General features: G+C 62.5%; 407 protein-coding genes, 11 tRNA genes, 8 pseudogenes and 1 riboswitch (2 of these 427 only partly in view). Of the genes and pseudogenes, 173 read left to right on the plus strand and 253 right to left on the minus strand.

All coding sequences use genetic code 11. From position 1 onward, the window contains the following. The 52 genes from ONG87_RS13185 to ONG87_RS13440 all read right to left on the minus strand — a co-directional run. On the minus strand, positions 1-328 hold the beginning of the coding sequence (locus tag ONG87_RS13185) for a ParA family protein (RefSeq protein WP_122475877.1). Its footprint begins 461 nt before the window's first position; 328 of the gene's 789 nt are visible here — the first part of the coding sequence; its start codon is at positions 326-328; its stop codon lies off the left edge, out of view. A gap of 55 nt (positions 329-383) precedes the next feature. After that, on the minus strand, positions 384-1,268 hold the full coding sequence (gene motD, locus ONG87_RS13190; protein ID WP_185794517.1) for a flagellar motor protein MotD: 885 nt from the start codon (positions 1,266-1,268) through the stop codon (positions 384-386). A gap of 11 nt (positions 1,269-1,279) precedes the next feature. Next, a complete protein-coding gene (locus tag ONG87_RS13195; protein WP_122475880.1) occupies positions 1,280-2,020 on the minus strand; it encodes a flagellar motor protein in 741 nt (246 codons plus the stop codon). Next, positions 2,020-3,144: a chemotaxis response regulator protein-glutamate methylesterase gene (locus tag ONG87_RS13200; RefSeq protein ID WP_122475881.1), complete on the minus strand. Its 1,125-nt coding sequence runs from the start codon at positions 3,142-3,144 to the stop codon at positions 2,020-2,022. Before ONG87_RS13200 ends, ONG87_RS13195 begins: the two co-directional genes overlap by 1 nt. A gap of 16 nt (positions 3,145-3,160) precedes the next feature. After that, a complete protein-coding gene (locus ONG87_RS13205; protein WP_264381414.1) occupies positions 3,161-5,329 on the minus strand; it encodes a chemotaxis protein CheA in 2,169 nt (722 codons plus the stop codon). Between the two features lie 58 nt (positions 5,330-5,387). Next, the gene (locus ONG87_RS13210) at positions 5,388-6,176 is read right to left on the minus strand and encodes a protein phosphatase CheZ (RefSeq protein WP_185794514.1); all 789 of its coding nucleotides are present in this window, start codon (positions 6,174-6,176) and stop codon (positions 5,388-5,390) included. A gap of 19 nt (positions 6,177-6,195) precedes the next feature. Then, complete coding sequence (locus ONG87_RS13215) at positions 6,196-6,570, minus strand: chemotaxis response regulator CheY (protein ID WP_090362272.1); 375 nt, start codon at positions 6,568-6,570, stop codon at positions 6,196-6,198. A gap of 213 nt (positions 6,571-6,783) precedes the next feature. Then, entirely contained in the window at positions 6,784-7,530 is a 747-nt protein-coding gene (fliA, locus tag ONG87_RS13220; protein WP_240998692.1) for an RNA polymerase sigma factor FliA, read from the minus strand. Further along, positions 7,524-8,357 (minus strand): flagellar synthesis regulator FleN, encoded by an 834-nt coding sequence (gene fleN / locus ONG87_RS13225; RefSeq protein WP_122475888.1) that lies wholly within the window; start codon positions 8,355-8,357, stop codon positions 7,524-7,526. The genes fliA and fleN overlap by 7 nt, the downstream gene beginning before the upstream one ends. 118 nt (positions 8,358-8,475) lie before the next feature. Next, entirely contained in the window at positions 8,476-9,795 is a 1,320-nt protein-coding gene (gene flhF, locus ONG87_RS13230) for a flagellar biosynthesis protein FlhF (RefSeq protein ID WP_264381415.1), read from the minus strand. A gap of 11 nt (positions 9,796-9,806) precedes the next feature. Further along, complete coding sequence (gene flhA / locus ONG87_RS13235; protein ID WP_122476754.1) at positions 9,807-11,936, minus strand: flagellar biosynthesis protein FlhA; 2,130 nt, start codon at positions 11,934-11,936, stop codon at positions 9,807-9,809. A 194-nt stretch (positions 11,937-12,130) separates the two neighbouring features. After that, on the minus strand, positions 12,131-13,267 hold the full coding sequence (flhB, locus tag ONG87_RS13240; protein WP_122475891.1) for a flagellar biosynthesis protein FlhB: 1,137 nt from the start codon (positions 13,265-13,267) through the stop codon (positions 12,131-12,133). A gap of 3 nt (positions 13,268-13,270) precedes the next feature. Next, complete coding sequence (fliR, locus tag ONG87_RS13245) at positions 13,271-14,056, minus strand: flagellar biosynthetic protein FliR (RefSeq protein ID WP_122475893.1); 786 nt, start codon at positions 14,054-14,056, stop codon at positions 13,271-13,273. After that, the gene (fliQ, locus tag ONG87_RS13250) at positions 14,056-14,325 is read right to left on the minus strand and encodes a flagellar biosynthesis protein FliQ (protein WP_043186065.1); all 270 of its coding nucleotides are present in this window, start codon (positions 14,323-14,325) and stop codon (positions 14,056-14,058) included. The genes fliR and fliQ overlap by 1 nt, the downstream gene beginning before the upstream one ends. A 27-nt stretch (positions 14,326-14,352) precedes the next feature. Then, the gene (gene fliP / locus ONG87_RS13255; protein ID WP_122475897.1) at positions 14,353-15,105 is read right to left on the minus strand and encodes a flagellar type III secretion system pore protein FliP; all 753 of its coding nucleotides are present in this window, start codon (positions 15,103-15,105) and stop codon (positions 14,353-14,355) included. Continuing rightward, complete coding sequence (gene fliO / locus ONG87_RS13260; RefSeq protein WP_264381416.1) at positions 15,105-15,548, minus strand: flagellar biosynthetic protein FliO; 444 nt, start codon at positions 15,546-15,548, stop codon at positions 15,105-15,107. Before fliO ends, fliP begins: the two co-directional genes overlap by 1 nt. After that, a complete protein-coding gene (gene fliN / locus ONG87_RS13265; RefSeq protein ID WP_122475901.1) occupies positions 15,548-16,018 on the minus strand; it encodes a flagellar motor switch protein FliN in 471 nt (156 codons plus the stop codon). The genes fliO and fliN overlap by 1 nt, the downstream gene beginning before the upstream one ends. 42 nt (positions 16,019-16,060) lie before the next feature. Continuing rightward, entirely contained in the window at positions 16,061-17,029 is a 969-nt protein-coding gene (fliM, locus tag ONG87_RS13270; protein ID WP_043186057.1) for a flagellar motor switch protein FliM, read from the minus strand. A 9-nt stretch (positions 17,030-17,038) separates the two neighbouring features. Continuing rightward, the gene (gene fliL, locus ONG87_RS13275) at positions 17,039-17,548 is read right to left on the minus strand and encodes a flagellar basal body-associated protein FliL (protein WP_122475903.1); all 510 of its coding nucleotides are present in this window, start codon (positions 17,546-17,548) and stop codon (positions 17,039-17,041) included. Positions 17,549-17,666: 118 nt separating this feature from the next. Next, a complete protein-coding gene (locus tag ONG87_RS13280) occupies positions 17,667-19,019 on the minus strand; it encodes a flagellar hook-length control protein FliK (RefSeq protein WP_264381417.1) in 1,353 nt (450 codons plus the stop codon). 90 nt (positions 19,020-19,109) lie between these two features. After that, positions 19,110-19,454: an Hpt domain-containing protein gene (locus ONG87_RS13285; RefSeq protein ID WP_185794565.1), complete on the minus strand. Its 345-nt coding sequence runs from the start codon at positions 19,452-19,454 to the stop codon at positions 19,110-19,112. A 66-nt stretch (positions 19,455-19,520) separates the two neighbouring features. Further along, the gene (locus tag ONG87_RS13290; protein ID WP_185794508.1) at positions 19,521-21,230 is read right to left on the minus strand and encodes a fused response regulator/phosphatase; all 1,710 of its coding nucleotides are present in this window, start codon (positions 21,228-21,230) and stop codon (positions 19,521-19,523) included. Continuing rightward, positions 21,230-21,553 carry an STAS domain-containing protein gene (locus tag ONG87_RS13295; RefSeq protein WP_122475908.1) on the minus strand — a complete coding sequence of 108 codons (324 nt, stop codon included), beginning with the start codon at positions 21,551-21,553 and terminating at the stop codon, positions 21,230-21,232. Before ONG87_RS13295 ends, ONG87_RS13290 begins: the two co-directional genes overlap by 1 nt. 84 nt (positions 21,554-21,637) lie before the next feature. Continuing rightward, positions 21,638-22,087: a flagellar export protein FliJ gene (fliJ, locus tag ONG87_RS13300; RefSeq protein WP_122475909.1), complete on the minus strand. Its 450-nt coding sequence runs from the start codon at positions 22,085-22,087 to the stop codon at positions 21,638-21,640. Between the two features lie 6 nt (positions 22,088-22,093). After that, entirely contained in the window at positions 22,094-23,452 is a 1,359-nt protein-coding gene (gene fliI / locus ONG87_RS13305) for a flagellar protein export ATPase FliI (RefSeq protein ID WP_122475911.1), read from the minus strand. Continuing rightward, positions 23,442-24,209, minus strand: coding sequence for a flagellar assembly protein FliH (gene fliH, locus ONG87_RS13310; RefSeq protein WP_122475912.1), 768 nt, complete (start codon positions 24,207-24,209; stop codon positions 23,442-23,444). Before fliH ends, fliI begins: the two co-directional genes overlap by 11 nt. A gap of 99 nt (positions 24,210-24,308) precedes the next feature. After that, positions 24,309-25,328: a flagellar motor switch protein FliG gene (fliG, locus tag ONG87_RS13315; RefSeq protein ID WP_043193255.1), complete on the minus strand. Its 1,020-nt coding sequence runs from the start codon at positions 25,326-25,328 to the stop codon at positions 24,309-24,311. Further along, the gene (gene fliF / locus ONG87_RS13320; protein WP_122475914.1) at positions 25,321-27,108 is read right to left on the minus strand and encodes a flagellar basal-body MS-ring/collar protein FliF; all 1,788 of its coding nucleotides are present in this window, start codon (positions 27,106-27,108) and stop codon (positions 25,321-25,323) included. Before fliF ends, fliG begins: the two co-directional genes overlap by 8 nt. 14 nt (positions 27,109-27,122) lie before the next feature. Then, complete coding sequence (fliE, locus tag ONG87_RS13325; RefSeq protein ID WP_122475915.1) at positions 27,123-27,449, minus strand: flagellar hook-basal body complex protein FliE; 327 nt, start codon at positions 27,447-27,449, stop codon at positions 27,123-27,125. Between the two features lie 151 nt (positions 27,450-27,600). Further along, on the minus strand, positions 27,601-29,010 hold the full coding sequence (locus ONG87_RS13330; protein ID WP_264381418.1) for a sigma-54 dependent transcriptional regulator: 1,410 nt from the start codon (positions 29,008-29,010) through the stop codon (positions 27,601-27,603). Beyond that, positions 29,007-30,191: a PAS domain-containing sensor histidine kinase gene (locus ONG87_RS13335; RefSeq protein ID WP_264382857.1), complete on the minus strand. Its 1,185-nt coding sequence runs from the start codon at positions 30,189-30,191 to the stop codon at positions 29,007-29,009. The genes ONG87_RS13330 and ONG87_RS13335 overlap by 4 nt, the downstream gene beginning before the upstream one ends. A gap of 258 nt (positions 30,192-30,449) precedes the next feature. Next, entirely contained in the window at positions 30,450-31,931 is a 1,482-nt protein-coding gene (locus ONG87_RS13340) for a sigma-54 dependent transcriptional regulator (RefSeq protein WP_122475920.1), read from the minus strand. 151 nt (positions 31,932-32,082) lie between these two features. Next, positions 32,083-32,376, minus strand: coding sequence for a flagellar protein FliT (locus ONG87_RS13345; RefSeq protein ID WP_122475922.1), 294 nt, complete (start codon positions 32,374-32,376; stop codon positions 32,083-32,085). Between the two features lie 10 nt (positions 32,377-32,386). Further along, positions 32,387-32,794: a flagellar export chaperone FliS gene (fliS, locus tag ONG87_RS13350; RefSeq protein WP_122475924.1), complete on the minus strand. Its 408-nt coding sequence runs from the start codon at positions 32,792-32,794 to the stop codon at positions 32,387-32,389. 205 nt (positions 32,795-32,999) lie between these two features. Further along, on the minus strand, positions 33,000-34,454 hold the full coding sequence (fliD, locus tag ONG87_RS13355) for a flagellar filament capping protein FliD (protein ID WP_264381419.1): 1,455 nt from the start codon (positions 34,452-34,454) through the stop codon (positions 33,000-33,002). An 80-nt stretch (positions 34,455-34,534) separates the two neighbouring features. Then, positions 34,535-34,879: a flagellar protein FlaG gene (locus ONG87_RS13360; protein ID WP_122475927.1), complete on the minus strand. Its 345-nt coding sequence runs from the start codon at positions 34,877-34,879 to the stop codon at positions 34,535-34,537. Positions 34,880-34,951: 72 nt separating this feature from the next. Further along, positions 34,952-36,409, minus strand: coding sequence for a flagellin (locus ONG87_RS13365; protein WP_122475929.1), 1,458 nt, complete (start codon positions 36,407-36,409; stop codon positions 34,952-34,954). A 404-nt stretch (positions 36,410-36,813) separates the two neighbouring features. Further along, positions 36,814-37,740 (minus strand): ketoacyl-ACP synthase III, encoded by a 927-nt coding sequence (locus ONG87_RS13370; protein WP_122475930.1) that lies wholly within the window; start codon positions 37,738-37,740, stop codon positions 36,814-36,816. 270 nt (positions 37,741-38,010) lie between these two features. Then, the gene (locus ONG87_RS13375) at positions 38,011-39,594 is read right to left on the minus strand and encodes a flagellar hook-associated protein 3 (RefSeq protein ID WP_264381420.1); all 1,584 of its coding nucleotides are present in this window, start codon (positions 39,592-39,594) and stop codon (positions 38,011-38,013) included. 13 nt (positions 39,595-39,607) lie between these two features. Continuing rightward, positions 39,608-41,650, minus strand: a complete 2,043-nt coding sequence (flgK, locus tag ONG87_RS13380) for a flagellar hook-associated protein FlgK (protein WP_122475934.1) — start codon at positions 41,648-41,650, stop codon at positions 39,608-39,610. 11 nt (positions 41,651-41,661) lie between these two features. Further along, positions 41,662-42,864: a flagellar assembly peptidoglycan hydrolase FlgJ gene (gene flgJ / locus ONG87_RS13385; protein WP_192058180.1), complete on the minus strand. Its 1,203-nt coding sequence runs from the start codon at positions 42,862-42,864 to the stop codon at positions 41,662-41,664. A gap of 11 nt (positions 42,865-42,875) precedes the next feature. Continuing rightward, positions 42,876-43,985 (minus strand): flagellar basal body P-ring protein FlgI, encoded by a 1,110-nt coding sequence (locus ONG87_RS13390; RefSeq protein WP_122475937.1) that lies wholly within the window; start codon positions 43,983-43,985, stop codon positions 42,876-42,878. Between the two features lie 12 nt (positions 43,986-43,997). Continuing rightward, positions 43,998-44,693 (minus strand): flagellar basal body L-ring protein FlgH, encoded by a 696-nt coding sequence (gene flgH, locus ONG87_RS13395; protein ID WP_043186005.1) that lies wholly within the window; start codon positions 44,691-44,693, stop codon positions 43,998-44,000. Positions 44,694-44,763: 70 nt separating this feature from the next. Then, positions 44,764-45,549 (minus strand): flagellar basal-body rod protein FlgG, encoded by a 786-nt coding sequence (gene flgG / locus ONG87_RS13400; protein ID WP_043186004.1) that lies wholly within the window; start codon positions 45,547-45,549, stop codon positions 44,764-44,766. 49 nt (positions 45,550-45,598) lie between these two features. Beyond that, on the minus strand, positions 45,599-46,336 hold the full coding sequence (locus ONG87_RS13405) for a flagellar basal body rod protein FlgF (protein WP_122475939.1): 738 nt from the start codon (positions 46,334-46,336) through the stop codon (positions 45,599-45,601). Between the two features lie 233 nt (positions 46,337-46,569). Next, positions 46,570-46,755 carry a hypothetical protein gene (locus ONG87_RS13410; RefSeq protein ID WP_264382891.1) on the minus strand — a complete coding sequence of 62 codons (186 nt, stop codon included), beginning with the start codon at positions 46,753-46,755 and terminating at the stop codon, positions 46,570-46,572. 13 nt (positions 46,756-46,768) lie between these two features. Beyond that, positions 46,769-48,079, minus strand: a complete 1,311-nt coding sequence (gene flgE / locus ONG87_RS13415) for a flagellar hook protein FlgE (protein WP_122475942.1) — start codon at positions 48,077-48,079, stop codon at positions 46,769-46,771. Between the two features lie 28 nt (positions 48,080-48,107). After that, positions 48,108-48,809: a flagellar hook assembly protein FlgD gene (gene flgD, locus ONG87_RS13420; RefSeq protein WP_122475944.1), complete on the minus strand. Its 702-nt coding sequence runs from the start codon at positions 48,807-48,809 to the stop codon at positions 48,108-48,110. A gap of 15 nt (positions 48,810-48,824) precedes the next feature. Continuing rightward, positions 48,825-49,268, minus strand: a complete 444-nt coding sequence (flgC, locus tag ONG87_RS13425; protein ID WP_122713719.1) for a flagellar basal body rod protein FlgC — start codon at positions 49,266-49,268, stop codon at positions 48,825-48,827. A 3-nt stretch (positions 49,269-49,271) separates the two neighbouring features. Continuing rightward, complete coding sequence (gene flgB, locus ONG87_RS13430; protein WP_122475947.1) at positions 49,272-49,679, minus strand: flagellar basal body rod protein FlgB; 408 nt, start codon at positions 49,677-49,679, stop codon at positions 49,272-49,274. Positions 49,680-49,914: 235 nt separating this feature from the next. After that, a complete protein-coding gene (cheR, locus tag ONG87_RS13435; protein WP_122476757.1) occupies positions 49,915-50,742 on the minus strand; it encodes a protein-glutamate O-methyltransferase CheR in 828 nt (275 codons plus the stop codon). A gap of 48 nt (positions 50,743-50,790) precedes the next feature. Continuing rightward, the gene (locus tag ONG87_RS13440) at positions 50,791-51,717 is read right to left on the minus strand and encodes a chemotaxis protein CheV (protein ID WP_122475949.1); all 927 of its coding nucleotides are present in this window, start codon (positions 51,715-51,717) and stop codon (positions 50,791-50,793) included. A 58-nt stretch (positions 51,718-51,775) separates the two neighbouring features. On the opposite strand from ONG87_RS13440, the gene flgA reads away from it, so the two are divergent. The 4 genes from flgA to ONG87_RS13460 all read left to right on the plus strand — a co-directional run bounded on the left by flgA (position 51,776) and on the right by ONG87_RS13460 (position 54,276). After that, complete coding sequence (flgA, locus tag ONG87_RS13445; RefSeq protein ID WP_122475951.1) at positions 51,776-52,528, plus strand: flagellar basal body P-ring formation chaperone FlgA; 753 nt, start codon at positions 51,776-51,778, stop codon at positions 52,526-52,528. A 149-nt stretch (positions 52,529-52,677) separates the two neighbouring features. Next, positions 52,678-52,983: a flagellar biosynthesis anti-sigma factor FlgM gene (flgM, locus tag ONG87_RS13450; protein ID WP_122475953.1), complete on the plus strand. Its 306-nt coding sequence runs from the start codon at positions 52,678-52,680 to the stop codon at positions 52,981-52,983. Between the two features lie 49 nt (positions 52,984-53,032). Further along, positions 53,033-53,500 carry a flagella synthesis protein FlgN gene (locus ONG87_RS13455; RefSeq protein WP_122475954.1) on the plus strand — a complete coding sequence of 156 codons (468 nt, stop codon included), beginning with the start codon at positions 53,033-53,035 and terminating at the stop codon, positions 53,498-53,500. 29 nt (positions 53,501-53,529) lie between these two features. Beyond that, positions 53,530-54,276 carry a flagellar brake protein gene (locus ONG87_RS13460; protein ID WP_264381421.1) on the plus strand — a complete coding sequence of 249 codons (747 nt, stop codon included), beginning with the start codon at positions 53,530-53,532 and terminating at the stop codon, positions 54,274-54,276. A 36-nt stretch (positions 54,277-54,312) separates the two neighbouring features. On the opposite strand, the gene ONG87_RS13465 is transcribed toward ONG87_RS13460, so the two are convergent. Next, positions 54,313-55,605, minus strand: a complete 1,293-nt coding sequence (locus tag ONG87_RS13465) for an MFS transporter (RefSeq protein WP_185794497.1) — start codon at positions 55,603-55,605, stop codon at positions 54,313-54,315. Between the two features lie 115 nt (positions 55,606-55,720). Beyond that, on the minus strand, positions 55,721-56,962 hold the full coding sequence (locus ONG87_RS13470; RefSeq protein WP_264382858.1) for a glutamine synthetase family protein: 1,242 nt from the start codon (positions 56,960-56,962) through the stop codon (positions 55,721-55,723). Between the two features lie 309 nt (positions 56,963-57,271). On the opposite strand from ONG87_RS13470, the gene ONG87_RS13475 reads away from it, so the two are divergent. Beyond that, complete coding sequence (locus ONG87_RS13475) at positions 57,272-57,997, plus strand: helix-turn-helix domain-containing protein (RefSeq protein WP_163007416.1); 726 nt, start codon at positions 57,272-57,274, stop codon at positions 57,995-57,997. Positions 57,998-58,105: 108 nt separating this feature from the next. Beyond that, positions 58,106-58,621 (plus strand): winged helix-turn-helix domain-containing protein, encoded by a 516-nt coding sequence (locus tag ONG87_RS13480; protein ID WP_264381422.1) that lies wholly within the window; start codon positions 58,106-58,108, stop codon positions 58,619-58,621. On the opposite strand, the gene ONG87_RS13485 is transcribed toward ONG87_RS13480, so the two are convergent. From ONG87_RS13485 to ONG87_RS13500, 4 genes are all read right to left on the minus strand, one after another. After that, entirely contained in the window at positions 58,542-59,792 is a 1,251-nt protein-coding gene (locus ONG87_RS13485; RefSeq protein ID WP_192058172.1) for an HlyD family type I secretion periplasmic adaptor subunit, read from the minus strand. The genes ONG87_RS13480 and ONG87_RS13485 overlap by 80 nt on opposite strands. Positions 59,793-59,806: 14 nt before the next feature. Continuing rightward, complete coding sequence (locus tag ONG87_RS13490) at positions 59,807-61,987, minus strand: type I secretion system permease/ATPase (RefSeq protein ID WP_264381423.1); 2,181 nt, start codon at positions 61,985-61,987, stop codon at positions 59,807-59,809. Beyond that, the gene (locus ONG87_RS13495; RefSeq protein WP_264382859.1) at positions 61,984-63,453 is read right to left on the minus strand and encodes a TolC family outer membrane protein; all 1,470 of its coding nucleotides are present in this window, start codon (positions 63,451-63,453) and stop codon (positions 61,984-61,986) included. Before ONG87_RS13495 ends, ONG87_RS13490 begins: the two co-directional genes overlap by 4 nt. A gap of 135 nt (positions 63,454-63,588) precedes the next feature. Then, on the minus strand, positions 63,589-82,536 hold the full coding sequence (locus ONG87_RS13500) for a BapA/Bap/LapF family large adhesin (protein ID WP_264381424.1): 18,948 nt from the start codon (positions 82,534-82,536) through the stop codon (positions 63,589-63,591). Between the two features lie 603 nt (positions 82,537-83,139). Here ONG87_RS13500 and ONG87_RS13505 point away from each other — a divergent pair. Both ONG87_RS13505 and zapE read left to right on the plus strand, forming a co-directional pair. Continuing rightward, entirely contained in the window at positions 83,140-84,282 is a 1,143-nt protein-coding gene (locus ONG87_RS13505; protein ID WP_240998677.1) for a M14-type cytosolic carboxypeptidase, read from the plus strand. 127 nt (positions 84,283-84,409) lie between these two features. Further along, positions 84,410-85,426, plus strand: a complete 1,017-nt coding sequence (gene zapE / locus ONG87_RS13510; RefSeq protein ID WP_240998695.1) for a cell division protein ZapE — start codon at positions 84,410-84,412, stop codon at positions 85,424-85,426. A gap of 11 nt (positions 85,427-85,437) precedes the next feature. On the opposite strand, the gene ONG87_RS13515 is transcribed toward zapE, so the two are convergent. After that, on the minus strand, positions 85,438-87,315 hold the full coding sequence (locus tag ONG87_RS13515) for an AMP-binding protein (protein WP_264381425.1): 1,878 nt from the start codon (positions 87,313-87,315) through the stop codon (positions 85,438-85,440). A 157-nt stretch (positions 87,316-87,472) separates the two neighbouring features. Here ONG87_RS13515 and ONG87_RS13520 point away from each other — a divergent pair, with 157 nt between their 5' ends. Beyond that, complete coding sequence (locus ONG87_RS13520) at positions 87,473-88,759, plus strand: leucine-rich repeat-containing protein kinase family protein (RefSeq protein WP_264381426.1); 1,287 nt, start codon at positions 87,473-87,475, stop codon at positions 88,757-88,759. A 172-nt stretch (positions 88,760-88,931) separates the two neighbouring features. Here the strand turns inward: ONG87_RS13520 and ONG87_RS13525 are convergent, their stop codons facing one another. After that, positions 88,932-89,636 (minus strand): YebC/PmpR family DNA-binding transcriptional regulator, encoded by a 705-nt coding sequence (locus tag ONG87_RS13525; RefSeq protein WP_122475984.1) that lies wholly within the window; start codon positions 89,634-89,636, stop codon positions 88,932-88,934. 113 nt (positions 89,637-89,749) lie between these two features. Next, on the minus strand, positions 89,750-90,301 hold the full coding sequence (locus ONG87_RS13530; protein ID WP_192137945.1) for an NADPH-dependent FMN reductase: 552 nt from the start codon (positions 90,299-90,301) through the stop codon (positions 89,750-89,752). A 175-nt stretch (positions 90,302-90,476) separates the two neighbouring features. On the opposite strand from ONG87_RS13530, the gene ONG87_RS13535 reads away from it, so the two are divergent. Continuing rightward, the gene (locus ONG87_RS13535; protein WP_122713739.1) at positions 90,477-90,686 is read left to right on the plus strand and encodes a hypothetical protein; all 210 of its coding nucleotides are present in this window, start codon (positions 90,477-90,479) and stop codon (positions 90,684-90,686) included. Between the two features lie 61 nt (positions 90,687-90,747). After that, a complete protein-coding gene (locus ONG87_RS13540; protein ID WP_264381427.1) occupies positions 90,748-91,650 on the plus strand; it encodes a LysR family transcriptional regulator in 903 nt (300 codons plus the stop codon). Here ONG87_RS13540 and ONG87_RS13545 read toward each other — a convergent pair. The 4 genes from ONG87_RS13545 to ONG87_RS13560 all read right to left on the minus strand — a co-directional run bounded on the left by ONG87_RS13545 (position 91,633) and on the right by ONG87_RS13560 (position 94,294). Further along, positions 91,633-92,217: a GNAT family N-acetyltransferase gene (locus tag ONG87_RS13545; protein WP_240998678.1), complete on the minus strand. Its 585-nt coding sequence runs from the start codon at positions 92,215-92,217 to the stop codon at positions 91,633-91,635. The two genes, ONG87_RS13540 and ONG87_RS13545, sit on opposite strands and share 18 nt — an antisense overlap. 6 nt (positions 92,218-92,223) lie before the next feature. Next, positions 92,224-92,955 (minus strand): DNA polymerase III subunit epsilon, encoded by a 732-nt coding sequence (gene dnaQ / locus ONG87_RS13550; RefSeq protein WP_122475990.1) that lies wholly within the window; start codon positions 92,953-92,955, stop codon positions 92,224-92,226. A gap of 116 nt (positions 92,956-93,071) precedes the next feature. Beyond that, positions 93,072-93,524, minus strand: coding sequence for a ribonuclease HI (gene rnhA, locus ONG87_RS13555; protein WP_264381428.1), 453 nt, complete (start codon positions 93,522-93,524; stop codon positions 93,072-93,074). Beyond that, positions 93,524-94,294, minus strand: a complete 771-nt coding sequence (locus tag ONG87_RS13560) for a class I SAM-dependent methyltransferase (protein WP_122475993.1) — start codon at positions 94,292-94,294, stop codon at positions 93,524-93,526. The genes rnhA and ONG87_RS13560 overlap by 1 nt, the downstream gene beginning before the upstream one ends. Before the next feature lie 81 nt (positions 94,295-94,375). On the opposite strand from ONG87_RS13560, the gene gloB reads away from it, so the two are divergent. The 8 genes from gloB to fabI all read left to right on the plus strand — a co-directional run bounded on the left by gloB (position 94,376) and on the right by fabI (position 105,032). Next, positions 94,376-95,155, plus strand: a complete 780-nt coding sequence (gloB, locus tag ONG87_RS13565; protein WP_264381429.1) for a hydroxyacylglutathione hydrolase — start codon at positions 94,376-94,378, stop codon at positions 95,153-95,155. 99 nt (positions 95,156-95,254) lie between these two features. Beyond that, positions 95,255-96,700 (plus strand): lytic transglycosylase domain-containing protein, encoded by a 1,446-nt coding sequence (locus ONG87_RS13570; RefSeq protein ID WP_122475997.1) that lies wholly within the window; start codon positions 95,255-95,257, stop codon positions 96,698-96,700. A gap of 140 nt (positions 96,701-96,840) precedes the next feature. Next, complete coding sequence (locus ONG87_RS13575) at positions 96,841-98,682, plus strand: extracellular solute-binding protein (RefSeq protein ID WP_264381430.1); 1,842 nt, start codon at positions 96,841-96,843, stop codon at positions 98,680-98,682. Next, positions 98,679-100,511, plus strand: coding sequence for an extracellular solute-binding protein (locus ONG87_RS13580; RefSeq protein ID WP_264381431.1), 1,833 nt, complete (start codon positions 98,679-98,681; stop codon positions 100,509-100,511). The genes ONG87_RS13575 and ONG87_RS13580 overlap by 4 nt, the downstream gene beginning before the upstream one ends. 1 nt (position 100,512) lies before the next feature. Further along, positions 100,513-101,586: a microcin C ABC transporter permease YejB gene (locus ONG87_RS13585; RefSeq protein ID WP_122476002.1), complete on the plus strand. Its 1,074-nt coding sequence runs from the start codon at positions 100,513-100,515 to the stop codon at positions 101,584-101,586. A 1-nt stretch (position 101,587) separates the two neighbouring features. Next, complete coding sequence (locus ONG87_RS13590; RefSeq protein ID WP_185794483.1) at positions 101,588-102,607, plus strand: ABC transporter permease; 1,020 nt, start codon at positions 101,588-101,590, stop codon at positions 102,605-102,607. Between the two features lies 1 nt (position 102,608). Beyond that, the gene (locus ONG87_RS13595) at positions 102,609-104,219 is read left to right on the plus strand and encodes an ABC transporter ATP-binding protein (protein ID WP_192102322.1); all 1,611 of its coding nucleotides are present in this window, start codon (positions 102,609-102,611) and stop codon (positions 104,217-104,219) included. 18 nt (positions 104,220-104,237) lie between these two features. Continuing rightward, on the plus strand, positions 104,238-105,032 hold the full coding sequence (gene fabI / locus ONG87_RS13600) for an enoyl-ACP reductase FabI (RefSeq protein ID WP_122476006.1): 795 nt from the start codon (positions 104,238-104,240) through the stop codon (positions 105,030-105,032). 170 nt (positions 105,033-105,202) lie between these two features. Here fabI and ONG87_RS13605 read toward each other — a convergent pair whose 3' ends face one another. From ONG87_RS13605 to tig, 6 genes are all read right to left on the minus strand, one after another. Beyond that, positions 105,203-107,077: a SurA N-terminal domain-containing protein gene (locus ONG87_RS13605; RefSeq protein ID WP_264381432.1), complete on the minus strand. Its 1,875-nt coding sequence runs from the start codon at positions 107,075-107,077 to the stop codon at positions 105,203-105,205. 171 nt (positions 107,078-107,248) lie between these two features. Continuing rightward, on the minus strand, positions 107,249-107,521 hold the full coding sequence (locus tag ONG87_RS13610) for an HU family DNA-binding protein (protein WP_049858847.1): 273 nt from the start codon (positions 107,519-107,521) through the stop codon (positions 107,249-107,251). A 143-nt stretch (positions 107,522-107,664) separates the two neighbouring features. Next, positions 107,665-110,061 carry an endopeptidase La gene (gene lon / locus ONG87_RS13615; protein ID WP_192058147.1) on the minus strand — a complete coding sequence of 799 codons (2,397 nt, stop codon included), beginning with the start codon at positions 110,059-110,061 and terminating at the stop codon, positions 107,665-107,667. 151 nt (positions 110,062-110,212) lie between these two features. Beyond that, entirely contained in the window at positions 110,213-111,499 is a 1,287-nt protein-coding gene (clpX, locus tag ONG87_RS13620) for an ATP-dependent Clp protease ATP-binding subunit ClpX (protein WP_122476011.1), read from the minus strand. A 104-nt stretch (positions 111,500-111,603) separates the two neighbouring features. After that, on the minus strand, positions 111,604-112,245 hold the full coding sequence (gene clpP, locus ONG87_RS13625) for an ATP-dependent Clp endopeptidase proteolytic subunit ClpP (RefSeq protein ID WP_122476013.1): 642 nt from the start codon (positions 112,243-112,245) through the stop codon (positions 111,604-111,606). Between the two features lie 91 nt (positions 112,246-112,336). Next, a complete protein-coding gene (tig, locus tag ONG87_RS13630) occupies positions 112,337-113,647 on the minus strand; it encodes a trigger factor (protein ID WP_192102324.1) in 1,311 nt (436 codons plus the stop codon). 312 nt (positions 113,648-113,959) lie between these two features. Between tig and ONG87_RS13635 the strand changes: the two genes are divergently transcribed. Beyond that, positions 113,960-116,128 (plus strand): GAF domain-containing protein, encoded by a 2,169-nt coding sequence (locus tag ONG87_RS13635; protein WP_192053282.1) that lies wholly within the window; start codon positions 113,960-113,962, stop codon positions 116,126-116,128. Between the two features lie 85 nt (positions 116,129-116,213). Here ONG87_RS13635 and ONG87_RS13640 read toward each other — a convergent pair. The 3 genes from ONG87_RS13640 to ONG87_RS13650 all read right to left on the minus strand — a co-directional run bounded on the left by ONG87_RS13640 (position 116,214) and on the right by ONG87_RS13650 (position 116,549). Continuing rightward, positions 116,214-116,298, minus strand: a tRNA-Leu gene (locus tag ONG87_RS13640). A 57-nt stretch (positions 116,299-116,355) separates the two neighbouring features. Then, positions 116,356-116,431 (minus strand) — tRNA-His (locus tag ONG87_RS13645). A 41-nt stretch (positions 116,432-116,472) separates the two neighbouring features. Further along, positions 116,473-116,549, minus strand: a tRNA-Arg gene (locus ONG87_RS13650). 290 nt (positions 116,550-116,839) lie between these two features. Here ONG87_RS13650 and folD point away from each other — a divergent pair. Then, complete coding sequence (gene folD, locus ONG87_RS13655) at positions 116,840-117,694, plus strand: bifunctional methylenetetrahydrofolate dehydrogenase/methenyltetrahydrofolate cyclohydrolase FolD (protein WP_122476016.1); 855 nt, start codon at positions 116,840-116,842, stop codon at positions 117,692-117,694. Between the two features lie 175 nt (positions 117,695-117,869). Here the strand turns inward: folD and ONG87_RS13660 are convergent, their stop codons facing one another. Genes ONG87_RS13660 through ONG87_RS13685 form a run of 6 tightly spaced genes read right to left on the minus strand, consistent with a single transcriptional unit; the run spans position 117,870 to position 123,807 of the window. Beyond that, on the minus strand, positions 117,870-119,615 hold the full coding sequence (locus ONG87_RS13660; protein ID WP_122713755.1) for an ABC transporter substrate-binding protein: 1,746 nt from the start codon (positions 119,613-119,615) through the stop codon (positions 117,870-117,872). 46 nt (positions 119,616-119,661) lie between these two features. Beyond that, positions 119,662-119,934, minus strand: coding sequence for a DUF2160 domain-containing protein (locus tag ONG87_RS13665; RefSeq protein WP_122713756.1), 273 nt, complete (start codon positions 119,932-119,934; stop codon positions 119,662-119,664). A 10-nt stretch (positions 119,935-119,944) separates the two neighbouring features. Continuing rightward, positions 119,945-120,745, minus strand: coding sequence for a carbohydrate ABC transporter permease (locus tag ONG87_RS13670; RefSeq protein WP_122476020.1), 801 nt, complete (start codon positions 120,743-120,745; stop codon positions 119,945-119,947). 7 nt (positions 120,746-120,752) lie between these two features. Beyond that, positions 120,753-121,619, minus strand: a complete 867-nt coding sequence (locus ONG87_RS13675; protein ID WP_122476022.1) for a carbohydrate ABC transporter permease — start codon at positions 121,617-121,619, stop codon at positions 120,753-120,755. Next, on the minus strand, positions 121,616-122,713 hold the full coding sequence (locus ONG87_RS13680; protein ID WP_122476023.1) for an ABC transporter ATP-binding protein: 1,098 nt from the start codon (positions 122,711-122,713) through the stop codon (positions 121,616-121,618). Before ONG87_RS13680 ends, ONG87_RS13675 begins: the two co-directional genes overlap by 4 nt. Beyond that, positions 122,713-123,807 (minus strand): ABC transporter ATP-binding protein, encoded by a 1,095-nt coding sequence (locus ONG87_RS13685; protein ID WP_122476025.1) that lies wholly within the window; start codon positions 123,805-123,807, stop codon positions 122,713-122,715. Before ONG87_RS13685 ends, ONG87_RS13680 begins: the two co-directional genes overlap by 1 nt. A gap of 256 nt (positions 123,808-124,063) precedes the next feature. Between ONG87_RS13685 and ONG87_RS13690 the strand changes: the two are divergent. Further along, a pseudogene (locus tag ONG87_RS13690) lies at positions 124,064-125,848 on the plus strand (sigma-54-dependent Fis family transcriptional regulator); the annotation flags it as partial. A gap of 24 nt (positions 125,849-125,872) precedes the next feature. On the opposite strand, the gene ONG87_RS13695 reads toward ONG87_RS13690, so the two are convergent. Continuing rightward, a complete protein-coding gene (locus tag ONG87_RS13695) occupies positions 125,873-126,703 on the minus strand; it encodes an IclR family transcriptional regulator (RefSeq protein WP_264381433.1) in 831 nt (276 codons plus the stop codon). A gap of 232 nt (positions 126,704-126,935) precedes the next feature. On the opposite strand from ONG87_RS13695, the gene ONG87_RS13700 reads away from it, so the two are divergent. From ONG87_RS13700 to ONG87_RS13730, 7 genes are all read left to right on the plus strand, one after another. Further along, entirely contained in the window at positions 126,936-127,961 is a 1,026-nt protein-coding gene (locus ONG87_RS13700; protein WP_264381434.1) for an ABC transporter ATP-binding protein, read from the plus strand. Further along, on the plus strand, positions 127,958-128,803 hold the full coding sequence (locus tag ONG87_RS13705; RefSeq protein WP_185794471.1) for an ABC transporter permease: 846 nt from the start codon (positions 127,958-127,960) through the stop codon (positions 128,801-128,803). Before ONG87_RS13700 ends, ONG87_RS13705 begins: the two co-directional genes overlap by 4 nt. 3 nt (positions 128,804-128,806) lie before the next feature. Then, a complete protein-coding gene (locus tag ONG87_RS13710) occupies positions 128,807-129,601 on the plus strand; it encodes an ABC transporter permease (protein ID WP_264381435.1) in 795 nt (264 codons plus the stop codon). Next, positions 129,601-129,891 (plus strand): (2Fe-2S)-binding protein, encoded by a 291-nt coding sequence (locus tag ONG87_RS13715; RefSeq protein ID WP_192053179.1) that lies wholly within the window; start codon positions 129,601-129,603, stop codon positions 129,889-129,891. The genes ONG87_RS13710 and ONG87_RS13715 overlap by 1 nt, the downstream gene beginning before the upstream one ends. Beyond that, positions 129,888-131,243, plus strand: coding sequence for an NAD(P)/FAD-dependent oxidoreductase (locus ONG87_RS13720; RefSeq protein ID WP_264381436.1), 1,356 nt, complete (start codon positions 129,888-129,890; stop codon positions 131,241-131,243). Before ONG87_RS13715 ends, ONG87_RS13720 begins: the two co-directional genes overlap by 4 nt. Continuing rightward, positions 131,240-132,382 (plus strand): FAD-binding oxidoreductase, encoded by a 1,143-nt coding sequence (locus ONG87_RS13725; protein ID WP_264381437.1) that lies wholly within the window; start codon positions 131,240-131,242, stop codon positions 132,380-132,382. Before ONG87_RS13720 ends, ONG87_RS13725 begins: the two co-directional genes overlap by 4 nt. Positions 132,383-132,471: 89 nt before the next feature. Beyond that, the gene (locus ONG87_RS13730; protein ID WP_264382861.1) at positions 132,472-133,419 is read left to right on the plus strand and encodes an ABC transporter substrate-binding protein; all 948 of its coding nucleotides are present in this window, start codon (positions 132,472-132,474) and stop codon (positions 133,417-133,419) included. A 302-nt stretch (positions 133,420-133,721) separates the two neighbouring features. On the opposite strand, the gene cysS is transcribed toward ONG87_RS13730, so the two are convergent. Together cysS and ONG87_RS13740 are read right to left on the minus strand one after the other, a co-directional pair. Then, on the minus strand, positions 133,722-135,104 hold the full coding sequence (cysS, locus tag ONG87_RS13735) for a cysteine--tRNA ligase (protein WP_185794467.1): 1,383 nt from the start codon (positions 135,102-135,104) through the stop codon (positions 133,722-133,724). Positions 135,105-135,133: 29 nt separating this feature from the next. Beyond that, entirely contained in the window at positions 135,134-136,831 is a 1,698-nt protein-coding gene (locus ONG87_RS13740; protein ID WP_122713769.1) for a glutamine--tRNA ligase/YqeY domain fusion protein, read from the minus strand. 229 nt (positions 136,832-137,060) lie between these two features. Between ONG87_RS13740 and ONG87_RS13745 the strand changes: the two genes are divergently transcribed. Continuing rightward, entirely contained in the window at positions 137,061-137,564 is a 504-nt protein-coding gene (locus ONG87_RS13745) for a peptidylprolyl isomerase (RefSeq protein ID WP_122476043.1), read from the plus strand. Further along, the gene (lpxH, locus tag ONG87_RS13750) at positions 137,561-138,295 is read left to right on the plus strand and encodes a UDP-2,3-diacylglucosamine diphosphatase (RefSeq protein ID WP_264381438.1); all 735 of its coding nucleotides are present in this window, start codon (positions 137,561-137,563) and stop codon (positions 138,293-138,295) included. The genes ONG87_RS13745 and lpxH overlap by 4 nt, the downstream gene beginning before the upstream one ends. A 53-nt stretch (positions 138,296-138,348) precedes the next feature. Here the strand turns inward: lpxH and ONG87_RS13755 are convergent, their stop codons facing one another. The 3 genes from ONG87_RS13755 to ONG87_RS13765 all read right to left on the minus strand — a co-directional run bounded on the left by ONG87_RS13755 (position 138,349) and on the right by ONG87_RS13765 (position 141,716). After that, positions 138,349-139,881, minus strand: a complete 1,533-nt coding sequence (locus ONG87_RS13755) for a DHA2 family efflux MFS transporter permease subunit (protein WP_122713771.1) — start codon at positions 139,879-139,881, stop codon at positions 138,349-138,351. 57 nt (positions 139,882-139,938) lie between these two features. Next, the gene (locus tag ONG87_RS13760) at positions 139,939-141,171 is read right to left on the minus strand and encodes an efflux RND transporter periplasmic adaptor subunit (RefSeq protein ID WP_264381439.1); all 1,233 of its coding nucleotides are present in this window, start codon (positions 141,169-141,171) and stop codon (positions 139,939-139,941) included. 71 nt (positions 141,172-141,242) lie between these two features. Then, positions 141,243-141,716, minus strand: a complete 474-nt coding sequence (locus ONG87_RS13765; protein ID WP_192058123.1) for a MarR family winged helix-turn-helix transcriptional regulator — start codon at positions 141,714-141,716, stop codon at positions 141,243-141,245. Positions 141,717-141,983: 267 nt separating this feature from the next. Here ONG87_RS13765 and dacB point away from each other — a divergent pair, with 267 nt between their 5' ends. After that, complete coding sequence (dacB, locus tag ONG87_RS13770; protein ID WP_192053159.1) at positions 141,984-143,444, plus strand: D-alanyl-D-alanine carboxypeptidase/D-alanyl-D-alanine-endopeptidase; 1,461 nt, start codon at positions 141,984-141,986, stop codon at positions 143,442-143,444. A 63-nt stretch (positions 143,445-143,507) separates the two neighbouring features. Here the strand turns inward: dacB and rlmKL are convergent, their stop codons facing one another. Next, the gene (gene rlmKL / locus ONG87_RS13775; protein ID WP_264381440.1) at positions 143,508-145,784 is read right to left on the minus strand and encodes a bifunctional 23S rRNA (guanine(2069)-N(7))-methyltransferase RlmK/23S rRNA (guanine(2445)-N(2))-methyltransferase RlmL; all 2,277 of its coding nucleotides are present in this window, start codon (positions 145,782-145,784) and stop codon (positions 143,508-143,510) included. A 533-nt stretch (positions 145,785-146,317) separates the two neighbouring features. On the opposite strand from rlmKL, the gene ONG87_RS13780 reads away from it, so the two are divergent. Continuing rightward, entirely contained in the window at positions 146,318-146,533 is a 216-nt protein-coding gene (locus ONG87_RS13780) for a ribosome modulation factor (protein WP_008368461.1), read from the plus strand. A gap of 88 nt (positions 146,534-146,621) precedes the next feature. Here the strand turns inward: ONG87_RS13780 and ONG87_RS13785 are convergent, their stop codons facing one another. From ONG87_RS13785 to ppsA, 9 genes are all read right to left on the minus strand, one after another. Further along, on the minus strand, positions 146,622-147,650 hold the full coding sequence (locus ONG87_RS13785; RefSeq protein WP_264381441.1) for a quinone-dependent dihydroorotate dehydrogenase: 1,029 nt from the start codon (positions 147,648-147,650) through the stop codon (positions 146,622-146,624). A gap of 147 nt (positions 147,651-147,797) precedes the next feature. Further along, positions 147,798-148,835 carry an OmpA family protein gene (locus ONG87_RS13790; RefSeq protein WP_192053153.1) on the minus strand — a complete coding sequence of 346 codons (1,038 nt, stop codon included), beginning with the start codon at positions 148,833-148,835 and terminating at the stop codon, positions 147,798-147,800. A 103-nt stretch (positions 148,836-148,938) separates the two neighbouring features. Next, positions 148,939-149,529, minus strand: coding sequence for an RNA polymerase sigma factor SigX (sigX, locus tag ONG87_RS13795; protein WP_122476059.1), 591 nt, complete (start codon positions 149,527-149,529; stop codon positions 148,939-148,941). A 103-nt stretch (positions 149,530-149,632) separates the two neighbouring features. Next, positions 149,633-150,457, minus strand: a complete 825-nt coding sequence (locus ONG87_RS13800) for a mechanosensitive ion channel domain-containing protein (protein WP_185794460.1) — start codon at positions 150,455-150,457, stop codon at positions 149,633-149,635. A gap of 3 nt (positions 150,458-150,460) precedes the next feature. After that, positions 150,461-150,703 (minus strand): CrfX protein, encoded by a 243-nt coding sequence (locus ONG87_RS13805; RefSeq protein ID WP_122476063.1) that lies wholly within the window; start codon positions 150,701-150,703, stop codon positions 150,461-150,463. A gap of 84 nt (positions 150,704-150,787) precedes the next feature. Then, entirely contained in the window at positions 150,788-151,783 is a 996-nt protein-coding gene (locus ONG87_RS13810; protein ID WP_192102341.1) for a zinc transporter ZntB, read from the minus strand. 27 nt (positions 151,784-151,810) lie between these two features. Beyond that, entirely contained in the window at positions 151,811-152,296 is a 486-nt protein-coding gene (gene rraA, locus ONG87_RS13815; protein ID WP_122476067.1) for a ribonuclease E activity regulator RraA, read from the minus strand. Positions 152,297-152,380: 84 nt separating this feature from the next. Continuing rightward, the gene (locus tag ONG87_RS13820; protein ID WP_122476068.1) at positions 152,381-153,367 is read right to left on the minus strand and encodes an alpha/beta fold hydrolase; all 987 of its coding nucleotides are present in this window, start codon (positions 153,365-153,367) and stop codon (positions 152,381-152,383) included. Between the two features lie 204 nt (positions 153,368-153,571). Then, positions 153,572-155,947, minus strand: coding sequence for a phosphoenolpyruvate synthase (ppsA, locus tag ONG87_RS13825; RefSeq protein ID WP_264382862.1), 2,376 nt, complete (start codon positions 155,945-155,947; stop codon positions 153,572-153,574). A 174-nt stretch (positions 155,948-156,121) separates the two neighbouring features. On the opposite strand from ppsA, the gene ONG87_RS13830 reads away from it, so the two are divergent. The 6 genes and pseudogenes from ONG87_RS13830 (at position 156,122) to ONG87_RS13855 (ending at position 162,455) form a co-directional block, all read left to right on the plus strand. After that, complete coding sequence (locus ONG87_RS13830; RefSeq protein ID WP_122476071.1) at positions 156,122-156,940, plus strand: pyruvate, water dikinase regulatory protein; 819 nt, start codon at positions 156,122-156,124, stop codon at positions 156,938-156,940. Positions 156,941-157,134: 194 nt separating this feature from the next. Then, positions 157,135-157,686: an ATP-dependent zinc protease gene (locus tag ONG87_RS13835; RefSeq protein WP_192058116.1), complete on the plus strand. Its 552-nt coding sequence runs from the start codon at positions 157,135-157,137 to the stop codon at positions 157,684-157,686. 5 nt (positions 157,687-157,691) lie between these two features. Next, a pseudogene (locus ONG87_RS13840) lies at positions 157,692-159,212 on the plus strand (inactive transglutaminase family protein); the annotation flags it as partial. Positions 159,213-159,227: 15 nt separating this feature from the next. Continuing rightward, positions 159,228-160,214 carry an alpha-L-glutamate ligase-like protein gene (locus ONG87_RS13845; protein WP_192102343.1) on the plus strand — a complete coding sequence of 329 codons (987 nt, stop codon included), beginning with the start codon at positions 159,228-159,230 and terminating at the stop codon, positions 160,212-160,214. Positions 160,215-160,293: 79 nt separating this feature from the next. Beyond that, the gene (gene pabB / locus ONG87_RS13850) at positions 160,294-161,637 is read left to right on the plus strand and encodes an aminodeoxychorismate synthase component I (RefSeq protein WP_264381442.1); all 1,344 of its coding nucleotides are present in this window, start codon (positions 160,294-160,296) and stop codon (positions 161,635-161,637) included. 83 nt (positions 161,638-161,720) lie between these two features. Further along, positions 161,721-162,455: a phosphoadenylyl-sulfate reductase gene (locus ONG87_RS13855; RefSeq protein ID WP_122476079.1), complete on the plus strand. Its 735-nt coding sequence runs from the start codon at positions 161,721-161,723 to the stop codon at positions 162,453-162,455. A 48-nt stretch (positions 162,456-162,503) separates the two neighbouring features. Here the strand turns inward: ONG87_RS13855 and cysB are convergent, their stop codons facing one another. After that, the gene (gene cysB / locus ONG87_RS13860) at positions 162,504-163,478 is read right to left on the minus strand and encodes an HTH-type transcriptional regulator CysB (RefSeq protein WP_043185743.1); all 975 of its coding nucleotides are present in this window, start codon (positions 163,476-163,478) and stop codon (positions 162,504-162,506) included. A gap of 121 nt (positions 163,479-163,599) precedes the next feature. After that, positions 163,600-164,100 (minus strand): universal stress protein, encoded by a 501-nt coding sequence (locus ONG87_RS13865; RefSeq protein WP_264381443.1) that lies wholly within the window; start codon positions 164,098-164,100, stop codon positions 163,600-163,602. A 214-nt stretch (positions 164,101-164,314) separates the two neighbouring features. On the opposite strand from ONG87_RS13865, the gene ONG87_RS13870 reads away from it, so the two are divergent. Further along, a complete protein-coding gene (locus tag ONG87_RS13870; protein WP_122476765.1) occupies positions 164,315-165,388 on the plus strand; it encodes a 3-deoxy-7-phosphoheptulonate synthase in 1,074 nt (357 codons plus the stop codon). A gap of 66 nt (positions 165,389-165,454) precedes the next feature. On the opposite strand, the gene ONG87_RS13875 is transcribed toward ONG87_RS13870, so the two are convergent. After that, positions 165,455-165,736, minus strand: coding sequence for a GNAT family N-acetyltransferase (locus ONG87_RS13875; RefSeq protein WP_122476082.1), 282 nt, complete (start codon positions 165,734-165,736; stop codon positions 165,455-165,457). 469 nt (positions 165,737-166,205) lie between these two features. Between ONG87_RS13875 and ONG87_RS13880 the strand changes: the two genes are divergently transcribed. Continuing rightward, positions 166,206-166,457, plus strand: coding sequence for an Lpp/OprI family alanine-zipper lipoprotein (locus ONG87_RS13880; RefSeq protein ID WP_122476084.1), 252 nt, complete (start codon positions 166,206-166,208; stop codon positions 166,455-166,457). A gap of 70 nt (positions 166,458-166,527) precedes the next feature. Here the strand turns inward: ONG87_RS13880 and ONG87_RS13885 are convergent, their stop codons facing one another. The 3 genes from ONG87_RS13885 to ONG87_RS13895 form a co-directional block, all read right to left on the minus strand. Continuing rightward, complete coding sequence (locus ONG87_RS13885) at positions 166,528-167,496, minus strand: L,D-transpeptidase family protein (protein ID WP_122476086.1); 969 nt, start codon at positions 167,494-167,496, stop codon at positions 166,528-166,530. Positions 167,497-167,588: 92 nt separating this feature from the next. Further along, positions 167,589-167,882, minus strand: a complete 294-nt coding sequence (locus tag ONG87_RS13890; protein ID WP_122476088.1) for a hypothetical protein — start codon at positions 167,880-167,882, stop codon at positions 167,589-167,591. 56 nt (positions 167,883-167,938) lie between these two features. Next, positions 167,939-168,544: an arylesterase gene (locus tag ONG87_RS13895; protein ID WP_264381444.1), complete on the minus strand. Its 606-nt coding sequence runs from the start codon at positions 168,542-168,544 to the stop codon at positions 167,939-167,941. Between the two features lie 11 nt (positions 168,545-168,555). On the opposite strand from ONG87_RS13895, the gene ONG87_RS13900 reads away from it, so the two are divergent. Further along, complete coding sequence (locus ONG87_RS13900; RefSeq protein ID WP_192053139.1) at positions 168,556-169,239, plus strand: ABC transporter ATP-binding protein; 684 nt, start codon at positions 168,556-168,558, stop codon at positions 169,237-169,239. Then, positions 169,239-171,743 carry an ABC transporter permease gene (locus tag ONG87_RS13905; RefSeq protein ID WP_264381445.1) on the plus strand — a complete coding sequence of 835 codons (2,505 nt, stop codon included), beginning with the start codon at positions 169,239-169,241 and terminating at the stop codon, positions 171,741-171,743. The genes ONG87_RS13900 and ONG87_RS13905 overlap by 1 nt, the downstream gene beginning before the upstream one ends. Positions 171,744-171,758: 15 nt before the next feature. On the opposite strand, the gene ONG87_RS13910 is transcribed toward ONG87_RS13905, so the two are convergent. The 3 genes from ONG87_RS13910 to ONG87_RS13920 form a co-directional block, all read right to left on the minus strand. Next, positions 171,759-172,067, minus strand: coding sequence for a class I SAM-dependent methyltransferase (locus ONG87_RS13910; RefSeq protein WP_122713797.1), 309 nt, complete (start codon positions 172,065-172,067; stop codon positions 171,759-171,761). Between the two features lie 219 nt (positions 172,068-172,286). Further along, positions 172,287-172,763, minus strand: coding sequence for a transcription elongation factor GreB (greB, locus tag ONG87_RS13915; RefSeq protein ID WP_192058102.1), 477 nt, complete (start codon positions 172,761-172,763; stop codon positions 172,287-172,289). Between the two features lie 69 nt (positions 172,764-172,832). Continuing rightward, complete coding sequence (locus ONG87_RS13920) at positions 172,833-174,254, minus strand: transglycosylase SLT domain-containing protein (RefSeq protein ID WP_185794449.1); 1,422 nt, start codon at positions 174,252-174,254, stop codon at positions 172,833-172,835. 121 nt (positions 174,255-174,375) lie between these two features. Here ONG87_RS13920 and ONG87_RS13925 point away from each other — a divergent pair, with 121 nt between their 5' ends. Together ONG87_RS13925 and ONG87_RS13930 are read left to right on the plus strand one after the other, a co-directional pair. Beyond that, complete coding sequence (locus tag ONG87_RS13925) at positions 174,376-175,221, plus strand: TatD family hydrolase (RefSeq protein WP_264381446.1); 846 nt, start codon at positions 174,376-174,378, stop codon at positions 175,219-175,221. Positions 175,222-175,395: 174 nt separating this feature from the next. After that, on the plus strand, positions 175,396-175,641 hold the full coding sequence (locus ONG87_RS13930; RefSeq protein WP_264381447.1) for a hypothetical protein: 246 nt from the start codon (positions 175,396-175,398) through the stop codon (positions 175,639-175,641). On the opposite strand, the gene ONG87_RS13935 is transcribed toward ONG87_RS13930, so the two are convergent. The 11 genes from ONG87_RS13935 to ONG87_RS13985 all read right to left on the minus strand — a co-directional run bounded on the left by ONG87_RS13935 (position 175,610) and on the right by ONG87_RS13985 (position 188,640). Beyond that, entirely contained in the window at positions 175,610-176,404 is a 795-nt protein-coding gene (locus ONG87_RS13935; protein ID WP_122476101.1) for an acyl-CoA thioesterase II, read from the minus strand. The genes ONG87_RS13930 and ONG87_RS13935 overlap by 32 nt on opposite strands. A gap of 112 nt (positions 176,405-176,516) precedes the next feature. Further along, positions 176,517-178,502: a DUF3488 and DUF4129 domain-containing transglutaminase family protein gene (locus ONG87_RS13940; protein ID WP_264381448.1), complete on the minus strand. Its 1,986-nt coding sequence runs from the start codon at positions 178,500-178,502 to the stop codon at positions 176,517-176,519. Further along, positions 178,499-179,455, minus strand: a complete 957-nt coding sequence (locus tag ONG87_RS13945; protein ID WP_264381449.1) for a DUF58 domain-containing protein — start codon at positions 179,453-179,455, stop codon at positions 178,499-178,501. The genes ONG87_RS13940 and ONG87_RS13945 overlap by 4 nt, the downstream gene beginning before the upstream one ends. Continuing rightward, positions 179,452-180,369: a MoxR family ATPase gene (locus ONG87_RS13950; RefSeq protein ID WP_122476106.1), complete on the minus strand. Its 918-nt coding sequence runs from the start codon at positions 180,367-180,369 to the stop codon at positions 179,452-179,454. The genes ONG87_RS13945 and ONG87_RS13950 overlap by 4 nt, the downstream gene beginning before the upstream one ends. Positions 180,370-180,446: 77 nt before the next feature. Continuing rightward, positions 180,447-180,725 carry a hypothetical protein gene (locus ONG87_RS13955; RefSeq protein WP_122476107.1) on the minus strand — a complete coding sequence of 93 codons (279 nt, stop codon included), beginning with the start codon at positions 180,723-180,725 and terminating at the stop codon, positions 180,447-180,449. A 105-nt stretch (positions 180,726-180,830) separates the two neighbouring features. After that, on the minus strand, positions 180,831-181,553 hold the full coding sequence (locus ONG87_RS13960; RefSeq protein WP_264381450.1) for a response regulator: 723 nt from the start codon (positions 181,551-181,553) through the stop codon (positions 180,831-180,833). Between the two features lie 2 nt (positions 181,554-181,555). Beyond that, positions 181,556-184,192, minus strand: a complete 2,637-nt coding sequence (locus ONG87_RS13965) for a sensor histidine kinase KdpD (protein WP_264381451.1) — start codon at positions 184,190-184,192, stop codon at positions 181,556-181,558. Between the two features lie 15 nt (positions 184,193-184,207). Next, positions 184,208-184,768, minus strand: a complete 561-nt coding sequence (kdpC, locus tag ONG87_RS13970; RefSeq protein WP_264381452.1) for a potassium-transporting ATPase subunit KdpC — start codon at positions 184,766-184,768, stop codon at positions 184,208-184,210. Positions 184,769-184,784: 16 nt separating this feature from the next. Further along, positions 184,785-186,839: a potassium-transporting ATPase subunit KdpB gene (gene kdpB / locus ONG87_RS13975; protein WP_264381453.1), complete on the minus strand. Its 2,055-nt coding sequence runs from the start codon at positions 186,837-186,839 to the stop codon at positions 184,785-184,787. Positions 186,840-186,849: 10 nt separating this feature from the next. Continuing rightward, complete coding sequence (gene kdpA, locus ONG87_RS13980) at positions 186,850-188,544, minus strand: potassium-transporting ATPase subunit KdpA (protein ID WP_264381454.1); 1,695 nt, start codon at positions 188,542-188,544, stop codon at positions 186,850-186,852. Positions 188,545-188,550: 6 nt separating this feature from the next. Further along, positions 188,551-188,640, minus strand: a complete 90-nt coding sequence (locus tag ONG87_RS13985; RefSeq protein WP_082223535.1) for a potassium-transporting ATPase subunit F — start codon at positions 188,638-188,640, stop codon at positions 188,551-188,553. A gap of 198 nt (positions 188,641-188,838) precedes the next feature. Here ONG87_RS13985 and ONG87_RS13990 point away from each other — a divergent pair, with 198 nt between their 5' ends. Together ONG87_RS13990 and ONG87_RS13995 are read left to right on the plus strand one after the other, a co-directional pair. Continuing rightward, positions 188,839-190,080 carry an exonuclease SbcCD subunit D C-terminal domain-containing protein gene (locus ONG87_RS13990; RefSeq protein ID WP_192053113.1) on the plus strand — a complete coding sequence of 414 codons (1,242 nt, stop codon included), beginning with the start codon at positions 188,839-188,841 and terminating at the stop codon, positions 190,078-190,080. After that, positions 190,077-193,709 carry an AAA family ATPase gene (locus tag ONG87_RS13995; protein WP_264381455.1) on the plus strand — a complete coding sequence of 1,211 codons (3,633 nt, stop codon included), beginning with the start codon at positions 190,077-190,079 and terminating at the stop codon, positions 193,707-193,709. Before ONG87_RS13990 ends, ONG87_RS13995 begins: the two co-directional genes overlap by 4 nt. A gap of 57 nt (positions 193,710-193,766) precedes the next feature. On the opposite strand, the gene ONG87_RS14000 is transcribed toward ONG87_RS13995, so the two are convergent. The 4 genes from ONG87_RS14000 to ONG87_RS14015 form a co-directional block, all read right to left on the minus strand. Further along, positions 193,767-194,903, minus strand: a complete 1,137-nt coding sequence (locus tag ONG87_RS14000) for a lactonase family protein (protein ID WP_301335545.1) — start codon at positions 194,901-194,903, stop codon at positions 193,767-193,769. A 124-nt stretch (positions 194,904-195,027) separates the two neighbouring features. Then, the gene (locus ONG87_RS14005) at positions 195,028-195,303 is read right to left on the minus strand and encodes a DUF5629 family protein (protein WP_264381457.1); all 276 of its coding nucleotides are present in this window, start codon (positions 195,301-195,303) and stop codon (positions 195,028-195,030) included. A gap of 72 nt (positions 195,304-195,375) precedes the next feature. Continuing rightward, positions 195,376-196,365 (minus strand): AraD1 family protein, encoded by a 990-nt coding sequence (gene araD1, locus ONG87_RS14010; protein WP_264381458.1) that lies wholly within the window; start codon positions 196,363-196,365, stop codon positions 195,376-195,378. Between the two features lie 21 nt (positions 196,366-196,386). Continuing rightward, positions 196,387-197,697 carry an MFS transporter gene (locus ONG87_RS14015; RefSeq protein WP_264381459.1) on the minus strand — a complete coding sequence of 437 codons (1,311 nt, stop codon included), beginning with the start codon at positions 197,695-197,697 and terminating at the stop codon, positions 196,387-196,389. A gap of 206 nt (positions 197,698-197,903) precedes the next feature. On the opposite strand from ONG87_RS14015, the gene ONG87_RS14020 reads away from it, so the two are divergent. Next, the gene (locus ONG87_RS14020; RefSeq protein ID WP_264381460.1) at positions 197,904-199,643 is read left to right on the plus strand and encodes an IlvD/Edd family dehydratase; all 1,740 of its coding nucleotides are present in this window, start codon (positions 197,904-197,906) and stop codon (positions 199,641-199,643) included. Between the two features lie 184 nt (positions 199,644-199,827). Here ONG87_RS14020 and ONG87_RS14025 read toward each other — a convergent pair whose 3' ends face one another. Then, the gene (locus tag ONG87_RS14025) at positions 199,828-200,397 is read right to left on the minus strand and encodes an elongation factor P (protein WP_049858924.1); all 570 of its coding nucleotides are present in this window, start codon (positions 200,395-200,397) and stop codon (positions 199,828-199,830) included. A gap of 49 nt (positions 200,398-200,446) precedes the next feature. Then, positions 200,447-201,589 (minus strand): elongation factor P maturation arginine rhamnosyltransferase EarP, encoded by a 1,143-nt coding sequence (earP, locus tag ONG87_RS14030; RefSeq protein WP_264381461.1) that lies wholly within the window; start codon positions 201,587-201,589, stop codon positions 200,447-200,449. 122 nt (positions 201,590-201,711) lie between these two features. On the opposite strand from earP, the gene ONG87_RS14035 reads away from it, so the two are divergent. Then, positions 201,712-202,176, plus strand: coding sequence for a GreA/GreB family elongation factor (locus tag ONG87_RS14035; protein WP_122476129.1), 465 nt, complete (start codon positions 201,712-201,714; stop codon positions 202,174-202,176). A 249-nt stretch (positions 202,177-202,425) separates the two neighbouring features. Here ONG87_RS14035 and ONG87_RS14040 read toward each other — a convergent pair whose 3' ends face one another. Together ONG87_RS14040 and ONG87_RS14045 are read right to left on the minus strand one after the other, a co-directional pair. Then, the gene (locus tag ONG87_RS14040; protein ID WP_264381462.1) at positions 202,426-204,849 is read right to left on the minus strand and encodes a glucose/quinate/shikimate family membrane-bound PQQ-dependent dehydrogenase; all 2,424 of its coding nucleotides are present in this window, start codon (positions 204,847-204,849) and stop codon (positions 202,426-202,428) included. Positions 204,850-205,144: 295 nt separating this feature from the next. Then, entirely contained in the window at positions 205,145-205,570 is a 426-nt protein-coding gene (locus tag ONG87_RS14045; protein ID WP_264381463.1) for a cell wall hydrolase, read from the minus strand. A 287-nt stretch (positions 205,571-205,857) separates the two neighbouring features. On the opposite strand from ONG87_RS14045, the gene ONG87_RS14050 reads away from it, so the two are divergent. Continuing rightward, a complete protein-coding gene (locus ONG87_RS14050) occupies positions 205,858-207,972 on the plus strand; it encodes an ATP-binding protein (RefSeq protein ID WP_264381464.1) in 2,115 nt (704 codons plus the stop codon). A gap of 186 nt (positions 207,973-208,158) precedes the next feature. Continuing rightward, positions 208,159-208,620 carry a PA2169 family four-helix-bundle protein gene (locus ONG87_RS14055; protein WP_122713820.1) on the plus strand — a complete coding sequence of 154 codons (462 nt, stop codon included), beginning with the start codon at positions 208,159-208,161 and terminating at the stop codon, positions 208,618-208,620. A 94-nt stretch (positions 208,621-208,714) separates the two neighbouring features. On the opposite strand, the gene ONG87_RS14060 is transcribed toward ONG87_RS14055, so the two are convergent. The 3 genes from ONG87_RS14060 to ONG87_RS14070 form a co-directional block, all read right to left on the minus strand. Further along, entirely contained in the window at positions 208,715-209,362 is a 648-nt protein-coding gene (locus ONG87_RS14060; protein ID WP_264381465.1) for a serine protease, read from the minus strand. Positions 209,363-209,854: 492 nt separating this feature from the next. After that, positions 209,855-210,778, minus strand: a complete 924-nt coding sequence (locus ONG87_RS14065) for a LysR family transcriptional regulator (protein WP_192137981.1) — start codon at positions 210,776-210,778, stop codon at positions 209,855-209,857. Beyond that, a complete protein-coding gene (locus ONG87_RS14070; protein WP_264381466.1) occupies positions 210,775-211,749 on the minus strand; it encodes a quinone oxidoreductase in 975 nt (324 codons plus the stop codon). Before ONG87_RS14070 ends, ONG87_RS14065 begins: the two co-directional genes overlap by 4 nt. 213 nt (positions 211,750-211,962) lie before the next feature. On the opposite strand from ONG87_RS14070, the gene ONG87_RS14075 reads away from it, so the two are divergent. The 15 genes from ONG87_RS14075 to ONG87_RS14145 all read left to right on the plus strand — a co-directional run bounded on the left by ONG87_RS14075 (position 211,963) and on the right by ONG87_RS14145 (position 228,155). Continuing rightward, positions 211,963-212,982: an AraC family transcriptional regulator gene (locus ONG87_RS14075; RefSeq protein ID WP_264381467.1), complete on the plus strand. Its 1,020-nt coding sequence runs from the start codon at positions 211,963-211,965 to the stop codon at positions 212,980-212,982. A gap of 219 nt (positions 212,983-213,201) precedes the next feature. Further along, positions 213,202-214,590, plus strand: coding sequence for an MFS transporter (locus tag ONG87_RS14080; protein ID WP_122476145.1), 1,389 nt, complete (start codon positions 213,202-213,204; stop codon positions 214,588-214,590). Between the two features lie 12 nt (positions 214,591-214,602). Beyond that, on the plus strand, positions 214,603-215,343 hold the full coding sequence (locus tag ONG87_RS14085) for a nitroreductase (protein ID WP_122476147.1): 741 nt from the start codon (positions 214,603-214,605) through the stop codon (positions 215,341-215,343). Continuing rightward, a complete protein-coding gene (locus ONG87_RS14090; protein ID WP_264381468.1) occupies positions 215,340-216,992 on the plus strand; it encodes an AMP-binding protein in 1,653 nt (550 codons plus the stop codon). The genes ONG87_RS14085 and ONG87_RS14090 overlap by 4 nt, the downstream gene beginning before the upstream one ends. 488 nt (positions 216,993-217,480) lie before the next feature. Then, positions 217,481-218,719, plus strand: coding sequence for an ABC transporter substrate-binding protein (locus ONG87_RS14095; protein WP_122476150.1), 1,239 nt, complete (start codon positions 217,481-217,483; stop codon positions 218,717-218,719). A gap of 10 nt (positions 218,720-218,729) precedes the next feature. Then, positions 218,730-219,599 (plus strand): branched-chain amino acid ABC transporter permease, encoded by an 870-nt coding sequence (locus tag ONG87_RS14100; RefSeq protein WP_185794423.1) that lies wholly within the window; start codon positions 218,730-218,732, stop codon positions 219,597-219,599. Further along, positions 219,599-220,630 (plus strand): branched-chain amino acid ABC transporter permease, encoded by a 1,032-nt coding sequence (locus ONG87_RS14105; RefSeq protein ID WP_192058061.1) that lies wholly within the window; start codon positions 219,599-219,601, stop codon positions 220,628-220,630. The genes ONG87_RS14100 and ONG87_RS14105 overlap by 1 nt, the downstream gene beginning before the upstream one ends. Continuing rightward, positions 220,627-221,352 (plus strand): ATP-binding cassette domain-containing protein, encoded by a 726-nt coding sequence (locus tag ONG87_RS14110; RefSeq protein ID WP_192058060.1) that lies wholly within the window; start codon positions 220,627-220,629, stop codon positions 221,350-221,352. Before ONG87_RS14105 ends, ONG87_RS14110 begins: the two co-directional genes overlap by 4 nt. Continuing rightward, entirely contained in the window at positions 221,345-222,049 is a 705-nt protein-coding gene (locus tag ONG87_RS14115) for an ABC transporter ATP-binding protein (protein WP_185794420.1), read from the plus strand. Before ONG87_RS14110 ends, ONG87_RS14115 begins: the two co-directional genes overlap by 8 nt. A 12-nt stretch (positions 222,050-222,061) precedes the next feature. After that, positions 222,062-223,582 carry an amidase gene (locus ONG87_RS14120; protein WP_264381469.1) on the plus strand — a complete coding sequence of 507 codons (1,521 nt, stop codon included), beginning with the start codon at positions 222,062-222,064 and terminating at the stop codon, positions 223,580-223,582. Continuing rightward, positions 223,579-224,703, plus strand: a complete 1,125-nt coding sequence (locus ONG87_RS14125) for a transporter substrate-binding domain-containing protein (RefSeq protein WP_264381470.1) — start codon at positions 223,579-223,581, stop codon at positions 224,701-224,703. The genes ONG87_RS14120 and ONG87_RS14125 overlap by 4 nt, the downstream gene beginning before the upstream one ends. Before the next feature lie 16 nt (positions 224,704-224,719). Beyond that, complete coding sequence (locus ONG87_RS14130; protein WP_185794417.1) at positions 224,720-225,334, plus strand: ANTAR domain-containing response regulator; 615 nt, start codon at positions 224,720-224,722, stop codon at positions 225,332-225,334. 48 nt (positions 225,335-225,382) lie between these two features. Next, positions 225,383-226,534: an iron-containing alcohol dehydrogenase gene (locus tag ONG87_RS14135; protein ID WP_264381471.1), complete on the plus strand. Its 1,152-nt coding sequence runs from the start codon at positions 225,383-225,385 to the stop codon at positions 226,532-226,534. Positions 226,535-226,722: 188 nt separating this feature from the next. After that, positions 226,723-227,358, plus strand: coding sequence for a hypothetical protein (locus ONG87_RS14140; protein ID WP_192058050.1), 636 nt, complete (start codon positions 226,723-226,725; stop codon positions 227,356-227,358). 14 nt (positions 227,359-227,372) lie between these two features. After that, positions 227,373-228,155, plus strand: coding sequence for a class III extradiol ring-cleavage dioxygenase (locus tag ONG87_RS14145; RefSeq protein WP_264381472.1), 783 nt, complete (start codon positions 227,373-227,375; stop codon positions 228,153-228,155). Positions 228,156-228,221: 66 nt separating this feature from the next. Here ONG87_RS14145 and ONG87_RS14150 read toward each other — a convergent pair whose 3' ends face one another. Both ONG87_RS14150 and ONG87_RS14155 read right to left on the minus strand, forming a co-directional pair. Then, complete coding sequence (locus ONG87_RS14150; protein WP_122476170.1) at positions 228,222-228,512, minus strand: type II toxin-antitoxin system RelE/ParE family toxin; 291 nt, start codon at positions 228,510-228,512, stop codon at positions 228,222-228,224. Then, positions 228,475-228,738: a CopG family ribbon-helix-helix protein gene (locus tag ONG87_RS14155; RefSeq protein ID WP_122476172.1), complete on the minus strand. Its 264-nt coding sequence runs from the start codon at positions 228,736-228,738 to the stop codon at positions 228,475-228,477. The genes ONG87_RS14150 and ONG87_RS14155 overlap by 38 nt, the downstream gene beginning before the upstream one ends. A gap of 240 nt (positions 228,739-228,978) precedes the next feature. Here ONG87_RS14155 and ONG87_RS14160 point away from each other — a divergent pair, with 240 nt between their 5' ends. From ONG87_RS14160 to ONG87_RS14180, 5 genes are all read left to right on the plus strand, one after another. After that, positions 228,979-229,590, plus strand: coding sequence for a LysE family translocator (locus ONG87_RS14160; RefSeq protein WP_264381473.1), 612 nt, complete (start codon positions 228,979-228,981; stop codon positions 229,588-229,590). Between the two features lie 203 nt (positions 229,591-229,793). After that, positions 229,794-230,048, plus strand: coding sequence for an AbrB/MazE/SpoVT family DNA-binding domain-containing protein (locus ONG87_RS14165; protein WP_192137988.1), 255 nt, complete (start codon positions 229,794-229,796; stop codon positions 230,046-230,048). After that, positions 230,045-230,392 (plus strand): type II toxin-antitoxin system ChpB family toxin, encoded by a 348-nt coding sequence (locus ONG87_RS14170; RefSeq protein WP_185794411.1) that lies wholly within the window; start codon positions 230,045-230,047, stop codon positions 230,390-230,392. The genes ONG87_RS14165 and ONG87_RS14170 overlap by 4 nt, the downstream gene beginning before the upstream one ends. 97 nt (positions 230,393-230,489) lie before the next feature. Beyond that, complete coding sequence (locus ONG87_RS14175; protein WP_264381474.1) at positions 230,490-230,858, plus strand: hypothetical protein; 369 nt, start codon at positions 230,490-230,492, stop codon at positions 230,856-230,858. A 124-nt stretch (positions 230,859-230,982) separates the two neighbouring features. Further along, positions 230,983-231,207: a YgdI/YgdR family lipoprotein gene (locus tag ONG87_RS14180; RefSeq protein WP_185794409.1), complete on the plus strand. Its 225-nt coding sequence runs from the start codon at positions 230,983-230,985 to the stop codon at positions 231,205-231,207. Here the strand turns inward: ONG87_RS14180 and ONG87_RS14185 are convergent. Next, complete coding sequence (locus ONG87_RS14185) at positions 231,185-232,102, minus strand: DMT family transporter (protein ID WP_264381475.1); 918 nt, start codon at positions 232,100-232,102, stop codon at positions 231,185-231,187. The two genes, ONG87_RS14180 and ONG87_RS14185, sit on opposite strands and share 23 nt — an antisense overlap. Positions 232,103-232,191: 89 nt before the next feature. Here ONG87_RS14185 and ONG87_RS14190 point away from each other — a divergent pair, with 89 nt between their 5' ends. Continuing rightward, positions 232,192-233,523, plus strand: a complete 1,332-nt coding sequence (locus ONG87_RS14190) for a PLP-dependent aminotransferase family protein (protein WP_264382863.1) — start codon at positions 232,192-232,194, stop codon at positions 233,521-233,523. Between the two features lie 88 nt (positions 233,524-233,611). On the opposite strand, the gene ONG87_RS14195 is transcribed toward ONG87_RS14190, so the two are convergent. Then, a complete protein-coding gene (locus ONG87_RS14195; RefSeq protein ID WP_264381476.1) occupies positions 233,612-234,061 on the minus strand; it encodes a hypothetical protein in 450 nt (149 codons plus the stop codon). 208 nt (positions 234,062-234,269) lie between these two features. On the opposite strand from ONG87_RS14195, the gene ONG87_RS14200 reads away from it, so the two are divergent. Both ONG87_RS14200 and ONG87_RS14205 read left to right on the plus strand, forming a co-directional pair. Further along, a complete protein-coding gene (locus ONG87_RS14200; protein ID WP_264381477.1) occupies positions 234,270-235,010 on the plus strand; it encodes an AraC family transcriptional regulator in 741 nt (246 codons plus the stop codon). Positions 235,011-235,078: 68 nt separating this feature from the next. After that, a complete protein-coding gene (locus tag ONG87_RS14205) occupies positions 235,079-236,020 on the plus strand; it encodes a DMT family transporter (RefSeq protein WP_122713845.1) in 942 nt (313 codons plus the stop codon). Between the two features lie 68 nt (positions 236,021-236,088). On the opposite strand, the gene ONG87_RS14210 is transcribed toward ONG87_RS14205, so the two are convergent. Beyond that, a complete protein-coding gene (locus ONG87_RS14210; protein WP_122713846.1) occupies positions 236,089-236,598 on the minus strand; it encodes an SRPBCC domain-containing protein in 510 nt (169 codons plus the stop codon). A gap of 88 nt (positions 236,599-236,686) precedes the next feature. On the opposite strand from ONG87_RS14210, the gene ONG87_RS14215 reads away from it, so the two are divergent. After that, on the plus strand, positions 236,687-237,595 hold the full coding sequence (locus ONG87_RS14215) for a LysR family transcriptional regulator (RefSeq protein ID WP_264381478.1): 909 nt from the start codon (positions 236,687-236,689) through the stop codon (positions 237,593-237,595). A 130-nt stretch (positions 237,596-237,725) separates the two neighbouring features. On the opposite strand, the gene ONG87_RS14220 is transcribed toward ONG87_RS14215, so the two are convergent. Continuing rightward, entirely contained in the window at positions 237,726-238,208 is a 483-nt protein-coding gene (locus ONG87_RS14220) for an OsmC family protein (RefSeq protein WP_122476198.1), read from the minus strand. Between the two features lie 80 nt (positions 238,209-238,288). Beyond that, positions 238,289-238,762 carry a Fic family protein gene (locus ONG87_RS14225; RefSeq protein WP_240998679.1) on the minus strand — a complete coding sequence of 158 codons (474 nt, stop codon included), beginning with the start codon at positions 238,760-238,762 and terminating at the stop codon, positions 238,289-238,291. A 69-nt stretch (positions 238,763-238,831) separates the two neighbouring features. On the opposite strand from ONG87_RS14225, the gene ONG87_RS14230 reads away from it, so the two are divergent. Further along, positions 238,832-239,419 (plus strand): LysE family translocator, encoded by a 588-nt coding sequence (locus ONG87_RS14230; RefSeq protein WP_192176013.1) that lies wholly within the window; start codon positions 238,832-238,834, stop codon positions 239,417-239,419. On the opposite strand, the gene ONG87_RS14235 is transcribed toward ONG87_RS14230, so the two are convergent. Then, positions 239,370-240,104, minus strand: a complete 735-nt coding sequence (locus ONG87_RS14235; protein WP_264381479.1) for an AraC family transcriptional regulator — start codon at positions 240,102-240,104, stop codon at positions 239,370-239,372. The two genes, ONG87_RS14230 and ONG87_RS14235, sit on opposite strands and share 50 nt — an antisense overlap. Positions 240,105-240,501: 397 nt before the next feature. Here ONG87_RS14235 and ONG87_RS14240 point away from each other — a divergent pair, with 397 nt between their 5' ends. The 9 genes and pseudogenes from ONG87_RS14240 to ONG87_RS14275 all read left to right on the plus strand — a co-directional run bounded on the left by ONG87_RS14240 (position 240,502) and on the right by ONG87_RS14275 (position 245,841). Continuing rightward, on the plus strand, positions 240,502-240,762 hold the full coding sequence (locus ONG87_RS14240) for a type B 50S ribosomal protein L31 (RefSeq protein ID WP_264381480.1): 261 nt from the start codon (positions 240,502-240,504) through the stop codon (positions 240,760-240,762). Positions 240,763-240,921: 159 nt separating this feature from the next. Beyond that, positions 240,922-241,254, plus strand: coding sequence for a hypothetical protein (locus ONG87_RS14245; protein ID WP_264381481.1), 333 nt, complete (start codon positions 240,922-240,924; stop codon positions 241,252-241,254). 108 nt (positions 241,255-241,362) lie between these two features. Next, positions 241,363-241,815: a hypothetical protein gene (locus ONG87_RS14250; protein ID WP_264381482.1), complete on the plus strand. Its 453-nt coding sequence runs from the start codon at positions 241,363-241,365 to the stop codon at positions 241,813-241,815. Between the two features lie 282 nt (positions 241,816-242,097). Next, on the plus strand, positions 242,098-242,679 hold the full coding sequence (locus ONG87_RS14255) for a TetR/AcrR family transcriptional regulator (protein ID WP_192053045.1): 582 nt from the start codon (positions 242,098-242,100) through the stop codon (positions 242,677-242,679). A 59-nt stretch (positions 242,680-242,738) separates the two neighbouring features. Beyond that, a complete protein-coding gene (locus tag ONG87_RS14260) occupies positions 242,739-243,842 on the plus strand; it encodes an alkene reductase (RefSeq protein WP_264381483.1) in 1,104 nt (367 codons plus the stop codon). 98 nt (positions 243,843-243,940) lie between these two features. After that, entirely contained in the window at positions 243,941-244,684 is a 744-nt protein-coding gene (locus ONG87_RS14265; protein ID WP_264381484.1) for an SDR family oxidoreductase, read from the plus strand. 63 nt (positions 244,685-244,747) lie between these two features. Beyond that, positions 244,748-245,134 carry a nuclear transport factor 2 family protein gene (locus tag ONG87_RS14270; protein ID WP_122713857.1) on the plus strand — a complete coding sequence of 129 codons (387 nt, stop codon included), beginning with the start codon at positions 244,748-244,750 and terminating at the stop codon, positions 245,132-245,134. 59 nt (positions 245,135-245,193) lie between these two features. Then, a pseudogene (locus ONG87_RS21140) lies at positions 245,194-245,292 on the plus strand (NAD-dependent dehydratase); the annotation flags it as partial. Positions 245,293-245,379: 87 nt separating this feature from the next. Beyond that, positions 245,380-245,841 carry an SRPBCC family protein gene (locus ONG87_RS14275; RefSeq protein ID WP_264381485.1) on the plus strand — a complete coding sequence of 154 codons (462 nt, stop codon included), beginning with the start codon at positions 245,380-245,382 and terminating at the stop codon, positions 245,839-245,841. Positions 245,842-245,893: 52 nt separating this feature from the next. On the opposite strand, the gene yfcF is transcribed toward ONG87_RS14275, so the two are convergent. The 4 genes from yfcF to ONG87_RS14295 form a co-directional block, all read right to left on the minus strand. Then, positions 245,894-246,520 carry a glutathione transferase gene (gene yfcF, locus ONG87_RS14280; protein WP_264381486.1) on the minus strand — a complete coding sequence of 209 codons (627 nt, stop codon included), beginning with the start codon at positions 246,518-246,520 and terminating at the stop codon, positions 245,894-245,896. 456 nt (positions 246,521-246,976) lie between these two features. After that, positions 246,977-247,420: a hypothetical protein gene (locus ONG87_RS14285; RefSeq protein WP_367400478.1), complete on the minus strand. Its 444-nt coding sequence runs from the start codon at positions 247,418-247,420 to the stop codon at positions 246,977-246,979. Between the two features lie 262 nt (positions 247,421-247,682). Next, complete coding sequence (locus ONG87_RS14290) at positions 247,683-247,940, minus strand: DUF3077 domain-containing protein (protein ID WP_264381488.1); 258 nt, start codon at positions 247,938-247,940, stop codon at positions 247,683-247,685. Between the two features lie 129 nt (positions 247,941-248,069). Continuing rightward, positions 248,070-248,276, minus strand: coding sequence for a hypothetical protein (locus ONG87_RS14295; RefSeq protein ID WP_192058029.1), 207 nt, complete (start codon positions 248,274-248,276; stop codon positions 248,070-248,072). 452 nt (positions 248,277-248,728) lie between these two features. Between ONG87_RS14295 and ONG87_RS14300 the strand changes: the two genes are divergently transcribed. From ONG87_RS14300 to ONG87_RS14320, 5 genes are all read left to right on the plus strand, one after another. Then, positions 248,729-249,226, plus strand: a complete 498-nt coding sequence (locus tag ONG87_RS14300) for a DUF4365 domain-containing protein (protein WP_264381489.1) — start codon at positions 248,729-248,731, stop codon at positions 249,224-249,226. Next, positions 249,223-250,362: a hypothetical protein gene (locus tag ONG87_RS14305; protein ID WP_264381490.1), complete on the plus strand. Its 1,140-nt coding sequence runs from the start codon at positions 249,223-249,225 to the stop codon at positions 250,360-250,362. Before ONG87_RS14300 ends, ONG87_RS14305 begins: the two co-directional genes overlap by 4 nt. Positions 250,363-250,923: 561 nt before the next feature. Beyond that, a complete protein-coding gene (locus ONG87_RS14310; RefSeq protein ID WP_264381491.1) occupies positions 250,924-252,036 on the plus strand; it encodes a hypothetical protein in 1,113 nt (370 codons plus the stop codon). Then, positions 252,030-252,371: a hypothetical protein gene (locus ONG87_RS14315; protein ID WP_264381492.1), complete on the plus strand. Its 342-nt coding sequence runs from the start codon at positions 252,030-252,032 to the stop codon at positions 252,369-252,371. Before ONG87_RS14310 ends, ONG87_RS14315 begins: the two co-directional genes overlap by 7 nt. Next, the gene (locus ONG87_RS14320; protein WP_264381493.1) at positions 252,368-253,297 is read left to right on the plus strand and encodes a hypothetical protein; all 930 of its coding nucleotides are present in this window, start codon (positions 252,368-252,370) and stop codon (positions 253,295-253,297) included. The genes ONG87_RS14315 and ONG87_RS14320 overlap by 4 nt, the downstream gene beginning before the upstream one ends. 377 nt (positions 253,298-253,674) lie before the next feature. Here the strand turns inward: ONG87_RS14320 and ONG87_RS14325 are convergent, their stop codons facing one another. Further along, complete coding sequence (locus ONG87_RS14325; RefSeq protein WP_264381494.1) at positions 253,675-254,820, minus strand: hypothetical protein; 1,146 nt, start codon at positions 254,818-254,820, stop codon at positions 253,675-253,677. 164 nt (positions 254,821-254,984) lie between these two features. On the opposite strand from ONG87_RS14325, the pseudogene ONG87_RS14330 reads away from it, so the two are divergent. Both ONG87_RS14330 and ONG87_RS14335 read left to right on the plus strand, forming a co-directional pair. Beyond that, positions 254,985-255,167, plus strand: a pseudogene (locus ONG87_RS14330) (IS5/IS1182 family transposase); the annotation flags it as partial. Positions 255,168-255,464: 297 nt separating this feature from the next. Next, positions 255,465-255,827: a hypothetical protein gene (locus ONG87_RS14335; protein ID WP_264381495.1), complete on the plus strand. Its 363-nt coding sequence runs from the start codon at positions 255,465-255,467 to the stop codon at positions 255,825-255,827. A gap of 372 nt (positions 255,828-256,199) precedes the next feature. Here the strand turns inward: ONG87_RS14335 and ONG87_RS14340 are convergent, their stop codons facing one another. Both ONG87_RS14340 and ONG87_RS14345 read right to left on the minus strand, forming a co-directional pair. After that, positions 256,200-257,426, minus strand: a complete 1,227-nt coding sequence (locus tag ONG87_RS14340; protein WP_264381496.1) for an SIR2 family protein — start codon at positions 257,424-257,426, stop codon at positions 256,200-256,202. Between the two features lie 461 nt (positions 257,427-257,887). Further along, complete coding sequence (locus ONG87_RS14345) at positions 257,888-258,262, minus strand: MerR family transcriptional regulator (protein WP_264381497.1); 375 nt, start codon at positions 258,260-258,262, stop codon at positions 257,888-257,890. A gap of 73 nt (positions 258,263-258,335) precedes the next feature. Here ONG87_RS14345 and ONG87_RS14350 point away from each other — a divergent pair, with 73 nt between their 5' ends. Further along, positions 258,336-258,785 carry a hypothetical protein gene (locus ONG87_RS14350; protein ID WP_264381498.1) on the plus strand — a complete coding sequence of 150 codons (450 nt, stop codon included), beginning with the start codon at positions 258,336-258,338 and terminating at the stop codon, positions 258,783-258,785. Between the two features lie 12 nt (positions 258,786-258,797). On the opposite strand, the gene ONG87_RS14355 is transcribed toward ONG87_RS14350, so the two are convergent. Both ONG87_RS14355 and ONG87_RS14360 read right to left on the minus strand, forming a co-directional pair. Beyond that, entirely contained in the window at positions 258,798-260,525 is a 1,728-nt protein-coding gene (locus ONG87_RS14355) for a PQQ-dependent sugar dehydrogenase (protein WP_264381499.1), read from the minus strand. Continuing rightward, positions 260,482-260,865: a hypothetical protein gene (locus ONG87_RS14360; protein ID WP_264381500.1), complete on the minus strand. Its 384-nt coding sequence runs from the start codon at positions 260,863-260,865 to the stop codon at positions 260,482-260,484. The genes ONG87_RS14355 and ONG87_RS14360 overlap by 44 nt, the downstream gene beginning before the upstream one ends. Positions 260,866-260,959: 94 nt before the next feature. Between ONG87_RS14360 and ONG87_RS14365 the strand changes: the two genes are divergently transcribed. From ONG87_RS14365 to ONG87_RS14375, 3 genes are all read left to right on the plus strand, one after another. Continuing rightward, positions 260,960-261,802, plus strand: a complete 843-nt coding sequence (locus tag ONG87_RS14365; RefSeq protein ID WP_264381501.1) for a LysR family transcriptional regulator — start codon at positions 260,960-260,962, stop codon at positions 261,800-261,802. A gap of 122 nt (positions 261,803-261,924) precedes the next feature. After that, positions 261,925-262,626, plus strand: a complete 702-nt coding sequence (locus tag ONG87_RS14370) for a glutathione S-transferase family protein (RefSeq protein WP_264381502.1) — start codon at positions 261,925-261,927, stop codon at positions 262,624-262,626. 130 nt (positions 262,627-262,756) lie between these two features. Next, positions 262,757-263,326, plus strand: a complete 570-nt coding sequence (locus ONG87_RS14375) for a TetR/AcrR family transcriptional regulator (protein ID WP_264381503.1) — start codon at positions 262,757-262,759, stop codon at positions 263,324-263,326. Between the two features lie 20 nt (positions 263,327-263,346). Here ONG87_RS14375 and ONG87_RS14380 read toward each other — a convergent pair whose 3' ends face one another. Further along, positions 263,347-264,216, minus strand: a complete 870-nt coding sequence (locus tag ONG87_RS14380) for a helix-turn-helix domain-containing protein (RefSeq protein WP_264381504.1) — start codon at positions 264,214-264,216, stop codon at positions 263,347-263,349. Between the two features lie 156 nt (positions 264,217-264,372). Between ONG87_RS14380 and pobA the strand changes: the two genes are divergently transcribed. Continuing rightward, on the plus strand, positions 264,373-265,557 hold the full coding sequence (pobA, locus tag ONG87_RS14385) for a 4-hydroxybenzoate 3-monooxygenase (RefSeq protein ID WP_264381505.1): 1,185 nt from the start codon (positions 264,373-264,375) through the stop codon (positions 265,555-265,557). Between the two features lie 69 nt (positions 265,558-265,626). Next, a complete protein-coding gene (locus tag ONG87_RS14390) occupies positions 265,627-267,189 on the plus strand; it encodes a sensor domain-containing diguanylate cyclase (RefSeq protein ID WP_264381506.1) in 1,563 nt (520 codons plus the stop codon). A gap of 63 nt (positions 267,190-267,252) precedes the next feature. On the opposite strand, the gene ONG87_RS14395 is transcribed toward ONG87_RS14390, so the two are convergent. The 5 genes from ONG87_RS14395 to ONG87_RS14415 form a co-directional block, all read right to left on the minus strand. Beyond that, entirely contained in the window at positions 267,253-269,235 is a 1,983-nt protein-coding gene (locus ONG87_RS14395) for a methyl-accepting chemotaxis protein (RefSeq protein WP_264381507.1), read from the minus strand. 142 nt (positions 269,236-269,377) lie between these two features. After that, complete coding sequence (gene araD1 / locus ONG87_RS14400) at positions 269,378-270,373, minus strand: AraD1 family protein (protein ID WP_264381508.1); 996 nt, start codon at positions 270,371-270,373, stop codon at positions 269,378-269,380. A gap of 53 nt (positions 270,374-270,426) precedes the next feature. Next, complete coding sequence (locus ONG87_RS14405; RefSeq protein WP_122476260.1) at positions 270,427-271,602, minus strand: L-rhamnonate dehydratase; 1,176 nt, start codon at positions 271,600-271,602, stop codon at positions 270,427-270,429. Then, entirely contained in the window at positions 271,599-272,657 is a 1,059-nt protein-coding gene (locus ONG87_RS14410; protein ID WP_185794376.1) for a 4-hydroxythreonine-4-phosphate dehydrogenase PdxA, read from the minus strand. The genes ONG87_RS14405 and ONG87_RS14410 overlap by 4 nt, the downstream gene beginning before the upstream one ends. Next, positions 272,654-273,610 (minus strand): amidohydrolase, encoded by a 957-nt coding sequence (locus tag ONG87_RS14415; protein ID WP_264381509.1) that lies wholly within the window; start codon positions 273,608-273,610, stop codon positions 272,654-272,656. The genes ONG87_RS14410 and ONG87_RS14415 overlap by 4 nt, the downstream gene beginning before the upstream one ends. A gap of 398 nt (positions 273,611-274,008) precedes the next feature. On the opposite strand from ONG87_RS14415, the gene ONG87_RS14420 reads away from it, so the two are divergent. From ONG87_RS14420 to ONG87_RS14460, 9 genes are all read left to right on the plus strand, one after another. Further along, positions 274,009-275,025, plus strand: a complete 1,017-nt coding sequence (locus ONG87_RS14420) for a tripartite tricarboxylate transporter substrate binding protein (protein WP_264381510.1) — start codon at positions 274,009-274,011, stop codon at positions 275,023-275,025. 52 nt (positions 275,026-275,077) lie between these two features. Beyond that, positions 275,078-275,611, plus strand: a complete 534-nt coding sequence (locus tag ONG87_RS14425) for a tripartite tricarboxylate transporter TctB family protein (RefSeq protein ID WP_122476268.1) — start codon at positions 275,078-275,080, stop codon at positions 275,609-275,611. Continuing rightward, positions 275,608-277,137, plus strand: a complete 1,530-nt coding sequence (locus ONG87_RS14430) for a tripartite tricarboxylate transporter permease (protein WP_122476270.1) — start codon at positions 275,608-275,610, stop codon at positions 277,135-277,137. The genes ONG87_RS14425 and ONG87_RS14430 overlap by 4 nt, the downstream gene beginning before the upstream one ends. Before the next feature lie 69 nt (positions 277,138-277,206). After that, positions 277,207-278,148: a LysR family transcriptional regulator gene (locus ONG87_RS14435; protein ID WP_122476272.1), complete on the plus strand. Its 942-nt coding sequence runs from the start codon at positions 277,207-277,209 to the stop codon at positions 278,146-278,148. Between the two features lie 214 nt (positions 278,149-278,362). Then, positions 278,363-279,565, plus strand: a complete 1,203-nt coding sequence (locus ONG87_RS14440; RefSeq protein WP_264381511.1) for a pyridoxal phosphate-dependent aminotransferase — start codon at positions 278,363-278,365, stop codon at positions 279,563-279,565. Positions 279,566-279,617: 52 nt separating this feature from the next. Continuing rightward, on the plus strand, positions 279,618-280,517 hold the full coding sequence (locus ONG87_RS14445; RefSeq protein ID WP_122476276.1) for a transporter substrate-binding domain-containing protein: 900 nt from the start codon (positions 279,618-279,620) through the stop codon (positions 280,515-280,517). Positions 280,518-280,615: 98 nt separating this feature from the next. Then, complete coding sequence (locus ONG87_RS14450; RefSeq protein WP_122794977.1) at positions 280,616-281,344, plus strand: amino acid ABC transporter permease; 729 nt, start codon at positions 280,616-280,618, stop codon at positions 281,342-281,344. A gap of 3 nt (positions 281,345-281,347) precedes the next feature. Continuing rightward, positions 281,348-282,034: an amino acid ABC transporter permease gene (locus ONG87_RS14455; protein WP_264381512.1), complete on the plus strand. Its 687-nt coding sequence runs from the start codon at positions 281,348-281,350 to the stop codon at positions 282,032-282,034. Continuing rightward, on the plus strand, positions 282,031-282,759 hold the full coding sequence (locus ONG87_RS14460) for an amino acid ABC transporter ATP-binding protein (protein WP_122476282.1): 729 nt from the start codon (positions 282,031-282,033) through the stop codon (positions 282,757-282,759). The genes ONG87_RS14455 and ONG87_RS14460 overlap by 4 nt, the downstream gene beginning before the upstream one ends. 52 nt (positions 282,760-282,811) lie before the next feature. Here the strand turns inward: ONG87_RS14460 and ONG87_RS14465 are convergent, their stop codons facing one another. The 3 genes from ONG87_RS14465 to ONG87_RS14475 form a co-directional block, all read right to left on the minus strand. Next, positions 282,812-284,128, minus strand: coding sequence for a CitMHS family transporter (locus tag ONG87_RS14465; protein ID WP_264381513.1), 1,317 nt, complete (start codon positions 284,126-284,128; stop codon positions 282,812-282,814). 315 nt (positions 284,129-284,443) lie between these two features. Next, positions 284,444-287,215 (minus strand): aconitate hydratase AcnA, encoded by a 2,772-nt coding sequence (gene acnA / locus ONG87_RS14470; protein ID WP_264381514.1) that lies wholly within the window; start codon positions 287,213-287,215, stop codon positions 284,444-284,446. 225 nt (positions 287,216-287,440) lie between these two features. Next, entirely contained in the window at positions 287,441-288,370 is a 930-nt protein-coding gene (locus ONG87_RS14475; protein ID WP_264381515.1) for a GntR family transcriptional regulator, read from the minus strand. A gap of 157 nt (positions 288,371-288,527) precedes the next feature. Here ONG87_RS14475 and prpF point away from each other — a divergent pair, with 157 nt between their 5' ends. From prpF to ONG87_RS14490, 3 genes are all read left to right on the plus strand, one after another. Then, positions 288,528-289,700, plus strand: coding sequence for a 2-methylaconitate cis-trans isomerase PrpF (gene prpF, locus ONG87_RS14480; protein ID WP_264382864.1), 1,173 nt, complete (start codon positions 288,528-288,530; stop codon positions 289,698-289,700). Then, entirely contained in the window at positions 289,697-290,425 is a 729-nt protein-coding gene (locus ONG87_RS14485) for a transporter substrate-binding domain-containing protein (protein WP_264381516.1), read from the plus strand. The genes prpF and ONG87_RS14485 overlap by 4 nt, the downstream gene beginning before the upstream one ends. Positions 290,426-290,594: 169 nt before the next feature. Further along, a complete protein-coding gene (locus ONG87_RS14490; protein WP_122801094.1) occupies positions 290,595-292,238 on the plus strand; it encodes an acetolactate synthase large subunit in 1,644 nt (547 codons plus the stop codon). 158 nt (positions 292,239-292,396) lie between these two features. Here the strand turns inward: ONG87_RS14490 and ONG87_RS14495 are convergent, their stop codons facing one another. Further along, complete coding sequence (locus tag ONG87_RS14495; RefSeq protein WP_264382865.1) at positions 292,397-292,957, minus strand: MFS transporter; 561 nt, start codon at positions 292,955-292,957, stop codon at positions 292,397-292,399. A gap of 176 nt (positions 292,958-293,133) precedes the next feature. Here ONG87_RS14495 and ONG87_RS14500 point away from each other — a divergent pair, with 176 nt between their 5' ends. Together ONG87_RS14500 and ONG87_RS14505 are read left to right on the plus strand one after the other, a co-directional pair. Then, positions 293,134-293,361 (plus strand): ribbon-helix-helix protein, CopG family, encoded by a 228-nt coding sequence (locus tag ONG87_RS14500; RefSeq protein ID WP_192138019.1) that lies wholly within the window; start codon positions 293,134-293,136, stop codon positions 293,359-293,361. Next, a complete protein-coding gene (locus ONG87_RS14505; RefSeq protein WP_264381517.1) occupies positions 293,355-293,726 on the plus strand; it encodes a type II toxin-antitoxin system VapC family toxin in 372 nt (123 codons plus the stop codon). Before ONG87_RS14500 ends, ONG87_RS14505 begins: the two co-directional genes overlap by 7 nt. Before the next feature lie 223 nt (positions 293,727-293,949). Here the strand turns inward: ONG87_RS14505 and ONG87_RS14510 are convergent. The 6 genes and pseudogenes from ONG87_RS14510 to ONG87_RS14535 all read right to left on the minus strand — a co-directional run. After that, positions 293,950-294,093 (minus strand): annotated as a pseudogene (locus tag ONG87_RS14510) (transposase); the annotation flags it as partial. 65 nt (positions 294,094-294,158) lie between these two features. Next, a complete protein-coding gene (locus ONG87_RS14515) occupies positions 294,159-294,455 on the minus strand; it encodes a DUF1330 domain-containing protein (protein WP_264381518.1) in 297 nt (98 codons plus the stop codon). Between the two features lie 100 nt (positions 294,456-294,555). Next, a complete protein-coding gene (locus ONG87_RS14520) occupies positions 294,556-295,014 on the minus strand; it encodes a cupin domain-containing protein (protein ID WP_264381519.1) in 459 nt (152 codons plus the stop codon). A 106-nt stretch (positions 295,015-295,120) separates the two neighbouring features. Beyond that, on the minus strand, positions 295,121-296,521 hold the full coding sequence (locus ONG87_RS14525) for a GntP family permease (protein WP_264381520.1): 1,401 nt from the start codon (positions 296,519-296,521) through the stop codon (positions 295,121-295,123). An 84-nt stretch (positions 296,522-296,605) separates the two neighbouring features. Then, complete coding sequence (locus ONG87_RS14530; protein WP_264381521.1) at positions 296,606-297,385, minus strand: SDR family NAD(P)-dependent oxidoreductase; 780 nt, start codon at positions 297,383-297,385, stop codon at positions 296,606-296,608. A gap of 139 nt (positions 297,386-297,524) precedes the next feature. Then, positions 297,525-298,906, minus strand: a pseudogene (locus tag ONG87_RS14535) (MFS transporter). Positions 298,907-299,390: 484 nt separating this feature from the next. Between ONG87_RS14535 and ONG87_RS14540 the strand changes: the two are divergent. The 4 genes and pseudogenes from ONG87_RS14540 to ONG87_RS14550 all read left to right on the plus strand — a co-directional run bounded on the left by ONG87_RS14540 (position 299,391) and on the right by ONG87_RS14550 (position 300,894). Next, the gene (locus ONG87_RS14540) at positions 299,391-299,963 is read left to right on the plus strand and encodes a LuxR C-terminal-related transcriptional regulator (protein ID WP_264381522.1); all 573 of its coding nucleotides are present in this window, start codon (positions 299,391-299,393) and stop codon (positions 299,961-299,963) included. A gap of 200 nt (positions 299,964-300,163) precedes the next feature. Next, positions 300,164-300,226, plus strand: a pseudogene (locus tag ONG87_RS21145) (hypothetical protein); the annotation flags it as partial. Positions 300,227-300,280: 54 nt separating this feature from the next. Further along, positions 300,281-300,643, plus strand: a pseudogene (locus ONG87_RS14545) (DDE-type integrase/transposase/recombinase); the annotation flags it as partial. A 47-nt stretch (positions 300,644-300,690) separates the two neighbouring features. Next, positions 300,691-300,894 (plus strand): hypothetical protein, encoded by a 204-nt coding sequence (locus tag ONG87_RS14550; protein ID WP_122713898.1) that lies wholly within the window; start codon positions 300,691-300,693, stop codon positions 300,892-300,894. A 109-nt stretch (positions 300,895-301,003) separates the two neighbouring features. Here ONG87_RS14550 and ONG87_RS14555 read toward each other — a convergent pair. After that, positions 301,004-301,093 (minus strand) — tRNA-Ser (locus ONG87_RS14555). Between the two features lie 213 nt (positions 301,094-301,306). Between ONG87_RS14555 and ONG87_RS14560 the strand changes: the two genes are divergently transcribed. Together ONG87_RS14560 and ONG87_RS14565 are read left to right on the plus strand one after the other, a co-directional pair. Then, entirely contained in the window at positions 301,307-301,996 is a 690-nt protein-coding gene (locus ONG87_RS14560; RefSeq protein WP_264381523.1) for a crotonase/enoyl-CoA hydratase family protein, read from the plus strand. Positions 301,997-302,182: 186 nt separating this feature from the next. Further along, positions 302,183-303,154: a magnesium and cobalt transport protein CorA gene (locus tag ONG87_RS14565; protein WP_192052972.1), complete on the plus strand. Its 972-nt coding sequence runs from the start codon at positions 302,183-302,185 to the stop codon at positions 303,152-303,154. Positions 303,155-303,190: 36 nt separating this feature from the next. On the opposite strand, the gene ONG87_RS14570 is transcribed toward ONG87_RS14565, so the two are convergent. The 10 genes from ONG87_RS14570 to ONG87_RS14615 form a co-directional block, all read right to left on the minus strand. After that, positions 303,191-303,916 (minus strand): amidotransferase, encoded by a 726-nt coding sequence (locus ONG87_RS14570; RefSeq protein WP_264381524.1) that lies wholly within the window; start codon positions 303,914-303,916, stop codon positions 303,191-303,193. A 538-nt stretch (positions 303,917-304,454) separates the two neighbouring features. After that, on the minus strand, positions 304,455-305,288 hold the full coding sequence (locus ONG87_RS14575) for a transglutaminase family protein (RefSeq protein WP_192057920.1): 834 nt from the start codon (positions 305,286-305,288) through the stop codon (positions 304,455-304,457). Then, the gene (locus tag ONG87_RS14580; protein WP_122476296.1) at positions 305,285-306,235 is read right to left on the minus strand and encodes an alpha-E domain-containing protein; all 951 of its coding nucleotides are present in this window, start codon (positions 306,233-306,235) and stop codon (positions 305,285-305,287) included. Before ONG87_RS14580 ends, ONG87_RS14575 begins: the two co-directional genes overlap by 4 nt. Positions 306,236-306,247: 12 nt before the next feature. Further along, entirely contained in the window at positions 306,248-307,657 is a 1,410-nt protein-coding gene (locus ONG87_RS14585) for a circularly permuted type 2 ATP-grasp protein (RefSeq protein WP_122476298.1), read from the minus strand. A 376-nt stretch (positions 307,658-308,033) separates the two neighbouring features. Continuing rightward, the gene (locus tag ONG87_RS14590; protein WP_122476300.1) at positions 308,034-308,375 is read right to left on the minus strand and encodes a ribonuclease E inhibitor RraB; all 342 of its coding nucleotides are present in this window, start codon (positions 308,373-308,375) and stop codon (positions 308,034-308,036) included. A gap of 220 nt (positions 308,376-308,595) precedes the next feature. Then, positions 308,596-308,832: a hypothetical protein gene (locus ONG87_RS14595; RefSeq protein ID WP_122476302.1), complete on the minus strand. Its 237-nt coding sequence runs from the start codon at positions 308,830-308,832 to the stop codon at positions 308,596-308,598. A 175-nt stretch (positions 308,833-309,007) separates the two neighbouring features. Continuing rightward, positions 309,008-311,095, minus strand: coding sequence for an LTA synthase family protein (locus tag ONG87_RS14600; RefSeq protein ID WP_264381525.1), 2,088 nt, complete (start codon positions 311,093-311,095; stop codon positions 309,008-309,010). Positions 311,096-311,295: 200 nt separating this feature from the next. Beyond that, entirely contained in the window at positions 311,296-311,487 is a 192-nt protein-coding gene (locus ONG87_RS14605) for a PLDc N-terminal domain-containing protein (RefSeq protein WP_043185491.1), read from the minus strand. 90 nt (positions 311,488-311,577) lie between these two features. After that, complete coding sequence (locus tag ONG87_RS14610; RefSeq protein WP_122476306.1) at positions 311,578-312,108, minus strand: hypothetical protein; 531 nt, start codon at positions 312,106-312,108, stop codon at positions 311,578-311,580. 63 nt (positions 312,109-312,171) lie between these two features. Further along, positions 312,172-312,693 carry an ankyrin repeat domain-containing protein gene (locus tag ONG87_RS14615; RefSeq protein ID WP_122476308.1) on the minus strand — a complete coding sequence of 174 codons (522 nt, stop codon included), beginning with the start codon at positions 312,691-312,693 and terminating at the stop codon, positions 312,172-312,174. Between the two features lie 359 nt (positions 312,694-313,052). Between ONG87_RS14615 and ONG87_RS14620 the strand changes: the two genes are divergently transcribed. Next, on the plus strand, positions 313,053-313,331 hold the full coding sequence (locus ONG87_RS14620) for a DUF3509 domain-containing protein (RefSeq protein WP_043185483.1): 279 nt from the start codon (positions 313,053-313,055) through the stop codon (positions 313,329-313,331). Positions 313,332-313,515: 184 nt separating this feature from the next. Here ONG87_RS14620 and ONG87_RS14625 read toward each other — a convergent pair whose 3' ends face one another. From ONG87_RS14625 to aroC, 3 genes are read right to left on the minus strand one after another with little or no spacing between them, the layout of a single operon-like run. Further along, the gene (locus ONG87_RS14625) at positions 313,516-314,061 is read right to left on the minus strand and encodes an acireductone dioxygenase (RefSeq protein WP_264381526.1); all 546 of its coding nucleotides are present in this window, start codon (positions 314,059-314,061) and stop codon (positions 313,516-313,518) included. A gap of 20 nt (positions 314,062-314,081) precedes the next feature. Further along, entirely contained in the window at positions 314,082-315,260 is a 1,179-nt protein-coding gene (locus tag ONG87_RS14630) for an MFS transporter (RefSeq protein ID WP_264381527.1), read from the minus strand. A 5-nt stretch (positions 315,261-315,265) separates the two neighbouring features. After that, positions 315,266-316,357: a chorismate synthase gene (aroC, locus tag ONG87_RS14635; RefSeq protein WP_264381528.1), complete on the minus strand. Its 1,092-nt coding sequence runs from the start codon at positions 316,355-316,357 to the stop codon at positions 315,266-315,268. Between the two features lie 139 nt (positions 316,358-316,496). On the opposite strand from aroC, the gene ONG87_RS14640 reads away from it, so the two are divergent. Together ONG87_RS14640 and ONG87_RS14645 are read left to right on the plus strand one after the other, a co-directional pair. Continuing rightward, positions 316,497-317,450 (plus strand): alpha/beta hydrolase, encoded by a 954-nt coding sequence (locus ONG87_RS14640; protein WP_264381529.1) that lies wholly within the window; start codon positions 316,497-316,499, stop codon positions 317,448-317,450. An 81-nt stretch (positions 317,451-317,531) separates the two neighbouring features. After that, positions 317,532-318,314 carry a hypothetical protein gene (locus ONG87_RS14645; RefSeq protein ID WP_264381530.1) on the plus strand — a complete coding sequence of 261 codons (783 nt, stop codon included), beginning with the start codon at positions 317,532-317,534 and terminating at the stop codon, positions 318,312-318,314. Positions 318,315-318,433: 119 nt separating this feature from the next. On the opposite strand, the gene prmB is transcribed toward ONG87_RS14645, so the two are convergent. Further along, a complete protein-coding gene (prmB, locus tag ONG87_RS14650; RefSeq protein WP_192047694.1) occupies positions 318,434-319,342 on the minus strand; it encodes a 50S ribosomal protein L3 N(5)-glutamine methyltransferase in 909 nt (302 codons plus the stop codon). 137 nt (positions 319,343-319,479) lie between these two features. Here prmB and ONG87_RS14655 point away from each other — a divergent pair, with 137 nt between their 5' ends. The 6 genes from ONG87_RS14655 (at position 319,480) to ONG87_RS14680 (ending at position 323,344) form a co-directional block, all read left to right on the plus strand. Next, the gene (locus tag ONG87_RS14655; RefSeq protein ID WP_122476322.1) at positions 319,480-320,070 is read left to right on the plus strand and encodes a cysteine hydrolase family protein; all 591 of its coding nucleotides are present in this window, start codon (positions 319,480-319,482) and stop codon (positions 320,068-320,070) included. A 33-nt stretch (positions 320,071-320,103) separates the two neighbouring features. Next, on the plus strand, positions 320,104-320,424 hold the full coding sequence (locus ONG87_RS14660) for a hypothetical protein (protein WP_122476324.1): 321 nt from the start codon (positions 320,104-320,106) through the stop codon (positions 320,422-320,424). A gap of 36 nt (positions 320,425-320,460) precedes the next feature. Beyond that, the gene (locus ONG87_RS14665) at positions 320,461-321,018 is read left to right on the plus strand and encodes a Smr/MutS family protein (protein WP_122476326.1); all 558 of its coding nucleotides are present in this window, start codon (positions 320,461-320,463) and stop codon (positions 321,016-321,018) included. Between the two features lie 71 nt (positions 321,019-321,089). After that, positions 321,090-321,635 carry a GTP cyclohydrolase I FolE gene (folE, locus tag ONG87_RS14670; RefSeq protein ID WP_122476328.1) on the plus strand — a complete coding sequence of 182 codons (546 nt, stop codon included), beginning with the start codon at positions 321,090-321,092 and terminating at the stop codon, positions 321,633-321,635. A 28-nt stretch (positions 321,636-321,663) separates the two neighbouring features. Beyond that, a complete protein-coding gene (locus ONG87_RS14675) occupies positions 321,664-322,035 on the plus strand; it encodes a glutaredoxin (RefSeq protein WP_122476330.1) in 372 nt (123 codons plus the stop codon). Positions 322,036-322,144: 109 nt separating this feature from the next. Further along, a complete protein-coding gene (locus ONG87_RS14680) occupies positions 322,145-323,344 on the plus strand; it encodes a benzoate/H(+) symporter BenE family transporter (RefSeq protein ID WP_192057908.1) in 1,200 nt (399 codons plus the stop codon). On the opposite strand, the gene pyrF is transcribed toward ONG87_RS14680, so the two are convergent. Continuing rightward, complete coding sequence (pyrF, locus tag ONG87_RS14685) at positions 323,334-324,035, minus strand: orotidine-5'-phosphate decarboxylase (protein WP_192052953.1); 702 nt, start codon at positions 324,033-324,035, stop codon at positions 323,334-323,336. The genes ONG87_RS14680 and pyrF overlap by 11 nt on opposite strands. A 205-nt stretch (positions 324,036-324,240) precedes the next feature. Between pyrF and ONG87_RS14690 the strand changes: the two genes are divergently transcribed. Next, positions 324,241-324,408 carry a DUF2897 family protein gene (locus ONG87_RS14690; RefSeq protein ID WP_084139696.1) on the plus strand — a complete coding sequence of 56 codons (168 nt, stop codon included), beginning with the start codon at positions 324,241-324,243 and terminating at the stop codon, positions 324,406-324,408. Positions 324,409-324,677: 269 nt separating this feature from the next. Here ONG87_RS14690 and ONG87_RS14695 read toward each other — a convergent pair whose 3' ends face one another. Next, positions 324,678-325,589 carry a LysR substrate-binding domain-containing protein gene (locus ONG87_RS14695; protein WP_264381531.1) on the minus strand — a complete coding sequence of 304 codons (912 nt, stop codon included), beginning with the start codon at positions 325,587-325,589 and terminating at the stop codon, positions 324,678-324,680. Between the two features lie 137 nt (positions 325,590-325,726). On the opposite strand from ONG87_RS14695, the gene ONG87_RS14700 reads away from it, so the two are divergent. The 8 genes from ONG87_RS14700 to ONG87_RS14735 all read left to right on the plus strand — a co-directional run bounded on the left by ONG87_RS14700 (position 325,727) and on the right by ONG87_RS14735 (position 335,141). Next, the gene (locus ONG87_RS14700; protein ID WP_122476774.1) at positions 325,727-327,031 is read left to right on the plus strand and encodes an MFS transporter; all 1,305 of its coding nucleotides are present in this window, start codon (positions 325,727-325,729) and stop codon (positions 327,029-327,031) included. 47 nt (positions 327,032-327,078) lie between these two features. After that, on the plus strand, positions 327,079-328,353 hold the full coding sequence (locus ONG87_RS14705; protein WP_192052951.1) for a glucarate dehydratase family protein: 1,275 nt from the start codon (positions 327,079-327,081) through the stop codon (positions 328,351-328,353). Positions 328,354-328,731: 378 nt separating this feature from the next. Further along, the gene (locus ONG87_RS14710; RefSeq protein WP_122476338.1) at positions 328,732-329,646 is read left to right on the plus strand and encodes a glutamate/aspartate ABC transporter substrate-binding protein; all 915 of its coding nucleotides are present in this window, start codon (positions 328,732-328,734) and stop codon (positions 329,644-329,646) included. A gap of 84 nt (positions 329,647-329,730) precedes the next feature. Continuing rightward, positions 329,731-330,477, plus strand: coding sequence for an amino acid ABC transporter permease (locus ONG87_RS14715; RefSeq protein ID WP_122476340.1), 747 nt, complete (start codon positions 329,731-329,733; stop codon positions 330,475-330,477). Beyond that, positions 330,474-331,133, plus strand: a complete 660-nt coding sequence (locus ONG87_RS14720; RefSeq protein WP_264381532.1) for an ABC transporter permease subunit — start codon at positions 330,474-330,476, stop codon at positions 331,131-331,133. The genes ONG87_RS14715 and ONG87_RS14720 overlap by 4 nt, the downstream gene beginning before the upstream one ends. A 4-nt stretch (positions 331,134-331,137) precedes the next feature. Then, complete coding sequence (locus ONG87_RS14725; RefSeq protein ID WP_122476344.1) at positions 331,138-331,872, plus strand: amino acid ABC transporter ATP-binding protein; 735 nt, start codon at positions 331,138-331,140, stop codon at positions 331,870-331,872. 63 nt (positions 331,873-331,935) lie between these two features. Then, complete coding sequence (locus ONG87_RS14730; RefSeq protein WP_264381533.1) at positions 331,936-333,825, plus strand: ATP-binding protein; 1,890 nt, start codon at positions 331,936-331,938, stop codon at positions 333,823-333,825. A 41-nt stretch (positions 333,826-333,866) separates the two neighbouring features. Continuing rightward, positions 333,867-335,141 carry a sigma-54 dependent transcriptional regulator gene (locus ONG87_RS14735; RefSeq protein ID WP_240998698.1) on the plus strand — a complete coding sequence of 425 codons (1,275 nt, stop codon included), beginning with the start codon at positions 333,867-333,869 and terminating at the stop codon, positions 335,139-335,141. A 124-nt stretch (positions 335,142-335,265) separates the two neighbouring features. Here the strand turns inward: ONG87_RS14735 and ONG87_RS14740 are convergent, their stop codons facing one another. Both ONG87_RS14740 and metE read right to left on the minus strand, forming a co-directional pair. Next, entirely contained in the window at positions 335,266-336,258 is a 993-nt protein-coding gene (locus ONG87_RS14740) for an alpha/beta fold hydrolase (protein ID WP_264381534.1), read from the minus strand. 118 nt (positions 336,259-336,376) lie between these two features. After that, complete coding sequence (gene metE, locus ONG87_RS14745; RefSeq protein WP_264381535.1) at positions 336,377-338,686, minus strand: 5-methyltetrahydropteroyltriglutamate--homocysteine S-methyltransferase; 2,310 nt, start codon at positions 338,684-338,686, stop codon at positions 336,377-336,379. Positions 338,687-338,792: 106 nt separating this feature from the next. Between metE and metR the strand changes: the two genes are divergently transcribed. Together metR and ONG87_RS14755 are read left to right on the plus strand one after the other, a co-directional pair. After that, the gene (gene metR, locus ONG87_RS14750; RefSeq protein ID WP_043193202.1) at positions 338,793-339,710 is read left to right on the plus strand and encodes a transcriptional regulator MetR; all 918 of its coding nucleotides are present in this window, start codon (positions 338,793-338,795) and stop codon (positions 339,708-339,710) included. A 157-nt stretch (positions 339,711-339,867) separates the two neighbouring features. Further along, positions 339,868-345,195, plus strand: a complete 5,328-nt coding sequence (locus ONG87_RS14755; RefSeq protein ID WP_264381536.1) for a DUF6543 domain-containing protein — start codon at positions 339,868-339,870, stop codon at positions 345,193-345,195. 64 nt (positions 345,196-345,259) lie between these two features. On the opposite strand, the gene mgtE is transcribed toward ONG87_RS14755, so the two are convergent. After that, complete coding sequence (gene mgtE / locus ONG87_RS14760) at positions 345,260-346,708, minus strand: magnesium transporter (protein ID WP_122713927.1); 1,449 nt, start codon at positions 346,706-346,708, stop codon at positions 345,260-345,262. 296 nt (positions 346,709-347,004) lie between these two features. Between mgtE and ONG87_RS14765 the strand changes: the two genes are divergently transcribed. Further along, positions 347,005-347,424 carry a hypothetical protein gene (locus tag ONG87_RS14765; protein WP_264381537.1) on the plus strand — a complete coding sequence of 140 codons (420 nt, stop codon included), beginning with the start codon at positions 347,005-347,007 and terminating at the stop codon, positions 347,422-347,424. Between the two features lie 20 nt (positions 347,425-347,444). Here ONG87_RS14765 and ONG87_RS14770 read toward each other — a convergent pair. The 7 genes from ONG87_RS14770 to ltaE all read right to left on the minus strand — a co-directional run bounded on the left by ONG87_RS14770 (position 347,445) and on the right by ltaE (position 353,351). Next, positions 347,445-347,521: transfer RNA gene (locus ONG87_RS14770), tRNA-Arg, on the minus strand. 76 nt (positions 347,522-347,597) lie between these two features. Next, positions 347,598-347,674 (minus strand) — tRNA-Arg (locus tag ONG87_RS14775). Positions 347,675-347,780: 106 nt separating this feature from the next. Beyond that, a tRNA-Ser gene (locus ONG87_RS14780) sits at positions 347,781-347,871 on the minus strand. A gap of 62 nt (positions 347,872-347,933) precedes the next feature. Further along, entirely contained in the window at positions 347,934-348,122 is a 189-nt protein-coding gene (csrA, locus tag ONG87_RS14785; protein ID WP_122476357.1) for a carbon storage regulator CsrA, read from the minus strand. 135 nt (positions 348,123-348,257) lie between these two features. Beyond that, entirely contained in the window at positions 348,258-349,490 is a 1,233-nt protein-coding gene (locus ONG87_RS14790) for an aspartate kinase (RefSeq protein WP_122476359.1), read from the minus strand. A gap of 86 nt (positions 349,491-349,576) precedes the next feature. Continuing rightward, positions 349,577-352,201, minus strand: coding sequence for an alanine--tRNA ligase (gene alaS / locus ONG87_RS14795; protein WP_264381538.1), 2,625 nt, complete (start codon positions 352,199-352,201; stop codon positions 349,577-349,579). A gap of 145 nt (positions 352,202-352,346) precedes the next feature. After that, entirely contained in the window at positions 352,347-353,351 is a 1,005-nt protein-coding gene (gene ltaE / locus ONG87_RS14800; protein WP_264381539.1) for a low-specificity L-threonine aldolase, read from the minus strand. A 138-nt stretch (positions 353,352-353,489) separates the two neighbouring features. Further along, positions 353,490-353,647, plus strand: a riboswitch (FMN riboswitch). A gap of 105 nt (positions 353,648-353,752) precedes the next feature. Between ltaE and ONG87_RS14805 the strand changes: the two genes are divergently transcribed. Beyond that, positions 353,753-354,256, plus strand: coding sequence for a 6,7-dimethyl-8-ribityllumazine synthase (locus tag ONG87_RS14805; RefSeq protein ID WP_122476365.1), 504 nt, complete (start codon positions 353,753-353,755; stop codon positions 354,254-354,256). A gap of 3 nt (positions 354,257-354,259) precedes the next feature. Here ONG87_RS14805 and astE read toward each other — a convergent pair whose 3' ends face one another. The 13 genes from astE to acs all read right to left on the minus strand — a co-directional run bounded on the left by astE (position 354,260) and on the right by acs (position 368,818). Then, the gene (astE, locus tag ONG87_RS14810; RefSeq protein WP_122476367.1) at positions 354,260-355,258 is read right to left on the minus strand and encodes a succinylglutamate desuccinylase; all 999 of its coding nucleotides are present in this window, start codon (positions 355,256-355,258) and stop codon (positions 354,260-354,262) included. 27 nt (positions 355,259-355,285) lie between these two features. Continuing rightward, positions 355,286-355,576 carry a topoisomerase II gene (locus ONG87_RS14815; RefSeq protein WP_122476369.1) on the minus strand — a complete coding sequence of 97 codons (291 nt, stop codon included), beginning with the start codon at positions 355,574-355,576 and terminating at the stop codon, positions 355,286-355,288. 50 nt (positions 355,577-355,626) lie between these two features. Continuing rightward, positions 355,627-356,970, minus strand: a complete 1,344-nt coding sequence (gene astB / locus ONG87_RS14820; protein WP_264381540.1) for an N-succinylarginine dihydrolase — start codon at positions 356,968-356,970, stop codon at positions 355,627-355,629. Positions 356,971-357,019: 49 nt separating this feature from the next. Further along, entirely contained in the window at positions 357,020-358,486 is a 1,467-nt protein-coding gene (gene astD / locus ONG87_RS14825) for a succinylglutamate-semialdehyde dehydrogenase (RefSeq protein ID WP_264381541.1), read from the minus strand. Continuing rightward, positions 358,483-359,511: an arginine N-succinyltransferase gene (astA, locus tag ONG87_RS14830; protein ID WP_264381542.1), complete on the minus strand. Its 1,029-nt coding sequence runs from the start codon at positions 359,509-359,511 to the stop codon at positions 358,483-358,485. Before astA ends, astD begins: the two co-directional genes overlap by 4 nt. A gap of 60 nt (positions 359,512-359,571) precedes the next feature. Beyond that, complete coding sequence (gene aruF / locus ONG87_RS14835) at positions 359,572-360,600, minus strand: arginine/ornithine succinyltransferase subunit alpha (RefSeq protein ID WP_185794329.1); 1,029 nt, start codon at positions 360,598-360,600, stop codon at positions 359,572-359,574. A 78-nt stretch (positions 360,601-360,678) separates the two neighbouring features. Next, positions 360,679-361,899 (minus strand): aspartate aminotransferase family protein, encoded by a 1,221-nt coding sequence (locus ONG87_RS14840; RefSeq protein WP_264381543.1) that lies wholly within the window; start codon positions 361,897-361,899, stop codon positions 360,679-360,681. 344 nt (positions 361,900-362,243) lie between these two features. Continuing rightward, positions 362,244-363,224: a transcriptional regulator ArgR gene (gene argR, locus ONG87_RS14845; protein WP_122476381.1), complete on the minus strand. Its 981-nt coding sequence runs from the start codon at positions 363,222-363,224 to the stop codon at positions 362,244-362,246. Between the two features lie 110 nt (positions 363,225-363,334). Then, entirely contained in the window at positions 363,335-364,099 is a 765-nt protein-coding gene (locus tag ONG87_RS14850) for an ABC transporter ATP-binding protein (RefSeq protein WP_185794328.1), read from the minus strand. A 72-nt stretch (positions 364,100-364,171) separates the two neighbouring features. Further along, positions 364,172-364,870, minus strand: a complete 699-nt coding sequence (locus ONG87_RS14855; protein ID WP_122476385.1) for an ABC transporter permease — start codon at positions 364,868-364,870, stop codon at positions 364,172-364,174. Continuing rightward, a complete protein-coding gene (locus ONG87_RS14860; protein ID WP_122476387.1) occupies positions 364,867-365,556 on the minus strand; it encodes an ABC transporter permease in 690 nt (229 codons plus the stop codon). The genes ONG87_RS14855 and ONG87_RS14860 overlap by 4 nt, the downstream gene beginning before the upstream one ends. An 86-nt stretch (positions 365,557-365,642) precedes the next feature. Further along, positions 365,643-366,419, minus strand: a complete 777-nt coding sequence (locus ONG87_RS14865; RefSeq protein ID WP_185794327.1) for an ABC transporter substrate-binding protein — start codon at positions 366,417-366,419, stop codon at positions 365,643-365,645. A gap of 437 nt (positions 366,420-366,856) precedes the next feature. Next, positions 366,857-368,818, minus strand: a complete 1,962-nt coding sequence (gene acs, locus ONG87_RS14870) for an acetate--CoA ligase (protein ID WP_122476391.1) — start codon at positions 368,816-368,818, stop codon at positions 366,857-366,859. Positions 368,819-369,157: 339 nt separating this feature from the next. Between acs and ONG87_RS14875 the strand changes: the two genes are divergently transcribed. Both ONG87_RS14875 and ONG87_RS14880 read left to right on the plus strand, forming a co-directional pair. After that, the gene (locus ONG87_RS14875) at positions 369,158-369,418 is read left to right on the plus strand and encodes a DUF2790 domain-containing protein (protein ID WP_122476393.1); all 261 of its coding nucleotides are present in this window, start codon (positions 369,158-369,160) and stop codon (positions 369,416-369,418) included. Between the two features lie 223 nt (positions 369,419-369,641). Continuing rightward, a complete protein-coding gene (locus ONG87_RS14880) occupies positions 369,642-370,844 on the plus strand; it encodes an MFS transporter (RefSeq protein WP_192052934.1) in 1,203 nt (400 codons plus the stop codon). 11 nt (positions 370,845-370,855) lie between these two features. Here ONG87_RS14880 and arfB read toward each other — a convergent pair whose 3' ends face one another. From arfB to ONG87_RS14900, 4 genes are all read right to left on the minus strand, one after another. Continuing rightward, complete coding sequence (gene arfB, locus ONG87_RS14885; RefSeq protein WP_122476397.1) at positions 370,856-371,269, minus strand: alternative ribosome rescue aminoacyl-tRNA hydrolase ArfB; 414 nt, start codon at positions 371,267-371,269, stop codon at positions 370,856-370,858. A 12-nt stretch (positions 371,270-371,281) separates the two neighbouring features. Beyond that, entirely contained in the window at positions 371,282-372,655 is a 1,374-nt protein-coding gene (locus tag ONG87_RS14890; protein WP_264381544.1) for an amino acid permease, read from the minus strand. A gap of 163 nt (positions 372,656-372,818) precedes the next feature. Beyond that, positions 372,819-374,048, minus strand: a complete 1,230-nt coding sequence (gene rluB, locus ONG87_RS14895) for a 23S rRNA pseudouridine(2605) synthase RluB (RefSeq protein ID WP_122476400.1) — start codon at positions 374,046-374,048, stop codon at positions 372,819-372,821. A gap of 112 nt (positions 374,049-374,160) precedes the next feature. Further along, positions 374,161-374,355, minus strand: a complete 195-nt coding sequence (locus ONG87_RS14900; protein ID WP_122476402.1) for a DUF1289 domain-containing protein — start codon at positions 374,353-374,355, stop codon at positions 374,161-374,163. Positions 374,356-374,674: 319 nt separating this feature from the next. Here ONG87_RS14900 and ONG87_RS14905 point away from each other — a divergent pair, with 319 nt between their 5' ends. Continuing rightward, entirely contained in the window at positions 374,675-375,136 is a 462-nt protein-coding gene (locus ONG87_RS14905) for a hypothetical protein (protein ID WP_264381545.1), read from the plus strand. 88 nt (positions 375,137-375,224) lie between these two features. On the opposite strand, the gene ONG87_RS14910 is transcribed toward ONG87_RS14905, so the two are convergent. From ONG87_RS14910 to ONG87_RS14980, 15 genes are all read right to left on the minus strand, one after another. Next, a tRNA-Asp gene (locus ONG87_RS14910) sits at positions 375,225-375,301 on the minus strand. Between the two features lie 93 nt (positions 375,302-375,394). Then, positions 375,395-375,471, minus strand: a tRNA-Asp gene (locus ONG87_RS14915). Positions 375,472-375,539: 68 nt separating this feature from the next. Next, a tRNA-Val gene (locus tag ONG87_RS14920) sits at positions 375,540-375,615 on the minus strand. Between the two features lie 218 nt (positions 375,616-375,833). Next, positions 375,834-377,045 carry an O-succinylhomoserine sulfhydrylase gene (locus ONG87_RS14925; RefSeq protein WP_264381546.1) on the minus strand — a complete coding sequence of 404 codons (1,212 nt, stop codon included), beginning with the start codon at positions 377,043-377,045 and terminating at the stop codon, positions 375,834-375,836. Positions 377,046-377,059: 14 nt separating this feature from the next. Beyond that, positions 377,060-378,565, minus strand: a complete 1,506-nt coding sequence (gene purF / locus ONG87_RS14930; protein WP_122476407.1) for an amidophosphoribosyltransferase — start codon at positions 378,563-378,565, stop codon at positions 377,060-377,062. A gap of 41 nt (positions 378,566-378,606) precedes the next feature. Further along, positions 378,607-379,164, minus strand: a complete 558-nt coding sequence (locus ONG87_RS14935; protein ID WP_122476408.1) for a CvpA family protein — start codon at positions 379,162-379,164, stop codon at positions 378,607-378,609. 180 nt (positions 379,165-379,344) lie between these two features. After that, positions 379,345-379,986: an SPOR domain-containing protein gene (locus ONG87_RS14940; protein ID WP_185794319.1), complete on the minus strand. Its 642-nt coding sequence runs from the start codon at positions 379,984-379,986 to the stop codon at positions 379,345-379,347. Next, positions 379,970-381,277, minus strand: coding sequence for a bifunctional tetrahydrofolate synthase/dihydrofolate synthase (gene folC / locus ONG87_RS14945; RefSeq protein WP_192176321.1), 1,308 nt, complete (start codon positions 381,275-381,277; stop codon positions 379,970-379,972). The genes ONG87_RS14940 and folC overlap by 17 nt, the downstream gene beginning before the upstream one ends. Beyond that, positions 381,274-382,194: an acetyl-CoA carboxylase, carboxyltransferase subunit beta gene (gene accD / locus ONG87_RS14950; RefSeq protein ID WP_122476414.1), complete on the minus strand. Its 921-nt coding sequence runs from the start codon at positions 382,192-382,194 to the stop codon at positions 381,274-381,276. Before accD ends, folC begins: the two co-directional genes overlap by 4 nt. 164 nt (positions 382,195-382,358) lie before the next feature. Next, on the minus strand, positions 382,359-382,985 hold the full coding sequence (locus tag ONG87_RS14955; RefSeq protein WP_264381547.1) for a phosphoribosylanthranilate isomerase: 627 nt from the start codon (positions 382,983-382,985) through the stop codon (positions 382,359-382,361). Between the two features lie 39 nt (positions 382,986-383,024). After that, positions 383,025-383,897, minus strand: coding sequence for a tRNA pseudouridine(38-40) synthase TruA (gene truA / locus ONG87_RS14960; RefSeq protein WP_192047667.1), 873 nt, complete (start codon positions 383,895-383,897; stop codon positions 383,025-383,027). Between the two features lie 156 nt (positions 383,898-384,053). Then, complete coding sequence (locus ONG87_RS14965; RefSeq protein ID WP_264381548.1) at positions 384,054-386,543, minus strand: FimV/HubP family polar landmark protein; 2,490 nt, start codon at positions 386,541-386,543, stop codon at positions 384,054-384,056. A 112-nt stretch (positions 386,544-386,655) separates the two neighbouring features. Next, positions 386,656-387,663, minus strand: coding sequence for an aspartate-semialdehyde dehydrogenase (locus ONG87_RS14970; RefSeq protein ID WP_264381549.1), 1,008 nt, complete (start codon positions 387,661-387,663; stop codon positions 386,656-386,658). Between the two features lie 194 nt (positions 387,664-387,857). Then, a complete protein-coding gene (gene pap, locus ONG87_RS14975) occupies positions 387,858-389,351 on the minus strand; it encodes a polyphosphate:AMP phosphotransferase (protein WP_264381550.1) in 1,494 nt (497 codons plus the stop codon). Positions 389,352-389,372: 21 nt separating this feature from the next. Then, positions 389,373-393,668: an NEL-type E3 ubiquitin ligase domain-containing protein gene (locus ONG87_RS14980; RefSeq protein WP_264381551.1), complete on the minus strand. Its 4,296-nt coding sequence runs from the start codon at positions 393,666-393,668 to the stop codon at positions 389,373-389,375. Positions 393,669-393,857: 189 nt separating this feature from the next. Here ONG87_RS14980 and mnmC point away from each other — a divergent pair, with 189 nt between their 5' ends. The 6 genes from mnmC (at position 393,858) to pdeM (ending at position 403,343) form a co-directional block, all read left to right on the plus strand. Beyond that, positions 393,858-395,831: a bifunctional tRNA (5-methylaminomethyl-2-thiouridine)(34)-methyltransferase MnmD/FAD-dependent 5-carboxymethylaminomethyl-2-thiouridine(34) oxidoreductase MnmC gene (mnmC, locus tag ONG87_RS14985; RefSeq protein ID WP_264381552.1), complete on the plus strand. Its 1,974-nt coding sequence runs from the start codon at positions 393,858-393,860 to the stop codon at positions 395,829-395,831. A gap of 90 nt (positions 395,832-395,921) precedes the next feature. Beyond that, on the plus strand, positions 395,922-396,590 hold the full coding sequence (locus ONG87_RS14990; protein WP_185794559.1) for an ABC transporter ATP-binding protein: 669 nt from the start codon (positions 395,922-395,924) through the stop codon (positions 396,588-396,590). Position 396,591: 1 nt separating this feature from the next. Next, on the plus strand, positions 396,592-399,063 hold the full coding sequence (locus ONG87_RS14995) for an ABC transporter permease (protein ID WP_264381553.1): 2,472 nt from the start codon (positions 396,592-396,594) through the stop codon (positions 399,061-399,063). A 4-nt stretch (positions 399,064-399,067) separates the two neighbouring features. Next, positions 399,068-400,132 carry a lipocalin-like domain-containing protein gene (locus ONG87_RS15000; RefSeq protein WP_264382866.1) on the plus strand — a complete coding sequence of 355 codons (1,065 nt, stop codon included), beginning with the start codon at positions 399,068-399,070 and terminating at the stop codon, positions 400,130-400,132. Between the two features lie 86 nt (positions 400,133-400,218). Further along, a complete protein-coding gene (locus tag ONG87_RS15005; protein ID WP_264381554.1) occupies positions 400,219-402,690 on the plus strand; it encodes a ligase-associated DNA damage response DEXH box helicase in 2,472 nt (823 codons plus the stop codon). Beyond that, positions 402,687-403,343, plus strand: a complete 657-nt coding sequence (pdeM, locus tag ONG87_RS15010; protein ID WP_264381555.1) for a ligase-associated DNA damage response endonuclease PdeM — start codon at positions 402,687-402,689, stop codon at positions 403,341-403,343. The genes ONG87_RS15005 and pdeM overlap by 4 nt, the downstream gene beginning before the upstream one ends. A gap of 3 nt (positions 403,344-403,346) precedes the next feature. Here pdeM and ONG87_RS15015 read toward each other — a convergent pair whose 3' ends face one another. Together ONG87_RS15015 and dcd are read right to left on the minus strand one after the other, a co-directional pair. Further along, complete coding sequence (locus ONG87_RS15015; protein ID WP_122476433.1) at positions 403,347-403,550, minus strand: hypothetical protein; 204 nt, start codon at positions 403,548-403,550, stop codon at positions 403,347-403,349. Positions 403,551-403,687: 137 nt separating this feature from the next. Further along, positions 403,688-404,254 carry a dCTP deaminase gene (gene dcd, locus ONG87_RS15020; RefSeq protein WP_122476435.1) on the minus strand — a complete coding sequence of 189 codons (567 nt, stop codon included), beginning with the start codon at positions 404,252-404,254 and terminating at the stop codon, positions 403,688-403,690. 324 nt (positions 404,255-404,578) lie between these two features. Here dcd and ONG87_RS15025 point away from each other — a divergent pair, with 324 nt between their 5' ends. Further along, positions 404,579-404,788, plus strand: coding sequence for a cold-shock protein (locus tag ONG87_RS15025; protein WP_049862192.1), 210 nt, complete (start codon positions 404,579-404,581; stop codon positions 404,786-404,788). Positions 404,789-404,916: 128 nt separating this feature from the next. Here the strand turns inward: ONG87_RS15025 and apbC are convergent, their stop codons facing one another. Then, positions 404,917-406,011: an iron-sulfur cluster carrier protein ApbC gene (gene apbC, locus ONG87_RS15030; protein WP_122476437.1), complete on the minus strand. Its 1,095-nt coding sequence runs from the start codon at positions 406,009-406,011 to the stop codon at positions 404,917-404,919. Between the two features lie 201 nt (positions 406,012-406,212). Here apbC and rapA point away from each other — a divergent pair, with 201 nt between their 5' ends. Then, positions 406,213-409,059, plus strand: a complete 2,847-nt coding sequence (gene rapA / locus ONG87_RS15035) for an RNA polymerase-associated protein RapA (RefSeq protein WP_122476438.1) — start codon at positions 406,213-406,215, stop codon at positions 409,057-409,059. Positions 409,060-409,236: 177 nt separating this feature from the next. Here the strand turns inward: rapA and ONG87_RS15040 are convergent, their stop codons facing one another. Then, positions 409,237-409,542: a DUF2288 domain-containing protein gene (locus ONG87_RS15040; RefSeq protein WP_264381556.1), complete on the minus strand. Its 306-nt coding sequence runs from the start codon at positions 409,540-409,542 to the stop codon at positions 409,237-409,239. A 369-nt stretch (positions 409,543-409,911) separates the two neighbouring features. Here ONG87_RS15040 and ONG87_RS15045 point away from each other — a divergent pair, with 369 nt between their 5' ends. The 7 genes from ONG87_RS15045 (at position 409,912) to ONG87_RS15075 (ending at position 417,448) form a co-directional block, all read left to right on the plus strand. Beyond that, a complete protein-coding gene (locus ONG87_RS15045; protein WP_122476442.1) occupies positions 409,912-411,027 on the plus strand; it encodes a branched-chain amino acid ABC transporter substrate-binding protein in 1,116 nt (371 codons plus the stop codon). Between the two features lie 209 nt (positions 411,028-411,236). After that, entirely contained in the window at positions 411,237-412,160 is a 924-nt protein-coding gene (livH, locus tag ONG87_RS15050; protein ID WP_122476443.1) for a high-affinity branched-chain amino acid ABC transporter permease LivH, read from the plus strand. Further along, positions 412,157-413,410: a high-affinity branched-chain amino acid ABC transporter permease LivM gene (locus tag ONG87_RS15055; protein WP_122476445.1), complete on the plus strand. Its 1,254-nt coding sequence runs from the start codon at positions 412,157-412,159 to the stop codon at positions 413,408-413,410. The genes livH and ONG87_RS15055 overlap by 4 nt, the downstream gene beginning before the upstream one ends. Then, entirely contained in the window at positions 413,407-414,174 is a 768-nt protein-coding gene (gene livG, locus ONG87_RS15060) for a high-affinity branched-chain amino acid ABC transporter ATP-binding protein LivG (RefSeq protein ID WP_049862198.1), read from the plus strand. The genes ONG87_RS15055 and livG overlap by 4 nt, the downstream gene beginning before the upstream one ends. After that, positions 414,175-414,876, plus strand: coding sequence for an ABC transporter ATP-binding protein (locus ONG87_RS15065; RefSeq protein ID WP_264381557.1), 702 nt, complete (start codon positions 414,175-414,177; stop codon positions 414,874-414,876). Positions 414,877-415,055: 179 nt separating this feature from the next. Next, positions 415,056-415,733 (plus strand): hypothetical protein, encoded by a 678-nt coding sequence (locus ONG87_RS15070; RefSeq protein ID WP_264381558.1) that lies wholly within the window; start codon positions 415,056-415,058, stop codon positions 415,731-415,733. 104 nt (positions 415,734-415,837) lie between these two features. Further along, positions 415,838-417,448 carry an NAD(P)/FAD-dependent oxidoreductase gene (locus ONG87_RS15075; protein ID WP_192052898.1) on the plus strand — a complete coding sequence of 537 codons (1,611 nt, stop codon included), beginning with the start codon at positions 415,838-415,840 and terminating at the stop codon, positions 417,446-417,448. 106 nt (positions 417,449-417,554) lie between these two features. Here the strand turns inward: ONG87_RS15075 and ONG87_RS15080 are convergent, their stop codons facing one another. From ONG87_RS15080 to dinG, 5 genes are all read right to left on the minus strand, one after another. Then, positions 417,555-418,019, minus strand: coding sequence for a glycine zipper 2TM domain-containing protein (locus ONG87_RS15080; RefSeq protein WP_043185261.1), 465 nt, complete (start codon positions 418,017-418,019; stop codon positions 417,555-417,557). 176 nt (positions 418,020-418,195) lie between these two features. Continuing rightward, positions 418,196-418,843 carry a pyridoxamine 5'-phosphate oxidase gene (pdxH, locus tag ONG87_RS15085; protein WP_264381559.1) on the minus strand — a complete coding sequence of 216 codons (648 nt, stop codon included), beginning with the start codon at positions 418,841-418,843 and terminating at the stop codon, positions 418,196-418,198. 16 nt (positions 418,844-418,859) lie between these two features. After that, positions 418,860-419,840: an OmpA family protein gene (locus tag ONG87_RS15090; protein ID WP_185794304.1), complete on the minus strand. Its 981-nt coding sequence runs from the start codon at positions 419,838-419,840 to the stop codon at positions 418,860-418,862. A gap of 124 nt (positions 419,841-419,964) precedes the next feature. After that, a complete protein-coding gene (locus tag ONG87_RS15095) occupies positions 419,965-421,110 on the minus strand; it encodes a serine hydrolase domain-containing protein (RefSeq protein WP_264381560.1) in 1,146 nt (381 codons plus the stop codon). Between the two features lie 111 nt (positions 421,111-421,221). After that, positions 421,222-423,366 (minus strand): ATP-dependent DNA helicase DinG, encoded by a 2,145-nt coding sequence (dinG, locus tag ONG87_RS15100; RefSeq protein WP_122476457.1) that lies wholly within the window; start codon positions 423,364-423,366, stop codon positions 421,222-421,224. A 97-nt stretch (positions 423,367-423,463) separates the two neighbouring features. Between dinG and ONG87_RS15105 the strand changes: the two genes are divergently transcribed. Continuing rightward, positions 423,464-423,925, plus strand: a complete 462-nt coding sequence (locus ONG87_RS15105) for a DUF2269 family protein (RefSeq protein ID WP_122476458.1) — start codon at positions 423,464-423,466, stop codon at positions 423,923-423,925. A 10-nt stretch (positions 423,926-423,935) separates the two neighbouring features. On the opposite strand, the gene ONG87_RS15110 is transcribed toward ONG87_RS15105, so the two are convergent. The 4 genes from ONG87_RS15110 to ONG87_RS15125 form a co-directional block, all read right to left on the minus strand. Then, positions 423,936-424,694, minus strand: a complete 759-nt coding sequence (locus ONG87_RS15110; RefSeq protein WP_192057874.1) for a collagen-like protein — start codon at positions 424,692-424,694, stop codon at positions 423,936-423,938. Beyond that, positions 424,687-424,980, minus strand: coding sequence for a DUF1145 domain-containing protein (locus ONG87_RS15115; protein ID WP_264381561.1), 294 nt, complete (start codon positions 424,978-424,980; stop codon positions 424,687-424,689). The genes ONG87_RS15110 and ONG87_RS15115 overlap by 8 nt, the downstream gene beginning before the upstream one ends. A gap of 76 nt (positions 424,981-425,056) precedes the next feature. Continuing rightward, entirely contained in the window at positions 425,057-425,785 is a 729-nt protein-coding gene (locus tag ONG87_RS15120) for an OmpA family protein (RefSeq protein ID WP_122476780.1), read from the minus strand. A 101-nt stretch (positions 425,786-425,886) separates the two neighbouring features. Next, positions 425,887-426,591 (minus strand): OmpA family protein, encoded by a 705-nt coding sequence (locus tag ONG87_RS15125; RefSeq protein WP_264381562.1) that lies wholly within the window; start codon positions 426,589-426,591, stop codon positions 425,887-425,889. Positions 426,592-426,753: 162 nt separating this feature from the next. Here ONG87_RS15125 and ONG87_RS15130 point away from each other — a divergent pair, with 162 nt between their 5' ends. Both ONG87_RS15130 and ONG87_RS15135 read left to right on the plus strand, forming a co-directional pair. Further along, a complete protein-coding gene (locus ONG87_RS15130; RefSeq protein WP_192057873.1) occupies positions 426,754-427,251 on the plus strand; it encodes a DUF6231 family protein in 498 nt (165 codons plus the stop codon). A gap of 1 nt (position 427,252) precedes the next feature. After that, positions 427,253-427,729, plus strand: a complete 477-nt coding sequence (locus tag ONG87_RS15135) for a YchJ family protein (RefSeq protein ID WP_192176461.1) — start codon at positions 427,253-427,255, stop codon at positions 427,727-427,729. Here the strand turns inward: ONG87_RS15135 and ONG87_RS15140 are convergent. Continuing rightward, entirely contained in the window at positions 427,719-428,261 is a 543-nt protein-coding gene (locus tag ONG87_RS15140) for a hypothetical protein (protein WP_264381563.1), read from the minus strand. The genes ONG87_RS15135 and ONG87_RS15140 overlap by 11 nt on opposite strands. Before the next feature lie 168 nt (positions 428,262-428,429). On the opposite strand from ONG87_RS15140, the gene ONG87_RS15145 reads away from it, so the two are divergent. The 3 genes from ONG87_RS15145 (at position 428,430) to ONG87_RS15155 (ending at position 431,858) form a co-directional block, all read left to right on the plus strand. Continuing rightward, complete coding sequence (locus tag ONG87_RS15145; protein WP_264381564.1) at positions 428,430-428,915, plus strand: LEA type 2 family protein; 486 nt, start codon at positions 428,430-428,432, stop codon at positions 428,913-428,915. Positions 428,916-429,002: 87 nt separating this feature from the next. Beyond that, on the plus strand, positions 429,003-429,212 hold the full coding sequence (locus ONG87_RS15150; protein WP_192052881.1) for an SEC-C metal-binding domain-containing protein: 210 nt from the start codon (positions 429,003-429,005) through the stop codon (positions 429,210-429,212). Positions 429,213-429,395: 183 nt separating this feature from the next. Next, positions 429,396-431,858: a penicillin acylase family protein gene (locus ONG87_RS15155; protein WP_264381565.1), complete on the plus strand. Its 2,463-nt coding sequence runs from the start codon at positions 429,396-429,398 to the stop codon at positions 431,856-431,858. Positions 431,859-431,918: 60 nt separating this feature from the next. Here the strand turns inward: ONG87_RS15155 and ONG87_RS15160 are convergent, their stop codons facing one another. The 16 genes from ONG87_RS15160 to ONG87_RS15235 form a co-directional block, all read right to left on the minus strand. After that, positions 431,919-432,470, minus strand: coding sequence for a DUF1285 domain-containing protein (locus tag ONG87_RS15160; protein ID WP_122476477.1), 552 nt, complete (start codon positions 432,468-432,470; stop codon positions 431,919-431,921). 10 nt (positions 432,471-432,480) lie between these two features. Further along, positions 432,481-433,083: a DUF4823 domain-containing protein gene (locus ONG87_RS15165; protein WP_122476479.1), complete on the minus strand. Its 603-nt coding sequence runs from the start codon at positions 433,081-433,083 to the stop codon at positions 432,481-432,483. A gap of 90 nt (positions 433,084-433,173) precedes the next feature. Next, on the minus strand, positions 433,174-433,821 hold the full coding sequence (locus ONG87_RS15170) for a TetR/AcrR family transcriptional regulator (RefSeq protein WP_122476480.1): 648 nt from the start codon (positions 433,819-433,821) through the stop codon (positions 433,174-433,176). Between the two features lie 333 nt (positions 433,822-434,154). Continuing rightward, positions 434,155-434,946 carry a TatD family hydrolase gene (locus ONG87_RS15175; protein WP_264381566.1) on the minus strand — a complete coding sequence of 264 codons (792 nt, stop codon included), beginning with the start codon at positions 434,944-434,946 and terminating at the stop codon, positions 434,155-434,157. A 13-nt stretch (positions 434,947-434,959) separates the two neighbouring features. Next, positions 434,960-435,316, minus strand: a complete 357-nt coding sequence (locus tag ONG87_RS15180) for a PilZ domain-containing protein (RefSeq protein ID WP_043185228.1) — start codon at positions 435,314-435,316, stop codon at positions 434,960-434,962. Positions 435,317-435,625: 309 nt separating this feature from the next. Continuing rightward, positions 435,626-436,612 (minus strand): DNA polymerase III subunit delta', encoded by a 987-nt coding sequence (locus ONG87_RS15185; protein WP_264381567.1) that lies wholly within the window; start codon positions 436,610-436,612, stop codon positions 435,626-435,628. Further along, positions 436,605-437,237, minus strand: coding sequence for a dTMP kinase (gene tmk, locus ONG87_RS15190; protein ID WP_192057866.1), 633 nt, complete (start codon positions 437,235-437,237; stop codon positions 436,605-436,607). Before tmk ends, ONG87_RS15185 begins: the two co-directional genes overlap by 8 nt. A gap of 17 nt (positions 437,238-437,254) precedes the next feature. Beyond that, the gene (gene mltG, locus ONG87_RS15195) at positions 437,255-438,361 is read right to left on the minus strand and encodes an endolytic transglycosylase MltG (protein ID WP_192138096.1); all 1,107 of its coding nucleotides are present in this window, start codon (positions 438,359-438,361) and stop codon (positions 437,255-437,257) included. Positions 438,362-438,364: 3 nt separating this feature from the next. Then, positions 438,365-439,180, minus strand: coding sequence for an aminodeoxychorismate lyase (gene pabC / locus ONG87_RS15200; RefSeq protein WP_264381568.1), 816 nt, complete (start codon positions 439,178-439,180; stop codon positions 438,365-438,367). Next, a complete protein-coding gene (gene fabF / locus ONG87_RS15205) occupies positions 439,180-440,424 on the minus strand; it encodes a beta-ketoacyl-ACP synthase II (protein ID WP_264381569.1) in 1,245 nt (414 codons plus the stop codon). The genes pabC and fabF overlap by 1 nt, the downstream gene beginning before the upstream one ends. Before the next feature lie 109 nt (positions 440,425-440,533). Beyond that, positions 440,534-440,770: an acyl carrier protein gene (acpP, locus tag ONG87_RS15210; RefSeq protein ID WP_043185221.1), complete on the minus strand. Its 237-nt coding sequence runs from the start codon at positions 440,768-440,770 to the stop codon at positions 440,534-440,536. A 197-nt stretch (positions 440,771-440,967) separates the two neighbouring features. Beyond that, on the minus strand, positions 440,968-441,708 hold the full coding sequence (gene fabG, locus ONG87_RS15215; RefSeq protein ID WP_122476491.1) for a 3-oxoacyl-ACP reductase FabG: 741 nt from the start codon (positions 441,706-441,708) through the stop codon (positions 440,968-440,970). Positions 441,709-441,723: 15 nt separating this feature from the next. Then, the gene (fabD, locus tag ONG87_RS15220) at positions 441,724-442,662 is read right to left on the minus strand and encodes an ACP S-malonyltransferase (RefSeq protein ID WP_264381570.1); all 939 of its coding nucleotides are present in this window, start codon (positions 442,660-442,662) and stop codon (positions 441,724-441,726) included. 129 nt (positions 442,663-442,791) lie between these two features. Further along, positions 442,792-443,802 carry a phosphate acyltransferase PlsX gene (gene plsX / locus ONG87_RS15225; RefSeq protein WP_367400440.1) on the minus strand — a complete coding sequence of 337 codons (1,011 nt, stop codon included), beginning with the start codon at positions 443,800-443,802 and terminating at the stop codon, positions 442,792-442,794. Between the two features lie 3 nt (positions 443,803-443,805). Continuing rightward, positions 443,806-443,988: a 50S ribosomal protein L32 gene (gene rpmF / locus ONG87_RS15230; protein ID WP_003179396.1), complete on the minus strand. Its 183-nt coding sequence runs from the start codon at positions 443,986-443,988 to the stop codon at positions 443,806-443,808. Positions 443,989-444,001: 13 nt separating this feature from the next. After that, positions 444,002-444,529, minus strand: coding sequence for a YceD family protein (locus tag ONG87_RS15235; RefSeq protein ID WP_122476496.1), 528 nt, complete (start codon positions 444,527-444,529; stop codon positions 444,002-444,004). A gap of 94 nt (positions 444,530-444,623) precedes the next feature. On the opposite strand from ONG87_RS15235, the gene ONG87_RS15240 reads away from it, so the two are divergent. After that, positions 444,624-445,202 (plus strand): nucleoside triphosphate pyrophosphatase, encoded by a 579-nt coding sequence (locus tag ONG87_RS15240; RefSeq protein WP_122476498.1) that lies wholly within the window; start codon positions 444,624-444,626, stop codon positions 445,200-445,202. A gap of 121 nt (positions 445,203-445,323) precedes the next feature. Here the strand turns inward: ONG87_RS15240 and ONG87_RS15245 are convergent, their stop codons facing one another. From ONG87_RS15245 to rluC, 3 genes are read right to left on the minus strand one after another with little or no spacing between them, the layout of a single operon-like run. Further along, positions 445,324-446,322, minus strand: coding sequence for a S49 family peptidase (locus tag ONG87_RS15245; RefSeq protein ID WP_122476500.1), 999 nt, complete (start codon positions 446,320-446,322; stop codon positions 445,324-445,326). 14 nt (positions 446,323-446,336) lie between these two features. Next, entirely contained in the window at positions 446,337-447,005 is a 669-nt protein-coding gene (locus ONG87_RS15250) for an HAD-IIIA family hydrolase (RefSeq protein ID WP_192052822.1), read from the minus strand. Then, a complete protein-coding gene (rluC, locus tag ONG87_RS15255) occupies positions 446,995-447,951 on the minus strand; it encodes a 23S rRNA pseudouridine(955/2504/2580) synthase RluC (RefSeq protein WP_122476782.1) in 957 nt (318 codons plus the stop codon). Before rluC ends, ONG87_RS15250 begins: the two co-directional genes overlap by 11 nt. A 743-nt stretch (positions 447,952-448,694) precedes the next feature. Between rluC and rne the strand changes: the two genes are divergently transcribed. The 4 genes from rne to ONG87_RS15275 all read left to right on the plus strand — a co-directional run bounded on the left by rne (position 448,695) and on the right by ONG87_RS15275 (position 456,482). Further along, a complete protein-coding gene (gene rne / locus ONG87_RS15260; protein WP_264382868.1) occupies positions 448,695-452,090 on the plus strand; it encodes a ribonuclease E in 3,396 nt (1,131 codons plus the stop codon). A gap of 143 nt (positions 452,091-452,233) precedes the next feature. After that, positions 452,234-452,310, plus strand: a tRNA-Met gene (locus ONG87_RS15265). Between the two features lie 300 nt (positions 452,311-452,610). Beyond that, positions 452,611-455,202, plus strand: a complete 2,592-nt coding sequence (gene mprF, locus ONG87_RS15270; RefSeq protein ID WP_264382869.1) for a bifunctional lysylphosphatidylglycerol flippase/synthetase MprF — start codon at positions 452,611-452,613, stop codon at positions 455,200-455,202. After that, entirely contained in the window at positions 455,202-456,482 is a 1,281-nt protein-coding gene (locus tag ONG87_RS15275; RefSeq protein WP_264381571.1) for a virulence factor family protein, read from the plus strand. Before mprF ends, ONG87_RS15275 begins: the two co-directional genes overlap by 1 nt. A 71-nt stretch (positions 456,483-456,553) precedes the next feature. Here the strand turns inward: ONG87_RS15275 and ONG87_RS15280 are convergent, their stop codons facing one another. Then, on the minus strand, positions 456,554-458,452 hold the full coding sequence (locus ONG87_RS15280) for a potassium transporter Kup (RefSeq protein WP_122476508.1): 1,899 nt from the start codon (positions 458,450-458,452) through the stop codon (positions 456,554-456,556). 196 nt (positions 458,453-458,648) lie between these two features. On the opposite strand from ONG87_RS15280, the gene rimO reads away from it, so the two are divergent. The 4 genes from rimO to tsaA form a co-directional block, all read left to right on the plus strand. Beyond that, complete coding sequence (gene rimO, locus ONG87_RS15285; protein WP_122476509.1) at positions 458,649-459,986, plus strand: 30S ribosomal protein S12 methylthiotransferase RimO; 1,338 nt, start codon at positions 458,649-458,651, stop codon at positions 459,984-459,986. Positions 459,987-460,138: 152 nt separating this feature from the next. Then, the gene (locus ONG87_RS15290; protein ID WP_192138102.1) at positions 460,139-460,849 is read left to right on the plus strand and encodes an rRNA pseudouridine synthase; all 711 of its coding nucleotides are present in this window, start codon (positions 460,139-460,141) and stop codon (positions 460,847-460,849) included. 55 nt (positions 460,850-460,904) lie between these two features. Continuing rightward, positions 460,905-461,366 (plus strand): DUF1456 family protein, encoded by a 462-nt coding sequence (locus tag ONG87_RS15295; RefSeq protein WP_122476512.1) that lies wholly within the window; start codon positions 460,905-460,907, stop codon positions 461,364-461,366. A 5-nt stretch (positions 461,367-461,371) separates the two neighbouring features. Continuing rightward, positions 461,372-461,373 carry a 2-nt sliver of a tRNA (N6-threonylcarbamoyladenosine(37)-N6)-methyltransferase TrmO gene (gene tsaA / locus ONG87_RS15300; RefSeq protein WP_264381572.1) on the plus strand. Its footprint extends 691 nt past the window's final position, so just 2 of its 693 coding nucleotides fall inside the window; only part of the start codon is in view: it crosses the right edge, with 2 bases visible at positions 461,372-461,373; its stop codon lies beyond the right edge, outside the window.

A 461,373-nucleotide genomic window follows, 5' to 3' on the forward strand; every position in this document is an offset into this window, starting at 1 on the left:
GGCCTAGGCCACTCTGCCCAGGTTGCTGGCGCTCCAGCGTCGCCAGTGCGGTGCTCGAAGGCAGCAACGAGACGTTGGCCTCGCCGGTCGGCAGCAGCAGTTGATGAGCCAGGCCTGGCGGCACGGCGCCCTTGTGCAGGAACAGGTCGTAACAGCTGTGCGCCAGTTCATCGGGGTTGTGCCCGAAATAACTGGTCATCGAGCCATGCGGATCGAGATCGACCATGACCACGCGCTTGCCCGCCTCGGCGAGCAAACCGGCCAAGGCGATCGAAGTCGTGGTCTTGCCTACCCCGCCTTTTTGATTGGCTACTGCCCAGACTCTCATGGTGATGGTTTCCCCTCGGTAAACGGCGCACTACCGAGATAGTGAAGCTTTCGGGTTATGGGCCGGGCGGCGGACTTTTGACAGACCCAGGCGCGGACGGCACGGTTAAGGGCGTCTTTGCAGTTTGTGTGCCAGCCCGGCGCAATGCTGCATCCGGCTGGGCGTTGGCGCTGCCAGAACTGGTGATGCTGCGACGCACGTCAAGGTTGCGCGAAATGACCAGCACCACCCGACGGTTGCGCCCCCGTCCATCGGCGCTGGCGTTGTCGGCCACCGGCTGGAACTCACCATAACCGACCGCCGCCATGCGCCGCGGGTCGATGCCTTCCATGGCCATCATGCGCACGATGCTCGCTGCCCGAGCGGTCGACAACTCCCAGTTGGTCGGGAACTGCGCAGTGCTGATGGGCAGGTTGTCGGTGAAACCCTCGACATGAACCGGATTGTCGAAGGGCTTGAGAATGCCCGCCACCTTGTCGACGATGGCGAACGCCATGTCGCTGGGCATGGCATCGCCACTGCCGAACAGCAGGCTGGACTTGAGTTCGATCTCGATCCACAGCTCGTTGCCGCGCACGGTCAGTTGATCCGAAGCAATCAGGTCGCCGAACGCCTGACGGACATTGTCGGCAATGGTCTGCAATGGGTCGACCGCCTCGCCGATGGCCGCTTCCGATTGCTCGCTGTCGGTGACCAGCGGCTGCACAGGACGGGTGGTCAAGGGTCGCTCCTCGCCGATCGGGATGGGCCTGACGCTACGGTCCGGGTCGCTGAACACCCCCACCAGCGCCTGCGACAAGACCTTGTACTTGCCTTCGTTGACCGACGAGATCGAATACATCACCACGAAGAAAGCGAACAGCAGGGTGATGAAATCGGCGTAGGACACCAGCCAGCGTTCGTGGTTTTCCGGCTCTTCTAGGCGACGACGACGGGCCATGCCATGCTCTCCTAGTCGAGGTAGCCTTGCAGCTTCATTTCGATCGAGCGTGGGTTCTCACCTTCGGCGATGGACAGCAGCCCTTCGAGCAGCATTTCCCGATAGGCCGCCTGACGCTGGGCGAGCGCCTTGAGCTTGTGCGCCACCGGCAGCAAAAGCAGGTTGGCGCTGGCTACACCGTAGATGGTCGCCACGAACGCCACCGCGATGCCGTTGCCCAGCTGGCTGGGGTCGGCCAGGTTGCCCATGACGTGGATCAAGCCCATCACCGCACCGATGATGCCGATGGTGGGCGCATAGCCACCCATGCTTTCGAACACCTTGGCCGCCTGCAAATCACGGGTTTCACGGTTGTACAGATCGACTTCGAGCACGCTGCGGATGGCCGCGGCCTCGGCGCCATCGACCAGCAACTGAAGCCCCTTTCGCGCGTAGTCGTCGGGCTCGGCTTCGGCACTGGCTTCCAGCCCGAGCAAGCCTTCCTTGCGCGAGACCAGGCTCCAGTTCACCACACGATCGATACCGCCGGCCATGTCGATCCTGGGCGGAAATAGAATCCAGCGCACATTGTGCAGTGCGCGCTTGAAAGCGCTCATGGGTGACTGGATCAGCGCCGCCGCCAGCGTGCCACCGACCACGATCAGCGCGGCAGGACCATTGAGCAGCGCCGACAGGTGGCCACCCTCGAGAAAATTGCCACCGATGATGGCAACGAACGCGAGGATGATCCCGATCAGGCTGAGTACATCCATCAGCCGCACGCCTCGACCAGGTGCCGGCCAATGTCGTCGAGGCTGTAGATGGCGTCGGCCAGGCCAGCCTTGACGATGGCCATGGGCATGCCGTAGATCACGCAGCTTGCTTCGTCCTGGGCCCAGATGTGACTGCCGCCCTGCTTGAGCAGGCGCGCGCCCTCTCGACCGTCGGCGCCCATGCCGGTAAGCACTACCGCCAGGACCTTGTCGCCGTAGGACTTGGCCGCCGAACCAAACGTGATGTCCACGCAGGGTTTGTAGTTCAGGCGCTCGTCACCGGGCAGAATCTTCACCGCGCCGCGGCCGTCGATCATCATCTGCTTGCCGCCGGGCGCCAGCAATGCCAGCCCGGGACGCAGCACGTCGCCGTCCTCGGCTTCCTTGACGCTGATCCGGCACAGCTTGTCGAGGCGCTCGGCGAACGCGCGAGTGAAGGCGGCCGGCATGTGCTGGACGAGCACGATCGGCGTTGGAAAATGTGCCGGCAGCTGGGTCAGCACGCGCTGAAGCGCCACCGGCCCTCCGGTGGAAGTGCCGATGGCCACCAGTTTGTAAGGCTTGCGCCGCGGCGTCGCACTGCTGGCGGTCGGCGCCGGCGCCCGCACCGGCGTCACCGGTGCGGGCGTACGCGTCGGCACGGGCCGCGACGGTGTCAAGGCGGCTGGAGAGGCCGCGGCCGCGAGCGCCGGAGCGGGCGTGGCCATGTGCGCACCCAGCCGGCGGTTGCTGCGCGAGAGTGTGTGGATCTTCTCGCAGAGCATCTGCTTGACCTTCTCGGGGTTGCGAGAAATGTCTTCGAAATTCTTCGGCAGGTAATCCACCGCCCCCGCGTCGAGGGCGTCGAGGGTTACCCGCGCGCCCTCGTGGGTGAGGGAGGAAAACATCAGGACCGGGGTGGGACAGCGCTGCATGATATGACGCACGGCAGTGATGCCGTCCATCATCGGCATCTCGTAGTCCATGGTGATCACATCGGGTTTGAGCGCCAGGGCCTGATCGATCGCTTCGCGGCCATTGGTAGCGGTCCCGACCACCTGGATGGTGGGGTCCGACGAAAGAATTTCCGAGACGCGGCGGCGGAAAAAACCGGAATCATCCACCACCAGGACCTTGACTGCCATAAACACTCCACTACGATCAGATACGCCGTGCGGCGTAGCGCTTGAGCATGCTCGGTACATCGAGGATCAAGGCGATTCGGCCGTCACCGGTGATGGTCGCGCCGGACATGCCGGGCGTGCCCTGCAGCATCTTGCCCAGCGGCTTGATCACCACTTCTTCCTGCCCGACCAGTTGGTCGACCACGAAACCGATGCGTTGGGTGCCGACCGACAGGATGACCACGTGGCCCTCGCCCTGCTCCTCGTGGGCCGCCGACTTGACCAGCCAGCGCTTGAGGTAGAACAACGGCAGCGCCTTGTCGCGCACGATGACCACTTCCTGGCCATCGACGACGTTGGTGCGCGAGAGGTCCAGGTGGAAGATCTCGTTGACGTTGACCAGCGGGAAGGCGAACGCCTGGTTGCCCAGCATCACCATCAGCGTCGGCATGATTGCCAGGGTCAGCGGCACCTTGATGACGATCTTCGAGCCCTGGTCCTTGGCCGAGTAGATGTTGATCGAGCCGTTCAGCTGGCTGATCTTGGTCTTGACCACGTCCATGCCGACGCCGCGGCCCGACACGTCGGAAATTTCCGTCTTGGTGGAAAAGCCCGGCGCGAAAATCAGGTTGTAGCAGTCGGACTCGCTGAGGCGGTCGGCGGCGTCGCGGTCCATCAGGCCCTTTTCCACGGCCTTGGCGCGCAGGACCGCAGGGTCCATGCCCTTGCCGTCATCGCTGATCGACAAGAGGATATGGTCGCCTTCCTGCTCCGCCGACAACACCACGCGCCCACCGCGCGCCTTGCCGTTGCGTTCGCGCTCTTCCGGCGTCTCGATGCCGTGGTCGACGGCGTTGCGCACCAAGTGCACCAACGGGTCGGCCAGGGCCTCGACCAGATTCTTGTCCAGGTCGGTTTCTTCACCGACCAGTTCCAGGTTGATTTCCTTCTTCAACTGCCGGGCCAGGTCGCGGACCAGCCGCGGGAAACGCCCGAAGACCTTCTTGATCGGCTGCATGCGCGTCTTCATGACGGCCGTCTGCAGGTCGGCCGTCACCACGTCGAGGTTCGAGACTGCCTTGGACATGGCTTCGTCGCTGCTGTTGGCGCCCAGGCGCACCAGGCGGTTACGCACCAGCACCAGCTCGCCGACCATGTTCATGATTTCGTCCAGGCGCGCGGTATCGACGCGTACGGTCGTCTCGGCTTCGCTGGCAACCGGTTTCTCGGCCACCGGTGCACGTGCAGGGGCTGCCTCGACCTTGCGCGGTGCCGCCACCGGCGCGGGCGCGGCCGGAGCCGGCTGCGTCTCGGGCAGGCTGGCGACATCGCTGAACTTGCCCTTGCCATGCAGTTGGTCGAGCAGTGATTCGAACTCGTCGTCGGTGATCTGGTCGCTCGTGGGAGCCTGCGCCTGGGCAGGCGGTGGCGTGACCGCATCGGCAGTGAACGTACCCTTGCCATGCAACTGGTCGAGCAGCGCCTCGAACTCGTCGTCGGTGATCTCGTCGCCAGACGCACCCACGGCAGCCTGCGTCGAAGCGGCTGGCGATGCCGCAGCCGGCGCCAGCGCATCGACCGCGAACTGACCCTTGCCGTGCAGCTGGTCGAGCAGCGACTCGAATTCGTCGTCGGTGATATCGTCGCTGGCCGCGCCGTGCTGTGCAGCAGCGGACGCGGTGGGCGCGGCGGCCTGCGCTTTGGCCGCGCTCAAGGAATCGAGCAATTGCTCGAACTCGCTGTCGGTGATGTCTTCGCCCGGCGTCGAGGCTGGCGCCGCAACGGGCACCGCCACGGACGGCGCAACGACCGCCGCAGCCGGTTCGGCCAGGCGCGCCAGGGCATCGAGCAACTGGGGGCTGGCCGGCGTGACCGGAGAGCGTTCACGCACCTCGGTGAACATGCCGTTGACCGCGTCCAGCGCTTCGAGAACGACATCCATTAGTTCGGCGTCGACCCGGCGCTCACCTTTGCGCAAGATGTCGAAGACGTTCTCGGCGATATGGCAGCACTCCACCAGCTCGTTGAGCTGGAGGAAGCCGGCGCCGCCTTTTACAGTGTGAAAACCGCGAAAAATTGCATTGAGCAAGTCGGCATCATCGGGACGGCTTTCCAGCTCGACCAGTTGTTCGGACAGTTGCTCGAGAATTTCGCCGGCCTCTACCAGGAAATCCTGAAGGATTTCTTCGTCGGCGCCGAAGCTCATGTGGATGCTCCCTGGAATACGTGATTAACGGTCAACACAGTCAGGCGCAGGCGATGGCCTAGAAGCCCAGACTGGACAGCAGATCGTCGACATCGTCCTGACCGGATACGACGTCTTCACGTTTATCGGCATGGATCTGCGGACCTTCACCCTTGGCGGGATGTTTTTCTTGATCTTTTTCGGCGCGGAGCTGTTCGTGATCATGCTGGATGCCGGCGAAGCGATCGACCTGGCTGGCCATCAGGACCAGTTTGAGCAGGTTGCTCTCCACTTCGGTGACCAGCGCGGTGACACGCTTGATGACCTGGCCGGTGAGGTCCTGATAATCCTGGGCCAGCACGATGTCGTTGAGGTGGCTGGCGACTTCGCGATTGCCCTGCTCGCTGCGGGTCAGGAAGCTGTCGACCCGGCGCGCCAGTTCGCGGAACTCGTCGGCGGCCACTTCGCGGCGCATGAAGCGCTGCCAGTCGGCGCTCAAGGCACTGGCTTCGGCACTCAGCGTATTGAGCACCGGGGTGCTCTGCTCGACCAGATCCATGGTGCGGTTGGCCGCGTTTTCGGTCAGGCGTACCACATACGACAGACGTTCGGTCGCATCGGTGATCTGCGAAACCTCTTCGGCCTGGGGGATGTTCGGATCGATCTGGAAACTGACGATTGCGCTGTGCAGCTCGCGCGTAAGCTTGCCCACTTCCTGATACAGGCCGCGATCGCGGGTCTGGTTCAGTTCGTGGATCAATTGCACCGCGTCGCCGAAACGGCCTTTTTCAAGGCTGTCGACCAGCTCCACTGCGTGTTTTTTCAGGGTCGACTCGAAGTCCCCCAACGTGCTTTGTTTGTGGTCCATTGCGCCCCCATTGCAGACTTCAGCTATTGACGCGCTCGAAAATCTTTTCGATTTTTTCTTTCAGCACTTGCGCAGTGAAAGGCTTGACCACATACCCGTTGACCCCGGCCTGGGCGGCTTCGATGATCTGCTCGCGCTTGGCCTCGGCGGTGACCATCAGCACCGGGAGGTGCTTGAGGCGATCGTCGGCGCGCACCTGGCGCAGCAGGTCGATGCCGGACATGCCAGGCATGTTCCAGTCGGTGACGAGAAAATCGAAGTTGCCGCTGTGCAACATCGGCAAGGCGGTGTTGCCATCATCGGCCTCGGCGGTGTTGGTGAAGCCCAGGTCACGCAGCAGGTTCTTGATGATGCGCCGCATCGTCGAGAAATCGTCGACGATGAGGATTTTCATGTTCTTGTCCAATTAGACCTCCAGCAGTCTTGAACACGCCCAGCCCCTGGACGTGCATAACAATCGAATTCGCCTGAGCCACTTGCCGCTGCAGATCGCCTACACGCGCTACGCCTGCAGGCCTCTTCGCGGGCAGAGCCCGCTCCCACAGTCTCGGCCTTTGTGGGAGCGGGCTCTGCCCGCGACAAAGCCCGCACCGGTCTTGCCGTTCCTTCAGCGTGCCCGCCATTCCCCCAGGCGCCCGCGAAGTCGCGCCGCGCACTGGCTGTGCAACTGGCTTACCCGCGACTCGCTGACACCCAGTACCTCGCCGATTTCCTTGAGGTTCAGCTCTTCGTCGTAATACAACGACAGGACCAGCTTCTCGCGCTCGGGCAGGTTGGCGATGGCCTCGGCCAGCGCGCCTTGAAAGCGTTCGTCCTCGAGATCCCGCGAGGGCTCCAGCGAACCGCTGGCGCCGTCTTCGTGCAGGCCCTCGTGCTCACCGTCCTGCAGCAGATCGTCGAAGCTGAACAAGCGGCTGCCCAAGGTATCGTTCAGGATCCCGTAGTAATCATCCAGACTCAGACTAAGTTCGGCAGCGATCTCGTGATCTTTAGCGTCGCGACCGGTTTTCGACTCGATTCGGCGAATGGCATCACTGACCATGCGGGTATTGCGGTGCACCGAACGCGGCGCCCAGTCGCCCTTGCGCACTTCGTCGAGCATGGCGCCGCGGATACGAATACCGGCGTAGGTCTCGAAACTGGCCCCCTTGCTCGAGTCGTACTTGGTCGAGACCTCCAGCAGACCGATCATGCCGGCCTGGATCAGGTCTTCCACCTGCACGCTGGCTGGCAGACGCGCCAGCAGGTGATAGGCGATACGCTTGACCAGCGGCGCGTATTGCTCGATCAGCTGATGCTGCTGCGAGTCGCGCGACGCCTTGCTGTACATACGGTATCCGCTGGCACTCATGATACGGGCCCTGCGCTGGTTTGCTGGACCAGGCGTTCGACGAAGAACTCCAGGTGGCCACGGGGGTTGGCCGGCAAAGGCCAGGTGTCTACTTTCTGCGCGATCGCCTTGAAGGCCAGCGAGCATTTGGAACGGGGGAACGCCTCGTACACGGCGCGCTGCTTCTGCACGGCCTTGCGCACCGACTCATCGTAGGGCACGGCGCCGACGTACTGCAGGGCAACGTCGAGGAAGCGATCGGTCACCTTGGTCAACTTGGCGAACAGATTGCGCCCTTCCTGGGGGCTCTGCGCCATGTTGGCCAGGACCCGGAAGCGGTTCATGCCGTAATCGCGGTTGAGCAGCTTGATCAAGGCGTAGGCATCGGTGATCGAGGTGGGCTCGTCGCATACCACCAGCAGGACTTCCTGGGCGGCGCGGACAAAGCTCACTACCGATTCGCCGATACCGGCGGCGGTGTCGATGATCAGTACGTCGAGGTTGTCGCCCACATCGCTGAAGGCCTGGATCAGGCCGGCATGCTGGGCCGGGCTCAACTGCACCATGCTCTGGGTACCCGAGGCTGCCGGCACGACACGGATGCCGCCGGGGCCCTGCAACATCACGTCGCGTAGTTCGCAGCGACCTTCGATCACATCGGCCAGGGTGCGCTTGGGGGTCAGGCCCAACAACACGTCGACGTTGGCCAGGCCAAGGTCGGCGTCCAGCAACATGACCCGGCGGCCGAGCTCGGCCAACGCCAGGGACAAGTTCACTGACACATTAGTCTTGCCGACGCCACCTTTGCCGCCGGTCACCGCGATCACCTGTACGGGATGCATGCTGCCCATGTTCGTTCTTTACCTTGTCTAGACCGAGGCCACACGAGTGGCTGCCAGTTCGATTGCTCGAGTGTTTCCTGGCAACCCTACGATGCAGGAAGAGTGTGCTTGCATAACGTTCTTCACCTCAGCCAACTCGCTTGTCGGGGCTGTGGTAGAGACCCGCGAACATATCGGCCATGGCCTCTTCGCTGGGCTCTTCTTGCATTTGCACGCTCACTGCGCGGCTGACCAACTGGTGCCGGCGCGGCAAATGCAAGTCATCGGGAATGCGCGGCCCATCGGTAAGATAGGCAATCGGCAGTTCCTGACTGATGGCCAGGCTCAGCACTTCGCCGAGACAGGCCGTTTCATCCAGTTTGGTCAGGATGCACCCGGCCAGACCGCAACGCTTGTAGCTATGGTACGCCGCGCTGAGCACCTGCTTCTGGCTGGTAGTAGCCAGCACGAGGTAATTGCGCGCATTGATCCCGCGTCCGGCCAGGCTTTCGAGCTGCATGCGCAGGGCCGGATCGCTGGCTTGCAGGCCAGCGGTGTCGATCAATACCACGCGCTTGCGCAGCAGGGGTTCCAGGGCTTGTACCAATGACTGGCCCGGATCGACCTGAGTCACCGATACATTGAGAATGCGGCCCAGGGTCTTGAGTTGTTCCTGGGCACCGATGCGAAAGCTGTCCATGCTCACCAGCGCCACGCTCTGGGAACCGTACTTGAGCACATAACGGGCCGCCAGCTTGGCCAGAGTGGTGGTCTTGCCCATGCCAGCCGGGCCGACCATGGCGATCACGCCACCTTCTTCGAGCGGTTCCACTTCCGGTGTACGGATCATACGCGCCAAGTGCGCCAGCAGCATCCGCCATGCCTGCCGAGGTTCGTTGATTTCGCTGGTCAGGCTGAGCAGCTCGCGAGCGATCGGGCCGGACAAGCCGATGCGCTGCAAACGACGCCACAGATTCGCCTGCGCCGGCTTGCAGCCTTGCAGCTGGGTCCAGGCCAGGGAGCCCAGCTGCACTTCCAGCAGTTGGCGCAAACCGTTGAGTTCGGAACGCATGGAATCGAAAAGACGTTGGTCGACGGCAGGCTGTGGCGCGGGGGCCACCTGCACACGCGGGGGCTCTTCGCGACGCGGCTCGACCAGCGGCTCGGCGGCGGTCAACGGCAGGCCGGCAACCAGCTGGCGGTTGGTAGCCGCATCGCTCTCGCCACGGGTGCTCAGCTCGGCCTGGGCCGAAACGATCCGCGATTGGGTCTTGCGCAGCTCTTCTTCCAACTCCAGGTTGGGCACGCGCGGCGCCAGGGCCGACAGCTTGTAGTCCAGCGCTGCGGTCAGCTCGACGCCGCCGGCGATGCGACGGTTGCCAATGATGGCAGCGTCGGCGCCCAGCTCATCGCGGACCAATTTCATGGCCTGACGCATGTCGGCGGCGAAAAATCGCTTCACTTGCATAACCCACTACCTCAGCCGTTGGGCCCTACTGTCGCAACGATGGTGACTTGCTTGTTATCAGGGATTTCCTGATAGGCCAGTACGTGAAGGTTGGGGATCGCCAGGCGACCGAAACGTGACAGCATCGCGCGGACCGGACCGGCTACCAGCAGTATCACCGGTTGGCCCTGCATCTCCTGCCGCTGCGCCGCATCGATCAGGGATCTCTGCAGTTTTTCCGCCATGCTCGGTTCCAGCAAAACGCCTTCTTCCTGACCCTGACCAGCCTTCTGAAGACTATTTAGCAATATCTGTTCCAACCTTGGTTCCAGCGTGATGACAGGCAGCTCCGACTCAATGCCTACAATGCTTTGCACGATTGCGCGGGACAAACCGACCCTGACGGCCTGAACCAGCGCGGCGGTATCTTGACTCCGATGCCCGTTGTTGGCGATGGCTTCTGCGATGCTGCGGATGTCGCGTACGGGTACCTGCTCAGCCAGCAGGGCCTGCAGGACCTTGAGCAGCGAAGACAGCGAAAGGATGCCCGGAACCAGCTCTTCGGCCAGCTTGGGCGATCCTTTTGCCAGAACTTGCAGCAATTGTTGCACTTCTTCGTGGCCGATCAGCTCATGGGCATGCTTCTGCAGAATCTGGTTCAAGTGCGTGGCCACTACCGTACTGGCATCGACCACCGTGTAGCCCAGCGACTGCGCCTGGCTGCGCAGGTTGACGTCGATCCAGACCGCGTCCAGACCAAACGCCGGATCCTTGGCGGTGATGCCGTTCAACGAGCCGAACACCTGCCCGGGGTTGATTGCCAGCTCGCGATCCGGGTAAATCTCGGCTTCGGCGAGGATCACCCCCATGAGCGTCAAACGATAGGCGCTGGGCGCCAGGTCGAGGTTGTCGCGAATATGCACGGTAGGCATCAGGAAGCCCAGGTCCTGGGACAGCTTCTTGCGTACGCCCTTGATCCGCGCCAGCAATTGGCCGCCTTGATTGCGGTCCACCAGCGGGATCAAACGGTAGCCAACTTCCAGGCCGATCATGTCGATGGGCGTCACGTCATCCCAGCCCAGTTCCTTGGTTTCCTGGGTGCGCGTCGGTGAAGGCAGCAGCTCTTGTTGGCGCTGCACTTCGGCCTGGGCCTGGACCTTGACGTCGTTCTGCTTTTTCCACAAAAGGTAGGCACCACCACCGGCGATGGCACCCAGGGTGATAAAGGCCATGTGCGGCATTCCGGGCACCATGCCCATGATCACCATCAGCGCGCCGGAGACGGCCAGTGCCTTGGGCGAAGCGAACATCTGCCGCTGGATCTGCTTGCCCATCTCCTCGGAGCCCGAAGCACGGGTCACCATGATGGCTGCCGCGGTGGACAGCAACAGCGATGGCAACTGAGCGACCAGGCCGTCACCGATGGTCAACAGGGCGTACACCTTGCCTGCCTCGGCGAATGGCATGTTGTGTTGCAGCATGCCCACCAGCATGCCGCCGATCAGGTTGATGAACAGGATCAGCAGACCGGCGATGGCGTCGCCACGGACGAATTTGCTGGCACCGTCCATCGAGCCGTAGAACTCGGCTTCGGCGGCCACTTCGGTACGACGCGCCTTGGCCTGGTTCTGATCGATGAGGCCGGCGTTGAGGTCGGCGTCGATGGCCATCTGCTTGCCGGGCATGGCATCCAGGGTGAACCGCGCGCTCACTTCGGAGATGCGCCCGGCGCCCTTGGTGACCACCACGAAGTTGATGATCATGAGGATGGCGAACACCACGATACCGACGATGTAGTTACCGCCGATCACCACCTCACCGAATGCCTGGACCACTTTACCTGCGGCGGCATGGCCTTCCTGGCCGTGCAGCATGATCACCCGCGTCGACGCCACGTTGAGCGCAAGGCGCAGCAGCGTGGCCACCAGCAGGATGGTCGGGAACACGGCGAAGTCCAGCGGACGCAGCGCGTACACGCACACCAGCAGCACGACGATGGACAAGGCGATGTTGAAGGTGAAGAACACGTCCAGCAGCAGTGCCGGGATCGGCAGCATCATCATCGCCAGCATCACCAGCAACAGCAGCGGCACGCCAAGGTTGCCGCGGCCAAGGCCGACGATGTTGCTGCGAGCGGTGTTGATTAATTGAGAGCGATCCACCGACATTCCCCACTTCCCCAAGCGAACTTTTGACGCGCCAGGCGTCTTGCCAAGGGGTAGTGCAAGAAGGGGTCCAACTTTTGTCGGAGGGGGGTTAAAGATTATCGAGGGGCTGCCGAGATGGAGTGAAATCGATCTATCGGGGGCGCGGCCTTCGCGGGCAGAGCCCGCTCCCACAGTGGGCGCGACGCGGTCTAACTGTCCCGCTGTAGATCCGGCGGGATCGGCAGGTCCTGCAACGGGTCGGGACGCTTGCCTCGCCCGGCCTGGTACTGGCGGATCTGGTAGACATAGGCAAGCACCTGCGCCACCGCCAGGTACAACCCCGCAGGAATCTGCTGTTCGATCTCGGTGGAATAGAAGATCGAACGCGCCAGGGCCGGTGACTCCAGCACCTGGATGCGATGCTCGTTGCCGATCTCGCGAATCTTCAAGGCAATGAAGTCCGAGCCCTTGGCCAGCAATACCGGCGCATTGCCCTTCTCCGGATCGTATTTCAACGCCACCGCGTAGTGAGTCGGGTTGGTGATGATCACGTCCGCTTCGGGAATCGCCGTCATCATCCGGCGCTGCGACATTTCGCGCTGCAACTGGCGTACCCGCCCCTTTACCTCGGGCCGGCCTTCGGAGTCCTTGTGCTCGTCCTTGACCTCCTGTTTGGTCATCATCAGCTTCTGTTTGCTGCTGTAGAGCTGGAACGGCACGTCCACGGCGGCAATCAACGCCAGCCCACAGGACATCCACAAGGCGCTCCAGCCGACCAGCTGCACGCTGTGGATGATCGCCATTTCCAGCGGCTCGTTGGCAATCGCAAGCAGGTCGGTACGGTCTTTGGCCAGCACCATCATGGCAACGATCAGGGTGATGGCGAACTTGGCCAGCGCCTTCAGCAATTCGGTCAATGCATGCATGGAGAACATGCGCTTGAGGCCGGCGGCCGGGTTCATGCGGCTGAACTTGGGAGCCATGGAGCTGGCGGCGAACAACCAGCCGCCCAGCGCGACCGGGCCGATCAGCGCCGCCAGCAGCAAGGTCACCAGAATCGGCTGGGTCGCCAGAATCGCCACCTTGCCCGACTGCAGCAGAAAAATGCCCATGTAGCGCTCATCGAGCAACACCTCGCGGCTCAAGGTGAAGTTGCTGCGCATCAGTTCCAGCAGGCTTTGCGCCAGATGGCCGCCGAACGCCAGCAGCGCGCCGCACCCGGCGACCATCACTGCCAGCGTGTTGAGCTCCTTGGAACGGGCGATCTCGCCCTTCTCGCGCGAATCCTTCTTGCGCTTGTCCGTGGGGTCTTCTGTCTTGTCCGCACCGCTTTCGCTTTCGGCCATTGCCTACTCCGCTCGCGCCAATTCGCGCAGCCACTGCAAGGCGTTGGCCGCCAGCGGCTGATACTGGTTGAGAATGTCGCCCAGGCTGACCCACAGGATGAACATCCCCAGCACCAGGGTCAGCGGGAAACCGATGGAAAAGATGTTCAGTTGAGGCGCCGCGCGGGTCATCACGCCGAAGGCAATGTTGACCACCAGCAAGGCTGTGATGGCAGGCAGCACCAGCAACACCCCGGCGCCCAGCACCCAGCCCATGCGCAGCACCACGTCCCAGTAGTGCGCGGTCAGCAGGCCGCCGCCGATGGGCAGCGTGGTGAAGCTCTCGGTGAGCACCTCGAACACCACCAGATGGCCGTTCATGGACAGGAACACCAGGGTCACCAGCATGCTGAAGAACTGGCCGATCACGGCCACGGACACGCCGTTGGTGGGGTCGACCATGGACGCGAAGGCCATGCCCATCTGGATCGCGAGAATCTGCCCGGCAACGGTAAAGGCCTGGAACAGGAACTGCAGCGAGAAACCGAACAGCGCGCCGATGATGATCTGTTCGGCCACCAGCAGCAGCGCCTGGCCGCTGATCGCATCCACCGTGGGCGCCGGCGGCAATCCCGGCACGATGACCACGGTAATGGCCACGGCCACATACAGGCGCACGCGCTGCGGCAGTACCTGGGTGCCGAAGATCGGCATGGTCATCAGCATCGAGGCCACGCGGAACAGCGGCAGGATGAAGCTGGCCACCCAGCCGCCGATCTGCGCATCGGTCAATTGCAGCAGCGGCTGCATCAGCCGATCACCTGCGGAATATTGGAGTACAGGGTAGTGATGTACTCCATGAAGGTGCGCACCATCCATGGCCCGATGACGATCAGCGTCACCAGCATGACCAGCAGGCGCGGGAGGAAGCTCAGGGTCTGTTCGTTGATCTGCGTGGCGGCCTGGAACATGGCGATGATCAGGCCGACGATCAGACTCGGCAAAACCAGGATCGCGACCATCACGGTGGTCAGCCACAGCGCTTCGCGAAACAGGTCGACGGCGACTTCCGGGGTCATGGATTCACGCTCCTGTGAAAGGCAAAGTCATACACCACCGAAACTCCCGGCCAGGGTCCCGATGATCAGCGCCCAACCATCGACCAGCACGAACAGCATGATCTTGAACGGCAGCGAGATGATCAATGGCGACAGCATCATCATACCCATGGCCATCAGCACACTGGCGACCACCAGGTCGATGATCAGGAACGGAATGAAGATCATGAAGCCGATCTGGAACGCCGTTTTCAGCTCGGAGGTGACGAACGCCGGCACCAGGATGGTCAGCGGCGCCTGGTCGGCGCTGGCGATGTCGGTGCGCTTGGACAGCCGCATGAACAGCTCCAGGTCGCTCTGCCGGGTCTGTGCCAGCATGAAATCCTTGATCGGGCCTTCGGCGCGTGCCACGGCATCCTGGGCGCTGAGCTGCTCACTCAGATAAGGTTGCAGGGCCTGCTGGTTCACCTTGTCGAACACCGGCGCCATGATGAACATGGTCAAGAACAGCGCCATGCCGGTCAACAGCTGGTTGGACGGCGTCTGTTGCAGGCCCAGTGCCTGGCGCAGGATGGAAAAGACGATGATGATACGTGTGAAGCTGGTCATCAACATGACGAACGCCGGAATGAAACTCAGCGCCGTCATGATCAACAGGATCTGCAGATTGACCGAATACTCCTGCTGGCCGTTGGCACCGCTGGTCATGGTCAATGCCGGAATCTGCAGCGGATCCGCGGCCATGGCCAGGGGCGCCACCAACAGCAGGCCCAGCGGCAGGACAGTGCGCAACACACCCATCACTTCTTATCCTTCTGGTCCTTGCCCAGCAGTTCCATCAGGCGCTGGGCGAATTCTGGTGTGGCCTGGGTGGTTCGGTCGGGTGGCTGCACCGGCATGCTCATCACGTGCAGCGCGCTGATGCGCCCCGGGCTGACACCCAGCAGGATCTGCTCCTCGCCCACCTGCACCAGCACCAGCCGATCACGTGGCCCCAGCGCCTTGGCGCCAATCACGTCGATGACCTGGCCCTGGCGCGGCGCCGCCTGCTGCACGCGCCGCATCAGCCACGCCAAGGCGAAGATCAAGGCCACCACCGCCAGCAGCCCCAGCACGGTCTGGGTCAACTGACCGGCCAGGCCAGTGCCTCCCGACGCCACCACCGGCGCCGCAGCAGGGGCCACTTCCGGCGCTGCCAGGGCGACCACGGGCAAGAGCAGCAAGGCCCACAGGAACCGGCCCATCACCGCAGCTTCTTGATGCGTTCGCTGGGACTGATCACGTCGGTCAGGCGAATGCCGAACTTCTCGTTGACCACCACCACTTCGCCGTGGGCGATCAAGGTGCCGTTGACCAGCACGTCCAACGCTTCGCCGGCCAGACGGTCGAGCTCGATCACCGAGCCCTGGTTGAGCTGCAACAAATTGCGGATGCTGATATCGGTCGCCCCAACCTCCATGGAAATGGTCACCGGGATATCCAGGATCACATCGAGGTTCGGGCCCTCGAGCGTGACCGGGCCGTTACCCGATTTGGGCGAACTGCCGAACTCTTCCATCGGCAGGCGGGAGGAACTCGAACTGCCGCGGGTATCGGCGGCCAACAGCGCGTCGATATCGTCCTGCCCGGCATCCCCGGACTCATCCAGAGCCGCCGCCCATTCATCGGCGAGCGCCTGGTCTTCGGCAGAAATTGTCTCATCTTGATCAGCCATCAGTGGTCCTCGACGGGCATCTAAATCATCAGGTCAAACCGATCAGCGACGCTCGATCGGTTCGATAACTTGTAAAGCCAGGTTGCCTTTGTGCGAGCCAAGCTTGGCTTTGAACGAAGGCACGCCATTGGCACGCAGGATCAACTCTTCCGGCAGTTCCACCGGGATCACGTCGCCGGGCTGCATGTGGAGAATATCGCGCAGCTTGAGCTGACGCCGCGCCACGGTGGCGCTCAGGGGAACGCTGACATCCAGGACATCTTCGCGCAGGGCCTTGCTCCAGCGCTCGTCCTGGTCGTCCAGGTCGGACTGGAAGCCGGCATCGAGCATCTCGCGCACGGGCTCGATCATCGAGTACGGCATGGTCACGTGCAGGTCGCCACCGCCGCCATCGAGTTCGATGTGGAAGGTGGAGACCACGACCGCCTCGCTGGGCCCGACGATGTTGGCCATGGCCGGGTTGACCTCCGAGTTGATGTACTCGAAGTTGACTTCCATGATGGCCTGCCAGGCTTCCTTCATGTCGAGAAAAGCCTGGTCCAGCACCATGCGTACCACGCGCAGCTCGGTAGGGGTGAATTCGCGGCCCTCGATCTTGGCGTGGCGGCCGTCACCGCCGAAGAAATTGTCGACCAGCTTGAACACCAGCTTGGCATCGAGAATGAACAGGCCAGTGCCGCGCAGCGGCTTGATCTTCACCAGGTTGAGGCTGGTCGGTACGTACAGCGAATGCACGTACTCGCCGAACTTCATCACCTGCACGCCGCCTACCGCCACATCGGCAGAACGACGCAACAGATTGAACATGCTGATGCGGGTGTAGCGAGCGAAGCGCTCGTTGATCATTTCCAGCGTCGGCATGCGCCCACGCACGATGCGATCCTGAGTGGTCAGGTCGTAGCTCCTGATCCCCCCGGGCTCGCCATTGCCTTCGGTTTGCACCAGGCCATCGTCGACGCCATGCAGCAGCGCATCGATCTCGTCCTGGGACAGCAGGTCCTGTACGGCCATGAGTTGTTCCTACTGCAATACGAAGTTAGTGAAGAGCACCTGGTCGATCACGGGCTTGCCCACTTCTTTCTGCGCCACTTCCTGAACGCTCGCGGTAGCTTTCTGGCGAAGCATTTCCTGGCCGATCGGCGTGGTCAAGGTTTCGAACGGCTGCCCGGAAAACAGCATGACCAGATTATTGCGGATGACCGGCGTGTGCACCTTCAGAGCATCCATGTCGGCCTTGTCCCGCGCCTGCAAGACGATGCTGACCTGCATGTAGCGATCACGACCGTTCTGCTTGAAGTTGACCACGAAGGCGGGTGTCAGGGGCTCGTAGATCGCCGCAGGTTTGGTGTGGGCAGCATCTGCCGTGGCCTTGTCCGCGGGCGCCTCGGCGGGTTTGTGCATGAGGAACCAGGTGGCCCCGACCGACAGGCCGACGGCCAGCAGCAAGCCCACGACCAGCAGGATGATCAGCTTGAGTTTGCCCTTGCCTTCCTTGGCTGCGGGTTCCTTTGCTTCTTCGGTCTTTGCCATGCCAATAATCCGTCACCATTGAGGGGTAAGCGTACCCATGGCGACGATGGAGCAAGGGTTATGCCAACAATCCTGTGGGCTCGATTTCGAGCCTGGCAACCGACCCCTTCAGGCACTGTCAGGCGTAGTAATCCACAGCGCTGGTCCCCAGCACCGTGCCGGAGGTCAGGGGCTGCGCAGCCGCGACGGCGGGCTCGGCGGAATCGAGCGCGTCCGCACCAGAGCGTGCGCCACCCGTGCGGCGGCTCTGTTGCGCCTGCTGCTCGCCCTGGGACTGACGGGACTGGTCGGAAACGTTGACGTCCAGCTGCCCCATGCCCTGCTGGTTGAACATGTCCTTGAGCCGATGCTGCTGGCTCTCCAATGCCTCACGCACGCCGATATGGGAGCTGGTGAAGGTCACTTGGGTCTGCTGGTCCGGGGTGATGTCGACGCGAATGTCCAGGCGTCCCAGCTCCGCCGGTGTCAGTTGGATGTCGGCGGATTTCAAGTTCTGGCTGGACAGGTACATGACCCGGTTGACCAGGCCTTCGGTCCATCCTGACTGCTGCATGGCCAACGGCTGGCCCAGCGGGCTGGCCAGCGGCGCCGCAGTGCCGGTCTTGGCCGTGGTCGACTGGGTCAAGGCCTGCAGGCGGTCGGCGAAGTTATCGAGGCGGCTGTCGCTGGCCGTTGCGTCGGCATCCTTCAAGCCCCCGCCGATCAAACCAGCAAAACCGTCATCGCCGCCCTCACCCGCTTCGCCTGCCGACTCCTTGCTCACCATGGCCGCCAGACCATTGACGAAATTGCCTTCTATACCCTGCTCGCCTGCCTTCGAGGGATCGCCCGATGACGTTTGGCTGGCATGTGCAGAGGTAGTGCCATTATTTTTGGCCGTCTGCTCCAGGGCCAGGCGCAGCGCCGGCAAATCGGCAAGCACGTCTTGAGCTGGATCGAAATCCTCGCCAGCGCCGACGCTATCGCTGTCCGCCGGGCTGAGAGCGGCCACTACCGGTGGCGGCACCTGGGCCAGTGCCGGATTGGCAGCGGGATCGGCCGGGATGGGTACCGCGGCAGGATCGACCGGTGCCGCAGCAGCGCCAACGCTGGGATCGTCCTTGTCGGCGGTATCGCTGACCTTGTCGTCGTCCTTGGCGGCGGGCTTGTCGGTTTTGTCGGTTTTGTCGGTCTTGTCGAGCTTCTCAGGCTTGTCGGCCTTGGCAACTGGCAACTTCTTGCCGCTATCGGCAACCGTCGGGTTGGCGCCAGCCGCCTTCGAGGCCGGCGGCGTGGCGGTTTCCCGTGGGGCACTCGGCGCAGGCTCGGTCCGCGGCTTGACCGCGACTTCGTGGTTTTGACGGGCATAGAGATCGGCGAAACGAGGCGCCGAATCGTTGTCCGCTGCACTGGGCCTGGCCGCGCCGGTGACCGATGTGGCGCGAGCAGCGGCGCCCAGTTGCAGCAACAAAGGGTTTGAAGCGACAGCCATGAAGATCTCCCCGATACGGTGGCGTTAACGCTGATTGCCATGGAGAAAGCAAGTATCGGGCCAGCGAGGAACCAGCTACGTCAACGACGCTCAACCTGCAAAGCGCGCGCGCTCCTGCGAGTACAGTTGAAGGACCAGGACGAATTCGCGGTCGATCCGCTGTACATAAGCATCCACACCCTCCAGCGCGCCTTGTCGGCAGTACTGCTCGAGCTCGCTGCACAACTGCGCCAGGCGCAGAGCGCCCATGTTGCTGCTGCTGCCCTTGAAGCTGTGGGCGGCATGGCCCAGTTCGACCAGATCGTGGGACCGGTGCAGTTCGTTCAAGCGCAGTTGCGAGTCGCTCAGGAAGGTGTCGAGCAACAGAGGGTATTCATCCTCCATGACCTCTTGCAGGGCCTCGAGGGCCGTGGGGTCTACATGGGGCTTTTGCAGTGCTTCAGCCAGTTGTTCTTCAGCCAATTGTTCGATGGGCACTTGTTCGCTCCTTGATCAAGCCGATTACGCTTGAGACTCCCAGGTAAATTCGACGTGCGCGCTGCGCCCGTCTTCCGACCAGCCCGCGCTGTGGCTCAGTTGGCGGACCAGATTGACACCACGCCCAGACAGTCCGTGCACGCTCGGCGGCTTCGCCAGGACCTGTTTCGGATCGAATCCCTTGCCGCTGTCTTCGACCACGATTCTCAGGACTCCGCCAACCCCGTGCGGGCGTATCTGCAAGTGTATGCGTATATAGCCCTCTTCCAAAGCCGCCAGGCGATCGTTGCGCAACGCGTAGTACTGGGCGAATCCGGTGGCATCGCACTTGAGCGCGGAATCGAGGCCAAGTACGCCATGCTCCAGCGCGTTGGAGTATAACTCGGCAAACACGCTGTACAGCTCTCCACTCTGCGGACGCAGGCCATGAATTTCCTGCAGCAATTGCAGGATGTACGGCAAGGGATTGAAGCGGCGCAAGGTGTCGGCACGAAACTCGAACATGGCCGACCAGTCGAGCGGGCTCGACTGGCCGCTGTCGGAATAGATCAGGCTGGCCGGGGGCTGGCGCTCGGCGTCGATCAATGCCAGCTGCACCATGCTCACATCGTCGCGCGATTCACCGCGGAAATCATGCAAAGCCTGCAGGATGCCTTCGAACAGCGACTCAGGGTCCTTGTGCGTGTCGAAGACGCGTTCGAGCCTCTCCACGCCGAAAGACTGCTCTTGCGCATTGCTGGTTTCGATGACGCCGTCGGACAGCAGCAGAACTCGATCGCCCGGCGCCAGCGGCCACACCTCGGTCTGGTCCTCGAAACGGGTGGCCGGCAATACGCCCAGCGGCAGATGACGCGACACCAGCGCGACACGCGCCGAGCCATCCTGGCGGTGCAGGTAGCCGTCGGGCATGCCGCCGTTCCAGACTTCGACCGTGCAACGCTGGAAGCTCAGGCGCAACATGGTGGCGCAGCAGAACATGTCCACCGGCAGGATCCGCTTGAGCTTGGCGTTCATCTCGCGAAGAATTTCGTTGAGCCCGTAGCCCTTCGCCGTCATGCCATAGAACACCTCGGCCAAGGGCATCGCGCCCACCGCCGCCGGCAGCCCGTGCCCGGTGAAATCACCGAGCAGCACATGCATGTCGCCCGAAGGCGTGTAGGCAGCCAGCAGCAGGTCGCCATTGAACAGCGCATAGGGCGACTGCAGGTAACGCACGTTGGGCGCGTCGAGGCATCCGGAATGGGCGATCTGGTCGAACACCGCCTTGGCCACGCGCTGCTCGTTGAGCAGGTAGTCATGATGGCGGGTGATCAGGTCTCGCTGCTCGAGCACCGTGGCCTGCAAGCGGCGCAGGCGATCCATTGCCTTGATCTTGGCGGCCAGGATCACCTGGTTGTAGGGCTTGGCCAGAAAATCGTCGCCACCGGCGTCCAGACAACGCACCAGCGCCTGTTCTTCGGTCAGCGAGGTCAGGAAGATCACCGGCACCAGGGCCTCACCGGCTAGCTGTTTGATGGCACGCGCAGCCTCGAAGCCGTCCATGACCGGCATCATGGCATCGAGCAGTACCAACTGCGGACGCTGCTGGCGGAACACTTCGACCGCCTCCTGGCCGTTGCTGGCCGTGATCACCGCATGCCCCTGACGTCGCACGATGCTGGACAGCAGCATGCGGTCGGTCATGTTGTCGTCGGCGATCAGGACCGTCAGCGCTTCCTCGTTGGCTGGCTGCATCAGGAGATCTTGAACAACTTGTCGAAATTGGAGATGGCCAGGATCTTGCGCACGTCGGGAGAAATGTTCATCAGTGCGATGTCGGCGTTGTCGCCACCGGCGTGGTCGCGCAACAGCAGCAGCATGCCCAGCGCCGAGCTGTCCATGTAGGTGGTGTTCTTCAGGTCGATGACATAACGGCTGGGCTTGCCGGCACGCTCGTCTTCGTAGGCTTCGCGAAACTGCTGGTGCAGGCTGAAATCGAACCGGCCCGAAATGGCCACCGATGACGTATTGCTTTCAGGGTCGAAGGTCTGGGTGACAGAACTCTGGGTTACAGCCATGTATTAATGCTCCTTGGGTGTGCCTTGCAGGCCAGATGTAGCACCGCTCTGCAGAGCGTTCAACGGGGTACTGACAAATTCCGGCTAAAAGTTCTCGTGCCTGGGCAGGCGTTGCGACAACTCGTCGAGCAGCCGCTGTTCCCGCTTGTCCTCCAACTGCCTGGCCTCGAGGATATAGCGCTGCACCAGCTTGCGCAGCCCTTCCACTCGAGCATAGGCCTGTTGCCAGGTGGCGCGCGCATTGTTCAAGTTGTTCTGATGCCACGCAAGGCTCTGTTTCTGCTGGCCGACGGCCGTTTCCAACTGGTTGAGAAAGCGCTGATAGTTCAACAACCATTGCCCGGACACGCCACGACTGCCGTTGCTGATCCACTGTTGCTGGTAGTCGTTGCGGAAGCGTTCGAGCTCGGCCAGCTTGGCTTCGGCCAGGCTCACCTGACCCTGGAAATGCCCCAGCCGCTGGGCAGCCTTGCGCTCGGTGCTTTCGGCCATTTCGACCACGGGCGCCAGGCGCGCCGCACGACTCATCGCCATGGTCGCTTACCCCGGTGCCACGGGCGTGAACACTGCCGCCAGGCGCTCGGCGCTGGCCTGCAGGCTTTCATTGTCGTTCAGACCCTGGCGCAGGTAGCGCACCAGTTGCGGCTGAAGGGCAATGGCCAGGTCGGTCTCGCGATCGCCGCCGGCCACGTAGGCACCGACGCTGATCAAGTCACGGCTCTGCTGGTAGCGCGACCACAGCTGCTTGAACTGCTGGGCCTGGGCCAGATGCTGGGGGCTGACCACGCTGGGCATCACCCGGCTGATCGACGCTTCGATATCGATGGCCGGGTAATGCCCTTCTTCGGCCAGGCGCCGCGACAGCACGATGTGGCCATCGAGTACACCCCGTGCCGAGTCGGCGATCGGGTCCTGCTGGTCGTCGCCTTCGGACAACACCGTATAGAACGCGGTGATCGAGCCGCCCCCGGCCTCGGCATTGCCGGCCCGCTCGACCAGCTTGGGCAGCTTGGCGAAAACAGAGGGCGGATAGCCCTTGGTGGCAGGTGGCTCGCCGATAGCCAGGGCGATTTCCCGCTGGGCCTGGGCAAAACGGGTCAGCGAGTCCATCAGCAGGAGGACGTTCTTGCCCTTGTCGCGGAAATATTCGGCAATGCGGGTGCAGTACATGGCCGCGCGCAGACGCATCAGCGGGGCTTCGTCGGCCGGCGATGCCACCACCACCGAACGGCGCAGGCCCTCCTCGCCCAAGGTGTGTTCGATGAACTCCTTGACCTCGCGGCCGCGCTCGCCGATCAGCCCGACGACGATGATGTCGGCCTCGGTGAAGCGCGTCATCATGCCCAGCAGCACACTCTTGCCCACGCCGGTACCGGCGAACAGACCCAGGCGCTGGCCACGGCCCACGGTCAACAAGCCATTGATGCTGCGAATGCCGACATCCAGTGGCTGGCTGATGGGATCACGCTTGAGCGGGTTGATGGTGGGCCCGTCCATGGGGATCCAGTCCTCGGCCTTCATGCCGCCCTTGCCGTCCAGCGCGCGGCCGGCGCCGTCGAGAATGCGTCCGAGCATGCTCATGCCCATGGGCAGGCGCCCGGTATCGGCAACCGGGACCACCCGCGCGCCAGGCGCGATGCCGCTCACGCTGCCCACCGGCATCAGGTAGATCTTGCTGCCGGAAAAGCCCATGACTTCCGCTTCGACCTGCACCGGCTGGTCGCTGTCGTCGTTGATGACCACGCAGCGACTGCCCATGGCGGCACGCAACCCTTCGGCCTCCAGGGTGAGCCCGACCATGCGCAGCAGGCGTCCTTCGACGATTGGCTGGCGCGGCAGGTCAATGGCAGCCTCGTAGGTGCCCAAGCGCTTGCCGAAGCTGGTGCGATCAAGCTTCATCGGGCTCACCCAGCTCGATGGTGATGTCGGCCGGGGCCGGGTGCATGTTCTGCTCGTGCAGTTGGTCGAACAGCTGGGCAATGGCCTGGGTGATGCGCGTCTCCATGCTGGCATCGATACGACTGTGCTCGGTTTCGATACGGCAGCCACCGGGCTGCAGCGCGTCGTCTTCCTGGATGCGCCAGTTTTCCTCGTGCTTCTCCCGCAATGACTTGATCTGCTCGAAATCCTGAGGATTGATGAAGATGCGGATGTTGTTGGCGCCCATGGGCAACAACTTGAGCGCCTCACGCAGTACTTTCTCGATCTGGCTGGAATCGGTGACCAATTCGCGGCGAATGACCTGCCTGGCAATATGCCCTACCAGCTCGACCAGGGATTTTTCGATCTGGGTGTCCTGATCGGCGATGGGCGTCAACAGGTGCCCCAACAGCCGGTCGAACTGGACGAGCTTGCTGGCCAGTGCGGCCTCGGCTTCCTGGCGCACTTTGAGCTGGGTACTGTGAAAGCCTTCTTTTTCGCCGGTGGCGAAACCCTCGTTGTAGGCTTCCTGGCGAATGGCTTCGAGTTCTTCCAGGGTGATGGGCTGGACCTCGTCGAGGGGAACCTCTTCGATCTCCTCGACCGACACCGGCGCCAGCACCACCTCGACGGCGGGCCGTTCGGGATCGAAACTGGGCAACGCCCACAGGTCGGCGCTGCGCGCGTCGACGGCGCGGATCAGTTCACTGACGGGTTCTTGCGGGGGGCGAGACATGGCTTGCGATTCCTGGCGCCTGGGTGCGAAGTGGGGTCGCTCGGAGCCGACCACCCCAGGGTGGCCAGCCTCCACGACGGAGGTCCGGGAGAGGGACGATTAGATCATCTCTTCCCCACCCTTGCCACCCAGCACGATTTCACCGGCCTCGGCCATGCGCCGGGCAATGGTGAGCACTTCCTTCTGCGCCGACTCGACATCGCTGACCCGCACTGGCCCCTTGGCCTCGAGGTCGTCGCGCAGCAGTTCGGCCGCGCGCTTGGACATGTTCTTGAAGATCTTTTCGCGCACGCCTTCGTCGGCGCCCTTGAGCGCGACCACCAGTACGTCGGAAGAGACTTCGCGCAACAGCGCCTGAATGCCGCGATCGTCGACATCCTTGAGATTGTTGAAAACGAACATCAGGTCTTCGATCTGCCCGGACAGCTCTTCATCGACCTCGCGTATGGAGTCCATCAACTGGCCCTCGGACGAGCTGTCGAGGAAGTTCATGATGTCGGCGGCGCGCTTGACCCCACCCAGCGTGGTCCGCGTGGCGTTGGAGTTGCCGGAGAACTGTTTCTCCAGAATGGTATTGAGCTCTTTGAGCGCCGCAGGCTGTACGGTGTTCAGCGAAGACACGCGCAGGATGATGTCCAGGCGCGCCTTGTGCTCGAAATGCGCCAGCACTTCGCCGGCCTGGTCGGGGTCGAGGTAGGCCACGACGATCGACTGGATCTGCGGGTGTTCGTAGCGAATCACATCGGCCACGGCGCGGGGTTCCATCCATTTCAGGCTGTCCAGGCCGCTGGTATTGCCGCCCAGCAGAATTCGGTCGATCAGGCCGTTGGCCTTGTCTTCGCCAAGGGCCGAGGTGAGCATCTTGCGGATGTAGTTGTCGGAACCCACGCCCAGGCCGGTCTGGTCGCCGACCACGGTGACGAACTCGCTCATCACCTGCTCGACCTGCTCTCGGTGCACATTGCGCATCTGCGCCATGGCCACGCCCACGCGCTGGACCTCCTTGGGACCCATGTGGCGAAGCACCTGCGCCGCGTCGGTTTCACCCAGCGACAGCAGAAGAATGGCGGCCTTGTCGACCTTGGTCAGCTTGGGGGTGACGGCTTGTGAACTACTCATCGGCATTGATCCACTCTTTCACGACCTGGGCCACTCGGCCCGGGTCTTCGGCCACAAGACTCTTGATTGCATTCAGTTGGGCGTCATAGCCCTCGGTCGGGCTGGGCAGCAGAATGCTCTGCGGCCCACCCAGGCTGACCCGATCGTTGGCCAGCTCGCTGTCCATGCCCAGGGCGGCCACACCGCCCACCCCGCCGGCGGCACCAAGTTCGCCATCGCCCGGCCTGGATTTGCCACCACCGGTGATGTTGGTCAGCACCGGGCGCAACACGCCGAACACCAGGACTAGGATGAACAGCACGCCCAGCGCCTGTTTCATGATGTCCCAGAACCAGGGTTCCTTGTAGAACGCAGGCTCGGTGATGACTTCCGCCGAGTTGGGCGCGAACGGTACGTTGATCACGGTCACGCTGTCGCCACGGCTCGCATCGAAGCCCACGGCATCCTGTACCAGACGGGTGAAACGGGCCAGCTCCTGGGCATTCCAGGGCGCCAGGGTCACGGTGCCGTCGGCCGGGTTGACCTTGGCCTGGTCATCGACCACGACGGCGACCGACAACCGAGTCAGGCGACCCTGCTGCTGCTTGGTGTGGCTGATGGAGCGGTCGAGCTCGAAATTCTTGGTCGACTGCTGACGCTTGTCGGCCGGATACGGCGCCAGCATCGGCTGGCCGGTGGCCGGGTCCATGATCTGCTGGCCATTGGCGTCGAGCAGCGGCTGGCCTGGCTGGATCGCGCCAGCGGCTGCCTGCCCCTGGGCGGCATTCTGCGGTGCGGTGGCCGGGCCCGGTGGCTGGTTGCTCAAGGCGCCGGGTACACCCGATGGGCCCGAACCGCTGGAACGCTGTTCGCTGGTGGACTGCTCGCTGCGCAGTGCCGGCTGGTCCGGGTTGAACTGCTCGGAGGTCGACTCGACCGCGCTGAAGTCCAGGTCAGCCGACACCTCGGCCTTGAACCGATCACTGCCCACCACCGGTTGCAGTATGTTGTGGACACGCTGGGTCAGCATGCTTTCCATGCGGCGACTGTAGTCGTACTGCTTGCCGGCCATGGTCAACGCGTTGTCTTCCAGCTGTGCCGACAGCAGGGTGCCCTTCTGGTCGACGACCGACACGTTGGACTTGTTCAGTTCCGGGACGCTGGTCGCCACCAGATTGACGATGGCCGCGACCTGGCCGGCGTCCAGGGTCCGGTTGGGGTACATTTCCACCAGCACCGAGGCGGTTGGCTTGCGTTCGTCACGGACGAACACCGAACTCTTCGGGATGGCCAGGTGCACGCGCGCAGCCCGGATATTGTTCAGGCTGCCGATGGTACGTGCCAGCTCGCCTTCCAGGCTGCGGCGGTAGCGCGCCGTTTCCATGAACTGGCTGGTGCCCAGGCCTTGTTCCTTGTCGAGCGACTCGTAGCCGACGTTGCCGTCGCTGGGTGCAACGCCGGCCGAGGCCAGGGCGATGCGCGCACGCGACTGGTCGTCGGCCTTGACCAGCAAGGCGCCGGAGTTGGGTTCCACGGTATAGGGAATGTTGGCCGTGGTCAGGGTGTCGATCACCTGCTTGGTGTCCATGCCCGCCAGGCTACCGTACAGCGGCCGGTAGTCGGGCTGCTGCGACCAGAGCACCACGGCGAAGCCGATCGCGACGCTCGCAGCCAGGCCGACCAACAGGCCGACCTGACGCAGCATGGTCATCTGCGACAGATTCTGCAGGACAGACAAGCCCATGAGCGGCGATTTGTTGCCGCTCTTGGCAGGGAGGTTATCGGTGGTCGCTTCAGCCATGACTCAATTCGTCCTCAGACCGGCATCTGCATGATGTCTTGATATGCCTGGACCAGCTTGTTGCGCACTTGGGTCAAGGCCTGGAACGAGACACTGGCTTTCTGCGAGGCGACCATCACATCGGTGAGGTCGACGCCGCTCTTGCCGATCTCGAAAGCAGTGGCCAGTTGGCTGGAAGCACCCTGCACGTCCGCGACCTTGTTGATGGCGCCGCCGAGCATGTCGGCAAAGCTGCTGGCGCCAACTTCCGGCGCCGCAACCGCCGCAGGCCTGGCCATGGCGTCCGCCTGCATGGCGCGCATGTCCAGCATCAAGCGGTTGAATTCAATACCTTGGCTCATGGGTGACCCTCTGCGACGACCTGCGTTTTTTTGACACTGCTGCATTCACTACCGAGGTAGTAGCAAGGAGGGTGCCAGTTGCAGTCGCAGGCTTGCGAAACAGATCGATGGCGACGAATCGCCGCAGCCGCTGCCGGTCAGCGGGCGTCCGTCACGAGGCGAACAGACTGGCCTCCACGTCCATTCCGGCATCGCGCATCTGCGCCAGCTTGTAGCGCAGCGTTCGTGGACTGATGCCCAGGCGCTCGGCGGCTTCCTTGCGGCGGCCGCGCTCGCTGCGCAAGGTATCAATGATCATTTCGAATTCCCGTCGGCGCAGATCGCCCTCCAACGCGCCGGCCGGCAGCCCGACCGGGGCCTGGGTTTCCAACGGCAGTGCCGGGGCACGGGCTTGCACCACCAGGCTCAACGGCGGCAACGGTGCCGCGCCTGCAGGCCCGGCCAGGCAGAAGTCGGCTGCCTGGATCAAGCCGCCGTGCTGCAGGATCAAGGCGCGCTGAATGGCGTTGTCCAGTTCGCGAACGTTGCCCGGCCACAGATGATCGAGCAGGCACTGTTCGGCCGGTGGCGAGAAACGCACAGGCGCGTGCTTCATCTTGTCGACATGGCGGTCCAACAAGCGTCGCGCCAGCGGCAGGATATCGGCGCGGCGCTCGCGCAGAGGTGTCCACGCCAGCGGGAAGACCGAAAGACGGTAGAACAGGTCTTCGCGAAAGCGCCCCGCCGCCACGTCGGCCGCCAGGTTGCGGTTGGTGGTGGCGATGACGCGTATGTCCAGGGCGATGGGTTTGCGCGCGCCGACGCGCTCGACCTCACGCTCCTGCAACACGCGCAACAGCTTGGCCTGCAGGCCCAGCGGCATCTCGGAAATTTCATCGAGCAACAAGGTGCCGCCATCGGCCTGCTCGAACTTGCCCGCCTGCGCCGCGACAGCGCCGGTGAACGCGCCCTTCTCGTGGCCAAACAGCGTGGCTTCGAGCATGTTGTCGGGAATCGCCGCGCAATTGATGGCGACGAAAGCCTGTTCTGCGCGCCGCGACTGCTGGTGAATGTAGCGTGCCAGCACTTCCTTGCCGGTGCCTGATTCACCGGATATCAGCACCGTGGAATCACTGCGTGCAACCCGTGCCGCCAGCTCGAGCAAGGCCAGGCTGGCCGGCTCCAGTGCAACCGGGCCGTGATCGGTACCGGCCGTGACCAGGCCGCGGCCATGCCGGGTCACCAGGTCGAGCAGCGCGCGCGGCTCGAATGGCTTGACCAGGTAGTCCGCCGCACCCTGGCGCATGGCATCCACCGCACGCTCGACGGCGCCATGGGCCGTCATCAGCAACACCGGCAGTTGCGGCTGCCGGGCGCGTAGCCTGGCAAGCAACTGGTGCCCATCGATACCGGGCATGTTGACGTCGCTGACCACGATCCCGAAGGGCTCGCGCGCCACTGCCAACAATGCTTCCTCGGCACAGCTCACCGCCTCGAATTCGAAGCCACCCAGCTCCAGCGTATCGCCCAGCGCCTCGCGCAGGGCCCGGTCGTCCTCGACCAACAGCACCTTGATGCTCATGGAGCGCGCTCCTGCAGGGCCACCAATGGCAGGGTCAAAGTGGCGCAGCTGCCGCGGCCGAGCGTGGAGCGCAGTATCAACTCGCCTTGATGCGCCCTTGCCACGGCCTTGACCACCGACAGGCCGAGCCCGGTACCGGTGGGCTTGGTGGTAAAGAACGGCTCACCCAGCCGCGCCAGCGTTGCCGGGGCCATGCCAGGCCCATTGTCACTGACGCACAGGCGCAGGGTGTCGTTGCGCGCATACAGATGGACCTTCAGCCGTGCCTCACCGGCGCTGGCCTGGATGGCGTTGTCGATCAAGTTGAGTACCGCGCCCACCAAGGTGTCCTTGTTGCACAGCAACTCGCCGGCATGGCTGTCGCACTGCCAACGCACGGCGACATTGTGCACATGGGGCTGGGCGGCGGCCTGCAGGGCCTGCAGCAACTGGCGGGGCGTGAGGCGATCGGGCAGCGGCAGCTCGCCGCGGGCGAACACCAGCATGTCGCGAACCTGGTTTTCCAATTCATGCAGACGCTCCTTGAGGCGTCCAGCGAAGCGCTGCTGGGTCTGCACCGGCAGTGGTTTTTCGGTCAGGTGACTGGCGTACAACAGCGCTGCCGACAGCGGCGTGCGTATCTGATGGGCCAGCGAGGCCATCATCCGGCCCAGTGACGACAGGCGCTCACTGCGCGCCACTTCGCTCTGCAGACGGCGGGTCTCGGTCAGATCGGTAAGCAACACCAATTGACCAGGCTCGGCGTCCAGCGAACGCGTGGAAATCGACAGACGCCGCCCATCGATCAAAGAAATCTCATGACCGTCGTCGCGGCGTGGCGCGAAACTGCGGACGATCACCTCGCGCCACAGTTCGCCTTCCAGAGGCGCACCCAGCATATTCGCGGCTGCCGGGTTGGCTTCGCGCACACGACCATGCCCATCGATGACGATGACGCCGCCGGGCAACAGATCGAGCAGGTTCTGCAGGCGATTGGCAAGCCGTTCCTTTTCCGCCAGTTCGGCCAGGCGCTGGGCGCTGACCACTTCCAGTTCACCCTTGAGCGATGCCACGCGCGCCTCGAGCAGGCTGTAGGAGTCGCTCAAGCGGTCGGACATCTGGTCGAACAGGACGAACGCCTGGTCCAGCCCCTGGCGGCTGTCGGATGGCGCTACGGACACGGAAGCGTCGCTGCGGGGCATGTGCGCGGAGGGCTGGATAGCGGCCTGTGGCATGGGTCTCTCTCACTTGGCTCACCGTCAAAAACGGTATCGTGAAAGGGATAAAAGCAATAGCCGTGCCGGATGAAAACCTGCGGGCTGCGAGCGCCGCAAGGAACAGTCGGATGGCGCAGAGAAAGTGTGGGAGTTCAAGCGCTTGGCGCGCTTTGCCGGAAACGGCAGATGTTGTATGAAGCATGGCCACTGCCTGAAGGGCAGCGGCCGGTCGAGCCGCAGGCGTCAATCGTCTGCCTGTTGCTCTTCGCCCTCGCCTTCGCGTCGGCTCATGCCGTACTTGCGCATCTTCTCCACCAGGGTGGTACGGCGGATGCGCAGACGTTCCGCGGCGCGCGCGACGATACCATTGGCATCGTCCAGCGCCTGCTGGATCAAACCCTGTTCCAATCCGCCCAGGTAGTCCTTGAGGTCGAGCCCCTCGGGCGGCAGCATGGCGCTGGAAGCGAAGTCGGGCGTATGGCCGTTGATTGCCACACGCTCTTCCAGATCGCTGCGCAGGCTGTCGACCAATTGCTCGTCTTCGTCGTCGACGTAGCGAAATTTCTTCGGCAACTCGACCACGCCAATCACACCATACGGATGCATGATCGCCATCCGCTCGACCAGGTTGGCCAATTCACGCACGTTGCCCGGCCAGCCATGGCGGCAGAGCGACATGATGGCTGCCGAGTTGAAGCGGATCGACCCACGCTTTTCATGCTCCATGCGCGAGATCAGCTCGTTCATCAACAGCGGGATGTCTTCCACGCGCTCGCGCAGCGGGGCCATCTCGATGGGGAACACGTTGAGGCGGTAATACAGGTCTTCACGGAACGTGCCGACCTCAATCATGCTTTCCAGATTCTTGTGCGTGGCCGCAATGATGCGCACATCGATGCTCTGGGTCTTGTTGCTGCCCACGCGCTCGAATGTCCGTTCCTGTAACACTCGCAGCAGCTTGACCTGCATCGGCAACGGCATGTCGCCGATTTCGTCGAGGAACAGGGTACCGCCGTTGGCCAACTCGAAGCGGCCGGCGCGGCTGGTGATCGCGCCGGTGAAGGCGCCCTTCTCGTGACCGAACAGCTCGCTTTCGAGCAACTCGGCCGGAATCGCGCCACAGTTCACCGGCACGAATGGCGCATCGCGACGCTTGGAATGGTAGTGCAGGTTGCGCGCGACCACTTCCTTGCCGGTACCCGACTCGCCGAGGATGAGCACGCTGGCATCGGTATCGGCCACTTGCTGCATCATCTGGCGCACATGCTGGATGGCGCGGCTGGTGCCCACCAGGCTGCGGAACAGGTTGGGTTCGCGCTGACGGCCGCGCTCGCGGGCCTGGTCGTACATCTCGCGATAGACCTGGGCACGGTGCAGGGAATCGAGCAGCTTGCTGTAGCTGGGCGGCATCTCCAGGTGCGACAGCACGCGACGACGCAGGTCGTCGGGCAGCTCGACAGCACCTGGCTCGCCCAGCAGCAGCACCGGCAGGAACTCGTCCCAGTTGGCGAGCGTCTTCAGCAGGCCGGCAAGGTTGCCCGAAGACACCTCCCCCACCAGGACGCAGAGCACCTCGCGGCTGGACGACAGCGCGTCGACCGACATCTGCCAGTCAGCGCTGCCACAGGCCAGGTTCTCTTCGCCAAGAAAGTTCAGGATGACCGCCAGATCCCGGCGGCGAACGCTATCGTCATCGATCAGCAGAATTTTGGTTTCACGCCACATGCAATAGCAACTTCCCTAGTCAACTCGAAGCCCGAAAGGGCGCTTTCGACGTTTTTGGCCATGGTTTCAGCTAACAGACGCCAGACGAATCGTAACAGCCACTAGTAAAGGCAAAAAAATCGACTTAGTCAAATTTATGGCGCAATGGCTGTCAGCGGAACAGATGGTAAACCTTTGCAGCGTTCTTCGCTTGGGTGAACTGTGACATTTCGTCGACAACTGACTGACGCGCTAATCGAGTGACGTTGAGTAATTGACGGTAGACCTCGAGCAGATCCTCGAGGTGACTGCGCAACTGCACTGGGTCTTCCGGGACTTCCTGCAATACGCTGTCGACACAAGCCCGGCATTCGATGTCCAGAACGCCGATCGCGTCCCAATCGCCTGCCTGCATGGCGTCTACCAAGGCGTGGCGAGTCTGCTGAATCCGCTGTAGTGCACTCATGGCAAACTCCTCAGGCCGGCTGTGCCGATTCGTGGCTGGCGATGGCGTCCCAACCGCTCTTGACGGTGATCATCAGCCGGGCGACTTCGTCGATCAACTGCGGATCATTCTTGATGTTGGCTTCGGTCAGGCGGCCGGACATGTAGGCGTAAAGGTCGTCGAGGTCCTTGATGGATTGCGACTCGCCGGCCTTGCTTGGATCCAGCCCCTGGCGCAGGCCACCAATGATGGCCACGGCCTTGCCGAGCATCTCGCCCTTCTGCGACACCTGACCACGGCTCAGCGCACCCTTGGCCTGGGCCATGCGATCGAGACTGCCCTGCATCAGCATCTGCACCAGCCGATGCGGCGTGGCTTCGGATGTCTGGGCATGGGAATCGACCTTCTGGTATTGGCTCAGCGCTCTCATGGCGTTCATTGCGGCGGACCTCGTAACACATGATTTGATGTTGTATCGCTTGGTTACTATGTCGTCGCGGGTGGGAAAAACTTTAGCGAGGCTAAAGGAATATGCGAAGTAACGTGGTATCAGGCAATGAACGCCGTCGATATGGAGGCGTTCGTGCAAATGACGGATATGCAAAGGCCCGGCATAGACCGGGCCCCGTGAGTGGCACTTTTCGTCAATCGCTGTCGGCTTTGTTCAGCGCGTTCAGCGTGGTCATGATGCTCTTGCTGGTGGCGTTGAGCTGCGCGACGAGGGTGTCCATGGCGGTGTACTTGGCATTCAAGGTGTCCGTCAGGTTCTTGATCCGGCGGTCCAGGGCCTGCTGTTGCTCGGTCAATTTGGTCAGCGTGCCGGAGAGCGAATCCGAGCGCGAGGCGAGAATGCCGCCTTTCACCGCATAGGAGTCGGTCGCGGTGGTCATCCGCGAAAGTAGACCGTCCTTGCCGGTGAACATGTCCTGGATGGCTGCCACGTTGGCGGGATCGCCCATGGCCGTGTTCCACTTGGCGTCATCCATTGCCAGCAGACCGGTCTTCTGGTCGGTGTTGATGCCGAACTGCGACAGGGTCAGCTTGCTCGAGCCCGAGGAGGTGACCAACTCGTTGCGCATCGACTGGATCAGGTGGCGCACGGTGGAGTCGCCGGTCAGCCCTCCCCCACTGGTCGTGCCGTCGGCCCCGGTGCTGACCTTGGTCAGGGTGTTGAGTTGGGTCATCAGCGCGTTGTAGGCATCGACGAAGCCAGTGGTGGCTTTTTTCAGGGTTTCAGTGTTGGTGCTGACCGAGATGGTCGTCTTAGCACCCCCTGCTTCCAACAGTTTGATTGACACGCCGCTGATAGCCGCGGCGACCGTATTGGTCGACGACTCCATCTCGATGCCGTCGATCTTGTACGTCGCATTGGTGGGCTCGTTCACAGTGGTGGAGGCAGTCAGCTTGTCGAGGCCGCTGCCCGCATCGGCGGTCATGGAAATCTCGGTACCCTTCCCGGTGGTCGAGGAGCTGAGGACAAGGCGCGAGCCACTGGCGTCGGTCAGGATGTTGGCACTGATACCGCGACCGACCAGCTGGGTGTTGATGAGATCGCGGGTCTGCGCCAACGTCGCACCCGCCGGAATGCTGATCTTGCTGTCTTTGAATGACTGAGTGATCGTCAAGGTCTGGGCGGAAGACGTAGCATTGACCACGGCTGCGCTCTTGTCGGCGTAGACGCCAGAAGAAATCTTCGAGGAAGTCGCCAGGGTCGTTACTTCAAGCGAGTACGTACCGTCGGAGGCGGAATCGGTCACGGTCACCGAAGCCGCCTTGTCGTTGGACGAGGCACCGGTCAAGCCGCTGAACGCCGAGGCCTTGTTCATTGCCGCGACGGCGGCCCGATAGGTTTCCAGCGAGCTCTTGACGGTGCCAACGGCGGTCAAGGTGGTGGTGGTGGTCAGCGTCTGGGTATCGATCTGCTTTTGCTTGGGCGCTTTCTCGGCATTCACCAAGGCCTTGACGATGGCATCGGTGTCGATACCCGTGCCCACGCCGCTGGACTTGATCGCGCCGCTGGTGCTTGAGGTGGTGGTGCTTGAAGTACTGGCAGTCGTGGTGGCGGCGGTGGTGCCGGTAGTGGAGGAAACAGTAGCCATCGGTATCTCCTAGAATCGAGTCAGGCGTGTTTTTGACGGATACCGCCCCAAGCACACCCAGCTACATTTTTCGTGCCAGCTCAGATGGTCGCGTCGAGCAGACCGCTGCGACCGTCTGCCAGGCTCTGCGCCAACTTGAGCGCGGCCTCGGTTGGCAACTGACGAATGATTTCACCGCTGTCCGTAGCGATGACCTTGACCACGACGGCATGCGTCGAGTCGTCGATGGAGAATTCCAGATTGCGCTGTGCGGTATTCACATGCGCCTGGAGGTCCTTCACCGCTTGTTCCAATTCGGCCCGCTCGGGAGTCACCGACTCGACCGCGGGTTCATCCTGCTTGACCTGCCGGGCAGGCAGGGAGGCGGCGCTCGCTGGCGCTGACGTGGCGGCAAGAGGCAATCTTGCAGTAACGCTCATGTCCATGTTTGATCACCCCGAAAATCAAAAAACGGAAGGGCGCGTGGGCACCCTTCCGTCAGTCAGCCAGGGGCCGTATTACTGAAGCAGCTTCAGTACGGACGATGGCAGCTGGTTGGCCTGGGACAGGATCGCGGTGGATGCCTGCTGCAGAGTTTGCTGCTTGGTCAGCTCGGCGGTTTCCGAAGCAAAGTCGGCGTCCTGGATACGGCTACGAGCGGCCGAGGAGTTCTCGGAGATGCTCTGCAGGTTCGACACAGTGCTGTCGAAACGGTTTTGCACCGCACCCAAGTCGGCGCGCTGGGCGTCGATGTTGGAGATGGCCTTGTCCAGTGCAGCGATTGCGTTCTGAGCGTTGAAGGCGGTGGTGATGTCGGTTTCGCTGACCGAGGTGAGCTCGGAGGCCTTGCTCGACGAAGCACCGGCAGTACCGGTGGCGAACAGGCCGGTAACACCTACACCAGCGACCGAGTAGCCTTTGGACGAATCAAGCGAGACAGCACCGGTGGCGATGAAGGTGTCTGCAACGCCTACCGCAGTGCCTGGAGTACCGCTAGCGTCTTTGGTAGCTACCGTCACGTTCGCAGCAGCGGCGGCGGCACCGGTGACGGTGGTATCAACGCCGAACACGATATTTTCACCGGTGTCGGATTTGACCGACAGCGTGCCTGCCTTGCTGTCGTAGTTGACACTGATACCCAGTTTCGCCGCGTTCGAGTTCAACTGATCGGCAAGCGAGGCGGTATCGGTCACGCCAACCATGCTGACGGTTTCGCTGCTGCCGACCTTCATAGTGAAGGTTGCCGGAGCGGCTGCGGCACCTGCGCCTACGACGAAAGATGCCTCGGTGCTTGCCTTGGCGGTCAGACCGGGTACTGAACCGTTAAGCTGGCTGGCGATAGTCTTGGCTGACGCTTTGGCGTCGATGGTCACATCTTTGGTCTCACCCCCGCCTGTAACCTTGACTGCACCACCTGCAACCCCGGCAGCCGACACGGCTACACCGATACTCTTGACCTGCTGCGAACCGATAGCGTTGGCAGACACATCGCCCAACGTCACGTTGATGGTTTCGTTGGCATTGGCGCCGATCTGGAAGGCGGTGGAACCGAACGAGCCGTCGACCAGGTTGCGACCACCAAAGGTGGTGGTGTTGGCGATACGGGTCAGCTCGGAAGTCAGCTGGGTGTACTCGGACTGCAGCGAAGTCCGGTCATCGCCGCTGTTCGAACCGTTCGCCGACTGCAGGGCCAGTTCACGCATACGTTGCAGGATGTTGGTGGATTCCTGCATCGCGCCTTCAGCGGTCTGGGCGATGGAGATACCGTCGTTGGCGTTCTTCACTGCGACCGACAGGCCGTTGATCTGGCTGGTCAGACGGTTGGAGATCTGCAGGCCGGCGGCGTCGTCCTTGGCGCTGTTGATTTTCAGGCCCGAGGAAAGACGGGTCATCGAGGTGCTCAGCGCATCGGAAGCCTTGTTCAGGTTTTTCTGAACGGTCAAGGAAGCGGTGTTGGTGTTTACGGATAAGGCCATGACAAATTCCTCGGGGTTGTTAGCTGTGGCTTCCGGCCCTGGCGAGCGCCGGGTGTGGCCTAGAGAACCTTCGTAGTAGTTATCGTCGGTTCAGCGCTTTGCTTGAGGGCGATTGCAATGTTTTTTCGCCTTCAAGCCGCTGTAGCCGGAAAAAGCAAGCGTTGGCTTGATCTCTCTTGATAACTGTTTCGTCCGAGGAAGGGGGAACTTGAGGGGAATGGACAGCGATAGCGCGAATTTCTGGCGTCAACGGATCAACGGTAGCAGTGACCCGAATCGCGCCACGGTTGCCGCCGTGTGCATGCAAGAGCGCGGCGAGCCCGGACGCGGCTTGCGCCGCTGCTACAGGGGATTGCGGTATCTGTAGCAGCGGCGCAAGCCGCGTCTGGGGGCAACGCGGTGGATCAGGGGCGGTAGATGAGCGCCGAGCCCCAGGACAGGCCGACACCGAAGCCGCTCAGGGCAACGCGCTTCCAGGCGGAGTCGAGAATGTGCTTTTCCAGCAGTAGCGGGATACTGCTGGACACCGTGTTGCCGGTTTCGACCATGTCCTTGATGAACTTCTCCGGCTCTTCCTCGAAACGCCGGGCTACCGCATCGACGATCGCCGCACTGCCCTGGTGGATGCAGTAGGCGTCGACGTCGGCGCTGGTCAGGCCCGACTCATCGAGCAATTCGTGCAGATGCGCCGGGACTTTCAGCAGAGCGAAGTTGAACACCTGCCGACCGTTCATGAAAAACACGCCATCGGTGACCTTCAGGTGTGGGGCGCCGGAACCATCGGTACCGAACTTGGCCTTGCCCAGCTGCCAGGGCGCGTCCTCGCCCATCCAGGTGGCGGTGGCCGCGTCGCCGAACAGCATGGTGGTGTTGCGATCCTCGGGGTCGACGATCTTGGAGTACGGGTCGGCGGTGATCAGCAGGCCGTTCTTCAAGCCAGCCGCTTCCATGAAGCCCTTGAGCGCATAGATGCCGTACACATAGCCCGAGCAACCCAGGCTGATGTCGAACGCCGCAACGTTGGTCGACAGGCCGAGCTTGTCCTGAACGATAGCTGCGGTGTGTGGCAGGCCCTCCTCGTCCCCGTTCTGGGTGACGACGATCAAGGCGTCGATGGACTCGCGGGACAGCTGCGGATTGCTGGCGAACAAGGCGTTGGCCGCTTCCACGCAGAGGTCGGAGGTTTCCTGGTCGTCGGACTTGCGCGGCAGGAAGGCCGAACCGATCTTGCCGATGATGAAATCTTCATCCTTGGCGAATTTGGCACCTTGGGCGTAGTTGTCCAGGCCTTCGGCAGGCACGTAACTCGCGATGCTTTTTATGCCAATCATTGTGGCTTCCCAATACAAAGGTAGCTGGAGGCCATTACGCGGAGCGTTTGCGCAATGCCATCGAAAAGGGTGTCAGGCGGCGTCGGCCCAGGTAAGACGGCGCCACTGCTGCCAGAAACGAAGCAGCTGCAGGCCGCTGATTCAGCGGCCCGGCAATACATAAGTGTGAAGATGCACGATTCGACCCATTGGTCACACAGGTATTGTGCCATAGGCGGTAGGAAATGGCGCGCGGCGGGGTCGTGCGAGACGGGGCCTGCGCCCCGCCGATCAGAGTTTGTTGAACAGACTCAGCTGGGAGATCTTCGCGAAGGCCAGCTGCGAAGCCTGCAGCATGGTCTGTTGCAGACTCAAGGTCACCGATGCGGTGGCAAAGTCGGTGTCGGAAATCGCCGACTGCGTGCTCTTGTTGGCCAACGCCAGGCTGACGTTCTCGTCGTTCTGGATAGCCAGCGAGTTGAGCCGCGCACCGATCTGCCCACGAGAGATGTCGATGTTCTCGTTGGCGCTGGCCAGGTTGCCCAACGCCGAGTCGGTGGCGTTCTTCAATGCCAGCGCGGATCTGGCGTCGGTCACCGGTAGCTCAAGGGCTGACTTGAGCTGATGCAGCGTATCCAGCACGTTCTGGGTCTTGTGGCTGTTCGCGTTGACACTGAAGCTGTCGCCCGCGCCAGCCTGGCCCGAAACATTGAAGGTCACCCCCGCCGCCGTGATCGAGCTGCCAGCGGCACCGACAACCACTGCACCCTTGCCGATGGCTTGGCTGGAATCGGTCAGTGGTTGGGCGTAGACCTCGTACTCGCTGTCGCTGGTGAACTTGATCACCGCCCCGCCAGCCGGGAAAGCTGCGGAATAGCGATCGGCATCGGTCACGTTCGCGCTGGTCAGCTGCGCCGTGGAGGTGTTGGCCGCGTTGCGCGTCGAACTGATGCTGTCCGGCTTGCTGCCCAGGCTGAACGTGCGCCCTGCCATGTCGGCATCGGCAACGGTGCCCAGCGCGCTCTGCTTGGCCGCCACGTTGATGTCGAACTCCACACCGTACAGGCTGATAGTGGTACCACCGTCGGCCTTCGGGTCAAAGGTGCCGTTGCCAGTGACCTGCGAGGTCACATCCTGGTTCTTGCTGTTGGTGAGGGTGAACTGGGTGCTGCTGGTGAACGTCAGCTTGTACGGCTGGCCGTCGGTGAACGCCTTGTTGTAGGTGGTCAGCGATTCGAGGCGGCCATCGGACACGGTCACCAGGCCGTCGTCGACCACCGGTGCGGTCATGGTGGTTTGCGTACGGCTGGTGTTCACCGCTGTTTCCAGGATGCCATAGCCAGTGTCGTTGGTCGCCAGTTGCAGGGTATCGGACACCTGCAGGCTGAGCTGGGTCTGGTCGCCCTGGTAGGTATAGCTGCCGTCGCTGTTCTGCACATAAGGCGGCGTGCTGGTCTTGGATCCGGAGAACATGTACTGGCCGTTGGCATCCTTGGTGTTGAGCAGGCCAAGGACGTTTTTCTCGATCTCGCCGATTTCGCTGGCAATCGAGGTGCGGTCGGCATCGCTCAGGCCGCCGTTACCGGCCTGAATCGTCAATTCCTGGGCCCGCTGCAAGGCCGTAGTGATGCTGTCGAGCACACTCTCTTCCTGGGTCAGCGAGTTGGTAACGCTGGTCATGTTGCCGCTGTACTGGGTCAGCAAGCTGCTTTGCTGCTGCAGTTGCAACAGTTTGGCGGCACCGACCGGGTCGTCTCCGGCACTCTGGATGCGATTGCCCGAGCTGATCTGCGCCTGGGTCTTGGCGGTGTCCGAGAAATTCTTGGAATAGCCGGTCGCGCTGGTCTCGAAATACTGAGAAGTGGAAATTCGCATGGTCGACTATTCCTTAGAGGGCGTTGATCAGGACGCTGAATGTTTCCTGCGCAGCCTTGATGATCTGCGAGGACGCCGTGTAGTACTGCTGGAACTTCACCAGGGAGGCGGCTTCGTCGTCCAGATTGACACCCGATACCGAGTCGCGGTTGGTCTTGGCCTGGGTCAGCACCGCACCGGTGGCCTTGGTGTCGACGGTGGCCTGGCTGGCCTTGGCGCCAACCCGCTCCACAAGCGATGCGTAGGCACTGGTGAAGCTCATGCCGGGGTTGCCCGCCGTGGCGCCAACCGTGGCCTTGGTCTGCAACGCCAGCAATTGCGTGGCATTGCGGTTGTCGGACTTGCCATCGGCGTTGAACGACACGGTGTAGCTGTCGTTGACCGCAGGCGTGCCGCCCACGGTGGTGTCGAAACTGAAGGTGAGCTGCTTGCCGTCGGCGCCGTTGACGGGCTTGCCGTCGGCACCTACCACCGGCACGGTCAGGCTCAGGTTGTTGCTCTGGCCAGGCACGATGGTACCGCTGCCAATACTGGTGCCTGACGCGTTGAACAGACTGTAGCTCTGCGCACCGTCGGTGGTCTTGCCGAACACCAGCTTGACCGGCGACGAGGTTTCGATGCCGCTCTGCAACTGGCTCAGGGCCGTGCCACTGTAGATGTCCAGCTTGCTGCCCAGCACCGGCTGGGTGAAGGTGCCGGTGCCCGAGTTGCCGACGGTCGCCGTGCCGGTGAGCGGCGCGGCAAAAGCCAGCTTGTTCGAATCGGTGAGTGTGGTGGTGATAGCGCTCGCGCCGCTGCGCGTCGGTGTGACGACGAAGCTGTCGCCGCTGGCAACCTTGCCGTTCAGGCCCAGGGTGACACCGTCGATCACGGGTGCAGGATTGCTGCCCAGGTCGAAGCTGCCCATCGAGGTGCCGTCCGAACGGGTCACGCTGTAGGCGGTGGTGCTGCTGAACTTGACGTTGTAGTCGTAGATGCTCAGCTTGCTGGAGTCGGCAACGGTAACGCTCAGGTTGCCCGAACCTGCGCTGTTGGTGGACGCCGCCAGGCTGCGGTTGGCCGTGGCGGTGGCGCTGTTGATGCTGGCGAATACCGACGAACCGAAGTCACCGTTGAGGTCGATACCCTTGCCCAACTGGCCGTTCAAGGTGTCGCTCACGACAATGGCGGTGCGCCCCAGCTCGTTGATTGCCGGGTTCAGCGCATCGCTGCGAAAGCGCAGCAGGCCGCCGATCTCGCCGCCGGTGGTGACCGAAGTCACGTCGGTGCTGTAGCCCTGATACTGGATGGTCAGGCCATACTGGCTCTTGTCGGCCACACCGGGTGTGGCCACCAGCGAATTGGCCGAGCTGCCGGTCACCAGCGACTGCCCCGAGCCCAGGTAGACGTCGTAGTTGCCGTCACGCTGCTGCACGCTCACACCGACCAGCTCGTTGAGCTGGCGAACGTTTTCGTTGCGCGCATCGAGCAGGCTGTTGGGCGTGGAACCGGTGCCCGACATCTCGGTGATCTGCCGGTTGAGTTCGGCGATGTTGCCACTCAGCTTGTTGACCTGGCCGGTCAGGGTGGTCAACGACGCATTGATGCTGTCGTTCTGCTGGCTGAACTGCGACGAAATCGAATTGAAGCGATTGCTCAGGGTTTGCGCCTGGGTCAGCAGCAGTTGCCGCGACGAGGTATCGCTCGGGTTCGCCGCTGCGGTCTGCACGGCGGAAAAGAAGCTGCTGAGCACGGCGCTGATACCCGTGCTGCCATCGGACAGCAGTTTGTCGATGCTGTTGATCTGGGTGCTGTACGCGCTCGCGTCGTTGCTCAACGCAGTGCTGGTCTGCAGTTGGGTATCCATATAGCTGCTGTAGATACGGCGCACGTCGGAGATCGTGGTGCCGGTGCCCAGATAGCCCACGCCGATGTTCTGCAAGCCACTGGCAGTGTTCACCACCGACTGCCGGGAATAGCCCGCAGTCGCGACGTTGGCGATGTTGTTACCGGTGGTCGCCAGGGATGCCTGGCTGGACGCCAGACCGGACAGCCCAATGGAGATCAGATTCGACATGGGTTCAAACCTTATAGATTCGTGGTAGCGCTGGTGCTGCTGCGAGCGTAGTTCTCATAGCCTTGCATCTGCTTGGCGATGGAAGAGATCTTGCTGGCGTAGTTCGGGTCGGTGGCGTAGCCGGCCTTCTGCAGTTCCTTGACGAATTGTTCGGGGTTGTCCGCGGACTTGACCACGCCCTGGTAGCGATCGTTGTTCTGTAACAGGCTGACCAGGTCGTGGAAGCTGTCTTCGTACGAGGTGTATGAGCGGAAATCGGCGGTTTCCTTGACCATCTGGCCGTCGCGGAATTCGCTGGTGATCGCGCGGGCGTTCTCGCCTTTCCAGTTGCCGGTGGCCTTGATGCCGAACAGGTTGTGGCTGCTGCTGCCGTCGTCGGCGCGCATGATCGATTTGCCCCAGCCGGTTTCCAGCGCCGCCTGGGCGACCAGCACCTTGGGGTCGACACCGATGCGAGCAGCGGCTTTTTCGGCCATCGGCAGCATGGTCGCGATGAACTCGTCGGACGAGCCGAACGCGCGCTTGGCCGGGGCCAGGGGCGGCTGGGCGACGCTCTTCGCCAGGCTGCTGCCCTCGACCGCAGCGCCACTGCGCACGGTCTTGGCAAGGCTGTTGAGCGGTGCATCGGCCGCAACGTTGATGAGGTTCTTGCTGCCGCTGGCTGCCCCTGCTTCGGTGGCCGCCGACGGCACGATGCCGGCCACCAGACGGTCGGCAAGCTTGCTGGGCAACGACAGCCGACGCTGGTTGAGCAAGGCCATGTCGTTGTGACCAACGCTGCCGGCGGCCTTGGCATCGGCCGAGGCGTCGCGAGTGGCACCCAGCGGCTTGTTCAAGCTGTTGTCGGCATGGGCGAACGGGTTCGCGCCGGCACGGGCCACGCCCTTGGTCTTGGACAACTGGCGCATGAGCACGTCCTGCAGGCCGATACCGCCACCTTCCTTGGAGAGGGTCACGGACAGCTGCTGGTCGTACATCGACTGGTACTGCTTGGTGGTTTCGGTGTTCAGCGGGTTGTCCTTGGCCAACACGTCATTTGCCGAGCGCATGGACTTGAGCATTTCACCGAGGAACAGCGACTCGAATTCCTGGGCCACCTTGCGCAGGTTGGCCTCGCTGTCGCGATCCCCGACTTTCAACGAGCTCAGGCGATTGAGGTCTGTGTAAGCCCCCGAATCCCGTGTTCCCGATACTCCACCATTCGGCATTTCCATCAGCTGTTACCTCAAATCACGATCAGGTCGGCCTGCAATGCGCCGGCCTGTTTCAGGGCTTCGAGAATGGCCATCAAGTCACCGGGCGCTGCCCCCACCTGGTTGACCGCGCGGACGATCTCGTCGAGCGTGGTGCCAGGGCCAAACTTGAACATCGGTTTGGCTTCCTGCTGGGCGCTGACCCGCGAACGTGGCACCACCGCCGTTTCGCCACCGGACAAAGGCCCTGGCTGGCTGACGATCGGGTCTTCGGTAATGGTCACCGTCAGGCTGCCGTGGGTCACTGCCGCAGGCGATACCTTGACGTTCTGGCCAATCACGATGGTGCCGGTGCGCGAATTGATGATCACCTTGGCCACCGCCTGCCCTACGTCGACATCGAGGTTCTCGAGGATCGATAGGTAGTCCACGCGCTGGCTGGGGTCGACCGGAGCAGTGACGCGCACCGAGCCCCCGTCAATAGCCTGTGCAACTCCCGGGCCAAGAAGCTCGTTGATCTTGTCGACGATGTGCTTGGCGGTCGTGAAGTCCGAGCGGTTGAGGTTCAGCGTCAGGCTGTTGCCCTGATTGAAGCCACTGGGCACGGCACGCTCGACGCTGGCACCGCCAGGAATCCGTCCTGCCGACGGCACATTGACGGTGATTTTCGACCCGTCGCGGCCTTCGGCGTCAAAACCACCGACGACCAGGTTGCCTTGGGCGATGGCATAGACGTTGCCATCGATACCCTTGAGCGGGGTCATCAACAGGCTGCCACCGCGCAGGCTTTTCGAGTTACCGATGGACGACACGGTGATATCGACCACCTGTCCCGGCTTGGCGAACGCCGGCAGGTCGGCATGGATCGACACGGCGGCGACGTTCTTGAGCTGCACGTTGCCCGAGCCCGGCGGCACCTTGATGCCGAACTGGGAGAGCATGTTGTTGAAGGTCTGCAGGGTGAATGGCGTCTGCGTGGTCTGGTCGCCGGTGCCATTGAGGCCCACGACCAGGCCATAGCCGATCAGCTGGTTGGTGCGCACGCCGGAAATGCTGGCGATGTCCTTGAGGCGCTCGGCCTGAACGCCGAACGCGGCGGACAACAGCAGGGCAGCGGCGATCAGGTGTTTGAAGTTGAGCATGGACGGGCGCACTCAGAAAGGAAACAGTGGACTGGCAAAGAACCGGTCGAACCAACCCGGCTGACTGGCCTCGGCAAACGAACCGGTGCCCGAATAGGTGATGCGCGCATCGGCTACCCGCGTCGAGGACACGGTGTTGTCGGTGGCAATGTCATCGGCGCGGACCAGACCGGAAATGCGCACCAGCTCTTCGCCGGTATTGAGCGTCATCCACTTCTCGCCGCGAACCGAGATGATGCCGTTGGGCAGCACGTCGGCCACCGTGACCGTGACCGAACCGGTCAGGCTGTTGTTCTGCGCTGCCGCCGCGGTGCCGTTGGTGGCGCGAGTGCCGCTGTAGCCTGCATTGAGGCTCAGGTCGCCACTGCCCAGCGGGTTGTTGGTGTTCACACCCGCTCCGAACAGCGAGGTCAGGCCCAGGCTGTTGTTGCTGTCCTTGCCGACCTTGGAGTTGGCGCTCTTGCTGGCACTGGTCCGCTCGTTGAGGGTGATGGTGATGATATCGCCCACGCGGAACGCCTTGCGGTCGCTGTACAGGTTCTGCTCGAAGCCGGCCTGGTAGATCGAGCCGTTGTTGGCGGCGGCAGGCATCGGAGTGCGCGGCAGCACCGGGGCGTAGTACGGGTCGTTGGGCTTGGCCGGCGGCGCGACGCAACCGGTCAGCAAGGCCATTCCACTCAGGGCAAGAACAATCGAGACACGACGCATGACACAGACCTCACGGTGTAGCCGGCGCACGCGGCGCCCAGGTAGCTTGGGGATTACGGATGGACCCGGATTACAGGTTCTGGGTCAGGTTCTGCAGCATCTGGTCGGCAGTGGAGATGACCTTGGAGTTCATCTCGTAGGCACGCTGGGTGGTGATCATGTTGACCAGCTCTTCCACAGTGCTCACGTTGGAGTTTTCCAGAGTGTTCTGCAGTACCGTACCGGCGCCGTTCAGGCCGGGCGTTGCCACTTGCGGCGCGCCGCTGGAGGCGGTTTCCAGGAACAGGTTGCCACCGATGGCCTGCAGGCCGGCCGGGTTGATGAAGTCGGCGGTCTGCAGGTTGCCGATCACCTGCGAAGCGGCGTTGCCGGCGGTGGTGATGGACACGGTGCCGTCGGTGCCTACGGTGAAAGTCTGCGCTTCGTTGGGAACGACGATGGCAGGTTCCAGCGCCAGGCCCTGGGCGGTGACGATCTGGCCGTCGGAGTTCAGGTGGAAGGTACCGTCACGCGTGTAGGAAACGGTGCCGTCGGGCTGCATCACCTGAAAGAAGCCGCGACCGTTGATGGCCATGTCCAGCGGCTGGTCGGTGGTCTGCAGGCTGCCGGCGGTGAAGTTCTTCTGGGTGCCGACAATGCGCACACCGGTACCGACCTGCAGGCCCGACGGCAGTTCGCTGTCCTGGGTCGACTGGGCACCGGGCTGACGTTTGATCTGGTAGAGCAGGTCCTGGAATTCGGCGCGATCGCGCTTGAAACCCGTGGTCGACACGTTCGCCAGGTTGTTGGAAATCGTGGTCAGGTTGGTGTCCTGAGCCTGGAGGCCGGTCTTGCTGACCCATAGTGCTGGAAGCATGTGTCTTCTCCTGGAGCGCCTGGTTTACGGCGCGATCGCTACGCTGGAATTAGATTTGCAAGACCCGGGCCATGGCCTCGTCGCCTTCTTTGGCGGTGCTCATCATCTTGATGTGCAGTTCGAACTGCTTGGAGAGCGCCAGCACGGAGGTCATTTCCTCGACCGCATTGACGTTGCTCGCTTCCAGGAAGCCGGACTCGACACGGACCGCAGCGTCGGCAGGTGCCGGTTGGCCGCTGGAGGTGTGGATCAGACCGTCCAGGCCCTTGGTCAGGGTTTTCACGTCCGGATTGACCAGCTTGATGCGGTCGACCTGGGCCATGACGTTGGGAGCCTGCCCCAGACCACGAATACTGATGGTGCCGTCCATGCCGATTTCGATTTTCTCGTCGGGCGGCACGGCGATCGGACCGCCGTTGCCCATGACCGGCAAACCATTGCCGGCGCGCAGCACACCGAGCGCGTCGACGTTCATGCTGGCGGTGCGGACGTAGGCTTCGCCGCCGTCGGGTGTCTGTACGGCGATGAAGCCGTTGCCGCCCACCGCGACGTCCAGATCCCGGCCGGTTTCCTGCAGCGCGCCGCCACTGAAATCGGTGGCCGGACGTTCGGTCAGGGCATAGGCCCGCGAAGGAAAGGTATCGCCGAACACCGGCATGGAACGCGCCTGTTCCAGGTCACGCTTGAAGCCGGTGGTGGAAATGTTGGCCAGGTTGTTGGCATGCGCCTTCTGCGCCAGCGCGTTCTGGCTGGCACCGGTCATTGCCACATAGAGCATCTTGTCCACAGTTGTCTCCCTCGACGGGCGAATGCCGTCTACTGCTGTACTGAGAGAGGTAGAGCAATATGCGGGCCAACTTTGCCAATACGGCTACAGCCCCTCTAGGACGGGGGTTGCAGCGGTCCGGCCGAAGCGGACTGAAAGCTTGACGCCGAAAAGTCGGCGCCGGATTGCCGCTAGCGGCAACGAGAGAATGGATTTACGTCGCAACATCAGGGCGAGGCTCGACGGCGCCGTCTTCAACGACGGCAGCCGGCGTTGCTGAACGGCCCGGCGAAGCGACGGTAATGCGGGCCAGGGTCGACCTGACTGCACAGGTAGCGGCCGCTCGCCAGGCTCTGGTAGGTGTACCAGGGCGCGGGCGCCGCCACGGCCATCGCGCAGGTTGCGGCGATGACCAGGGCTGCACACAGACACCGGATCACTGCCCTGCCCTCATCAGGTCATCTGGATGATGGTCTGCATCACGGTGCTTTCGGTGGAAATGGTCTTGGCATTCGCCTGGTAGTTGCTCTGCGCCTTGATCAGGTTCACCAGCTCGGCCGTCAGGTCGACGTTGGAGTCTTCCAGCGCCTGGGACTGCAGGTTGCCCATGACACCGGTATCGGGCGTACCGATCACGGCGGTACCGGAAGCGAACGACTCCTTCCAGTTGGTGCCGCCATTGGGCGCCAGGCCTTGCATGTTGGCGAAGCTGGCCATGGCCACCTGACCGATGACCTTGTTCTGGCCGTTGGTGAAGTTGGCGAACATGTTGCCCGTGCCGTCCACCGACAGACCGGTCAGCTCACCTGTGGCGTAGCCGTCCTGGGTCTTGGCCGAGGTGGCCGATGCCGAGTTGTATTGCGTGGTCGCCAGCATGTCCAACGCCACGCCACCGGCATTGGCCGTCGCACCGTTGGGTGTCCAGGTTCCATCGGCGCCACGGGTGGAAGGCACCCAGCCGGCGAGGTTGAAGCTCTTGTCGGCGTTGATGCCCAGGCCACCAGGCACGTTACCCTGAGCGGGCACGATGAGGCTGCCGTCGGACTTGAAGCTCAAGGTATTGACCAACGGCGTGGTGGCCGTCGGATCGGACGGATTGCGACCGTCGATGGTGGTGTGCATGGTCCAGCTGTTGGCCGTGGCATCCTTGACGAAGTACTGGTTCATCTGGTGGGCGTTGCCCAGGCTGTCGTACACATCGGTGTTGAAGGTGTAGTTGTAGCTTTTGACGTTGCTCGGGTCGAACGGGGTAATGGTCGCCTGCGGCGCGCTGGAGTTGAGGTTGACCGTTTCGGCGATTTTCGAGGTCGCTTTGGGCTGCAGGTTCGCGGAGTCGATTTTCAGGTTGGTCAAGACGCCCGTCTGCACTACGCCGTCCTGGGCGTTGTAGCCCTGCAGGTTGTTGCCGCTCACGTCGACGACGTTGCCGTCCTTGTCGCTGTAGAAGGCACCGGCACGGGTGTAGAGCTTCTGGCCACCATCGTTGAGCACGAAGAAGCCGTTGCCGTTGATCGCCAGGTCGAGGCTCTGCCCGGTCGAGGCGATGTTGCCCTGAGTGAACTGCTGCGACACGGCCGCGGTGGTCACACCGCTGCCCACGCTGGTCTTGCCGGCCGTGGCGCGAATGGATGCGGCGTACTGGTCGGCGAATTCCGCGCGCGAGGATTTGAAGCCGGTGGTCGCGACGTTGGCAATGTTGTTGCCGGTGACGTTGAGCGCCTTGTTGGCTGCCGAAAGACCGCTGAGGCCGATATTGAAAGTCATGCTGTACTCCTGCGCCGGACGAAGCGGCTCAAATTCCGATGGTTTGGACTTTCGACAGCGCAACGCTACCCAGTCCAGCGAGGTTGAGGGTCAGTTCACCGCCGTTGGTGCCCATGGTGACGCTGTTCACCGTGGCTGGAAGGTAGGTGCTCATGGCCGTGGCGGTACCGTCGACGGTGGCTGCAGCCTTGAAGGTGTAGGTGCCGGCAGCGGCAACCGCGCCGTTGCTGTCCTTGCCATCCCAGGTGAAGGCGGCGTTGCCGGCGGACTGGCTGCCCAGATCGATATTGCGCACCAGGTCACCTTTGGCGTCGTAGACGCCCACCGTGGTGTTGCTGCTCGACGAGGTCAGCGCCACCGAGCCGGTGAGGCCCTTGGTGGGGTCGACCACGGCGGTATCGGTCTGGGCGATGACCGAGCGGCCGACCAGCGACGAGGCCTGCAGCGCCTGGGACGATTGGTAGTTGTTGACGATGGTACCCACCGACGCATTCAGGCTCTGCATGCTTTCCAGGCTGCTGAACTGCGCCAGCTGAGCGACGAACTCGCCATTGTCCTGGGGATCGAGGGGGTTCTGGTTCTGCATCTGGGTCACCAGCAGCTGCAGGAACGCGTCCTTGCCCAACGCACTGCCGGCGGTGCCGGTCGAGCTGTCGGTGCTGCTGGTGGTCTTCTGCAATGAGTCCAGGACCGAGGCGCTCACGCCATTGTTAATGCTGGTAGTCGTCATCTGCGCTCGCCTCTATCACTGACCCAGGGTCAGCACCTTCTGCATCATGGTCTTTGCGGTATTCATCAGTTCGGCGTTGGTCTGGAAGGAACGACTGGCCGAGATCATGTCGGCCATTTCCTCGACCACGTTGACGTTCGGGTAGTAGACGTAGCCATCCTTGTTCGCCGCCGGGTGATTGGGCTCGTAGCGCGCTTCCAGATCGCTCTGGTCCTCGACCACGCCGGTGACCTGCACACCCTGCCCCGCCGAATCCTGGTCCTGGAACAGCGAACCGCTGTCGCCGGCCTGCTGGCCCTGAAGCATGGTGGCGAACACCGGATGCCGTGCGCGGTAGGTCTGGTCGATGCTGGACGACACGGTTTCGGCGTTGGCGATGTTGCTCGCCACGGTGTTCAGGCGCGTGGTCTGCGCACTCATGCCGCTACCGGCAATGTTGAAAACGCTGGCAAGGGACATGGCTTAATCTCCGCGAAGGGCCGATACCAGCCCTTTGAACTTGCTGTTGAGCAGGGTGAAACTGGCCTGGAAGTTGACCGAGTTCTCGGCGTAGTTCGACTGCTCGATCTGCGCATCGACGGTGTTCTGGTCCAGCGAAGGCTGCGTGGAAATGCGGTACTGCAAGGTCTCGTCGCCCGAGCTGAAGCCCTGGGCGGCGATGTGCTTGCTGCTGGTGGTCTGCAGGCCGAAGGCACCTTTGCCGTTCTGCTCGTTCTGCGCTGCCAGCACCGAGGCGAAGTCCAGGTCCCGAGCTTTGTAGTTGGGCGTGTCGGCGTTGGCGATGTTGTTGGCCAGCACTTCGGCGCGCTTGGCGCGAAAGCCCAAGGCCTGCTCGTGAATGCCCAGCGCTTTGTCGAAACTGATGCTCATGTTGGTACCTATGCGGCAGACCAGATGGTTCGTGCAGGATAGATAGCAATCAGTGTGCCAAGTCTCAAAAAGCCCGTCCCATGCGGGTTGCGGGCCTATCAGGCGTTGGGTGATGCCAGAAAAGCGGCAAGAAATTTCCGCTGGAGGGGAAAAGCGGCAACGCTGGCGCCAGAAAAATTGCCGCCCGTGCGCCTTGGTCGCACGCCTGGGTGAAGGAGGCGCGCCAGGCGCAAGATCACTTGGCCTGGTAGATGATGCCGGGGCTGCACTGCACCATCTGATACAGCTCGGGCAAGCCGTTCAAGGCTTCGGATGCACCCAGGAACAGGTACCCGCCCGGCTTGAGGGTGCCATGGATACGGGTGAGGATGTCTTTCTTGACCTGTGCGGAAAAGTAGATCAGCACGTTGCGGCAGAACACGATGTCGAACTTGCCCAACGCCGCATAGCTGTCGAGCAGGTTGAACGCACGAAACTCGACGCGACTGCGGATGGGCGCCTTGACCGCCCAGCGCCCTGGCGTCTTGGGATCGAAATAGCGCTGCAGGCGCTCCTGGGAGAGGCCGCGGCCGATCGCCAGGCTGTCGTACTCACCACTCTTGCAGTTGGTCAGCATGCTGCCGGACAGGTCGGTGGCAACGATCTGCACGCCCGACTTCAACTGCCCCAGGTTGCTGCGCTCGAACTCGTCGATGGTCATCGACAGCGAATAGGGTTCCTGGCCGGACGAGCACGCCGCCGACCAGATGCGCAGGCGTGCGCCTGGGCTGGCCTTGATGCTTTCGGGCAAAACCTTGTTCTTCATCACTTCGAAAGGATAGGTGTCGCGAAACCACAGGGTTTCGTTGGTGGTCATGGCGTCCACCACCTGCTCGCGCAGGCCGCTGCGCGGCTGGGTCTGGATACGCTGCACCAGTTCGCCCAGGGACTTGATGCCCTGCTGCTCCATCAGCTTGTTCAGGCGGCTGGCAACGAGATACTGCTTGTTCTCGCCCAAGAGAATGCCACAGGCTTTTTCCAGGAAGACCCGGAACTGATCAAAATCCAAATTACCCGTAGACACGGTGCCGCCTCTTGCTGGTTCGGTAGGCCGGGCGCTGGCGCCCGGCATTCATACTGCTGCCTTGATGCGATCGACGACCCGTGCCGCCAGGTCGTCGGGGCGGAACTTGGCAAGGAAATCGTCGGCGCCGACCTTCTTGACCATGGCCTGGTTGAACACCCCTGACAACGACGTATGCAGAATGATGTGCAGCTTCTGCATGCGTGGGTCGCTGCGGATCTCGGCGGTCAGCGTGTAGCCGTCCATCTCCGGCATCTCGATGTCGGAGATCAGCATGAGGAATTCCTCCTCCGGACGCTTGCCCTCGTCGACCATCTTGCGCAGATACTCCAGCGCCTGACGGCCGTCGTTCAAGGCCACCACTTCTACCCCCACGGTCTGCAGGCAACGGGTCACCTGCTTGCGTGCCACCGATGAATCGTCGACGGTCAACACGCGCAGGGAAACGGCCTTGCTGTGCGTCTCCTCGTCGACCACGCCGACCGAGATCGCTTCGGAGGTCGGCGCCACTTCGGCGAGGATTTTCTCGACGTCGATGATCTCCACCAACTGGTTATCCACGCGGGTGACGGCCGTCAGGTAGTGATCGCGGCCGGTACCCCGGGGTGGTGGATGGATCTCTTCCCAGTTCATGTTGACGATGCGTTCCACCGAATGCACCAGAAAGCCCTGAATCTTGGTGTTGTACTCGGTGATGATGACGAAGGTATCGGTCGATGCCACAAGGCCCGCAGCACCCGTGGCCATGTCCAGATCGAGGATCGGGATGGTCGCGCCACGGATGTTGGCCACGCCGCGAACCACCGGGTTGGACTTCGGCAATACCGTCAGTTTGGGGCATTGCAGCACCTCCCTGACCTTGAAGACGTTGATCCCGTAGAGCTGCTTGCCATTGAGGCGAAACAACAACAGCTCCAGGCGATTCTGCCCAACCAGCTGCGTGCGCTGGTTCACCGAATCCATTACACCCGCCATGCCCAAACTCCTCTTGCGACCCGCTCGATATCGGCACGGGCCTTGCTATTAGCACTGCATGAACGCAAAAACGACAGTTTCTCGACACATCGCCGCGTATTTATTCTGGGCCGTTGCCACGGTGGGTGGCGCGGTGCTCGGCAGTGCGGCGCGCGCCGACAATGTCACATTGCCCGAACAGCTTATCGGTGTCACCCAGGGTTTTCTTGAGTTCACTGTTGAAGATTATCTGGCGACCTCGCAAATCCAGGGCCGCTACGAGATCGAAGTGAACAATCTCGACCCGCGTCTGCGCATGCCCGGTTGCGACCGGCAACTGTCGGCCAGCCTGGAAAGCCCGGCGCAACCCATGGGCCGGGTGACCGTGCGAGTGCGCTGCGAAGGCGCTGCGCCGTGGACGGTATTCGTTCCGGCGCAGGTCCGGCTGTTTCGCGAGGTGGTGACCACCACTCGGCCGTTGAAGCGCGACAGCGTGTTGACGGAGGCCGACGTGGCGTTGCGCGAACGCGACGTTGGCGCCATGGGTCAAGGCTTCCTGGTTTCGATGGACGAGGCCGTGGGCATGAAGCTGATCCGACCGACGGTGATCGACCAGGTGCTGACGCCGGTATTTCTCGAGCAACAGGCGCTGGTGCTCAAGGGTGATCAAGTGGTGATCATTGCCCGCAGCGGCACCCTGGCGGTCCGCATGCCGGGCGAAGCGCTGGCGCAGGGCGGCATGAGCGAGCAGATACGTGTGCGCAACCTGAACTCCAAACGAGTGGTCAAGGCGCGCGTCACCGGGCCTGGACAAGTGGAAGTGGCAATGTAAAAGCTGGCCGGCGAACCGGAGTTTTCCTACACTAGGGGCCTACACGGGCCCGTAGCCGCGGCATCGGGCATTTGCGAAACAGCGCCTAAAGTTAATCGGGATTTGGCCGAAAACAAGGCAAGCGTCCAAATACCCAGAGGTTCAGAACAATGGTTATCGACTTCAACCGAGTGGGCAACTCGCCGTCAGTGCAGGGTACTTCGCGTACCAGCCCTGCCAAGGAAGTGGCCGCCGACACGGCCGTGCCAAGCACGCCCGCCGTGAAGAGCGGGGAACCGGTCACCTTGAGCGATCAGGCCCAGCAAATGCAGAAAATCACCGACAAGCTGAGCGATCAGCCCACTGTCAACAGCGCCCGCGTCGCCGAGCTCAAGCAGGCTATCGCCGAGGGCAGCTATAAAGTCGACAGCGAGCGCGTTGCCAGCAAAATGCTCAATTTCGAAGCCCAGCGCTAGCCCAGTCTAGGCGCCGGGGTTTCTGGACGCGTCAACGCCAGGGCTCACCATGCACGATCAAACGCTGTTGCAGCTGATTGAAGAAGACCTCCCGTACGCAGGGCAGCTGCTCGAGCTGCTGCGCGACGAGTCGCTGGCGTTGCAAAGCCGCGACATGGAGCTTCTGGAAACGATTCTGGCGCAGAAGCAGTCGTTGATCGTGTTGCTCGAGCAGAACGGACGCCGACGCAGCCACCTGCTCATGCAGCTCGGCCTGTCCGCCGATCGCGACGGGCTGCAGGCGCTGGCGCGCCAGTCGCACCTGGGCGATGCGTTGCTGGCCCGGGGCGATGCGTTGAGTCAGTTGCTCGCACAGTGCCAGGCCATCAATGCACAGGTGGGCCAAGGCATCGTGCGCCAGCAGGTGGCGACCGCCAACCAGATCCGCATACTTACTGGCGCCGAGCCACCGTCGCTCTACAACAGCCGTGGCTCGACTGCGCGAATGGCCACCTACCGCGCCCTCAGCCAGGCCTGACCTGTGTGTTCCCCGGAGTAGACCAGAACGTGTCAAACGCATCGAACGTGGAAGACGCACCGCAACCGCCCAAGGTGCTTGCCACACCCCTGGAAGTCGCCGCCAACCTGCGCATGCTCCAGGAAAGCCACGACCCCCTGATCATCACTTTTCACGAGCGCACCCTGCGCTGCCAGAGCTTTCTGGTGGAAGTGGACCGGGACACCCTGCGCATCGTCCTCGACGAAATGATTCCCCGCGAAGGTGAGAAATACCTGGAAGCAGGTGAAGGGTTCAAGGTCGAAGGCTTTCATGACGGCGTGCGCGTTGCCTGGGAAAGCCATGGCAACTGGACCATCACCCAGAAGCAGGGCAGCCGCTGCTATGTCGGCGCGCTGCCTGGCCAGGTGGTCTACCACCAGCGCCGCAATGCCTTTCGTGCCGCACTCAAGTTGTCGCAACTGGTCGACGTGGAAATCGCTGGCAGTCGGCTGAAGAGCACCCTGGTGGGCAAGCTGCTGGACATCTCGGCCCATGGCTGCAAGCTGCGCTTCGAGGGCGACATCGCCGAGCGGTTACAGCTGGGGCAGATCTACGAGCGCTTCAGCGCCGGCCTTCCCTTCGGCGCCATGAATACGGCGGTCGAGCTGCGCCATCTGCATTTCGAGGAGCGCATCGACACCACTTTCGTGGGCGTGCGCTTCCACAATATCCCGGGGCTGATGCAGCGGCAGCTCGAGCGCTTCGTGCATCAGTTGCAGCGCGACGCACAGCGCTTCGACCGGGACGATTTCTAAACCCGGGCCGCGCCCCGAGCGCGGCCCGGCGGCACCCTAGCCAGCCTTGACCGGCTCTTCTTCGGCAGGTTCGGTGTTCTGCATCTGTTCCTGCACCATGTGCTCATCCACCCGCGGGTCCAACGCTGCGGCCAACGGCGAGTTGGCGGCCGGCATGGCCACGTGATGCAACGGTGCGTCGTCCACGACGTGCAGGTTGGTCACTGCCTTCGGCCTGATCCGCCATACCAGCACCACGGCGAAAAAGCTGAAAAAGGCATACAGCATCTGGCTGCCGAACTGCTTCATCAGCACCCCTGCCACCAGTGGGCCGATACAGGCGCCCACACCGTAGGTCACCAACAGCATGGCGGTCAGCGAAACACGCCGATCGGCCTCCACATGGTCGTTGGAAAACGCCACGGCCAACGGGTACAGCGAGAACTGCAGCAGCGACACCAGGAAGCCGGCGGCGAACAGCACCTCCAGCGGCACGGCCGGAATCAGCGCCAGCGGCAGCGCGGCAATGGCGATACCGACTGCCACGCAGCGGATCAGCAGCGCACGGTCGTAACGGTCCGACAGCCAGCCCAACGGCCACTGCACCAGCAACCCGGCGAAAATGCACGAACCCATGAACAAGCCGACCTGCTCGGTGCTCAAGCCCTGCGCCGAGGCATACAGTGGCGCCAGACCGTAGAACGAGCCGACGATCAGGCCTGAGCCCAGCACGGTGCTCAGTGACTGCGGCACACGACTGATGAAGAAGCGTGGCTCCATGGGCGCCGGGTGCATGGGCGCAGGGTGAATGCGCCGCGTCAGAGCCACAGGCACCAGGCACAGGGCGAAGCACAGCGCGACCAGCATGAGCAGTTCCAGCCCCAGTTGCGGATGCACCACCAGAATCAGCTGGCCCAGGACCAGGCCCAGGTAGGAAGCGATCATGTAGCCGCTGAACACCGCTCCGCGCTGCTTGCTGTCGGCCTGCTCGTTGAGCCAGCTTTCGATCACCATGTACTGGCACATCATGCCCAGACCGACGATGACCCGCAGGAACAGCCAGGCTGGCAGGTAGTTCACCAGGCCATGGCCCAGCACGGCGGCGCCGACGATACCGGCGCAGGTGGCATAGGCACGGATATGGCCCACGCGGGCGATCAACCTGTGGCCGATCTTGCCGCCCAGGGCCAGGCCGAAATAGTTGGCGGCCATCAGCGCACCCACCCACAGGCTGTCGACCTGCTCGGCCGACAGGCGCAGGGCCAGGTAGGTACTCAACAAGCCAGAGCCGATCAGCATCATCAGTGAGGCGAAGTACAGGGCTCGAAAGTTTTTCCAGATTTGGCGCATTGCAGGTCCGCGGTAAAGGGTGTCGGAACGATCGATTCACAGGCAACGCCCTTTTCCGCCACCTCGGCTGAGCGCGGCGGGGAAAATCGTCACCTGCATACAAGCTGTTGCAGGATCAAGCCTGGGCCGCCAGCACCCGGCGTTCCCAAGGAGTGATTTCGTCGAAGAAACTCGCCAGCTCCAGGGTCTTGGTCGCAATGTAGCCTTCGATGAACACATTGCCGAACAGTTCCCTGGCCAACGGGCTGCGCTTGAGACGCTCCAGGGCCGCATGCAAGGTACATGGCAACGACAATTCTTCGGGCACGGCAAGGTCGCCCTGCATGGGCTGCGAGGGCTCGAGCCGGTGTTCGATGCCGTGCAGGCCGGCGGCGAGGCTGGCGGCGATGGCCAGGTAGGGATTGGCATCGGCGCCGGGCAGACGGTTCTCGACCCTGCGGGCGCAGGCAGCGCTGGCCGGTATGCGCAGCCCGGCGGCGCGGTTGTCATGGGACCAGCAGGCATTGTTGGGCGACGCATAGGGCTGACACAGGCGCTGGTAGGAATTCACGTTGGGCGCCAGCAGCGCCGTGAAATCGGCCATGGCCGCCTGTTGCCCGCCGATGAAATGACGGAAGGTGTCGGTGGGCCGGTCATCGGCATCGTTGAACACGTTCAGGCCGGTGTCCAGTGCCACCACGCTCTGGTGTATGTGCATCGAACTGCCAGCCACCCGTGCCAGCGGCTTGGCCATGCATACCACGCTCAACCCATGCTTGAGCCCGACTTCCTTGAGCACGTGCTTGAACAGGAAGGTTTGGTCGGCGAGCAGCAGCGGATCACCATGCAGCAGGTTGATCTCGAACTGGCTGACGCCCATTTCGTGCATCACCGTGTCGCGCGGCAGCCCCAGCGCTGCCATGCTGCGATAGACCTCGTTGAAAAACGGCCGCAAGCCATTGTTGGACCCCACGCTGAACGCACTGCTGCCATCCTCGCGTCGGCCATCCAGCCCGATCGGCGCCTGGAACGGCAGTAACGGGTCGGGATTGGCGGCGAAGACGAAGAATTCCAGCTCGGTCGCTACCACCGGGGCCAAGCCCAGGCGCGCATAGCGTGCAACCACTGTCTTGAGCAGACCGCGGGTCGACAGCGGGGATGACCCGCCGGTCAACTCCTCGGCATCGCAGACCACCCAGGCACGGGGCGGCTCGCTCCAGGGCAGGCGCTGCAACCGAGTCAGGTCGGCCACCAGTGCGACGTCGCCGTCGTCGGCGCCGTAGTAGCGGCTGGGCGGATAACCGCCCATGATGCATTGCAGCAGCACGCCGCTGGCCAGTTGCAGACGACGACCCTCCAGGAACCCTTCTGCCGTCATGACCTTGCCTCGCGGTACGCCATTGAGATCAGGTGTGACGCATTCGATTTCATCGACACCGCTCAAACGCTCGGCGACCGTACGCAGTCCTTCGCTACTCATTTCTCTGCCCTTGACGCTCAATGCCGTACTCGGCGATGTACACAAAATACGCAACGCAGCGGGCGGGTGACAAGCCACCTGCAGGAAGCGTTGCGAACAAGTCGCTTGCCGATAGCGTAGCGCCAGTACACAGTGTAGTGACTTGGATCCAAGCAGCTCGATGCTGCGCCTTGTTCGTCGGCTCGGCGAACAGCAGGAATGATACACATGGATGTTTTGGCTGCACTGTTTCACCCGCTTGAACCGCGTCTTCTCATGCTTTGCAGCGATACCTCACGGAGCGACTCGCTCGAGCGCTGCCTTCACCACCTTTCCCTGCCCGTCGAGGGCCTGCAGCCGGACTTGCAGCCGACATTCGACTACGAAAAGAGCCGGCACAAGGCCATTCTCGTCGAGCCTGCCCGTGGCGAACGACAACAGGGCGTCCGCTGGGTCGACGACATCCGTCGAGGCAACAGCTGGGCGTCGGTGCTGGTCGCCCTGACCGGCGCCGACCCCGCCATTCGCCAAGCCTACCAACACGCAGGGGCCGACCACGTGCTGCGATTGCCGGGCCCGGAGCAGGAGCGCGAAGCATTCTACCTCGCGCTGTTCCAGAACCCCGACTACTGGAATCTGGCCCCACCGGTGCTGGATCCCGTACGTCTGTGCCTGGAAGACGCGACGCGACGCCTGGACCTGACCTTTGTGCAGGTTCAGGTGGTCCTGGCGCTGCTCTACGCCCCTCATCACCAGCTGAGCTTCGACGATCTGGCGCAACTGCTGGGGCTTAATATGCGCACCTACGACGTGCGGGTGGTGGAGAAATTCGTCAGTCGCCTGCGCAGCAGCATTCGCCGAGCCTTCGGCACCCATGTCATCCAGAGCGTACGCGGCACCGGCTACCGCCTGATTCGCGGCTGCATCTCGCCCCCGCCCATCGCCTTTCGCTGAAAAGCGTTTTTCGACTGACCGATGGCCATTGGCGATTTTTTCAAAGCGTACTAGCCTTGAATTGATAGAGAAATTGGATCCAGCACCACGTTTTGAAGGAACGACCCCATGCCTACGGACCTTGGCAACAAATATTCTTCCGTCTATACGCAGCTCTATACGGCCCATCAAACAGCGGATGATGCGCAGCTCGCACACGGCCGCTGGTGGTTCAACGACATCGACCGAACCCTGACCCAGAATGGCATCAGCGTGGCCTTGACGCGCACCGAGTGCTCGCTGCTGAGCCTGCTCGCCTTCAGCAGCGAGCGGGTGGTCAGCAAGGAAGCGCTGATCGCCGGACTGGGCAAGAACCCCAGTCAGTACAACGGTCTGGAAATGTCCCTGAGCCGCCTGCAAAGCAAGTTTGGCCAATGCAGCGGTGGCGAACGCCTGATCCGCTCGGTACGCAACCGCGGCTATTGCCTGGCCCAGGTGGTGCGTTCGGCGTATTGCCCAAGCTGGAAATCGCCGGGGGCCAGGCTGCCGAGCCCCCCTGCTCTTCCTAGCGTTCGCGCAGGGCTTCCTTGGCCCTGTTCAGCGGCTTTATCAAATAATCCAGCACTGTCTTGTGGCCTGTGGTGATGTCGACCGTGGCGATCATGCCGGGGACGATGGCGAATTTCTTCCCGGCCTTGTTCTCCAGCGAGTCGGAATCGGTGCGGATGAACACCCGGTAATAGAACACCTCGGGTTTCACTTCATCCTGGATGGTATCGGGCGAGATGGTCACCACCCGGCCGTCGAGCCCGCCGTAGATCGAATAGTCATAGGCGGTGATCTTTACCTTGGCTTGCTGATCGGGATGAATGAAAGCGATGTCGCGGGGTGAAATTCTCGCTTCGATCAGCAGGCGCTCGTCCAGCGGCACGATCTGCATCAATTGGCCATTGGGCGGCACCACGCCGCCGATGGTGGTGACTTCGATGTCCTTGACGATGCCACGCACGGGCGAGCGCAGGGTCAGGCGCGACACCGAATCGGAGCGGCCCTTGAGCACCGCGGTCAGGGTTTCCACATCGGCATTGGCCTTGGCCAGCTCCTCGCGGGCCCGCACCATGTAATCGGAACGGGCTTCGGTGAGCTTGAGCTCGAGCTCAGAGCGCTGCCGATTCAGCCGCAGTACTTCCACCCGGCTGGCCGCACCGGTTCTGGCCAGGTTTTCGGTGATCTGCAATTCGCTGCGCACCAGCCGCAGGGATTCGTTGATGCCGGCCAACGAGTCATCCAGGCCACGACGGCGAACGTTGTACAGCTCGGTTTCGGCCTTGAGCAAAGCCGGATAGGCGTCGAGCTCGGCCGGGAATTTCAGGGGCTTGAGGCCCACTTCGGCCTGCAGGCGGGCGACACTGGCCAAGGTCGCGCGGTATTTCGCCGCGCTCTCGCCGAAGTTGGATTCGGTCTTGGTCGGGTCCAGCTGGGCCAGCACCTGGCCGCGCTCGACGATTGCCCCTTCGGTGACGTTCATCTCGGCCACGATCCCGCCTTCGAGCGACTGGATCACCTGCTCCCGCGAGCTGGGGATGACTTTGCCGGTGCCGGTGGAGACTTCCACGACCTCGAAAAAGAATGCCCAGACGAAGAATGCCAGCAGCATCGCCACCGCGACCCACACCACGCGGGTCGCGCGTACCACGGTGGAGTCGTCCACACCGTCCTGGTAATACGACTGGCCTGGCGCACCGTCTTCGCTGAGCAGCGGGATGCGCTTGAATTCACCGGAGCCCAGCACCTTGAAAGACTTGCCTGTGTCCATTGCCCTGCCCTCCTTCATTGAGCCGCGCCCTTGGGACGCGACAGTTTGGCGATGGCGTTTTCCTTGGTGTCGTCGATCACCACCTGACCGTTGTCGACCACGATGATCCGGTCGACCAGGGCCAGCACGCTGGTGCGGTGGGTGGCCACGATGATCGTGCGGCCCTGGCCCCAGGTCGCCAGGTTCTGGATCAGCCGGCGTTCGGTGGTTTCGTCCAGCGACGCGGTGGGCTCGTCGAGCAGCAGGATGTGCGGCTGGCGGATCAGCAGACGCGACAGCAGCAGCGATTGGCGCTGACCACCCGACAGGCCGAGGCCGCCTTCGAGAATCAAGTGATCCATGCCGGTCGGGCACTGGCGCACGAAATCCAGCGCGCCGGTGATTTCCAGTGCAGCGATGATCTCCTGGTCCGATGCCTGCCCGGCACCCATGATCAGGTTCTCGCGCAGGCTGCCGTGGAACAGCCGCGAGTTCTGCGTGAGCAGGCCGATGTCGCGGCGCACGTCGGCAGGGTCGATATGGCCCAGGGCAACGCCGTCGAGGCTGATGCTGCCGCCGCTCAGGTCCAGGCCACCGGCCAGGGCCTGGAGCAAGGTCGACTTGCCGGCACCGTTGCGGCCAAGCACGGCGATGCGCTCGCCCGGCGCGATGCTCAACTCGTTGACGGTCAGTGCCGGAGTGCGCGACTCCTCGCTGTACTTGAAGCTGGCGCGCTTGAGCTCGTAGCGCCCGCCGATCACCGGCAGGTGCACGCGCTGGGCGCCTTCGGGGTGATCGACCGGCAGCAGCATCAAGCGGTTGAGGCCTTCGAGGGCAACCTTGGCCTGCTGCCAGCGGGTCAGCACATGGGTCAGCTGCGAGACCGGCGCCATCATCCGCGAGGCCAGAATCGAGGCGGCCACCAGGCTACCGGTGGTGAGGTCGCCGGCGATCACCATGGGCGCGCCGAACACGATGACGATGGCGAACACCGCGCTCTGCACGTTCTGCGTCCAGGCCACCAGGCCGTTGGTCAAGGTGCGCAGGCGCAGGCTGCTGTCTGCCGCCACGGCGTTGTAGTGGTTCCATTGCTGCTGGAAGCGCTGCTCGGCCTGCAGGCTCTTGATGTCGTCCATGCCCTGCACGGTTTCTACCAGCATGGCGTTGCGCAGCGCTGATTCGCGCATGGATTCGTTGGCCAATCGCGCCAGCTTGCGCTGGGCCATCAGCCCAGGCACCACCATCGCCACCAGTGCGCACAGGGGAATCAGCACCAGTGGCCCGCCGATCAGGTAGAACACCACCAGGAAGATCAGGAAGAACGGCAGGTCAGCCAGGGCCGTGGCAGTGCTGGAGGTGATCAGGTCACGCAGCGATTCGAGTTCGCGCAGCTGCGAGATGAACGAACCGGTGGACTTGGGCCGCGCCGAGTTGCGCAGGCGCATCGCGTGGCCGAAGACCAGGTCGCTGACGCGCAGGTCGGCGCGCTTGCCCAGCAGGTCGGTGATCTTCATGCGCATGATGCGCATGATGAAGTCGAAGGTGATCGCCAGCAGCACGCCGCCGAACAGCACGTACAGGGTGGGCAGCGATTCGGCCGGGATCACCCGGTCGTAAACCTGCATGGAGAACAGCACTCCGCCCAGGCCGAGGATGTTGGCCACCAGCGAGGCCAGCATGACGTGCCCGTAGGGCCTGAGGTCGCGCAGCACGATCTTGCGGAACCAGTGCTCGTCGTAGGGCTTGATATAGTCGTTGGTGCGCACGTCGCTGACCGGCCGGGCCGGACGCAGGATCACCGTGCGCAGGGCGTTGTCGAGCAGGGTCTGGCGGTCGATGCTGCTCTGCAGCCCTTGGTCGCCGCTATAGGCGATGCCGATCTGCTCGTCATCGCCGAGCACCTGGATGATGCCGACCTGGCCGTCCTTGAGCTGCACCACCAGCGGCGTGCGCCACTGGGTCAGGGTGGTGGGGTCGTAGCGGGCGAACTTGATCGTCAGGCCGGCCTGCCGGGCCATCTGCCGCAGGACGTCCTCGACGCTGGAATCGTCGGCACGCAGCGATGCGATACGCACGTTTTCCGCCGAGCACTCCAGGCGGTAGTGACGCGCCACACCGAGGATCGCGTCGAGCCAGACCCGGTAGTCCTGGCGCGAGAAGGTTTGCGCGGGTTGTACCGATTCCGCGTCCAGGGGCAGGTTCACGGCATCGTTCATGGCAGTATCTCCACGCCTTGGATGGTGCTTTGATCGATCCGGTAGGCACTGCGCAGGGCGCCAGTGCTGTACAGGCAGTCCACCTGCAGGCGGCGCAGGTCAGCTTCGGTATTGGCCAGGTCGAAGCGCGACTGGTGGATCTCCTGCTCGGCGTTGAGCAGGTCGAGCAGTGGCCGCGTGCCCAACTCCAGGTATTGCTGGCCGTACAGCTCGCGGGCTTCGGAAATGCTGCCCTGGCGCGACTGCAGCGAGCCGAGCCGGCGGTCCAGGCTGGCAGTTTGCGCCTGCGCTTCGAACAAGCCCTGGCGCGCCTGCAGGCGGGCGGCATCTTCGGCCGAGTCGGCGGCAGTCAGGGCATAGGTAGCTGCGGCGGTACGCGCGGTGGTGGCACCGCCCTGGTAGAACGGCACGTCGAGGTTGATGAAGATGCCTGCCTGGGTACGGTCGATATTGGAATTGTTGCTGTTGTAGTTGCTGTCCAGGTAGTGGTTCAGCGTGGGGTCGACCGATAGCGTCGGCAGCCCATCGGCACGGGCCTGGCGAATGGCCGCCTGGGCCTCGACCCGTTGCGCGTTGGCTACCAGGATGCCGGGCAAGGCGTTCATGTCCGGTTCTGCAGCGTTGCAGGAGGCCAGCAGCGACGGCGGAAAATCGTCGTTGACGTCGAACGGCGCAGCGCGTCCGACCAGGTTGATGAGGTTGGCTCGCCAGCGGTTGTACAGCGCCTGATACTGCAGCAGGGTGGCACGCGCGCCGTCTTCTCGGGACCTGGCCTGGACCACGTCCGAACGCGTGGCGGCGCCCATGTCGCTGCGCTGACGTGCCAGCTCGGCAATGCCGGCGATGCCCTTGATCTGCTCGCGAGCCACCTGAAGCAGGCGTTGATAGCGCTGCACCTCGATGTAGGCCTGGGAGGTGTCGCGCGCCACCTGATCGATGCTCAGCAGTACCTGGGCCTGACTGCGGGCGACGCGGGCCTTGGCAACGTCGACCGCACTGTCGACCTTGCCGAAGTCGTAGAGCATCTGCTTGAGCGAAATGTTCACCGCCTGGCTGGTGCCACTGCCACCGTAGGAACTGTCGAGACCACCACGCAGCCCGCCGGTGATGCGTGGATAGTAGCCGGCACGCGCCACGTTGATGCCTTCACCTTGCTGGTACAGGGTGCCGATCGCCTCGCCGATGCTCGGATGCCATTCCACCGCCAGGCGGACGGCCTGGACCAGGCCCAGCTGGGTGCCGGAGGCCGGCGCGGCCAGATCGGAATCGTCGAGCCTCGCCCCCGCCGCCGTTGCACCGGACGCAATCGCAGGCCTGGCGACATTGCGTGGACGCGGCCGAGCGGTCTGCTCGGGGCGGGTTTCCAAGCGGCTCGGGCTGATGACCTTGAGCCCGGGTTCGAGGGTGTCTGCGGCATGTGCCGGCAGGCTGTAGAGAGGTGTGATGCCCAGTGCCAGAACGGCCACTGAAATATGTGTCGCCAAAGAGGTGCACTTCAAGCCAATCCCCCACTTCCTGTTCTTGATGGCACGCCCGATTCAGGCGGCGTGCGACTTCCTGCCGCGACGCCGGGCCCGCAGGCCCGACGCTGGTAGCGGGTATCAGACGACACTGATACCGCTCTGGACCCACAGATGGTGCGAGGGGTCCTCCTGGGGAGTGTAGACGTTGTACTGCACGCCGTTGTCCGTCTGTGTGGCGCCCGGCGCCCAGGTTGCGCCGGTCATGTGCACGGTGTCGTGGCTGTCGCCCAGGATCAGTAGCTTGTCGGTGCTGGCGTCGGTGACCGACAGCAGGTCGCTCAAGCTCAAGGTCAGATTGACCTTGCTGGACTGGTTCAGGTCGATGACCTCGATGTTGTTGATGCGTGCTGCCAGGTTGCTCAGGTCGATGTCGGCATCGCCACCGCTCCACTTCAGCGTATCGGTCCCGGCACCGCCGTCGACCGAGGCGAACGTCTGGTCGTAGATGACGATGGTGTCGTTGCCGTCGTGACCGTGCAAGGTCAGCGCCCCGCCCTGGGCGCCATCGAGCAGATCATCGCCCGAAGTGCCTTGCGGGTCGTGCCGGTCACTGCCGGCAACGGCAGCGTGATCGGCGCTGGTGTCGTCACTGGTGAACGACGCCAGGCGCGCGAAGGTGGCCGGCGCGGCAGCGTTGTTGAGGTTGATGGTCAGGGTGGCGGTATCACTGGCTCCGGTGGGGTGGTTGAGTTGATAGGTGAACACGTCGGTCTGGCCAATCACGGCGCTGCCCTGGTTCAAGGTCGGTGTATAGGCATAGCTGCCATCGGCATTGACCAGCAGCGCGCCATGGGCACCGGCAATGGTGACGCCGTTGACCCCAGGGAGAACGAAGGCGCCGGCACTCAGCACGCTGAGCGAGGTGTACGAGGAACCCAGTACATCGGCGCCCGCCCCGGTCAGCAGGTTGCCCACCGCCGTGGTGGCGCTGCCGACCACGAAGGTGCTGGTGGACGTCGCCTCCTGACGTACTGCGGCGGTGTAGCTCGATGCCACTCCCAGGCCACCGTTGGTGACGACCAGGCGGTAGGTGCCGGCAGTCTGGTCCTCGACGCGCACACCCAGGCCGGCGCTGCCGATCGCGATCAGGTTGGCACCCGAATAGGACCCTACCTGAACATAGGTGCCGTTGGCCTGCAGCTTGGACAGCACGAAGTTGACCGGCGACAGCAGCGACAGGCCGCTGCCGGTGACCGACAAGGTCAGGTCGCTCAAGGTGTTCGGCGCCACGGTGAACGTGAACTCGCCGCGACCGCCGAGCAAGCTGCTGTCATAGCGACCGATCGTGGCCGTGGTGTCGGTGAACTGGCCGACCAGGCTCAAGGCACTCGCTGCGGTGTCATTGATGGCATCCACCAGAGTGGCGTTGGCGGCCAGGTTGTTGGGGTTCCACACCTCGTTGACGTTGGCGCTGTCGATGCGCACGTACAGATGGGCCGTCGAGCTCAAGCCATTGGGGTGCACCAACTGGTACTGGAAGTCTTCGACCTTGCCCACGCTGGCGACTGCCCCGCTCGGGTTGTAGGTGTACTTGCCGGTACTGTCGATGGTCAGTTGGCCATACAGGCCCTGCACCATGGTGCCCGCACCGGCCGTCACGTAGGTGCCGTTCTTGAGTACCTGCAGCACCGCACCGTTGTCCGGCCCGGTGCGGTCAGCCAGGCCGTTCACGCCGGGATCGGTGATGACGTTGCCGTCCAATGGCGCCGGGGTTCCGGTGAACTGGGTCAGGCTGGTGGTCACGAACTGGATCTGCGTGGTCAGGCTGTCGAGCAGCGAAACCAGACTGCTGGCGACCGTCAGGCGATAGTTGCCGGCCTGCAGCAAGCCGATGTCGGCCTGCACCTGGTTGGTACCCAGCCCGATCAGATTGAGCAACTGCGGATTGGTCGTGCTGTTGGCCAGGGTTACCCAGTTGCCGGCGGCGTTCTGCACCTCCAGAGCGAAGGCCGACGCTGGCAGCACACCGAGCAAGGCGTTGTTGGTCACCGTGATCAACGGGTCGGTCACGGTACCGGCAGCCACCGTGAAACCGAACGCCTTCACCTGGCCCAGCAGCAGGCTGACGCTGGTGTTGGTGTACTCGCTGGCCACCGTGACCGGCGTGATGTTGACCGTAGCGGTTGCCAGGTTGTTGGAGGCGATCACCGGTTCGTTGACGTCGATGTCCGGTGCCGCCACGGCCGCGCCGCCGCTGACGTTGCCGCGCCCGTCGGTGAGCGTGACACTTAGGCGCTCGCCGTTGATCTGCGCGGCGTTCAGGGCCACGGTGAAGGTGCCATCAGCCCCCACGGTGACCGGCGCCACGTTGAGCACGACGCCGTTGGCAGCCTTGACGCTGACCGTGGCGCCCGGCTCGCCGGTCCCGCGCAGGGTCAGACCATCGCCCGCCACTACCAGCCCGGTGGCCAGGTTCGGCGGGGTCAGGTCCGGCGCGGTGGTGGTGGCCGTTGGCGAAACGTTGGCGGCGGCATCGGCCTGGCTGACGGTCAGCACCTGGCTGTTGATCTGCGCGGCATTGAGGGTAACACTGTAGGTGCCGTTGGCGGCGACCAGCGCCGTGCCCAGCACGCTGGCGCCACTGCGCACGGTGACCGTGGCCCCCGCCTCGCCGGTGCCCGACACCACTGTGCCGCTGGCACTGATAGTGGCGGTTGGCGCAGCCGGTGGCGTGGTGTCGGCCACACCCAGTTGGCCCGCTGCGGACACGTTGCCGGCCGCATCGGTGAGGGTCACGCGCAGCGCGCCTCCGTTGAGCTGCGGCGCAGCCAGTGTCACCGTGAACAGACCCAGCGCGTTCACCGGCCCCTCGGCCAGCAGAGCGTTGTTGGCCCCGTAGACCTTGACGGTGCTGTTGGCTTCGCCGACGCCGCTCAGGCTCACGCCGCCGACCAGCAACAGCGCGGTCGGTGCGTTCGGCGCGGTGGCATCACGGGCCGTGAGTGTAGTGATCGGCGACGTCAGCCCGGCGGCGTCGGTCTGCACCACGGTCAGTTGCTGACCATTGAGCTGCGCGGCGCTGAGACCGACGCTGAAGTTGCCGCTGGCATCGACCACGGCGTTGCCCAATGCCACGCCGCCGACGCTGACGGTCACCCGCGCGCCGGCCTCGCCCTGCCCGCTCACGCTGCTGCCATTGGTGGCCAGCGCAACGTTGACCAGCGCCGTCGGTGGGGTGGTGTCGAGTGCCAGGAACGGCGTGCCCACCGACACATTGCCGGCGGCATCGGCCAGCTTGACGCTGAGCAGTTGGCCATTGAGTTGCGGGCTGCTCAACGTGACCGCGAAGGTGCCATTGGGCAGCACGGTGGCCGTGCCGATGGCAACCCCCGCAGCGTTGTAGACCGTGGCGGTGGCACCGGCTTCACCGGTACCGCTGAGGGTCTGCCCGGCATTGCTCAGGCCGGTGATCACCGGTGCCACGGGTGCGATGATATCGGGCGCGGCGATGCTGACCGCCGTGGACACGTTCTGCGCGGCATCCACCTGCACCGCCGTCAGGGTACCGCCGTTGGCCTGGGCCACTGGCAGTACCACGGCGAAGCTGCCGTTCAAACCGACCACACCAGTGCCTACCACCACGCCGGCGGCATTGGTGACCCGCACGGTGGCGCCTACCTCGCCTCGGCCGGTGACCAGCGTTCCGGTACCGTTGACGTCCAGTGCGGTGATGGGCACTGGCGCGGTGCTGTCGACCGAGGTGTAGAAGGTCGCGATCGACGTGAGCGCGCCTTTGGTGGCGTGCAGTTCGAGCACCTGGCCGTTGGCCTGGGGTGGATTGAGCGTCACGGTAAAGGTCGTACCGGTGGTGACACCGGTGCCGAGCACGGTCCCGGCGGCGTTGCGCACCACCACGGTAGTGCCCGCCTCGGTGGTGCCGGTCAGGGTCACGCCGTTGCTGGTGATGGTGCTGACCTGCGGCGCGGCCGGTGGCAGCTCCACAGGAATGTTCAACGAGGCGATAGCCGAAGGATTGCCCGCCGCATCGGTCTGGATCACGGTCAACAGCTGACCACCGAGGGCAGCCGGCAGCAGCGGCACCTGGAAGTTGCCATTGACGTCGACCACAGCCGTGCCAAGCACCACAGGGGTCTGCCCGACCAGCAACCCGACAGTCACGGTCGCCCCGGCCTCGCCCTTGCCGGTGAGCACGGTGCCAGCGGCATTCACCACCAGTTGCGTGGCCAGGCTCGGAGGGGTGATATCTGGAACGGTCAAACGTGCCAGCGCGGATTTGTTGCCAGCGGCATCCTGCGCGTACACCTCCAGCGTCCCGCCATTGAGTTGTGCCAGGCTCAGCGGCACGCTGAAGGTGCCATTGGCGCCGACCAGCACGTTGCCCAACGCCGCGCCCTGCGCGTTGCTCACGAACACCCTCGCGCCCGCCTCAGCCGTGCCGTTGAACAGCAGGCCGTTGGCGCTCAGGCCCAACCCTGTCGGCAGCGCCGGAGGGGTCAGGTCAGGGGCGTTGACGGTGACCCCGTCAGAGGTGTTCCCCGCAGCGTCGCGCTGGACCAGCAGCAAGGCTTCGAAGTTGGTCTGCGGGGTGCTCAGGGTCACGTTGAAGGTGCCGTCTGCGGCGACCACGGCGGTGCCCAGTGTCGCGTTCAGCGGACCGGTGACGGTCACCGTCGCGCCGGCTTCGCCACGCCCGGTGACGATACGACCGTCGGCGCTGACCGCCGTCAGGGTCAATGCCAGTGGCGCAGTGACATCCGGTACCGCAAAGTTGAACGGCAGCGAGACGTTGCCTGCCACGTCGGCCTGGGTCACGACAAGCACCTGGCCGTTGAGTTGAGGGGTAGCCAGGTTGACGGTGAAATTACCATCGACATCGGCAGTCGCCGCGCCAATCTGCACACCCAGCACGTTCTTGACCACTATGCGCGCAAGCGCTTCGCCGCTGCCGGTCAGTTGCAGGCCGCTGGTCGATACCGCCAGGTTGACCAGTGCGGTCGGAGCCTGGAGATCGCTGGCAGTAATGGTGACCGCAGCGGAGGCGTTGCCGGCGGCATCGACCTGGCGGACGCTGAGCACTTCGCCGTTGATCTGCGCCACGCCGAGCGTGACGCTGTAGGTGCCATCGGCGTTGACCGTGCCGGTGCCCACCGACACATTGAGGTTGTTGCGGATGATCAACTGCGCGCCGGGCTCGCCGGTACCGGTGAGCAGAGTGCCGGTCGCGTTCAGCGCCAGAATGGTCGGCGCCGCCGGCGGCGTGGTATCGCCGGCCAGCAGGCTGCCGGGGCCCGAGACATTGCCAGCCGCGTCGGTCAGCGTCACCACCAGCGACTGACCGTTGAGCTGCGCCGGCAACGTCACCTGGAAGGTGCCATCGGCCGCTACGGTGGTCGCCGTGCCCAGGGTCACGCCTGCCGCGTTCTTCACCAGCACGGTGGCATTGGCTTCGCCCACGCCACTGAGCACGGTACCGCTGGCATTGAGCAGCAGTTGCGTCGGCGCAGCCGGTGGGGTCAGGTCAGGCGCGAAGATCGGTGTGCTCGCACCCACGTTGCCGGACACATCCGTCTGGGCCACGGTCAGCGGCTGGTTGTTGATCTGCGCCGGCGACAGGGTCACGACGAAGCTGTTGTCGGCTGCCACCTGGGCGCTGCCCAGGACTACCCCGGCGGCGTCGCGCACGGTCACCGTGGCGCCAGGCTCTCCCCGGCCGGTGACAGTGGCCCCGGTGGTGAGGTTGATTGCGACCTGGGTCAGCAATTCGGGCGCAGTGGTGTCCGGCGAATTGATCGTCGCGATTGGCGAGACATTGCCTGCGGCATCGGTCTGCACCAGGTTCAGAAGCTCGCCGGTGATCACCGCTGGCGTCAGAGTGACGCTGAAATTGCCCGCCGCCGAGACCGCGCCGCTGCCCAGTAAGGTACCGTCCAGCCGGGTCACGCTGACCACGGCACCGGGCTCGCCCTTGCCGGTCAAGAGGCTGGTCAATGCGCCGTCATTGCTGATGGCGATATTGGTCAAAGGCACTGGTGCGGTGGTGTCGCCCGCCAGAACGGCGCCCGGCACCGACACGTTGCCCGCGGCATCGGTCAGGGTCACGCCCAGGGCCTGGCCGTTGACCTGCGCCTGGCTCAACACCACCTGGAAGCTGCCATCGAGCAGGACCGTGGCGGTGCCCAGGACGACGTTCTGGGCATTGGTGACGGTAACCAGTGCACCGGGCTCACCCGTGCCGGTCAGCACCAGGCCCTGGTTGATGACCGCCAGCTCGGCCGGCGCTGCGGGTGGCGTACGGTCGCCGGCGAGCGTGACGAGGGCCTGCGAAGCGTTGCCGGCCAGGTCGGTCTGCACCACGCTCAAGGCTTGGCCATTGAGCTGTGGCGTGGCCAGGTTGGCAATGAACACCCCGGTCACCGCCACCACAGCGGTGCCCAGCACTACGTTGCCAGGGCCAGTGATCACCACGGTTGCACCGGCTTCGCCGCGTCCGCTCAGGACCGTGCCGTCGAGGCTGACCGACAGTGCGCCAAGGTTGCTGGGTGCGGTCACATCCGGCGCTGTCAGTTGCGCCGGCAGCGAGGTCAGCGCGCCGTCGGCGGCCGTGACCTGGAGGATTTCGCCATTGAGCTGGGCAGCAGAAAGCTGCACCTGGAAGACGCCGCTGCCATCGACGGTCGCGGTACCCAGGACGGTCCCTTGCAGGTTGCGCACGGTGATCAGGTTGCCGACATCACCCTGGCCCACCAACTGCAGCCCGTCGGTGCTGAGCAGCAGTGCGTTCGGTACATCCGGGCCATTGGTGTCCGGCGTGGTGACGGTGGCGACGGTCGAAACGTTGCCGGCCGGGTCGGCCTGAGTGACGCTGAGCAAGGTGCGGTCGCCGGAGATCGGATCGAGCGTCACGGTGAAATTGCCGTTGCCATCGACCGTGGCCGTGCCGACCGAAATACCGCCCACGCCGAGTACGGTGACTTGCGCGCCGATTTCGCCCTTGCCGGTCAGCAGCGCGCCGTCGGCGCTGACCACAAGGTCGGTGACCGGGTTCGGCACCGTGGTGTCGGGCGCGACCACCAGAGTGGTCGACGAGACGTTGCCCGCCGCATCGGTGGAGGTGACCAGCAAGGTCTGGCCGTTGGTCTGCGCCGCCCCCAGGACCACTTCGTAGCTGCCGTTGGGGGCGACCGTGGCGGTGCCCAGCACATTGCCCTGGGCATCGCTGACGATCACCGTGACCACGGTGCCCGCTTCCGCAACCCCCACCACTGCCCCGCCGTTGAGGTCGACGGCAGCGGTAGGTGCCACAGGCGGCGTGCTGTCCACCGCCGGCACCAGCGCCGTTGGCGAAAGGTTGCCGGCCACATCGGTCTGCGACACCGCAAGGTTGCCGCCGCCCAACTGCGCGACCGCGAACGGTACGGTGAAGGTGCCGGTAACGCCGATGACGACGCTGCCCAGCGCAGTACCGTCGGGCGCGAGCACGGTAACGGTGGCGCCCACTTCGCCGCGACCGGTCAGCTGAGTGCCATCGGCACTGGCCAGCAGATCGGTCAATGCGCCCGGCGCGGTCAGGTCGAGGGCCTGCACTTGCGCAGGCACCGAGACCAGCGCACCGAGGTTGGCAACCACTTCCAGCTGTTCGCCGTTGAGCTGCGGGCTCGACAGCGCGACCGTGAAGGCACCGTTGCCATCGGCCACTGCGGTGCCCAGCACCACGCCGGTGGCACTGCGTACGGTCACGGTATTGCCAGCATCGGCCAGACCGCTCAGCTGCAGGCCGTTGCCACTGAGCAGCAGCGCGCTGGGTTGGTCCGGGCCGGTGCCATCGGGTGCGGTTACGTCCACGTCGTCCGACGCGTTACCCGCGGCATCTTCCTGTACGACGGTGAGCACGTCCCCTGGGGCGACGGGGGCAGTGAGGGTGATGAGGAAGCTGCCCGTGGCACCGACCACGCCGATACCGATGACGGTGCCGCCCGCGTCGCGCACGGTCACCTCGGCAGCCGGCTCGCCGCGGCCAGCCAGCAGATCGCCATTCGGGCTGATCACCAGCGCGGTGACCGGCGCAGGCGGGGTGGTGTCCAGCGCGAACAGCGTGGTGCTGGCGGACACATTGCCGGCGGCATCGGTGGTGGTCACCAGCAAGGTCTGGCCGTTGGCCTGCGCGGTGCCCAGGTCGACCTCGTAGCTGCCATCGGCTGCCACCGTGGCAGTGCCCAGCACATTGCCTTGAGCATCGCTGACGATGACTGTGACCCGCGTGCCGGGTTCGGCGGTGCCGGTCACCAGGGTGCCGGCAGGATTGAGCACCGCTGCGGGAGCGTCGGGCAGCGTGCTGTCGCGAGCAACCACGGTCACAGCTGTGGATGGGTTGTTGCCGCCGTCCACCTGCACGGCACTGAGCACCTGACCATTGGTCTGCGCGACGTTCAACGACACGGTAAAGGCGCCGGTGACGCCGACCGTCGCCGTGCCCAGCACGGCGTTGTCGGGGCCGCGAATGGTGACGATCGAGCCGGCCTCGCCGCGCCCCGTGACCTGGGTGCCGTCGAGGCTGACCAGCAGGTTGCTGATCAGGCCGGGCGGCGTGGTGTCGGCTACCGTGATCAGCGCAGGCAGCGATACCAGTGCGCCGCTGGTGGCAATGACTTCGAGCGTTTCGCCATTGGTCTGGGCTACGTTCAGTGCGACCTGGAAATTGCCCGTGGCGTCCACCACTGCCGTGCCCAGTACCACGCCCGTCACGCTGCGCACGGTAATGGTGTTGCCGACATCGCCCTGCCCGCTGAGGGTCAGGCCGTTGCCGCCCAGCAGCAGCGCCGTGGGTTGATCGGGACCGTTGACATCCGGGGCGACCACGACGGTTGCCGTCGACACGTTGCGGGCCGCATCGGTCAAGGTGACGTTGAGCACCTCGTTTTCGCTGGCGGCGCGCAGCAGCACGACGGTGAAAATACCATTCGGACCGACCGCTGCGATGCCGAGCACGTCGCCATTGACGGCACGCACGGTGGCAGTGCTGCCGATTTCGCCCTGGCCGACCACGGTCAGACCATCGAGGCTGACACCCAGAGCAGTGGGCGCATCGGGCGCGGTGAGGTCGGCGGCGATCACGGTGATGCTGGTCGAGGTGTTGCCGGCGGCATCGGTCGACGTGACCAGCAGCGTCTGGCCGTTGGTTTGCGGAAACGCCAGGTCGACCTGGAAGGTGCCGTTGGCCGCGACCGTGGCTGTGCCCAGCACATTGCCCTGGGCGTCACTGACCACCACCGAGACCACGCTGCCGGGTTCTGCCTTGCCGATCACCGCCCCGCCCTGCGGCGTGAGCACCACATCGGTCGGCGCTGCCGGCGCCTGCAGGTCCGGTGCGTTCAGCGTGACGTTGGCGGAGAAGTTGCCGGCGGCATCGACCTGGCTGACGGTGAGCTGCTGCAGGTTCACCTGAGGATTGTTCAGCGTGATGGTGAACTGCCCGCTGGCGTTGACGTCGGCGCGGCCCAGCTCGGTGTTGCCGAGCAATACGCGAACCGAAGCACCGGCCTCGCCGCGACCGGTCACCACCAGGCCATCGGCGCTGATGAGCACTTCGCTGAGCGCGGTGGGCGGGGTAATGTCCGGCGCCTGCAGCGCAACCGGCACCGAGGCGTTGCCGGCCGCGTCGGTCTGCAGCACGTCCAGAAGCTGGCCGTTGGCCTGGGGAGGATCGAGCACCAGACTGAACGTGCCATTTGCGGCCACCACGGCCGAGCCGAGCACGGTGCCGGCGACGCTGGTGACGGTGACGGTCGCACCCGCTTCGCCGCGCCCGGTGATCAGGCTGCCGTCGGCGTTGATGACAGGCGCCACCACCGCCACCGGTGCAAGGGTGTCGCGGCCAACCACACTGCCCACCACGGACAGGTTGCCCGCGCTGTCGCCGAGGGTGACCCTCAGGGTACCGCCGTCGATCTGCGGCGCATCCAGAGTGATCTGGAACGTGCCGTTGGCGTTCACGGTGCCGGCACCGACCTGGACGCCCAAGGCGTTGCGCACCACCACGTTGGCACCCGCCTCGCCGGCGCCGGTCAACACTGTGCCGACATCGTTGAGCACCAGCGCGACCGGCGCTGCGGGCGCGGTCAGGTCAGGCGCGATCAGGGTCACGCCCAGCGACAGGTTGCCGGCCGCATCGGCCTGGGTCACGGTGAGCACCTGCAGGTTGGTCTGGGCCGGCACCAGGTTGATCGTGAAGGTGCCGTCCGTGGCCACCGTGGCGGTGCCGACAGACTGGTTCAACGCGTTGCGCACGGTGACTTGCGCGCCTGCCTCGCCGTTGCCGGTAACCAGCGCGCCGTTGGCGCTGAGCTGGACGTTGGCAAGCAGGTCGGGCGCAGTGGTGTCTCCGGCAGTCAGCGACACCGGAATCGAGACACGACCAATCGCGTCACTGGCCTGCACGCTCAGCACTTCGCCGTTGCGTTGCGGGGCATCGAGCAGGATGCTGAACGTACCCAACGCATTGACCGTACCGCTGCCCAGCAGCACACCCGTGGTACTGGTGACACGAATGAGCGCCCCCGCCGAACCGGTGCCGGTCAGGATGGCGCCTTCCAGTGTCAGCAGCAGATTGGCCGGAGCGATCGGAGCACCGCCATCCGGGCCGTTGACCTGCGCCGGCAGCGAGGGGTTGCCTGCGGCATCGGTTTCGATCACGGTCAGCACGTCGCTGAGGATGGCGGGCCGGTTCAAGGTAATCAGGAAAGTGCCGCCCGCATTCACCGTGCCGGTGCCGAGCAGATCGCCATTGGCGGCGGTGATGCGCACGGTGGCATTGGCCTCGCCCGAGCCGCTGAGCAAGGTGCCGTCGGCGCTGACCACCAGATTGCTGACCGCTACCGGTGGGGTGATGTCGGCTGCCAGCAGGGTGGCCGGCGCCGAGGTATTGCCTGCGGCATCGGTGGCCGTGACGCGCAGGGCCTGGCCATTGGCCTGGGCAGACGCCAGGGTAATGGCGAAGGTGCCATCGCTGCCGGCAACGCCGCTGCCGATGACCTGGCCCTGGGCTCCGGTGATGCTGACGGAAGCACCTGCCTCGGTGACACCCGAAAGCAGCGTACCCGCCAGGCTCAGCGACAGCCCAGTCGGCACTGCCGGAGCGGTGATGTCGGCTGCCTGCAGGCTGAAGGTGGGCGAGACGTTGCTGGCGGCGTCGACCTGCACCAGCGACAACGTCTGACCATTGAGTTGCGGACTGCTCAAAATGACAGTGAAACTGCCGTCCGCGGCCACCACAGTGCTGCCCAACGACACACCGGCGGCACTGCGCACGGTCACATTGGCTCCCGCCTCACCCGTACCGCTGACCAGCCGTCCGTCGTTGCTGAGCACGACGTTGAGCAGCGCGGTCGGCGCGGTGGTGTCCGGGGCGCTCAGCGGTGTGGCTGGCGAGGTGTTGCCCGCCGCATCGCTCTGCGTGACGGCCAACAGTTGCCCGGCTACGTGCGGCGTGTCCAGGCTGATCTGGAAGCGGCCATTGGCGCCTACCACGCCACTGCCGATGAGGTCGCCGTTGGCATTTCTGATCTGAACGGTTGCACCGATCTCGCCGGTACCACTGAGCGACGACCCGGTGCTGTCGAGTACCAGCGCAGCGGGCGCCAACGGAGCCAGGGTATCGCCTGCCTGCACGCTGACCACTGCCGACTCGTTGCCGGCCGGGTCGCGTTGCGACAGGGTAAGGGTCTGGCCATTGTTCTGGGCTTGATTCAGGTTGACGCTGAACAGACCATTTGCATCGACCACGCCGGTGCCCAGCACCACGCCATTGCTGGCGAACACGGTGACCGTGGCACCTGCTTCGCCACGCCCGCTGACCACCAGGCCATCGGCGCTTACCAGCGGCTGCAGCACGCTGCCGGGCAGGGTCAGGTCAGGTGCGGTCACAGTGGCCGGCACCGAACTGTTGCCCGCCCCGTCGACCTGGTTGACCTGCAAGCGTTGCGCATCTATCTGCGGCGGCGTCAGCGTCACACTGAACTGCCCGCTGATACCGACGATGGCCGTGGCAATCGTCACGCCGGCCGGGTTGAGTACGGTGACCGTGGCGCCTGCTTCGCCGCGCCCGGTGATCAGGCTGCCGTCATTGCTGATGACGACATTGGTCAGCGCCGGAGCTGTGCTGTCGATGGCGGTAAGCTGGCCGGGCAGCGAATTGAAGCCACCGCTGCTGGCCACGACATCCAGTTGTTCGCCATTGGTCTGCGCCGCGCTCAAGGTCAGCTGGAACGTGCCATCGGCATTGACCGTGGTGGTGCCCAGCACGCCAGTGGGGCCGCGCACGGTGATGGTATTGCCCGCGTCGGCTATACCGCTCAGGCGCAGGCCGTCGGCGCTGAGCACCAGCGCGGTGGGTTGATCGGGCCCGTTGGCGTCGGGCACCGTCACGCTGGCGGGCAGCGAAACATTGTCGAAACGGTCGGTGAGCGTCACGCTCAGCACGGCGTTCTGTGCGACGGGTGTCAGGGTGACGAGGAAGCTGCCGGTGGGGCCGACGGTGCCGGTACCGATCTGCGTGCCTTGGGCATCGAACACGGTAACCGTGGCACCGACTTCGCCTTTGCCGGCCAGCAGGGTACCCGCGGGATTGACCGCAAGATCGGTGGCCTGGTTGGGCGCAGTCAAGTCGGCAGCAATGACGGTGATCGAGGTGGACACGTTGCCGGCGGCATCGGTGGAGGTCACCAGCAGCGTCTGGCCATTGGTCTGCGGCGTGTTCAGGTTGACCTGGAAAGTGCCGTTGGCGGCGACGGTCGCAGTGCCCAGCACATTGCCCTGGGCGTCACTGACCACCACCGACACCACTGTGCCCGGCTCGGCCTGGCCGGTGACGGCCGAGCCTTGCGCGGTCAGCACGACGTTGGTGGGCGCGCTCGGCGCCTGCAGGTCAGGCGCAGTCAGGTTGACGTTGGCCGACAGGTTGCCGGCGGCATCGGCCTGGGTCACGGTGAGCGACTGCAGATTGATCTGCGGCGTGCTCAGGGTGACCGAGAAGCGCCCATCGGCGCCGACCGTCGCAGTGCCCAGTTCGCCACCGGCACTGGTCAATACCCGCACGGTCGCCCCCGCTTCACCCACACCGGTGACGACCGCGCCGTTGGCGCTGATGGCAACGGTGTTCAAAGCGATGGGCGCGGTCACGTCGGCGGCGACCAGCGCCACCGGCAGCGACAGGTTGCCCGCAGCGTCCACCTGCTGCACATCGAGCACCTCGCCATTGGCTTGCGCAGGCACCAGGTTGACGACGAAGCTGCCGGTCGCACCGACCACAGCACTGCCAAGCACGGTGCCATTGGCTGCGGTCACGCTGACCGTCGCGCCCACTTCACCCTTGCCGGTCAGCAGCGTGCCCGCCACATTGAGCTGCAGGCCGGTCACCACGCCCGGTGCGGTAACGTCGGCGACTGGCAGCGCCGCCGAAGGCGAAACGTTGCCTGCCGCGTCCGTCAACATCACTTGCAAAGTGGTGCCGGTCAGCTGCGCCGTGGCCAGGGTGATCTGGAACGTGCCGTTGGCGGCCACGCTACCGTTGCCGATGATCACGCCTGCCGCATCGCGCACGGCGACTGTGGTGCCCGCCTCGCCGACACCGTTGAGCACCGTGCCCAAAGCGTTCAGGCTCAAGCCCGACGCAGCCAGCGGAGCGGTGAAGTCCGGAGCAGTCACGCTGACCGCGGCCGAGACATTGCCACCCGGATCGGTCTGGGTGGCGGTGAGTACCTGACGGTCGATCAGTGCCGGGGTGAAAGCGATGCTGAAGGTGCCATCGCTGCCGACCGTGCCGGTGCCGAGCAATTGGCCCTGGGCGCCGCGCACGTTGACCGTGGCACCGACCTCACCCGTACCGCTCAAGGTGCTGCCGTTGGCGCTGAGCTGGACGTTGTCGAGGGCATCGGGTGGCGTGGTGTCCAGCGCCGTGAGCAGGGTCGGCACCGACACGCGCACGCCGTCGCTGGCCTGCACGCTGAGCAGCTCGCCGTTGTTCTGCGCCGGCGACAGGGTCAGGCTGAACTGGCCGGAGGCATTGACCACGGCCGAGCCGAGTACTGCGCCTTGCGCATCGACGACGGTCACGGTGTTGCCGGCCAAGGCAGTACCGGTGAGCGTCACGCCATCGAGGCTGATCACCAGGTTGCCGGGGGCCGCCGGCTCGTTGCCGTTCGGCCCGTTGACGGTGACGGGTGTCGATGCATTGCCGGCCGCATCGGTCTCGATCACGTTGAGGACGTCGCTCTGCTGCGCCGCACGGTTCAGGGCAATGACGAAAATACCATTGGCACCCACGGTGCCGGTGCCGATCAGGTCGCCGTTGGCGGCCCGTACGGAGACGCTGGCGCCCACTTCACCGGTGCCCGACAGCGTCAGGCCATTTGGGCTGATCGCCAGGTTGCCGACCGCAATCGGCGCGGTGGTGTCGGCGGCGACCAGGGTGCTGGCCGCCGAGCTGTTGCTGGCCGCATCGGTGGCCACGGCCTTGAGGCTCTGGCCATTGGTCTGGGCCGCGCTCAAGGTAATGCTGAAGGTGCCATTGGCTGCCACTGTGCCGGTGCCCAGCAGCGTGCCTTGTGCATTGGTGATGCGCACGGTGGCGCCCGCCTCGCCGGTACCGGTCAGCACCAGCCCGCTGGCGTCCAGCGCCAGGGCCGCCGGGGCGCCGGGCGCAGTCACATCGGCAGCGGTGACGGAGGTGGTCGGCGAGACGTTGCCGCTTGGGTCGGTCTGGGCGGCGCCCAGGCGTTCGCCGTTGACCTGAGCGCTGGCCAGGCCAACGCTGAAGGTGCCATCACTGCCCACCACGGCGCTGCCAAGGACGGCGCCGTTGGCCGCGCGAACGGTGACCGTGGCCCCGCTCTCACCCGTACCGGTCACGCTCAGTCCATCACGGCTCAGGAGCACATTGGCCAAGGCACCGGGAGCGGTGCTGTCGGCGGCGGTGATCGCTACCGGCACCGAAGTCTGGCCGGCGCCGTCGGTCTGGGTGACCTCGAGCAACTGACCGTTGGCCTGGGCCGGCGCGAGGCTTACCTGGAAAGTACCGTTGGCCGCGACCACGGCATTGCCCAGCTCGACGCCGTTGGCACCGACCACGCGCACCGTGGCACCGGCCTCGCCCAGGCCGGTCAATACGGTTCCGCTGCCGTTGAGCTGCAAGGCACCGGGTGCGCCAGGCGCATCGGTGTCGGGTGCTTGCGCAAGGGCGATGGGCGAGCGGTTGCCGGCAGCGTCGCTCTGGCTGACGCTGAGGTTCTGGCCGTTGGTCTGGGCGGCGTTCAGGGTGACGCTGAACAAGCCGTCGCTGCCCACCGTTGCCGTGCCCAGCGCGACGCCGTTCGGCGCGAGCACCGTAACGGTGGCGCCGACTTCGCCGCGTCCGGTCAGGGTCAGGCCGTCGTTGCTCACGGCCAATTGCGAGAGCGCAGCCGGTGCGGTCAGGTCGGGCGCGGTCAGGTCGACGGCGGTGGCGCTGTTGCCCGATGCATCGGTCTGGCTGACCTGGAGCTGCTGGGCATTCAGTTGCGGTGGGTTCAAGGCGACGCTGAAGGTACCGTCGGTGGCGACGGTGCCGGTACCGATGACTGCACCGTTGGCGCCCCGCACGATGACGCTGGCACCTGCTTCACCGCTACCGGTCACGGTAGCGCCGTTGGCGCTGATGGCAACGCCGCTCACCGGGTCAGGCGCGGTCGAGTCGAGGGCGGTGATTTCGACCGGCACCGAGGCTTCGCCCAGCGCATCGGTGGCGACCACCGACAGCACTTCACCGTTGGTCTGGGCTTGGGTCAGGGTAATGACGAACGTGCCGTTGGCGGCCACGATGGCTGTGCCCAGCAGGTTGCCCTGCGGGCCGAAGACGTTGACAGTGTTGCCGGCGCTGCCGGTGCCGGTCAGCTGCAGGCCGTCGCTGCTCAATGCCAGATTGCCAGGCGTGCCCGGACCAACCGCGTCGGGTGCAGTGATGAAGACCGGGGTCGAAACGTTTGCGGCGGCATCGGCTTGCACCGCGCTCAGCAGGTCGCCTTCGACGGCAGCCGGTGCCAGCGCAGTGCTGAAATTGCCGTTGGCGCCGACGGTGGCGATGCCGATCACCACGCCTGCAGCATTGCTGATGGTCACCGTGGCACCCGGCTCGCCGCGCCCGGTCAGGGTCAGGCCGTCGGCGCTGATCAACAGGTTGGTGACCGCATTCGGCGCGGTGGTGTCCGGCGCGGTGAAGGGAACCGATGCCGAGGTGTTGCCGGCTGTATCCACGGCGCTCAACGTCAGTGCCTGGCCATTGGCCTGAGCGCTCGACAGGGTGACCTGGAAGGTGCCGTCGGCCGCGACCAGGGCGGTGCCCAGCACCGTGCCGGCCGCGTTTTTCACCGACACCGTGGTGCCGGCCTCGCCCACGCCCGAGAGCACGGTACCGCCGGCATTCAGCGCCAGGTTGCTCGGTGCCACCGGCGCTTCCAGATCAGGTGCGGTCAGGCCGACATTGGCCGAGGCATTGCCGGCGGCGTCCTGTTGACCGACGAGCAGCGCCTGGCCATTGGTCTGTGGCGCAGCCAGGGAAAGGTTGAAGGTGCCATCGGCCGCGACCACGCCGGTGGCCAGCACTGCCCCGTTCGCTGCCGTGACGGTGACGGTATCGCCCGGCTGGCCACGACCGCTCACCAGGCTGCCGTCAGCACTGATAGCCACTTCGCTGAGGTCCACGCCGGCGGTGATGTCCGGCGCCGTCGCCGGTACCGCAACCGAAGGATTGCCGGCGGCATCGGTCTGGCTGACGCTGAGCACTTGCCCATCGGCCTGGGCCGGGGACAGGCTGACAACGAAATTGCCAGCGGCATTGACCGTAGCAGTGCCTACCACGTTGCCCTGGGCATTGCGCACGGTCACGGTGGCGCCAGGCTCGCCGGTACCGGTCAAAGTCGTGCCATCGGCATTGAAACCAAGGTTGCCGACGGCGGCTGGCGCTGTGCTGTCGGGCGCAACGAAGGGCACCGGCACCGAGGCTTCGTTATCGAAGTCGGTGGCGATGAGCGTCAGCGTCTCGCCATTGGTCTGGGCCTGGCCAAGGGTAATCGAGAAGCTGCCATCGACGTTGACGATGGCGCTGCCCAGCAACACGCCCTGGCTGGTAAAGACACGCACGGTATCGCCGGCATTGCCGGTACCTGTCAGGGTCAGCCCGTCCTGGCTCAGGTTGAGGTTGTCCGGGGTGCCGGGGCCGATGTCATCAGGCACCAACATGCTGAACGTGGAGGTGACGTTACCGTTCTCGTCGGTCTGCGTGGCAGTGATCGGTTCATTGGGGGTGAGGCGCAGTGCAAAACGGATGAAAAAGCGGCCGAACGCATTCACCACCGCACTGCCGATGGCGTCGCCAGCGGCGTTGGTGATGGTCACGGTGTCGCCCGCCTGGCCGCGGCCGCCGCAAGAGAAACCATCGGCGCTGACGACGAAATCGGTGATCGGTTCGGACACGCTGAGGTCCGGCACCTGCAATTGGCCAGGCAGCGACGCATTGCCCGCCGCGTCGGTGGCCACCACGCTGAGGGTTTCGCCGTCGATCTGAGCAGCGCTCAAGGTGATCTGGAAGATGCCGCTGGCGTTGGCCGTACCGGTGCCGAGCAGGTTACCGGCGGCGTCGCGCACCGCCACGGTAGCGCCTGCCTCGGCGCGCCCGCTGAGCACCAGACCGCTGCCGTCAATGCTCAAATTGCTCGGCGCAGACGGGGCCTCGATGTCCGGGGCCAGCACGTTGGCGGGCAACGAAACATTGCCTGAGGCGTCGGTCAGGGTAACGCCCAGGCCCTGCCCGTTGGCCTGTGCAGGACTGAGATCGACGCGGAAATTGCCGCTGGCATCCACGGTTCCGGTGGCAATCAGGTTACCGGCCGCATCGGTGACATTGACCACCGTGCCGGCCTCACCTCGACCGGTCAGCACGCTGCCATTGGCGCTGACGGCCAGGCCGGTCGGCGCGTTTGGAGCGGTGGTGTCGGGGGTTGGGTCAGGCGTTGGGTCAGGCGTAGGGCCAGGGGTCAGGTCAGGCGCAATCAGGCCTGCGGCGGGCGATTGGTTGCCTGCTGGGTCGGTTTGCGTGGCGCTCAAGGCTTCGCCGTTGATCTGCGGCGGGGTCAGGGTCAAGTTGAACGTGCCGTCGGCCGCTACCACGGCCGAGCCCAGGACCACGCCGGTGGCCGTGGTCAGGGTAACGGTGGCGCCGGGCTCGCCGGTACCGGTCAAGGTGCTGCCATCGGGGCTGAGCGTCAGTGCCCCGGGTGCTGCAGGCGCAGTGATATCAGGTGCGGTGATGACCACCGGGTCCGAACTGTTACCCGAGCCGTCGGTGATGATCACTTCCAGCGATTCGCCATTGGCCTGGGGCGTGGGGAACGCCACCTGGAAATTGCCATCGGCACCCACGGTGCCGCTGCCTACCACGTTGCCTTGGGCATCGCGAATGATCACCGAGGCATTGCTTTCGGCGCTGCCCGAAACGCTGCTGCCATCGGCGGCGAAACTGAGCCCGGTCGGGGCGCCCGGTGCCGTCGTATCAACGGGCGGTACTGGTTCCACGGGCGGAACGGGCGCGCCGCCGCCACCACCGCCGCCACCGCCTCCGCCGCCCACTGCAGCCGTGGTAGCGCCTACGCCCACCAGGCCGAACGCGGCGAGCAACCAGCCAGGCGTGGCACCGCTGGCGGCCGCACCGGCCAACAGCAATTCGTCCACGGTCGAGGCTTCGGAGAAGGTAAAGCCGGTGAAGGGTTCGCCGTAGTTGGCCTGCCAGAGAAAACCGTCCTGGCCTTCGAAGACCAATTCGCTCTGCTGCCCGGCCGCATCGACCTTGAAGAAGTCTCCGAGCGTTATCTGCTCGCCGGATTTGAGGGTGATGGTCAGATTGTTGCCGGAACGCGTGGCCGAAGCGACATCGCTGGGATCCACTGGCAGTTTGACCAGGCTGGTATCCAACAGCTTTATATTGCCCCAGGCGATTTCCGAGGTGCTTTGCGCCGACTTCGCAGCAACAACGATACTGTCCATACCTACTCCTAGCAGATTCTTGCAGTGCACTACGGGGCACTGCACAAACAACTTCACGCGTACTCGGCGCTAACCGAGGCCAGTGATTCAAGGTCTCTTCTAATGTTTTCCCCGGACGGGGCACTGCACACTGGGTCGGTTCACCCGTAACAGCCCGGCTGAACGATAAACAATTGACATCTTTCCATGACGAGCCCACCTTAAACTTATAACTGCTTGTTTTAGATTGACTTTTAAAATCCATTCAACTTGACTGAGGCTTTATGGCGCTGCGCCATCTATGGGTTAGGCTAGTACGTGATGGCACTCAAGAGCTGACGATTTATAACAATTTTCGAATATCACATTGCTATCATTGAACAAGAGATGGACAAAATCCGTGGTGCGATATTAGTTTGCGCAACAACTAAGCATAGATAATCGATTCATCACTCATCGACGCATTGAGGCGACGCGGACATGGCGGGTGCGCAAGTGAAGTCTTCGTCATGAACCTTGCCCGAGCTGATGAAACCAACGACAGAAGTCAGCGCGCTAGTTGCGAAGTGGCCCAGCGCTCGGTGTACAGTGGGCGGTACAAGAACTCACCCACAGGACCCTACCGTGACCCGCCCAGCCCCGCTGATCAGCGCCGACTTCGATAGCGGCAACATCGAAGCCATCGACCTACGCGACCCTCTCGACATCCAGCTGGCGATTCGCCCGGATCGGCAGAGCCCACACTTTCAGTGGTTTCACTTCAAGGCTGCGGAGCTCCAGGTTGGGCAACGCTACGAGTTCACGCTGCAGAACGCTGCGCAGTCTTCCTATAACAATGCCTGGCACGGCTACCACGCGGTGGCGTCCTGCGACCAACAGACCTGGTTCCGCGTGCCCAGTACGTTCGATGGCCAGGCACTGCGGTTCGGTCTGGACGCTCAGGGCAGCGAGATGTGGTTTGCCTATTTCGAGCCCTACAGCCGGCAGCGGCACGACGCCCTGATCAATCGCGCGATCACCCAGGCGGGCCTGCAACTGCTGGCTGTCGGGCAAAGCTGCGAGGGGCGGGAAATACCGTTGCTGCGCAAGGGCGACGGTGCGCCCGGCAAGCGTCGGCTGTGGCTGATCGCCCAGCAACACCCTGGCGAACACATGGCGCAGTGGTTCATGGAGGGCGTGATCGATCGTCTGCAGGCGAATGATCCGCAGATTCAGGCCCTGCTGGCGGTGGCCGATCTGTACCTGGTGCCGAACATGAATCCCGACGGCGCCTTCCACGGCCACCTGCGCACCAACGCCCGCGGTCGCGACCTCAACCGTGCCTGGCAAGACTCCAGCGCCGAATACACCCCCGAGGTGTTCTTCGTGCAGCAGCAGATGGACAAGCACGGTGTCGACCTGTTCATCGACGCCCATGGCGATGAGGAAATCCCGTACGTGTTCACCGCGGCCTGCGAGGGCAATCCCGGCTATACACCGCGCATCGCCCAGCTGGAACAGACCTTTCGCGACCTGCTGTGCGCCCGTACCCCTGATTTCCAGGCGGTACACGGCTACACCCGTGACAAGCCGGGCGAGGCCAACATGACCCTCGCCTGCAACAGCGTCGGCGAGCGATTCGACTGCCTGTCGCTGACCCTAGAAATGCCGTTCAAGGATCACGATGCGGCCCCGGATACCCTCACCGGCTGGAACGGCCAGCGCTCGGCGCGACTGGGCGGCGATGTGCTGAGCGTGCTGGCGCAGATGGCGCCTAACCTGCGTTGACCCCCACGTTGCTCAAGGAGCGCCCTGATTGACCGCACCGCCGTCGCTGCTCGCCTTGTACAGGCGTCTGTTCAAACCTGAACGCAACGCCCAGCCCTGCGCCAACACTGGCTACGCCGGTGGCGCACTGCGCGCCTGGTTCGACGAGCGCGCCCGGCAATCGGGCTATACGCTGGGCGCCGATCAGTCGCGGGTCATCGACAACATGGCCGAGCGCATGCCCGCGTTGCTGCAGGGCACGCCGGCGAGCGGTCTGTACCTGTACGGGGCCGTGGGGCGCGGCAAGAGCTGGCTGCTCGACGGCCTGTTCCGCGCCGCCCCTGTGGATGAGAAACGCCGCCTGCATTTCCATGATTTCTTCGCCAAGCTGCATCAGGGCATGTTCCATCACGGCCAGGCCGATGATCCGCTGGCCAGCACCCTGGATGAACTGCTCGATAACTGCCGCCTGCTGTGTTTCGACGAATTCCACGTGCACGACATCGGCGACGCCATGCTGATCACGCGCTTGTTCAAGGCGCTGTTCGACCGCGGTATCCTCCTGGTGGTGACCTCCAATTACCCGCCGGCAGGCCTGCTGCCCAATCCGCTCTATCACGAGCGCTTTTTGCCCGTCATCGAACTGATCAATGCGCGCATGCAGGTGCTCGAAGTCGGCGGCGCCACCGACTACCGCAGCCTGGCCCAGTCAGGTGCACAGCAGTGTTTCACCCGCGGTCACTATGTATGGCCGGGCACGGCGGCACAGCGTGCGCTGCTGCAACTGCCGCCCGCCGACCTGGCACCGCTGGCGTTCACCGTCGGCCACCGCGAGCTGCGTGCCCGCCTGATCTCAGGCGAGCGCATCCATTTCAACTTCGCCGACCTGTGCGAGGAGCCGACGGCCGTCATCGATTACCTGGCTCTGTGCAGGCGCTTCCAGCACTGGAGCATTGACCATCTGCCGATGCTGGACGAGTGTTCGACCGCGGTTCAGCAGCGCTTCATCAACCTCATCGACGTGCTGTACGACCAGGACAAGACGCTGATACTGGTCAGCGAGCGGCCCCTGGCAGAGAGCCTGGCAGGATCGGTCATCGACCTGATGCGTACACGCAGTCGATTGGGGCAGCTGACCATGCTGGGCGAGCCGCCGCGCCGGTAGCTCGTCCTCACCTAGCGCGCCGCGAGCACCTGGGCGATTTCCTCCAGTATCGCCGGGTCATCGATGGTCGAAGGCGCGACGAACACCTCCTGCGCAGCGATCTTGCGCAGCACCGCCCGCAGGATCTTGCCCGAACGCGTCTTGGGCAGGCGCTTGACCACCAGCACCCGTTGCAGGCATGCCAGTGCCCCGATGGATTCGCGTACCTGCGCGACCAACTGTGCCTGCAGCACGGACGGACTCACCGCACTGCCGTCCTTGAGCACCACCAGCGCCAGCGGCACCTCGCCCTTGATCTCATCGCTGACGCCGATGACGGCGCATTCCGCCACGTCGGCATGCCGGGCCACCAGGTCTTCCATTTCACCGGTCGACAGCCGATGGCCCGAGACGTTGATGACATCGTCGGTGCGCCCCATGATGTGGACATAGCCGTCGGCATCCAGATAGCCACCGTCGCCGGTGTGGTAATAGCCGGGGTAGCGCTCCAGGTAGCTTTGCAGGTAGCGCGGGTGATCGCCCCACAAGGTCTGGCTGCAACCGGGAGGCAACGGCAGCGCGATGACGATGGCGCCTTGCTCGCCGGGCGCCATCAGCTCGCCTTGCTCATCCAGTACCTGAACGTGATAGCCCGGCACCGCTCGGTTGCTCGAGCCCACCCGCACGGCCGAGCCTTCCAGGCCCATGCAGGGTGCGGTCACCGGCCACCCCGTCTCGGTCTGCCACCAGTGATCGTGAACCGGCTTGCCGGTTTGCGCTTCGAGCCAACGATGGGTGCTGGAGTCGAGCTTCTCGCCGGCCAGGAACAGCTGCCGCAGCGAACTCAGGTCGTAACCGCGCAGCAGCAACCCCTCGGGGTCTTCCTTGCGGATGGCACGCATTGCAGTGGGCGCGCAGAACAGCGCGTTGACGCCATACTGCTCGACCACGCGCCAATAGCTGCCGGCATCCGGCGTACGAATGGGCTTGCCCTCGTAGAGCACGCTGGTACAGCCGCACATCAGCGGCCCGTAGACGATCAGCGAGTGGCCAACCACCCAACCGACATCGGAAATCCCCCACCAGACATCTCCTGCGCGCATGCCGTAGATGGCGCCCATGGCGAAGGTCAGGGCCACCGCGTTACCACCGGTTTCGCGCACGATGCCCTTGGGTTTGCCGGTGGTGCCGGAGGTGTACATCACGTACAGCGGATCGCCGCTGGCCATGTCCACGGCCGCTGCGGGCGCAGCATCGGCCAGCTGTGCCTGCCAGTCCAGGTCGCGGCCGTCCTGCAGTGTCGCCAAAGCCTGCGGACGTTGCAGCACCAGCACCTGTTCGGGAGCATGGCGAGCCAGGCCCATGGCCTTGTCCACCAGCGGCTTGTAGGCAATCACCCGGTCGAATTCCACACCGCACGAGGCGGTGAGCAGCAATTTGGGCCGGCAGTCGTCGATGCGCAGCGCCAGTTCATTGGCAGCGAAGCCGCCGAACACCACCGAGTGCACTGCGCCGATCCGCGCGCAGGCCAGCATCGCCATGGCGGCCTCGGGCACCATCGGCATGTAGATCACTACGCCATCGCCCTTGGCCACCCCCAGGCCGGTGAGCACGCCTGCCAGCCGCGCCACCTGGTCGAGCAGCTGCTGATAGGTGAAGCGTTGCTGTACGCCGGTCACCGGCGAGTCGTAGATCAGCGCAGTCTGTGCGCCGCGACCCAGCGCCACCTGCTGGTCCAGGCACAGGTAGCTGGTATTGAGACGGCCATCGGCAAACCAGCGATGGGTGCCGTCGGGCTTTACGTCGAGCACCTGCTGCGGCGGGTGCGACCAGGCGACTGCGCGGGCCTGTTCTGCCCAGAAACCGGCGGGGTCGGAAATGGAGCGTTCGTACGCTTGCTCATAGTTCATCGGTAGCCAACCCTGGATTGTTGTTATTGAAGGGCGAGCGTTGAGTATGGCTGGGGTTGGCCGAGCTGCCAGCCGACCAAGGTCGAACGTCGAACGTGGCGTGGCGCGCACGAACCGCTATGATGGCCACCGCGATTTCCTTGATGACGGTTGTCCCATGAATACCCTCGAGCTGCTCGAAGCCGGCCATTTGGCTGGCGCCACCCGCCTGGACCTGGCCTGCGGCCTGACCGAATTTCCCCAGGCCATCTTCACCCTGGCCGACAGCCTGGAGGTGCTCAACCTCAGCGGCAACGCTCTGACCCGGCTGCCCGATGACCTGCACCGGCTGCACAAGCTCAAGGTGCTGTTCTGCTCGGACAATCCATTCACCGAGTTGCCTGCCTGCATTGGCCGCTGCCCGCAGTTGAGCATGGTCGGCTTCAAGGCCAACCGGATCGAACACGTACCTGCGCAGGCGTTGCCGCCACAGCTGCGCTGGCTGATTCTCACCGACAACCGCATCGAGCGTTTGCCCGACGCGCTGGGTGACTGCCTGCACCTGCAGAAACTGATGCTCTCGGGCAACCGTCTGCAAGCCTTGCCCGAGCGCCTGGCACAGCTGGAAAACCTCGAGCTGCTGCGCCTGTCGGCAAACCGCCTGCCGGCCTTGCCCGACTGGCTGCTGCGCCTGCCACGGCTGGCCTGGCTGGCGTATGCCGGGAACCCCATGAGCGAAGCCTTCACCACACCCCACAGCGAGGGCACACGCGGGCACATCGCCTGGAGCGACCTGCGCCTGGACGAGCGTCTGGGCGAAGGGGCTTCGGGCATCATCTATCGTGCACACCTGGAAAGCGGGCAGCCGGTGGCGGTGAAGCTGTACAAGGGCGCGATGACCAGCGATGGCTCACCGGTCAACGAGATGAACGCCTGCATGGCTGCGGGCGAACATCCGCAGTTGATCGAGGTGCTGGGACGCTTGAGCGGGCATCCCGACGGTACTGCGGGGCTGGTCATGGCGCTGATCGATCAGTCGTTCGCCAACCTGGCGGGTCCGCCCAGCCTGGCTTCTTGCACGCGCGACATCTACTCGGCCGATTTCGCCATTGATCGCGATGCCCTGTTGCGCTTGCTGCGGGGTATGGCCGGAGTCGGCGCCCATCTGCATGCGCGCGGGATCAACCATGGGGACTTCTACGCCCACAACGTGCTGTGGCGCGACAGTGGCGAGTGCCTGTTCGGCGATTTCGGCGGCGCCTCGTTCTACCCGGGCGACGATGGCGAGGTATCGCAAGCGCTGGAGCGGATCGAGGTCCGCGCCTTCGGCTTGCTGTTCGAAGAGCTGCTGACCCGTTGCACTGAAGCCGACGACGGCTTGTGGGCCTTGCAACGCGAGTGCGTCCAGCCCCAGGTGCTGGCCCGCCCCAGCTTCGCGCAAGTCACCCAGCGCCTGGGTACCTGAGGTATCCCCGACGCGCCCCGGTGACCCCGGACGCGGCTCGCGCCGCTGCTACACGGGCGGCGCCAACCCGGTACACCGCGCGCACACAACCCCTGTAGCAGCGGCGCAAGCCGCGTCGGCGGTTTCTACAATCCAGCTGTCACAGCGCGATGTACCCGGACGCGGTTACCGATCAGCCGGCGAGGCCGACGTAGACGTTTTGCACGTCGTCGTTGCCGTCGATGGCGTCGAGGAAGTCTTCCACTTCGGCTAGCTGTGCCGCGTCATCCAGAGTCACCGGGTTTTTCGGCACGTAGCCGATCTTCGCCGACACCACGGTAAAACCCTGCCCCGGCAGCGCCTTGCACACCGCGTCCAGATCGGTGGTTTCGGTCAGGAACAGGAACGCGCCCTCGTCGCCCTCCTCGACCTCCTGCGCACCGGCCTCGATGGCCGCTTCCTCGGCATCGACGTCGGCCGAATCAGGCGTCGCTTCGATCATGCCGTAGTGATGGAAATCCCAGGAGACCGAACCCTCGGCGCCCAGGGTGCCCTTGCGGAACAGCACGCGAATCTGCGAAACGGTGCGGTTGACGTTGTCGGTCAGGCACTCGACGATGACCGGCACCTGGTGCGGGGCAAAGCCTTCGTACTTGACCAATGTGTAGTTGACCGCGTCGTCGCCTACGCCGGCGCCCTTCTTGATGGCACGCTCCAGCGTCTCGCGGGTCATCGAGGCCTTCTTGGCCTGTTCGATCACCAACCGCAGGCGGGCGTTGGTGTCCGGATCGGTACCGGAACGCGCCGCGATCGAAATTTCCTTGGACAGCTTGCCGAAGATCCGCCCCTTGGCGTTGGCTGCTGCTTCGCGATGTTTAGCTTTCCACTGTGCGCCCATTTACCCGCTCTCTTGTTCGCTCGACCCATGCGCAGGCGACTGCAGCCCGCGCGTTGCGGCGCAGTTTACCTGCCCATCGCAAGCGCATCGACCAAAATTCTCCGGGCGCAACATCAACCCACGCGGGCCACCCACTTGCCGAAGCCGTCGATGAAACCCTGCAGGAACGGCCGGCTCTTCTCCACCACCTGACCGTTCTCGTCGAACAGCCCACCTGCGTGACCCAGGTACGCTTCGGGCTGCTGCATCATTGCCACGTCGAGGAACACCATGCACTGGCGCAGGTGCTGGTTGGCGCCAAAGCCGCCTACCGCACCGGGCGAGACGCTGATGACCGCCCCCGGCTTGCCGGTGAAGTGGCTCTGACCGTAAGGCCGCGAGCCCACGTCGATCGCGTTTTTCAAAGGTGCGGGTACCGAGCGGTTGTACTCGGGCGTGACGAACAGCAGCGCATCGGCTTCGCCCAGCGCCTGGCGAAAAGTGGTATAAGCAGCGGGTGGGGTGACATCGATGTCTTCGTTATAAAGCGGCAGATCGCCGATTTCCACGATTTTCAACGTCAGGTTGTCAGGTGCCATGGCCTGCAGCGCCAGTGCCACCTTGCGGTTGATCGACTCTTTTCTGAGGCTGCCGACCAGTACCGCAACCGAATAGACCTTGCTCATGCCTGTACCCCTGTGATGAATGGACCGAGGGCTAGTTATAGATGACTTGGCCCGGTTTGTCCGCCATCGGTCAGGCGCCCGCACTATTTTTTCTCGCTGGCAAAACTACCTGAATAAACAGGGGTCTACAGTGCCAGCGAGATACACGCAAAATTCTTCAGAGGTTGGAACTAAAATGGCGGTAGTCCTGGTTGGGCAATTTCATGCACGCGATGCGGAAGGTCGTATCTATCCGGTGCATGAGTTTCAGGAGTCGACCCCGGCGGTCGAAGGCAGTGCGCCGACCCGTACCTACAAGCTGGCCATCGGCGATCGAGTCAACCACTTGGGCGACGACCGTTTCCAACTGGTACAGAGCGGCGTGGAAATCATCCGAATCCCTTGACAGTCCGTGCACCCATTCACGCTGACACGCCCCCCGCGTTGTTAGCCGGCAGGGAACGCGCATGAGACTGCGCCATATCGAAATCATCCAGGCGCTCTGCCAGACCGGCGAACTCAAGAGCGCTGCGCAAATGCTCGACCTTCCCGTGCAGACCCTCGAACAGAACTTGCAGGACGCCGAGCGAAAGCTGGGCTTCCTGCTGTTTGCGCGGGCCCGTGGGAGGTTCCAGCCGACCCCGGAAACCCTGCGCATGCAGGCTGCCATCGCCAACGTGCAAACTCAGGCGGACCGCCTGCAACGCCTGGCCGACAGCCTGCGCGAGCATCAGGATCCCGGACTGCACGTGGTGTGCACAGCGTCCCTGGCCCACCAGTTGCTGCCGCAGAGCATCGCTGCCCTGCGCCGACGCTTTCGTGAAACCCCGTGCACGCTGGGTGTGCAGAATACCGATGCCATGGTGCGCAGCCTGTTGCTGCAGCAGACCGACGTCGGCCTGAGCCTGCACAGTCCCAAGCACGCGTCCATTACCAGCCAGGTGCTGGCGGAAGGCAAACTGCAGTTGCTCGCCCCTCAGGGCTGGCTCTCCCCCAAGCATCGCTACATCGCACTGCATGAACTGGCGGGACAGGCGATGATCGGTCTGGAGGGGGAAGACCCGCTGAGCCTGGTGCTGGAACACAGGCTTCAAGCGCTGAATCCGCCCCCACGCATCCAGACTCGCGTGCAGACCTACCAGATGATGCGCAGCATGGTCGAGGCCGGCGAAGGGCTGGCCATCGTCGATCCTTTTACCGCAGCGGGTGCGCGTGCCCAGGGGCTGGATACGTGCCCGCTGTCGCCTGCCGTGCCGGTCACCCTCTACGCCCTCACGCGCAGTGAGGCATCGGTTTGCGCGGCGGCAAAGACCCTGCTCGAAATCATTGCGCACAACGCGCAGGCGTTGCTCTCACCCGTCCGCGAATAACGTGTACCAGAACAGCGCCGTTTCGTGGCTGGCCGCATCGATGGCCTGGTAGCGCAAGTAGTCGATCCCACCCAGCCTGAAACCACAGCGTTCGTACAGCCGGCACGCTGGCAGGTTGTTGTTCTGGGTTTCCAGCATGATGCCTGGCAAACCCTGCTTGATTGCCCAGAAACGCACCACATCGAGCAGCGCCTTGGCCACGCCCTGCCCGCGCGCCACCGCATCGACCGCCAGCTCGTCGACATAGGCAAGGTTGTTCCAGTGCCGGCTGACCACCACGTGACCGACTGCCCGCTCGCCAAGCCAGGCCATGAAGATGGCACCAGCAGCCCCGGGTTGGCGATAGCGGGCGAACTCGGCAGGGTCTATGCCGTAGTCCTTGCGATAGACACGCACCGTCCTGAGCGGCCATTGGGCGACTGGCTGGTTGAACACGGGGGATACATAGCCACAGACCTGGGCACTGAAATCGGCGCCCAGCACGTAGTCGTCGAAACGCTCATCAGCCAGGCGAATGCACGGCTGGCTATCGGTCAAGCCACTGGCCGGGCCGTTCGCAGGCGACACTGCGGGCTACGCGCCCAACTGCGTCCAGAGCGCATCGGCCCCGGCAGCTTTGGCGATGACCTGCAGACGTGCCAGGTGCTCGTCGAGCTCGGCCTGGCTGGCGCGGATGATCGCCGTGGGCCGGCGATCCGCCGGCAGTCGGCGGATCTCGCTGCCCTGCTTGCCGCCGCCATCGCCATCGCTGGCGTTGCCTGCCAGCGAGAGGCTGGTCTGGCCACCAGTCATGGCCAGGTAGACGTCCGCAAGGATCTCGGAGTCGAGCAATGCGCCGTGCAGTTCACGCCCGGAGTTGTCGATGCCATAGCGCTTGCACAGCGCATCGAGGCTGTTGCGTTGCCCCGGATGGCGTTCGCGCGCCATCGCCAGGCTGTCGATCACCGTGCAGTACTCGGCAATGTTGGCCCGCTCGGGCATGCCGGCAATCTTGAATTCGTTGTTCAGGAAGCCGACGTCGAAGGTCGCGTTGTGCGCGATGATCTGCGCGCCCTGGAGGAACTCGTAGAGTTCGTCGGCGACCTCGGCGAAACGCGGCTTGCCCACCAGAAACTCGTCGGTGATGCCGTGGACGCCGATGGCGCCCTCGTCACTGGGCCGGTCCGGTTGTACATAGACGTGAAAATTGCGCCCGGTCAACCGCCGCCCCATCAGTTCGACGCAGCCGATCTCGATCACCCTATGGCCATCGGTGACCGGCATACCGGTGGTTTCGGTGTCGAATACTACGGAACGAACGGCCATGGAAGAAAACTCTCGAGCAGGGTGAACGAAGATCAAGGTGGAGCGATGAGCCTGAACGGCAACCGGTGAAACTCTAGCACAGCGCAGCAGGGGCTCCTATCTGGTTACCGGGCCGCCTACGCCGGGCGCATGCCACGCACTTCATCGACCCCACGGTTGGCCAGGTCGTCGGCGCGCTCGTTGCCCGCATGACCGTTGTGGCCGCGTACCCACTGCCACTTGACCTGATGGCGATTGACCTGCTCGTCGAGCTGCTGCCAGAGGTCGGCATTCTTCACCGGCTGCCTGGCGGCGGTTTTCCAGCCGCGCTTTTTCCAGTTGACCATCCACTCGTTGATGCCTTTCATCACGTACTCGGAGTCGGTCACCAGCAGCACGTCGCAGCCGCGCTTGAGTTCCTGCAGCCCGCGAATGGCCGCCGTCAGCTCCATGCGGTTGTTGGTGGTGGTGCTTTCGCCGCCCCACAACTCCTTCTCCACACCCTTGCACACCAGCAATGCCCCCCAGCCGCCGGGGCCAGGATTGCCTTTGCAGGCGCCATCGGTGAAGATTTCCACAGTGTCACTCATCAGGCTTTTCCATCGATGTTCGAATTGTCTCGGTTGACCTTGGCCATCGGCAACGGCAGCAACTTGCCCATTGGCTCGCGGCGTTGCTGCACCAATGGCCGCAGACCTACCACCATCTTGCGCGCAACCAATATATAGAAGCCCCCACCGCCACTCTGCCACTTGCCGGCGACGCGTTCGAGGCCGGCCAGGCGCGCCTGCCAGCGGGGCGAGGCAAGCGGCGGACGATAACACCCGAACCGGCGTTTCTCCAGCCCGAAGCCCAGCAGGTTCAGCCAGTCGGCCACCCGCGAAGCGGAGAAGCAGCGCGCCTTGTGCAGCCCGTCCTTGGCGAACACCCGGCGCGCGCCCCAGGCGCTCCACGGGTTGATGCCGACGATCAGCAGGTGCCCACCCGGCCGCACCGCGCTGGCCGCTTCGCGCAGCAGGCCGTGGGGCGAGAGGCTGAAATCCAGCCCGTGCTGCAGCACCACGACGTCCGCGGCATGTTCGCCCAGCGGCCAGGCCTGCTCTTCGCACACGATCTCGACGCCTGGAAAGGGCGCACCCATCCGCACGTTGCGGTGGATTTGCCCGGCCACCGGTGGTGGCTCGGCGCTGGGGCCGTAATGCACCAGATAGCCGCCGAAGAAGCGCGCCAGCTCTTCTTCGAGCAGGCGCTGTTCTTCGCGCAGCAGCAACTGGCCGTGCGGCCCGGCGAACCATTCGCGGGCCTGGCCGATCAGGGCCAGCCACTGTGGGTCGGCCTGGGCAAAGGCGGTATCGGTCATGACGATCTCCCACACTGAGGTTCACCTAATGCCGACGGGGCACTAAGATGGACCATTAATCGAAATCAAGCGAACCGAGCCATGATACAGATTCACGCGCTGAACGCTTTCTCCGACAACTACATCTGGTTGTTACAAGACACTGCGGCGCGCCAGTGCGCGGTGGTGGATCCGGGCGACGCCGGGCCGGTCGAGCGGTGGCTCGACGCCCATCCCGACATGCGCCTGACCGATATCCTCGTCACCCATCACCACAACGATCACGTCGGCGGCGTTCAGGCGCTCAAGCGGCGCACCGGCGCGCAGGTCAGCGGGCCGGCACAGGAATCGATCCCGGCGCGCGACCGCGCCCTGCGCGAGGGTGACAGCCTGGACGTACTCGGCCTGCACCTGCAGGTCCATGACGTGCCGGGGCATACTGCGGGGCACATCGCCTTCTACCACCTGAGCGACACGCAGCCCCTGCTGTTCCCCGGCGACACGTTGTTCGCCGCCGGGTGCGGGCGATTGTTCGAAGGCACCGCGCAGCAGATGCACGCATCGCTTTCGCGCCTGGCCGTACTGCCCGATGACACCCTGGTCTACAGCGCTCACGAATACACCCTGAGCAACCTGAAATTCGCCAGCGCGGTAGAACCCGGCAATCCGGACATTGCCGAGCGTCTGGAAGAGGTCACAGCGCTGCGCCAGCGCAACGCGATCACCCTGCCCACCTCGATCGGCCTGGAAAAGCGCACGAACCCGTTTCTGCGGGCCGCTGAAACATCCGTTAAACAAAAAGCAGACGAACGGGCCGGAACCTCTCACGGCACGGCGCAGGCGGTGTTCGCAACCTTGCGTAGTTGGAAAGATAAGTTCTGAAGGGCACTGATTTGTGTCGGAAATTTCTCAAAGGTTGACCGACCTTCGGTCACTTTCTAGAATCGCCCGACATTTTCGCGCGGAACTATCCTCCAGCCAATGTCGTCATCCATACGTAAAACCATCAAGTCCGACGCATTGACGCGACTGGCCCAGGCGATCGCGGTCACGCTGTGCGCCGGCCTGGCCGGCTGCCAGAGCACCGCCAGCGTGTCCTCGGGCGCCGCCCCGGACGCCCGCCCTCACGCCCTGACCGCACACGTGCGGCCCAAGCCGATTTTCGTCAATCAGAGCCAGCCGAAGAAAGTCCCACAGGACGTGTGGGAGCGGATTCGCGACGGTTTCCAGCTGCAAGACAGCATTGCCATGAACCCGCGCGTCGAACAGCAGCGGCTGTGGTTCGTCAGCAACCCATCGTTCCTGGAAAGCGCCAGCGGCCGTGGCAGCCTGTACATGCACTACATCGTCGAGCGCCTGGAAGAACGCGACATGCCGCTGGAACTGGCGCTGCTGCCGGTCATCGAAAGCGCCTTCAACCCGATGGCCTATTCGCGCTCCGATGCCTCCGGGCTGTGGCAGTTCATTCCGTCCACCGGCCGCTACTTCAATCTGCGCCAGACCAACTTCTACGACGGTCGTCGCGATGTCACCGCCTCCACGGGTGCGGCGCTGGACTACCTGAGCAAGCTGCACGAGATGTTCAACGGCGACTGGCTGCTGGCCCTGGCGGCCTACAACGCCGGCGAAGGCACGGTCAGCCGCGCCATGGAGCGCAACGAAAAGCTCGGCCTGCCGACTGACTACTGGAACCTGCCATTGCCGCAGGAGACCCGCGACTACGTGCCCAAGCTGCTCGCCCTGGCCGAACTGGTGCAATCGCCCCAAGCCTACGGCGTAAATCTGAACCCGATCGCCAACCAACCGTACTTCGACGTGGTGGAAGTCAATCAGCGCGTCGACCTGTCCCGCGTCGCGGCGCTGGCCGGCATCGACGAAGACGAGATGTTCCAGCTCAATCCGGCATTCAAGAAGCGCGTCACCATGGAGCCGACCCAGCACCTGCTGGTGCCTACGGCCAAGGCACAGTTGCTGACCGCCAGCCTGTCGAACATGAAGCCCGAAGAACTGCTGACCCTGGCACCCGCCCAGCGCGTCTTCGACGAAGTGGCGGTGGTGCAGCCCAGCCGGCCCAAGTCGTACACCGTGCGGCGCGGCGACAACCTGGCGTCCATCGCCAAGGCCAACAAGGTCGATACCCGCGACCTGCAGCGCTGGAACCGCCTGACCGGCAAGAACCTCAAGGCTGGCCAGACCCTGGTCATGCAGGCCGAAACCCCGGCCAAGGGCCGTCTGGTGGCCAAGGCTGGCTCGGCTGCCAGCGATGCGCAGAAGACCACCACCTACAAGGTGCGCAAGGGCGACTCGCTGTACCTGGTCGCCAAGCGCTTCAACGTCGAGATGCAGCACCTCAAGCGCTGGAACCCGCGCAGCGGCCACGCGCTCAAGCCCGGCCAAACCCTCACGGTCTACCTCAACCGCCGCTGAGTGCGCGCGGACCTGGGACGCTCCCCGTAAGGAGCGTTCCAAGGCCAGCTGAACGCCATCATCACTCTTCTTCCTGTTAAGACAAACTGTTACTGTAAGCGCAACAAAGTCATTGCCGACCGGTTCGGATTCATGAATTGATGCGTTCCCTTCCCTTCCGCCTGCTGGCCTGCCTGCTGGGCCTTGCATTGAGCACCTGTGCCAACGCGACGATCACCCAAAGCCACGGCTATGCGCAATTCGGAACGCTCAAATACCCGGCACGCTTCAGCCACTTCGATTGGGTCAACGCCGATGCGCCCAAAGGTGGCACGTTGCGGACGATGGCCTTCGGTACGTTCGACACGCTCAACCCCTATACCTTCAAGGGCACCAGCCCGGTCCAGACCGCGAACTTCCTGCAGTACGGCATCAATGAGCTGAACGAGCCGTTGATGGTGGGCACCGGCCAGTACGCGCCTTCGGGAGACGAGCCGACTTCCAGCTATGGCCTCATCGCTCAGTCGGTGGAATACAACGAAAGCCGCAGCTGGGTGGTGTTCAATCTCAGGCCGCAGGCGCGGTTCAACGACGGCCACCCGATCACCAGCGCCGACGTGGCGTTCTCCTACCGTACCTTGCTGACCCAGGGCCATCCGATGTACCGCACCAACCTGCAGGAAGTGCTGCGGGTCGATGTGCTGAGCCCGACCCGCATCCGCTTCGTGTTCAAGCGCTCGGGCAATCCGCTGCTGATCCTGCGCCTGGGCGAACTGCCGATCCTGCCCAAGCATTACTGGCAGGGTCGGGACTTCCAGGCGACCACTTTCGAGGCGCCGGTGACCAGCGGCCCCTATCGCATCAAGCAGGTGGTACCGGGCAGAAGGCTGGTCCTGGAGCGAGATCGGAACTGGTGGGGCAAGGACCTGCCGGTGAATCGCGGCAAGTACAACTTCGATCGCATGGAGGTCGAGTTCTACCGGGACAGCGACGTGGCCTTCGAAGCGTTCAAGGCCGGCGAGTTCGACATCTACATCGAGCACCAGGCGAAGAACTGGACCAACGGCTATGACTTTCCCGCGGTGCGTCGTGGCGATGTGATCAAGGCGCAGATCCCCCACAAGATCCCGACGCAGACCCAGGGCCTGTTCTTCAATACTCGCCGACCGGCCTACAGCGACCCCCGCGTGCGCCAAGCACTGGGGCTGTTGCTGGATTTCGAATGGACCAATCGCGCGCTGTTCAGCGGCGCGTATCGACGTACCGAAAGCTATTACCCCAACAGCGAATTCGCCGCCACCGGCCTGCCCAGCGGCAAGGAACGCCTGCTGCTGTCGGCGTACAAAAATGCACTGAGCCCGGCCCTCTTTCTGGAAGCGCCGAGCATGCCCGGTACCGACGGCAACGGCATTCCTCGAGCCACCTTGCGCCAGGCCCTGAAGCTGCTTGGGGATGCCGGCTGGACGCTGCAGGGCGACCGTCTGCGCAATGCCGCAGGCCAGCCGTTGCGCCTGGAAATCCTGCTGGTCAATTCCAATCTGGAGCGCATCCTGGGGCCCTATGTCGCCAACCTGGCCAGTATCGGCGTGCAGGCCAACCTGCGCAGCGTCGATCGCGCGCAATACAAACAACGCCTGGACCAGTTCGATTTCGACATGATCTCGCTGACCCTGCCGCAGACCCTGAGCCCGGGCCTGGAGCAATGGCAGTACTTTCACTCCAGTCAGGCCTCCGTGCGCGGCAGCAAGAACTATGCAGGCATTGCCAACCCGGTGGTCGATCGCCTGCTCGAGCAACTGCTCGGTGCCCAGAGCCGTGACGACCAGGTAGCTGCCGCCAGGGCACTGGACCGCGTGCTGCTGTCGCAGCACTACATGGTGGCCAACTGGTACCTGGACTACCACCGTCTGGCGTACCGCAGCCGGTTGGCATTCGTCACCACACCGCCGTACACCCTGGGCCTGAGTGCCTGGTGGGTCAAGCCTACGGAGAAGAGTCAATGATGCCATTACCTGCCTTGGCCAGAGCCCTCGGCGCATTCGCGCTGAGCCTTGCGGCCAGCCTGGCGCAGGCCGCGCCCCAACATGCCCTCACCCTGTACGACGAAGCACCGAAATACCCGGCCGACTTCCAGCACTACGACTACGTCAACCCTGACGCGCCCAAGGGCGGCACCTTTCGCCAGAAAGGCGTAGGCAGCTTCGACAGCCTCAACCCCTTCATCAGCAAAGGCGTGCCTGCCGACGACATGGACCTGAACTACGATACCCTGGCGCGGCAAAGCCTGGACGAGCCGTTTACCGAGTATGGCCTGGTCGCCGGGCGCATCGAGAAAGCCCCGGACAACAGTTGGGTGCGCTTCTACCTGCGCCCCGAAGCGCGTTTCCACGATGGCCGGCCGATGCACGCCGAAGACGTCGTGTTCAGTTTCCAGACCCTGATCCAGAGCGGCTCGCCGCTGTATCGCAGCTACTACGCCGACGTCGCCGAAGTGGTCGCCGAAGACCCGCTACGGGTGCTGTTCAAGTTCAAGCACAGCAACAATCGCGAGCTGCCACTGATCCTCGGTCAACTACCGGTACTGCCCAAGCACTTCTGGGAAGGCCGCGATTTCACCAAGGGCAGCCTGGACATTCCGCTGGGCAGCGGGCCCTACAGGGTGGCAGAGGTCAAGGCCGGTCGCTCGATACGTTACGAGCGGGTCAAGGACTATTGGGCACGCGACCTGCCGATGAACCGCGGCATGTTCAACTTCGACGTGCTCGACATCCAGTACTACCGCGACAGCACCGTGGCCCTGGAAGCCATGAAGGCCGGACAGTTCGACTACTGGCTCGAAAGCAGCGCGAAGAACTGGGCCACCGCCTACGACATTCCTGCAGTCCGCGAAAAGCGCCTGATCCGCGAAGAAATACCCAACGGCAACCCGACCGGCATGCAGGGCTTCGTGTTCAACCTGCGCAAGCCGCTGTTCCAGGACGTGCGCGTGCGCGAAGCCCTGGCCCTGGTGTTCGACTTCGAGTGGACCAACAAGCAGCTGTTCAACGGCGCCTACACGCGCACCGACAGCTTTTTCGAGAACTCCGACATGGCGGCCTCGGGCCTGCCAAGCCCCGCCGAACTGAAGATTCTCGAACCGCTGCGCGCGCAGATTCCCGAACGAGTCTTCGATACACCGTTCAACAACCCGGTCACCGACGCCAGCGGCATGCTGCGCGAGCAGCAGCGTCGCGCCTATAAACTGCTTCAGGACGCCGGCTGGCGCATCGTCGACGACAAGATGGTCGATGCCAAGGGCACGCCGGTGAAGATCGAGTTCCTGCTGACCCAGGCCGATTTCGACCGGGTCCTGCTGCCCTACAAGCGCAACCTGGCGGACCTGGGGATCGAACTGGTGATCCGCCGCGTCGACGTCTCCCAGTACATCACCCGCATTCGCTCGCGCGACTTCGACATGATGGTCGGCAGTTTCTCCCAGTCCACCTCGCCCGGCAACGAGCAGCGCGAGTTCTGGGCCTCGTCCAGTGCCGACAAGCCCGGCAGCCGCAACTACATCGGCCTCAGGGACCCGGCCATCGACAGCCTGGTGGAAAGCCTGATCAATGCCACTTCACGCCAGGACCTAGTCGATCATGCCCGCGCTCTGGACCGAGTCCTGCTCTGGGGCCACTACGTGGTCCCCAACTGGCACATCAAGACCTGGCGCGTGGCGTACTGGAACCACATCGGCCACCCGGCCATCACGCCACGCTACGACGTGGGCCTGCAGACCTGGTGGAGCAAGCCCCACGCCACGCCGGCGGTTACCCCCACGCCTTCCGAGACGCCCTGACATGCTGGCCTATACCCTGCGCCGACTGCTGCTCATCATCCCTACCCTGCTGGGCATCCTGATCATCAACTTCGCCATCATCCAGGCCGCCCCCGGCGGGCCGGTGGAGCAGATGATCGCCAAGCTGGAAGGGTTCGACGGCGCCACCAGCCGCATCGCCGGCGGTGGCGCCGAAGTGGCGGTCGCCGGTTCCAGCTACCGCGGCGCGCAGGGCCTGGACCCGGCGCTGGTGAAGGAAATCGAAAAGATGTACGGCTTCGACAAGCCAGCCCCCGAGCGCCTGTGGATCATGATCAAGAACTATGCGCAGCTGGATTTCGGTACCAGCTTCTTCCGCGATGCCAAGGTCATCGACCTGATCGTGGAAAAGATGCCGGTGTCGATCTCGCTGGGCCTGTGGAGCACCCTGATCATGTACCTGGTGTCGATTCCCCTGGGCATCGCCAAGGCCACCCGCCACGGCAGCCATTTCGACGTCTGGACCAGCTCGGCGATCATCATCGGCTATGCCATTCCCGCCTTCCTGTTCGCCATCCTGCTGATCGTGGTGTTCGCCGGCGGCAGCTACCTGGACTGGTTCCCGCTGCGCGGCCTGACGTCCAACAATTTCGAGGAGCTGAGCTGGAGCGGCAAGGTGCTGGACTACTTCTGGCACCTGGTGCTGCCCGTCGGCGCCCTGGTGATCGGCCACTTCGCCACCATGACGCTGCTGACCAAGAACAGTTTCCTCGACGAAATCGGCAAGCAATACGTGGTCACCGCCAAGGCCAAGGGGCTGAGCAATCGCCGCGTGCTGTACGGCCACGTATTCCGCAATGCCATGCTGCTGGTGATCGCCGGCTTCCCCTCGGCCTTCATCGGCATCTTCTTCACCGGGTCCCTGCTGGTCGAAGTGATCTTCTCCCTCGACGGCCTGGGGCTGATGAGCTTCGAGGCGGCGATCAACCGCGATTACCCGGTGGTGTTCGGCACCCTGTTCATCTTTACCTTGCTGGGGCTGGTGGTGAAATTGATCGGCGACCTTACCTACACCCTGGTCGATCCACGCATCGACTTCGGCCATCGGGAGCACTGAGATGAACCTGTCTCCCCTCAATCGACGCCGCTTCGAGCGCTTCAAGGCCAACAAGCGCGGCTGGTGGTCGCTGTGGCTGTTTCTGCTGCTGTTCGGCCTGAGCCTGGGCGCCGAACTGATCGCCAACGACAAACCGCTGGCGGTGCGCTACGACGGCGAGTGGTATTTCCCTGCCTTCAAACGCTACCCGGAAACGACGTTCGGCGGCGAATTCCCCCTCGAAGCCAACTACAAAAGTCCCTACCTGCGCGAACTGCTGGCGGCCAAGGACAGCTGGACGCTCTGGGCGCCGATCCCGTTCAGCTACCAGAGCATCAACTACGACCTCAGGGTACCGGCACCAGCGCCGCCTTCCGCGCAGAACTGGCTGGGCACCGACGACCAGGGGCGCGACGTGCTGGCGCGGGTCATCTATGGCTTCCGCATCTCGGTCCTGTTCGCCCTGACGCTGACCATCGCCAGCTCGATCATCGGGGTCATCGCCGGTGCGCTGCAGGGCTTCTATGGCGGCTGGGTGGACCTGGCAGGCCAGCGTTTCCTGGAGATCTGGTCCGGCCTGCCGGTGCTGTACCTGCTGATCATCCTGGCCAGCTTCGTGCAACCCAATTTCTGGTGGCTGCTGGGCATCATGCTGCTGTTTTCCTGGATGAGCCTGGTGGACGTGGTGCGCGCCGAATTCCTGCGTGGCCGCAACCTGGAATACGTGCGTGCAGCCCGCGCGCTGGGCATGCAGAACGGCGCGATCATGTTCCGCCACATCCTGCCCAACGCCATGGTCTCGACCATGACCTTCATGCCGTTCATCCTGACGGGCGCGATCGGCACCCTGACCGCCCTGGATTTTCTTGGCTTCGGCCTGCCTGCCGGTTCGCCATCGCTGGGCGAACTGGTCGCCCAGGGCAAGTCCAACCTGCAGGCGCCCTGGCTGGGTATCAGTGCCTTTACCGTGCTGGCGCTGATGCTCAGCCTGCTGGTGTTCATCGGCGAATCAGCCCGTGACGCCTTCGACCCGAGGAAATGACATGAGCCAGGACAATCTGATCGAGGTCCGCGACCTGGCCGTCGAGTTCGTCGCCGGGGAAAGTCGGCAACGCGTGGTCGAACACATCAGCTTCGATATCCGCCGTGGCGAAACCCTCGCGCTGGTGGGTGAAAGCGGCTCGGGCAAGTCGGTGACTGCGCACTCCATCCTGCGCCTGCTGCCCTACCCGCTCGCCCAGCACCCCAGCGGCACCATCGTCTACAACGGCCGCGACCTGCTCACGCTCCCGGAAAAGCAGCTCAGGCACATCCGTGGCAACCGCATCGCGATGATCTTCCAGGAGCCGATGAGTTCGCTCAATCCGCTGCACAACATCGGCAAACAGATCGGTGAAGTGCTGGCCCTGCACAAAGGGCTCACCGGGGCTGCCGCTGCCCGGCGCACCCTGGAATTGCTCGAGCTGGTCGGCATCGGCGAGCCGCACAAGCGCCTCAAGGCGTTGCCGCACGAATTGTCCGGCGGCCAGCGTCAGCGGGTGATGATCGCCATGGCCCTGGCCAACGAGCCTGAACTGCTGATTGCCGACGAGCCCACCACCGCACTCGATGTCACCGTGCAACTGAAGATTCTCGAACTGCTCAAAGACCTGCAGGCGCGGCTGGGCATGGCGTTGCTGCTGATCAGCCATGACCTCAACCTGGTGAAGCGAATTGCACACCGGGTATGTGTCATGCAGCGCGGTCGCATCGTCGAACAGGCTGGCTGTGAAGAATTGTTTCGAGCGCCGCAGCATCCGTACACCCAGGTTCTGCTGGGTGCCGAACCCAGTGGCGAGCCGGCGGCCACCGCGGTCGGCGAGCCGATACTGGCGGTCGACGCCTTGCGCGTGTGGTTCCCGATCAAGAAGGGATTGCTGGGCCGTACCGTGGATCACGTCAAGGCCGTCGATGGCATCCAGTTCACCCTGCCCCGTGGGCAGACCCTGGGTATCGTTGGCGAAAGCGGCTCGGGCAAGTCCACGCTGGGCCTGGCGATCATGCGCTTGATCGCCAGCCGTGGCTCGATCCAGTTCCAGGGCACCGCGCTGGACGGGTTGGCCCAGCAGCAGGTACGACCGCTGCGCAAGCAGATGCAGGTGGTCTTCCAGGACCCGTTCGGCAGCCTCAGCCCACGCATGAGCGTGAGCCAGATCGTCGGCGAAGGCCTGCGAATACACAAGATCGGCAACGAAGCCGAGCAGGAACAGGCTATCATTGCCGCGCTCGAGGAGGTTGGGCTGGACCCGCAGACCCGCCATCGTTACCCTCACGAGTTCTCCGGCGGGCAACGGCAACGTATCGCCATTGCCCGGGCCTTGGTTTTGAAACCGGCGTTGATCCTGCTGGACGAGCCCACATCGGCGCTCGACCGCACCGTTCAACGCCAGGTAGTGGAGCTGTTGCGTTCACTGCAACTGAAATACAACCTGACCTATTTGTTTATCAGCCACGACCTGGCGGTAGTCAAAGCCTTGAGCCACCAACTGATGGTGATCCGGCACGGTCAGGTCGTCGAACAAGGGGCGGCGCGGGCTATCTTTGCCGCGCCGCAGCACCCTTATACACAGCAGCTGTTGGAAGCAGCCTTCTTGGCCCCAACGGCTGTCGATTAACCTGAAGAGGAACAACACATGGGTTTTCTCGCCGGTAAGCGCGTCCTGATCGTCGGTGTCGCCAGCAAACTGTCCATCGCATCCGGCATCGCTGCCGCCATGCATCGCGAGGGTGCTGAACTTGCCTTCACCTACCAGAACGAAAAGCTCAAGGGCCGCGTCGAAGAATTCGCCGCCGGCTGGGGCTCGAGCGCCGATCTGTGCTTCCCTTGCGACGTCGCCAGCGATGCTGAGATCGCCTCGGTCTTCGAAGCCCTGAGCAAGAAGTGGGACGGCCTGGACGTCATCGTTCACTCCGTCGGTTTCGCCCCTGGCGACCAGCTCGATGGCGACTTCACCCAAGCCACCACCCGCGAAGGCTTCCGCATCGCCCACGACATCAGCGCCTACAGCTTCGTAGCCCTGGCCAAGGCCGGTCGCGACATGATGAAAGGCCGCAATGGCAGCCTGCTGACCCTGTCGTACCTGGGCGCCGAGCGCACCATGCCCAACTACAACGTCATGGGCATGGCCAAGGCTTCGCTGGAAGCCGGCGTGCGCTACCTGGCCGGTTCTCTGGGCCCGGAAGGCACTCGCGTCAACGCCGTATCGGCGGGTCCGATCCGTACCCTGGCAGCGTCGGGCATCAAGAACTTCCGCAAGATGCTCTCGGCCAACCAGGCGCAGACCCCGCTGCGCCGCAACGTCACCATCGACGAAGTCGGCAACGCCGGCGCGTTCCTGTGCTCGGACCTGGCGTCGGGCATCAGTGGCGAAATCATGTACGTGGACGGCGGCTTCAACACCACCGCCATGGGTGATATCGAAGAGTAAGTCGTCAGGCTGCACTCGATCGAAGAAAACGCCGCTCACCTCGAGCGGCGTTTTTTTACCTGAGATTCAGAAATCTCCGTAGGAGCGGTCATCGGCCGCGAAAGGGCGCCGCCGATGCCTGGACAAACAAAAGGCCGCATACGCGGCCTTTTGTTCAAACATCCATCACCTCAATACTTGGTGATGTCCGCCTTGGTTTCCAGCAACTTGCGATACGCGGCAAAATCCTGCTGCCCCATGCGCGACGCCAGGAACCGGCGATACTGGGTCTTCTCTTCATCGCTGGGTGCTGCCGCCTCGTTCACGCCGTCCAGGCGCAGAATCACGAAGCTGCCATCCTTGAGCGACACACTGGTGAATTCGGGCTTCTCCTTGGCTTGTGGCTTGGGCATGCGGAACAGCGCCTGCAGCTCGGCCGGCTCGATGCCGTCCTGACCGCGGGTAACCGCCTCCAGCACTTTCCACGACTGCCCGTCCTGACGGGCCGCCAACGGCACCTTGCCGTCACGCAAACCGGCCAGCAACGCTTCGCCCTTGGCCTTCACCTGGGCTGCAGCGTGCTGCTTGGCCAACTCGGTACGGATCGGCCCGGATACGGCTTCCAGCGGCAGCTGCGCAGGCTTGCGATGCTCCTTCACACGCACCACGACCATGGTTTCCGGATCCAGCTCGAGCGCAGCGCTGTTGGAACCCTCTTCCAGCACTTCGGGGCTGAACGCAGCCTGGACCACCGCGCGACTCGCCGTGACGCCCTGGCTGCCGCCGTCCCTGCCGAATGGCTCGGAGGTCTGCACCTTGAGGCCCAGCTCCTGGGCCGGCTGACCGAGGTCGGAGGCTTCGAACGCCGAGTCTTCCAACTGCTTGGTGGCGGTGACGAAGCGCTGTTCCACTTCCTGGGTCTTGAGGTCGCTGGTGAGCTTGGCCTTGAGGCTGGCAAAGGTCGGTACGTCCGGCGCCTGCACGTCTTCGAGCTTGATCAGGTGCCAGCCGAAATCGGTGCGCACCGGCGCCGACACCTGGCCCTTGCTCAAGGCATTGAGCGCCGTTTCGAACGCCGGGTCGTACACGCCATTGCCGGCGAAGCCGAGATCGCCGCCATTGTTGGCCGAGCCTGGGTCCTGTGAGACTTCCTTGGCCAGCTTGGCAAAGTCCTCGCCCTTTTCCAGGCGCGCCTGGACTTCCTCGATCCTGGCCTTGGCCTGCGCGTCATCGAGCTTGTCGTTGACTTCGATCAGGATGTGCGCGGCACGGCGCTGCTCGGACAGGTTGGCGATCTCTTTCTGGTAGGCGTCCTGGAGATCCTCGTCCTTCACGGTGATCTGGTCGAAGAACGAAGACTTCTTCAATTCGACATAGTCGATGACCACCTGATCGGGACTCATGAACTCCTTGGCGTGCTCGTCGTAGTGCGCCTTGATCTCCTCGTCGGTCACCTTGGTCGCCGACGGGTCAGCCTTGAAGGTCAACGAAGCGAAATCGCGGGTCTGCTTCTCGAGACGGGCGAAAGCAGCAACCTGCTCGTCGGTCACGAAGCTGCTGCCTGCCAGGCCGGCGCGCAGCTGGCTGATGAGCATCTCTTCGGAAAGCATCTGGCGGAACTGCAAACGGCCATAACCCATCTGGCGGATGACCTGGTCGAAACGTTCGGCGCTGAACTTGCCGTCAACCTGGAATTCCGGTGTCTGCAGCATGATCTGGTCGAGCGCGCCTTCGGAGAAGGCGAACTTGGCGTCATGTGCGCCTTGCAGCAGCAACTTGCGGTCGATCAGGCCCTTGAGGGCCGCTTCGCGCAGCATCTTGTCGTCGAGCAGGGCCGGATCGAAATCCTTGCCCAGCTGTTGCATCAGCTGGCGACGTTGCATCTCGGTGGCCTGGCTGAGCTCGTTCAAGGTGATCTCGTCACCGTTGACCTTGGCAGCGTCCTGGCTGTGGCTGGCGGCCTGGAAGATCGCGTCGAAACCGGTAAGCGCCATCAACACGATGATCAAACCGATGATGGTCTTGGCAATCCAGCCCTGGGAGTTATCCCTGATGTTCTGCAGCATGCATCCCCCGAAAACGGTCGTACAGATAGAGCGACCGCGGAGAGTAATAGGAATCCGGATAGAAGAAAGGCGCATCCGAGGATGCGCCTTCTCGTAACTCGCGGAGCTTGCTCAGCTCCACTCCTGTTGCCGGCATGGCCTGGCAGCAGGCAGCAAAGGCGTGGCCGAAGCTTAGTTGACAGCTTCTTTCAGGGCTTTACCGGCTTTGAAGCTGGGCTTCTTGGCAGCCGCGATTTCCAGCGCCTTGCCGGTTTGCGGGTTGCGACCGGTGCGCGCCGGGCGATCAGTCACGGAGAACGTACCGAAACCTACCAACACAACCGAATCACCGGATTTAAGGGCGCCCGTAACGGATTCGATCACGGCGTCCAGCGCCTTGCCAGCTGTAGCCTTGGAGATATCAGCAGATGCGGCGATTGCGTCAATCAGTTCCGACTTGTTCACTATAAGTCCCCTTATATCGATATTTTGAGTTGTTTCTAAGTATGTGGTGAAACGTGCGCCGGGTGGCTGTCGAGACAGCAAGTGCCGCTTTATAACAAGGGCTCTAAAAAACTGTCAAGAAAGCCACCCAGTCAAATCAAGGCTCAATGCGTGCTGATTCGTTCCTTGGAATCGGTATCGCGTTTCTCATCCTTGGCGACAATCTCGGGAGCCACATCGGGCAAGGGCTCAGGCGCGTATTGCAGCGCAATTTGCAGGACTTCGTCAATCCATTTAACAGGTTTAATCTGCAGATCCTGCTTGATATTGTCGGGAATTTCCTTGAGATCGCGCACGTTTTCTTCAGGGATGATTACAGTCTTGATTCCACCACGATGCGCCGCCAGCAACTTCTCTTTGAGGCCACCGATGGCCAATACTTGGCCACGCAGGGTGATCTCGCCGGTCATGGCGACATCGGCGCGCACCGGAATCTTGGTCAGTGCCGAGACCAGCGCAGTGCACATGCCCACACCTGCACTCGGACCGTCCTTGGGCGTGGCGCCTTCGGGCATGTGGATATGCGTGTCGTGCTTCTCATGGAAGTCCGGCGCGATACCCAGGCTCTTGGCGCGGCTGCGTACCACCGTCTGCGCCGCCGTGATGGACTCGACCATCACGTCACCCAGCGAACCGGTCTTGATCAGCTGGCCCTTGCCGGGAACCACGGCAGCCTCGATGGTCAGCAACTCGCCGCCCACCTGAGTCCAGGCAAGGCCGGTGACCTGACCCACCTGGTCCTGCTGCTCGGCCAGGCCGTAGCGGAACTTGCGCACGCCCAGCAAGTGCTCCAGCGATTCGGCGGTGACCTTGACGGTGAATTTCTTCAGGTGTGCATGTTCCTTAACCACCTTGCGGCAGATCTTGGCGATCTGACGCTCCAGGCCTCGCACGCCCGCTTCGCGGGTGTAGTAGCGAATGATATCGCGGATCGCCTCGACGTCGATCTCGACTTCGGTCTTTTTCAAGCCGTTGGCTTCGATCTGCTTGGGCGACAGGTACTTGATCGCGATGTTGATCTTCTCGTCTTCGGTGTAGCCGGGCAGACGGATCACTTCCATCCGGTCGAGCAACGCCGGCGGAATGTTCATCGAGTTCGAGGTGCACAGGAACATCACGTCGGAAAGGTCGTAGTCGACTTCCAGGTAGTGATCGTTGAAATTATGGTTCTGCTCTGGATCGAGCACTTCCAGCAGCGCCGAGGCCGGATCGCCGCGCATGTCGCTGCCCATCTTGTCGATCTCGTCGAGCAGGAACAGCGGATTGCGGACACCCACCTTGGTCATCTTCTGAATCAGACGACCAGGCATCGAACCGATGTAGGTACGACGGTGACCGCGAATCTCGGCTTCGTCGCGAACACCGCCCAAGGCCATGCGCACGAACTTGCGGTTGGTGGCATGGGCGATGGATTCGGCCAGGGAGGTCTTGCCCACACCGGGAGGCCCGACCAGGCACAGCACCGGGCCACGGATTTTCTTCACGCGCTTCTGCACGGCGAGGTATTCGAGGATGCGTTCCTTGACCTCTTCGAGCCCGTAGTGATCGGCATCCAGAATGCTTTCGGCGCGTGCCAGGTCGAGGCGCACCTTGCTCTGCGCCTGCCAAGGCACCTGCACCAGCCAGTCGATGTAAGTCCGCACCACCGTTGCTTCTGCAGACATCGGCGACATCTGCTTGAGCTTGTTCAACTCGGCCGTGGCCTTGGCCAGGGCGTCCTTGGGCAGGCCCGCCGCGTCGATGCGCTTTTTCAGCTCTTCGACTTCGTTGTGCCCTTCCTCGCCATCGCCCAGCTCTTTCTGAATGGCCTTCATCTGCTCGTTCAGATAGTACTCGCGCTGGCTGCGCTCCATCTGCTTCTTGACCCGCCCGCGAATGCGCTTCTCGACCTGCAGCAGGTCGATCTCGGCATCCAGCAGTGCCAGTACGTGTTCGACACGCGCCGGCAACTCGATGATCTCGAGGATCTCCTGCTTCTGTTCGATTTTCAGCGCCATGTGCGCGGCCATGGTGTCGACCAAGCGGCCAGGCTCATCGATGCTGTTCAGCGAGGACAGCACCTCGGCAGGGACCTTCTTGCCCAACTGCACGTACTGCTCGAACTGACCCAGCAGCGTGCGCACGAACACTTCGGACTCGCGATCCGGCGCATCGACTTCGTCGATCAATTGCACTTCGGCGCGAACGTGGCCGTTGATCTCCAGGAACTGCTCGACGCTGCCGCGCTGCTCGCCTTCGACCAGCACCTTGACGGTGCCGTCAGGCAGCTTGAGCAGCTGCAGAACGGTGGCAACGGTACCAACACGGTACAGGGCGTCCTCACCTGGATCATCATCGGCGGGATTCTTCTGCGCGAGCAAAAGGATCTGCTTTTCGCCAGACATCGCCGCCTCGAGGGCTTCGATGGACTTCTCACGACCCACAAACAGCGGGATAACCATATGCGGATAGACGACGACATCACGCAATGGCAGGAGAGGCAATTCGATGGTTGTCTTCATGATTTCGCCTCTACAGCGGCCCCGAAGGCCGTAAACAGATGGAATTGAGCATGCCTTCAATGTGGGGGCTCGCCCCGCAAAAAACAAGTTCACTGTCTGAAAAACGAAAGGGGCCCGTAGGCCCCTTCCTTGTTCCAGCTCAGATTGTCGATCAGGCGTCGGGTGCAGCCTTCGCCGGCGGCTCGCTGTTTTCGTAGATCAACAGCGGCTTGGACGTCCCTTCGATCACGCTCTCATCGATGACCACTTTGCTTACATCGGTCTGCGAAGGAATTTCATACATGGTGTCGAGCAGAACGCCTTCGAGAATCGAGCGCAAGCCTCGCGCACCGGTCTTGCGCTCGAGCGCACGACGGGCAACCGACTTCAAGGCGTCGCTGCGGAACTCGAGATCCACACCTTCCATTTCGAACAACTTGCCGTACTGCTTGGTCAGCGCGTTCTTCGGTTCGGTAAGGATCTGGATCAGTGCCGCTTCGTCCAGTTCGTCCAGCGTTGCCAGAACCGGCAGACGACCGACGAACTCGGGGATCAGCCCGAACTTGACCAGATCGTCCGGCTCCACTTCACGCAGCGACTCGCCGACCTTCTTGCCTTCCTGCTTGCTGCGCACCTGGGCACCGAAACCGATACCACCCTGGGTGGAGCGATTCTGGATGACTTTTTCCAGGCCGGAAAATGCACCACCACAGATGAACAGGATGTTGCGCGTGTCGACCTGCAGAAACTCCTGCTGAGGATGCTTGCGACCACCTTGCGGCGGTACCGAGGCCACGGTGCCCTCGATCAGCTTCAACAGCGCCTGCTGCACGCCTTCGCCCGAAACGTCACGGGTGATGGACGGGTTGTCCGACTTGCGCGAAATCTTGTCGATTTCGTCGATGTAGACGATGCCCATCTGGGCTTTCTCTACGTCGTAGTCGCACTTCTGCAGCAGCTTCTGGATGATGTTCTCGACGTCCTCCCCCACGTAACCGGCTTCGGTCAGGGTGGTGGCATCGGCGATGGTGAACGGCACGTTGAGCAGGCGAGCCAGTGTTTCAGCCAGCAAGGTCTTGCCCGAACCGGTCGGGCCGATCAGCAGGATGTTGCTCTTGCCAAGCTCGACGTCGTCGTTCTTCTTGTCACGCTGGTTCAGGCGCTTGTAGTGGTTGTACACCGCTACCGCCAAAACCTTCTTCGCGCGCTCCTGGCCAATCACGTACTGATCCAGGATGCCGCTTATTTCTTTGGGCGAGGGCAATTTATGCGCGCTGCTCTCGGCCTGGGCTTCCTGCACCTCCTCGCGGATGATGTCGTTGCACAGGTCGACGCACTCGTCGCAGATAAAGACCGAGGGGCCGGCAATCAATTTGCGCACTTCATGCTGGCTTTTGCCACAGAAGGAGCAATAGAGCAGCTTGTTGCCGTTGTCCTCGCCGTTGCGGGTGTCAGTCATTCGATCGATCCAAATCCGATAGGCTTGCAACACAAGATGAAGGCTATTGCGGGCTTTTTCAAGCCCACAGGTGGCTGACATGGCCACCACCCCCATCTGGCTGCTTAGGCGGGCAAGTTGCGCTTGGACATCACAGAGTCGATCAAACCGTAATCGACCGCACGCTCGGCGCTCATGAAATTGTCGCGGTTGGTGTCCTTCTCGATGGTCTCGATGCTCTGGCCGGTGTGGTGCGCCAGCAGCGAATTGAGACGCTCGCGAATGAACAGGATTTCCTTGGCATGGATCTCGATGTCCGAGGCCTGGCCCTGGAAACCGCCCAGCGGCTGGTGAATCATCATGCGCGAGTTGGGCAGGCAGTGACGCTTGCCCGCGGCGCCACCGGCAAGCAGGAACGCGCCCATGCTGCAGGCCTGGCCGATGCAGGTGGTGGACACGTCCGGCTTGATGAACTGCATGGTGTCGTAGATCGACATCCCTGCCGTCACCGACCCGCCTGGTGAGTTGATGTAGAGATGGATGTCCTTGTCCGGGTTTTCCGCCTCAAGGAACAGCAACTGCGCGGCGACGAGGTTGGCCATGTAGTCTTCCACAGGGCCGATCAGGAAGATCACTCGTTCCTTGAGCAGGCGCGAGTAGATGTCGTACGCACGTTCGCCACGAGCCGATTGCTCGATAACCATCGGGACCAGGCCGCCTGCGGCCTGGATGTCAGAGCTCTGCTGAATATAAGAATTGCGGGACATGTCTCGCACTCACTCCCAAATAGTCATGTCTTGAATACGCATAAGCCAGCGCGAAGGCTGGCTTATGGTGTTTTCGAACCTCAGAGAACGATCACTCGGCTTGTGCTGCTTCCGCCGGCTTGACCGCTTCTTCGTAAGAGACCGACTTGTCGGTCACCTTGGCTTTCTGCAGAACAGTATCCACAACTTGTTCTTCCAGCACAACCGAACGGACTTCGTTCAGCTGCTCATCATTTTTGTAGTACCACGATACAACTTGCTCAGGCTCCTGGTAGGCCGAGGCCATTTCCTGGATCAGCTCGCGCACGCGTGCTTCGTCCGGCTTGAGTTCGTTCTGCTTGACCACTTCGGCAACGATCAGGCCCAGCACGACGCGACGCTTGGCTTGCTCGGTGAACAGCTCGGCCGGCAATTGGTCAGGCTTGATGTTGCCGCCAAACTGCTGCACGGCTTGAACGCGCAGACGGTCGACTTCGTTGTCGAGCAGCGCCTTGGGCACTTCGATCGGGTTGGTCGATACCAGACCGTCCATGACCTGATTCTTGATCTTGGCCTTGATTGCCTGACGCAGCTCGCGCTCCATGTTCTTGCGAACTTCGGCGCGGAAGCCGTCGAGACCGGTTTCCTTGATGCCGAACTGGCCGAAGAACTCTTCGTTCAGCTCTGGCAGTTTGGCTTCGGAAACGCTGTTGACGGTGACGGTGAACTCGGCGGCCTTGCCGGCCAGCTCGAGGTTCTGGTAGTCCTCGGGGAAGCTCAGGTTCAGGACCTTCTCTTCACCGGCCTTGGCGCCGACCAGGCCGTCTTCGAAACCAGGAATCATGCGGCCCGAACCCAGAACCAGCTGGGTACCTTTGGCGGAACCACCGGAGAACTCTTCGCCTTCGATCTTGCCGACGAAGTCGATGTTCAGCTGGTCTTCGGTCTGCGCGGCGCGATCGGTCTGCTCGTAGCGTACGTTCTGCTTGCGCAGCACTTCGAGCATGTTGTCCAGGTCGCTGTCGGCGACGTCGGCGCTCAGACGCTCGACTTCGATGCTGTCGAACGCGCCGACTTCGAACTCGGGGAACACTTCGAAGGTGGCGATGTATTCCAGGTCCTTGCCCTTCTCGAACACTTTCGGCTCGACGGCGGGTGCGCCGGCTGGATTGAGCTTCTGCTCGACCACGGCTTCATAGAAGGAAGCCTGGATGACGTTGCCCAGGGCTTCCTGGCGCGCGTCAGCCTCGTAGCGCTGACGGATGACGCTCATAGGCACCTTGCCTGGACGGAAGCCCGGGATCTTGGCGTTACGGGCGGTCTGTTGCAGACGCTTGTTGACTTCGGCCTCGATGCGCTCGGCGGGAACGCCGATGGTCATGCGGCGCTCGAGAGCGGAAGTGTTTTCAACAGAAACTTGCATGGATTTTCCTCGTTGCACAGACGTTAGCCGGCCATTTCCGACCCCAGATCAAGGGCAAGCATTCTAGAGGCTCGAACTCAAGAAGTCACCCTATGCACATGGATGCGCACAAAGTCGCTGAAGAAACCGTCAAACGGCAGCAAAAGAAGGCTGGCCCAGGCCTGCAAATGCCCTGACGGACAAGTTTTGCAAGATAATCTCAGGCTCGCTGGTATCCTATGCAAAGGATAAAGCCATTACCTTGCACTTCCACGTGGAGATCTCGGCCATTCTGTCGCTTCCCGTAGCAACCTCTATTCTTGCAGGACCCTCATGGCCATAAGCCCTGACACGCCGGTCTCCCTCGCCAATTGCGAGGACGAGCCCATTCATCGGCCCGGGGCCATTCAGCCTCACGGCGCGCTGATCGCACTGGACGGCGAAGGTCGCGTGCTGACTCGCAGCGCCAACCTGATGGCCATCACCGGATTGGATGTATTGCCGGGCACTACCCCGAACAGCGAACTGCTGGGTGCCGATGCCCTGGCCTTGATCGCCGAGGGCCTTGCCAGCAGTGATCACTGGGCGAACAGCGTCGAGAGCGTCCTGCTCGGCCGCCTGTTCGACGTGGTTGCCCATCGCCATCTGCAGGTCCTGTACCTAGAGTTCGAACCGCGTCGCACCGCCAGCGGCTCGTTCAGCCAGTTCGCCCTGTACGCGCAGCGCATCATCAGCCAGATGCAGAACCGCCATGACATCGACGCACTGCTGAGCCGTGTGACGGCTGAGATCCGCAACATGACAGGTTTTGACCGGGTCATGGCCTACCGCTTTCGCCCCGACCTGTCTGGCGAAGTCATCGCCGAGGCCCACCGCGAAGACCTCGAGAGCTACCTGGGCCAGCGCTACCCGGCATCGGACATCCCTGCCCAGGCACGCCTGCTTTATATACTCAACCCGATTCGCCTGATCGCCGACGTGGCCTATGCGCCAGCGCCGTTGACGCCGTCCTTGGATCCACGGACCGGCCAGCCGTTCGACCTCAGCTTCAGCACCCTGCGCAGCGTTTCGCCGATTCACTGCGAATACCTGACCAACATGGGCGTGCGCGCCTCGATGAGCGTGTCGATCGTCGTCGGCGGCAAGCTGTGGGGGCTGTTCTCCTGCCATCACATGGCACCCAAGACGATGGCGCATCCATTGCGCATGTCTTTTCAGGTCATCTCGCAGGTGTGCAGCGCGCTGGTCGAGCGGTTGGAGCACAACCTGGCCACCCAGACCTTGAAGCAGGCGAGCGACCAGCAACAAAAACTCATGACCCTGGCGCGCGACTCCGAAGACCTGGTCAGTGCATTGGCGGGCGAGCCGGACAACATTGCCGCGCTGATACCCTGCGATGGCGCCGCAGTGGTCATGTCGGGTCGCACCCAAAGCATCGGCGGGCACTTCGACCCACTGTGTCGCCAGGTGCTGGAGCACGTCGAGCAGGACCCGAACCTCGAGGTCTTCCACACCGACAATTGGCAGGGTTCGGAAAGCGAACGCAATACCAGCGGCTACTGCGGCATTCTGGCGGTCCGTTTCCATCGCCAGGAATCGGGCTGGGTGATGTGGCTGCGCAAGGAAGAAATCAACAATGTGCGCTGGGGCGGCAAGCCGGAGAAAATCATCAAGGTCGGGCCGTCCGGGCCACGCCTGACGCCACGGGGCTCCTTCGAGGCTTGGGAAGAAGTGGTGCGTGGGCGTTCGGCCAACTGGGGCGATACCGATATCACCATTGCCGAGAAGCTGCGACGCGACCTGGTCGAATTGTGCCTGAGCCGTGCCAGCGAGATCGATGGCATGCGTCAGCGCCTGATCGCCATGCTCGGCCATGACCTGCGCAATCCGCTGCAGTCGATTTCCATGGCTGCGGCCATGTTGTCCTCGAGCGAGACGCGCGACACCGAACTGCGCAAGCACATCAGCCACTCCAGTGGTCGCATGGAACGCCTGATCAGCCAGATCCTTGAGATGAGCCGCCTGCAGTCCGGCCTCGGCATCATGGTCAATCGGGTTGAAACCGATCTGTCGGCGCTGGTCGAAAGCATCGTCGATGAGACAGCGGTGGCTTTCCCTGGCCTGACCATCGAGGCACGCATCCAACCGGATGTGCGCGCCATGGTCGATCCGGACCGCTACGCGCAGGTCATCACCAACCTGCTGGGCAACGCCCGCTACCATGGCACGCCGGATACGCCGGTACTGATCAGCTTGAGCACGGAGCAAAACAACACGCGGCTGTCGGTCCTCAACCAGACCACCCCGGTGGCCCCCGAGCGCCTGTCGACGCTGTTCCAGCCGTTCAAGCCGCACAGCAGTGAAAACCTGCGCAACAAGAACGGCCTGGGGATCGGGCTGTACATTTCTCAGGCCATCGCAGTTGCGCACAGTGGCAACCTGAGCGTCGAGCAGAACGGCAATGTCATCACCTTCAGCATGGTCCAGCCCGTGGAGGCGTGACTCGTCGACTGAAACGCAGACACGAAAAAGCCGCCCGAAGGCGGCTTTCACGTTGCGCAGCAGGCCTAGGCCTGACTGTACGGGTTGGTGCGGACGAAGAGACTCGAACTCTTACACCTTGCGGCGCTGGAACCTAAATCCAGTGTGTCTACCAATTCCACCACGTCCGCGTGTAGCTTTTAAAGCAAAGGCGCCGGATCGGTAAGAATCGGGCGCCTTTCGGAATATGGGGTGGACGATGGGGATCGAACCCACGACAACAGGAGTCACAATCCTGTGCTCTACCAACTGAGCTACGCCCACCATATTGCGTTTACTGCGTTACTTGTGCCAAAGCTGCCTAATGGCGCACCCGGCAGGACTCGAACCTGCGACCATCCGCTTAGAAGGCGGATGCTCTATCCAGCTGAGCTACGGGCGCTTTTGAGTCTGTAGTCCTTGCAGATTACAAATCCAGAGCTTCAGTCGGTGATGACAAACAAGCCTTGAAACCGCCTGTTTTGCTCTACCTTCTTCACCAGTGCTAGGCCCTGCCCGACAAGTGCGACGAATGTTATAGGCGAGCCTTGGGGTCGTCAACTCTTTTTTGAAAAAAATTCATTTAATTAAAGGGCTTAGGAGGTTTCGCGAAGCAAGCGCCTTTGCCCTGGGCGTGCGACATGCGAGAATGCGCACACATTTTCATTCCTTTTCGATGGTTAATCACGCGTCATGACTGCACAACTTATCGACGGCAAGACGATCGCCGCCAACCTGCGTCGGCAGATCGCTCATCAGGTTGCCGAGCGTCGTCGGCAAGGCCTGCGCACGCCGGGCCTTGCGGTGATTCTGGTGGGTACCGACCCCGCTTCCCAGGTCTATGTTTCGCACAAGCGCAAGGACTGCGAGGAAGTCGGTTTCGTTTCCCGGGCCTTCGACCTGCCGAGCACCACCTCGCAGATTGAGCTCGAGACGCTGATCGACACGCTCAATGCCGACACCGAGATCGACGGCATTCTGTTGCAGTTGCCGCTGCCCGAGCATCTGGACGCCTCGCTGCTGCTCGAGCGCATCCGTCCGGACAAGGACGTCGATGGTTTCCATCCCTATAACGTCGGCCGCCTGGCCCAGCGCATTCCGTTGCTGCGTCCGTGCACGCCCAAGGGCATCATGGCCCTGCTGGAAAGCACTGGCCAGGATCTGTATGGCATGGACGCGGTAGTGGTGGGTGCCTCCAACATCGTTGGCCGACCGATGGCCATGGAGTTGCTGCTGGCAGGCTGCACCGTGACCGTGACCCATCGGTTCACCAAGGACCTGGCAGGCCACGTGGGCCGCGCCGATCTGGTGGTGGTTGCCGCGGGCAAGCCAGGGCTGGTGAAGGGCGAATGGATCAAGGAAGGTGCGATCGTGATCGACGTGGGCATCAACCGTCAGGCCGATGGCAAGCTGGTGGGCGACGTGGTGTATGACACCGCCCTGCCCCGTGCCGGCTGGATCACTCCAGTCCCAGGCGGCGTAGGTCCGATGACCCGCGCCTGCCTGCTGGAAAACACCCTGTATGCAGCAGAAACGCTGCACCAGTGATGTAAACCCTGATGCGCGCTGTATCCGATGCACCGCAGCGCGGCTATCGCGGCCGCTGACCGCGCCTGCGGGGGTATCCATCTTCCGTAGGAGCGGCCTGTGGCCGCGAAAAGGACAGCGCGGTGTGGCAGGCCAATCGCAGCGCGGCTTTCGCGGCCGCTGACCGCACCTGCGGCTACTTTCTCGCGTCCTCCCACGACTTGACCAGTTCGGCGTAGCCCACGGTCTGACCTTGCGGTTTTTCGTTGGCCAGTTTGGGCTTGGGTGCGCCGGGCTGGTCGAACCAGTACTGGGCGTCGCGCTCGGGGTTCATCTTCGGCCCGCACACGGGTTGCACCTTGCTGCGCTCCAGGCGGGTCATGATCGCGTCCTGATCCTTGGCCAGGCCATCGAGCGCCTGCTGTGGGGTCTTCTCGCCGCTGGCTGCCTCGGAAATGTGGCTCCACCACAACTGCGCCAGACGCGGATAGTCAGGCACGTTGGTGCCGGTCGGGGTCCACTGCACGCGAGCGGGGCTTCGGTAGAATTCCACCAGACCACCCAGCTTTGGCGCCAGATCGGTCATGGCCTGGGAATTGATGTCCGATTCGCGAATCGGCGTCAGGCCGACGATGGTCTTTTTCAGCGACACCGTCTTCGACGTCACGAACTGCGCGTACAGCCAGGCTGCCAGGCGCTGCTTCTCGGGCGTCGACTTGAGGAAGGTCCAGGCGCCGGTGTCCTGATACCCCAGCTTCATGCCCTCCTCCCAGTACGGGCCCTTGGGCGAAGGTGCCATGCGCCATTTCGGCGTGCCATCGCCATTCATCACCGGCAGGCCAGGCTTGGTCATGTCGGCAGTGAACGCGGTGTACCAGAAGATCTGCTGGGCGATGTTGCCCTGGGCCGGTACCGGGCCGGATTCGGAGAAGGTCATGCCCTGAGCTTCGGGCGGTGCGTAGGCACGCATCCAGTCGACGTATTTCTGCGTCGCATAGACCGCCGCCGGGCCGTTGGTATCGCCGCCACGGGTCACGCTGGAACCCACCGGATGGCAGTCCTCCACGCGAATCCCCCACTCGTCCACCGGCAAGCCGTTGGGCAGGCCCTTGTCGCCACCGCCAGCCATGGAGAACCAGGCATCGGTGAAACGCCAACCCAGCGAGGGGTCTTTCTTGCCGTAGTCCATATGCCCGTAGATGCGCTTGCCGTCGATTTCCTTGACGTCCTCGGAGAAGAATTTGGCGATGTCCTCGTAGGCCGACCAGTTGACCGGGACACCCAGCTCGTAGCCGTAGATTTCCTTGAATTTCTTCTTCAACTCGGGGCGTTCGAACCAGTCGGCACGAAACCAGTACAGGTTGGCGAATTGCTGGTCGGGCAGTTGATAGACCTTGCCGTCGGGCGCGGTGGTGAATGAGATGCCGATGAAATCCTTGAGGTCGAGGGTCGGCGAGGTGGCCTTCTTGCCCTCGGGGCTGGCCATCATGTCGGTGATCGATTCGCTCTTGCCGTAGCGAAAGTGGGTGCCGATCAGATCCGAGTCGTTCACCCAGCCGTCATAGATGTTCTTGTCCGACTGCATCTGCGTCTGCAGCTTCTCGACCACATCGCCTTCCTGCAACAGATCATGGGTGAGCTTTATCCCGGTGATCTCGCTGAACGCCTTGGCCAGTGTCTTGGCTTCGTATTCATGGGTGGTGAGGGTTTCGGACACCACGTTGATGCTCATGCCGCGGAACGGCTTGGCTGCCTCGATGAACCACTGCATCTCCGCCATCTGCTGCTCGGGCGTGAGGGTGGATGGCTTGAATTCGGCTCCCACCCATTTCTTCGCCGCGTCTTCATAGGCATCCGCCCATGCCGCGGCGCTTAGCCCCGCGCACGCCAGCGCGGTCGCCAGGGCAATGCTATGTCGCAGTTTGTTGTTGTTCTTGTACATAGTGACCTCCTGTTTGGAATTTTTGCGTTGCGCAGATCCGCATGGCTCAGCCCCAACGCACTACCGCCAGCAACCACACCAGGGACAGCGCCGAGGCAACCCAGATGCTCCAGTCGGTAACGCCGATCACCAGCAGGTGCAGGTAGGCGCTACCGAGAAGACCGATGAACAACCGATCGCCGCGAGTGGTCGCGATCGGCAGGAACCCGCGCCGCTCGGTGCAGGGCGAGCGCAATTCGTAGAACGTCATGCCAGCGAGCAACAGCGCGATGGCGCCGAAGAACAGGGCAGTCGGTAGAGTCCAGGCCATCCACTCCATCACAGGCTCCTCATACGCGGCCCAGGGCGAAGCCCTTGGCCACATGGTTGCGAACGAACCAGATCACCAGCATGCCGGGCACGATGGTCAGTACGCCTGCCGCAGCCAGCACACCCCAGTCGATGCCCGAGGCTGAAACGGTACGAGTCATCACCGCTGCGATCGGCTTGGCATTGACCGAAGTCAGGGTGCGCGCCAGCAGCAATTCCACCCACGAGAACATGAAGCAGAAAAAGGCCGTTACACCGATCCCCGAGCCAATCAGCGGCATGAAGATCTTCACGAAGAATTTCGGAAAGCTGTAGCCATCGATGTAGGCGGTTTCGTCGATCTCCTTCGGCACGCCGGACATGAAGCCTTCGAGAATCCACACCGCCAGCGGTACGTTGAACAGGCAGTGCGCGAGCGCGACGGCGATGTGCGTGTCGAACAGGCCGATGGATGAGTACAGCTGGAAGAACGGCAGCAGGAACACCGCAGGCGGCGCCATGCGGTTGGTCAGCAGCCAGAAGAACAGGTGCTTGTCGCCTAGAAAGCGGTAACGCGAAAACGCATAGGCCGCCGGCAGCGCGACGCTGAGCGAGATCAGCGTGTTGAGGCTCACGTAGTACAGCGAATTGATATAGCCGGTGTACCAGCTGGGATCGGTGAAGATCACCCGATAGTTGGCCAGGGTGAATTCGTGGGGAAACAGGGTCAGCCCGCCGAGGATTTCACCGTTGCTCTTGAACGACATGTTCAGCAACCAGTAGATGGGCACCAGCAAAAACAAGATGTACAGGAGCAGGGGGATCAGTTTGCGTTTGCTCATGGCTGCCTCAACCTTGCTTGTCGTTGTGGGTCATGGCGGTATAGAACAGCCATGACACCAGCAGGATGATCAGGAAGTACACCAGCGAGAAGGCCGCGGCCGGGCCCAGGTCGAACTGACCCACGGCCATCTGCGTCAGGGTCTGGCTGAGGAAAGTGGTGGCATTGCCCGGGCCGCCACCGGTCAGCACGAAGGGTTCGGTGTAGATCATGAAGCTGTCCATGAAGCGCAGCATGACCGCGATCAGCAGCACGCTTTTCATCTTCGGCAACTGGATGTGCCGGAACACCGCCCAGTTCGAGGCGCGGTCGATACGCGCCGCCTGGTAGTACACGTCGGGGATGGCGCGCAGGCCCGAATAGCACAGCAGCGCCACCAGCGAAGTCCAGTGCCACACATCCATGACCAGCACCGTGACCCAGGCGTCCACGGTGTTGGACGCATAGTTGTAGCTGATGCCCATGGCGTTGAGCGTGTAGCCCAGCAAGCCGATGTCGGCGCGGCCGAAGATCTGCCAGATGGTGCCTACCACGTTCCACGGAATCAGCAGCGGAATGGCCATGACGATCAGACACAGCGACGACCAGCGGCCCTTGGCCGGCATGGTCAGGGCGATGGCGATGCCCAGGGGTATCTCGATCAGCAGCACGCAGCCCGAATAGATGAACTGGCGCAGCAGCGAATCGTGCAGGCGCGGGTCCTGCAGGACCTGGCGGTACCAGTCGGCGCCAACGAAGTAGCGGCTGGACTGGTCGAAGATGTCCTGCACCGAATAGTTGACCACGGTCATCATCGGAATCACGGCGCTGAACGCCACCAGCAGGAACACCGGCAGCACCAGCCACCAGGCCTTGTTGTTCTGAACCTTGTTCATGGCTTCACCTCCAGCAGGCGGTCATCGGCATAGACCATCAGCCACTGCGCGGGAAAGCTGATGAACACCGTGCCCTCGGGCACGGTGCGGTCCTCGGGCAAACGCACCTTGAAGGTCTGGCCGCCGAGCAGCAGGGTGAGGATCTTGTAGGTGCCCAGGTCTTCCAGATGGACCCGTTCGCTGTGCAGGGCCGCCTCGAAGCCTTCGTCCCAGACCCGGATGAACTCGGGACGGATGCCGATCTGCAGGCGTTGCCAGCCGCCCTGGGCAACGCGCGCCTGCAAGGCCTCCGACAAGGGCACATGAATGCCGCCGAAACCGACCCCGCCACGCTCGGGCTGGACATCGACGAGGTTCATGCCGGGGCTGCCGATGAAGTAGCCGACGAAGGTGTGCGCCGGTCGCTCGAACAGCTCGCGCGGGGTGCCGAACTGGACGATCTGACCGCCGTACATGACCGCGATCTTGTCGGCGAAGGTGGATGCCTCGAGCTGGTCGTGGGTGACGTAGACCATGGTGATGTTGAACTGCTCGTGGATCTGCTTGAGCTTGCGCCGCAGTTTCCATTTCAGGTGCGGGTCGATGACCGTCAGCGGTTCATCGAAGAGGATCGCCGAGACGTCGTCGCGTACCAGGCCACGGCCCATCGACACCTTTTGCTTCTCGTCGGCGCTGAGGTTGCGCGCCTTGCGCTGCAGCAGGCGCTGCAGATCGAGCACTTCGGCCACTTCCTGCACCCGAGCGTGAACCTGCTCCTCGGACTTGCCCTGGTTGCGCAAGGGGAATGCCAGGTTGTCGAATACCGTCATGGTGTCGTACACCACCGGGAACTGGAACACCTGGGCGATGTTGCGCTGCTCGGGCGGCAGTTCGTTGACCACTTTGCCGTCGAACAGCACCTGCCCGTGGGACGGGCTGAGCAACCCGGAAATGATGTTGAGCAAGGTCGATTTGCCGCACCCGGACGGGCCGAGCAAGGCGTAGGCGCCGCCCTGCTCCCAGATGTGATCCATCTCGCGGATGGCATAGTCTTCGGGCCCCGCCGGGTGGGCGCTGTAGCTGTGGGCCAGGTGCTGCAAACGTATCTCGGCCATCAGGCAGCCCTCGCTACACGCAGGCCGGGGGCCTGGACCAGTTGCCCGTCGAGCTGGAACACGAACAGCTTGTGGGTCGGGATGTACACCGGGATGGCTGCGTCCACCGCATAGTCGTGAACGCCCGGCAGGTGCAGCACCAGCGAAAAGTACTCGTTGCGTACGTGCAGGAAGGTTTCCGAGCCGCTGATTTCCGCAAGTTCCACGGTGACCGCCAGCTCCAGGTCATCGTCGTTGCTGGGTGTCAGGCCGATGTGGCTGGGTCGTACGCCGAAGCGGTAATCGCCATCGGGGACCCCGGACAGGTCGAGATTGCGGGCGAAGTGCACGAAGTTGGCGAAGCTGACCTCCTGGCCACCGATGCGACCTTCGATCAGGTTGATCGGCGGTTCGGAAAACAGCTCGGCCGCCAGCACCGTGGCTGGCCGGTGGTAGACCTCCGGCGTTCTGCCACTCTGGATCACCCGCCCCTCGTGAAGAATGGTGGTGGTGCCGCCCAACGCCAGGGCTTCGTTGGGCTCGGTGGTGGCGTACACGGCAATGGTATGGCGGGTCAGGAACAGTTCACGCATTTCGAAACGAAGTTCTTCGCGCAGCTTGTAGTCCAGGTTCACCAGCGGTTCGTCGAACAGGATCAGCTCGGCATCCTTGACCAGCGCGCGCGCCATGGCCGTACGCTGCTGCTGGCCGCCGGACAATTCCAGCGGGTGGCGCTTGAGGAACGGCTCGATACGCAACATGCGTGCGGTCTGCAACACGCGCTCCTCGATCTGCTCGCGGGCCATGCCTGCCTGGCGCAACGGCGAGGCAATGTTGTCGAAGACGGTCATGGTCGGGTAGTTGATGAACTGCTGATAGACCATGGAGACGTTGCGCTGGCGCACCGGTTTGCCGGTCACGTCCACACCGTTCATCAACACCCGGCCCTGGTCAGGTTTGTCCAGGCCGGCCATCAGGCGCATCAAGCTGGTCTTGCCGGACAACGTGCGCCCCAGGAGGACATTGAACGAACCGGGTTCCAGCACCAGCGATGCATTGTCGATGTACAGCTGGTTTTCCACACGACGAGTGACCTGCTCGAGCACAAGGGACATGGCGGCGCCTTTTTTATTATTGGAAGCGGTTGCGGCTTCGCATCGGTACGATTGCTGGCAAACCCAGAGCGATAAGCGTGCCAATTGCCGCCAGTCAAGGCTGAAAGCGCCAGCCAAACGGTTCGAGGGTATGTGTCACAGGCAAGCGGGGTTCATCACTGAACAAAAATGAACGCCTGGCGCATTGACAATGAACAACCGTGAACAACACTGCATGAACAAAAACAACAAGGCCGCGTGCCGGGATACTCGAACCATGTCCGTATCCAATCCAATGCTTGCCCATGACCGGCTCATCCACGACTCCTGGGCACGCTGTCGCGAAGCGGGGCTTGAGCACCATCACGCGCCGCGCTTCGAGCCGCTGCCACGGGCCGCGCTGCAACAGATGCTCGAACGCCACCAGGCGCTGCTGCACACCACCCATCGCGAGGTGTTGCCCTACTACGAACACATCCTGGGCAATTCGCGCTGCCTGATTCGGCTGGCCGACCCGCAGGCGCGCGTGCTCAGGTCGTGGGGAGAGCAGCCGGGCGCTACCCACAGCCATGCAGGTTTCGACCCCGGCGCGTCCTGGCTGGAAACGTCGGCCGGGACCAATCCGATCGGCACTGCGCTGGCCTGCCGCCAGGCCGTGCACGTCGAGCCCGACGAGCACTTTCTGCTTGCCAACCGCTTGATGAACGGCTCGGCGTCACCGATCTTCGACGCGCAACGGCGAATGGTCGCGGTGCTGGACGTTTCCAGCGACAGTCACCTGCCGCCTTCGCACACGCTCGGGCTGGTGAAGATGATGAGCCAGACGGTGGAGAATCGTCTGATTCTCGAGGCTTTTGCCGACCGGCATCACCAATTGATCTTCAATACCGGAGTCAACAATCTCGACAGTCAATGGGCCGGACTGCTGGTGTTCGACGACAACGGTCACGTGCTGGCGGCCAATCGTCGTGCCGACAGCCTGCTGGGTGTCGAGCTTCCGGGGTTGACCGTGCAGCAGGTGTTCCGACTGACGCCGCAGGCACTGCTCGACCACCCGCCGGAGCGCACGTTCGCCCTGCAACCGCCAGGGCGCAACCGGTTGCAGTGTCTGCTCAAGAAGCCGGTTTTACCGTGCCCGGCGCCGGCTGCAGCGCACCGTGGCACCGACCCGCGCCTGGACAAAGCCATGCAGCAGGGTCTGCGCCTGTTGGAAAAGGACGTGCCGTTGCTGCTGCGCGGCGACACCGGTACCGGCAAGGAAGTGCTGGTCAAGGCCCTGCACCGGGCCAGCAGCCGCGCGTCGTGCCCGCTGATTGCGGTCAACTGTGCGGCGATTCCCGCCGAGCTGGTGGAGTCGGAACTGTTCGGCTACGAGCGTGGTGCCTTCACCGGTGCCAGCCAGAAGGGCAGCCCTGGCCTGGTGCGCAAGGCCGACAAGGGCATTCTGTTCCTCGACGAGATCGGCGACATGCCGTTGCCGACCCAGGCGCGGCTGCTGCGCGTATTGCAGGAGCGCTGCATCCAGCCGCTGGGCTGTGGCGACCCGATACCGGTCGACATTCGTCTGATTTCCGCGACCCATGAGGATCTGCGCCAGCGGGTGCAGGCCGGCTTGTTCCGCGAAGACCTCTACTACCGCCTGGCTGGCATGACCCTGCACCTGCCGACCCTGCACGCGCGCAGCGACAAGCGCGAGCTCATCGAACAGGTGTGGGAGTCGCACCGCGAACCCCAGCAGAGCGCCGGTTTCAGCGCCGAGGTGTGGGCCGCATTCATGGCCCACCCATGGCCTGGCAACGTGCGTCAGTTGTCTGCGGTGGTCAAGGTCGCGCTGGTACTGGCCGATGAGGAGCTGATAGGCCTGGACCATCTGCCCGATGATTTTCTTCGCGAGGCGAGCCAGCTGCCGGCGCAGGAACAGGCCTTGCCGCGCCCGCTGCTGACCTTGGCCAAGGTCAGTGACCTGGGCGAACTGCTGCAGGCCAGCGACGGCAACATCTCGCGCCTGGCCAGGCGCCTGGGAGTCAGCCGCAATACGCTTTACAAGCGTCTGCGCGAACAGGGGCACGCCGGGCACGGCGGCCCTTCAGACCTTGCCGAAGGTCTGCGAGGGCCTGCGCAGGGTCGGGTCGAAGGGGTTCAGACGTGGGCCGATGGCAGCAGCTTCGCGCTTGAGCAGTTCGACCACGGTGGGTAGACGGTCGGGGCCAAGTCGATCGCTGATGGTGGCTACACTGAGGGCCGCCACCGCGTGGCCGTTGCGGTCGAGTATCGGCACCGCCAGGCCCGCCATGCCGGGCAGCACCCCGGTGTTGCGCGCGGCATAGCCAAGCTTGCGCACGCTGTCGACTTCCGAACGCAACAGCACCTCGTCGTACAGGTGCAGGTCCCTGAGCCGGGGCAGGTTGTAGTGGATCACGGTTTCGCGCTCGTCTTCGGGCAGGAACGCGAGGATCGCCAGGCTGCCTTGCCCTACCCCCAGCGCAACGCGGCCACCGATGTCGCCGGTGAAGGTGCGTATCGGGTAGGGCCCTTCGCTGCGGTCCAGGCAGATGGCATCGAAACCACTGCGCGCCAGCAGAAACAGCGAGTCACCCAAAGACGCCGACAGCCGCAGCAGGCTGGGGCGCGCCAGCTCGCGCAGGTTGCTGCCATTGCCGGCGCGGGCGGCCAGGGCGAAGAACTCCAGGCTCAGCCGATAGCGCTTGCTGCGTACATCCTGCTCGACCATGCCCTCCTCTACCAGCCCGCGCAACAGGCGGTGCGTAGTGGGTTGCGACAGGCCGATGCGCTCGGCGAGCTGGATGACGCGCTCGCCCTCGGTGGGCGCTGCCGACAATCCACGCAATACGGCAAACAACCGGGAGACACCGCCTGTACCTGGTTCTGAATTCCGCTCAGTGGAATCGTTACTCATATTTTATTCATCCGATTTCATTGAAAGGATTAATCCGAAAATAACCATCCGCTCAGTGAAATAAGCGCTTTCGCCATCCTAGTCTTCGTCCTACTCTGCGTCCACGGGGCGAGACCAACAATAGCCGGCAGCCGACTCAGAACGAGCGCCACCCCATTGCAGGACCCCTTTCGCCTCTGCCCTCGATCAACGCACCGCACATGCGGCCGACAACGACAGGTGGAACGCAGCCATGGCCTTTCTCGAACTTCAAGCACTGTGCAAACGCTACGGACCCGTGCAGGCCGTGGTAGCGACCGACCTGAGCGTCAGCCAGGGCGAGTTCGTCTCGCTGCTTGGCCCTTCGGGTTGCGGCAAGACCACCACGCTGCAGATGATCGCCGGCTTCGTCGATGTCACCAGCGGCCGGATCGTGCTCGACGGCCGCGACATCACCCACGCCAAACCCAGCAGCCGTGGCCTTGGCGTGGTGTTCCAGAGCTACGCGCTGTTCCCGCACATGAGCGTGCGCGACAACGTGGCCTTCGGCCTGAAGATGCGCAAGGTTGACAGCAGCGACATCCGCACCCGTGTCGACCAGGTGCTGGCGCTGGTGCGCCTGACCGCCCATGCCGACCGTTACCCACGCGAGCTGTCCGGGGGCCAGCGCCAGCGGGTGGCCCTGGCTCGGGCCTTGGTGATCCAGCCGCCGGTGCTGCTGCTCGACGAGCCATTGTCCAACCTCGACGCGAGCCTGCGCGAGGAAATGCAGTTCGAGATTCGCCGCATCCAGTGTGAAGTCGGCATCACCACGCTGATGGTGACCCACGACCAGGCCGAAGCCTTATCGATCAGCGACCGGGTGGTGGTGATGCAAGCCGGTCAGGTCACCCAGATCGACGAGCCCTACAAGCTCTACGAGCACCCGCGCACGCCGTTCATTTCCGGTTTCGTCGGCAAGGCCAACCTGCTGCCCGGCGAATACGACGCGCTGGGCCAGCCCCAGGTCTTGGCACAGACCGGGGAAGGCGAACTGATGTTGAGCCTGCGCCCGGAGAAGATCGATTTCTGCAACGCCGGTGATGGGCGCATCCAGGGCCGTATCGTGACCCGCTATTTTCTCGGCAGCCAGTGGCTGTACCGCTTGGAAACGGTGCTCGGCGAGATCACCGTGGTGCGTCGCAACGATGGCAGCGCACCGCTGGCCACCGGCGTCACTGTCGGCCTGGACTGGCCGGGCGAGCTGCTTCGCGTGCTCGCCAGCGAGGCCTGCGCATGAGCCGCGGATACCTGCTGTCGGCGCCGGCGCTGGCGCTGTTCGTCGGTCTGCTGATCGTCCCGCTGGGGCTGACCCTGGTGCTGTCGTTCAACCTGTTCGACTACGAAGTGGGGGTCAAGAGCGACAGCTACACGCTGGCCAACTACGCCGCCCTGCTCAGCGACGGCTATTTCTACGAGATTTTCTGGCGGACCTTCTGGATCAGCGCTCTGGTGACCTTGCTGTGCGTGGTGATCGGCGTCCCGGAGGCTTACATCCTCAGCCGCATGGGCACGCCGTGGCGCTCGATCTTCCTGATTCTGATCCTGACCCCGCTGCTGATTTCGGTGGTGGTGCGCGCCTTTGGCTGGAGCCTCTTGTTGGGCGCCGATGGCCTGATCAATCAGGCTATCGCAGCGCTGGGCGGGCGGCCGCTGAAAATGCTCTACACACCCTTCGCGGTGATTCTGGCTCTGGTGCATGTGATGTTGCCGTTCATGATCATTCCGGTCTGGACCTCGCTGCAGAAGCTCGACCCGGCTGCCGAGCAGGCGGCGCAATCGCTGGGCGCAAGCCAGGCCAAGGTGATGCGCCTGGTGGTGCTGCCGCAGATCATGCCCGGCGTGCTGTCGGGCACGCTGATCGTCTTCGGTCTGGCGGCCAGCTCGTTCGCCATTCCCGGGCTGCTCGGCGGGCGCCGCTTGAAGATGGTCGCCACGGTGGTCTACGACCAGTACCTGTCGGAACTCAACTGGCCCATGGGCGCAACCATTGCCGTGGCGCTGTTGCTGGCCAATCTGCTGATCATGCTGTCCTGGAACCGACTGGTCGAAGGTCGCTACAAGAAAGCCCTGGGGGAATGATCGATGTCCAAGAACGGTCCGTTGGCCCTGTCGTTTCATGCCTTGGTGGTGGTGTTCATGCTGGCCCCGCTGGTGGTGGTGTGCCTGGTGGCGTTCACCCCGGAGAACACCCTCACCCTGCCCACCTCCGGGTTTTCCCTGCGCTGGTTCCGCGCCGTGTTCGAGCGCGCCGATTTCATCGATGCGTTCTATAACAGCCTGATCCTGGCCGTGGTGGCTGCAACCCTGGCGACCCTGATCGCCGTGCCGGCGGCGCTGGCGATCACCCGCTATCACTTTCCGGGACGCGACTTTCTCAATGCGCTGTTTCTGTCGCCGATCATCATTCCGCACCTGGTGCTGGGCGTGGCGATGCTGCGCCTGTTCGCGCTGATGGGGGTCAATGGCAGCTTTGTCTGGCTGATGCTGTCCCATGTGGTGGTGATCACGCCTTATGTGCTGCGTCTGGTGATCGCCGCCGCCATCGGCATCGACCGCAGCGCCGAGCAGGCGGCGGAATCGCTGGGCGCGAGCCGTTTCACCCTGTTTCGCCAGATCACCCTGCCGATGATCCTGCCGGGGGTGGCCGGGGGCTGGCTGCTGGCGTTCATCAACAGCTTCGACGAGGTGACCCTCTCGATCTTCGTTACATCGCCTGCCACCCAGACCCTGCCGGTGCGCATGTACGTGTACGCCACCGAGTCCATCGACCCGATGATGGCGGCGGTGTCGGCGCTGGTGATCGCCTTGACCGCCGCGACCATGATTCTGCTCGACCGGGTGTATGGCCTGGACCGCGTACTGGTGGGGAAAAACTGATGGCTTTGTTCAAGCGCCTGGCCGAACTCGATCGCGCGTCGGTACCCTTCACCCTCGATGGACAAGCGGTGACCGGTCTGGCTGGGGATACCCTGCTGGTCGCAGTACTGACCTGCGTCGAGCACCTGCGCGGCAGCGACTTCAGTGCCCAGGCCCGTGCCGGTTTCTGCCTGATGGGCGCCTGCCAGGATTGCTGGGTGCGCTTGGGCGACGGCCGCCGCGTGCGCGCCTGTGCCACGCCACTGGAAGCCGGCATGCAGGTCGACCGCGAACCGGGGCGGCGCTCGTGAACGCGGTGGTGATCGTCGGCGCCGGACCGGCCGGCATCCGTGCCGCGCAGACCCTGGCCGCCCATGGCCTGCGCCCGTGCTTGGTGGACGAAGCCTTGCAGGGCGGCGGCCAGGTCTATCGCCGAGCACCGGGCAACTTTCAACGTCCTGCCAGCCAGCTCTATGGCTTCGAAGCGCGCAAGGCAGGTGCGGTGCATCAGGCGCTGGACGCGCTGCGCGGGCAGATCGACTACCGGCCCGACACATTGGTGTGGAACGCCGAGGATGGCTACCTGCACACGCTCAACCAGCAGCGCGTCGGCACCGTCAAGTATGACCGCCTGTTGATCGCCACCGGCGCTACCGACCGCATCCTGCCGGTGCCGGGTTGGACCTTGCCCGGTGCCTACAGCCTCGGCGCTGCGCAGATTGCCTTGAAGGCCCAGGGGTGCGCCATTGGCGAGCAGGTGGTGTTCGCCGGCAGTGGGCCGTTGCTGTATCTGGTGGCTTATCAGTACGCCAAGGCCGGCGCGCGGGTGCTGGCAGTACTGGACAGCTCGCCGTTCGCTGCTCAGGTCGCAGCCCTGCCCCGGCTGCTGCGTCAGCCCTTGACCCTGGCCAAGGGCTTGTATTATCGGGGCTGGTTGACCGCCCACGGGATCGCCGTGCACCAGGGCGCGCATCTGGTCAGGGTCGACGGCGAGCGCAGGGTCGAAGCCGTCACCTGGCAGCAAGGTGGCAAACGACACACCCTGGCCTGTGACGGGTTGGCCTTCGCTCACGCGCTGCGCAGCGAAACGCAACTGGCCGACCTGCTCGGTTGCGCGTTTGCCTGGAGCGCGCTCAACCGGGCCTGGCTGCCGAGCCGCGACCCGGCCGGGCGCAGCAGCGTGCCGGGGGTCTACCTGGCCGGTGATGGCGCTGGGATCATGGGCGCCGATGCGGCGGAAATGGCGGGTGAGCGCGCCGCCCTGGCCCTGCTCGAAGACCTGGGCGTGGCCATCGACGCCAGGCGTGGCGCGCACCTGCAAAGGCAACTGGCGCGCATCCAGGGGTTTCGTGCCGGCCTGGAAGACGCATTCCCGTTCCCCGAGGACTGGGCTCGCCAGGCGCCCGATGAACTGATGCTGTGCCGATGCGAGGAAGTCAGCGTCGGCGAGGTACGCGGGGTGGTCGCCCAGGGCCATACCGATATCAACCGAGTCAAAGCCCATTGCCGGGTCGGCATGGGCAGGTGCCAGGGGCGCATGTGTGGCAGCGCCACCGCGGAAATCATTGCCCAAGCCGCCGCGTGCTCGCCGCAGGACGTCGGCCGCCTGCGCGCGCAGGCGCCCATCAAGCCGCTGCCCTTCGGTGTGGAGGTGCAGCCTTGAGCCAGGTCTGCGAAACCGATGTGATCATCGTCGGCGGCGGAATTGTCGGTGCTTCGGCAGCCTTGATGCTGGCGCTGCGCGGTCAGCGGGTGGTATTGCTGGAGCGCGACTTCTGCGGCTCGCGGTCCAGCGGCGTGAACTACGGTGGCGTGCGCCGTCAGGGCCGTTCGCTGGTGCAATTGCCGCTGTCGCAGCGCGCCCATGAACTGTGGAGCGACCTGCCCGGACTGATCGGCATCGACGGCGAGTACGTGCGTTCCGGTCATCTCAAGCTGGCCCGCAGTGACGCCGACATGGCCCGTCTGCAAGCCTGGGCCGACGCCGCCGCGGATTTCGATCTGGGGGTGGAGCTGCTCGATCGTGGTCAGTTGCGCCAGCGTTTTGCCTGGGTGGGCGACGTGGCCGTGGGTGCGTCGCTGTGCAGCGCCGATGGGCATGCCAACCCACGCCTGGTCTCGCCCGCCTTCGCGGCAGCGGCCAGGCGTGCCGGTGCACGGATCGTCGAGCAGGTGCAGCCGTTGGCCTTCGACCATGACGGCCAGGCGTTCGTGCTGGCCTGCAGCAACGGCGAACGGCTGCGCGCGCCCTGGCTGCTCAACTGTGCCGGGGCCTGGGCGAACCACATCGCCGAACAGTTCGGCGAGCAGGTACCGATGACCAGTGGCCACCCGGCAATGCTGGTGACCGAACCGCTGCCTGTGGTCATGGACGTCAGCACCGGGGTCGAGGGCGGTGGCATCTACGCGCGCCAGGTGGCACGGGGCAATTGCGTGCTCGGCGGCGGGCAGGGTTTCGCCGTGGACACGGTGCGGGCACGCCCCGGTCAGCTGGCCACTCTGGATATCCTGCGCAACGCCGTCGAGTTGTACCCGTTCCTGCACGGCGCGCAGGCGATCCGTACCTGGAGCGGAACCGAAGGCTACCTGCCCGACCGCGAGCCGGTGATCGGCCACAGCCTGGCGCAGCCGGGCCTCATCCATGCATTCGGCTTTGCCGGAGCCGGTTTCCAGATCGGCCCGGCAGTCGGTGAAGCCTTGTCGCAACTGATCGTCGAGGGCCGCAGCCAGGCGCCGATCGACGCGTTTTCCATCCAACGCTTTTCTCCCCTTGAACTGCATACAGGAAGGTCGCTTTCATGAAGCCAGTCAAACCTACGGTTCACGCACTCTCCCTCGCTGCACTGCTTGCAGCCACCGGCGCCCAGGCCGGGCCCACGCTCTACCTGGGCATGAACGGCGGCACCATGGAACGCCTGTACGCCGACAAGGTGCTGCCGGCGTTCGAGGAGGCCAATGATGTGAAGGTGGTCATCGTTCCGGGCACTTCTTCGGACATTCTCGCCAAGGTCCAGGCGAGCAAGGACAACCCGCAGATCCATGTGATGTTTCTCGACGACGGCATCATGTACCGCGCCATCTCCATGGGCCTGTGCGACACCCTGCAGGACAGCGACGGCCTGGCGGCCATCCCGGCCAAGGCGCGGATCAAGGATCAGGCGGCTGCGGTCAGCCTGGGGGTGACCGGGCTGGCCTACAACACGCGCCTGTTCAAGAAGAATGGCTGGGCCGCCCCCACCTCGTGGATGGACATGGCTGATAGCCGTTTCAAGGAAAAACTGGTGTTCCAGTCACTCGCCTCCTCGACTTTCGGCCTGCATGGTTTCCTGATGTTCAACCGCTTGCAGGGTGGCAGCGAGACCGATGTCGAACCGGGGTTCAAGGCATGGCCCAAGACGGTAGGCCCGAATGTGCTGGAGTACATTGCCAGTTCGGCGAAGATCTCCGAGATGGTGCAGACCGACGAGGCCGCGTTGTTTCCGCTCACACCGACTCAGGTGACCGCCTTGAAACTGCGCGGTGTACCGGTTGAGTACGCGCAACCCAAGGAGGGCGCGGTGGTGCTCAACGTGGCGGAGTGCGTGATCGCCAAGAACGACCAGCCCGAGCTGGCCCAGAAGCTGGCGGCCTACCTGCTGAGCCCCGAGGCCCAGGCACCGGCACTGGAGGAAGGCGATCAGATACCGTCCAACCCCAATACCCCAACCACCGACAAGACCCGTGGGCAGGTGCAGGCGATGGAGAAATACCTGGAAACGGCAGTGGCCATCGACTGGGATCAGGTCAACCAGCTGCGCCCCGCTTGGAACGCCCGCTGGAGCCGCTCGATCGAGCGCTAGGCCATGCACCAAGTCGCCCGTTTCGCGGCCGATGACCGCTCCTGCAGACGCACTGCGAGGTGCCTGTGGGAGCGGGCTCTGCCCGCGAAAGGCGCGACGCGGTCCAACTGGTACACCCCAGTGCCCGTTTCGCGGCCGCTGACCGCTCCCACAGAGGCACTGCGATGTGCTGTGGGAGCGGGCTCTGCCCGCGAATCAGGCACCGAGGTGTGTCAGGCGAACCGCGTCGCGCCCTTCGCGGGCAGAGCCCGCTCCCACAGTAGCCCGCTTCACAAGGCTTGCTTCACAAGGACAGTGACGGATCAGTCCGCCAGGCGCCAGGTCGTGACACCTTTGCTGTCTTCCAATACCACACCCATGGCGGTCAACTCGTCGCGGATGCGGTCGGATTCGGCCCAGTCCTTGCCCGCTCGTGCCGCCAGACGTGCGGCGATGAGGGTGTCCACCTGGGCCGCATCGACGCGACCGGCAGCGCCGGCCTGGAGGAATTCGTCGGAATCGAGCTGCAATACCCCGAGCAGGTCGCCCAGTTCGCGCAAACGACCGGCCAAGCCCGCAGCTGCGTCGACATCACTGTCACGCAACCGGTTGATCTCGCGCACCAGATCGAACAATACGGCGCAGGCCTCCGGTGTGCCGAAGTCATCGTTCATGGCATTGGCAAAGCGCTCGACGAACAGCTCGCCCCCCGCTGCCGCCACTTTCGGCAAGCCCTTGAGCGCATGGTAGAACCGCTCCAGCGCGCCCTTGGCTTCCTTCAGGCTGTCTTCGGAATAGTTGATCGAACTGCGGTAATGGCTGGAAACCAGCAGGTAGCGCACCACCTCGGGCTGATACTTCTCCAGCACATCGCGAATGGTGAAGAAGTTGTTCAGCGACTTGGACATCTTCTCGCCGTTGATGCGGATCATCCCGCAATGCAGCCAGGCGTTGGCGTACGGCTTGCCGGTGGCCGCCTCGCTCTGGGCGATCTCGTTCTCGTGGTGCGGGAATTCCAGGTCGTTGCCGCCACCATGAATATCGAAGGTGTCGCCCAGGCAGCAGGTCGACATCACCGAGCACTCGATATGCCAGCCCGGACGGCCTGGGCCCCACGGTGACTCCCAGCTCGGCTCGCCGGGCTTGACGCCCTTCCACAGGACGAAATCGAGGGGGTCCTGCTTGGCCTCTTCCACTTCGATGCGCGCCCCGATGCGCAGGTCTTCGATCTTCTTGCGCGACAGTTTGCCGTAGCCTTGGAACTTGCCGACCCGGTAGTACACGTCGCCGTTGCCCGGCGCATAGGCATAGCCCTTGTCGATCAAGGTCTGGATCATCGCCAGCATGCCCGGGATGTGCTCGGTGGCACGCGGCTCCTGATCCGGCTTGAGGATGTTCAGGCGCGCCTCGTCCTCGTGCATCGCATCGATCATGCGCGCGGTCAGGGCATCGAAGCTTTCGCCGTTGTCCCGCGCACGGTTGATGATCTTGTCGTCGATGTCGGTGATGTTGCGCACGTAGGTCAGCTCATAGCCGCTGTAGCGCAGCCAGCGCGTGACCAGATCGAACGCGACCATGCTGCGACCGTGGCCCAGGTGGCAGTAGTCGTACACGGTCATGCCGCATACGTACATGCGCACCTTGTTGCCATCCAGCGGCGTGAAGACCTCTTTGCTCTTGCTCAGCGTGTTGTAGATGTTCAGCACAACGATTCCTCAACTTGGCCTGGCGAGGCTCAGCCCCACGAGTCACGCAGGGTGACGGTACGGTTGAACACCGGACGACCCGGTTGCGTGTCGACCAGGTCGGCGCAGAAATAGCCTTCGCGTTCGAACTGGAAACGATCTTCCGGCGCCGCGTTGGCCAGCGACGGTTCGGCGCGGCAGCCACGCAGTACCTGCAGGGAGTCGGGATTGATGTTGTCGAGGAACGTCGCGCCGTCTTCGGCCTTCTCCGGGTTGGCCGAGCGGAACAGGCGATCGTACAGGCGTACTTCACACTCGACGCTGGCCGCGGCCGGAACCCAATGGATCACGCCCTTGACCTTGCGCCCTTCCGGATTCTTGCCCAGGGTGTCCGGGTCGTACGAGCAGCGCAGCTCGACGATGTTGCCGTCGGCATCCTTGATCGCTTCGTCGGCACGGATCACGTAGCTGCCACGCAGGCGCACTTCGCCGTTGGGCTCCAGGCGCTTGTAGCCCTTGGGCGGTTCTTCCATGAAGTCGTCGCGGTCGATGTACAGCTCGCGCTCGAACGGCAAAGCGCGCACGCCCATGTCTTCCTTGGGGTGGCGCGGCAGCTCGAGCTGCTCGACCTGGCCTTCCGGATAATTGGTGATCACCACCTTGAGCGGGCGCAGCACGCACATGGCGCGCGGTGCGTTGCGGTCGAGGTCGTCACGGATGCTGAATTCGAGCATGGACATGTCGACCACGCCGTCGGAACGGTTGGTGCCGATCATGTCGCAGAAGTTGCGGATCGACGCCGGGGTGTAGCCACGACGGCGGAAGCCCGAGAGCGTCGACATGCGCGGATCGTCCCAGCCCTGCACGTGCTGTTCGTCGACCAGCTGCTTGAGCTTGCGCTTGGAAGTCAGCGTGTAATTGAGGTTCAGGCGGCTGAACTCGTACTGGCGCGGGTGCGCCGGCACCGACAGATGGTCGAGGAACCATTCGTACAGCGGACGATGCCCTTCGAATTCCAGGGTGCAGATGGAGTGCGTGATGCCTTCGATGGCGTCGGACTGACCGTGGGTGAAGTCGTAGTTGGGGTAGATGCACCAGGCGTCGCCCGTCTGGTGGTGATGGGCGTGGCGGATGCGGTAGAGAATCGGGTCGCGCAGGTTCATGTTCGGCGAGGCCATGTCGATCCGCGCACGCAGCACGCGCTCGCCGTCCTTGAACTCGCCAGCCTTCATGCGCGCGAACAGGTCGAGATTTTCCTCGACGCTGCGCTCGCGGAACGGGCTGTTGCGGCCAGGCTCGGTCAGGTTGCCGCGGTACTCGCGCGCCTGCTCGGGGGTCAGGTCGCAGACGTAGGCGTCGCCCTGCTTGATCAGCTCCACGGCCCAATCGTGCAGCTGGTCGAAGTATTGCGAGGCGTAACGCTCTTCACCGGCCCACTCGAAGCCCAGCCACTTGATGTCGCGCTTGATGGCGTCGATGTATTCCTGATCTTCCTTGGCCGGATTGGTGTCGTCGAAACGCAGGTTGCAGACACCGCCGAATTCCTGCGCCAGGCCGAAGTTCACGCAGATCGACTTGGCATGGCCGATGTGCAGATAACCGTTGGGCTCGGGCGGAAAGCGGGTAACGATCTGGCTGTGCTTGCCGGCGTCCAGGTCGGCCTGGACGATCGGGCGCAGGAAGTTGGCGGGCACGGCAGGGCCATTGCCTTTGGAGTTGGGAGCGTTGTCGGCGGTGGGCTTGCTCATTGGAATCCTTGAACGAACGATGCGGCGGCAGCCAGGGTAGGCCGACCAAATCAAAGCGCTTATCATAGCCGAAGCGGTCAACCGGCTGACAGGCCAGCCCCGACAAACTATCGGGTAAATCCTGCAGCGCGGCAAAAAACAGCCTTTGAATAGGCATCGTCGCCTGTAAACTGGGCGCCGTCGCTAGCGAATTTCCACAGAACATTCTCCACAGAACAGAGAGAGACCCATGTCCAAAGTCAAACTGACCACCAACCACGGCGTCATCGTCCTGCAACTGAACGCCGAAAAGGCCCCGCTGACCGTGGCCAACTTCCTTGAGTACGTGCAGGCCGGCCACTACGAAAACACCGTGTTCCACCGCGTGATCGGCAACTTCATGATCCAGGGCGGCGGTTTCGAGCCTGGCATGAAAGAGAAGAAGGACAAGCGCCCGAGCATCCAGAACGAAGCCGACAATGGCTTGCCGAACAAGAAGTACTCGGTGGCCATGGCCCGCACCATGGAGCCGCATTCGGCTTCGGCGCAGTTCTTCATCAACGTGGGCGACAACAGCTTCCTCAACCACACCGCGAAAACCACCCAGGGTTGGGGCTACGCGGTGTTCGGTGAAGTGGTCGAAGGCCAGGACGTGGTCGACAAGATCAAAGGCGTGTCCACCACCTCCAAGGCCGGTCACCAGGACGTACCCGCTGAAGACGTGATCATCGAGAAAGCCGAGATCGCTGAGTGATACTGCTGATCTCCGATCTGCACTTGCAGGAAGAACGCCCGGACATTACCCGGGCGTTTCTGGATTTCCTCGGCGGGCGTGCGCGCTCAGCCGAGGCGCTGTACATTCTGGGCGACTTCTTCGAAGCCTGGATCGGCGACGACGCCATGACCCCTTTCCAATCGTCCATCTGCGCAGCGCTACGCGCGCTCAGCGACGGTGGCACGAAGATTTTCCTGATGCACGGCAACCGTGATTTCCTGATCGGTTCGACGTTCTGCAAAAAAGCCGGTTGCACTCTGCTGGCCGACCCGAGCGTGGTGCGCTTGAACGGTGAGCCGGTGCTGTTGATGCACGGCGACAGCCTGTGCACGCGCGACGAGGGCTACATGCGCCTGCGCCGCGTGCTGCGCAACCCGCTGACCCTGTTCATCCTGCGTCACCTGCCGCTGGGCACGCGCCACAAGCTTGCCCGCAAGCTGCGCAATGAAAGCCGGGCGCAGACCCAGATGAAAGCCCATGACATCGTCGATGTCACCCCTGAAGAGGTGCCGCGGGTGATGCGCCAACACGGTGTGGCCACCCTGATTCACGGGCATACCCATCGTCCGGCAGTGCACGAGCTGCAGATCGGTGATCTGCCGGCACAGCGTATCGTGCTGGGGGACTGGGATCGTCAAGGGTGGGTGCTGCAGGTGGATGACCGGGGCTTCAACCTGGCGCCGTTCGATTTCCCGGCGCCGGCGGTCTGATACACCGCACTGCGCTCTTAGCGGTCAGTGGCCGCGAACAGGCGCCACGGTGTTCAATGCCCACCACCGGCAGCCGGCCCGGCCTTGGCGGTGAACGGTGGCTTGGCCAGCCAGACCAACAGCACCAGCCCGGCGAAGATCCATCCCATCAGGGTGAAATAGTCCACCGTACTCAACATGTATGCCTGGCTGTTGACCATCTGCTCCATCCGCGCATACGCCTGAGGCGTGTGGCCGCCCATCTGCTCCAGCGCATGGCGGGTCACCGGATCGTAGGTGCTGATGCTCTCGGTCAGGTAGGCATGATGCTGGTCGGCGCGGCGAATCCAGATCCAGGTCGTCAACGATGCGGCGAAACTGCCACCCAGCGTACGCAGGAACGTCGCCAGGCCCGACCCGTCGGCGATCTGTTGCGGTGGCAGGTCCGACAGCAGAATGCTCAAGGTGGGCATGAAGAACAGCGCAACGCCGGCGCCCATGAACAGTTGCACCAGCGCCACATGCTGGAAATCCACCTGACTGTTGAAACCGGCACGCATGAAACAACTGGTACCGATGGCGACGAACGCAAGACCGGCGAGCAGACGCAAATCGAACTTGTGCGCGTACTTGCCGACGAAGGGCGACATCAGCACCGGCAGGATGCCGATCGGTGCCACCGCCAGGCCGGCCCAGGTGGCGGTATAGCCCATCTGGGTCTGCAGCCACTGCGGCAGGATCAGGTTGATGCCGAAAAACCCGGCATAGCCAAACACCAACACCAAGGTACCGATGCGGAAGTTGCGGAAGGCGAACAGCCGCAAATTCACCACCGGATGCTCATCGGTCAGCTCCCAGATGACGAACGCCGTCAGCGCCACCGCCGATATCACCGAACCGATGATGATGAACGAAGATTCGAACCAGTCCAGATCGTTGCCCTTGTCCAGCACCACCTGCAAGGCACCGACGCCGATGATCAACGTGATCAGCCCGACATAGTCCATGGGCTGCCTGCTCAGGTGCACCGGCCGCTTGGCCATCTGCTGACGCACCACAGCACAGGCGAACAAACCGATGGGAATATTGATGAAGAAGATCCACGGCCAGCTGTAGCTGTCGGTGATCCAGCCACCCAGAATCGGCCCGGCGATCGGCGCCACCACCGTTACCATCGCCAACAGCGCCAGGGCCATGCCGCGCTTGGCCGGTGGATACACGGCGATCAGCAGGGTTTGCGTCATCGGGTACAACGGCCCTGCCACCAGCCCCTGCACCACGCGAAAGCCGACCAGCTCGGGCATCGAGGTGGAAATACCGCACAGGAACGAGGCCAGCACGAACAGCATCGTGGCCCAGAGAAACAGCTTCACTTCACCGAAGCGTCGACTCAGCCAGCCGGTCAGTGGCAAGGCGATGGCGTTGCTCACCGCGAACGAGGTGATGACCCAGGTGCCCTGCTCGGAGCTGACCCCCAGGTTGCCGGAAATGGTCGGCAGAGCGACGTTGGCGATGGTGGTGTCGAGCACCTGCATGAAGGTCGCCAGCGACAGGCCGATGGTGCAGAGCAACAGGCTTGGCGGCGTGAACGAGGCTTTGGAATCCATGATCCACCCTTTGCAATGCGATGCCGCGCCCGCCCTTCAGGGCCCGGCGCAGGCGAATCAGCGCGTGGCCGTGGTACCGGGCGCTGCGCTGTTGTCGTGGATCAACTGGGCGATCATGGCGTCCGCCTCACCCAACTGCTTGTCGTAGACATTGGTGGTGAAGGACGCCTGCTGCGGGGGTTGCTGGGCCAATACCGGCCCGCTCTGGTCGTGCAGATTCACATCGACCACCGTCGACAGGCCGATGCGCAGCGGGTGCTCGCGCAACTGCGCGGGATTGATGTGCACCCGCACCGGCACCCGCTGGACGATCTTGATCCAGTTGCCGGTGGCGTTCTGCGCCGGCAGCAGGGCGAACGCACTGCCGGTACCGGCGCCCAGGCTGTCGATGGTGCCGCTGTACTTCACCTCGTCGCCGTACAGGTCGCTGGTGATTTCCACCGGCTGGCCGATGCGCATGTGGCGCAGCTGGGTTTCCTTGAAATTGGCGTCGATCCACAGCTGGTCGAGCGGGATCACCGCCATGGTCGCGGTGCCCGGCTCGATGCGCTGCCCCAATTGCACGGTGCGCTTGGCCACATAGCCGGTCACCGGGGCGATCAAGGTGGTGCGGGCATGGGCCAGATAGGCCTGGCGCAACTGCGCTGCCGCAGCGCGTACGTCGGGATGATTGGACACCTGCGTGGCATCCACCAGCGCGGTCGAAGTTGCCAGTTGCTGCTGGGTGTTGCTCAAGGCGCTTTGCGCGGAAATCAGATCGTCATGGGCGTGGGACAGCTCTTCCTGCGAGATCGCCCCGTCGGACGCCAGGTTCTTGCGTCGGCCATAGTTGTCCTGCGCGCGTTGCACTTCTGCCTTGCGTGCAGCGACCTGGGCTTTCATGCCGTCAACGTTGCTGTACAAGCCACGCACCTGGCGTACCGCCTTGGCCAGGTTGGCCTGGGCATTCTGCAGGTCGATCTGCGAATCGTTCGGGTCGAACTGCACCAGCGGCTGGCCCTCGTGGACCAGGTCGCCGTCGTCGGCGCCGATGCTGATCACCGTGCCCGTGGTCAACGGTGTGATTTCCACCACATTGCCATTCACGTAGGCATCATCGGTGCTTTCGCTCCAGCGCCCGTACAGCGTGTACCAGGCCCAGACGCCCAGACCGCCGAGCACCACCAGGGCGAGCAGGATGAACAGCCAAAGCTTGCGCTTGCGACGGTTGCCCGGCGCCTTGTCGTTGGCCGACGGCGCTGCGGGCGGTTGCTGGGTGGCATTGGAATCAGTGGCAGTGGCATTGGCCATGGCAGTTCACCTGAAAGGGTTCGGTCGGTGTTGCATCGAGCAGGTCAGTCCGGGGTCTCACGGCGGCGGGTTCACCCAGCGGCGGTACCCAGCGCCAACAGAGGGTCCCCGGAAGCCTGCAGCAGCTTCGTGAGAATCCGTTCCAATTCGACGATTTCTTCGCGTTCGAGCATGCCCACCAGCTCGTTCATGGCATTGGCACCGATGACCGGCAAGCGTGCCGCCAGTGCCTGCCCCTCTTCGGTCAGCACCAGCTGCACCTGGCGTCGATCGGCGGCGCTGCGCTGGCGCCTGATCAGCTGCTTGTGTTCCAGGCGGTCGAGCATGCGTGTCATCGAACCGCTGTCCAGCGCCAGGTAGCGGGACATTTCCGCCGGTGTGTCGATACCGAACCGCGCATTGATGATCAGCACCTTGAATTGCGCCGCGGTTACCCCGTAAGGCACCAGGTGCGCGTCCAGCAAACGGTCCTTCAACGCCGATCCACGGCCCAGCAGCAGGCCCAGATTGCAGGTATGGAAGGTCTCGGGGGTGTAGTGATTCATGGGCTGGCAAGCTGTCCCGACAGTGTGAACACATCTTCGAAACATAATGTTACTGCTTAGGCAGACAATGTCAAGGCAATGGTTAGCTTGCTAACAGATAGATCTGTCGGTCGCTTTCACCGGAAAAATTCACCCGATCCCGATCGTGGCTGGCCAAAGCACGCAACGCTTGGGGCATAATGCTGGCGTTTCACCCGTAGTGGGGGTCTTCATTTCCTTATATGGCCCTCGTTTTCGTCACCCCTCGCCTGCAGGGTTTTCACGCACATGATCAAATCTCTTCGTCCAATACTGCTCGCCGGCCTGATGTTGCCACTGGCAATTCCCATCGCTGCCGCCCCCCTGAACACCACCCTGCCGCCCAAGGTTCAGCAAGCCATCAAGGCCAGCAAGCTGCAGAACGATGCACTGTCACTGGTCATGCTGCCGCTCAACGGCCCCGGCAGCCCGACCGTGTTCAACGCCGACGTGTCGGTCAACCCGGCCTCGACCATGAAGCTGGTCACCACCTATGCAGCACTCGAGTTGCTGGGGCCGACCTACCAGTGGAAGACCGAATTCTTCACCGACGGCACCCTGAGCAACGGCGTGCTCAACGGCAACCTCTACCTCAAGGGCGGCGGCGACCCCAAGCTGAACATGGAAAAGCTCTGGCTGCTCATGCGGGACCTGCGCGCCAACGGCGTGCGCCAGGTGACGGGTGACCTGGTGCTGGACCGCAGCCATTTCGTGCAGCCGCAACTGCCAGCGTTCAACGACGACGGCGGCGACGAAAACGCACCGTTCCTGGTGCGTCCGGATTCGCTGCTGGTCAACCTCAAGGCGCTGCGCTTCGTCACCCGCAACGACACCGGCAAGGTGCTGGTGTCGGTTGAACCGCCGATCGCGACCATCCGCATCGACAACCAGGTCAAGGCCCTGCCCGGCACCAAGTGCACGGGCGACGTGCGCTACAACCCGATCACCCAGGCCGACGGCATGACCGTGGTGGTCAGCGGCCAGTTGGCCGAGGGCTGCAGTTCGCAAACCTACCTGTCGCTGCTCGACCACCAGAGCTATGCAGCCGGCGCGGTGCGGGCCATCTGGAACGAACTGGGCGGCAGCATCCAGGGCGGCGACCGTCTAGGGGCCGTGCCGAAGAGCGCGCGAGTACTGGCGCGGGCGTTTTCGCCGGATCTGGTGGAAATCATTCGCGACATCAACAAGTACAGCAACAACACCATGGCCCAGCAGCTGTTCCTCAGCCTGGGCGAACGCTACCGCAACGAGGCCGACGGCGACGACGCCAAGGCCGCGCAGCGGGTGATTCGTGGGTGGCTGGCGAAAAAGGGCATCACCGCATCGCATCTGGTGATGGAGAACGGCTCGGGGCTGTCGCGTGACGAGCGCGTCAGCGCGCGGGAGATGGCCACCTTGCTGCAGGCGGCCTGGAAAAGTCCGTACGCTGCCGAGTTCATGGCGTCGATGCCGATCGTCGGCATGGACGGCACCATGCGCAAGCGCCTCAAGCGCACGGCCCTGCAAGGTGAAGGCCACATCAAGACCGGCACCCTGAACACCGTTCGCGCCATCGCCGGCTACAGCCGCGACAGCAATGGCAACACCTGGGCGGTGGTCGCCATTCTCAACGACCCACGCCCGTGGGGCGCCTCGTCGGTGCTGGATCAGGCACTGCTGGATCTGTATTCGCAGCCAAAAGCCGCGTCTACTTCGCCCAACATCCAGTAATCCACCCAAACCCTCTGGAAGGGGGGCGCGCTGCTTGCAAAGGCAGCGCCCTCTCTCGGTGAATCACCGCGCCTGAATCTTCCAGGCCCTGTGGATCTTGCCGTTGCGCGCGAAATCCTGATCCACTGTCTGCGCCGTGATGTCCTCGACCGCATAGCGCTCGGCCAAATTGGCGTCCAGCTGGAACTTGCGGAAGTTGTTGGAGAAATACACCACGCCCCCCGGTGCCAACCTTGCGACCGCCAGGTCCAGCAACTCGACGTGGTCGCGCTGCACATCGAACACCCCTTCCATGCGCTTGGAATTGGAGAAGGTCGGCGGGTCGATGAAAATCATGTCGTATTCGTCACGACTGGCCTGTAGCCAGGCCATCACATCGCCCTGCTCCAGGCGGTTCTTGTCCGAGAAACCATTGAGCGACAGGTTGCGCCGTGCCCAATCCAGATAGGTCTTGGACAGGTCGACGCTGGTCGTGCTGCGCGCACCGCCCTTGGCCGCATGCACGCTCGCCGTGGCGGTGTAGCAGAACAGGTTGAGGAAACGCTTGCCCGCTGCCTCTTTCTGAATGCGCAGGCGCATTGGCCGATGATCGAGAAACAGCCCGGTATCCAGGTAGTCCGTCAGGTTCACCAACAACTGCACGCCGCCCTCCTGCACCTGGGTGAACTGGCCCTGAGCGCTCTGGCGCTCGTATTGGCGCGTCCCGCTCTGGCGCTCGCGGCGCTTGATGATGACCCGGCTCTTGTCGATGTTCAGTGCCTGCGGAATCGCCGCCAGGGCGTCGTACAGGCGTGCCGAAGCCTTCTCAGGGTCGATCGACTTGGGCGCGGCGTATTCCTGCACGTGCACCCAATCGTGGTACAGATCGATGGCCATGGCATATTCAGGCATGTCCGCATCGTACACACGGTAGCAATCGATACCCTCGCGACGTGCCCATTTGCCCAGGGTCTTGAGGTTCTTCTGCAAGCGGTTGGCGAACATCTGCCCGCCTTCGCTCAGCCGCGCCTGTTCAACCACGGGCGCGGGCGCCGGGGCCGACTTGACTGGGTTGCCGTTCTTGTTCACTCGTGCATACGGATCGGCCAGCGCTGGCGCGGTATCCACCTGCTCGGCTTGATCACGCGCGGCCTGGCGCTGCTCGGGCGTACGTCGCTCACCGGTGACGAACTGGTCTGGCAGCACCTTGATCAATAGCAGCTTGCACGGCAAAGGGCCGTTCCAGAACGAATACTGCTTGTGGCTGCGGATACCCATGCGCTTGCCCAGGTCGGGGGCACCGGTGAACACCGCCGCTTCCCAGTTCAGGCAGGCCTGGCGCAGGCGTTCGCCCAGGTTCTGGTACAGGTACAGCAAGCTGGCCTCATCGCCCAGCCGCTCGCCGTACGGCGGGTTACAGATGACCAGGCCTTTCTGGTTGTGATCGGGGCGCGGCTCGAACGTCGCCACCTCGCCCTGGTAGATCTTGATCCAGTCGCTGAGGCCGGCGCGTTCCACGTTGTTGCGGCCTGGCTGGATCAACCGCGGGTCGGCTTCGTAGCCGCGAATCCACGAGGCTGGCTTGGCCAACCCGGCTTCGGCCCTTGCCAGCGCCTCGTCGTGCAGCTTGCGCCAGGTAGCCGGAACATGACCGAGCCAGGCGCTGAAGCCCCAGCGCGTACGCTTGAGGTTGGGTGCGATGTCGGCGGCAATCATGGCCGCCTCTACCAGAAAGGTCCCCACACCACACATCGGGTCGGCCAGTGCGCCGCCCTCGGCGGCGATGCGCGGCCAGCCCGCACGAATCAGAATGGCGGCTGCAAGGTTTTCCTTGAGCGGCGCAGCGCCTTGCTGCAGGCGGTAGCCACGCTGGTGCAGGCTGTGTCCGGACAGATCGAGCGAGAGAATCGCCTCGCCGCGGTCCAGGCGCAGATGCACGCGCAGGTCCGGGTTGAGCTTGTCGACGCTGGGACGCTCGCCACTGGGCGTGCGCAGCTTGTCGACGATGGCATCCTTGACCTTCAGCGCACCGAAGTGAGTGTTGTCGATGCCCGAACCATGCCCGCTGAACTCCACGGCCAGGGTGCCGTCGGGCAGCAGGTGGTCCTGCCACTCGACATCCAGAACACCGTGATAGAGGTCTTCGGCATCTTTCATGGCAAAGCGCTTGAGCACCAGCAGCACGCGGTTGCCCAGCCGCGACCACAGGCACAGCCGGTAGGCGGTTTCCATGTCGGCCATGCCGCGCACTGCGGAGGTGTGCTCGCGGGTTTCTTCCAGGCCCAGGGCGGTGGCTTCTTCGGCAAGCAAGCCTTCGAGGCCCTTGGGGCATGTGAGAAACAGTTCAAAACGGTCCGACATGGTACTTCCTGGCCCATTTGGGCATTGATGAGACGGCAAGCGCATTGCCGTCTCGAGGTTCAACCAGGCGCCTTACGCAATGGAGCGCCCGAGCGACACCACCGTGGTGTCAATCCACCCCACCCGCCGCCTTGATAAGCGAGAAGCCGGGGCAGAACCTGATTCTGCTGAAAAAGGCATCGCCTGCGCGACCCTTCGTCGATTTTTCACGTCTCTGGAATCGAGATGATTCGCAATGGCATATTGACCTCATTGCATACTGCAAGCCTTGTCTTGGACGGGCTAGCAGTCGAGTGAAGCTTGAAGCACCTGCTTACTTATTGCCCATACCGCGAAATAGTTACGTGCTTATGACAAAACGATCATTCACATCGCGCAGTTCAACGTTTAGAAATCACCTCAGGTCGTCGCCGCAATGGCGAAGACATCACTGCTCGCCACGCCGGCAGCGAGCGCGATACCGGCAGATCATCTGCCTGGCCTCACACGAGGCCAACGGGACATTACAGTCAATAGACAGAGGGCAACACCCTATGAGAAGACTTAAGCGTGATCCGTTGGAACGAGCATTTCTACGCGGATACCAGTATGGCATCCATGGCAAATCCCGCGAGCTTTGCCCTTTTACTCTACCGTCGGTACGCCAAGCCTGGATCAACGGCTGGCGCGAAGGACGCGGCGACAACTGGGACGGTATGACCGGCACTGCGGGGATCCATAGGCTCAACGAACTTCACGCCGTCGGCTGACACTCTTTTTCCTTTTCACCATGCACGCCCAACCAGGGCGGCGGGCTAGCGCCCAGGGGCCTCTGCGAGGCCCCTATCGCGCCTCGAATCATTGCCTGGCGCGCAGCGCCGCGATGGCGTCCACCGACTCGCGGATCAGTGCAGGCCCCTTGTAGATGAAGCCCGAATAAATCTGAACCAGACTGGCACCCGCGGCGATTTTTTCGGCCGCATGCCCACCCTCTGTGATCCCGCCTGCTGCAATGATCGGCAATCTGCCGTTCAAGGTCTGCGCCAGCACCTTGACGATGTGAGTGCTTTGCTCCCGCACCGGCGCTCCCGACAACCCACCGGCTTCGTCTGCGTGAACCAGCCCCTCGACACCGACCCGGCTGAGGGTGGTATTGGTGGCGATCACTGCGTCCATACCAGCGTCGACCAGTGCCTGTGCCACCAGTGCGGTTTCTTCATCGCTCATGTCCGGAGCGATCTTGATCGCCAGTGGCACATGCCGTCCGCTTTGCCCGGCCAGCACCACGCGCCGTGCTGCCAGCGTGTCTAGTAATTGCTTGAGCGAGTCACCGAACTGCAGGCTGCGCAGGCCGGCGGTATTGGGCGAGCTGATGTTGACGGTGATGTAGCTGGCGTGGTCGTAGACCTTGTCCAGACAGATCAGGTAGTCGTCCACGGCGCGCTCGACCGGGGTGGTGAGGTTCTTGCCGATATTGATACCCAGCACGCCCTGATACTTGGCCGCCTTGACGCGCTCGACCAGGTTGTCGACACCCAGGTTGTTGAAGCCCATGCGGTTGATGATTGCGCAGGCTTCAGGCAGGCGAAACAAACGGGGCTTTGGATTGCCCGGCTGTGGACGTGGGGTCACCGTGCCGATTTCTACCGAGCCGAAACCCAGCTGGGAGAAGCCGTCGATGGCCGCGCCGTTCTTGTCCAGCCCCGCTGCCAGCCCCACCGGATTGTCGAACTGCAGACCCATGACCGTGACCGGCAGGCGCGCCGGCGGCTTGGCGAGCAGGCCGTTGAGGCCCAGGCGGCCACCGGCGCCGATAAGGTCCAGAGACAAGTCATGGGAGGTTTCAGCGGACAATTTGAACAGCAGCTGGCGGGCCAGATTGTACATGGGCGGGCTTGGCTCCGAGGAAGCGATAGAGGGGTGCGATTGTGCCAGATCCGCGGTCGGTTAGGTATGGTAGCGGGTGGCACAGGCCAAATCGCAGGCAAAGAAAAGCCCGGCATGAGCCGGGCTTTTCGTTGAAGCGGTAGCTAATTACTTAGCTTGAGCTTCTACTTCAGCTTCTACGCGACGGTTTACAGCGCGGCCAGCGTCGGTGGCGTTGTCAGCCACTGGGCGGGTTTCGCCGTAGCCAACCGAGTTTACGCGGTTGGATTCAACACCGTACTGACCGGTCAGCACTTGCTTGACAGCAGCAGCACGACGCTCGGACAGCTTCTGGTTGTAGGCATCAGGACCGACGGAGTCAGTGTGACCTTCAACAGTGGTGGTGGTCTGTGGGTACTGCTTCATGAAGTCAGCCAGGTTCTTGATATCGCCATAGCTGTTGGTCTTCACGACCGACTTGTCGAAGTCGAACTTGACGTCCAGCTCAACGCGAACGGTTTCGGCGACGGCTGGGCAGCCATCAGCGTCAACGGTAACGTTGGCAGGGGTGTCAGGGCACTTGTCGACGTTGTCGCAGACGCCGTCGTTGTCGGAGTCAGCGCAGACTTCAGCTACTGGAGCTGGAGCAGCGGCTGGAGCAGGCTTGGAGCCGCCACCGAAGTTCACGCCGATACCGACGCTTGGCGCCCACTCGGTGTCGCCTTGGTCGATGTTGTACTGAGCTTCAACACCGGCACGGGCGTAGAAGTTGTCAGTGAAGTACAGCTTGGCACCGCCGCCCAGGTTGGCGAAGGTGGAACCGTTACGGCCGTTGCGATCGTTCTGACCGATGCTTTGGTCAGAGAAACCAGCCGAAACGTACGGACGCAGCATGTCGCCTGGCTTGTTGAAGTGGTACAGAGCGTCCAGAGCTGTGTTGGAGCCCTTGATGTTCTTGCCGCTGTCGCTGCGAACGTTGTGGACTTCGTCGTAACCCAGACGCAATTCAACGTCGTCGGTCAGGAAGTAACCAACCGAGCCACCGAACAGGTTGCCGTCGTTTTTGAAGTCGCGAGCGCTGTCGTAGTATTCTTTCTTGGCGAAGCCTTCGATTTCAACTGCGCCTTGGCCTTGTGCCAATACGCCGAATGAAGTTGCGGCAACGAGAGAACCAATGGCAAGGCCCAAGGTGTTTTTCAGTTTCATCCGTTAAATCCCCATCTGGTGATTGTTAAGCGCCCCTCATCCGGGGCAGCTTGACGGCAAGTCTAGCAGACCTTGCCGGTAGGTTAGAGACCTTTGCGCCGAACTAAGTTTCGGACAGGTCTGCAAATTTATCGCGGAGCTTATCTAAGGCCCGCTTGTACCGCATTTTGGTGGCGCTCAAGCCCATGTGCATGATGTCGGCGATTTCCTGGAATTCCAGCTCAGCGACGAATCGCAGCACAAGAATCTCCCGGTCTATCGGGTTCACGAACACCAACCATCGGTCGAGACCACCGCGCTCCTCCGACTTGGGCGCCTTCTCTTCGGATGCCTCCTCGAGCGGATCGAGACTCAGGGCATCCATCAAGCGGCGCTTGCGCCTTTCCTTCCGGTACTGCGTGATGCATTCGTTATAGGTGATGCTGTAAAGCCACGTCTTGAATTTCGACTTACCCTCGAAATTCTTTAGCCCGTACAGCACCTTCAACATCACTTCCTGACAGACATCGTCAGCGTCACGATCGTTCCCTAAATATCTTGCACAGACGTTGAAGAGGGTTCGCTGGTAGCGACGCATCAGCTCTTCATAGGCCCGCGTGACATGGAACAGCTCCTCGTGCGAACGCGCCACCAACTCCTCGTCAGAGAGCTCGCGGGGGTCGTAGCGCACGGGCAGCGTATGTACTTTATTCAAAACAGGTCGGCCCGAAGGTCAGGTCCCCGAAGGTCAGGTCATTGTCCGCCAAGGCATGATCGCTCAGCCTTTTTGCGGCGGCATACATTAGCAAAACGTTGACCTATCGGCTACTCACCCGCTGTTCCAGCAGCTCGCGGTTGGACATCGAAACCAGCTCGCCGTCGTCGGTCATCACTGTCGTCTTGACGGTGCCGATTTCCTCGATCTGCCCTTCGACCCCTCCAACCTGCACCTGCTGGCCCACTTGAAACAGTTCCCGCACGTAGATCCCGGCCAGTATCTGACTGGCGATTTCACGGCTGCCCAACCCCATGGCCAGTGCTGCGGCCAGACCAACGGTAATCAAGGCGATGACGATCACGTGGTTCAGCAGGTCGGTCTTGACCTCCAGCTGGCTGATGGCCACCGAAATGCTGATGATGATCACCAACCACTGCGCCACACGTCCCAGGCCACCTGCGTAATCGAGCCCTACCCCTTCGGCAGCGCCACGTACCACGCCATTGACCAGTTGCGCCAGCAGTACACCGACCAGCAACACCAAGGCTGCACCGAATACCTTGGGCAGGTACAGCGCCAGCATGTCCAGGGTCGCCGAAACCCGCTGCAGCCCCAGCGACTCGGCGGCCGACACCAGGAAAATCAACAGCACGAACCAATAGACGATCTTGCCGATGAGGGTCGAGATCGGCACCCTGAGGCCGCCACGGCCCAGCAGTTTGGTCAGGCCGGTCCCCGCCATCAGGCGGTCGAGCCCGAACTTGGCCAGCAGCTTGGACAACAACGTGTCGAGCAGCTTGGCGACCAGGAAGCCCAACAGTACCACCACCAACGCCCCGAACAGGTTGGGGATGAAATTGGCGACCTTGGTCCACAGGGCGGTCATCGCCGCCACCAGGCTTTGAGTCCAGGGGTCCAGTTCCATTGATCAATCAGCCTTATCCGCAGCGGCGGAATCCGTACGACGAGACACCGGCGCGATATTCGCCGAACCACTGTTCACCGCGATCATGAATGCCTGACCCCAGCGCCCTATCAGGCTGAAGAGATCGCCCGCGCCGACCTGGCGATTGGCAGTCTTGAGCACTCGCCCCAGCGCGGCGCGGTCGTCGCGACCCGGCGCGTGAGCGTTGAGCATGTCTCGCAGGGATTCTTCGAACGGATCAGGCATGCATACCTCGCGAATTTCATTCAAAGACGAGACCCTGCGGCGGTGAGTCACAAAGGTCTCGGCGAGCACAGGGTAAATTCCGTGTCAGACCCAGCGCAAGCGTCGAAACAACAACCATTGGCCCAACGCTACGGCCACCATCAATGCGCAGGCAATGGTGAAACCATAGGGGCTGTCGGAACCGGGAATGCCGCCGACGTTGATGCCCAGTAGACCGGTCAGAAAGCTCATCGGCAGAAAGATCCCGGTGATGATGCCGAAGCGATACATGGTGCGATTCATGCGCTCGCTCTGACGCCGGTCTTCGGCCTCGAGCACCAGCCCCACACGCTCGCGCGCCAGTTCCAGCTCTTCCAGATAACGGGTCAGGCTGTTGTTGAGTTCGTTCCAGTAGTCGGCGTCGTCGTCGACGAACCAGGGCACCTTGTTGCGCGCCAACTGGCCAAAGATATCGCGTTGCGGCGCGAGGAAGCGCCGCAGTCCGGCCGCCCTTCGGCGCAGCTGGAGAATGCTGCCGTGCTCGGGCGTGTACCGTTCGTCGGCGTCGAGTTTGTCTTCCTCCATATCGACGATGTCGGATAGGTCTTCGACCAGTGCCTGGACCTTTTCGGTCAAGTGCTGAGCCAGGTACAGAATCAACTCCGAAGCGGTTTTCGGGCCCTTGCAGGCGGCGAACTGTTCGAGCAGGTCGTCGGTCGCGCGCAATGGCCGCAGGCGCAGGGAAATGATGCGCTGGGCCTGGGCGAAGATCCGCACCGAGACCATGTCCTCGGGCTCGGCTCCTGGATTGAGATTGACCCCACGCAGGAACAGCAGCAGTTCATCGTCGGGCAACGGGACCAGGCGCGGGCGGGTGTTTTCCTCCAGCAGCAGGTCGCAGCTGAATTCGCTCAGGCCACTATTGCGGCGCAACCAGTCACGGGTCTGGGGATGGCTGCGATCCCAGTGCAGCCACAGGCTCTGGTGAGGTTGCAGCTGCAGCCCGTCGATATCGGTCCGGGCAACCGACCGCGCACCTCCCTTGCCGTCCAGCAACAGGGCATGCACCAGCCCCCATTGCGCATTGTCTTCCTCGTACATCGTGTCCCCGTTACTGATGGAAAGTTGTCATTCGGGCATGCTCAACGCCTCTGGCGAGACGATGATGCCGTTGTTGTCGGCATACAGATAGTGGCCGGGAACGAATGTGACACCGGCGAAGCTGACCTTCACATCGAGATCACCCAGACCCCGCTTGACGGTCGGCATCGGATGGCTGGCCAGGGCCTGCACACCGACATCGGTTTGCGCGAGCATGTCGACGTCACGCACGCACCCATAGATGACCAGGCCTTCCCAACCGTTCTCCGCGGCTTTCTGGGCAAGCATGTCGCCCAGTAGCGCCTTGCGCAGCGAGCCTCCACCGTCGACCACCAGCACCTTGCCGGTGCCATCCAGAGCCACCTGCTCGCGTACTCGCGAGTTGTCTTCGAAGGTCTTGATGGTGACGATCTGGCCGCCGAAGGAGTCGCGGCCACCGAAATTGCTGAACATCGGCTCGAGCACCTCGACGTCGGGGTAGGCATCACACAGGTCGGGGGTCAGATAGTGCATGGCATTGCTCCTGGGGCGAATGGCGGCTGCAAGAGCCAGTAGCCTGCACCGGACGCGGCGCGGCCCTCACAGCCTAGACCATGCTCAGGTCGTCGCCAACGGTGTCGCGCCGGGCAGCAGCGGCCGGTAGGGGTCGCTCAGCCAGGTCCCGACCAGCGGCCAGACCTCGGCCTGGGCTTGCGCACTGACCAGCATGCGCACGTGGTCGAAGTCGTCGCCGAAGCCCTGGGCGCGGCCCAGGTTGACGAACTGGTTGTGGCTCCCGGCAAATTGCTCGAACAGCTGGCGGCAGTCCCAGCTTGGATCCTGCAGGTCACCGACCGCCGCAACGGCGAGGATGGGCAGTTTCACTTCGCCCAGCCCCTGCCACCAGTCCCGCTCGGCATCGCCGAAACGGCCGAACAGGCCTTTCCAGCGCATCCACTCCAGGCCAACGCCCACCGGCTCGTCTTCCGGGCCGCGTTTGAGGCGGGCCCCGGAAATGTGTGGATAGCGCTTGAGCAGGCGGCGCGCAGCCCAGTTCAGCGGAGGAATCCGCAACTGCCAGTGACGTCGACTGACCTGGGCACCGAACAGCGCCGCAGACGCTGCCAGATCGCCTTGCAGATAGCCGCCACCCAAGGCGGCGGCCAGGGTGATGCCGCCGAGCGAATGCCCGATCCAATGCGGCGTCTGAGCACTGACCTCGGCGACGAATGCACCGATGACCGGAAGATCGTAGCGGGCGTAGTCGGCCACGGTATTGCTGGCGTAGTGCTGGTTGCGCGGCGACAGTCCGTGGCCGCGCATTTCGGCTATCCATACGTCGAACCCGCGACGTGCCAGCCAAGGCCCCAGGCCTATGCCCTTGGGCGAGTACCAGAAGCGCCGGTTGGAAAAGCTGCCATGCAGAAGGATCACCGGCACCCCGCGAGCACCAGGTTGATCGGCCAGGCCCAGGCGCGTCAACGCCAGCTCGACACTGGGGTCGGGGCTGTTGGCGGCCTTGATGCGGTAGATGTCTTCGCTGAGGTCGCCGCGACGCTCGGCACTGAGCAGCGCGACGGGAAAGAGGGTACTGCTGCTTTGCATAAGGCACTTGCGTCTGAATGAATGGGGCTGTAACCGGGGCGCAAGCCGCGTCTGTGTTGATCTGTGCATGAAGGGCAGGATCAAGGGCGACGCGGCTTGCGCCGCTGCTACAGGCGACCGGGGTGTTTGAAAGGACACACCGGTCTGGGGTGATACAGGGGACCGGGGTGCAGGAAAGGACACACCGGTCTGGAGTGGGACGGCTTAAACGACGCTTTCCTTTTCGGCCAGGAAGAACCAGGTTTCCAGGACCGAGTCCGGGTTCAGCGACACGCTTTCGATGCCCTGCTCCATCAGCCATTTGGCCAGGTCAGGGTGATCGGACGGGCCCTGGCCGCAGATGCCGATGTACTTGCCGGCCTTGTTGCAGGCCTGGATGGCATTGGCCAGCAGCTTCTTGACCGCCGGGTTACGCTCGTCGAACAGGTGGGCGATGATCCCCGAGTCGCGGTCCAGGCCGAGGGTGAGCTGGGTGAGGTCGTTGGAACCGATCGAGAAGCCGTCGAAGAACTCCAGGAACTCGTCGGCCAGGATGGCGTTGGACGGCAGCTCGCACATCATGATGATGCGCAGACCGTTGTCGCCGCGGGCCAGGCCATTCTCGGCGAGCAGGTCGATCACCTGCGACGCTTCGCCCAGGGTGCGCACGAACGGCACCATGATCTCGACGTTGGTCAGGCCCATTTCGTTGCGCACCCGCTTCATCGCCCGGCATTCGAGCTCGAAGCAGTCGCGGAACGACTCGCTGATGTAGCGCGACGCCCCGCGGAAGCCCAGCATCGGGTTCTCTTCTTCCGGCTCGTAGAGCTTGCCGCCGATCAGGTTGGCGTATTCGTTGGACTTGAAGTCGGACAGCCGGACGATGACTTTCTTCGGCCAGAAGGCCGCAGCCAGGGTGCTGATGCCCTCGACCAGCTTGTCGACATAGAAATTCACCGGGTCGCTGTAGCCGGCCACACGCTTGTCGACGCTGTCCTTGATTTCCGGGGTCAGGGTGTCGTAGTTGAGCAGCGCCTTGGGGTGCACGCCGATCATCCGGTTGATGATGAACTCCAGACGCGCCAGGCCGACACCGGCATTGGGCAACTGGGCAAAATCGAAGGCGCGATCCGGGTTGCCGACGTTCATCATGATCTTGAATGGCAGCTCGGGCATGGCGTCGACCGAATTCTGCTTGATGTCGAAGCCCAGTTCGCCCTCGAAGATGTAGCCGGTGTCGCCCTCGGCGCAGGACACCGTCACGCCCTGGCCGTCCTGGAGCAGTTGCGTGGCGTTGCCGCAGCCCACCACTGCCGGAATGCCCAGTTCGCGGGCGATGATCGCGGCGTGGCAGGTTCGCCCGCCGCGATTGGTGACGATGGCACTGGCGCGTTTCATCACCGGTTCCCAGTCCGGGTCGGTCATGTCCGAAACCAGCACGTCACCGGCCTGGACCTTGTCCATCTCGGAGGCGTCGTGAATGATGCGGACCTTGCCGGCACCGATGCGCTGGCCGATGGCGCGGCCCTCGACCAGCACGGTGCCCTTTTCCTTGAGCAGGTAGCGTTCCATCACGTTGGCGCTGGAGCGGCTCTTCACTGTCTCCGGGCGCGCCTGGACGATGTACAGCTGGCCGTCGTCGCCGTCCTGGGCCCACTCGATGTCCATCGGCCGGCCGTAGTGCTTCTCGATGATCATCGCCTGCTTGGCCAGCTCGCTGACCTGCGCATCGGTCAGGCAGAAACGCGCACGTTCGGCCTTGTCGACGTCCACCACCTTGACCGAGCGTCCGGCGCGCGCTTCGTCGCCGTAGACCATCTTGATCGCCTTGCTGCCCAGGTTGCGCCGCAGGATCGCCGGACGACCGGCCTCCAGGGTGTGCTTGTGCACATAGAATTCGTCGGGGTTCACCGCGCCTTGCACCACGGTCTCGCCCAGGCCGTAGGCGCCGGTGATGAACACCACGTCACGGAACCCGGACTCGGTGTCCAAGGTGAACATCACCCCGGCAGTGCCGGTTTCCGAACGCACCATGCGCTGCACGCCGGCCGACAGGGCAACCAGCTTGTGGTCGAAGCCCTGGTGAACGCGGTAGGCAATGGCGCGGTCGTTGAACAATGAAGCGAAGACTTCCTTGGCCGCGCGAATGACGTTCTCGACACCGCGGATATTGAGGAAGGTTTCCTGCTGGCCGGCAAAGGAGGCATCGGGCAGGTCTTCGGCGGTGGCCGAGGAACGCACGGCAACGGCGATGTCCGGGTTGCCCTTGGACAGCTCGGCGAAGGCGATGCGGATCTCTTCGTTGAGACGCTCGGGGAACTCGGCCTCCATGACCCACTGGCGGATCTGCGCGCCGGTGCGAGCCAGGGCATTGACGTCGTCCACGTCGAGCGCATCGAGGGCCGCGTGGATCTGCTCGTTGAGCCCGCTGAGGTCGAGGAAGTCGCGATAGGCCTGGGCGGTGGTGGCAAAGCCGCCAGGCACCGACACGCCGGCACCAGCCAGATTGCTGATCATCTCGCCCAGGGACGCATTCTTGCCCCCCACGTGTTCCACATCATTGTTGCCAAGCTTATCGAGGGAAACTACGTACTCTACCAAGGTGATCTCTCCACTGACTGGGTTGGAAAAGCTCGGGATGCCCGGCGCGAATCGTCGCACGCGGGGGGCTGTGGCCGCAGCCCCGGAAATGAACGAGAATGCCTGGCAATGCTGGCCATCAATCGGGCCTATCATATCCAAGAATCGTCAGTTGCCTACGGGCCGGGGCGCACAATGAAACGATCTGCATTCTTCATCTCCGACGGTACCGGCATTACCGCCGAAACGCTGGGGCAAAGTCTACTGGCGCAGTTCGAAAACATTACCTTCAGCAAGTTCACGCGGCCCTATATCGACAGCGTGGACAAGGCTCGGGCCATGGTACAGCAAATCAATAACTGCGCCGAAAAGGACGGTGTGCGACCGATCATCTTCGACACCATCGTCAATCAGGACATCCGCGAGATCCTCGCCACCTCCAACGGCTTCATGATCGACATCTTCTCGACCTTCCTCGCCCCGCTGGAAATGGAGCTCAGCGCACATTCCTCGTACTCGGTGGGCAAGTCCCACTCCATTGCGCACAACGCCAACTACATGGAACGTATCGAAGCGGTCAATTTCGCGCTGGACAACGACGACGGCGCCAGAACCCACTACTACGACAAGGCCGACCTGATCCTGGTGGGCGTGTCGCGCTGTGGCAAGACCCCGACCTGCCTGTACATGGCCATGCAATTCGGCATCCGCGCCGCCAACTACCCGCTGACCGAAGACGACATGGAGCGCCTGCAGTTGCCACCTGCGCTCAGGGCCCACCAGCACAAGCTGTTCGGCCTGACCATCGACCCCGATCGACTCACCGCGATCCGCCACGAACGCAAGCCCAACAGTCGTTACGCCAGCTTCGCCCAGTGCGAGTTCGAGGTGCGCGAGGTGGAAGGTCTGTTTCGCCGCGAGAACATTCCGAACATCGACTCGACCCATTTTTCGGTGGAAGAAATCTCCGCCAAGATCCTCGTCGAGAAAGGCGTCGAACGGCGCTTCAAATAGGCGCCTGCACCCGCGGCGCCCACCCCTGCCGAGCGGTCGACCCTCGAACTTCACGGTCGATTCGCACTCCAAGGCCTCGCCCGACCGTGCCTGCGCTGGCGGCACGAAAGCACCGTGCTAGAATGCGGTGCTCTCTTCCTGTTACCCGCGAAACGTTTTTGCGGTGCCCGATTCGGTATTCATAATTTCAATTCATGACTCTCAAGCCCCTCTCCCGCCTGTTCAGCCTTTTATTCATTCCGTTCATTCCGGGCCTGGGCCTGGCTGCCGAAAAGACCACCTACGGCTTGAACGAGTACGCGCAGTTGACCGACATCAACCTGCGGGTCGCCGCCAAACTCGATACGGGCGCATTGACCGCCTCGCTCAGTGCCCGTGACATCAAGCGTTTCAAGCGCAATGGCCAACCCTGGGTGCGCTTCTACCTGGCGATCGACAATGCCCATTCCCACCCCATCGAGCGGCCGCTGGTGCGCGTGAGCTCCATCAAGCGACGCGCCGACGATTGTGAATGCAGTGCCCGCGAACGCAAGACCCACACCCAGCGGCCGGTGATCGAACTCGACGTGTGCATGGGCCATACCCAGCGCCGCATCGAAGTCAACCTCACCGACCGCACCGCATTCGACTACCCGCTGCTGATCGGCTCCGATGCGCTCACCCGCTTCGATGCGCTGGTCGACCCCAGCCGCAAACACGCTGCCGGCAAACCCGCCTGCGCCACTGTCGCCACCATCGCAGAGTAATTTCAATGCGCGCTCTAACCCTGCACTTGAAGATCCTGATCACCGCGCTGGTGGGGCTGGGCATCGCCATCACCGCCTATCAGATCCTCGTACTCGGCATCCCGGTGACCGAAGACGAAACCGACGATCTGTGGAACATCGACGCCAAGGTCGAATTCGTCGCCAGCGCCAAGGACCCGGTGAAGGTGCAGATGTTCGTGCCGCCACTGAGTCGTGACTATGTGAGCCTCAACGAAAGCTTCATCTCCAACAACTACGGGGTCAGCGTCAATCGTCTGGACGGCAACCGCAAGGTGACCTGGTCGGCCCGGCGCGCTTCGGGCAACCAGACGCTGTACTACCGCCTGGTGCTGACCAAGCGCTACAGCGGCGAAAAAATCAAGGTCAAGGGGCCGATCTTCCGCGACAGCCTGGCCGTGGAAGGCCCGGAAAAGATCGCCGCCGAAGCATTGCTGGCGCCCATCCGCCAGCATTCGGCCGATGTCGAGACCTTCGTCGGCGAAACCATCAAGCGGGTCAACAATCTGGCCGACGACAACGTCAAGCTGCTGCTGGCCGGCGACACCTCGACCTTGCACAAGGCACGCATCATCGACCTGCTGCTGTCCATCGCCCACGTGCCGATGGAAAAGGTCCACACCGTGCGCCTGCTCGCCGACCAGGCGCAGACACCGGAACTGTGGCTGCGCAGCTTCAACGGCAACGACTGGCTGTACTTCAACCCCGATACCGGCGAGCAGGGCCTGCCCGAGGATCGCCTGCTGTGGTGGACGGGTGACGAAAACCTGGTGAGCGTCGAGGGTGGCCGCAAGGCAACCGTCACCTTCACCATGAACAACAGCGAGATGAACGCCATTCGCCTGGCCAAGCTGACCGACGAGAACACCGACGCCGACTTCCTCGAGTACAGCCTGTACGGCCTGCCGCTGCAGACCCAGCAGACCTTCATGATCATGGTGATGATCCCGATCGGCGTGCTGGTGATTCTGATCCTGCGCAACCTGATCGGCATCCAGACCCTGGGCACCTTCACTCCAGTGTTGATTGCCCTGGCATTCCGCGAAACCCAGCTGGGCTTCGGCATCATCCTGTTCACGGTGATCACCGCGCTGGGGCTGTCGCTGCGCTCCTACCTGGAACACCTGAAGCTGCAGATGCTGCCCAGGCTGTCCGTGGTGCTCACTTTCGTCGTGGTGCTGATTGCCGCGATCAGCCTGTTCAGCCACAAGCTGGGCCTGGAGCGCGGGCTGTCGGTGGCGCTGTTCCCGATGGTGATCCTGACCATGACCATCGAGCGCCTGTCGATCACCTGGGAAGAACGCGGCAGCGGGCATGCCTTGAAGGTCGCGGTGGGCACGCTGTTCGCCGCCTCCCTGGCGCATATCCTGATGAGCGTGCCGGAGCTGGTGTACTTCGTGTTCACCTTCCCGGCGATCCTGCTGATCCTGGTGGGCTTCATGCTCGCCATGGGCCGCTACCGCGGCTACCGGCTGACCGAACTGGTGCGTTTCAAGGCCTTTCTCAAGCAGGCCGACTCCCTGATGTTCGGCCTGTGGAAAACCTGGAAAGCGCTGGAGGCCCGCGGCATCATGGGCATCAACCGGCGTAACGCCGACTATGTGCTCAAGTACAACCGGCGCAGCCTGTACCCCATCGTCGACGACAAGATCATCACCAAGGAGCGCGCCATTGCGGCGGGTATCCATGTGCCCGAGATGTTCGGGGTGATCTCCACGGAAAAACAGATCGATCGCCTCGACGAGATCATCGGCGGGCGCAGTGACTTCGTGGTCAAGCCGGCCCAGGGCGCTGGCGGTGACGGCATCCTGGTGGTCGCCGACCGCTTCGAGGAGCGCTTTCGGACCGTGTCGGGCAAGATCATCAGCCGCGAAGACATCGAGCACCAGATTTCCAGCATCCTCACCGGCCTCTATTCGCTGGGCGGGCACCGTGACCGCGCGCTGATCGAATACCGGGTGATCCCCGACCAGATCTTCAAGAGCATCAGCTACGAAGGCGTACCGGACATCCGCATCATCGTGCTGATGGGCTACCCGGTAATGGCCATGCTGCGCTTGCCGACCCGGCAGTCGGGCGGCAAGGCCAACCTGCACCAGGGCGCCATCGGCGTCGGCGTCGACCTGGCCACGGGCGTGACCTTGCGCGGCACCTGGCTGAACAACATCATCAGCAAGCACCCCGACACCACCAACGCCGTGGACGGTGTGCAGTTGCCCAACTGGGACGGCTTCATGCGCCTGGCCGCCGGCTGCTTCGAATTGTGCGGGCTGGGCTACATCGGCGTCGACATGGTCCTGGACCAGGAGAAAGGCCCGCTGATCCTGGAGCTCAACGCCCGCCCCGGGCTGAACATCCAGATTGCCAACGACTGCGGCCTGACCCTGCGCACCCAGGCCGTGGAAAAACACCTGGAAGCGCTGGCGGCCGAAGGCCTCGTGGAAACCGTCGAAGAGCGCACGCGCTTCGTCCAGGCACTGTTCGGTCATGTGCCCGCAGCAGTGACCTGAGCGCGGACGCCACGCCACCCGCACACGCGGCGCCCGGCTGCATTACAATCCCAGCCCCGCTACTGGCCACCGACCTATCATGCCAACCTGCTCGCTTCACGCCCTGCCCTACCTGGCCGACCCGGCGCCCTATTTCGCTGCGGTTCGCCACGCGCCTGGCGCGGTGCTGCTCGACAGCGCGCAGCCGATCGCCCAGCGCGGCCGCTTCGACCTGATCAGCGCCTGGCCGTTGCAGACCCTCGGCATCCAGGCCGGTGAGTCCGGCCAACAGTACCTGCAACGGGCCCGTGTCGCGCTGGCCGAATTGGGCCAGGCGCAATTGCCCGACGGCTGCGAGCTGCCCTTCGCCGGAGGGCTGATCGGCTACCTGAGCTACGATTTCGGCCGCAGGCTGGAGACCCTGCCAGCGCCCAACCACGACGACCTCGACCTGCCGCACGCCAGCCTGGGCCTCTACGCCTGGGCGCTGATCAGCGACCATCGCCGGCAGACCAGCGAATTGATGTTCCATCCCGCGCTGGATGCACGCGAACGGCAACGCTTGATCGACCTGTTCGCCCAACCGGCCGCGCTCGAAGCCCCGGCCTTCCGGCTGCACGCCTCGATGACACCGGACCGAACCGCGGAGCAGTACCGGCGTGCATTCGAAAAGGTGCAGGCCTATATCCAGGCCGGAGACTGCTATCAGGTCAATCTGACCCAGCGTTTTCGTGCCGCCTGCGCAGGCGACCCGTGGGCCGCTTATCAGGCCGTGCGCGCTGCCTGCTCTACGCCGTTTTCCGGCTACCTGCAGTTGGCTGGCGGCGCAGCCTTGCTGAGCTTTTCGCCAGAGCGTTTCATCAAGGTCACGGCTGGTCATGTCGAAACCCGGCCGATCAAGGGCACCCGCCCGCGCAGCCTCGACCGCGAAGAAGACGCGCGCCAGGGTCGCGAGCTGCTGGCCAGTGCCAAGGACCGCTCGGAGAACCTGATGATCGTCGACCTGCTGCGCAATGACCTGGGCCGAAGCTGCCGGATCGGCTCGGTGCGGGTGCCGCAGCTGTTCGCCCTGGAGAGCTATCCGAACGTTCATCACCTGGTCAGCGCCGTGACCGGTGAGTTGGCCGCGGACAAGGACTGTCTGGACCTGCTCGCCGGCAGTTTTCCCGGTGGCTCGATCACCGGCGCGCCGAAGATCCGCGCCATGCAGATCATCGACGAAGTAGAGCCAACCCAACGCGCCATCTACTGTGGTTCGTTGCTGTACCTGGATGTGCGCGGTGAAATGGACAGCTCCATCGCCATCCGTACCTTGCTGGTCAAGGACGGCCAGGTCTGCTGCTGGGGCGGTGGCGCGATCGTGGCCGACTCTCAGTGGCAGGCCGAATACGAGGAGTCGATCTTCAAGGTGAGCGTGCTGCTGGATACCCTCGCGGGGCTCTGAACCGGGTCATGTCGCCCGGTGTTTTTTTGTTACCATTGCGCCACATAGAGCGCCAAGCGCCACTTTGACCAGGAAGCCGCCTGATGAGCCAACCCTTCGATGTCGCCGACATGGCGACGACCTACGCGAACAAGTCCCCGCAGGACATTCTCAAGCTCGCCTTCGCCCACTTCGGCGACGACCTCTGGATTTCCTTCAGCGGTGCCGAAGACGTGGTGCTGGTGGACATGGCCTGGAAGCTGAACAAGAACGTCAAGGTGTTCAGCCTGGACACCGGCCGCCTGCACCCGGAAACCTATCGCTTCATCGAGCAGGTCCGCGATCACTACCAGATCACCATTGAACTGGTCTCGCCGGACAACGCGCTGCTGGACCCCTTCGTCAAGCAAAAGGGACTGTTCAGCTTTTATCGCGATGGTCATGGCGAGTGCTGTGGTATCCGCAAGATCGAGCCGCTGCGCCGCAAGCTGTCCACCGTCAGCGCCTGGGCCACCGGCCAGCGGCGCGACCAGAGCCCCGGCACCCGTAGCCAGGTAGCGGCGGTGGAAGTGGACGGCGCGTTTTCGACGGCCGAGCGCACGCTGTACAAGTTCAACCCCTTGGCGCAGATGAGCAGCGAAGAGGTGTGGGGCTACATCCGCATGCTCGAGCTGCCCTTCAATAGCCTGCACGAGCGCGGCTTCATCAGTATCGGCTGCGAGCCCTGCACGCGGCCGGTGCTGCCCAACCAGCACGAGCGCGAGGGGCGCTGGTGGTGGGAGGAAGCCACGCAAAAGGAATGCGGGCTGCACGCGGGCAATCTGATCGCCAAGACCTGAGCCACGCGACGCCGCTCGGGCATGGCATGCCTGGGAACGGCGGCGCAATCAATGCTCGGGCAACTCGACACCTTCGAACAAGGCTTCCAGTTCCTGCTTGTTGTGGCACTGGATGGCCTTGGCCATGACCTCGCGGGTGAGGTGCGGCGCGAACTTCTCGATGAAGTCGCACATGAAGCCGCGCAGAAAGGTGCCACGGCGGAAGCCGATGCGGGTCACGCTGGATTCGAACAGGTGATCGGCGTCGAGTACCACCAGGTCGTTGTCGAGCTTGGTATCGACCGCCATCTTGGCCACGATGCCCACACCCAGGCCCAGTCGAACATAGGTCTTGATGACGTCGGCATCGGCGGCGGTGAACACCACCTTCGGCGCCAGGCCGCGCCGCGAGAACGCTTCGTCGAGCTTGGAGCGACCGGTGAAACCGAACACGTAGGTGACGATCGGGTACTCGGCCAGTGCCTCGAGCGTCAGCTTCGGCACCTTGGTCAGCGGATGCCCCTGGGGCACCGCAATGCAGCGGTTCCAGCGGTAGCACGGCATCATGATCAGGTCGCCGAACGAGTCCAGCCCTTCGGTGGCAATGGCGAAGTCGACGGTACCGTCGGCGGCCATTTCGGCAATCTGCATCGGCGAGCCCTGATGCATGTGCAGGGCCACATCCGGGTACTGCTTGATGAAGCTGCTGATCACCGTCGGCAATGCATAACGGGCCTGGGTGTGGGTGGTGGCGATGGAGAGCGTGCCCTTCTTCTCGTTGGAGAACTCCTGGGCGATCTGCTTGATGCTTTCCACCTTGCGCAGGATCTCGCCGGCGGTGGTGATGATGCGTTCACCAGCCGGGGTGACGCGGGTCAGGTGTTTGCCACTGCGTGCGAAGACTTCAACACCCAATTCGTCTTCCAGCAGGCGGATCTGCTTGCTGATACCTGGCTGCGAGGTATACAGGCTTTGCGCCGTGGCGGAGACGTTGAGGTCATGATGCGCTACCTCCCAGATGTAGCGCAGTTGCTGAAGCTTCATATGAATCCCTCACACAGGAAAAACCGCCAGTCATCGGCGACGGGTTATAACTATATTAAAGGTTGTAACAATAAATCTAGAACTTTTTATTAAATTTGTAGGAAAAATAACCAACCCAGACTCATCCTCTGGGTCGGCTGCGGTGCTCGGTCAGCGGCACCATGTAGACCGGCACCGGGGACAGCTGCAGCAGGCGGGCCGCAGTGCGTCCCAGGGGAACGTCAACAGTGGCAGCGTGGCTGTGACTGCCGAATACCAGCAAGTCCACCGCCAGTCGCTGGGCCTGGTCGAGGATGACCTCGGCTGGATCCCCTTGTCTCACGCGCACGGCGCGGATCAAGGCCAGGCCTGGCTCGTCGTCGCCCAGGTCGCTGCGCAGGCTCTGCAGGACCTTCTCCTCGATCCCGGCCATGACGGTATTGAGCCCTTGATTGTGCAGGCGGTCGAGCGTGGACTCGTCCAGGTAACTCTGCAGCACCGATTCGGCGATCAGGCCCATCGGCTCCACGGCATGGATGACATACAGCTGCGCGTTGAAACTGCGCGCCAGGGCTACGGCGTGCTGCATGACGAACGGGGCATATACCCCCAGGTCAGTGGCGTACAGCATGGAGCGGATCATGCGACCTCCGAAGTGGCCAATGCGACAGGCATACTTGAGCGTAGCAGTGCCGCCCGCCGTGCACCGGTCGTCGGCGCATGGCAATGGCACAAATCCGTTGTCTGCATGCGCTCTAACGCGCTAAGGTTCGACTCCCCCGCCGCTCATAATCATGCTGTGCCTCGCCGTGCGGGGTTCGCTGGCGGCCGGCACCCGTGACCTGACGAGTAACACGATGGCTGACCTACCGATCGACGACCTTAACGTCGCTTCCAACGAAACCCTCATCACCCCTGCGCAGCTGAAGCGGGAAATCCCGCTCAGTGCCGCCGCGCACACCACCGTGGCCGCTGGCCGTGAAGTGGTGCGCGATATTCTCGATGGGCGTGACCATCGCCTGTTCGTGGTCATCGGCCCGTGCTCGATCCACGACATCGATGCCGCGCACGAATATGCGCGCCGGCTCAAGGCGCTGGCCGCCGAAGTCTCGGACACCCTGTACCTGGTCATGCGCGTGTATTTCGAAAAACCGCGCACCACGGTGGGCTGGAAAGGCCTGATCAACGATCCTTACCTGGACGACTCGTTCAAGATCCAGGACGGTCTGCACATCGGTCGGAAACTGCTGCTGGATCTGGCCGAAATGGGCCTGCCTACCGCGACCGAGGCGCTGGACCCGATTTCGCCGCAGTACCTGCAGGACCTGATCAGCTGGTCGGCCATCGGCGCGCGCACCACCGAATCGCAAACCCACCGTGAAATGGCTTCGGGCCTGTCCTCGGCAGTGGGCTTCAAGAACGGTACCGACGGCGGCCTGACCGTGGCCATCAACGCGTTGCAGTCGGTGTCCAGTGCGCATCGGTTTCTGGGCATCAACCAGGAAGGTGGCGTATCCATCGTCACCACCAAGGGCAATGCCTACGGCCACGTGGTGCTGCGCGGCGGCAACGGCAAGCCCAACTACGACTCGGTCAGCGTGGCGGTGTGCGAGCAGGCGCTGGAAAAAGCAGGCATCAAGGCCAACATCATGGTCGACTGCAGCCACGCCAACTCCAACAAGGACCCAGCACTGCAACCGCTGGTGATGGAGAACGTGGCCAATCAGATCCTGGAAGGCAACCAGTCGATCATCGGCCTGATGGTGGAAAGCCATTTGAATTGGGGCAGTCAGTCGATTCCCAAGGACTTGGGCGACCTGCAGTACGGCGTATCGGTCACCGACGCGTGCATCGACTGGGCCAGCACTGAAAAGACACTGCGCAGCATGCACGCCAAACTCAAGGATGTGTTGCCCAAGCGTAGCCGCTGAAGCCAAGGGCCGGGTCAATAGCTTCCACTGACCCGGCCTTGCGGCCTGCAGATGCAGCCTGGCTTTCTACAGCTTGGCCGCACGGCGCTGGTGGCGTTCCATGTAGCGCTCGACATAGGAGCACGACGGGATCACCGTGTAGCCATGGCTTTCGGCGTAGTCCAGAGCCTGCTCGGTAAGTGCCGCAGCGATGCCCCGGCCGCGCAAGGCATTGGGTACAAAGGTGCGGTAGATGTCCAGGGTCTGTTTGCCCAGGTCCATGTAGGTGAGGTACGCACGGTGGCCGTCGATATTGATTTCGAACTGGTGACCGGCCTGGTCGTGGTGGATCGAAAGCGCCTCGCTCATCGCGTTTCCTCGCGGGTCTTGGATTTAGACCTCTACCTTACCGCTCTTTGTACAACGAAGAAACAGTTGCGCAGGCCTGTGCTGATTTTGTCATCAAACGCAATCGTGATGCCTGCAGCGGCAGCAAACAACATCAGCGTACAGGCGAGTTGATTGTCTTCGCCGCAACTCATTTTCGACTTCCCGGCCACCCCTCAACTGCGTGCGGCCGAAGACATTTAAACCCTGCCTTAGTTCATGCATCAGGCAATTACGCGATGCACTTGCGCACGCCCCTGGGTTGCGCCCAACCAGCGCTAGACCGTGGTTTGCGGCTTACGTTCCGCACCTCGGGGCATGGGTGGATTTTTTTTCATCTCTTGCGCTGCGTCCGTTTACTTACTACAAGTAATGAGTAGTATGTACGGCGGCTAGTTTCTCATTCATGAGAAATGGCTACTTAAAAGAATGTCCTTCGAAGGGGAACACAATGAACAATGCTCTGAAATTCTCTGCACTGGCCCTGGCCGCCGTTCTGGCTACCGGTTGCAGCAGCGCAACCAAAGAAACCGAAGCTCGCCTGACCGCTACCGAAGACGCCGCTGCGCGCTCGCAAGCCCGTGCCGACGAAGCCTACCGCAAGGCTGACGAAGCGCTGACCGCCGCTCAGAAAGCCCAGCAGACTGCCGACGAAGCCAACGAGCGCGCTCTGCGCATGCTCGACAAGGCCAGCCGCAAGTAACAGCCTTTTCCGAGGCTGTAAAAAAACCGACCCACTGGGTCGGTTTTTTTATGGGCGCAGCAACAGCCGACTAGGGTGCGGGCGGGCTGCCGGGCGCGCTGCTGATCATCGGGACACCCGCCCCGGCAATTTCGACCGGCAGGCCGTCTTCGGCGGCGACCACATCACGGACCACGTCCCAGTTCATCTTGATGTCCGGGGCGAAGTCGCGACGGTTGAGCAACGCATTGATGACGGCGGTGTGCCTGTCCAGGGTCACCGGATCACCCTTGTCGGTCAGTTGCGCGTGGGCTTCCAGGTACACCTTGCCGCCGCTCATGCCGAACTTGTAGGACTCGTTCATGATGCGCACGCCAGTTCCAACCGGCACCATGCTGGCCAGCTCCAGCACGTTGTCGTTGTACATGCGGAAGCAGCCATGACTGGTGCGCATGCCGATGCCGAACTGCTTGTTCGAGCCGTGAATCAGGTAGCCCGGCAGGCCGAGGGTGAATTTGAAAGGCCCCAGCGGGTTGTCCGGGCCAGCAGGCACCACATTGGGTAGCGGATCACCGTCTGCAGCATGCTCGGCCTTGATCGAGGCCGGCGGCGTCCAGGTCGGATTCGGGGTCTTGGCGATGATCTTGGTGTGCGCGATGGGCGAGCCCCACCCTTCCCGGCCAATCCCCAGCGGGTAGGTACGCACGACGTCCTCGCCCTTGGGGTAATAGTAGAGGCGGTACTCGGCCAGGTTGATGACGATGCCCTCGCGCGGACCCGGCGGCAAAATGAAGCGAGTCGGCAGGACAATCTGTGTACCGGCACCCGGCAGCCAGGGGTCGACGCCAGGATTGGCGGCGACCATTTCCAGATAGCCGAGGTCATTGGCCGTCGCGATGTCGGCGAAGGTGTCCTCGTACTTGGCGGTGATGGTCTGCACCTGGCCGATGATGTCTTCACCCGCAGGTGGCAACGGGAATTCCAGCGCCATGGCCGGCGTCGCTGCGAATGCGGCGGCCAGCAACAGGCTGCGGGTGAGGACGGAAAGGCTCGGCGGCATCCAGGAAATCCTTGGTCGAACTGAACGGGACAATGCCCCGATTGTACGCGCAGTTGCCGGGCGCGTGTAGACGGGGGCCGTCAGGACGCCGATCAGGGGATCGACTGCAGCTCGGGCCATACCGGTCGTGTGCCCTTGCGCTGGGCGAACAGGATGGCCCGGCACAGTTTGCACAGCCGTTGGTCACGAAAGATCAGCTTGTGCACTTCCAGCCAGCGCGGCTGGGCCGGGAGCAAGGTTCCACACAGGGTGCGGTCCACCGAACCGCCCAGTTCCAGCTGACGCGCAGCCAGGTGCACGCGACTTTCCTGGCAGGCGAACAGGTCCAGCTGATCGTCGGGCTCGATCAATTGATAGGCAAACAGGGACCAGGCGGGACGCGGCATCGGGGGCTCCAAACAGGGGGCGCCACATTAGCCGAAAGCCCGCGCGCAGAAAAGCGTCAAAGCAAGGGTTTGAGCATCGGCCAGACGTTTTCCAGCAGTTTGCCCTGGGCGCCAGCCGTGGGATGCACGCCGTCGGCCTGCATCAGTGTCGGCACCCCGCCGACCCCTTCGAGCAGAAATGGCACCAGGGCCACTTTTTTCTCTTCTGCCAGCGTGTGATAGACCTGGGCGAACGACTGGGTGTAACGCGCGCCGTAGTTGGGCGGCAACTGCATGCCCAGCAACAGGACCTCGGCGCCGGCCTTGCGGGAGACCTCAATCATCGACGCAAGATTCTGTTGCAATTGCGTTACGGGCATCCCGCGCAGGCCATCGTTGCCACCCAGCTCGAGCACGACCAGGTCCGGCTTGTGCGCTGCAAGCAGCGCGGGCAGCCGCGCCGAGCCATTGGCCGAGGTGTCGCCAGTGATCGAAGCGTTGACCACCTTGTCGCTGAAACCCTGCTGTTCCAGGCGCTGCTCGAGCAGCGCGACCCAGCCGGCACGGGTATCCAGGCCGAAAGCCGCGCTGATACTATCGCCAACGATCAGTACCGTACCTGCCGCTGCACTCTGGGCGGCCAACATCAGGCCCAGGCCAGCACTCATCAACCACATTCGCATCGGGACTCTCCATGGGCGCAAGCATTCTTACAGCGCGGAACCTTAGCAAAGTGGTCACCAGCGCGGAAGGTGAACTGACCATTCTGCACGAACTCTCGCTGGAATTGGCCAAAGGCGACAGCCTGGCCATCGTCGGCGCATCGGGTTCGGGCAAGTCTACCCTGCTCGGCCTGCTGGCCGGCCTCGACCTGCCCAGTGCGGGCAGCGTGACCCTGGCCGGCCAGGACCTGGGCACCCTCGACGAAGACCAGCGCGCGCGGGTACGAGCCGAACACGTCGGTTTCGTGTTTCAGTCGTTCCAACTGCTCGACAGCCTCAATGCCCTGGAGAACGTGATGCTGCCGCTGGAGCTCGACGGCCGCAAGGATGCCCGAGAACATGCGCGCACGTTGCTCGAACGGGTCGGCCTGGGCCAGCGTCTGACCCACTCGCCCCGCCAGCTCTCGGGCGGCGAACAACAGCGTGTCGCCATCGCCCGCGCATTCGCGGCCGAACCGGACGTGCTGTTCGCCGACGAGCCCACCGGCAATCTCGACAGCCATACCGGCGAGCGCATCAGCGACCTGCTGTTCGAGCTCAACAAGGAACGCGGTACCACCTTGGTGCTGGTAACCCACGACGAACGCCTGGCGCATCGCTGCCACCGCCTGATCCGCCTCGATGCCGGGCGCCTCGTCGCGCCCCTGGAGCCCTGATGGCCGGCCTGCCGATGTTGCGACTGGTGGCCCTTGCTGCCCGTCAGCTGTTGCGTGATGCGCGTTCCGGCGAGCTGCGCGTGCTGTTTTTCGCCTTGCTGGTGGCGGTTGCTGCCAGTACCGCAATCGGCTACTTCGGAGCACGCCTCAACGGCGCGATGCAGTTGCGCGCCACCGAGTTTCTCGGCGCCGACCTGATCCTGCAAGGCAGCAGCCCGGCGCGTCAGGAGCAGATCGATGCAGGCATCAACGCTGGCCTGGATCATGCGCGGGTGGTGGAATTCGCCAGCGTGATTGCCGCCGACAGTGGTATCCAGCTGTCCAGCGTCAAAGCGGTCGATGAGGCCTATCCCTTGCGCGGCGAGCTCAAGAGCGCAGCGCAGCCGTATGGCGAGGAAACCGCTGGGGACGGGCCCAGGCCCGGCGAGGCGTGGGCCGAGTCACGGCTGCTGGCCGCGCTGAACCTGAAAGTGGGCGATACCCTGGATGTAGGCAGCAAGACCTTGCGCCTGGCACGGGTGCTGACTTACGAGCCGGACCGTGCCGGCAATTTCTACAGCCTCACGCCCCGGGTGATGATCAACCTGCAGGACCTGGCTGCGACCAATGTAGTGCAACCGGGCAGCCGGGTGACCTACCGTGAACTGTGGCGCGGCGCTCCCGAACGGTTGGCCGGTTATCAAAAGCAGCTGGAGCCGGGACTCGAACCCAACCAGCGCCTGCGTGATGCCAGGGACAGCAACCAGCAGATCGGCGGCGCGCTGGGCAAGGCCGAGCGCTACCTGAACATGGCGAGCCTGGTGGCAGTGCTGTTGGCCGGCGTGGCAGTGGCCATGTCGGCCAGCCGCTTCGCCGCGCGACGTTTCGATGCCAGCGCCCTGCTGCGCTGCCTCGGCCTGTCGCGGCGCGAGGTGATGCTGATGTTCTGCGTGCAGCTGGCACTGCTGGGGCTGCTGGCGTGCCTGAGCGGCGCGCTTATCGGCTGGCTGGCGCAGCTGGTGCTGTTCCAGATGCTGCACGGACTGCTGCCAGCCGTGGTACCGGCCGGAGGGCTGTTTCCTGCGCTGGCCGGCATCGGCACCGGGCTGGTGGCGCTGGCCGGTTTCGCCCTTCCGCCCCTGGCGGCCTTGGGCGCGGTGCCGCCCTTGCGCGTGCTGCGTCGTGATTTGCTGCCAGTGCCGCCAAGCACCTGGCTGGTGTATGGCACCGCGCTGCTGGCGCTGGGCTTGATCATGTGGCGGTTGAGCCTGGACCTGGTGCTGACGTTCGCTTTGCTCGCCGGCGGCCTGTTGGCGGCGCTGATCCTGGGTGGTCTGTTGTTGCTGGCTTTGAAAAGCCTGCGCCGCTTGCTGGCGCGTTCACCCCTGCCATGGCGCCTGGGGCTCGGGCAACTGCTGCGCCATCCCCTGGCGGCTGCCGGGCAGGCGTTGGCCTTCGGCCTGATCCTGCTGGCAATGACACTGATCGCACTGCTGCGCGGCGAGCTGCTGGACAACTGGCAGAACCAGCTACCCGAAGACGCGCCGAACTATTTCGCCCTGAACATCCTGCCGGACGAGCGCGATGCCTTTGCCGGCCACCTGCAGCAGGCCGGCGCCCGCTCGGCGCCGCTGTACCCGGTCATGCCGGGGCGTCTGGTCGACATCAACGATGCACCAGTGCAGGAGCTGGTCGAAAAAGACTCGCGCGGTGAACGCGCGGTGCAGCGGGACCTGAGCCTGACCTGGGCCGAGCACCTGCCCAACGGCAATCGGATAACCGCCGGGCAATGGTGGAATGCTACCGAGCGCGCCGACGTCCCCGGTGTATCGGTCGAAGAAGGGGTGGCGCAGAGTCTGCATCTCAAGCTTGGCGACCGTCTGACGTTCAATATCGGCGGCTCCAACCGCGATGCCGTGGTAACCAGCCTGCGCACGGTGGACTGGAACAACTTCCAGCCCAACTTCTTCATGATCTTCCAGCCCGGCACGTTCGACGACCTGCCGACCACCTACCTGACCAGCTTCTATATTGCGCCTGGTCATGATTCACAGGTGGTCGAACTGTCCAGGGCATTCCCGGCGGCCACCATTCTGGGGGTCGAGGCGCTGCTGGAACAGCTGCGCAGCATCCTCGCCCAGGTCACCCTGGCGGTGGAGTACGTGCTGCTGTTCGTGCTGGCAGCGGGCATGGCGGTGTTGTTTTCCGGGCTGCAGGCCACGCTGGACGAACGCATCCGCCAAGGCGCGCTAATCCGTGCGCTGGGTGCCGAGCGCAAGCTGCTGGTCAAGGCGCGGCGCATCGAGTTCGGACTGCTGGGCGCCGCCAGTGGTGTGCTGGCAGCACTGGGCAGCGAGTTGATCAGCTTCGTGCTGTATCGCTACGCCTTCGATCTGGTCTGGACGCCGCACCCCTGGCTGCTCTGCTTGCCATTGATCGGCGCGCTGCTGGTGGGTGGCGCCGGGGTGTTCGGCACCCGTCGAGCCCTCAACGCAAGCCCGTTGCAGGTGCTCAGGGAAGGCTGAAACGCCGCGGGCGATTCAGCGCAGCGTGATGAGCCCCTGCCGGGCGATGCGCACGGCATGGGCAATCACTTCGTGGGCGTCTCGGGCCGACGGTGCCTGGATCACGGCCAGCTCGAAGCTGTTGTCGGGCAGGCTCTTCAAGGCACTGTGCTGGTCGATGAAACGCGCCACGAACGCACCGGGCTTGCCACGGCGACGCGGCCAGCCATCGAGGCTGCGCAGCAGGTTCGGCTGATGCTGGCCAACCAGCAGGATACGGGGATTGCGCAGGGACGGGCTGGCCGGGATCGGCGCAAGGCAAACGATGGGACGGGGACAGTTCATGATGGTGTTCTCAGCCTCGACCGCTTCATGTGGGAGAGCTGGGCAGCGGTGGGAGGCATCACCGAACCAGCGCTTTAGCGGTATTTCGAGGGCTCGTGAAAACCCCCAGGCGCCCCGCAAGTAGCTGTCTAAATCGGCGCATGAGCGGTAATCCTAGTGAACGGGCAGGCACGAGTCAACCGCCTGACTCGCAGGGCTTGCGACGGATGCGCACCGGATTCAAGCAGGTTTGTAGGAAATCTGGTTTACGTACCAGAGCGCTTCGCCATCGGGGATCTGCACGACAATGTCGTCGCCCTCCTGCTTCTTCAGCAGGGCACGGGCCATGGGTGAGTCGATGGAGATATAGTCATTGCGGCCATAGATCTCGTCATAGCCAACGATGCGGAATGTCTTGCGCGCGCCTTCATCGTTCTCGATCTCGACCCAGGCACCGAAGAATACCCGCCCTTCCTGTTCGGACGAATAATCGACGACCTTGACGTCTTCCAGGCGCTTGCGCAGGTAGCGCACCCGGCGATCGATCTCGCGCAGCAGTTTCTTGTTGTACTGGTAGTCGGCGTTCTCACTGCGATCGCCCAGCGATGCTGCCCAGGCGACCTTCTGCGTAATCTCCGGACGATAGACGCGCCACAGATGATCGAGTTCGGCCCTCAATGCCTCGTGCCCTTCACGGGTAATGATGTTCGTTGCCAACACGGTCTCCAGCCAGGCTCAAAGCCGTAGCCTACAGCAAACGCCCTGCCCTGCCAGTACGCCGGGCGTTCAGCGAGCAGACGCCAGCTTGCGGGCGCCGGGCTCCAGTGAGTCGCGTTCGCGGGCGAATGCCAGGTAGTACTTGTTCACACTGTTGACATAGCTCACCGAGGCCATGCCCATCTGCTCCATGGCGATGCGTTCGGTCTGGAAAAACCATTGATCGGGGTTGAGGCCGCGGCGGCGGGCCTCCTTGCGCATTGCCTGCACCCGCTCAGGGCCCATGTTGTAGGCGGCCAGGGTGAAGGCCATGCGTTCACGTTCGTTGAGTTTGTTGCTGGAAAAGAACTTGCGGCGAATCATCGCCAGATATTTGGCCCCGGCCTGCACGTTGTTGTCGAGGTTCTGGATGTTGCCCACGCCCACCCGCCGCGCCGCCGAGGGGGTGATCTGCAGCAGGCCGGTCGCGCCGCCACCACCACGGGCGGCCGGATCGAGCTTGGATTCCTTGAAGGCCAGCGCCGCGAGGTTGAGCCAGTCCATGTGCTGCTCGCGGGCGTGCCGCTGAAGCACCGGGCGCAGCTTTTCGAGGCGCTGGCGGTCGCTGCGGGCCAGTGGATAGTGAACCTTGTACAAGCCGCGGTAGACCTTGACGAAGGCGGCATCCTGGTCGCTCGGCGCCTTGTAAGAGGCCAGAAAGCGATCGACGCTGGCGCCCAGCTGCGGTGCGTCGCGGCGCACGTACCAGCTGACCGAGCCCGGTGCGCTGAGCACCACGCGACGGTCTACCCGCAGTCGCGGCATGACCTTGGCCCACCGCTCGGCGATAGGCAGTTCGACTACGGTCAACGGGTAGATCCCGGCTTGAACCATCTCCAGTACGTCTTCTGCCGCCAGGCTTGGGTCGACCCATTCGATGTCGATGGGCGCCAGCTTGCGCAACGCCAGTTTCTGGTTCAAGCGTTCGATTGCAGCGCCTGCGGCGCTGCCGTTGGACAGGGCCAGGGTCTTGCCGGCCAATTGTTCGACCCGTACGTAACGCCGCCCGCCTTTGCCGCCCACCAGCACGAAAGGCACATTGGCGACCACCGCATCGCTGACCGCGACCTTGCTGGAAGGATGCAGCTCCATCAACTCGCCCGGCGCGACCAGGTCGCCTTCGCCGCGCTGCAGGGCGCCGAGCAGTTGCTCCTTGGCGCGCGGGATGATCTTGAGCTGCAACGCCTGGCCTTTGCCGGCGTGAGCATTGAGATAACCTTGAAAAGCCTGCAGGCGGTGGTATTCGACGCCAATGGCCTGACCGCGAACCTGACCAGAGCTATTGCGGCTCTGGTTGACCAGCACGCGCAATACCTTGCTCGACTGGATCTGCGCCAGGTCGCGGACCTTGGCCGGGTGCGCCGCCAGGGGAGGCCCCGCCGGACGAGCGGCGGCAGCCGAGGGCAGCCCGAGGGCCAGACAGAGCATGACAATCAGTGATCTAAGGCCCATGGTTCCCCGGCAATGTCCTGAGCAGCCCCTCACGGACCGCCACAACCTTCTGAAGTTCTTGGCTTTCTTGCCAATCGCCAAGCTCTGGTATGCTTTTCGCCTCCTGCTTCGAGGTAGCACCATGCAACTCATCGATATCGGCGTCAACCTTACCAACGACAGCTTTGCGCAGAAGCACGAGGCGGTTCTGCAGAGGGCCTACGAGGCCGGCGTCTGTCAGTTGGTGCTCACCGGGACCAGCGTCGAAGGCAGCGAACAGGCGCTGCAACTGTGCCAGCGGTGGGATGAGTCGAGCGAGCGGCTGTTCAGCACTGCGGGCATTCATCCACACAGCGCCAGCGAGTGGAACGGCGACAGCGCCGCACGCCTGCGCGACCTGCTGCGCCTGCCGCGGGTGAAGGCCGTAGGCGAATGCGGCCTGGATTTCAATCGAGATTTCTCGCCGCGCCCACAGCAGGAAAAGGTGCTGCAGGAGCATCTGGCCCTGGCCGTGGAGCTGCAGCTGCCGGTATTCCTCCACGAGCGCGACGCCCACCAGCGCCTGCTGGACATTCTCAAGGACTACCGCGACCACCTGCCTGCTGCCGTGGTGCACTGCTTTACCGGCGAGCGCCAGGCGTTGTTCGGCTATCTGGACCTGGACCTGCACATCGGTATCACCGGCTGGATCTGCGACGAGCGTCGCGGCACCCACCTGCACCCGCTGGTGGGCAGCATTCCTGCCGCGCGGTTGATGCTCGAGAGCGATGCCCCGTACCTGCTGCCGCGCACCTTGCGCCCCAAGCCCAAGAGCGGCCGCAACGAGCCGGCCTTCCTCACTGAGGTCCTGCGTGAAGTGGCCCTGCATCGCGGTGAAAGCGTGGCCGAACTGGCGCTGAGCACGACGGCCTGCGCGCGGGCGTTTTTCGCCCTGCCTGAAATCCCCAGCGCCGCAGCTGGCCTCTATGGCGCCGATAGCGAAGCTTGATTCGCGGCCAATGCCAGGGCTGACTATTATCGTTCTCAACTGATCCGGACCAGGACAGTGCTGAACAATTCGCCGGTGGCAGGACTCTACAGGTCATGCCATCCAGAAATGGCTCAAGCGACATCGTCTTGTTGATCCAGGTCCCGTTGCACCGCGCCCAGGGAGCATTGAGCCATGAACGACACCACCGCATTGAAGATCGTCAACGACCCGAACAACGGCCTGCGTGTGTCGCGCGCCATTGCCCTGCCATTGCTGGCTCTTTCAGCCTTGATGCTGGTCGATGCCGTCGCCTGTGCCAGCATTGGCGAAGCGGCTATCGGTGTCATTGGCCTGGTCGCCGCGTTCGCTCTAGGCCGCGGCCAGCGTGAACCCAGCCAGGCCGAGCTCAGCCAAAAACTGTCACCGTCTGCCGGCTGATAGCCAGCAGCTCTCCCTCGGGGTTCCACATGGCCGCAGAGGTGTGCCCGTAGCCATCGCGGGCATGCTCGATCAGGGCCTGGTAGCGGCACCAGTCGCCGCTGCGCATTGCAGGCATCGGTTGAATGAACTCGATAGTCCAGGTCAGGCTGCTGCCAGGTGCAGGCTTGCTCAAATAGGGCAGCAATGCAGGCGGCCAGGCGTCGCCCAATACCAGTAACAACGCTTCGGTGATCGGCTCATCGCGATCATGCTCACGCAGCTGCATCCATCCGCCGATCCCGGCGACCGGCGTATTGCTGAATGGCAGCGCGCCGATTCCCCAGCGCATGTCCAGATGGCGAATGTACTCCGGCGTGACCCCAGGCAGATATGGCAGCGCGGTGGACTGTTCCAGCGTTTTCATCGCCGGCACCGGCATCGCGCTGAGGGTGATCGCCGATTCGCGCGGTAGACCGAAGCTGGCCTGGACCACGGTCATGGTGCGTCCGTTCTGCACCGCCCGTGCCAGCACCGAAGTCACCGCACTGCCCTCGCGCAATATTTCCACCTGTAGATCCATGGGGACTTCCAGTTCGGCTGGCCCCACGAACGTGATTGCCATCGAACGCACCGGCCGGCCAGGGACCTGCGCCGCCATGGCCTCGTGCAGCAAAGCGGCCATGAGCCCGCCGTAGCAGGCGCGACCCTGGCTCCATTCGCGAGGTACGGTAACGCTGTGGGGTGGACGTCGTGCGCTTGCCAGCAAGTCGCGAAGGTTCATGGGCCGGCCTTGGGGTGGTTGTCGATGGGCTTGATGGTAGACAGCTCGGCGTCAGCGCGCAGCTTTCATATCGGCCAATTTCCAGTTCAAGCGGTCGTCCAGGCATGCTGCGCTACGAAGTCACGCGCCCAGCCGTACGGCCCAGTTGCCGGCGCAAGCGGGTCAGCGCAGCACGCAATTGCTCGCGCGAAACCGGTCGACCGCCATAGCGCTGGGCCATGAAGGCGTAGGCGAAGGCCAGGATGGCCTCGCTTTGCGCGGGCAAACGAACGGCTGCGCGCTCGGCGAAGGCCATGGCGCCCTCGCCGGCATGGCGCACCAGGCCACGACGGCGCAGCAGGCGCTCGAACGCTGCGAACTCCTTGAGCTGCGGATCGACCCGCCGGCGCCAGGGCTTGAGCAGCCAGACACTGGCCAGCAGCATGAACGACAGCCCGCCGATCGGCAGCGCCCAGCGTTGCAGGCCCTGGAACCAGCGAGCGAGAAATTCGATCTGGCGCTCGCCCTGATACTCCAGCACCCAGCGCTGCCATCCGTAGTTGAGGTTGTCCCATTGCAGGCGCAGGTCGTTGAGCCAGGTCAAATGAGGGTAGCGCAGCGGCGAAAAGGGTGAGCCGGCAAGGAATTCCTCGTCGGCCGACAGCGCCTGCTGCAGGCCCTGCTCGACCCGCGCCGGGGCCACCGCCGCAGTGGGATCGGCCCGTTGCCAGCCCGTGCCTGCCTGCCAGTATTCGACCCAGGCATGGGCTTCGAACTGGCGCACGGTCAGGTAATTGCCCGCCGGGTTGAGTTCGCCGCCCTGGTAGCCGGCCACCACCCGCGCGGGCACCCCTGCCACACGCAAGGCATAGACCATGGCCCCGGCGTAGTGGGCGCAGAAGCCGCGCCGGCTGTCGAACATGAATTCGTCGATACTGTCGCGGCCCAGTACTGGCGGATTGAGCGTGTAGTGAAAAGGCAGTTCGCGAAACTGCCGCAGCATTTCATCCACCAGTGCCTGAGGCGTGTCGAAACGGGCACGCAGACCCTGCGCCCACTGGCGCGTGCGCGGATCGCCCTGGGCCGGCAGCTGCAGCGCGGTGCGCAGCGCTGGGGCGGCCAGCTGCGGCTCGCGAATCACCTGCGGCCACGACGTCACCGCGTACATCAGTGGCTGGTCGACCGGGCGCCGGCGCTGCAGGCGGCCATCGCTCAACTGGCGCACGCCGGGCAGCGCGGTACGTGCCAGGTCCAGCGCAAACAACCAGGGCTTGCCGCTGGGCTGCTGGATGATCTGATAATCCAGGGACGGACCCGTTGGCTGCCAATCCGCTGCCAGTTGGGTCTGGATCCACGGCGACTGGCTCCAGGTCCGGCCGTCGTAGACATCCAGGCTCAGGGCACGCCAATAGAGGTCGCGCTTGGCCGGAATGGCGCCGTCGAAGCTGGCACGAAAGGCTACTTCGCCGGACTGGCTGAGACGGGCGACGTCGGCCGGGCTCATGCTTTCCGACAGGCCGGTCACGCCCTGGCCCGGCTTGGGCAGCGGCAGCGACCAGAGCGGTTCCAGGCGTGGGAAGAACACGAACAACAGCAGCATCAGCGGCAGTGCCTGCAACATCAGGCTGCCCGCCAGTTTCAAGGTCGCCATGGGCCGGGCAATCAGCTGGGTCTGCTGCAGACCGATCAGGGCCGCCAACAAGGCCAGCAGCGGCAACACGCTGTAGAGCGCCCAGCCCAGGCTGGCATCGAACAGATAGGCCACTGCCAAGCAGAACAGGCCGAGGAAAATCACCACACGGGCGTCGCGGGCGGTCTGCATCTCCAGCAGCTTGAGCAGGAACGCGGCCACCAGCAGCGCGGCGGTGGCCTCCAGGCCCACCCAGGTGCCGCTGGACAGATAGACGCCGGCGGCCACCGCGAGCATCAGCGCCACCTTGATCAGCCGCCCCGGATAGCGCGCACGCATGCGAAACACCTGCACGCGCCACAGCGTGCAACCCAACCACAAGCCCAGCAGCCACAACGGCACGTGCCACCACAGCGGTACCAGTACCAGCGATTGTGCCAGCAGGAGCCAGGTCAGGCTGACGCGCGGAATGGCGACGGGCGTACTCATGGCCGCTCTCCAAACAGCGCCAGCGCCCGCAGGCACGCTTCGCGATGAGCATCGCCGCTGTCGGTGTCGAGGCGATTGCCGGGCAGCTGCAAGGCGAACGGTCGCTGCTCGCGGGACAGGGTCAGTACCCAGTAGCAGAGCCGCGACAAGCGCTGTTCGACATCGCCGCCCAGTGCCACGAAGTCCAGGCACAGCTCCTGGCCGCGAAGGTCGGCGAAGTCCTTGACCAGCAGTCCTTCACCGCGCGACCAGGCCTTCCAGTGCATGCGCCGCCAGGAATCACCGGGCTGGTATGGCTTGAGGCCCTGGAAATCATCCACGCCCTGGCCGTGCAGACGCTGCGCCTGGTCTTCGATGTCGGCCGATTCGCTGTGCAGCGTTGGCACTTCGCCTTGCAGGGGCTGGGGATACACCAGCACGCGCTGGCCCAGATCGACCCAGGTCCAGGCCATCAGCACCCCCAACGGAAAGCTGGTTTCCACGCGCATGCGCGGTGCTACCAGCCAGCCGCGGCGCTCGGTAGGCAGGCTCAATTCCAGCGCCTGTACATGATCGGGGGCAACGTCGCTGCGTTGCAGTTGCCGGGCATCCCAGCCAACGCCAATGGCCTGGTGCTCCTTGCCGCCGCTTTCCAGGCGCAAGCCAAAGCGTGCCTGCTCGCCGACGAACACCGAAGTGGCGCCGTTGCCACTGACGAGCAACCCACTGAGGTTGCGATAGGTGTGCAGGATGGCCACGACGAACACAGCACCCAGGAGGAACACCAAGGCGTAGGCCAGGCTGTTCTGGTAGTTGATCGCGGCGAGGAATATCAGCAGCAAGACGACGATGTAGCCCGTTCCGCTGCGGCTGGGGACGATGAAGATTCGGCGCTGATCCAGCTCGATGCGCGGCGCCGCTGGCAGCCGACGCACCTGCCAGCGCCGCCAGCGCTCGGCCAGCAGACGCTTCACAGCGCAGGCACCTCCCGCAGCAGCCACTGCACCAGCGCCCCGCCACCTTGTCCGGCGGGGTCGGCGCGCTCGCGCAGGCGATGACTGGCCACCGACGGCAGCACGGCTTGCACGTCCTCGGGAATCACGTAGTCGCGGCCGATCAGCAACGCCCAGGCCTTGGCGGCAGCAAGCAGCGCCAGACTGCCACGCGGCGACAGCCCGTAGGCAAACTGGGGTTGGCTGCGGGTAGCTTCCACCAGGCGCAGCACGTAATCCACCAAGGCGTCGCTGGCGCGTACCGCACGCGCCTGGGCTTGCAGCGCGGCCAACTGCGCATGATCGAGCACCGCGTTCATGCGCGGCAGCAGATCGCGTCGCGCTTCGCCCATCAGCAGGGCTTTCTCTGCGGCCTTGGCCGGGTAGCCGAGCGAGAGGCGCATGAGAAAGCGGTCCAGCTGCGATTCGGGCAGCGCGAACGTGCCGCCCTGGGTCGTGGGGTTCTGCGTGGCGATCACGAAAAAGGGCTGAGGCAGTGGCCGGGTGGCGCCTTCGATGGTGACCTGGCCTTCTTCCATCGCCTCGAGCAAGGCACTCTGGCTTTTCGGGGTGGCGCGGTTGATTTCGTCCGCCAGCACCAGTTCGGCGAAGATCGGCCCGGGGTGGAACACGAAGCGGCCGCTGTCCTTGTCGAACACCGAAGTGCCGAGGATGTCGCTGGGCAACAGATCGGAAGTGAACTGGATGCGCTGGAAACTCAAGCCCAGCACCTTGGCCAGGGTGTGGCTCAGGGTGGTCTTGCCCATGCCGGGCAGGTCCTCGATGAGCAGGTGACCGTCGGCGATCAGGCAGGTCATCGCCAGGCGGACCTGGGTTTCCTTGCCCAGCAAGACTTCGTTGACCGCTTGCAGGCACTCATCCAGTCGACTGCGCATGGCAGACACTCCTTGTCGATACTACGTCTGCAGAACGCGCCCGGCGCCTTGCGGCAACCTTGGGCGACTACCGTGCTTCAACGTCCGGCGCGTGACTCACGAATGTAGAACCGCGCCTTCTCGGCCTTGCTGGTGCAACCTTCGAAGGCTTCGAACTGTTGCTGGGTCTTGGCCCCTGTGAGCAGTGACAGGGCCTTGGAATAGCTGACGGTTCCGGCCAGGCCCTCGGCCTTGGCCAGATCGAGTTCATGCCAGGCACCATCGAGCTGGGTGGCGCAGCTGTCGCGGTAGGCGGTCTTGCCAGCACAACCACTCAAGGCCAGTGCCACCAGTGGCACACAGATCCAGGCTTTCATTGATGACACCTCGGGAAAAACATCAGGGTAATGCTGGGTCAGACGGTATGCCATCTAAAAAGTGCCATTGCCAGGTCCACGGTTTGTCATTGTGGGAGTGGCACGTCAGTCCGGGCTTGCCAGTCGGTAGCCTACGCCAGGCTCGGTGACGATGAAGCGCGGCGCGGCTGGGTCGTCGCCCAGCTTCTGGCGCAGGTGGCCGACGACGATGCGCAGGTAGTGGGTGTCGTCGACATGGGTGGGGCCCCAGATATCCTTGAGCAACTGCTGCTGGGTGATGACGCGCCCTGGATGGCGCGCCAGTTGTGCCAGCACTGCATATTCCTTGCGGGTCAGGGCCACCGGCGCGTCGTTGAGGATGACTCGGCGCAACGCCAGGTCGACCTGCAGAGGCCCCAATTGCAAGGCAGACTCCAAGGTTTCGCTGCCGCTGGACTGACGCAACAGCGCACGGACTCTGGCGAGGAACTCCTGAATGCCGAAGGGCTTGGTCACGTAGTCGTTGGCGCCACCGTCCAGGGCCTGGACCTTCTGCGCCTCGCTGGCGCGGACCGAAAGCACCAGTACCGGCACGGCACTCCACTGGCGCAATTGCTCGAGCACCTGCTGGCCGTCCATGTCCGGCAGACCGAGGTCCAGCACCACCAGGTCGGGGCGCATCAGCGCGGCCTGGCTCAGGCCCTCGGCGCCAGTGCCCGCTTCGATCACCTTGTAGCCCTGTGATGCCAGGCTGATGCGCAGGAACTTGCGAATCTGCGGCTCGTCGTCGATGACCAGAAGTGTGTTGGCCAGGGCGTTGCTGGCCCCAGAGGTGCTGGAAAGGTTCATGCTCAGGTGTCCGGGTCTGCGCCCGGTTGAGCGCGCAATGGCAAGCATAAGGCGATGCAGGTGCCTTGGCCATCGATGCCGCTGGTCACTTCGACACGACCGCCATGGGCGCCAACCATGCCCTGACAGATCGCCAGGCCCAGCCCCGTGCCCTGCCCGCCCCGATCACCCCGGGCCGCGGTGTAGAACATGTCGAATATCTTCGCCCGCTCGGCTTCGGGAATGCCGGGGCCCTCGTCGCTGACCGCCAGCACCAGGCTGTCGTCGCGCACGCTGGCCGACACCTGCAGGCGCCCGCCCAGCGGCGAGAACCGAGCGGCATTCTCCAGCACATTGACCAAGGCCTGCTCGATCAGCGCCGCATGCACATGCAGCAAGGGCAGTTGCGCAGGCACCTGCACCTGGACCTGCAACGGCGCCAGGGGTGCGCGCAGCCGAGCCACGGCGCTGGCGACGATATCGCCGGCTGCCACCCAGTCCCGAGCCAGCTTGAGCGCGCCGTGGCCCAGGCGCGTCATGTCCAGCAGGTTCTGAATGTAGCGGTCCAGGCGCTCGGCTTCGTCACGGGTGACTTCGAGCAAGGCCTGGCGATCGTCCGGCGCCAGCGCCGTGTCCAGGGCCAGCAGGCTGTCGATGCTGCCGCGCATGGCCGTCAGCGGTGTGCGCAAGTCATGGGACACCGAGGCCAGCAAGGCACTGCGCAACTGTTCGGTTTCACCGTGCAGGCGCGCCGCCTCCAGATCCTGGGCCAGGTTGGCCCGCGCCAGGGCCTGGGCCACCGGCTGCACCAGGGCCTCGAGCAAGCGTCGGCCATGGCCGTCGAGCCGCCCGGGCTGTCGCTCGCTCACCGCCAGCAGCGCCAGCACCTGCCCTTCCAGGGTCAGCGGCAACCACCACCAGCGCCCGGCGGGCAACGTCGCCGTGCCCAGCCCAGCCGGCTGGGCATGGTTGCCGGCCCACTGCGCGGCGGCCAGTTCGGTGGTCGAGAACTGCGCTGTGTTGCTGTGGGCCACCTTCCAGCCCTGCTCGCCGCGCTCGAGTAGACAGATGTCCAGCCCAGGCCAACCGTGCAGGTGCTGCGCGGCAGCGCTGAACACCGCTTGGCGGTCGGTCGCCGCCGCCAGCAGACGGGACAGCTCCAGCAGCTGCGCGGTGTGCGCCTGGGTTTCGCGCAGGGCACTGAGTTGCTGACGCTGGCGTGCCGCCAGATTGCCCGTGAGCGCCGCCATCAGCAGAAAGAACAGCAGGGTCAAGACGTCTTCCTGACGCTGGATGCTCAGGGAGAAGTTGGGCGGAATGAACAGAAAGTCGTACGCCAGGAACGACAACGCGGCGCAGCTCAGCGCCGGCCCCGGGCTGCTGCGTACCGCCACCAGCAACACAGCGGCGAGAAACACCAGAGAGATGTTGGGCAGGTCCAGCACCTGCGCCACCGCCCAGGCCAGCCCGCTGGCCAGCAGCGTGGCGGTCAGCGCCAGGGCATATTCGCGCCAGCGTCCAACGGGCCGCGCACGGCGGGGTTGCGGCGCATGTTCTTGAGTCCGCGCCAGTACGTTGATCTCGATGCCGCTGGGCTGGCGCAGCAAGCGCTCGGCCAGGCCCGCGCCGAAGCGGCGTCGACGCGACTGGCCGACCAGCACCAGATTGGCGCGACGGTCGGCGGCATGCTGCAGCAAGGTCCTGGCCACTTCCGCATCGCGCAGCTCCACCACCTCGCCGCCCAGGCGTTCGGCCATCTGCTGGGCCAGCTGCAGGCGCTGGCGCGCCGCTTCGTCGAGCAGCGCGCCGTTATCCACATGGACCACCGACCAAGGCAGATGGCGGCGACGCGCGACGCGGCTGGCGTGGCGCACCAGGCGCTCGGCCTGCTCGTCGCCGGCAATGCCCACCAGCAGCCGTCCCCGGACGCTGGGCGCCTGCTGGCCGAGGCTGCGATAACCTTCGTGCAGATCGTCGTCGACCTGGGCCGCCGCGGTTTGCATGGCCAGCTCGCGCAGGGCGCTGAGATTGGTCTGGGTGAAGAACGCGTCGATGGCCGCCCGCGCCTGCTCGGGCACGTACACCTTGCCCTCGCGCAGGCGTTCGAGCAGCTCGCGCGGCGGCAGGTCGATCAGCAGCAGATCGTCGGCTTCCTGCACCACCCAGTCGGGCAGGGTTTCGCGCACCTGCACGCCGGTGATGGTCTGGACCTGGTCGTTCAGGCTTTCCAGGTGTTGCACGTTGACCGTGGTGTAGACGTCGATACCGGCGGCGAGCAGCTCCTGCACGTCCTGCCAGCGCTTGGCGTGGCGGCTGCCGGGGGCATTGCTGTGCGCCAGTTCGTCGACCAGCACCAGGGCCGGGCGGGCAGCGAGCACCGCGTCCAGGTCCATTTCCTCCAGCATCACGTCGCGGTACTGGCAACGCAGCAGCGCCTGCTGAGGCAGGCCGACCAGCAGCGCTTCGGTTTCTGCACGACCGTGGGTCTGTACCACCGCGGCCAGTACGGTGATGCCCTGACGCTGACGGGCATGGGCGGCCTGCAGCATGGCGTAGGTCTTGCCGACGCCGGGGGCGGCCCCCAGGAACACTTTCAAACGCCCACGCCCAGCGCTGGGCAAGGCGGCCAGCAAGGCATCGGCGCGGCCGGAATCACTCATGGCGCAGGCTCGTCATCATCGGGACTGCGACGGTAGCCGATCCAGCGCCTGGTTCAAAGCCAGTACGTTGACCACGGCCGGCCCGATGAGGGGAGATTCGGTATGTGCCTGCACCAGCGCGCGCAGGGTCGACTCGGCCAGGCCGCGCTCGCGCGCCACCCGTGGCACCTGGTAGTTCACCGCCGCCGGTGGCAGATGAGGGTCCAGGCCGCTGGCCGAGGTGGTCAACAGCGCCAGCGGAACCGGACCTTGCTGCGCATCGAACTGTTCATCGGCCTGCGCCAGCACGCGAGTGCCCAGTGCGGGATTGCTCGGCGCCAGGTTGCTCGCACCGCTGGCCAGTGTGGCGTAGTCCGCCGCCGAAGGCCGTGAATGAAACCAACGCTCATCGGTAAAGGCCTGGGCGAGCAAAGCGGAACCGCGCACCTCGCCCTGCGCATCGCGCACCAGGCTACCGTTGGCCTGGGTAGAGAATGCCAACTGGCCTACCCCCCACACCAGCAGTGGATAGGCCGCGCCAGTGAGCAGGGTCATCGACAGAATCAGGCTCAAGGCCGGACGCAACAAACTGTTCATCATTCAAGCTCCAGGGTCAGACCAGATGCAATGCAGTGAGGACGAGGTCAATGGCCTTGATGCCGATGAAGGGCACCACCAGGCCACCCAGGCCATAGATCAGCACGTTGCGCCGCAACAACTGCGCAGCGCTGTTGGCCTGCACCCGCACACCGCGCAGGGCCAGGGGAATCAACACGATGATGATCAAGGCGTTGAAGACGATGGCCGAAAGGATCGCGCTTTGCGGGCTGGCCAGGTTCATCACGTTGAGCACGCCCAGGGACGGATACACCGCGGCAAAGAGTGCCGGCAGGATGGCGAAATACTTGGCGACGTCGTTGGCGATGGAAAAGGTGGTCAGCGCGCCGCGGGTGACCAACAGTTCCTTGCCGATGCGCACGATGTCCAGCAACTTGGTCGGGTCGCTGTCCAGATCGACCATGTTGGCCGCCTCGCGTGCAGCCTGGGTACCGTCATTCATTGCCACGCCGACGTCGGCCTGGGCCAGCGCCGGTGCGTCGTTGGCGCCATCGCCACACATCGCCACCAGCCGCCCATCGGCCTGTTCCTGGCGAATGCGCGCCAGTTTCTTTTGCGGCGTGGCCTCGGCCAGCACATCGTCGACGCCGGCTTCGGCGGCGATGGCCGCCGCTGTGAGCGGGTTGTCGCCGGTCACCATCACGGTGCGGATACCCAGCTTGCGCAATTGCTCGAAGCGCTCGCGAATGCCCGGCTTGACCACGTCCTTGAGGTGGATTGCGCCCAGCAATTGCCGGTCGCGGCACACCAGCAGCGGCGTGCCGCCACTTTGCGCGATGCGCTCGATATGGTCGGCCAGTGCGGCCGGAAGCTGCGCCCTGGACTGGCCGATGTAGGCCAGCAGCGAGTCGACTGCGCCCTTGCGGTAGCACTGCTGGTCGAGGTCGACGCCGGACAGGCGCGTCTGCGCGCTGAACGGCACCGACTGCCAGCGCTCGGCGGGCGGCTCGTCGACGCTGAACACCGGACGGATGAACTCGACCACCGAACGCCCTTCCGCCGTTTCATCGCCCAGCGAAGCCAACAGCGCACATTCGGCCATCTGCGCATCGCTGACGCCGGGGGCGGCGTACAAAGCGCTGCACCGGCGGTTGCCGAAGGTGATGGTGCCGGTCTTGTCGAGCAGCAGCACATGGACGTCGCCGGCCGCTTCCACCGCGCGCCCGGACTTGGCCACGACGTTGAGGCGCACCAGGCGGTCCATGCCGGCGATGCCGATGGCCGACAGCAGGCCGGCGATGGTGGTCGGAATCAGCGTCACCAGCAGTGCCAGGAGGAACACCAGGGGCAAGCTGTGCCCGGAGAAGCGGGCAAAGGGCTGCAGGGTCACCACCACCAGCAGGAAGACCATGGTCAGGCCGATGAGCAGGATGTCCAGCGCCACTTCGTTGGGGGTCTTCTGGCGCTTCGCACCTTCCACCAGCGCAATCATCCGGTCCAGGGTCGATTCGCCGGGGTCGGTGCTGATCTCGATCAGCAGCCAGTCGGACACCACCAGGGTGTTGCCGGTGACCGCCGAGCGATCGCCGCCCGACTCGCGGATCACCGGCGCCGATTCGCCCGTGATGGCGGCCTCGTTGACCGCAGCGATGCCCTCGCGCACCTCGCCGTCGCCGGGAATCATCTGCCCGGCTTCGACGCGCACCACATCGCCCTTGCGCAGCACAGTGGCGGCGACGGTTTCGAAACTGCCGTCAGCGCACTGTCGGCGTGCCTGCAAGCCCTGGCTGCCCGCTTTCAGGCTGTCGGCGCGCGCCCTGCCGCGGCCCTCGGCCAAGGCTTCGGCAAAATTGGCGAACAGCAGGGTGAACCACAGCCACACGGCGATCTGTACGGCGACCGCGGCCGGCACCGCCGGGTCGGGCAGCAGGCACAGGCCAGTGGTCAGTACGGCGCACAACTCCACCACCAACAGCACAGGGCTGCGCAGCAGTCGCCGCGGGTCGAGCTTGACGAAGGCCTGCAGCAGCGCCGGTCGCCACAAGGCACTCAGGGTGGCCCCGGCGGGCGGTGATGGTTGCGTGGCAGCGGCAACGGTCGATCGGTTCATTGTCCAGGCCTCAGAAATGCAGGTTCAAGTGCTCGGCGATCGGCCCCAAGGCCAGCACCGGCAGGAAAGTCAGGCCGCCCACTATCAGCAGGGTCACGGTCAGCAGGGTGATGAACAGCAGGCCATGGGTGGCGAAGCTGTCGGCGCTGGGCGCACTGGCGTTCTTGCTGGCCAGCGCCCCGGCCAGGGCAAGTACCGGCAGGATGTAGCCGAAGCGCCCGATCAGCATGCCCAGGCCCAGCATCAGGTTGTGAAAGGCGGTGTTGGCGGACAGGCCGGCGAAGGCCGAACCGTTGTTGGCGCTGGCCGAGGTGTAGGCATACAGCAACTGCGTGAAGCCATGGGGGCCCGGATTGCTCACGGCGCTCGCCGGCCCCGGCAGGCTGACGGCGATGGCGCTGAGCACCAGCACGCCGACCGGCATCACCAGCAGGCTCGCCACCAGCCAGCGGACCTCGCGTGCCTGCAGCTTCTTGCCCAGGTACTCGGGGGTTCGACCGATCATCAGTCCGGCCAGGAACACGGTCAGCAGCACGTTGAGCAGCATGCCGTAGAGACCGGCGCCAACCCCGCCGAAAATCACCTCGCCGAGCATCATGTTGACCAGAGCGACCATCCCGGAGAGCGGGTTGAGGCTGTCGTGCATGGCGTTGACCGAACCGTTCGAGGCGGCCGTGGTGGTCACCGACCAGAGCACACTGGCCGTGGTGCCGAAGCGGCTTTCCTTGCCTTCCAGCGGAGCGGCCTGCTCGACCATGGCGCTGTCCAGCAGCGGGTTGGGTTGCTGCTCGGCATACAGCGACAAGCCGATGCCCAGCAGCAACAGGGTCAGCATGCAGGCCAGAATCGCCCGGCTCTGGCGCAGGTCCTTGACGTAATGACCGAAGGTGAAGACCAGGGCGGCCGGGATGGTCAGAATGGCTGCCAATTCGAACAGATTGCTCCACGCCGTGGGATTCTCGAACGGATGCGCCGAGTTGACCCCGAAGAATCCGCCGCCGTTGGTGCCCAACTGCTTGATGGCGATCTGGCTTGCAGCCGGGCCGAGCGGGATGGTCTGCGCGTTGCCTTGCAGGGTCAGCGCGTCCACGTACGGGGCGAACGTCTGCGGCACGCCCTGCCATAGGAGGAACACGGCCAGCAGCAGCGCCAGCGGCAGCAGGCCATACAAAGTGGCGCGGGTCACATCGACCCAGAAGTTGCCAAGAGTACTGGCCGAGCGCCGGCTGATGCCGCGACACAGCGCTACCAGCACGGCTAGGCCGGTTGCGGCGCTGAGGAAATTCTGCACACCCAGCCCGGCCATCTGGCTGAGGTAGCTGAGCGAGGTTTCGCCGCTGTAGGCCTGCCAGTTGGTGTTGGCCATGAAGCTGACGGCGGTGTTGAACGCCAGGGTCCACTCCTGGCCAGGCAGGTGCTGGGGATTGAGCGGCAGGTAGCCTTGCAGCATGAGCAGGGCGAACAACACGCCGAACCCGGCCAGATTGAAGGCGAGCAGAGCCAGGGCGTAGCGCTGCCAACTCTGCTGCTGTTGCGGGTCGATACCGGCGAACCGGTAGCAAAGCCTTTCCACCGGCTGCAGCGGTACGCTGAGCCAGGTGCGCTGGCCTTCCATGACTTTGTAGTAGAAACGTCCGAGCCAGGGCGCGGGCAGCAACACCAGGGCGAGGAAGGCCGCTATCAGTGCGAAATCGTGACTGTGCATGACCGACTAGCCTCCACTGGCGCGCAAGAGGGCGACGAGCAGGTACACGAACAAGCCGATGGCCAGCAGCAGGAACAGGCCGTCCAGAACAGACATGAGCAATATCTCCAGGCACGGCGGGCGCCGCTTGTCGACATTCTCCAAGGCTTGGGCGTAAAGGCGCGAGATCGATACCCCGGCGTCGCCGTAAAGAACGCGTAAAGATCGGTGGGTCACATCCTGCCCAGCGCGGCGCATGGGAACGCCGGGGCCGAACGGCTATCATGGCGGCCTTCCCTGCCCCCTGGAGCCTTCATGCGCCTGTTCCACACCTCCGACTGGCACCTCGGCCAAAGCCTGCACGGTCAGGAGCGCGACTTCGAACACGCAAGCTTCCTGCGCTGGTTGCTGCGCCAGCTCGCCGAGCGCCAACCCGACGTGCTGCTGGTGGCAGGCGATATCTTCGACACGGTCAACCCGCCCGTGCGCGCCCAGGAGCGCTTGTACAATTTCATCGTCAGCGCCCACGAGCAGCAGCCGCAGCTGACCATCGTGATGATCGCCGGCAACCATGACTCGGGTTCGCGCATTGAACTGCCTGGGCCGTTGATGCGCCGCCTGCGCACCCATGCGCTGGGCCGGGTGATGTGGCTCGAGGATGGCCGCCTCGACAGCGAACGGCTGTTGCTGCCGCTGCCCGATGCCAAGGGCGAAGTGCAAGCCTGGTGCCTGGCCCTGCCCTTCCTGCGCCCTGCCGAGGTGACCGGCGCAGCCCTGGGCGAGGATTACCTGCAGGGCATCGCCCGTGTGCACGAAATGCTGATTGCCGCCGCCAATGCCCGACGCTCGTCGGGGCAGGCGCTGATTGCCATCAGCCATGCGCACATGGCCGGCGGTTCGGTGTCGATGGAGTCCGAGCGCAGCCTGGTGATCGGCAGCGCCGAGGCCCTGCCGGCCAGCCTGTTCGATGCCAGCATCAGCTACGTTGCCTTGGGCCATCTGCACAAGCCGCAGAAGGTCAACGGCGAATCGCGCATTCGCTACAGCGGTTCACCCATCCCGCTGTCATTTTCCGAAATCGAATACCCGCATCAGATCCTCGAGATCGAATGCGCTGGCGAGCAACTGGTGAGTGTGGAACCGATCCTCATCCCACGCGCCGTCGACCTGCTGCGCATCGGCCCGGCGCCCTTGCCGCAGGTGCGCGAACAGTTACAGCAACTGCCGGACGTGGACCTGTTGGCCGACCTCCTGGGCTATCCCTGGCTGGAAGTGCGAGTGGTACTCGACGAGCCACAACCGGACCTGCGCCAGCACATCGAAACCGCCCTGCAAGGCAAGGCCGTGCGTCTGGTGCGGATCGCCGCCGAGTACGCCGGGCGCGCCAACGCCGACAACGAAGACGTCGGTGCCTTGATCGAACTGGATCAGCTCAGCCCCCACGAACTGTTCAGCCGCGCCTGGCTGGACAGTTATGGCAGCGAGGTGGACGAACAGACCCTGGATGACTTTGCTCGGTTGTTGCAGGAAGTGCAGTTGGAGGGCGAAACCCCATGAAGATCCTGGCCATTCGCCTGAAGAACCTGGCCTCGCTGGCCGGCCCGTTCGAATTGGATTTCACTGCCGAACCACTGGCCAGTGCTGGTCTGTTCGCCATTACTGGCCCCACTGGCGCGGGCAAGAGCACTTTGCTCGATGCCCTGTGCCTGGCCTTGTTCGGCGCCGTGCCGCGCCTGGGCAACGCGTCGCAGAGCGCCAAGGTGCCGGACGCCGATGGCGAGATCGGCAGTTACGACCCGCGCACCTTGTTGCGTCGTGGTACCGGGGCAGGCTACGCGGAAGTGGATTTCCTCGGCGTCGACGGTCGTCGCTATCGCGCGCGCTGGGAAGCCAACCGCGCACGGGACAAACCCGGCGGCAAGTTGCAGAACAGCCGGCAGTCGCTGCGCGACCTGGACAACGACCAACTGCTGGCCAGCCAGAAAGGTGAATACAAGCAACTGCTCGAGGCTCGCCTGGGGCTCAACTTCGAACAGTTCACCCGTGCGGTGATGTTGGCGCAGAGCGAGTTCAGTGCCTTCCTCAAGGCCGATGACAACGAGCGCAGCGAGCTGCTGGAAAAGCTTACCGACACGGCGCTGTACACGCGCCTGGGCAAGCGCGCCTTCGAAAAGAGCCGCGACGCCCGCGAGCAGCTCAAGCACTGGCAGGACCAGGCCACCGGTATCGCGCCACTGGCGGTCGAGGCCCGTGCGGCCCTGGACCTGGAGTTCCAGAGCGCCAGCGAGCAACTGCGCCAGCAGCAAGCGCGCCTCAAGGAGGTGGAACGGCAGCAGGAGTGGCACCGCGAAGACCAGCGCCTGACCGACGACTGCCAGGCGGCACGGCAGCAGGTGGAAGACGCGTCCCAGGCGTGGGAAGCAGGCGCCGAGCAGCGTTTGCAACTGCACATGCTCGAACAACTGGCACCGCAACGCTACTTGTTCGGCCGCGAGCAGGAAGTGCGCACCCAACTCCTGCCCTTGGCCGAACGCATCGAGCTGTCGCGTTCGCGGCAGCAACAGCAAGCGCTGCAGCGCCAGCAACTGGACGAGCAACGCGAACAGGCCGAGCGCACGCTGCAACAGGCGTTGGCGCAACAGGCCGAAGCGCAGCCCCGGTTGCAGCAGGCCTTCGACGAGCAGTCGAACCGGAGCCGATTGCAGGCCGAGCTAGAACCCCTGAGTCCGGCGCTGGCCGAAGCCGAGCGGCAGCTTTCGTCCGGGGCGCAGGCGTTGCTGGGCATGGAGCAGCAACAGGCCGAGACTGGCAAACGCCTGCAGCAGGTCGCCGATTCGCTCGAACGCAGCGCCGAGCTGGCACCGCTGGCCACCACCTGGAACGCCTACCTGCCACGCCTGCAGCACGTGGTGACGCTGAGCAGTCGCCTGCGCCAGGGTCAGACCGAGCTGCCAGACTTGCAGGCGCAGGCACACGCCACACAGACGAGCCTGGAAGCGCATCAAACGGACCTTGCCCGCGTCTTTCAGCATGCCCCGTGCGGCGTCGAGGTGCTGCCTGAGCGCTTGCAGCAACTGACCCAACGTCTGCAACAGCAACGCCTGGCGCTGCGCGGTGTACAGGAACTGGAACGGCTGTGGCAGCGGCGCAACGCTGTCCAGGAACGTCTTGAACAAGGACGCCAGCAGCAGGCCACCTTGCTGGCCCGGCGCGAGCAACTGACCGCGCAGGGGCTGGAGGTCCGCGCGGCCCACGAACAGGCCGAGCAAGCCCTGACGTTGACCCTGCAACTGCTCGAACGCCAGCGACTGGCCCGCAGCGAAAGCGTCGAACAGTTGCGCGAACGGTTGCAGCCCGAACAGCCCTGCCCGGTCTGTGGCAGTGTCGAGCACCCCTATCACGCTCCCGAGGCGCTGTTGCAGGCGCTATCGGCGCACGATGACGATGAAGAGCAACGCGCGCGCGCTGCGCTGAAGCCGCTGTCCGAACGCCTGATCGAGCTGCGTACCGAAGTCGGCGCGCTGATCGAGCAGCACAAGCAGCTCAAGGCGCAGGAGCAACAATTGCTCGACCAGCCGGATGGCGCCGAGTTGGCCCGGCATCCGCTCTACCCTGCCCTTGCCGACGCCAAGCAGGCGGATGACTGGCTGCGCGACACCGTGGCCAGCCACACTCGCCTGATCGATGAGGATGAACGGCAGCAGAACAGCCTGCTGGCCTTGCAACAGCAGGCAACCACCTTGCAGCGTGCCGTGGCGCAAGCCGGGGAAACCAGCCAGCAGGCGCGGCAGACGCTGCAGGCGCATCAGGCCCACGTTGACGCCGACCGGCAACGGCTCGACGAAGAGCTGCAGGCGTTGGCCAGCCAGTTGCCCGCCGCTCGTCTGCAGGCCCTGCGCGAGCAACCGGCACAGACGTTCATGGCGCTGGAGCAGAGCATCGGCGAGCGTCTGGCACAGATCGAGCAACGGGACGAGGAACAGGCCGAGTTCGACACCCGCGCGCGCCGCATCGAGCAGGCCCGCAGCGAGCATGCGCGGCACCAAACCGACTGCGAGCAGCAACGCCAGCGGGTCGCGGCACTGTCCACGCACCTGCAGACCTGCGAAGCACGGCTGCGCGAATTGCTGGGCGAGCATGCCCAGGCTGCCGCCTGGCAGACGGCCTTGCACGATCAGGTCGAGACGGCGCGCGAGCAGGAACGGCAAGTCGACCGCCAGCAACAGGATCTACGAACCCAGACAGTGCAGACCGCCAGCGCCCTGGAGGCCGACACTCAGCAGCAGGCCCAACTGCAGCGAGCCCTGGCCGACGTGCAGCAAGCCCTGCACGCCTGGCGCGAGCAGCGTCCGCAACTGGACGACGATGGGTTGCGGGCACTGCTCGCCATCGATGAAGCCCAGGTCGATGAGCTGCGCAGCCGCCTGCAAACCACGGAAAAGGCCTTGGAACAGGCGCGCATCCGCTTGCACGAACGCGAACAGCGCCAGCAGGCCCATCGCGCAGAGCTCGACGCGATAGCCAGCGTCGAAGCACTGGACGCACAACACGCCGCCCTGCTGCTGGACGCCGAACGGCAGGAACATCACTGCGCCGAACTGCGCGCCCGGCAGACCGAAGACCAGCGCCGGCACGGTGCCAACCAGGCCCTGCAGACGCAGATTGCCGAGGCCGATGCGCTCTACCAGCGCTGCGCGCGACTGGCGGCGCTGATCGGCTCGGCCGAGGGCGATCGCTTCCGCAAGATTGCCCAGGCCTACAACCTCGATTTGCTGGTGCACCACGCCAACGTGCAACTGCGCCAACTGGTGCGGCGCTACCGGCTCAAGCGCGGCGGCAGCATGCTCGGGTTACTGGTGCTGGACACGGAAATGGGCGACGAACTGCGCTCGGTGCATTCGTTGTCGGGCGGGGAAACGTTTCTGGTTTCACTGGCATTGGCTTTGGGCCTGGCGTCGATGGCCTCGAGCACACTGCGCATCGAGTCGCTGTTCATCGACGAAGGCTTCGGCAGCCTCGACCCCGAGTCGCTGCAGCTGGCCATGGACGCCCTCGACGGCCTGCAGGCGCAGGGCCGCAAGGTGGCAGTGATTTCCCACGTGCAGGAGATGCACGAGCGCATTCCGGTGCAGATTCAGGTGCGGCGCCTGGGCAACGGCTTGAGCAGCGTGCAGGTCACAGGCTGAGGCGGCGTTCCCCCGGTTGCGCGCACTGCCGCGCAGCCGGGGGTCAACGGACGACCATCACCGTGTCAGGAATTTCACGTCCGAGGGGGCATCCTGCGCGAAGCGCTGCACCGTCTCACCCAGCATGCCGGTGCTCGCATCGCGCTTGAGCACGGTGATCTGGTTGCTTTTCTGGTTGGCGATCAACAGGAAGTGGCCGGTAGGGTCGAGGGTGAATTCACGCGGATGATCGCCGTCCACGTCACGGCGCTGGATTTCCTCGAGCTGGCCATTGCCGGCTGCAACGCTGAACACCAGCATCTGATTCGCCGTGCCGCGGTTGCTCACATAGAGAAAGCGGCCATCGGCCGACAGGTGCAACGCGCCGCTGGCGCTTTGCTTGCCGGCCGTGCCCAGTTCGAGCAGTTGCTGGCGTACCAGGTTGCCGTCCCTGACGTCGAACATGGCCAGTTGGCCGCTCATTTCCAGGGTCAGGTAGGCGTGCTTGCCATCGCGACTGAACAGCAGATGACGCGGGCCACTGCCGTTCGGCAGCTGGACCGAGGCAGGTTGCGCCGGCACCAGTGGACGCTGGGCAGACTCGGGCTGGTAGCGGTACACGTACACCCGGTCAGCGCCCAGGTCGCTGGCATAGACGTAGTTGCCAGAGGGCAGCGATACCACCGAATGCACATGCGGCCCGGCCTGACGCTCGGGATTCACCTGGCTGGCAACGTGCTTGAGCTGTTGCACCACCTCGCTGAGCGTGCCGTTCTCGGCCACCTTGAACACGCTCAGGCTGCCACCTGGATTGGCGTTCACGGCATAGTTGGAAACGAACAGGTAGCGCCCGTCCTGGCTCAGGCTGGAATGGGTCGGTTCATCGCCCCGGGTGGCCACCTGGCTGACCTGGCTGAGTTCGTGGGTGTTGCCGCCCACTGTGAAACTGCTGACTTTGCCGACCACTTCTTTCTGCCCGGGGCCGTTTTCGTTGACCACGAACAGACGCCGCTGATCCTGGGACAAGGTCAGCCAGGAGGGGTTGGAACTCTTGAATGTTTGCCGTGGCTGCGCCTCGATCTGGCCGGTAGCGCTGTCGAAGGCATAGCGGTAGATGCCTTCGCTGGCGCCTTGGGTATAGGTGCCCACCAGCAGGTCGTATTTTTCGGCTGCGCCGGCGTGCAGTGAGGTCAGGACCAAACCGTTGACAAGCATAGATAGCAGAACTCGCTTCATGAAGGTCTCTCCGAGCCTGTTGTGAGTGGCCGATTTTTCGTGGCACCGAGTGTTGTAGCGGCAGCAGGAGCGAACGTGGATCGGACTCTAGAGACCGCCGCGTTCAAGCCTGGGTTTCATCTTCTTCGTCGCGGGCCGAAAACGCGCTGAGGCACGTCAGTTGGTGAGACACGCCGGCCTGGCTGATGACGAAGCTGTTCGGTTCGGCGCCGGGCTGGGCGACCTGCTGTTCTTGCAGGGTGAACTGCCAGCGCTTGAGTTCGCGGCCGTCCATGCACTGGATGTGCAGGGTGTGCTCCTCGTCGAAGGAAAAATCGAAGGCGTGCAGGGTGTCGATCAGCAGCATGTCGCAGGTTTGCAGCGCGATAGGCAGACTCATGGTCGGATCTCCGGGGTGATGTCCGACCATGATAACCGCGATGTGCGCCTCTGGCCTGCTCGCCCGCACGCGCTACAGGATGCCCACGCTGCCCGGCGTGAAGGCGGCCTCGGCCTGGCCGACGCTGTTCACCAGCGGCGCGCCGAAGGCGGGCAGGCTGATCTCGAACTGGTCACCCAGCTGGGTGACGACGCCGTCGGCGAACGACAGGGTGGCGGTGCCGAAGAAGTGCACATGCACGTCGCCAGGGTTGAGAAACTGCGCGTACTTGAAATGGTGGTACTCGAGGTTGTCGAAGCTGTGGCACATGTTCGCTTCGCCACTGAGAAATTCCTTCTCCCAGATCACCTCGCCAGCCCGGCGGATACGGCTGGTGCCGGACAGGTGCTCGGGCAGCTCACCCACGCGCAGCTCGGGGCCGTAGCTGCAGCTGCGCAGCTTGGAATGGGCGAGGTAAAGGTAGTTCTTGCGCTCCATCACGTGGTCGGAGAACTCATTGCCCAGGGCGAACCCCACGCGATACGGCCGTCGGTCCGGGCCGATCACGTACAGCCCACCCAGCTCGGGCTCTTCGCCGGCGTCCTCGGCAAACGGCGGGACCGGGAATGCCTGGCCGGGCCGCACGACAATGCTGCCATCGCCTTTGTAGAACCACTCCGGCTGCACGCCAGGCCGGCCTGCAGCAGGCTTGCCGCCCTCCACGCCCCACTGGAACACTTTCATGCTGTCGGTAACGGCGGCGTCACCGCTTTGCTGGTGCATCTTGTCGCGGGTGGCGGCGCTGCCCAGGTGGGTCAGGCCGGTGCCGGTCACCAGCATATGGGCCGGGTCGGGGTGATCCAGAGGCGCGAGAACGCGACCCTGTTCGAGCAGCTGCGCGTAGTCATGCTGTTCACCCAGGCCACACCCGTCCACCGCCTGGGCCAGGCCGTGGCCTGCGGCAATGGCGTTCATGGCCAGCTCGCGGACACTGTGGGCGCCGCGCACTTCGTGCACGCGGTCGCCATCGACCAACCCCACCCGACGTTGCCCGTCTTTCAATTCGAATTGCACCAGATGCATGATCGCTTCCTCTTGCTGAATTCAGGTACGGGCGCTGGCGGCGAACGCATCGGCCGGCAGCACGTGGCGGCGCTCCAGGAGCTGGTAGACCACTGCGGTCAGCAGTAGCCCGAACACCATCACGCCGCTGAGAAAATACAGGCCGCTGGCCAGGTTGCCGGTGTACTCCTTGAGTGCGCCGATCACGAACGGCCCGATGTAGCCGCCCAGGTTGCCCACCGAGTTGATCAGGGCAATGCCCGCCGCCGCACTGGCACCGGCGAAGAAGCGGCCCGGCAGGGTCCAGAACACCGCCGTGCAGGAGAACAGGCTGAACGCTACCAGGCACAAAGCCGCCAGCTGCGCCGCCGGCACACTCAGCCAGGCGCTTAGGAACAGGCCGACAGCGCCCAGCACGTACAGCACGGCCAGGTGACCGTAGCGGTCGTTGAGGCGATCGGAACTGCGCGGGATGAGCAACAGACCGACGATGCCGAATACATAAGGCACCGACGACACGAAACCGGTGGTCAGGTCACTGCCGCCGAACTGTTTGATCAGGGTCGGTAACCACAGGCCCAGGCCATAGATGCTCAAGGTGACCGGCAGGTAGAACAGCGCCAGCAGCAACACGCGAAAATCCTTGAGCGCGTGCAGTGGGTTGCCATGCCGGGTCTGCCCATAGGCCTGCAGGTCCTTCTCGAGTTCGTTGGCCAGCCAGTTCTTTTCCTCCTGGTTCATCCATTTGACCTGCTGCGGGCCGTCGGGCAGCCAGCGCAGCACCGGCCAGGTGAGCAGGATGGCCGGGGTGCCGATGACGATGAACAGCCACTGCCAGCCATGCAGGCCCAGTACGCCGTCCATGCCCAGCAGCGCACCGGACACTGGCCCGGTGATCATCATGGCGATGGGCTGGGACAGGATAAACAGGCCGAGGATCTTGCCGCGATGACGGACCGGAAACCACTGCGTGATGTAGTACAGCACGCCGGGGAAGAAGCCCGCTTCGGCAGCGCCCAGCAGAAAGCGCATGACATAGAAGCTGTGCGGCCCCTGCACGAAGGCCATGCCGATGGTGATGGCGCCCCAGGTGATCATGATGCGCGCGAACCAGCGGCGTGCGCCGAAGCGTTCGAGCATCAGGTTGCTGGGAATTTCCAGAAGAAAGTAGCCGATGAAGAACAACCCGGCACCCAGGCCGTAGGCCGCATCGCCGATGCCCACGTCCGCGCCCATGTGCAGCTTGGCGAAGCCCACAGCGGAACGGTCCACGTAGGCAATCAGGTACAGCAGGATCAGGAACGGAATCAATTTGAAGGTGATGCGGCGTATAAGCCCCAGTTCCTGGCTCATGGGATCGATCTCCACTTTCTTGTTCTTATGGTCGTTGACGTGCGACGGCTGTACGGACACTCGCCGGTGTCTCGCTGAAGCCTGCAGCCCTCATTGAAATCGACTTTATAGTATTACTATTTACTGTACAAGCTCTTCCAATCGTCGTTTCAATGGCCTATTTTTAGGGCATACACAAAAACAAGTCTTACAATAAGAGAGCCACCATGCCTGATAACAAAACGCCCCTGCGCTCGGCCCAATGGTTCGGTACGGCAGACAAGAACGGCTTCATGTACCGCAGCTGGATGAAGAACCAAGGCATCGCCGACCACCAGTTCAACGGCAAGCCGATCATCGGCATCTGCAACACCTGGTCCGAGCTGACGCCGTGCAACGCCCACTTCCGTACCATCGCCGAACACGTCAAGCGGGGCGTGATCGAAGCCGGTGGTTTTCCGGTGGAATTCCCGGTGTTCTCCAATGGCGAGTCCAACCTGCGGCCCACGGCGATGCTGACCCGCAACCTGGCGAGCATGGACGTCGAGGAAGCCATTCGCGGCAACCCGATCGACGGCGTGGTGCTGCTCACCGGCTGCGACAAGACCACCCCTGCCCTGCTGATGGGCGCGGCGAGCTGCGACGTACCGGCCATCGTGGTCACGGGCGGGCCGATGCTCAACGGCAAGCACAAGGGCAAGGACATCGGTGCTGGCACCATCGTCTGGCAGATGCATGAGTCGTACAAGGCCGGCCAGATCAGCCTGGACGAATTTCTCTCCGCCGAAGCCGGCATGTCGCGCTCGGCCGGTACCTGCAACACCATGGGCACGGCCTCCACCATGGCCTGCATGGCCGAGGCACTGGGCACCTCGCTGCCGCACAATGCGGCCATTCCGGCGGTGGATTCGCGCCGCTACGTGCTGGCGCACATGTCCGGCATGCGGGCGGTGGCGATGGTCCGCGAAGACTTGCGCCTGTCCAAGATCCTGACTAAAGAGGCGTTCGAAAACGCTATCCGGGTCAATGCGGCCATTGGCGGATCGACCAATGCGGTGATCCATCTCAAGGCGATTGCCGGGCGTATCGGCGTCGAGCTGGAGCTCGACGACTGGACCCGGATCGGCCGTGGCACGCCGACCCTGGTGGACCTGCAGCCCTCCGGGCGCTTCCTGATGGAAGAGTTCTACTATGCCGGCGGCCTGCCAGCCGTGCTGCGACGCCTGGGTGAAAACGGCCTGATTCCTCATCCAGACGCCTTGACGGTCAACGGTCAGTCACTGTGGCAGAACGTGCAGCATTCGCCGATCTATGGCGAGGACGAGGTGATCCGCGCTATCGACAACCCATTGGTGGCCGACGGCGGAATCTGCGTGTTACGCGGTAACCTGGCGCCGCTGGGGGCAGTGCTCAAGCCCTCGGCCGCGACCCCGGCGCTGATGACCCATCGCGGCCGCGCAGTGGTGTTCGAAAACTTCGACATGTACAAGGCACGCATCAACGATCCGGACCTGGACGTGGACGCCAGCTCCATCCTGGTCATGAAGAACTGTGGACCCAAGGGTTATCCAGGCATGGCCGAGGTCGGCAACATGGGCCTGCCGGCCAAGCTGCTGGCACAGGGAGTGACCGATATGGTGCGCATCTCGGATGCGCGCATGAGCGGCACGGCCTACGGCACGGTGGTGCTGCACGTGGCGCCGGAAGCGGCCGCCGGGGGCCCACTGGCAGTGGTTCGCGAGGGTGATTTCATCGAGCTGGACTGCGCCAGCGGGCGGTTGCACCTGGACATTCCCGACAGCGAACTGCAGGCCCGCCTGGCCGACTGGCAGGCACCGGCGCAATCGTTGCTGGTGGGCGGCTATCGGCAGCTGTACATCGACCACGTGATGCAGGCTGACCAGGGCTGTGATTTCGATTTCCTGGTCGGCTGCAGGGGGTCCGAGGTGCCCAGGCATTCGCATTGACCCCCCCGCCCCACCGGCCTGTAGGAGCGGCCAGTGGCCGCGAAAAGAGCACTGCGGTGTGACAGGTATACCGTGGTGAATTTTTCGCGGCCGATGACCGCTCCTACGGAATAGGCGGTGATTGGGCATAAAAAAACCCGACTCAAGGTCGGGTTTTTGCATCGCAGTCAAGCAGGCCGGAAGCTTACTTGGCGCGACCTTTGTACGAACCGCCTTCACGGGTGTCGATCTCGATCATGTCGCCGATCTCGATGAAGTCCGCAACGCTCAGCTCGGTACCGTTCTTCAGTTTGGCAGGCTTCATCACCTTGCCCGAAGTGTCGCCGCGAGCGGAACCTTCGGTGTAGTCGACCTGGCGCACGATGGTGGTCGGCAGCTCGACGCTGACCAGACGCTCTTCGAAGAACACGGCTTCGCAGACGTCGGTCATGCCTTCTTCGACGAACGGCAGAACGGCCTCGATGTCTTCGGCGTTCAGTTCGTACATGGTGTAGTCGGTGGTATCCATGAACGTGTAGCTGTCACCGCTGATGAACGACAGGGTCGCTTCCTTGCGGTCCAGGATCACGTCGTCCAGCTTGTCGTCGGCACTGTAGACGGTTTCGGTCTTGTAGCCGGTCAGCAGGTTCTTCAGCTTGGTCTTCATGATCGCGCTGTTACGGCCCGACTTGGTGAATTCAGCTTTCTGAACCAACCAAGGGTCGTTGTCGATACGGATCACGGTACCGGGTTTCAGTTCTTTACCAGTTTTCATTACGAATATCCGAATTTGGATGGTGATTTACAAAAATCTAGGCCGCGTATCATAGCCAATTTCGGTAAAACTGCACCAGCGTCGTTGCAAGATCAGGCTGAGCGGCCTGTGTGGCGCACCATTGCCGCGCGTGCGCGACCAGTTCCGGCCAGTGCCGAATGGCCTCGCGCCATGCCGGGCCGATGTCGGCGCCCTCCACGCTCTGGTTCCAGGCCCGCCACAGCCCGCGCAACGCGGCATAGGCTGCGGGCGAGAGGCCCTGGCCGTAGCGATCGAGAAACGCCTCGAGTTTTTCCCAGTGCGCGTATTCCTCCTGGACATAGATATGCCAGACCATCGGTGCGGCCGCCCACTGGGCGCGAACGAACGAGTCCTCACCGCGCACGGCATTGAAATCGCAGCACCACAGCAGCCGGTCGTACTCGCTCTGACGGACGAACGGCAGCACCTGCACCTTCAGGCTGCCCCGTTGTACCTGGCTGCCGACGTCCAGCGATGCCTCGCCCAACCATTGGCGCACGTCGGCCAGCACTCGGCCTTCGGGGACCAGCAGGTGGTTGCTGCGCGTGTCATCGGCCAGGGCATCCAGCCACGACCCCAGCCCGCTGTGCTCATAGGCGAACAGCGACAACAGGCGGGCGCCCGGTTCGGGCTCGACACCCAGCCCGGCCAGAAACCTCTGCCGCGCTGCGGGATCGGCTTCGAAGGCCTCGCGGTGCTCGACCAGGCAGGCTTCGCGCAGCAAACCGCCGGTACCGGTGGTGAAGCCGGGAAAGAAGAAGAACTTGCGCAGCCCGCCCGGCTGCGGCGACGGCAGGCCATGGCAGCCATCGACCCAGGTTTCGGCGCTGAGGTAATCAAGGTTCAACCATAACGGGGACGGGCTGCGCGCTGCCATGGCGTCGACGTATTCAGGCGGCAGCTTGCAGGCGAAGGCACCTACCACCACATCGGCAACCTCGGTGGCCTGCCATGCGCCGCGCCAATGGCGGACTTCCACGCCGTCATGCCACTGCTGCGGCTGTTCGGCGCTGGCGGCAGGCCACAAACGGGCGAATGGCACCAGATCGTCGACCCACAGGCGCACCTGCATACCGTGCTCGACCTGCAGCTGCCGGGCCAGGCGCCAGGTGATGCCGATGTCGCCGTAGTTGTCCACGACCGTGCAGAAAATGTCCCAGGTGGCCTTCATGGCTGACTCCAACGCAAACGTTTACACAAAGCCGGCTATTGTCCGCATAAACGTCCGCGCACAGAAGCACTAAAGGCGGTTCGTGCGACAATTGCCCGCTCGTTCCCACCCTCAGTCCAACCATGAACAAACCTGCCCTGTTGCAAGCCATCATCGAACGCCTGACCGTTGATCTGGACGTGGCTCAGCGTGCCGCGCAGACGGCCTATGAAACCGCCACCCATGAAGAGAACGTGGCCGAGAACAAGTACGACACGCTCGGGTTGGAGGCGTCCTACCTGGCCACCGGGCAAGCGCGGCGCATGGAAGAGATTCGCCACGGGTTGGCGAAATTCCGTGCACTGCAGTTGCGTGATCTTCAGGCAGGGATCGAACTGGGCGCACTGGTGGCGCTGGATTCGGAAAGCGGTGTGCGCCAGTGGTTTTTCCTGGGGCCCGATGCGGCGGGGTTGAAGCTGGATTTCGAAGGCTGCCCGGTCATGGTCATCACCCCGCGCTCGCCCTTGGGGCAAAGCCTGTTGGGCAAGAGCGTGGATGATGAGGTCAGCATGGCGGGCAATGTTCAGGTCATTGCCCAGGTGATTTGACGCCCGGCGCAAGTAGACACACCGCGTGAACCGTTGACGCGGTTTGCCTGGTACACCGCGTGCAACATTGACGCTGCGATCCCCTGTAGCAGCGGCGCAAGCCGCGTCCGGCCTCAACGCGGATTGTCTGATACACCGCATGCGCCGCCGACGCGGCTCGCGCCGCTGCTACAGGGATGGCGCAAGCCGCGTCCGGCGTCGACACGGTTCGCCGGGTACACGGCGAGTACCGTGCACGCGGCGTGGGGGTTACTTCTTGTCGGGTAGCGCGTAGGCGATCACGTAGTCACCGCGATCCGGCGACTGGCGCGCACCACCCGCGGTGATGACCACGTACTGCTTGCCCGTCTTGGGCGAGACGAAGGTCATCGGGCCGCCCTGGCTGCCAACCGGCAGACGAGCCTTCCAGGCCTCTTCGCCGGTGGCCGAGTTGAACGCACGCAGGTAGTAATCCTGGGTACCGGCAATGAACACCAGGCCGCCCTGGGTCGACAGCGTGCCGCCCAGTGTCGGCATGCCGATCGGCAGCGGCAGGTGCATTTTCACACCCAGCGGCCCGGTATCTTCCACGGTCCCCACCGGCACCTGCCAGGCAACTTTCTGGGTCTTCATGTCGATTGCGGTCAGGGTACCGAACGGTGGCGCCTGGCAAGGAATACCGGCGATAGACAGGAAGCGGTTCTTGTTCACCGCATACGGCGTGCCCTTGAGCGGTACCGCGCCCATGCCGGTGTTGAGCGCTTCGCCACCCGAAGACGCCTTGGCATCCTTCTGCTGAGGCACCATCTGCACCCACAGGCCCAGACGCATGTCATTCACGAAGATGAAGCCATGCACCGGATCGGTCGACAGGCTGCCCCAGTTCATCCCACCCAGAGACCCCGGGAAGCTGAGCGACACATCGGTACCCGGCGCGGTGTACAGACCCTCATAGCGCATTTTCTTGAACGAGATCCGGCACAGCATCTGGTCGAACGGAGTCGCACCCCACATGTCCGACTCGGTCAGGTGTTGCGCGCCGATCTGCGGCATGCCCACCGACAGCGGCTGAGTCTTGGCATAGGGTTCGCCAGGAATGTCCGAGCCCTTGACTGGAATGTCCTGCACGGCCGTCAGCGGTTGACCGGTCGCGCGGTCCAGCACATAGATCTGCCCCGCCTTGGTGCCGATCACCACTGCCGGCACACTGCTGCCGTCAGGCTTGGGGAAGTCCATCAGGGTTGGCTGCATGGGCAGGTCGAAGTCCCAGAGGTCGTTGCGCACGGTCTGGTAGACCCACTTCTCTTCACCGGTGGTCGCGTTCAACGCCAGGATCGAAGCACCATAGCGGTGATTCAGCGGCGTGCGCTCGACACCGTAGATATCGGTCGACGAACTGCCCATGGGCAGGAACACGGTGTTCATCTTCGGATCGTACGACATCGGTGCCCAGCTGTTGGGCGTGCTGCGCACATAGGTGTTGTCGCCGGTCGGCGCCTGCTTGTCCTCGGGGTTGCCCGGATCAAACGCCCAGCGCATTTCGCCAGTGACCACATCGAAACCGCGGATTACACCGCCCGGCATGTCGGCCTGGACGTTGTCGGCGACACGACCACCGACCACTACCGTGGTACCGGCCATCAACGGCGCGGAGGACAACTGATAGTAGGAATCCGGGACATTCCCCAGGCCCGCTTTCAGGTCCACCTGACCCTTGTTGCCAAAACCTTCACAGAACTCGCCCGTGTCGGCATCCACGGCAATCAGGCGAGCATCGATGGTGTTGGTCAACAAGCGACGCTGGCAATTGGCACCCGGCGCGACCGCAACAGCCTTGACCGGCGTATTGCCTTCGCTCGACTCCACCACCGCACTGCTGGCGTCGAAGTAGGCCAGGCCACGGCAACGCTGCCAGACCGCAGCCTGAGCATTGATCTGGTTTTTCCACAGCTCTTTGCCGGTGTCGGCGTTCAGCGCAATGATGTTGTTGTGCGGAGTGCAGATGAACACCTTGTCACCCACCTGCAGCGGCGTGGCCTGGTCTTCAGCGCCGTTGCCATTGCTGATGGCGACGTCACCGGTGTGGTAGGTCCAGGCCGGAACCAGATCGGCGACGTTGCCGCGATTGATCTGGTCGAGAGCGGCGAAGCGGTTGCCGCCTTCATCGTTGCCGTAATGGGCCCAGTCCTTCTGCGCGTTGGCCGGCGTGACCTGAGTCAGGCCTGGGCCTTCGCCGGTCGGGGCGACCGAGGCATGCGGCACGAACATGCCGGCGGCGCCCGCCACGACGGCCACGGCCAGCAGCGCGCCGAGCGCATAGCCGGCGCGACCGCCGTTCAGCCCATTGGCGCGACGCAAGGTCGGATAGGCCAGTGCCACCACCAGGCTCAGCACGCCGAGCGCGAACAGACGGGAAATCTGCGGCCAGAAGTTGAGCCCGGCGTCGACCAGCGCCCAGATCACCGACAGCACCATGACCGCTGCGAACAGCCATGCGCCGAGCAGGCGTGACTTGAATAGAGCAATGGCGGCAACGGTCATGCCCAGGCCGGCCAGCAGGAAATACCAGCTGCCGCCCAGGCTGGCGAGGTAGCCCCCGCCCGCAAGGTAGAGCAGTCCGAACACGAGTACGCCCAAGGCGGCGACCCAGATGGGCCAGCGGCGCACCGCTGGTGAAGGTTGAGGCTTAGTCATGTTGCATGATCCTGTTGACGCATGAACGTTTCTGGAAGGTTGAGCAAAGTGTAGGCAAGCCATCGCGACACGCTTGTCGGGACGATGTTCGTGACGCACTTTCACGACCTGCACGGCTTCCCGATCAGGTTCCGAAGAGGAACGACGGGCGCCGTCACAGCATTAACTAATTAGTTAGTTACGCAACGATATCAAAAAAAACCGACAGCTGCGACAAATCGCCCCGGCGTGGATGGGTGAAACACTGTTGCGCCGATTGTAACGCTGCCTGGTTTTTCCTCAGCGGCACCTGGGCTCAAGGCACATCCTTGAAGAACGCATGGCCGCCGAGTACTAGCGTACGCGTCGCGCCAGCGGCCCAGGCTGGCGGTGGGGACAGGCGCAACGCATGGTAATGCGTGGCACCGTCGGTGGGGTCCGCCGTACGGCCAGCGATGACCTGCTCGGCCACCGCCAGGGCCTGCGCCCATTGCGCCTGCGGAATGGGACGAGCGCCGCTGAGGTAGGGGTAGTTGGGGTCACCAGGGTTCCAGCAACTGAACTGCCAGGATTTGTGACACACGCCGATGTAGCCCTCGCCCCACCAGGATCGGCGGTTGGCATCATGCACACGGTTGCGGATGACCCACGCCACCGCTATCTGCCCGGCGATGCCTTCGCCACGAGCCTCCCCCCATAGCGTTCGCGCAACGACGTCGTGTACCTGCTGAATGTGTGTCATGGTGATCTCTGAATATGAATGGCCAAGGCGACAAGGCTGGGCGAAGCCTCGTGGCAGTCCCGATTGCCTTGCCCGCGTGGCCAGATTGCTGAGCTCCACGAGGGTTTGCCAGCCGGCAGCAATTCCCCGCCTGCCAAGTCGTGGCTGCAGTTTCCCGTGGCGAGGGTCGATGCCAAAGGCTTGAGAATTGGCGGCATTGGCTCTACAAATGTCATCGCCATGCCCGGTCCGTCGCCCCGCGCCGACCTGCCCTCGATCGACCATCCCATCACGGAGTCCCATTGCCGATGCACGCACCCGACGACGACCTGGATACCGGTGCCCACACCTCCGGCTGGGGACTGAGCCGTCTGCATGCCGCAACATCGGTCAGGTGGGTGGCCAAGCTGTTGTCATGGGTGGCCCTGCTTACCGGTGCCACGGCACTCTGCGAATATGTGCTTGGCCAGCCATTGCTGGGCTATCTCTTTGCGGGCCTGATGGGCATGTCGCCGTTGACGGCCATGGCGCTTTGCGGTCTGGCGCTGTCCAGCCTCCTGGGACGTCGCGCGCGACCCAGCTGGTTGCTTGCGGGCCTGGCTTCGACCAGCGCATTCGCCTTGCTGGGCACACACCTGTTGCTCGGTGCAGACGTCTTGAGCCCGGCGCTGAACGCCTGGCTGTTTCCGCCTTCGGCGCTCTTGGTCGGTAGCGTTTCGACGGCCACGGCGAGCTGCCTGGCTTTGCTGGGCGTGGCCCGCATGGCCCAGTTGGCTGGCCGCCACAAAGCCTGCGATGTACTTGCCCTGCTCGCCTTCGGCCTGGCCGGCATCGGCCTGCTGGGCTATGCCTACGGCGTCAAGGATTTGTACTCGGTGCTGCTGTTCAATGCCATGGCGGTCCACACCGCTGCAGCGCTGGCCTGCCTGGCTGTTTCAACGATGCTTTTTCAGGCCGATCAGGGTTGGCTGAACGTGGTCACGCTGAGCAACCGTGCAGGCGCAGTCACCCGTCGGCAATTGCTGCTCACGGCCATCCTGCCAGTGATCGGCTGGCTGTTGCTGTCGGCCATCAACGCCCGCGCCATCGGTGCGCCCGCCGCCCTGGCCCTGGTGGTGGCGACGGTGTTTCTGCCGCTGGTCATCCTGATCATCAAGGACGGCCGGGTCACGGCGCGCCTGGACCTGCAACGGCAGAAGCAGCGTCGCCTGGAAACCACCATCAGGCAGCGTCTGGAACTGGAGCTGGATCAGAAGCGCGCCGAACTGGAACAGGAGTCTGCGCAACGCATCGTCGCCGAACAGGTGATGAACCGTGCCCAACGCCTGGATGCAATCGGACAACTGACGGGCGGTATCGCCCACGATTTCAACAACCTGCTGATGGGCATTTCAGGCAACCTCGAGCTGCTGCATCGCCATGTAGAGAGTGATCCCAAGGCCTCTAAGTACGTGACTCGGGCGACGCTGTCCACGGAAAAGGGCATTCGCCTGACCGGGCAGCTGCTGGCGTTCTCGCGTACGCAACGGCTGAACGTATCGGCAGTCAGCCTTGCCGACACCGTCACTGCGGCCTTCGAACTGGTTGGAAACGCGCTGGGCCCCGACATCAATATCGACATGCAGACGCCTGACCGCAGCCTGTTCGTCAGCACCGACCCCCTGCAATTGGAAATGGCCATACTCAACCTCGCCCTGAACGCCAGGGACGCGATGCCCGACGGCGGCTGGTTCACCGTCAAATGCTCGCCGACCGCTCCGCCGGGTACACCGCCCAGCGTATCGATCCGGGTCAGTGACAGTGGTACCGGCATGTCCGCGGAAGTGCTGGCCAAGGCGTGCGAGCCGTTCTTCACCACCAAGGAATCGGGCCGTGGCACCGGGCTGGGTCTGGCGCAGGTCTACGGCCTGTGCCGTCAATGTGGCGGCGACCTGAAGATCACCAGTGAACCGGGCCAAGGCTCGACCTTCGAACTGGTACTGCCCATGGCCGAGCGTCCACGCGCGAATTCCATCAACCCGCAGCCGACCAGCGTCACGGTGGCGCTCGCCCCTCTCGCCCAACCGGTGCTGGTGGTCGACGATGACGATGCAGTGCGCACGGTGCTGGTCGACGATCTGCGGGTGCGGGGCTATCAGGTGCTCGAGGCCGATTGTGGTGGCAAGGCTCTGGCGATACTGGGCAACACGCGCTGCGCCGCAGCCGTCATCGACTTCCTGATGCCGGAGATGAACGGCGCCGAATTGGCGCGCAAGGCACGCCAACTCGTCCCGCAGTTACCGATCATCTTCATCAGTGGCTATGCCGACACCCTTGCACTGGATGCCATCGCCGGCGCCGTGGTGCTGCGCAAGCCGTTTGAACTCGACGAGCTGGACCGACTGGTCAGGGAGTTGGCCGGCGCGCCTGGGTCGGACGCCTGACGGCGACGGACATTTGGCCGATTTGCGATCCACGACAACGTGCCGGAAAAGACTGGCAAGCCGCCCATTTCAAAAAAATCGGAACCTTCCGCCAAACAGGGCGACCTAAACACAGCGTACGTACCATGCCTACGCCATGGCTGCCTCTTGGGTCTGAGCCAGACCGTCCACCAAGGAGATTTTGAAATGACCGACGCTCATAAAGAAACGATCAAGGTACTCAACGACCTCATCGAAACATCGAAAGATGGTGAGGCTGGTTTCAAGGATCTCGCCGAAAACACCAAAAACCCTGAACTGAAGGCAGTCTTCACAGCCGCCGCTTCGGATACCGCCAGCGGTGCTGCAGAACTGCAGAACGAAGTACGCAAGCTGGGTGGCGAACCCGAAACCACCACCAGCGTTGCAGGCGATCTGCACCGTCGTTGGGTCGACCTGAAGTCGGCCATCACCGGCAAGGACGACGTCGCACTGCTCAACGAAGCAGAGCGCGGCGAAGACGTTGCCAAGAAGAGCTACACCAAAGCGCTGGAAAACCATGACGTGACCCCTGAGGTACGCGCCGTGATCCAGAAGCAGTTCGATGGCGTCATGCGCAACCATGACAAGATCAAGGCACTGCGTGACGCAGCTCGCGCTCAGAAATGAGTGAGGGGCTTGGGCGGCTGCCAAGGCCGCCCGAGCCGTGCTTCTTGCGCAACGCCCCCCGCCTTGACAACATCCCCGCCGTTCCCCCATCGACTCAACGTGTCACATAGCCCATGACTGGGGCAGGTACTTTGACGTCGCCCTGAAAGCGATGCCATTCCTTGTCGATTTCCTTGTAGCTCATGAACACACTCACCCGCTTGGCGTCGGCCAGGTCGGTATTGGTCATGGACTGGGTGTAGCGCGTCGGCACGAATGCCACCGTGATACCGACTACCGAGCCGTCATCTGCATACACCGGACCGCCCGACATGCCCATGGCGCTCGGACCGTCGTGGATGGAATAGAGCACGCCATCGTTGAGGTTGCTGAGCAGCAACTTGCCTTCCTTCACCTTGCCGCTGCCTTTGAGGGGCATCAACAGTGGACTGAAGCCGACGGCGGTGACGTTTTCGCCGACCGATGCCTGACGCCAGTGGGGAGCCGCAGCAGCCTTGCGCTTGATGAAGACCACATCGCCACGGCCACGGTGCGCAACGTCACTGAGGTAAGGGGTGTGCTTGGCAGAAACCGCGTAATCCTCATTCCATTGCACGGCCGAGGCTTGATACAGAAGAGGGGCGGGAAGACTCGAGGTGACCATGAAAGCGTCTTTGTAGGCGGCATCGCTGACAAAGGGAGTTGGCATGCCATTGCAGCCGGAAAGAAGCAGGCCGAACATCAGGCAGATAGATCGATTCATCGTGTTCCAGTGTAGCAATCCCATTTCTGGGACTATAAAAGCAACCTTGCTTGCGTGGTTCTCATCCCTCTGGACGAGAATAGGTTCGCGTGCGCGAGTATTTGTAAAGACCCTGGAAACCGGCGCGTTGATGGGTGCGCTACGCGGTGCTCCAGGCCGCCATTGTTCCCTGGCGATCCTGTCGGATCGTGACTGACAGCGTGATCGGGTGTTGGTGGGCATGATCGCGAAGCATCGCGAGCCTTCGAACGCCACGTCCGGCCAACCAAAGCCACAACGCTCCAAAATACGGGACGTGGTGGCCGATGATGACATTATGACATCATCCATCTTTCACCAGCAACAAGAATAATGGCACATGGCCATTTCTTTTGGTTGCACAGTGAAAAGGGTATCGGACGGGTCAAGGGAGTCTTTAATATCAATATGCTACTACTGTGACGTGGTTCCGATTTCGTTGGCGGACGCCAGCATGACCCTTGCGCCGCACATCTACTCCCAAGGCGGCCCATCGACGAAGTGCGATTCGATCCAGGCCTTGAATGCCAGGACGGTCGCTGCCGGAAACTTCGAAGAAGGTCGTATCAGGTAGATTCCGCCCACTGAGTCCAATCGCCAGTCGGGCAGTATCTGAACCAGGTCGCCGGACGCCAGCTGGCGGCTCATCAGCCATTCGCCCGCACCCAGAATGCCCGTGCCGGCCATTGCGGCGCTGAGCAGGGTTTCGCTGTCGTTGGATGTCAGGGTGCCTTGCGTGGTCACGCTTTCCTGACGGTCTGCGCGGTGCAGCTTCCATTCCGGAAACGAGGCCAGCCCGCTGAAACGCAGGCAGTTGTGCCTGACCAGATCTGCAGGCATCAGCGGCATGCCGCAGCGTTCCACGTAGGCAGGGGATGCACAGAGAATGCGGCGATGGTCGCAGAGCTTGTTGGCAATCAGTCGGCTGTCTTCCAGCTCGCCGATGCGCAGGGCCAGGTCATAGCCTTGCTCGATGATGTCGACGACGTGCTCGCTGTAGTCGGCAACGATCGACACACCGGGGTGTGCGCTCAAGAACTCGGGCAGCAACGGGGCCACCCACAGGCGCCCCATGGCCGCTGGCAGCGCCAGGCGCAGGACCCCGCGCACCTGGGAAACGCCTGACGTGGCCTGCTGCTCGGCTTCGACGATTTGGCTCAGGGCTGCGCGCAGGCGTTGTTCCAGCTTGGCGCCGACTTCGGTAATCCGGACCTGGCGAGTGGAGCGCTCCATGAGGCGCACGCCCAGCCGCTTTTCCATGGCGGCCAGACGCTTGGAGATCACCGTAGGGTGACGCTGGAGCAAGCGACCGGCAGCAACGAACGAGCCTTGGCTGGCCACGGCAAGGAAGGCGGCGATCTCGTCGCTGTGCTGACTGTCGAGCAGGTCCGGGGTCATGGGGCGAGAATGATCGCCCCGGCGGACTGACCCGATTCGAGCGCCTCATGGGCGCGAGCCGCTTCGGTCAAGGGGTAGGTCTTCCAGATCCGCGGGGTGATGATGCCCGCCTCGACCGCCGCCAGCACGTCGGCTGCGCGCTCCTGGTATTCGGCTGTGGAAGCCGTGTGCGCGACGATGGAAGGCCGGGTCAGGAACAGCGAGCCCTTGCCGTTGAGGGTCGACAGCTCGACCGCGCCGGGCGCACCCGACGATGCGCCGAACGACACCATCAGGCCGCGCGGACGCAGGCTGTCCAGCGACGCTTCGAAGGAGAGGCGACCAATCGGGTCGTAGACCACATCGACCTTGCGCCCCTGGGTGAGCTTGGCCACGTCCGCGGCGAGCGTGGCCGCATCGAATACCAGCACCTCGTCGCAGCCCACCGCCTTTGCCCGCTCGACGCTCTCGGGTTTGGACACCACACCGATGACGTACGCCCCCAGGTGTTTGGCCCACTGCCCCATGATCTGGCCCAGGCCGCCGGCGACGCCGTACAGCAGCATCGTCGTACCGGGGCCTACCAGGTAGGTGGATTTCAACAGGTACTGTGCAGTGATGCCTTTGAACAACACGGCCGCGGCCTGCTCGAAGCTGACCCCGGCCGGCAGCTTCACCAGCCGTTCGGCCGGATAGAGCCTTTGCGCCGCGTAGCCGCCCAAGGGCCCGGTGGCATAGGCGACGCGGTCGCCTGGCTGCACGTTGGTCACCCCTGGCCCCACCGAGATCACGGTGCCCGCGCCTTCCAGGCCCAAGCCGGACGGCAGCGGTACCTTGACCGCACCATTGCGCTGGGTGACATCCAGGTAGTTCACGCCCACGGCCGCCTGCTGCAGCCACGCCTGCCCTTCGCCCGGCGCCTGCTCGACCACGGTGTCTTCCCACAGCACGGAGGAATCACCGGGTTGATTGAAACGGATCACTGCGGCCATGTCGTTCTCCAGTCGGTCAATAGTGCCGACGAGTATGGAAACGCGCCCAGCGTTACACAAGACGGTGAATCTGCAGTATATACCTGCACTGGGTGCAGCAATGATCAGATGACGATTGACCTGTTGTGCCCGGACCGATTGCCTGTCGTTGCGGGTTTGTTTACCGTTCAGGCCACTGGTCGACACTCGGTGCATCGCTCACAGGGACACGTCATGGCTGTAGTTGCAGACAAAGGCACGACTTCCATAGGCCTGGTGCACGAAGCCCTGCACGGTGCAATGCAGCGCGGATTCGACATCCAGCCGGTGCTGCGAGACGCGGGCATCGACCCAGGGTTGCTTGACGCGCCCCAGGCCAGAGTCTCCGCAGTCGCGTTTTCTCGACTCTGGATTGCGCTGGCCAACGCGCTGGACGACGAGTTCTTCGCCATCGACAGCCATCCTCTGCGCAGAGGCAGCTTTCGGCTCATGTGCCATGTGGCCCTGGGCTGCCACTCGCTGGAGCAGGCGCTGCGGCGGATCCTGATGTTTCTGCGCATCGCCCTGGACGACGTCTACGGCGAGCTGACGTACGAAGACGACTCGGCGGTGCTGGTCATTCACGACCACGGCGTGGAAAGACGCCTGTTCAGCTATGGCACCTGGCTGATCCTGGTGCACGGACTGCTCTGCTGGCTGGGCGGCCGGCGCTTGCCTATCCAAAGCATCGGCTTCCGGCCGGCGCAACCTTTGGACGACAGCGACTACCGCCTGCGCTTTTGCGAGTCGCTGGCGTTCGGTGTCGCCCAGACTACCGTCCGGTTCGATCGCAGCCTCCTCGCCCTCAAGGTCGTGCAGACACCCGCAACCCTTACACCCTTCCTGGAAGAGTCGCCCGGCAATTTGCTGGTCAAGTATCGGAACGATGAAAGTACGGGAGCAAAGGTTCGTCAGAAGCTGCGCGGTGTGGATCCGGAGGACTGGCCTGAGTTCGACAAGTTGGCGAAATCGCTGGGCACTTCGAGTTCGACGCTGCAACGACGGTTGCACATCGAAGGCTTGAGCTACCAGCGGCTGAAAGACGATCTTCGTCGGGACATGGCCATCCATCTGCTGGGCCGTGAAGAGCTGACGGTCGTGGAAGTTGCACTGCAAACCGGTTTTCAGGATGCCAGTGCCTTCCATCGCGCGTTCAAGAAGTGGACGGGCGTAAGTCCCGGCTGCTATCGCCGCAACGAAGCCGATGAAACATAGGCCTCACTGCTCCCCCTTCTGAAAGATTCACGATCCGTCCCTTTCCTGTCCCCACCCCGGACTGTCCAAACACCCCAATCAGAACGACGACTTTGGACATGGGCGTAGCCCATGCCGGCGCCTACGATAGCCGAACCCCAGCCATGGCCGCTGCCCATGGCCTGGTCGGCAGAACACCTGTGCACTTCAAAACAAAAATAAAACCGAAGGAGACACGCTATGCAACCCGTGAACGTTTTCGCGCTGGCAAAGGATTCAAGGTTCAACCGCTTCCATGGCCTGATCCTGTTCTGGTGCGTGCTCATCCTGATCATCGACGGCTATGACCTCGCCGTTGTGGGTGCGGCACTGCCGGCCATCATGAAGGACATGAACATCGAGGCGACCAGTGCCGGCATCATGGCCGGCTCGGCGCTGTTCGGCACCATGCTCGGGGCAATTTTTCTCGGCACGCTGGCCGATCGCATCGGTCGGCCGAAGATGACGGCCATCTGCGTTGCGCTGTTCAGTCTGTTCACTGCGGGTGCCGGGCTGACCAACGACCCCATCAGCTTCAGCGTCATGCGTTTCATCGCAGGGCTGGGCATTGGCGGCGTACTGCCGATCTGCACCGCGCAAATGGGCGAGTTTTCGCCATTGAAACTGCGCACCCGCCTGGTAACGCTGGTATTCGCCGGTTATTCCGTGGGTGGCATCCTGGTCGCCCTCACCGCAAAACAGCTGATCGAAAGTCACGGCTGGCAATGGGTGTTCTACGTCGCGGGCCTGCCCGTGATCCTGATCCCGTTCATTCTCAAGAGCATGCCTGACTCCATCGGCTACATGCTCAAACAGGGCCAGCAGGACGCACTCAGGGAGGTGGCGCGAAAGCTCGATCCCGGCAACATGATTCCCGACGATGCGGTGATGGCCGGCAACCCGGAGATCCTCGACAAACAGGATTCCCCCGTGCGCAACCTGTTCGCCGATGGCCGCGGTTTCAGCACGGTCATGATCTGGGCGGCATTCATGACCGGGTTGTTCATGGTCTACGCGCTGAACTCCTGGCTGACCAAGCTGATGGCCATGGCGGGTTTCAGCCTGGGATCGGCGCTGAATTTCGTGATCGTGTTCAATGTCGGTGCCATCGTCGGCGCGCTGGGCGGTGGCTGGCTGGGCGACAGGTTCAACATCAAGCGTGTGCTGGTGTGCTTCTACATCGTCGGCGCCCTGGCGCTGGTCATGCTTGCCTACACCCGCTCGCCGGGCCTGCTCTACGCCGTGGTGTTCACGGTCGGCGCATCGACCTTGGGTACGCAACTGCTGGCCTACGCCTACGCCGGCGATTTCTACCCTTCGACCATCAGGGCCACCGGCGTCGGCTTTGCATCGGGCGTGGGCCGCATAGGCGCCATCGTGGCCCCGGTACTGATCGGTTGGTTGATCTCGATGCACTTGCCGCTGGAGCAGAACTTCATGGCCATCGCCCTTGCCGGGCTGATCGGTGCGGCGGCGGTTTCGCTGATCAATCAGTCCCTCGCCGATTCTTCCCAGGCACGCTCGACCCGCCGCGCGCCATCGGCCACCGACAGTGCGGCCTTGAATCCTGCAACCTCCAAATCCACCTGACTGGGGGCACTTATGAATCGACTGTCTCAACCGCCGTCAAGCCCCGCCCTGGTTGTGGAGGCTGTGGACTGGGCGATCAGGTCTCGGCGCAGCATCAGGGCTTTTCTTCCCGACCCCGTGGCCCAGGAAGACGTGGAAAGCATCCTCGATGTCGCCCGCTTCTGCGCGACGGGCGTGAACATGCAGCCCTGGCGTGTGCACGTGGTCACTGGCGACGCCAAACGGCAGCTGTCCAACGCCATAGCGGATATAGACAACGATCCCGCCCATGCCAACCAGCTGCTCGACCCCTACGAGTACTACCCCAGAGAGTGGGTGACGCCCTATGCGGACAGGAAAAAGAAAGTCGGCTGGGAGCTGTACGGGCTGCTGGGCATCGCCAAGGGCGACAAGCAACGCATGCATGAGCAGCACGGCCGCAACTACCGGTTCTTCGATGCGCCGGTAGGCCTGCTGTTCACCATCGACCGCGTGCTTCAGCAAGGAAGCCTGCTGGACTACGGCATGTTCCTGCAAAGCGTGATGGTGGCTGCCAGGGCTCGCGGGTTGCACACGTGCCCTCAGGCCGCCTTTCTGAAGTATCACCACGTCATCGCCGAAGTCCTTGGCATTCCCGACGAGCAAATGCTGGTCTGCGGCATGAGCCTGGGCTATGCGGACGCGTCCAGTGTCGAGAACGAGCTGGTCACCGAGCGCGAACCGGTCAGTGCATTCACCACCTTTCATCACAATAACAAAGAGACTCGCCCATGAAGCCTGTAGCCCTCAACGAGTGCCTCGACAAGACCCCGGCCAATCACCTCCCCCTGACCCCGTTGGGGTTTCTGGAAAGGGCTGCGTTGGCCCATCCGACACGGGCTGCGGTGGTGTATGGACCCATCACGCGGACCTGGGCGCAGACGCGCGAGCGCTGCTTGCGACTGGCCAGTGCTCTGGTCGCTCGAGGATTGGGCGCTGGCGATACCGTCTCCATCCTGTGCCCGAATACGCCGGCCATGCTCGAAGCGCATTTTGGCATCCCGTTATCAGGCGCAGTGCTCAACACCATCAACTGCCGGCTCGATGCCGAAGGCGTGGCGTTCATTCTCAGGCATGCCGAGTCCAAGGCCATTCTGGTGGATCGCGAATACGCAAGCCTGGTTGCGGCGGCGCTCGAGCGGCTGGATCAGGCGCTGATCGTGATCGATATCGACGACCCCTTCGCGCCGTTGGGGCCATCGATCGGCGTGGTGGGTTATGAAGAGCTGCTCGCCAACGGCGATCCGGACTTCGCCGGCGTCTGGCCTGTCGATGAATGGCACCCTATCGCCCTGAACTACACCTCCGGTACCACGGGCGATCCCAAGGGGGTCGTCACCAGCCACCGCGCGACCTATCTGATGAGCCTGCTGCAGATGACCAACTGGCCGCTGCCGCGTGCGCCGCGCTACCTGTGGACGCTGCCGATGTTCCACGCCAACGGTTGGTGTTTTACCTGGGCGATCACCGCAGCGGCGGGCACTCATGTGTGCATGCGCAAGGTCAGTGCCGAGGCCGTGTTCGATGCCATCGATACCCACGGTGTGGACCATTTCTGCGCCGCACCCGTGGTCATGGCCATGATTGCCGATGCGCGTGATCGCGAGGTGTTGCGATCACCTGTGCGCGTGCTCACGGCCGGCTCCCCTCCACCGGCTTCGGTGCTCGGCGCGGTGGTTGCACTGGGCTTCGACGTGGATCATGTCTACGGCATCACCGAGGTATCCGGCACCCCGGTGAGCTGCGTGTGGCAAGACGGCTGGGACGCGCTGACGGACAGCGAACAACGCGCATTCCGGGTTCGCCAGGGCACGCGAGCGGCAACGTTCGAAGGGATGATGGTGGCGGATCCGGACACCTTGATCGCGGTGCCGCACGATGGTGTCACCACCGGCGAACTGTTGCTGCGCGGCAATACCGTGATGATGGGATACCTGAAGAACGCGTCGGCCACCGGCAAGGCCTTCGTGGGTGGATGGTTTCATACCGGTGACATCGCGGTGGTGCATGAAGGTGGCTACGTGCAAATCACCGATCGTTCCAAGGATGTCATCATCTCAGGCGGCGAGAACATCTCCTCGATCGAAGTCGAGGATGTCATCCACTGCCATCCCAGCGTCCTGCACGCGGCTGTCGTGGCCCAGCCCGACGACAAATGGGGTGAGGTGCCATGCGCTTTCATCGAGCTGAAGGCCGGTGTCGCGGCGCCCACCGGTGCCGAGCTCATCGCGTTCTGCCAAACGCGCCTGGCCAGGTTCAAATGCCCGCGACAGGTCATCTTCACGGAACTGCCGAAGACGGCCACGGGCAAAATCCAGAAATTCGTGCTGCGCGAGCGTGCAGGCAGCAAGGCTGCCATCTCGAGGCTCGCGTCCGGAGGGTGAAGCCGTTCCTAGGTGTGCGTTCAATACAGAGGGGCAGTGTTCGACCCATCCTGAGCACTGCCTCCCCTGTTACCCATCAGTTGGACCCTGCTCGGTTTGAGTGCAGGATTCCCATTCTGGAGCACACTATTGCGCTCTCAAAAGCGCACCAACAAAAAATATTCAGTGAAAACATCCAGTTACTGACAGCGGCCTGATTATTGCTTCGTTTAGGGCGTCGCGCCCCACGCGACATCTGTTTCCTCCAGCGGCCCTCATGCCCTGGGCGACCCGGCCCCAACGATGCGGCTGCGGTCACAAGCGAAACGCTCGACACCCGTTCAGCCGACAGCGTCGTCGGTACGTGAGATCAGGCCCTACCCCCCTCGCCTGCATCTCATCCAGCCCCCACTCCATTCCTGTTTCCCGGTGCTTGCACGGGCAGCCCCTTCGGCTGTGCGCAAACCGGCAGGCGATGGCACGCAGGGCTGGTTCCAGGAGCACTGAGCATGGCTATCAATCGTCGTACCTTCCTGCGTTCGTCCGCCATTTCCGCTGCCGCACTGTCGGCGCTGAGCTTCAAGAGCCTGTCGGCCTTCGCCGCCGACGACGCCATCAAGATCGCCTCGCTGTACGACAGCTCGGGTGGCCTGGACATCTATGGCAAGCCGATCGTGGACGCGCTGACATTCGCCACCGAGGAACTCAATGCCCAGGGCGGCCTGCTCGGTCGGCCGTTGAATCTGATCAAGTACGACACCCAGTCCAACATGCAGCTGTATGCGCAGTACGCCCAGCAGGCGGCGCTCAAGGATCGCGCTGCCGTGGTGCACGCGGGCATCACTTCGGCGTCACGCGAAGTGGTACGGCCGGTACTGGACCGCTACAAGACGCTGTACTTCTACGACAACCAGTACGAAGGCGGCGTGTGCGATCGCAACTTCTTCGGCACCGGCGTGACGCCGGGGCAGACCGTGGAGAAGCTGGTGTCCCACGTGACCCAGAAGTGGGGCAAGAAGGTCTACATCGTGGCGGCGGACTATAACTACGGGCAGATCGTCACCGCCTGGGTGAAGAAGTACGTCGAGCAGGCCGGCGGTTCGAGCGTGGGTATCGAGTTCTTCCCGCTCGACGTGACCAACTTCGGCGCGACCATTTCGAAGATCCAGGAAGCCAAGCCGGACTTCGTCTGGTCGGCCCTGGTCGGCGGCGCGCACATGTCGTTCTACCGCCAGTGGAAGGCCGCTGGCATGACCGGCAAGCTGCCGATCGCCTCGACCACCTTCGCCGGTGGCAACGAGCACATCGTGCTCTCGCCCGAAGAGTGCAACGGCATCCTGATCTGCCAGAACTACGTGCAGGAACTGCAGACCCCGCTCAACACGGCGTTCGTCGAACGCTTCCACAAGCGCTTCGGCGCCGACTACCCGTACATCACCGAACTGGCCATGGGCGCCTACCAGGGCATGATGCTGTGGGCCGAGGGCGTGCGCCAGGCCGGTTCGATCGAACGCATGGCGGTCATCGAAGCGCTGGAGAAAGGCATCAGCCTGGACCTGCCCAGCGGCAAGGTCAGCATCGACCCGGCCACCCACCACTGCATTCTGGACGTGCACATCGCCGAGGTGCGCGATCGCCGCCTGGAGGTGGTTGAAAGCTTTGCCCAGCAGGCCCCTTCGGACACCGCCGCGGTTTGCGACCTGATCAAGAACCCCCGTGATGCCAAGCAATACAGCATCGCGCTGTAAGGAGACGGACATGGATTGGGCTGCGATTTTTTCCCTGCAGATAGTCGGCGCCATCGCCACGCTGGTGCTGCTCAGCATCGGCCTGGCGGTGGTGTTCGGCATGATGAAGATCATCAACCTGGCGCACGGCGAGTTCATGATGCTCGGCGGTTACGTGGCCGTCCTGGCCACCCACCACTGGCACGTGCCGATCTGGATCTCGATCCTGGTGCTGGCGCCGCTCACCGTGGGCCTGTTCGGCATGCTGGTCGAGCGCCTGCTGATACGCCACCTCTACGGCCGCATGATCGACACCATGCTGGCCACCTGGGGCCTGAGCCTGGGGCTGACCGGTGCGGCGACCATGCTGTTCGGCAACACCACGGTGGGCATCAGCTCACCGTTGCCGGGCATTACCCTGGGCGCCTATCAAACCAGTGGCTACGGACTGTTCGTGATTGCCGTGGCCGTGGCGGTCCTGCTGGGCCTGTGGGCGCTGCTGCGCTTCACCCAGTTTGGCCTGTGCGCGCGGGCGACCATGCAGAACGCCAAGATGGCCGCCGCCCTGGGCGCCAACCCCGGGCGCATCTACAGCCTTACCTTTGGCCTGGGTGCGGCTTTGGCCGGGCTCGGCGGCGCGGTCCTCGCGCCACTCACCGGTGTGATCCCGACGCTGGGCGCCAGCTACATCGCCAAGGCCTTCATCACCGTGATCGGCGGCGGCAGCGCGGTCATCACCGGCACGCTGAGTGCGGCCGGCGCGTTCGGCGTCATCAGCCAAGTGGTGACCTTCTTCAGTACCCCGGTGTTCGGTGAAGTGGCCCTGCTGCTGGCCGCCATCGTGCTGATCCGCGTGTTGCCCCAAGGCATCACCGGTCGTTTCTTTCGGAGGGCGTTCTGATGCCTGTCGCATTTCGTGATCTGCTGCCGGTGCTGGGCTGTGTGCTCGCGGCCGTGCTGGTCGGCGTTCTACCGCAGTGGCTGGACCTGTTCACCCTGCTCTCGCTGACCATCTACCTGGTCATGGCCTTGCTGGCGCTGAGCCTGGCGTTCATCTGGGGCTTTGGCGGCATCCTGTGTTTCGGCCAGGCTGCGTTCTTCGGCCTGGGCGCCTATGCCTATGCCATCGGCGTGCTGAACATCGGCGACAGCACCTGGCCGGTGCTGCTGGCTATTGCCGTACCCGCACTGTTCGCCGCGGCCATGGGCTACTTCATGTTCTATGGCGGCATCAGTGATGTGTACCTGGGCGTGATCACCTTGGCGGTGACGTTGATTCTGTTCAACGTGATGAACTCCACCTCGGGCAGCGAATACCACATCGGCAGCGCGCTGCTGGGTGGTTTCAATGGCATTCCGGCGATCCCGACGCTCAACGTGCCGTTCGATCCGCAGCGCGTGCTGGAACCTGAAACTCTGTTCCAGGTGATCGGCGGCGCCTTGATTCTCTGCTACCTGGGCCTGCGCGGGCTGCTCGCCAGCCGCTTCGGCAAGGTGGTCGTGGCCATCCGTGAAAACGAGCAGCGTGCCGGGCTGCTGGGCTACGACACGCGCCTGCACAAGCTGATCGTGTTCAGCCTGGGCGGCGGCATTGCCGGGCTGGCCGGATGCCTGTTCGCCAACTGGGGTGCGTTCGTCAGCCCGGGCGTGTTTGGCCTGGCACAGTCGGCGCAGATCATCATCTGGGTCATCGTCGGCGGCCGCGGCACCTTGTTCGGGCCGATCCTGGCGTGCATCGGCCTGCAGGCACTGATGGCGCGACTGGGTGAACAGCAAACGGTGGACAGCGGCCTGGTGCTGGGCGCGATTCTGCTGACCTTCGTCATGCTGCTGCCGCGCGGCCTGCTGCCAAGCCTGGGGGCTTTGGCCTCGCGCCTCTTCAAGCGCCGCCCGGCGCCCAGCCCTGTCGTGCCACCGGAGAGCGTCGTATGAGCGTGCTACTGCAAACCCAGGGCCTAGGCGTCAGTTTCGGGGGTGTTCACGCCGTCAAGGCAGTGGACTTCACCCTTCACAGCGGTGAGCTGCGCTGCCTCATCGGCCCCAACGGTGCGGGTAAAAGCACCTTTTTCAAACTGCTCAGTGGGCAGTTGAAGCCGACCCACGGCACCTGCCACTTTCAGGCCAGGCGCATCAGCGGCCTGCCCCCGCACCGCATCGCCCGCATGGGTATCGGCATCAAGACCCAGACGCCCAGCGTGTTCGACGGCCTGGATGTATTCGAGAACCTGCGGCTGGCCGCCAGCCGTACGCAGAGCGCCGATCAGGCCCGGCAAAGCGCCGAACACACCCTGCGGCGCATCGACCTGGCCGAGTACCGTCATCGTCTGGTCGGCGACCTGGCCCACGGTCAGCGTCAATGGGTCGAGCTGGGCATGATCCTGGCCTCGCGGCCGACGTTGGTGCTGCTGGACGAGCCGGCCGCCGGCATGACCTATCAGGAAGTGCGCAAGACCGCCGAGCTGATCAAGGAGATCAATGCACACAGCACCGTGGTGGTGGTCGAGCACGACATGGAGTTCATTCGCCTGATCGCCGGCACGGTCACCGTGTTCAACCAGGGGGCAATTCTCGCCCAGGGCAGCTTTGCCGAGGTGACCCAGGACCCGTTGGTGCGCGAAGCCTATCTGGGCAAACAGGAGATCAAACATGCTTGAAGTCAACGGATTGTGTTCCGGCTACGGGCGCGTGCCGGTGTTGCGCGACATCGGTCTGCGCAGCGCCACCGACAGCTGCATCGGCGTGCTCGGCCGTAACGGCATGGGCAAGACCACCCTGCTGCGCGCGCTGATCGGCGAGTTGCCGGCGCTGTCAGGCAGCGTGCGGTTCGCCGGCCACGACCTGAGCCGCGCCGATGCCAGCCAACGCGCACGCGCCGGCATCGGCTACGTGCCCCAGGGCCGGCAGATCTTTCCGTTTCTCACCGTGGGTGAAAACCTGCGCATGGGCTGCGTGAAGCACTTCGCCGAGGCCGGCGCCACCATCGAGCGGATCCTGACGTATTTCCCGCGGCTGCAACGGCTGCTCGACCAGCCCGGCGGCGCGTTGTCGGGCGGCGAACAACAGCTGCTGGCCCTGGCTCGCTGCCTGTGCGGCAACCCGAAGCTGATTCTGCTCGATGAACCGACCGAGGGCATCCAGCCCTCCATCTGCGACGAGATCATCGAAACCCTGCAGCGCCTGCGTCGCGAACAGGGCCTGGGGATCATTCTGGTGGAGCAGGACATCGACTTCCTGACGGCGCTGGCCGATCGCATCCTGATCATCGAGAACGGTCGACTGGTCGATGAAGTCGACCCTGCCAGCACCACCACCGAAGCGCTTGCCGAGCGTTTCATGGGCTTTCATTCTTAAGGATTCATCGTCATGTCCATTCAACGTCCAACCCAGGTCGAGCTTGCCGAAACCGGCAACCAACTGGGCCTGCATCTGCCAGCGCCGTTACTGGCGCAGTATGCCGACATCCTCGAAGCGGTCTGGCAGGACTATGACCGCCTGGATCAGCTGCAACCGGTCAGCCTGCCGCAGCGGTATCCCAGGAATGCCGGACAGATTCCCGCCCCGGCGCAAAACCCCTACAACGCCTGGTACGTGCGCACCGACCTGCACGGCGCTGCCGACGGCACCCTGAGCGGCAAGCGCATTGCCCTCAAGGACAACATCTGCCTGGCCGGTGTGCCCATGATGAATGGTTCGTCGACCCTGCAGGGTTACGTGCCCGATGTCGACGCCACCGTGGCCACGCGCGTGCTGGACGCCGGCGGCAGCATTCTGGGCAAGGCCCATTGCGAGTTTTTCTGCGTCTCGGGCAGCAGCCACACCAACGCCACCGGCGCGGTGCACAACCCGCGCAACCCAGGGCATTCGACCGGGGGGTCGTCGTCGGGGTGCGCCGCGCTGATCGTCGCCGGTGAAGTGGACCTGGCCATCGGCACCGATCAAGGCGGCTCGGTGCGCATTCCAGCGGCCTACTCGGGCATCTACGGCATGAAGCCGACCCACGGATTGGTGCCCTACACCGGCATCATGCCCATCGAAATGACCCTGGACCACGCTGGCGTCATGAGCGCCACGGTGGCCGACAACGCACTGATGCTCGAGGTGCTGGCCGGCGCCGACGGCCTGGATCCGCGCCAGGATCGGCAGATGCCGGTGCAGGCCTATACCCAGGCCCTGGGCGCAGGTGTTGCGGGCCTGCGCATCGGCGTAGTCAGCGAGGGCTTCGGCCACGCCAATTCCGAAGCTGATGTCGACGCCGCCGTGCGCCGCGCCGCCGGTCTGTTCGCCCAATGGGGCGCGCTGGTGGAAGAGGTTTCCATCCCGCTGCACGCACTGGGCCATGCCATCTGGACACCGATTGCCGTGGAGGGCACCACGCAGCTGCTGCGCGGCTACAATTACGGTTCCAATTGGAAGGGCTTGTACGTGGAGAGCCTGATGCGCGCGCAACAAGACTGGCAACAGCAGGCCGACGCCTTCCCTCACGATCTGAAAACCTCCCTGCTGGCAGGCCACTATGCCCATCAGCGGTTCGCCGGCCAGTACTATGCAAAGGCGCAGAACGCCGCACGCCAGCTGCGCGCCGCCTACGACGAGCAGTTGGCCCGCTACGATCTGCTGCTGATGCCGACCGTGCCGCTCAAGGCGCCCAAGCTTCCCGCAGTCGATGCCACACCCGCAACCTGGGTCACCCGTGCCCTGGAAATGAACGCCAACACCGCCCCGTTCGATGTGACCGGCCACCCGGCCCTGTCGATTCCCTGCGGGCTGGCGCAAGGGTTGCCGGTGGGACTCATGCTCATAGCCCGCGATTACCATGAGGCGACCCTTTACCAGGCTGCGCATCACTTCGAACAGCATATCGATTGGGAAAGCCTGACCTCATGAGCGGCGAAGACTACAAGGTAGGCCTGCTGTTTTCCCGGGCCAGCCTGACGGCGGCGTCGGAAACCGCCCAGGCCAACGCCACGCACTTGGCCATCGCCGAAATCAATGACAGCGGCGGCCTCGACGGCCGGCGCCTGCTGGCCATCGACGGCGACCCCGGCGCCGACCCGAACGATTACCGCGACAGCGCACTGCACCTGTGCGACCACCATCAGGTGCAGGTGCTGTTCGGCACGCACATGTCGAGCACGCGCAAGGTCGTGCTGCCGGTGGTCGAAAGCCGTCGGCGCTTGCTGTTCTATCCAACGTTGTACGAAGGTTTCGAATACTCGCCGTACTGCTTCTACACCGGCTCGGCCCCCAACCAGAACTCGCTGCAACTGGCCCGCTACGTCCTGCAGACCTATGGCGGGCGCGTGCTGTTCGTGGGCGGTTCGTATGTCTACCCCTACGAATCGAACCGCATCATGCGCGAGCTGTTCGAGCAGGCGGGCGGCGAGATCGTCGACGAGATCTACCTGCCGTTCCACGCCACGGCAGAGGATTTCGACCGGGTCATGCAGCGGGTGCGCGAGACCACACCCGACGCCATCTACTCGACCATCGTCGGCAGCGACATTCCCTCGCTGCACCGGGCTTACCGCCAGGCGGGTTTCGATCCTGCACGCCTGCCCATCGTCAGCCTGGCCACCAACGAGGTCGACGTGCAAGCCATGAGCGACGAGGAAGCCGAAGGCCACATCTCCGCCGCGCCTTGGTTCTCGACCTTGCAGACGCCGGCCAGCCAGGCGTTCGTGGCACGCTACCGTGCGCGCTTCGGCGAACACGCCGCGATTACCTCGGGTGCCGAAGCGGCCTACTTTCAGGTTCACCTGTTCGCGCAAGCCGCGCGCCGCGCGTCCGATGACTCAGTGCAGGCCCTGCGCGAAGCACTGGCCGGGGCAAGCTTCGAGGCGCCTCAAGGCACCGTGCAGATCGACGCCCAGACCCAGCACACCTGGCTGTGGCCGCGCATCGCCCGGCTCGACCAGCGACGGCGATTCCAGCTGGTGCTGGAGAGCGCCGAAGCCGTGCAGCCGAGCCCCTATATGGTCGACTACCAGATGGACGTGCAGCCATGACCTGCCGGAGGCCGAGATGACCAGCGCGCCGTCCCTGCTGCGCGAACTCAAGGGCCTGCGCGTACTGGTGATTCACCCACAGGACGGTGAGGCACGCATCGTGCTCGACCAACTGCAGCGCATCGGCTGCATCGTCGAACAACGCTGGCCGGTGCCCACCACGCTGCCCGAAGCGGTCGACGTGGTGCTGCTGGCCGTGGAACTGAGCCAGCGGTTGAACACGCAAACCTTGGTGGAAGGCCTGAGCGAGCAGGCGCCGCCAATCATCGCCGTGGTCGGTTACGAGAACCCGTCGATGCTGCAACTGGTGCTGGAGACGCAACCGGCGGCGGTCATCGAGCGGCCCCTGCGGCCCTTCGGCCTGCTGACCCAGTTGCTGATGGCGCGGGCCGCCTGGCGGGCGCGCATCGACATGCTCGCCGAGTTGCGCAAGCTGCAAAGCCGGCAACCGGCCGTGTCGAAAATCTCCATGGCCAAGGCGCTGTTGATGGCGCGCCATCGCCTGGGCGAGAACGATGCCCATCGGCGCCTGCAACGCGAAGCCATGACGCGCCGCACCAGCATGGAGGCCATCGCCCAGCAGATCATCGATGCCGATCAACCTGCCGAACCCGAACCGCCGCTGCCGTAGCCCTGCGCTGAAACAGCGCCCCCAACCACAAGAATACGAGGTCACCCCATGCAAGGATTCACCTTCAGCAGCACTGCCCACCTCATCTGCGCCACCGGCAGTGCCGCCGCCCTGGCCGAACAGTGCGTCAGCCGCGGCGCCCAGCGGGTATTGCTGGTCACCGATGCCGGCATCCTCAAGCACGGCCTGCTCGACAGCGTGCTGCCGGGCTTCGCCACTGCGGGCATCGAACTGGCGGTGTACAGCGACGTGCTCGCCGATCCGGCAGAGGCCCTGGTGCTGGCAGCCACCGAGCAGGCCCGGGGCATGCAAGCCGACCTGATCGTCGGCTTCGGCGGCGGCAGCTCCATGGACACCGCCAAACTGGTCGCCTACCTGGCACACCCTGGGCAGCGGCAGAGCCTGAGCGACATCTACGGCGTGAACCAGGCCACCGGCCCGCGTTTGCCATTGATTCAGGTACCCACCACCGCGGGCACGGGTTCGGAAGTCACGCCCATCTCCATCGTCACCACGGCCACCGGCAAGTCCGGCGTGGTGGCGAACCAGCTGTTGCCGGACCTGGCAATTCTCGACGCGCAATTGACCATCGGCCTGCCCGCCCCGGTCACCGCTGCCACCGGCATCGACGCCATGGTGCATGCCATCGAGGCCTACACCAGCAAGCACCGCAAGAACCCGCTCTCCGACCTGCTGGCGCGCGAAGCCTTGCGCCTGTTGGCGGCGAACCTGGAACGCGCGGTCAATAAACCGCAGGACCTGGAAGCCCGCCAGGCGATGTTGCTGGGTGCCTGCCTGGCCGGCCAGGCCTTCGCCAACGCACCCGTCGCGGCCGTGCACGCCCTGGCCTACCCACTGGGCGTCAGCTTCCACCTGCCCCACGGCCTGTCCAATGCGCTGGTACTGCAGCAAGTGCTGCGCTTCAACCTGCCGGCCGCCCAGGGCCTGTACGCCGAGCTGGCGCCCTTGGTGCTGGGCGATCGCCTGCAACCGGGCGATGCGGCGCAGCAGTTCATCGACGAACTGCTCAGGCTTCATATGGCCACCGGCCTGCCGCTGCGCCTGGGTGATGCCGGAGTGACCCGCGAGAGCCTGCCGGAACTGGCTCGCAGCGCAATGCTGCAACAGCGCCTGCTGGTCAACAACCCGCGCGAAGTCAGCGAGGCCGATGCACTGGCGATCTATACCGCGGCGTTCTAGGTCGCGGCCGAACACCGCGCCTCCCGTGCTGCACGGCAGACAGCCCCATACCAAGGGGCTGTCTGCCTGCGAGCAACCCATCGCATCAACTCCATCAATGTTTACTATCGTGAAAGTCCGCTTTCTTTTCGCGGTGCCAGACGTTTATATGCGCGACTTATAGCAACTGTCTCGCTTTGGAGCTTCACGTGTACGCCCGCCCTGATTTGAAATACTCGCTTCTGTTCGCTTTGGCCAAATGTTCGATTGCTGGCTTGTCGTTTGCCATGGTGTGGTTGGACATCGCAGTCTTTCATACCGATATCCTTGAAATATCGTTTACCGAGATCACCCAGGAGCTCATGCTCGCGCTGTGCGCCCTGTTGTTCTGGAGCGCACCGGGACCGGCCCGCAAAGGCGGCTTCGAATACCTCGCCGCAGGATTTTTCGCCTGCCTGCTGACCCGAGAGCTGGACGGCCTGTTCGACCCCATCAGCCACAGTGCGTGGCTGTGGCCGTTCCTGGCTATCGCTGCAGTCGCCATAGGCAAGGCGGCAAGTGCCAGGCACAGACGGCAAACCCTGCAGTCCCTGGGCGCTTTCCTGCGCACGCCAACGTTCGCCGCGCTGGCCACGGGCTTCGCGGTGCTGATCTTTTCCAGGATCTTCGGCATGGGTGCGTTCTGGCACCAGGTCATGGGTGACGGCTACCAGCGCCTGGCGAAAACCACGGCTGAAGAAGGTGTGGAGTTGCTGGCATATGGCATCTGGCTGTGCGCCAGCTTCGAGTATTGGGTCAAATGCCGGCTTGGCGAAAGCTGGAGTCCTCAAACCGCAACGTCTTGATGTGGAGTCCGCTGATGACTATTCGATCGCCCGTACTGTTCGTGTCCCACGGTTCCCCCATGTTCGCGGTCGAGCCCGGCCTGGCTGGCAAACACCTGGCCGAGCTGGGTCGTGAGCTGACGCGGCCCGACGCCATCGTCATTCTTTCCCCGCACTGGATGACCCGCGGCGACATCCGCGTGACCGCTAGTGCAGCCCCGCCGACGATTCACGATTTCGGCGGCTTCCCCGACGCCCTGTATCGGATTCAATACCCAGCACCGGGCGCACCGGCCCTGGCCGCGCGGATCGTCGACATGCTGCAGGCCGGCGGCTGGCAATCCCGCCTGGATGCCGAGCGGGGCCTGGACCACGGGGCCTGGGTACCGCTGCTGTATCTGGCGCCGGACGCGGACATACCGGTCATCCAAATTTCCATGCCCGCTGCGCTCGATACTCATCAGGCCTGGAAGCTCGGCCAGGCGCTCCAACCACTGCGCGACATGAACGTACTGATCGTGGCGTCCGGCAGCCTGACGCACAACCTCTACGAATTCCGTGGCGCAACGCCCCATGGCGCGCAATACGTCAAGGATTTCGCCGCCTGGACGGCGAAGACCCTGGCCTCGGGTGATCTGCACGCGCTGCTGGACTACCGGCAATACGCCCCCTCCGCAGAACGCGCGCACCCCACGGACGAGCACTTCATGCCGTTGTTCATCGCACTCGGCGCGGCGGGTGAGCAGTATGAAACGCGGGTGATCGAGGGCGGCGTGGAGTATGGGGTGTTGGCGATGGACAGTTATTTGTTCACGTAAAGCAGCAAGCGTGAGCTACACGGGCGGCCACTGGAATGGCCAGCCCTGCCGAAGTGGAACGTTCCGCTACCAATCCTCACTGCGCTCTGCGTGTTGGTGCAAGATTCGATACACCAGAATGGCATTGCCTTTCAGGGTGTAGATCGCACGGTAGGGATACTTCGCAAAGATCAACTCACGGCAATCGGGGATGCCCGACGCCTTGCCCAGTTGAGGAAACGCCTCCAGCTGGCTCAAACCATCCAACATCTGAAAAATGGTTTCTTCTGCTTTTTCAGGTCCTCTGAGCACTTCGTAGTGCTCATGAATACCATCGAGATCACTCGCCGCCTTGCTGGTTAATGCGACTTTCGGCACGCGCCACCCACTTAGCCTTTACGGCATCCAAATCGACCAGATTGCCTGCCTCTGCATCTGCGATGCCTTCGGCTACAGCACGGAAATGCCACGACTCGGATTCCACATAGCGAGCCAAAGCACGTTTCAAATGGTATTGACGATCTCGATCGGTGGCTTCGGCGAGCTGATCAAGCTGATCGATCAGCTCGGCTTCCACACGGAAAGAAAGAACGGGCGAACCCATGGCAGTACTCCTGGGACGTTTGTTTACGATGTATACGTTTACGCGCAACGTACACACTACCGATTGGAAGCTGCTTGAGCAATCCCTGTCGTGACTGATCCGGAAGTCAGCTGCTGCTTTCGAATACCAGGCTGCTGAAAAGCCTGGTGTGTACTGGTTAAATCACCACTGGCTGTACGGTATTACTTGCCAATTCGTCAGGTAGTTTCACTGCTACAACAACCCAGAGACCATACGGACATGCTCATCGACCTGCTGCCTGCCTTCGCCCTTTTCGCTCTGGTGTCGTCCATCACCCCAGGCCCGAACAACACCATGCTGCTGGCCTCGGGGGTGAACTTCGGTTTCCTGCGCACCATTCCCCATGCCTTGGGCATCAGCCTGGGTTTCATGCTGCTGGTGCTGGCAGTCGGACTGGGGCTGGGTGAAATATTCACCGCCGTGCCCTGGACCTACACCGCACTGCGCTGGATAGGCGCGGCCTACCTGCTTTACCTGGCATGGTGCATCGCCACCTCGGGCAGCATTAGCGAGGCGGGAGAACAGAACAGCACACCCATGACCTTCCTCGGCGCCGCCGCCTTTCAATGGGTCAACCCTAAAGCCTGGGTAATGGCGGTTGGCGCCATCACCACCTATGTGCCGGCGCAGGGTTACGTTTATAACGTGGTGGTCATCGCTGCGGTGTTTGCACTGGTCAATCTGCCGAGCGTGTGCGTCTGGGCCGGTTTTGGCAGCGTGTTGCGCAACGTCCTGCGCGTGCCGCGCTGGTTGCGCTTGTTCAACTGGGGCATGGCGGCGTTGCTGGTGCTGTCGTTGTATCCGTTGTTGCAGAGCCCGGCGCCGGTGTGAGGTGTTGGAAAGTCATCCGCGTATTAGCATTCCGGCGATGTATTGGGCTATTTCCTGATGGCCCAGTCTTAGGATATGCGGTATGTATGCGACGGTTTCACGACACGCTTTTGAGCTAGCATTGTAGATACTATGTTTATACAAAACGCTTGCGACTGACTCGACACGTATCTACAATGTGTACACTTTTTCAGGAGGTTGCCATGGAAGTCAAAGTGCAGCAGTGGGGCAATAGCGCGGCGATTCGCCTACCAGCAACTGTGCTCAAGATGATGAATCTGGTCAGCGGCGATGTGCTGAAACTCGATGTGTCCGCCGAGGTGATGACCCTCAAGCCTGCGAAAGCCAAGCCGCATTACTCGCTGGCCGAGCTGATGGCGCAGTGTGACTTGAGCGCACCGGAACCTGCCGACATGGCAGCGTGGAATGCCATGTCGGCCGTTGGGCGTGAGGCGTGAGGCGGGCCAAATTCAACCGTGGCGATATTGTGCGCCTGAACCTGAACCCCACCGCCGGCCGTGAGCAGCAAGGCGATTTTCGTCCAGCGCTGATCATTTCGCCTGCGGCCTTCAACGTATCGGGCTTGGTGCTGATCGCACCCATCACCCAAGGCGGGGATTTTGCCCGCCATGCCGGTTTTGCCGTGCCACTAAGCGGTTCCGGCACGGAGACGCAAGGCGTGGTGTTGTGCAATCAACTGCGCACCGTTGACCTTGAGGCTCGTGGAGGCAAACGCGTAGAGACGGTCCCCGAGGTGGTGATGGACGACGTACTGGCCCGCATTCAGGTGTTGATCGAGTAAGGAAAACAATACCAGCGCCGGCCCTCGCGGAAGAATCCATTGGAAAATACGCTGCACTATCGGCAGCGACACCCACCGGCCCACACTGGAAAGACCCATGAAATACAGCATCCTGGCTTCGCTATTGGCTTTGAGCCTGAACGCATCGGCCGCTCAACAGAGTCTTGATCTACCTAGTTGCGACATCAAAGCCCAGCGCGAGCTGGTGGGCGAAATAGGTGGCAAGATCACCGACCCTCGACAGGCCCACATCTCGGTACGAGCCAACATTCTGAGCGCGGACATCGGCACCACGCGAAAAGCCCGCAAGATCAGCCAAGCTCAAGCCGACCGTATGATCGAACGTGTCGAAGCCGTCCGTCATCAAACCGACCAATTCGTACATCAGCAGGGCTTCTTGAGCGCAGCGGAAAAAGCCAGTTTCGACCGAGAGTTCGACAGCCTCGCCATGCAGCTGTGCAAGTAGAAGGGTCGTGGTGAATAGGTCGATGGTATTCTCACAACGCGTATAAAACGCCCGACTCACAACACCGCAGCTCATCAAAGAAGAGCATCCGCAACCCAGCGAATCGATCGAAGAAGGTCACCTCATGAAACTGAAAGCTTTTTACTATTGCACTGCTTTCCTGTGCGCGGCTACGTTGGCTGGTTGCTCCACCAACACGGTCGTTACGTTGCAGGACGGGACGCAGTACATCACCAAGGATGTACCTGACGCCAAAACGAAAGACGGCTTCTATGAGTTCGAAGATGTTTCGGGCAAGCAGGTAAGGGTCAAGGCAGACGAAGTGGCTACCGTGAAGGAAGAGGATTGATCCTGCCGTAACGCCTGGCCCCGGCGACACAGAGGATCACCGCCACGGTGACGCCGAACATGCCAAGGCTGACCTGTTCGTGCAGCAGTACCGCGGCCAGTGCCAGGCCAAAAAATGGTTGAAGCAGTTGTAGCTGGCCGACAGCAGCGGTGCCGCCCTGCACCAGGCCGCGGTACCAGAACACGAAGCCGATCAGCATGCTGAACATCGACACGTAAGCCAGGCTCAACCACGCCGGTGTGCTGATGCCGGAAAACGAAGCGGGCGCCAACCATGCTGTCGGTGGCATCACGACCGGCAGCGCCAACACCAGCGCCCAGCAGATCACCTGCCAACCACCCAACGTTTTGGAAATTTTTGCCCCTTCGGCGTAGCCGAGGCCGCAGGCAAGAATGGCCAAGAGCATCAGAATGTCGCCGGTCGGCGAGGCTGTCAGCCCTTGGGTGACGGCAAACCCGACGACTATCAGACTGCCCAGCACCGAGAAAAACCAGAACACCGCCCCAGGGCGCTCACCACCCCGCACTACGCCGAACGCAGCAGTCGCCAGTGGCAACAGGCCAACGAACACAATGGAATGGGCCGACGTCACGTGCTGCAACGCCAGTGCAGTCAGCAGCGGAAAACCGATCACAACGCCCATTGCCACAATGATCAAAGGCAATAACTGCTGACGTGCCGGTCGCCGTTCCTTGAACAGCAAAAGCAGGCACAGCGCGAGCACGCCGGCGATGGCTGCCCGTGCCACGGTCAGAAATACCGGGTCGAATTCCAGCACAGCAATGCGAGTGGCGGGCAGCGAACCGCTGAAGATCACGACACCGATGAGACCATTGACCACCCCACTCGCGGGTTTTGCTGTCGCTTGGCTGTGCACGTCAGAGGTGCGTTCCATTGAGTGTCCACTCCATATCGGGTTGCATGTAGCGCATCGTATGACCGACTATCGTGACAATCAAAAAATTGTCATGGATACACTTCAAGATGGCTCGTCCCCGGTACAAGTCACTGGTAGATACCTTTGCAGCCGACATCCGCGCCGGGCGTCTACCTCCCGGCGCGCGCTTGCCGACACACCGCCAACTCGCAGCGACCCATGGATTGGCCTTGGTCACCGCCAGCCGGGTGTATGCAGAACTGGAGGTCATGGGGCTGGTCAGCGGCGAGACCGGGCGCGGGACGTTCGTGCGGGAAACCTCACTGCCGCCCGGCCAGGGTATCGATCAGCCGGACATCGCGGCAGGCGTGATCGACCTCAATTTCAACTATCCCGCCATGCCGGGGCAGGCCGAACTGTTGCGCAGTGCGTTGCGCCAACTGGCGTTGTCCGGCGATCTGGAAGCGCATTTACGCTATCAGCCACATGCGGGGCGCTTGCATGAACGGGCCTCGATCGCCCGTCATCTGATCCACCGTGGCGTCACGGTGGATCCCGAGCAGATTCTGATTGTCAGCGGCGCGCAACACGGTTTGGCGGTCAGCCTGATGGCATTGCTGAAACCTGGAGACGTGATCGCGGCCGATGCGTTGACCTATCCTGGATTCAAGTTGCTGGCCAAGACATTGCACCTTGAAGTGGTGCCCATTCCCGCCACCGCACAGGGGCCGGATCTCGATGCCCTCGCCTCGCTCTGCCGCCGTCGTTCGGTGCGCGCCGTGTACACTATGCCCACGTTGCATAATCCATTGGGCTGGGTGCTGCCTGCCGATCAGCGCGAGCGCTTGGTGGCGATCGCCCGCGCGCATGACCTGACGATCATTGAAGACGCAGCCTACGCGTTTCTGGCGCAAGATCCGCCGCCACCCATCATTGAGTTGGCGCCTGAAAGAACGTATTACGTGTCAGGGTTTTCCAAGAACATCGCCACCGGCTTGCGCGTCGGCTTCGTCGCAGCCCCTGTGCATCGAGTGGACGCATTGAAGCGCACGGTCAAGGCCACGACCTGGAACACACCCGGCGTCATGACCGCCATCACCTGCGCCTGGCTCGACGATGGCACGGTCGCCGCGCTGGAGACGCAAAAGCGCGCGGACGCGCAGGCCCGGCAGGCGTTGGCTGACACGTTGTTGTCAGGGTTGCCGGTGGTGCGCCATCCCTCTTCGTACTTTCTATGGCTGCCGTTGGCGGAGGATGCAAGGGCGGATCAAATCGCTCTGGAACTGATGCGCGAGCATGTGTCGGTCTCGACGGCCGAGCCGTTTTCGATCTCGGTTCATGTCCCTCATGCACTACGCCTGGCGCTTGGGTCGGTGAGCATGGACGCCCTGGGTGAGGCGCTGGGCACCGTGAAGCAGGTGGTGGGGGCGTATATCTGATCTCGTTCACCCAGGTACGAAAACGAGAGACCACGTCGTTCTACTCGACCGCCTCATGCGATATGAGGTCAGTTTGGGCGTGTGGCCATCAAACACGTTTGATTGCATACATAAAAGCAAAAACAGCCAGGACCTTGGAAGTTGCCAAAAACCCTTTAAGGGCCAAAGAATACCACTCTGTTCCTTCAACACAGTCCATGCACTGCAGCGACGCAGGCGAGCTTCCTGACTTGTTGAACTCCAGTTCGCGGCAGTAGCCATAAAACATGAACGACCAGAGAAGCATGACCGCGCCCAATGCTTTGATCTTGTCTCTGGATGAGTAGATGACCTCTGGCTCAAGAAGGTAAACCACGCCTGCCAAGACAAAAATCAACATGCCCACATAAGCCATTTTTTTTCGGCACCTTGGCGACGCCCGAAAATTGTTGAGTACATCGAAAGGATGAAATGTACGGTCCCTCTGTAATCTATCTTCGAGGGAAACCAAATAGCCGGAGCAAAAAGCAAGCATCCCAATAATAAGAACAAGGATCATATGAAGCCCCGCATTAGCAAAACTGGGCAGAACACCGATCTACCATTTCCCGATCAGGCTGTGGCTCCCACGACCTCAATACTAACACCGGTACCCGCCATCGGAATATGATGCGGCAGTGGTGTCAACGCCCCCTTCTCGCGCGATCTATCGCCCGGCTCGGGTGCTAAAATCCCTCGTCCCTGGACTCCGCCCGAGTGATGCACTCATGCTCCTGAATCTCGAAATCCGCAGCTATGAGTGTGAAAACCCTCATCAATCCCACGATCATGCTCAATTGGTCCTGCCGGTTCGTGGCCAGATGGAAATCGATGTAGACGGTCGCGGCGGGAGCATCGATCAGTCATTGGCCGCCGTGGTGAGGCCAGGCTCGGTGCACTCTCAGCTCAGCCGCGCAGACAGCTGTTTTCTGGTGCTGGACTGCGCGCCGGCTCTGCTGGAGACACTTCAGATGGAGCATCTGGCTCGAAAGACGTACGTACCTATCTCCCCTGCGACACGACGGCTCATCGAGTTCGCCGAGCTCATCGGCAACAAGCGACTAGCCTTGGACGCTCCACAGTTGAGCTCGCTGCTTCTCTCATCTCTCGGCCCTGACACCTACAGTTCCCCATCCGCCATCGAGCAACTGGTCGCTCGCTTGCGGGCTAACCCGGGGGCAAACTGGAGCAACGAGGTCATGGCCCAGGCTGCAAACATGAGCATGAGTCAAATGCACCAGCGATTTCGGCAAATGTTTGGAATGAGTCCTCAGGCCTGGTTGACGGGGTTACGCATCCAGGAAGCTCAGAGATGGCTGCGTAGCACTTCCTTGCCGATCGCCGAGATTGCCTTGCGTACAGGGTTTTCCGATCAGGCATCGCTGACTCGAACCATGCAACGTGTAAGCGCCGTCACTCCGGCGGTCTATCGCAAAGCGCAAAAGCATTCTGGGATAAAAATCCCGTAGTTACCGACAATACTCTCCTGGTTCGGCGCTTCAGACTTTCCCCGTTCAAGCTACGGAGCACGGGTGGAATGTTTACTGATCAGTCGCTGTTGAAGGGTATTGTTTATGGTGTTTGCGCGGGACTGTGCTGGGGAGTGATTTTTCTTGGGCCACAGCTCACGCAAGGCTTGAGCGGCCTGCAATTCGCAGTGCTTCGATTTCTTTTTTACGGTGCGATTTCAGCTGTTCTGCTTATGTCCCGGTGGCGGCAGGTGTGCGCAAACCTTACTCGAGCCGATTGGAAGTCACTCTTCTGGCTCAGCCTGATCGGGAATCTCGTTTACTACGCGCTGGTAGGTACCGGGGTGCAACTGGTGGGAATTGCGACGACGTCACTGATTGTCGGGCTCATCCCCGTGTTGCTGACCTTGGCAGGTCGGCACGACACCAATGCCGTCTCCCTGCGCAGACTTGCCCCCTCGCTGTGCTGCGCAATGGCCGGCGTTGTACTTATCAGTTGGCATGCACTGATCAATGGCGACACGCCTGAAACATCGACAGCCATTGCGGGTATTCTCTGCGCCACAGGTGCGTTGGTTGCGTGGACTTGGTTCGCCGTCCGCAATGCTCGGCGGCTGATTCAGCTCACCAGCATTTCCTCCAATGACTGGGCACTGCTGACCGGCATCATGACGGGCGCTCAGTCGTTGCTCCTGGCGGTGCCTGTGCTGGTTTTTCAGGCAGATGCCCATGGCAGTTCAGAATGGCTGCATTTTTTTCTGGTGGCCTGTGGTGTAGCCCTTCTTTCCTCGGTTATTGGAGGCGCGTGCTGGAATCAGGCAAGTCGGCTTCTGCCGTTGGCACTTAGCGGGCAAGTGCTGGTGATCGAGACGCTGGCAGCGTTGGCCTTTGGATTTCTATGGGAGCATCGGTTACCCGATACGTACGAGATAGCGGCCATTGCGTTGCTGGTCGCCGGGGTTGTCTGGTGTCTGAATTGTCATCGTGCTCCTCCTACACTTGCAAGCTGATCAAACCCGCTCGTGAACATGGGCAACGGATGTGCTGATCTGCCGAACTGACGGCCAAGCGAATTCAATCACTGACCGATGGACTTCGCAGCGTTGACCAAGCCATCCAGCCAGTCCTGATGGCCATTGATCATCGGATTTGGTTTGGCTTTGGCTAGATCCTGCGCAGGTTTGCCCTTCTGGGTCTCCTGGGTAAGGATGCGCACCCGTCCATGGGGCAGGTCCTCGATCAGCCAGGCATGGTGAACATCCAGACGTGTCTCGCCTTCACCCGCCCAACCATGCCAGGCAATCCGGCCAGGTTCGGTCGAGGTTGGCGGCACATGCTCGGTGCACAGCGCCTCGACGGGAAATCCGAACGTCTCGAAGTAGAAGCGCACGCCCTTGGCCAGATCCGGCCCAACGTGATCGTGAAAGCGCACGTTTGCAGAGTTCGCGTAGTACGAAGGCCACCGCTGGGCCTGACTCAACAGCGGCCACACCTGTACAGCACTCAAACCCGCAACGATCACTTCGTTGGAAACGAAGTTTTCAGTGAAACCGGGCAAAAAGCCCTCGGGCCAAATGATTTCGTTCATGGACGACTCGGTAGGTGATGGATGGAATAGCGCCATGATCGGTGTAAGCTTGGAATAACGCCAATCGCGATTTTTTATCCAGCACATCATGAATACTGATATCAGAAACCTGGACCTGAACCTGCTCAAGGCCCTCGATGCGCTGCTAGATGAGCGCAGCGTCACCCGTGCAGCCGAAAGGCTGGCACTGACCCAACCCGCCGTCAGTGGCATGCTCAACAGGCTGCGGGAAAGCTTCAACGATCCGCTTTTCGTGCGCGCCCAGCGTGGCATCGTGCCGACAGTGCGAGCCGAGCAATTGGCGGCACCGGTCAAGCAACTGCTGGCTGATGTCGAAGCCTTGCTACAGCCTCAGGGGTTCGATCCGCTCAATGCCAGCCTGACCCTTCGTCTGGCGTCGACTGACTATGCGTTGCGCACAGTCGTCGTGCCGTTCTTGCGTGCGCTGAGGGAACGGGCTCCGAACATCCGGGTTGCGGTTCAGCCCGTTGATGATCAGCAGCTTGCCTCCCAGATGGATCACGGTGATATCGATCTGGCGTTGGTCACACCCGCCACAACACCCGCAGGGCTACACGCTGCCCCGTTGCTCCATGAGCAATACGTCTGCGTCATGAGAACTGACCACCCCGACGCGCTGAACGGCACGATCTCACTGGATCGTTTTTGCGCCGTGGATCACGTATTGGTTTCGCCCTCCGGTGGAGGATTTCGAGGCGTGACAGACGTTGCCCTCGAACGCATTGGCCGGACACGTCGAGTCATCTCATCGGTGACCAGCTTCTTGATTCTCCCGGAACTGCTGATGCAGAGCGACCTGATTGCCGTGGTCCCCCGCCGCCTGGTGCTGCATCAAAATGGCCTGTGCCTGATGAAACCCCCGGTCGAGATTCCCGGCTTCAGCAAGACGCTGGTCTGGCATGAAAGGACCCACCGCCATGCGGGACATCAGTGGATACGTTCACTTCTGCTCGAAACGATCGAGTTGCTTGACTGACAAGGGCATGAAAAAACGAAAGCCTGGCGCATGTCTGTTTGCTTGGACACCATCGCGGCCCTGAGCTCATCTAGGCAGTTGCGTAGATTTTTGAAGGGTGCCCGACTAGGCGGACACCCTCTCTGGCTGACTAGGCACTTGGGCTTATCGATATTTCGGGTGCGTGGCTGACTGGGAAGTTTACCGAACGGGCAATGAAGCACTTTTCATGAGCTACTTTGTGAAGCGTCTGAGCTTTTGCGATCTCAGACCCCGATTCCAGTACCACTTTCGGCCTCAGAATAACTGAGGTGAACTGACCGGCGCCGTTGCTCTCCTCGAGCATTGTTCCTTGAGCGTTGTCCTCGTAGGCCAACACAACGATACCGGCCTCGGCGCAAAGCCCAAGGTACCAAAGCTTGTGGCACGCAGATAAGGATGCCAAGAGCAATTCCTCGGGATTCCAGCGCGTGGGGTCTCCTCGAAAACTGGGATCGGACGACCCCTCAATGGGTGTTTTGCCGTTGGCTGCGATTACGTGCGCCCGGCTGTAACCCCGATAAGATGACGTTCCGGTCCCGTTGTTGCCGGCCCAAGTTACCTGGACTTCATACTCGTGCGTTTTATCTACCATTGATCCCTCCTGGGAACGTTTTCGAAAAGTCCGTCAAAGAACGGGCTCATTGAGTAAGCACCCATCGATGAGGTAGCGAGTCAGCGCAACCCAACGTTTGAGGTCGCCCGGCTATAGGCGATCTGTGGCACGTCGAGAAATGTCAGTGGGCAGAGGTTGGCACGAAACAGGGGCAGATTCGCCGCGAGCCGTGAGGTGCGCTTGTTGATATAGGCAAAGGGCTGCAGATAGGGCAAGTGCACCATCACGAAAAAGGATTGCTCGAACGGATCGGCAATCTGATTGGCCTTGCTCAGCACTTCGTCCAGTAACGGCTCGATGAGCCCGGGCGCAGACAGCGGCCGGTACACGCTTTTGCTGATATCTACCGCATGCTGACGAATCCGCCCTTCATCGGCTGGGTTGGGCAGCAGGTTTTCTGCCAGTGGCGCAATTGTGGCGCGATTTCGAGAATCGCGCCAATTTTTGGCGCGATTTATGGCGCAATCTGCAGAATCGCGCCAACCGTATTTGACATTGAAGGAAACAAACGCTGGCAACGTGTCCAGCAGCAATTTCCTTCAATACAGCCCCTCCCATGATCTCTACCGTCAGTGCTCCCTCACCCGTATTGAAGGTGCCTGATGAGTATCGTCGTTTCCATGGCCGTTTTTGCACTGGCCTCTTCCATAAGCCCCGGCCCGGTCAACCTGGTCTCTTTGAGTTGCGGTGCCCACCACGGACTGCGGGCCGCCCTGCCCCACGTCACGGGGGCGACTCTGGGGTTCATCCTGCTGCTTTTGCTCATGGGCCTGGGACTGCACGAGATGCTGAACCGCTGGCCATGGTTGACGCAGCTGATTCGCATGGCCGGCGTGATATTCCTGCTGTACCTGACCTACAGACTGGCAAGCAGTGACGGGCGATTGGACACGGCGCACGTGCAGACCCGACCTTCCGCCTTCACCGGCGCGCTGATGCAATGGCTCAATCCGAAAGCGTGGCTCGCGTGCCTTGCAGGCATGGGCGCCTTCGTTGCCGATGGCGATGTGCGAATGGTGTGGATGTTCGCACTGATCTATCTGGTGGTCTGCTGGCTATCACTGGCCAGTTGGGCCTGGGCCGGTGCCTCGTTGCGCGACTATTTGAGCAACACTGCCAGACTGCGCGGGTTCAATCGCGTCATGGCCGCGCTGCTCGGGGGCTGCGCCGTGTATCTATTGCTTGAGTAGGCACACCGCGATAGTGCCCTGGCGTCGTAGCCAAGGCGCGCTTGAACAGCCGCTGCAAGTGCGCTTGATCCGCAAAGCCAACGCGCGCCGCGACCTGGGCGATGTCTTCCCCCTGGCGCAGGCCATCGCGGGCCAGCTTGAGGCGGCAATCAATCAAGTACCCATGAGGCGTAAGCCCATGGCACGCTTTGAAAGCGCGGATCAGATAGGAAGGTGAAAGCTGTACGGCCGACGCTATATCCTCCAGACGCAACGCATCAGCGCAATGCTCACGAATGAATTTCGCTGCCTGGGCCATTTTGTGCGGTTCACTTTTGGCGTCATCGCTGACCGGCTGCAACCGCTTGACCAATAGCTGGAAGAACCCCAGCGTTGCACCCTGCATGATATTTGGCGGGCAGTCGCTGGCCGTGAGCGTGCGGTACAGATTGTCCAGCTCGTCAAACAGACTGACGTCGGCGCTATAGGTCTGCGCAAAAGGCACGAAGCCCTTGTGCGTGCCAGGACTTTGCTGCTGTTGCAGATCCGCGAGCCACTGGGCATCCACGTAGAACATGCGGTACGCCCAAGGCTGTTCGTGCACGGGATTGCACGCATGCACCACGCCGGGGTTCATGAGCACCACACTGCCGGCACTGATCAGGCGGCTACTGTCGCCGTTCAGGTAAGTGCTCTGCCCCTGCATGATCGCGCCAATGGAAAACGTCGAATGTGAGTGGCGCGCATGGCTGAACCTGCGACCGTCCTCGACGTTGCGGATTTCCAGGTGTGCGAGCGCAGGATGACGCCAGTAGTGAGACATAGGTCCTTCCATCCCGTGGGGCTGGCATGCAGAAAGGGGCAGCGTTGCCGTTGAGCACGATTGAGCTTGATCCTGAGCTTATACCGAGGGTCCGCGCTCGGCCAACTGCTGTCGTGAGCGCAATGAATGAGTAGCGATGCTAAGCCGGCGCACTCATTGCTGCGGCGTTACAAGCACGCCCTTGGCGCTACCCTAAAAGAGATCAACAAGTGGGTACTGGAAAAACCAGCCACCAATATGTTACGGTATAACATATTACTATTCACCTGAGGCGATGACTATGAAACCTGGAATCCACCCTGACTACCGCACGGTCCTGTTCCACGACACGGCTGCCGACGTCTTTTTCCTCATCGGTTCGACCGTGGAAACGGATCGAACCCAGACCCATACGGACGGTAACGTGTACCCGTATGTCGCCCTCGATGTCTCGAGTGCTTCACACCCTGTCTACACCGGCCAGGTCCGCAAGACTCAGGCGGAAGGCCGTATTGCCGGGTTCAACAAGCGTTTTGCCGGGTTCGCGTCCAACAACAAGTGACCCTTCATGGAACAGTGTCGCTGGAGCCAGTGCGCCCCGCTGGCTTTTGTCCTGGCGACACGCCCACTCGGCTGCACGTCATATATCGTGTTGCCAAGCCCTTTATCGCGACGGTATGCAGTTAGACTGTGCACACATTTCAGGTATGGATCCCGAGCCGTGAACGTGATTCTGATCAGCATTGTGTGCATCATCTTCTGGACCACTGTGTCATGGCTCTCAGGCACTGCGGAGCCGTGGGACGCAGCGGGTTACTGGACCACTGTCTATCCAGCGGCGCTGGTGCTGTCAGCCGTTCTAGGGGCAATGTTTCTACGCCTCAGCCTGATAGCAGGCGCGATAGTCATGTTCGCCCAACTCCCGGTGGTCGTAGTGTCTGCCGGCGTTTCGCCCTTGCTGGCTGTGGGGGTCATCTATGTCGCTCTCCTTTCCATTCCTGCAATGATGATCTCTTGGGGGTCCGGAAAACTGCGGCGTTTTTGCAGCGGTTGAGTAGCGGCAGGCTGCTGGCCCCTCTGCTCGGAATTGATCCTTACAGTATCGGGTGATGAGGCATCGGAGATGCTTCGATGGCCAATATCCTCGATAAGGAGATGCGAGATGAAGGATCAGGACAACCATGCGCTAGTGAGCACGTTGATATTCCCCATTGCTCCCATCGTAGTGATTTTCGCGCTTTCGGTTCTCTGCGCAGATATGTGGCACGCAGCCCATTACCCGCCAGGCGAAGATGGCGGTGAAGTTGAGCCTGCCATGGCGCTTATTCTGATACCGCTGCTGCTGACGATTTTCGCCATGGTCCTTGCAGGAATGACAGCACTCAATCGCTGGGTCGCCCGACGGTTCGCTCCGGGCGTCTGGTGGCGCCTCGCAATGGCCATTCCGCGAATGCTGCTGGCGGGTCTTTCACTGCTGCTTTTTCTCGTCTCCGCTGGTTTCTTCATGGGCGACGTAACGGCCATAGGACACTGGCAGGTAGTTTGCGCCTGGATTGCCTGCCTCATCGTAGTAGCGACGTTCGTTGTTCAGCAGTATCGCCGCCTGACTGAATGAAAATCGGACGTAGGCACCGCCGACGACTTAGTGGCGGCGGGTGGTTCTTCGATCTGGAACAGTCGAGGCGAAAGCCTCTGCAGTGCTGGTACAGATCAGGAAGCATTGATTGCGTATGACATGGAGACTGGCGAAGCGGGTATTTTTAGCCTGGTGTAAAACCCCACACTTGATGTCGCGACAAAGGCCATTGCGGATTACCTGCGCGCAAGCACGGCCATACCAATGCACAGAAAAATTCTGTAGACGACCGGTCGGTATGTGTTTACCATACCGCCCATCATGAAAAAACCAGCTCAAGACATGCGGCAGCACATCATCGATGTGGCTCGTTCGCTGATGACCAACAAAGGCTATACGGCCGTTGGCTTGGCCGAAGTGCTGAGCACGGCGGGTGTGCCCAAAGGGTCGTTCTATTACTACTTCAAGTCGAAGGAAGAATTCGGCCAGGCTTTGCTGGAAGAATATTTCTCCGAGTACCTGGGCCGCGTGGACGCGCTCATGGCAAAGCCTGGAAGCGGCGCCGAACGCTTGCTGGCCTATTTCAACTACTGGACTGAAACCCAAGGCACTGACCTGCCCGAGGGCAAATGCCTGGTGGTCAAGTTAGGCGCAGAGGTCTGCGATTTGTCTGAAGACATGCGCGCTGTGCTCGAAGTCGGTACGGCGAAGATCATTCAGCGCATCACAGCATGCGTGGACATGGGCGTAGCCGACGGCAGCATTCATCCAGAAGGTGACCCTGCAGCCTTTGCTGAATCACTCTACCAGCTATGGTTGGGCGCCTCCCTGCTGGTCAAGGTGAACAGATCCACGGCGTCCTTTTCCAAAGCTTTGATCATGACCAAGCGCTTGCTGCACTAGTACGCGCTTTTTATTTACCCAATTTAGTAGACGACCGGTCCACTACAAAGGCTTAGAACATGAAAGACATCAGCAGCACCACTGACCTGTTTTCTCCCGTACGCATGGGTGCCATCGAACTGGCTAACCGCATTGTCATGGCCCCCGTCACCCGTAGTCGTTACGGCGAAGCAGGTATCCCCACTGAGTTGCACGCCACTTATTACGCTCAGCGGGCCACCGCTGGATTGATCGTGGCTGAGGCGACCAACATCTCGGCTCAAGGCCGCGGCTACGCGGCGACCCCTGGCATCTGGAGCGAGGAGCAGGTAGCGGGATGGAAAAAGGTCACCGATGCGGTGCACGCTGCAGGCGGCAAGATCGTCAGTCAGCTCTGGCATGTAGGGCGCTTTTCAAGCGTCGACCTGCAACCCAATGGCGAGGCGCCGGTAGCGCCTTCCGCTATTCAGGCAGAGGGTAATACCTACACAGCCGATGGGTTTGTACCTGTGTCCATGCCGCGTGCGCTCGAAACCGACGAGATTCCCGGCATCATCGAGCAGTACCAACACGCGGCCAAGAATGCCAAGCGAGCGGGTTTCGACGGGGTAGAAGTGCATTCGGCCAACAGCTACCTGCTGGACCAATTCCTCCGTGATTCCACCAACCAGCGTACAGACCAGTACGGCGGATCCATCGAGAACCGCGCGCGTCTGACCCTTGAAGTGACCCGAGCGATCGTCGATGTCTGGGGCAATGACCGCGTAGGCATTCGCCTGTCACCGGTGACACCGGATGCGGGAAACACGCCACCGGACAGCAATGTCATGGGCCTTCACGGCTACCTTATCCAACAGCTCAACGCGCTGGATCTGGCCTACCTGCATTTTGTCGAAGGGGCCACGGCCACCTCCCGAGAAGTGCCGGAAGGTATCGACATGGACGCATTGAGTGCCCAGTTCAATGGTCGGTTCATTGGCAACAACAACTACGACCTGGAGATGGCGGTCGAGCGGCGCGCAGCGGGCAAGATCGACGCTGTGGCATTCGGCCGCCTGTTCATTTCCAACCCAGACCTCGTCGCGCGCCTGCGCCACGGTGCCGAGCTGACCATCGCGCCTCGTGAGTCGTACTACGGCGGTGGCGCCGAAGGCTACACCGACTGGCCATTGGGTAATTACTAAGACCAGCACTTACCTACTCCCCTGCCCGGTTCATCTGGCACTCCCCAACGGTTAGTACGCGCCACCTACGCGGGAACACCGCCACAAAGGAACACGACATGAATTACCTGGACAAGAAAACCGCCATCGTCACTGGCGCCTCTTCTGGCATTGGAGCCGCCACGGCTAGAGCGCTGGCGGCCCATGGCGCCAACGTCGTCGCTGCGGCCCACGAAGAAGCGGGCCTCGTCGTTCTGGTCAGCGAGCTACGTGCCGCCGGTTATGAAGCGGTGAGCTACGTAACGGACGTTACCTGCCCAGAGCAAACACTGGCGATGGCCCAGTTCGCCAAGGACACCTACGGCTCAGTGGATATCTTGGTGAACAACGCAGGCCTGACGCTGTTTTCCAACTGGGTCGACCTCGCCACCCGCGATTGGAACGCCATGATCGATGTGAATATCAAGGGCTACCTGAACGCCATCGCGGCCGTTCTCCCATTCATGATCCAGCAGAAGTCCGGCCAGATCTTGAACATGGACTCAGTGGCAGGGCATCAGGTCGGCCCAGCGGCCGGTGTCTACAGCGCTACCAAATTCTTCGTTCAGGCTATGACTGAATCCATGCGCAAGGAGTTGGGTGTGCACCACGGCGTCCGCGTCAACACCGTGAGTCCAGGCGTGATCAATACCGGCTGGGCCGACAAAGTGACCGATCCTGAAGGTCGCAAAGCCGCCAAGGCGCTGAATGAAATCGCTATCGCACCCGAGGACATCAGTCGCGCGGTGATCTACGCACTCAATCAACCAGCCAACGTAACTGTGAACGATCTGATCATCTCGCCGACGCGTCAGGACTGGTGATCCGATTATGCACGTCGATGTAACCCCGTGATCCGTCGAATCCAACTTCAGGAGAAACACCCCATGAGCAACAACATCAAAGCCGTGCCAACCAGCGATTACAACGCTGTCATCGAAACCGCCAGCAACTATGTCGAAGGCTTGCGTGCAGGCAACGTTGCCATCATCGCGGAAGCGTTTCATGAAGACGCCGTGATGTACGGCTTCACTAACGGGAAACTGTTGGGCGGGCCGATCAGCAACCTGTATACGTTCGTCGAAACCAACGGCACGGCGCCAGACATCAGCACTCGTCTGGACGTGCTTGCTATCACTCCGACCACCGCTGTGGTGCGCGTCGATATGGAAAAAGACGCTATCGGCGCTGACTACAACGACTACCTGACGCTGATCAAAATCGACGGTGCGTGGAAAGTCATTGCCAAGGTTTACCACCAATTCGAAGGCTGACTGCGCAGGCCTGTGCCGGTGCAAGCCGCACCGGCACTTCCCCACAACAGGAGCAACCCATGTCCAGAATTTTTGTCATTGGCGCCGCCGGTAAAGTCGGCAAACGCCTTGTTAGTCTTCTTGTCAGTAACGGTCACGACGTAGCCCCACTGCATCGGCAGCGCGTCGATTGATTTGGCTGCAAGCACGCTCAGCCAACGATAATTTTTAAAGATATGGCTTTGAAGGCTTTTGGAGTTTGATGTATGGCAACAGTTGAATACAGCGCCGTTATCGCAACCACTGCAGAACACGCCTGGAAAGTGCTAAGAAACTTTGGGGAAATAGCCCAATGGCACCCGGCAATCAATGAAAGCAGCCTCGAAGATGGGCAATCAGAAAGCACGATTGGCTCAGTCAGACGGCTTGATCTGGCAGACGGCGGCGTTCTTCGCGAACGCCTTCTGGTACTGGATGATCCCCAGATGCGCTTAACATACAAATTCGAAGAATCACCTCTACCGCTCGACAACTATCGAGCAGACGTCAGGGTGATCAAGGTCAGTGGAGAGCTTCAGTGTGTCATTGAATGGCGTGCGAGCTTCGACGTCCGCGGTGCAGAAATGACTGCCCACTTTGAAGCGCTGATCACCCGGCTGGTCGTGGATGGCCATGACAGACTGGCGCTGTACCTCGCTCAGTCACCGCCGTGTAACAACGCGCACTGAAGCCAGCCGGTTTGAAGGACTACTGATGCCCCATCACAGGCCAGCCTATGATCTAAAGCGGCGGACGCTCAAGGGCGACCCAGGCCTGCACGCTAGGACGCTGCCATTGACGTTGCGCATACTCCACCAACGCTGAAGGCACAGCATCGCCATTGAGTATCAGCCGGTTGAGCATGAGCGCCAGATCGACATCCACTATCGACCATTGACCGAAATGATTTTCTGCGCCGTCTTTGAGCAGCGCTTGCGCTGTATAGAACAACTGGTCCGCTGACTCACGAGCCGTCGGCGACAAAGGGCCATATTGCTGACCATAGAACACCCCAGCGGTGGAGCGCTCCTGCCTGATGGGCAGCAGATCGCTGCGAATCCAGGCCTGAACCTGTCGCGCCTTCGCCAGCAGCCGAACGTCTTTTGGATAAATCGGCACTTCGGGGTAGGCGCTGTCCAGATACTCCGTGATCGCTGAAGATTCCGACAAGGCAAAATCTCCATCCACCAGCGTGGGGACCCTCTGGGTTTGCGAGAGAACAGCGTAGGCATCTGCCTGGTGTTCAAGTTTCTGCAGGTCGACTGCGCTCATCGCAAAATCGATGCCCTTCTCGCGCAATGCAACAAACACCGACAGGGCATAGGGGCTGGTGAACTGCGAATCGACGTACAAGTGCAAACGGCTCATGAACTGATCTCCTTATGCAGAAGACCCCACGCTACGAGATTAAGCAGAGCGAGGGAAATCAATGATTTTCATGGGGGTATTCTTGGCAGGAATGGGCGGTGTTGGGGTGTTGGTCTGGATAGGCTAGGGTCTGGGTCGATAGTACCCAGCCCACGCGTTTATCGGCTCAGGCGAGTACCGGCTCGGTGCGGACCATGGCAGTCTCGAGGTACGAATCAAGCGGCCCAGTGGCTACGCGATTCCAGACCAGGCGTTTAAAGGTTGGCACAAGTGACAGCTTGTTTGATATCATAGCCTCGTCAGCACAGACCGGAACCTTCGCTTGAAGGGGTGTTGATTTCGGAGCGAAAGCTCTCCCAGCCAGTGTGCGGGATAAGGCGCAAGCCGAAAGAACAGGCCGATATTAAGACACGCAAAAAGCCCCTGTGCGCAAGCACAGGGGCTTTTTGCTTCCTGTCACACCGACTTTCCTTTATTGCGCATCTCCAGTACGTAGCGCGTGTTGAATGCTTTCCCTTTGGGCAGCGAGTGGCGACCCCAGGTATCAACCTCATAAGCGCTGATGACGTGCATTCGCAGTAGATTCGTCGTTTCGGCGGGCTTGGTGATGGAAAAGAAAATCGCGTAATCATGTAGATCCAGACAAAAGTACCTCTGGCCACTGTTCTTGCTGTTATGCGGCAATACCATTCCGGTATAGAAGCGGCGCTCTATGTAGTCACGCAGCTGGGTGCTGCAGTGGTACCGCGAAGGGCAGAAATATCTATGTTCATGCTTGTGCCGCAGCGGCTCACCGTTGCCTTTATCGTCCGTGAAGCAATGAAAGCCGAATTCGAAACGGACGGTCAGCTGGTTACCAGCCACCTCGAAGGTCATCTCGAACGGCTGCAAATGCGCCATACTCTTGGTAACACCGTTGATGACCAGATGATTCCATTGCATGTTCAGTAGCAGTCCAAGCGCCCTGTGAAGCGGGCATTGTATCGTTGCTGAGACAGATTGCATTCCGCGTCCAGGTAGACCTTTCCAACATACCGAGATGAGCCATCACTTGATGCCAGAATATCCCTGCGGTTGGCATGCCGTGTGGCTGCTTTGGCTGCATTGCGAGACTTGTGTTTGGCGCGATCAACAGAATGAATCGCGCCAATCTCCTTCCAAGTCACTCACCGCGAATCAACAACGCATCTACCAATGCCTTCGCCCCCTCGATGCAATGCACCGTGGCGCCAACCAGTCCTGGATCCACCACCCGGGCATCGCACATTTCAGATGCCGAAGCATGGGCGCATGTCAGCAGATGGGACAATTGCGTCAAGGCATCTTCCAAGGCAACACCCGAGTTGACGCTGAATATCGGCTGCCGGTCCGAGCCATGGCGGCCGAACGGCAAGACGTTGGTTTCCGTGATTTCGATCATGGCCAATCTCCTTATCTACGATGAACACGCCAACAGGCTTAACTACAGGCAGGCACCTATGGAAGCGGGCCCTGCCCACAGGCGGGCATCTGTGAGAGCGGGCTCTGCCCGCGAATGCCGCGCCGCGGTCTATGTCCGCCAGAACTGCCAAAAGCGCCGCGGCGGCTGACTCTCGCACTGCGCATTTCTCCGTGCCTGCTCCATCAACGCACGCTGACGCTGGAAACGCTCGGCCAGCACACGACCATCGGTTTCAGCAAAGTCTGTCGGGAAATGAAACAACGGGTGATCGGAAGGAAGATCGACAACGGGTGGATCGGGGGTCGGCTTGACCATGATGCAACTCCTGACGGCTCGATTGAACCGCCACCTTCCGCTGCGAAACGGAAAAGGGTGGCAGCTGTACGCGGGTTCGCAGACCGGACCGTCAGGCACCCGGCGCACCCGAAGGTGCCCCACGCACAGCCGCCATAGATCGACACTGTAGGCGAAAAAAAACGCCGACAATGGATATGGAGGCGCTGCGCGCCTGACGAATTGTTCGAGCTGCGAAACCCGGTCGCTGAATTGGCAGCGACGGGCGAGAGGTTGGCGGAGGTGGTGGGGGAAGGCAAGGTTGGGGGGGAAGGCGTTGCTGGTCCCAGGCGATGGTTGAACGACCGCTTTCGGCCAGAAGCGGACATCCAGAAGCTCCTGAAAAAAACAAAGCCGATCTAATCTGTTTCCGCTAAAGTCTGCAAAATAAGGAAAGCGCCCCCTAGGGGCACGAATGATAGAGTTGATCTCGCATGGATGCAGGCAAGAGGAAAGAGCAGTTCAATATTGCTTATGTGCACGCAATGGCAGCCCAAGCAGGGCTTAACCCAAGTCAGCCAATGGTTGACGACGACAGCATCGATATCCAGCTTTCGGGTAAGGGATTTACCGGCCTGCTCCGGAACCCCATGGTTCAGCTGCAGCTGAAATGCACCTCTCAGGATTTGGTTTCGGGAAACGTTATCAAATTCCCTCTGTCTCGCAAAAACTTCGATGATCTTCGAGGCAACAACGTGATTTGTCCGCGTTACCTCGTTGTGCTATTGGTCCCAGAAGATGATGGGTTGTGGGTCGAACATCATGCCTCGCACATGACTCTGCACAACACCTGTTATTGGTTTTCACTCAGGGATTATCCAAGCACCAGTAATAACTCGTCGGTAACCGTTGAGATTCCGCTTACACAGCGGCTAACTACCACCAGCTTGCGACACCTGTTAACGCTGGCCAGTAATGGGGAAAGCGTATGAGACGGGATGAACTCGCGAAGCATATTAACGACATGACTCCAGCAAAATTAGAGACATACATGCTGTCCCATGGTTGGTTTCGCGATGGCGACTTCAAGGGGCTCGCGTCAATATGGCATAGATCCGGCACTGATCAGTCCGATGCGGAAATTCTGCTGCCGAGTTCAGCTTCTGCTAAAGACTTCGCAGACCGCATGGTGGATGTAGTAATTGCTATATCGCAATTTGAAGATCGATCATTTCTAACCGTATCGAAAGAAGTCATGGGGCACTTAGCGGACCTAGTACGTATACGTGTATTCCACAACGACGTTGATGCGGGGACTATTCCGATAAATGACGGTGTGCTTCTTAACATACGCGCACGTGATCTGATGGCTTCTGCGGTAATGTCTGCAGCTTCGAAGCGACGGCACTTTATGGGGAAGCGATCGCCAGAGGTGAAGGAATATATCAATTCGCTCCGATTGGGGCAGACCGAGGTTGGTAGTTATATCGTAAATATAATCGCTCCAGCTGGGCCTAGTCAGAGCCATCAGAGATCTTTTGAAGATGTTCCATTGTCCAATATAGTCACTGCGAATTTGGCATCTGGTCTTGAAGCGCTTACCTTTGCGATTGATGAGTTCTCCTCAGTTGGAGACCTCACTGTGTTTGATGCTGCAGTTGCCAGCGGGGCAAGCTCCAATATGTGCGATGCACTTGTAGGACTCAGTGGTGCAGAAAAGAAGCGAGGTTTTGAGATTTCAATCACGCCATCGCACCGCCCTGAAGTGGTTTCGCATATTAAATCATTTAGATTTGATGTTGAGAGTGTCGTCAAAATTGCGGACGCTTCAGCCTATTACAAAGACAATTATGTCCTACCGGCGCGAACTGTTATAGGTTCAATCACACGATTAGATAGGCCGTTGAATGATGAGGCGGGCACCATCACAATTGCTACGATGATTGGCGAACTTGAAAAACATGTATCTATTCAGCTTGGGCCTGATGAATACATGGACGCCGTAAATGCGCACAAGCAGAAAGCAGCGATTCAATGCACTGGAGATCTTCATGTTTCAGCTCGAAGCTCGAAGCTACTAAATCCATCAGGCTTTCGGGTACTATCGAACGGTGAGTTCCCCTTCTGAGTAAGTCAAGCCGATGGTCGGTTAAAGGGTTCGTAACGAGGTAGTCTCGGTGACGATCGCTGTGAAATGCTCTGTCGCTTTCACACCCGGTGTGAGCTTGAGGGCTATGTAGGATGGATAGTGCTTTCTTTACCATCAGCATCAGCATCAGCATCAGCATCAGCGCAGGTGCAGGTGAATCCGCTTTTGATTTCACTGGCAGAACGGATATGTAAGATAGAAGCTCGAGAACGCACAGGGATGGATAAAATGGAGCCAATGTTAATGTTAATGTTGATTTTAACGCAGTCGCAGTTATCAACCCAAAGCAGCCTTTCACTGGGAGGACAATTATGCTGATCTTTTTGTAGCCCTCGACAAAGGTTCTGAGCCTGAACGCCTCGGTATACGGGACTCGTTCATGCGCAATAGCTCATAAGGCAAATTTTGATAGGGCACGTTTGCGCGGGTCAAGCTTCGAGAAGGTTAAGATGATCGGTGATCGTGGCCAAATGCTATTTTCTTCCGATAGCAGTAAGCTCAATACTCTGCAGGTACGCTCAAGGTGGTTAGAACGAGGATATGTCACAAATTCAAGCGATAAGAGTTGATGATCGACTGATCGAGTTGCTACCTCCAGGTGTCGATCGTCTTGGTAGATTGTTTGAGGTTGATAGCGTCAATTTATTATTGGGGACCAATGGCTCGGGAAAGACGCGGATGTTGTTGTCCCTCGCGAATGCCATTGGCTCCTCTCAAGATGACTCTGTCCAATTCTATTTTCAAGGCACTCCTAACGGAAATTACCAGCCACGAGCCCCGCACAATAAAAACTTTTGTGCGATCTACTACTCAGCCCTGCCGTACAGGCGGAAGTTTGTCCGGAAGCCCGGGGTTATAAATGCATCTCCTAGCATTAAACCTTATACTGATAGCCGAAGAATTGAGCAGCTGGGTGAAGTAGCCCAAGTTTTAAAAGTAGATACTAGGTTAATCGGTATTTTTGGGTATTCAAGAACTGTTTTTCGAGCAGTTCTCATCCCGGTTCTAAAGAGCTTTAGAGAGATATTGTCATCAGAATTGGAGCGCACCATTTTTGATCTCAATAGCTTAGTGAACAAGCTTGATTCTGCAGAGTCGGATGACTACAAGATTTTAGATGGCAAGCGAGAATTGATATTAAAGCGGCTTGAGGAGCTTTTGGAGCACGAGATAGACGTACGGATTGGAGAGACTAATCGTTGTTTATTTTTGTCGGCATTAGAGTATATGTATTCGAAAGACAAGCACTATGACGAAAAGTCAGCGGCGCTTGCGTTTTTGGTTCATGTGAGTCTCGTTATTGCCCCTTCGGAGATATCATCATTTAGAAAGTTAGAAAGTATAGTAGACGGTACGAAGGTTGTGCTGGCCAATTATGCCTATAAGAAGGACTTTGACTGGAGTCAAAGGACTCACAGATTTCAAATTGACGGTATTAGCCAATCGGAGATGGTTCGGCGGCATGAAACTCCTATAAAAATAGAGTGGTCAAATTTGAGTTCAGGGTTGCAGGCCTTAGTAGAGCAGTTTTCATTAATCGATGACGCGATAGGCAAGGCTGCTGCACAAGGGCGTTTTTCTATCTTGTTATTGATTGATGAAGGTGACGCCTATTTGCATTTGGATTGGCAGCGTAGGTATTTTCAATGCTGAATAAATTTCTTGGTGGCCTCAAGCGAAAACACAATCTGCATAGTTTGCAATTGATTATGGCGACGCACTCTCCTTTGCTAGCCGCGGATATTCCAGGTGAGCTAGTTACTAGCCTCGACTCAAGCTGCGCAATAAATTCATTTGCTGCACCTTTGGAGGAAGTCATTGCTGGGGCTTTTGGTTCTAACTCTCTAGGAGAGTTTGCCGCTGGTAAAATTAATGAGATTTATAAAAGGGCGAAAGCTGGGAATGCTACTGGCGAGGATCGTAATGTAGTTGAAGTTATTGGGGATGTGGCTATTAAATCAGCTTTAAGACGGAGTTTTCAAAAGTGATCATAAATATCTCTGATGTGTGGGATGACGCCGTAGCCCATCATTCAATATTTCTCAATGTTGAAATTGATAAAGGATTGCTAGCGTTAAGCGATTCATTTTTAGATGTCGCTATTTGTGACTTTGTCCAAGCAAATAGAAGAGTAATAGTGGGCGGAACTCCGCTAGAGTTAACTGTGTGCATTGCAGATTATGAAAGTCGCTTTGGTGGTGGGTTTCTACGTGAATGTGCTTCAGAGAAGCTCAAAGATATTTTTGATTTTTCTGAGTTCTCAAAAAGGTCCCAAAGACCTTGGACTGCGTATCATCTTTGTCTCCATGCAAAATACAAGGTTTGTTGTTATTGTCATATGGTAAGCACTGGAACTTGCCTCCCTGATGAGGGCTTAAAGGGATACAGGCCACCGATTGATCACTACTATACGAAGTCGGATTATCCCTTTCTAGCGTTGACCCTCTCAAATTTTATACCATGTTGTGAGAAATGTAACGGCAGCCAGATGAAGCACGCGGTTGATTTTGCAAAAAACATTCATTTAAATCCATTTACTGATGAAGAGTCTATCGAGTTTGAGCTTCGGCCTATAGTAGTTTCTGAGGAGAAAGTTGCTGAAGCTCTTGCGTTAGCACTACCTTCGACGAGTTACCGGTTGAATGTCGAGGCTACAAAAAATCATGCTGCATCTAGTGCGTCAATCAAGACGTTTCAGTTAAAGAGCCGTTACGAAGATTATTCCACCCAAGCATTTTATCTCGCAAGAAAAATGAAAGGCTACACCGCGCGCCAAGCTATGCTTGATGCGGCATTAGATTTTCCGCTTACGCTCAATGATCATCTAGAGTTTGAACTGGATGCCTACAAAAACTTTCCTTACGGAAAAGCAAGGGTGTGTATTGCAAAACAATATGGTGCAATGCCAGAGTGACCAAACTTGTGCGCTTTCAATGATACGTATTTTCTAAACTGGCTTTCATAGTAGTGAAGCCTAAATCGTTTTCCGGGTTTTCAGTCAGTCATTAGGGTTCTGAAAATTATGTCTGCTGTCTACCAATAGGTAGCCAGCAGGTTTCGCGGCGCGGTTGTCACTCAAAAGTGCTTGCGGACTTCTGCGGTTGTTGAGATGACTCCAAGAACGATTTACGTCCGATGATTTGTCACGCTGTTCTTTCAGCTTAGGTCGCCCTTCAATAACAAGTAAAAAGCGTTCCGTAATATTTTTCCATCCGGGCCAGTAATTACGGTCCCGAAACTGATTCTCATCCCAAAAGACGTCCCATCAGCAACTTCTCTCCCCATGTTTAATCAAGTACTGAGTTTAGAAATTTTTATATCGACCTCTTGAAACTCCACTCCGCCTTGCCTGTAATCAAACGCCGCTCCCAGTTCAATCCCAAGGGTGAGCTGTATTTCACGCACAAGATTCCTGCTGTGCTCTATAACTTCTTTAACCTGCTCAGCAGAAGACAGGGACCATTCACCACCACCTCCACTTAATATCTTTTCAAGATACTCATAAAGAGGCTCGAAAAACCGTTCATTTTCACGCGCGGTATGCTTGCAGTAGTTGTATAGCTCATAGAATGCACGCAGCCTGTTATCACTTTCTGAATAGAAGGTAATGCTCGCTTGATCTTCTTCTAGTACCACATTGTATAGATGCTCGCGCAGTCTCTCCATAGAGGATATTTGGCGAGTCACCGTGTAATACAAATTCTCTCTCCCCGAAAACTCAAGTAGAGTAATCATTAATTCTTCGGAGCGAGCCAAATCAGAACTGATATTAAATAGATTTAAGCCGGTTTTTTTATTTCCCCTATAACTTATATGCCCTTCGTACACTCGAACATCACCTTCACGTTCCGCTTGCAACCAGCTAATTCCCAATTGTTCATTCAACCTTAGAAAAGCCCAACCAAATTCCTTGGCATGTTCAAGGTCTTTACACCTGACAAGAGTAATTCCGGTGTCCAGCACATTCTGAAGACTATCGATGAGTGCTTCGCAGTATGACCCGCCGTTATAATTCATTTCAAATGCGCTATTCCTCGGGAAAAAATAGCGATAAAGTTGGCCGCGATCTCTAAAAATGAAAACGCTGCCAAATTTTCTTTCCAAATCTTCTAAAGTCTCTTTGAATAGAGATCTATGCTTGACGTATTGCTCAAACTGCATAGCAGCCATCTGTTTAGCTACGACCTTGTCAGCATCTTTTTTTTGCCATATCAAAAGCAAGAAAGTTGCTGTGGTTGAAGCTGCAGCAAGAAGCGTAAACGAACCTGACATTACTGACCCAAAAGCGGACCAATCCTGAGGGTCAGCAGAAACACCACCCAATTTTAGGTAATAGGTAACAAGCACAGTCAGAGGAACTAAAGTCCCCAAAGCCAGAAAAAAAACCAACAGAGCTAATAACACCTTTCCGAGAATACTGCCCGCGAAATCTTTCATCGTTTGATAATCCCTTAAAACACTCTACTGGGTTAATTAGTTCTCGATATTACTACATGTTCACCGGAAAAATTAGAGCGTCTCCGATCAAGTCAGCACAGGACGTCGGACCTGTGCTGAAATACCTCTAACATCAAACTGTCCCCCAGCAAGCTCTAAACCCCATGAGGAGAATGAGCTTTTCAAATTTCTAGTACGCCGGTAAGCGCAAGCAAACCCGCTGCGAGCGATTTTTGTCCGAGATGGAACAGGTGGTGTCGTGGAGCGGTTTGGTGGCATTCATCGAGCCGTATCATCCAAAATCGCATCGCGGCCGAAAGCCGTATTCACTGGAAGCCATGGTTCGTACTGAGGGGTCAGTCAACTTCCCTGACTTACTGAGCGAAATGATTTCAGTTCGAGAGGTGCATTCCTATCATGACGCAGCTATGGCCAGTCCGGTAGCCCAGCGGTAATCATTTCAGCATGCGCAGCGTGGCCTGATAATCGCCGCCGCGGCTTGCCTTTTTACTAGGCCCACAAGGCTGTCAATTTAGACGACGTGCTGGCGATAGCTCGGGGCAGCAAGTCAGTCAAGGAAAGAGCTTAAACTCACTGTCTGGATAACGATACCAGCAGATGATCCAGGATTACGCCGCGACGCCATGGAAGCTGCTGATCGTGGTCTGGAGGTCTTCAAGGACCTGGGCGGCAAAGTGGTAGATGGGCTAGTGTCGGAAGTAGAAGGGTTGAAGATCACGCTGCCTTGGTTGATCTATGTTAAAGACAGCAACGGTCATCATTTTCACTGGCTTCGTGCTCAAGGATTGGGGCACGCGCTCAGCGAGTTTAGGCCTTTGATGAGATCCATTAATGGGCAGCGTGTGGCCAACGGTACGGTGCATTCTTTGACCACCGGGACTCAGAGCTCAGAAGCCTGTTCGAAAATGCTTGAGCGAACTGCGGTCTACCAAGCGGTTACGGGCTTCTTCGCCGGAGATCGGCAGCCGAAAAAGGGCTGGGCATGAGGTCGATGTGCTTATCTCAGTATTTGCAGCAACCGACCGTAGTAATAGCATTCCTCGGCGGGAATGCTCACCCTTCAGGTCTCTTTGGATCTCATATGCCCATGAGCTTTACCGACTTCGGCCTGGACTATGGTAGCCCGGACTTCACCAACTATGCCCTACCGGAACATACGGGAGTCGCCCAAACTGCGTAGACCTGATCGTTGTGTGCCCAAGTCCATCCAGCAGCGACCAGAACTTTAGCGTCTTCAATACTAATGAGGTTCTTGGCCCGCATAGGCAACAACTCATTGCAGTCCGTCGGCTGTTCTCTAGCGTAGAGACCGTAGCCGTTCAGTGGATTTCAGGACATTGCTTATCTTCGGTTGGCAGTCAAGGGCACTTCTTACCTTTCCCGCCGTTCAGCTTACTCGCCTTGCCAGCCGCAGCTAGGGATGAAGTTGCCTTGGATAGTGTCTTGAACTCTTCGAGCACCTCGTCGCACCACAGGGAGAACGAACCAGCGTACGGCAGAACTGTCAGCCCTCGTATTTCCCCTACATGGGGAAATACACCATTAACCTTCTTCACCTGCGCTGACTCAGAACTTAGGTCGATGTAGAAAAGTAACTTTTGGCTTCCGTCAGCTCGATCTTCGGCAAACTGACGAATAATGAGACGAAGTAGAGCATCTTCGTCCGGCAGGCTGTAACCCACGACAACCAGCACCGTTGTCTCTTGCAGAAGGCGAATTATTTTTGGGAATAGCGCGCGAAAATAGGCCTGCGTATAGTCCTGCTCCCTAGAGGCTAGCATCAATTGCGGTGGATTCGCGCGAAGTGCCGCGTCGTCTTTGGGCTCGCGGTAGTCAAAGTCGAAACCGCCGTCTGACTTGAAGACCTCGAAGCCTCCATTAATCTTGAGCAGGTTTCCGACAAGCCCATTATCAAAGACAGTGGTGTCCGGCTCTCTACCACAGTATCTGAAAGGGGTTAGTCCGCGATAAGTATAGAGCCGATAGCTGTCGTCCGGAGCAAGTGCGTTGTCTAGGATCGCCTCGACAACAAAGTCGTAGTTGGTCGTGACGTAATTTGCTCGCAAGCCCTCAGGTATGCCCTGCGAACCATCGTTTGAACGCTCGAGAATTTGAAAGAAGGAGAGAATCTTCTGTTGGGCCTTTGTTGGGGAGTTCGGAAGTTTTAGCTTCTCGTCTTCTTCAAAATAAATTGGTGCAGATCGTTCAAATTTCTTGCGGACTAAATACCGTAGATGCTTTTCCACCATATCCAGGTTCTGATCGTCGATGTATCGCGGCCGCATCTCTGGGTACTTCTTCATCATTCCGATTTGGTACACGATATCCTTGAACATGGATGCGTCAATGTCCAACCCTAAAGTCTGATAATTACAAAGTCTAAGGAACTCTTCTAGCGGTCCACCAAGAGTCGACCACTCCGAGTGAGCGAATGAAAATAAATCATTTCCGCCGGGGAACTTACTGTCCCACGACTTGGAAAATCCAGCTCCCAGGAAAAAAGTTACGTTTGTGAGCCGCATGTTCCTACCGTAAACCGGCTGGGCATCCTTCAGCAGCCCCGCGAATATTTTTGCAGACTCCATTCTCTTCATCTCCTCCAATAGGCTCGCGATCATAACCGATCAATGCACTTCGCTATGACCGATCTTGGACGTTCTCTACCGGTCCCGACCGGCTGCTTCTGGCCGAAAGCAGCCCTTTCCGCACGGAGTCATCGACCGCCAGTGATTTACACCATTCGCAGCCTTGCTCCAAACGACAGCTGATACCCTCCAGAGATCTCTCACCTCAAACATCTGCCGCACGCCGTAAGAACAGCACTCTCGAAGCAAACACCTACCCCATGCGGATAAGGCTATCAACTGGATCGACATCTTCGAAGCTCTGAAAGCGGGACCGACGGCTGTTATCGAACGCATTCCAGAGACGCTCCACCAAACGCCCGACAGGGGATCTGGATGTTGCTGATCGACGACCTACTGACCATCACGCACAACCCGCCCCACGCCACCCTCCTTGAACCCCGGCACCAGCAAAACATCATTCAAGACACAGCAATCCGACCAGCCCCCATCAACGGACACACCTGCAAGGCTCGCTCGGCCAATAGGTTGCGCAGAGCATGCATTTGTCCGATGCGCTCGTCCAACAAAGCAATTTTCTCTGCAAATAACTGAGCCAGCAGATCGGTGGAAGCTTCTTCGCCAGTCCATAGCAACGGCAGATTTTCGCCGATCTCCCTCAACGAAAATCCCAACTGCTGCGCCAGCTTGATATACCCAACCAGTTGCAGCGTCTGCTCGGCATAAAACCGATAGCCGTTGGCAGCACGACCCGGCTTGATCAAGCCTTTCTCTTCGTAGAACCTCAGGGTATCGACAGACACGCCCGCCTTCGCTGCCACTTCTCCGATCTTCACCCGTCAATTCTCCCTTTGACTCTGGACCTAACTCCAGGCTTTAGCCTGCGAGCTCCAACTGTGAGGGGTGAATATGATCAGCGTAAATAGAAATCTACAGATCGTTCGGGCCAGTGCTGTTTACGATCTTGTGGTCACTGCAGGCTTCATGACGCCTTGGACGGCATTGCTGGTTTTTGAAGGATTCGCAGCGCTGTCCGCTGCGCTGGCATTGGACCGAACGGTCCCCACGCTGGACATTACCGCGATGCTATTCGCCAATTTGCTGGGCAGCATCGTGGTGGTCTGGTCGATATGGCGGCTGGTGCAACCCAGCCGCAGCATTGGTTTGTATGACGCACTGGCGAGAGTGCTGTTCGCTGCCTGGCAGCTGTTTGCAGTAGCTCACGGCGCCAGTTTTCTGATTCTGGGCTTCACGGTTTTCGAAGTGGCCTTTGCCATCGCGCAACTGCTGCCGACAGACAATCTACGAGCGGTTCAAACGCAGGCACGCCCTGATGGTTCTGGTCTCGGTGCGCGGTAGACGAAAGTCTCGCTATGGCGTCAGCCGCAACAGCTTCGCATCGACTCCATCGGTCAGCACATAGATCGACCCATCGGGAGCTACCTTGACGTCGCGCATGCGCTCGTCCAGTTCGCCCAGCAGCAGTTGCTGATCGACGATCTGCTGGCCGTTACGCACAACGCGGCGCACGGCACGCTCCTTGAGTGCCGGGACCAGCAAATCGCCTTGCCATTGGGGAAACAGCGAGCCGTCATAGATGGCCAAGCCAGCGGGTGCAATCGACGGTGTCCACTCCAGGATTGCATCCTGGTAGCCAGGCAACCGGGTGAATGGCGTGATTTTCGCAAACGGGTAGTCGATACCGCCCGTGACGATGGGCCAGCCGTAGTTGGCGCCCGGCACGATGTGGTTGACCTCGTCGCCGCCGCGCGCGCCATGCTCGGTGATCAGCAAATCGCCTGTGGTGGGATCGACGGCGATGCCCTGCACATTGCGGTGGCCAAGGCTGTAGATTTCCGGGGCGACGCTAGCTTGGCCGATGAAAGGGTTATCCGCCGGCGGGCGGCCCTCGCGGTCGATTCTGACCAGGGTGCCCAGATCGTTCGCAGGATTCTGCGCTTCTTCTCGCCGCTCGCTGCCGTCGCCGAGCGCGAGCACCAGGGTCTGGTCGCCAAGAAAGGCAATGCGCCCGCCGTTGTTGCCGGCGCGAGGTTTGAGCGTGGAGCTGAACAGCACGCGTACGTCGTTGAGCCGATCATTCGCCAACGTGGCACGCACAAGGCGCGTGCCGTTCGCACCGGCTTCGCCATAGGCCATGGTCAGGTAAAGCCAACCGTTGTGTTCGAACTGCGGATCCAGCGCGACCTCCATCAATCCCGCAGTGCCGCCCTGCTGGAAGAGGGGCGGCAGCCCGTCGAGCTTGATCTGCGCAGACGCGCCATCGGCAGCGATGGCCAGGAGCCGCCCTTGCATCTCTGTGACCAGGACGCGGCCGTCTGGAAGAAACGCCACCGACCATGGGCGGTTCAGGCCCGTCGCAACCGTCTGGACCTTGTAGCTGGCGGAATCTACCCTCGTTGGCGTATCGCCGGTGCCAGGGGCCATGGCGAAAAACAACATGGCGGACGCAGCGATGAGAGCCACCACCACACTCGCCTGACGCCACTGCCCTGCTCGGCTCGACGAATGAGCAGTCATGACCGAAGCCGCGCTCAGACGCGCATAAAGCCACCCACCGACGATCCCCGTCAGCGACATCAGCACATGGCCAACCGCCGTGCGGGTGCCCGGCAATGCGGGCATCGGAATCACCGAGCGCATCAGCCAGAAGACGAAACCCAACGCACCCACGCTGGCCGTGATGAAAACGAGCCTGCGCCAGGAAGGTGGGATGAAACGCAGGACCCAATGGCCTGCCAACACCGCGAAAGAGAGCGTCAAAAAGGCTATGCCGGCCATGACCGGAGCGAACCGCGCAAGGTCTTCGAGCGTGGTCCAGAGTCGAACCGACAAGGTCACCGGTGCACCGAGGCGAATCAGTTCGGCAAGGTTGAGCTGAGTCTGCACGATACTGGCAATGGCACCCGTCGCCAGCGCGGCGACGAGCAGTGCCCTTATGTAGTGGATCGCGGCCTTCATTCGATGCCTTCTCTGCCTGGCTTTCAATGCTTGGAGATTAACCGCAAACACTGCACGCCAGCACTCAAAAACCAGCCTACCCGCGGCCCTTCGCCCGATCGGCCTGAGTCCGCCCGTCATACCCCCAGTCGGTTGCCGGATGCTCCTTTACAACGATGTAGGTCGCCGGGTGAAGGTCGGGCAGGGTCCGTCGGAGCAACGACATGGCACTTGCGATAAACGCGGTTTTTTCCTCTTTTGAGTTCGTCCCGGCGGTCACGCTGACCTCAAGATGCGCCGCCGCCGGCTGTTCATCAGCGCCGACGGTCCAGCGATGTGCCCCCGGCACTTCGATCAGCACCGAAGTGAGGTCCCGGCGTTTGCCCAGCTCGTTGGCGATCAGGTCAGTCAATTCGGTGCACAACTGGCGGCCCTGGTCGAGAGACGGCTCGTGCGACAGCGTAAGTCTGGCAAAAGGCATTTTCGTTCTCCTGGCGATGATGGAGATCGAAGTCTATTTGAGAAAAACAAAACTATACTCGAGACTTTCCACACCCCAGGTTTGAGTTTTCCTCATGATTGCGGACATTCCTTCCCCGTTGCTTCGCACCTTCGTGGCGGTGGTCGATGGTGGCTCGCTGGCCGCGGCGGCCACGCGCATTGCGCGCAGTGAGTCGGCGCTCAGCCTGCAGATCGCCCGTCTTGAAGGCATCGTGCACCAGCCGCTGTTCGACAGGGATGGCCGGGCCTTGCGGCTCAACACGGCCGGGGGGCTTTTGCTGGGCCATGCGCGCTCGATCCTGGGTCGCATAGACGCCGCACGTGCGGAGCTTGCGCCGGACACCGCGGCGCCGGTTCGACTCGGTGTCGTGCAGGATTTCGTGGCAGGGGTATTGCGCCCCACGCTTGCGGACGTCCTCGTCGCGACCCCTGGTGCTGCTTTTTCAATTGTCGTGGCCAGCACGGCAGAACTGCTGCAGGCCATAGGCGAGGACCGCATCGACGCCGCCTTGTGTGCGGGTGAGCCGTTTGGCGGCAGCGTGGTCACCCGGCTTCCCATGAAGTGGTTCGGCAACCCGGATCTGCTGCTCGGTGACGTGGTACCGCTGGTGGGCATTACCCTGCCCTGCCCGTTTCTGCTGGCCGCGCAGCGGGTGCTGGACGCCGCCGGGCGTCCGTGGCGCATGGTGCTGACCACGCCGAGCCTCGATGGCGTACGTGCGGCGGTCGAAGCAGGACTGGGGATTACCTGCCGCACCGAAGCGGGCTTCTGCCGACCGGCGATGGCGGGCACAGCGCTGCCGCCACTGCCGGAGATCGCCTATTCCATCGTTGAGCGACGTCGGGGCGATGCAGGTAACCGCCTGGCCGTCAGCAGAATGCGGGAGCACCTTGAAGCCGTGGCGCATCACTCGTAAAAAAAGCGAATCGTTGCGCCTAACAAACGTTAGGTAGCCTATTGACGCGCTCTCAAGAGGCGCCTATGGTCTGTCTACCTAACAAGCGTTAGGCCAGACTGCTCAACTCTTAGGACCCACCCATGACTTCCAAACTGCAGCTCTTCACCTCCCCCTCGGCTTTCCCCAACCCGCAGCGCCTGCGGTTGTTCATGCACGAAAAGGGCATTGCCGATCAGTTCGATGAAGTCATCTACGACATGGCGCCGGGTGGGCAGCAGCGCGGTTGGCGCCATCTGAACATGAACCCGTGGGGTGAAACGCCGACCTTGCAGTTGGCCGATGGCAGCTACCTGGCAGAAACGGCGGCCATCGCGCGTTACCTCGACCAGTCCTATCCGGGCCGCAAGATCATGGGCGAAAGCGCGCTGGAACAGGGCCTGGATACCATGTGGGACAACCGCATCTGGGTGCATATCCTCTACCGCATCGTCACCGCGTTCCACGTGCTGCACACCGGCTTGGGCTTCAAGCTTGAACTGACCAAGAACGAAGCGTGGGGTGAGCACTGCCGCAAGGAGGCGCTGATGCATGCCGCCTTGGTCAATCGCCATCTGGCTGACGGCCGTGAATGGCTGCTGGGCGGTGCCGAGCCGACGTTCGCCGACATTACTTTGGCAACCGCCATCGCCTTCTCCAAGTTCCCGGTCAACGCCACTCCACTGGACGAGCGTTTCGAGCATCTGGACAGCTACTGGCAGCGCTGGCAGCAACGGCCAGCCTTCCAGGCGGCCTACGCTGACCGCAGCAGCGGCATACCAGAGCTGGATTCGCCTACCGTGTGATTGGTCGCAACGGGTAGCAATGGCCGAGGCCGCCATCCCCTGGCGGCTTCGGTACGCGTCATGCCGAGCGCTTTTGCTTTAAGATGCCGCGCTTCCCCGAGAACTCGTCCGACGTACGAAAGGCACCCCAATGAGCAGCAACGCCCGCGAGGCCATACTCCTGGCTGCCCGAAACATTTCCCAGTCACAAGGCTACAACGGGCTGAATTTTCGTGACCTGGCCAATGAAGTCGGGATCAAGCCGGCCAGTATCTACTACCACTTTCCGAGCAAGGCCGATCTCGGCGTTGCCGTTGCCCGGCGCTATTGGGAAGACGGTGCGGCTGCGCTGGAAACCATTTCCGAGCAGACCCCCAACCCTGTCGAAGCGCTGCAGCGCTTCCCCGAGATCTTTCGGCGCTCGCTGGAGGCTGACAACCGGCTTTGCCTGGGCAGTTTCGTGGGCGCTGAAACCGATAACCTTCCCCCGGCCATGGCCGAGGAAATCCAGGCTTTCGCGCAGGTGAACATTGCCTGGTTGAGCCGGCTGCTGGTCGAGGCGCAGGTGTGCGAACCGGCTGCAAGCGAGGTACGTGCGCGGGCTATCTTTTCGGCAGTGGCCGGCGCTCAACTGGTTGCCAGAAGCCGCTCAGACATCTCGCTGTTCGATACGCTGATCGAGGCCTATCGGGCTTACGGGCCCCTGCCCCCCCGTCAGTAGCCTTCAGGGCCGGACACCCACTACCGCTGCACGCGAAACTGTTTCGGTGATTGCCCCGTGCAGCGTTTGAAAAAGCGCGAGAAGTAGGCCGGGTCGGAGAACCCGAGGTTGTCGGACACCTCGGCGATGGTCATGCTGGTGTAGACCAGATCGCGCTTGGCCTCCAGCAGCAATCGCCGGTTGATCATCTGCAATGCAGATTGCCCCGCGAGGCGCCGACACAGCGCGTTGAGATGGGCATTGCCGATACCGAGCGTCGCGGCATAGTGATCGATAGACAGGTGTTCACGAAACCGCAGTTCCAGTGTCTTGATGAAAACCTGCAGATAATCGCGCCCCCGATCGACTTGCAAGGTGTCCGACGAGGACAGTGCTTGTTTGCGCCGACTGAGCCAGATCGACAGTATCGTGATCAAGGATTGCAGCATTGCATCGCGGCCCGATCGCTGTTGGTTGTACTCCTGGGCAAGGGCTGAAAACAGCGTGTCCAGATATGCACGCTCGGCACCGACCGGATAACACACAGCCGTGGTCAGCACCGGGCTGCCGAGCAAGGCGCCGAGCTGATGGGCCAAGGGCAGCGCCAGGCTGAGCACGTGGCCCTGGGTGTCGGCGGAAAACTTGAACGTGTGCACGCTCAGCGCTGGAACGACCTGCAGCGAAGGAGAATCGACGAGATTGACCTCGTCCTCGACCTTCAACGTGGCCTGCCCTGCCTGCACGTACAACAGTTGCACCAGATCGCTGTGCCGATGGGGTTTTATTTCCCAGCCATGCAGCTTGCTCCGCTCGGGAATCGACTCGCAATGGATCAGGTCTGGCGTCGGCCAGGCCCCGGTTTCGCCGTACAGCTTGAACACCGGAACGGGCGCGGCGAGCGATTTCGACATTGTGTCTTCCCCACTGCAACGATCCGCCGAAAGTCCATGAAATATGCCGGATATTGCCTTCTTATCTCAAGTCTGCTCATCAAAAATACAGGGGACAACAATAAAAATGCACTGCAAGGGGTCACGCCCGCAGTCGCACCTCACAGGGCTGCTCACATGAAAACTCAAGTCGCTATTATCGGCGCCGGTCCGTCCGGCCTTCTGCTCGGCCAACTGTTGCATCGTGCGGGTATCGACAACGTCATCGTCGAACGCAAAGACCCCGACTACATCCTCTCGCGGATTCGTGCCGGCGTGCTCGAGCAAGGCACCGTCGACCTGCTGCGCGAAGCTTCGGTCAGCGCGCGTATGGACGCCGAGGGTCTGGTGCACGATGGGTTCGAACTGGCGTTCGATGGACGCAGTGAACGCATCGACCTCAGCGCACTGACCGGCGGCAAAACGGTGATGGTCTACGGCCAGACCGAAGTCACCCGCGACCTGATGCAGGCCCGGGCCGCCGCCGGCGCGCTGACGGTCTACGAGGCCGACCAGGTTCAGCCCCATGACATGAACAGTGACAGCCCGTACCTGACCTTCCAGCACAACGGCGAGACGGTTCGCCTGGACTGCGACTACATCGCCGGCTGCGATGGCTTTCATGGCGTGTCGCGGCAAGCGATCCCGGCAGAGGCCCTGAGCGTCTTCGAACGCACCTACCCCTTCGGATGGCTGGGTATTCTGGCCGACACACCGCCGGTCAACCACGAATTGATCTACGCCAACCATGAGCGTGGCTTCGCCTTGTGCAGCATGCGTTCGGCAACGCGCACCCGTTACTACCTGCAGGTGGGAGCAGAGGAGAAGGTCGAGGACTGGTCCGATCAGCGCTTCTGGGATGAATTGAAGCGTCGCCTGCCCGCGCCTGTCGCAGAGCGACTGGTCACCGGCCCGTCCATTGAAAAGAGTGTCGCGCCGTTACGCAGTTTCGTGGTGGAGCCGATGCAATACGGCCGTTTGTTTCTACTCGGCGATGCCGCCCACATCGTCCCGCCCACGGGAGCCAAAGGCCTGAACCTGGCGGCCAGCGATGTCAGCACCCTGTATCGCATCCTGCTCAAGGTCTATCGCGAAGGGCGTACCGACCTGCTGCAGAAGTACTCGCACATCTGCCTGCGCCGCGTCTGGAAAGCCGAACGGTTCTCTTGGTGGATGACCTCGATGTTGCACCGTTTTCCCGACACCGATGCCTTCGGACAGCGTATGCAGCAGACCGAACTGGACTACTTCGTGGGTTCGCCTGCCGGCCGCCAGACCATTGCCGAGAACTACGTCGGCTTGCCGTATGAAGACATAGAATGAATACGAGCTTCCAGTGCGGTACGGAAACTGCATTGATCTCGCTTTGCCGCCAAGCCAATGACGCCTTTTATGAAACCAAGCGACTTTACCCCAGCCAGACTATCGCCGTCGTTGCTGAGCAAAGCCCTGATAGGCTTCATTGCATTGGTGTGTCTATCCTTGGGTCTGGCAACTGCGTGGCAAATGAGTTTGTCCCGGGAAGAACGTCTGGCGGCCGCCAAAGTTGCAGTTTCCAATATCGTCCGTGCCGCCGAACAGCAAGCTCAAGATACGGTGCGACAAGCTGACAATACCTTGCGTGATCTTGTGGAACGCGTAGAGCACGACGGGCTTGCGATCGACGCGCGAGCGCGGTTGGCGAAGCTGATGGCGGCAAACGTGTCGAACGTCGAGGCTATCCAGGGGCTCTTCATCTTCGACGCCCGGGGCAACTGGATAGTTAACTCGTTCTCCGAGATTCAAACCCACGATAACGGTGATCGTCCTTATTTCATCTATCACCGTGATCACAGTGATACCGCCACGCGAATCGGCTCCATCGTGAAAAGTCGCATCACCGGGGATATGGTCATCCCGATCAGCCGACGTATCAATGGCGCTGATGGTACTTTTGCCGGTGTGGCATTGGCCACGGTGCCCGTTGCCTATTTCCAGACGTTCTTCGAACGAATGGATGTAGACGACCAGGGCGTTATTTTCCTGGCCCTGAACAACGGTGACCTGCTGGCCCGGCGCCCTACCCTGACGGCGCTGATGACCACCAACCTTGCCAAAGGCGATATTTTCTCGCGCTATCTGCCCGAGAGTGACAGCGGTATTGCCGTGACCAGATCTTTGGTGGACGGTGTGGAAAGGATCTATGCCTACCGCCGGGTCACCGGCCTGCCGATTGTCGCGGCTGCGGGTGTCTCCTCCCAACACGTATTCGCCCCCTGGTGGGCGTATGCCTATCGGTCGGCCGGGCTGATTGCCCTGATCTGCCTTGCCCTGATAGGGCTGAGCGTTTTGCTGTACAAGCAAATCCAGCAACTGATAACGGCGGAAAGCGAGCTGCAAGGCGCCCAGAACGAACTGGAAACTATTGCGCAAACCGACAGCCTGACGCAGTTGCCCAACCGACGTCGCTTCGACTTTGCCGTGCGCCAGGAATGGGCACGAGCCAGCCGCAATCGCTCGACGCTGGCGATCATCCTGTTGGACATCGATTGGTTCAAGCAATACAACGACCAGTACGGGCATGTCCGAGGCGATGACTGCCTCATGGAAGTCGCCAGCCTCATAGGCAGTGCGGTGCACCGAGCCGGGGATCTGGCGGCGCGTTATGGTGGCGAGGAGTTCGTGATTCTGCTACCGGAAACGGATCTTGCCGGTGCGCTCAGCGTTGCCGAAAAGGTCAGGCTGTCCATTTTCAATGCCGGCATCGAGCATTCAGCCAGTGCGTTGGGTAACGTCACTGTCAGCCTGGGCGTGGTGGCAATCAACGCACCCAAACATGACGCCTATACCGCAGCCCTGAAGGAGGCGGACAGGCTTCTGTATCGCGCCAAAAACCGAGGCCGGAACCGTGTCGAGGCGAACGAGCTGCTTGGTGCGCAAGCAACCGGTTCATACTCTAGCAGCCTGGTGACTTAGGGCATCTGCCCTGGATTATCCCAGGCGAGGGCTGCCGTCCGTCACCGCAGCCCCAGCCCGTCCTCACACCTTGAAGCGTCGTACCACAGCGATCAGATTGGCATTGGATGCGGCGAGCGCAGACGTGCTCTTCTCGGTCTGCGCGCCTCCTGCCACCAGGTCCTCGACTATCTGCCGCACCGCTACCATGTTGCGGTTGACCTCTTCACTGACGGCGCTCTGCTCTTCAGCTGCGGTGGCTATCTGCGTGCTGAGGTCGTTGATGCACACAACCGATTCGGTCATCGCATCCAAGCCTTCGTTCACCCTGGAGGTCTTGTCGACCGTGGCCTGACAGCGCGCCTTGGTGCTCTCCATCGCCACCACGGCAGCACTCACACCCTGCTGCAGACGGTTGAGCATTTCATTGATTTCCGAGGTGCTGGACTGGGTACGCCCTGCCAAGGCTCTTACTTCATCGGCAACCACTGCAAAACCGCGGCCTTGTTCGCCTGCACGCGCCGCCTCGATCGCAGCGTTGAGCGCGAGTAGATTGGTCTGCCCGGCAATGTCACCAATCACGCCCAGTACAGAATTGATACGCTGGGCATCGTGTTCCATGGCCCTGACCTTGGTAGTGGCGTCTTCCACTTCCGAGATCAGTTCACGGACACTGCTCGAGGCATCTTCGACCACCACTTTTGAATACCGGGCCTTCTCGCTCGCCACCTGGGTCATGCTCGCGGTTTGAGCGGCATTGCGGGCGACGTCATCGGCGGTAGAACTCATCTCGGTGATGGCCGTCACCGCTTGATCGGTTTCATTGGCATGGCGAGTCAGAATGCTGTTGGTGCCGCGCGACTGTCCGCGTAGCTGCTCGATACCCTCGGCAATCAAAGAAGACGAGTCGGACACTTCACTGATCATTTTCTGCAGATAGACGATGAAGCGGTTGATCGAGTGACCCACTGCGCCGACTTCGTCCTCGGCACGAATGACGATGCGCTTGGTCAGGTCGGCATCACCGGCCGACAACGTATCGATGTTGGTCTTGAGCACCGCCAGGCGGTTCATCAGTTGCCTGAGGGCGAACACGATGACCAGCAGCATGATGACCACCATCGGGATCTGCAGCATCGCCAGGGTCTTGAGCACATGGCTGCTTTGCGCCGTCAGTACTTCAGTGGGTTGGGCTACCGCCATCTGCCACGGCGTGCCTTCGACGGGCATCAGGAACAGGGTGTATTGCTTGCCATCGCTGCCGACAAACGTCGAACGCGTGGCACCGGGGCTTTTCAGCAAACCCTGCAGTGCTGCGGCGAAGGGGTATTGGCCAGCCAGGTCGCCGAGATTCTTCAGTACGTTGTTGCCTGGAATCTCCGGCTGGTTGCTCAGGACTTTGCCGTCGCTCTCGACGATCATCAGTTGCGCGTTGATCTCGCGCTCTTTCTGCGCGATCAGCTCATTGAAGAAGCCCAATGTCACATCGATGGTCGCGACGCCATAGGCGGCGCCGTCCTTGGTAATGGCCATCGCGCAGTTGGTGCGCGGCTCCGGGCTGGCATCGTCCTGGTAGGCCGAGGCCCAGTTGCACTGCCCCGCAGGGGCCTTGAGCCCACCGAGGTACCAGGACTGCTCAAAGTAGTTTTTCGATTCAGGCGAGTTCCAGTGCGTGTTGACTATCAACTTGCCGCTGGCATCGCGGTGATAGAACGTACTGTGCTTGGCCCGGCCCGCGGTACGTTTATCGGGAAGCGGCCAGATACCTCCGCCGAATACCTTCGACTCGCCGTACTGGTTGACCATGCTGGGCAGCAGGCGGTCGATACTGTCGCTGTCCAGTTGCGCAACCGTCTCGGTAATCACCCGCTGCTGCGCCTGCACCCGTGCCAACTCGCGCTTGATGACGGCACTGATTTCCCCTGCCTCAGTGACCAACTTGCGTTCATCGGTGCTTGTGAGGCTAGGCGTGATGAAGTAATTGACCCCTATCGCCGTCAGCACCGCGACGAGCAGAACGAAGCCTACGAAAGTAGCGGTATAGCGAGTTTGAATGGTGTGCAGCATGAGGGGTGCATCCGCAAGGTGTGGAGTTATTGATCTTGTATAACCTTATCGGCGCGGAACTTTGTCGCATGAGTGCAAGCCCTGATAAAACGTGAACATCTCGGTTCATCAGGAGCGTGCACGGCTTGCTCATACAGTGCGATCAGAGCGCGTTCACCTGACCGATCGCCAGTGGCTCGGCGCTTTCGCCGATGCCGTTTTCCAGGGGTGCGCCAAACGCATCGAGGCTGATCTGGAAGCGATCACCCGGCTGGGTTTTCACGCCGTCGGCGAATGACAGTGTCGCGGTGCCGAAGTAATGCACGTGGACGTCGCCCGGGCGCAGAAACTGCGCGTATTTGAAGTGGTGGAATTCAAGGTTGGCGAGGCTGTGGCACATGTTGTCTTCGCCGCTGAGAAACTCCTTTTCCCAGAGCGTTTGGCCATTGCGAATGATGCGGCTGGTGCCGGCAAGATGCGCTGGCAATGCACCCACGCGCAGTTCCGGACCGTAGGCGCAGAAGCGTAATTTGGAATGGGCAAGGTAGAGGTAGTTGCGCCGCTCCATGACATGGTCGGAGAACTCGTTGCCCAGGGCATAGCCGACGCGGTACGGCTGGCCGTCCTCACCAATCACATACAGCCCTGTGAGTTCGGGTTCTTCGCCGGCATCTTCGGCGAAGGGTGGAACAGGGAAGTCGGCCCCCGGCCGCACGACGATGCTGCCGTCACCCTTGTAGAACCATTCCGGTTGCGCGCCGGCTTGGCCTTGTGCCGGTTTGCCGCCTTCCAGGCCCCATTTGAAGATGCGCATGGTGTCGGTCATGCCGGCTTCGACAACGCCCTCTTGCTGGTGCATCTTGTCGCGCGCCGAAGCGCTGCCCAGGTGAGTCAGGCCGGTGCCGCTGATCAGGCAATGCGCAGGGTCTTCGTGATCGAGCGGCGGCAATACGCGGCGCTCTTGCAACAACTGCGCATAGTCCGGACCCGGTCGCGTGCCACGGGCGGCCACTTCATCGGCCAGGCCGTGGTGACCGCGAATGGCCGCCAGAGCGAGCTCGCGGGTCGTGCGGGTATCATTGACCACCTGGACGTGGGCGCCCTCGACAACGCCAACCTGGCGTCCCCCGTCGGTGTTTTCGAATTGAATCAGACGCATGTGTGGCCTCCGGAACGTCATGGTTGGCGCCGCCCGCAAGCGGCGCCAAAGGGTCACTCGATGATGTTGAAGTCGCTCAGGTATTCATCGGAGATTTCCAGGCCCAGACCCGGGGTATTGTCGTCGAGCTGAATGTAGCCGTTGACCGGTTGTGGCTCGCCCTTGAACACGTAATAGAAGAGTTCATTGCCCACCTCGACATCGAACACCGGGAAGAACTCGGCCATCGGCGACGCCGTGGTCGACATGGTCAGGTGATAGTTGTGCATTTGCCCGGCGTGCGGGATGACGGGCACCGACCAGGCTTCGGCCATGGCGTTGATCTTGCGGGCAGCGGTGATGCCACCGACACGGTTGGTGTCGTACTGGATCACGTCGATCGCACGGCGTTCGAGCAAGTCCTTGAAACCGTAGGAAGTGAATTCGTGCTCACCGCCGGAGATCGGCATGATGCCCATCTTCTTCAGCTCGATGTAGCCTTCGATGTCGTCGGCAATGACCGGCTCTTCGAGCCAGCGCGGTTCGAACTCGGCGAGCTTGGGCAGCATGCGTCGGGCGTATTCCAGGGTCCAGCCCATGTAGCACTCGAGCATGATGTCGACGTCGGGGCCGGCCAGTTCACGCAGGGCACGCACTTGTTCGATGTTCTTGCGCATGCCGGCCGGGCCGTCTTTCGGGCCATAGCCGAAACGCATTTTCAGCGCAGTGAAGCCCTGGTTCAAATAGCCTTGAGCCTCTTCGAGGAACAGGTCGAGGTTGTCATTGGCGTAGAGTTTGGAGGCGTAAGTCCAGATCTTTTCCTTGGTACGGCCACCCAGCAGTTTGAACACCGGTTTGTTGACCGCCTTGCCCATGATGTCCCAGATCGCGATGTCGATTGCCGAGATCGCCGCCATGCCGATGCCCTTGCGGCCCCAGGCGTGGCTCTGGCGGTACATTTTCTGCCAGATGTATTCGTTGTCGAACGGGTCTTCACCTATGGCGATCGGCGCCAGATAGGTGTCGATGATTTCCTTGGCCACACGTGGCGCCAGGGCGCAGTTACCGATGCCGACCAGACCGGTGTCGGTCTCGACTTCCACCACCAGCCAGCCGTGGAAACGGAACGAGCCCATGGCGTCGCCGCGCTCGAACAGAATGTCACTGGCGTTGGTGCAGAAGTGCGCCTGGGGCGGAACGACTTTGCCTTTCCACTCGAAAACGCGGGTACGGATGGCTTTGATTTTCATGGATTCAGGTTCCTTGCGCTGCCGGTTTCTTGTAATTGTCGAGTCGTGTTCAGTAGCTGTTGCCCGCCCATCCGGCAGGCAATTTCGAACGCTTGGCGAATGGCGCCGACATTGGCTTTGCCCTGCCCGGCAATATCGAACGCGGTGCCGTGGGCCGGGGTGGTGATCGGGATCGGCAAGCCGCCCTGCACCGTTACGCCGCGGGAGAAGCCCATCAGCTTGATCGCGATCTGCCCTTGGTCGTGGTACATCGTGACCACTGCGTCAAAGGCACTGGCATCGCCCTGGACCTTGAGGAAGATCGTGTCGCCCGGATACGGGCCTTCCGCGGCAATGCCCATGGCCTGCGCCGAACGCACTGCCGGGCCAATGATGTCCAGCTCTTCGCGACCGAACGAGCCGTTGTCGCCGTTGTGTGGGTTCAGCCCACACACGCCGATACGCGGTTTTGCCAGGCCGCTGCGCTTGAGCGCGGTGTCGATCAGCTGAATCGCTTCGATCACCCTGGTCTGCGACAGCAGGCCCGGCACGTCGGCCAGGGCAACGTGCGAGGTCACGCGCGAGGTCCACAGGTTGTCGAGCACGTTGAATTCGCAGAACGGCCCATCGAAGCCCAGCAACTCGGCGAACCAGTGCAGCTCATCGCTGTGGGCCATGCCGGCCATGTGCAGCGAGGTCTTGTTCAACGGGCCGAACAGCACGGCGTTGGTAGTGCCGGCTTCGGTCAAGCGCAACGCCTGTTCAAGGGTGTCGAGGCTGTAGCGACCGCCGATGACACTGGCTTCACTGCGGGCAAATTCGCCCACGGTGTCGCCGCGAAAGTCATACAACAGCGGCGTGTCATCGGCGAACGACAACTGCTCCAGCGACTCCACGCGGCGGTAGGGAAATTCCATTCCGGCAATGCGCATGCCGCGCTGCATTTCCGCTTCGTCGGCGATCAGGATCACGTTGGCCTGGCTGCGCACCGAGGGCTCGGCGAGCAGCCGTGCGATCAGTTCCGGGCCGATGCCCGCCGGGTCGCCAAGGACCATGGCGATGGATGTCTTGTTCATGCTTCACTCCTCAAGGGTTCAGGCCGTGTCCGGTCAAGGGTGCCCGGCTCGCAGCGATAGACGCGCTGCGCATTGCTGTAGAACAAACGCTCCTGATCGGCCAATGGCAGATCGGCAACGATGGATTTGAATCCGTTGTAGATGACATCGAACGAGCCACAGAGGCTGTCCATCGGAAAATTGCTGGCGAACATCACGCGGTGGGTGCCGAACATCGCGATCACCTCGCGCACGATCCAGGCGTTGTCCTTGGCCCGCCACGCCTGGCGCAGCTGGCCGAGGCCTGACACCTTCACCTGCACGTTCGGCCACTGGGCCAGCCGCGCCATGGCCAGGCGCCAGGCGGCCAGGCCTTCGGCGCTGCGGTCATTGGGCAAGCCGGCATGGTTGAGAATCAGCGTGGTGCCCGGAAAATCCCGCGCCAGCCATTCCGCCTCATGCAGATTCCACCACGGTGTCTGCAGGTCGAAATGCAAGCCCAGCCCTTGCAGCACGGCATAACTGCGCCGCCAGCGCTCGTCGCTCATCAGGCTGCGCACGTGCCCGACCTGCGCCCTTGTGGTCGGGCCTCCAGGCTTGTGGCGCACGCTGCGCACGCATTTGTAGGAGGCTTGCTCGGCCAGTACGGCGGCGGCCTCGGGATGATCCAGCCAGGCTTGCGCGACGATTGCATTGGGCAAACCGTAGCGGCGGGCGAGTTGTTCGACGAAGCGGGTTTCGCCCACCGGGTCCTGCGGGTCCCATTCCGATTCGATGTACACCGTCTGCACGACCTGGTGAGTACCGGTATCGGCGAGGTAATCGTCGGGCAGGTAGCTGCGTTTGATCGCGCCGTAGTCGCCATAGCGGAACGCGACACTGGCATCGGCTGCCAGCCACGGATGGGGATTGATCGAAGGATCCCAGAAATGATGATGGGCATCGATGATCGGACCGTTCCACAGCTCGGCCATGGCGCACCTCATTGGTGATTTATTGTTCTTCTGATTGATCGTTCTTCTGGGTGCAGCCCACCGCAAAACACGGCATTGGCGAGCACTATCGAAGGCTCCCTGATAACCGTCCAATCAAATATTGGAATACAGCGATAGCCTGGAGTTATCTCAACGGGGTTTTTGCGGGTCTGCAGATGGGTTGCGGCGAACCGGACTTTCTTATGAAATGGCTCTGGACCGGCACTTACACCCTGCTGAGAGGCTTTGTGCGGGGCTAGCTATAACCCCTGGTTATCGGTGTATGTATTGTTTTGACTAGACGCGGAGCCTGCAGCTTCCCACACTCACTCCAGGCTTGCGGTTCGACCGCTCAGACAAGTCACTTATAACAACTACAAGAAAACGAGGCTCTTTCCATGCGAAATGCATTCGTCCGTCGTACATCCCTTCTCATTCTCGGCTGCTCCCTGGTTGCTGCCGGCGCTCTTCCGGCGCTCGCCACGGCGGCCTGGCAACCGGAAAAGAATGTCGAAATCGTCGTCGCGGGGGGCCCCGGTGGCGGCACCGACCAGCTGGGTCGCCTGATTCAATCGATCATCTCCACGCACAAGCTGCTCGACGTCAACACCATCGTCCTCAACAAGGGCGGCGGCAATGGCGCCGAAGCGTTTCTCGACCTGAAGATGAACAAGGGCGATCCGGAAAAACTGGTGATCGGCACCAACAACATCTACCTGCTGCCGCTGGTGGCCAAGCTCGGTTACCAATGGCAGGAACTGACCCCTGTGGCGGCCGTCGCCGAGGATGACTTCATCCTGTGGAGCTACAAGGACGCGCCATGGAAAGACGCCAAAGGCTTCTACCAGGCGGCCCAGGCTGACCCTGCAAAAATGCGCATGGGCGGCAGTCAATCCAAGGATGTCGACCAGACATTGACCTTGCTGCTGAACCAGACCAACAACAGCAAGCTGGTCTACATCCCGTTCAAGAGTGGCAGCGAAGCCGCGACCCAACTGGCCGGCAAGCACATCGCCGCCAACGTCAACAACCCCAGCGAAAGCATCAGCCAATGGCGCGGCGATCAGATCGAGCCGCTGTGCGTGTTCAGTAAAGAACGCATGACCTACACCGACAAAGTGGCCGGCGACAAATCCTGGGCCGACGTGCCGACCTGTTACGAACAAGGCCTGGGCATCGATCAATATCGCTTCCCGCGCACCGTGTTCATGCCAGGCGACGTCACTGCCGAACAGCGCGCGTTCTATGTCGAACTGATGCGCAAGGTCACCGAGACGCCGGAGTTCAAGGCCTACGTCAAGCAGAACGCATTGGTACCGACCTTCCTCGAAGGCGAGCCGCTGACCGCCTACATCGAAAAAGACACCGCCCGCGTGACACCGGTGTTCAAGGAAGCCGGCTGGCTGAAAAACTGAGTCGCCTGCGGCCGTCCGCCTAAGGACGGCCGTCATCTGCTGGAGGTGTTTCATGTCCCATTCTTCGGATTCACCTGCGCTGGTCGGCACCCGCTGGGTCGAACTTGGCCTGACTCTCTTCACCACGCTGATAGGCGTGGTGGTGATGTTCGGCAGCGTCGAACAGGGTATCGGCTGGGGCGACTCCGGCCCCGAGCCGGGTTACTTCCCTTTCTACATTGGCCTGCTGCTCAGCGCCGCCAGCCTGGGCAACGGCGTGTTGACCCTGGTGCGCTGGAAAGCGCTGAGCATTGCGTTCGTCAGCCGCAGCGCCTTTGGCCAGGTGTTGTCGGTGTTCATCCCGATTGCCCTGTTCGTCGGCGCGATGCCGCTGGTGGGCATCTATGTGTCATCGGCCTGCTTCATTGCCTGGTTCATGTGGAGTGACAAGGCACGCGCCACGCCCTACAGCAAATGGAAGATCGCAGGCATCTCCCTCGGTGCAGTGCTTGCCAGCTACCTGATCTTTGCGCTGTGGTTCAAGGTCCCGCTGGATGGCGGTCCATTGGGCGAATGGATTGCCCAGACCGTGAGATATTTCAAATGAGCGAATTCGATTCCTTGTTGCAGGGCATGAACCTGATCCTGACCCCGGGCCACATCGGCCTGATGGTGATCGGCGTGCTGCTGGGTATTCTGGTGGGGGTGTTACCCGGTCTCGGCGCGCCCAACGGCGTGGCGTTGCTGCTGCCGCTGACATTCACCATGTCGCCGGTGTCGGCGATCATTCTGCTGTCGTGCATGTACTGGGGTGCGCTGTTCGGCGGCTCGATCACCTCGATTCTGTTCAACATACCCGGCGAGCCGTCATCGGTGGCGACCACCTTCGACGGCTACCCGATGGCCCGCGAAGGCCGTGCGGCAGAAGCATTGACCGCCGCATTCAGCTCGGCGCTGATCGGTGCACTTGCCGGTGTCCTGCTGCTGACGTTCCTGTCGACACGCATCGCCGAGTTCGCCATGTCCTTCAGTTCGCCGGAGTTCTTTGCGGTGTATCTGCTGGCGTTCTGCACGTTCATCGGCATGAGCAAGAATCCACCCCTGAAAACCGTTGTCGCCATGATGATCGGCTTCGCCATGGCAGCCGTCGGCATGGACACGGTGTCCGGCAACCTGCGCCTGACGTTCGACCAACCGATCCTGATGACCGGGATCAGTTTCGAAGTGGCGGTGATCGGCCTGTTCGGCATCGGCGAGATTCTCTGCACCGTCGAGGAAGGCCTGGTGTTTCGCGGTGAGCATGCGCGTATCACACCGATGGTCATCCTGCGCACCTGGGCCAAGCTGCCGCGGTACTGGTGGACGATCGTGCGCAGCACCCTGGTAGGTTGCTGGATGGGCATCACCCCGGGTGGGCCGACGGCGGCCTCGTTCATGAGCTACAGCCTGGCGCGGCGCTTCTCGAAAAACCGCGAGAACTTCGGCAAGGGTGAACTCGAAGGCGTGATCGCCCCGGAAACCGCCGACCACGCGGCAGGCACCAGCGCGCTGCTGCCGATGCTGACCCTGGGCATTCCCGGCTCGGCAACCGCGGCAGTGATGCTCGGTGGTTTGATGATCTGGGGCCTGCACCCCGGGCCGACATTGTTCGTCGAGCAGCATGACTTTGTCTGGGGGCTGATTGCGAGCATGTACCTGGGCAACGTGGTGAGTCTGATCGTAGTGCTGGCCACCGTGCCGCTGTTCGCTTCGATCCTGCGCATTCCGTTCTCGATCATCGCGCCGATCATCATCATGGTCTGCGCCATCGGCGCGTACTCGGTGCACAACTCGTTCTTCGACGTGGTGTTGATGCTGGGCTTCGGCGCCCTGGGTTACCTGTTCAAGAAGCTGGGCTACCCGATTGCGCCGCTGGTGCTGGCAGCGGTGTTGGGCGACAAGGCGGAAGATGCGTTCCGGCAGTCGATGCTGTTCTCGGACGGTCACATCGGCATCTTCTGGTCCAACCCGTTGGTGGGCGGCTTGACCACGGCGGCTCTGCTGATGCTGTTCTGGCCGCTGATCTCCAAAGCGCTGCAAACCGTGCTGGGCCTGCGCAAATCCCAATTGCCGAAGGCAAAATCAGTGCTGTGACACGCCATGCTGGCAACGCCTGGCATTTGTTGTCAGGCTTGCCGCAGTTCATTTTCGCGAGCCCGGCCCATGACCCGAATTCCTGATGCCAACGTGATCCACGGCCGCCTGCGCCTGCGCCAACTGCGGTTGATGCTGACGCTGCAGGAATTTGGTTCATTGCGCCGCGCCGCCGATCATATCGGCATGACCCAACCCGCCGCGACCAAGATGCTGCACGAGGCCGAGGATCTGCTCGGTGTCGAACTCTTCGAGCGCCTGCCGCGCGGCATGCGACCTACGCCGTTCGGCGAAACCGTCACTTACTACGCGCGCATGGTCTTCGCTGAATTGAGCGGCATGCGCGAGGAGCTGGTGGCGCTGGAATCCGGCAACCTCGGCCGGGTTGCCGTGGGTGCGATTCCGGCACTGGCCTCGGGCTTGTTGACCCGCACCATCGCCACCTTGAAACAAAGCCACCCTCGCCTGTCGATGAGCATTCAGGTCGACACCAGCGACGTGCTGGTGCAGGCGCTGTTGCAGGATCAACTGGACATCGTGCTGGGGCGGATTCCGGCCGGCGCCAGGGCCGAAGAACTGTTGTTCGACAGCCTGGGTGAGGAAGCCCTGTGCGTGATCGCCGGCGCACAACATCCTTTGTCCAAGGAAAAACAGCTGAGTTGGGCCGAGTTGCAGAACATGACCTGGGTGTTGCAACAGCATCCCAGCCCGATGCGCTCGATCATCAATCAGGTGTTTCACAACGCGCGCGTGGACATCCCCAGCAGCATCGTCGAAACCACCTCGATCATGACCTTGCTGTCCTTGGTACAGCAGACCGACATGCTCGGCGTCACCCCGGTGTCGGTGGTCGAGGACTATCCCGGACGACATCTGCTGGCGGTGTTGCCAATCAAGTTCGAAGCACGCCTGCCACCGTTCGGGCTCATCACCCGACGCCATCGCATCCAATCGTCAGCGATGCAGGCGTTCATGAACTCGGTGCGCGCGGAGCACGCGTTGGTCAAATGAGCGGCGAGAAGAATCGAGCACACTGATGAATAGACCGCGCAAATTAAACGTTCGAGAGCTTCGCGTGACGTTCGCAGCGCCCTTTTCAACGCACTGAACTTTTAGGTATTTGAGCGATTGCAGAGGGCGCCGCCCGTGTCATACTACGTCCTACAACTAGAACGACAGGATGTCTTAAAGGCCCTGGCGCACGACCAAAGGAAGGCTGTTTTTCATGAATTTTGAAAGCGAACGCGTCCGCCAAATCTCCTCGTCCCCCAGCATGGTCATCTCCATGCGTGCCAAGCAGTTGTCCAGCGAAGGTCGCGATATCGTCGACATGAGCCTGGGCGAACCCGACTTCGACACCCCTGCGCATATCATCGAGGCTGCGCATCGGGCGATGCTCGACGGGCACACTCGCTATACCGCACCGCAGGGCACCCTACCCTTGCGCAAGGCCATCGTCGCCAAGTTTCAGCGCGACAACGGCCTGACTTATAGCGTCGACGAAATCACCGTCGGCAACGGCGCCAAGCAGGTGATTTACAACACCTTCGTTGCAACCCTGGAACCCGGCGACGAAGTGGTCATACCCGCGCCCTATTGGGTGTCGTACTCCGATATCGTCACCTTGAACGGCGGTGTGGTGCGGATCATTCCCTGTGGTATCAATGCAGGCTTCAAGCTCACGCCGCAGGCCCTGCAAACTGCGTTGAACGACAAGAGTCGCTGGCTGATTCTCAACTCCCCGTCCAACCCCTGCGGGGCGATCTACTCTGAAACCGAGTTGCAGGCACTGGGCAAAGTGCTGGAGGACTTCCCCAATGTGCTGGTGATGTCCGATGAAATCTACGAGCACGTGCTGCTCGCCGACCAGCCTTTCGTGTCATTTGCCCGCGCCTGCCCGCACCTGCGCGAACGCACCCTGCTGATCAACGGCGTGGCCAAGGCCTACGCCATGACGGGCTGGCGTATCGGCTACGGCGCAGGGCCCAAAGGTCTGATCGCCGCCATCAGCAAGATCCAGTCACAAAGCACGTCTGGCGCGAGCGCCATCAGTCAGGAAGCGTCCCGCGCAGCGCTCGAAGGCCCGCAGGATTTCGTCAGCAGTTGCGCCAGGGAATACGCCCAGCGCGGCAAGCTGCTGGTAGACGGCCTGAGCCAATGCCCGGGCCTGCGCCTGAGCGCGCCGGCCGGTGCGTTCTACGCTTTCCCGGAATGCAGCCAGTTGTTCGGCCGCACCACGGCGCAGGGCCAGGTGCTCGAGGACGACGTAGCACTGTCGGCCTACCTGCTCGATCACGCCGGTGTCGCGGTCGTGCCGGGCGCGGCGTTCGGCATGCCAGGGTACTTCCGACTGTCATTTGCCACTTCACGCGAACAGATAACCAAAGCTGTCGTTGCCATTCGCGAAGCGCTTTCGGCCCTGCGCTGACGCTATCGCTTTTCGTTGTGCCAAAGCTGCCATAACAACATCGGAGATCTACATGCTCGATCAAAAGAAACAGCTGCTTGCCCTGGTTGTCGCGGTTTGCCTGGGCGCCAGCGCTGCGCAGGCTGAAGAACTGACCGGTACACTGAAAAAGATCAAGGAAGTGGGCACTGTCACGCTGGGCTACCGCGATGCGTCGCTGCCTTTCTCCTATCTCAACGACGCCCAGCAGCCTATCGGCTACAGCATCGAGCTGTGCAAGAAAATCGTCGACCAGATCAAGGTCAAGGTCGGTGAGCCCAACCTCAAGACCGAGTACGTGTCGGTCGTTGCCGCCACCCGTACCCCGCTGCTGATCAATGGCACCATCGACATGGAATGCGGCGTTACCACCAACACCGTCGAGCGCCAGAAGCAGATCGGATTCCTGCTGACCAGCTACATCGCCAGCGCCAAATACGCCGTGAAGAAAACCGCCGGCATCGACAGCGTGGCCGATCTGAAAGGCAAATCGGTGGTAGTGATCACCGGTGGCAGCGGCGAGTGGATCACCAAGAACCTGGACCGCGAAAAACAGCTGGGCTTGAAAATCCTCAACGCCAAGGACGGCGGCGAAGCCTTCCTGATGCTGGAAACCGGCCGCGCCGTGGCCTATATCAACGACGACGTGCAGCTGATGGCAACCATCGCGCAAAGCCGCAGCCCGGACGCCTACGCCTTGCTGCCTGAACCGATGTCAGCCGAACCCTATGCCATCGGCATCCGCAAGAACGACCCTCAATTCAAGACCTTCGCCGACGATGTGCTGCGCAACCTGTACAGCACCGGTGTGATCGATACGCTGTACCCGACCTGGTTCCAGCAGCCGATCCCGCCGAAAAACGCCACCATCAACTTGCCGATGAGCGATGCATTGAAGCAAGCCATCGCCAACCCGAACGACACCGGCGTCTGACCCGCCCCCTTCACGCCAGGCAGTGACGCGGCGCATATGCGCCGCGCCGCTGTGCGCCTGGCTGCATGCAGTGCTTCTCCCTGAACGTTGGTGTTGGCATGGATTACAACTGGAACTGGAGCGTGTTCTGGGATTTTGCTCCCGGAGAATCCGCCTCTTACTTGCATTGGTTGGTCACCGGCACGAGCTGGACCCTGGCGACCACCCTCCTCGCGTTCACCCTGGCGTTTCTGATTGGCGGCTTGGTGGGTACGTTGCGTACCAGTACCGTGCGCCCGCTGGTCTGGCTGGGCAACCTGTATACCGAGGTGTTTCGCAATATCCCACTGCTGGTGCAGATGTTCATCTGCTTCTTCGTGGTCCCCGAACTGCTACCCCTCTCCTGGGGTGACTACCTCAAGCAAGACCTGCCCTACCCGTCTTTCTTCAGTGCCGTCGTGGCCCTGACCCTGTTCACCTCGGCCAAGCTTTCCGAGCTGTTCAAGGCGGGCATCGAGTCGGTTGCCTACGGCCAGCGCGGCGCAGCCCTGGCCCTCGGCTTGCGGCCCACCCAGATGTACCTGAACGTGCTGCTGCCGCAGGCGATCCGCGTGGTGTTCCCACCGCTGACGTCCGAGGCACTCAACACCCTGAAGAACTCTTCGGTGGCGTTGACCATCGGCTTGATGGAGCTGACCGCGCAAGCACGCAACGTCAGCGAATACTCGTTCAATACCTTTGAAGCCTTTACCGCGGCAACGGTGATCTACGTGGCCATTTCACTGCTGATGACGTTCGTCATGGGTCGTATCGAAAGCTCCCTGGCCGTTCGCGGCGCGACGAGGTAAGTCATGTTCGATCTAGACCCCAGTGTCATCGTGCGAGCCATGCCCGCACTGTGGAACGGCCTGAAGTTCACCTTGTTGCTGACGCTGGTGGCGATGTCCGTGGGCATCGTTGTCGGCACCTTGCTGGCATTGATGCGCTTGTCGGGCAACCGCGTGATGCGCGGCTTCGCCCTGGGCTACGTCACGGTCATGCGCAGCATTCCGCTGGTGCTGGTGATCTTCTGGTTCTACTTTCTGATGCCGCTGCTGCTGCAGATGACCTTCCACACCGAACGCCCCGTGCAGATTGGCCCGGTGATGACTGCCTTCGTGACGTTCTGCATGTTCGAGGCGGCGTACTACAGCGAAATCATCCGCGGCGGCATCCAGAGTATCTCCGGCGGCCAGAAGCAGGCAGCCCAGGCCCTTGGCCTGCGCCCGTCGCAAGCGATGCTTTACGTGATCCTGCCGCAGGCACTGCGGCGCATGCTGCCGTTGCTGCTGACCCAGACCATTATCCTGTTTCAGGACACCTCGCTGGTGTATGTGCTGTCCATCGCGGACTTCACCGGCGCAGCCAGCAAATTCGCCCAGCGCGACGGACGCCTGGTGGAGTTGTACCTGTTCGTGGCCCTGGTGTACCTGGTGATCTGCTACCTGCTGTCGCGGCTCAGTAAACGCCTGAAAAAAAGCACGGAGAGAACCGCATGATCCAGATGAAAAACCTGAGCAAGTGGTACGGCGATTTCCAGGTCCTGAAAGACTGCACCACCCAGCTGTCGCGCGGTGAGGTGATGGTGGTGTGCGGGCCGTCCGGCTCGGGCAAGAGCACCCTGATCAAGTGCGTGAACGGTTTGGAGCCGGTGCAGGAAGGACAGATCTCGATTGACGGCCAACCCGTCACCGGCCGCGGTGTCGACCTGCCGAAACTGCGCGCCCGAGTGGGTATGGTCTTCCAGCATTTCGAGCTGTTCCCGCACCTGACTATCGTGGAGAACCTCAACCTGGCGCAGATCAAGGTGCTCAAGCGCGATGTCACCACCGCCACCAGCAAGAGCACGGCACTTCTGGAGCGCGTGGGCCTCAAGGCCCATGCGCACAAGTACCCCATTCAGCTGTCCGGTGGCCAACAGCAACGAGTCGCCATTGCCCGCGCCCTGGCCATGGACCCCATCGCCATGTTGTTCGATGAACCCACCTCGGCGCTGGACCCGGAAATGGTCAACGAAGTGCTGGATGTGATGGTAGAGCTGGCAGGCGAAGGCATGACCATGATGTGCGTCACCCACGAGATGGGGTTCGCCCGTAAGGTCGCCGACCGCATCGTGTTCATGGACGGCGGCGAAATCATCGAGGACGTGAAATCCGAAGAGTTCTTCAGCGCGCCCCGCTCCGATCGTGCTCGCAGCTTTCTGTCGAAGATCTTGCAGCATTGAGTGCGGGGATGGTGCGCCTGCTGGGCCGGCTCATCCACCAAGCTGGCCAGCATCACTGCGCGCGGTGGAACGGAAAGCCTCCGAACAACACCCCTCCCACCAACAGCGCCAGGCTCGCAAGCACTGCCCACTTCAGGGCAAATTTCTGGTGGTCACCGAGATCGACCTTGGCAAGCGCGACCAACAGGTAAAGCGATGGCACCAGGGGGCTCAGCAGGTGCACCGGCTGACCGACGATGGATGCCCGCGCGATTTCCAGCGTCGTGAACCCGTAAGTGGTAGCCGTTTGGGCCAGCACTGGCAGGATGCCAAAATAGAATGCGTCGTTTGACATGAAGAACGTGAAAGGCAAGCTGACCACGGCTGTGAATACCGCAAGGTACGGGCCGAAGCTGTCTGGAATGACATGCAGCAAGCTCTGCGCCATGGCATCGACCATGCCGGTGCCTGAAAGAATGCCGGTAAAAATACCTGCAGCGAAAATCACCGACGTTACGGCCAACACGTTTGCGGAGTGTGAAGCGATGCGCTCCTTCTGCTGCTGCAAATGGGGGTAGTTCAATGTCACGCCAATACCGAAAGCGACCATGAACAGTACTTGAATGGGCATGAGGCCCAGCACCAGACAGGTCAGCAATCCAATGGTCAGTATCAGGTTTGGCCAGAACATTTTCGGACGCCGATTCCTCGCGCATTCCTCTGCATCGCCGTTACCCAGCGCAAGTTCACCATTGGCAAAGTCCTCGACATCGACGATGCCAAGCCGGGCCCGTTCGCGGCGACCGATGATGACTGCGGTGAGAATCAGCACAGCGCAAGCCATCAGCATGGCTGGAATCATGGGCAGGAAAATATCCAGGGCATCTACGTGCAGCGCTGCAGCTGCCCGCGCGGTAGGGCCTCCCCACGGCGAGATGTTCATGATCCCGCTCGCAATGTTGACCACGCACGTCAACCCTAGAACACTCATGCCGAGCCGTTGGTAAAGAGGCAGGAAGGCAGCGATAGCGATCATGTAGGTGGTGGAGCTGTCACCGTCCAGGGAAACGAACAGCGTCAACACCGCTGTACCGACGACGACCTTGAGTGGATCACCCTTTACCAGCCGCAGTATGAAACGAACCAGCGGGTCGAAGAGGCCTGCATCGATCATGATGCCGAAATACAGAATGGAAAACGTCAACATCACGCCTGTCGGGGCAAGCGCCTTGATGCCATCCAACATCATTGCGCCCAGCCCTGTCCAGAAACCGCCGATCGCCGCAAATACAATAGGCACCAACAAGAGTGCAATAAGGGCAGTCATGCGCTTGGTCATGATCAAATACATGAAGCAACAAACCATCGAAAAGCCGAGAATAGCGAGCATGGCGATACCCTATATTTAATGTGAATTGCTCAGGCGCACGGCGCACCGGCATTTAGTCGCGAACTCACTAAGTTGCGACCCATTAAAATAAGATTTTCTTTCCAACGCCCATGACCGGACGACTTGCATCGTTTGATAGCAATCATTGAAACTTCCTCATTCATTGTTTTTATCATTGGAGGCTGTCGATAGCGTATTGACCGCCAAGACTCATTACTTATGCGACGAACCCGACCTCCATCAGGCTCGCACTGTTTTGTGGTTCAAACGTACGGAACAAAAATCAATGCCGAGCCAATCGACGCCCGAAGGCGATCAAGCTTGCGTTGCGGTTGTCTTTTCAACCAACTGCCCGTTCGCGGAGGACAGCAGGCCCGCCAATACGAAAGGCAGAATGCCTCCATTGGCGAAATAGGTCGCTTCTATCGCTGTATCGATACGGGCCAATAGCGTCACGTCTTGCTGGCTGCCGTTCTGGCGGGTGATCCGAAGCGTGACATCTTGAGTAGGCGTTACGCCGCTTTCCACACCGAGAAGGTCGAAGGTTTCCGTGCCATCCAGCGCGAGGGACCTCACATCGTCAGCGCCTTTGAATTGCAATGGAAGTACGCCAAGTCCAGCCAGGTTACTGCGGTGAATACGCTCGAAGCTTTTGGCAATGACAGCCCGTACGCCCAGCAAGCGTGTACCCTTCGCCGCCCAGTCTCTACTGGAGCCCGACCCGTACTCCTCGCCGGCAAAGATCAATGTTGGCGTTTGAGCAGCGATGTAGCTGCGCGACGCATCGAACAAGGTTGTCCGAATACCTGAAGGCTGAAGTAACGTGTAGGGACCTTCGTCTGCCGATCCATCTGCCTTCGTCGCAAGCATCAGGTTCTTCAGGCGAACGTTGGCAAACGTGCCACGTACCATGACCTCGAAGTGACCACGGCGAGCACCATAGGTGTTGAAGTCCTTGCGCTCTACACCGTGTTCGGCGAGCCATTTTCCAGCACTCGAATCAGGAGTGATCGAGCCGGCCGGGCTGATGTGGTCTGTGGTGATGGAGTCGCCCAGGATGGCCAGCGCACGCGCGCCAAGGATGGGACGAGCCGCTTGAGTGGTGTCGAAGAAATCGGGCTCGGCGGCGTAGGTTGATTGAGGCCAATCGTACACCTCCCCCTCGCTGGTCTTGATTGAGTTCCACAGGTCGTGATCCTTGGTCAAATCAGCATAGAGGTTCTTGTACAGTTCAGCGTTTGCAGCCTTCACGCTCAGCGCTTTGATTTCATCATTGCTTGGCCAGAGATCGGCCAGCAGTACTGGCTTCCCATCGCGATCATAGCCCAACGGTTCAGTGGTCAGGTCACAGCGCGTGGAGCCTGCCAACGCAAATGCAACCACCAAAGGTGGGCTGGCAAGGAAGTTTGCCCGCAGGTTGCCGTGAATACGGGCTTCGAAATTTCGATTGCCCGACAGCACTGCGCTGCATACCAAGTCCTCGCCAACCACCACCTTTTCCAAGGCAGGATCAAGCGGGCCGATATTGCCGACACAGGCACCGCAGCCATACGCTGCGATGTCGAAGCCAAGCTGGCTCAGGGGCTGGGTCAGGCCGGCATCCTGCAGGTACGCGGTCACGACGCGCGAACCCGGTGTGAAAAGCGTCTTCACCCACGGCTTGGCGACCAGGCCCTTCTCGACCGCTTTTTTGGCCAGCAAGCCAGCGGCGATCAAGAGCTCGGGATTCGAGGTGTTGGTGCACGAAGTGATCGCTGCGACCAGCACATGACCGTGCCCTACTTCGTAAGTCTGTTGCGGGCCAACCGCGCCGGCAGGCTGGGCAGTGACTGGGTACAACTGCTCAAGCTGGTCCTTGCTCTTGGCATAGCCACCGCTCTTGGCATCCTGAACCATGACTTCATCGAACCGACGCCCGAGGCCCGTAAGGTCAACGCGATCCTGAGGACGCTTGGGGCCAGATACGCACGGAACGATCTGGTCGAGATCAATCGTGATCACTGTCGAGTAATCAACACTGCCAACAGCAGGTGTACCGAACATGTGCTGGGCTTCGAAGTACTTGCGAATCAGCTCGATGTGCTCGGCACTACGCCCAGTCTGGCTGTAGTAGTCGAGCGTCTTGTCGTCGACCGGGAAGAAACCCGTCGTTGCGCCGTATTCGGGCGCCATGTTGGCAATCGTTGCGCGGTCGGTCGCGCTGAGGGAGCTTGCCCCCTCACCAAAGAACTCGACCAGCTTGCCTACCACCTTGGCAGCACGCAGCGTCTGAGTTATCTGCAGCACAGCATCTGTGGCGGTGACTCCAGCACGCAGACTGCCGCTGAGTTCAACCCCGACCACATCCGGCATCAACATGTACACAGGCTGTCCCAGCATGCCAGCTTCGGCCTCGATACCCCCCACGCCCCAGCCCAGCACGCCAATGCCATTGATCATCGTCGTATGGCTATCAGTGCCCACGAGCGTATCGGGATACACAAGCGAGTTCTTCTCGATGACACCTTGAGCCAGATACTCCAAATTGATCTGGTGACAGATACCGATGCCTGGAGGAATGACCTTGAATGTTTCGAACGCTTGCATGCCCCACTTCATCAGTTCATAGCGTTCACGGTTACGCTGGAATTCGACCTCCATGTTCTTGCGAAGCGCGCCGGGCACATTGGAAAACTCTGTCTGCACCGAATGATCGACAACGAGGTGAACGGGTACCAGTGGCTCAATAGCTTTGGGGTCACCACCCCGCTTTTTCGCCTGGCTGCGCATGGCAGCCAGGTCGGTCAATAACGGGATACCGGTGAAGTCCTGAAGAAGGACACGCCCCACTACAAACGGGATTTCACGCTCCCGACTGCCCTGTGGCTGCCAGCCTGCGAGATCCTCGACGTGAGACTGGAGCACCTTGCTGCCATCGCAGTTGCGCAGTACCGACTCCAACAGGATCCGAATCACTACAGGAAGACGGCACAAGTTCGGATAGGCCGTCGCCTGCAGCGCAGGCAGTGAATAATATTGGTGTTCACGGCCATCGGACGTCTTGAACGACCGCAGACTTGTTGTTGAAAGCTTGTTGGCGTCGGTCATGTGGCTCTCTCTAGGCAACTCATCAGGTACACGGTTGAAACTGGAGTCGTTCGTCCGGCAGCGTCGAGTCCATGAAAACTGGACATTGTTTATTGTCTGCCGAATGTGCAGTCAGACTAGGTCCGCCGGATTGCGCTTGTCAATCAATAAACGCAACAAAATACCCATCCCATAAAAAAGCCACCTATACGGTGGCTTTGCTAGACGGACGATAGTAGGCCAGGGTCAGATCGTGTCCGGCACCGATTGCACCTTTGCAGTGGATTGGAATACGGCGGAAACCGCCTTCTTGCGCCAAGCACCTTCGATATGCTGCCGCATGTAGCTGGCGGCGCCGAGGTTATCACCCGCTTCGATGGCATCCAGAATCTGTAGATGCTCTACAGCGAGCGCCTGGCGCGGCAGATCCAGCTGGGTCTGGCGGTATTCGGCCAAGCGGCGTACCTGGTCGAGCCGACGAAGCGTCTGGAGCGCGAATCGGTTGCCTGACCATTCGGCTATCGTTTCATGAAAGCGGGCATTGGACTCGAACCGCTCGATGGCGGTCATGGTCAGGTAGCCGCCGTCCAGAATCGCCTGCTGCTCTTCGCGCAGCAGGCGCAACTGCGCCAAATCAGGCCTGAACTTGCTATTCAAAATGCCGGCCGGCTCAATTGCCAGTCGCAGCGAGTACATGTCCTCATAGGCTTCCAGCGAGTCAATCATCGGAAGAAAACGCCAGCCGTAACCGACTTCCTTTTCAACCCAACCTTCGCTTTGTGCTCGCGAAAGCACTTTGCCAATCTCGCTTCTCGACACGTTCAGCAGGCGGGTGAGATCAGCCTCCGTTACAGAGTCAGCTACCAAACGATCAAAACGCGCGTCTGCCAAGCGCAGGTAAAGCGGATCGTCGATTTCCTGAAAATGAGCCTGCAACTCTGGTGGCAGCGTGTCGACGTCCCCATGCACGTGATAGCCCCGGTTTTTGTCGAACCGCATCAGTCCGGCGCTCACCAGACACTCCAATGCCACCTTGACGGGTGAGCGAGACGTCCCTATCAGTTTGGCTAACGTCCACTCAGGTAGATGCGTGCCCTTGGGCAAGCGCTCTCGTCGAACGTAGCTGATGATCTCGCGCAACGCCTTGCGCTGGCTTTTGGTCAGATCCTGGGTCATGTCTTATGAGCTTAATAGGCCTGGCGGAGTGGCGAATATACACGCCGCAGAGCGATTCGGGGATGAAGCGCAACTGCTGGGAAAATTTCCACTTGCGGTATTTTTGCGTTTGTTGTCGAATAAACGCATAAACCTATTACAGTTCCCTGAGGTGCTCATGCCGCAACAGTCCTTCAAAGCCGTTTACATGCGAGGCGGCACCAGCAAGGGGGTCTTCTTCCGCACGGATTGGTTGCCAGACGATCCAGGGATCCGAGATCGCATTTTACTGCGCGTGATTGGCAGCCCGGACCCTTATGGTCAACAGATCGATGGCATGGGCGGAGCGACCTCCAGTACCAGCAAAGTCGTACTCGTCGGTAAATCCAAAGAGCCTGACTGTGACGTGGACTATCGCTTTGGTCAGGTCGCGATAGATCGGCCGATGGTCGACTGGTCCGGCAACTGCGGTAACCTGACGTCTGCCGTAGGCCCCTTCGCGATCGCACAAGGTCTTGTGGACGCGCCGGCAAATGGCATCGCGGTCGTCCGAATCTGGCAAGCCAATATCAATGCGAAGATCGTTGCCTACGTCCCGATGCGTGACGGACAGGTCGTCGAAGAAGGTGACTTCGAACTGGATGGCGTGACCTTTCCGGCAGCGGAGATAAAAATCGAATTCCTCGACCCCAGTGGCGATGCCGACGAAGAAGGCGCTAGTGGCATGTTTCCTACAGGAAATGCGTTGGACACTCTCTCTGTACCGGGCGTCGGTAACGTCGAGCTCACCATGATCAATGCCGGGAACCCAGCCATTTTCGTACATGCGGATGTTCTGGGCCTAAAAGGCAACGAGCTGCAGAAAGACCTCAACAGCAATCCCGAATTGCTGGCCAAAGCCGAGGCGATCCGCGCTCACGCAGCTGTGAAAATGGGCTTGGCAGAGTCCCCCGAGCAAGCGACACAGTTACGCCCCCATACCCCGAAATTGGCTTTCGTTGCGGCACCAGAAGGTTACACGGCGTCTGATGGCAAGGTTGTCGATCCGGCAACGCTCGATCTCAATGCGCGAATTTTTTCCATGGGCAAGCTGCATCACGCGATGACTGGAACCGGCGCTGTTGCAATCGCTGTTGCGGCCGTCATTCCTGGCACGGTAATCAACCGTCTGGTGCCAGATTCCGCGGGCCGCCAGATTCGCTTCGGGCATCCGTCCGGAAGCCTGGCCGTAGGGGCAGAAGCGAGGCAGACCGAAGGCACGTGGGTAGTTTCAAAGGCGGTCATGAGCCGTTCTGCACGCCGTCTCATGGAAGGCAGTGTTCTGGTTCCCTCGGACACCTTATCGATATGAAAGCGATCAGCTCCGAGTTGCGTCAGGCCTTTGCCGTCACGGAAGAGCTACGGGTGGTGATCAACTATGGAAACCCTATTCTGGCTCATCGTCCGGTATCGGGCGATGAGCCCCGGGGAGTTTCTGTCGATATCGCTCGGCGCCTGGCTCAGGCCTTGAACCTGCGTCTGCATTTGGTAACGGTCGACACAGCAGGGTTCGCAGTCAAGGCCGTCGAGAACGGCGAGGCTGATGTTGGCTTTTTCGCCATTGATCCTGTGAGAGGTGCTCAGATCGCATTCACCTCTCCCTATGTCATCATCGAAGGCTGCTACTTGGTGCGCGAGCACTTCCCGGCATACGCACTGGGCGATATCGATGTGGCTGGCAATCGCATCGCAGTGGGTGAAGGTAGCGCGTATGACCTGTTCCTGACTCGTGAAATACAGCATGCGACGCTGGTTCGCGCCCCGTCTTCACCGGCTGTGGTCAATACCTTCATTGAGCAGAATCTAGAGATTGCTGCAGGCGTTCGCCAGCAATTGGAGGCCGACCGCAGTACGAAGCCTGGGCTCAGGCTGATAGAAGAGCCTTTCATGCAGATCCGGCAAGCCATGGGCGTGCCCAAGGCGCGAGGGCAGCAAGCATCCATTTGGCTCGACGATTTCATCAGGGGCCTGATTGCCGAAGGCTTTATCCATCAGGCACTTTCACGTCATTCCATTACTGGCGTCACTGTTCCCTGACAAAGCAAGCCGCTGTGTTCCACAGCGCCGTAGCTCTGCATCGCCATAACGGCAATCGGTAGCCCATAATCAACCCGGCGCTTGTAATGGAGCTGGCAGGCTCCACTGGGCAGGGCTGACTGGCTGCGACAGGCGTTTCTCTCTACTCCCCCCAAGAGGTTCAAACCCAATGGCCAAGGCCGCAGATGTCGTCGTGCAATGTCTGGAGAACGAAGGCGTTGAATACGTTTTCGGTATTCCCGGCGAAGAAAACCTGGACCTCCTCGAGTCCCTGCGCAAATCACCCATCAAGTTGATATTGACCCGCCACGAACAGTCTGCCGGTTTCATGGCGGCGACCTATGGCCGCCTGACAGGCAAGACCGGGGTTAGCCTCTCTACCCTTGGACCAGGTGCAACCAACCTCGTGACCGCCGGCGCCTACGCTTATCTGGGCGGCATGCCAATGCTCATGATCACAGGCCAAAAGCCGATCAAGAAGTCCAAGCAAGGTCGGTTCCAGATAATCGATGTCTGCCAAATGATGAGCCCTATCACCAAATACACTCACCAATTTGCCTCGGCGGACAACGTTCCGGCGCGCATGCGTGAGGCTTTCCGCCTTGCCGAAGAAGAGAAGCCTGGTGCCGTGCATCTGGAACTGCCGGAAGACATCGCGGCTGAGCAGACCGACAGCCTGCCTATCCCGCCGAGCCTCGCACGTCGCCCACTGGCCGAGCACAAGGCCGTCGAAGCTGCAGTCGCGAAGCTCAATACCGCGCGCAGCCCGATCCTGGTGATAGGCGCCGGCGCGAATCGCAAAATGACCGCCAAGGTTCTCAAGCAGCTGATCGACCAGACGGGTATTCCGTTCATCACCACGCAAATGGGCAAAGGCGTTGTCGACGAGCGTCACCCACGTTTCCTCGGCAATGCTGCACTGTCGTCCGGCGACTTCGTGCACCGCGCCGTCGAGGCTGCCGACCTGATCATCAACATCGGCCACGACGTCATCGAGAAGCCGCCGTTCTTCATGGTCCGAGGCGGCACCGAAGTGATTCACATCAACTTCCGCTCCGCCGAAGTCGACGCTGTGTACTTCCCGCAGATCGAAGTCATTGGCGATATCGCCAATGCCGTCTGGCAGATCGGCGAAGCCCTGACCGACGTCAGCCACTGGGACTTCACCCGCCTGCTGGCCATACGCGAAGCCAATGAAGCGCAGATCGTCGAGGGTGCCGACGACGACCGTTTCCCGGTCTACCCACAACGTCTGGTGGCAGACGTTCGTCGCGCCCTGCCCTCCGAAGGCATCGTTGCGCTCGATAACGGGATCTACAAGATCTGGTTCGCGCGCAACTACAAGGCGCACAAGCCCAACACTGTTCTGCTCGACAACGCCTTGGCGACCATGGGAGCGGGCCTGCCCTCGGCCATGGCTGCACACTTGGTACACCCGGACCGTTCGGTGGTCTCGGTATGTGGTGATGGTGGCTTCATGATGAACAGCCAGGAGCTGGAAACCGCAGTCCGTCTGGGCATGCACATCACTGTGGTGATCCTGCGTGACGATGGTTACGGCATGATCCGCTGGAAGCAGGCCAACATGGGCTTCGCCGACTATGGCCTGGACTACGGCAACCCGGACTTCGTCAAATATGCCGAGGCTTACGGGGCCAATGGTCATCGTGTGGAAAGCGCCGCAGGTTTTCTGCCGCTTCTGGAGCACTGCATCAAGACCCCAGGCGTGCACGTGATCGATTGCCCCATCGACTACAGCGATAACGACCGTATCCTGAACTACGAGCTGCGTGAGCGCGCTCTGGCGGTTTAGACGTTAGCGGTTCATCCGCGGGAGCATCAAAAAGCTCGTGGGTGAATACCACTGCCACGCAGCAAAAAGCCCGGGTAGCTGAGCACAGCACCCGGGCTTTTTTTGCGCATGCTTTTTATCTAGAGGCTTGGGCAAGCTTCTGGGACTTTGCGTTCTGGCTACCGATGTAGAACATCGAGAATCTGAGGCATCCAGAGCGACACGGTATTGCTGGTGGCCGAGATGCTCATATAGATCACGGCGAGCAGCAGCACCCACTTGTTGCTCATGGCTGCCCAAATCTTGCTCGCACCGTGTTTGTGTGGCTTGTTGTTCTCGCTTTGCTCGCGCTCTTTTTGCTCATCTTCAAGACGGCCTGACAGCCAGTTTTTTTCGTCATCGGTGAGCCGGCGAGCTTCAGACGGTTTGCTGGGGAGAAAAAACAGCGTGGCAATACCCATGATCACAGCAGGCAGCGCTTCGAGCATGAGTAACCACTGCCACCCACGGTAGTCCCAGATGCCATCCATTTTCAGCAACAGAACCGACAGCGGCGATCCGATGAAATTGGACAGCGGTACTGCGACCATGAACACGGCTACGATTCGTGCCATGTACGCTTTGGGGAACCAGGTAGTGAGGTAAAGCAGGACGCCTGGAAAGAAACCCGCTTCAGCGGCACCGAGCAGGATGCGCGAAATACCATACTGAAGGAACGGTACGCATGGCGGAGACCGCATCAATTCAATAAGACCTTAGCGTCTTGCGCTGCTGAGGGAAGACGCAACACAGTGTCCGGGATCAATGGCCCCCACCGGTGGATGTGTAGCACCACCCTCGGCAAAGTGACCAGCGGAGCCAACCGCTTTCCCGTGGCTGATATACACTACTGATATCAACCACGGGAGATTACCCAATGAGCCGGATTCTTGCCGACCTCACCCCCAAGCAACTTGAAGACCTTAACCAACTGGCATCGGCCTTGGACACGTCGCGCGCAGCCCTGATCCGGGAAGCGGTGGCCACCTTCGTTGCGGTCAAGAATGAGGAGTTGAAGCACCCCGCCCCGGACGTTTTCGGGCTGTGGAGGGATCGCGCCGTGGACGGCCTGGCTTATGAGCAGGAGCTGCGCAACGAATGGTGAGGTCTCTGTTTGATACCAATATTCTGATCGACCACCTATCTGGTAGACCCTTGGCCGAGCAGGTTATCCACGCTGCACACAGACCCATGATCAGCTTGATCACGTACATGGAGGTTTTAGGGGGTGCAGGTGATGCCAAGGAGGCCGACACCCTGCGCCATTGGATGGGACAGCAATTCGAAGTGGTACCGGTGTCGCTCGATATCGCCCATGAGGCTGTCTTGCTGCGCCAGCAGCGCCGCATCGAATTGCCCGACGCGATCATTTGGGCAAGCTCGCGCCTGGCAGGCGCCGTTTTGGTGACACGCAACACCAAGGATTTCCCCGAGACCGAGCTGGACGTGCGTGTGCCGTACCACCTGTAAGCGTCTTGGGAATGCAGCCCCGTGCAGACCCTCGCCGCGATCAGGTCATCACCTGCATGTTCTGACGCCTATCCGTCCACCTTACCTGAAAACAGTCTGTTACTGGTGATAACGTATTTTATCACCAGTAATTGGTCGAAGGCTCTGCTCATGCGCCTAACGTCATGAATAAAGGTTTTCCTTAACGTGAGAGATCAGAAATGAATGCGTCTATTCCCTAATTGAGTCGGATGACCCACCGACGCCATGCTGACTCCACCAACCCGAGTGACCAGGCTGTATCAATGTGACTGTAGCCTTGGTCGAGCACCAGGCTGGCGGCCTCACGTTTGAATTCGAAGGTAAAGGTACGTCATTGCATGGTTATCGGACACCTCTCAATGGCGAGTATTCTCGCCTAGATGGGTGTTCGGTTTTATCAAACCACTACAGTCAAAGGCCCGGCAATAGATAAAGATGCGCTGATGAAGAGTTGAATCGAAATGTTATAATTTCCTGATATTCGGCTGAGAAGTAGAATTCCCGTGCGATCGCTAACGAAGGGAATTCCAAGAAGATGACGCGAGGAACTTGGCGACCGCCTTCGATCACTTCAACATCGTTAGTCCCCACCAAAAAAACTGCACCAAATCTTTCCAAAACCGGAGACACTCTGGACATATACTCGTTATAAAATAGCTCCGGGTCAGTCACGGTCAATTCAGCATAAAGGTAACCTTTCTTTTGCATCGTGTGCTCCTACAACTAATCAAAAAAACACATATTTTCACAAACATTAATGAAACGTCCCCAAGTGAAGGCAGTTCCTCCACTTGAGGCTTAAAGCGCTTTAAAAAGTCGCTTTCGGCAGATGTTCAGGCGGATCACAGGCTACAGTGGTCATCTTCGCTGGAATCGACATTTCAAAGAGCTCTAGATCAGATGAAATTGCAGTCTCATTGTGCTTAAGCCCTGGCGGAATGAAAAGTGATTGGCCAGTCTCAACGCGAACGACCCTTCCGTCTTCGAACTGAAGCTCAATCCATCCGCGAAGCGCATAAATGAAATGCACATCACATATATGGTAGTGCCACCCTGTTTGCTCCATCACATCGGTAGCACAGGTCACCTGCGCGCGGGCGATACCATCAGTGGCGTCAGTTAGCCCCAGATCACGGTATTTAAAAAAGGAACGACGCCCTGGAACAAATGGCGCATTCTCGGGAGTGGCGTAGGTCAGCTTGTCCAACAGTGCCACAACCGACTCAGGAATTTCATGCTCATGCGATAATTCTTGTACTGATTTCATAGTTTTATTCCTTTTCAGATATAATCAAAATTCTACTTGTGTGTATTGCAGCCGGCCACTTCAAGAGCGTCGCGGTTGTAAACCTCAAGAATGCAAGCGACCGGTTTCAAACCAGCCCCGTCATGTAATAAGCCCCAATAACAAACAGGACTGCTAATGATTTGATCACTGTGATGCCGAATATTTCGCGATAAGACTGCCTATGCGTAAGGCCCGTAACTGCAAGAAGTGTAATGACTGCGCCGTTATGGGGCAGAGTGTCCATACCACCGCTCGCCATAGATACAATTCGATGCATAACCTCTAATGGAATTGCTGCAGCATTGGCAGCTGTAGCTAGTTGATCACCCATCGCAGCAAGAGCAATGCTGAGCCCGCCCGAAGCCGATCCTGTGATCCCAGCGAGTGTGCTGACGGATACAGCGGCTTTTATCAATGGATCTGGCAGGTATTGCAACGCGCTGCTTACTACCAAAAACCCAGGAAGAATGGAAATTACACTTCCAAAGCCATATTCAGAAGCGGTATTCATTGCAGCTAGAGAAGCGCCTGATACCGCTTGCTTAGTACTAGATGCGAACCGCTCTTTTACTTCCCGAAATGCACAAATCGTTACGAAAAGGATTCCACAAACCAGCGCCCCTTGTACTGCCCAAATCGCCGCTGTACCGGAGGTTTTTCCAGTGATGGCAGATGCCACGCCGGGAAACACATCTTGGCCTACGTTATATGAAGCACCGAACCAGATCGGGATGTAGTGCGTCAGCAGATAATTCACTACACCGACCAGCACTAGCGCTGCTAGGGCAAACAGGGGATTCGGCAATCGCAAGGTATTGGGGCTTTCTGGTTCATTGACGCTGTCGACACCGTAGCCTTCACCTGACGCCATTGCAGCTTTGCGTCGCCGTTCTAGATACCATAACCCGACGATCAAAATGAAAACCGATCCCACGGTCCCCAACAAAGGAGCTGCCCAAGATGTAGTATTGAAAAACGTAGTTGGAATTATATTTTGAATCTGTGGTGTGCCAGGTAAGGCATCCATTGTGAAAGAGAACGACCCAAGCGCCAACGCCCCTGGCATCAGACGCTTTGGTATATTACTCTGGCGGTAAAGTTCGGCCGCAAATGGATAAACTGCAAACACAACCACAAATACGGATACACCTCCGTATGTCAGCAAGGCACATGCGATCACAATGATAAGATTAGCTTTTGATTTTCCGAAGTTGCTTACTACTGCAGCAACGATCGCCGCCGAGAACCCAGAAACCTCAATAACCTTCCCAAACACCGCACCAAGCAAAAACACCGGAAGATAGAGCTTCAGAAAAGTCCCCATTTTTTCCATGAAAACTCCGGTAAATACCGGTGCAACCGATGAAGGGTCTATCAGAAGCACTGCCCCCATTGCTGCAATGGGGGCAATGAATATTACACTGTACCCCCTATAGGCCATAACCATCAGGAACGCTAACGCTGCCAAGGCAATTAAAACGGACATAAATTATCTCATTGTTATTTTATTGTCTGACGCCTAAATCCACTGAGTTAGCCGTCGTACCTGTTGATCATGGCTAAAAAGCATTCAGCTAAGTTTCCCTGTTTTCGCGACGCCGCTTGCTAGATATCCTCCATCCACTGGTAGCAGAACACCATTGATGTAGGCAGCCTCATCCGAAGCTAGGAAGACGACGGCGGCAGTCATGTCTTCAAGCAGCCCGAGCCTGCGTGCAGGAATCATCGATGTGTATGCATCGATGGTATCTGGGTTATAGCTTGCCGCTGTCATCGGAGTTACAACCGGACCGGGGGCTATTGCATTGGCTGTAACCCCAAAGCTCCCAAGCTCCATCGCAATCTGACGAGTAAGACCAACCAATGCCGCTTTGGAGGTGCCATATGCCGCACGGCCTATTCCAGCGCGTTCCGCGCTCACCGAGGCTACGTTGATAATTCGACCGTTCCTAGCTACTACCATGCTTTTTGCTGCGCGCTGGGAGCACAAGAACGATCCTGTTACGTTTATCGCCATAACCTTAGCGAAAAGATCCGCAGGGTAATCGATGAATGAGTGAACACCCATGATACCGGCGCTATTAACCAAGATTTCAGTACTGCCGCCATACCATTGTTCAGCATCCACGAATGCACCTTCTACAGATTCGAAATTTGTTACATCCACTCTCACAGCCCTAGCATGCCCACCCTTTTCGTTAATCTCGCAGGCCACCTTGGTCGCATTTTCAAAATTAATATCAGCGACTGCCACTTTTGCGCCCTTGGCAGCAAGTTCAATAGCAACCGCTTCTCCGATGCCAGAACCTCCACCAGATACGAAGGCTGTTTTGTTGTTGAAACGATTCATACGTTCTCCTACCCTTCACGAAGTTTACTAAAGCACGCTGACTATCTGGTCGTTCACCTCTCAAAACCTCACGCAGTGGCGAGCTATTTTGAGAGACAGAAACTCTGAGAAGCATGCCCCTGAGACATGCATTCACCATTCATTCTTTATCGATCGCAAAACCTTGGCTGTCGTCCACATGAGATACAGCAAAATGCGATCCCACTCCAACATTGTTATGCTCCCTCCCCCCTGAACTAGCCCCCACAAAATCTTCTTTTTTAAGCGCAATTAGCGCTAAAAGGGAAATGACTCCGGTACCAACATAGAAATACCATGGAGATGTGATATCGGCGGTTTGCTGAATCAGCCAGGTAGATATGAGCGGAGCACTGCCTCCAAATACTGCTACCGGGATATTGTAAGCCACAGCAATACCCGTAGAGCGTACGCGTGTAGGCAGTAGCTCACTCATTGTAGCGTATGTCGATGACGCATACAGTCCGAACAGTATCGCAACCGCAACTAGTGCAGGTAGAAAGCTTGATGGGGTGGCGTTAGGAGCAGATTTAAAAACCAGAACATCGCTAAAGTTGCCAGTACCCCAATGACCATCAAGAATGGTTTGCGCCCGTATTTATCTGTAAACATACCACCGAAAGGCATTACGAAGGCTGACAGCGCGCTGGCAACAAAAACGTACAGTAGTGTAGTGCCGCTATCAAATTTCAGGTTGCGTGACATATATGTCGAAGCGAATGTAAGCACCAAGTAGAAAATAGAGCTATGAAGACTGATAATACAAAAGATCAATGTTATAGACCGTTTAAACTGCCACACTTCTTTCAGTGGGGCCTTTGAAGTCTCACCAGCCTTTTGAAGTGCTATGAATTCCGGGCTATCTTCAAGCTTCAGACGAATATACATGGAAACAAGCCCCATCGGCCCAGCCAGCATGAACGGGATTCGCCATGCCCAATCCCGCATGATTTCAGAGCCAAGCCACCAGGTCATTCCATTCGCCACTACACCGCCAAGCACAAGTCCCAGTACTGCGGTCACCATCAACCAACTGGTGGAAAAACCCCGTCTCCCCGGTCCTGCGTATTCCGAAATAAAACTGGTGATAGTGCCTATCTCACCTCCTGCTGAGAAACCCTGGACGCAGCGGACGAAAATTAAAAGTATGGGAGCTGCTATTCCAATTGTGCTGTAGGTCGGTAACAAGCCCATCAAGAACGTTGAACCTGACATCAAAATCAATACCGTAATTAGCGTACGGCGCCTACCGATCCTGTCGGCCAACGGCCCGAAGAACAGCCCTCCTAGTGGACGAACAAAGAAGCTCAGCGCGAATGCCGCAAAGCTCGCAAGTAGGCTCGTAGTCGGATTATCAGAAACGAAGAATGCCTGTCCTATATATATTGCGAGAAAACCATACACGCCATAGTCATACCACTCGATCAAGTGGCCAGTAGTAGCACCAAAAAAAGCGCGTTTTCGCTGCCAAGCTTGTACCCGGTTTTTAGCAGACATATTCAATATCCTATTTTATTTTTATCGGTATTGATCGCTTGGAACGGATCATCCTACTTCACATTTGATTTTGGTCGTGCTGTCCAAATACACCGTGCTCAACTGCACTTCCGCCACGTCAACTTTGACTCCTCAGAAAATGGGTCAGTTAACCCTTAACCCTTCAGTCACTTGCACGCTGCATCAGAACCAACAGCGACTGCTAAATGAGCTCCCCATGCATCTGCCGACGTACTCGTCACTACCTATCTGCGAAGGCCTTTTACTCAACCTTGATCACCTGCGCCCTCACAGCCTCTGATGGATGGTTTCAAGAGGTGCTGTGGCGTCGCCCGTGCTGATTAGAGCCATTCTCAGACCTCTTCGTTTTCCCAACGCATCTCTAGACTGACGCATCCGCCTGAGCACACGCTATTCGTGCAACTACGTATGCGGATGTGTAGTTCAATGATATCCTGCGCCAGTTGCAGTCAGGATGAGTAGGGCTCACATGAATGTCCCCAACCGTCAATTACTAGACCTCAAGGCCATGGCTTTCCAGGTGTCTCCTGCCCCCCAAGTGATCACGGGCAACCGATTGATTCTGGAGCTGAACAGCGCGTTCGAGAATCTATTCGGCTATAACCGGGACGAGTTGCTGGGCGAATTGCTCCTCAAGCTCTACCCTTCTCGGGCTGACTTTAAGACCATAGGTGATCGCAGCTTGAGCTGGCTACGCCATGCCGAAAATGGAGCCTACTCGGACGAGCGCTTCATGCAGCACCAAAGCGGTGAGGTTTTCTGGGCAACGGCTAATGGGTTTACGTTGACGCCTGACGACCCTTTTCGACTGATGGTATGGCATTTCGAGCGCCTCAACCGGGCATTCCGTCCATCAGTGAATCTCACACCTAGAGAACGAGAAATTTCTGCGCATATCGTTAACGGGCTCACCTGCAAGGAAATTGCCCGCAAGCTCGACATCTCACACCGCACGGTGGAAGTTCATCGAGGGCGGTTGATGAAAAAGCTGCAGTCCAAAAACAGTGCAGAATTGGTTTCCAAGATCATCATTCTCAAATGATGCCTTTGGACGCCAGGTATCGTTTTCACCGGTGCAAATGCTCATGTCGGGCACGAAGAAAACTCACCGTTCCTACGTGTGGGCGTAACCGTCCGGCCAAGTCATCTACCCAGCCCTGCAAAGCGAAGACATGGTGTGTAGTGGTCTAATAAAACCGGACACCCATTTAGGCGAGAATGCTCTCCACAGAGAGGTGTCTGATGACCAAGCAACGTCGTACCTTTACCCCTGAGTTCAAGCGCGAGGCGGCGTGCCTGGTGCTCGACCAAGGCTACAGCCATACCGGAGCAGCCCGTTCGCTCGGGCTAGTTGAGGTGATAAAAGCGCTGGACATGGCCTATGAGCCGCGTGGCCGGCCTCAAAATGTGCTGTTTCACAGCGATCAAGGCAGTCAATACGGCAGCCGGAGTTTCCGCCAGAGACTATGGCGATACCGCTTCACACAGAGCATGAGTCGGCGCGGCAACTGCCACGATAGCGCGCCGATGGAGCGGCTATTTCGCAGCCTAAAAAGCGAATGGATATCGACGGTGGGTTACATGAGCGCCGCGTTGGCTAAACGAGAAATCGGTCGTTTCATGATGGACCGGTACAACTGGCGGCGACCGCATCAGTTCAACGAAGGGCTAGCGCCTGCGGTCGCTGAGGAAAAACTCAATTCAGTGTCCGGGATCAGTTGACCACTACAGCTACAACTAAGCATCAGCTCAATCACGAGAGACCCAGAATGCACAAACTCAAAACCGTATGTGCGCTGCTCACGCTTGCAGTCACGCTTTACTCGGCGACCCTGGTCGTAGCGGTGAAGATCAACCTAGCACTCGCAGTGATCTGCGGCGCAATGCTGATCGTGTTGCTCTACAGCCTCATCTGCGATCTGTCCACACCAACCGAAATCAGCGAGGAGGTTCACTCCTCAACTGTGCTGTAAGGGGAAAGAGGTTTGAAGAAACGCGATAATGAAGTGGGGGACCAGATGGGGGAACAACAAACGTCGGAAAGCAAAAAGCCCCGCATAGCGGGGCTCTCTGAGTACAGTATGGCGGTGAAGAAGGGATTCGAACCCTTGATACAGTTTCCTGTATACACACTTTCCAGGCGTGCTCCTTCAGCCACTCGGACACTTCACCGTTTCTCGGCACACCTGTTCGGTGTGTCGAGGCGCGCTAATGTAGTCGATAGCGTTCGTGATGGCAAAGCTTTTCTGCAAGTTTTTCATGCGCTTAAGCCCAGCGCCGAATTCCCTCGGGCCTGTCAGCGTGACCGCCCAGTCAGTCAAGGCGCTTTACCCGGCCGGCAAGGCTGGGTAACGTCGGCGCCACAACACGACAAGGAATACCGGCATGAGTGAGCTGATCGATTACCAACTCGAGGGCGGCATCGTCACCCTGACCCTGAACAACGGCAAGGTGAACGCCATCTCGCCTGCCGTCATCGCGGTGTTCAACGAGGCTCTGGATCAGGCCGTAGAGGCGCGCGCCGTGGTGGTCATCACCGGTCAACCCGGCATCCTTTCCGCAGGTTACGACCTCAAGGTCATGACCTCGAGCCCGGAGAATGCGATCAGTCTGGTCACCCAGGGCTCTACCCTCGCCCGCCGGCTGTTGAGCCATCCGTTCCCGGTCATCGTGGCCTGCCCGGGACACGCCGTGGCCAAGGGTGCGTTCCTGCTGCTGTCGGCCGATTACCGGATCGGCGTGGAAGGCCCGTTCCATATCGGTCTGAACGAGGTGCAGATCGGCATGACCATGCACCACGCCGGCATCGAGCTGGCCAGGGATCGCCTGCGCCGTTCAGCCTTCCAGCGCTCAGTGATCGGCGCGGAAATGTTCGACCCTGCCGGGGCGCTGCAGGCCGGTTTTCTCGATGAGGTGGTGCCGCCCGAGCAGTTGCAGGCCGCTGCCCTCGCTGCGGCGCAACGCCTGCAGAAGCTCAACATGAAGGCCCATGCCAGGACCAAACTCAAGGCACGTAAAGCGTTCCTGGAGACCTTGGACGAAGCCATCCGGATTGACCAGGAGCAAGGCTTCTAAGAAGCGTCAGTACGAGCGATAGGGACCATTGCCCACATTGGGTCTTCACTGTGGCGGGCGTCAGCAGGCCGTTGCGCAGTGCAATCCGCGATCGATGAACTGAATCGCGAACTGCGCCGCGCCGGAACACTCCTATCCACAGCAGGCCCATACCGGGTCGCCCTGCCAATCGAAGAAGTGAGCATCATGGGCCGAGTGGTCGCCGCCGCGGTATACAGCGCGGGCAAGAAGATTACCGACATCAGCCTCGACGACGGCGCGCAGTGGGCGCGGCGTCCGGGGCATTTCGTATGGATCGGCCTGGAACAGCCCGACGCCGAACAGATGAGTCAACTGCAGAAACAGTTCGACCTGCATGAGCTGGCCATCGAAGACGCCCTCGAGGTGCACAGTCGACCCAAGCTCGAAACCTTCGGCGATGCGCTGTTCATCGTGACCTATTCGCCGATCCGTCGAGACCGCAAAGTCGAGTTCGTCGAGACCCATATCTTCGCCGGACGCGGCTATATCATCACTTGCCGTAACGGTCACTCGGCCTCCTACGCCTCGGTGCGCAAGCGTTGCGAAGCGCGACCATTGCTGCTCGATCACGGCGAAGATTTCGTGCTCTACGCTCTGCTCGATTTCGTCACCGAGAATTACCAACCGGTCAGTGAGACCATTCACTGCGAAATCGAATCGCTGGAGCGCCGCGTGCTCGGTGGCTCGCTCAACGAAGCCGATATCCAGCACCTGCACGGGCTGCGCCGCGAGCTGCTGCGCATGCGCCGCTATGTGGCGCCCATGGTCGAGATCAGTGAAGAGCTGCAGCGGCTGGACTTCCCGTTCATCGACAAGAACATGCGCCCCTATTTCCGCGACGTGCAGATTCATGTGAACCGGCAGATGGAAGACCTGGCGACCATGAGTGACATCGCCACGCAGACCATCGAGATCGGCCTGCTGCTGGAGTCGTCGCGGCAAAGCCTGACCCAACGCAAGTTTGCCGCGTGGGCAGCGATCCTGGCCTTTCCCACGGCCGTCGCCGGTATCTACGGGATGAACTTCGAAAACATGCCGGAGCTGACCTGGCACTACGGCTACTACATCGTGCTGGGGGTCATCGCGTCCGGCTGCACCGGCCTGTTCGCCGGTTTCAAGCGCGCAGGCTGGCTGTAGCCGCGCGCTGTCCGACCCTGCCACAGGGCACGAGCGTCACGCCGCGGGCGGGGTGCCCTGCGCGACGAAACGCATCATCCATTCAGCCACGGTGATGCCGTGGTGATCACGGTCCAGGCTGGCAATGGCTTTCTGATACACCGGCTCGCCCAGGTGCTGCTGACGAATGTCGAGCAGCGCTCTGGAATAGTCATGGATGAATTCCGGATGTCCCTGGAAACACAGGACCTGATCACCGACCTGATAGGCCGCGAATGGGCAGAATTCGCTCGACGCCACGACCGATGCGTTCTGCGGCAGCGACGTCACCTGGTCTTGATGGCTGATCAGCAGGGTCAACGTTTCGACTTCCGGACTCATCCAGGACGCACGGTTGGCCAGGCTGTATTCATGGGTGCCCACGCCCCAGCCTTGGGTCGCGCGCTCTGCCTTGCCGCCCAGCAGCAGCGCCAGCAACTGATGGCCAAAGCAGATGCCGAGCAGCTTGTCGCCGCGCTGGTAGCGCTCCAGCAGAAACGTCTTGAGCGTTTCGATCCACGGGTCGGTGGCAAAGGAGTCAGCCTTGCTACCGGTGACCAGATACGCATCGTAGTGGGCATCGGCCGGTGGGTATTCACCGTTCATTACGTTGAACACGGTGAACTTGGCAGGAATGGGCTGGCTGGCGAACAACGTTTCGAACATGCGGCCGTAGCCATGGTATTGCTCGACCAGTTCGGGCCGCAGGACGTCGGTTTCCAGGATGCAGATGTTGAGGGTCATAGGTCACTCGATGGAGAGGGAACGCAGGTAGCAAGCCTGCCCGTTATCGGCGCTGGCTGGCAAGTGAAGCTGCGCCGGATTTGCCCGATGAACGGTAATTCACATCGCCGAGCTTGCATTTGCCTTCTTGGGCGTCTAGCACGGCATGTTCAAAATCGGCAAAAGAGTTCCTTAGTCGAGTTTGATCGAAACGACCCTGCCTACCGTGGCAAAGCGTTCTAAGGCCCGTCAATCAAGGGTTCTAAGGTAAAAGCATGACTATTGATGCAGCCGTATGGGTACATCGAGTCGTGGGGGGTGCACCTTTTCGCCAAGCTCAACCGCGGTTGCAGCATGGGTTGGCGCCAGGAAGAACATAACTCATAGGCAGTCTGCCATGTTCAAACATCCAAAAATCCGCCAGGCCGGACTCATCGTGTTCACCATGACGCTGGTGCTGATCCTGCCCAATCTGGGCAGGCTGTTCAGCTGACGTTTCGCGGTCAAACCTCAGGGCGCTCCCGCCGCACCGGCGCCTGTGCAGGCGCACGTCCGAAATCTAGCCTTGAGTCTGACTCTGGGACTGCGGCGCAGTGGCCACGCTGACCACAGGTGCGCTCGGCGCGACCAGTACCTTGGCGTGCATCTGCTCGAAACCGCCACCGCGACGCATGCCGCGCACCGGGCACGCATCCAGGTAGTCCAGGCCTATCGCCAGTTTCAAGTGGCGTTCCGGACGCGCCAATTGGTTGGTCACATCGAAGCTGTACCAGGCATCGTCGAGCCAGGCTTCGGCCCAGGCATGGCTGGCCATGTGCTCGGTGTCCTCGGTAAACAGGTAGCCAGAGACATAGCGTGCCGGGATCCCCAGGCTGCGGGCACAGGCAAGAAAGGCATGGGTGTGGTCCTGACAGACCCCGGCGCCGCTGGCGAAGGCTTGCGCGGCACAGGTGTCCACGGCCGTCGCACCGCTGGTGTAGGTGATGTGCTGGTGCAGGCCCTGCATCAGGTCGATCAGGCCATTGCGGTCGCGCCGCGTGTGGCACTGTTCGGCGGCAAAGGCACGCAAGGCGTCGTCGGCCTCGGTCAGCCGGGTGAACCGCAGGAACGGCAGTGGTGACTGTGTCTCGTGTTCGGCCTCGCGGGTTTCGTCGATCTCGACCTGGCCACGCGCGCCGATGATGATCGCGTCGTGCGGCTCGTCCAGGGTCAGCACATGCAGGATGTTGCCGAACGGGTCGAGCTGGGCGCGCACCGGGCGCGGCAGGTCAAGCTGCCAGCTGAGAATGCGCTGGCGTTCGCTGTCGTGCGGCGTAAGGCGCAGGTACTGGATGCTGGCGCGCACCTCGTCATCGTAGTGATAGGCGGTTTCGTGACTGATGTTAAGCCTCATACAGCCTCCAGATAGGCACTGTGGATCGCATTGCCCAACTGGCGCACCAGCGGGATCTGTTCGTTCAACCACTCGTGCAGGCCTTCGTCGAGGATCTCGTCGATACCGGTGTAGCGCAGGCGTGCATCCAGTTCGGCGGCCAGGCGCTGCGCCGGGCGACCATTGGCGCCGGGCAGGTCGGCGAGAATCTGGTTGATCTCCTCGGTACACGCGCGCAGCGAACGGGGCACGTCGGCGCGCAGCAGCAACAGTTCGGCCACCGGCTTGGCGGCCGGTGCATCGCGATAGATTTCGGTGTAGGCCTCGAAGCTCGACAGCGCGCGCAGCAGCGCACTCCACTGGTAGTAACCACGGGCCGAGCTGTCGTCGACTGAATAGGCATCGTCGCCGAGCATTTCGTAACGCGCATCGAGCAAGCGCAGGGTGTTGTCGGCGCGCTCGATGAAGGTGCCCAGGCGAATGAAGCGGAACGCATCGTTGCGCATCAGCGTGCCATAGGTCGCTCCACGAAACAGGTGGGCGCGCTCCTTGACCCAGTCGCAGAACCGACTCATGCCATAGCGACCCACGCCCTGCTCGGCAATCCCGCGGATCTCCAGCCAGGTGGAGTTGATGTTCTCCCACATGTCGGCAGTGATCCGCCCGCGTACCGCATGAGCGCTGGCCCGTGCCGCCCCCAGGCAGCTGTAGATGCTGGCCGGATTGGCCGGATCCAAAGCAAAGAAATGCAGCAGGCGCTCGGCATGCAGCTGGCCGTGACGTTCCAGGTAGTCTTCCAGGGTGCCGGTGATCAACAGCGGCATGGCGATTTCGTCGAGGCCGTCACCGCGGCCATCCTGCGGCATCAACGACAGCGAATAGCTGACATCGAGCATGCGCGCGAGGTTTTCGACGCGCTCCAGATAGCGCGACATCCAATACAGATCAGAGGCAGTTCTACTTAGCATTGGCAGGCATCCTTAATCCTCGACCACCCAGGTGTCTTTGGTCCCGCCGCCCTGCGACGAATTCACCACCAGCGAGCCTTCACGCAACGCCACGCGGGTCAGGCCGCCTGGCACCACGCGGGTTTCACGGCCGGCCAGAACGAAGGGGCGAAGGTCGATGTGGCGCGGTGCGATGCCGTTCTCGACGAACGTCGGGCAGGTTGACAGCGACAACGTGGGTTGGGCGATGTAGGCATGGGGTCGGGCCTTGAGGCGCGCCCGGAAGTTTTCGATTTCGGCGGCACTCGCGCAAGGGCCTACCAGCATGCCGTAGCCACCCGAACCCTGGGTTTCCTTGACCACCAGATCAGGCAGGTTGGCCAGCACATGGGACAGCTCCGAAGGCTTGCGGCACTGCCAGGTCGGCACGTTCTTGAGGATGGGTTCTTCATCCAGGTAGAAGCGGATCATGTCGGTGACGAAGGGGTAGACCGACTTGTCGTCGGCCACGCCGGTGCCGATGGCATTGGCCAATACCACATTTCCGGAGCGATACGCGGCCAGCAGGCCGGGTACGCCGAGCATGGAGTCGGGGTTGAAAGCCAATGGATCGAGGAAGGCGTCGTCCAGGCGTCGATAGATCACGTCCACCGGCTTGGGTCCGTCGGTGGTGCGCATGAACACCTTGTCGTCACGCACGAACAGGTCCGCACCTTCCACCAGTTCCACGCCCATTTCGCGCGCCAGGAAGGCGTGCTCGAAGAACGCACTGTTGAACCGGCCCGGGGTCAGCACCACCACGCTGGGATTGTCGATCGCGCTGGAGCTTTTCAGGGTATCGAGCAGCAGATTGGGGTAGTGATCCACGGGAGCGATGCGCTGCGCGGCGAACAACTCGGGAAACAGCCGCATCATCATCTTGCGGTCTTCGAGCATGTAGCTCACGCCACTGGGCGTGCGCAGGTTGTCTTCCAGGACGTAGTAGGAGCCGTCACCGTCGCGCACCAGGTCGACCCCGGAAATGTGCGAATAGATATCGCGGTGCAAGTCCAGTCCTTGCATCGCCAGCTGATACTGCTCGTTGGCCAGCACCTGCTCGGCAGGGATGATCCCGGCCTTGATGATGCGCTGGTCGTGATACAGGTCGGCGAGGAACATGTTCAGCGCCTTGACGCGCTGGATACAGCCACGCTCCACGATGCGCCATTCGCTGGCAGGAATGCTGCGTGGAATGGTGTCGAAGGGAATCAGCCGTTCGGTACCCTGCTCGTCGCCATACAAGGTGAAGGTGATGCCGGCTCGATGAAACAACAAATCGGCCTCGCGTCGACGCTGGGCAAGCAGTTCCTGCGGCGTATCGGCCAACCAACGGGCGAACTCCCGGTAATGCGGGCGAACTTGGCCATCGGCATCGTACATCTCATCATAATAGGTGCGGCTCATGCCGTACTCCTTGTCACCCGGACCCAAGAGCCTTCGCAAGGCCCGTGCCATCGGCATATGTGCCATTAAATCAAGCGCTTGGAATTCCCAGCCGGGAACCGTGCACCGTTATTGTGCGGCAACGTCCGAACGCCGCTGACATACGCTTCATTGCGAAGCGGATTTTTCAAGCGGCTTGAGGCTATGACCAGCATAGACAGAGTTGAATTCAATAGCTTGCAGCGTTAGTGCATATTTAATTCATCGGCACCGGCAAAAGCTTGGCGCCCCATTGCGAGTCACCGAATTCCCTTTCGCCGCCACCTAGTGAGCGGCTTTTTTTTGCCTGCGATTCGCTGAGCAGGTGAACCACGGCGCTGCCGTGGTCCACCTGGTTTCAGGCCTGCGGGCGTTGGACCTCGTGCTTCACGCCCCACCCCTCGATTTCACCTCCCAGAGGCTCGACCACGGCTTCGAAATCCTGCTCGAATTCACCGATGCCGCCGTAGGTCGCGTACATCAGCTTGCTTAACTCCAGGTGCCAGGCACCGTCGTCGCGCTCGCTTATCTGGGCATTGAGCGACTCGCCGCGAAACTTGCCGGCAGCCGTCCGCGCCCGGTCTTCATCGGGAAAGACCGCATAGAACTCGATAGGATGAATGCGTGCGAAATCGAAACCGCCCTCTTTCATGCGGCGCAATACATTGCTGCTGATGTCTTCTTGATAGGTTGTGCTCATGAATCGTCTCCCTCAGCAATAACGACGGATAGACTTTCAGTACTTCCAGAACCTCCTCGGAACAAGGAATGGGTGCGGTGCAGCGTCGAGGACGCGGCGCCTGGAATCGAGCCTGTTGCAAGAAGCATGGTACGAAAACGAGCAGCAGGATCCGTGGGGACCCTGCCCGCAGAGTAGCGCGAAGGCCGGGCCCGTGCCAATGGCCCGGATCAGATGAAATTCATGCGACTTCGGTGATGGCCGTGATTTCCACGCTGTGCTGCGACTTGAGGGTCTTGGCAACCGGCGAGGCAACGTTGTCGGGAAGATTGACTTCATCCAGTCCGGCTGCGACGGGGTACAGCTTGGAGCGAACGAGCGTTGCCGCCTCTTCGATCGACGGGCAGGTGTCAGCACGGATAGCCATGCTGTCCAGCACGCCATCCTTGTTGACGAAGCTGATTTTCCACTCTTTCATCGGTGTACATCTCCTCGACGGAATTCAGGCAGGAATCTGCTTGATACGCTCACACAACGTTGACTCGCAGCGGCGGGGATTCGTTCCGGCCAGCGGATTGCCGGAGGCGTGCCACGCAGCGCCGACACGGCCATGAAAAAAGGCCCCGAAGGGCCTTTTACAGTACACCAGGTACTTACTCCTGCTTGCTCTCCACCGCACCTGCGGTGTTGTCCAGCAGGCTCTTGGTCGCGGTCTGGATGAACGAGTCCAGCTTGGCCCGCAATTGCGGCACATCGTCGGCATCGGGGATCAGCTGGGCGTCGAATTCACGGCCCAGCTGATAGCGATACAGCCGCGTGTCCATGTCACGGGGCTCGACCAGAATGCGGTCGCCCTTGATGATCGCCACGGTCTGCTCGCTGCCCGAAGGCTTGATCACGGCGAAGCCGGGGTCGCCGGCAGGCAGGTTGAGCAGGTCGCGTCCCCAGCACTGGTGCTGGCTGGCGCCGCCCAGGCGGCCCATGATGGTCGGTACCACATCGGGCTGCGAGCCGACGGTGTGGTTGACCTTGCCGAATTTCTCCTGGATGCCCGGCCCGACCAGCAGCAGCGGTACGTTGAAGCGGCCCAGGTCCATCTCGGTGATCTGCTTCTGGTTACCGAAGCCATGGTCGCCCAGCACGATGAACAGGGTTTCCTTGAAGTACGGCTCCTTGCGCGCCTTTTCGAAGAACTGGCCCAAGGCCCAGTCCGAGTAGCGCATGGCGGTCAGGTGCAGGTCCAGGCTGCCGCGCCCGGTGACCTTGTCTACTGGCAGATTTGCCGGCAGAGCGTAGGGCACGTGGTTGGACAGGGTCTGCAGCAGTGCGTAGAACGGCTTGCCGGCGGCGCCGCGCTTGGCCAGTTCTTCGTTGCCGCGGTCGAACATGTCCTGGTCGGACACGCCCCAGGTCGGATCGGAGAACACTGGATTGACGAAGTCGTTGCGGCCGATGAACGTGGTCATGCCCTGGTTGCTGAAGAACCCGGACTGGTTGTCCCAGGCGAAGTCGCCGTTATAGACATACACGTCGTCGTAACCACGCGCGGCGCTGAGCATCTCCGGCAGCCCGGAGAGCTTGTGGCTGCCCTCGGGGGTCTGCATCAGGTATTCGAAGCCCGGCAGGTTGGGGAAACAGCCCATGGTAGCGAACATGCCCTGATGGGTATGGGTACCGCTGGAGAAGAAGCGATCGAACAGCAGGCCTTCCTGGGCCAGCTTGTCGAAGTACGGCGTGATGCCACCCTCGGCGCCCAACGCGCCCACCGAATGGCCGGCAAAGCTCTCCATCAGGATCACCACCACGTTCTTGATCGGCAGGGTGTTGGCCTGAGGCGGCTGGAAGTTGCGGCGCACCGCGGCGGTGTCGCTGTCCACCAGGGTGTCGTGGGGCGTCAGCAGCATTTCACGGACGGCGCTCTGCGCTTCGTCCTGCGGCAGGGTCGCTTTCCAGATATTGTCGCGGTCTTCGGACATGCGGCTTTTCGCGGCGGCGATCAGTGTCAGCGAGCCGTTGAGGCCCAGCTGATTGGCGAAGTTCGAATCGGTGGTGTAGGCGTCGCCCCAGCGCAGCGGTGGGCCTTGGCGCAAGGTGCCGCGCGCGGCCACCACGGCAATCAGCAGGATGACCACGAACACACCGACGCGTGCATACCACGGCGCTACCGGCTTGCCGACGCTGGCCGCGGTGGCGACGCGCGGACGGGTCAGGCGGTCGAAGCCCTTGAACACCAGGCTCAGCAGCCAGGTCACGAAGACCCAGGCCAGCAGATAGCGCACTACGGGATAGCCATACCAGATCATGCTCAGCACGGTCTTGGGGTCTTCCTTCACGTACTGGAACACCAGGCCGTTGAGGCGCTGGTGAAACTCGCGGTAGAAGTCCATCTCCATCAGGCCGCACAGCAGCACCACGCTGGACACTACCGTCAGCCAGGCCCGGAACAGCCCGCGCCAGCGCATGGCGCGAGCGCTGAGTACCGCCAGCAGCAGTGGAATCAGCAGGTACACCACCAGGCGCAGGTCGAAGCGCAAGCCATTGAGGAAAGCTTCGACGAAGGTGCTGGCAGGCGTATCACCGATCATCTCGCGGTTGTACATCAGCAAGGCCAGGCGCAATCCGCTCAGCATCAGCATGATTGCCAGGCCGCTGAGCAGGGTATAAGCCAGGTGCGATTTGACGGTCGGTTGCAGGGTGCCGCGCGCGGCCTGCTTTTGACTCAAGGCGTCCGGAGTAGCCATGTGTGGGAAAGGTCCGTTGAGGTCTGTCGGTTAGGGTCTATGGGTGACGCGAAGGTGAAATCTGGGCGCGGATTGTCCGTGAAGACAGGTGAAAATTCCGTTCAGATTCTTTGCTGCGGCCGCGAAACGGCGGTCGGGCCGAGGATGATACGTCGGCAGGGCTGGCAGGTCGAACCCGTTGCAGGTTCGACCTGTTGTATTCAGACCCGTACGTTGCCGCGTGGACCGGCGATTGCCCAGATGATCAGGCCCAATACCGGCAGCAGGATGATCAGCAGTACCCACAGGACCTTGGCCCCGGTCGAGGCACCACTCTTGATGACGTTGATGACCGCCCAGATGTCCAGCGCGAGGATGATCAGGCCGATCAGGCTATTGAAAGTGGAACCCATGTGATACTCCTTGTGGATGGCATGCATCAACTAGGATAGCGGCGTGTCGCAGGGGTTCCGTGGCAACCGAGCGAAAGCTGGAACTGGCGTTCAGACGTGCAGTGCGACGCGCAATGCCTCCAGGGCAGGTACTGCCACGATGTGCAATTCGGCACCCAGCGCCATCACCCGATCCACATCCTTGCCGTACACCAGCACCATCTGCAGTTCATCGTCCAGCGGCTGGCTGAAGTTGAACAGCACGTAGCCGCCCTCCTCCTTGCTCATGGCTCCCAGTTGCACCTGGATACGATTGAGTGCGGTCAGCGCCTCGACCTTGCTCAGCTGCTTGGGTTTGATGTTGAAGGTCACATCGGGCCCGAACGAGTCGATGATCTGCTGCAGCAGCTCGGGGTAGGTGTCGGCCTGGAAAATGACCGTGTCGGGCAGGCTGCCCACCACCACCCATTCGCCCAGCGGGATGGCAAAGCTGTCGTCGTAGTTGATGTCGGGGTTGGCGGCCAGGAAGGCCTGGGGATCGGCGTAGGCCTGGGCGGCCTCATCGGCAATGCGTTCGATGTCTTCATCGCGCATGCAGCCCGAACCGATTTTACCGATGAGTTCGACAAGTGACTGTTTCATGAGGCAACCCCTGCGGCGCTGGAAAAAGGCCGCAAGGATAGCCGCAATTCAGCCAGGCGGGTATCAGGCCGCCAGCTTCTGCAGCTGTTCGATGGTCAGCGTAGCCCCCATGGCACGCGCGGCGCCCAGCGCATCGATGCCTTGGGCGTCCACCGCGTTCGGGTTGGCGCCTTGCGCCAGCAGGTATTCGACCATTTCCGTGCGATTGAACATAGCGGCCATCATCAGCGCGGTCCGGCCATCGGCCGATGCACCATCGACCGGGGCGCCCTGCTCGATCAGCAACTGCACCATCGGCAGGTTGCCCTTGAAGGCGGCGCCAGCCATGGGCAGCTGGTTCTTGTCGTTGGCAATCAGCGGGTCGGCCTTGTATTGCAGCAGCGCGCGTGCCGCATCGAGGTGGCCGTGATAGGTCGCCAGCATCAACAAGGTATCGCCATTGTGGTTGCGCAGATTGGGCGGCAGGCCCTTCTCCAGCAGGCGCTCGAGCATCTGTGCATCACCGTTGCGAGCGACGTCGAACACTTGTTCAGCGAACTCGGCTGCTTCTTCGTCGTTCATCTGGCGAGCGTCGGGTTGGGTCATGGCAAAACCTCCTGGCAAATGGTTCACGGTAGGCAGTGTTCCCGCTGGGCTTCAAGCCTGCAACAGAGCCTGGCTATCGCCCCTGGAAGCGGGAATTTATTGGCGATTTGTGGTCATAGACAGTAGTGACGCGGGAAAAAATCCGTGCTGCGCCTGTCATTCCCTCCGGGCGACTTACCGTCAGACCCACCACGCCGCGCAAAATGCAGCATGCTCGACGACCATTCATGCAAATTGCACGGAGCCCGAATTTTGCGATATTCACAAGCTGTTGATTTAAAAGGATTTTATATTTAACGAAACTTGGCACACTCGCTGCAACTACCTAGACATGCCTGCCAACTTGCTAGGAGCTGCACATGAACTTCCTCCACGAAAAATTCGTTTCCGTTTTCTCCGAGTACGAAGTGACCACCCAGCCGCGTCCGGATGGTGCTGTTCTGCTGACCCTGCGTGACACCGATGGCAAACAGATCAAACGCTCGATTTCCTACGCTCAGCTGCACACCCCTGAGCAACTGACCTGGGTCATCAGCGCGATTCGTCGCGACCTGGCCGGCGAAGCCAGCCAGCTGCCAGCGATCAATATGCTGCAAAGCCAGAACCGCTTCGCCCTGCCGACCTACCACTCGGCCTGATCAGCGCGAGATCAGCGCGAGCTGATCTGCCCGGCAAGTGTTGCTCGGCACGTATTCGCTGGACCGCCGTTCGTTTGACCCCTGCTGTTTGATTGAACGCTGTTGCTTGACCTCTGTTTCTTCTAAAGCCCGATACCTGGCGCATCCTGGTATCGGGTTTTTTTTCGCCTCGATAAAAGCCGGATCAGTCGTCCAGCCTCGGAAACCGATCGTTCGCTGGCTGCACCACGTACTCCGGGCACCAGCCGCGTGAATCGGTGAGCACACGCAACGCAATCAGTCGCCCCCTCTCGCCCATGTCCAGCCAATGGGCCATGCCTGCCGGAACCACGACGCGATCATCGCGCTCGCACAGCAGCGCGTACACGTAACCCCCAACGTGCAGGTTCAACAGCGCTCGGCCCGCCAGCACGCACAGCACCCATTCACCGATAAGACGATGCTCACGCAGCAGTTCGGCTTGCGTCGGGGTGTGCTGCACGTTGTTCTCGTCCAGGCTGAGCACGTCCACGCTCATGTAGCCACCTTGGGCCATCCAGGCGTCGACTTCGGCGCGGCAGGTCGCGACGATCTCTTCGGGGCTTGCCTCGAACGACACGGGCAGCGTCGATCCGGCGCGCTCGAAGCGCACACCGAGCTCTGCCAGCGTAGCCGCAATGTCTTCGGTGTGGCTCAGCACCTTGTTGGGGATGTCTGCAGTGCTGTGGTGATAGACGCTCAGGCGGCTCATGCAAATTCCTCGAATGGGTTTCAGTGACTGGCCACAGGTGGCAGATCATGGGGTGTGCGTCTGAGCATGATCAATGCGGCAGCGAACGCGGCGAGGCTGGCCAGGGCAAAGGTGCCGGTGGCGCCCAGGGATTGCCACAGGTAGCCGGAGTACAGCGCACCCAAGGCGCCACCGACGCCAGCCAGTGCGGCATACAGGGCCTGCCCCTGACCCTGCTGATGGGCGCCGAAACTGCGCTGCACGAAATGGATCGCCGCCGCGTGGAAGCTGCCGAAGGTGGCGGCGTGCATCAGCTGCGCCAGCACCAGCAGCCACAGGTGTTCGGCGAAACTGCCCAGCAGAAGCCAGCGCACGGCCGCCAGAAGGAAGCTGGCGATGAGCACATGACGCAGGGAAAAGCGCGCCAGAATCCGGCTCATGGCCAGGAACATCAAGACCTCGGCCACGACTCCGACGGCCCACAGCATGCCGATCACTGCACGGCTGTAGCCCAACTGCTCCAGGTGCAAGGTAAGAAACGTGTAGTACGGGCCGTGGCTGAGCTGCATCAGGCCCACACACCCATAGAACGCCAATACGCCGGGGCGTACCAGCTGTTTCATGAAGCCCTCCCCGGTCGTGCGGCGAGGGCCCTCGCCGGCGGGCACATCCGGCACCCACGCGCTGGCCGCGACGATACCGGCCATGATCAACAGCAACGCGTAGGGATAGGTGTCCAGGCTCAGGCTCTCGAATACCCGGCCCAGGCCCACCACCGCCAGAATGAAGCCGATCGAGCCCCACAGGCGGACCTGGCTGTAACGTGCGGTTTGCCCCTGCAGGTGTGCCAGCGTCAGGGTTTCGAATTGTGGCAGTACCGCGTGCCAGAAGAAGGCATGCAGGGCCATGACCATTGCCAGCCAAGCGTAGCCGGTGTCCACCAGGATCAGGGAAAAACTGGCCAGGGTGCAGACCGCGCCGATGCGCACGATGGCCAGGCGTCGACCGGTGCGGTCGCCCAGCCAGCCCCACAGGTTGGGCGCCACGCAGCGCATGAGCATGGGAATCGCCACCAGCTCGCCGATGCGCGCGCTGTCGAAGCCCAGATGGTGGAAGTACAGCGCCAGGAACGGCGCCGTCGACCCGAGCAGGGCGAAGTAGAACAGGTAGAAGGTGGACAGCCGCCAATACGGGACCGAATGGCCCGCAGGCGGCGACATCGCGCTCAAAGCTGGCCCAGTACCGGAGTGTCGACCTTGACCTCGGCGTTCTGCCCGCGATGGCGCAGCAGGTGGTCCATCAACACGATGGCCATCATGGCCTCGGCGATGGGCGTGGCGCGGATGCCCACGCACGGGTCATGGCGGCCCTTGGTGATGACGTCCGCCGGCTGGCCGTGGACGTCGATCGAGCGGCCCGGCGTGGTGATGCTGGACGTTGGCTTGAGGGCCAGGTGGGCAACGATCGGCTGGCCCGAGGAGATACCACCCAGCACACCCCCCGCATGGTTGCTGAGGAACCCATCGGACGTCATCTCGTCGCGGTGCTCGGTGCCGCGCTGGGCGACGCAGGCAAAACCGGCGCCGATTTCCACGCCCTTGACGGCGTTGATGCTCATCAAGGCATGGGCCAGCTCGGCGTCCAGGCGATCGAAGATCGGCTCGCCCAGCCCCGGCATGACGCCTTCGGCCACTACGGTGATCTTGGCACCGACCGAATCCTGGTCGCGGCGCAGCTGGTCCATGTAGGCCTCCAGCTCCGGGACCTTGTCCGGATCGGGGCTGAAGAAGGCGTTGTCTTCCACGCCGTCCCAGCTTTTGAAAGCAATCGGGATCGGGCCCAGCTGGCTCATGTAGCCGCGGACCTGGATACCCTGGGTGGCCAGGTACTTCTTGGCGATCGCGCCTGCGGCCACGCGCATGGCCGTTTCGCGCGCCGAGCTGCGGCCACCGCCACGGTAGTCGCGCTCGCCGTACTTGTGATGGTAGGTGTAGTCCGCGTGGGCCGGGCGAAACAGATCCTTGATCGCCGAGTAGTCCTTGGATTTCTGATCGGTATTGCGAATCAGCAGGCCGATGGAGGTACCGGTGGTACGCCCTTCGAACACCCCGGAGAGAATCTCGACTTCATCGGGCTCCTGACGCTGGGTCGTGTGCCGGCTGGTGCCCGGCTTGCGTCGATCGAGGTCGCGCTGCAGGTCGTCCACGGAAATTGCGAGCCCTGGCGGACAGCCGTCGACGATGGCGACCAGCGCCGGGCCATGGCTTTCGCCAGCGGTGGTGACAGTGAACAGCTTGCCGAAGGTATTGCCGGACATGCAGGGCGCTCCGCGAAATCAACCGAATCAGACAGAGCGCCAGTATACGCAGGGTCGACGGCCAGTTCATCCCTGAACCTTAGCTGGACGCCCCAGTCCAAAGCGCACTTCCCTCGATAGTGGCTCGATGATGTTGCAGATGACGTTCCGATTGGTGGCCATGATACTGTTCGTCAGCAGCACCGCTGCGCTGGCCGCCACCCCTGATATTGCCAGGCGCCCGATCGAGCTGCAGACCGCTCAGGGCAAGCTGTACGGCTCGCAGCTGGTGCCCCGCGCGGATCGGCCGGTGCCGGTGGTGCTGATGATTTCCGGCTCCGGTCCGACCGACCGGGACGGCAACAATCCCGAGGCGGGTCGCAACGACAGCCTTAAGAAGCTCGCCTTGCTACTGGCGCAGAACAACATTGCCAGCGTGCGCTATGACAAACGCGGCGTGGCCACCGGGCGCAAGGCCACCCCCGACGAGCGTGATCTGAGCGTGGCAGGCTACGTCGACGATGCCGTGGCCTGGAGCGCGCAGCTCAAGCGCGACCCGCGTTTCGGCCCGCTGATCATCCTGGGCCACAGCGAAGGTGCGCTGATCGCCACCCTGGCAGCGCCGCGCGCCAATGCCGATGCGGTGATTTCGCTGTCGGGCAGCGGTCGTCCCCTGGGCGAAGTGTTGCGCGAGCAGATCGGCGAACGCCTGCCAGCCGAACTGCAACCGCGCAGCTACCAACTGATCGAGCGGCTGGAAGCCGGGCAGTATGACCCGGACGTGCCCAAGCCCCTGCAGGTGTTGTTTCGCCCCAGCGTGCAGCCTTACCTGATTTCGCTGTTGCGCCAGGACCCTGCGCAGGCCTTCGCCGCCTTGAAGATCCCAGCCCTCATCGTGCAGGGCAGCAACGACATCCAGGTCGGGATTGGCGATGCGCAGGCACTGCAACGCGCCAAGCCCGATGCGCAGCTGGCGCTGATTCCCGGCATGAACCACGTGCTGCGTATCGTGCCGATGGACCTGCCTTCGCAACTCAAGTCGTATCGTGACCACAAACGTCCGCTGGCGGCGGAACTGGGTCAGGCAGTGGTGAAGTTCATCGACGGGCTTTGACCCAACGCGCCAGGGGACCCATGGCAGCGTTCAAGAGTGGGCAGGCACGGCCGATACAAGGTCCGTGAAGAGGATCGCGCCATGACCGAACAAGCCCCGCCAGAAGCCATCGTCGAAGAACCTGCAGCGCCGCCGCGGCCGTGGGCCGAGGTGACCCCCGAGCAGTTCAGGATGCTGCGCCTGGCGCCCCTGCCCGCCGACCGGGCCAGTGGGCCGCGCCCCTTGCGCTTCGTGCAGTTCGGCATGGCCGAGCGCCACGACCCTGCCCTGAGCCTGTTGCGCCTGGACATCCAGTTGCCCGGCCAGCGCGTGCGCAGCGAGCAGAACCGGTTGGATGTCTGGGTCGATCATCAGCTACGGCAAGTCAGCCTGGGCAGTGACGCAGGCCTGCAACTGGAACCGGTCAACCGTGGCCTGGGGCGCTTCGTCATGGCCCACGCCGCTGCATGGCTGCAGCGTCATTGGCCGCACTACACGTTGCAAGGCGCGGCGTTGTCGAGCAAGGAAGCGCTCCAGCCGGCCGGCCTGGATCGGCGAGATCACGCACTGCGCACCCAAGGCTTGAACGTCGAATACGCAGACGTGCAACGCCTCAAGGGCCAGTACCAACCGATTGCCGTCAGCCAGTTGCTGAGCACCTGGAACGTGGAGAAAGTGCAGGTGGTCGAGGTGCTGGCGGCCAGCGAGATGCTGCAGATGGCCGAGCAGCAGTTGCAGGAGATGGAGTTGAAGTTGCACGGCCAGCAGGAACGTATCGGCAAATTCTCGCGCGAGGAAAGCGGCCTGCGTTTCACCATCGCCTGCCTGATTGCATTCGCCGTGTTCCAGGCCGCGCTGCTGATCTGGATCGCCACCCACCGCTGACAGCGGCACTCGCAAAAAATGGGTGGGAGCGGGCTCTGCCCGCGAACGCGTTACCGCGGTATCGAGCCAAACCGCTGCAGACGTTCGCGAGCGCAACCCGCTCTACAGTTCATGCGCCCTCAGATACGCGAGACAAACAACGCCTGATGTTCACGGCACTGTGCCGCACTGAGCATGAACACGCCGTGCCCACCGCGCTGGAACTCCAGCCAGTTGAAATCCACCTCCGGATAGAGCGCCTCGACGTGCACCTGGCTGTTGCCGACCTCGATGATCAACAGGCCTTTGTCGTTGAGGTGATCCGCCGCCTCAGCCAGCATGCGCCGTACCAGGTTAAGGCCGTCGTCGCCACAGGCCAGGCCCAGCTCGGGTTCGTGCTGATACTCGGCGGGCATGTCGGCGAAATCCTCGGCATCGACATAGGGCGGGTTGGACACGATCAGGTCGAAACGCTGCCCAGGCAGCCCTTCGAAACCATCGCCCTGCACCGTATAGACCCGCTCTTCCTGGCCATGCCGCTCGATGTTCTGATTGGCCACCTCGAGCGCCTCGAACGACAGGTCGGCCAGCACTACTTCAGCGTCCTGAAAAACGTCGGCGCAGGCGATGCCGATGCAGCCCGAACCGGTGCACAGGTCGAGAATCCGCGCCGGCGGCTGGCTCAGCCACGGCTCGAAGCGGTTCTCGATCAGTTCGCCGATCGGTGAACGCGGCACCAGCACCCGCGCATCGACGATGAACGACATGCCGCAAAACCATGCCTCGCCGATCAGGTAGGCGGCCGGCACGCGCTCTTCCATGCGCCGTTTGAGCAGGTGCTGCACACGCACGATTTCATCGTCTTCCAGGCGGCAATCCAGGTAGCTGTCGGCGATTTCATAGGGCAGGTTCAACGCCCCCAGCACCAACAGACGGGCTTCGTCCCAGGCGTTGTCGGTACCGTGGCCGAAGAACAGCTCTTCGCCATGAAAACGGCTGACGGCCCAACGGATGTGGTCGCGCACAGTGCGCAAGCGGGAAGTGATCACAAAAGTTCCTCGGTCGAATCAAGCCGGAATATTAACAGAGGCCCGTGGGTGATTTTCGCGATGTTCGCTCAATCCGATTCACAGAACGGCTCGAGCAGAGGACAATGCGGCAAAAGCCCTAGCCAAAGGAGCCCCAGATGTCCGTTCCAAAGACGATGTTCCAACTCAGTGGCCGCGGTTTCCCGCCCACCCGGATCGCCAACGCCAGCCTGATCATCATCGATGCGCAGAAGGAATACCTCAGTGGCGACCTGGCCCTGTCGGGCATGGACGATGCGCTGGCCAACATCGCCAGCCTGGTAGCTGCGGCACGTGCGGCCAAGCGGCCGGTGGTGCACATCCGCCATCTGGGCACCGTTGGCGGGCTGTTCGATCCCCAGGGCCGGCGCGGCGAGTTCATCGAAGGTTTCGAACCGCAGGGCGACGAAGCCGTGGTCGAGAAGCGCATGCCCAATGCCTTCAACAACACCGGTCTGCACGAGCTCCTGCAGAGCTATGGCCACTTGGACCTGATCGTCTGCGGATTCATGAGCCACTCCAGCGTCAGCACCACCGTGCGTGCATCCAAGGACTACGGTTATCGCTGCACCCTGGTGGCCGACGCCTGCGCGACCCGCGACCTGCCCCAGGGCGATGGCGTGCTTGCCGCGGCCAAGGTGCAGGAAGCTGAAATGGCCATCATGCGTGACAACTTCGCCGCGGTTGCCATGACCGGCGACTTGCTCTGACCCCCAGCCGGCCCGATCGCCACCGAGGAATCAATGAAGTCATCCCATGGTTTCAATGCGCGCAGACTCAGGAAACGTGCTCCCGGTGGCTGGCGCTATCGGCTGGGCGCGGGGCTGGGCGCCGTACTGCTGACCCTCGGCTTGTTGTTGGCGATGGCCGGCGTCGCCACCCTGCTGGGGCATCCGCCGCAGATAATCGGGCTGGACACCACCACCAGCGGCGCGGCCATACTCGCTGGCATGGGGCTGCTGGTGCTTTATCTTGGCCTGTGGCTCTGGCGCCGCAGCCGCCGTGGAATGCGCCGCAGCCGTGAACTCGGCCTGGCCCCGCACCTGATGAAAAAGCACGATTGAGTCGCGTAGACTAGCGCTCCCGTGGTGGAGACCTTCATGCAAGACGACGAATTTTCCCTGTTCAAGGACCAGATGCGCGGCGTGCGGCGCATCCAGCACGATCGCGCCGACACCGGCAGGCCGAAAGCCGACAAGCTCAAGCTGCAGGCACTGCGCCAGGCAGCCACGGTGGGCACCCAGGGCACGACGGTCGACGGGCTGTCCGATCAGTTCGTCATCGACGTCGGCCCCGAGGACGACCTGCACTGGGCGCGCGACGGCGTCCAGGAAAGCCAGATGCGCAAGCTCAAGGTCGGCCAGATTCCCTTCGAAGGCAGCCTCGACCTGCACGGCATGACGGTGGAGAAAGCCCGCGAAACGCTCTGGGCATTCCTCGCCGAAGCCACCCGTTTCGAAATCCGCTGCGTGCGCGTGACCCATGGCAAGGCAGTGCGCCTGGACGGCAAGCGGCCGATGATCAAGAGCCACGTCAACACCTGGCTGCGTCAGCACACGCAGGTGCTGGGTTTCACCTCCTGCCAGCCACGCCATGGCGGCGCCGGCGCGGTGTACGTGATGCTCAAGCGCACCATGCTCGAAGGCCGCGACGAATAACGCTTCGCTTGCACCCGTGCGAGCGGAGCCGTACCCTTCGCGTCTGCGAAATATTCCCCACAGGTTTGATCATGTCCCTGGAACAGAACTACACCGAGATCCTTGGCCAACTCGGCGAGGACGTTAACCGCGAAGGCCTGCTCGACACGCCCAAACGCGCCGCCAAAGCCATGAAGTACTTGTGCCGCGGCTATGAGCAGACTCTCGATGAAGTCACCAACGGTGCGCTGTTCAGCTCCGACGCGAGCGAAATGGTCCTGGTCAGGGATATCGAACTCTATTCGTTGTGCGAGCATCATCTGCTGCCGTTCATTGGCCGTGCGCACGTTGCCTACATTCCCAGCGGCAAGGTGCTCGGGCTGTCCAAGGTGGCGCGTATCGTCGACATGTACGCTCGCCGCCTGCAGATCCAGGAAAACCTGGGCCGGCAGATCGCCGATGCGGTGCAGCAGGTCACTGGTGCACTGGGTGTCGCCGTGGTCATCGAAGCCAAGCACATGTGCATGATGATGCGTGGCGTCGAGAAGCAGAACTCTTCGATGATCACGTCGGTGATGCTGGGCGAGTTCCGCGACAACGCGGCGACCCGCAGCGAATTTCTCAGCCTGATCAAGTAAGCCGTACCCCAACCTCGAGGGCTGCCACATGTTGATGAAAGCGTTGCGTATCGGACTGGGCCAGGTAATCGTGGCGGGCGACCTGCTCACCCGCCCACCGCGTCGCAAGCGCAGCCCCGAAGCGCAGGCCGAGGTCGACCGCGCCGCCAGCGGGCTGACTCTCTATCAGTTCCACGCCTGCCCGTTCTGCGTGAAGACCCGCCGCACCCTGCACAAGCTCAATGTGCCGGTACCCCTGCGCGACGCGAAGAACGACCCGGTGGCGCGCGATACCCTGCTGGCCGAGGGTGGCAAGATCAAGGTGCCCTGCCTGCGTATCGAGGAGGCCGGCAAGGTCACCTGGATGTACGATTCCAAAGTGATCATCGATTACCTGAACACCCGCTTCGCGGCAGCCTGAGTGCTGTCGCCCAGCTGTATCGCCGATTGATCGCGCCGCTGTACCGCATGCGCCTGTACACCTTGGCTTACCCTTGACCGACGCTGCTCAGGACAAGGATCGGACCGCCATGCCCAACCCCACCACCGTCGCCCCGCTGCGTCCGCTGGCCGATACGGCGCCATCTGCCGTGGTGGCCGGTTTCATCGCCATGATGACCGGCTACACCAGCTCGCTGGTCCTGATGTTCCAGGCCGGCCAGGCCGCCGGCCTGACCACCGCGCAGATATCCTCGTGGATCTGGGCACTGTCGATCGGCATGGCGGTGTGCAGCATCGGTCTCTCGCTGCGCTACCGCACCCCCATCACGGTCGCCTGGTCGACACCGGGCGCGGCCCTGCTGATCACCAGCCTGGGCGGCGTGAGTTACCCCGAAGCCATCGGCGCGTTCATCACCTGCGCGGTGCTGGTCACGATCTGCGGCCTGACCGGCAGTTTCGACCGCCTGCTCAAGCGCCTGCCAGCTTCGCTGGCCGCAGCGCTGCTGGCCGGTATCCTGTTCAAGATCGGCAGCGAGATATTCGTCGCCGCGCAGCATCGCACAGCCCTGGTGCTGTGCATGTTCTTCACCTACCTGATGGTGAAACGGCTGTCGCCGCGCTATGCGGTGCTGGCGGCGCTGGTCATCGGCACGCTGGTTTCCGGCGCGCTCGGCCTGCTCGATTTCAGCCATTTCAGCCTGCAGGTCGCCGTGCCGCAGTGGACCACGCCGTCCTTTTCCCTGGCCGCGACCATCAGCATCGGCATCCCCCTGTTCGTGGTGGCCATGACCTCGCAGAACATGCCGGGTATTGCCGTACTGCGCGCCGATGGCTATCAGGTAGCGGCCTCGCCATTGATCTCGGTGACGGGTATCGCCTCGTTGCTGATGGCGCCGTTCGGCTCCCATGGGGTCAACCTTGCGGCCATCAGCGCGGCCATCTGCACGGGCCCGCATGCCCACGAAGACCCTGCCAAACGCTATACCGCGGCGGTCTGGTGCGGCGTGTTCTATGCGATTGCGGGCACGTTCGGCGCCACACTGGCAGCGCTGTTCGCCGCCTTGCCCAAAGAGCTGGTGCTGTCGATCGCCGCACTGGCGTTGTTCGGCTCCATCATCAATGGCCTGACTCAGGCCATGAGCGAGCCGAAGGAGCGCGAGGCCGCTTTGGTGACATTCATGGTCACCGCCTCGGGCCTGACGCTGTTTTCGGTAGGCTCGGCGTTCTGGGGGATCATTGCCGGCGTACTGACGTTGCTGATTCTCAACGCGGGCAAGCTCAGCCGTTGATCTGCGCAACCACATCGGCCAACGCCTGGGCTGGATCGACAGCCTGGCTGATCGGACGCCCGATCACCAGGTAATCGGAACCCGCATCCAGCGCCTGGCGAGGTGTGAGGATGCGCCGCTGGTCATCCTGGGCGCTGCCGGCCGGGCGAATGCCTGGGGTTACCAGCTGCAGGGTCGGGTGGGCTGCCTTCAAGGCCTGGGCTTCGAGCGCCGAACAGACCAGACCATCCATGCCGGCTTTTTGCGCCAGCGCCGCCAGGCGCAATACCTGCTCCTGCGGCTCGATGTCCAGGCCGATGGCGGCAAGGTCTTCGCGCTCCATGCTGGTCAACACGGTGACGCCGATCAGCAATGGCTTGGCGCCAGAGCGCTGTTCCAGCACCTCGCGGCAAGCCGTCATCATGCGCAGGCCGCCGGAACAGTGGACGTTGACCATCCACACGCCCATTTCGGCCGCAGCCTTGACGGCCATGGCGGTGGTGTTCGGGATATCGTGGAATTTCAAGTCCAGGAACACCTCGAAGCCCTTGGCGTTCAAGGTTTCGACGATGCCCGAGGCGCTGCTGGTGAACAGCTCCTTGCCCACCTTGACCCTGCACAGCTTGGGATCCAGTTGATCGGCCAGCTTCAGGGCCGCTTCGCGGGTCGGGTAATCCAGGGCGACGATGATGGGAGTCTGGCAGACGGACATGGCGGGTTCTCGGAGGCAGGTCGAAATCGGCGCGCATTGTAGCGGATTTTGCCCGGCCGCGGGCGCCCTGCACAGCCACCACCACCGGCTCGAAGCAACGCCCCGGCGCGATCGCCAAGGGCTATGATGGAACCACTGCGACCCACTGTCGCTCCAACCTTCACAAGCGCCGCGCATTCTCGGCGCACCGCGCAAGGAGTGTCCCATGCCCTGGTATGCCTGGTTGATATTGTTGGTGGCCATCGGCTCGATCGTCGGTGGCTTGATGGTGCTCAAGCAAAGTGCCCAGAAGCTGCCATTGACCGATGAGCAGCTCAAGAAGGTGCACGAACGCAACGCCGAAATGGATGCAAAGGACGCCCGCAACCGCTGACAGACGCGTGAAGTCCCGAGTGCGCCGGCACTTGGGACGCTCTGTCGGCAGGCCGAAGCTTATCCCCTGAAAACATGCATGAGCCTGTGCATAACCTGGGTGCAATGCCCTGCAGGCCACGGCCCGCAAGCGTCTTCACGGCTTGCTCAAAAAACGAGCTGTTTCAAGAGTTTATGCACATTCGTCGTGCACCTGCCTGTGGATAAGCTTGGGAGAACAGGCCGCAGGCCACGTACCGCAAGGCTTTGCCGGCCTTGATCAATTTATGATCAGTGAATATCGCCGCCCCACCCATTACGCGCCGCACTCCTGATGGCCTCGAGCAGCATGGCGAACGCCGGATTGTCGTTGTTCTCGCGCCAGATCAGGTGCAGCTCGCTCTGCACGCCCTCGCCCAGATCGATATCGCGAAACACCACGTTCTTGAACACCACGCTGGTGGCGCAACGCGGCACCAGCGCAACGCCCATGCCGGCATTGACCAGCGCCAGAATGGTCAGCGATGAACCCAGCCACTGCACGTATTGCGGGGTCACCTGAGCCGAACGCAGCATTCCGGTGAGCAGCTCGTTGAACGGCGGATAGGCCGAGTGCGAGTACATCAGGAACGACTGGCCATCCAGATCCTGCACGCGCACCACGCCGGCGTCGGCCAGCGGATGCCCGGCCGGGGTTGCCAGGACGAACGGCTCACGCACCAGGCATTCGGTCAGGTAGCCGCTGTCGAGCAACGGTGCGCGCGCGATGCCCAGATCGATACGCCGGGCACGCAAGGCTTCGTGTTGCTGGTAGGTGTTCATTTCCGACAGGTCGATCTTCACTTGCGGCTGCTTGAGCCGCGCCTCGGCGATGACCTTGGGCAGGAATTCGTACACTGCGCTGCCGACGAAGGCGATATTCACCGAGCCGATATCGCCCTCGGCAAAACGCCTGGCCGACACCGCCGCTTGCTGCGCTCGCTCCAGCAGGTTTTGCGCCTCGACGAAAAAAGCCCGGCCGGCCGCGGTGAGTGCCACGCTGCGCGTGCTGCGGGTAAACAGTTCCACGCCCAGGTGATGCTCCAGCAGTTGGATCTGCCGACTCAAGGGCGGCTGGGTCATGTTGAGGCGTTCGGCGGCGCGGCGGAAATTGAGTTCCGTGGCCACGGTGGTGAAGCAACGGAGCTGGCTGAGTTCGAACATTGATTCAACCTCGGTATCAATCAAGTGCCAACTTGAATTGGACTGAAACAATACCCCAAGTTCATGATCGAGCCCTCCAAAAAAAATAACCATCGGAGTCGCCCTTGAACGTTCAATCCGGTGCCATCGACCCCAGCGTGCTCGCCAGCGCGGTGGCCAAGGTCAAGCGGCATGTGCTGCCACTGTTCGTCGTAATGTTCATCGTCAATTACATTGACCGGGTGAACATCGGTTTCGTCCGCACTCACATGGAAACCGATCTGGGTATCGGTGCCGCCGCCTATGGCCTGGGTGCAGGTCTGTTCTTCGTTGGCTACGCACTGTTCGAAGTGCCCTCCAACATGCTCCTGCAACGCTTCGGTGCCCGCGCCTGGCTTACGCGGATCATGTTCACCTGGGGCCTGGTGGCCATGGGCATGGCCTTCGTCCAGGGCGAAACCAGCTTCTACGTCATGCGCTTTTTGCTCGGCGTCACCGAAGCGGGCTTCTATCCCGGCGTGCTCTACTACTTCACTCAATGGCTGCCGGCCAGCGAGCGCGGCAAGGCCATGGCGATCTTCCTCAGTGGTTCGGCCATCGCTTCGATCATCTCCGGACCCATCACCGGCGCCCTGTTGAGCGTGACCGGGCTGGGCCTGCATGGCTGGCAGTGGATGTTTCTGATCGAGGGCGGCGCTTCGGTGGCGCTGTGCGGGTTCGTCTACTACTGGTTGCAGTCGCACATCCACGAAGCCAAGTGGCTCACCGCTACCGAGCAGACGACCCTGAGCCGCGTCATCGCCGACGAGCAACGTGCCCGTGAAGCCGAGCACGTGGTCAAGCCGTCGATCTTCAAGTTGCTCGCCGACACCCAGATCCTGGTGTTCTGCTTCATCTTCTTTTCGGTGGCCCTGACCATCTACGGCGCCACGTTCTGGCTGCCCAGCATGATCAAGAAGATGGGCAACGTGTCCGACTTCGAAGTGGGCCTGTTCAACTCCATTCCCTGGATCATTTCGATTGCCGCCATGTACGGCTTCGCGGCCCTGGCTGCGCGCTTCAAGCATCAGCAGGCGTGGGTGGCAACGACCTTGCTGATCGCGGCCGCAGGCATGTTCATGTCGACCTACGGCGGCCCGGTGTTCGCCTTCGTTGCCATCTGTTTTGCAGCGGTAGGTTTCAAGGCCGCCTCGGCGTTGTTCTGGCCGATCCCGCAAGCCTATCTGGACGCACGCATCGCTGCCGCCGTGCTGGCCCTGATCAACTCGGTGGGCAACCTGGGCGGCTTCGTCGCCCCGACCGTGTTCGGTTTTCTGGAAGAGAAGACCGGGTCGATCCAGGGCGGCCTGTATGGCCTGGCCGCCACCTCCGTGCTGGCCGCGATCGTGGTGTTTTTCGCCCGCACCCGACCCCGCGGGCAAAAGCCCGATGACAAGCCACTGCAACCTGCCGCTGCGCACTGACAAGGAACGCCCCGCCAGGCGGGGCCTGCATCCCGAGGAGAATGCCTGTGAAAATCAAACGCGTAACCGTTACCCCGATCGCTTTCCGCGACCCGCCACTGCTCAACGCCAGCGGCATCCACGAACCCTATGCCTTGCGCTCGATCATCGAGGTGGAGAGCGACAACGGCTATGTGGGGCTGGGCGAAAGCTACGGCGACGCACCGGCGCTGGCCATTCAGATGGCCATCAAGGATCAACTGCCGGGCCTGGACCCGTTCAATCTCAACGGTCTGCGCCAGATCGTCGCGAGCACGGTGGCCCGGCACAAGCCGGCCAGCGTGAGCGGCGCCGAGTTGGCACCGGGCTCCCATGCCAGCAAGGCGGTGACCAACGCCTATTCGGCATTCGAGGTGGCGTTGCTCGACCTGCAGGCGCGTTCGCTGAACCGCCCGCTGGTGGATCTGCTCGGTGGCGCGGTGCGTGACGAAGTGCCATTCAGTGCCTACCTGTTTTTCAAGTACGCCGAGCACGTCGACTCGCCCTACCCTGCGGACAATTGGGGCGAGGCCTTGAACGAGGAGCAGATCGTCGCCCAGGCCAGGCGCATGATCGAGCAGTATGGTTTCAAGAGCATTAAGCTCAAGGCCGGCACCCTTGAACCCGAGCGCGAAGTGGCGTGCATTCTGGCCCTGAAGAAAGCCTTCCCCGACCACCCGCTGCGCATCGACCCCAACGGCAACTGGTCACTGGAGACCTCGATCCGCATGGCCGAGCTGCTTGGCGACAGCCTGCAATACTATGAGGACCCCTGCCCCGGGCTGGACGACATGGCCGAGTTGCACAAGCGTACCGGGCTGCCCCTGGCGACCAACATGGTGGTGACCGACTTCGCCGAGTTCCGCCGCAGCGTCGAGCGCAACAGTGTGCAGATCGTGCTTGCCGACCATCACTACTGGGGTGGCTTGCGCGATACCCAAGTGTTGGCGAGCATGTGTCACACCTGGGGCCTGGGCGTGTCCATGCACTCGAACTCTCACCTGGGCATCAGCTTGATGGCCATGGCCCATGTGGCGGCGTCGGTGCCGAACCTGGATTACGCCTGTGACACGCACTATCCGTGGCAGGAGCCGGATGAAGAAGTGATCAAGGGCGGCAAGCTGCCCATCGTCGACGGGTGCGTGAAGATCAACAAGACGCCAGGGCTGGGGCTGGAACTGGATCGCGACCAGCTGGGCATGCTGCATGAGCAGTTTCTGCGCTGCGGGATTCGTTCTCGCGACGACGTGCGGCAGATGGCCAGGTACAAGCCGGACTGGAAAGCTGTAAAGCCACGGTTCTGAGTTTTGGGGGAGTGATCCGAAGGCCTCTTCGCGGGTAGATGGCTCGCCGCCCGCCCCGCTCCCACAGGGACAGCGGCGCCCGCTGTCCTTGTGGGAACGAGACAAGCGGCGAGCCCACTGCCCGCGAATGTTTCAGCCACTCGGAAACCCGTCTTTTGCACCTGCCGATATTCGGATTTCCGAACGAAGCTTTCGCTCCTCACCCCCTGCTACATGCCCAATCTCCCCAGCCGGCTTGGCTGCGAGCCACATCCCCGCCTTTGGCACGACTCATGCTCTACACTCTTCAACGAAGCCGGTAACTACCCAGCCGCCGGATTTCGCCGTACCCCGAGGGCCTGCGGGCTCGATAAAAAAAACAAAGTCGAGGATTCATTGATGCGTATCGTTCCAAAACTCCTGAGCGCCGCCATTGCCGCCGCGCTGATCAGTACTCCAGCATTGGCTGCCGAACTCACCGGCACTCTGAAGAAAATCAAGGATTCGGGCACCATCACCCTCGGTCACCGCGACGCATCCATCCCCTTCTCGTACATCGCCGATGCGTCCGGCAAGCCGGTCGGCTACTCGCACGACATCCAGCTCAAGGTAGTCGAGGCCCTGAAAAAGGACCTCGACATGCCCGACCTGAAGGTCAAGTACAACCTGGTGACGTCGCAGACCCGTATTCCACTGGTCCAGAACGGCACCATCGACCTGGAATGCGGTTCCACCACCAACAACGCCGAACGCGCCCAGCAGGTCGATTTCTCCGTGGGCATTTTCGAGATCGGCACCCGTCTGCTGAGCAAGAAAGATTCCTCCTACAAGGATTTCGACGATCTGAAAGGCAAGAACGTCGTCACCACCGCCGGCACCACCTCCGAGCGCATCCTCAAGTCCATGAACGCCGACAAGCAGATGGGCATGAACATCGTCTCGGCAAAAGACCATGGCGAGTCCTTCCAGATGCTCGAATCGGGCCGCGCCGTCGCCTTCATGATGGACGACGCCCTGCTCGCCGGCGAAATGGCCAAGGCCAAGAAGCCCACCGACTGGGAAGTCACCGGCACGCCGCAGTCCTATGAAATCTACGGCTGCATGGTGCGCAAGGGTGACGAGCCGTTCAAGAAAGCGGTCGACGACGCGATCAAGGCTACCTTCGCTTCCGGCGACATCAACGGCATCTACGACAAGTGGTTCAGCCAGCCGATCCCGCCAAAGGGCCTGAACCTGGGCTTCCCCATGAGCGACGAGCTCAAGGCGCTGATCGCCAACCCCAACGACAAGCCGGCTCCCGACAAGAAGTCGTAAGCACCACCCTGCCTTCACTCGAGCGCCGCCCGGCGTTCGAGTGAAAGCCTGTGCCCGTGAATCAATTTCCGAGGGGTATTCCCCATGAATTACAACTGGGACTGGAGCGTCTTCTTCAAGTCCACTGGCGTCGGCAGCGAGATCTACCTGGATTGGTACATCTCCGGCCTGGGCTGGACCATCGCCATTGCCGTGGTCGCCTGGATCATCGCCCTGCTGCTGGGCTCCGTGCTGGGTGTCATGCGCACCGTACCGAGCCGCTGGGTTTCGGGCATCGCGACCTGCTACGTCGAACTGTTCCGCAACGTGCCGTTGCTGGTGCAGCTGTTCATCTGGTATTTCCTGGTCCCCGACCTGCTGCCCGAAGGCATGCAGGAGTGGTACAAGCAGGACCTCAACCCGACCACCTCGGCATTCCTCAGTGTAGTGGTGTGCCTGGGCCTGTTCACCGCGGCGCGTGTCTGCGAGCAGGTGCGTACCGGTATTCAGGCGCTGCCCCACGGTCAGGAATCGGCCGCCAGGGCAATGGGCTTCCGCCTGCCGCAGATCTACTGGAACGTGCTGCTGCCACAGGCCTACCGCATCATCATTCCACCGCTTACCTCCGAATTCCTCAACGTGTTCAAGAACTCGTCGGTGGCATCGTTGATCGGCCTGATGGAATTGCTGGCGCAAACCAAGCAGACCGCGGAGTTCTCGGCCAACCTGTTCGAGGCCTTCACCCTGGCCACGCTGATCTACTTCACCCTGAACATGAGCCTGATGCTGTTGATGCGCGTGTTCGAGCGCAGACTCGCCGTGCCTGGGTTGATTTCCCTGGGAGGTAAATGATGGACTTCAGTGGAATCATTCCGGCGCTGCCGGGCATGTGGAACGGCATGGTCATGACCTTGCAGCTGATGGTGCTGGGCGTCATCGGCGGCATTGCCCTGGGCACGATACTGGCCTTGATGCGCCTGTCATCGAACAAGCTGCTGTCGCGCTTCGCCGGTGCCTACGTCAACTACTTCCGCTCCATTCCGTTGCTGCTGGTCATCACCTGGTTCTACCTGGCGGTGCCTTTCGTGCTGCGCTGGATCACCGGCGAAGACACCCCGGTCGGTGCCTTCACCTCGTGCCTCGTGGCGTTCATGATGTTCGAGGCCGCGTACTTCTGTGAAATCGTGCGGGCCGGCGTGCAGTCCATCTCCAAGGGCCAGATGGGTGCCGCGCAAGCGCTGGGCATGAACTACGGTCAGACCATGCGCCTGATCATCCTGCCCCAGGCGTTCCGCAAGATGACCCCGCTGCTGCTGCAGCAGAGCATCATCCTGTTCCAGGACACTTCGCTGGTCTACACCGTGGGCCTGGTGGACTTTCTCAACTCGGCGCGCGCCAGCGGCGACATCATTGGCCGGGCCAACGAATTCCTGATCTTCGCCGGCGTGGTGTATTTCCTCATCAGCTTCAGCGCCTCCCTTCTGGTCAAGCGTCTGCAAAAAGGTTAGCCGTATGATCTCCATCAAGAATATCAACAAGTGGTATGGCGACTTCCAGGTGCTCACCGATTGCAGCACCGACGTCAAGAAAGGTGAAGTGGTCGTGGTGTGCGGGCCTTCGGGTTCGGGCAAGTCGACCCTGATCAAGTGCGTGAATGCGCTGGAGCCTTTCCAGAAAGGCGACATCGTGGTCGACGGCACGTCCATCGCCGATCCCAAGACCAACCTGCCCAAGCTGCGTTCGCGCGTGGGCATGGTGTTCCAGCACTTCGAGCTGTTTCCGCACCTGACCATCACCGAAAACCTGACCATCGCGCAGATCAAGGTGCTGGGCCGCAGCAAGGAAGAAGCCACCAAAAAGGGCCTGCAGCTGCTCGAACGCGTCGGCCTCTCCGCCCACGCCCACAAGCACCCCGGCCAGCTGTCCGGCGGCCAGCAGCAGCGCGTGGCGATTGCCCGCGCCCTGGCCATGGATCCGGTAGTCATGCTGTTCGACGAACCGACTTCGGCGCTCGACCCGGAAATGGTCAACGAAGTGCTCGACGTGATGGTGCAGCTGGCCCACGAAGGCATGACCATGATGTGCGTGACCCACGAAATGGGTTTTGCCCGCAAGGTGGCCAACCGGGTGATCTTCATGGACCAGGGACAGATCGTCGAAGACTGCCCCAAGGAAGAATTCTTCGGCGATGTCAGCGCGCGGTCCGATCGCGCCCAGCAGTTCCTCGCCAAGATCTTGCAGCACTGATGACCGGCCGTCCTGCGCCCGCACTGCCGGGCGCAGGACGCTGGCTGCATGAAGGCGACTGTGATGAAATGCCTGCCCGCCACAAAGCCTGACCTGATCGTGAAGCCCCGCCTGATTCGCCAATTGTTCCTGCCGCCGCTGATCCTGCTGTTGACGCTGGGCCTGGGCTACGTCGGTTTTCTGGTCAGCGAGCACAACAGCATTCGCGCCCTGAGCGAAAACGGCGAACGGCAGCTTGAACTGCACGCGCGCGCCGTCGAAAGCGAAATCACCAAGTACACCTACCTGCCCAGCCTGCTGGAACTCGAGGACAGTGTCTCGACCCTGCTCAACGAGCCCGACGGCGAGCACCGCCAGGCGGTCAACGATTACCTGGAAGGCCTCAATCGCCGCAGCCGCAGCCGCGCCATCTACGTGCTCGACACCACCGGCCGTGTACAGGCCACCAGCAACTGGCGCGATGCCGACAGTTTTCTCGGTGAGGACCTGTCATTCCGCGGTTATTTCCAGGCCGCCATTCGCGGCCAGCCCGGGCGTTTCTACGGCATCGGCAGCACCACCGGCGAGCCCGGCTATTTCCTCGCCCACGGCCTGGAGGAGCACGGCAAGCTGATCGGCGTGGCCGTGATCAAGGTGCGCCTGGAAGCACTGGAAGAGCGCTGGCAGAAGGCTCGCCTGGAGGCCTTCGTCAGCGACGAGAACGGCATCATCATTCTTTCCAGCGATCCGGCGCGGCGCCTGAAGTCGGTGCGTCCGTTGACCCCGGAAATCAAGGAACGCCTGGCGCGCAGCCTGCAGTACTACTGGTGGCCGCTCAACGAGCTCGAACCGCTCGCTCGCCAGCGTCTGGCCGATGGGGTGGAGTTGCTCACCTTCACCACCCACACCGACAAGCCAGGCAAGGACATCGACGTCACCTACCTGTCGCAGTCGCGGCGCCTGGCCGACACGCCCTGGCGGTTCACGCTGCTGACCTCCATGCAGGATCTGCGGCACGAAGCCATCGTGCAGGGCGTGCTGGTGGCCGTGGCCTTCGCCTTGCTGGCCTTCCTGCTGATTGCCTGGAACGAGCGACGCAAGGTGCTGGCCACCCGCCTTGCCGCCCGTGAAGCGCTGGAACAGGCCAACAGCCATCTGGAGCGGCGCATCGCCGAACGTACCCAGGACCTGCGCGCCAGCAACGAACGCCTCAAGGGCCAGATTCGCGAACGCCGCCAGGCCGAGGAAACCCTGCGCAAGGCCCAGGACGAGCTGGTGCAGGCAGGCAAGCTGGCCGCCATCGGCCAGATGTCCACCAGTATCGCCCACGAACTCAATCAACCGCTGGCAGCCTTGCGCACCCTGTCGGGCAATACCGTGCGCTTTCTGGAACGCGGTGCGCTGGACACGGCCAGCACCAACCTGAGCACCATGAATGAACTGATCGACCGCATGGGGCGCATCACCGCCAGCCTGCGCTCCTTCGCCCGCCGCGGCGACGACAAGGGCCAGGCCAGCCTGGGCAAGGCGCTGGACGGTGCGCTCCAGGTGCTCGCCAGTCGCATCGAGGCCAGTGGCCTGAACGTGCAGCGCAACTGCAGCGAAATGCAGCTGGCGATCGACCAGACCCGCCTGGAACAGATTCTGGTCAACCTGATCGGCAACGCCCTGGATGCCACTGCCGGCCAGCCGCAGCCCACGCTCTGGCTGGACGGCAGCATGGAGGGTGAGCGCTACGCCGTGCAGGTGCGCGACAACGGCCACGGCATCGACGTCGAGACACGCAAGCATCTGTTCGAGCCCTTTTTCACCACCAAGCCCGGCGAGCACGGGCTGGGGCTGGGGCTGACCCTGTCGGCTAGCCTGGCGGCGGCCGCCGGTGGCAACCTGGCCGTCGAGCACCCCGCCGACGGTGGCACCACTTTCATTCTCAGCCTGCCGCTTGCGGCAGCGTCGCCCAGCGAGTCGCCATGAACGCCTTGACCGTCCTGATCGTCGAAGACGACCCCCACGTACTGCTCGGCTGCCAGCAGGCCCTGGCGCTGGAAGACATTCCCAGCCAGGGCGTGGCCAGCGCCGAGGCCGCGCTGGCCTGCATCGGCGACGACTTTGCCGGCATCGTGGTCAGCGATATCCGCCTGCCCGGCATGGACGGCCTGGAACTGCTGAGCCAGCTGAAGGCGCGTGACCCCAGCCTGCCCGTGGTGCTGATCACCGGCCACGGCGACATTTCCATGGCCGTGGGAGCCATGCGCAGCGGCGCCTATGACTTCATGGAGAAGCCCTTCTCGCCCGAGCGCCTGGTGGACGTGGTGCGCCGCGCGCTGGAGCGACGCGGGCTGGCGCGCGAGGTCAGTTCGCTGCGCCGGCAATTGGCCGAACGCAGTTCGCTGGAAGGCCGCATCATTGGCCGCTCACCCGCCATGCACAATCTGCGCGAGCTGATCGCCAACGTCGCCGACACCTCGGCCAACGTGTTGATCGAGGGTGAAACCGGGACCGGCAAGGAACTGGTCGCCCGCTGCCTGCACGATTTCAGCCGGCGCCAGCCGCAGCCATTCGTGGCGCTCAATTGCGGCGGCCTGCCGGAACAGCTGTTCGAAAGCGAGATCTTCGGCCATGAGGCCAATGCCTTCACCGGCGCCGGCAAGCGCCGCATCGGCAAGATCGAGCATGCCGACCAGGGCACGCTGTTTCTCGACGAAGTGGAAAGCATGCCGATACCGCTGCAGATCAAGCTGCTGCGGGTACTGCAGGAGCGCACACTGGAACGCCTGGGGTCGAATCAGAGCATTGCCGTCGACTGTCGCCTGATCGCCGCCACCAAGGCCGACCTGGACGCGTTGAGCCGACAGAACCAGTTCCGCAGCGACCTGTATTACCGCCTCAACGTGGTGACCCTGGAACTGCCGCCGCTGCGCGAGCGCCGTGAAGACATTCTCGAGCTGTTCGAGCATTTCCTGCAGATGGCCGCCCTGCGCTTCGACCGCGAGCCGCCCGAGCTCGATGCACCAACCTTGTCGCGCCTGATGAGCCATGACTGGCCCGGCAACGTCCGCGAGCTACGCAACGTGGCCGAGCGCTACGCACTGGGTTTGCCGGCCTTCAAGAAGAACGGTGCAGCCACCGTGGTCAGCCTGGGCTTTTCCGAAGCGGTGGAAGCGTTCGAGCGCAACCTGCTGACCGAGGCCCTGCAGCGTACGGCGGGCAATCTCAGCCAGGCCAGCCTCGAGCTGGGCATGGCCAAGACCACTCTGTTCGACAAGGTCAAGAAATACGGGCTGAACTGAGATAGGTGATTGGCTTGCGGGCCTCTTCGCGGGCGCTGCACTCTCCCACAAGGGTTTGGGCTAAACGGAGCCCCTGTGGGAGCGGGCTCTGCCCGCGAAGAGGCCCTCCCCGACACCCAGTCAGCTACAACCCCGCCAACACCCCCTCGCGCTGGCGCTGCTGCGCCAGGTAAGGCAGCACCGCACCCAGCAGCGGCGCCTTGAAGGCTTCCTGGAAACGATGCGCCAACCCCGGTATGAGCCGTAACTGACTGCCTTGGATATGCGCCGCCAGATGCACCCCGTGCATCACCGGCAGCAACGGATCGGCCGTGCCGTGCACCACCAGTGTCGGCACCCGCAGGCGATTGAGCAGCGCCACGCGGCTGGGCTCGGCAAGAATCGCCAGGATCTGCCGCTGCACCCCTTGCGGATTGAACGCCCGATCGTATGACAGCTGTGCCTGATGCATCAGTTCGGCGCGGTCGTCGGCGACCTGCGGGCTGCCCAGCGCCGCCAGCAAATCGGCCTGCTGCTCCAGTGCCAGTTCACGGTTCGGCGCGCTGCGCTTGGCCAGCAGTTGCAGCAACGCCGGGCGCGGCTCGGGCAGGCCCGGCGCACCCGAGCTGGACATGATCAAGGTCAGGCTCTGCACCCGCTGCGGCGCACGATCGGCCAGGCGCTGAGCGATCATTCCACCCATGCTGGCGCCCAGCACGTGGAAACGCTGCACCTGCAGGGCGTCCATCAGCCCCAGTGCGTCGTCGGCCATGTCGGTCAGGCTGTACGGGGCCGACACCGCCAAGCCCAGCTTGTAGCGCAGCACCTCGAATGTGAGGTTGGCCGACGGCGGCGCCTGTGACCAGGTGGACAGGCCGACATCGCGATTATCGAAGCGAATCACTCGAAAGCCCTGCTCACAGAGGGCGCTGACCACCTCGTCGGGCCAATCGATCAACTGTCCACCCAGCCCCATCACCAGCAACAGCGCAGGGTCCTGCGCACGTCCGATACTTTGATAGGCCAGGCTGACCTGAGCCAGCGGAGCGTGTTGAAGCGGAACATCGACATCGCAGCGCGCAGCTGCAAAAACCCACTGCCCGCACAGCAGCGCGGCCAGGAACACCAATAGACGCATGACTTACACCAGAACGCAGAACCCCATTGAGGCGCAAGTCTGATGACTTTTCATGCAGCGCGCTGCCACAGTTCTGTGACCGTTTGATGAACTCCGCCATACGGTCTTCCGTCCGATCTCAGGCCAGCCGCTGACGGGCCTGGCGCGCCGCCGCCACCATGTTGATCAGCGCCGCTTCGGTTTCGGGCCAGGCACGGGTCTTCAACCCGCAATCAGGGTTGACCCACAGCCGTTCGGCCGGGATCCGCGCCGCGGCCAAGGTCAACAGGCGCAGCATCTGCTCGGTGTCAGGCACGTGCGGTGAATGGATGTCGTATACCCCCGGACCCATGTCGTTGGGGTAGTCGAAGGCCTCGAACGCCTCCAGCAGCTCCATGTCCGAGCGCGACGTCTCGATGGTAATCACATCGGCATCCATGGCTGCGATGGCCTGGATCACGTCGTTGAACTCGCTGTAGCACATGTGCGTATGAATCTGCGTGGCATCGGCCACGCCACTGGAGCACAGGCGGAACGCCTGCACGGCCCACTCCAGATAGGCTGGCCACTGCGCTCGGCGCAGAGGCAGGCCCTCGCGAAATGCCGCTTCGTCGATCTGGATGATGCGTACCCCCGCGCGCTCCAGGTCCTGCACTTCGTCGCGAACCGCCAGGGCCAACTGCCGCGCCTGGACTTCCCGGGGCAGGTCTTCGCGGGCGAACGACCATGCCAGCAAGGTCACCGGGCCGGTCAGCATGCCTTTGACCCACTTGGCCGTCTGCCGCTGGGCGTAAGTGATCCAGTCCACGGTCATGGCGTGGTCGCGGCTGATGTCGCCGTAGATGACCGCAGGCTTGACGCAGCGCGAGCCATAGCTTTGCACCCAGCCGAACCGCGTCAGCAGATAGCCGTCCAGTTGCTCGGCGAAGTATTCCACCATGTCGTTGCGCTCGGCCTCGCCGTGCACCAGCACATCCAGGCCCAGGCGCTCCTGGACCTGGATCGCATGACGAATCTCGCAATGCATGGCATCGGTGTAGTCGTTGGCCGAGAGCTTGCCGGCCTTGTAGGCCTGGCGGGCCAGACGAATCGACGCGGTTTGCGGGAAGGAACCGATGGTGGTGGTGGGAAACGCCGGCAGGCGCAATTGCGCGCGCTGGACTTCGATGCGCGCGGCGAAGGCCGACGGCCGCCGACAGTCGGCGGCCGTGACCGCAGCCAGACGCGCTTGCACGGCAGGCTTGTGAATGCGCGGCGACTGCAGCCGGCTGGCCTGAACCGCCTGGCTCTGTGCCAGGGCCTGGCGTACCTGCGCAGCATCGGGCGTGTTCAGCGCCTGGCCAAGTACGGCGATCTCCTCGCACTTCTGCACGGCGAAGGCCAGCCAGCCCTTGAGTTCGGCATCGAGCCGGTCCTCGCGGCGCACATCGACCGGGCTGTGCAGCAGCGAGCACGAGCTTGCGACCCACAGGTTGGCACCAAAGCGCTCGCGGGCCTGGTGCAGCGACACCAGTGCCTGCGCCAGATCGCAGCGCCAGACGTTGCGACCGTTGACCACTCCGAGCGACAGCACCTTGTAGGTCGGCAGACGGTCGAGCACGGCAGGCAGCTGTTCGGGTGCACGCACCAGGTCGACGTGCAGGCCGTCCACCGGCAGGCCCACCGCCAGGCCAAGGTTATCGTCGAGGCCGCCAAAGTAGGTCGCCAGCAGCTTCTTGAGCGGCGAATACTGAAGGATGTGATAAGCGCGCTCGAACGCGTTCTTCCATTCCTGGGGCAGATCCAGACACAAGATCGGTTCGTCGATCTGCACCCACTCGACGCCCTGCCTGGCCAGGCGCGAGAGGATTTCACCGTACACCGGCAGCAGTCGTTCGAGCAGATCGAGCTTGTCGAAGGGCTGGCCCTTGGTCTTGCCCAGCCACAGGTAGGTGAGCGGCCCGATCAGCACCGGCTTGACCTTGTGCCCCAGGGCGATGGCCTCGTCGACTTCCTCGAACAATTGCTCCCAGCTAAGCAGGAAGCGCTGGTCGGCGCTGAACTCGGGCACCAGGTAGTGATAATTGGTATCGAACCACTTGGTCAGCTCCAGTGCGTGCTGCGCCTGGCCTGCTTCGCCGTTGCAGCAGGTGTTGGCACCGCGGGCCATGGCGAACAGGGTATCGAGCGTGGGCCGGCCGTCGCTGCCCAGGGCCTTGGCGAATCGACTGGGCACCGCGCCGAAGGCCAGCGAATGGGCGAGCATCTGGTCATACCAGGCAAAGTCGCCCACCGGCAGCAACTCGACACCGGCCTGCGCCTGCAGCTGCCAGTGACGGGCACGCAGCTTGCGACCTGCAAGGCGCAGCCCGGCCTGGTCGATGTCGCCTTTCCAATACGCTTCGAGCGCTTTCTTCAGTTCGCGGTCGGCGCCGATGCGAGGAAAGCCGAGGGTGTGGGCCAGTGCCATGGGTGCAGCTCCTTGGAAATGATGGCGCCATTGTCGACAACCCGGGCAACATGAGACAAACTCAATCTTTTCGTGTTGATCACAAGTTCTGCTCATGGAGACCCCGGTGCTCGAAATCCGTCACCTGAAAACCCTGCACGCCCTGCGCGAGGCCGATAGCCTGGTGGAAGCCGCCGAGCGTCTGCACCTGACCCAATCGGCACTCTCCCATCAATTCAAGGAACTGGAAGAGCGCCTGGGCCTGCAGCTGTTCGTGCGCAAGACCAAGCCGATCCGCTTCACCAGCGCCGGGCTGCGCCTTCTGCAATTGGCCGATGCCACGCTGCCACTGCTACGGGGTGCCGAGCGCGACATCGCCCGGCTGGCCGGTGGCACGGCGGGTCGGCTGCACATGGCCATCGAATGCCACAGCTGCTTCCAATGGCTGATGCCGACCATCGACCAGTTCCGCGATGCCTGGCCGGAAGTGGAACTGGACCTGGCCTCCGGCTTCGCCTTCGCGCCACTGCCAGCCCTGGCCCGCGGCGACCTCGACCTGGTGGTCACCTCGGACCCGCTGGAACTGCCCGGCATTACCTATGTGCCGCTGTTCACCTACGAAGCCATGCTGGCGGTGGCCAACCAGCACGCGCTGGCGGGCAAGCCCTTCATCGTGCCGGAAGACCTGGCCAGTGAAACACTCATCACCTACCCGGTGGAGCGCGATCGACTGGACATCTTCACCCGCTTCCTGGAGCCGGCCGATATCGAGCCGGCGCAAGTGCGCACCTCGGAACTGACGGTGATGATGATGCAGTTGGTGGCCAGCGGCCGAGGCGTGTGTGGCATGCCGCACTGGGCGTTGCACGAGTACAGTTCACGGGGCTATGTGAAGGCCAAGCGCCTGGGCGACAAAGGCCTGTTCGCCACGCTGTACGCGGCCGTGCGTACCGATATGCTCGACGCTCCGTACATGCGCGACTTTCTCCTCACGGCCAAGGACACCTCGTTCTCGACCCTGGACGGCGTCAGCGCGGTACGTTGATCGCCTGCTGCTGGACACGCCCTCAGCGGGCCATCCCCTCAGTGGACTATCCCCTCAATGGACTATCTAAGTAGCGCCCTGGCCTGGCGCGCAAGGTTCGTAATGTCGAGCGCGATGACCGCACCGGTCATCACCTCGACCTCAGGAACCGGGTTACATGCGCGATGCCAATCACACCTTCACTACTCGCCCGCTCGCATACCGCATCTATCCGATGCGCCACGACCACCTGTTGCAGGAAGGCTCCCTGCTTTGGGAACGCGCGCGCGCACGCTTGCAAGCACTCTTGCGCAGCGCCCCGCGCGCCCGCGATGCCCGCTCGACGCCCAACGCGGCGCCTGCGCGGGAGCAGGCACTGCAGCAGCGCTGGCGCGACTACTGGAACGGCCGCGCTGCGCATACTGCCATCTCGCGCCGCGCTGCAGCCGAGCAGGCCTTCCTCGACCATCTGCAGGCAGCCGCACGCCTGGCCTACTACCACGGACAGTTGAGCCACGCGCAACTGCTGCCACTGCTGACCTTGCTGGAAGGCGCCAACACCGCCGCAACAGCGTCGATCCATGTGCACACCCTTGCTCTGCACAGGGCCGAGGACGCGAGACTGCAAGCGCCTGGCGCACTGCTGCTGACCCAGGTCGGCGACGGGCCTGCGGCGCAGCTGCTCTATCTGCCCTGCGGCGATCCGGCGCTGGTCGCATTCGCTGATCGGCCCGCGTTGCACACCTATCTGCTGAAACACCGCTCGCAGATATGGACTCGGGCAACGGAGCAGACCGATGCCGCGATCGAGCTGAGCTATCCGCCAGCACAATTGGCCAGCGCCTGCGAGCAATGGCTGGACGACTGCGGCAGGCGCTATGTAGAAGAAGCGCGCACCTTCCTCGCCGCCCGTGAACGGAACTCGAGCGCAAGCCCCGGCGAAGCCGCGATGCTGTCGGCCAGCGAACCGCCATTCGCCCGCCTGGCCTCGTTCGACGCACCCGAACCGGCGCAGCCGAGCGATGATTTTGCAGCCTTCGGCAGTCTGAGTCCGGACATTCCCCAGAGCCAGCGATGGGCCGAGGTCAAGCGCCAGCACCAGGCAATGCTGGACCTGCTCGGCGATGAGCTTCGCGCGGGCGCAGACAGTCCCGGGTGGGTGCGCTTGAAAGCATTGCTGACGACCCTGACCGGCACCCAGCAGCGCGCAGCCCAGGCCGCGGCAGGGTTGCTCGAGTCTGCAAGGCTGGAGGACCTCTATCGTCTGCGCTACTTGCCCAACGTGCACTATTCGGCGCTTTACCAGGCCCGTCTGGACGGTCTGCGCGCCGAAGTGGCCGTGCAACAGGCGCTGGGCCTGTTGACCACGGCTCAGGTACAACTGATGCGCGCCGTGGTGTCGCATCCGCAAGCCAGCAAACGCGGTGCCGAGGCCGGTATTGCCTGCGCCCTGACCCTGTCCATGTCGAACGTGACGGGCAGCGGCACCACCACCCATGTCCATGAACTGCACGGCGTGGCGGCATTCATGCACCCGCAGGCCCTGGAAGGCACAGGCTTTGTAATGCTGTACTGGCCGGGGCTGGGCGGCGGGCTGCAGGCCTTCCAATCGCTGGCCCAGCTCAAGCGTTCGTTGTTGCGCCTGGACAGCAGCGCAGACGCCATCACCTTGAAGCTGTCCCCGGTCGCAGGCGATATCTTCGACTACGGCCTGCAAGGTCAATTGCACGCCTGCGAGGCGCAGGCCAGCGAGCTCATCGAAAAGCTGCCCGCCGCGACTCACTCGGCGCAGCGCCTGGAAGCCTTGCAACGACTCACCACACACACCTGCGAGCAACTGCTGGTACCCACTCACGCCGCGCGGGACCGGGCCTATGTTCAACTGACCCAGGAGGGTTTCAGTGACCGCCTGGAAAGCGGCCTGCCCACTTGGCTGAAAACCCTGGAGGCCGATGATCGCCTGCGCCTCAAGTCGCTGATCAGCGATTACATCGGCGCCGCACGCGCGTCGAATCGTCAATTGGAACGTGATCTGCCGGACCTGGACCAGTACGCCGACGCATTGCTGCAGCAGCGACTGCGCAGCGATTTCAACCTGACCGAGGACGTCGCGGTGGTGATCGATATCCCTGACCGGGTAGTCCATCGCAGGCACCCGGTGGCCGGCTCCGGGGCGCCCGGCACACCCCAGCACAGCGTGCCCACACCCGATGCCAAGCGCACGCCGTGGCCGCTCGGCCGTCTGGCGCAGCACAATATCGATGCCGACATGTTGCAGCGCCTGGGCTTCATGCGCGTGCAGGTGACCGGTGCCGATAACGAACAATGCGTGCGAGTGGCGGCAGGTATCGACCTGAACTACCTGCGACGAACGATCACCAACCTGAATGTGGCGCAAGCGTGCGAAGACAAGATCCGCCAAGCGTTTCTCGGCCGCACGGACCAGGCCCCGTACGCCTTGGCCCATCAACGTGAGTGCCTGCTCGAACCGGTGCGGCTGATGCTGCACATGCAAAGCGAGTACGCGCGCCATCAAGGCAGTATCAGCCGCAGCGGCAGTGCCCTGGCATTGCTTGCCACCGACGCCGGCAGCGCCCTGGCCTATCAGGCAGGTGGCCGTGACGTGCAACTGCTGCCGGCTCGGCTGATGGCCGGCGGCAGCGATACCGACGATTCCCCCACCACGTTGTCCGGGGTCATTTTCATTCATGATCGCAAGGGTGGCCAAACCCTGCTGTACTTGCCCGACGCCCCCGACCAGCGCTGCCTGCGCGAGTTCGCAAGCCTGGAAGAAGCGCGTCTGCGCCTGTTCGCCCTGACGTTCGACGGCAAGATGGCCGACTATCTGGCCGATCGGGCCATCGTCGGCAACGCCGCCAGCCACAAGGCGCGGATCGAACAGGCAGGCCTGCGCGGCTTCGACCGCTTGATCGGCATCGGTCGCCCCTGGCCGGCAACGACTTCGCTCGCCAGCCATCTGCTCGACGCGCACATGGGCCGGCTGGTCGAAGCCCAGCGCCGACGTGGGCGCAGCAACGACGCCTTGTATTTGCAGCAAGCGGCGCTGGCCGATGGCAATGTCTTCAACTACCTGAAAATGGCCATCGGCGTGCTGCCGTTCGTAGGCACTGCCGTGGCCTTGTTCGACGCCTGGACGGCCGCCAATGCAGCGGTCGGTGCGCTGCGTGGCGGCGAGTTCGGCGAAGCACTCAACCAGCTGGAGGCCTTGCTCTGCGCCCTGATCGACGCGGCCATGGACGTCCTGCCGGGCGCCGTTTCGGTACCTGGTGGCGGCCGCATGCTCGCGCGCAATCGCCAATGGTCGATGTTGGCGCGGCGTGCAGGCGCACCCGCCCCGACCCAGCACGCCCCGACCGGCCTGCCCAATCCATTCGCCGGCTATCAGTACACCCTCCCGCTGGACCTCAGTGGCTTGCAGCCCGCCAGCCATGGCCTCTACCGGGGCATCTATCGCCACGCCAAAGGCGATTTCATCCTGCGCGACGGCCTGCCCTACCAGGTCACGCTGCACGTCAGCCCCCAGACCTGGCGGCTGCACGGCACCACGGGCAAGACCTACCGACAGCCCATCGCACTGGACCCGACCGGGCGCTGGCAAACCCACGGAGCGCTGTACGGCACACTGGTGGAGAACGGTCTGGCCGGCGGCGGTGGCGTGCTCGGCTACCTGGGCCACCGCGCGGCGGATGGCCTGCAACCGCTCTGGCCCGTCGCCATCCGCGAACGCCTGCCACGCTGGCTGGTGGATCGCCAGTACCGTCGCCACTTCGAACTGTCCAGCAGCATCGACCACCACAACAAGCTGCTGCGCGAGCAGCTGAACCGCAATGAAGCGCTGATCATGGAACACGCCGCCGACCCGCGCCAACGGGCCAGTGCCGAAGCCGCCTGCGCCAGTGACATCGCCCGGGGCGAGGCGCTGTACCGACTGCTGCAGGAGCATGAGGGCTATGTGTCGCGCGACTTTCTCAAGCGCAACCGGCAGTTCCAGAGCGAGGTGGCCTATATCGTTGCCGGGCGCAGGATCAACCATGCGAACCTGGCCAGGCGCTGGATCACCGAACTGACCGACACCCTCAATCAAACCCGTCCTGCTGGCGAACTGTTCGATCTGCCACAACGGCAGATGCTCGAACAGCGCCGCAGCCGCCTGGCCCTGGACGAGCAATTCGGCCTCATGGAACAGCGCCTGCAGCAGGCGCGCAGCTGGGCCGAACGCGTGACCCAGCGCAGCCAACGCGCGCCCCTGCGTGAGGTGCTCGAGGGCACGGCCGAGGTCGACCTGGAGATTGCCCGGGCCTCCAACCTGACCCAACTGGCGCACAAGACCGCCAACGCCAGCGATATTGCGCAGATGTTCCACCTGCTCGACACCCAGGCCATGAGAAACCGCTTCCACCATGGCCTGGAAAGCCATTTCCAGTTGCTGGAAACCGCCGCCGGGCTGCGCGAAAGGCAGAATGTGCTGCGCAGTTCACGGCAGATCTACGTGGAGTACCGCAACCAGATGAACACGTGGGTACGCAACCGTCCGGATCGCTTCGAGCTTGCTCCGTTCGAAGGCATGATCCAGTCCCTGAATCGCTTGATCGAACATGCCGACCGGACGATGCCGCAACTGAGCAACGGGGCGCAGCGGGCGAAACCCGCAAGTCGCGCCACGCGACGAGTGTTCGAAACCCACGAGCATGATTTCTTCATCGGTGACGCTGGCCAGGCGGCAGACGGCGAGCAGATTTTCACCCTGACCGGTGCGGGCGGCAGGCTCGAAACCTATCGGCGCGTGGCGGGCCAGTGGCGCCTGCAAGATGCCCCGTCAGACGGTCCGGCGCATACTCCATCGCGCCCCCTGCCCGCGCTGATCGCCGAGGGCCAGACCTGGCTCGACGCCACCCCCGCCCATGAACGGCGGGTGCAGCGTTATGCGCTGCCTGGGGAAGCGCCCGCGAATCTGGAAGACCTCATGGTCAATCAGGGCCGGCAGCTGGAACTGCGTGCCCACGCGATCGAACAGCAGGCGCCGGCGCACGAACTTGCTCAACGCCTGCGCGCCCGCGCCAGAGAGCTCCGAGCCAAGGGCCGGGCATTGCGGATTCGTCAGGCCATGAACAGCCAAACGCCGACCGAGGGTTATCTGGACTATCTGGTCGAACAGCGCCAGGTCGATATCGTGCAGGTGGGGACGCGCCGCGACATCGCGAGCGCGAGGGATGAGGCTGATTTCCTGCAGGAGTACGTCATCCGCGACATCGGCGTCCAGCCGCCCGTGCCCCCTGTGGTACGCGCACTTTCACTATCGTCGGGAGCGGGCTGCCTTCGAGCAGTTCGACAAGGCGCACATCAAGCGCGCCGAGCAACGCACGCTCGGCTTGCGCTGGCAAGAGGCCCACGGCAGCGATGCACAGCGCATCTGGCGCGGGCCCATCGGCAAGCCGCTGGCGGTGAAACTCTTCGGGGGATTGCAGGCGTGAACCGCCTGCCATGAACCGCTGCGCGACGCCCTCGCCGGCGAATGAAAACCGGCTGGCGAGGCACGTCGCTGCAGCTCGCTACATCAGGAACAGAGTGGCCAGGCCAAGGAAGATGAAGAACCCGCCGCTGTCGGTGACAGCGGTGATCATCACGCTGGCGCCCATCGCCGGATCGCGCCCGAACCTGGCCAGGGCCATCGGAATAGACACCCCCATGAACGCGGCGAGCAGCAGGTTCAAGGTCATCGCCGCGGTCATCACCACGCCCAGCGACCAGCTGCCATACAGCAGATACGCCACCACCCCGATCACACCGCCCCAGACCACGCCGTTGACCAGCGCCACGCCCAGCTCCTTGCGCATCAGCCGCTTGGTGTTGCCGTTGCCATGGCTGACCTGGTCGAGGGCCATGGCCCGCACGATCATGGTAATGGTCTGGTTGCCAGAGTTGCCGCCGATACCGGCCACGATCGGCATCAGCGCCGCCAGGGCCACCAGCTTCTCGATCGAGCCCTCGAACAGGCCGATCACCCGCGACGCCATGAACGCCGTGATCAGGTTGATCGCCAGCCATGACCAGCGGTTGCGCAACGAACGCCATACCGAGGCAAAGATATCCTCTTCCTCGCGCAGACCGGCGGTGCGCAGCGCTTCGCTTTCGCTTTCTTCACGAATCAGGTCGACCATCACGTCGATGGTCAAGCGGCCGATGAGCTTGCCGTGCTTGTCCACCACCGGCGCAGAGATCAGGTCGTAACGCTCGAACGCCTGCGCCGCTTCGTAGCCGTCTTCATCGGGATGGAAACTCACGGTGTCGCTGGCCATGATATCGGCCACTTGCTTGTCCGGGTCGTTGACCAGCAGGCGTTTGATCGGCAGTACGCCCTTGAGAATGCCGTCGGAGTCGACCACGAACAGTTTGTCGGTGTGGCCCGGCAGCTCCTTGAGACGGCGCAGGTAGCGCAGCACCACTTCCAGGCTGACGTCTTCGCGGATGGTGACCATCTCGAAGTCCATCAGCGCGCCGACCTGTTCGTCCTCGTAGCTGAGGGCCGAACGCACGCGCTCGCGCTGCTGTGCGTCGAGGGTTTCCATGAGCTCGTGAACCACGTCGCGCGGCAGTTCGGAGGCCAGGTCGGCAAGCTCGTCGGCGTCCATTTCCTTGGCCGCAGCGAGAATCTCATGGTCATCCATGTCCGCGAGCAGCGTCTCGCGCACCGAGTCGGACACTTCCAGAAGAATATCGCCATCACGCTCGGCCTTGACCAACTGCCAGACCGTCAGACGTTCTTCCAGGGGCAAGGCTTCGAGTATGTAGGCGACGTCGGCGGAGTGAAGATCATCGAGCTTGCGCTGCAACTCGACCAGGTTCTGCCGGTGAACCAGATTCTCGACCAGCTCGTTGTGCTGGCCTTCCTGGCGGTGAGCCAGACTTTCGACGATACGCTGGCGCTGCAACAGGTCGACGACCTGGGCCAGGCGATCCTGCAGGCTTTCTTGCGTTTTCTTTGCTTCTACTTCAGACATAGGCGAACTCCACTCCCAGCAGTGGGCACGCCGGGAGAATCAATCAGTCGATTCTTGATTGGTATACAGCTTCAGCGAGTAACTACTGGGTAAGTCCATGGAAATTTTCCAAAGCCCCGGCGGGGCTGACGGGCGCAATCATACACAACTTGTACGGATTCATAGTGAAAAAAACTGGGTGAAACAACTGCTTGCGTGCGGCGCTCGATGTTCGCGCAGTACGGGGGTGGGACGACGCATTCGGTAAACAAAGCACAATGCGTGCAACGACAGTCGTGGCTAGGCTGCAGGACGACATGAACCGCAACCAAGGACGAACACCGGTGCGCATACCCTCCTCCATTCTTCTGCTGCTGGTCTTGGCGGCCCATCACTCGGCCAACGCTGCCGTGGTGCAACGCTGCGAAGGCCCTCAGGGCCACATCACGTTCACCCACTCGAACTGCCCCGAAACCCAGCCCTGGGCCTATCAGCGCGCGCTGAATCCCTCGTCCGGAAGAAAACCCATGGCGCGCAAGGCTGCGCCCCGCCCTCTGCCGGTGACCATCGTCGAAGATGGAACGCGCACGCCCCTGGCTGCGTCAGCCGCGGCGCCGCAGTCGGCAACGAAAAAAGCCAGCCGTTCGAAGAAAAAGCGAAAACCCAGGTATTTGGCCGGGGAGCAGACGCCACCGTCCAAAAAACGCAAAACGCGGAAAGCAAAAAGCCCGCAATAAATGCGGGCTTTTCACTTGTATGGTGCACTCGACAGGATTCGAACCTGTGACCGCTCGGTTCGTAGCCGAGTACTCTATCCAGCTGAGCTACGAGTGCAGGTGGTATTTTGTTGGACCAGGCTACCACTGGTTGAAACAGAAGCTGCAGACATTGCTGAAAACAACTTCTTGATTGGTGCACTCGACAGGATTCGAACCTGTGACCGCTCGGTTCGTAGCCGAGTACTCTATCCAGCTGAGCTACGAGTGCATTTGTTGCCGCGCATTATAGGCCGTCGAATTCTTTTGTAAAGCACTTTTTTCAGTAATTTCAACAACTTACGAAAAAAGCCAGGTTCAACGTACTACGCAAATAATGGCGGAGAACGGGGGATTCGAACCCCCGACACCCTTTTGAGGTGTACTCCCTTAGCAGGGGAGCGCCTTCGGCCACTCGGCCAGCTCTCCGCAACACGGGGCGTATATTAACCACCTTCTTCCCCGTTTGCAAACATAAAAAACGATAAAAATTAATGGCTTGGTTCGTCGTCCTTCTCTTTCTTGATCCGCAGGTAGATTTCTTCGCGGTGGACGGCCACTTCCTTGGGTGCATTCACCCCGATTCGTACCTGGCCACCTTTCACTCCAAGCACCGTGATGGTGATTTCGCCGTCGCCAATGATCAGGCTTTCCGCGCACCGGCGAGTCAGAATCAGCATACCTTTCTCCTTACGCTTTCATTTCAGGGACAACACAGTCTGCAAACAAGGGCACGAACCCATGGTGGGAAAGCCATGGACATAGCCCGAAAACAAAGAAGGGCGCGGTTAGCCGCGCCCTTCTCTCACTGCCTGTTACTCACCCTGTCGGGCGGCATCGAGTTCGAAGGCCGTGTGCAGCGCGCGCACGGCAAGCTCCAGGTACTTCTCTTCGATGACCACCGAGACCTTGATCTCGGAGGTGGAGATCATCTGGATGTTGATGCTTTCCTTGGCCAGGGCTTCGAACATGCGGCTGGCGACGCCGGCGTGCGAGCGCATGCCGACACCGACGATCGACACCTTGGCGATCTTGGCATCGCCGACCACCTGCCGCGCACCGATCTCGCTGGCGGTCTGTTCCAGCACGGCCAGGGCCGCCTGATAGTCGTTGCGGTGCACGGTGAAGGTGAAGTCGGTGGTGTTATCGTGAGAAACATTCTGCACGATCATGTCGACTTCGATGTTGGCCGCGCTGATCGGGCCGAGGATCTTGAAGGCCACGCCGGGGGTGTCTGGCACGCCACGGATGGTCAGCTTGGCCTCATCGCGGTTGAAGGCGATGCCGGAAATGATCGGCTGTTCCATGGATTCCTCTTCATCAATGGTAATGAGGGTACCCGGACCCTCCTGGAAGCTGTGCAGGACGCGCAGCGGGACGTTGTACTTGCCGGCGAATTCCACCGCACGGATCTGCAGCACCTTGGAACCGAGACTGGCCATTTCGAGCATTTCCTCGAAGGTGATCTTGTCCAGGCGCCGGGCCTGGGCAACCACGCGAGGGTCGGTGGTGTAGACACCATCGACGTCGGTGTAGATCTGGCACTCGTCGGCCTTCAGCGCGGCCGCCAGGGCGACGCCGGTGGTGTCCGAACCACCACGACCCAGGGTGGTGATGTTGCCGCTTTCGTCGACCCCCTGAAAACCTGCCACCACCACCACCCGGCCGGCCTTGAGGTCGGCGCGGATCTTCTGGTCGTCGATCTGCAGGATGCGCGCCTTGTTGTGCGCGCTGTCGGTCAGAATGCGCACCTGGTTGCCGGTGTACGACACTGCATCCACGCCGCGCTTGATCAGCGCCATGGCCAACAGCGCGATGGTCACCTGCTCGCCGGTCGAGACGATCACGTCCAGTTCGCGAGGTACCGGCTGGTCGCTGATCTGCTTGGCCAGCGAAATCAGGCGATTGGTCTCGCCACTCATGGCCGAAAGCACGACCACCAGGTCATCGCCGGCATCGTGGAATTTCTTCACCTTGTCGGCAACCTGTTCGATACGTTCGACAGTGCCAACCGAGGTGCCGCCAAATTTCTGTACGATCAAAGCCATTTCAAAGCCGCCTCAGCCCGTGAAGGGCGCCCATTAAATACAACACCGGGCTCGCCGTGCACAGCACGAGCCCTGCGAGGGTTGAATCAGATCGCGTGTTCGACGAAAGGCACGGCCAGGGCCAGCGCAGCGTCCAGGGCACTGGCATCGACGCCGCCACCCTGAGCCATGTCCGGGCGACCACCGCCCTTGCCACCGACGGCCGTCGCGGCCTGTTTCATCAGGTCGCCGGCCTTGAGCCGGGCCGTCAGCTCCTTGGTCACCCCGGACACCAGCACGACCTTGTCGTCGTGCACGCCGCCGAGCAGGATGACGGCCTGGCCCAGCTTGTTCTTCAACTGGTCGACCAGCGCCAGCAGCGCCTTGCCGTCCTGACCGTCGATGCGCGCGGCCAGCACCTTCACGCCCTTGACCTCGACCGCCGAGGAAGAGAGGTCGTCGCCGGCGGCACTGGCGGCCTTGGCCTGCAACTGCTCCAGCTGCTTTTCCAGGGCGCGGTTGCGTTCGATCACGGCCGCCAGCTTGTCGATCAGGTTGTCGCGGCTGCCCTTGACCAGTTGCGCGGCTTCCTTTAGCTGCTCTTCGGCCTGGTTCAGGTAGTTCAAGGCGGTCGCGCCGGTCACCGCTTCGATGCGGCGCACGCCCGAGGCGACGCCACCTTCGCTGGTGATTTTCAGCAGGCCGATGTCACCGGTGCGCTTGGCATGGATGCCCCCGCACAGCTCCACCGAGAAGTCGCCACCCATGGTCAGCACGCGCACGGTGTCGCCGTACTTCTCGCCGAACAGGGCCATGGCGCCCTTCTTGCGCGCCTCGTCGATCGGCATCTCTTCGGTCTGCACCGGGGTGTTCTTGCGAATCTCGGCGTTGACGATGTCTTCCAGGGCCTTGATCTGTTCGGGCTTGATCGACTCGAAGTGGCTGAAATCGAAGCGCAGGCGTTGACTGTCGACCAGCGAGCCTTTCTGCTGTACGTGATCGCCCAGCACCTGGCGCAGCGCTGCGTGCAGCAAGTGGGTGGCGGAGTGGTTCAGGCCGGTGGCCTGTTGCAGGGTCTGGTCGACCACGGCACTGACCTCGGCACCGACCGCCAGATCGCTCAATACGGCCACGCCATGGTGCAGGAAGGCGCCGCTGGTCTTGGTGGTGTCGCGCACATCGAAGCGCGAACCGCCGGCCAGCAGGTAGCCACGGTCACCGACCTGGCCACCGGACTCGCCGTAGAACGGCGTCTGGTCGAGGATCACCACGCCCTCCTCGCCTTCCCTGAGCACGTCGACGGCGGCACCGTCCTTGTACAGCGCAACCACCTTGCCGTTGCCGTGGGTGGCGTCGTAACCCAGGAACACGGTCGGAACGTCGACCTTGATCAGGCTGTTGTAGTCCATGCCGAACGAGCTGGCGGAACGGGCGCGTTCGCGCTGGGCGTTCATCTCGCGCTCGAAGCCGGCTTCGTCCAGGGTGAGCTCGCGCTCGCGGGCGATATCGCCGGTCAGGTCCATCGGGAAACCGTAGGTGTCGTACAGCTTGAACACCACATCACCTGGAACCACGCTGCCCTTGAGCTCGGCCAGATCCTGCTCGAGAATCTTCAGGCCCTGCTCCAACGTCTTGGCGAACTGCTCTTCCTCGGCCTTGAGCACGCGTTCGATGTGCGCCTGCTGGCCCTTGAGTTCGGGGAAGGCATCGCCCATCTCGGCGACCAGTGCAGCGACGATCTGGTAGAAGAAGCTGCCCTGGGCACCCAGCTTGTTGCCGTGACGGCAGGCGCGGCGAATGATGCGGCGCAGCACGTAGCCGCGGCCTTCGTTGGACGGCAGTACGCCGTCGGCGATCAGGAAGCCGCAGGAGCGGATGTGGTCGGCCACGACCTTGAGTGACGCCTGGCCCTGGTTGGCACAACCGATGGCGCTGGCCGATGCGTCGAGCAGGCTCTGGAACAGGTCGATTTCATAGTTGGAATTGACATGCTGCAGCACCGCGCTGACCCGTTCCAGGCCCATGCCCGTGTCCACCGACGGCGCCGGCAAGGGATGCAACACCCCATCGGCGGTGCGGTTGAACTGCATGAACACGTTGTTCCAGATCTCGATGTAGCGGTCGCCGTCTTCCTCGGGCGAGCCGGGTGGGCCACCCCAGATGTCGGCACCGTGATCGTAGAAGATCTCGGTGCAGGGGCCGCACGGGCCGGTGTCGCCCATGGTCCAGAAGTTGTCGGACGCATAGGGCGCGCCCTTGTTGTCGCCGATGCGGACCATGCGCTCGGCCGGCACGCCGATCTCTTTGGTCCAGATATCGTAGGCTTCGTCATCGCTGGCGTAGACCGTGACCCAGAGTTTTTCCTTGGGCAGGTTCAGCCACAGCTCGGAGGTCAGGAAGGTCCAGGCGTAGGTGATCGCGTCGCGCTTGAAATAGTCGCCGAAGCTGAAGTTGCCGAGCATCTCGAAAAAGGTGTGGTGGCGGGCGGTGTAGCCGACGTTTTCCAGGTCGTTGTGCTTGCCACCGGCACGCACGCACTTCTGGCTGCTTACGGCACGGGTGTAGGCCCGCTTTTCCTGGCCCAGGAAGCAGTCCTTGAACTGGTTCATCCCCGCGTTGGTGAACAGCAGGGTCGGGTCGTTGCCCGGGATCAGGGAGCTGGAGGCGACTCGGGTATGGCCTTGCTCCTCGAAGAAGCGAAGGAAGGCTTCACGGATTTCTGCGCTTTTCATAGGTTCTTCCACGACAGGCTGCGGCCAGAGGCCAGTGCGCACGCCCGGCAGGCGATGCGACGGCAAAGGGCCGCATTATATAGGCCCTGCGGCCGGGGTACAGCGTGTTTATACGATTGGCCCACTCAATTGGACAGCAGGACGCTCAGGTGCGGGCGAAATCGGCGAATACGTCGATGACCTGCTCGATCTGCGCCGCATCCACATCCAGATGAGTGACCATGCGCAGGCGTGGCGCGGCACTCACGGTGACACCGCGGGTGGCCGCGAAGTCCTTGAACGCGCCGGCGCGGCCATCCAGGTGTACATAGACCATGTTGGTCTGCACTGCCTCGACGGTGTAACCCAGCGCCAGCAGACCCTCGGCCAGACGCGCGGCGTGGGCGTGATCCTCGGCCAGGCGCTGCACCTGATGATCCAGCGCGTACAGGCCGGCGGCGGCGAGGATTCCGGCCTGGCGCATGCCGCCGCCGACCATCTTGCGCAATCGTCGTGCCTTGGCGATGAAGTCCAGGCTGCCGCACAGCACCGAACCGACCGGCGCGCCGAGCCCCTTGGACAGGCAGACCGAGACCGAATCGAAGTACTGGGTGATTTCACCAGCCGGGACACCCAGCTTGACCGCCGCGTTGTACAGCCGGGCGCCATCGAGGTGCAGTTGCAGCCCATGCTCGCGAGTGAAGTCGCGGGCCTGGGCCAGGTAACTCAACGGCAGCACCTTGCCTTGCATGGTGTTTTCCAACGCCAGCAGTCGGGTGCGGGCAAAGTGGAAATCATCGGGCTTGATCGCCGCCCTGACCTGATCCAGGTCCAGCGTGCCGTCGGCCTGGAACTCCAGCGGTTGTGGCTGGATCGAACCCAGCACGGCGGCACCGCCGCCCTCGTACTTGTAGGTATGGGCCTGCTGGCCGACGATGTATTCCTCGCCACGCTCGCAGTGCGCCATCAGGCCGAGCAGGTTGCTCATGGTGCCACTGGGCACGAACAGCCCCGCAGCGAACCCCAGGCGTTTTGCCAGTTCGGCTTCGAGGCGGTTGACGGTCGGGTCTTCGCCATAGACATCATCGCCGGTGGGCGCCGCGTGCATGGCCGCCAGCATGGCGGGAGTAGGCTGGGTAACGGTATCGCTGCGCAGGTCGATGATGGACATGATGGCCTCGGGTTCGTGTCAGCTTCTATTACTGCGGATTGCAGGGCCATGAATCAAGCCTTGTCGAAACATTTGCTCACGCGCTGTTCAGCTCGCCCGCAAATATGTTACAAAAGTTGCGCCACCCACTGGGGTGGCAAACGTTCTCAGGGCGGGGTGCAACTCCCCACCGGCGGTAATGGCGCGCAATGCGCCGAGCCCGCGAGCGCTTGCAAGCCGGCAACGGCGTGCAAGGTCAGCAGACCCGGTGTGATCCCGGGGCCGACGGTCATAGTCCGGATGAAGAGAGAACGGGATTGCGACACCTTCAAAAGGCCAACGCAGGGCCGTGCCATGCGCATGTACCCATAGATCCCCTTCGATCCACATGCCCTGTTTTTTTCTTGAACAGGAGTGAACCGATGCAACCCACTGCAATTGACAGCAAAAGCCACACCCACGAACGGATCGCTTTCGTCCAGGCTTGCTGGCACAAGGATATTGTCGATCAGAGCCGCAAAGGCTTCGTCGAGGAAATGCGCGTGCTGGGCTATCAGGAAGCCGACATCGATTTCTACGAGGTCGGCGGCGCCTTCGAAATTCCGCTGCACGCCAAACTGCTGGCCAAGAGCGGGCGCTATGCCGCCGTGGTCGGCGCTGCCCTGGTGGTAGACGGCGGTATCTACCGTCACGAATTCGTCGCCCAGACGGTGGTCAGCGCGCTGATGCAGGTTCAGCTGGAAACCGAAGTGCCGGTATTCTCGGTGGTACTGACCCCGCATCACTTCCATGACGGCGAACAGCACCACACCTACTTCTTCAATCACTTCCTGCACAAAGGCGCGGAAGCTGCACGCACCGTGGCCGATACCGTGCAGAAAGTACGCGCCCTGCGTCGCCTGCAGCAGCAGCAGAAAAGCGCCTGAGCCTCAGGCCTGCGGAGTCGGCACGATGAGAATGCCGGCGCGCAGGCCATTGGCAACCTTGGGGTTGGGGAAAATGATCCGCGCGCCCTGCTCTTCTACAACCCAGCGCTGCCCGGCGCCGTCTTCGGCCAGCAGATAGCCTGGCGCCAGCTCGGTGAAATTCTCGATGTCGTCATCCAGGTGCAGGCGGAAGGCGTCCGTGTGCTTGATGACCTCGCGCGACACTGAAAACAGCTCCAGCTGCACCAGCGGCTGATCGAGGTCCGCCTCGCGGCCTTCGATCAGCTCGCGCAGGCTGGCGTCCAGACGCGTCAGATCGACCTCGGCGTTCTGCCCGAACGGCCTCGCCTTGCCCAGTTCCAGGGTGAACGCCTCGGCGTCCAGCTGCTCGTAGGTGAACGCGCTGAACGTGATGGAGGACTTGTTCTGCAGCAACACCGCGCGCATGCCTGCCGCCTGCAGGCGTACCAGCTCTTTGCGGGAGTGCTCGCGCCCCTGCTTCCAGGGGTACAGCGCGAACTGCTCGATCCGTGAGCCACGAATGGCCGTGTGCAGGTCGTAATGCAGGCGCGTGCGTTGCGGCAGGCTGAAGAAAGTCGTGGCCAGGCGTTCCAGTTCGCAGGCGCGCAAGGCTTCATTGCCACTGGCAGCGGCATGCCGGCCGTTGAACAGGCGGTTGACGTCGCGCTCGATGTAGCGCGCACCCCGGCGCATGGCTTCGGGGTTGCCGAACAGGAACAGAATGCGCGCGCGAGGAATCAGCTGGCCCCGGGCGATGGCCTGCAGCAGGCTGTCGAGCAGCTCGATGGGCGCGGTTTCATTGCCGTGCACACCGGCCGACAGCAGCAGGTCGAGGCCGCTGTCGGTGGCGGCAGGTGGCCGCACCTCCAGGGCGCCTTCTCCCAGCCAGCGCAGGCAGACGCCGCCGGTGGTCAGCTGGATCTTCTGCGTCGGCTCATGGCCGGCCAAGGTCAGTTCGAGCAGTTTGCCAAGAGCGAGCATGGGGCGGCGTCCCTGAAGGATGAGGTTTTAGTGGTTGCAGTCGGGACCGTGAACGTGGCCGTCTTCGTCCTCGGCACCGGCGTCGGCCGGCTCCATTTCCAGCTGCAGGCTGACCAGGTTGGTCGCCAGCGGGCGCAGCAACAGGTTGGCGTATTCGGCGTCGCCTTCCTCGACGTCCACACCGATCAGCAACTGGCCGCGGCCGTCATGCTGGATCCAGACTTCCTTGCCCTGCCAGACCACGCAGAAGCGCGTGCAGGAGGTTTCCAGCTGGGTGCCGTCGGTGTCTTCGAGAATCAAGCGCAGGGCGTCGGACATAGGTGTACCTCGATGCTGTTTAGAGTTGGAAAAAATCAAAGCTCGTTGAATCAGAGCTGGAAAGGATAGACCGAACCCAACCGAAGGATCCGGGTCAGCTCGTCCAATGCCTCGCGGCATTCGATCAGCAGTTGCGGGTCGGCCATATCGGCTTCGACCAGACGGTCGCGATAGTGACGTTCGACCCAGTCGTTCAGGGTGTCGTGCAGCGCGGGCGTCAGGATCACACCTGGGTTGACCGCCGCCAGCTCCTCGGCCTTGAGCGCCACGCGCAGGCGCAGACATGCCGGGCCGCCGCCGTTGCGCATGCTTTGCTTGAGGTCGAATACCTTGACCTCGGCAATGCCTGTGCCCTGCCCGGTCAGCTGCTCCAGGTAGCTCCAGACCCGCGGGTTGGCGCGGCACTCTTCCGGGACCACCAGCAGCATGCTGCCATCGGCGCGGGTGAGCAACTGGCTGTTGAACAGGTAGGTGCGCACGGCGTCGTCCACGGAAACGTCGGCGCGCGGCACGCTGATCGCCTGCAGCCGACCACCGCGCGCGGCGAGCTTGGTTTGCAGTTCGGCCAGCACGCGGTCGCTGTCGAGGAAGGCGTCCTGATGATGGAACAACAGCTCGCCGTTGCCGACCGCGATCACGTCGTTATGGAACACCCCCTGGTCGATGACCGCCGGATTCTGCTGGGCAAAAACCACGCCCTGCTCGCTCAACCCATGCAGCCGAGCCACCGCCTGGGACGCTTCCAAAGTCTGGCGCGCCGGATATTTCTGCGGCGCGGGCACTCGTGCGTCGAAGGCGCTGCGGCCGTAGACGAAAAACTCCACGCCAGCCTCGCCATAGTCCCGGCACAGCCGGGTATGGTTGGCGGCGCCCTCGTCGCCGAACTGGGCGACGGCAGGCAGTGCTTCATGGTGGGCGAAGTGCGAGGCGTCGGCAAACATCGCCTGCAGCACCCGGCTGGTGGTGGGGTGTTCGATGCTGCGGTGGAACTTGCAGTTGAGGTTCGCCGCGGTGAAATGCACGCGGCCATCGGCCGTGTCGGCGCTGGGGCTGACAGTGGCCGCGTTGGCCACCCACATGCTCGAGGCCGAACAGCTGGCCACCAGCAACGGCATCGCATCACGCGCGGCCTGGGCGATCACCTCGGCATCGCTGCCGGCGAAGCCCAGGCGGCGCAATGCTGCCACATCCGGGCGCTCCTGCGGCGCCAGAACGCCCTGGGTGAACCCCAGTTCCATCAGCGCTTTCATCTTGGCCAGGCCCTGACGCGCCGCTTCGCGCGGATTCGAGCCTTGCTGACTGTTGCTCTGCGACGCCACGTTGCCGTAGGACAACCCACCGTAGTTGTGGGTAGGCCCCACCAGGCCATCGAAATTCACTTCACAGGGTTTCATCGGTTCGGCTCCGTGGATCTGTTCTTGTACGCAAGGGTGCAACGACCGCCTACAGCGTGATGCCCGGACTCAGGGTCGCGGGCAAACCGAGTGTGGGGGTTTCCAGCGAGGCCACCGGGTAGGCGCAATAGTCGGCGGCGTAGTAGGCACTGGCGCGGTGGTTGCCGGACGCGCCGACGCCGCCGAACGGTGCACTGCTGGCAGCGCCGGTCAGTTGCTTGTTCCAGTTGACGATGCCGGCTCGGCTGCGCAACCAGAATTCACGATAACGCGCCTCCGAGTCCGACAGCAGTCCGGCAGCCAGGCCGTACTGAGTGGCATTGGCCTCGGCGATGGCCGCGTCGAAGTCGACGTAGCGCACCACTTGCAGCAACGGGCCGAACAGCTCCTCGTCGCGACGCCCGTGGGCGCCGGTGACGTCGACAATGCCCGGCGTGAGCAAGGCAGCATCGGCCCTGGGCTGGGTCATGCTCAACAGGCTGACGGCACCGCTGTCCAGCAACTGTTGCTGGGCCTGGAGCAGCGCCTGCGCCGCGGGCAGGGAGATCACCGAGCCCATGAAAGGCGCTGGGGTGCAGTCGTATTCGCCGACCTCGAGGGTGGCACACACCTGCACCAGACGCTCGAGCAGCCGGTCCCCCCACTCGCCGACGGGTACCAGCAGGCGCCGCGCGCAGGTGCAGCGTTGACCGGCAGAAATGAACGCCGACTGAATGATGGTATAGACCGCCGCATCGAGGTCCTGCACCTGCTCGACCACCAGGGGGTTGTTGCCGCCCATCTCCAGCGCCAGGATCTTGCCCGGCTGGCCGCCGAATTGTTGGTGCAGCAGGTTGCCTGTGGCGCTGGAACCGGTGAAGAACAACCCGTCGAACCCGGCATTGGCGGCCAGTGCCATGCCAGTGTCGCGGCCGCCCTGCAGCAGGTTGAGCACGCCCGCCGGCAACCCGGCTTCGGCCCAGCAGCGCGTGGTCAGTTCAGCCACCTTGGGCGTCAGCTCGCTGGGCTTGAACAGCACGCAGTTGCCTGCCAGCAATGCTGGCACGATATGGCCGTTGGGTAGGTGCCCGGGAAAGTTGTAGGGACCGAACACCGCTACCACGCCATGGGGCTTGTGCCGCAGGGCCGCCGTGGCGTCGGCCAGCGGTGCGCTCTTCTCGCCGGTGCGTTCGGCATGGCTCTGGATCGAGATCGCCACCTTGTTGACCATGCTGGTCACTTCGGTGGCCGCTTCCCACAAGGGCTTTCCGGTTTCTTCGCCGATGCACTGCGCCAGCTCATCGGTACAGGCCTTCAGTCGCTCGGCGAACGCCTGCAATACGGCAATGCGCGCCGACAACGGCTGGCTCGCCCAGCCGACGAAGGCATGCCGCGCGGCCTGAACGGCCAGGGCCACCTGGTCGGCACTGGCACTGCGCCCCTGCCAGACCACAGCCTGGCCCACTGGATTGAGCGACGTCAGCAACTCGCCTTCACCAGGCAGCCATTGGCCGTCGATAAACAAAGTATTCATCAAAGCACCTCCCGAACGGGCGGAGTCATGGGTACCGCGCGCACCTGGTCACCCGCGCTCAGCTGCAGGCGGCGGGCGGTCAAGGGATCGACCACCAGCGTGCCGGAAGCGAAGCGCGCCGGCGCCGCTGTGATGCGGCACTCTTCGCGTTCGCGGTTGTAGATCAGAAACGGTGGGGCATCGTCGCCGGGGGTGCCGATGGCCAGAACCAGACTCTTGCTGTCGTGGACCGCGCGAATCTTGCTGGTCTCGCATTCCACCGCCGGGCCGGCGTCGAAGATGTCGACGTAGCCCTGGTAGCTGAAGCCTTCGGCCTTGAGCATGGCCAGGGCGGGCTCGGTATCGGGGTGGACCTTGGCGATGACCTCGCGCGCAGCCGGGGACAGGAAGCAGCTGTAGAGCGGGAACTTGGGCATCAATTCAGCGATGAAGGCGCGGTTGCCGACGCCGGTCAGGTAATCGGCCTGGCTGAATTCCATCTTGAAGAAATGCCGGCCCAGGCTTTCCCAGAACGGCGAGCGGCCTTCGGCATCGGAAATGCCGCGCATCTCGGCGATCACCTTGCGCCCGAACAGGTGCGGAAACTGAGCGATGAACAGCAGCCGCGCCTTGGCCAGCAAGCGCCCGTTCAGGCCCTTGCGGTGACCTTCGCGCAGGAACAGCGAGCACAGTTCCGAATTGCCGGTCAGGTCGTTGGCGAGGAACAGCGTGGGAATCTCGCGATAGATGTTCAGCTCCTGCGAGGCGCTCACGGTCAGGCCCACCCGGTAGTTGTACCAGGGCTCGCGCTGGCCCACGGCACCGGCAATGGCTGAAATGCCCACGACCGTGCCGTCATCGTCTTCGAGCACGAACAGGTAATCGGCATCGCCGCGCCCGGCTTCGCCGCGAAAGGTCTTCTCGGCCCAGCCGACCCGGTGCGCCAACCGTTCTTCGTTGGCTGGCAAGGTGGTCAGGCCGGGGCCGGTGCTGCGGGCCAACTCGATCAGCGCCGGCAGGTCACTGCTGCGTACGGGACGAACGATCATGCTTTCTCCTCGAGCAGGCACCGCGTGGTACCTGCAGAACTCGGCCTGTTCAACCAGGTATCAAACTGCAACCAGACGCACGCTGGCGCCCTCGCCCACACCCAGCGCCTCGGCGGTGGCCAGGTCCAGCCCGACCGGCTTGCCGGGCACCCAGTCGAGCTCCAGCAGCACCGCGCGGTAATCCTGCAGCAGACCGTTGGAAACCAGGTAGGGACGGCCAGGGCCGCCGCGCTCGTCCGACGCCGCGACAAGCTTGACCGGCACCACGCGGCTGTGGGCGATCGAGCGAATGCCCGATACCCGGGCATGCAGGGTGGGCCCTCCGTCGAAGATGTCGATGTAGTGATCGGTTTCGAAGCCTTCGCGCATCAGAATGTCGAACGTCACCTGCGCACGCGGGTGTACCTGGCCCATGGCCTCTTGCGCCTGGTCGGGCAGCAAGGGCACGTAGATCGGGTAGTGCGGCATCAGTTCGGCGAGAAACGTGCGGCTCTTGATGCCGCACAGGCGTTCGGCCTCGGCGTAGTTGAGATCGAAGAAGTTGCGGCCGATCGCGTCCCAGAAAGGTGAGTCGCCGTGTTCGTCGCTGTAGCCGACGATCTCGGTCACCACCGAATCGGCAAAGCGCTCCGGGTGGTTGGCCATGAACAGCAGGCGTGCCCGCGAGTTGAGCTCGGCCCAGATACTGCCGACCAGTTCGGGCACCACGTAGAAGCTGGTCAACAGGCTGTTGCCGGTCAGGTCATGACACTGCGAAAGCACGTGAATCTTGTTGTGGATCTTCAGCTCGCGCGAAGCGTGCACGAAGGTCTCGTTGCGAAAGCTGTAGAAGGGTTCGGAGTAGCCGGCGGAGGCGACGATCGCCGAACAGCCGACCAGGCGCTGGGTGCTCAGGTCTTCAAGAACGAAGAAATAGCTTTCCTCACCGTTGAAGCTGACTTCGGCGGCAAAGGACGCCTCGGACTTGGCGATCTTGTCACTCAACCGGCCTGCATCGTCGGGCAGCGAAGTGACACCGATGGGGCTGTCGGCAGCCAGGCGCTGAACCTCGGCCAGGTCAGCCATTTGCGCAGGGCGCATTACCAGCATGGTGCCACTCCTTGTCGATTGCAGCGGGTCGATTGCAGAGGTGGCGCTGGCTTTGAGCCAACGCCACGAACGGGCCGATCAGGCCTGGGTCAGGTGCGCCACGGCGCGTTCGAAGCGGTCCAGGCCTTCGTCAATGTCGGCCTCGTCGATGACCAGGCTCGGGGCGAAACGCACCACGTCCGGGCCGGCCTGCAGAATCATCAGGTCGTGCCGTTCGGCAGCATTGAAGAAGTCCTTGGCGCGGCCTTTCCAGGCGTCCCTCAAGGCGCAACCGATCAGCAGGCCCAGGCCACGGACTTCGCTGAACACGCCGTAGCGCTGGCCAATCTGCTCCAGGCGCGTCTTGAAGTGCTGGTGCCGTGCCTTGACCCCGGCTCGCACTTCGGGTGTGTTGACCACATCGAGCACCGCCTCGGCCACGGCGCAGGCCAGAGGGTTGCCGCCATAGGTGGTGCCGTGCACGCCGACCGCGAAGTGTTTGGCCAGGGCATCGGTGGTGAGCATCGCCCCGATCGGAAAACCGCCCCCCAGGCTCTTGGCGCTGGAGAGGATGTCCGGGGTGACGCCGTAGTTCATGTAGCTGAACAGCTCACCACTGCGCCCCATGCCGCTTTGCACTTCGTCGAACACCAGCAGGGCGTTGAACTGGTCGCACAGCGCGCGAGCGCCTTGCAGGTAGGCCGGATCGGCCGGTACCACGCCGCCTTCGCCCTGGACCGGCTCCAGCACTACGGCGCAGGTCTTGTCGGACACCGCCGCTTTCAGCGCTTCGAGGTCGTTGTAGGGGACGTGGCGAATGCCGGTGATCTTCGGGCCGAAACCGTCGGAGTACTTCGGCTGGCCACCCACGCTGACGGTGAACAGCGTGCGGCCGTGGAAGCTGTTGAGGGCCGACACGATCTCGTATTTCTCGGGACCGAAGTTGTCGTGCGCCACACGCCGGGCCAGCTTGAACGCGGCCTCGTTGGCTTCCGCGCCGGAGTTGCAGAAGAACACCCGGTCGGCAAAGGTGGCATCGACCAGCTTCCGGGCCAGGCGCAGGGTGGGCTCGTTGGTGAAGACGTTCGACACGTGCCACAGCTTGTTGGCCTGTTCGGTCAGCGCGCCTACCAATGCCGGGTGCGCATGCCCCAGCACGTTGACGGCGATGCCACCGGAGAAATCGATGAGCTCGCGACCAGCCTGATCCCACACCCGGGAACCTGCACCGCGCACGGGAATGAAAGCGGCCGGTGCATAGTTGGGCACCATTACCTGGTCGAAATCGGCACGTTGCACGGGGGCTTGCTCAACGGACATCGGAGTCTCCTGTCAAGGAACGCTCAGCGCAGAATGGGCGAGCGATAGGGGATTGTAAGGACTGGTGCACGCGCGGCATTGCCGCCATGCGACAACTTGTTACAGCGCCAAACCGCCATTCTACGGGGGTTGTCGCGAATGCGACATATAGGGATAGAAAGGCGCTCGCCATCCGGTTCAGTCAGCTATACCGCGGCGCGCCCTTCGCGGGCAGAGCCCGCTCCCACAGGAAGCAGGAGCAGCTCTGCCCGCGAAGGGTGCCCTCCCACCGAGATGTGGGAGCGGGCTCTGCCCGCGAAGGCCATACCGCGCTTCGCCTGGCACGGCGCAATCCGGAAAGAGGGTCAACCTCGCTCGGCGGGGACCGAAGACAATTCGAACGGGCTGCTGCTGCGACGCTGGTTGCGATCCTCGCGGGGGGTGGCGCCGAAAAAATTGCGGTAGGCGCTGGAAAAATGCGGGCCCGAGGAAAACCCGCACGACAGGCCGATCTGGATGATCGACTTACTGGTCTGCATCAACATCTGCCGCGCCTTGTTCAGGCGCAACTCGAGGTAGTACTGGCTGGGTACGCGGTTCAGGTACTGCTTGAAGATGCGCTCCAGCTGGCGCCGCGAAACACACACATGCTGGGCGATCTCGTCGGTGGTCAGCGGCTCTTCGATATTGGCTTCCATCAGCAACACCGCCTGGGTCAGCTTCGGATGGCTGGACCCCAGACGATTCTGCAACGGAATGCGCTGGCGCTCGCCGCCCTCGCGGATACGCTCCACCACCAGCTCTTCGGACACCGCCCCGGCCAGTTCGGCGCCGTGATCGCGGGCCAGTACCGCCAGCAGCAGGTCGAGCACCGACAAGCCCCCGCAAGCCGTCATGCGGTCGCGGTCCCAATCGAACAGGTGGCTGGTGGCGATGACCTTGGGAAAGCGCTCGGCGAAATCATCCTGCCAGCGCCAGTGCACGGCCGCGCGGTAGCCATCGAGCAGCCCCAGCTGCGCCAGCGGGTAGACCCCCGCCGACAGCCCGCCCACCAGGCATCCGGCCCGGACCGTCTGCTTGAGCGCAGTGGCCAGTGCCGGCGCCAGCGCCGACGGTGGCTCGTCAGCCAGCAGAAAAAGCTTCTGGCAACCCTCCAGGCGACCGTTCCACGCCTCACCGGGCAGCTGCCAGCCGCCTGGAACAGGTGGTTCGGCCTGCAGGAAAAGCAACTCGTAGGTCACTTCCGGGTGCACCTTCTGCGCCACTCGCAGGGCCTCTTCGGCCAGCGCCAGGGTCAGGGCTCGCGTGCTGGGCCAATAGAGGAAACCGATTCGTTGGGCTGTCATCTGATGCGGACCGAAACCTTAAGTATCAAAAACCGAATGGGAAATGGCACTGCGCCAGGCATGCTCGACCTGCTCGCAGGAAAACACCCGGCAGATGTTTCAAGCGGCGATCACTTGAGGCTGCCGGACAAGAACTGCTGCAACCGCTCGGAACGCGGATTGGCCAGCACCTCGCGCGGGTCGCCGGTTTCTTCGACCAGGCCCTTGTGCAGAAACACCAGTTGGTTCGACACCTCACGGGCGAAACCCATCTCGTGGGTCACGACGACCATGGTCCGCCCTTCCTGAGCCAGGGCCTGCATCACCTTGAGCACGTCACCCACCAGTTCCGGGTCGAGCGCCGAAGTCGGTTCGTCGAACAACATCACCTCGGGTTCCACCGCCAATGCACGGGCAATGGCGACACGCTGCTGCTCGCCACCGGACATGTGCCCCGGATAGGCATCCTTGCGGTGCGAAACCCCTACCTTGGCCAGATAATACTCGGCTTTTTCCAGCGCTTGCTTTTTCGATACGCCCAACACATGCACGGGCGCTTCGATGACGTTTTCCAGCGCGGTCATGTGCGACCACAGGTTGAAATGCTGGAACACCATCGACAGGCGCGAACGCAAGCGTTGCAGCTGCTTGGGGTCGGCTGCCCTGAGCGCCCCATCCTTGCCGGCAACCAGTTTGAGTTCTTCGTCGTTGAGCAGGATCTTGCCCGCGTGGGGCTGTTCGAGCAGGTTGATGCAACGCAGGAACGTGCTCTTGCCCGATCCGCTGGAGCCGATGATGCTGATCACATCGCCCGCCTTCGCCGCCAGCGAGACACCCTTGAGCACCTCGTGCGAGCCATAGCGCTTGTGCAGGTCCTGAACTTGGAGTTTGTACATGATCGGGGGTCTCGCAAATCGGTCAGTCACGGGCCAGCGGCCCGTGGCGAAAAGGTTTTTTGCTGCACGCGCTCAGTGCCTGCGCGGTGCCAGGTAGGCCAGCCAGCGGCGCTCGGCCAGCTTGAACAGGCGCACCAGAATGAACGTCAGGCACAGGTAGCACACACCCGCCGTGATGTAGGCTTCGAACGGCAGGTAATACTGGGCGTTCACCGTACGCGCTGCGCCGGTGATGTCGATCAGGGTCACGATCGAAGCCAGGCTGGTGGTCTGCAGCATCATGATCACTTCGTTGCTGTACTGCGGCAGCGCTCGGCGCAGTGCCGAGGGCAGCAGGATACGCCGGTACATCCCGGCCCTGGACATGCCCATGGCCTTGGCCGCTTCGATCTCGCCCGGTGGCGTGGCCCGCAGGCTGCCGGCGATGATTTCGGCGGTGTAGGCACTGGTATTGATGGCGAAGGCCAGGCAGGCGCAGAACGTGGCGCTCGACAACCAGGGCCAGAGCACGCTGTTGCGCACGGCCTCGAACTGGGCCAGACCGTAATAGATCAGAAACAGCTGCACCAGCATGGGCGTGCCACGGATCACGTAGGTGTAGAGCCACGCGATGCCGTTGACCAGCGGCTGCCGGGACACCCGCATCAAACCCAGCGGCAGCGCCACCAGCAGACCGAAGAACAGCGAAATCGCCAGCAGCTTCAAGGTTTCCAGCATACCGCTCATGTACAGCGGCAGGCTGTCCCAGACGACGTTGTAATCGAAGATCATAGCTCAGCCGCCTTGATGCCCACCGAGTAGCGTTTTTCGATGGCGCGCAGCAACAGCAGCGAGACACTGGTGATGACCAGGTACATCGCCGCCACCGCGAGGAAGAAGGTGAACGGTTCGCGGGTGGCATCCGCCGCCTGCTTGGCCTTGAACATCATGTCCTGCAGGCCGACCACCGAAATCAATGCCGTAGCCTTGGTCAACACCAGCCAGTTATTGGTGACGCCGGGAATCGCCAGGCGAATCATCTGCGGCACCAGCACCCGGAAGAACACCTGCAGGCTGCTCATGCCATAGGCCATGCCGGCTTCGGCCTGGCCCTTGGGAATGGCCATGAAGGCCCCGCGAAAGGTTTCCGACAGGTAGGCACCGAAGATGAAACCCAGGGTGAAGATACCGGCCAGCAGCGGATTGAGGTCGATGTAGTCGTCGTAACCCACCAACGGCGCCACGCGATTGAGGATGTCCTGGCCCCCGTAGAAGATCAGCAGGATCAACACCAGATCGGGTATGCCACGAATCACCGTGGCGTACAGGTCACCCAGCCAGGCCAGCCAGCGGACCGGCGACAGGCGCAGGGCCACGCCGAACAGACCCAGCACGATGGCCAGTGCCATGGACGACAAGGCGAGCTGCAGCGTCAGCCAAGCGCCATCGAGAATGACGGCCCCGTAGCCTTTCAACATGTAGAGATCCTCGCCCGAAGAATGAAAAATGGTGCAGACCGCGGTTTCCCGCCGTTTGCACCATCAGTCAGGTGACGCCTGCCGGCTTATTTGCCGTAGATGTCGAAATCGAAGTACTTGTCCTGGATCTTCTTGTACTCGCCGTTGGCGCGAATGCCTTCGATGGCCGCGTTGATGCGATCCACGTTGGCCTTGTCGCCCTTGCGCACGGCGATACCGATGCCGTCACCGAAGTATTTCGGGTCGTTGACCGACGGGCCGACGAATGCGTAGCCCTTGCCGGCGTCGGTGTTGAGGAAACCGTCCTGCAACAGGGTGGCATCGGCCAGCGTGCCGTCCAGTCGACCGGCGGCCACGTCCAGGTAGATCTCGTTCTGCGAGCCGTACGGCATCACTTCGACGCCCAGCGGCTTGAGCACCTCGGTGGCATACCGGTCATGGATGGTGCCGCGCTGCACGCCGATCTTCTTGCCTTTGAGCTCGGCCATGGAGTCGCTCACCTGGGTGCCGGACTTCATGACCAGACGCGCCGGAGTGGCGTAGTACTTGTTGGTGAAATCAACGGACTTCTTGCGGTCGTCGGTAATCGACATCGACGACAGAATGGCGTCGATCTTGCGGACCTTGAGGGCGGGAATGAGACCGTCGAATTCCTGCTCGACCCAGGTGCACTTGACCTTCATCTCAGCGCACAGCGCGTTGCCGATGTCGTAGTCGAAACCGACGATGCTGCCATCCGGCGCCTTGGACGCGAACGGTGGGTAAGCGGCTTCGATACCGATCTTCAGCGGCTTTTCATCGGCGAACGAGGTCGCCGACAGCACGGACAGTGCCAATGCGCCAAACAGTGCAAGTTTCTTCATTGGGTGAGCTCCAGCGAAAATGGGCAGTATGGGCAAAGTGAGCGCAGGCCCAGAATGCGAAAAATGAGGCTGAACGGGCGACGCCATGAGGTCCGGCGAGTGAGCGCATTTTAACGGCACTGTGCCAGTCGATATTTCTTCAATGCGACAAGTAGTTACAGAAGCACCGAGACACCCAGACCAAGGGATTGACAGCCCATGCCGATTGTGGCTGAGCAAAAAGACGCGCAACCTGTCCATCAAGCAATTAGCGCGCCCATTATTGGCAAAGCCTTGGCAGACGGCAAGCTTGGGGTTGTGGGAGATGTTGCATGTGACAGGCGATGGGGCCTTGGGTGGCACCCGGCGCGGCAATGGCGTTACCGCAGTAACGCCAGCGCTGCCTGAACAGCCTTGCGGGCCCCTTCGCGGGCAGAGGCCCCCGAGGTCGCGTCAACTCAGGCCGAAGCGCGATGCATTTCCTTGTGGGTGTCGATCAGCTGTTGCACCACCCCCGGATCGGCCAAGGTAGAGATGTCACCCAGCGAGTCGTACTCGGCCGTGGCGATCTTGCGCAGGATGCGCCGCATGATCTTGCCCGAGCGCGTCTTGGGCAGCCCCGGCGCCCACTGGATCACATCCGGCGAGGCGATGGGGCCGATCTCCTTGCGCACCCAGTTCTTGAGCTCCAGGCGCAGTTCCTCGCTGGTCTGCTCGCCACCATTGAGCGTGACATAGACATAGATGCCCTGCCCTTTCAGCTCATGGGGAACGCCCACCACAGCGGCCTCGGCCACCTTGGGATGGGCCACCATCGCGCTTTCGATCTCGGCCGTGCCCATGCGGTGCCCGGAAACGTTGAGCACGTCATCGACTCGGCCGGTGATCCAGTAGTAGCCATCTTCGTCGCGACGCGCGCCGTCGCCGGTGAAGTACATGCCGCGAAAGGTCTTGAAATAGGTATCGACGAAACGATCATGGTCGCCGTAGAGGGTACGCGACTGGCCCGGCCACGAATCGAGAATCACCAGGTTGCCCTCGGCAGCGCCGTCGATCAGGTTGCCCAGGTTGTCCACCAGCGCCGGCACCACGCCGAAGAACGGTTTGGTCGCCGAACCGGGCTTGAGGCCGATCGCACCCGGCAGCGGGCTGATCAGGATGCCGCCGGTTTCGGTCTGCCACCAGGTGTCGACGATCGGGCAGTTCTGCTTGCCGACCGTGTTGTAGTACCAGTTCCAGGCCTCGGGGTTGATCGGTTCGCCCACCGAACCCAGCAAGCGCAGGCTCGAGCCATCGGCGCCCTCGACTGCCTTGGTGCCCTCGGCCATCATCGCGCGGATAGCGGTGGGCGCGGTGTAGAGGATATTGACCTTGTGCTTGTCGATGATCTTCGAGACGCGGGTAATGTCCGGGTAGTTGGGCACGCCTTCGAACAGCAAGGTGGTGGCACCGTTGGCCAGCGGACCATAGACGATGTAGCTGTGGCCAGTGATCCAGCCGACGTCCGCCGTGCACCAGTAGACATCGCCCGGCTTGTAGTCGAACACTCGCTCATGGGTCAGCGCGGCGTACACCAGGTAACCGCCGGTGGTGTGCAGCACGCCCTTGGGCTTGCCGGTCGAGCCGGAGGTATAGAGGATGAACAGCGCTTCCTCGGCGCCCATTTCCTTCGGCGCGCAGGTGCTCGACGCCACCTCCAGCAGCGAGTGGTACCAGATGTCGCGATGACGGTTCCACTCGATCTCGCCACCGGTGCGCTTGCACACGATGACCTTCTGCACGCTGCTGGTTTCGGGGTTGGTCAGGGCGCGGTCGACGTTGGCCTTGAGCGCCGTTTTCCTGCCGCCCCGCAGGCCTTCGTCGGCGGTGATCACCACCTTGGACTGGCAGTCGATGATGCGCCCCGCCAGCGCCTCGGGCGAGAAGCCACCGAACACCACCGAATGCACCGCGCCGATGCGGGTACAGGCGAGCATCGCCACCACCGCCTCGGGAATCATCGGCATGTACAGGGTCACCACGTCGCCGCGGTGCACATCCTGGCCGCGCAGGGCGTTGGCGAACTTGCACACCTCGGCGTGCAGCTCGCGGTAGGTGATGTGACGGCTTTCGGAAGGGTCGTCGCCTTCCCAGATAATCGCGACCTGATCGCCGCGTTCGGCCAGGTGGCGGTCCAGGCAGTTGTAGGAGACGTTGAGGGTGCCGTCGGCGAACCATTTGATGTCGACATGGTGATCGTCGAACGAGGTCTGCTTGACCTTGGTGAAGGGCTTTATCCAATCGAGGCGCTGCGCCTGTTCGCGCCAGAAACCGTCCGGGTTGACCACGGACTGCTGGTACATGGCCTTGTAGGTCGCCTCATCGGTCAGCGTGGACGCCGCCACCTCTGGACGAACGGGATACAGGGAAGCCGCACTCATCTTTCATACCTCGGTTGAGTAGTTGTTGTTTTATACACCTGTTTTAAGGGTATCTGGCCCGTGCAGCCATTCGACGATGGTAGTACCGCTGCTTGCACCGATGCACGCCCAGACCCGCGGGATTAGTGCAGATTCGAATAAAACTGTTTATCCGAACCGGCTCTGTTTACCTCCACCGTGCACGCCTAGAATCGATTTCGCCAGCAACGGCACCGCGATCGACGAAGACTGCATCCCCCCACGAAGGCCTGTCGATCGCAACTTTCCCACTCTCAAGTTTCACACGTGACCTCACAAGGGCTGCGTGCACCCTGACGACTGCAAAACAGGAAAATCGACATGAAAGCTTTTTTGATTCTGGCGCTGATTGGCGCGAGCGGCATGGCCCTGGCCGATGAAACCACCACCGCTGCCACCGAAAAAACCACGGTGGAACCTTATGAGTATTCGCAGCACCCCGATATTGCTCACGTCATCTCGACTTCAGCGATTCCCAACGTCTGCGCCGTGGTCCCGGCACGCCTGACCTACGAAGATTCGCAGGGCAAGCGGCACATCATGGAATATCAGGTCATGGGCAACGGCTGTTCGAACAGCTGAACACCTCCCAGCGTCGGGGCTGCGGCCCCGCTGCTGGCCTGCACCAGAGCAACCCCGCCAGCAGCATCTGCATGAAGCGCCACCCATCGCCGTCTCTCTTTTTGTGCCTCGTGCCTCTATCATGAGCGTCACGTAAGCCTGTCTTCATTTCTCGTGTGCGCCGGACACCCAGCCAGCCTGCCCGCACCTGCGCCCATCACCTGCTTCCGCGACGGATCTACCTATGCCTCACTCCCAGCGCCCCATGACGGTCACGCTGCAAGTCGTCTCCATCGTCCTGTTCACCTTCATCGGCTACCTGAGCATCGGCATCCCGCTGGCGGTATTGCCAGGCTTCGTCCACAGCGACCTGGGCTACGGCGCGGTCATTGCCGGGTTGGTGATCAGCGTGCAATACCTGGCCACCCTGCTCAGCCGCCCGCAGGCGAGCAAGATCATCGACAACCTGGGCAGCAAGAAAGCAGTCATCTACGGCCTGGTCGGCTGCGGCATCAGCGGGCTGTTCATGCTGCTGGCCGGCTGGTTGCAAAGCTGGCCGGCGCTGAGCCTGACCAGCCTGCTGGCGGGTCGGATACTGCTGGGGTCGGCGGAGAGCCTGGTGGGCTCGGGGTCCATTGGCTGGGGGATTGGCCGCGTCGGCGCAGCCAACACCGCCAAGGTCATCTCCTGGAACGGCATTGCCAGCTACGGCGCCCTGGCCATCGGTGCGCCGCTGGGCGTGCTGATGGTCAAGCATCTGGGCCTGTGGAGCATGGGTGCGAGCATCATCGTGCTGGCTGGCGTGGGCATCGCCCTGGCCTGGAACAAGCTTCCCGCACCGGTGGTGGCGGGCGAGCGACTACCGTTCCTGCACGTGCTGGGCCGCGTGCTGCCCCATGGCACCGGGCTGGCCCTGGGCGGTATCGGCTTCGGCACCATCGCCACCTTCATCACCCTTTACTACGCCAGCAATGCCTGGGACAACGCGGCACTGTGCCTGAGCCTGTTCGGTGCCAGCTTTATCCTCGCCCGGCTGCTGTTCGGCAACCTGATCAACCGCATCGGCGGTTTTCGGGTGGCGATCGTATGCCTCAGCGTGGAAACCCTGGGCTTGTTGCTGCTGTGGCTTGCGCCCAGCCAGGAGCTGGCGATGGCTGGCGCGGCGTTGACCGGATTCGGATTTTCCCTGGTATTTCCAGCGCTCGGCGTCGAAGCGGTCAATCTGGTGCCGGCGTCCAGCCGCGGTGCGGCCGTGGGGGCCTACTCGCTGTTCATCGACATGTCGCTGGGCATCACCGGGCCGGTGGCAGGCGCCATCGCCGCAGGCTACGGCTTCAGCGCGATCTTCCTGTTTGCCGCCGTGGCTGCGTGCGCCGGCCTGGGCCTGACCTTCTATCTATACCGGCGAGCGGCAAGCCTGCCACCAGCGCAAGACAAGCTGGTCTAGAACGGCATGATCTAGAAATCGATCCTGCCACGCCCGGCCTTGATCGCCCCGCGCTTGGTCTTGCCTTCCAGGCGACGAGTCTTGGAGCCCAGCGTGGGCTTGGTCGGCCGGCGCTTCTTCTCCACCTTGGTGGCCAGCAGAATCAGCTCGCGCAGGCGCTGCAGGGCGTCGGCGCGGTTTTGCTCCTGGGTGCGAAACTGCTGCGCCTTGATGACGATCACGCCATCGCCGGTGATCCGGCTGTCGCGCAGCGCCAACAGGCGCTCCTTGTAGAACGGCGGCAGCGACGAAGCGCCGATGTCGAAGCGCAGGTGCACCGCGCTGGAAACCTTGTTGACGTTCTGCCCACCCGCGCCTTGCGCGCGGATGGCGCTGAGTTCGATTTCAGCGTCGGGCAGATGGACGGCGTTGGAGATTTCCAGCATGCAGCGCTCCGGTCAGGACGAGGGGTTCGACTTGAGGCGATAACACAGGTACATCCCGCCGATCCACAGAGGAATGGCATACACCGACACGCGGATGCCGGGAATCATCAGCATGATGATCAGGATGAACGCCACGAACGCCAGGCACAGGTGGTTGCCGTACGGATACCACAACGCCTTGAACAGCGGCACCTGGCCCTGGCGCTGCAAGTGCTGGCGAAACTTGAGGTGCGAGTAGCTGATCATCGCCCAGTTGATCACCAGGGTCGCCACCACCAACGACATCAACAGCTCGAGCGCCTGCTGCGGCACGAAGTAGTTCAATGCCACGGCCACCAGCGTGATCGCCGCCGACACCAGCAGCGCCCGAACCGGCACGCCACGGCCATCCACCTTGGCCAGTGCACGCGGCGCGTCGCCCTGCTCGGCCATGCCCAGCAGCATGCGGCTGTTGCAATAGGTGCCGCTGTTGTACACCGACAAGGCTGCGGTCAGTACCACGAAGTTGAGCACGTGGGCGGCCGTGTCGCTGCCCAGCATCGAGAACACCTGCACGAACGGGCTGCCGCTGTAGGCATCGCCCGAGGCATTCAGGCTGGCCAGCAGACCGTCCCACGGGGTCAGCGACAACAGCACCACCAGCGCGCCGATGTAGAAGATCAGAATGCGGTAGATCACCTGATTGATGGCCTTGGGAATCACCGTCTTCGGGCTGTCGGCCTCGGCTGCCGTAAAGCCGAGCATTTCCAGGCCACCGAAGGAGAACATGATGATCGCCAAGGCCATGACCAACCCGCCTACACCGTTGGGAAAGAAACCACCGTGGGCCCAGAGGTTGCTGACACTGGCCTGAGGGCCGCCGTCACCGCTGACCAGCAGATAGCTGCCCAGGGCAATCATGCCGACGATCGCCGCGACCTTGATGATGGCGAACCAGAACTCGGTTTCGCCGAACACCTTGACGTTGGTCAGGTTGATGGCATTGATCATCAGGAAGAACACTGCGGCGGAGACCCAGGTGGGTATTTCCGGCCACCAGTAGTGCACGTACTTGCCGACGGCGGTCAGTTCGGACATGCCTACCAGGATGTACAGCACCCAGCAGTTCCAGCCGGATAGAAAACCGGGAAACCGGCCCCAGTAGCTGTGGGCGAAGTGACTGAAAGAGCCGGCAACCGGTTCCTCGACGATCATCTCGCCCAGCTGACGCATGATCAGGAAGGCAATGAAGCCGCAGATGGCATAGCCCAGGATCATCGACGGGCCGGCGGACTTGAGCACGCCTGCCGAACCCAGGAACAGCCCGGTACCGATGGCACCGCCCAGAGCGATCAGTTGGATGTGGCGATTCTTCAGCCCACGCTTGAGCTGGTTTGGTTCAGTCATCAGGGAGAAGTCACTTCTTCGACGTTCGAGGTATCAAGAGTGCAATGGTCCGCCGCAGGCAAACCTTGTGGGAGCGGGTCTCTGCCCGCGAAGAGGCCCCCACCGACACCCCACAAAAAAACGCCAACCCTGGAAGGTTGGCGCACGTGGACATCAGTTGTCCTTACTCAGGCTTGGGCTTGCGACGGCCGAAGCCGGGACGCTGACCGGTGCCAGCGGCCGGGCCACGACGGTTGCCCGACGGCGCGTCGTCCACCAGCTTGATGCCCGGGCGCTTTGCAGCGGGCTTGGCACCCGGCTTGCCGGCAGGCCTGGCTGGACGCTTGTTCATGTCCGCCGGACGCTCGGCCACAGCACTGCCACGACCGCTGTCCTTGCGCGCAGCCGGCGCCGAATCACCGCGGGGCTGACGGGCTGGACGCTGCTCGCCGGACGGCGCCGAATCGCCGCGCGGCTGGCGAGCCGGGCGTTGGTCGGTGGACGGCGCGCCGTCCTGGGCAGGGCGCAAGGTGCGCACGCGCTCGCCGCGGCCCATCGGGCGCGAGGATTTGCGCTGCATGCGCTCCAGCTTGTCCTTGGTCTTGGTGGTCATCGACGGCATGGCCACGGCGGTCAGGCCGACTTCGGCGCTCAGGGTATCGACTTCACCCTGGGTCAGCTCACGCCAACGACCCATCGGCAGGTCGGAGTTGAGGAATACCGGACCGAAGCGCACGCGCTTCAGGCGGCTGACCACCAACCCCTGGGATTCCCACAGGCGACGCACTTCGCGGTTGCGGCCTTCCATCACCACGCAGTGGTACCAGTGGTTGAAGCCTTCGCCACCCGGTGCCTGCTGGATATCGGTGAAGCGAGCGGGCCCGTCTTCCAGGATGACGCCGTTCTTGAGGCGCAGCAGCATGTCGTCGTCGACTTCGCCGCGTACGCGCACCGCGTACTCACGGTCCATTTCGAACGAGGGATGCATCAGGCGGTTGGCCAACTCGCCGTCGGTGGTGAACATCAGCAGCCCGGTGGTGTTGATGTCCAGGCGGCCGACGTTGATCCAGCGGCCTTCGCGCGGGCGCGGCAGGCGGTCGAATACGGTCGGGCGGCCTTCGGGGTCGTCGCGGGTGCAGATTTCGCCGTCGGGCTTGTTGTAGATGATCACGCGGCGCACGGTTTCCGAAGCTTCTTCGCGCTTGATCACCTTGCCATCGACGGTAATGGCGTCGTGCAGATCGACGCGCTGGCCGAGGGTCGCGACCTTGGCGTTGACCTTGATTCGGCCTTCGCTGATCCACGCCTCGACGTCTCGGCGCGAACCCACGCCGATACGGGCCAATACTTTCTGCAGTTTTTCGCCGGCAGGGCCGATTTCCTGGCTGCCGTCTTGCTGATCGAGATCTTTCATCGTAAGCACCTCCCGGTGGGTCGAATTGAATGCTGCTCGGCGCAGGCGCGCCGGAGGGCCGCGAATGATACGCGCAACACGGCGCCTGCGCATCAAAGGCTAGCCGATTTTTTCAGGCTTTCTTCTTTTTCCGCTTGGCGGTGCCTTTCATGTCTTTCAGGCGCTGCACCGCCTGTGCGTTCACGTCGCGACGCTCGTCCTTGTCCATCTTCTTCCAGGCCTTGCACTCAGGCTTGGTGCGGCCACAGGCAATACACGTCTCGTCAGTGAACTTGCAGACGCTGATACAGGGGTTCTTGCTGCTCATGGGACGGGGCACCGGTGCGCGACTGAAGGGATAACGCTCTGACAACGGCCAGCGCCGAATGCGCCATTTTCTTTGAGCGCAACAGGCTCGAGCCTATCCGGCGGCACTTGTTGAAACCCCTTGAAAACTGACAAGCGCCACCGAGGAAACGCTGAACTAAATAATGATTCACACACGTTAAAAATGAAAAATCATATTCATTCTTCTGCCTGTCGAAGTTCTCAGCATGTGCTTAACTTTTTTTAACCGGGGGTCGCGCCCTGCGCTTGCAACACCGGTAATGATTAAAACAACTTATTCATTGAATACGAGGTGCAGCATGAACGCCAAAGACTTGAAGCCGTTTGATTTTTCGACCGTCAAACGACATCAGAAGAACAGCGTAGGCAGCGTCGCGGACCTGACAGTGGAGTTCAGTCATATCCCTGCCCGATACGCCAGCGAGTTTCCAAACAGACAGGTCGTATTCAAAGATGCACAGATTTTCGAAACCGCCCGAGGTGTGACGTTTTCAGCGAACTATGTTCCTGATCGCGGCAGTCACTGGGAGTTCATGATAAACACACCCACTTCCCCAGGCTTCCACACCATTGGCGCTCAAGGATCGGCATACGCCGGGTTGCGTCACGGGGGACACGAGATGCACTTGTTCGATTACGACACTGTCGAGCTGAAAGCGTACGCGCCAGACAGCATCTATCAGGCAAGGCTCGTCAATGCAGGTCAAGCCGGGGAGGACGGTTTCCAACTAAGCCTGGCTTCCAACGTGCAGGAGGACTGAGTCTCGAAAAATCCAGACACAAAAAAAGCGACCCGAAGGTCGCTTTCTTTGTTTGCCTCAAGGAGTTCAAGGGCCTCGAAGCTTTATATGGCGCAGCGGACGGGACTCGAACCCGCGACCCCCGGCGTGACAGGCCGGTATTCTAACCGACTGAACTACCGCTGCGTATCGCTCGGACTTGCGTCCGTTTGAAACCTTTTGACCCAGAACTTCGAGGTTCTCGATCGCTGAACCGGCGAACCGAGTCAGTGTATAAAATGGCGCAGCGGACGGGACTCGAACCCGCGACCCCCGGCGTGACAGGCCGGTATTCTAACCGACTGAACTACCGCTGCGCAGTGTGTGCTCTCTTGTTTCAGCACGTGTTGCTCTTCGTTGCGTTCTCAGCTGCATTTCAACGAAATGGTGGGTGATGACGGGATCGAACCGCCGACCCTCTGCTTGTAAGGCAGATGCTCTCCCGGCTGAGCTAATCACCCTTTGCTTCGCTGAGGCCGCGAAATTTACGCAGGTACCGAACCTAAGTCAATACCCTGTATGAAGTTTTTTTGAAAAAGGTGTTAAATGTCAGAGCTTGTGAAACCTTGCGGGCCTCTTCGCGGGCAGAGCCCGCTCCCACAGGATCCTCAGATGAACTGGGTTTGTGTGGGAGCGAGGCGGGCGGCGAGCCCTCTGCCCGCGAAGAGGCCTTCAGCCCTTACAACGCAGCCAGCCCGCGCGCCAGATCGGCCTGCAGGTCGCCAACGTCTTCCAGGCCTACCGCCACCCGGATCAAGCTGTCGCGAATCCCTGCCGCTTCGCGTTCGGCGGGCGACAGGCGCCCGTGCGACGTGGTGGCCGGGTGGGTAATGGTGGTCTTGCTGTCACCCAGGTTGGCGGTGATCGAGATCAGGCGGGTTGCATCGATGAAGCGCCAGGCGCCCTCCTTGCCTCCCTTGACCTCGAAACTGACCACGGCGCCGAAGCCTTTGGTCTGACGCTTGGCCAGTTCATGCTGGGGATGGCTCGGCAGGCCCGAGTAATGCACCTTCTCGATCCCCGCCTGTGCCTCCAGCCATTGCGCCAGCACCTGCGCGCTGGCGCAATGGGCGCGCATGCGCAGGTTCAGGGTTTCCAGGCCCTTGAGGAAGATCCAGGCGTTGAACGGGCTCAGGGTAGAGCCAGCGGTGCGCAGGTAACCCAGCACCTCGTTCATTTCCTTGCTGCGACCGCACACGGCGCCGCCCATGCAACGGCCCTGACCGTCGATGAACTTGGTCGCCGAGTGCACGACGATGTCGGCACCCAGCGCCAGCGGCTGCTGCAGCGCCGGCGTGCTGAAGCAGTTGTCGACCACCAGCATGGCGCCCTTGGCCTGGGCCACGGCGCTCAAGGCCGTGATGTCGACCAACTCGGCCAGCGGGTTGGACGGCGACTCGACGAAGAGCAGCCTGGTATTGGCCTTGATGGCCCGTTCCCAGCCGCTGACGTCGGCCAACGGCACGTAGTCCACTTCGATGCCGAAACGCTTGAAGTACTTCTCGAACAAGCTGATGGTCGAGCCGAACACGCTCTGCGACACCAGCACGTGGTCGCCCGCGCTGCACAGGCTCATGACCACGGCAGTGATCGCCGCCATGCCCGTGGCGAAGCCGACCGCCTGTTCGGCGCCTTCCAGGGCGGCCAGGCGCTCTTCGAAGGAGCGCACGGTGGGGTTGGTGTAGCGCGAGTAGACATTGCCCGGCACTTCGCCGGCAAAACGCGCCGCGGCATCGGCCGCAGTACGGAAAACATAGCTGGAAGTGAAGAACAGCGGATCACTGTGTTCGCCTTCCGGCGTGCGGTGCTGGCCGGCGCGAACCGCCAGGGTGTCGAACGACACCCCTTCGAGATCGCTATCCAGTCGCCCGGCATCCCATTCCTGTGTCATGCCGTTGCTCCCATTCAGTTGTTGTAGAGGTCTATGATCGCGCTGACCGCATGCGACTTGCTCTTGTTGGAGTCGTTGCGCGCCTGCTCGATCTTGTTCAGATAGAACGCGTCGATATCGCCAGTGACGTACTTGCCGTCGAACACCGCGCAGTCGAAGTTCTCGATCTTGACCTTGCCACCACCGACCGCGTCGATCAGGTCGGGCAGGTCCTGGTAGATCAGCCAGTCGGCACCGATCAGATCGGCCACTTCCTGGGTGCTGCGGTTGTGCGCGATCAACTCATGCGCACTCGGCATGTCGATGCCGTAGACGTTCGGGTAGCGCACGGCTGGAGCAGCCGAGCAGAAATAGACGTTCTTGGCGCCGGCTTCGCGGGCCATCTGGATGATCTGCTTGCACGTCGTGCCGCGCACGATCGAATCGTCCACCAGCATCACGTTCTTGCCGCGGAACTCCAGCTCGATGGCATTGAGCTTCTGACGTACCGATTTCTTGCGCGCGGCCTGGCCGGGCATGATGAAGGTACGACCGATGTAGCGATTCTTGACGAAGCCTTCGCGAAACTTCACGCCCAGGTGGTTGGCCAGCTCCAGGGCCGCGGTGCGGCTGGTGTCCGGAATCGGGATGACCACGTCGATGTCGTGTTCGGGGCGTTCGCGCAAAATCTTGTCGGCCAGCTTCTCGCCCATGCGCAGGCGTGCCTTGTAGACCGAGATACCGTCGATGATCGAGTCAGGGCGGGCCAGGTACACGTGCTCGAAGATGCACGGTGCGTACTGGGGGTTGGGTGCGCACTGGCGAGTGTGCAGTTTGCCGTCTTCGGTGATGTACACCGCCTCGCCCGGCGCCAGGTCGCGGATCAGGGTGAAGCCGAGTACGTCCAGGGACACGCTTTCGGAGGCGATCATGTATTCCACGCCTTCGTCGGTGTGGCGCTGGCCGAACACGATCGGACGGATCGCGTGCGGGTCACGGAAACCGACGATGCCGTAGCCGGTGATCATCGCCACCACCGCGTAGCCACCGGTGCAGCGCTTGTGCACATCGGTGACGGCGGCGAACACGTCTTCCTCGGTAGGCTGCAGCTTGCCGCGCACGGCCAGTTCGTGGGCGAACACGTTGAGCAGCACCTCGGAGTCCGAGCTGGTGTTGACGTGACGCAGGTCCGATTCGTAGATTTCCTTGGCCAGCTGCTCGACGTTGGTCAGGTTGCCGTTGTGCGCCAGAGTGATGCCATAGGGCGAGTTGACGTAGAACGGCTGGGCCTCGGCCGAGGTCGAGCTGCCCGCCGTGGGATAGCGCACATGGCCAATGCCCATGTGCCCGACCAGCCGCTGCATATGGCGCTGCTGGAAAACGTCCCGTACCAGCCCGTTGTCCTTGCGCAGGAACAACTTGCCATCGCTACTGGTAACGATACCGGCAGCATCCTGGCCGCGGTGTTGGAGGACCGTTAGCGCGTCATACAGCGCTTGATTGACGTTCGACTTACCGACGATACCGACGATGCCACACATGCGACGCAACCCCTACTTAATGAATCTGAACTGAGCACCACTCACTGCGCCTTGTTGGCCGGCAAGAGGTGTTCCTTGAACGGAATGTCAGCCGGTGCGCTGATTCCGCTGGCGAGCCACTGGCTGGACATCCCCAGAATGAGGTTTTTCGACCAGTCAGCAACCAAAAGAAATTGGGGCAGGAGCCGTGATTCCTGCCACCACGAATCCTGTTGAACGGGCCCCAGGCTCATCAGCCCGGCGGCCACCACCACCAGCAGGCCACCGCGCGCGGCGCCGAAGACCATGCCCAGGAAGCGGTCGGTGCCCGACAGCCCGGTAACGCGAATGAGTTCGCCGATCAGGTAGTTGACCATGGCGCCGACCAGCAAGGTGGCCACGAACAGTACGGCACACCCGGCGATGACACGCGCGGATGGGGTCTGGATGTAGTTTTCGAAATAACCGGCGAGGGAACCGCCGAACAGCCAGGCCACGCCACCTGCGACTATCCACGTGACCAGCGACAGGGCTTCCTTGACGAAGCCGCGTGTCAAGCTGATCAGTGCGGAGATGGCGATGATCGCGATGATCGCCCAGTCGACCCAGGTAAATGCCACGGTGCGGCCTGCATACGGATAAGGCGGCGCATTTTAGCAGAGCGCGGGCGCGGGAGTAAGCGGCGATTGTCGCCTGCACCGCAGCGCGCCCCTTCGCGGCCGCTGACCGCTCCTACAGCTTCCCGTAGGAGCGGTCAGCGGCCGCGAAGGGAGCGCCACGGCTCCACGGCTGACGAAGACTCAGCCGCGCTCGGGCTCGAAACGTACCACGAACCCCTGCAGCTTCTGCTGGCGGTTGATCACGTCACGCAGGCGCTCGGCCTCAGCGCGCTCGACCAATGGACCGACGAACACCCGGTTCTTGCCATCGGCCGTACGCACGTAGGCGTTGTATCCCTGCGCACGCAGGCTCTTCTGCAAGGTGTCGGCACCGGCGCGGTTGGACAGGCTGGCCAATTGCACCGACCAGCTGACCGGCAGCCCATTGGGGTCGATCTTACTGCCGGTGTCCGTCTTGGCGACCGGTGGCACCTTGGCCGCAGCGATGGGCGCGGAAGGCTGCACCGATTCCACCGGCTTCTTGGCAGGTGTGGCAGGCGCGGCAGGCACCGACTGGATCGGCTGGCTAGGCGGGGCAGCCTGCGTCGCGGCCTGCGCTGGAACCGGCTCCGTCTCGATGATCTGCGGCTCGGGCACAGCAACCGGCTCGACCTGCACCTGAGGCGCGGCCGGGGCCTGCGGCGCTGCCGGGGCTTGTACCTGAACCTGGCGCACGGTTTGATCCTCGCGCGAAAACAGCATCGGCAGGAAAATCACCGCCAGCGCGATCAGCACCAGGGCGCCGATCATGCGCTGCTTGAACACTTTATTGGGCAATGCCATCCACGTTCTCCCGTTCTACGTTGCCATACATCCATTTCAGGGCCTGGGCGACACAGTGGAACGAGCCGAACACCAGAATCTCGTCACCCTCGCCTGCGGCTTCGCACTGCGCTTCGAGCGCATCGGCGAGGCTGCCATGAGACGTCGTGGCAGCGCCAAGGTTCAGGAGCGCGGCGTCGAGTTCGGCGGCCGGACGACTGCGCGGTGTTTTCAGCGGTGCGACTGCCCAGTGCGTGATGACGGCTGTCAGCGGCTCGATCACCCCGACCAGGTCCTTGTCGGCGAGCAGGCCGAACACGGCCAGACGCCGGCCCGCAAGAGGCTGGCGCGCCAGCCGCTCGGCCAGAAAGCGAGCGGCGTGCGGGTTGTGGCCCACGTCGAGAAGAATTTCGACCGACTTGCCGGCGTAACTCACACGATGACGGTCCAGGCGGCCGGCCACGCGGGTGTGCGCCAGCGCCCAACCCATACGTGCAGCGTCACGCGGCAGATCGAGTGCCACGTAGGCCTGCAGGGCCAACGCGGCGTTTTCCAGCGGCAGGCTGGGCAATGGCAACGACAGCAGCTCGACCGGGTAGCCTTCGACATCCACCCCGCGCCACGACCAGTGATCGCCTTGCGCGGTGAAGTCGTAGTCGCGGCCGCGCAGATAGAACGGGCAACCCAACGTGGCAACCTGCTCGAGCAACGGCTGCGGAGGGTCGATATCGCCACACAGTGCTGGCACGCCCGCACGCAGGATGCCGGCCTTCTCGAACGCCACCGACTCGCGGGTATCCCCCAGGTACTCGGCATGGTCCAGACCGATGCTGGTGACCACGGCCACATCGGCATCCACCAGATTGACCGCATCGAGCCGACCGCCCAGGCCCACTTCCAGCACCACGGCATCGAGCTCGGCGCGCTGGAACAGCCAGAGCGCGGCCAGGGTGCCCATCTCGAAATAGGTCAAGGTAGTGGCGCCGCGCGCCGCTTCCACGGCGGTGAACGCCTGGCACAACTGGGCATCGGTGGCCTGCTGGCCGTCGATCAGCACTCGTTCGTTGTAGCGCAGCAGATGCGGCGAGGCGTAGACCCCCACTTTCAGATCGCGATCCTGCATCAGCGCCGCGATGAACGCGCAGGTCGACCCCTTGCCGTTGGTCCCGGTCACCGTGACCACACGCTCGGCTGGCTTGCCCAGGCCCAGGCGCTGCGCGACTTCGCGGCAACGGTCCAGGCCCATGTCGATGGCCGAAGGGTGCAGCTGCTCCAGATAGGCGAGCCACTGGCTCAGGCTGCGCTCGGTCATACGTTGGCGGGCGCCGGCGGAACAACGATGGGCTCGATCGGGGCGGCCACGTAGGTAGGCGTCGGCAGGCCCATGAACTGGGCCAGCAGGCTGCCCAGGCGCGGGCGCAGTTCCTGGCGCGAAATGATCATGTCGATCGCACCGTGCTCGATGAGGAATTCGCTGCGCTGGAAGCCTTCCGGAAGTTTTTCGCGCACGGTCTGCTCGATCACCCGCGGGCCGGCAAAACCGATCAGCGCCTTGGGCTCGGCGACGATCACGTCACCGAGCATGGCCAGGCTGGCAGAAACGCCGCCGTAGACCGGATCGGTCAGCACCGAGATGAACGGAATGCCTTCTTCGCGCAAACGCGCCAGGACTGCTGAGGTCTTGGCCATCTGCATCAGCGAAATCAGAGCTTCCTGCATGCGCGCACCACCGGAGGCGGCAAAGCAGATCATCGGGCAACGGTTTTCCAGGGCGTAGTTGGCGGCACGCACGAAGCGCTCGCCGACGATGGCACCCATGGAGCCACCCATGAACGAGAATTCGAAGGCGCTGGCCACCACGGGCATGCCCAGCAAGGTGCCGCTCATGGAGATCAGCGCATCCTTTTCGCCCGTCTGCTTCTGCGCTGCAGTCAGGCGATCCTTGTACTTCTTGCCATCACGAAACTTCAGGCGATCGACCGGTTCCAGATCGGCACCCAGCTCGGCGCGGCCATCTTCGTCGAGGAAGATGTTCAGACGCGCACGTGCACCGATGCGCATGTGGTGGTTGCACTTGGGACAGACGTCGAGGGTCTTCTCCAGCTCCGGACGGTACAGCACTGCTTCGCAGGACGGACACTTGTGCCACAGGCCTTCGGGCACCGAGCTTTTCTTCACTTCCGATCGCATGATCGAAGGGATCAGCTTGTCTACCAACCAGTTGCTCATGCTTTATTTCTCCAGTACCGGGGACTGCTGGCCTGGCCAGGTCCCGTGCATGCTCTTGAGCGTGTTCAGATATGAAACGAATACGTGGGCGAGCGTGGCGCAGGCTGCGCACCTGCGTGCCGCGCGTTTCGCGAAACGTATGGACGGTGCCGAGTTGCCTGCCGTCACATGCTGCTCCCACGCACCGCTTTGAGGAAAGCGTCAATTTTGCGATGGTCCTTGATGCCCTTGCTCGACTCCACCCCGCCACTCACATCCACCGCCCAGGGTTTGACCTGAGCGACGGCCTGGACGACGTTGCCGGCGTGAAGCCCACCTGCCAGCACGATCGGCTTGTCCAGGTGCGCGGGCACCAGCGACCAGTCGAAGGCTTCACCGGTGCCGCCCGGCACGCCGGCCACGTAGGTGTCGAGCAGAATGCCGCTGGCGTTGCGATAGGCCCGGCAGGCCGCCTGCAGATCATCGCCGGCGCGCACGCGCAATGCCTTGATGTAGGGACGGTGGTAGCCCTCGCATTCTTCCGGCGTTTCGTCGCCATGGAATTGCAGCAGGTCCAGCGGCACGGCGTCGAGGATTTCACCCAGTTCGCACCGACTGGCATTGACGAACAGGCCGGTGGTGGTCACGAACGGCGGCAGCGCGGCGATGATCGCGCGTGCCTGTTGCACGTTCACCGCCCGGGGGCTTTTGGCATAGAACACCAACCCGATCGCATCGGCACCCGCGTGCGCAGCGGCCAGAGCATCCTCTATGCGGGTAATACCGCAGATTTTGCTGCGAACGGCTGACATGTCGGCGAGTACCTCGACTTGGCTGGGGAACGGCGGATGTTAGCAAATGCTGTCGGCGACGTCAGCCAGTGTGTCGAACCCGGTCAGGAAGTGCGGACCGATATAGCGCTCGGGCAGTGGGAACTCATCGCGGTACTCGACTTGCACCAGGTACAGCCCGAAAGGATGGGCCGTGACCCCGCCGGTTCGGCGTACCCGGCTTTGCAACACTTCGGCGGCCCATTCCACAGGGCGCTCGCCCGTGCCGATGGTCATCAGCACACCGGCGATGTTGCGCACCATGTGGTGCAGGAAGGCATTGGCGCGCACGTCGATGACGATCATCTTGCCGTGCTGGGTGACCCGCAGGTGATGCAGTTGCTTGATCGGCGACTTGGCCTGGCACTGGCCGGCGCGGAAGGCACTGAAGTCATGGGTACCGACCAGCGCCTGGGCGGCGGCGGCCATGCGGGTGACATCCAGCGGACGGTGATTCCAGGTGATTTCCTCGCCCAGATGGGCGGGTCGGATCTGGTCGTTGTAGATGACGTAGCGGTAGCGGCGGGCGATGGCCTTGAAACGCGCATGAAAGTTGGGCGGCATGATCTTCGCCCAGGTGACACTGACATCATGGGGCAGATTGATGTTGGCACCCATGACCCAGGCTTTCATGCTGCGCTCGGCCTGGGTATCGAAGTGCACCACCTGGCCGCAGGCGTGGACACCCGCGTCCGTGCGGCCGGCGCACATCAGCGAGATGGGCGAAGCGGCAACCTTGCCCAGGGCGTCTTCGAGGGTTTCCTGTACGGTGCGCACGCCGGAGGCCTGGCGTTGCCAGCCGCGGTAGCGCGAACCTTTGTATTCAACGCCCAAGGCAATGCGATAGAAGCCGTCGGCCGCCGATTCGGCGACCGCGTTGTCGATGTTTTGCACGAAGTTGCAGCCTGTTGGTTGAGCGATGGCGGCGATTATACCGGATCGAGGAATTGCGGCGCTGCCTTCGCGGGCAGAGCCCGCTCCCACAAAAAGGGCCTCGATGTACAGATGTGGGAGCAGGTTTGGGGGTCGGACGGCGACCGCTGCACCGCGTTACCGACTGATGCGCCCAAGCATCTCGCGCGCCTCATCCTGCTGCCCGGTGCTGCCTTCCTTGAGCACTTCACCGAGAATGTCGCGGGCGCCGTCGTTGTCACCCATCTCGATGTAGGCACGGGCCAGGTCAAGCTTGGTGCCCGCCTCGTCTCCCCCGTCGAGGTAGTCGAAATCGTCTTCACCTTCGATCGGTGGAAGGTCTTCAGGCTTGGGGGGCACGGCGAAGGGTTCGGCCATGGGTGTGCGGGCAAAACCGTCGGAGAGTTTTTCCAGTTCGGCATTGATCTCGTTCAGGCGCGATTCGGGTGCCTGTGGCTCCTCGGCGTCATCGGCCAACGACAGATCGAAATCTTCCGGCAACGTCGTCTCGGGTTCGTCGGTCGAATTGCCCGCTGCAGCTTTCTGCTCGGCCAGCAAGGTGTCGAAGTCGATGTCCGCGCCTGCCGTCGGCGCGGGGTCCGGGGTGTCATCCAGGTTGAGGTCGAAATCGGTATCGAAGGTGCCGTCCAGCGAGTCGGCGGACCCCGGCTCGTCGTGCAGCAACTGCTTGACGTACTCGGCGTCCATCTGCGCTGCCGCGGCGGCTGCACCAGCAGCGGCGGCGGCAACACCGAGCATGGCAGGGAAGCGCGCTTTCAGACGCTCGACGTCGGCATGGTTCTGGCCGGTGGCGATCAACTGCCGCTCCTGGCCGACGAAGCCATCACGATCACCTTGCAGGCCATACACTTCCATCAATTTCAGGCGCAGATCACTGCGCTTGGGCTCGCGCTCGGTCGCCGCTTCCAGCAGTTCGGCAGCATGATTGAGGCGGCCGCGGGCAATGCTCTGCTCCACTTCGGCGAACAGCCCCTCATCGGTGTCGATGCTGGGGCGCAGCGGCGGCGTAGGCAGCACGGTTGGCGCAGGCGCCTCGGCGAAGGTAGCCGGTGCGGCACTGGCCCTGGCGCCCGCTACCGAGGCGGCCACCATGGCCGGGGTCAGGTGCACGGTCGCCGCCGGGCGCTCCAGCCCTTCGAAGCTGTTGGGCGGCAAATCGAGATCCGGGCCGTGATCGGGCTCTTCGGCCAGCGCGCGGGCCATGCGCATGTGCTTCTCGGCCTCCTGCTGCGCCTTGCGGCGGCGGGCCAGCAGCAACAGCAGCAAGAGCAGCGCTGCAAGGGCACTGGCACCGACCACCATCAGCAGGGTCGAGTTGTCGCTGGGCTGCTCGGCAACCGCGTCGTCGGCGGGGTCGGTGGTCGCATCCAGCGGCTCGCCCTGAGGCAAGGCCGGCGTACTGGCGGCAGCGTCGGGATTGACCTGCTCGGTGGCACCGGGTACAGCCGGTGCCGGAACCAGCGCGGCGTTGACCGGGGCATCGGAATCGCCCTCGGCAGGCTCGCCGTCGTCCAGCGCAGGGGCCAGCGCCTGCGCAGGCGCCAACGCTTCGGCCGGCACCGGTACATCGGCGCCCGCTGCCTGCATCTTGGCCAGTTGGTCGTTCTTGAGCTGAATCAGTTTCTGCAACTTGTCGAGCTGGCTCTGCAGGTCGGCGTTGCGGCTGCGCAATTCTTCGTTGTCACGGCGCGTGGAGTCCAGGGCTTCCTGGGTCACCGCGAGTTTCTGGTCGAGGGCCCTGGCATCGCCCGCCGGGCCGTTGGCCTCGCTGGCGCCTGACACCAGGCTGAGGTTGTCTTGCGGCGGCGCGGCGGCCGGCGCCGGAGCACCGTTGCCACGGCGCGTGGCATCGACCTGCTGCGCCCGCGGACCGAGGCGACGGCCTTCGCGCCAGGCAGCATTCTGCCGCGCGACTTCGGCCACGGCTGGGCCCGGCGCGGTGGCCGCGGTCTGCTGGGCGTCCGGCATGCGCAGGACCTGGCCGGTCTTGAGACGGTTGATGTTGCCGTCGAGAAACGCGTCGGGGTTGAGCGCCTGGATGGCCAGCATGGCTTGCTGGACCGAGCTGCCCTGACGATTGCGCGCCGCGATCTCCCACAGGGTGTCACGCGAACCCGTGGTGTAGGACGCCTGGTTGGCACTGGCGGCGGGAGCGCTCAGCGCCGGCTGCGGTGCATTCTGCGCCGCCTGGGCCGCCTGCGGGGCAAACTGCGCGGGATCGAGCAGCATGCTGTAGTCGCGCAGCAGACGGCCGCTGGGGAAATTGACCTGGACCAGGAATTTCACCAAGGGCGCCGACAAGGGTTGCGTCGAGGTCACGCGGATGACGCTGCGGCCACTGGCGTTGATCACCGGCGTGAAGCGCAGGCTGTCGAGGAAAGCCTGGCGCTCGACGCCCGCCTTGCTGAATTCCTCGGCCGGGGCCAGCACTGGCTGCACCTCGGCGGCAGTGAGGCCGCGCACATCGAGCAGTTCTATCTCGGCGAGCAGGGGCTGGTTCACCGCGGACCTGAGGGTCAACTCACCCAGCTCCAGGGCGTTGGCGATACCGGAGGACAGCGCCGAAGCGGCAGCCATTGCTAACACCAGTTTGCGAACTTGAACCATGGCCTAATCCTTGTCTGAACATTCCTCGGCAAGCGAGAAGAAGCTTGCGCTGTCGCATGCGAACAGCTGGGCAAAACGGGCGAACTGTCTGCAAATTGTCGGCAAGTATCTTTTAGCCATGACCTTTAATCAACAACTCGGCCACTTGTACCGCATTCAAGGCGGCGCCCTTGCGCACGTTGTCCACCGTGGCCCACAGGCTCAGCGCCTGGGGATCGTCGATACCGGTGCGTACACGACCCACGTACACCACGTCCTGGCCTACCGCATCGCCCACTGCTGTAGGGTAGTCGTCTTCCACCGTTTCGATCCCGGGCGCCATGGCGAGGGCCTGGTTGATGGCCGCAAGGTCCAGCGTCGAGCCGGTCTGCAGCGCGATGCTGTAGCTGTCGCCGAAGAACACCGGTGCCTGCACGCAGGTCACCGAAATCTTCAGCGCTGGCATGCCAAGCAGCTCGCGCAGTTCGTCGACCAGCCGCCGCTCCAGCGGCACATGGCCCTGCGCGTCGGGCGTACCGACCTGCGCCAGCAGGTTGAAGGCGATCTGGCGGTCGAAGAACTGCGGTTCCAGCGGGCGCACATTGAGCAGCTCGGCCGTTTGCCGGGCCAGTTCGCTGACAGCCTCGCGGCCCAGGGCCGACACGGCCAGGCAGGCGGTCACGTGCACCTGCTGCAGATCCAGCACGGCGCGCAAGGGTGCCAGGATCACGGCCAGCGCAGTGGCGGCAGCGCTGGGGCTGGCGACTTGCACGGGCAGCGGCAGATCGCTCAGCACGGCGGCATTGGCTTCCGGGACCACATTGGGGGCCTGGGACGCCGGCAGGCCGGCCGACAGATCGATGACCGTGCAACCGGCCGCCGTGGCACGCGGCGCCAAGCTGCGCGTCACCGCAGGGCCGGCGGCGAAGAACACCAGCTTGACCAGACTGAAATCGAACTGATCGACTTCACGCACCCGCATGTTCTTGCCGCGAAAGGCCACCGACGCACCGGCCGATTCGCTGCTTGCCAACAGGTGCAGCGCACCCACCGGGAAATCGCGCTCTTCGAGAACCTGCACGAGGGTTTCGCCAACCGTCCCGGTGGCGCCGATCACGGCGATGTCGAAAGTCTTGGGCATGGGCAGGGTCCTTGGGAAATGAACAGGCCGCGCACTTTATCGGTTATCGGCCGCGCTGTCCTCGCAGCAGACAGGCGCCGCAGTGCACCTGCCCTACCGCGGTGCGCCCTTCGCGGCCACGGACCGCTCCTACGGACAACCTCGTAACCTGCGTAGGAGCGGTCATCGGCCGCGAAGGAAGCGGTCGCGATGGCTCAGTCTTTCTTGTCTTTCTTGAAGGCGGCTTCCAGCGCATCGTTGATGGTGCGCAGTACCTTGACTCGCGCCCAGCGCTTGTCGTTGGCCTCGACCAAGGTCCACGGTGCCACTTCGCTGCTGGTGCGATCGACCATGTCGCCCACGGCGTCGCGATAGGCACCCCACTTTTCGCGGTTGCGCCAGTCGTCTTCGGTGATCTTGAAACGCTTGAACGGAATCTGCTCGCGCTCTTTGAACCGTTTCAACTGGGTCTGTTCATCGATCGCCAGCCAGAACTTGACCAGCACCACACCGGCATCGGTCAGTTGCTCTTCGAAGTCGTTGATCTCGCCATAGGCGCGCATCCAGTCGGCCGGACTGCAAAAGCCTTCGATCCGCTCGACCAACACGCGACCGTACCAGGAGCGGTCGAACACGGTGAACTTGCCCCGCGCCGGCAATTGCCGCCAAAAGCGCCACAGATAGGGCTGGGCGAGTTCGTCCTGGGTTGGCGCGGCAATCGGCACGATGTGGTATTGACGCGGGTCGAGCGCGGCGGCGACACGCTTGATCGCTCCTCCCTTGCCCGCCGCATCGTTGCCTTCGAACACCGCCACCAGGGCGTGGCGGCGCATGCGCTTGTCGCGCATCAGGCCTGCCAGGCGAGCCTGCTCGGCAATCAACTGGCGTTCGTAATCGTCCTTTTCCAGATGCCGGCTCAAATCCAGGCTGCCGATCAGGCTGCGTTTGTCGATGCTTTCACTGATGCTCGCCACGACTTTGCGCACTGGCTCGGTGGGCGCCTTCAGCGCTGCCTGCAACCCTTCCAGCAGAATTTGCCCGACCGCCAGGCTGCGGTAGTTGGCATCCACACCTTCGATCACGTGCCACGGCGCGTAGTCGCGACTGGTGCGCCGCACCACGCGTTCGCCGAAGCGCACGAAGCGGTCATAGGTCCTGGACTGCTGCCAGTCCAGCGGGCTGATCCGCCAGCTGTGCAACGGATCGTCACGCAATGACTTGAGCCGCGCCTTCATCTGATGCTTGGACAGGTGAAACCAGAACTTGAAGATCAGCGCACCTTCGTCGCAGAGCATGCGCTCCAACCGCTGCGCGCCGTTGATGGCCTGCTCCAGACGGCCATCCTTGATGTCGCCATGCACCCGATCCTGAATCATCTGGCTGTACCAGTTGCCGAAGAACACCCCCATGCGGCCCTTGGCCGGCAACTGGCGCCAGTAGCGCCAGGCCGGTGGTCGCGCCAGTTCCTCGTCGGTCTTTTCATCAAAGGTGCGCACCTCGATCAGGCGCGGGTCCATCCACTCGTTGAGCAACTTGACCGTCTCGCCCTTGCCCGCCCCTTCGACGCCGTTGATCAACACGATCACCGGAAAACGCGCTTGCTCCTTGAGCTCGTACTGGGCTTCCAGCAGCGCTTCGCGCAGGGCAGGCAGACGCGCCTCGTAAGTGTCCTTGTCGATGGCATGACCAATTTCGGCGGATTCGAACATGGGGCAGGCATTCCTCTTCGGTTAGCTTGAGCGAGCCTCGCTGGGCGAGGTGGTGCTTTGCGTATCGCTACTGAAGCCGACCCGCTCGAGCAGGGTTAGTTCGGCCAGCAAGGCGTTCTCGGCACCCTGGCGACGTCGGGCGATGTCATTGGCGCGCCGCAGGTAATCGCCGCTGCTGCCGGGTTCCTGGCGTTCGTCGAGGACGCTCAACTCCTCGGCGAACGGCGCCAGACCCCGTTCCAGTGTGCTCGCATGGCGCTCACGCAGGTAGTCGGTCCAGAATGCCTGGCGGATCATGAACGCGGCGAAGTCCGGTGCGGTTTCGGCCTGCAGCACCTCGGCCTGTGCGGCGTCGTAGATGTCGACGCCGATACCGGCCGTGGCGGCATAGGCCATGCTCTGCGGCTGGCCGGGCAAGGCCAGGCGACGGGCCAGATAGGTCCGCAGCGCCATGCGCACTTCTGCCTCGTCGACGCTCACACCCAGGCGCCGACGCTCGGCAATGATGCGCCGGGCAATGACCTCCAGCCGGTCGAGCCGGAACAGTCCACGGGCCAGCTCGTACAGGCGTTCGCCACGCTGGGCCCAGGTTGCGCCCTGCAAGGCGTAATGCTGGAGCACATGTACTTCCATATCACTGAACATCAACCGCTCCCCATCCACGCAAGTGTCCAACCCCTGGGCCATGGTGTACAGGCGTTGACGCAACTGGCGATTGGCCGATGCACCGGCAACGACATTCCAGACGCGCCGGGTCAGTTCGGTTGGATTGCGGGTGTAATCCGGTGTGTGACGCAGATTGTCGATCAAGCGGGTGAAGGCCTCGGAGCCGTCTTCATCGACCAGCCCCTGCCACAACTGTGCGCGATGGCGTCGCTCGACCTCGCTGGCACCCTGTAGCCACACATCGACCAGCGGGCGGCCGGCCCTTGCCGAGTGCACATCGTTGGTCCGATGGGCGAAGAACTGAAAACGCCGGTGTGGCCTGGGGCTATCCAGCTGCCTCAAGCTGAAGTCATCCAGCCTGTTGCGATCCATGAAAACGTCCACACCCTGCCCTTGGCTCATCTCGGTGAACACCGAGTCGGGAATATGGCGCAGCCGGGTGCGGTACAGGTTCAGGGTGCGCAGCGCGGGCAGCCGCGAAGCCCACTGTGGCCAGCTGGGCAGCACCAGACCGGCGAGATTGAGTTGCTGCAGCCTGGAGAAACCGCTGGAAGTGGCTATCGGCGCCGGAAGATTTCCGCTCAGACTCAACAGGGTCAGGTCCGGCAGACGTCCCAGGCGGTCGAGCAGCGCCTGGTCCAGGGTCAGGTTGCAGAGCGTCAGGTCCAGTTCGGTCAGCTGTGTCAGACGATCGACCGCTTCGGGCAACTGGCCCAGGTTGCACTCACGCAAGGTCAGGCTGCGCAACTGCGAAAAGCTGGCCAGCAAGTTGGTCAGCGCCGGCGCGTCCACCGTGCTGCCGGTCAGGTTCAGGTGCGTGACGAAGCGCAGATCGGCGTTCAGGCCAGGAAAATCCAGCAGCGGCGCGTAGGTCAGGTTCAGATGATAGTGGTGTCCGTTGGCCGTACGTTCCGAAGGCAGCTGACGGCGCCAGGCGATGTCCAGACGCGCTGTGACGTCGGCACGGTAATGCATCAGGTCGCCTCTGCTGGCGTTGTAGCGGGCCGGCAGGTTGGCCGGGGCCGGTCGGTGCGCCCACGCTTGCAGCTGAGCGTGCATCTGCGAACGCTCGGAGGCCAGGTTGTCCAGCCCCAGCATGATGTCGGCGCGGCTCATGCCGGCTTGTTCGTACAGTCCCAGCAGTTCGCGGGCAGCGGGCTCGCTGGTGCCCGGATAGAGGCCGCGAATGCGTGCCACCAGCACCCGTCGCGACAGGGCCACCTCTCGCCTTCCGCTCATGGGGTAACCCACGCGCCCGTAGCCGTCGCGCATCGGTGTCCTGAAGCTTTCCGGCAGAGGGGTCTGGCCCAGCCAGCGTGCACAGGCATCGCGGTGAGCGAAGGCATAGTCACGCACCGCATCGGCCGACGCGGTGTCGCCCAGCACCTGCTTGATGGCCCGTTCCAGCTCGAGGCTGTCCAGCGACTGCGCGGTGCCGAAGCACAGGCCTTCGAAGGCGCGATTGAGCCGTTGGCACTGTTGATAGGCACGCGCGCGCTCACTCGACTTCAGGGGGATGCGTCGATTGACCAGCATTCGCGCCTGTTCGCCAGGCGCCACGCCGAGCAATACCTCTTCGGCTGCGGCGACGCTCAAAGCGGGAAAATCCCTGCAAATGAGCTGGGTGGCCGGACCGCTGCCAAAATGCGTGGCGTCGTAGAGCTGTTCGAAACGTACCTGCGCGGCAGTGTCCGCAAGCCCGGCGCGTTGCACCTGGCGGTGCAGGGCAAAACGTTGCAGGGCATCGACCAGCAAGGCAGTGGGTTTGTCGGCCTGGGCATAGACCGCGTCCAGCAAGGTGGGCGGCAACCCGGTGCTGGCCAGCGCCCGATGGATATCCTCTGAATCCATGCCCGACAGCCGCCAGCCCAGGCGGTCACGCAGGGTGGTGCCGGTCACCTCGGGTTGCTGCTCGGCGGCCAGCCGCCAACCGGCACCCGTTTCCTCGATCAGTGGCAGGTAGGCATTCGCGTCGCGCGGATGGGTAATGCGCCACCGCTGGTACCGATCGTCGAAGCGAAGGTCATGCACGCGCCCGTCGATGACCACGCTGTCACGTGCTTCGTCGTGATAGAGCCGATCGGTATCGGGCAGCAGGTCGGCAGGCAGGCCCTGGGCAGCAACGTAGTCGTCGAGGTTGGGACGCCACAGGTGCTCGCGGCCATCGGCGAGCGTCACCGGGAGCAGTTCCGCCAGCTGGGTATCGGCGGCAACGGCAGGCACTCTGGGCGCGACCCAGCTGCGGCCCGCCTGCACCGCGCCGGCGAACACCGCCATGGTCGCCAGATTTTCGACCACGCTCATGGCATGGCCGAAGGCGGCATGATCATCGCCCTGGCGCCAATCGTCGACGCCACTGAACACTTCCTGCAACAGCTGGGCCGCAGCGCAGGTCAGCATGGCCGCACCCAACGCCGGGACCAGCAGGCCGGCGATATTGAGCAGGGTCGTTCCGGCGTCCAGATAACGCCGGCGTTCACGCTCCCGGATGATGGCGTCTTCGTCGGCGGTCGGCACCGCCATCACTCGAGCATCCTGGTAGGTCTTGAGCAAGCGATCATTATGTTGCAGGTCGAACAGGTCACCGACCACCGCACGCTTTTCCAGGTTCAATCGCTTCAGCCAAGCGCCACCGGAGCCGGCAATCCGCTGCTGCAGACGCTGGTCGAACGGCGCAGCGAACTTCTCGCCCACCATCGAGCAGACATATCGCTGGAAATCGGGCCGCTGGAGTTTTTCTCCCAGGCGTTCGGCGAAGGCCTGGAACGAAGGGTATTGCTTGATCGGGTGGTCGGGTTCGCCGGGCATCAGCACCACACAGCGACCGTCGACGGTCGATTCGATCAGTTGCACGCCGTACAACGCCACGGCAGCGAAATCGGCGCTGCCCAGCAGGCGCAGCCAGTGATAGCGCACCGCACTGCCCGCCCAGGTCGGGGGAGCCGCTTGGGCAACCTGCAGCAGCAGACGATAGCCGTCTTCCTCCACATCGCCGCGCAAGCGGGCGATGTGGGCCAGCACTGCGAGATGGGCCTGGTCATTGCGTTTGAACAGCGCCGCCACCCGCTCGGGTTGGTCCTCGGGCTTGAACACTGTGTCCAGGTGAGCCTGGTAGCGCTGGCCCAGGTCCAGGCGCCGGCAGGCAGTGGCGAATTGCTGGGGGTCGAGGGCGATTGCCGGTTTTTCCTGGCGGGCGCGAAAGTCGATGTCTTTGCCGGCAGTGAAGTATTCGACACCGCCGCTTGGCAGCACCATCGAACCCGGCGCAAAGCTCAGGTTCGCTTCGAAATTCTGCATGGCGGCAACCAGCAGGTTCTGTTCAATCGCCCAGCGATGACTGAAGCCCATGCCGACGTTGTGCATGGCGCGCACCAGCACATAGCCGCGCGGATCAATGTCGAGCTGGAACTGCCTGCGGATCTCCTGCCCGACCAGGTCGGCACAGAACTCGGTGACGTCGCGCAGCCCGGCCAGTACAGGGGCGAGGGCGCGCTTGGCGGCGTGGCTTTCATTCTGACTGGCGCTCAACGCCTGGCGCATCGCCGGGCTGGCCTGGCTCAGCCAGGTCGGCAACCGCTGCGCGACGATGCGCGCATGGCGGCGGTCCCGGGCGGTGCCGCCCTGGCTCATTGGGGGGTAGATCGCGTGCATGATCGGCTCCTTGCCGAAAGGGGAGCGCGCACGGTAGCCCGCGCCACAGCCGCCAGAGGCTGCATTAATAACCACCTGCAGACCGCAGTGGCCGCCGCTGCGCAGCCGTCGCAGCCGTCGCAGCGGCCTGGCGCTGGCGAAGCAGAGCCTGCGCGCTACAATGCCTGCTCGCCTATTGCCGAAGCCGTCATGAAAACCCCGAGCATCCTCGCCCAGCTGGACTGGACCGACACCGGTCATCCTCGATCGCGCGCCTTCGGCGACGTCTATTTCGCCGCCGACGGCCTGGCCGAAAGCCGCCATGTGTTCATCGAGCAGAACCGCTTGGCAGAACGCTTCGCCGCCCTCGCCGACGGCGAACGCCTGGTGATCGGCGAAACCGGCTTCGGCACCGGGCTGAATTTTCTCTGTGCGTGGCAGTGCTTCGCCGCCTCGGCTGCACCGACTGCACGCCTGCACTTCATCAGCGTGGAAAAGTACCCGCTGAGCGCTGCGGACCTGACCCGAGCCCTGGCGCTGTGGCCAGAGCTTTCGGCCCGCAGCGAGGCGTTGCTGGCGCAGTACGTGGCGGTGCATGAAGGCTTCCAGCGCCTGGTGTTCGACGGCGGCCGGGTGACCTTGACGTTGCTCATAGGCGATGCGCTGGAACAGCTGCCGTGCCTGGACGGAAAGGTCGATGCCTGGTTCCTGGATGGTTTCGCTCCGGCGTGCAACCCGGCCATGTGGACACCCCAGCTGTTTGCCGAACTGGCGCGGCTGGCGGCGCCCGGCGCAACGCTGGCCACGTTCACCAGCACCGGCTGGGTTCGTCGTGGCCTGGCAGCCGTCGGTTTCAAGATGAAACGAGTGCCGGGCATCGGCAACAAATGGCATGTATCCAGAGGCGTGTTCGTGGCCGACGCCGCCGTGGCAACACCCGCCGTCAGGCCCTGGTTCGCCCGCCCCGAGCCGGTAACCGGCGAACGCCACGCGCTGGTCATCGGTGCCGGCCTGGCAGGATGCGCCACCGCTGCCAGCCTGGCCGCGCGCGGTTGGCGGGTGTCGCTGCTCGAGCGTCATGCCGAAGTGGCTCGGGAAGCCTCGGGAAATCCGCAGGGCGTGCTGTACCTGAAGCTGTCGGCCCACGGTACGGCCCTTTCGCAGTTAATTCTGGCGGGCTTCGGCCACACGCGCAGGCTGCTTGCGCAACTGCAGCGCGGTCGCGACTGGGACGCCTGTGGCGTTCTGCAGCTGGCCTTCGACGACAAGGAAGCGCAGCGCCAGGGGCAACTGGCCGACGCATTCCAACCCGAACTGCTGCACCTGCTGGACCGTTCAGCGGCCCAGGCGCAGGCAGGCGTCGACTTGCCCAGCGGCGGCCTGTTCTACCCCGAGGGTGGCTGGGTCCACCCGCCTGCCCTGTGCCAGCACCTGGCGCGTCACCCACGCATCACCCTGCTGCGCCATCACCACGTGGCAGACCTGCGCCACCTCGACGGCCAATGGCACGCGTTCGCCGACGACACCCTTCTGGCCTGCGCCCCAGTAGCCGTGCTGGCGTGCGCCGCCCAGGCCAATGCCTTCGCCCAGACCTGCGCACTGCCACTCAAGCGCATCCGCGGGCAAATCACTCGCCTGTCGGAGACACCGCGCAGTGCTGCGCTGTCGACGGTGGTCTGCGCCGAGGGCTACATCGCCCCCGCCCGCTCGGGCGAACACACGTTGGGCGCCAGTTTCGACTTCCACAGTGAAGACCTCACGCCCAGCCAGGCGGACAACCTCGACAACCTGGCCCTGCTCGAGGCGATTTCCCCTGACCTTGCCGTGCGTCTGGGCGCTGCGCTGCTGCCCGCCGAACGCTTGCAGGGCCGGGCCGGATTTCGCTGCACCAGCCCGGACTACCTGCCGATCATCGGGCCGGTCGCCGACGCGCAGGCATTCGCCGAGCGCTTTGCGATCCTGGCCAAAGATGCCCGCCAGGTGCCTGAACAGCCCTGCCCCTGGCTGCCCGGGTTGTACGTCAACAGCGGCCATGGCTCGCGCGGGCTGATCACCGCGCCGCTGTCGGGTGAACTGATTGCCGCCTGGCTGGACGACGAACCGCTGCCGCTGCCTCGGGAAGTGGCCTGGGCCTGCCATCCGAATCGCTTCGCGCTGCGGCGGCTGATACGCAACAAAGCTTGAACCTGCATGGGGGGCCGGACTCTCAGTCACAGCCCCTCGCCGTTGCCGCGGCCCGAGGGCCGCAGCATCACCGTCATGAAGAACCTGCCCATGTTGCATATCCAGGGTCTGCACAAGACCTACGCCACACCGCAAGGCCCACTGCCGGTGCTGCAGGGCATCGACCTGCAACTGGAGCGTGGCGCCAGCCTGGCGCTGATGGGTGAATCGGGCAGTGGCAAGAGCACCCTTTTGCATCTGGTCGCGGGGCTGGACATGGCCGACAGCGGTCGTATCGAAGCGGCCGGGCAGGTGCTCACGCAGATGAACGAGCGCCAGCTGGCGCGCTGGCGGCGCTGCGACATCGGCTTGATCTTCCAGCAGTTCAACCTGATCAGCAGTCTCAGCGTGGCCGACAACCTGGCCTTTCAGGCCCGCCTGGCCGGTCGCCTGGACCCAGCCTGGCAGCGCGAACTGGCTGAACGCCTGGGCTTGTCGGCACTCCTGCAGCGGTATCCGGAGCAACTGTCCGGCGGGCAACAACAGCGCGTGGCCCTGGGCCGTGCTTTGGCCTCGCGGCCGCCCCTGCTGCTGGCCGACGAACCTACCGGCAACCTCGACGAAGCCACCAGCGAGCATGCGCTGGACCTGATGCTCGAGTTGCTGCGGGCCAGTGGCAGCACGCTACTGATGGTCACTCACAGCCCGCTGGTGGCAGCCCGCCTGGAGCGACGCGTGGTGCTGCAGGCCGGTCGCATCGTTGCCGGGACGGATCGCTGACGTGGCGGTGCTGTACTGGACCCTGCGCAGCCTGCTCAGCCATTGGCGCCGGCATCCGGTACAGGGCGTGGCGCTGATCACCGGCCTGTGGCTGGCCACTGCGTTGTTCACCGGCGTACTCGCCTTGAACAGCCAGGCACGACAAAGCTATGCCCTGGCCAGCCAGATGGTCGGTGGTCAGGCCCAGGCAAGCATCGTTGCCCGTGACGGCGCCGACCTTGCGCAATCGACCTTCATCGCACTGCGCCTGCAGGGCTGGCCAGTCTCTCCGGTGCTCGAGGGCCGGATCACCCTCCCCTCGCACCCGCAGCTGCGCCTGCAAGTGATGGGTATCGAGCCGTTGACTCTGCCGGCAGGCAGCCCCGTGGCCGGCGAGGTGCCGAGCAGCGATGACCTGAGCGCGTTCATCGGCGCACCCGGCCGTACCTGGGTGGCGCCCCAGACCTTGCGCGAGCTTGGCGTGGAGGAAGGTGCACGGTTGCCCGTCGGCACTGGCGCAAACCTTCCTCCCCTGCAGGCCCGGGCACAGATGGCTCCCGGTGTGCTGCTGATGGATATCGGCGCGGCCCAGACGGTGCTGCAGACGCCTGAACGACTGACCCGCCTGCTGCTGCCACGAACGTTCGAAGAGGCCCTGCCCGACGCTTACACCGATCACCTGCAGATCAACCGCAGCGATGCCGACGGCGACCTGGCGCGGCTGACCGACAGCTTTCACCTGAACCTGACCGCGCTGGGCCTGCTGGCGTTCGTGGTCGGCCTGTTCATCGTCCACGCTGCCATTGGCCTGGCACTGGAACAGCGTCGTGCCCTGCTGCGCACCTTACGTGCCTGCGGCGTGAGTGCCGCCCTGCTGGTGCTGGCCCTGGCCCTGGAGCTGGGCCTGCTGGCGCTGCTCGGCGGCCTGGCCGGTATCATCAGCGGCTACTGGCTGGCCAGTCTGCTGCTGCCCGATGTGGCGGCCAGCCTGCGTGGCCTGTACGGCGCAGAAGTCGCCGGGCAGCTGAACCTAAGCCCGGCCTGGTGGCTGGGCGGCCTGGCACTGAGCCTGGGCGGCGTGTTGCTGGCCGGCGGCGACAGTCTATGGCGTGCTGCACGCCTGCCACTGCTGGCATTGTCCGGTGGCGAAGCCTGGCATCAGGCCCACCGCCAGTGGCTGCGGCGACAAGGCGTGGTGGCGGCCTGTGCAGCCGTGCTGGCCCTGCTGTTGGCAGTATGGGGCAACGGCCTGGCCACTGGGTTTGCGCTGATGGGCAGCCTGTTGCTGGCGGCAGCGTTGGCCTTGCCGGTGCTGCTCAGCAGCGTCCTCGCCCTGCTCGCCCGGCGCCGCTGGGGCGTGCTGGGCCAGTGGTTCCTGGCCGACTGCCGCCAGCAATTGCCGGGACTGAGCCTGGCCCTCATGGCGTTGCTGCTGGCACTGGCCGCCAACATCGGCGCTGCAAGCATGACCGAGGGGTTTCGACAGACCTTCAATGGCTGGCTGGAACAGCGCTTGAGCGCCGAGTTGTACCTGCGACCACAGCACGCCGAGCAGGCCCAGGCGCTGCAACGATGGTTGCAAGGCCAGAACGGGATCGAGCAGGTGCTGCCCGGCTGGGAGATGCAGATTCGTCAACAAGGCTGGCCAACCGAACTGACTGCCGTGATCGACGCGCCGCTGTACCGCGAGCATTGGCCGCTGCTCGAACAGGCCGCCGGCAATCCATGGGACACCTTGTTTTCCAGTGACAGCCTGATGCTCAGCGAGCAACTGGCGCGGCGCCTGGGCGTAGGCATCGGGGCGCGCCTTGCATTGCCCGCCGCCCAAGGGCGCTGGAACCCGACCGTGGTGGGCATCTATGCCGACTACGGCAACCCCAAGGGCCATATTCTGGTCAGCGCCGCGCAGTTCCAGCAACACTGGCCCGGCACCCCACCTGCCCGCTTTGCCCTGCGCATGGCCGAGGCCGACACCGCTGCCCTGAAAAGCCGAGTGCAGCAAGCGTTTGGCCTGGACGACAGCCATGTGGTGGAACAACGCCAACTCAAGCGCTGGGCCTCGCAGGTTTTCGAACGCACGTTCAGTGCCACGGCTGCCCTGAATGCACTGACCCTGGGGGTGGCCGGCGTGGCCCTGTTCATCGGCCTGCTGACCCAGAGCCAGAGTCGCCTGGGTCAGCTCGCGCCGCTGTGGGCAATGGGCGTGCAACGGCGCCAACTGATCCTGCTCAGTGTGGCGCAGACCTTGATCCTGGCTCTGCTGACCCTGGTGCTGGCGGTCCCGCTGGGGATTCTGCTGGCATGGTGCCTGGTGGCGGTGATCAACGTGCAGGCGTTCGGCTGGCGCCTGCCCCTGCAGGTGTTCCCATGGCAGATCCTGCAGCTGTGCGGCCTGGCGCTGATTGCGGCGATGCTGGCCTCGGCCTGGCCCATGCTGCGCCTGCAACGCAGCCAACCCACCGACCTGCTGCGAGTGATGGCCAGTGAGCGTTAAGTTGATCCGAATCCTGGTGCTGGCCCTGCTGCTGGCAGCCAGCGGCTGCGAGCCAACCCCACCCCCTGCCGGTTTTGCCGGGCTTGGCGGCCAGGCCGGTGACTTCGCCCAGGTCACCCCCGGCAAGGTCTTCCAGTTTCCCGCCGACCATGGCGCTCACCCCGACTTCCGCATCGAGTGGTGGTACCTGACCGCCAACCTCGAAGACGACCAGGGGCAACGCTTCGGCGTGCAGTGGACCCTGTTCCGCAGCGCCCTGGCACCAGGCAGCACCGAACCGGGCTGGGGTAACCGCAACCTGTGGATCGGCCACGCCGGACTCACTTCCGCAACGGACCACTACAGCGCACAGACCCTGGCCCGCGGAGGCATCGGCCAGGCCGGTGTGAGCATCATGCCGTTCAACGCCTGGATCGATGACTGGCACCTGCGCAGCCAGCCTGGCGTCGAGCACACGCTCGCCGCAATGGACGTACAGGCCACTGGCGAACGGTTTGCCTACCAACTGGCCCTGACCAGCGAGCGCCCTCTGGTACTGCAGGGCGAGCAAGGCTATAGCCGCAAGTCCGATGCAGGACAGGCCTCGTATTATTACAGCCAGCCGTTCTTCAGCGCAGCCGGCCAGCTGCAGATCGACGGCAAGCGCTATAAGGTCAAGGGCCGCGCGTGGCTTGACCGGGAATGGAGCAGCCAGCCACTGGCAGCCGATCAGGCCGGCTGGGACTGGTTTTCGCTGCACCTGGACGACGGCCAGCAGTTGATGGTGTTTCGCCTGCGCGGCGCCGGCGGGCAAGACTTTCTCAGCGGTAACTGGATCGACGCCCAGGGGCGCAGCACACCGCTGGCCCCGGGCAGCATCACCCTGCGCCCGTTGCAGGACACCCGCGTGGCCGGTCGGCAGGTACCCACGCGCTGGGCCATCGACATCCCCAGCCACGGCCTGCATGTGCAAACCACCGCGTTGAACCCGAACGCCTGGATGGCGGTGGGCACGCCCTACTGGGAAGGCCCGGTGACCCTGGCGGGCAGCCACGCTGGCGAGGGCTATCTGGAAATGACCGGATACTGATACACGCACGCGTTTTTGTACAAATATCAAACCAACCTGGGTCGTCGCGGTCCTTTTAGAAATACCTAAGGACGCTCCGTCACGGCATGCCGACCTCCAGCGCTTTTGCCAAACACTGGTTCGCCAGCCGTCAATGGAAGCCCTTCGCGTTCCAGAAGGATGTCTGGGCCGCCGTCAAACGCGGCGAATCGGGCATGCTCCACGCGAGCACTGGCGCGGGCAAGACCTACGCCGTCTGGTTCGCCGCCCTGCAACGCTTCGCCAAGGCCGGGCCCGTCATTCCCAAGGGCAAGCGCAAGCCGGTCATGGCGCCGCTGACCGTGCTATGGATCACGCCCATGCGCGCGCTGGCCGCCGATACCCTGCGCGCCCTGCAGATACCGGTGGATGAGTTGCAGATCGGCTGGAGCCTGGGCCTGCGCACTGGCGACACCAGCAGCAGTGATCGCGCCAAGCAGACGCGCCGCCTGCCCTCGGCGCTGGTAACCACCCCGGAAAGCCTGACGCTGCTGCTGGCCCGCGACAAGGCTTGCGAGGAGTTGAGCAGCGTCGCCATGGTCGTCGTCGATGAGTGGCACGAGCTGATCGGCAACAAACGCGGCGTGCAGTTGCAGCTGGCATTGGCGCGGTTGCGGCAGTGGAACCCGCAGCTCATCGTCTGGGGCATCTCCGCCACCCTGGGTAACCAGGCGCATGCACAGGAAGTGCTGCTACCCGGCCAGCCGAGTGTCAGCGTGCAAGGCGCGCAGGCCAAGACGATCGAGGTCGACACGCTGTTGCCGGCGGCCATCGAACGGTTTCCCTGGGGTGGGCACATGGGTCTGCGCATGCTCGACCAGGTGGTCGCCGAGGTCGAAAGCAGCAACAGTTGCCTGATATTCACCAACACCCGTGCACAGTCCGAAATCTGGTTCCAGGCCATCCTCGATGCGCGCCCGGACTGGGCGGGCATCATCGCCCTGCATCACAGCTCGCTGTCGCGGGAAGTGCGCGAGTGGGTCGAACGGGCCCTCAAGCAAGGCCAGCTCAAGGCGGTGGTGTGTACGTCGAGCCTGGATTTGGGGGTGGACTTCCTGCCGGTGGAACGGGTGCTGCAAATCGGCTCGGCGAAGGGTATCGCGCGCTTGATGCAGCGTGCCGGTCGCTCCGGCCATGCACCGGGTCGGGCATCGCGGGTCACCCTGGTACCGACCCACAGCATGGAACTGGTCGAAGCTGCGGCAGCCCACGATGCCGTCGCGCAGCGACGCATCGAGCCACGCGAATCACCCGACAAGCCATTGGATGTGTTGGTCCAGCACCTGGTGAGCATGGCGCTGGGCGGCGGTTTCCTGCCCGACGCATTGCTGGTCGAAGTGCGTACCACCTGGGCTTACCGCAACCTGACCGAGGATGAATGGCAGTGGGCCCTGGCGTTCGTGCGCTATGGCGGCCACTCCCTCACTGCCTACCCCGATTACCGTCGAGTCGAGCCTGACGAGCATGGCCTGTGGCGCGTCCCCGACGCACGCCTGGCGCGTCGTCATCGCATGGGCATCGGCACCATCGTCAGCGATGCCAGCCTGCAGTTGAAGTACTGGAGCAAGGGCGGTGGCGGTCGCTCGCTGGGCAGTGTCGAAGAGGGGTTCATCGCCCGTCTCAAACCGGGTGACGGCTTTCTGTTCGCCGGGCGCCAACTGGAGCTGGTGCGGGTCGAGGACATGACCGCCTACGTCAAGCGCAGCACCGCCAAGAAAGCCGCCGTGCCGCGCTGGAATGGCGGGCGCATGCCGCTGTCCGGCGAGCTGGCCGACGCCCTGGTGGCGAAGCTGGGCGCCGCCGCCCGCGGTGAGTACGACAGCCCCGAGATGCGTGCCGTGCGCCCGCTGCTGGAAGTACAGCAACAGTGGTCGGCGCTACCCAGCGAAACCACGTTACTGGCGGAAACGCTGAAGTCGCGCGAAGGCTGGCACCTGTTCATCTACCCCTTCGGCGGTCGCCAGGTGCATCTGGGCCTGGGCAGCCTGCTGGCCTGGCGCCTGGCGCAGCGCCAGCCCCTGACATTCTCCATCGCGGTGAACGACTATGGGCTGGAACTGCTCAGTGCCACCGAGGTGGACTGGGCGGCCCAACTGGACCCTGAATTGCTCAGCGCGCACAACCTGTTGAGCGATGTACTGGCCAGCCTGAACGCTGGCGAACTGGCGCTGCGGCGCTTTCGCGAGATTGCGCGGATCTCCGGCCTGGTGTTCGGCGGTTACCCTGGCTCGCAGAAAAGCACCCGCCAGGTTCAGGCTTCCAGCGGCCTGTTCTTTCAGGTATTCAAGCAGTACGACGCCGGCAACCTGCTGCTGACCCAGGCGCAGGAAGAAGTCTTGAAGCAGGAGCTGGAAGTGCAGCGGCTGGAGCATGTACTGCAACAGATCGCCAGTCGGCGTCTGGATATGCACGCGGTCAAGCGTCCGACGCCGCTGGGCTTTCCGCTGCTGGTCGAGCGTTTCCGTGAAAGCCTGAGTTCGGAGAAGCTCGCCGACCGCATACGTCGCATGGTCGGCGACCTGGAGAAAGCCGCAGGATGAGTGAGTATTGCAACGTACAACTGGCAGGCGCCGAGCTATGGCTGCTGGCCGAGAAAGCGGTCTACTGGCCCGAGCACAAGGCCCTGTTGATAGCCGATGCGCACTTTGGCAAGGCAGCGGCCTACCGCAAGCTGGGCCAGCCGGTGCCTCATGGCACCACGGCCAGCAACCTTCAAGTGATTGACCGAATCCTGGAGAAGTATCCCACCGAACACCTGATATTCCTCGGCGACTTTCTACATGCACCGGGATCGCATTCGACTGGAACGCTGGATGCCTTGGCAGCATGGCGAACGGATGTCGCAGATTTGCGCATTACCCTGATTCGGGGCAACCATGACAAACGCGCGGGCGACCCGCCGGCGGAACTGCGTTTCGAAGTGGTCACCGAACCTCTGGAAATGGGCCCGTTCGCATTGCAGCACGAACCCGATCCACACCCAGAACTGCATGTCCTGGCCGGACACATTCACCCGGTCTATCGGCTGCACGGACGTGGCCGCCAAAGCCTGCGCCTGCCGTGCTACCTGCTCAGAGGCAAGGTCAGCCTGCTGCCGGCATTTGGCGCTTTCACCGGTGGCTACAACATGGACAGCGCCGCCGACCAGCGTGTGTACGTGGTCGGCGACGGCGGCGTCTGGCGGGTCGCTTGAGCGTCAGACCACCGGCGCGGGGGGCGGCTCGTCCGGAATGGTCGGGCTGCCTGGCTCCGGTGGTTGCGGGGTATCAGGATCGGGTTGGCCAGGTACGCCGCCAGCCATATGGCCGTAGGAATCGGCCAGAAGCGACCAGGCGAGTAGGCCAATCTGGTTGGGCTGCAGCTGAGCCAGTTGAGCACTGATAGTCGGGTCGATTTTCATAGACACTCCTGAGCAATGGCCCGGAATACGGTGGGTAAACCGGGCAAGTCACTCATATGGAGTAGTAAAATGATAACTAGTTCGCCTCGATGGCTTTCACCTGTCTGCCCACCTGTCTGCCCACCTGTCTGCCGGAATCAGGTGCGTGGCAGGGTCACGCCGCGCTGGCCCTGATATTTCCCGCCACGATCCTTGTAGGACACCTCGCATTCTTCGTCGGACTCCAGGAACAGCATCTGCGCCACCCCTTCGTTCGCATAGATCTTGGCCGGCAGCGTGGTGGTATTGGAGAACTCCAGGGTCACATGCCCTTCCCATTCCGGCTCCAGCGGCGTGACGTTGACGATGATGCCGCAGCGCGCGTAGGTGCTCTTGCCCAGGCAGATGGTCAGCACGTTGCGTGGAATGCGGAAGTACTCGACCGTGCGCGCCAGGGCAAAGGAGTTGGGTGGGATGATGCAGACGTCGCTCTTGATGTCGACGAAGCTCTTTTCGTCGAAGTTCTTCGGATCTACCGTGGCCGAGTTGATGTTGGTGAACACCTTGAATTCGTCGGCGCAGCGCACGTCGTAGCCGTAGCTGGACACCCCGAAGGAAATCACCCGCTGGGCGCCTTCGCCGCGCACCTGACGCTCGACGTAGGGTTCGATCATGCCGTGTTCCTGCGCCATGCGGCGAATCCACTTGTCCGATTTGATGCTCATGGCGGGTGTCCTGAATAACGAGGTGAATAAAGTCCGAAGCGCATCTTACCGGGCCTCGCGCTGCGGTTCAAAGACTGCCTCGCCCATGGCGCGGCGAACCTGCCACCAGGCTGCGCATGGCCGCCGAGCACTATTTGCAAGAAACCCTGCAAAGACCATTGGCACGTTCCTGAAAAAGGGTTAAGGTGGCGCCACTGTGTTGCTTGTGTCACTGAGAATCTCTACCCGATGTCCAACATCTTCATGAATTTTCCTGCTCTTTGCACTCAGTCTCGGCCAGGGCTTTTCCCGAACCGCAGTTAACTTTGTTCAAGGAGATACACCATGTCCAATCGCCAAACCGGTACCGTCAAGTGGTTCAACGATGAAAAAGGCTTCGGCTTCATCACTCCACAATCCGGTGACGACCTGTTCGTACACTTCAAAGCCATTCAGGCTGACGGCTTCAAAAGCCTGAAAGAAGGCCAGCAGGTCTCTTTCATCGCTACCCGCGGTCAGAAAGGCATGCAAGCTGAAGAAGTTCAAGTCGTATAACTTGAGCTGAACAGCTTCTGAAGAACCCCGCCCTCACCGGCGGGGTTTTTTTATGCCCGCAATTTGATCTTTTCAGCTACAGGTGACGGCGGGCGCCATGCGCGCCGTCACTCACGGGGCTGGGCAGTTCAGTCGTCGCTGACGGTAATGCTGGGCATTGCCTGCGCACTGGCTTCCTGCAACACGATCCGCGCACCGACATGCCGCGCCAGCTCCTGGTAGACCATGGCGATCTGGCTCTCCGGCTCGGCCGCCGCCGTCGGTTTGCCACCGTCGGCCTGTTCGCGAATCAGCATCGACAATGGCAGCGACGCCAGCAGCTCCACGCCGTATTGCGATGCCAGCTTCTCGCCGCCGCCTTCGCCGAAGAGATGTTCGGCATGACCGCAGTTGGAGCAGATGTGCACGGCCATGTTCTCGACCACACCGAGCACGGGAATGTGCACCTTGCGGAACATCTCGACACCCTTGCGGGCGTCCAGCAGCGCCAGGTCCTGAGGCGTGGTGACGATCACCGCACCCGCCACCGGCACCTTCTGCGCCAGGGTCAGCTGAATGTCGCCAGTACCCGGCGGCATGTCGATGACCAGGTAGTCGAGGTCGTCCCAGGCAGTCTGGGTGACCAATTGCAACAGCGCGCCCGACACCATCGGACCACGCCAGACCATGGGGGTGTTGTCGTCGGTGAGAAAGGCCATCGACATCACCTCCACGCCATGCGCCTGAATGGGCACGAACCATTTCTGGTCCTTGACCTTGGGCCGAGTGCCCTCGGCGATGCCGAACATCACGCCTTGGCTGGGGCCATAGATGTCGGCATCGAGGATGCCCACCCGGGCGCCTTCGCGGGCCAGGGCCAGGGCCAGGTTGGCGGCCGTGGTCGACTTGCCGACTCCCCCCTTGCCCGATGCCACGGCCACCACGTTCTTGACGTTGGCCAGCCCGGGAATCTGCGCCTGCGCCTTGTGCGCCTGCACCACGCAATCGATCTGCACGCGAGCGCGGTCGACCCCGTCCAGGTTTTCGATGGCCGTCTGCAGTACCTGGGCCCAGCCATTCTTGAACAGGCCGGCGGCATACCCCAGCTGCAAGCGCACCTGCACCTGCGCGCCATCGATATCGATGGCCTGCACGCACCCGGCACTGACCGGGTCCTGGTTCATATAGGGGTCGGTGTACTGGCGAAGGACGGCTTCCACCGCTGCGCGATTCACGGTGCTCATGGCTACTCCCGATCAAAGACTGAGCAAAACAGGCGGCTATCCTAACGCGTCTGCCCGGACACCGGCAGATTGGATTTGCGTGCCCGCCGGGGCCGGTCTGCGGCATCGGCGCGCGGCGCCCAGATTATTCAGCATACCTTTGGCCCTGCGCCCCCCAATCCGTTAGAATCAGCGCCTTTTCAAAAGCGGGAGACAGGCAGCATGGCGCAGCAGTATCAACCGGGGCAACGCTGGATCAGCGACAGCGAAGCGGAACTCGGCCTGGGCACCGTCCTGGCCCAGGACGGTCGCTTGCTCACCGTGCTCTACCCGGCCACCGGCGAAACCCGCCAGTACGCATTGCGCAATGCTCCGTTGACGCGCGTGCGCTTTTCTCCAGGCGATGTGATCACCCACTTCGAAGGCTGGAAACTGACCGTCCGCGAGGTCGACGATGCCGACGGCCTGTTGGTCTACCACGGCCTCAATGCGCAGAACGAGCAACGCACACTGCCTGAAACCCAGCTGTCCAATTTCATCCAGTTCCGCCTGGCCAGCGACCGCCTGTTCGCCGGCCAGATCGACCCGCTGCCGTGGTTTTCGCTGCGCTACAACACCCTGGAACATACCAGCAAGCAGTTGCAGTCCTCGCTCTGGGGCCTGGGCGGCGTGCGTGCGCAACCCATCGCGCACCAGCTGCACATTGCCCGCGAAGTCGCCGACCGCATCGCCCCGCGCGTATTGCTGGCCGACGAAGTGGGCCTGGGCAAGACCATCGAAGCCGGCCTGGTGATTCATCGCCAGCTGCTGTCCGGGCGAGCCAGCCGCGTGCTGATCCTGGTCCCGGAAAACCTGCAGCACCAATGGCTGGTGGAAATGCGCCGGCGCTTCAACCTGCAGGTGGCCCTGTTCGATGCCGAGCGCTTCATCGAAAGCGATGCCAGCAACCCCTTCGAGGACGCGCAACTGGCGCTGGTCTCGCTGGAATGGCTGACCGAAGATGAAAAGGCCCAGGATGCGTTGTTCGCCGCCGGCTGGGACCTGCTGGTGGTCGACGAGGCCCATCACCTGGTGTGGCACGAGGAGAAGGCCAGCCCGCAGTACTCGCTGGTCGAGCAACTGGCCGAAGTCATCCCCGGCGTTCTGCTGCTCACCGCTACCCCGGAGCAACTGGGCCAGGACAGCCACTTCGCACGCCTGCGCCTGCTCGATCCGAACCGCTTCCATGACCTGGCGGCCTTTCGTGCCGAAAGCGAAAACTATCGTCCGGTCGCCGAAGCCGTGCAGGAACTGCTCGACAAGGGCAGCTTGTCGAGCACCGCGCAACAGACTATCCATGGGCTGCTTGGCGCCCAGGGCGACACACTGGTCGCCGCGGTCAATGCGGGCGACGAGGAAGCCGGCCCACGGCTGATCCGCGAACTGCTCGATCGCCACGGCACCGGGCGCGTATTGTTCCGCAACACCCGCGCCGCCGTGCAGGGCTTCCCCGAACGCAAGCTGCACCCCTACCCACTGCCGTGCCCGGACGCCTACCTGGAGCTGCCGCTGGGCGAACACGCCGAGTTGTACCCGGAAGTCGGCTTCCAGGCCCAGGCCGAGGACAGCGACGCCGAACGCTGGTGGCGCTTCGATCCGCGAGTGGAATGGCTGATCGACACGCTCAAGATGCTCAAGCGCACCAAGGTGCTGGTCATCTGCGCTCACGCCGAAACCGCGATGGACCTGGAAGACGCCCTGCGCGTGCGCTCCGGCACCCTGGCCACGGTGTTCCACGAAGGCATGAGCATTCTGGAGCGGGACCGCGCAGCGGCCTATTTCGCCGATGAAGAATTCGGCGCGCAGGTGCTGATCTGTTCGGAAATCGGCAGCGAGGGCCGCAACTTCCAGTTCGCCCACCATCTGGTGCTGTTCGACCTGCCTGCGCACCCCGACCTGCTCGAGCAGCGCATCGGCCGCCTCGACCGAATCGGCCAGAAACACATCATCGAGCTGCATGTGCCGTACCTGGAAAACAGCCCGCAGGAACGCCTGTTCCAGTGGTACCACAGCGCGCTCAACGCCTTTCTCAACACCTGTCCTACGGGTAACGCGTTGCAGCACCAGTTCGGTCCGCGCCTGCTGCCGATGCTGGAAAACGCCGACGACGGCGAATGGCAAGCGCTGATCGACGAGGCGCGCAGCCGTCGTGAGTCGCTGGAAAGCGAGCTGCACACCGGGCGCGACCGGCTGCTGGAGCTCAACTCCGGCGGCGACGGCGAAGGCCAGGCTCTGGTGGCTGCCATCGAAGAGCAGGACGATCAATTCGCCCTGCCGATCTACATGGAAACCCTCTTCGATGCCTTCGGCATCGACAGCGAAGACCATTCCGACAACGCGTTGATCCTGCGCCCCAGCGAGAAGATGCTCGATGCCAGCTTTCCGCTCGGCGACGACGAAGGCGTGACCATCACCTACGACCGCGAGCAGGCATTGTCGCGCGAGGACATGCAGTTCATCACCTGGGAGCACCCCATGGTGCAGGGCGGCATGGACCTGGTACTGGCGGGCTCGATGGGCAACACCGCCGTGGCGCTGATCAAGAACAAGGCGCTCAAGCCAGGCACCGTGCTGCTGGAACTGCTTTACGTCAGCGAAGTGGTCGCGCCGCGCTCGCTGCAGCTGGGCCGCTACTTGCCGCCTGCTGCGCTGCGCTGCCTGCTCGACACCAATGGCAACGACCTGGCATCGCGAGTGTCGTTCGAAACCCTCAACGATCAGCTCGAAAGCGTCCCCAAGGCCAGCGCCAACAAGTTCATCCAGGCGCAGCGCGATGTGCTCGCACCGCGCATCACCGCCGGCGAAAGCAAGATCGCGCCGCGGCATGCCGAACGCGTCGCACAGGCGCAGCACCGCCTGGCTGCCGAAACGGAAGAGGAACTGGCACGCTTGACGGCGTTGCAGGCGGTCAATCCGACCGTCCGGGACAGCGAACTGGTTGCCCTGCGCAAACAGCGTGAAGACGGCCTGGCCATGCTCGACAAGGCTGCCCTGCGCCTGGAAGCTATTCGCGTGCTGGTAGCCGGCTGACCGCTGCCTTCCCGCGCGGGCGTGAGCCTGCGCGGGAGGGCGTTACGGAATCACCCCGACTGTTACTGGCCGTGTCGCCAGCGTTCGCTGGCACGCGGGTGGTTGCCGATGACCACGATCAGCAGTTGCGAAGACCGGCGCGTTTGACCTCGACCACGCACCGCCGTGGTGCATGCATTATTCCCCTACCCTTTCCTGGATCACCACCCACGGTGACACCACCACCGCCCACAGCACCGGATCGCGTTCGCAAAAATCCAAGGCCCGCGGCGCAGACAGCTTCTCGACCTTTCCATCGGCCAGCCATTGGGCGACCTCAGCGTGCTTGTCTTCGGCCAACGCCTGCCCTACGGTGATCAAATCCAGGCCAGGCTCGACCCACAACAGGGCACCCTTGGCGAAGAAGGGCTGCAATGCCTGCCAGTCGATAATTGCGGTCTCGCCAAGCAATTTGGCATAGAGGGTGCTAGCGTCTTCAGTCATGGGTTTCACCGTCAGGAAAAAATCGGCGCCATGATAGCGGTCCGAGTTGTCTGGAAAAACCCGGTTGCAATATATAGGTTCGAGTTTTGCCCCGACAAACCGGCTTTATTTGTCTGGCCGGACGCCAGCATGTACTTGAATCTATAACTTTATGTCGATTTAGCGACAACCGATCGCTTTCGCTGCAAACGCCAGCTTTCCAACCGGCAAACCGGCGCTCTACACTGTACCGGTACAGTTGTCGGGTGCAGATTCGGATGTCGTCTGCCATGGCTCGCCGAGGGGGTAAAGCGGTGAGTGTGGCCCAGATTCGGTCCGCCGCCTGTTCGGCCAGGACTATAAAAACTACAACGCAAAAATGGAGCACTAATGAATAAGCAGATTTCCAAACTGTTTGCCGCTCTGGTTCTGGCCGGCGTCGCCAGCCACTCGATGGCAGCCGACACCATCAAGATCGGCATCGCCGGGCCCAAGACCGGCCCGGTTGCCGAATACGGCGTCATGCAGTTCAACGGCGCGAAGATGGCTATCGAGCAGATCAACGCCAAGGGCGGCGTTGACGGCAAGCAGCTCGTAGCCGTCGAATACGACGACGCCTGCGATCCCAAGCAGGCCGTTGCGGTGGCCAACAAGGTGGTCAATGACGGCGTCAAGTTCGTCGTTGGTCACCTGTGCTCCAGTTCCGCCCAGCCGGCATCCGATGTCTACGAAGACGAAGGCATCATCATGGTGACCCCGGCGGCCACCAGCCCCGATATCACCGCCAAGGGCAAAAAGCTGGTATTCCGTACTATCGGCCTGGACAGCGCCCAGGGCCCTGCCGCCGGCAACTACATCGCCGATGTGGTCAAACCCAAGATCGTTGCCGTCGTCCACGACAAGCAGCAGTACGGCGAAGGTATTGCCACGGCGGTCAAGACCACGCTTGAAGGCAAGGGCGTGAAAGTCGCCGTGTTCGAAGGCATCAACGCCGGCGACAAGGATTTTTCATCGCTGATCGCCAAGCTCAAGCAGGCCAACGTCGACTTCGTCTACTACGGCGGCTACCACCCCGAGCTGGGCCAGATCCTGCGCCAGTCCAAGGAGAAAGGCCTGAACGCCAAGTTCATGGGCCCTGAAGGCGTGGGCAACGATTCCATCTCGCAGATCGCAGGCGAAGCCTCCGAAGGCCTGCTGGTGACCTTGCCCAAGTCTTTCGACAAGGATCCTGAAAACATCGCGCTGACCAAGGCATTCCAGGACAAGAAGCAAGACCCGAGCGGTCCGTTCGTCTACCCGTCGTACTCGGCCGTGCAAGTGATTGCCGACGGCATCACCGCCGCCAAGAGCGAAGACACCGACAAAGTGGCCGAGGCCATCCACGCCGGTACCTTCAAGACGCCCATGGGCGATCTGAGCTATGACGCCAAGGGCGACCTGAAGAACTTCCAGTTCGTGGTCTACGAGTGGCATTTCGGCAAACCCAAGACCGAAGCCGCCCAGTAAGCCTGGCAACACCCCCACAAAGCCCACTGCATCGCAGTGGGCTTTGTTTTACGAGTGACGGGTACGGCCGGTGCGAACTACCGGCCGGCCCCCTGAAAATCTTGAAACCGTGACCAGCGGTTCACCTGCCCTGCCCGGCAACACTGCGCCAAGGAGAGCGCTCGGGACATGGCTGGAGAAATGCGAACAGGTTTTTAGGAGCGCGGTAAATGCCTGAATTATTCCATTACATGCAGCAGTTGGTGAATGGCCTGACCATCGGCAGCACCTATGCATTGATCGCCATCGGCTACACGATGGTGTACGGCATCATCGGCATGATCAACTTCGCCCATGGCGAGGTGTACATGATCGGTTCGTATGTCACCTTCATCGTTCTGGCTGGCCTGGCCATGCTGGGCATCCACAGTCTTCCGGTACTGATGATCGCCGGTTTCGCCGCCGCCATCCTGGTCACCAGTGCCTATGGCTACAGCATCGAACGTGTCGCCTATCGACCGCTGCGCAACAGCAACCGGTTGATCCCGCTGATCTCGGCGATCGGCATGTCGATCTTCCTGCAGAATTCGGTGCAGCTGTCCCAGGGTTCCGGCAACTTCGCCATTCCCAATCTGCTCCCCGGCAGCCTGACCTTCGGCCCCGGTGGTGCCGAGGAAGTACAGATTTCCTACATGCAGATTCTGGTATTCCTGGTCACGCTGGGCGCGATGTACGGCCTGACGCTGTTCATTTCCCGCTCACGCATGGGTCGCGCCTGCCGCGCCTGCGCCGAGGACATGAAAATGGCCAACCTGCTGGGCATCAACACCAACGCGATCATCGCCCTCACCTTCGTGATAGGCGCGGCACTGGCCGCAGTCGCGGCCGTGCTGTTGAGCATGCAGTATGGCGTGATCAACCCCAGCGCCGGCTTCCTGGTCGGGCTCAAGGCCTTCACCGCAGCGGTGCTGGGCGGTATCGGCAGCATTCCAGGCGCCATGCTGGGTGGCCTGGTGCTGGGCGTAGCCGAAGCGTTCGGCGCGGATATCTTTGGTGACCAGTACAAGGACGTCGTGTCGTTCGGCCTGCTGGTCCTGGTTCTATTATTCCGTCCGACCGGCATCCTGGGCCGTCCGGAGGTTGAGAAAGTATGAGCAAGTCTCTTAGATCCGCGCTTTTCAGCGCGGCATTGGTATGGGCCGTGGCCTATCCGGTACTGGGCCTGAAACTGGCCTTCTCCGGCGTTACCCTGGTTGTGCAGAACGCCAGCACCGGCACCCTGCTGACCATTGCCGGCTGTTCGCTGCTGATGTTCCTGCGGGTGCTGTTCGCCGAGCGCATCGGTGGCCTGCGCCGCGATTCGAGCAGGCCGCTGATACCGGCCAAGGCCTCGAACTTCCTCACCCTGCCCAGCACTCAGCGCTGGTTCATCCTGGCCCTGGTGGTGCTGGCGTTCATCTGGCCGTTCTTCGGTTCGCGTGGCGCGGTTGACATCGCAACCCTGATCCTGATCTACGTGATGCTCGGCCTGGGCCTGAACATCGTGGTCGGCCTGGCTGGCCTGCTCGACCTGGGTTACGTGGGTTTCTATGCAGTCGGCGCCTACGGCTATGCCCTGCTCTCGCATTATTTCGGCCTGAGCTTCTGGGAGTGCCTGCCACTGGCCGGTCTGCTGGCGGCCACGTTCGGTTTCCTCCTGGGCTTCCCGGTGCTGCGCCTGCGTGGTGATTACCTGGCCATCGTGACCCTGGGCTTCGGGGAAATCATCCGGATATTCCTGCGCAACCTCACCGACATCACCGGCGGCCCGAACGGCATCAGCAACATCGAAAAGCCGACGTTCTTCGGCCTCTCGTTCGAGCGCCGCGCCGCCGAGGGCAGCCAGACCTTCTACCAGTTCTTCGGCCTGGAATACAGCCCGATCGGCAAGGTCATCTTTCTCTACCTGATCGCTCTGCTGATGGCCCTGGCGGCGCTGTTCGTCATCAACCGCTTGCTGCGCATGCCCATCGGACGAGCCTGGGAAGCGCTGCGCGAGGACGAGATCGCCTGCCGCGCGCTGGGCCTCAACCCGACCGTGATCAAGCTCTCCGCGTTCACTTTGGGTGCGGCATTCGCAGGCTTCGCCGGCAGTTTCTTCGCGGCACGGCAAGGCCTGGTCACCCCGGAATCGTTCACCTTCATCGAGTCGGCGATCATTCTTGCCATCGTTGTGCTGGGGGGCATGGGCTCGCAACTGGGGGTGATCCTTGCCGCCATCGTGATGATCCTGCTGCCTGAATTGATGCGTGAGTTCAGTGACTACCGCATGTTGATGTTCGGCGCCCTGATGGTGCTGATGATGATCTGGCGTCCGCAAGGCTTGCTTCCGATGCAGCGTCCCCACCTGGAGCTGCGCAAATGAGCCAGAACATTCTGCAAGTCACCGACCTGAGCATGCGCTTCGGCGGCCTGCTGGCGGTCAACGGCGTGGCCCTGAGCGTGAAGGAAAAGCAGGTGGTGGCCCTCATCGGCCCCAACGGCGCCGGCAAGACCACGGTGTTCAACTGCCTGACCGGCTTCTACAAGCCCAGCGGCGGGACCATCCTGCTCGATGGCCAGCCGATCCAGGGCCTGCCTGGCCATCAGATCGCTCGCAAGGGCGTGGTGCGCACCTTCCAGAACGTGCGGCTGTTCAAGGAAATGACCGCACTGGAAAACCTGCTGATCGCCCAGCATCGGCACTTGAACACCAATTTTTTCGCCGGCCTGTTCAAGACGCCCAACTTTCGCAAGAGCGAAAGGGATGCCATGGAGTACGCCGAGTACTGGCTGGAAAAGGTCAACCTCAAGGAGTTCGCCAACCGCACCGCAGGGACGCTCGCCTACGGGCAGCAGCGCCGCCTGGAGATTGCCCGCTGCATGATGACTCGGCCGCGCATGCTGATGCTCGACGAACCGGCGGCCGGTCTCAACCCGCGCGAAACCGACGACCTCAAGGCGCTGATCGGGGTGCTGCGTGAAGAGCACAACGCAACCGTGCTGCTGATCGAGCACGACATGAAACTGGTCATGAGCATTTCCGACCACATCGTCGTGATCAACCAGGGCACGCCCCTGGCCGATGGTACGCCGGAGCAGATCCGCGACAATCCTGACGTCATCAAAGCCTACCTGGGGGAAGCGTAAATGCTGCAGTTCGAAAACGTTTCTACCTTCTACGGCAAGATCCAGGCGCTGCACGGGGTCAATGTGGAGGTTCGCCAAGGCGAGATCGTCACCCTCATCGGGGCCAACGGCGCGGGCAAGTCAACCCTGCTGATGACCTTGTGCGGCGCGCCGCGGGCGCACTCGGGGAGCATTCGCTACATGGGCGAGGAGCTGGTGGGTAAGGAGTCAGCGGAGATCATGCGCAAGAGCATCGCCGTGGTGCCCGAAGGCCGCCGGGTGTTCGCGCGCCTGACCGTCGAGGAAAACCTGGCCATGGGTGGGTTCTTCACCGACAAGGGCGACTACGAGGAGCAGATGGACAAGGTCCTGGCCTTGTTCCCGCGGCTCAGGGAACGCTTCAGCCAGCGCGGGGGCACCATGTCGGGCGGTGAACAGCAGATGCTCGCCATCGGCCGCGCGCTGATGAGCAAGCCCAAGCTGCTGTTGCTCGATGAACCCTCCCTGGGGCTGGCACCGATCATAATCCAGCAGATCTTCGACATCATCGAGCAGTTGCGCCGTGATGGGGTCACGGTGTTCCTGGTCGAACAGAACGCCAACCAGGCCCTGAAGATCGCCGACCGTGCCTACGTGCTGGAAAACGGTCGGGTTGTCATGCAAGGCAGCGGCGAAACCCTGCTCACCGACCCCAAGGTGCGCGAGGCCTACCTGGGCGGTTGAGCGGGCCGCCAGGCATACCCTAGCAACCCTTTCGCGGGCAGAGCCCGCTCCCACACACAATCACTTGTGGGAGCGGGCTCTGCCCGCGAAGAGGCCAACATTGCCCACACACAATTCCTGCGAACACGCTTTTCACGGGCCCTGTGCTACCGTGCTCCTCATCGTTCAGGAGACCCACGATGCACCTGCCCCGCTCCCTCGCCATGCTCGCCCTGCTGCCACTGCTCGCCAGCTGCCAGTCCATCTTCAACCGCGCTGCGGATGCCCCTTCCACTGCAGGCCTGACCCGCATGCAAGGCGCCCTGCAGGGCGACAACGGCCGGCTGTTCTTTCAGCCCTGTGGTGACCCGCGCCGCTATGCGGTAACCGACAGCAACGGCACCGGCGTATTGCAGGAGGCCTCGCAACTGGCCGGCAATCGCCCTGTGGTGTATGCCGACCTGCGCGGACGTTTCGACGCCAGCACCAACGGCAGCACCGATGGCCAACTGCGCCTGCAGCAGCTGTATCGACTCGATCGCTCGCTGGCCGCGTGCAAGGACCCGGACTTCAAACTGTCCAGCCTGAGTGCCGCTGGCGAGTCCCCGCGCTGGCAGGTCAGGGTGACCGGCCAGGGCATGATCGTGGATCGCGAAGGTCAGGTTCCCTTGGCCCTGCCCTATGTCGAGGAACAGGTCGGCGATGGCCGCTTCAACCTGTCCACCGAGGCCAACGGCCAGCGCATCGAGCTGTGGGTGGCACCGCAACGCTGCGTCGATACGCGCAATCAGGGTGTGCAATTCCTCGCTGCCGAACTGCGCGTCAACGGCGACGTGCAGCGTGGCTGCGCGACCTTCGGCGGCGCACGCAATCAGTAAGCTGCACCGTCCAGCGTTTTTTACCTGACGACGGGCAGCGCATCGCGTTTATAATGCCGGGTTCTGTTATGCCCCCGGGGCGCGCCCGGATTTTTGGACCTGTCATGCTACGAATCACCGAACTCAAGTTGCCCCTGGACCACTCCGACGACGCCCTGCAACCTGCCATCGTGCAGCGCCTGGGCATCGCCGACGCCGACCTGCTCGACTTCACTCTATTCAAACGCAGCTACGATGCGCGCAAGAAGAACAGCGAACTGCAGTTCATCTACACCGTCGATCTGCAAGTGCGCGACGAAGCCGCGGTGCTCGAGCGCTTCGCCGATGACCACAACGTCAACGTGGCCCCGGATGTCAGCTACAAGGTAGTCGGGCATGCGCCAGGGGACTATGCCCAGCGCCCTCTGGTCGTGGGTTTCGGCCCCTGCGGGATCTTCGCCGCCCTGCTGCTGGCGCAGATGGGCTTCAAGCCCATCGTGCTCGAGCGTGGCAAGGAGGTGCGCCAGCGCACCAAGGACACCTGGGGCCTGTGGCGCAAGAACGTGCTGAACGCCGAGTCCAACGTGCAATTCGGCGAGGGCGGTGCCGGCACCTTTTCCGATGGCAAGCTCTACAGCCAGATCAAGGACCCACAGCACCATGGGCGCAAGGTTCTGCACGAGTTCGTCAAGGCTGGAGCGCCCGAGGAAATCCTCTACGTCAGCAAGCCACACATCGGCACGTTCCGCCTGACCGGCATGGTCGAGAACATGCGCCAGCAGATCATCGCGCTGGGCGGCGAGATCCGCTTCGAGCAGAAAGTCACCGACCTGCTGGTCGATGGCGAGCGGCTGCAGGGAGTGGTTCTGGAAAGCGGCGAGCAGTTGCTCTCCAACCATGTGGTCATGGCCCTGGGACACAGCGCCCGGGATACCTTTCGCATGCTGCACGCGCGCAATGTGTTCATGGAAGCCAAGCCCTTCTCCATCGGTTTTCGCGTGGAGCACCCGCAGGGCATCATCGACCGCGCCCGGCTGGGCAAGTACGCCGGCCACCCGAAGCTGGGTGCCGCTGACTACAAACTGGTCCACCACGCCAAGAATGGCCGCTCGGTGTACAGCTTCTGCATGTGCCCCGGCGGTACCGTGGTCGCGGCCACGTCCGAACCGGGTCGCGTGGTCACCAACGGCATGAGCCAGTATTCGCGCAACGAGCGCAATGCCAACTCAGGCATCGTCGTCGGCATTACCCCGGAACAGGACTATCCCGGCGGCCCGCTGGCCGGCATCGAACTGCAGGAACAGCTCGAGTCCACGGCTTACCTGCTGGGTGGCAGCAACTATCAGGCGCCGGCGCAATTGCTGGGCGACTTCGTTGCCGGCAAGCCCTCCACAGCACTGGGCAGCGTCGAGCCTTCGTACAAACCGGGGGTCACGCTAGGCGACCTGGCACTGTCGCTGCCGGCTTTCGCCATCGAAGCGATCCGCGAGGCCCTGCCGGCATTCGAACGCCAGATCAAAGGCTTCTCGATGCATGACGCCGTGCTGACCGGCATCGAGACACGCACGTCCTCGCCCCTGCGCATCACCCGTGGTGCCGACTACCAGAGCCTGAACCTCAAGGGTCTGTTCCCGGCCGGTGAAGGTGCGGGCTATGCGGGCGGGATCCTCTCCGCCGGCGTGGACGGCGTACGTATCGCCGAAGCCGTAGCGCGGGATATTCTGGGTCTGCACTGACCCTTCGCCACTGCGTATTGGCATTGCCTGGAAAACGCATGCCGCTCACGCCTCAAGCGGGCGCAAAAAAACCGGCCTAGGCCGGTTTTTTCGTCGACGAGTTCGCTTAGTGCGAAACGCGGCTGGTGCCGTCTACCGTCATGATGCGTACACGCTCGCCGACACGGAACACTTCGTTCTCCTGTACGGCCTGAACGTAGGCACGCATGCTGCCGTCGTCCTCGCGCACGGTGATTTCCACACCCTGTGTGCGGGTGAATCCTTCTTCGGTGGCCGAGCCCAGCAGACCGCCAGCCACGGCGCCGATCACGGCAGCGACGATGCTGCCGCGACCGCCACCGACTGCACTGCCGGCAACACCACCGACCACGGCACCCGCGCCACCGCCGATCGGTGTCTTGGTGCCTTCGATCTTGACCGGACGCAGCGACTCGATGGTGCCCATGCGCACGGTTTGCACACGGCGCGCCTCGTCGCGCGAGTAGGAGTCGCCCGACAGGTTGGAGGCACATCCGCCCAGCAGCAGGGACATCGTGGTGAAGCAGGCAACTAGCAGAACTGACTTGCGCATTTTGGCAGGACTCCATGGGACATGTGTGCATTAGACGCCGCAGGCCAACGGCTGTCACGACACGGTCTATAAAAATTTACGTCAAAGGTGCGTCAAAGGGCGCGGACGCGGGCCTGGATGCTCGACGAGCCACTGAACGTCTGGACAACGGGCAGTGGCAAAAGGTCAAGGCAGGGTCAGGGAGCCAGACGTTCGCGAACCCACGAACCGGCTTGCAAGCGATAGTTGAGGCGGTCGTGCAGGCGACTGGGACGCCCCTGCCAGAACTCGATTCGATCAGCCACCAAGCGATAACCACCCCAGTGCGCGGGGCACTCGGGCTCGGCAGCGCTGAAGCGCTGCTCGGTTGCCTGCAGCAGCGCTTGCAGCTCGCTGCGATCGGCAATGACCTGGCTCTGCGGCGAGGCCCAGGCACCGAGGCGACTGCCAAGGGGACGGACCCGATAGTAGGCATCGGATTCGGCCACGCTGACCTTGCTCACCCGCCCTTCTATTCGCACTTGTCGCTCGAGGGTAGGCCAGAAGAAGGTCATGGCCGCAAACGGCCGATCTGCCAGCTGCTGGCCCTTGGCACTGTCGTAGTTGCTGAAGAAGGTGAAACCCTGATCATCCAGGCCCTTGAGCAGCAACACGCGACAATGGGGACGACCTTCGGCATCGACGGTGGCCAGCGTCATCGCGTTGGCTTCCACCGGCGCCTGCTCGGTCTGGACTGCCTCGCCGAACCACTGGCGAAACAGCGCGAAGGGCTCGGACGGTGCCTGCGCCTCGTCCAGCCCATCACGGGTGTAACTACGGCGCATGTCGGCCAGGGCTTGCGTCATGGCAGCGATCCTTGCATCAGTGCGCCTTGGCCTGGTCGTTGCTCACGGCTTTCTTGGCGACGGCTTTCTTGGCCTCGGTTTTCTTGGCAGCCGGGGCGGCTTTCTTGGCCACGGCTGGCTTGGCTGCGGTTTTCTTCGCGGTTGCAGCCTTGGCAGGCGCCTTGGCGGCAGGTTTGGCAACCGGTGCAGGCACGGCTTTGACGTCCTGGGTGGCAAGCATTTCAGCGGCAGTGAAAGTCGGCTGGTTGTACTTGGCCAGCAGGGCCAGCATGGTGTTCTGCGGGGTCAGGAGAATTTCCACGCGACGATTGAGCGAACGACCTTCGACACTGTCGTTGGCGGCACGGGGCATGACCGAACCCATGCCACGCAGCATCAGGCGATCACGCTGCAGACCGCTGAGGCGGAAGATCGAGGCGATCGACTGCGCACGCTCCTGGCTCAGTTTCTGGTTCAGCGGCCCGGGGCCGCTGGTGTCGGCATGGCCCAGGACCAGCACGGCTGTCTTGTGATCGGCGTCGATGGCCTTGGCCACGCGGGTGATCGGGCCGAGGCTGATCGGCAGCAGCATCGAAGGCCGGTCGGGGTTGAACGAGGAGTCGACCGGTGCGGTGATCACCAGCAGGTCTTCGCGACGCTCGAGTTCGAACTTGCTGTCCTTGATGGCTTCGCGCAGCTTCGGCTCGTAGGCGTCGAGCCAGGCCTGGGTGACCTTGGGGTCGACCTTCGGCACGTCGGCAACCTTGGCCTGGGCAGGGGTGCTGCTGGCGCCGAACGGCCACCACCAACGGCTTTCGCTGTCGGACTTGGAATCGGCTTTGGCCACCTTGTCGGTGATGGCCTGCTCGACTTCCTTGTCAGCCGCCTTGCTGGCGACTGCGTCACGGCCAAATGGCCACCAGGCATGCCCGCCCTGGGCCGAGGAATCCTGGGGAGTTTGAGCACAACCGGTAGCGGCCAGGCACAAGGCAAACGCGATGGATTTATTCGGTGACATGGTGCATTCCACAAGGTGTTGGTAAATACAAACCGGTTTAACAAACCGGCCTAAATTATTGATTGATAGAGTAGAGCAGTCATAGCCCAATGGGCGACCGCTGGTCGATTTGTGATCAATCGCTTCAGAGACAACTGCGCAGAACGCGCACCAGGTGCTGTGCCCGCGGGTCCATCAGTATATAGGGGCCCAGGGTGTTCACGGCAAAACCAAAGGCAACATCATGTTCCGGATCGGCGAAGCCCACCGAGCCCCCTGCCCCGGGGTGACCGAAGGCGCCCGCACCCAGGCCGAAGGTGGCGTTGGCCACCTGTGGCTGGTCGAGCATGCAGCCCAGGCCGAATCGCGTGGGCGTCATGAGCGTCTTGTCCAGGCCCAGGCTGTGCTCCCGGGTAAGCTCGGCAAGCATGTCGGATTCGAGCAGGCTGCCGTCGAGCAAACCGGCGTAGAAACCAGCCAGGCTGCGGGCATTGCCATGGCCGTTCGCCGCAGGCTGTTGCATGCGTCGCCACTCCGGCTTGTTGGTACTGGTCAGCACCGATGGCGGATTGGTGAAGGCGCGCGTGGCCATGGCCGCGGGTTCGCGCATGGTCACCTGCAACAGACGCTGGGCCGCTTCGTCGCCGACATTGCCCTTGCCGCGGGCGATGTGCGCGACGCGGTGGAACTCCTCATCCGCCAGCCCGACGTGGAAATCCAGCCCCAGGGGTTTGGCCACCCGCGCCACGATGGACTCGCCCGGCCCGCGGTTATCGGCCCGCCGCAGCAGTTCGCCGACCAGCCAGCCGTAGGTGATGGCCGCATAGCCATGCCCGGTACCTGGTTGCCACCATGGCGTTTCCGCCGCCAGCGCGGCAGTCATCCGTGGCCAGTCGTAGAGCGCCTCGGGCGGCAGCATGTCACGCAAGGCCGGCAGGCCGGCCTGATGGCAGAGCAGATGGCGCAAGGTGATCGACTGTTTGCCGGCGGCGGCGAATTCCGGCCAGTAGCGGGCCACCGGAGCGTCCAGCGCCAGCTTGCCCTCGGCCACCAACTGCAGGGCAGTCACGGCGGTGAAGGTCTTGGTGCAGGAGAACAGGTTGAGGATGGTGTCGCTGTGCCAGGCCTGGGCACCGTCCTTGTCGGCGGTACCGGCCCAGAGATCGACGACCGTCTCGCCACCCACCTGGATGCACAGCGCGGCGCCGCGCTCCTGAGGGTTGTCGAACAATGCCGCGAACGCTTCACGCACGGCTTCGAACTGCAACTCGAAGTGACCTTGTATCTGCACCCTGACTCCCATCGACCACGCCGCGAAAAATGAAGCGCATTGTTTCAGCGATTCAGCGCTTTGTGAACCGCCCTGCCCTCGATTATCGTCGCACCAGGGCCGTGCGGGCCGTCAGGAAATCTCCCGACGGAACGGTGGCAATGCGTTGAGGATGGCCTTGCCGTAGCGCTGGGTGACCAGGCGTCGATCGAGCAGCGTGATGGTGCCGCGATCCTGCTCGGTACGCAGCAATCGCCCGCAGGCCTGGATCAGGCGCAGCGAAGCATCGGGCACGGCGATTTCCATGAACGGGTTGCCACCGCGGGCCTCGATCCATTCGGCCAGTGCCGCCTCCACCGGATCGTCAGGCACTGCGAAGGGGATCTTGGCGATGATCACATGCTCGCAATAGGCACCGGGCAAGTCGACGCCTTCGGCGAAGCTGGCGAGACCGAACAGCACGCTGGAGTCCCCGCCATCGACACGCGCCTTGTGCTTGTTCAAGGTTTCCTGCTTGGACAGGTTGCCCTGGATGAACACCTGCTTGCGCCAGTCGCGGTCCAGGCCGTCGAACACGTCCTGCATCTGTTTGCGCGAGGAGAACAGCACCAGGGTTCCACGATAGCCTTCGACCAGGTCCGGCAGGTCGCGGATGATCGCAGCGGTGTGCGCCGCCGCATCGCGGGGGTCGGCTCGCAGGTCGGGTACGCGCAGCACCCCGGCCTGTTCATGGTGAAAGGGGCTGGGCACGATGGCGGTTACCGAGGCTTTGGGAATCCCGGCGCGCATGCGGAAACGGTCGAACTTGCCCAATGCGGTCAGGGTAGCCGATGTCACCAAGGCACCGTAGGCGACGTTCCACAGGTTGCGGCGCAGCATCTCAGCCGCCAGGATCGGGCTGGCATTGACTTCGATATCGTACAGCGCACCGCCATCGGCCAGGGTCAGCCAGCGCGCCATGGGCGGACTGTCTTCTGGGTCTTCGGCGGTGAACGCCGTCCACAATTCCCAACTGCCCTGGGCGCGAGCCAGCAAGCTGCCGAACAGCGGGTACCATTCCTCGGCCTGATGGCTGGCAATGCCCACGTTTTTCTCGCCGTCCATGCCTTCCTTGAGCAACTCGCTCAAGCGGGTGAACAGGTCGGTCAGTTTGGAAAAGCCCTTCTTCAGCTCGATGCCCATTTCCCGCATATGCTCGGGCACCACCCCGCCGACGAAGCGATGGCGTGGGCGCTCACGGCCTTCCATGTCTTCGCCGGGCTTGAAGTCCGCCAGTTGCTCGCAGGCGCTGAACATGAACTGCTGCTGGGTCTTGATCTCACGGGCCAGCTCCGGCACCTGCTCGATCAAGCGCCCCAGGTCACCCGGCAGCGGGTGCTGGGCGAGCAGCTTGGTCAGGTTCTTGGCCGTGGTTTCCAGCCAGTCGGCTGTAGAGCGCAATCGGCTGTAGTGAGCGAAATGGCCGATCGCCTTGTCAGGCAGGTGATGGCCTTCGTCGAATACGTACAACGTGTCGCGCGGGTCGGGCAGCACTGCCCCGCCGCCCAACGCCAGGTCGGCCAGTACCATGTCATGGTTGGTGACGATCACATCGACCTTGCCCATGCCTTCGCGTGCCTTGTAGAAGGTGCACTGGGCAAAGTTAGGGCAATGGCGGCCGGTGCACTGGCTGTGGTCGGTGGTCAGGCGCGACCATTGCTGATCTTCCAGGGCCACCGGCCAGCTGTCGCGGTCACCGTCCCATTTGTTGCCGGCCAGTTTCTCGATCATGCTGGTGAACAGTTTCTGGCTCGCCTCGTCGACCTCGATCTTGAAACCTTCCTCTTCGAACAGCTGCGCGGTCGCGCTCTGCGCGTGTCCTTCCTGCAGCAGCACGTCGAGTTTGGACAGGCACAGGTAGCGTCCGCGGCCCTTGGCCAGCGAGAAGGTGAAGTTCAGCCCGCTGTTGCGCATCAGGTCGGGCAGATCCTTGAACACGATCTGTTCCTGCAGCGCGACCGTGGCCGTGGCAATCACCAGGCGCTTGCCGGCCGCCTTGGCCACCGGAATCGCGGCCAGGCTGTAGGCAACCGTCTTGCCGGTGCCGGTGCCCGCTTCCACCGCCACCACCGCCGGATCGCCCGTACGCCGGCCTTCGTCATCGCACGCGATGTCGCCCAATACCTTGGCGATTTCGGCGATCATCAGGCGCTGGCCATAGCGCGGCTTGAGGCTCTTGGCTTCGAGAAAACGCGTGTAGGCGCCCTGGATCGTGGTTTTGAGTTCGTTACTGATCATCGGCTGGTCATGGCGAAAGGCTGGATATATTTTCAGTGGTTCTCATCGGGTCGCTATCATACCCTGCTCGACTTCGATGTGCTGGCTGGAGATACCCATGAGCGCCGACAGCGTGTTTCAAACCCTGCATGGGCTCGCTGTGCTGATGTGGCTGGGCGGCATGCTGGCGACGTGGACGATCCTGCGCCCGGCCGGGCTGGCAGTGCCTTCGCGGGTTCAGCGCCTGCAGCGTCTGGTGGATATTTTCCCACGGCTGTTCGGCGGGGTCTGGGCCGCCGTGCTGATTCTTCCGATCAGCGGCGTCGCCCTGCTGCGCCTGCGCTTCACCGGCTTCGAGACGGCGCCACGCGACGTACAGATCATGATGGGCCTGTACGTGGTCATGGTGGCCTTGTTCCTGCGCATGCAGGGCCTGCAACTGCCCGCGCTGCGCAAGGCCGTGGCGGCCCAGGCGTGGGCGGACGGCGCGATCGCCGTGAAGCAGCTGCGTCGCCTGGCGGTGGGTGGCCTGCTGCTGGGCCTGGCGACCGTGGTGCTGGGTATGGCCAGGCAGTTCTGAACCAACCTGGTCAGAAGCGCTGGATGCTCAACGTGCCTTCGGTGCCCGCCTCGCCTGCTCTCCCCGGCAAGCCCTCGCGACCCGACTTGCCGCCTTCGGCGCGGTACACCACGCAGCCCTTGGATTTGCCTCCGGCGCCCGGACGTCCGGGAACACCGGCAGCGCCGCCCTGGCCGCCGTCGGTGCGCACCTGGATCGCTTCGCTGGCGAAGGTCGCCGGCAGACGCAGGCGGACATTGGCGCCAGGCGCACCAGGCAGGCCGTCGCCGCCATTGTCACCGTTGCCACCGCGTCCCGCCGAGCCCCAGGTACAACCGGGCGCCTGGCCATTGCCACCGTCCAGACCCGCATAGCCATCGGCACCCGCGCCGCCGCGCGCGTCAATGTTCACCTCCAGGGCGTCCAGCGATTGCAACTGCACGTCAAGATTGCGCCCTGCGCGAGCCGCCTTCTGATGGGTACCGGGCGCGCCACGGGCGAGGATCTGGCTGCCGCTGCCAAGCTCTGCATGCTGCGCGCGCAGGCGCAACTCCTGCTCGCCCGGCACTATCGCAATCCGCGCCTCATGCCCCAGGCGCAATTGCTCGACACTGAGTTCGGTCAGGTTGGCGGGAATCAGCAAGGTGCCGTAATCCGCTACCTCCAGGCGCTGCAGCTGCAGCACGCTGGAGCTGGCCGGCAGGCGCAACAGCGAATGAGGTTCGACACTGACCGACTCGGCCAATGCCAGCGGCGCAAACAGTACTGCCAACAAACCCAGCTTACGCATGGCTAGCCTCGGTATCGGACGGTGCGGGAATGGATTGGATGTGAAAGATCCCGGCCAGCAGGATCTGGACTCGGTCAAGCCACGGATGGCTGCGCCCGCGCAGGCGCTTGTTGAAGGCGATCGCTTCGATCAGGTGCAGGAACAGCAACGTGCCGCCGGCCAGGTTGATCAGTGCATGAAACGGTTTGACCATCGGCATGAACAGGTTGAGCAGTACCACCCACCAGAACAGCAAGGTCAGACATTTACCCAGAAAAAAAATCCTTTCATGTGCCCCCCACGGCATTGGCTAGGCGCACATTAACGGCTGAGAGGTGACGGTGACCAGAGGCCGGCAGGAAAAACCTGCCGACCCACATCGATCAATGGCTCAGATGGATTTCCACGCGACGGTTCTTGGCGCGTCCGGCGTCGGTGTCGTTGCTGTCGACCGGCTCGCTTTCACCGCGACCCTCGCTGCTCAGCTTGTCTGCCGCAACGTCTTGGCCCAGAAGGAAGGAGACGACACTGGCGGCACGTTGCTCGGACAGCTTCTGATTGAAGGCATCGCTGCCGACGCTGTCGGTATGACCGACGATCTTGACCATGGCCACCTGGGCCGTCTTCATCCGCGCTGCCAGCGATGTCAGCTCGGTGCGGGCACTTGAGGTCAGTTCGGCGCTGCCGAATTCGAACGGTACGTCGCCCGCATCGCTCAAGGTGACCACTTCGGGGATATCGGCCACTGGCGGCTCGGGCGCCTTGGTCACGGCGGGGTAGACCGGCAATGGGCAGCCGTTGTGCTTGACTGGCGTATTGGCCGGGGTATCGGGGCAACGATCGCGTCGATCGAATACGCCGTCTTCGTCCTTGTCGCCGTCCTGGGCATAGCAGACCAGACCGCTCACCACCGCGCCGGCCAAGCCACCGCCAGCGGCCCACGCACCACTTTCAATGGCACCCAGCCCACCACCGGCGAGGCCACCCAGCACGCTGCAGACAGGCCAGGTACGCGAGTTGAGTGGGGACGCCCCTTCAGGGGAGGTGGTACAGCCGCTCAGCACACCGGCGACCAGCAGAGCGGGAAGTACGGTCCGCGATAGATCTTTCAGCTTCATTCAAGGCTCCTGAGTCGCCGGCGGGCGCCGGCAACTGAGAAGTAAAGCGTGCCGCCGGTCGTTGTACAAGGGGACCGGCGGTTGGCGCTAAAGGTTCAACGCTGGATGAGAATCTCGGTACGACGGTTCATGGCGCGACCGTCGGCCGTGTTGTTGTCGGCAACCGGCTGGGCCTCGCCCACGCCCTTGACCGATACCACGCTGGCCCGCGGTACGCCGCCGCTGACCAGGTAGTCAGTCACTGCCTTGGCGCGCTGCTCGGACAACCGTTGATTGTAGGCGTCCTTGCCGACACTGTCGGTATGACCGCTGACGCTCAAGCGCGCAGTGGTCGCTTCGGTCTTCAGGCGGGTGGCGACGGTATCGAGCTGCGCCCGGTCGGCGGCGGTGAGGGTGGCCTTGTCGAATTCGAAATGCACGTTGCGGATGACGATCGTCTCCTCCTTGGGCATCGGTGCCGGCTCGGCAGCGACTGGCATCGGCGCCGGGGCAGGCGGCGGGCAACCATTGGCGTCTACCGGCGTGCCCTTGGGAGTGCCGGGGCACTTGTCGCGGCTGTCCGGTACGCCATCACCGTCTTCGTCGCCATCGCCATGCACCCAGCAATAGGCCGCGCCGACACCGGCCGCCGCCGCGCCAACACCGGCTGCCAGCGACCCGCTTTCGATTGCACCCAGCGCCGCACCGGTCACACCGCCCACGGCCGCGCACATCGGCCAGTCGGTTTTCTGCAAGCCTGCGCAACCCGTCAACACGCTGCCGACCAATATCAAGGGTAGTGCCGTCCGAACTATGCTCATCTAGTTTCTCCTCAGGGAATCGGCAGCAGGGGCCGACGTTCTGGGAGTAAAGACCGTGGTTGGCATATGCGCCAGCAATAAGCCATAGGGCACGCCATCCAATCAATGCTGGGCCATCGGGTCGGGGCCCTATAATGTGGTGGCCACGACCGAGGAGCTTCAATGACCGACGCAGTATCTTCCCGTACCCCGCAACAGGCTCTGGCGGCCTTGCTCGAACGTCACGCGCCGCAGCGCCTGCTGCTGATCGGCGCGAGTGCATTCCCCGCCCTGGCCGCGTTCGAGGCAGCGCACCCCGAAACCCGTATATACAGAGCCGCGCCCGGGCCCCTGCCCGCAGACCTGGCCGGCCAGCGTTTCGACCTGGCGCTGGCGGTGGATTGCCTGGAGCATCTGAACAAGGCCGAAGGCACGCGTCTGCTGGCCGGCATCCGCAACCTCAATGCGAGCTGCATCGCCGTGCTCGCCGACCCGGTCGCAAGCGGCTGGAGCGACACCGACTTCTACGCCCTGGCCCTGCAGGCCAGCGAACGCTTCGCCCGCGACCAGCAGGTGCTCAAGCTGTACACCTATGATGTGCGCGAATACAAACAAGTCCCGGACTGGCTCAACGCCAAGTTCTGGGCCAACCCGGAAAACTTCGGCAAGTATTGGTGGTGATATGAGCGTTTCGATCTGTCCGTGCGCAAGTGGCAACCTGCTGCCGGCCTGTTGTGGTCGCTATCACGAAGGCCAGCCGGCGCCCGATGCGCAGAGCCTGATGCGCTCGCGCTACAGTGCCTACGTGCTGGGCCTGGTGGACTATCTGGTGAACACCACCCTGCACGCCCAGCAGGCCGGCCTCGACCGCCAGGCCATTGCCCAGTGGAGTTCGCAGAGCACCTGGCTGGGCCTGGAGGTGGTCGCGGCGGAAGTCTTCGGCGGCCAGCCGGAACACGCGTTCGTGACCTTCACTGCGCGCTGGCACGACAGCACGGGCGAGCACTGCCACCGCGAGCGGTCGGCGTTCGTGCAGCACGACGGCCGCTGGTATTTCATCGACCCGACCGTCCCGCTCAAGGCCAGCCGTAACGACAGCTGCCCTTGTGCCAGTGGGTTGAAGTTCAAGAAGTGTTGCGCGGGCTACATCAGCCAATGATTTTCAGATGAGAGATGTCCGGCACCTGAATGGTTTGCTCGTGCCGCAACTGGCCCATGTCGCTGCCGGCAGGCGCCAGGCTGAACTGCTGCAGGTTCAGCTTCGCCGAGCGCTGCGCGGGTCGTTCATCCTGCAGATCGGCGCCCACTTCGGCGATGGCGAAGTCCGGCGCATCCACAGCCACGAACGCTGCCATGTACGCATCACGCGGCACGACCTCGGCGCGGCGGGCCACTGCCATGGGTTTCTGGCCGAAGTCGCCTGCCGCCGCTGGCGCGGTCATGATGATTTCTTCGATGTCCTGAGCCATTTCGTCGATGCTGGCCACCGCCCCTGCGCGTGCCAGCGCCGCGCGGTATTTTTCCGCCGCTTGGGCGTCGAGGTTGTTCTTGAGGACCAATCGGCGTCCGGAAAACAGCATCTCGATTCGCTGGGCGTCGGCCTGGAACAGTTTTGCCAGGTTGCTCTTGACCTGGTCCAGCGCCGCGCCGGGCACGCATTGACCGCTGAAGACGATCTCGTAGAAACGCATGGCAACTCTCCTGGCATGGCGCCGTTGCGGGCAGTAGGCGTCCGCACAGATGCCGAAAAGCCAGCACCGTAGCAGTGATTATGGACCACGATGTTTCGGCGCAACAAGCTCGCCCTTGTCATGCCCGCGCGCCTTGTTAGACTCAAGGCAAATCCGGAGGTCCCTGCCATGTCCGCTTGCACTCTCGTTCTGCGCAGCATCGGCTTGCTGTCACTGCTGGGACTCACGGGCTGCGCCACCTGGTTCACCGGCAACTACCAGGATCCTCAGGTGCACTTGGTCAAGGTCGAGGTGGTCAAGGCCAACATGCTGCAACAGCGCCTGATCCTGCGTTTCCGCATCGACAACCCCAACGGCCGCAGCCTGCCAGTGCGCGGCATGAGCTACAGCGTGCGCCTGGAAGACATGCTGCTGACCGAAGGCGACGCCAGCGACTGGTTCAGCGTGGCCGCCAACAGTGGCGAATACTATGAGCTGCCGGTGCGCACCAATCTCTGGCAACACGCGCGCGAGCTGTCACGCCTGCTCAAGCACCCCGAGCGAGGGATCCGCTACGAGCTGCGCGGCGAATTGCGCACCGGGGTGCTGTTCGGCCACGACGTGGTGCTCAACCACACCGGCGTAATCGACGCACGCGGCTTGTCCGATCGCTGAGACGTCGCAAAGATTTTTCCCGCAGCGCTGCTATTCCGAACCCAGGGTGAGATAATTCCGGCCAATTTCACCTGCGGAGTATTCTCGATGTCCCAGCAACCCCATGTGCACGGCCCCGACTGCAATCACGACCATGACCACGATCACCCTCATGAGCACGACCACGGTCACGTGCATGGCCCGCACTGCAACCACGCCCCACAGGAACCGGTGCGCAATGCACTCAAAGATGTAGGCCGCAACGATCCCTGCCCCTGCGGCAGCGACAAGAAATTCAAGAAGTGCCACGGCGCCTGAGCCGCGGCGATGCCCGAGGGTGCTGCGTGCTGGCATCCCTCCCTTGACCCCAAACCCACCACTATGCGCTGTGCCCGCGAGCGGCCCGGGCACGAAGAAAATATCCCCCGCCTGACGCTTGCGCGTCGCCCCCGCCCTCTCTAACGTAGCGCCTTTTACGCCAGCCCCTGCAGGAGCTTCGCCATGGCCTCGCCCGCCCGTTTTTTCTTCTTCACGCCCACGTTCGGCTGCGCCGCCGTGGTCACCGGCATGCTCACCCTGACCGGCTGCCAACAATGGCTGGGCGGCTCCGCCGAGCAAAACCTGCCGCCAAGCGTGGGTGTACAGCCGCTCAAGGGCCTGGCGCAGAACGTCTCGGTCAGGCGTAACGGGCTGGGCATGCCGTTGATCGAAAGCAATACCTTCCACGATGCCCTGTTTGCCCAAGGCTATGTGGCCGCCAGCGACCGCATCACCCAGATGGTCCGTCTGCGGCTGCTGGCCCAGGGACGCCTGGCCGAACTGGACGGCGTCGAAGCGCTGGACAGCGACCGCCTGCTGCGCAGGGTCAACCTCAAGAAAAGCGCCGACCAGTTGTATGCCGCCGCGTCACCTCGTCTGAAGCGTTTCTTCGATGTCTATGCACGGGGCGTCAACGCCTACCTGTTTCGCTACCGCGGCAAGCTGCCCGCGCAGTTGGCAGGCTACACCCCCGAATACTGGAAGGCCGAAGACTCGGCGCTGATGTTCGCGCTGTGGTCGTTCAGCCAGTCGCTCAACCTGCAGGAAGAGCTGGGTTCGCTGGTACTGGCGCAGAAAGTGGGCACCGACAGACTGGCCTGGCTGCTGCCGGTCTATCCGGATGAGAGCCTGCCTTTCACCGAGGCCGACAAGCTCAAGGGCGTGCCTCTGGGCAACTCGTTGACCCACCCGGCGGGCCTGGCCACGATGAATCGCGAACTAGCGCGACTTGGCGCGCCAAGCTCCAGCAACTGGGCCATCGGCCCGCAACGCACGCGGGCCGGGAAAAGCCTGTTCGCCAACGATACCCACGCAGCGACGAGCGTTCCGTCGGCGTGGAGCTTCGTGCAGCTGCGCGCGCCGCGCTTTCAGGCGGCAGGTGTCGCCCTGGCCGGTTTGCCGGGCGTGCTGGCCGGCTTCAATGGTCAAGTCGCCTGGGGCATGGCGGCAGTGATGGGCGACAATCAGGATGTTTTTCTGGAGAAGGTGCGCAGCGAAGGCGGCCGCGTGCTGTATCAGTCCAACGGCAAGTGGCAGCCGGCCCGCGTGCGTCAGGAGACCTACCTGGCCAAGGGGCAGCGTCCGCTGCGCGAGGCGGTCTACGAAACCGGTCACGGCCCGCTGCTCAACGACGTCAGCGGCATGCCGGCAAGCGGCGGCTACGGCTTGGCCCTGCAACTGCCGGATTTGACCGACGACAAGAGCCTGGATGCGCTGTTCGATCTGTCGCGCGCCAGCAATGTCGAGAAGGCTTCGGATGCCAGCCGGCAGATACGCGCCGTGGCCACCAACCTGCTGTTCGCCGATGCCAGCAGCATTGGCTGGCAGGTCACCGGCCGCTTTCCCAACCGTCTCGAAGGCAAAGGCATGCTGCCCTCGCCCGGCTGGGACGGTCGGCATGACTGGGATGGCCTCGCCGACCCCATGCTTCACCCTTACGACCAGGACCCGCCGAAGGGTTGGCTGGGTACCGCCAACCAGCGCATCGTCCCGCCCGGCTATGGTATCCAGCTGTCCAACGCCTGGTACTACCCCGAGCGCAGCGAGCGCCTGGCCGAGCTGGCCGGTGCCGGCAAGCACGACACACGCAGCATGATTGCCATGCAGTCCGATCAGACCACCCCCTTCGCCGCCAAACTGAAAAAGATGTTTCTTGCGCCCGGCATGGCACAACCGCTGAAAAGTGCCATCGATGCGCTGCCCGAGGGCGAGCGGACCAAGGCCCGCGAAGCCTACACTCGCCTCATGGCCTTCGATGGCCGCCTTGCCGCGCAATCCGCCGATGCCGCGCTGTACGAACTGTTCCTGCAGCAAAGCGCGCAGCGGACCTTCCTCGACGAGCTGGGCCCGCTCGACAGCGCCAGCTGGAAGGCCTTCGTGGCCCAGGGCATGTCTTCCTACTCGGCCCAGGCCGATCATCTGCTGGGGCGTGACGACAGCCCGTTCTGGGACGATCTGAGCACCGCGCAGAAGGAAGACAAGCCGGCCATCCTGGCGCGCAGCCTGGCCGCTGCAGTCAGCGCCGGCGAGGCGCAGCTGGGCACTGATCGAAGCACTTGGCAATGGGGGCGTCTGCATCGCACCACCTGGACCGACACGGGCGGGTCCGATGCCGGCGCACCCGTGCTACGCGGCCCGGTTGCCACCGGTGGCGATCACACCACCTTGAACGCTGCGCCCTACCGCTGGGGCGACAGCTTCGACACCGCGTCGATACCGGCGCTGCGCATCGTCGTCGACTTTGCCCAGGCCGAGCCGATGATCGGCCTTAGCAGCAGCGGGCAGTCGGGTAATCCGGCCAGTGCCAACTACACCGACGGCATCGACGCGTGGCTCAAGGGTCAATACGTCAGCTTCCCGATGCAGCCGCAGCATTTCGACAAGGCCTACGGGACCAAGCGACTGACGTTGACGCCGCAGAAATGACCGTGTGAATTCGCCGCTGAAAACGCAAGAGAGCCCCCGTTACTCGAAACGGGGGCTTGATCACTGCGCTGGATCCTGCCCTATCGGGAAGAACACCCCGCCACTCCACACCCCCAGCCAACCGTCACGCACCACGGCCAGCTCGACCAGCCGATAGAACACGTTGCGGTGAATGCGTGCTTCCAGGTTGTTGCGCACCAGCACATAGGGTGAAGGCTCCTGGGTACAGGGGTCGATGTCTACCCGCAGCGGGTGCTGCGCGTCGGCGTCGACGCAGTCCTCGACATTGCTGGTGAAGCGCAGCGACTGCTGCTCGCCTTCCCCCGACACCTGCATGTCGATGGCCACGAACGGTGCGTCATCGACGACGATGCCGACTTTTTCCACCGGCGTCACCAATACGTACTCGTCGCCATCGCGGCGCAGGATCCCGGCGAACAACTTGACCATCGCTGGTCGGCCGATCGGCGTGCCCTGGTAGAACCAGGCACCGTCGCGGGCAATACGCATGTCGATGTGCCCGCAGAAATCGGGATTCCACAGGTGCACGGGCGGCAAGCCCTTCTTGGCAGTGGGAATGTGCGCCAGCAAATCGTCGGCCTTGCCCGTCATGCTCGTCTCCTCAGCGGCTTACGCCCAACAAGCTGCGAGCGTAGTCCTCAAGGGGTGGGCCAAGCAAATCTTCCGGTTTGTTGTCGCGCATCGTCAACAGCCCGCCACGGCTGCGGATGGTCGCGGTGTCGATGAGATAGCGGGTGCTGGTTTCGATGAGCATGATCTGAATCACGCTGCTGTCGACGCCGAGCCGGTCCAGAGCTTCCTGGTCGGCCCATTCGTCAGCATTGCCGATGCGGTCGTCGGCGCGTGCAAAACGGGTGTAGAGCAGGTAATGCGCGCCGGCATTGCGCGCCTCGCCCAAGGCCTGTTCCAGGCCCAGCGGTGCCGGGGCGCGGCGTACCAGGGGAAAGTACTCGACGAACGCTTCGAACGCCTGTTCAGCCACAACGTTGGGCCGCGGGTAGGCGCCGCCGGGAGGCACGAACGCGCCCTGGCCAATATAGATGAACGAGTCCGGCTGCACGCGCAGGTTGTTGAACCGACGAGTTTCACTGTGATTCAACACACCCGCATCGCTCAGGTGATAGCGAGCGCCTTCGCCCAGATCACTGACCTTCATGCAACCGCCCAACGCCAACAGCGCCAGCAGCACGACCAGGTTACGCATGCATCCTCCAGAGCCGGCGACAAGATCCCGGCGATCAGCCACATGATGCAGCTTCTGCGCCAGTTTGCAGGGCTCGGGATGGCTTGAGGGTCAGGCTTCTTTGGGGCCGGGTATTTCCGGATCGCGTTTGCGCTTGTTGCCCATGCGCACGCCGATGTCCATGAGGAACTGGAAAAAGCCTTCCTGATCTTCCAGTACGTTGCTCCAGAACGGCGAGTGGTACAGCGCCACCGCGCCGTGTACCAGCGCCCAGGCAGCGCAATAGTGGAAGTACGGCGGAACGTCTTCCAGCTTGCCCTCGCTGATTCGCCCCTCGATGAGGAACGTCAGGCGTTCGAAATTCGACGCGCGGATCTTGTGCAGCTGCTCGACGAGCTCGGGCACCTGGTTGCCCTTGACCACCTTCTCTTCCAGCCGGTCGAACAGCCGATAGCGCTGCGGATCGCGCATGCGGAACTCGAAGTAGGCGCGGGACAGGGCTTCCTTGTCTCGATCGATGTCGGCCGAATGCAGCAGCGCGTTCAGGTCGCGCTCGTAGTCGAGCATCAGGCGCAGGTAGATCTCGGCCTTGGACTTGAAGTGTTTGTAGATGGTGCCTTTGCCGATACCCACGGTGTCGGCAATCAGCTCGACTGTAACGCTGTCTTCGCCTTGCTCGAGAAACAGCGCCAGTGCGGTGTCGAGGATTTCCTGCTCGCGGCGGCGAAATTCACGGACCTTACGAGGTTCTTTTTGCATAGGAAGGACTGGATCGAAAGCGGAGGCAGTCATTATGCCTGTATGAGGTCAAAATGCACGGATCATCCCAAATCTCTGGCTTTATGGCGCATATGCCACGCACCCCTGCAATCTGTACTGAGCAGCAGCGGGCGTATTCCAAATACGTTTAAGAAAACCCTGCAAGGCACTGGCGCCCCTGACCCATTCGACAATACTTGAACTGTCGTCGCGCCATACTCCCCCAAGTGATGCGGCGGCAAGGCGTCGATGGACCACGCGCCTGTTGTGACTCCTAATGGTCTTGACCCGGGATTCTCCCCCCAGAGCCCGGGTTTTTTTGCCCGTGCAGGCTCAAGCCTGGCGACGAACACGCGCCAGGGGGAACAGCCGGCAGAAATTGTCGGTGGTGCGCTCGGCCAGGCTTTCGAACGTCTCGCCGCGGACCGTGGCGATGCACTGTGCCACTTCGCGGACGTACTGCGGCAGATTGGACTTGCCACGGTAGGGAATGGGTGCCAGATAGGGCGAGTCGGTTTCGACCAGCAAGCGATCGGCCGGCACCTGCCGCGCGACTTCACGCAGGGCATCGGCATTGCGGAAGGTCACGATGCCCGACAGCGAAATGTAGAACCCCAGGTCGAGGGCGGCCTTGGCCATCGCCCAATCTTCGGTGAAGCAATGCAGCACGCCGGCCTGGGGCAATTGCGCCTCGCGCAACAAATCCAGGGTATCGGCGCGTGCGCCGCGGGTATGCACGATTACCGGCTTACCGGTCAGATTGGCCGCCTGCAGGTGCAGTCGAAACGACTCCTGCTGCAGCTGCGCCGCCTCGGGTTCGTAGTGGTAGTCCAGGCCGGTTTCACCGATCGCCACCACGCGTGGTGCGTCGAGCTCGGCCATCAGCCAGTCCAGCGCGGGCGGCTTGCCGGGAGCGAGGTCGAGGGGATGAATGCCGACCGAGCAATCGACGTCGTCGTAACGGCCGGCCAGGGCCTTGACCGTGGCGGCGTTCTCGGCGCTGACGCCGATGCACAGGAAATGCCCGACACCGCAGGCACGCGCGGCCTGCAAGGCGGTGTCCAGGCAGCCGTCGTGTTCGGCAAGGTCGAGGCGGTCGAGGTGACAGTGGGAATCTACGAGCATGGGGGTATGGGGACTACATCGTGTGAGTGGGACGGTCGGACTTCAGGGCGCCGGCCAGATAGGTTTCGATCTTGTTGCGCGCAGTATTGTCGCCGTCGTTGAACTGCACGCCCACGCCCGCAGCACGGTTACCCTGGGCGCCCTTGGGGGTGATCCAGGCGACGCGACCGGCCACGGGAATCTTCTCCGGCTCATCCATCAGGTTGAGCAGCATGAACAGCTCATCGCCCAGCTTGTAGCTCTTGCTGGTCGGAATGAACAAGCCGCCGTTTTTGATGAACGGCATGTAAGCCGCGTACAGGACGGCCTTGTCCTTGATGGTCAGGGACAGAATACCGTTGCGCGGTCCGGGACTGACGGGTTGATTCATTCGTGCTCCGTTACTGATAGTGAGTTTTCGCAGCAGTCAAACCGCGTCTGCCGCATCCGGCGTCCCCGCGTCGCACCGACCCAACTACTTCTGCCGTCGACGCGGCTTGCGCCGCTGCTACAACCGGCGCATCCATCATCCGGCGTCACCGCGTCGCACCGACCAAACCACGTCCGCCGTCGACGCGGCTTGCGCCGCTGCTACAACCGGCGCATCCCTGTAGCAGCGGCGCGAGCCGCGTCCGGTATCACCACGGTACATCAGACAAGCCGCCGCCAACACCGGCAGCGTTCGATCACAATGCACCCATCACGTCTGTCCCGGCAAGGCCATCCAAGACACCAGCAGCGCCTCGATGAGCAATACCCGGTTCAGGTTGGCCTTGGCCAGCACTTTCTGGCGCTGCATCAGCACCCAATCCTGAATGGCCAGCACCTTGTTCTGGGTACTCTTGTCAGCCAGATATTGCAGCACCTTGCGCATGTCGCTCAAGCCCAGCCCCTGCTCGTCCGTCGTCAGGCGATAGCGCAGCAACAGGTTCGACCACTCACAGAACCAGTCGAACAGCAGCAGCAATGGCACCGCGCTCCAGGCTTCGGCCAACTGGCTGGGCGTCTGCTGCCCTTTCAGCAGCTTCTTCACCCCTTCGACCACCAGCGCCCGCTGCTCGACGATACCGCCAGCCTGCAACCTCACCGCTGCCAGCGGCGAGCCTGCGGCCAACGCGAGCAGATCGGTGCGCGCAGCCCCGTCCACTTCCGGCAGCGCCGTGGCCAGCCACTGCAGGCTGACGGCCTGAGTAGGCAACGGGCACGCCTGCTGCACGCAACGGCTCTTGACCGTGGGCAGCAGTCGACTGGGCTGATGACTGACCAACAGCAAGACGGTATTGCCCGAAGGCTCCTCGAGACTTTTCAACAATGCGTTGGCCGCATTGACGTTCATCGCTTCGGCAGGCTCGATCAGCACGACCTTGCGCCCGCCCATTTGCGCGGTCTGCACCACGAAGGCGACCAGCTCGCGCACCTGGTCGACCTTGATCGCCTTGTCCGCTTCCTCAGGTTCGAGGATGAAATTGTCCGGATGGCTGCCGGCCTGCAGCAACAGACACGACTTGCAGGCCCCACAGGCGTGCTGCGCGGCCGGACGCTGGCACAGCAACAGTGCCATCAGGCGCTCGGCCAGGGCACGCTTGCCGATGCCCTGCGGCCCGTGCAGCAGGTAGGCGTGAGCATGCTGAGTGCGCCCGGCCAGCTTCTGCCAGAGGTCATCCTGCCAGGGGTAGGCGTCAGCCACGCGGCAAACCTCGCAGCTCGGGCAGCAACGCATCCAGCGCCTGCTGGACCTGCGCCAGGCTCTGCCCGGCATCGACCACCCGATAGCGCGCAGGCGCTGCAGCGGCGCGCGCCAGGTAGGCGCCACGCACGGCCTCGAAGAACGCCCGGCCTTCCTGTTCGAAACGATCGAGGCGACCCCGCGCGCTGGCCCGCGCCAAGCCGACTTCCACGGGCAGGTCGAACACCAGCGTCAGGTCCGGGCGCAACGTGCCCTGGACGAAGGTTTCGAGCTGGGCGATGCGTTCCTGGGACAACCCACGGCCGCCGCCCTGATAGGCGTAGGTGGCATCGGTGAACCGATCGCACAACACCACCGCGCCACGCGCCAGCGCCGGGCGAATCACCTGGGCCAGGTGTTGCGCGCGCGCGGCGAACATCAGCAGCAGTTCGGTATCCACGCACATGGTTTCATCGCTGGGTGCCAGCAGCAGTTCGCGGATACGTTCGGCCAGGGGCGTGCCGCCCGGCTCGCGGGTCAGCACCACGTCCAGTCCGCTGGCGCGCAGACGCTCGGCCAGGTACTCGCGATTGGTACTCTTGCCCGCGCCTTCCGGCCCTTCCAGAGTGATGAATAAACCGGTCACAGGGTGTCCTTGCAAAGTCATGGAGCAGGTGCCTCGACGGCGTCCGGCTTCTCTTGTGGCTCGCGCGTACCGGTCTCTGTCGGCGCCGCGGCAGGCGCGGGGCTCGAGCGATAATCGGCGCGGCGTTTGAGTTGGTACTCGCGCACGGCGTTGTTGTGGGCATCCAGATCGTCGGAAAAGACATGGCTGCCGTCGCCGCGCGCGACGAAATACAGGCTGCTGCCGGGGACCGGGTTGAGCGCGGCATGAATCGCCTCGCGGCCCACCATGGCAATGGGCGTGGGCGGCATTCCGGCGATCACGTAGGTGTTGTAGGCCGTCGGCTCGCGCAGGTCGGCGCGGGTCAGCTTGCCGTTGTAGCGCTCGCCCATGCCATAGATGACGGTCGGGTCGGTCTGCAACAACATGCCCGTCTTGAGACGACGCACGAAGACCCCGGCGATCTCGCCGCGCTCCTGGGGCACACCGGTTTCCTTTTCCACCAGCGAGGCCATGATCAGCGCCTGGTAAGGCTCGCTGTAGGGTGCGCTGGCGGCGCGCTCGCTCCATTCGCTGGCCAGCACTTCTTCAAGACGGGCGTAGGCCTGCTGCAGCAGCTCGACATCGCTCATGCCACGCACGTACTTGTAGGTGTCAGGGAAGAATCGACCTTCGGGGAACGCCTTGGGGTGGCCGATGCGCGCCATGACCTCACTGTCGCTGAGCCCGCCCAGGGTCTGCTCGAGCTTGTCCTGACGCGCCAATGCCGCGCGCACCTGACGGAAATTCCAGCCTTCGACCAGGGTCAGGCTGTACTGCACCACCTCGCCGCGCTGCCAGACGTTGAACAGGTCGTTGACGGTCATGCCGGGCGTCATGCGGTATTCGCCGGTGTGCAGAGGCTGTCCGGCACGGTTGAAGCGCCAGTACAGGCGCAACCAGAACGCATCGCGCAGGGTGCCCGCCGCCTGCATGCGCAGGATCGTGCCGCCGGGGGTTGCGCGGTTGGGCACGTCGAGCAGCTGTTCTTGAGCTACGGCCAGCGGCTGGTTCAAGGCACTGTCGACTTTCCAGGCCGCCACGCCCGTCGCCAGTGCGGCAACAACGATGAGCGTTTCCAGCAACAGCAGAAATTTACGCTTCACAAATCAGGCATCCAATAGCGCGTGGGCAATGCCTTGCAGTTTACGGGTGAGCGGTCCCGGCGACCACCTCAGCGACGTGAAAGCGCGCACCGGCCACACGCCGTAGACACTGTTGCAGACAAATACTTCGTTGGCCCGTGCCAGGTCCGCTGGCCACAGGTCACCCACGGACACCTGCAGACCCAGCGTCGCGGCTTGCTCCAGCAGTTCGGCGCGCATCACTCCGGCCACGCCGCAGCGATGCAGCGCGGGCGTGTGCAACACCCCGTCGACCACCAGGAACAGATTGCTGTAGACCCCTTCGACGAGGCGCCCGGACACGTCCAGCATCAAACCTTCGGCAAAAGCCGGGTCGCTCCATTCGGCGCGGGCCAGTACCTGCTCCAGGCGATTGAGGTGCTTGAGTCCGGCCAGCAAGGGTTGCTCGGCGAGCCGCGTGCTGCACGGGTAGAGTTCCACACCCTGCGCGCGGTGCGTCTGCGGATAGGCAGGGCTGGGAGAACCTTGCAGAATGCGCCGCGCCGCGGCCTGCGGATCAGCGGCATAACCGCGCGCACTGTCACCGCGAGTGACGATCAACTTGAGCACGCCCTGACCCAGTGCCGCCGCATAGCGCACGACCTCGTCGCGCAACACCGCCAGTTCGGCCACGATCGCCAGACGCTGGCAGCCCAGCGCAACGCGCGTCAGGTGACGGTCCAGCAGCACCGCCTGGCCATTGCGTACGGCAATGGTTTCGAACACACCATCTCCGTAGGCCAGGCCTCGACTCTTCAGGCCCAGCGCATCGCCTGGCTGCCCGTCGAGCCAGGCCTGCATCAACCGGGAAAGCGCCGGAACACCAGGGAACCGTTGGTTCCACCGAAACCGAACGAGTTGCTCAGCACCACGTCGATCGGCATGCTGCGCGCGGTGTGCGGCACGAAGTCCAGGTCGCAGCCCTCGTCCGGCTCGTCCAGGTTGATGGTCGGCGGCGCCATCTGGCTGTTGATGGCCAGCACACTGAAGATGGCCTCGACGGCACCGGCGGCACCCAGCAGGTGACCGGTCATCGATTTGGTCGAGCTTACCGCCAGCTTGTACGCATGGTCGCCGAACACGGTCTTGATGGCGCTGACTTCGGCCAGATCGCCCGCCGAGGTCGAGGTGCCATGGGCATTGATGTACTGCACCTGGTCGGGCGTGATGCCGGCATCGCGCAGCGCATTGGTCATGCAGCGTGCCGCACCGGCGCCATCTTCAGGCGGCGAAGTCATGTGGAACGCATCGCCGCTGGTGCCGAAACCGATCAGCTCGGCATAGATGGTCGCACCACGCGCCTGGGCGTGCTCGAGTTCTTCGAGCACCAGCGCGCCTGCGCCATCGGACAGGACGAAACCGTCGCGGCCCTTGTCCCACGGACGGCTGGCCCGGGTCGGCTCGTCATTGCGCGTGGACAAGGCACGCGCCGCGCCGAAGCCGCCCATGCCCAGCCCGCAGGCGGCCATTTCCGCACCACCGGCGATCATCACGTCAGCCTCGCCATAGACAATGTTGCGCGCGGCCATGCCAATGCAATGGGTGCCGGTGGTGCAGGCGGTGGCGATTGCGTAGTTGGGCCCCTGCGCACCGAGGTGAATCGACAGGAAACCGGAAATCATGTTGATGATGGAGCCAGGCACGAAGAACGGCGATATCCGCCGTGGCCCGCTGTCGTGCAGCATGCGGCAGGTTTCTTCGATATTGGTCAGGCCACCGATGCCCGAGCCCATGGCCACGCCGATACGCTCGCGATTGGCGTCGGTGACTTCAAGGCCCGCGTTGCGTACTGCCTGGAAACCCGCGGCCAGGCCATACTGAATGAACAAGTCGAGCTTGCGTGCCTCCTTGACCGAGAGGTATTGCTCGACATCGAACCCCTTCACCGAGCCGCCGAAACGGGTCGAATAGGCCGACAGATCCGTATGTTCGATGGGACCTATGCCACTGCGGCCGGCCAGGATGCCCTGCCAGCTGCTCGGCACGTCGGTGCCCAGCGGTGACAGCATGCCCATACCTGTGACCACGACGCGTCTACGCGACACAGCACTCTCCTTATTCTGGAAACATCACCGCGCGGCCGTCTAAAGAAAAAACCGCACGCCAACGAAGGCAGTGCGGTTTTCCATGACAAGCAACGGCGATTACAAAACGTTACGCCTGGTGGGCGGTGACGTAATCGATGGCAGCTTGAACAGTGGTGATTTTCTCGGCTTCTTCGTCAGGAATCTCGGTTTCGAATTCCTCTTCCAGAGCCATCACCAGCTCAACGGTGTCCAGGGAATCGGCACCCAGATCTTCAACGAAGGAAGAAGTGTTGTTGACCTCCTCCGCTTTGACGCCCAGTTGCTCGGCGACGATCTTCTTGACGCGTTCTTCGATGGTGCTCATACCTTGTTTTCACTCCTAATGGACATATGTCAGGCGGCTGGCCGGTACGTAAGTTTATAGAAGAAGCTCGGCTTTTCAAACTGAAAGCGTCACTGCGACCCCACGTAAGCCCGCCACCTAGAATTCGGATGCAGCTTTATAACGGATTTTGGATGCCGGGTAAGACATTTTTTTGAAGCAATCCGTCACATTTTCATTTACATGTACATGCCGCCGTTCACCGGGATTGTAGCCCCTGTGACGTAGGCTGCACCGTCGGAAGCCAGAAAACCGACCACTTTGGCGATTTCGTCGGCCTGACCCAGGCGACCCAGCGGAATCTGGCCCTGCAGCGCTTCGCGCTGTGCTTCGGGCAGTTCGCGGGTCATGTCGGTGTCGATGAAACCGGGCGCCACCGAGTTCACGGTGATTGCGCGCGAGCCGACTTCACGTGCCAGGGCACGACTGAAACCCTCGAGACCGGCCTTGGCCGCGGCGTAGTTTACTTGGCCGACGTTGCCCATTGCACCTACAACCGAACCAATGCTGATGATCCGACCCCATCGCGCTTTGGTCATGCCACGCAATACGGCCTTGGACAGACGGAACAGGCTGTTGAGGTTGGTATCGACCACATCGTGCCATTCGTCGTCTTTCATGCGCAGCATCAGGTTGTCGCGGGTGATGCCGGCGTTGTTGACCAGAATCGCCGGGGCGCCGAACTGCTCCTGGATCTTGGCCAGGGTGGCAGCCACCGACTCGTCACTGCACACGTTCAGCTCCAGGCCGGTGCCTTCGATGCCGTGCTCCTTGAGCGTGGCAGCAATGCGTGCGGCGCCGCTTTCGGAGGTAGCGGTGCCGATGACGGTGGCGCCCATGCGACCCAGTTCCAGGGCAATCGCCTGGCCAATGCCACGGCTTGCGCCAGTGACCAGTGCAACTTTACCTTGCAGGCTCATGCAAGTTCTCCTTGATCAGGCTTGCGCCGCGCGGGTGGCGGCGAAGGCTTCGGGGGTGTTCAGGTTGTCGGTGCTCACGACCTCGGCGCAGCGCTTGTTGAGGCCGGCCAGGACTTTGCCCGGCCCGCACTCGACCAGACGCGGCGCACCCTGGGCAGCCAGGTACTGCACGGTTTCAACCCAACGTACTGGCTTGTACAACTGCTCGAGCAGGTCGCGCTTGAGGGTGTCGAGATCGGCCGGCACGGCGGCGCTGACATTCTGCACGACCGGGATCTGCGGCGACTGCCAGTCGATGGCATTGACCGACTCGGCGAAACGCTCGGCAGCCGGTTTCATCAAGGCACAGTGCGACGGCACGCTGACCGGCAACGGCATGGCGCGCTTGGCGCCCTTGGCCTTGCACAGTTCGATGGCACGGGCAACGGCTTGCGCCGAACCGGCAATCACCACCTGGCCCGGAGAGTTGAAATTGACCGCGCTGACCACGTCGCCCTGGGCCGCTTCGGCGCAGGCTGCCAGCACATCGGCGTCTTCCAGGCCAAGAATGGCCGCCATGGCCCCCTGCCCGGCGGGAACCGCTTCCTGCATCAACTGGCCGCGACGCTCCACCAGCTTGACCGCATCGGCCAGGGACAGGCAGCCTGCGGCCACCAGCGCACTGTATTCGCCCAGGCTGTGGCCGGCGACATAGGCCGGACGCTCGCCGCCCTCGGCCAACCACAGGCGCCAAAGCGCGATGGAAGCGGCAAGAATGGCGGGTTGCGTCTTGTCGGTCTGGTTGAGGCTTTCGACCGGGCCCTGTTGAACCAGCGCCCAGAGGTCATAGCCCAAGGCGTCGGACGCCTCCTTGAAGGTGTCCATGACCAAGGGGTACTGCGCACCCAGCTCGGCCAGCATGCCGAGCGACTGGGAGCCTTGCCCCGGGAAAACGAATGCGAGGGATGCAGACATTGAACAAGCCCTTGTATGATCTTGTTGCCGGAAAATTCGACGCCGGAAGCGTGTCCGGCGCACTGAACTGACAGTTGGATAACGTACACCTGCCAGTGGTCACATTTAAGCACCTCTGGCCGCGCACGCCTAAAGCAGCCTCTGCGCCAGCTGCCCATGCAGGCGTCGCGGCAGGTTTTCGCGAATCTCGTCGCGCGCCCGGTCTATCGCACACTGCAGCCCTTCCACGCCAGCGGCGCCATGGCTCTTGACCACGATGCCCTGCAGGCCGAGCAGACTTGCGCCGTTGTAGCGCGCAGGGGCCAGGTCGGCCTGCAGTCGCTTGAGCAACGGCAGAGCCAGCACGCCCGCGGCGCGCGCCATCAGGCTGCTGCGAAACAGCGCCTGCACGCGCTCGGCGAACATGCCGGCCAGGCCTTCGTTGGATTTGAGCAGGATATTGCCGACGAAGCCGTCGCACACCACCACATCGGCCTCGCCTCGAAACACGCCGTCGCCTTCGATGTAGCCGGTATAGTTCAGGCTCTGCGCCTTGCGCAACAGGCTGGCGGCAAGCTTGACCTGCTGGTTGCCCTTGATGTCCTCGGTGCCCACGTTGAGCAGCGCAACCCGCGGCCGCTCGACGCCCAGTGCCTGGGCCGCGACCGAGCCCATCACGGCGAACTGATACAGGTGCTCGGCACTGCAGTCGACATTGGCGCCCAGGTCCAGCAGCTGGCAGTACCCTCCCCGTGTCGGGATCGCGGCCATCATGGCCGGGCGGTCGATGCCCGGCAGGGTCTTCAGCAAGTGCCTGGACAAGGCCATCAGAGCCCCGGTGTTGCCGGCGCTGACCACCGCCTGGACCTGCTCGTCACGCAGCAGCTCGAGCGCCACACGCATCGACGAATCCGGCTTGCCGCGCAACGCCTGGGACGGGCGCTCGTCCATGCCGACCACTTCACCGGCGGCAGCGATGTGCAGGCGTGAGCGATCCATTGCCGGCTGGCTGGCAATCAGTTCTTCGAGGAGTTGAGGGTGACCGACGAGGGTCAGGTGCAGCGAGGGCGTAGCTGACAGGCAGGCAAGGCTGGCCTGAACAATGCTGCGGGGACCGAAGTCCCCGCCCATTGCATCAATCGCGATGGACTGAGCGGACAAGATTTACTCGTCAGCGCCCTTGTCGATCACTTTACGGCCACGGTATACGCCTTCTGGCGATACGTGGTGACGCAGGTGCACTTCACCGGTGGTCTTTTCGACCGACAGGGTGCTTGCCTCGAGTGCGTCGTGCGAACGGCGCATGTCACGGGCAGAGCGGGATTTTTTGTTCTGCTGAACAGCCATAATTGATTAACTCCTAAACGTTTGGGTCACGCTTTAACTGCGCCAATACACTGAACGGGTTGGACCGCGTTACCTCGTCCTCGCTCGGATCGGGATCATCTGCTCCCGCCGGCTGCTGGCATTCTTCCGGATGATGAGCAGGCACGATAGGCAAGGCGAGCAACAGCTCCTCCTCGACCAGCGCCTGCAGATCCAATGGATCTTCGCCCAGTTCCAGCACGTCATAACCTTTCGGTAACGACTGGGTGTTCGCACCCTCCTTCACCACGGCATAACTGCATTCGCTGTGGATCGGCAGGGTTACCAGCTCAAGACAACGCTGGCAAACCATCTTGACTTCGACGTCCAGGCAGCTGTGGATGACCACGGCCTTGCGTTCGTCTCGCTCGAAAATGAATTTGGCCTGCACCGTACCGACGGTGTCGGAAAGCGGGTCGCAGAGTCTCTCCAAATCGGCCAAGAGCAGCGAACCTTCTAGGGTTACGCCACGATCTGCCAATTTGCGCGGGTCAACGTGAGGTGGAATCGGGTCATTCAACATAGGCGCAGCATTCTAGGGACGACCCCCTCACCTGTCAAAGGAAATTCAGGCCCAAGTGCATGATAGAGTGGCCGTTCATCCACAGGAGCCTGCCATGCCTGCTTTGCTACTCGCTTCCAGCTCCCCCTACCGCCGCGAACTGCTGGCGCGGCTGCGCCTGCCGTTCACCTGCGCATCACCCGACATCGACGAAAGTCACCTGCCAGACGAGCCGGCCTGCGCCCTGGTCAAACGCCTCGCCGAGCAGAAAGCCCGGGCGCTGGCCGCGCTGCATCCCGGGCATTTGATCATTGGTTCGGACCAGGTTGCGGTGCTCGCAGACAGGGTTCTGGGCAAGCCTGGCGGCTTCGCACAGGCGCGCGAGCAATTGCTGGCTGCCAGCGGCCGGTCCGTCACGTTTCTGACCGGGCTGGCGCTATTGAATGTGGTAAGCGGCGAGTGCCAGGTCGATGTGGTGCCGTTCACGGTGCACATGCGCCCGCTATCGGCCGCTGCCATCGAACGCTACCTGTTGGCAGAGCAGCCTTATGACTGCGCCGGCAGCTTCAAGGCCGAAGGGCTGGGTGTGACTCTGTTCCAGAGCACCGAAGGTGCGGACGCCACCAGCCTGGTGGGCCTGCCGCTGATTCGCCTGGTGGACATGCTGCTTGCAGAGGGTGTGCAACTGCCTTGAGCCTTGCGGGGGGTGATTACTGCCGCTTTCGCGGGCAGAGCCCGCTCCCACAAGCGCAGAAGCGGCCTTCTGTGGGAGCGGGCTTTGCCCGCGAAGAGGCCATCGACAGCGCTGCAACGACTCAGCGCAGGCTCGGCCCCTGGAATCCCATCCACATCGCGATCTGATCGGCAACGCTGGCACCGAACTTCTTCGAGAAGCGGTCGAGCGGCGATTCCTTCACGGTGAAGTCGACCATGTCCTTGGCGCCGATCACGTCGCGGGCAACCATGCTGCTGCTGCCCAGCGCGTCGACCAGACCCAGTTGCAGTGCCTGCTCGCCCGACCAGATCAGCCCGGAAAACAATTCGGGATGCTCTTTGTCTTTGAGTCGGTCACCACGGCCGGCCTTGACGCTGTCGATGAACTGCCGGTGGGTGGTCGCCAGCACGCCCTTCCAGAACTCGGTCTCATCGGCACGCTGCGGCTGGAACGGATCCAGGAATGCCTTGTGCTCGCCCGAGGTATAGGCACGGCGCTCGACGCCCAGCTTCTCCATGGTGCCGACGAAGCCGTAGCCGGCCGCCGTCACGCCAATGGAACCGACCAGGCTGGATTTGTCGGCGTAGATCTCATCCGCGGCGCTGGCGATGTAATAGGCCCCAGACGCGCCCAGGTCGGCAATGACCGCGTAAACCTTGATGTCCGGATGCTCACCGCGCAAGCGACGGATCTCGTCGAAGACGTAGCCGGACTGCACCGGACTGCCGCCAGGGCTGTTGATGCGCAAGATCACGCCCTTGACCTTGGTGTCTTCGAATGCACTGCGCAGGCTGCCGACGATATTGTCCGCGCTCGCGGCCTCCTTGTCGGCAATCACACCGCGCACGTCGATCACCGCGGTATAGCCGGACGCACTGCTGCTCGTGGCCTTTTCCATATCCAGCAGCGGCGAGAAGAGAAAGATCGCGCCGAACAGATAGATGAACGTCAGCAGCTTGAAGAAGATGCCCCAGCGGCGAGCGCGGCGCTGTTCCTGCACACTGGCCAGCAGGGTTTTTTCGAGCAGTCGCCAGCTTTTCTCATCACCTATGGGCGCGCTGTCTTCTTCACTGCGTGGAGCTTTCCATTGATCGGACATTCTCTACCTCTTGTTCAGGCTGATACGCGACGACTGTCGAGCCACGCGGGCAATTGGTCGAACGATTCGATGCACACCTGCGGTTCGTATTGGCGCAGCACATGCAACGGCAGGGCGCCGTAACCGACGGCCACGCTGTGCATGCCGGCATTGCGCGCCATCAATAGATCGAACGAGGCATCGCCGACCATCAGCGAGCGCTCAGGCACCGCCTCGCAGTGGCTCATGATCTGCTCGAGCATCAGAGGATGGGGCTTGCCGCGGGTTTCATCGGCAGCACGGGTGATGTCGAAAAAGTCTTCCCAGCCATGCGCCTTGAGCACTCTATCCAGCCCGCGCCGCGCCTTGCCGGTTGCCACGGCAAGGCGATAGCCCTGCTCGCGAAACCCGAGCAAGGCTTCGCGTACACCGGGAAACAGCGCAGACGGCGTGGCGTCCAGGGCCATGTAGGCATCGGCGTAATGCGCGCGCATGGCCAACACCTGGGCCTCGTCAAGCTGGGGATACAGCACGCCGATGGCTTCGGACAGGGCCAGGCCGATGATGCCCTTGACCGCTTCGTCACTGCACGGCGGGTAGCCGGACAGTGCTGCGGCGGCGTGCATGGCCTCGACGATCCGGCCTATGGAGTCGCACAGGGTGCCGTCCCAATCGAAGATCAACAGCGAGTAATCAGCTTGCACTCAGGCGCTCCACGGTCCGGGCCCAGACTTCGTCGACCGGCGCCTCGACTTTCAACTCACCGCCATCGGGCAGCGGCACCGTCAAGGCATAGGCGTGCAGGAACAGACGCTTGCCACCCAGCTCGCGAATCTCCTTGGAGAAGTTTTCGTCGCCGTACTTGGTGTCGCCGGCAATCTCGTGCCCGGCATGCAGGGCGTGTACGCGGATCTGATGGGTGCGCCCGGTGATCGGGCGCGCCTCGACGATGGTCGCGAAGTCGCCGAAGCGGCGCAGCACCTTGAACAGGGTCAGCGCTTCCTTGCCTTCTTCGTTGATCTCGACCATGCGCTCGCCAGAACGCAGGTTGCTCTTGAGCAGGGGCGCATTGACCTGCTTCTTGGCGGTCGCCCAATGCCCGCGCACCAACGCCATGTAGCGCTTGTCGACACCGTCGCCACGCAGCGCCGCGTGCAGGTGGCGCAGCATGGAGCGTTTCTTGGCGATCATCAGCAGCCCGGACGTGTCGCGATCCAGGCGATGCACCAGTTCGAGCTCCTTGGTGTCGGGGCGCAACTGGCGAAACGCTTCGATCACGCCAAAGCTCAGGCCGCTGCCGCCATGCACGGCAATGCCTGCCGGCTTGTTCAGCACGATCAAGGCCTTGTCTTCGTAGACAATGGCATCTTCGAGCCGCTGCAGCAGCCCTTGCGCAACCGGCACGGGCGCGTCGCGCTCGGGCAGGCGCACCGGCGGCACGCGTACGATGTCGCCGGCCTGCAGCTTGTATTCCGGCTTGATGCGCCCCTTGTTCACCCGCACTTCGCCCTTGCGCAGGATGCGATAGATCAAGGTTTTCGGAACGCCCTTGAGCGCCGTGATGAGAAAGTTGTCTATGCGTTGGCCGGCAAGTTCCGGCGCAACCTCGATCAGCTGAACGCCGGAGGTTGGGGGAGTAGTAGTCGTCATGGCCGCGATCATAACAATTTTTTATGGATTTGAAGCACTTAATGATTGCTGCTATAGTCGCGAACGCCGCCATAAGCGGCTGGGCAGCGGACAAGCGGTTATGAACCGGCCCTGACCAACGCAATTCTCGAGGACGCGAGGCCGTCCTACGGGGCTTTTGCCAGTTACGGAGTGTTTGAGGGCAACGCCGCGCAGGTGCGAGAAAACCGATGAAAGCCCAGGAACCCCGGCATACCGGACACCTTCCTGCCTTTTGTTCGACGCCACTTACGCTTTGCAGTCGTCCTTACCCAGTTCAGGTACAAGCTTCGGAAACCCAATGCCTTAGTCATACAGGGCGAACTTTACGAATTGAAGTTCGCGATATTGCCAACCCGTTGCGGATTCAGCGCGCGGCAGCACCCGAATTATCAGGGATACGTGTAGGGTGGAGATGCACAACCGTCGGACCGTGTAGTACCGCGTCACGGCAGGAAGCAGCCTCAGGCACTTCTGCCATGCCGGTCTTGAACAAGACGCTCAAGGGCGTCCACGCCAGACGATTGATTCCTCCTCCTGACTGAGTGCTTTTGACACCACAGCAAGCAGGACGCGTCGTCGCGGTTCCGCCCCTGTTGGGCAGAAATCGCTGGACACTGCAGTGGCCTAGGCCCTGTTGACGCACCTGACACCGACCGTGAGAAGTCGTGTGTGCCGAACGCCGTTTCCGGCAGCCCGGAAACCGACGGTACTACATGAAAAGAATGCTGATCAACGCAACTCAACCCGAAGAGTTGCGTGTTGCCCTTGTAGACGGCCAGCGCCTCTACGACCTAGACATCGAGTCGGGCGCCCGCGAGCAGAAGAAGGCCAACATCTATAAAGGCCGCATCACTCGCATCGAACCCAGCCTTGAAGCCGCCTTCGTCGACTTCGGCTCGGAACGCCACGGCTTCCTGCCCCTCAAGGAAATCTCCCGCGAGTACTTCAAGAAAAACCCCGAAGGCCGCGTCAACATCAAGGAAGTCCTGAGCGAAGGCCAGGAAGTCATCGTCCAGGTCGAGAAGGAAGAGCGCGGCAATAAGGGCGCCGCCCTGACCACGTTCATCAGCCTCGCCGGTCGCTATCTGGTACTGATGCCCAACAATCCGCGTGCTGGCGGCATTTCCCGTCGCATCGAGGGTGAAGAGCGCAACGAACTGCGCGAGGCACTCAACGGCCTGGTCGCTCCTGCCGACATGGGCCTGATCGTTCGCACCGCCGGCCTTGGCCGCAGCAGCGAAGAAATGCAGTGGGACCTGGACTACCTGCTGCAACTGTGGACCGCGATCAAGGAAGCCTCGCTGGACCGCTCCGCACCTTTCCTGATCTACCAGGAAAGCAACGTCATCATCCGTGCGATCCGCGACTACCTGCGCCAGGACATCGGCGAAGTGCTGATCGACAGCGTCGAAGCCCAGGACGAAGCCCTGACCTTCATCCGCCAGGTGATGCCGCAGTACGCCAGCAAGATCAAGCTGTACGAAGACAGCGTGCCACTGTTCAACCGCTTCCAGATCGAAAGCCAGATCGAAACCGCTTTCCAGCGTGTGGTCGAGTTGCCTTCCGGCGGTTCGATCGTCATCGATCCGACCGAGGCACTGGTGTCCATCGACATCAACTCGGCGCGCGCCACAAAAGGCAGCGACATCGAAGAAACCGCCCTGCAGACCAACCTCGAGGCTGCTGAAGAGATCGCGCGCCAGCTGCGTCTGCGCGACATCGGCGGCCTGATCGTCATCGACTTCATCGACATGACGCCGGCCAAGAACCAGCGCGCCGTGGAAGACAAGGTCCGTGAGTCCCTGGAAGCCGACCGCGCTCGCGTACAAGTAGGCCGCATCTCGCGTTTCGGCTTGCTGGAAATGTCCCGCCAGCGCCTGCGCCCCTCGCTGGGCGAAAGCAGCGGCATCGTCTGCCCGCGCTGCAGCGGCACCGGCATCATTCGCGACGTCGAATCGCTGTCGCTGGCCATCCTGCGCCTGATCGAAGAAGAAGCCCTGAAGGACCGCACTGCCGAAGTCCGCGCCCAGGTGCCGATTCCGGTTGCAGCGTTCCTGCTCAACGAAAAACGCAACTCCATCACCAAGATCGAACTGCGCACTCGTGCGCGCATCGTGATCCTGCCGAACGATCACCTGGAAACGCCGCACTTCGAAGTACAGCGCCTGCGTGACGACAGCCCGGAAGCGCAGAACAGCCAATCCAGCTACGAAATCGCCGCTGCCGAAGTGGAAGAAGTGCTGCCGGTTGCCGCCACGCGCACCCTGGTCCGCCAGGAAGCCGCAGTGAAAACCGCGCCGACCCGCGCCGCCGCGCCGGTCGTAGCCGAAGAAGCTGCCCCCGTGGCTGCGGCAGCGCCTGCTCCCACTCCTGCTCCGCAGATCGCCGAACCCAGCCTGTTCAAGGGCTTGGTCAAGTCGCTGGTAAGCCTCTTCGCCACCAAGGAAGCACCTGCTGCACCTGTGGTCGTCGAGAAACCCGCTGCCACCACTACCGAGCGCCCGGCGCGCGAAGAGCGTCGCAACGGTCGCCAGCAGAGCCGCAACCGCAGCAGCGGTCGCCGCGACGAAGAACGCAAGCCACGCGAGGATCGCGCACCGCGTGAAGATCGCGCTGCCCGTGAAGACGCACCTGCCGCCCGTGAAGAGCGCCCTGCCCGCGCACCGCGTGAGGAACGCCAGCCGCGCGCACCACGTGAAGACCGTCGCCCACGCAATGGTGGCGACGACGCTCCACGCGTCCGTGAACTGCGTGAGCCGCTGGACGCTCCAGCCGCACGCGAAGAACGCCCGGCCCGCGAAGAGCGCGCGCCACGTGAAGAACGTGTCGTCCGCGAGGAACGTGCTCCGCGCGAAGAACGTGCGCCCCGCGAAGAGCGTCCGGCCCGCGAAGAACGTGCACCGCGCGAAGAGCGTCCGGCCCGTGAAGAACGCCAGCCCCGCGCTGCGCGCGAGGAGCGTGTCGATCATCCGGAAAACCCGGCGGAGACCGAAGTCGACAATGCCGAAGAGGCACTGACCAACGAGGAACTGCTGCAGGACGACAACCAGGACAGCAACGACGGCGATCGTCCGCGTCGCCGCTCCCGTGGTCAGCGTCGTCGCAGCAACCGCCGCGAACGTCAACGCGATGCCAACGGCGACGTGATCGAGGGCTCGGAAGAGTCGAACGAATCGGCCACCGAAGGCGAGTCGAACGGTGCAGCCCTGGCCGCCGGCGTTGCCGTCACCGCAGCGGTTGCGGAAAGCTCCATCAGTGCTTCCGCCGAAGCCCAGGCCCACGAGCAGGCCGAACAGGCCAATCGCAGCGTGCAGCCTGCCACCGTCGAAGACACCGCCGTCGAAAGCGAAAGCCTGGCTGCACCGGAGATCGTCGCCACCGCGCCGACCGCCGAAGCGGCTGTTGAAGTGCCGGTAGACACTGCAGCAATTGCTTCGGCCCAGGCCCACAGCGAGCCCGAAGTCGAACGGCCTGCCACGGTCTCGGCGCCCGACAGCTGGGCTGCGCCTGCCAACGAAAGCGCCGCACCGGTAGTCGAGCAGCAGCCCGTCACCGAAGCAGCCAAGCCTGCCGAGGCCGTCGAAGCCGTCGAGCCTGCGCAGGAGCACGTCGCCGAGCCGGTGGAACTGACGCCTCCGTTCGACGCCACGCCAACGCCGATCAGCCAACCTGGCGCCGACGTCGAAGTGGACGCACCGGTGGTGGTCGATCCGGCACAGGTCAGCGAGCCGACGCCTCAGCCTCGCGCTGCCGAGCCTGCCGCAGACGCACCGTGGTTGCCTGCCGAGCCTGCCTTGCACCACATCAGCGAACCGGCTGGCGCGGAACCAGTAGCCGCCGAGCCTGTAGTGGTCGAACCGGCTGCCGTCCTGCCGGTCGTCGAGCCGGTGCAGGCAAGCGAGCCCGCAACGGTCGTGGAGCCCGAGCCTGCTCAGGAAGTCGAACCGGCGCCGGCCCTGCCAAGCAATGGTCGTGCACCCAACGACCCACGTGAAGTGCGTCGTCGCAAGCGCGAAGCCGAGGAAGCGGCGAAAGTCGCTGCCTCGAAGCCCGACACTGAGGTATCCAGCGCCGCTGTCGCGCAAGATACCCAGGACGAGCCCAAGCCACTGGTGTAATCAGCCCGTGTGAATCAGCCCCCGTCGTGCAAGCGCCGGGGGCTTTTTCTTGCCGTTGGTGCAGGAATTCGGCCTGATTCGAACCTTAATGCATTTTAAGCGTTGACAGCCTTTCAACTATCTGTAGAATGCGCCTCCACAGACGCGGGATGGAGCAGTCTGGTAGCTCGTCGGGCTCATAACCCGAAGGTCGTCGGTTCAAATCCGGCTCCCGCAACCAAACATCGGAAGGGCCACTCTATAAACGGGTGGCCTTTTTCGTATGCGCTCGATAAAGCCCTCCGCCACGGCAACACGCCCTGCACACCTGCAATGTGAAAGTTGCTTTACAGTTCGCCACGCGTCGGTCACCGGTCGTGCGCAGGCGCTAGAATGGCGCGAATTATTTTTTCCACAGGGATTGGTACTTTGACGGGATCCCGGCATCCTGTTGCGCACAATCCAAGAGGTGATTGATGCGCTCTGACTTGCCCGATTCAACCGCTGTGGAACTCCCCCCGCCGCTGCCGCTGCCAGTCCGATCAAGCCTGCGCGTGCCCGCTGGCTCGATCTGCTGAGCCGCTACCGGCAACCGGTGGGGCTGGCCGTTACCCTGTTGCTGTTCGCCATCGCGCTATTGGCCTGTCGGCACCTGCTCAGCGAGCTGGACATCTACGCCTTGCACGACTCGGTCCTGGCCACCCCGCCTGCCGCTTTGGGCGGGGCGCTGCTGGCCATGGTCTGCGGGTTCATCATCCTGCTGGGCTACGAATGGTCGGCCAGCCGCTATGCCAACGTCACCCTCCCCGCACGCACCCTGGCCCTGGGGGGGTTCACCTCGTTCGCCATCGGCAATGCCATTGGCCTGTCGATGCTGTCCGGCGGTTCGGTGCGTTATCGGCTGTACTCGCGGCTGGGCGTGGGCGCCGGCGAAGTTGCGCGCATGACCCTGTTCGCCAGCCTTTCGCTGGGTTGCGCCCTGCCGCCGCTCGCTGCGGTGGCCACCCTCAGCAGCCTGCCCGCCGCTTCCATGGCTCTGGGGCTGTCACAGGGGCTGCTGGGGATGATTGCCGCAGTCGTGCTGGTACTGACCGCGTTGCTGGTACTGGGCGTCTATCGACGGCGCCTGGCCGAGCAGCCGCTGCCTCACAATCTGTTGGTGCGAGCGGGACGTCGCACGCTGCGACTGCCCAGCGCACGCCTGACACTGCTGCAACTGGTCATCACCGCGCTGGACGTGGTGGCCGCAGCCACCGTGCTGTATCTGTTGCTGCCCGAAGCGCCGCCGTTCGGCGCTTTCGTGCTGATCTACCTGCTGGCGCTCGCCGCAGGCGTACTCAGCCACGTGCCTGGCGGAGTCGGCGTGTTCGAAGCGATCCTGCTGGCGGCGTTCGCCGATACCCTGGGCGCCGCGCCGCTGGCAGCTGCCCTGCTGCTGTATCGCCTGATCTATGTGGTGTTGCCGATGCTGGTGGCGTGCGTGGTGCTGCTGGCCAACGAAGCGCGCCGCCTGTTTTTCGCTCAGCAGGCGATTCGCGTGGCTTCCGGGCTGGCTGCGCCGATATTGGCAGTGCTGGTGTTCCTCTCCGGCGTGGTGCTGCTGTTTTCCGGTGCCACGCCTGAGATCGACACCCGCCTGCAGGACCTGGGCTTCCTCATTCCCCATCGCCTCATCGACGCCTCGCACCTGGGCGCAAGCCTGGTGGGCGTGCTGTGCCTGCTGCTGGCCCAAGGGTTGCGCCGACGCCTGTCGGCGGCCTGGGTATTGACCATGGTGCTGCTGCTGGCGGGCGCCGTGCTGTCGCTGCTCAAAGGCTTCGACTGGGAAGAAGCGTCGTTGCTGTGCATGACCGCACTGCTGCTCGCCGTGTTCAAGCGCTCGTTCTACCGACCCAGTCGCCTGCTCGAGCTGCCGTTTTCACCGCTGTACCTGATCGCCAGCGTGTGCGTGGTGGGCGCGTCGATCTGGTTGCTGTTCTTCGCCTACCAGGATGTGCCCTACAGCACCAAGCTGTGGTGGCAGTTCGCACTGGATGCCGATGCCCCCCGCGGCCTTCGCTCGGCCCTGGGCAGCGCGGTGCTGTTGATCGTGGTCTCGCTGACCTGGCTGCTGCGTACCGCACGCCCGGTGATTCACTTGCCCACACCCGAGGAACTGCAGCGCGCCGCGACCATTCTCAAGGCGTCGCACCAGCCCGATGGTGGCCTGGCCCTGACCGGCGACAAGGCGTTGCTGTTCCACCCCAAGGACGAGGCGTTTCTGATGTACGCTCGCCGCGGGCGCAGCCTGGTGGCGCTGTACGACCCCATCGGCCCGACCCAGCCGCGTGCCGAAATGATCTGGCAGTTTCGCGACCTGTGCGACTTTCACCACGCCCGCCCGGTGTTCTATCAGGTCAGGGCAGAAAACCTGCCGTTCTATATGGACATTGGCCTGACCGCGATCAAGCTGGGTGAAGAGGCTCGGGTCGACTTGCACGCTTTCGATCTGGAAGCCAAGGGCAAGGAAATGAAGGATCTGCGCTACACCTGGAACCGCGGCGGTCGCGACGGCCTGTCCCTGGAGATCTACGAGCCCGGCCAGGCACCGCTGGACGAGCTCAAGGTCATTTCCGACGCCTGGCTCAGTGGCAAGAACGTGCGCGAGAAGGGGTTTTCCCTGGGCCGCTTCAGCCCGGAATACCTGAACCATTTTCGTATCGCGATCGTCCATTTCGAGGGCAAGCCGGTGGCGTTCGCCAACCTGCTGGAAACCGACAGCAGAGAGCTGGCCAGCCTGGACCTGATGCGCGCGCATCCCCAGGCGCCCAAATTGACCATGGAATTCATGATGGTAGGCTTGATCCAGCACTACAAGAAACACGGTTACGCTCGCTTCAGCCTGGGCATGGTGCCGCTGTCGGGCCTGCAGCCTCGGCGCGGCGCACCCCTGACCCAGCGCCTGGGTTCGATGGTCTTCAACCGTGGCGAGCAGCTGTACAACTTCCAGGGCTTGCGTCGCTTCAAGGACAAGTTCCAGCCGACCTGGGAGCCTCGTTACATGGCCGTGCCGGCAGGCCTTGACCCGCTGGTCGCACTGGCTGATACCGCCGCCCTCATTGCAGGTGGCCTGACAGGATTGGTGAAACGCTGATGATTCGACGTAACTGGCGCAAGTTGTTCGCCTTGATCGTGGTACTGCTGCTGGCGGTAGCCGGTTATTACTGGTGGGCCACCCGCCCTGTCCCTGCGGCGCAGCTCAGCGCCCAACGCCTGAACAACGGCAGCGATGCCCGCGAAGTCGTCCCCGGCACTCGGACCAAGTCGCGAGTGGCGATTGCACTGCCTGCTGCCGAAGCCTTGACCGACAAGCAGCTGCTGGACCTGAGCCGGGATGCCTCGGCGCACATCGTCCAGGTGATCCTGCCGGAAACCGACTGCGGCCTGCAGCAGGCCGCCCTGGACGCTGCCATCAAGCGTCTCGACGGCGCACCGGACCTGGTGGCTGGCATAGGTCCGGGTGCGTCGCTGGCCTGGCGCTGGTTGGCCACCCAGGACAATGACAAGGCTCAGGCCGTGTCGGTGGACCTGAGCGTGGAGAAACCGGACGGCTGTCTGCCGGAACTGCCGAAGAAGGCCGAGCATGGCCAGTGGATGGTTGCCTGGAATGACAACCCCGACGATGCCAGTGCAGCGTTCGTGCGTGACCAGCCCAATGCGCAGACTGTCATCAGCGACTACGACGTGAAGCTGCCGCAGGTGCTGAAGAACCAGATCACCGCCATCCTGGTCGGCACCGAGGGCACCCATCTGGCCATCCCGGTAGTCGAAGTGCCCGCCACGCAGAGCAACGAGACCGTCAGCCTGTTCCTGTCGGGCGACGGCGGCTGGCGCGACCTCGACAAGGCGGTTGCCGGCGACATGGCGACGATGGGCTACCCGACCGTGGGTATCGACACCCTGCGCTACTACTGGGAACACAAGACGCCCGAGCAGAGTGCCGACGACCTGGTCGAGCTGATGCACTTCTACCGGCAGAAGTGGGGCGCAAAACGCTTCGTGCTGACCGGTTATTCGTTCGGTGCCGACGTGCTTCCGGCCATCTATAACCGCCTGCCCGCCGAGGCACAGGATAGCGTCAGCGCTATCATCCTGTTGGCGTTCGCCCGCAGTGGCAGCTTCGAGATCGAAGTCGAGGGTTGGCTCGGCAACGCTGGCAAGGAGGCCCCCACCGGGCCGGAAATGGCCAAGCTGCCGGCCGCCAAGGTTGTTTGCGTGTATGGCGAAGAAGAGGCCGACGAAAGCGGCTGTACCGAGGCGACTGCAGTAGGCGAGAAGCTCAAGCTGCCGGGTGGCCACCATTTCGACGAGAATTACCCGGCGCTGGCCAAGCGCCTGGTGCTGCAGATCGACAAGCGTACCGGCTCGAACTGACCGGGCTGCAAAAGCAAAGCCCCGGACCTGCGCAGGTACCGGGGCTTTTTTTTGTGCGGCCTACACCGAACCTACATCTCCACCTGCGTACCGAGTTCGATCACCCGGTTCACCGGCAGTTTGAAGAAGCGCAGGTTGCCATTGGCATTCTTCAGCATGAAGGCGAACAACTGCTCGCGCCAGCGCGCCATGCCGGCCAACTTGGAGGCGATCACCGTCTCGCGGCTGAGGAAATAGGTGGTGCGCATCGGGCTGAAGTCCAGCTCCGGCAGATCGCACAGGGCCAGGGCGCCGGGCACGTCCGGTTCGTCCATGAAGCCGTAATGCAGAATGACCCGGAAGAACCCTTCGCCATAGCTCTGCACCTCGAACCGCCGTGCAATGGGCACCCTCGGTGTGTCTTCGTTGACCACCGTCAACAGCACCACCTGCTCATGCAACACCTGGTTGTGCAGCAGGTTGTGCAACAACGCGTGGGGCACGGCATCGGAACGTGCAGTAAGGAACACCGCCGTGCCCTGGACGCGATGCGGCGGCTGTACGCTGATGCTGCCGATGAAGATCGGCAGCGGCAACCCGCCCTCGTCGATCCGTTCGACCAGCAGTTGCTTGCCGCGCTTCCAGGTAGTCATGAGGATGAACAACACGGTCCCTGCCAGAACCGGGAACGCACCGCCCTGAATGATCTTCGGCACGTTGGCGGCGAAGAACAGGCCATCGACCAGAAGGCAACCCAGCAGAACCGGCACGGCCAGCACCGGCGGCCACTTCCACAGCAGCAGCATCACGGCCGACACCAGGATGGTGGTCATCAACATGGTCCCGGTGACGGCGACGCCATAGGCCGAGGCCAGCGCACCGGAGGATTCGAAACCGATCACCAGCAGCACCACGCCAACCATCAACGCCCAGTTCACCGCGCCGATATAGATCTGCCCCTGCTCGCTGCTCGACGTGTGCTGGATGTGCATGCGCGGGATGTAGCCCAGCTGGATAGCCTGCTGGGTCAGGGAGAACGCGCCGGAGATCACCGCCTGCGATGCGATCACGGTGGCCAGGGTGGACAGTGCCACCAGCGGCACCAAGGCCCAGCCTGGCGCCAGCAGGAAGAACGGATTGCGCGCCGCCTCGGGGTTTTCCAGCAACAGGCCGCCCTGGCCGAAGTAGTTCAGCACCAGGGCAGGCAGCACCAGAATGAACCAGGCACGGGCAATCGGCTTGCGGCCAAAATGCCCCATGTCGGCATACAGCGCCTCGGCGCCGGTCAGCGCGAGCACCACGGCGCCGAGGATCGCCACACCCATGCCGGGGTGAACGATGAAGAAGCGCACTGCCCAGACCGGATTGAACGCCTTGAGCACTTCGGGGTGCTGGTATACCCCGTAGGCACCCAGCAGCCCCAGCACCAGGAACCACACCACCATCACCGGCCCGAACAGCTTGCCGATGCGTTGTGTACCGTGCTTCTGGATCAAGAACAGCGCCACCAGTACCACCAGCGCCATCGGCACCACCCAGCGCTCCAGGCCATCGAACGCCAGTTCCATGCCCTCGATGGCCGAAAGCACCGACACCGCCGGGGTGATCATGCTGTCGCCGTAGAACAGCGCGGCACCGGCCAGCCCGCACACCACCATCAAGGCACGCAGCCTGGGCAGCGAGGCGGTGGCACGCGTCGCCAACGCCGTCAGGGCCATGATGCCGCCTTCGCCCTGGTTGTCGGCGCGCAACACGAACAGCATGTACTTGATCGAGACGACCCAGATCAGCGACCAGAAAATCAGCGAGAGGATGCCCAGCACCCCGTCGTGGGAAATGGGCACGCCATAGCCCCCGGAAAAGACTTCCTTGAGCGTGTACAACGGGCTGGTGCCGATGTCGCCATAAACGACACCGACCGCTGCCACCAGCATGCCGATCGGTCGGGCCGCCGAATGTCCGCCATTGCCGTTACTGCTTGCCTGAACCATCGACCACTCCCGCACCCGTGATTTGTAACGCCATGTGGCGAGATGCGGCGAAGCATAGCGCAGCACTCGTCGCAATTCCTCGCATAATGCTGGTCAAGCGACCCGGCCATCGCTAGAATTGCGCACTTTTTGATCAGAGGCGTACCCAGCGCCCACCTGTGTGGCCCACGAGGCCCTATCGATACCGAGGTTAGCCATGTCCACCACTCCTTCGTCGGCCGCTCCAAAGGTCGGCTTCGTCTCGCTGGGTTGCCCCAAGGCCCTGGTCGATTCCGAGCGAATCCTGACTCAGTTGCGCATGGAAGGTTACCAGGTGGTGTCCACCTACGAAGACGCCGACGTGGTGGTCGTCAACACCTGTGGTTTCATCGACACCGCCAAGGCCGAGTCCCTGGAAGTGATCGGCGAAGCGCTCAAGGAGAACGGCAAGGTCATCGTCACCGGCTGCATGGGCGTGGAAGAAAATGCCATTCGCAAGGTGCACCCCAGCGTGCTGTCGGTCACCGGCCCGCAGCAGTACGAGCAGGTGGTCAACGCGGTGCACCAGGTGGTGCCGCCTCGGCATGACCACAACCCGCTGATCGACCTGGTACCGCCACAGGGCATCAAGCTGACGCCGCGTCACTACGCCTACCTGAAGATTTCAGAAGGCTGCAACCACAGCTGCAGCTTCTGCATCATCCCCTCGATGCGCGGCAAGCTGGTCAGCCGTCCGGTGGGCGATGTGCTGAGCGAGGCCGAGCGCCTGGTCAAGGCCGGGGTCAAGGAAGTGCTGGTCATCTCCCAGGACACCAGTGCCTATGGGGTGGACGTGAAGTACAAGACCGACTTCTGGAACGGTCGCCCGGTCAAGACGCGCATGCTCGAATTGTGCGAAGCCCTGAGCACCCTGGGCGTCTGGGTGCGCCTGCACTACGTGTACCCCTACCCCAACGTCGACGACATCATCCCGCTGATGGCCGCCGGCAAGATCCTCCCGTACCTGGACATCCCCTTCCAGCACGCCAGCCCGAAAGTGCTCAAGGCCATGAAACGCCCGGCCTTCGAAGACAAGACCCTGGCGCGGATCAAGAAGTGGCGCGAGCAGTGCCCGGACCTGATCATCCGTTCGACCTTCATCGTCGGCTTCCCCGGCGAGACCGAAGAAGATTTCCAGTACCTGCTGGACTGGCTGAGCGAGGCGCAACTGGACCGCGTTGGCTGCTTCCAGTATTCGCCGGTCGAGGGCGCGCCTGCCAACCTGCTGGACGCTGCCATCGTCCCCGACGACGTGAAACAGGACCGTTGGGACCGCTTCATGGCGCACCAGCAGGCCATCAGTGCCGCACGCCTGCAGATGCGCATCGGCAAGCGCGTGGAAGTGCTGATCGACGAGGTCGAGGAACAGGGTGCGGTGGGCCGTTGCTTCTTCGACGCCCCGGAAATCGACGGCAACGTGTTCATCGACGATGCCACCCACCTCAAGCCGGGCGACAAGGTCTGGTGCACCATCGTCGATGCCGACGAATACGATCTGTGGGCCGAACTGGCCTGATTCGAGCTGCCCTGGCTCGACAGGCAAGACGGCGGCGACCGGCCCGGTTCGCCGCCACGCCAGCCGCGGGCGCCAGACGCCGGGCAATCTGCGCGGGCTTAACCGCCTCCAGGCAGTTACACTAGCGCCCTTTCCTTGCTACGGCCGCAGTCATGTCTGAACCCACTCGTCTTTCCAAACGCCTCATCGAACTGGTCGGGTGTTCCCGCCGCGAGGCCGAACTCTTCATCGAAGGCGGCTGGGTGTCCGTTGACGGCGTGGTGGTCGACGAACCGCAGTTCAAGGTGGACGCACAGAAGGTCGAGCTCGATCCTCAGGCCAAGGCCGAAGCACCGGAGCCGGTGACCCTGTTGCTGCACCAGGCACCGGGACAGAGTGCCGAAGACGCGCTGGCTACGCTCAACGCCCAGACCCTGTCCAGCGAGCACGGCTTCGGCAAGCGTCCGCTCAAGGGCCACTTCCTGCGCCTGAGCTGCGCGGCCGAGCTGCCTGCCAATGCCAGCGGCCTGCAGATCTTCACCCAGGACTGGAAGACCCTGCGCAAGCTGACCGCCGATGCGGCCAAGATCGAACAGGAATACGTGGTGGAAATCACCGGCGAGATGAGCCCCCACGGCCTCAACCGCCTCAATCATGGCGCGATGTACAAGGGCAAGGCGCTGCCGGCGGTGAAAGCCAGCTGGCAGAACGAGACACGCCTGCGCTTCGCCTTGAAGAACCCGGCACCCGGGGTGCTGCAGCAACTGTGCGCCAGTGTCGGTCTGACGATCGTCTCGATCCGCCGCATTCGCGTGGGCGGTGTGTCGATGGGCAAGCTGCCCCTGGGCCAGTGGCGCTACCTGACGACCAAGGAAAAATTCTGAACCCTCTCTTTTTCCGGCGCTGCCTGGGCAGCGTCGTTCAACCAGGATACACACCATGATCCACAACGATGTACTGCGCAGCGTGCGCTACATGCTCGACATCAGCGACGGCAAAGTTGCCGACATCACCGCTTTGGGCGGACTGGAAATCAGCAAGGCCGACGTCATCAGCTACACCAAGAAGGACGAAGAAGAAGGCTTCGTGCATTGTCCGGATGCTGTCCTGGCGCATTTTCTCGATGGCCTGGTGATCTATCGCCGCGGTCGCGACGAGAGCCGCCCCGCCCAGGCGGTCGAGCTGCCGGTCACCAACAACATCGTCTTGAAGAAACTGCGCGTGGCTTTCGAACTCAAGGAAGACGACATGCACGCCGTGCTCAAGTCGGTCGACTTTCCGGTGTCCAAACCTGAACTGAGCGCCTTGTTTCGCAAGTTCGGCCACAACAACTACCGTGCGTGCGGCGACCAGTTGCTGCGCAACTTCCTCAAGGGCCTGACCCTGCGAGTCCGCGGCTGAGCCCCAT

The organism is Pseudomonas sp. MM227, assembly GCF_947090715.1.
GTDB classification, from domain to species: Bacteria; Pseudomonadota; Gammaproteobacteria; order Pseudomonadales; family Pseudomonadaceae; genus Aquipseudomonas; species Aquipseudomonas baltica.

Coding starts and splice junctions, on each gene's coding strand:
- motD (WP_185794517.1), bottom strand. CDS start 1,268: ATGGCCCGTCGTCGTCGCCTAGAAGAGCCGGAAAACCACGAACGCTGG.
- ONG87_RS13195 (WP_122475880.1), bottom strand. CDS start 2,020: ATGGATGTACTCAGCCTGATCGGGATCATCCTCGCGTTCGTTGCCATC.
- ONG87_RS13200 (WP_122475881.1), bottom strand. CDS start 3,144: ATGGCAGTCAAGGTCCTGGTGGTGGATGATTCCGGTTTTTTCCGCCGC.
- ONG87_RS13205 (WP_264381414.1), bottom strand. CDS start 5,329: ATGAGCTTCGGCGCCGACGAAGAAATCCTTCAGGATTTCCTGGTAGAG.
- ONG87_RS13210 (WP_185794514.1), bottom strand. CDS start 6,176: ATGGACCACAAACAAAGCACGTTGGGGGACTTCGAGTCGACCCTGAAA.
- ONG87_RS13215 (WP_090362272.1), bottom strand. CDS start 6,570: ATGAAAATCCTCATCGTCGACGATTTCTCGACGATGCGGCGCATCATC.
- fleN (WP_122475888.1), bottom strand. CDS start 8,357: ATGGGCAGCATGCATCCCGTACAGGTGATCGCGGTGACCGGCGGCAAA.
- flhF (WP_264381415.1), bottom strand. CDS start 9,795: ATGCAAGTGAAGCGATTTTTCGCCGCCGACATGCGTCAGGCCATGAAA.
- flhB (WP_122475891.1), bottom strand. CDS start 13,267: ATGGCCGAAAGCGAAAGCGGTGCGGACAAGACAGAAGACCCCACGGAC.
- fliR (WP_122475893.1), bottom strand. CDS start 14,056: ATGCAGCCGCTGCTGCAATTGACCGATGCGCAGATCGGCGGCTGGGTG.
- fliQ (WP_043186065.1), bottom strand. CDS start 14,325: ATGACCCCGGAAGTCGCCGTCGACCTGTTTCGCGAAGCGCTGTGGCTG.
- fliP (WP_122475897.1), bottom strand. CDS start 15,105: ATGGGTGTGTTGCGCACTGTCCTGCCGCTGGGCCTGCTGTTGGTGGCG.
- fliO (WP_264381416.1), bottom strand. CDS start 15,548: ATGGGCCGGTTCCTGTGGGCCTTGCTGCTCTTGCCCGTGGTCGCCCTG.
- fliN (WP_122475901.1), bottom strand. CDS start 16,018: ATGGCTGATCAAGATGAGACAATTTCTGCCGAAGACCAGGCGCTCGCC.
- fliM (WP_043186057.1), bottom strand. CDS start 17,029: ATGGCCGTACAGGACCTGCTGTCCCAGGACGAGATCGATGCGCTGCTG.
- fliL (WP_122475903.1), bottom strand. CDS start 17,548: ATGGCAAAGACCGAAGAAGCAAAGGAACCCGCAGCCAAGGAAGGCAAG.
- ONG87_RS13280 (WP_264381417.1), bottom strand. CDS start 19,019: ATGGCTGTCGCTTCAAACCCTTTGTTGCTGCAACTGGGCGCCGCTGCT.
- ONG87_RS13290 (WP_185794508.1), bottom strand. CDS start 21,230: ATGCAGCCAGCCAACGAGGAAGCGCTGACGGTCCTGATCGCCGACGAC.
- ONG87_RS13295 (WP_122475908.1), bottom strand. CDS start 21,553: ATGGCTGTAACCCAGAGTTCTGTCACCCAGACCTTCGACCCTGAAAGC.
- fliJ (WP_122475909.1), bottom strand. CDS start 22,087: ATGGCGATGAGTCGTGCGGCGCGCCTGGCGCCCGTGGTCGAAATGGCC.
- fliI (WP_122475911.1), bottom strand. CDS start 23,452: ATGAAGCTTGATCGCACCAGCTTCGGCAAGCGCTTGGGCACCTACGAG.
- fliH (WP_122475912.1), bottom strand. CDS start 24,209: ATGTCTCGCCCCCCGCAAGAACCCGTCAGTGAACTGATCCGCGCCGTC.
- fliG (WP_043193255.1), bottom strand. CDS start 25,328: ATGAGTAGTTCACAAGCCGTCACCCCCAAGCTGACCAAGGTCGACAAG.
- fliF (WP_122475914.1), bottom strand. CDS start 27,108: ATGGCTGAAGCGACCACCGATAACCTCCCTGCCAAGAGCGGCAACAAA.
- fliE (WP_122475915.1), bottom strand. CDS start 27,449: ATGAGCCAAGGTATTGAATTCAACCGCTTGATGCTGGACATGCGCGCC.
- ONG87_RS13330 (WP_264381418.1), bottom strand. CDS start 29,010: ATGAGCATCAAGGTGCTGTTGGTCGAGGACGACCGGGCCCTGCGCGAG.
- ONG87_RS13335 (WP_264382857.1), bottom strand. CDS start 30,191: ATGCCCCGCAGCGACGCTTCCGTGTCCGTAGCGCCATCCGACAGCCGC.
- ONG87_RS13340 (WP_122475920.1), bottom strand. CDS start 31,931: ATGTGGCGTGAAACCAAAATTCTGCTGATCGATGACGATAGCGTTCGC.
- ONG87_RS13345 (WP_122475922.1), bottom strand. CDS start 32,376: ATGAGTGCACTACAGCGGATTCAGCAGACTCGCCACGCCTTGGTAGAC.
- fliS (WP_122475924.1), bottom strand. CDS start 32,794: ATGAACGCCATGAGAGCGCTGAGCCAATACCAGAAGGTCGATTCCCAT.
- fliD (WP_264381419.1), bottom strand. CDS start 34,454: ATGGCTACTGTTTCCTCCACTACCGGCACCACCGCCGCCACCACGACT.
- ONG87_RS13360 (WP_122475927.1), bottom strand. CDS start 34,879: ATGGACATGAGCGTTACTGCAAGATTGCCTCTTGCCGCCACGTCAGCG.
- ONG87_RS13365 (WP_122475929.1), bottom strand. CDS start 36,409: ATGGCCTTATCCGTAAACACCAACACCGCTTCCTTGACCGTTCAGAAA.
- ONG87_RS13370 (WP_122475930.1), bottom strand. CDS start 37,740: ATGATTGGCATAAAAAGCATCGCGAGTTACGTGCCTGCCGAAGGCCTG.
- ONG87_RS13375 (WP_264381420.1), bottom strand. CDS start 39,594: ATGCGAATTTCCACTTCTCAGTATTTCGAGACCAGCGCGACCGGCTAT.
- flgK (WP_122475934.1), bottom strand. CDS start 41,650: ATGTCGAATCTGATCTCCATTGGGCTGTCCGGTCTGGCGTCCAGCCAG.
- flgJ (WP_192058180.1), bottom strand. CDS start 42,864: ATGGAAATGCCGAATGGTGGAGTATCGGGAACACGGGATTCGGGGGCT.
- ONG87_RS13390 (WP_122475937.1), bottom strand. CDS start 43,985: ATGCTCAACTTCAAACACCTGATCGCCGCTGCCCTGCTGTTGTCCGCC.
- flgH (WP_043186005.1), bottom strand. CDS start 44,693: ATGCGTCGTGTCTCGATTGTTCTTGCCCTGAGTGGAATGGCCTTGCTG.
- flgG (WP_043186004.1), bottom strand. CDS start 45,549: ATGCTTCCAGCACTATGGGTCAGCAAGACCGGCCTCCAGGCTCAGGAC.
- flgE (WP_122475942.1), bottom strand. CDS start 48,079: ATGACTTTCAATATCGGCCTCAGCGGTCTTTCGGCAGCCAACAAGGCG.
- flgD (WP_122475944.1), bottom strand. CDS start 48,809: ATGACGACTACCAGCATTAACAATGGCGTGAGCGCCTCGGTCCTGGAC.
- flgC (WP_122713719.1), bottom strand. CDS start 49,268: ATGTCCCTTGCCAGCGTTTTCAACATTGCCGGTAGCGGCATGAGTGCG.
- flgB (WP_122475947.1), bottom strand. CDS start 49,679: ATGAGCATCAGTTTCGACAAAGCGCTGGGCATTCACGAGCAGGCCTTG.
- ONG87_RS13440 (WP_122475949.1), bottom strand. CDS start 51,717: ATGGCGGGTGTAATGGATTCGGTGAACCAGCGCACGCAGCTGGTTGGG.
- flgA (WP_122475951.1), top strand. CDS start 51,776: ATGAACGCAAAAACGACAGTTTCTCGACACATCGCCGCGTATTTATTC.
- flgM (WP_122475953.1), top strand. CDS start 52,678: ATGGTTATCGACTTCAACCGAGTGGGCAACTCGCCGTCAGTGCAGGGT.
- ONG87_RS13455 (WP_122475954.1), top strand. CDS start 53,033: ATGCACGATCAAACGCTGTTGCAGCTGATTGAAGAAGACCTCCCGTAC.
- ONG87_RS13465 (WP_185794497.1), bottom strand. CDS start 55,605: ATGCGCCAAATCTGGAAAAACTTTCGAGCCCTGTACTTCGCCTCACTG.
- ONG87_RS13470 (WP_264382858.1), bottom strand. CDS start 56,962: ATGACGGCAGAAGGGTTCCTGGAGGGTCGTCGTCTGCAACTGGCCAGC.
- ONG87_RS13475 (WP_163007416.1), top strand. CDS start 57,272: ATGGATGTTTTGGCTGCACTGTTTCACCCGCTTGAACCGCGTCTTCTC.
- ONG87_RS13480 (WP_264381422.1), top strand. CDS start 58,106: ATGCCTACGGACCTTGGCAACAAATATTCTTCCGTCTATACGCAGCTC.
- ONG87_RS13485 (WP_192058172.1), bottom strand. CDS start 59,792: ATGGACACAGGCAAGTCTTTCAAGGTGCTGGGCTCCGGTGAATTCAAG.
- ONG87_RS13490 (WP_264381423.1), bottom strand. CDS start 61,987: ATGAACGATGCCGTGAACCTGCCCCTGGACGCGGAATCGGTACAACCC.
- ONG87_RS13500 (WP_264381424.1), bottom strand. CDS start 82,536: ATGGACAGTATCGTTGTTGCTGCGAAGTCGGCGCAAAGCACCTCGGAA.
- ONG87_RS13515 (WP_264381425.1), bottom strand. CDS start 87,315: ATGAACTATGAGCAAGCGTACGAACGCTCCATTTCCGACCCCGCCGGT.
- ONG87_RS13520 (WP_264381426.1), top strand. CDS start 87,473: ATGAATACCCTCGAGCTGCTCGAAGCCGGCCATTTGGCTGGCGCCACC.
- ONG87_RS13525 (WP_122475984.1), bottom strand. CDS start 89,636: ATGGGCGCACAGTGGAAAGCTAAACATCGCGAAGCAGCAGCCAACGCC.
- ONG87_RS13530 (WP_192137945.1), bottom strand. CDS start 90,301: ATGAGCAAGGTCTATTCGGTTGCGGTACTGGTCGGCAGCCTCAGAAAA.
- ONG87_RS13535 (WP_122713739.1), top strand. CDS start 90,477: ATGGCGGTAGTCCTGGTTGGGCAATTTCATGCACGCGATGCGGAAGGT.
- ONG87_RS13540 (WP_264381427.1), top strand. CDS start 90,748: ATGAGACTGCGCCATATCGAAATCATCCAGGCGCTCTGCCAGACCGGC.
- dnaQ (WP_122475990.1), bottom strand. CDS start 92,955: ATGGCCGTTCGTTCCGTAGTATTCGACACCGAAACCACCGGTATGCCG.
- rnhA (WP_264381428.1), bottom strand. CDS start 93,524: ATGAGTGACACTGTGGAAATCTTCACCGATGGCGCCTGCAAAGGCAAT.
- ONG87_RS13560 (WP_122475993.1), bottom strand. CDS start 94,294: ATGACCGATACCGCCTTTGCCCAGGCCGACCCACAGTGGCTGGCCCTG.
- gloB (WP_264381429.1), top strand. CDS start 94,376: ATGATACAGATTCACGCGCTGAACGCTTTCTCCGACAACTACATCTGG.
- ONG87_RS13570 (WP_122475997.1), top strand. CDS start 95,255: ATGTCGTCATCCATACGTAAAACCATCAAGTCCGACGCATTGACGCGA.
- ONG87_RS13575 (WP_264381430.1), top strand. CDS start 96,841: ATGCGTTCCCTTCCCTTCCGCCTGCTGGCCTGCCTGCTGGGCCTTGCA.
- ONG87_RS13580 (WP_264381431.1), top strand. CDS start 98,679: ATGATGCCATTACCTGCCTTGGCCAGAGCCCTCGGCGCATTCGCGCTG.
- ONG87_RS13585 (WP_122476002.1), top strand. CDS start 100,513: ATGCTGGCCTATACCCTGCGCCGACTGCTGCTCATCATCCCTACCCTG.
- ONG87_RS13590 (WP_185794483.1), top strand. CDS start 101,588: ATGAACCTGTCTCCCCTCAATCGACGCCGCTTCGAGCGCTTCAAGGCC.
- ONG87_RS13595 (WP_192102322.1), top strand. CDS start 102,609: ATGAGCCAGGACAATCTGATCGAGGTCCGCGACCTGGCCGTCGAGTTC.
- fabI (WP_122476006.1), top strand. CDS start 104,238: ATGGGTTTTCTCGCCGGTAAGCGCGTCCTGATCGTCGGTGTCGCCAGC.
- ONG87_RS13605 (WP_264381432.1), bottom strand. CDS start 107,077: ATGCTGCAGAACATCAGGGATAACTCCCAGGGCTGGATTGCCAAGACC.
- lon (WP_192058147.1), bottom strand. CDS start 110,061: ATGAAGACAACCATCGAATTGCCTCTCCTGCCATTGCGTGATGTCGTC.
- clpX (WP_122476011.1), bottom strand. CDS start 111,499: ATGACTGACACCCGCAACGGCGAGGACAACGGCAACAAGCTGCTCTAT.
- clpP (WP_122476013.1), bottom strand. CDS start 112,245: ATGTCCCGCAATTCTTATATTCAGCAGAGCTCTGACATCCAGGCCGCA.
- tig (WP_192102324.1), bottom strand. CDS start 113,647: ATGCAAGTTTCTGTTGAAAACACTTCCGCTCTCGAGCGCCGCATGACC.
- ONG87_RS13635 (WP_192053282.1), top strand. CDS start 113,960: ATGGCCATAAGCCCTGACACGCCGGTCTCCCTCGCCAATTGCGAGGAC.
- folD (WP_122476016.1), top strand. CDS start 116,840: ATGACTGCACAACTTATCGACGGCAAGACGATCGCCGCCAACCTGCGT.
- ONG87_RS13660 (WP_122713755.1), bottom strand. CDS start 119,615: ATGTACAAGAACAACAACAAACTGCGACATAGCATTGCCCTGGCGACC.
- ONG87_RS13665 (WP_122713756.1), bottom strand. CDS start 119,934: ATGGAGTGGATGGCCTGGACTCTACCGACTGCCCTGTTCTTCGGCGCC.
- ONG87_RS13670 (WP_122476020.1), bottom strand. CDS start 120,745: ATGAGCAAACGCAAACTGATCCCCCTGCTCCTGTACATCTTGTTTTTG.
- ONG87_RS13675 (WP_122476022.1), bottom strand. CDS start 121,619: ATGAACAAGGTTCAGAACAACAAGGCCTGGTGGCTGGTGCTGCCGGTG.
- ONG87_RS13680 (WP_122476023.1), bottom strand. CDS start 122,713: ATGGCCGAGATACGTTTGCAGCACCTGGCCCACAGCTACAGCGCCCAC.
- ONG87_RS13685 (WP_122476025.1), bottom strand. CDS start 123,807: ATGTCCCTTGTGCTCGAGCAGGTCACTCGTCGTGTGGAAAACCAGCTG.
- ONG87_RS13695 (WP_264381433.1), bottom strand. CDS start 126,703: ATGAGTAACGATTCCACTGAGCGGAATTCAGAACCAGGTACAGGCGGT.
- ONG87_RS13700 (WP_264381434.1), top strand. CDS start 126,936: ATGGCCTTTCTCGAACTTCAAGCACTGTGCAAACGCTACGGACCCGTG.
- ONG87_RS13705 (WP_185794471.1), top strand. CDS start 127,958: ATGAGCCGCGGATACCTGCTGTCGGCGCCGGCGCTGGCGCTGTTCGTC.
- ONG87_RS13710 (WP_264381435.1), top strand. CDS start 128,807: ATGTCCAAGAACGGTCCGTTGGCCCTGTCGTTTCATGCCTTGGTGGTG.
- ONG87_RS13715 (WP_192053179.1), top strand. CDS start 129,601: ATGGCTTTGTTCAAGCGCCTGGCCGAACTCGATCGCGCGTCGGTACCC.
- ONG87_RS13730 (WP_264382861.1), top strand. CDS start 132,472: ATGAACGGCGGCACCATGGAACGCCTGTACGCCGACAAGGTGCTGCCG.
- ONG87_RS13740 (WP_122713769.1), bottom strand. CDS start 136,831: ATGAGCAAGCCCACCGCCGACAACGCTCCCAACTCCAAAGGCAATGGC.
- ONG87_RS13745 (WP_122476043.1), top strand. CDS start 137,061: ATGTCCAAAGTCAAACTGACCACCAACCACGGCGTCATCGTCCTGCAA.
- ONG87_RS13755 (WP_122713771.1), bottom strand. CDS start 139,881: ATGGATTCCAAAGCCTCGTTCACGCCGCCAAGCCTGTTGCTCTGCACC.
- ONG87_RS13760 (WP_264381439.1), bottom strand. CDS start 141,171: ATGGCCAATGCCACTGCCACTGATTCCAATGCCACCCAGCAACCGCCC.
- ONG87_RS13765 (WP_192058123.1), bottom strand. CDS start 141,716: ATGAATCACTACACCCCCGAGACCTTCCATACCTGCAATCTGGGCCTG.
- dacB (WP_192053159.1), top strand. CDS start 141,984: ATGATCAAATCTCTTCGTCCAATACTGCTCGCCGGCCTGATGTTGCCA.
- rlmKL (WP_264381440.1), bottom strand. CDS start 145,784: ATGTCGGACCGTTTTGAACTGTTTCTCACATGCCCCAAGGGCCTCGAA.
- ONG87_RS13780 (WP_008368461.1), top strand. CDS start 146,318: ATGAGAAGACTTAAGCGTGATCCGTTGGAACGAGCATTTCTACGCGGA.
- ONG87_RS13785 (WP_264381441.1), bottom strand. CDS start 147,650: ATGTACAATCTGGCCCGCCAGCTGCTGTTCAAATTGTCCGCTGAAACC.
- ONG87_RS13790 (WP_192053153.1), bottom strand. CDS start 148,835: ATGAAACTGAAAAACACCTTGGGCCTTGCCATTGGTTCTCTCGTTGCC.
- ONG87_RS13800 (WP_185794460.1), bottom strand. CDS start 150,457: ATGGAACTGGACCCCTGGACTCAAAGCCTGGTGGCGGCGATGACCGCC.
- ONG87_RS13805 (WP_122476063.1), bottom strand. CDS start 150,703: ATGCCTGATCCGTTCGAAGAATCCCTGCGAGACATGCTCAACGCTCAC.
- ONG87_RS13810 (WP_192102341.1), bottom strand. CDS start 151,783: ATGTACGAGGAAGACAATGCGCAATGGGGGCTGGTGCATGCCCTGTTG.
- rraA (WP_122476067.1), bottom strand. CDS start 152,296: ATGCACTATCTGACCCCCGACCTGTGTGATGCCTACCCCGACGTCGAG.
- ONG87_RS13820 (WP_122476068.1), bottom strand. CDS start 153,367: ATGCAAAGCAGCAGTACCCTCTTTCCCGTCGCGCTGCTCAGTGCCGAG.
- ONG87_RS13830 (WP_122476071.1), top strand. CDS start 156,122: ATGAAACGATCTGCATTCTTCATCTCCGACGGTACCGGCATTACCGCC.
- ONG87_RS13835 (WP_192058116.1), top strand. CDS start 157,135: ATGACTCTCAAGCCCCTCTCCCGCCTGTTCAGCCTTTTATTCATTCCG.
- ONG87_RS13845 (WP_192102343.1), top strand. CDS start 159,228: ATGTTCGGCCTGTGGAAAACCTGGAAAGCGCTGGAGGCCCGCGGCATC.
- pabB (WP_264381442.1), top strand. CDS start 160,294: ATGCCAACCTGCTCGCTTCACGCCCTGCCCTACCTGGCCGACCCGGCG.
- ONG87_RS13855 (WP_122476079.1), top strand. CDS start 161,721: ATGAGCCAACCCTTCGATGTCGCCGACATGGCGACGACCTACGCGAAC.
- cysB (WP_043185743.1), bottom strand. CDS start 163,478: ATGAAGCTTCAGCAACTGCGCTACATCTGGGAGGTAGCGCATCATGAC.
- ONG87_RS13865 (WP_264381443.1), bottom strand. CDS start 164,100: ATGATCCGCTCCATGCTGTACGCCACTGACCTGGGGGTATATGCCCCG.
- ONG87_RS13870 (WP_122476765.1), top strand. CDS start 164,315: ATGGCTGACCTACCGATCGACGACCTTAACGTCGCTTCCAACGAAACC.
- ONG87_RS13875 (WP_122476082.1), bottom strand. CDS start 165,736: ATGAGCGAGGCGCTTTCGATCCACCACGACCAGGCCGGTCACCAGTTC.
- ONG87_RS13880 (WP_122476084.1), top strand. CDS start 166,206: ATGAACAATGCTCTGAAATTCTCTGCACTGGCCCTGGCCGCCGTTCTG.
- ONG87_RS13885 (WP_122476086.1), bottom strand. CDS start 167,496: ATGCCGCCGAGCCTTTCCGTCCTCACCCGCAGCCTGTTGCTGGCCGCC.
- ONG87_RS13890 (WP_122476088.1), bottom strand. CDS start 167,882: ATGCCGCGTCCCGCCTGGTCCCTGTTTGCCTATCAATTGATCGAGCCC.
- ONG87_RS13895 (WP_264381444.1), bottom strand. CDS start 168,544: ATGCGAATGTGGTTGATGAGTGCTGGCCTGGGCCTGATGTTGGCCGCC.
- ONG87_RS13900 (WP_192053139.1), top strand. CDS start 168,556: ATGGGCGCAAGCATTCTTACAGCGCGGAACCTTAGCAAAGTGGTCACC.
- ONG87_RS13905 (WP_264381445.1), top strand. CDS start 169,239: ATGGCCGGCCTGCCGATGTTGCGACTGGTGGCCCTTGCTGCCCGTCAG.
- ONG87_RS13910 (WP_122713797.1), bottom strand. CDS start 172,067: ATGAACTGTCCCCGTCCCATCGTTTGCCTTGCGCCGATCCCGGCCAGC.
- ONG87_RS13920 (WP_185794449.1), bottom strand. CDS start 174,254: ATGGGCCTTAGATCACTGATTGTCATGCTCTGTCTGGCCCTCGGGCTG.
- ONG87_RS13925 (WP_264381446.1), top strand. CDS start 174,376: ATGCAACTCATCGATATCGGCGTCAACCTTACCAACGACAGCTTTGCG.
- ONG87_RS13930 (WP_264381447.1), top strand. CDS start 175,396: ATGAACGACACCACCGCATTGAAGATCGTCAACGACCCGAACAACGGC.
- ONG87_RS13935 (WP_122476101.1), bottom strand. CDS start 176,404: ATGAACCTTCGCGACTTGCTGGCAAGCGCACGACGTCCACCCCACAGC.
- ONG87_RS13940 (WP_264381448.1), bottom strand. CDS start 178,502: ATGAGTACGCCCGTCGCCATTCCGCGCGTCAGCCTGACCTGGCTCCTG.
- ONG87_RS13950 (WP_122476106.1), bottom strand. CDS start 180,369: ATGCGCAGTCGACTGGATGAGTGCCTGCAAGCGGTCAACGAAGTCTTG.
- ONG87_RS13955 (WP_122476107.1), bottom strand. CDS start 180,725: ATGAAAGCCTGGATCTGTGTGCCACTGGTGGCACTGGCCTTGAGTGGT.
- ONG87_RS13960 (WP_264381450.1), bottom strand. CDS start 181,553: ATGAACCTTTCCAGCACCTCTGGGGCCAGCAACGCCCTGGCCAACACA.
- ONG87_RS13965 (WP_264381451.1), bottom strand. CDS start 184,192: ATGAGTGATTCCGGCCGCGCCGATGCCTTGCTGGCCGCCTTGCCCAGC.
- kdpC (WP_264381452.1), bottom strand. CDS start 184,768: ATGAACAGTTTGTTGCGTCCGGCCTTGAGCCTGATTCTGTCGATGACC.
- kdpB (WP_264381453.1), bottom strand. CDS start 186,839: ATGAACCGATCGACCGTTGCCGCTGCCACGCAACCATCACCGCCCGCC.
- kdpA (WP_264381454.1), bottom strand. CDS start 188,544: ATGCACAGTCACGATTTCGCACTGATAGCGGCCTTCCTCGCCCTGGTG.
- ONG87_RS13985 (WP_082223535.1), bottom strand. CDS start 188,640: ATGTCTGTTCTGGACGGCCTGTTCCTGCTGCTGGCCATCGGCTTGTTC.
- ONG87_RS13990 (WP_192053113.1), top strand. CDS start 188,839: ATGCGCCTGTTCCACACCTCCGACTGGCACCTCGGCCAAAGCCTGCAC.
- ONG87_RS13995 (WP_264381455.1), top strand. CDS start 190,077: ATGAAGATCCTGGCCATTCGCCTGAAGAACCTGGCCTCGCTGGCCGGC.
- ONG87_RS14000 (WP_301335545.1), bottom strand. CDS start 194,903: ATGCTTGTCAACGGTTTGGTCCTGACCTCACTGCACGCCGGCGCAGCC.
- ONG87_RS14005 (WP_264381457.1), bottom strand. CDS start 195,303: ATGAGTCTGCCTATCGCGCTGCAAACCTGCGACATGCTGCTGATCGAC.
- araD1 (WP_264381458.1), bottom strand. CDS start 196,365: ATGCATCTGGTGCAATTCGAATTGAAAGACGGGCAACGTCGGGTGGGG.
- ONG87_RS14015 (WP_264381459.1), bottom strand. CDS start 197,697: ATGAGCCAGGAACTGGGGCTTATACGCCGCATCACCTTCAAATTGATT.
- ONG87_RS14020 (WP_264381460.1), top strand. CDS start 197,904: ATGCCTGATAACAAAACGCCCCTGCGCTCGGCCCAATGGTTCGGTACG.
- ONG87_RS14025 (WP_049858924.1), bottom strand. CDS start 200,397: ATGAAAACTGGTAAAGAACTGAAACCCGGTACCGTGATCCGTATCGAC.
- earP (WP_264381461.1), bottom strand. CDS start 201,589: ATGAAGGCCACCTGGGACATTTTCTGCACGGTCGTGGACAACTACGGC.
- ONG87_RS14035 (WP_122476129.1), top strand. CDS start 201,712: ATGAACAAACCTGCCCTGTTGCAAGCCATCATCGAACGCCTGACCGTT.
- ONG87_RS14040 (WP_264381462.1), bottom strand. CDS start 204,849: ATGACTAAGCCTCAACCTTCACCAGCGGTGCGCCGCTGGCCCATCTGG.
- ONG87_RS14045 (WP_264381463.1), bottom strand. CDS start 205,570: ATGACACACATTCAGCAGGTACACGACGTCGTTGCGCGAACGCTATGG.
- ONG87_RS14050 (WP_264381464.1), top strand. CDS start 205,858: ATGCACGCACCCGACGACGACCTGGATACCGGTGCCCACACCTCCGGC.
- ONG87_RS14055 (WP_122713820.1), top strand. CDS start 208,159: ATGACCGACGCTCATAAAGAAACGATCAAGGTACTCAACGACCTCATC.
- ONG87_RS14060 (WP_264381465.1), bottom strand. CDS start 209,362: ATGAATCGATCTATCTGCCTGATGTTCGGCCTGCTTCTTTCCGGCTGC.
- ONG87_RS14065 (WP_192137981.1), bottom strand. CDS start 210,778: ATGACCCCGGACCTGCTCGACAGTCAGCACAGCGACGAGATCGCCGCC.
- ONG87_RS14070 (WP_264381466.1), bottom strand. CDS start 211,749: ATGGCCGCAGTGATCCGTTTCAATCAACCCGGTGATTCCTCCGTGCTG.
- ONG87_RS14075 (WP_264381467.1), top strand. CDS start 211,963: ATGGCTGTAGTTGCAGACAAAGGCACGACTTCCATAGGCCTGGTGCAC.
- ONG87_RS14080 (WP_122476145.1), top strand. CDS start 213,202: ATGCAACCCGTGAACGTTTTCGCGCTGGCAAAGGATTCAAGGTTCAAC.
- ONG87_RS14085 (WP_122476147.1), top strand. CDS start 214,603: ATGAATCGACTGTCTCAACCGCCGTCAAGCCCCGCCCTGGTTGTGGAG.
- ONG87_RS14090 (WP_264381468.1), top strand. CDS start 215,340: ATGAAGCCTGTAGCCCTCAACGAGTGCCTCGACAAGACCCCGGCCAAT.
- ONG87_RS14095 (WP_122476150.1), top strand. CDS start 217,481: ATGGCTATCAATCGTCGTACCTTCCTGCGTTCGTCCGCCATTTCCGCT.
- ONG87_RS14100 (WP_185794423.1), top strand. CDS start 218,730: ATGGATTGGGCTGCGATTTTTTCCCTGCAGATAGTCGGCGCCATCGCC.
- ONG87_RS14105 (WP_192058061.1), top strand. CDS start 219,599: ATGCCTGTCGCATTTCGTGATCTGCTGCCGGTGCTGGGCTGTGTGCTC.
- ONG87_RS14110 (WP_192058060.1), top strand. CDS start 220,627: ATGAGCGTGCTACTGCAAACCCAGGGCCTAGGCGTCAGTTTCGGGGGT.
- ONG87_RS14115 (WP_185794420.1), top strand. CDS start 221,345: ATGCTTGAAGTCAACGGATTGTGTTCCGGCTACGGGCGCGTGCCGGTG.
- ONG87_RS14120 (WP_264381469.1), top strand. CDS start 222,062: ATGTCCATTCAACGTCCAACCCAGGTCGAGCTTGCCGAAACCGGCAAC.
- ONG87_RS14125 (WP_264381470.1), top strand. CDS start 223,579: ATGAGCGGCGAAGACTACAAGGTAGGCCTGCTGTTTTCCCGGGCCAGC.
- ONG87_RS14130 (WP_185794417.1), top strand. CDS start 224,720: ATGACCAGCGCGCCGTCCCTGCTGCGCGAACTCAAGGGCCTGCGCGTA.
- ONG87_RS14135 (WP_264381471.1), top strand. CDS start 225,383: ATGCAAGGATTCACCTTCAGCAGCACTGCCCACCTCATCTGCGCCACC.
- ONG87_RS14145 (WP_264381472.1), top strand. CDS start 227,373: ATGACTATTCGATCGCCCGTACTGTTCGTGTCCCACGGTTCCCCCATG.
- ONG87_RS14155 (WP_122476172.1), bottom strand. CDS start 228,738: ATGGGTTCGCCCGTTCTTTCTTTCCGTGTGGAAGCCGAGCTGATCGAT.
- ONG87_RS14160 (WP_264381473.1), top strand. CDS start 228,979: ATGCTCATCGACCTGCTGCCTGCCTTCGCCCTTTTCGCTCTGGTGTCG.
- ONG87_RS14165 (WP_192137988.1), top strand. CDS start 229,794: ATGGAAGTCAAAGTGCAGCAGTGGGGCAATAGCGCGGCGATTCGCCTA.
- ONG87_RS14175 (WP_264381474.1), top strand. CDS start 230,490: ATGAAATACAGCATCCTGGCTTCGCTATTGGCTTTGAGCCTGAACGCA.
- ONG87_RS14180 (WP_185794409.1), top strand. CDS start 230,983: ATGAAACTGAAAGCTTTTTACTATTGCACTGCTTTCCTGTGCGCGGCT.
- ONG87_RS14185 (WP_264381475.1), bottom strand. CDS start 232,102: ATGGAACGCACCTCTGACGTGCACAGCCAAGCGACAGCAAAACCCGCG.
- ONG87_RS14190 (WP_264382863.1), top strand. CDS start 232,192: ATGGCTCGTCCCCGGTACAAGTCACTGGTAGATACCTTTGCAGCCGAC.
- ONG87_RS14195 (WP_264381476.1), bottom strand. CDS start 234,061: ATGATCCTTGTTCTTATTATTGGGATGCTTGCTTTTTGCTCCGGCTAT.
- ONG87_RS14200 (WP_264381477.1), top strand. CDS start 234,270: ATGCTCCTGAATCTCGAAATCCGCAGCTATGAGTGTGAAAACCCTCAT.
- ONG87_RS14205 (WP_122713845.1), top strand. CDS start 235,079: ATGTTTACTGATCAGTCGCTGTTGAAGGGTATTGTTTATGGTGTTTGC.
- ONG87_RS14210 (WP_122713846.1), bottom strand. CDS start 236,598: ATGAACGAAATCATTTGGCCCGAGGGCTTTTTGCCCGGTTTCACTGAA.
- ONG87_RS14215 (WP_264381478.1), top strand. CDS start 236,687: ATGAATACTGATATCAGAAACCTGGACCTGAACCTGCTCAAGGCCCTC.
- ONG87_RS14220 (WP_122476198.1), bottom strand. CDS start 238,208: ATGGTAGATAAAACGCACGAGTATGAAGTCCAGGTAACTTGGGCCGGC.
- ONG87_RS14230 (WP_192176013.1), top strand. CDS start 238,832: ATGAGTATCGTCGTTTCCATGGCCGTTTTTGCACTGGCCTCTTCCATA.
- ONG87_RS14235 (WP_264381479.1), bottom strand. CDS start 240,104: ATGCAGGGGCAGAGCACTTACCTGAACGGCGACAGTAGCCGCCTGATC.
- ONG87_RS14240 (WP_264381480.1), top strand. CDS start 240,502: ATGAAACCTGGAATCCACCCTGACTACCGCACGGTCCTGTTCCACGAC.
- ONG87_RS14250 (WP_264381482.1), top strand. CDS start 241,363: ATGAAGGATCAGGACAACCATGCGCTAGTGAGCACGTTGATATTCCCC.
- ONG87_RS14255 (WP_192053045.1), top strand. CDS start 242,098: ATGAAAAAACCAGCTCAAGACATGCGGCAGCACATCATCGATGTGGCT.
- ONG87_RS14260 (WP_264381483.1), top strand. CDS start 242,739: ATGAAAGACATCAGCAGCACCACTGACCTGTTTTCTCCCGTACGCATG.
- ONG87_RS14265 (WP_264381484.1), top strand. CDS start 243,941: ATGAATTACCTGGACAAGAAAACCGCCATCGTCACTGGCGCCTCTTCT.
- ONG87_RS14270 (WP_122713857.1), top strand. CDS start 244,748: ATGAGCAACAACATCAAAGCCGTGCCAACCAGCGATTACAACGCTGTC.
- ONG87_RS14275 (WP_264381485.1), top strand. CDS start 245,380: ATGGCAACAGTTGAATACAGCGCCGTTATCGCAACCACTGCAGAACAC.
- yfcF (WP_264381486.1), bottom strand. CDS start 246,520: ATGAGCCGTTTGCACTTGTACGTCGATTCGCAGTTCACCAGCCCCTAT.
- ONG87_RS14285 (WP_367400478.1), bottom strand. CDS start 247,420: ATGGCGCATTTGCAGCCGTTCGAGATGACCTTCGAGGTGGCTGGTAAC.
- ONG87_RS14290 (WP_264381488.1), bottom strand. CDS start 247,940: ATGATCGAAATCACGGAAACCAACGTCTTGCCGTTCGGCCGCCATGGC.
- ONG87_RS14295 (WP_192058029.1), bottom strand. CDS start 248,276: ATGGTCAAGCCGACCCCCGATCCACCCGTTGTCGATCTTCCTTCCGAT.
- ONG87_RS14300 (WP_264381489.1), top strand. CDS start 248,729: ATGGATGCAGGCAAGAGGAAAGAGCAGTTCAATATTGCTTATGTGCAC.
- ONG87_RS14305 (WP_264381490.1), top strand. CDS start 249,223: ATGAGACGGGATGAACTCGCGAAGCATATTAACGACATGACTCCAGCA.
- ONG87_RS14310 (WP_264381491.1), top strand. CDS start 250,924: ATGTCACAAATTCAAGCGATAAGAGTTGATGATCGACTGATCGAGTTG.
- ONG87_RS14315 (WP_264381492.1), top strand. CDS start 252,030: ATGCTGAATAAATTTCTTGGTGGCCTCAAGCGAAAACACAATCTGCAT.
- ONG87_RS14325 (WP_264381494.1), bottom strand. CDS start 254,820: ATGAAAGATTTCGCGGGCAGTATTCTCGGAAAGGTGTTATTAGCTCTG.
- ONG87_RS14335 (WP_264381495.1), top strand. CDS start 255,465: ATGGAAGCTGCTGATCGTGGTCTGGAGGTCTTCAAGGACCTGGGCGGC.
- ONG87_RS14340 (WP_264381496.1), bottom strand. CDS start 257,426: ATGGAGTCTGCAAAAATATTCGCGGGGCTGCTGAAGGATGCCCAGCCG.
- ONG87_RS14350 (WP_264381498.1), top strand. CDS start 258,336: ATGATCAGCGTAAATAGAAATCTACAGATCGTTCGGGCCAGTGCTGTT.
- ONG87_RS14355 (WP_264381499.1), bottom strand. CDS start 260,525: ATGACGGGCGGACTCAGGCCGATCGGGCGAAGGGCCGCGGGTAGGCTG.
- ONG87_RS14360 (WP_264381500.1), bottom strand. CDS start 260,865: ATGCCTTTTGCCAGACTTACGCTGTCGCACGAGCCGTCTCTCGACCAG.
- ONG87_RS14365 (WP_264381501.1), top strand. CDS start 260,960: ATGATTGCGGACATTCCTTCCCCGTTGCTTCGCACCTTCGTGGCGGTG.
- ONG87_RS14370 (WP_264381502.1), top strand. CDS start 261,925: ATGACTTCCAAACTGCAGCTCTTCACCTCCCCCTCGGCTTTCCCCAAC.
- ONG87_RS14375 (WP_264381503.1), top strand. CDS start 262,757: ATGAGCAGCAACGCCCGCGAGGCCATACTCCTGGCTGCCCGAAACATT.
- ONG87_RS14380 (WP_264381504.1), bottom strand. CDS start 264,216: ATGTCGAAATCGCTCGCCGCGCCCGTTCCGGTGTTCAAGCTGTACGGC.
- pobA (WP_264381505.1), top strand. CDS start 264,373: ATGAAAACTCAAGTCGCTATTATCGGCGCCGGTCCGTCCGGCCTTCTG.
- ONG87_RS14390 (WP_264381506.1), top strand. CDS start 265,627: ATGAAACCAAGCGACTTTACCCCAGCCAGACTATCGCCGTCGTTGCTG.
- ONG87_RS14395 (WP_264381507.1), bottom strand. CDS start 269,235: ATGCTGCACACCATTCAAACTCGCTATACCGCTACTTTCGTAGGCTTC.
- araD1 (WP_264381508.1), bottom strand. CDS start 270,373: ATGCGTCTGATTCAATTCGAAAACACCGACGGGGGACGCCAGGTTGGC.
- ONG87_RS14405 (WP_122476260.1), bottom strand. CDS start 271,602: ATGAAAATCAAAGCCATCCGTACCCGCGTTTTCGAGTGGAAAGGCAAA.
- ONG87_RS14410 (WP_185794376.1), bottom strand. CDS start 272,657: ATGAACAAGACATCCATCGCCATGGTCCTTGGCGACCCGGCGGGCATC.
- ONG87_RS14415 (WP_264381509.1), bottom strand. CDS start 273,610: ATGGCCGAGCTGTGGAACGGTCCGATCATCGATGCCCATCATCATTTC.
- ONG87_RS14420 (WP_264381510.1), top strand. CDS start 274,009: ATGCGAAATGCATTCGTCCGTCGTACATCCCTTCTCATTCTCGGCTGC.
- ONG87_RS14425 (WP_122476268.1), top strand. CDS start 275,078: ATGTCCCATTCTTCGGATTCACCTGCGCTGGTCGGCACCCGCTGGGTC.
- ONG87_RS14430 (WP_122476270.1), top strand. CDS start 275,608: ATGAGCGAATTCGATTCCTTGTTGCAGGGCATGAACCTGATCCTGACC.
- ONG87_RS14435 (WP_122476272.1), top strand. CDS start 277,207: ATGACCCGAATTCCTGATGCCAACGTGATCCACGGCCGCCTGCGCCTG.
- ONG87_RS14440 (WP_264381511.1), top strand. CDS start 278,363: ATGAATTTTGAAAGCGAACGCGTCCGCCAAATCTCCTCGTCCCCCAGC.
- ONG87_RS14445 (WP_122476276.1), top strand. CDS start 279,618: ATGCTCGATCAAAAGAAACAGCTGCTTGCCCTGGTTGTCGCGGTTTGC.
- ONG87_RS14450 (WP_122794977.1), top strand. CDS start 280,616: ATGGATTACAACTGGAACTGGAGCGTGTTCTGGGATTTTGCTCCCGGA.
- ONG87_RS14455 (WP_264381512.1), top strand. CDS start 281,348: ATGTTCGATCTAGACCCCAGTGTCATCGTGCGAGCCATGCCCGCACTG.
- ONG87_RS14460 (WP_122476282.1), top strand. CDS start 282,031: ATGATCCAGATGAAAAACCTGAGCAAGTGGTACGGCGATTTCCAGGTC.
- ONG87_RS14465 (WP_264381513.1), bottom strand. CDS start 284,128: ATGCTCGCTATTCTCGGCTTTTCGATGGTTTGTTGCTTCATGTATTTG.
- acnA (WP_264381514.1), bottom strand. CDS start 287,215: ATGACCGACGCCAACAAGCTTTCAACAACAAGTCTGCGGTCGTTCAAG.
- ONG87_RS14475 (WP_264381515.1), bottom strand. CDS start 288,370: ATGACCCAGGATCTGACCAAAAGCCAGCGCAAGGCGTTGCGCGAGATC.
- prpF (WP_264382864.1), top strand. CDS start 288,528: ATGCCGCAACAGTCCTTCAAAGCCGTTTACATGCGAGGCGGCACCAGC.
- ONG87_RS14485 (WP_264381516.1), top strand. CDS start 289,697: ATGAAAGCGATCAGCTCCGAGTTGCGTCAGGCCTTTGCCGTCACGGAA.
- ONG87_RS14490 (WP_122801094.1), top strand. CDS start 290,595: ATGGCCAAGGCCGCAGATGTCGTCGTGCAATGTCTGGAGAACGAAGGC.
- ONG87_RS14495 (WP_264382865.1), bottom strand. CDS start 292,957: ATGCGGTCTCCGCCATGCGTACCGTTCCTTCAGTATGGTATTTCGCGC.
- ONG87_RS14500 (WP_192138019.1), top strand. CDS start 293,134: ATGAGCCGGATTCTTGCCGACCTCACCCCCAAGCAACTTGAAGACCTT.
- ONG87_RS14505 (WP_264381517.1), top strand. CDS start 293,355: ATGGTGAGGTCTCTGTTTGATACCAATATTCTGATCGACCACCTATCT.
- ONG87_RS14515 (WP_264381518.1), bottom strand. CDS start 294,455: ATGCAAAAGAAAGGTTACCTTTATGCTGAATTGACCGTGACTGACCCG.
- ONG87_RS14520 (WP_264381519.1), bottom strand. CDS start 295,014: ATGAAATCAGTACAAGAATTATCGCATGAGCATGAAATTCCTGAGTCG.
- ONG87_RS14525 (WP_264381520.1), bottom strand. CDS start 296,521: ATGTCCGTTTTAATTGCCTTGGCAGCGTTAGCGTTCCTGATGGTTATG.
- ONG87_RS14530 (WP_264381521.1), bottom strand. CDS start 297,385: ATGAATCGTTTCAACAACAAAACAGCCTTCGTATCTGGTGGAGGTTCT.
- ONG87_RS14540 (WP_264381522.1), top strand. CDS start 299,391: ATGAATGTCCCCAACCGTCAATTACTAGACCTCAAGGCCATGGCTTTC.
- ONG87_RS14550 (WP_122713898.1), top strand. CDS start 300,691: ATGCACAAACTCAAAACCGTATGTGCGCTGCTCACGCTTGCAGTCACG.
- ONG87_RS14560 (WP_264381523.1), top strand. CDS start 301,307: ATGAGTGAGCTGATCGATTACCAACTCGAGGGCGGCATCGTCACCCTG.
- ONG87_RS14565 (WP_192052972.1), top strand. CDS start 302,183: ATGGGCCGAGTGGTCGCCGCCGCGGTATACAGCGCGGGCAAGAAGATT.
- ONG87_RS14570 (WP_264381524.1), bottom strand. CDS start 303,916: ATGACCCTCAACATCTGCATCCTGGAAACCGACGTCCTGCGGCCCGAA.
- ONG87_RS14575 (WP_192057920.1), bottom strand. CDS start 305,288: ATGAGGCTTAACATCAGTCACGAAACCGCCTATCACTACGATGACGAG.
- ONG87_RS14580 (WP_122476296.1), bottom strand. CDS start 306,235: ATGCTAAGTAGAACTGCCTCTGATCTGTATTGGATGTCGCGCTATCTG.
- ONG87_RS14585 (WP_122476298.1), bottom strand. CDS start 307,657: ATGAGCCGCACCTATTATGATGAGATGTACGATGCCGATGGCCAAGTT.
- ONG87_RS14590 (WP_122476300.1), bottom strand. CDS start 308,375: ATGAGCACAACCTATCAAGAAGACATCAGCAGCAATGTATTGCGCCGC.
- ONG87_RS14595 (WP_122476302.1), bottom strand. CDS start 308,832: ATGAAAGAGTGGAAAATCAGCTTCGTCAACAAGGATGGCGTGCTGGAC.
- ONG87_RS14600 (WP_264381525.1), bottom strand. CDS start 311,095: ATGGCTACTCCGGACGCCTTGAGTCAAAAGCAGGCCGCGCGCGGCACC.
- ONG87_RS14605 (WP_043185491.1), bottom strand. CDS start 311,487: ATGGGTTCCACTTTCAATAGCCTGATCGGCCTGATCATCCTCGCGCTG.
- ONG87_RS14610 (WP_122476306.1), bottom strand. CDS start 312,108: ATGAAACAGTCACTTGTCGAACTCATCGGTAAAATCGGTTCGGGCTGC.
- ONG87_RS14615 (WP_122476308.1), bottom strand. CDS start 312,693: ATGACCCAACCCGACGCTCGCCAGATGAACGACGAAGAAGCAGCCGAG.
- ONG87_RS14620 (WP_043185483.1), top strand. CDS start 313,053: ATGAACTTCCTCCACGAAAAATTCGTTTCCGTTTTCTCCGAGTACGAA.
- ONG87_RS14625 (WP_264381526.1), bottom strand. CDS start 314,061: ATGAGCCGCCTGAGCGTCTATCACCACAGCACTGCAGACATCCCCAAC.
- ONG87_RS14630 (WP_264381527.1), bottom strand. CDS start 315,260: ATGTCGCCGCCTGCGGGCCATTCGGTCCCGTATTGGCGGCTGTCCACC.
- aroC (WP_264381528.1), bottom strand. CDS start 316,357: ATGTCCGGCAATACCTTCGGCAAGCTGTTCACTGTCACCACCGCTGGC.
- ONG87_RS14640 (WP_264381529.1), top strand. CDS start 316,497: ATGACGTTCCGATTGGTGGCCATGATACTGTTCGTCAGCAGCACCGCT.
- ONG87_RS14645 (WP_264381530.1), top strand. CDS start 317,532: ATGACCGAACAAGCCCCGCCAGAAGCCATCGTCGAAGAACCTGCAGCG.
- ONG87_RS14655 (WP_122476322.1), top strand. CDS start 319,480: ATGTCCGTTCCAAAGACGATGTTCCAACTCAGTGGCCGCGGTTTCCCG.
- ONG87_RS14660 (WP_122476324.1), top strand. CDS start 320,104: ATGAAGTCATCCCATGGTTTCAATGCGCGCAGACTCAGGAAACGTGCT.
- ONG87_RS14665 (WP_122476326.1), top strand. CDS start 320,461: ATGCAAGACGACGAATTTTCCCTGTTCAAGGACCAGATGCGCGGCGTG.
- folE (WP_122476328.1), top strand. CDS start 321,090: ATGTCCCTGGAACAGAACTACACCGAGATCCTTGGCCAACTCGGCGAG.
- ONG87_RS14675 (WP_122476330.1), top strand. CDS start 321,664: ATGTTGATGAAAGCGTTGCGTATCGGACTGGGCCAGGTAATCGTGGCG.
- ONG87_RS14680 (WP_192057908.1), top strand. CDS start 322,145: ATGCCCAACCCCACCACCGTCGCCCCGCTGCGTCCGCTGGCCGATACG.
- pyrF (WP_192052953.1), bottom strand. CDS start 324,035: ATGTCCGTCTGCCAGACTCCCATCATCGTCGCCCTGGATTACCCGACC.
- ONG87_RS14690 (WP_084139696.1), top strand. CDS start 324,241: ATGCCCTGGTATGCCTGGTTGATATTGTTGGTGGCCATCGGCTCGATC.
- ONG87_RS14695 (WP_264381531.1), bottom strand. CDS start 325,589: ATGTTCGAACTCAGCCAGCTCCGTTGCTTCACCACCGTGGCCACGGAA.
- ONG87_RS14710 (WP_122476338.1), top strand. CDS start 328,732: ATGCGTATCGTTCCAAAACTCCTGAGCGCCGCCATTGCCGCCGCGCTG.
- ONG87_RS14715 (WP_122476340.1), top strand. CDS start 329,731: ATGAATTACAACTGGGACTGGAGCGTCTTCTTCAAGTCCACTGGCGTC.
- ONG87_RS14720 (WP_264381532.1), top strand. CDS start 330,474: ATGATGGACTTCAGTGGAATCATTCCGGCGCTGCCGGGCATGTGGAAC.
- ONG87_RS14725 (WP_122476344.1), top strand. CDS start 331,138: ATGATCTCCATCAAGAATATCAACAAGTGGTATGGCGACTTCCAGGTG.
- ONG87_RS14730 (WP_264381533.1), top strand. CDS start 331,936: ATGAAATGCCTGCCCGCCACAAAGCCTGACCTGATCGTGAAGCCCCGC.
- ONG87_RS14740 (WP_264381534.1), bottom strand. CDS start 336,258: ATGCGTCTATTGGTGTTCCTGGCCGCGCTGCTGTGCGGGCAGTGGGTT.
- metE (WP_264381535.1), bottom strand. CDS start 338,686: ATGGCACTGGCCCACACCCTCGGCTTTCCTCGCATCGGCGCCGACCGC.
- ONG87_RS14755 (WP_264381536.1), top strand. CDS start 339,868: ATGCGCGATGCCAATCACACCTTCACTACTCGCCCGCTCGCATACCGC.
- mgtE (WP_122713927.1), bottom strand. CDS start 346,708: ATGTCTGAAGTAGAAGCAAAGAAAACGCAAGAAAGCCTGCAGGATCGC.
- ONG87_RS14765 (WP_264381537.1), top strand. CDS start 347,005: ATGAACCGCAACCAAGGACGAACACCGGTGCGCATACCCTCCTCCATT.
- csrA (WP_122476357.1), bottom strand. CDS start 348,122: ATGCTGATTCTGACTCGCCGGTGCGCGGAAAGCCTGATCATTGGCGAC.
- ONG87_RS14790 (WP_122476359.1), bottom strand. CDS start 349,490: ATGGCTTTGATCGTACAGAAATTTGGCGGCACCTCGGTTGGCACTGTC.
- alaS (WP_264381538.1), bottom strand. CDS start 352,201: ATGAAAAGCGCAGAAATCCGTGAAGCCTTCCTTCGCTTCTTCGAGGAG.
- ltaE (WP_264381539.1), bottom strand. CDS start 353,351: ATGTCCATCATCGACCTGCGCAGCGATACCGTTACCCAGCCTACTCCC.
- ONG87_RS14805 (WP_122476365.1), top strand. CDS start 353,753: ATGCAACCCACTGCAATTGACAGCAAAAGCCACACCCACGAACGGATC.
- astE (WP_122476367.1), bottom strand. CDS start 355,258: ATGCTCGCTCTTGGCAAACTGCTCGAACTGACCTTGGCCGGCCATGAG.
- ONG87_RS14815 (WP_122476369.1), bottom strand. CDS start 355,576: ATGTCCGACGCCCTGCGCTTGATTCTCGAAGACACCGACGGCACCCAG.
- astB (WP_264381540.1), bottom strand. CDS start 356,970: ATGAAACCCTGTGAAGTGAATTTCGATGGCCTGGTGGGGCCTACCCAC.
- astA (WP_264381542.1), bottom strand. CDS start 359,511: ATGATCGTTCGTCCCGTACGCAGCAGTGACCTGCCGGCGCTGATCGAG.
- aruF (WP_185794329.1), bottom strand. CDS start 360,600: ATGCTGGTAATGCGCCCTGCGCAAATGGCTGACCTGGCCGAGGTTCAG.
- ONG87_RS14840 (WP_264381543.1), bottom strand. CDS start 361,899: ATGTCCGTTGAGCAAGCCCCCGTGCAACGTGCCGATTTCGACCAGGTA.
- argR (WP_122476381.1), bottom strand. CDS start 363,224: ATGACAGCCCAACGAATCGGTTTCCTCTATTGGCCCAGCACGCGAGCC.
- ONG87_RS14850 (WP_185794328.1), bottom strand. CDS start 364,099: ATGTACAAACTCCAAGTTCAGGACCTGCACAAGCGCTATGGCTCGCAC.
- ONG87_RS14855 (WP_122476385.1), bottom strand. CDS start 364,870: ATGATCTTCGATTACAACGTCGTCTGGGACAGCCTGCCGCTGTACATG.
- ONG87_RS14860 (WP_122476387.1), bottom strand. CDS start 365,556: ATGTTGAAAGGCTACGGGGCCGTCATTCTCGATGGCGCTTGGCTGACG.
- ONG87_RS14865 (WP_185794327.1), bottom strand. CDS start 366,419: ATGAAGAAACTTGCACTGTTTGGCGCATTGGCACTGTCCGTGCTGTCG.
- acs (WP_122476391.1), bottom strand. CDS start 368,818: ATGAGTGCGGCTTCCCTGTATCCCGTTCGTCCAGAGGTGGCGGCGTCC.
- ONG87_RS14875 (WP_122476393.1), top strand. CDS start 369,158: ATGAAAGCTTTTTTGATTCTGGCGCTGATTGGCGCGAGCGGCATGGCC.
- ONG87_RS14880 (WP_192052934.1), top strand. CDS start 369,642: ATGCCTCACTCCCAGCGCCCCATGACGGTCACGCTGCAAGTCGTCTCC.
- arfB (WP_122476397.1), bottom strand. CDS start 371,269: ATGCTGGAAATCTCCAACGCCGTCCATCTGCCCGACGCTGAAATCGAA.
- ONG87_RS14890 (WP_264381544.1), bottom strand. CDS start 372,655: ATGACTGAACCAAACCAGCTCAAGCGTGGGCTGAAGAATCGCCACATC.
- rluB (WP_122476400.1), bottom strand. CDS start 374,048: ATGAAAGATCTCGATCAGCAAGACGGCAGCCAGGAAATCGGCCCTGCC.
- ONG87_RS14900 (WP_122476402.1), bottom strand. CDS start 374,355: ATGAGCAGCAAGAACCCCTGTATCAGCGTCTGCAAGTTCACTGACGAG.
- ONG87_RS14905 (WP_264381545.1), top strand. CDS start 374,675: ATGAACGCCAAAGACTTGAAGCCGTTTGATTTTTCGACCGTCAAACGA.
- ONG87_RS14925 (WP_264381546.1), bottom strand. CDS start 377,045: ATGACACAGGAATGGGATGCCGGGCGACTGGATAGCGATCTCGAAGGG.
- purF (WP_122476407.1), bottom strand. CDS start 378,565: ATGTGTGGCATCGTCGGTATCGTCGGTAAGTCGAACGTCAATCAAGCG.
- ONG87_RS14940 (WP_185794319.1), bottom strand. CDS start 379,986: ATGGCATTGCCCAATAAAGTGTTCAAGCAGCGCATGATCGGCGCCCTG.
- folC (WP_192176321.1), bottom strand. CDS start 381,277: ATGACCGAGCGCAGCCTGAGCCAGTGGCTCGCCTATCTGGAGCAGCTG.
- accD (WP_122476414.1), bottom strand. CDS start 382,194: ATGAGCAACTGGTTGGTAGACAAGCTGATCCCTTCGATCATGCGATCG.
- ONG87_RS14955 (WP_264381547.1), bottom strand. CDS start 382,985: ATGTCAGCCGTTCGCAGCAAAATCTGCGGTATTACCCGCATAGAGGAT.
- ONG87_RS14965 (WP_264381548.1), bottom strand. CDS start 386,543: ATGGTTCAAGTTCGCAAACTGGTGTTAGCAATGGCTGCCGCTTCGGCG.
- ONG87_RS14970 (WP_264381549.1), bottom strand. CDS start 387,663: ATGCCCAAGACTTTCGACATCGCCGTGATCGGCGCCACCGGGACGGTT.
- pap (WP_264381550.1), bottom strand. CDS start 389,351: ATGTTCGAATCCGCCGAAATTGGTCATGCCATCGACAAGGACACTTAC.
- ONG87_RS14980 (WP_264381551.1), bottom strand. CDS start 393,668: ATGCACGCGATCTACCCCCCAATGAGCCAGGGCGGCACCGCCCGGGAC.
- mnmC (WP_264381552.1), top strand. CDS start 393,858: ATGAAAACCCCGAGCATCCTCGCCCAGCTGGACTGGACCGACACCGGT.
- ONG87_RS14990 (WP_185794559.1), top strand. CDS start 395,922: ATGTTGCATATCCAGGGTCTGCACAAGACCTACGCCACACCGCAAGGC.
- ONG87_RS15005 (WP_264381554.1), top strand. CDS start 400,219: ATGCCGACCTCCAGCGCTTTTGCCAAACACTGGTTCGCCAGCCGTCAA.
- pdeM (WP_264381555.1), top strand. CDS start 402,687: ATGAGTGAGTATTGCAACGTACAACTGGCAGGCGCCGAGCTATGGCTG.
- ONG87_RS15015 (WP_122476433.1), bottom strand. CDS start 403,550: ATGAAAATCGACCCGACTATCAGTGCTCAACTGGCTCAGCTGCAGCCC.
- dcd (WP_122476435.1), bottom strand. CDS start 404,254: ATGAGCATCAAATCGGACAAGTGGATTCGCCGCATGGCGCAGGAACAC.
- ONG87_RS15025 (WP_049862192.1), top strand. CDS start 404,579: ATGTCCAATCGCCAAACCGGTACCGTCAAGTGGTTCAACGATGAAAAA.
- apbC (WP_122476437.1), bottom strand. CDS start 406,011: ATGAGCACCGTGAATCGCGCAGCGGTGGAAGCCGTCCTTCGCCAGTAC.
- rapA (WP_122476438.1), top strand. CDS start 406,213: ATGGCGCAGCAGTATCAACCGGGGCAACGCTGGATCAGCGACAGCGAA.
- ONG87_RS15040 (WP_264381556.1), bottom strand. CDS start 409,542: ATGACTGAAGACGCTAGCACCCTCTATGCCAAATTGCTTGGCGAGACC.
- ONG87_RS15045 (WP_122476442.1), top strand. CDS start 409,912: ATGAATAAGCAGATTTCCAAACTGTTTGCCGCTCTGGTTCTGGCCGGC.
- livH (WP_122476443.1), top strand. CDS start 411,237: ATGCCTGAATTATTCCATTACATGCAGCAGTTGGTGAATGGCCTGACC.
- ONG87_RS15055 (WP_122476445.1), top strand. CDS start 412,157: ATGAGCAAGTCTCTTAGATCCGCGCTTTTCAGCGCGGCATTGGTATGG.
- livG (WP_049862198.1), top strand. CDS start 413,407: ATGAGCCAGAACATTCTGCAAGTCACCGACCTGAGCATGCGCTTCGGC.
- ONG87_RS15065 (WP_264381557.1), top strand. CDS start 414,175: ATGCTGCAGTTCGAAAACGTTTCTACCTTCTACGGCAAGATCCAGGCG.
- ONG87_RS15070 (WP_264381558.1), top strand. CDS start 415,056: ATGCACCTGCCCCGCTCCCTCGCCATGCTCGCCCTGCTGCCACTGCTC.
- ONG87_RS15075 (WP_192052898.1), top strand. CDS start 415,838: ATGCTACGAATCACCGAACTCAAGTTGCCCCTGGACCACTCCGACGAC.
- ONG87_RS15080 (WP_043185261.1), bottom strand. CDS start 418,019: ATGCGCAAGTCAGTTCTGCTAGTTGCCTGCTTCACCACGATGTCCCTG.
- pdxH (WP_264381559.1), bottom strand. CDS start 418,843: ATGACGCAAGCCCTGGCCGACATGCGCCGTAGTTACACCCGTGATGGG.
- ONG87_RS15090 (WP_185794304.1), bottom strand. CDS start 419,840: ATGTCACCGAATAAATCCATCGCGTTTGCCTTGTGCCTGGCCGCTACC.
- dinG (WP_122476457.1), bottom strand. CDS start 423,366: ATGATCAGTAACGAACTCAAAACCACGATCCAGGGCGCCTACACGCGT.
- ONG87_RS15105 (WP_122476458.1), top strand. CDS start 423,464: ATGAGCGCCGACAGCGTGTTTCAAACCCTGCATGGGCTCGCTGTGCTG.
- ONG87_RS15110 (WP_192057874.1), bottom strand. CDS start 424,694: ATGCGTAAGCTGGGTTTGTTGGCAGTACTGTTTGCGCCGCTGGCATTG.
- ONG87_RS15115 (WP_264381561.1), bottom strand. CDS start 424,980: ATGCCGTGGGGGGCACATGAAAGGATTTTTTTTCTGGGTAAATGTCTG.
- ONG87_RS15125 (WP_264381562.1), bottom strand. CDS start 426,591: ATGAGCATAGTTCGGACGGCACTACCCTTGATATTGGTCGGCAGCGTG.
- ONG87_RS15130 (WP_192057873.1), top strand. CDS start 426,754: ATGACCGACGCAGTATCTTCCCGTACCCCGCAACAGGCTCTGGCGGCC.
- ONG87_RS15135 (WP_192176461.1), top strand. CDS start 427,253: ATGAGCGTTTCGATCTGTCCGTGCGCAAGTGGCAACCTGCTGCCGGCC.
- ONG87_RS15140 (WP_264381563.1), bottom strand. CDS start 428,261: ATGCGTTTCTACGAGATCGTCTTCAGCGGTCAATGCGTGCCCGGCGCG.
- ONG87_RS15145 (WP_264381564.1), top strand. CDS start 428,430: ATGTCCGCTTGCACTCTCGTTCTGCGCAGCATCGGCTTGCTGTCACTG.
- ONG87_RS15150 (WP_192052881.1), top strand. CDS start 429,003: ATGTCCCAGCAACCCCATGTGCACGGCCCCGACTGCAATCACGACCAT.
- ONG87_RS15155 (WP_264381565.1), top strand. CDS start 429,396: ATGGCCTCGCCCGCCCGTTTTTTCTTCTTCACGCCCACGTTCGGCTGC.
- ONG87_RS15160 (WP_122476477.1), bottom strand. CDS start 432,470: ATGACGGGCAAGGCCGACGATTTGCTGGCGCACATTCCCACTGCCAAG.
- ONG87_RS15165 (WP_122476479.1), bottom strand. CDS start 433,083: ATGCGTAACCTGGTCGTGCTGCTGGCGCTGTTGGCGTTGGGCGGTTGC.
- ONG87_RS15170 (WP_122476480.1), bottom strand. CDS start 433,821: ATGCAAAAAGAACCTCGTAAGGTCCGTGAATTTCGCCGCCGCGAGCAG.
- ONG87_RS15175 (WP_264381566.1), bottom strand. CDS start 434,946: ATGCTCGTAGATTCCCACTGTCACCTCGACCGCCTCGACCTTGCCGAA.
- ONG87_RS15180 (WP_043185228.1), bottom strand. CDS start 435,316: ATGAATCAACCCGTCAGTCCCGGACCGCGCAACGGTATTCTGTCCCTG.
- pabC (WP_264381568.1), bottom strand. CDS start 439,180: ATGCAGGCCTGGCTCGACGGGCAGCCAGGCGATGCGCTGGGCCTGAAG.
- acpP (WP_043185221.1), bottom strand. CDS start 440,770: ATGAGCACCATCGAAGAACGCGTCAAGAAGATCGTCGCCGAGCAACTG.
- fabG (WP_122476491.1), bottom strand. CDS start 441,708: ATGAGCCTGCAAGGTAAAGTTGCACTGGTCACTGGCGCAAGCCGTGGC.
- fabD (WP_264381570.1), bottom strand. CDS start 442,662: ATGTCTGCATCCCTCGCATTCGTTTTCCCGGGGCAAGGCTCCCAGTCG.
- rpmF (WP_003179396.1), bottom strand. CDS start 443,988: ATGGCTGTTCAGCAGAACAAAAAATCCCGCTCTGCCCGTGACATGCGC.
- ONG87_RS15235 (WP_122476496.1), bottom strand. CDS start 444,529: ATGTTGAATGACCCGATTCCACCTCACGTTGACCCGCGCAAATTGGCA.
- ONG87_RS15240 (WP_122476498.1), top strand. CDS start 444,624: ATGCCTGCTTTGCTACTCGCTTCCAGCTCCCCCTACCGCCGCGAACTG.
- ONG87_RS15245 (WP_122476500.1), bottom strand. CDS start 446,322: ATGTCCGATCAATGGAAAGCTCCACGCAGTGAAGAAGACAGCGCGCCC.
- rluC (WP_122476782.1), bottom strand. CDS start 447,951: ATGACGACTACTACTCCCCCAACCTCCGGCGTTCAGCTGATCGAGGTT.
- rne (WP_264382868.1), top strand. CDS start 448,695: ATGCTGATCAACGCAACTCAACCCGAAGAGTTGCGTGTTGCCCTTGTA.
- ONG87_RS15275 (WP_264381571.1), top strand. CDS start 455,202: ATGATTCGACGTAACTGGCGCAAGTTGTTCGCCTTGATCGTGGTACTG.
- ONG87_RS15280 (WP_122476508.1), bottom strand. CDS start 458,452: ATGGTTCAGGCAAGCAGTAACGGCAATGGCGGACATTCGGCGGCCCGA.
- rimO (WP_122476509.1), top strand. CDS start 458,649: ATGTCCACCACTCCTTCGTCGGCCGCTCCAAAGGTCGGCTTCGTCTCG.
- ONG87_RS15290 (WP_192138102.1), top strand. CDS start 460,139: ATGTCTGAACCCACTCGTCTTTCCAAACGCCTCATCGAACTGGTCGGG.
- ONG87_RS15295 (WP_122476512.1), top strand. CDS start 460,905: ATGATCCACAACGATGTACTGCGCAGCGTGCGCTACATGCTCGACATC.